This is a genomic window from Acinetobacter sp. YH12097, assembly GCF_013419225.1.
Taxonomy (GTDB): domain Bacteria; phylum Pseudomonadota; class Gammaproteobacteria; order Pseudomonadales; family Moraxellaceae; genus Acinetobacter; species Acinetobacter amyesii.
This window is the reverse complement of sequence record NZ_VPAN01000001.1, coordinates 1-351,054: the sequence shown is the minus strand read 5'-3', so window position 1 is coordinate 351,054 and position 351,054 is coordinate 1. Positions and strand designations below refer to the sequence as shown.

Here is a 351,054-nt window from a genome sequence, read left to right as displayed (position 1 = left end):
TTAATGGAGAAATCTAATCGGTATGTTATACCTGAGAGAAGAGTGAGGAGTTATCCAAGGGTTGTAAAAGGAAAACCTCAAAAATACCCAAGAAAAAGCCAGTCAATCTCTTAACTGACTGGCATTACTTAATTGAGGGCTTTTCTTTGAATCTTAGTTTATTGCTTAATGATCAAAACAGGAATTGGGCACTGCGTTAAAATATTTTGTGCTACGCTGCCCAGCATGGCTTTTTTTAAACCTGTGCGTCCATGCGAACCCATGATGATTAAGTCTGCAGAGATTTCATCAGCCACTTGTAAAATCCCTTCGGTTGGCGATACACCATGAATCAAACGGGTTTTAACTTCGATACCATCACGTACAAAGGTTTGTTTGATATCTTCTAAACGCAGCTGAGCACTTTTTTCAGCTTGCATAAAATATTCAGTGATTGCAGGTGCAACAGCATAGAAATCGACACCAACGAATGGATCAACAGCAACAACACTGACAATGGTCACTTGTGCATTTTGACTTTTAGCCAAGCTGAGGGCATGTTCAACAGCAGAATATGAAATTGGAGATTCATCCACAGGGACTAAAATTTGTTGATATTGACTCATATCTGCTTCCTTAATATTTTAAATGTTATCAATCTAATCTTGCTCTATTCACGATATTGTATGAATTAGACAAAAGGGTAAGCTTATTAGTGAAGGGTGTGCTGAATACAAAAAAGCCCACATGATGTGGGCTTGGTCATCTTAAGCTTTTACAACCAACACGGGTAATTCAGTATTGCTGAGTACATCTTGTGCGAAACTACCGAGTAGCATTTTCTTAAATCCTTTGCGACCATGTGAACCCATCACGATCAAATCGGCTTTCACTTCATTGGCTGCTTCTACTACACCTTCAGCAGAAACTTGACCTTTAATAATCTTACTTTGTGCTTCTACACCCACTTCAGTCGTGATTTGCACAGCTTCTTTTAATGCAGATTCTGCATTTGCGTAAGCTTGTACGAAATATTCTTTCATGATTGATGAAGAATAATAGAAGTCTGCATCGGTAAATGGGTCTTCAGCAACAAGGCTGATTAAAGTGAGTTGGCTGTTAAATGCCTTGGCAATAATTGCAGCTTTTTTTACTGCAGAAAACGAGATTTCTGAACCATCGACAGGTACTAAAATGTTTTGATATGACATGGAACAATCTCCTGTAATTTTGCTTTTAAACCCTATAGATTATTGATAACACATTGTCGTGCATGGTTCAATTTATTAATCTAAAAAATATTGTAAATTCATAAAATTACATAAATTAATGTCGATAAGTCGTCAAATAAATCTGAGTGGAAAACTCGGACTTTGCTCAAAAATTATGAAAATAAAATCGACTAATTTTCTCGGGTTTTTAGCCTAAAAGATCAATTTGAACTTTATAAAAATAAGCCTAAACTATATACAGTTTTAAATCTAAGATTTATAACAGAATTGATGCGATTGGATAGTTAGATATGTCATATAAAGTAGGGTTGGTTGTACTCAGCATGTGTTCAGTGTTGCATTTGTCTGGTTGTCAAAACACGCAAAGCAGTACTAAAGTGATTGCAGGCGCATTTAACTTATCGACACAAGTTCAAAAGACCTTTATCAACTTACATGCACCTGACAATGTTATTGTGCAGTCAAATATTCAATATCTACAAAATCCAAATTTAAACTTGGATATCTATCAACCTGAAACTAGTATGGCGATTGCACCAAGACCAACGATTGTTTGGATCCACGGGGGCGGTTGGGTCTCAGGTTCAAAAGAGCATGCAGGTGGATATTTTAAACGGCTCGCAGCCCAAGGCTATAACGTGGTTTCTGTTCAATATCAGTTTGCACCTGAAGCCATTTATCCTGCACAGCTCAACCAAATCGATGCAGCACTGACGTTTTTGAATCTACATGCGGCACAATATGGCATTGATTCGCAAAATATGTATTTGGCCGGGGATTCTGCAGGTGCAAATATGGCCAGTCATTATGCCGCCTTGGTTACGAATCCTGATTTTGCGCAAGCGTCAAAGATTCAACCTGTATTAAAGCCTTCACAGCTTAAAGGGCTGATTTTACATTGTGGTATTTATGATTTAAACAGCTTTGTAAATACTGCACCCGCAGAGATTGGACTGATCGAGTGGGGCGTCTATAACTTAGTTCAGGCGTATACCGGAGACAAAAAAGATGATGCCGAGTTTTTAACGCGTATTTCAACGGCCTCAAATATTAATGCAAATTATCCGCCTGTATTTATCAGCGGTGGCAATAAAGATTTTTTAACCAAAACGCAATCTGAGCCTTTTGTAGAAAAATTGAAGGCAAATAATGTACCTGTGACGGCGGTATTTTATCCAGATTCGAAAGAATATTTGGTACATGAATATCAATTTATGATGAGTAAAAAGGCTAGCCAGCAGACCTTTGATCGCACTTTAGAATTTTTGCAACAACACGTACAGTCCGTTAAAAATTAAAAACAGACTTAAAATGCTTGCAGAATAATCTCTAACTTAATAACATACCTACCAGTTGGTATGTTTGTTTTGGAATGAATAATGAATTCGGTAACATTGGCGTATGGCTTACTGTCATTGGCGATTATCTCAGAAGTAATTGGTTCGACATTTTTGGTGAAGTCAGAAGGGTTTACCAAACTTGCGCCTTCATTGGCTGTCGCAGTTTTATTCTGTTTGGCATTTTATTTATTGTCTCAGGTGATTAAAGTCATACCACTTGGTATTGCTTATGCCATTTGGGCAGGCGTTGGTATTGTTTTAACTGCACTAATTGGCTACTTTATCTTTCGTCAAAGTTTAGACCTCCCAGCCATGTTAGGGATAGGCCTGATTGTTTCAGGTGTGGTCGTGATCAACCTGTTTTCAACTTCTGCTGGACACTAGTATGGATAATCCACATCAGCGCAAGAAAGAACCTCAACTGATACGCCAGAGTATTTTGCAGCATGCAATCCGTCTTGCTGCAGATAAAGGTGTCAACGGGGTGTCGATTCAAGCCGTTGCGGATTTAGTTGGGGTCACAAAAGGCGGTGTATTTCATCATTTTTCAAACAAACAAAAGCTCTTAGAGTCCATGATCGTCATGCTTTTAGCTCAATTAGACGAGGTTGTTGACCGATTGATTGACGAAGACCCTGAGCCATACGGTCGTTTTACCCGAGCCTATATTGAAATTACCTTAGAAAAACAAATCATGGGTTTGCAACAGTCATGGTCCGCGATTTCGATGACCATGCTGACCGATAAAACTTTTAATGAATATTGGATTGAATGGATGAACTCACGTTTAGAGCGACATCATCAGACCGATTCAGATATAGAACTCAAAATTGTTCGTTATGCAGCCGATGGTATTTGGCTCACCGCTTTTACAGAAGTGGAAGACGAAAGCGAAACCGAATTATTAAAACAAGAACTTATCGCCCGAACGTATCGAGCGAAATAGATTAAATAACTGATGTTACACACGTAAAAGTAATTACGCATTTTTAAAATGATTTTTAAGTCTATTCGACGGAGGCTTACATCTAGGGATTAAATAAAGGGATTAGTCTTCGGCTGGAGGTGCTTTTGTTTAGGTAAAATGAGAAGCGTGCTTCGTAAGGAAGCCATCTTGCGGAGCATTGCTCCTCACCGCAAAACTTGTTCACTAGTGTCTAATTATTCAAAGTATCGCAAAAACATTTTTGATTAGAAATAGTCCTATCTCAAACACTTGCGGATGACGTTACCGCGTATCATTCTTTTATTTGAAGCAAATTATTTAACTGAGGGCTTAATTTCTCTTATATTTGAAAATAGCATGTACGACTAAACCAAAGACCACCCCCCAAAACGCGGAACCAATACCAAAAAATTGTACGCCCGATGCACTAAATAAGAAGGTGAGTAGAGCAGCGTCACGTTCACTCGCTTCTTGGAAAGCAATGACGATGTTGTGTCCAATGGTGCCTAGTAGGGCAATTCCTGCTAAAGCGGTAATAAATACCAATGGAAAAGCAGTTAAGAAACTCACCAAAGTGGCTGCAAACAGGCCCATCAAAATATAAAAGAAGCCACAAGTCATACCTGCGATATAGCGCTTTTTCTCATCGGGGTGGGCTTGGTCATCTAGACTGATGGCGGCACTAATCGCAGCAATATTGACACTAAAACATCCAAATGGCGCGAGTAGCGTTTGGGCTGTCCCAGTCCAACCGATCAGTTGATTGACGTGGGGTTGATAACCATAACTTTTAATCATGGCTAAACCCGGTAAATACTGAGAGGCCATATTGATTACAAAGAGTGGTAGCGCCAAACCCAGTATTGCTGAGATCGAAAATTCAGGTGTGACCCAAACCGGCTGTGCGAGTTCTAAATTAAGCGCCGGTAATTGAAAGCCAAGTAATAATGGACAAAGCATAATGCCAATGATTACTGTAATGACAATGCTATAACGTGGTAACAGCCGTTTACTGAGGACATAGGCAGCCAGTAAACCCAGAACGAATGCCCATTCATTTTGTAAACTGACAAATAGCTCAATACCAAATTTTAGAAGTACGCCCGCCAACATTGCACTGGTGAGACTTTGCGGGATATAGCGCAGTATTTTTTCAAAAATGCCTAAAAATCCGAGTACTGCTGTCAATAGGCCACAGACCAAGAAAGCACCTAGGGCGGCATTCATGCTGTAACCATTCGCAGTCGCTAAAATCAGTGCCAGTCCTGCAGTGGACCATGAAGTCGCAACGGGATATTTAAATTTCCAAGACAGAATCAGCCCGCTTAAGCCGATACCCAAACCTAGAGCCCAAAACCAAGAAGTTATTTCTGCAGTGTTGGCACCGAGCATTTGTGCAGATTGGATCACCAAAACAGCCGAGACACTGATCCCGACTAAGAACGTAATAAAACCTGCAAAAGCAGCTGGAATGGAGAAGTCTTGGAGTAGTTTTTGCATAATGATCGAGCTATGACTATTGTTGGCGCAGATTTAGGATGACATTTTTCAGGATGATACGCTCAAGTCCTGTACAGTAAAAGTGCTTAACAAGATATTAGGGAAATACTTTATTTATTCACGAACGACACTTTAACAAACGGCACTTTAATAGAACGAATCGACAACCTACATTGAGGATGTTTCAACCATTCAAAAGTTTAAAGGCATATAGATTTTTATAATTTAAAAAATTGAACTATGTCTCACATGTCATTTACAACGTAGATGTCGCAAGTTTTAGACCAAATCCACAAAATAGAAGACCAACTGCTGCTACACAGCATGCCGTAAATTTATAGCGATGGCTAAAATAGGTGGCCAGTTTTGCACCCGAAAAGATCAAAATCGTTAAATAGCTCATACTGATAATTTGCAGCACGATCGCGAGTGCGGTGAATGTAATCGCTGGATATGGATATGCAGGATCGACGAATTGTACAAAGAACGATAAGTAAAAAAGAATGGCTTTAGGGTTTAAAATACTGATGGTTAATGCAGTCTTAAACGGTTTCAATTCATTCAAACTCAGTTGTTTAGTGTTGAGTTGTTCTGGCGTTTGAACGGCATTCCATGTTTGGTAGGCAGCCTTGAAAAGTTTTATACCTAAATAACTTAAATACAGCGCACCGACAATTTTTAATAATAAGAATAACCAAGGGAAGGCGTGAAGTAAGGATGCAGCACCGAGAGCAGTGAGTAAGATTAAGATCAAATCGCCAGTATAAACGCCAAAAGCGGCTAAATAGCCGACCTTAATGCCATAGCGAGAAGCAACAGACATGACATAAAGTGAATTTGGCCCGGGTAAAATCACAATTAATATCGTACCAATAATAAAGGTCGTTAAGTCTGTGATTCCAAACACTGAAGACACTCAAATAAAAAACCGAAGCTGTAGTATACAACTTCGGTTCTAGATGAAACTGAAAATTTCTAATTTAAGCTTTAATTTCAGCATCTAAGCCAAAAGTTTGACGCAGTAGGCTACTTAATTGCTCACGGGCTTTAATAAAACCATCAATACCGCCTTGTAATAGTTGGAAAGACATTAAGTCTTTTTCAACTTCAGCTTTGAAAGTTTGCTTGTCGAGCACTTGTACATCGTGTTGACAGTGTGCATGCGCATGATGATTAGACAATTGCACTTCAACGGTACGCTGATCTTTTTCCAGTTCTGCCAATAAATTCGGTGAAACCGTCAATAAATCACAACCTGCTAAGCCAAGCACTTGATCGATACTACGGAAGCTAGCACCCATAATTTCAGTTTTGATGTCATGTTGTTTATAGTAGTGGTAAATCTGCTTAACTGATAAAACGCCTGGATCTTTCTCAATCGGGTAGCTATCCACATTTTCAGCTTTTTTGTACCAATCTAAAATACGGCCGACAAATGGTGAAATCAGTGTGACTTGAGCATCTGCACAGGCTTGAGCTTGATGTAAGCCAAACAATAACGTCAGATTACAGTGAATGCCTTCAGCTTCAAGGGCTTTAGCGGCTTGAATGCCTTCCCATGTTGAGGCAATTTTAATTAAGATACGGTTTTGATCGATACCATACTGTGCATATAAAGCCAATAACTCTTTAGCTTTTGCAATGGTGGCATCAGTATCATAAGACAAGGCTGCATCGACTTCTGTAGATACACGTCCTTCGATCAATTTTAAAATTTCAACACCAAATTTGACCGTAAGAATATCGATGGTGCGCTCAACCAGCTCATCGTTTTGATAACCTTCTTTACGCGCTTGTTCAAAAGCACTTTCAATCAGTTCTTTATTTTCAGGTTGATTTGCCGCTGCTGTAATTAAAGATGGATTTGTAGTCGCATCCAATGGACGGAATGTATTAATCGCAGCTAAATCACTGCTGTCAGCAACAATCGTTGTTAGGCTTTTTAATTGGTTTAACGCATTTTGAGTCATTTGAAATCTAGTTCTTAATGTTCTTGGTGTACATACTTTTATAACACAATCTGTTTAGAACCCAACCAAAAACTGCCCAATTAGGCGGTCTAAATCGTAGTTTTTCGTGAATTTCGGATGTGATTAATCAAAAAATGAGCAGCCGAGCCGAGAGGTTTTTCACGGTTCCAGACCAAGTCGACGAAATATTCAAATTTGGGTGTGAAATCTTGAAAGCTTAAGATTTTGAGTTGATCTTTGAGCGTCGGATTTTCATTAAACATCTCGAGGGGAAGCACACCCCAACCCAGACCTTGAATAATCATAGAACAGGCTGAGTGGTGGTTATCTGTACGCCAACTGTGTTTGGAAAATAACAATTCTGGTTTAATGCTTTTATCACGACTTGCAACCACGATTTGCCGACTTTGCAAAATTTGCTCAAAACTGACTTGCTTAAATTTAGACAGGGCATGTTTTGTCGCTGCAACAGGAACCAATGCTTCACGCTTCAATTCGACAAATTGTTCATAACTCTCAAGCTGTTCACGTTCAAACATTAGAGCAAGCTGCGCTTGACCCTGTAATAACATCTTTTGAGCATCTTCTTGAGGCGCAGAAAAAATATTGATTTGCAAAGATGGAAAATGAGTTTCTAGCAAAGAGATATAGTCGGTCCACTGCGTATGAAGCAGTTCTGATACCACCACGATATTCAGTGAAGACTCTAAACCATGACTCAGCGCAATCGCATGCTGTTTCCACTGATTGATTTCTATCAATAATTGTTCAGTTTTTTCATACAGGTTAAGCGCTTGAGTGGTGGGCACAGGCTCACGACCAACGCGCTCAAACAGTTTAAGGTTGAGATCAATTTCGAAATTCGCAATGGACATGCTGACAGCCGAAGGTACTTTGCCGAGTTGTCTGGCAGCTGCGGAAAATGATCCTGTTTCCATGACTGTTTTAAAAATCATCAGTTGTTCTTGATTAATATTCATGTGCATTCAAAAAATAAAGAAATACAACCTTTCAATAATATTGAAAGAACCTGACTCGATTAATCAATAATATAAAAATAAAATGTGTTTTTTACAAATAATAGAGTGTTTCAAAATGACGATTTCCAAGAGAAGGATTATTCATGCGCTAAGCTATGAGATCATCCTATTGGTGATCATTGCTATTGCATTAAGTTTTATTTTTAAAGTTCCGATGGAGGTGACGGGTACGCTAGGTATTGCGATGGCGGTCACTTCTGTGATTTGGAACATGATTTTTAATCATTATTTTGAAAAATTTGAAGCAAAAAGAAAGTTAAAAAGAACCTTTGGTGTACGTGTTTTGCATGCGATTGGATTTGAGGGCGGCTTAATGCTTGCAACCATCCCAATGGTGGCTTATGCCATGCATATGACCTTATGGCAGGCGATTTTGCTCGATTTTAGTATGACCATGTGTATTTTAGTCTATACATTTATTTTCCAATGGTGCTATGACCAGATTGAGGCGCACTTGGGTTACCAACCACAATATCGTTAAATTTCAATAAGAAAATTACATTGGCCTGTATTGATAAGTACAGGCCTTTTTTGCTTTAAAATAGGGCAGAAGTTAACAAACAACAATATATAAAAACATAATATAACTATAAAAAATTATACTAATTACATAACTTTTAAATATAAAAACAAAGAATGTTTTTATAAGTTGATTAAAAAAATATGCAAGACAAGGAGTTAGCATATGAAATTGATAAAAATTGTCACACCTGTTGTTTTGCTTGGGCTTACACAATTTACATTTGCAGATGGTAACTTTAAGCGCTTTTCTGTATCTGCAGGTTGGTTACACGTGATGCCGCAAGGAAAGGCGAATTCTTTTAACATTAATACTTCTGTGGCAAATGGGACACAGGCCAAAGTTGGAAGCATTAGTGAAGAGGGTTTTTTACAAGCAATTGACCCAAATGCAACGATTCAAGACGGTGATAACACAGTAAATTTAAAGGAGACTTTAGGAACATTATTAGAAGATAGTTTTATTAATGGACTCATGACAGATGGCAAAGGCAATATCAAACCAGATATTGCAGGGACATCGACATTATATGGATTGGAAAATTGGTCAGCAGGAGGCACTGGTCTAGAAGCAGAGGATGTTGATACTTTAGGTTTGATGGTCAATTATTATATCAATGACAACGTATCCTTACAGATGATTGGCGGTATTCCTCCCAAAGTGGATATTCAAGGGAAAGGGATGATTACGGCACCTTTATCTGGCAATGCAATGCCGGGAGGTCTTGCTAGTTTGCTGTTTCCGGACGGTTTACCTTTGGATTATGATGTACCAATTACCAATCTGGATGCTTATGGTAAAGCAGCAACAGCGCGTGCTTGGACGCCAGCATTTCAAGCTCAGTATCAATTTGGAAAATCGGGCGTGAATAAATTCAGACCTTATGTAGGTGCAGGGATTATGTATGCGTATTTTAATGATATTGAACTCAATAAAGGTATTGAATCTGACTTAATTGCTGCAGGGCATATGATTCAAAATATTAAGGATAATCTTGCAGGTGCTGCATTAGACGGTAAAGAATCATCAGGTAAAATGGTGGTCGATGTCGATGCGGATGATGCGATTGCTCCAATTGTCACACTCGGTTTTACCTATGACTTCACCCCAAATTGGTTTACAGCAGCTTCAGTGTCTTATGCAAAGTTAAATAATAAGACCAAGATCGATGTGATTAACCAAACGACCGGTGAACAGTTAATTCATGCAACGACAAAGATCGATATTGATCCCATCATTACTTATTTAGGTGTCGGTTATCGTTTCTAAAAATTATGAAATCTCTGAAATAAAAAACCGCTCATAAGAGCGGTTTTTTGCTTTAAAGCATAAAGGATTATTTTTCAATAATCGCTGTTACGCCTTGACCACCCGCAGCACAAATTGATACGAGTACACGGCCTGAACCTTTTTGGTTCAATAGTTTTGCAGCAGTTGCAATAATACGACCACCAGTTGCAGCAAATGGGTGGCCTGCAGCAAGAGATGAACCTTTCACGTTCAATTTAGAACGATCAATTGAACCCAATGGTGCATCTAAGCCTAAACGTTCTTTACAGAATTTAGGATCTTCCCAAGCTTTCAGTGTAGACAATACTTGAGATGCAAACGCTTCATGAATTTCATAGTAATCGAAATCTTGTAGCGTAATACCTGCACGTTCTAGCATACGAGGTACTGCATACGCTGGCGCCATCAATAAGCCTTCTTTTTTCTCTACAAAGTCAACCGCCGCTGTTTCTTGGAAAGTTAAATAAGCAAGAACTTCGTGACCGTTTGCTTTTGCCCATTCTTCTGATGCAAGAAGGACACATGACGCACCATCAGTCAGTGGAGTCGAGTTACCCGCAGTCATCGTACGTGCATCGCCTTTCCCAAACGCTGGTTTTAACTTCGCAAGTTTTTCTACTGATGAGTCTGCACGTAAGTTGTTGTCACGCTCTAAACCAAGGAATGGCGTAATAAGGTCATCGAAGAAACCTTCTTCATAAGCAGCTGCCATTTTTTGATGCGAAGATGCAGCAAGTTCATCTTGCGCTTCACGAGAGATACCCCATTCAAGCGTTGTAATTGCTTGATGGTCACCCATAGAAAGACCTGTACGTGGTTCACCGTTCTTCGGTGCATCCATCAAATCTTTAACATTAATTTTAGTTAATGCTTTTAGGCGGTCTTTACCTGTTTTAGCAATATTCAATTCAAGTAAAGCTTTACGTAAGCCATCACCAAAAGCGATCGGTGCATCAGAGGTTGTATCTACACCACCAGCAACACCCACTTCGATTTGACCCAAAGCAATTTTGTTAGCAACCAAGAAAGCAGCTTGTAGACCCGTACCACATGCTTGTTGAATATCGTAAGCAGGTGTTTCAGGAGCAAGTTCGGTATTGAGTACACACTCACGGGTCATGTTAAAGTCACGACTATGTTTTAACACGGCACCAGCAACAACTTCACCAAGGCGTTGACCTTGAAGGTTGAAACGTTCAACAAGACCATTTAATGCAGCTGTGAACATATCGCTGTTCGATGCAGTGAAGTAAGCGCCGTTAGAACGAGCGAAAGGAATACGATTACCACCGATAATAGCAACGCGGCGAACTGTGTTTTGACTCATGGTATTATCCTGTTGAACAGACGTTTGAGTTGTTGATTTTGAAGCTGTTTTAGGGTTTGAAGCGGGTGTCTTAGTGCGCGTAGATGCACGACGAGGACGGCTCGTTTTAGCGGCATCACTTGTAGACTTGGTTGCTGTGCCCGTACTTTTAGCGCTACGTGGCGTACTCTTTGATGTATTTGACACAGTTTCCGTAGTCGGACTTTCGACTGCTGGATTTTCTTGAGTTGTTTTGCTCATAAGGCTTTTCCAAGCATGTTGATGATCTTCTTGACGGCTACATTAGCATATTCACCAAAGGGGTAAATTGACTAAAATGACATTCGCTAAAGCATTCAGGTCAAGCCATCTGCGGTTTAACTCAAGTATGATTCCATGGAAACTGATGGAACTATTGAAATATAAGTATCTGACATCATCTTGAAGTTAAAGGGATATCTTCAGATCCATCAAAAATTAATCTGTATGAGAGATAATAAACATGACTGATCAATACCAAACATTTGCAAAATCTCCTATTGGTAAATTTGTCATCAAAAATTTAGGTTTACCATCACCGACTTTTTTAGAGCGTTTTGAGTCTGCAACACCTGTAGTTAAAGGTGCGGTTTTATTCGGTGCAGCGCCTGCTTCAACATTGTCTGGTGCAATTGCACAAGTCTTGGCAAATATTCATGCCAATAGCTATGCAGGTAATAATGCTGAATTACAACAAGCTGCGGCAAAATCAGGTCTGAACTTAAGCGCATTTAACGAAGGCGATAAAGAGTCTAAGTTTAAAGTTGTGGTATTTGATGCTTCAGGTATTCAAAACTCAGAACAACTGCATGTCTTATATGCATTTTTTAACCCAATCGCGCGTCAAATTCAGGCGTCTGGTCGCGTTGTCGTTGTTGGTACAACACCAGAAACTGCGAAAACTGTGAAACAAGCCATTGCACAACGTGCATTAGAAGGTTTTGTAAAATCAGTCGGTAAAGAGTTTAAGAAAGGGATTGCTGCACAGTTAGTCTATGTGGACGAAGGTGCTGAAGCAAACTTAGAATCTGCATTACGTTTTGTAATTTCACCACGTTCAGCTTATGTATCGGGTCAGGTGATTCGTGTATCTAAAGCAGATGTTGTGGATGTTGATTGGAATAAGCCGCTTGCAGGCAAAACAGCTGTTGTAACAGGTGCAAGCCGTGGTATTGGTGAAGCAATCGCACATGTATTGTCACGTGATGGCGCGCATGTGATTTGTTTAGACGTTCCACAGCAGCAAGCAGATCTTGACCGTGTTGCAGGTGAAATTGGCGGTTCTACGCTCGCGATTGATATTACTGCAAACGATGCCGGTGAAAAAATCAAAGCGGCTGCAGCTGCTCAAGGTGGTTTGGATATCATCGTGCACAATGCAGGGATTACCCGTGACAAAACTTTGGCCAATATGAAGCCTGAGCTTTGGGATTTGGTGATTAACATTAACTTGTCTGCGATTGAGCGTGTAAATGATTACCTTCTTGAAAATGATGGCTTCAATGCAAATGGTCGTATTGTTTGCGTATCTTCTATTTCAGGTATTGCAGGTAACTTAGGTCAAACCAACTATGCTGCTTCTAAAGCTGGTGTAATTGGTGTGGTTAAATTTACTGCTCCATTATTGAAAAATGGCGTAACCATTAATGCTGTTGCTCCAGGCTTTATTGAAACGCAAATGACTGCTGCGATTCCATTTGCAATCCGTGAAGCAGGTCGTCGTATGAACTCGATGAGTCAAGGTGGTTTACCTGTGGATGTTGCTGAAACGATTGCGATGTTTGCTTCAACTGCGTCGACAGGCTTGAACGGTAACGTGGTACGTGTGTGTGGTCAAAGCTTGTTAGGGGCTTAATAATCCCTCCCGACCTCCCTTTGAAAAAGAGAGGAGAAGTCCCCCTTGATCAAAGGGGGATGAGGGGGATTTAAAATATCCTTCTTTAAAAGGAAGGGAACTTTATAAAGATAAAACTTCCAAAGGTTTAGTATGAATACTCGCCATTTTAGTCAACTTCCAAAACCTTATTTAGCCTATCCAAAAGTGATTCAAGGCTTGATTTTTAAAAAGCCTAAAGCTGAAAAAGTGCTGCCGCAAGTTGAATATGTGGTGGATTCATTTAAGGTCGATCAAAAACATTTAAAAGCTTATAACGAAGTCTGTGGCTTTAAAAACAATGGTTATACCCCAGCGATTTATTTGGCTGTGCTTTCTCAAAGTTTGCAAATGCATATGATGACTACGGAAGCTTTTCCATTTGCGATCTTAGGTTTGGTACATATTCGTAACCAAGTGAAGCAATATCGCAAAGTTGGTGTGAATGAAACACTGTCATTGTCATGCAAATTTGGTGAATTACAGCCACATGATAAAGGCGTGCAATTTGACTTTATTACCACTGCAAAAGTGGGCGATGAAGTGGTTGTAGAATCATTAACCACGTATTTAGCACGTCAAAAAACAGAGAACAAAGCTGCGGCAAAATCTACCGAAACAAAGTCAGCTGAGTTGCAAGTTCAAGCTGAATGGAATGTTTCTGAAAATACCGGTCGCCGTTATGCGTTGACTTCTGGTGACTTTAACTTGATTCATATTCATGCTGTAACCGCTAAAGCGTTTGGTTTTAAACAAGCCATTGCACATGGTATGTGGAGTAAAGCCAAAGCTTTGTCGAGCTTAACTTTGCCAGATGCCTATGAAGCAGATGTATGGTTTAAATTACCAATGTACTTACCTTCGCAAGTCGAGTTCCTTACTGCACAAACGGGTAAAGATACAGAGTTTGCTATTCGAAATAGTAAGAACCAAAAGCCGCATGTAGCGGGAAGTGTAAAGGCAATTTAAGACTTAAGCCTAAATCGATATCGGTTTAGGCTTTTTTGTTTTAATCTCAAGCGATTCATATTCAAAGGAATGATGATGCAGGCGCTCAAAGAATATCTATTTGCACAGAAGAATAATTTTCAAGGTACGGTTGACGAGGCGTTTCAAGATTTGGCGGCGCAATTTAGCCGGATGCAGGATGCTCGAACCCACTTAGGCGGAGCCGCCTTAGTGGTGTATTTTAAAGGTCAAAAAGTCGTAGATATTTGGACTGGTAAAAAGTCAGCCGAAGAAGCTTGGCAGGCCAATACACCCTCAGTCTGTTATTCCACGGGTAAAGGCGTACTTGCAACGCTTGCACATATCTTAGTGAGCGAAGGCTTTCTTGATTACGATACTCCCGTTGCAGGATATTGGCCGGAGTTTGCTCAAAATGGCAAGTCGGATATCACATTAAGGCACATGCTGAGTCACCAAAGTGGTTTATACGATATCCGTAATATCATTGAAACAGCATCCGAAATGGCTGATTGGCAGCATATGCTCAACGTCATCGAACAAGCTAAGCCACGTTTTGAGCCATCAACTGATGCAGCATATCAACCGTTAACCTTCGGTTGGCAAGTCGGTGGTGTACTTGAAAAGGCCACAGGTCGACCGCTTGCTGAACTAATGCAACACTATTTGGTTGAGCCTTTGGCATTGGATCATGCATTTTTTGGCGTACCAGAGCATCAACTTAGTGAGGTTGCTCGCTTGATTCCGAAAAAGAAACAAGTAGAACGTGCTGTAGATACATCTGCACAAGAAAATACCCAAGCGCAGACAACGAAAAAAAAGACTGATACACGAAAACCATCAATCTTTGATCAGCTCCTACAACTTTCGGGACAAAATTTGCAAGACTTTCAAGATGGTATGATTCCAAAAGGAATGCGCAAGTTTTCATTTTTTAGTGATGAGGGTTTACAAGCCATCATTCCTGCAGCAACAGGCGTATTTAGTGCCAATAGTTTAGCGAAAATCTATGCCATGCTAGCCAATCAAGGGCGGTGGCAGGGACAGACCTTAATCACGCCACAAATTTTTGAATCTTTAAGTAAAATTCAATTTAAAAAACGTGATCGTATTATGCCTTTACCAATGAATTGGCGTTTGGGATATCATCGAATTTTAACCTTAGGCAAATCGAGTCAAGGTTTTGGACATATTGGGTTTAATGGTTCTGGGGCTTGGTGTGATCCGCAGCGTGATTTAAGTTTTGCTTATACACATAACTTTGCGACGGGTTCAATCACCGGCGATTATCGCTTATGGGGCTTAACTCAAGAAACCTTACGCTGTGCAGATAAAGTATTAAAAGGGCGTAAGGGCTGGCTTTAAGATACTTCGGGATAGAACAGAAATTGGGGAAATGTGAAAAATATGCTATTTTCCCTCGCAGTTTTAGACTGCTGTGATATCCCTATGAAAAAAGTTGTTTTGATTCCCTTAGTAGCAACGTCGGCAATGTTGGGTTGTCAGGATTCAACTCAAACGAAAGCAAAAGAGATAGAAGCGATTACTGCCGAAAAACAGCAAGCTGCATGGGTGGGTGATTTTAAAGGTACAACGCCGTGTATGGGCTGTCTTTCTCGTTGTGAAGATTGTCCCGGTATGGCTGTGGCACTTGAGCTACATGAAGACCAAACCTATACACTTACTCGAGAAAGTCTAAGTGGTCATAACGACGTTGAAGTCCTGAAAGGTGTAATTCGTTTTAAAGATGAATCAAAGCAGCAACTGGAACTCATGAATGTACAAACGCGTAATCTTTTGTATGTAGATTTGGATCAGCAATTACTTGAAATTCGGGAAGACCAGACGGCGAAACGCTATCAAATGCAGAGTGATTTTTTGCTTAAGCGGGCAGAGACTTAATTATAATTAAATCGTTCTTTCTTTACGTAGTTTGTCAGTCATGATAAAAAACCACTTTATAGTCTAATTTTTATAAATAATGATAAAAAAAGAATTATCAATTACGGAGTTATTTGGAATTTTATCCATAGCAGCACTCACAATTTCTGTTATTTCGAATGCATTTTTCTATTACTCTTTAGATGCTATTTGGATAATGTCTGTTTTATCTCCATCATTTTATATTTTTGAAATTATTAAGGTATTAGTCTTAGGTTGTTCAGTCATAGCCGTAGTTGGTGTTCTATTAGATTTCTATAAATTTTTATTTAAACAATATTGCAAAAGTAAGCCTAAAAAGAAAATTTTAGTTTCTAATCATATTACGGAAGCAGAGCTGAAAGAAAAAATCGAACAGTTTTTAAAAAAGCATAAGCTGCTACAAGCTATATTTGTCATTATTGTATGTGTTAGTGGGCTAATTACGCTCTATGTAAATAACTTTATTGGTCAAACTTCAATGCTATGGGGTGCTGTTCTAATTGGTATAACTCTCAATATTTTTACCGATGATGAAGTGCGCAGAGATAAACCACTTAAATTTTTGGTGTTAACCATTCTTGCCATATTTGCTACCTGTTTTTCTGCACAGTTAAAATTAAATGATATAAAGAAGTCGCCTGTAGCTACATTGAAAATCAAAGACGTAAATAAATGGTATGTTCTGGACAGTTTTCAAGGTAATGTAATCTTGTTTAATGATTCAGAAAATAAATCAAATATTAAAGTCGTTAAATTCGAAGATATTGATCGAATTAGTTCCACTGACTAAGAACTTCATTCACTCTTAGACAAAAAAACAGTATGCTTACACCTGTAAAAAGGAGCATACATGTATCAAGTACTTGCACGAAAATACCGTCCACGAAATTTCATTGAACTCGTGGGGCAAAACCATGTGTCACGCGCACTTACCAGTGCCTTAGAACGTGGTCGGTTACATCATGCGTATTTATTTACAGGTACTCGTGGCGTGGGTAAAACCACCATTGCCCGTATTTTGGCAAAATGTCTGAACTGTGAAACAGGTGTAACCTCAACGCCTTGTGAAGTCTGCCCAACGTGTAAAGCAGTAAATGAAGGTCGTTTTATTGATTTAATTGAAATCGATGCGGCATCACGGACCAAAGTTGAAGATACCCGAGAACTTCTCGACAACGTTCCTTATGCACCAACCCAAGGTCGCTTCAAGGTTTATCTAATCGATGAAGTACATATGCTCTCTACGCATTCATTTAACGCGTTATTAAAGACTCTAGAAGAACCGCCAGAGCATGTGAAATTCTTATTTGCAACTACAGATCCACAAAAATTACCGATTACTGTAATTTCACGTTGCTTGCAATTTACTTTGCGTCCTTTAGCGGTGGATGAAATCACATCGCATTTGACAGATATCTTACAAAAAGAACAAATTCAAGCGGAGCAAGATGCGATTTGGCAAATTGCTGAATCGGCTCAAGGTTCACTGCGTGATGCGCTGTCACTAACTGATCAAGCGATTGCCTATGGTCAGGGTTCAATTCAGCACCAAGATGTTAAAGACATGTTGGGCCTAATTGACCGTACGATCATTTATGATTTGATTTTAGCCATTCATCAAAATCAGCGTGAACGCGTGAGTGCTTTACTCATGCAATTCCGTCAACAAGCGCTGGATGTTTCGCTGGTATTAGATCAGTTGATTTCAACGTTACATGAACTGGCATTATTACAATACTTGCCAGACTTAGCGTTGAAATATAGCGCTGAGATCAATCAAAAAATTATGCAATTGTCGCAGTTGATTTCAGCTCAAGATTTGCAGTTGTATTATCAAGTCGCATGCAAAGGTCGGGCAGACTTGCAGTTGGCAGTCACGCAAGAGCAAGGTTTTGAGATGTGTGTGCTGCGTCTATTAGCATTCCGACCATTACAGCCAAACGAAATGTTGGTCTCTGCCGTACAGCAAGAGTCAGCCGCACAGCCACAGCTTGCTCAAAATCAGGCCGAAACAGTTCAGCCGACTCAAACACAGTCTTTGCAGCAACCCAATACCGTTGTTGAGTCTGCTGCACAGGTTGCCACTGTTGAGCAGCCTGAAGCTGTACCCGCTGTAGACACATCGCCAGCTTTCGATGATTTTGATGATTCACATTATGATGACGATGATGGCTATGTTTCTGCACCTGCAGTCGATGAACCTTCATCTGATGATTTTTTAGATGATCCTGAAGAGGATGTGATTAGCCAAACTTCTACAGCATCTACAGCAAATGGCACTCTAGATACGCAAGAGGTTGCACCGGTTGAGTCTGTATCGACACAGCAAAATGACACGCTTGTTATGGATGCCGTGGCAGAAGATACATTATTTGATTTAGATCCGACGCCGAGTACTGAAACTGAAGAAGTTGATGTGAGCGCTATAAATTTTGAAGATATTGCACCTTTAGAACCAACAGCTTTAGAGTCAAAAAGTGTAGAGCCTGAAACAGCTCAGCCACATTTGATAAATGCCATTGAACCACAACATGTGGTGAATGAATCAGTTTCGGGTGCTCAAGGCGACAATGGTTTTGATCTAGCATCACCACAAGTTACGCAAAGTTCCGTTTCTTCGGATGCTGTTCAAACGGGTTCATCCTCTACCTTGATGCCACAAGATATTTTGACTTTACAGCCTCAAAACCTAGAAGGTGAGTGGACGGTCGAAAAGTGGGAGTATTGGTTCCGTAATAGTCAACTTTCACCTGCGGTACAAGAGTTGGCGCAGCATGGAATTATGCGCGGTACGATTGACGGTGAATCGACTTTCCATATTCCAAAGCGGTACGAAGCTTTAGTGACTCAATTACAGCATGTATTGGAACAAGCGATTCATACGCAATGGTCAAAATGTCGTTTCCATATCAGCTTTGAAGATGTCGAAGAAACCACACCATATGCTTTACAACATGTCCGCAAGGAAAAGGCCTTTGCACGTGCAAATGAGTTATTACATGCAGAGCCTGTTGTGAAAGACTTACTCAAAAGCTTTGATGGTGAGTTGCAAAATATCCAGCTCAAATAAGTTTTAAGCTGGATATAAAAATTAAAGTAAAAACTGAGTTAAAGCATCTCGCATTTCATCGGGTATCGAGGTGCTTTTTCGTGTTTGGCGGTCGACAAACACATGTACGAAATGTCCTTGGGCTGCAGCCTCATTTTGTCCTTGTTTAAAAATAGCCAAGTCATAGCGCAGTGAAGAATTACCAATTTTTTCAATCGCAACCCCAACTTCAATGATTTCTGGATAGGACAGTTCTTGTAAAAAACTGCAGGTTGAATCGACCACTAAACCGATGATCGGGGTATTTTGCAAATCAAAACCGGCATGTTGAATCAAGAGTGCATTTGCAGCGGTATCAAAATAGCTGTAATAGGTGACATTATTAACGTGGCCATACATATCGTTGTCTGCCCAACGCGTTTGGATTGGAAATAAAAATCGATAGTTTTGGCGGCGTTTAGTTTCAGGTTTCATCGTTGGTATTTTCTTTATTTCAAAAATGAGTGAACTTTAGGCATATATTGATTGGTAAATCTGGCGAGCATCTTCAAACTGCAGTTCTCGCGGATTATTTTGTAATAGTCGTGTTTGTAATAATGCGTCTTCTGCTAAACGATCGAGCATATTTTCAGGCACATTGAGTTGACTGAGTTTAAGCACTAAACCGCTCTGATCTAAATGATTTTGCATATGATCTATAAATAAATCACATAAACCATCGGTACAGCCCGTACTGTATGGGTCTAGCCAACTCATAAGTTCTGCATAATGCTGCTTGGCCTGAGGTGCATTAAACTTTAACACTTCAGCGAGAACCAGTGCATTGGTATGACCATGCGAGAGATGAAAGTGTCCACCGAGTGGATAGGCGAGTGCATGCACCGCTGCAACTGGTGCATTAGCAAAGGCCTGACCTGCAAGCATTGAACCGACTAGCATGTGCTGACGCGCTTCGAGGTTATGTCCATCTTGTAAAACCAGTGCTAAGTTTTTATTTAATAAACGCAAAGCTTGTTTGGCGAGCATATCCGCATACGGATTTTTTTTAATTTTTGACGTATAGGCTTCAATGGCATGCACCATGGCATCGATACCGGTTGCTGCGGTAATATGTGCGGGAAGATTTAAAGTAAAGTTCGCATCGAGGATGCAGACATCGGCATACAGTACAGGGGAGACGATACCAGTTTTGGTGGTTTCACCTGTAGTGACGATAGAGATTGGTGTGACTTCAGAGCCGGTCCCTGCCGTTGTCGGGATCAAAATGAGCGGCAAGCGTGGTCGTTTTGCATTAGCAACACCATATAAATCACGGATCTGCTGTGTTTGCTTAGGATGAGCCAAAATCGCAATAATTTTAGCCACATCCATTGAACTTCCACCGCCAAAACCAATAATCAAATCTACTTTTTCATTTTTGGCAAATTGAACTGCATCTAAAACTATATGTTCTGCAGGGTCAGCTTGAATACTGGAATAAATCACATAATCTTGATGGATACTTTCTAAAATATCCAAAATGGGTAAATGTAATTGTTGTTGCAACATACCGGGGTCGGTCACAAGCATAACACGCTTGGCTTGAAAGTCGCCTAGGACCTCTCTCAGTTGGGAAATAGAGCCTAAGCCTGAAATAATATTGCTGACGGTTTGAAACTGAAATTGACTCATTGGCTTATCCCTAATTTTTTATATCCAAATAAACATTATTCTTGAGTGTTGATATAGGATTCATCCTATAAATAACTTAACATAAGACGCTTGAAATAAAAGTAGTCTTGAGGTTGTTATGTCATCCAGCACGCCATATAAGGTGTTGTGTGTTTGTTTAGGAAATATTTGCCGTTCACCTACGGCTGAAGTGGTTTTTAGACATTTTTGTGATGAAGCGCAACTCAATATTCACGTCGATTCTGCGGGTACGAGCAATTATCATCCGGGCAAAGCGCCAGATCTACGTAGCCAAAAGCATGCAAAATTACGTGGCTATAGCTTATCTGCATTACGTGCACGTCAATTAACAGTTCATGATTTTATTGAATTTGATTTGATCTTGGCCATGGACTACGAAAATTTAGACAATATTCAAAACCTCATGCAAAAAGCGCAGCAACAATTGGGTCAGCTACGTGCCCAAGTGTCTTTGATGAGTCAACATGATCACCAATATCCGCAACAAGAAGTACCAGATCCGTACTATGGTGGTGATGCAGGGTTTGAACATGTATTAGATCAATGCGAATCTAGCAGTCAGGCTTGGGTCAATTATTTAAAAACTCAGTTACAAGCACAGCAAAAAAATTAAGGTTTAAGAATGCAAATTCAAACACAGGTTCAGCTTAAGCCATTTAATACATTAAGTCTCGATGCTGTAGCATCTCATTATGTACGTGTTCAATCGGTAGAAGATATCCAAGCAGCGCTCGACTTTGCCAAAGCTGAGCAATTAAATGTATTGGTGCTTTCAGGGGGTAGTAATATGCTGTTGCCTGAGCAAATTCATGCTTTAGTGATGCACATGGATATTCAAGGGATTGAATATGTACAAGACGATGCCGCAACCCAAACTTTAAAAGTGGGTGCAGGGCAAGTGTGGCATGACTTTGTCCTTTGGACGACGGCACACCAGTTTTATGGCTTACAAAATTTAGCATTGATACCCGGTTTAGTCGGTGCTTCACCTGTACAAAATATAGGAGCTTATGGTGTTGAGGCGGGTGAATTTATTGAATCTGTGCAGGTCTATGACCAAGTAACAGAACAGCAAAGTAGTATTAGCGCTGCCGATTGTCATTTTTCATATCGTCATAGTATTTTTAAAGATGAGCCAGAGCGTTTTATTATTACGCATGTCACGTTTAAACTTTTAAAACATGCCGATTTAAAATTAAATTATGGTGATTTAAAGCAGGCAGTGGGTGAAGACTTAAGTGCAGAAAACCTACAACAACAAGTCATTCATATTCGTCAAACCAAACTCCCAGATCCAAAAGAATTTCCAAATGTCGGAAGTTTCTTTAAAAATCCTGTGATTAGCCAGCAAGCCTTTGACCAAATTGCGCTGCAATTTCCCAATTTACCCCATTACCCACAACCGAATAATGCGGTAAAACTGGCAGCGGGCTGGTTGATTGACCAAGCAGGTTGGAAAGGGAAATCTGTGGGTTCAGTGGGTATGTTCCATAAGCAAGCTTTGGTGTTGGTCAATTATCAGGACGCCACGCTGCAAGATGTACGTACAACTTACAAAGCTGTACAACATGATGTTTTTGAAAAATTTAATATTGAACTACATCCTGAGCCTGTATTATTTGATACAAATGGCTTGATTCGATCTCACGCAGATCAATAAAAACACATAGGTTTTAGATTTATGCATAAAACACATTGGATGGTTCGCTTAGTACAAATTGCCGCAGTGCTATTTGTACTTTTGGGCTGTCTAATGATTTTTATCTATACGCCGTTTTATTCTAAATTGATCGTTAAAAGTTTAAATTATTTCGTTCCTGTAGAAGTCAATCAGCTCGCAGCGCAAAGTCAAAAACTCGGCACCTTGAGTGATGATGATAACTATGAGCCGGGTTCTGACTTATGGATAGCGCGCCAAGCGTATTTAAAACTCATGGAGCAAGCCATACAGTCTGATGAGCCTCAAGATTTAACCCTTATACAAGCACGTTATAAGGCGTTACAGCAGCTCATTGAAGAAGAACATGAAAAAGAAAAGAATGATAGTCAAAAGGACATGCCGAAAGTTCCTTTGCTGAATCCTTCTGCGTCCGAGGCGGCATCTTCTGAGGCATTGGCGGAAAATCCTGCTCAAAAAATGAAAGAGCTGCTTGAGCTAAATAGTGCGGAAAATAAAGGCCTGATGACTCAATATACTGAGTTCTTAAAAACCCATGAAATTGAGCAAGCTGCTTCAGAAGCAGAACCGATCGATGATGAAACGTATCTTGATCTTGCCAAAATGAAAGATAAAACCCTGAAGCAGCCAACCGCAGAGCCGTATGCGATCGTGGTGTTAGGTGGTGGTTTAACCTTAGATAAAAATGATAAAGATATCGTAGTGAATGACTACACACGACTTCGACTGGAAAAAACACTCGATGTTGAACGAGCCAATAAGTTACCGATTGTACTGAGTGGTGTTGAAGCACCGTATATGCAAGCATGGTTGAAGCAATATGATGTCGATGCGAAATTGCTTGAAGACCGCAGTATGAATACTTGCGAAAATTCGCGTTTTAGTTCGTTGCTTTTACAGAAAAAAGGTGGGGCACCGACGGTTATTTTAATCACTGACCAATATCATATGCCTCGAACACGTCGTTTATTTGCATTAAATGGTATCGAAACCATTCCTGTTGTTGCACCTATGCCAACAACATTAACTACATGGCGACCAAGTGAAAAAAATTATGACCATAGTCGTCGTGCTAATTATGAATTATTAGCCACCTTACGTGATGTTTGGTTTGGCTCAAGTGACTGTCGGGAGGTCCCATAATGTCAGATATCCCATTTCTTAATCCTTCAATCCTTAAACAATTAGATCTTCCTATTCCAAGTCGAGAATTAACCCCACAAGTATTAGAACCTCTAAATTTAAATCGACCTTTTGAGCCTAGTGTTGAAATACAGTCTTATAGACGACTTTATGGTTTAGATGCCTTGAACTGTGAACATTGGCAAGGCTATGTAGAAATGCCTTTGTTCAAATTACATGTACAAGTATTTCAACCGAAACTGAAAACTGAAACGGATGTCATTAAAGGCACTGTATTTTTATTGCATGGTTATTTAGAGCATAGTGGAATATATCAGCCGATTATTCGTGAGCTCTTAGATCAAGGTTTTAGTGTTTTGACCTATGATTTACCGGGGCATGGTCTAAGTAATGGATCGCCAGCCAGTATTCAAAACTTTGATCATTACCAACAAGTTTTGGAAGCGGTATATCGTTATGTGAAACATGCAGCTCAATTACCGACACCGTGGTTAGGGATTGGGCAGAGTACGGGTGGGGCGATTTGGCTGCATCATCTGTTAGATTTTGCTGAACATCGCAAAAATCCTTATGTCGAACGAGTTTTATTATTATCTCCGCTGATTCGCCCTGCAAAAACGGCATGGTGGCATAACTCGGTTGGATTAGGCATTATTCGTCGTATTAAACGTGAAGTGCCACGTCATTTTAGACGGAATAATCATAACCCTGAGTTTTTGCGTTTTGTACGTTTAAAAGATCCTCTACAACCTCGAATGATGGGGATGGACTGGATTTTGGCCATGTCAAAATGGATGCAGGAAATGGAAGAACGACCTGCGTGTCGTATTCCAGTGTGGTTAGCTCAAGGCGCACAGGATCAAACGGTGGATTGGCGTTATAACATTGAGTTTATACGTCGTAAATTCCGTTTACAGACGCTTCTCATGCTTGAAGAAGGTTCACATCAGCTGATTAATGAACGTGCCGATATTCGTGCTGCATTAACAGGTTTGATCCCGGCATTCTTGCATGCTCAATCGAATAGTAAGTCTTATTACTAACTGATGTTACGCACTAACATCAGGAGCGTAATTTGATTCAAATAAAAGTACGATACGCGGGAAGGTCATCCGCAAGTGTTTGAGACTGGACTACTCCTAATCAAAAATGTTTTTGCAATACTTTGAATAATTTGACGCTAGTGAACGAGTTTTGTCGGTGAGGTGCATTGCACCGCAAGAAGGTTTCCTTGCGAAGCTTTGCTTCTCATTTTGCCGAATGAGAAACAACGTTTCGTAAGAGTACCTCCTGCCGAAGGCTAATCCCTATGTTTAAGCCCTAGATGTAAGACTCCGTCGAATAGGCTTAAAAATTATTTTAAAAATGCGTATTTACTTTTACGCGCGTAACATCAGTTACTAATTGACGATTGAGCACAGCTTACCTTAATCAGTGTGATGGATCTAGACAAAAAAAAGAGGCGTAGTCGCCTCTTTTTTTGGGTGGAGGAATCAGAACTTTTCTAGATGAGCCATATTCCACATACGGAAATAGAAGTTTTCCTCATCTTTATTTTCACAGCTGAGTAACTCCCCATCTTTTAACCAAAAATGTAGCTGTGCATAGTTTTTAATTTCACGGTTATTAATCCGCTGCGCTAGATGGTGCGCACGGATATCTGATGGATGTTGTAAACCTGCTGAGGCAATAAGTTCAGATAAGCCATGCAAGGTATTTTTGTGGAAATTAAAAACACGTTCTGCTTTGGTCGGAACATGGATGGCTTTTTGACGGTCTTTGTCTTGTGTCGCAACGCCAACTGGACATTGGTTGGTATGACAGCTTTGAGCTTGAATACACCCAACTGCAAACATAAAGCCACGAGCTGAGTTGACCCAATCTGCGCCAATTGCCATGGTACTGGCAATATCAAAAGCACTAATAATTTTACCACTGGCACCGACTTTAATTTTTGAACGTAAGCCTGCACCAATCAGGGTGTTATTAACAAAGAGTAGGCCTTCACGCAGTGGCGTACCCATATTATCAATCAGTTCTATAGGTGCAGCGCCAGTCCCACCTTCAGAACCATCCACCACGATAAAATCAGGTGTAATCCCCGTATGTAACATGGCTTTTACGATACTCATAAATTGCCATGGTTGCCCGATACACAGTTTAAAGCCTACAGGTTTACCTTCGGAAAGCTCGCGCAATTGCTGAATAAATTGCATCATTTCAATAGGGGTGCTAAAGGCAGTATGGCTAGATGGGGAGATACAGTCATGTTCACGGCTGACACCACGGATTTGAGCAATCTCTTCGGAAATTTTGTCTTTAGGTAAAATGCCACCATGGCCTGGTTTTGCACCTTGAGATAATTTGATCTCAATCATTTTGACTTGAGGGTGCTTGGCTTGTTCAGCAAAACGTACAGGGTCGAATTGACCATCAATCGTACGACAGCCAAAGTAACCACTACCGAGTTCCCAAACAATGTCGCCACCATTTTCCAAGTGATACGGACTAATACTGCCTTCACCGGTGTCATGGTAGAAATTGCCCATTTTTGCACCTAAGTTTAAGGCACGAATGGCATTGGCACTTAAACTACCAAAGCTCATCGCAGAAATGTTTAATATCGATGCACTATACGGTTGCTTACATTGTTCATTACCGATGTTAATACGGAATGTTTCAGGAATGGCAGGAATGCAAGGTGACAAGGAGTGATTGATAAAGCGGTAATCATTTTGGTATACATCAACAATTGAACCAAATGGTTTATCTGCATTTTGGTTTTTTGCACGTTGATAGACCAAACTACGCTGCATACGAGAAAAGGGCAGTGCATCTTGATCAGATTCAATAAAATATTGGCGAATTTCAGGTCGAAATTCTTCAAAAAGAAAACGAAAGTGCCCCATGATGGGGTAATTTTTTAAGATCGAATGTTTGTTTTGTATGACGTCATACAAACCCAATAAACTCAAAAGCCCAGTAATGACCCAGATACTATTCAATAAGGTCTGTGGAATAAAATATTGAATATAACGAGGGGAATAACCTAAATGAAAACTCGAAATGAGTAGGAAGATAAAAATACAAACAAACCAAATGGAATGCCGAGAAAAAAAAGTATTCAGTAGCTTGTGGCGAATAGTTTGCGCTGGACTGGCCATATTTTGAAAAATCTTATTCAACTCATTTGCTCATAATTTGCCGAGTTTATGCACAATGCTCAAGCTTTAATTTGTTGATTCAGTGTAGCATTTATAAAAAACAGCACTGAAGTTGGATGAATTTTTCATTTAAAGCCAAATGAGATAAGAAAAGCAGGAATGTTCTTTAAGAAAATTTGTGAAAAGTAGCGCGGTTCTTGTTATTTCACGGTGTGCAAAATGGAGGTTAAAGTGATTTTACTTTCTAAACACGAGGTGCTGAATATGACTATGAAATCTATTCGTTATAATAATGCCGACCTAGCCTGCCTATGTCAGTAATTGATTATAGCCATGAGAAGTTAGCGCTACGGCATAAGGTATTCAGCAGATACTTATGCTGTAGTTCCTTTGACCTAAACGACTAAAATTACAAAAATATTCTAAGAAATTATCCAGTCCCAGCGTTGGGACTTTTTTATGTGTTGATATCTTAAGGTTTAAATCATAGCCTAAATTATGTGCTAAGTATTGATTATGAAATAAAAGTGGCTACCTCAAATTTAACATTTCAGGTAGCAGGAAACCTTAGAATAGTTTAGTCATTACGTTGTTGTACAACGACAGCGACTTCTTCTGGTTCGATTTTCTGAATCTTTTTACCAAAACTACGCAGCCACCAAGTTAACTGAGAGGTAAATGGTACTGTTGCACTGACTTCAACCCAGCCATCTTCGGTTTTTTGAATCACTTGATCTTTACTTAGCTGACTTTCTTCAAAATAAACTGCTTCTGATTCCGACATGGTTAATTTGAGCTGAATCATTTCAGTCGGCTTATTGAAGTCCACACGGAAGCCAAGCGCTCCAGAGTCAATATAGGCATCAATATCAAAATCGACAGGGTGTAATGCACGTGAATTTAAGACTGTAGCTGATTTAAAACGATGTAAAGCAAAGGTTTGGATGTCTGTTTTGTCATGACGTGTGCACACCAAATAAATAATTGCACCTTTTTGGACCAACGCCAGTGGATTTAAAATATAGGTCTTTTCTTCGCTTTGTTGTCCACGACCTTGATATAGACATTCCAGTTGTTTGTCTTGTAGTAAGCCTTCATAAATCGATTGCTGTGCGACTTTTTCAACCACAGGAGGAATCAATGGCTGAGTAGCTGGCACGATCCGCACGCGGTTAATCCACTGACGGACATTATTTTGCGACGACAGACTTCGACGTGCGAGGTCAAACCAAGGATTCATTTCTTCAATTAGGCTCGGCGGAAGCAAATGCTTTAGATGCTCCTCAACCATCATAAAGGTGACCGCTTGTGAGCTGGTCATATGAGGCAGGCTTTGAATCGGTGCATCAGAACGCCAACGCCAGCCTTGCGGCGTTGTTTTACTGCTCTCAATTGGGAAACGTAGAGAAATTTGATTTAAGTCACGCTGAATGGTGCGTAGGCTGATATCAATGCCTTCACGGTTCAGTATTTCTTGTAATTCACGCGTACCCATCCACTTACCTGTGGACAGTCGTGAAAGAATTTGCCACTGACGATAGAGGCTGTTCGACGTTTCTTTTTCTTGTGAAGACATAATCTAGTGCTTGAACTTGGACTTAAATGAATAAAATGATGCTGTGGGACACAATAAGAAATCTTCCTGCGTTAAGCAAGTCTTCATCTAAAAAAACTAAGATGATTTTAATAACGCAATTTGACACAACTTGAGCAGTTACATGCTGTACCACTTTGCAAAAATGATGCATAAACAATCAAAGAGAAGCAGCATATGTATTGATGGCATATATATTGCTTTATCTGATTTACAAAACATGACAAAAACATGGAGTTGCTATGCTGAAAGAAAATCGTAATACAACTTCAAATGGAATTGAGGGTTATGAGGCAAAGTTGGTTAATACTTCTGTCTCTACATTAAAAACTTTACCACTTGCTCGAGGATATGCGCTGTTTAATCAATTCAATTCGGATTTTTTTAATGAAATGCGCGACAGCAAAACGGTAGCTAAAGAATCATGCCAACGGATAGAGCAGTGGTTATCACAGCATACGCTTGATGAATTGAAGCAACTAAATCAGGTTGCAAAACAACATTTTCTCTATGAAGGCATTACTTTTACAGTGTATGGCGAAGATGAGGGCATTGAACGCACCATACCTTATGATCTTATTCCGCGTGTGATTGCACGAAAGGAATGGAATAATTTATCTCTAGGCTGCGCACAGCGCGTGAAAGCACTCAATCTGTTTTTACATGATGTCTATCATCAACAAGATATTTTAAAAGCAGGAATTATTCCTGAACTGCAAGTCTTAACCCATGAAGCCTATTTGCCACAAATGTATATGCATGGGCTAAAAGGTAAAATTTATAGCCAAATCAGTGGTATTGATATCATCCGAGATCAATCAGGCGAATTTTACGTCCTTGAGGATAATCTTAGAACACCGTCTGGTGTGTCGTATATGCTAGAAAGCCGTAAGATCAGTCAAAAACTGATGCCTGAACTTTGCCAGCAAAGCAACATCATGGGGATTGAGCAGTATCCGCAGCTTTTACGTGAAATTCTTGCAGAAAATGCCTACGTCAATAACCCGTTTATCGTGGTTTTAACCCCAGGGCGTTTTAACAGTGCGTATTATGAACATGCCTTTTTGGCAAGGGAGATGGATGTACCCTTAGTGACATCGCGTGACCTTTATGTAGAAAACGATAAGGTTTATGTGAAAACCATTAAAGGCCGACAACAGGTTGATGTAATTTATCGTCGTGTGGATGATGCTTTTCTCGATCCATTATGTTTCAAACCTGACAGTACTTTGGGCGTAGCAGGGCTTATGTCAGCGTATATGCAACATAATGTGGTCATTGCAAATGCACCGGGAACAGGCGTGGCAGATGATAAATCGATTTATCCTTATGTGGATAAAATGATTCATTTCTATTTAGGCGAACAAGCGATCCTGAAAAATGTGCCGACCTATCAATGTCGTGAGCAGAACGACTTGGACTATGTGCTGTCGAATATCGAAAAACTTGTGGTGAAAGAAGCACAGGGTTCAGGTGGATACGGCATGCTGATCGGTCCACAAGCCTCTTTACAAGAATTAAATAGCTTTAAAGATAAGGTGGCCGCAGCACCACATTTATATATTGCACAGCCGACTTTAAATTTATCTGTCAGCCCAACCTTAAGTGAGGCCGGTGTTTCGGAACGCCATATCGATTTGCGTCCATTTGTACTGAGTTCTCCATATCGAACTGAAATTGTACCGGGTGGTTTAACACGTGTCGCGATGCAAGCAGGTTCATTGGTAGTGAATTCTTCGCAAGGCGGCGGTATTAAAGATACGTGGGTAGTGGACGATTTACGCTCATAGCACTCCAGTGAAGGAGCAAAACATGATTTTATTAAACAGTAATGCAGAACATATTTTTTGGTTGGGGCGTTATTTAGCACGTACTCAATATTTATGCAGTATTTTCCCTTTTCAAGATGTTGATACGGCATTGAACTATGCACATGCTTTTTGTTTGCCAGCATTTGATGCCGACTCAATGAATGAGTTAGTTTTAAATGCGGAGCAGCCGGCGTCATTTTCCAGCCAATTTCAATATGCGCAAAGTAATATTCAGGACTTAAGGGGTGTACTTTCAGCAAAAAGTTATGCAGAACTCAGCCGTTTAATTCGTAATGCGAGTGATAACCCAGGTTATATCTGTGACGTGGTAACAGATTGCCAAGATGTTTTAGAGTCCGAATCTGAAGATGTATTTTTATTTTTTAGTTTAGGACAAGCCATAGAGCAGCTTGATCGCCAGTTACGCATGCAGCAGGACATTCAACACACCCTAGCGAAGATTGAACATATCGTATTGGCGTTGGTTCAGTTTGGATGGGAAAGCGTGCAAGAGGCATGGTTGGCACTTAAACAGCAGCCGAATAGCCAAAACTTCTACCATTTCAGTGATCATATCCAAAATATGTTTGAGGTGGCTGTATGAGGCTCATGATCAACCATCAGACCCATTATGTTTACACTGATGTGGTAAACAGAAGCATTCAATATATCAAAATGACCCCGTCCACCAATGCGCATCAACAAGTGCAAAATTGGGATGTGAGTGTGCCGGGGCAGCGTGATATGCAATTGGATACTTTTGGTAATGTGTGGTTGACCACAACGCAGCGCGAACCTTATCTGCAAATGACCATTATGGCGCAGGGCATCGTAGAGATGAATTTGAGTTCAAATGATTCAAATGCGGATGATTTAAACCCGAAATTGTTTTTACAGCCAACGCCGAGTACGCAGTACGATATTCACATGAAAAGTTTTGCCGATTGCTATGTCCCTCGTATCAATCGTGCCAATCTGATTCGTTTGGCTGAAGCGATATTGGCGCATATTCCCTATGTATCGAATCAAACATCGGTACATACTTCAGCGATTGATGCTTTTCATCATAAGCAAGGGGTATGTCAGGATCATAGCCATGTCATGATCGCAATGTGTCGCTATTTGGGTATTCCTGCACGTTATATTTCTGGGTATTTATTTGTGCCGAATAGTAGCCACCTTGCCAGTCACGCTTGGGTAGAAGTCTATATCGAAAATAAATGGTATTGTTTTGATGTCAGTAATCAGCTATTTACACCACAATCACATATTTATGTTGCGATTGGGCGGGACTACTGGGATGTAGCTCCAGTTCGAGGCGTTCGTGATAAAGGTGGTATTGAGTCTATGAGCTCAATTGTACAAGTGCTGAGTTGTTAATCATTTGAGGGATAAAAATGACCTATTGTTGTGCATTACGGTTAAAAGATGGCATGGTATTTATCAGTGATACACGGACAAATGCAGGTGTTGACCATATTTCAGTTTTTCGTAAACTTTATACCTTTGGTATTGCGGGTGAGCGATTTATTACCATCCAAACCTCTGGAAATTTAGCCACAACACAAGCAGTCATCGGGCATTTACAAAATCAACTAGAGGTCAAACAAGAGCCGAATTTATATAGTGTAAATACGATGTTCGAAGTGGCTGAATTGGTTGGGCATACCTTAAAAAAAGTCATCTCAGATGTCACATCCGATACTTTAGAACAAAGTAATTATTACTGTAGTTTATTGGTAGGCGGTCAAATTGGTAGTGCAGATATGCAGTTATATAACATCTATCCGCAAGGCAATTTTATTTGTGCGACACCGGATACCCCATATTTTCAAATTGGCGAAAGCAAATATGGCAAGCCGATACTCGACCGAACTTTGCGTTACGATATGCCACTCGATGAAGCAATGCGTTGTAGCTTAATTTCTTTTGATTCAACGATACGCTCAAATGTGTCTGTAGGTATGCCTTTAGATGCTTTGGTTTATAAAAAGGACAGTTTAGAAATACCAAATGGTAAGCGCATTTATGAAGAAGACCCATACTTCACCATGATCAGTAAAGGCTGGTCAGAGGCATTGCGTCAGGGCTTAATCGAATTGGCAAAACCAACAGCTGACTATTTTCAATAACGATTTGATCTACGAATAGATCAATTTAAAAAGCGAATAAAAAAACGAGATAAAAAAAGCCCAGAATTGATCTGGGCTTTTTGATTCGGCGGTATTAAGCTAATTTGCGGACAGGGCGCGCACTCATACGGCATAATAATTCATAGCCAATGGTTCCGTTCGCTTCAGCAACGTCATCAACCAGACGGTCTTTGCCCCAAAGCTCAACCTCAGTGCCTATTGGTGCTTGAATACCGGTGATATCGATCGCAATCATATCCATGGCAACACGGCCAATCACACGCGTTTTCTGACCGTGGATAGATACATAGTTTTGTTTAGGGAAGGCACGTGGATAACCGTCACCATAACCAATCGACACAATCGCAAGATCCATTTCTTGTTCTGCAACGAAAGTCGATCCATAACCCACAGATTCACCAGCTTGAATGGTATTTAAAGCAATCACTTCAGCGGTAAAGGTCATCACAGGTTTAAGATCTAAGGCTTCTACAGAACGATCTGCAAAAGGGGTCGCGCCATACAGCATGATGCCTGGACGAACAAAATCAAAATTCAGTTCCGGCCATTTGAAAATCGCAGCTGAGTTACAGCATGAACCCATGATTGGCGCACAGGCTTCTTTTACCTGAAGGAATTGTTCACGTTGTTGGTCATTTAAAGGATGATTTTCTGCGTCCGCATTGGCAAAGTGCATAGCCAGTACGCAAGTAAAACCTTCCGCCTTTAATGCATTGATGACATCAATGATTTCAGGCACTTTAAAACCTAAACGGTTCATACCGCTGTTGAGTTTGACCCAAACTTTTAGACCTTGAGCGATATAGGCATCTTTATGCGCACGTAACCAATCTAGTTGTTGCTGATGATGCACCACACATTCAATTTTTTTATCGATGATAATTTGCATTTCATCATCAGAGAAAATGCCTTCAATCAAGGTGATGGGCTGTTCATAACCCAACTCACGAATTTCTAAGGCTTCTTCTAGGCAAGCAACACCGAAGGCATCACTGTCTTTTAAGGCTGCTAAGCAGTCTTTAACTCCATGTCCATAAGCATTGGCTTTCACCATGCTTACAATTTTAGCGGTTGGGGCAAGTTGTTTGACACGGTTTAAATTATATTGAAGTGCTTGTTGATCAATATAAACTGTAGCTTGGCGCACCCTAAATACTCCTACAGGGTCGATGAATTAATGGATGATAAAAAGTCTTTACTCTTCATCATCATACTGAGCATAAAACTCAGGAGAGAGGTTACTAAATTTGGTGTATTGACCTTCGAAGGCAAGACGCACAGTACCAATTGGACCGTTACGTTGTTTACCAATAATAATTTCTGCAGTACCTGCTTCTTTAGACTCTTTGTTATAAACCTCGTCGCGGTAAATAAACATGATCAAATCGGCATCCTGCTCGATCGCACCCGATTCACGTAAGTCGGACATTACTGGGCGTTTATTGGGACGGTTTTCCAGTGATCGGTTCAACTGTGACAGTGCAATCACAGGGCAGTGCATTTCTTTAGCCAGTGCCTTTAAGCTTCGGGAAATTTCAGAGATCTCGCCAACACGGTTATCGCCCATACCGGGTACTTTCATAAGCTGTAAGTAATCGACCATGATACAGCCGAGTTTACCGCCGTGCATTTTGGCAATTCGTCGCGCGCGGGCACGTACTTCCGTTGGAGGTAGTGCAGACGAGTCATCGATATACAAATTCTTTTCTTGGAGATGCACAATGGTACTGGTCACTTTCGACCATTCATCTGCATCCATTTTACCTGCACGTAAATGCCCTTGGTGTACACGACCGAACGAGGATATCAAACGCATCGCAATCGAGTCCGCGGGCATCTCCATGGAATAAACCAGAGCGGGCAGGTTGTTATTAAACAGCACGCTTTCAACCAAGTTCATGGCAAAAGTAGTTTTACCCATCGATGGACGAGCCGCCACAATAATCAAATCACCTGCTTGCATACCTGATGTTTTATTATCAAGTTCAACAAATCCAGTAGTTAAACCCGTGATACTGCCTTCAGTTTGTGAAAGTTCATTCAGCTTATCAAAAACACTAGCAACGACAGAGTTAATGGCTTTAGGGCCTTGTGCTTTGGCGTTATTGTTGTGTTGTTCGGCAATCGAGAAAATATTGGTTTCTGCTAGATCTAAAATTTCACTGACCGTACGACCTTTGGTGTCATAGGCATTTTGTAAAATTTCTGAGCTGACTTTAATCATGCTGCGTAAAGTGGAAAATTCTTTAATTTTTGCAGCATAAGTTTCAAGGTTATAGAAACTTGAAGGTGAATCTGACATGAGTTGCATCAGATATTCTTCACCACCTGCAGCATCGAGCAAGTTTTGTTTAATCAGCCAGTCATTGACCAAGACCGCATCATAAGGTGAGCTATCTTTTGATAACTGGTCGATGGCACGGAAAATATATTTATGACGGGTCGCATAAAAATCAGCTTCATTCAGTACATCACCCACTTGCTCAAAAGATTCTGCAACGGTCATCAGTGCAGCAAGCACGGCTTGTTCAATCGCAAGGTTATGGGGTGGGGTACGAAACTCTTTCAACGAACTTTGTTCTGTGGTTTTTGCTGTTGGCGTAGAGTTTGGCTTGCTGGCATTCGCCTGTGACATAAAAATCCCTGATGCTGAAACCATTTAATGTGATGGAAATGGGTGCTAATTACAGTTTTTTCAACTCTTCATTGAACTGAAATGATAGGCGTTTTCTACAGAAATGCGAACAAGTATTTCCGATTAATTCGTCATACATTGAATTGAATGAAGAGTTAAAAATATAAAAAAGTTGGAGCACTATTTTTTACAGATAAAAAAAGAGCATGCGTAAGCATGCTCTTTTCTTTGCAAGAAATTACTCAGCTACGATAGTAACTAGAACTTCTGCAACAACATCATGATGCAATTGGATTGCGATGTTGAATTCACCAGTGTTGCGAAGCGCACCATTTGGTAAACGAACTTCTGCGCGGTCTACAACAAGACCAGCATTAGTTAACGCGTCAGCGATGTCACGAGTACCGATAGAACCGAATAGTTTACCTTCGTCACCAGCTTTAGCAGTGATCACGATGTTAACTTCGTTCAATTGGTCAGCACGTGCTTGAGCAGCAGCTAATACTTCAGCTTCTTGTTTCTCAAGTTCAGCACGACGAGCTTCAAATGCAGCAGTGTTAGCTTCAGTAGCAGCAACTGCTTTACCTTGAGGGATAAGGAAGTTACGGCCGTAACCAGCTTTAACTGAAACTTTATCGCCTAATTTACCAAGGTTTTTAATGCGTTGTAATAAGATAATATCCACAGCTCAACCTCACTTATGATTGTCAGTGTAAGGGATCAAAGACAAGTAGCGAGCTTGTTTGATAGCAAGCGCTAATTGACGTTGGTAACGAGCTTTAGTACCTGTAATACGGCTAGGAACAATCTTGCCGTTTTCAGTGATGTACTGTTTTAAAGTGTCGATATCTTTGTAGTCGATGTAAGTAACGTTCTCAGCTGTAAAGCGGCAGAACTTGCGACGACGGTAAAAACGTGCCATGTTATGTTCTCCTTATGCTTCAGCAGAGTCTTGAGCTTGTTGTGCTTCTTCACGTTGAGCTTTACGCGCACGTTTTTCTTCAGCACTCTTAGCCAATAGTGACTCTTCAGTGATAGCGTTTTCACGACGGATGATAAGGCTACGAATGATTGCATCGTTGTAACGGAACAATTCTTCTAGCTCATCAAGAGTAGTTTGACCACACTCAACATTCATAAGAATGTAGTGAGCTTTGTGGATCTTGTTGATTGGGTAAGCCAATTGACGACGACCCCAGTCTTCAAGACGGTGGATTTGACCTTCAGCTTCTTTGATGTGAGTTAGGTAACGTTCTACCATACCCACAACTTGATCGCTTTGGTCTGGATGTACCAATAGTACGATTTCGTAGTGACGCATTGTCAGCTCCTTACGGTTTAGGCAGCCCCAATCATTAATTGATTGAAGCAAGGAGTCACAACCAAAGTTGTGTCGCAATAATTGCGAAGCGTGAATTTTAGAGCGTTTAGGTTTGAAATACAAGGCATGGATTTAAAATGCTTGAGTTATTTATGGTTTAAGGCCGATTAGCGGTACGCAATAAAAACACCACATAACCTTTAAAATAAGGATCATTAATTAAATGTTGAGGTGCGTGCCAAAGGCCATTTTGTACAAGGCCTATTTTATAAGGTAGTTTCAATTTTGAGACTTTATTCAAATAGCTCGTGTAATTCTCGATCGTGACACTACCACGATAAGTTTGAATAGCGATCTCATCAATATTGCGTCGCAAAACACTGAGCGTTTGCTGATCTTGAATATTTGTCCAATCCATTAAACCAGTAATGCTTAAACGATATTTTTGAGGTAGTTGCTTTCGTATATTTTCAAGGAATAAGGCATATTGATGAATGTTTTTAGTTTTTGCGTCAAAATCGATTTGTAAGCCTTGGATCTGATTGCCGTTATTTTCCCAATGTTTTAGCCGCTGCAAAATTTGCTGAATATTGCTATTTGACCATTGTAAATGATGGCTACGGATTACAATCCAAATTTTCTGCTGTGGTTTATGGAGGACTTGAATGCCTTGAGGGATAAACTCGGATCGTTTTAAAGGTTTATTCCAATTCAATTCACCTTGTAAAATATAGAGCTCCGTGGCTTGCTGTAAGTAGGGGCTACTAGAAATATTGCCCCAAATCCAAAAACTTGAATAATGTGCTGCATCAACACGTTGCTGTAATTTGGTTTGAGCCTGTTGTGTTTTTCCAGATTGGGCAGGTGTGCAAGCAGAGCACAAACCTATACTCAAGATAAGCAAAAGTCGAAATGTTCTTGACCACTTGATCACCTGCAAAATCATCATCAATTACCAATAATATTTTAGAGATTTAGCCCAGCTGGTTTCTGGATAGTCGCGTTTGATTTGATCAAACCATTGTTTTCGAACCGACTTATTTACATCTTTGTCTTGGCATTCATTATTGCCACTTGGCGCATAACATTGAATGGCACGGTACAGCGCATAAGCCGTTAATTCAGATTTTGTCCCTGTTTTAATAATGTTTTTATATACATCGCCACGGGCAAAATAAGTCCCCTTGAAACTTTGCAGTGAATGATCAGGCAGGTAGTTGAGATTTAGTATGGTATAGGCTTGTGAACTACGCGCATATTCACCTAAGCATAAATTAAGGCTCAAGTCTTTTGGGTTGACTTGCAATTGTTGTGTCAAAGTTGCCAAGTCAGGACATTTAATCGAATTGCTCACGCTTGCACCTTTCCATAAGAAATTTGCAAATGATGGCTGATTGCGAAACTTCTCCGCAGTGTTTTGTTCAGTATTAAATTGAGCCGCGTTGCTTGGTAATTCACGGTACGCTTGGTTAAATAAATCAAAGTTTTGATAAGCCAATGACTTATTTAGTAGGGTATAAAGCGCTACATTTTTTTGATCTTGTGTGGCCACGTTATTTTTGACCACAGACATTAAACTTTGTTCATTCGCTGCATCGACTAAATATTGTTGCTGTAGATAAGCTTGCTTGATTTTGGCTGAAGAACCAATAAATTGTGCAGTATTTTGCTGTTGAGCATAGTAACGATACAGCATAAGTTCAGCCAATCCACGTTGTTCGGCGGTTTTGCTGATGGAAAGTAGGTTTTCCCAATATTTTTGAGTGGCCTGATTTCGCCCACTAGCTTCCAGAATACGGCCTTTAAGTAGTAACTGACTCAACTGTAGATAACTGTTGATGCTGCTCGGTGCTCGTTGTGGCAGATATTTGAGTGCTTCTTGTGCTTTGTTTTGCACATAAAATAAGTGATTTGCCTGCAAATACTGGAACAGTTCTAGTGAATCTTTAAAATAATTTTTCTGTGCGTTTAACTCAGCCCATGAAATGACCACATCATCTGCCGTTTCTTTTTTGCGCATATGCATAAGGTCATAAATGCTAAGAAAAAATGGATCTTTCAAATTTTTGACATTGAGTCTATTACTTTGAAAAACATGTCGATCTAATTCATAAGGTAGATTTGGCAATTCTAAATTATAGACGCTGGATGTTGGATGATTGATTTGCCAGACATATTCATTGATCAGTAAATCGTGTTTACCACTCAGCCAAAAACCACGTCTTAATAAACCGCGTGCGCTTGCTGCATATTGACCCTGCGGATAGAGCTTAAAGTACTGAGTAATGTTATTAAAAAAAGTGGTTAATAAGTTTTGATTGAGTTTGTCATGTACTAAATCACCATATTCACCAACACCACTTTGATAGGCTTCATTTAAGGTGCTACGAATCAGCATATATTGAGAAGTTTCTTTTAACCACGCTTGATCAACATTGGTTAGTACTGAATAAATCTTAGTCGCTGTGGAAAAGTGAGTATTATAAAAAGAGATCGTTGCATTTAGATAGGATACATATTGACGTGCAGCGGCAGACCAATTTGGATTCACGCTCAGTAAAGCTAATGTGTTTTCACAATTATTAATTTTTTCACGCTCATGGATCAACATGTCTTTTTCACTGCTTGAAAGCTTAGTGTCCGTTTTGACTTGTTGAATAAACGCGTGCGCACCATTTTGCAGGCTATTGCAATGCTCGTTATAGCTTAAATCTGGTGCTTTTAGAGGTTTGCGTGCATTTGGCAATTTATTGTGGCTATTCACTAAAAGACTGGAAACTTCAAAAGGAACTTTGCTATAGCTAGTTGTCCATAAAGTGGATTTTTCTTCTTGAATATTAAATTTGGCAATGCCTAAATCGCTAAGCAACAGCAGCATATTGGTTTGATTGTCATTTGCCGGCGTGAGCGCAGGCAATTCATTGCATGCAGTATAGGCAGTGGTCTGAATTTCAGTCGAAGGTTCACAATAGACATCCATACCTGCATGACTGTGTGCACTAAAGAAAATGCCAAAAGGAATACATGATGTGAAAAGAGCAGAGCGAAGAATTTTTTGTTGAGAAGACATAAGGCACAGTTATTTATAATTGTAGGTGCAATGATATCAAGTGGGGAAAGTTGATTGAAGATGCCTAGAAATAAAAAAAGATAGAGTAAAACTCTATCTTCTTTAAAAAAATACAATTGGCTTTAGAGGGGCAGTGGAGGTAAAACTAAAAATTAAACTAATCACTGTGATCAATTTGACCGAAAACATGAAATATTGTTTTGCCCAAACTTGATCATCTTCAGCTTTGAATCCTTGAATGGTTAAATAAATCCAATACAGACTTAAGGCATTCAGGACAATCATATAAATCCAATTGGCATAACCATAAAAGTATAAACCGTTCATGGTAATGCAGAACAAAATCACGTAAACCAAAGATTCAACCTTGGTTCGATGAATTGAACGTGCTACAGGTAAAATTGGAATTCCTGCATTTTTGTAGTCATCAAATCGGTAAACTGCAATTCCCCAAGAATGAGGCATTTGCCAAAATGCATAACCAATAAAAATCAGTAATGCACCTAAATCAAACTGGTTTGCAACTGCCGTATACCCGATTACAGGTGGCGCTGCGCCAGAAAGACTGCCGATAATGGTTTGATGGATTGTTGTTCGTTTTGTCCATAAGCTGTAAAAACCAACGTATACGACAAAACCAATAACAGCAAAAAGAAAAGCGTAAGCATTTACCCAGAACCATAAAATGCTAAAACCAATTACACCTAAAACTAAAGCAAAAACTAAAGCAACAGGAATCGAGATTGATTTTTTAACCATCGCACGATTTTGTGTGCGTTGCATTTTTGAGTCGATGTCTTGGTCAATAACGTTATTGACAACACATCCAGAAGCGACCACAAAGAGGGTGCCTAAGAGGGTAAGAAGCAACAGAAGGAAATCTACAGAACCTTGGGCAGCTACAAAGTAGCCACCCAAAGCGGTAACAAAGTTACCAAAGAGAATTCCTGGTTTAGTCAGGAATAAATACTTTTTCAGCATGACGACCAGTTTAGATCATCATGTTGAAGTGAAGGTAGTTCATAATCCACACAGAACCTACTAAAAGGATAGCAATTGTGAGGATTGTATAAACAAATGCAATCACGTTCCAGCGTTGCTCTGAAGAAGAGTTCATATGCAGGAAGTAAACTAACTGAATAAGAACCTGAGCAACCGCAGTAATCGCGATTACGGCAACCAATAGACCGCGGCTAAAACCACCTACCATTACCATACCGAATGGAATTACGGTAAGTAGAACAGAAAGGATAAAACCGATTGTATATTGTTTAACGTTACCGTGAGCTGCACCAGCAGAGTTATGATCGTGACTCATTAGATAACTCCCATCAAGTAAACAACGCTGAATACGCAGATCCAAACGATGTCAAGGAAGTGCCAGAACAAGCTTAGGCAAGCAAGACGACGAGTGTTTGGAAGTGTCAAACCATATTTCTTGATTTGGAACATCAACACAAGCATCCATACCAAACCAGAAGTTACGTGAATACCATGCGTACCAACTAGAGTAAAGAACGCAGATAAGAACGCACTTGTGCTTGGGCCATGACCAGCATGAACTAAATGGTTGAACTCATAAAGTTCCATGCCAATGAAGGCTGCACCAAATACCCAAGTAACTGCTAACCAAGTTAAAACTTGACCAACATTTTTCTTGTATGCTGCAAGAACAGCAAAACCAAAAGTTACAGAAGAGATAAGAAGGGCGAAAGTTTCAGTTAAAACGAAACCTAAAGATTCACCAAACAGCTCTTGTGCACTTGGCGTACCCACTGGAACGTGGCTACTTAATACAGCGAACGCGATGAAGAGTGTCCCGAAAAGAACCAAGTCACTCATCAAGTAAGTCCAGAAACCAAAGACAGTGATGTCAGTATCATCGTGATGATGATGCTCGTCATGTCCGTGGTTGTCGTGATGAAGTACTTCAGCCATTGTCTTAGTCCTTCTTCAAGTGTTTTTCAAGAAGCGCATAGCGTTCGTTTTCGATACGTTCAACTTCTGCAGCAGGAACATAGTAATCCACTTTCTTAGTGAAAGAAGAAACGATGAAGCTAATGATTGCAGCAATGAAAGTAACAACTACTAACCACCAAATATGCCAGATTAATGCGAAGCCCATAACTGTAATAAACATTGCAATTACGAAACCAGCCGCACGGTTTGTTGGCATGTGGATGTCTTCATAGGTAGTTGGTTTAGCGTATGCAACACCATTTTCTTTGTCAGTCCAGAAAGTATCAATACCATTGATCTTTGGAAGATAAGCAAAGTTATAGAATGGTGAAGGAGATGAAGTAGCCCACTCAAGAGTACGACCATCCCAGATATCGCCAGTAACGTCCATGTTGTCTTTGCGTTGAAGGAAACCAACAACAATTTGCATAACAAAACAGAAGATACCGATAGCAACCAATACAGAACCAAATAAAGCGATCGCTAAGTACGGATCCCATTCAGGGTTGTCATATGTATTCAAACGACGAGTCATACCCATGAAACCAAGGATATAAAGTGGCATGAATGCAAAGTAGAAACCGAAGAACCAGAACCAGAACGCTGCTTTACCCCAAGTTTCATTTAGTTTCCAACCAAACATTTTTGGCCAGTAGAAAATGATACCCGCGAACATCGCGAACACTACACCACCAATAATTACGTTATGGAAGTGAGCGATAAGGAATAAAGAGTTGTGTACTAAGAAGTCCGCTGGTGGAACTGCCATTAATACGCCTGTTAAACCACCAATACCGAAAGTCACAAGGAAGCCAAGTGTCCAAAGCATTGGAGTTGTATAGGTGATGCGGCCCTTGTACATGGTGAATAACCAAGAGAAGATTTTCACACCAGTTGGGATCGCAATGATCATGGTCATGATACCGAAGAACGCGTTAACGTTGGCACCAGCACCCATTGTAAAGAAGTGGTGAACCCATACAACGAGTGATAACACACCAATTGCTACAGTTGCGTACACCATAGATTTGTAGCCGAACAGCGCTTTGCGTGAGAACACAGCAGTAACTTCTGAGTAAATACCAAAAGCTGGTAATACCAAGATGTAAACTTCCGGGTGACCCCAAGTCCAAATCAAGTTTACATACAACATTGGGCTACCACCCATGTCATTTGTAAAGAAATGGAAGCCGAAGTAACGGTCAAGTGAAAGCATTGCAATAGTCGCAGTCAAAACTGGGAATGTTGCAACGATAAGCACTACAGTAACTAATGCAGTCCAAGTGAAAATAGGCATGTCCATAAGTTTCATGCCAGGCGCACGCATTTTGATGATGGTAACGAAGAAGTTAACACCAGTAAGAAGCGTACCTAGACCAGAAACCTGAAGTGCCCAGATATAGTAGTCTACACCTACACCTGGAGAGTATTCGATGCCAGAAAGTGGAGGGTAAGCCATCCAACCTGTTGCAGCGAATTCACCAATTGCAAGAGAAGCCATCATCAAGCCCGCAGCGCCGGCGAATAACCAGAAGCTAAGAGAGTTTAATAATGGGAATGCTACGTCACGTGCACCAATTTGAAGTGGTACAGCAACGTTCATTAAACCAACAACTAGACCCATTGCTACGAAGAAGATCATGATTACGCCATGGGCAGTAAAGATCTGGTCATAGTGTTCTGGGTGTAAGTAACCTTCACCGCCACCTTTTGCAAGGAACAGTTGAAGACGCATCATAATCGCATCGGCAAAACCACGCACAAGCATGACAATTGACACGAGGATATACATGATACCAATTTTTTTATGGTCTACAGATGTGAACCATTCGTTCCACAAGTAGCCCCATTTTTTAAAGTAGGTGATACCAGCAACAATTGCGATACCGCCAAGGATCATCATTGCAACAGTAACCAACACGATTGGGTCGTGTGGAATTGCATCTGGTCCTAACTTACCTAATAAGCTCATGTCTTATTCCCCTGCAACAGTCGCATGTTCAACGCCTGCATGAGCTTCAGAAGCAGCAGCTTCGTGTCCAACAGTAGCTGTATGATCAGCACCGTGGTAGTTGCTCATGTATTTGTTAATCACTGATTCGAACAATTTAGGTTCAACTGAAGAATAGTAAGTCACTGGGTGTGGCTTAGTAGGGTAAGGCTTCATTGCTTCAGCTAGAGCCTTCTCTTCAGGAGTAGTTGCTTTGGCAACTAAAACTTCGATCTGGTGTTTAGAACGGTTGCCGTCACGTAAGGTTGCAAATTCAGCTTGGTCTAAAACAGTTTTTTGAACCGCTTCAGGATTAACTGAAGAACCATTACCAGCTTTAACAGCAGAAACCCATTCAGCAAACTGAGCATCAGTCACAGCATGTGCACGGAAGCGCATTTGTGAGAAGCCATAACCTGAATAGTTAGAAGAGAAACCACGGAAGCCTTCAGCAGGACTAGTTTCATCAGCTAATAAGTTCAAGTGAGTTTGCATACCTGCCATAGCATAAATCTGACCACCTAACGCCGGAATGAAAAATGAGTTCATTGTGAAGTTAGATGTTAAACGAAGGCTTACAGGAGTTTTCTCAGGGAAGCGGATCTCGTTTACAGTCGCGATGCCTTGTTCAGGGTAGATGAAGATCCATTTAAATTGTTCAGCAATAACTTGAACAGTTAAAGGAGCTTTATCTGACTCGAGTGGACGGTAAGGGTCATACTTGTGGGAACCCCACCAAGTTAACCAAGCTAAAATAGCGATAATAATTACGGGAATACCCCAAACTACAACTTCAATTGCAGTCGAGTGTGCCCAAGTAGGTGCATAGTCTGCATCTTTATTTGACGCGCGATATTTCCAACCAAACCAAAGAGCCATAAGTGCTGATGGAATAACGACCAACAACATTAGGTAGATCGCAGTAAGCATGAGGTTTGACTGACCTTCAGCAACTGGACCTTTTGAGTTTAGAAGTACCATATCACCACCACACCCAGTTAAGAGTGCAGCGATCGCAGATAAAGACAATACAGCTAAAATTGTTTGTCTCATTTTACAACCTCGGTGAAGAGTCCCATTCCCTAATTTTTAAAATTGGGATAGCGAATAAAGTGTCGCATGATTGTGATTTTTCAGATATGAAAAAAGTTCACAATGATGTGACACCGCTACGTTGTAGGGCATTATGCCTGATATCGGCAAACTAAGCTATACATAAAGATGCTTTAAATGACTGTATTAAAACCCTATTTTGTTGGTCGGGATTGTGTTTTTTTTATCTGAATTTTATTTTAATTTCAATGTAATGCACAAAAAAGGGATGAGAAATTCATCCCTCAATAAAAGTGAAAGTTATTGGTTTATTACCTTGGTTTTTGCTAACTTGTCATGCAAAGTTTGACGCTTTTTGCCGAAAATAAAAACGGAATCGATGATTACGCTTAATGGCATTGATAAAAAGTTCAGGAAAATAAATAAAACACTGCGTAAAGTGAAGCCACGCATGAGGTTTACAGGTTGACTGGTTTCGGCATCTACAATTTTAATCTTGGTGATTTTTTTACCAATGCTTTGACCTGATTTAGCAATCAAATATGCTTGAATGAAAAGCATAATGAAGAGGTAAGCAAACATTGCAATCCAAGCTTGGTTGGGAAACATTTCAACCATTTGTGTTTGTAGTGCTTGTAAAACATTGGGGTCAGCATTTGGGGTCATCACAGCTTGCATAAACTGTTCATTTAGATTGGCAAATTGTGTCTTTTCACTTGGATTAAAAAATGCCGTTAAGATAAAAGTTGCCGGTATCCAAAGGAGTAAATCGACGATTTTAGCCAGGACACGTTTAGGAATACTTGCTAGGCTAGTTTGCTCTTGTACCGCTTGAGACTGTGCGTAGGTATTTGATGGTGTAGTTGCAGTTTGATTTGATTCGAATGCTGTTGGTGCAGTATATCCTGCAGGCATATAAACCAACTGACCTTGAGTGAGTTCACCCAAAGCTTTCCATTCGGTCATACCTTGGTGCCAAACCAAGTCCGTGAGTAACACTTGTTGGCTCGCGAGCATTTGGTTAAGTTGTTCTAAGGTGTAGGGACCAGCTTGTTGGTTATTTCGTGCCAAGTAAATCTGCATAAAACTAAAATCTCAAAAAACGTCTGTAAAAGTATAAATAAAAAAAAAGACCCACATGTGGGTCTTTTTTTAACACAGTTTATTAAGCTTGTTGAGCTTTTTCTTTAGAAAGGAAGAACCAAGTGTCTAATACTGAGTCTGGGTTAAGCGAAACAGACTCAATGCCTTGTTCCATTAACCATTTAGCTAGGTCAGGGTGATCTGAAGGGCCTTGACCACAAATACCTACGTATTTGCCAGCTTTACGACAAGCATGGATTGCCATTGAAAGAAGTGCTTTAACGGCTGGATCACGTTCATCAAATAGGTGAGAAACGATACCAGAGTCACGGTCTAGACCGAGTGTTAACTGAGTTAAGTCGTTAGAACCGATAGAGAAACCGTCGAAATGTTCAAGGAACTGTTCAGCCAACAATGCGTTAGTTGGAAGTTCACACATCATGATCACTTTAAGACCATTTTCACCACGTTTGAGGCCGTTAAGTGCTAACAATTCAATAACACGTTTCGCTTCAGCAACAGTACGTACGAAAGGAATCATGATTTGAATGTTAGTTAAGCCCATTTCGTCACGTGCTTTTTTCAGTGCGCGGCATTCAAGTTCGAAGCAATCACGGAAGTTATCAGATACATAGCGGCTTGCACCACGGAAGCCAAGCATTGGGTTTTCTTCTTCAGGTTCGTATAACTTACCACCGATTAAGTTTGCATATTCGTTTGACTTAAAGTCAGACATACGAACAATCACTGGTTTGTCAGCAAACGCTGCAGCAAGTGTAGAAATACCTTCAACTAGTTTTTCAACATAGAATTCGATAGGAGATGCATAACCCGCAGTACGTGACATTACAGCAGCACGAGTTTCACGTGGTAGGCTGTCAATATTAAGCAATGCTTTAGGATGTACGCCGATCATACGGTTGATGATGAACTCAAGACGAGCAAGACCAACACCTTCGTTAGGAATTTGAGCAAAGTCAAATGCGCGGTCAGGGTTACCTACGTTCATCATGATTTTGAACGGAAGTTTAGGCATAGATTCGATAGAATTGCGTTGGATTTCAAAGTCCAAAGCACCTTCGTAAATAAAGCCTGTGTCACCTTCAGCACAAGAAACAGTCACTTCTTGACCGTCAGTCAATACTTCAGTCGCATTACCACAACCTACAATTGCAGGAACACCAAGCTCACGTGCAATAATCGCAGCGTGACAAGTACGGCCACCACGGTTAGTGACAATTGCAGCTGCACGTTTCATTACTGGTTCCCAATCTGGGTCAGTCATGTCAGATACAAGTACATCGCCGTCTTGAACTTTGTCCATTTCTTTGATTGAAGTCACAATACGAACGCGACCAGAACCAATACGTTGACCGATTGAACGGCCTTCACAAACTACATTACCTTTTTGCTTAAGTAGGTAACGTTCCATGGTGCCAACGTTTTGGCGGCTCTTCACAGTTTCAGGACGTGCTTGAACGATATAGATTTGACCATCATCGCCATCTTTCGCCCATTCGATGTCCATTGCTGAACCATAGTGGTTTTCAATGATCAATGCTTGTTTAGCAAGTTCTTGAAGTTCGTGGTCATTTAAAGCGAATTGTTGACGATCTGCTTTTTCAACGTCTACAACAACCACTGACTTACCTGCAGCACCTTCTTCACCATAAATCATTTTTTGGTGTTTAGAACCAAGGTTACGACGTAATACAGCGTGTTTGCCTGCATTTAAAAGTGGTTTAGATACATAGAATTCGTCAGGGTTTACAGCACCTTGTACAACCATTTCACCTAAGCCATAAGAAGCTGTGATGAAAACTGCGTCGCGGAAACCAGATTCTGTATCTAGTGTAAACATTACACCAGCTGCACCTGTTTCAGAGCGAACCATGCGTTGAACACCTGCAGATAACGCAACGACGTCATGTGCGAAGTTTTGGTGTACACGGTAAGAAATTGCGCGGTCGTTATAAAGTGAAGCAAATACTTCTTTAATCGCAATAAGGACGTTGTCGATACCACGGATGTTCAAGAAAGTTTCTTGTTGGCCAGCAAATGAAGCATCTGGTAAGTCTTCTGCTGTTGCAGATGAGCGAACGGCAACCGCGATATCAGGGTTGCCGTTTGAAAGAGCTGTGAAAGCCTCACGAATTTCTGTTTCAAGTTCAGCTGTAAGCGGAGTGTCTACAATCCATTGACGGATTTTTGCACCAGTTTCAGCAAGTGCATTTACATCGTCAACATTGAGTGCAGCAAGTTCAGCGTTAATTTTAGCGTTTAGGCCACTTTGCTCGAGGAATTCACGATATGCTTGAGCTGTAGTAGCAAAACCACCAGGAACAGATACACCAGCATTTGCGAGATGGCTGATCATTTCACCTAATGATGAGTTTTTACCGCCCACGAGTTCTACGTCGTGTTTCCCTAATTTTTCTAGACCAATTACGCGCGCTTCCAAAGTTGTTACTCCACTTTTGCAGTATTAATCACTATCTTGGCATGAAATTATAACAAATTACTTAGCATTCTAAATTTACTAAGTGACAGTCATGTAAGATGGTTTACTATAATGATTATATAGCACTAAGACAAATTTTGGAGGAGAATTTTAATGTCAGAAGGTAAACAGATTCAGCGTAGTGTTTTCTTTGTTTCGGATGGGACAGCGATTACCGCAGAAACGCTTGGTCATTCACTGTTAGCCCAGTTCCCTCATGTAGATTTTGACATTCATATTATTCCTTATATTACCTCTGAAGAAGCAGCTACAAATGTGGTTGCAGAGATCAATCTTAGAGCGCAGCAAGACGGTCAAAAGCCTTTGGTGTTTGACACCCTTGTAGACCCGTATGTACGTGACATTATTAATACTGCAAATGCGATAAATCTTGATGTTTTTGAAGGGCTTATTAGTAAACTGTCTGACGAGTTAGGTACTGCGCCTACGACTTTAGTCGGTCAAACCCATGCAGTAACAGATTCTGAGTCTTATAAAGCACGTATTGATGCGGTGCATTTTGCTTTAGATAACGATGATGGGGCACGTACTCGTCATTATGATAAAGCCGACTTAATTTTAATCGGGGTATCACGTTCGGGTAAAACACCAACTTCCATCTATCTCTCTTTGCAATTTGGTATTCGTGTAGCGAACTATCCGTTGACAGAAGAAGACTTGGATGACAACCGTTTACCTGCAGTTTTACGTGAGCATAAACATAAGTTATTTGGCTTGATGATTGATGCAGAGCGCCTTGTAGCAATTCGTTCAGAACGTAAGGCCAATAGCCGTTATGCAAGTTTTAGTCAGTGCCAGATGGAATTACGTGCGATTGAAGGTATTTATATTTCAGAAGGAATTAAATACTTAAACGTGTCGGAAATGTCGATTGAAGAAATTTCAACACGTGTTTTACAAATGACAGGACTGAAACGTCGCATTGGTTAAGTGTAAATTGAGCCACTTCGGTGGCTCTTTTAATGATAATAAATTACTGTATAAATTATATAAAAATAGTATTAATTTTTGACTTGTCATACTTTTAATGAATGATAAATATTTAAAATATTGATGAAAATTTTTCTCAACATTTAGACTTAAAATTTAAGCAAATTCTGTATTCAAATGTGTACCAATTTGATGAATTTTTTTGGCTGAAAATTTATAAAATATGGCCTAATTGACAGCTTCAATCTTTTAAAATAATCCGTGTATTGCTGTGTTTTTATCTATGAATTAAGCCTGAATAATCTACTTGATAAGAGTAGTGTATATACTAGATTTAGCACATACAGTTTAATATTTGATCATAATTTTAAAAAATACTGATTTAAATGCTAAAAAAATAGGCAGAAAATAGAATAAAAAATAATCAAACAGTCGCTTTTAGGTGTTAAATCTCAAGAAATGGCATCATTTATTTAATTGATGTGGGTGGGGAATGCTCGAATTGAGACTATTTAGGCTTTAAAAGCAGATATGAAGTGATATTAAAATTGGATTTTTAGCAGTTATTTTCTTATTGAATATAGATTAGAACATAAGTAAATGTCGGCTGAATATGAGCATCGGTATAAATTTTCCTACTTATAATTAGTCATTAAAAGAGTTGTGTAAGACAAAATTAAGAGACTGAAAATTTATTGGTTTGAAATAAAATTTTCATGAAGAATTGATCATAACTATTCAAAAATCGCACTTCTATAAATGAACTGTAGCTGATGATGCAGGTTGGATGCATGATTTAAGTCTGAGCGTTTAAAAAGCATGTAGCACGATTAAAGCTATTTTCATTTATAGATTTTTAAGAATCCTTAGCCTTACCGAATAGAAGTATTCAATAACGTAGGGGATCTAGCAAAAGCCACCAGAGATGGCTATTGGTGTTGTGAGTTTTGATCAATCGGATAAATTCTAGTAATTGTCATGTGAAAATAATTGCAATGTAATTACTTTTCTTTAGGCTGGTTAGATTCGCTGCGCACAATGACATCACACTCAAACGTATGCTCATCTAAAGCCGTGATTGAATTACTCTGAATTTTTGCAATAGGCCAAGTGTTTAAGATGCAGTTGGGCTGCTGTAATGCTGCATAATAATGATCCGATTTTAGGAAGGTTTTGTTCTGAATTGCGGTATTTGGACTGAGTAAATGTCTTAACCAATGGTTCGGCACTTGATCTTCTAAAAAGCGAATCGCCAAAATACTCTTAATACGATTGCTAAATAAACGTCGATTTTTTGCAATCAGTGGATGTTGAATTAATTTATTCAATAGACGTTCAGTACGCGGTAAAACAAATTGCGGTTTGATTTGATAGACCATGATGTTATCTGCAACCTGACATAGATGATGTAGTTCAGAGACCACATGCTGATCTATCCCAATAATTGCGATTTTTTGATTCTTAAAATCATAATCTTTGATCTGTTCTGAACTGATGATCGTTCCACGAAAGTGTTCAAAATCCTCTAGATGATTATTAAAAATATGGTGGGTTGCATCCTGCTTGTTGGCCATATTTATTCCTTGTCTTTTGTTTTTTTAGTTGAGTCTTAGATAGGAATATATTCTGTGATGGGCCAGTCGGGGTAAAGCGTTTTTTCAGTCTGATGAGTCATACAATTTGTCTAGAATTGATTTGCTTGGCCCTTGTCATTTATACATTTCTAGGAGTGAACTGATTTTTTTATGCGTTGAAGTTCATCTTTCGCTCAAGCAGGTCGAAATAATGAGCGACCTGCATGAACAGCTTTTGAGATCTATAATTTTGTGAGTTTTAAAGTGGTTCATCATCTGATGAGTTATAGTCAAGCTGACTCGTGGTTGAATGTTTAAGTTCGGGTTGGTCGGTATGGGTACGTAAATAGTCCATATCACGAATATTTTTTTGTACAGCAACTGCACCAAACAGACTCATTAGGAAAGCCATCATGTAAAAACCTTTTTCACTTAATGCCAGTTCAGCATTCCATAGACCAATGGCAAGAAGTACGAGGCAAATAATGACGGATGCCCAGCACAGTCCAAAGTAGATTGCAGTGACATGCATTCCTTCTAAACGGTCACGAATGATTTTTTGTAGTGAAACCGATGAAAATAATCCATAAAGCAATAAAATGAGATAAAAGCCTTTTTCATTCAACATCATATTTGCATTGAATAAACCTATGCAAAACACCACAGCGCCTAAGATCAGTGCACACCAACTTGCTGCGATAAATGCGGGTGTGGGTTTATTAATATATTGGCTCATCTGCTTATTTTTCTCTTTGTTTTGCTTATGTTTAATATTTATACAGCAATAAAAATGAGTAAAGCAATTATTTCGTTGAGGCAATGATGGTTTTTAAGTACAGGTTTGGTCGTTGTTAGCCGAAACCATATTATCTGTTGACTGCTATCCGTCTAAAGAGCCACAAAAAATGTAGTCACAATTCTACCTTTAGACGGATTAAACGCTTGGATTAGATCATTAAGCTTAGAGTCTTAAGCTAGATCATTTTTGATTTGCATTAAACGTTCGAAGTTTTCAATGCGCTTATCGGTATCGTAAATGTCGCAGGTGAAAATAAATTCATCAACGTCATATTTGGTGAGTAGGTTTTCTAAACCTGCTCGAACGGTTGCATTTGAACCGACTTGTCCCATAGCGTAGAAATTGTCGACAGACATCTTTTCTGCAGCAGACCATAAGCCTTGCATACTGTCGACTGGAGCTTTGAGTTTTAAACTTTGACCACGCATTAAACCTAAAACCCGTTGATAAGCACTCGTTGCTAGATATTCTGCTTCTTCATCTGTTTCAGCAACAACCGTTGGTACGCCCATAGAAACATAAGGTTGATCTAAATAGTCGGATGCTTGGAAATTTTCACGATAGAGCTGAATTGCTTGTCCAAGCATGCGTGGTGCGAAATGAGAAGCAAAAGAATAGGGTAGACCTAAACGTGCAGCGAGTTGTGCACTGAATAGACTTGAACCTAGAAGCCATACAGGAACATGTGTATTTTGTCCCGGTGTGGCAATGATGCGCTGGTGAGGTTCAGGTGCTTTGAAGTATTGTAAAATCTCAAGAACATCTTGTGGAAATTGATCTTCGGTTTCCTGACGGCCACGGCGTAATGCGCGCATGGTGGTTTGGTCAGTACCTGGTGCGCGACCTAAGCCGAGTTCAATACGTCCAGGATATAACGTTTCAAGTGTGCCAAATTGTTCAGCGACAACCAAAGGTGCATGGTTGGGCAACATAATCCCGCCTGAACCGAGCTTGATGGATTGTGTATTTGCTAAGAGATAACCGAGTAAAACCGCAGTTGCAGAACTTGCGATGCCGTCCATATTGTGGTGTTCGGCTAACCATAGACGGTCATAGCCAAGTTGTTCTGCTTTCTGTGCTAACTGGAGTGCATGTTTGAGCGAAAATTCGATGGTTTTATCATCTCGAACAGGTGCGAGTTCAAGTATTGAAAATTTTGTATCGGCTAGAGTACGCATGTTTTCTCTCAGAGATCTTTATATCGAAATAATACGATATAAAAAGCTGAATGTATATCGAATAAATTCGATATGGTTGTGGGGCGGTGTAAAAAGACAACTTTAGATATATCTAAACTTTTTTTATATACAAAAAAAGCACCCGAAGGTGCTGATTTTTTTCCATTGAAATATATCGATTACCGTTTACCGTTTTTGTACCAACCTAAGTGACGACCATTGTCTCCACGGTAGCCTCGGTCGTTATAGCTATAATTATTGGTACGATAGCCACGGTTGTTATAACGACGGTCATAGCGATCATCATAACGACCATTATAGCGGTCATCATAGCGACGGTCTTCAGACACTTTTTTACCTAGTGCAGAACCACCAGCTGAACCAAGTGCAGCACCGATATAACCACCGTTTGTACCGCCCATGTTTTTACCTACGGTATAACCACCTGCGCCACCAAGTGCACCACCGATGATGGCACCATTACGGTCACGTTTGTTTGCCGATGCTGCTGCACCTGCACCGCCACCAATTGCTGAACCAATCATTGCGCCAGTTTGACCGCCAACTTGGTTACCGATTGCTGCACCAACAACACCACCTAAAGCAGATGTTAATGCAGTATTGGTGCTATTACCTGCATGTGTTGCAGTCATAGTAAGTGCTGAAGCGGCAATTGCTGCACTGAATAGAATTTTATTAATTTTCATTTTTAAACTCCTTACGAAGCATGATGTTTATCTGTTGATATCAATATATGAAAACACATAGCAAATATTTGGAGCGTGATGTGAAATAAAATACGTGTTCCGTTGCTGCAATGTAAATTTTGCACTTTATTTCTACATGATTGATTACATGGATAGAGTGGATCAACTCTACATATTTGAGGTGCAATAAATAAAGTTGTACTTATCATTTGAAAAAAGGCGATACATAAAAAAAGCACCCGAAGGTGCTCTTTTCACGATCCAATAAGGACTCACTAATTTTGAATTAGTGACGACGACGGTAACGTTTTTTGTATTTACGTTCTTGGTGTTTGTCGTAAGCTTTATCTTTAGAGATTTTATTACCTAGAGCAGCACCACCAGCAGCACCTAGTGCAGAGCCGATGTAACCACCGTTTGTACCGCCCATGCTTTTACCAACGGTATAACCTGTACCACCACCTAAAGCACCGCCGATAGCAGATTCTGTACGGTTACGTTTATTACTTGCTACCGCAGCACCACCAGCACCACCAAGAGCAGCACCAATTGTAGCGCCGGTATTACCGCCCATGTTTTTACCAATTGCAGTACCTGCAACACTACCTAATGCACTAGCTGCAGCAACGCGTGTTGTACTATCTGCATTTGCAGACACAGTGAACATAGAAGCAGTTGCTAGAGTGGCTGTCATTAAAAGAGTATTCAGTTTCATAGTTCACTCCATGTCCTTCATAAACGCGAGGACTTTTTCATAATCATTTCGATGGCAGTAAATGTAACAAAACTATTCGCTATAAATATGGAGAGCTTTCACTTTATTTAGTGATTTGAGTGTCTAGTTTGTATAAGTTTTATTAATATTGTGAAAAAAATGGTCGAATGCTGAAAATCTGTACGACTTTGTGGAGAAAGGTAGGAGTGATGAATTTCACACTTTAATATTTCGGGTCATCGATAGGCCAAAAAACAATAAATATGTCATTTCAGACCCATTATCGGTACACTAGCGCCATTATTTTGAATTTTGGCATATCCGTGAAAGTTTAGCGGTAGAGCCTGTGTATTGAGATTTTTTGAAAAATGAAAGAATCGTTATGTTTACGATTAGATCAGCTCTCTGACCGTCACGAAGAATTAAATGCATTACTCGCAGATGTAGAAGTCATTTCAGACAACAAACGTTTCCGTCAGTTGTCACGTGAGCATAGTGATTTATCTGAAATCACTGAAGTTTGGAAAAAATACCGTCAAGCTGAAGAAGATATTGAGACTGCTGAAGTAATGATGACGGATCCAGATTTTAAAGAGATGGCCGTTGAGGAAATCAAAGAAAATAAAGCTTTGATCGGTCAGCTTGAAGCAGACTTAAACATTCTGATGATTCCAAAAGATCCGAATGATGCGAACTCTGCTTATTTAGAAATCCGTGCCGGAACAGGTGGTGACGAAGCTGCAATTTTCTCGGGTGACTTGTATCGCATGTACAGTAAATATGCTGAATCACAAGGTTGGCGTATTGAAGTGTTGTCTGAAAATGACGGCGAACACGGCGGTTATAAAGAAGTGATTTGCCTCATCAATGGTGAAGGCGTATATGGTCGTTTGAAATTTGAAAGTGGTGCACATCGTGTACAGCGTGTTCCTGCAACAGAGTCACAAGGTCGTGTTCATACTTCGGCATGTACTGTTGCGATTTTGCCGGAAATTGATGTAGACACAAGTGTTGAAATTAATCCTTCAGAATTACGTATTGATACCTATCGTGCCTCTGGTGCAGGTGGTCAGCACATTAACAAAACTGACTCCGCGGTGCGTATTACCCATATACCAACGGGTACAGTTGTAGAATGTCAGGATGAACGTTCACAACATAAAAACAAAGCCAAAGCGATGGCGCTGTTGGTTTCTCGTTTAGAAAATGCCAAACGTGCGGCGGCAGATGCCGCGACATCTGAAATGCGTCGTGACTTAGTAGGTTCTGGTGACCGTTCTGAGCGTATTCGTACCTATAATTATCCACAAGGTCGTATGACTGATCATCGGATTAACCTAACGCTGTATAAGTTGGATGCAGTGATGGAAGGTGATTTGACTGAATTGCTAGATAGTTTGCATCGTGAATATCAAGCCGATCAGTTGGCATTATTAGCACAGCAGAATGGTGGCTAATGAATATTGCACAGGCTTTGGCCTATCGTGGTGAACCTGAAAGTTATGAACGTCAGGAAAATGCGTGGTTGTTAGAGCACATCACCAAGATTGATTCTTTTGATTTAATCATGAAAAAGGATCAAGAATTGACGGCAGAACAAGAACAACTCTATGTCGACAGTCTTACTCGTATTGCAGCAGGTGAGCCTTTGGCTTATGTCACAGGTTCTCAGCCATTTTGGACGCTAGATTTAAAAGTGACTAAAGATACTTTGGTTCCACGTCCTGATACGGAAGTACTCGTTGAAACTGTACTCCGTTTAGAACTTCCTGAAGATGCTCGTGTGGTCGATTTAGGAACAGGAACTGGTGCTGTAGCCTTGTCATTAGCCAGTGAACGTCCAGATTGGTCAATTGTGGCTTCAGATATTTACGAACCTACCTTGGAAGTTGCTGAGTTTAATGCCAAAAAGCATGATCTTGAACATGTGCAGTTTGTCTTAGGTTCTTGGTTGAAACCTTTTGGACGTGCTTTCTTTGATGTAATTGTGTCAAATCCGCCGTATATCGATGCTGATGATGTACACATGAAAGATTTGGCGACAGAGCCTGAACGTGCTTTGGTTGCAGACAATCATGGACTTGCAGATCTTGAACAAATCATTCTTCAAGCTAAAAAACATTTGACTGTGCATGGTTGGGTGGTGCTTGAACATGGCTATGACCAAGGTGAAGCAGTCAGACATTTGTTCTTACAGGCTGGATATCGAAATGTTCGGACTGTAAAAGATTATGGTGGCAATGACCGTGTCAGCTTAGGTCAGTGGCAACATTGATTTGGTATTAGAGATAGTCAAAAATAAAGCGCATTGAATGCGCTTTATTTTTTTGTTTTTGATATTCGATCAATACTTACATTGGGTAGTCTTGTAAGCTATCGAAAACTTCAACTTGTTCTAAAGCTGATGTTTCTACTGCAAGACAGTAAGCAATAATTTTTGCAGTTGCATTGACTAAATTTTCATCTTTTAGATTCGCACCTGCTTGAATTGCTTCAATGTCATCCGCTTGGATATCCAGTGCATGAGCAACTTCAACTGCATTTTCAGTGCTAAAAAATTGTGAAATCAAATTTTGCAAATCGATATCTGCAACAGTTTTAAGCTGTTCGTGAAACAGTTCATCAATTGCGTCAATCTGAGTGAAAAGAGAATCTGAAAAGTTTTGAACAAGTTGTTGTTCAAGAACATCAATCATCTTAAGCATAGGAAAGCCTTTCAAGGAGATGCAGGAGAATTGAAAAATAAATAAGCAAAGTGCTTTAAATTGAGTGAAAAATAACCTAATTAGACTAAAGTAGCAATCGTTCAAGGATGAATGGTCAGTCTATTTATTGAATATTTTTAAGTTATTGATTTTCTATTAATTAGATGAATATTCAATTTATAAATAGCGAATATCAAATTCTAGGCCTTGAATTCAGGCGCATTATTTTGTCGATACGCACCGGGACTGACGCCTGTCCATTTTTTAAATGCCCGATGAAAAGCACTCGGATCATGAAAATTTAGTTCTTCACTGATATCTTGCAAACTTTTATCGGTATGGGTTAAAAAATCGATGGCAGTATCACGTCGGATATCATTTTTGAGTTGTTGATAACTCACACCTTCACTTTTAAGACGGCGATGCATGGTGGCTTCCGACATATTCATTTTGACCGCCAACTCATAAAACTCTAACCATTCGGCAGGAGAAACGTCTAACAGTTGTTTACGAATTTGGCTACTGAGCGCATACGGGTTTTTAAAGCGCACCAAAAGGTTTTCAGGCGTTTGTTGTAGGAATTGATACCATGAACGTGTGTCTTGTTTGATTGGCAGGGTTAAATAACTGGCATCTAGTTGTATATAGTTTTGACTGGCTTGGTAATGAATATTTTCACAAAAGCGAACTTTATAGTCGTGATCATCAAGCGGCGCATCACATTTGAATTGGATTTGATTTAACAAAATTCGTTGTCCACTCAGCCAGCACAGTAGCGTATGGATGAGCATTAAATAAGTTGCATAGCTGAACATGCGTTTAGGCGCTTGTTGGTCATAGATCACGATATAAGCAAAGTGATCTTCAATGGTTAAATCACTATGCAATTCATCTAAAACCAGATTTAAAAACTGCAAAATTTGCTTGAGTGCATCTCCCAAAGTGCTGTTATGCATGACCATTTTTGAAAGCAGTTTGAAACTACCACGTCGCATGGCATGCCGATCCATGCCAAAAAATTCATCATCCATCACATCTGCAAGATGAGTCCATAAAGCCGCATATTGTGAAACGGAAACTCTGGTTTTACTCGATAGCAGTAACTCAGAGGGAATACCCGCCTTTTGTAAAATAGCAGAAATATCAAATTGCTTTTTTTGCGCATCGTATAATGCTTCATGCACCAAGTCGATTGAAATCGTCCCTTTGCTGTATTCGAGTCCATGCTTCGGCATATGTGCGGATAGGTCCTTGTTCAGAATTGTCCAAATACATCAGAAAAGATGCAACATTTGGAAATTGTACTGAATAAATTCTCTGTTTACTCTGCATCTTAAGTCGAATTTAAAACAAGACATCGTAAATAGGGAATTGATATGGACATTAAAGGAAAAGTTTTTGTTGTGACTGGTGGTGCATCAGGACTAGGCGCTGCGACAGCAACACATCTGATTGGCCTGGGTGCAAAAGTGATTATTGTGGATATGAATCATGAGCATGGCGAAGCGATGCAACGTCAACTGGGTGATCATGCCAAATTTGTTCAATTGGATGTTACCGATGAACAAGCGGTCGGTACTTTCTTTGTACAAGTTGAAGCGGAATTTGGTCAACTTAATGGCTTAGTGAACTGTGCAGGTATCGCACCCTCTGCAAAAGTTTTAGGTCGTGACGGATTACATGATTTGGCGATGTTCCAAAAAGTATTAAATATTAATGTTTCAGGCACATTCAATATGCTGCGCTATGCGGCACAACTGATTGCTAAATATGAATTAAAAGCAGGTGAAGAAGAGCGTGGCGTAATTGTGAATACGGCATCGGTAGCGGCTTTTGATGGTCAAATTGGTCAGTCGGCTTATGCAGCATCAAAAGGGGCAGTGGTTGCAATGACATTACCTCTTGCACGTGAGCTTGCACGTGAATCAATCCGTGTGATGACCATTGCTCCGGGCATTATGGAAACGCCGATGCTCAAAGGCTTAGCACAAAATGTACAAGATGCTTTGGGGCAAATGGTGCCTTTCCCTCCACGTTTAGCAAAACCACAAGAGTTTGCAAACTTAGTGACGCATATTTTTGAAAATGCTTATCTCAATGGCGAAGTGATACGTCTTGATGGCGCGATCCGTATGCAGCCTAAATAGTTATTTATTAAAACTGCTTATTCAGGCTTCTACGACGGAGTCTGATCGAGAATAACTTTGTTGACAGTAGCTCATCTTGTTACTTTTGTTTTAGGCAAAAGTAACCAAAATCATTGTCATTTGCAAAACTCGTCATCAAGTATTTATTGATTTACGGGTCGCAGAAACACTAGAGATTAATAGCGTCCTGCCTCAGACAGTTGTAAATGACGTCGTCGTGTATCCAACTTTGCTTTATACAGCCAAAGAATTTTTAATTCCGCAGTTATCCAAAATTTAAAGCTATTCCCGCTATAAAAGATTTAGAAAAGGAAGTCTCATGATTTTAAATGATGAACAAAAAATGGTTCAGGACATGATGCGAAGCTATTCGCAAGAAAAACTGAAACCAACGGCTGCAGAGCGTGACAAAACGGCAGCATTTCCTGCACAAGAGCTAAAGGAACTTGGTGAGCTGGGTGCTTTAGGCATGACGGTTTCTGACGAATGGGGTGGTGCAGGTTTAGACTATGTGTCTTTGGTTGTTGCCTTAGAAGAAATTGCTGCAGGTGATGGTGCGATTTCGACGATTGTTAGCGTACAAAACTCACTGCCATGTGGCATTACGCAGCGTTATGGTACAGAAGCACAAAAAGAAAAATACTTAAAAAAATTAGCCACTGGCGAATGGTTAGGTTGTTTTTGCTTAACAGAACCACAAGTGGGTTCAGATGCGAGTGCATTGGAATGTAAAGCGGAGCGTGATGGTGATGAGTGGGTGTTAAATGGCACCAAGCAATTTATTACCACAGGAAAACATGCCCAAGTAGCCTTAGTTTTTGCGGTAACGGACAAGTCTGCAGGTAAAAAAGGGATTTCGTGCTTTTTAGTACCAACGGATGCGCCAGGTTATATCGTAACGCGTTTAGAAGACAAAATGGGTCAGCATTGTTCCGATACAGCAACTATTGTTTTAGATGACTGTCGTATTCCTGCGGATAGTCTTTTAGGCCAAGAGGGGGAAGGCTATAAAATTGCCTTATCAAACCTAGAGTCAGGTCGAATTGGTATTGCTGCGCAGTCTGTGGGTATGGCCCGTGCGGCATTAGATGCGGCTGTTGAATATGCCAATGAACGCAAGGCATTTGGGGTGGAGATTGTACAGCATCAGGCCGTGGCATTTCGCCTAGCAGATATGGCCACCCAAATTGAGGCGGCACGCCAATTAATCTTCCATGCAGCGACTTTAAAAGATGCCGGTTTTCCATGTTTAAAAGAAGCCTCAATGGCGAAACTTTTTGCATCGACGATGGCTGAACGAGTGTGTTCAGATGCGATTCAAATTCATGGGGGCTATGGTTATGTATCTGATTTCCCAGTAGAACGAATTTATCGTGATGTGCGTGTCAGTCAAATCTATGAAGGTGCGTCGGACATTCAACGTCTGGTGATTGCACGTGAAGTCACCAAAGGATAGGTGATTAAAAAATAGACTTTGGTCGATGTTCAAACCCTGCAATGGCGTTGATGGTTATGGAAATTGCAGGGGACATCCAAACATGGTTATCTAGGTATACACAGTCTAAGAATAGATTGTTTAACAAAGTATAAGTTTCAAAACTAAAAAACCGACATTGCAATCGGTGTATGGAATAGCAGTAAAGGCGGATGTGGCAAAGGAATCGTCACTAGTACGCAGCGGTACAACAACAAGATGAATAAACCTCAAAGTCTTGCACTTTGAATCATAGAGAACTGGATAGGAATTGTCGTCATGAAGACACTAGAACAAGCATATCGTGATTTTAATTTTGAAAAGATGGTTACAGAACAATTGGTCGGTACGCCAAGTTCAATCAATGCTTATGATGAATGTTGTGGGCGCTATGTTGGGCAAAATCGAACTGCGCTGATCTGGGAAGGTAAAAATGGTGAATCTGAGCAATGGACTTTTGAGCAATTAGATTTAGCTTCTGCACAATTGGCAAATTATTATCAGCGCATTGGATTGAAAGCAGGTGATTGCATTGCAGGTCTTTTACCTCGCACAGCAGAGTTGTTGATCACCGTATTGGCAACATGGCGTATAGGGGCAATTTATCAACCGTTGTTTACTGCATTTGAGTCCAAAGCGATTGAACATCGAGTGCAAACTGCGGGAACAAAGCTGATTGTAACCAACACTGAGCAACGATCAAAACTCAATCATATTGATTTACCGCATATTTTAACTGTACATGCCGATCAAGCAATTCAGACAGATCCTGACTTTTGGTCAGAGTTGCAATTGCATGACGCCACATTTAACTCAGTTCCCCGTTCATTTGACGATGAATTTTTAATGATGTTTACCTCAGGGACGACCGGTTTAGCCAAGTCTGTACCTGTGCCACACAAAGCGTTATTGGCATTTAAAGGGTATATGACACATGCGGTTGATTTGCGTGATGAAGATTCATTTTGGAATTTGGCAGATCCGGGTTGGGCTTATGGTTTGTACTATGGAATTGCAGGGCCATTAAGTTTAGGACACAGCATTATTATGGATGAACGTGCTTTTAGTGTTGATCATGCACTTCAAGTCATCAAAAAATATAAAGTCAGTAATTTGACCGGTTCTCCAACGGCTTTTCGTATGTTCTTTGGCTTCAAAGAAAAATTTGACGCATCCATAAAATCACATTTACGGGTTGTGAGTAGCGCAGGTGAGCCGCTAACGCCTGAAGTGATTCAATGGTTTAATCACGACTTAAACGTCAATATTTATGACCAATATGGACAAACGGAACTTGGAATGGTGATTGCAAATCATCATGCCTTAGAACACTACAAAAAAGTGGGTTCAGCCGGTTTTGCTATACCGGGTCATCGTTTCGCGGTGCTCAATAAAGACTATCAAGAAATTGAACGTGGTGGGATTGGAACATTGGCATTAGACTGGTCGCAATCTCCACTCATGTGGTTCACAGGCTATGGTGGCAATAACCGTAAAGCCTTTGTAGGTAACTACTATTTAACTGGTGATACTGTTCGTTTAAATGAAGAAGGTGGAATTGATTTTGTGGGTCGTGCTGACGATGTCATTACAACGTCAGGCTATCGTGTAGGACCTTTCGATGTGGAAAGCACATTATTAGAGTGCGAAGAGGTTTTAGAGTCGGCAGTTGTTGGTAAGCCTGATCCTGAGCGGACTGAATTGGTCAAAGCTTTTGTGGTATTGAAACCACAATATCAAGCAAGTTCTGAACTCATGGATAAGCTACAAGCCTATGTAAGATCACGTTTATCCAAGCATGCTTATCCAAAAGAAATTGAATTTGTTGATGGGTTGCCTAAAACATCGAGTGGAAAAATCCAACGTAATCTGTTGAAGCAACAAGAAGTGGCCAAAGCACAATGTATGCAAAAGGTCAGTTAAGTTTAGGCTGAGATAGATTAAAGGAAAGGCTGCGTAAATGCAGCCTTTTTTGATTTGCTTATTTAAGTTGGATAATAATTATTTTTGAGTTTGCAATTTTAATGCTGAGACATCGGTAAATGTTTTGGAAAGCTAATGAGGCAAAGCTGTGCAGAAATAAGTGCACAAGCAAACATGATTGTGACTAAACCTAAGCTGCCAAAATTACTAAATTTACCGGTTAAAGTTGTAATGATCGCACCAAAGCCAAATTGTAAAGCACCTAATAATGCAGATGCTGTACCAGCATTTTTATGCTGAAACATAAGAGCCAAATGGCTTCCGGTAGGCATAATGAAACCTAAAAGTGCAACGGCGATAAATAGTGCGCTACAGAAGAATATTAGATTTGAATAGCCTGAGCATTGTGCAAGGAGCAATACAGCCATAATGAGTAAGAAACTGCTGTTCATGATTTTATAGGCATTCAGTGGTCCAAATTTTTCATGCACTTTGGGGTTAAAGATTGCAGCAGCAATTAAACCAAATGCATTGAATGCAAAGAGCAGGCTAAATTGGGTAGAACTCAACTGATACTCACTGATAAATACACTGGCTGAACCAGCGATATAGGCAAAGAAGCCAGCTTGTGCAATACACAGTGTGAGTGAGTAAATGATGAACTTACGATCCCTGATAATTTGCCCATATAATTTGATGGTTTGTGAGAGCTTGAATTGTTGACGCAATTCCACTTGACGTGTTTCAGGGAGTAGCATTGCAACGGCTGCCAATACAATCGCGGCATATACGGCTAAAAAAATAAAAATATTTCGCCATGAACCTAAAGCCTGTAAGCCATCGCCAATTAGAGGTGCAGCCACCGGTGAAAGGCCTAATATCGCCAAAACCATTGACATCATTTTGCCCATTGCCGGGCCTTGAAACTGATCTTTGATAATCGCAAAGGCAATCACCATCCCAATTGAACCACCTAAACCTTGAATAAAGCGAATCCATTGTAATTGTTCAACGCTTTGTGCAAATGTGTAGCCGATCGAGCCTAAAATATAAATCCCTAAACCTAAGTAAATAAGCGGCTTACGGCCAAATTTATCCGATAGTGGGCCATACATCAGCTGGCCAAGCATTAAACCCACAAAAAATGTCATCAAACTCAGTTGGATCGCACCTTCGCTACTCCCTAAAGATGTTGCCATAACGGGAATGCTTGGTAGGTACATATCAATACCTATCGGGCCGATGGTTGCGAGTAATGCAATGAGTATGGGCATTGCACGTGTATTTGATGCTGTCATAATGTGGTTGGATCTTGTGGAAAGCAGCGCATTCTGAAACTTATCGGTTTCCTAAGTCAAAGAGAGCAGCATTGGCAAAACTAGGCCGTCCTTTGGTCATGTCGGCAGAACAGCGGCGTGCAGAAATTTTTTCTATTGCAGAACAACTCTTTGGTGAGAAGGGCTTTGAAAATGTCACCATGTCTGAAATTGCGACCGCAGCAGGTATGTCTAAAAAAACGCTATATGTGTATTTTTCTGATAAACGTGAACTGCTTATTTCATTGGTTGAGTCGTCCTATATATGGACTGAAGATGCTTTTGATGCCAATAGTTTAGATCGTGTGTTGGCCTTGCAGAATCAGTTGAAGAAAATCGCTGAGCATGTCCTGTCCGAGCGGCATATTAAGTTGTGCCGACTGGCGATCGCAGAGCGTGTTGGTGTTGATGGAATAAGTGATACTTTTTATGAAAAAGGTATCGCCAAAAGCCGAGATCATTTGATTCATACTGTGAGTCATATTCCAAGTGCCCAATTTGTATTGAACTTAAATGCAGATATCATGGCGGATATGTTATTTGGTGCAACCATTTCGAAGCCTTTCGTCGATTTACTATTTTTAAATCAGCAGATCGATATGCAGCAGGTAAATACGGCAATTGAACAAAGTATTCAGGCTTTGTTTAAAATGTGAATGCCTAAATTTTCATAGCAAAATTGAATATTTATTTTCGTCCTTATCTTTGGATTGCTCGTTATAATGGCCTCGGTTTTATGTTTTAAATGAGATAGCAGAACATGGATGCACAGCTCGATCTAGATTCAGACATGGAATTAAGTGATGATGAAATGCATCTATACAGCCGTCAAATATTGCTTGATGGTTGGGACATCGATGCGCAAGAGAAGCTAAAACTTGCCAATGTACTCATCGTAGGGTGTGGTGGAATTGGTTGTACTACAGCCGAATTATTGGCACGTGCAGGCGTTGGCCAAATCACTTTGATCGATGCAGATCGCATTGAAATCAGTAATTTGCAACGACAAATCGCGTATATCGAACACGATGTAGGTTTTTATAAAGCTGAAATTTTGGCTAAACGTTTACAAACGATTAACCCGTATATCCGTGTGCAAAGCTATACCTCAAAATTAGATGAAAGCAATGCAAAGGCATTGATTTCACAGCAAGATTTGGTTCTCGACGGTTGTGATAATTTCAGCACGCGTTATTTGGTCAATGCAAGCTGCGTAGAAAATAATGTGGCGCTGATTAGTGCTTCAGCGATTGGTTTCCAAGGGCAACTGTTTATGGTCGAAGGAAACGCGGCATGTTATGAATGTCTATTTCCAAAAGAACAGCATGCCAATGAAAGTTTGCGCTGTGCAGACTCGGGTGTGCTTGCAACCACACCAAATGTTATGGCAAGTTTGCAAGCTCATCATGCTTTGCTTTATTTGGGTTTAGGAAAGACAGTATTGAAACAAAAACTTTTGTTGTGGGATGGTCTGTCAATGAAACAAAAAATTCTCGCTTTTGAAATAGATCCCGATTGTCCAATCTGTCAGGCAAGATAAAGCAGCAAGCCCTTATTTTTTTGCTACACTCACGTTAATTATTTTTTTCTAAGACATTATGAAAAACAATATCTGGTTAGATGGAATTCGCTCGGTTGCCCGCATGGGTGAGACCGCTGTCGTTGCGGCAAAAGCCGGCTTTAAATATGCAACTGAAAAACCAAGTAACGCAAAATTAATGCGTGAAACTTTTGAATCACTAGGTTCAACCTATATTAAATTGGGTCAATTTATTGCCAGTACACCTTCTTTATTTCCGCGTGAATATGTCGAAGAGTTCCAAGGCTGTTTAGATCAGACACCGTCATTGCCGTTTAGTTATGTGCAGCAGGTATTGGCTTCAGAATTTGCTGGTCGTAATTTAGATGAAATATTTGCTTCAATTGATGAAAAGCCTTTGGCTTCTGCATCGATTGCACAGGTGCATGCCGCTAAATTGGTCACTGGTGAAAATGTTGTTATTAAGGTGCAAAAACCGGGTGTCGAGACGATTCTCTATACAGATTTAAACGTCTTACATTGGGCTACTAAACTGGTCGAAAAAGCTGTACCCAAAGTCAAATTTGCTTCACTTGCAGATATCGTTGAAGAAATTAAAGTTCGCATGGTACGTGAGGTGGACTTTATTGAAGAAGCTCAAAATCTTGACGACTTTGTGAATTATCTGAACGTAACTCAAAACAAAGCCGCAACAGCACCAAAGGTTTATCACCAATATTCAACACGTCGTGTCTTAACCATGGAACGTTTATACGGCGTGCCATTGACCGATTTTGACGTGGTCAAGAAAGTCGCTAAAGATCCATCGCAAGTTTTGGTGACAGCGATGAATACATGGTTTGGCAGCTTGATGTTATGTAATAGTTTCCATGCAGACTTACATGCAGGCAACCTGATGTTGCTTGAAGATGGTCGAGTTGGATTCATCGATTTTGGTATCGTGGGCCAGTTGAAACCTGAAGTGTGGACAGCATGTATTGCGTTTATGGATGCCCTACAAAAAACTGACTACAACTTGATGGCTGAAAATATGCTGAAAATGGGCATGACGGCTGTCAAAATTGACACACAAGTCTTAGCTGCCGACTTAGAGCGCTTATTTAGCGGTGTGCTTTTGGCCGATCCGCAAGAGTTATTAACCTCGAATCCTGCCGATTTGAATGACATCATGATGGATATGGTACAAGTCGGAGAGCGTCATGGTATTCGCTTCCCACGTGACTTCGCTTTATTATTCAAACAAATGTTGTACTTCGATCGCTTTATGCGCATCCTAGCGCCATATACCGATATTTATGCAGACCAGCGTATTCAGATGGTGCAGACTATGGACCCTAATTTATTGTTGAAGCAATAATTTAGCCGCAAGATTTAAATAAAATCCTCTTTCTTTAACAGGAGGATTTTATCGATGTTTAAGATTTTAATTTGAGTGTAAGAATGGACGCAATTATCATTGAAGGCTTGAAAGTTGAGACTGTCATCGGCTGTTTCAATTGGGAGCGTCAGATTATTCAGCCTTTGATGCTCGACCTCAATATTCAAACCAGTTTAGCGCAGGCGGCTCAGTCAGATGAGCTTGAAGATACCTTGAATTATGCCGAAATTTGCGAAATATCAGCCAAAGTCATTCAAACTGCTCAACCTAAATTGATCGAACATGCAGCAAAACTGGTGATTGATGCACTTTTTGCTACCTATGACAGCATTGAATCTATTATGATTACCATCCGGAAGCCTGCCATTATCGCGCAAGCCAATTCTGTAGGAATTCGTCTTGAACGCCACCGAAACGATTTTCGCCCTAGCTCTGGCGAGTAATTTCAATCCAAAACCGCATTTTCAACTGGCTTTACGTCAAATTCAGGCTTTGGGTCATGCTGAATTTTCCAAAATTTATGTGATTCCTTGTCGTGATGGCATTGGGGCGGATTATTGGAATGCAGCCTGTTTGGTGAAAAGCAGTTTATCTGTAGATGAAATCAGCACCTTACTGAAAAAAATGGAAGCAGACTCAGGTCGTGTTCGTCCGTCTCATAATATCGCTTTGGATCTGGATCTGATCGCGTGGGGCGAAAGCTTAGCGCACATGCAATTTAATCCGAAAAAACTGCCTTTAGCACTCGATGTTAAAATTCCAATGTTCGATATATGGAAAAATAAGATGTTTGAACATCCAGCGCATCAATTTCCTATGGTGAGTTGTCAAAAAGTTTTAGTGGATTGAGTGAATGAAACGAAATGCTTTCAATGCACATGAGTGATATTTCAAACTGACCTAAATACCCTAGATAAACAATAACAAAAATATTCAAATCCTGTCATGGTATGCGCTAGCGTATAGTCTGTCGCAGGATTACATTATCTTTTTTAGCTTCAAAATAATGATATGAACTGGACTGATCTGATTCAGCATTATGGCTATATTGCGATTTTTATTGGCACATTGTTTGAAGGAGAAACAGTGCTGATGATTGGCGCCTATGCCGTACATCAACACATACTTCATTTTCCAATGTTGATTGCGGTGGCGATGTTGGGCAGTTTTATTGGTGATCAGTTTTATTATCAAATGGGCGCTCGCTATGGGCAAAAACTTATCCAGTCGAATGCGGAATTTGCACAAAAATTCGATCGTGCGAGCCAGTTTATTGAACGTTATCCTATTTTGACCATTTTATTTATGCGCTTTGCTTGGGGTTTTAGAACTATTTTACCTATTGCAGTCGGTGTGCGTGCTTATCCTGTTTGGAAATATGGGCTGATTAATCTGGTTGCCTGTTTTATTTGGGCGATGTTGGTCGCAACGATTGGCTTCCAAATCAGTCATTATTTACATCTATTTTGGGCGAAAATGCTGCCTTATCATCAAGATATTTACATCGTTATTGCCGTTATTTTATGTATCGTATTCTTCCGTGTGCTCTATACGGTGTTGAAGTGGTGGCGTAAGCATCATCAACATTGATAAAGTGCAAGTGGTTGATCTGATAAAGTCGTCAAAACATAATTAAAAGATTTAAAGGGATATTTAGTGAGAGCGATATGGGCTTAGGTTATGGTGCAGGTGCGGGAGGTTTCCTTATTATTTGCTTTGCGATTTTGGTGCTATTTATCGTCATTGCGATTTGGTTGAGTTGGAATAATTGGTATAAAAAGCAAAAAAATCGACCATATAAAGTAAATGCGGCACTTAAAATTGGCTTATCTGGCGTATTGTTTTTTCCTTTATTTGTTGCAGTAACGCTTGGATTGTTCGTGATTTCGGGTCTTCGTTCTGACTATGCAGAGTGGCAGTATCAAAAGAAAATTTATATACAGTTGCAGGAACCCTTAAACTTTGGAGAGGTTGTACTGCCTGAAGGCACGTGGATTAACCGATCATTTGAAACCGACTATACTCTGGAACAGATGACGGACATTCGTCAAGGTTTGACATCGGCTCGTTTTCCACAGCCGATTCAAATAGCTGGATTTGATGTTATTGCATTTGAGCTGGATCGTCATTTATTGCTGGAATTGGCACATGATCATTCTGTTGTGATTAATAACCAAAAGGAAATTTGTCCGGCAGGATGGCTGCTTGAATTAGGTGGATCAGGTTATCCGTCCACTGAGCAACTTTATAGTTTGAATTTTGATTGGTTTACACCAAGTCGATGGCAGCCTATAAACTGTTTTGATGGCGAAGGAATTATTGTATTAGAGTCAAAACATTACTTATGAAAAAGCCTGCATCATTGCAGGCTTTTTGTTCACTTTTTATAAAACTTAGCGACAATCATTAGAAAAGCATTAAATGTAATAACTGGTTTTGGTCATCAGCTTAGAAATACCAGTCATGGCAATACGAACTGGAACAGGAAGGTCTACACCACCTGCATTGAGTGCTGTATCACGGTGATGCAGCTCATCTTCATTCATTTGCACTAAGATTTTACGTGAACGTTCGTCTTGTTCAGGAAGTTGGCGGATGTGATCTTCTAAATGCAGGCTCACTTGACGCTCAGTTTCAGCGACAAAACCTAGGCTGTATTTATCACCGGCAATACCTGCTAATGCACCCATCCCAAAAGAAAGGCCGTACCAAACAGGGTTGAGCAGACTGGTATGGCTGTCTAATTCTTTTAAGCGGTCTTCACACCAAGCCAGATGATCTTGTTCTTCAATCGCAGCGTGTTCCATTTCACGGCGGACATTTGGCAGTTTAGCGGTGAGTGCTTGGCCATGATAAAGCGCTTGGGCACAAACTTCACCACTATGGTTGACCCGCATTAGACCTGCCACATGGCGTGCTTCGCTGACTGCAAGTTGAGTCTTTTCAGCAACAGACGGATTTTCACGATGTGCAGCCGTTGCTCCGGGAACTAAACTACGTAAGGCCTGATCAAATGAATGAATAAGTTTGTCGACACCTGTAAATTGACGCATGGATTAATCCTCCAGAGAGACTTGCGTAGTGTGAAGCAAAGGTTTGATGCGTAATAGCAGCCAAATACAAAAAATTGCACTGAGTACTGCAGTTATACAAAAAAGTATTTTAATATCAATCTTTAAAACACTCAGAATAATAATTGAAAATATAGCAGAAGATACCATAAATACCGCATTTAAAATGTTGTTTGCGGCAACGACTCGTGCACGATGTGAGCGTGGGGAGTAAGCTTGCATCATTGCATAGAGCGGAACGATGTAAAAACCACCACTAATACCCAACAAAGTCACGGCAATCATGACATGGTAATAGCCCCAACCTTGATGAAAGACTTCTGAAAGGGTAATGAGTGGACCTGTATGAGTCGGGACAAGCGTTAAACTAAATGCTAAATACAGTGCAAATACCGTTAAACCTACAGCACCGATGGGAACCATCTTAATGTTGACTTGAGTGCCGCCCAATTTACGACAAAGCAATGAACCCACGCCCACACCCACAGAGAAAAAGGTCAATAGCAAGCTAACGACATTTTCAGAGGCATGTAGGTTTTGCTGGGTCATTTGTGGAATTTGGGTGAGGTAGGTTGCACCATAAAACCAATACCACGAGTTCCCCAATAAAATGGTAAAAATCAGCGGCAAACTTTTGGCATATTTCATCGTTTGGTAACTGGTACGAAAAAAGTTCCAATCGATTTTTAAATCAGGTGTTGTGACATTTTGCTTAAGAATAAAACGACTGGTGATATAACCTAAAATGGCGATGGTCATTACTGTCAGGCTGATCCACATTAAATTGCCTTGAGATGGAGCAATCACTGCACCGCCCAAAATCATCCCGAATAAAATTGCCATGGATGTTGCCGATTGGAAGAGCGCATTGCCTGACATCAGCTCATTGGGCTTTAAAATTTCAGGCAAAATTGCATATTTGATTGGACCAAAAAATGTCGAATGGGTCCCCATCAAAAATAAAGCCAGCAACAATAACCATAAATGACCGGTCAGAAAGCCAATACTGCCGATGATCATGATGATAATTTCTAAAATTTTGATGCCACGGACAAGTTGTGAACGTTCAAACTTATCTGCGATCTGTCCCGCTGTCGCTGAAAAAATAAAGTAGGGTAAAATAAACAATAATGCAGCCAGATTGTTTAGCGTGCTGATGGGTAATGCCTGTTGTTGGATTAATCCATAGGTAATGACCAACAATAAAGCCTGTTTATAGACATTGTCATTGAGCGCCCCAAAAAATTGGGTCAAAAACATAGGCAGGAAACGGCGTGTACCTAGCAGATGTTCGTTGTTATTCATAAGCGTCTTGCTACATTAAGTTTTATTAAGAAATGTGAGTGATTGGTAAAATCTCTAAAAAAATCATGTAATATGTTTTTGAGTTTGGAGATGGCGAAAAACCAATAGATATAAGATCTTTAGCTCTACATCTGGTTGACTAAGTCCATTACATAATGAAATTTGTTAGAGTTTGCTATGCCTGCAAAAATCAAGTTTAAAAAAACAATGCTTCATCACAGTATGGCTCACTGCATACGACAGCATCATAGCAATAAAAGTCTATATATGAGCATCTTTTTGACCTTGTGTGCTCAGCATAGTTTCGCCCAAACTCCCGCAGAAACGGTTCCAACATCTACCGATACAAAAGCAGAGATTGTTGCTGAAATCAAGGATGAGGCTGTAAAGCAAGGGCTATCGACGCCTGAAGCAATTGAAAAAATTGAAAATATAAATGAACCAGAAGAATCTGTTGATAGCATGAAAATGCTGCAAGAACAGCAGCAAGCAGGAACTCAACTACAAGAATTTAAACCCATTGAGTTTGAAGATTTAGAAAACTTACCCGTGACACCTGTTGATCAAAACATGGCGAATGAAATCTTCCAAGTTGCTGAAGAAGCCAAACGTCAAGCGCAGGAGTACCGTGCAACACAGCAAACAGAAGTTGCTGTTGCAGATATTACCCAAAAAGAGTTAACGGAAATTAACCAAGCGCCAGTCAATATTGATCAGCTCATGGGTGAAATTCGTTCGGATAATGAAATTACCGCGACACGAAATGAAAATGCCAATACTCTGCAAGAGCTGCATAACCCAACAGTTGAGGATGATGCAGAGCCGGGTATTTTCAAGCGCTTATTATATAAAGTACGTCCGCCACGTCAGATGAACACGGCAAAAGTGCCACGAATTAGTGCGGATGTTGAAATTACATCAGCACATAATACCAGTCAAACGTCGAGTAAAGCCTACGGTGCGGCACTGGAAGATCTCAAAGCCAATATTAAAGGCAAGCTTTCAAGTTTTACTCAAGAATCCTTTAGTGATTTTCCATCGGCTTTGCCTCAATTACGTAGCTTGTCCAATCAAGCCGCGCAAGCCGTGGGTTTCTATCAATCTGAATTCAAATTTGAAAAAGTGTCTGACAGCAAAGTTCGTGTATTGGTTACACCAAATACGCCTGTGCAAATTGAAAAACAGAATGTTGAATTTTCTGGGGCTGGGGCGAACCAAGCTCAGTTTCAGGTGATTGGTGTATTACCAGATCAGGAAGAAGGTGACATTCTTAATCATGGTAAATACGAAACGACGAAAGGCCGAATTAATGATGCAGCAACTAATAACGGTTATTTCGACTCGTACTGGCGTTTGCACGATGTAAGAGTGGCTCAACCACAAAATACAGCCGATATCAATTTGCGCTTTGAAACGGGCGAGCGTTATAAGCTAGGCGAAGTCGAATTTAGAATGAGTGATCCGAATGCAGAGTTTCCATTGGATCGCGATATTTTAGAAAGCTTGGTGACGTGGAAAGACGGTGCTGACTATACTTTCTGGCGTGTGAATGGTTTGGCCAATAACCTGACGAACTCGCGCTATTTTAACTACACCTTGGTTGATGCGATTCGACCAGACCCGATTGAAAAGCCGCTTGAACTGCCACCAGATATTCAGACCTTGGTTGATCAAAATCAGTTGTCTGAAAGTTCACAAGTGGTGAAAGATAAAACTGAAGTGATGTCGAATAAAGAAGTCACGCAAAAAGTGGTTGATGAAGACCAATTTGCGGGGGTGAATGATGCAGAGCAATCCTCTAAATTACGCAGTTTGCAAGATACGCAAGATGCCAAACAAGCAGAACAAGATCGCTTAAAAGCGCAAGCACGCGAAGATAAAAAAGTCCCTGTGATCGTGACACTGAATGCAGACAAGCTGAATAGTGCAGAAATTGGTGCAGGTTTTGGTACTGATACAGGCACACGTGTTCGTGGCCAGTATCGCCGTGCCATCGTGAATAAACGTGGTCATTCTTTTGACGCCAACATGGAAGTATCCAAAATCCGTCAATCGATTGATGGACGCTATAACATTCCATATAACCACCCATTAAATGACTATGTCAGCTTAGTCGGTGGTTATGAACGTGAAGAACGTGATGATGTCGGTCAAGGTGTTAATCTTTCCATTGAATCTGCTGTAGCGGGTGTGGACCGGATTATTAAAAACCCCCGTGGTAGTTGGCAGCATACCTTTGGTTTACGTTATCGTTTGGACCGTATTACTGATGACGGACTTAATCCTAGTGATGACATTCCAGATGCATTCTTGGTGAATACCAACAATGAACAACAGTCCTTGATGTTTGGCTATGAAATTTCTCGAACCGACTCTGATAAACGTGTGAACCCGAGTAAAGGGATCAAGCAGACCTATAAAGTTGAAGTCGGAAGTGAAAGCTTACTTTCAGATGTTGATATGGCGATCTTGAATGCGGGCTGGCGCTTTATTTATTCATTGGGTGAAAATGATAATCACCAAGTCGTTGGGCGCAGTGATTTAGGTTATATTCTGACAGAGAACTTTGATAAAGTTCCTTATAACTTACGCTACTTTACCGGTGGTGACCAAACCATTCGCGGCTTTGACTATAAGAGTTTAGCGGCTGAAGAAAATGGCTATAAAATTGGTGGTCAAGTCTTGGCAACGGGTTCATTAGAATATAACTACCAATTTAAAGAAGGTTGGCGCGCTGCGGTCTTTAGTGACTTTGGTAATGCGTACGATAAAGACTTTAATACACCGACTGCATATAGCGCAGGTGTGGGGATACGTTGGGCTTCGCCAATTGGCCCAATTCGTTTAGATGTTGCTACTGGACTTTCTGACGACAGCAAACCAATTCGTTTACATTTCTTTATTGGTTCACAATTGTAATTTTTAGGTGATGTGTTTTTTATGACTGAACAAGAACAGCAAGAACCAGAAAACGAAACGCCGGTAGAGCAACTGCCAAAGAAGCGTCGTATTCTTCGAAGTGTCATTTTGACCTTCGTGTTCGTGCTTATCTTTTTGGTGGCTGCATTAGTAGTCATGTTTTCTACAGACAAAGGCAGTAAGTTTTTACTTGACCGTGTTCTGGAACGTCAGCAAATCATTCACTATGAATATGAAGGTGGTAACCTGTGGCGGGGCATTATTCTACGAAATGTCCTCGTTACGCTAAAGCCTGTCGATGTAAAGATTGACCGTGCCGATATTACACTCGGCTGGCGCGCTATTATTAATAAAGAAATTCATTTAAATAAGGCAGATGTTAAAAATCTGCAAATTATTACCAAGACCCCACCTAGCGATAAACCTTTTGCATTTAGTGAAATCCGTTTGCCTTTCGTCCTTCGTGTCGATCATGCAGATCTAGATCATATGCTGATTAAAACCCATAGTTCAGGTGTAGATTTCTATGATATTGAATTAAATGAAGCGCTTTGGTCAGGGACGGAATTAAAATTTGAAGATACCCGTATGGATATGGGCTATTTATCCGTGCGCCAAGCGTCTGGGAATATGAAATTTGAAGGCAAGTATCCGCTAAATGCTGTGGGGATTGTCAACTTACCTTCACTACGTGAAAGCTTGAATATTCATGATATTCAAGTGGTGGCTAAAGGATCTCTTGATACGATTCAAGCTGGTGTGGCAACTCATACCCCAGATCTTTTAACTGGTTGGGCTGTGGTTCATCCGATGCGTTCACATGTTCCGATGTTTGGTGCGCTCAAATTTAAAAACTATCATTTACCGTTACTGACTGAGCAAAAGCTCTTTGCTAAAAATGGTCTGGCAAAATTCAATGGGGATATTCAGCGTCTTAATTTGGATTTATACACGGACCTGAGCGGGGCCAATATCCCTGAAGGTAAATATACTGCGCTCATGAGTACGGACTTGGTCAACCAACTTGATATTACTAACCTAAATGGACAAGTAATGGGCGGCGCTGTCAACTTGGGTGGCGTGGTGAGTTGGAAAGATCAGGTCACTTGGGATGTAAGCGGTCGTTTAGATAAAATTAATCCAAAACATAAGCTGATCCCGCAGGTGGTTCAAGATTTTCTACCTGTAAATTTAAACAGTAAGATTGCGTCTAAAGGGACCCTTGAAAAAGGCATGCACCTGACGGCGTTGGTGGATTTTGACCAATATGAAACTTGGAATTTAAAACTCGATCAAGCGCCTGCCAAAAATAATAAAGCTCAGCCGATGCTGATGGATGTGTCTTGGAAAAATATAGACCGTGCAGTGCCATATGTTGGATGGTTGAGTAGTGATTCGGGCAATGTGCAATTGGCGCTTACAGAAGGTCAGCAGAATATTAATGTGGCGACCACAGTGTCACGACATGAAAAAGGTGCTCTGCCTGCTGGACAATATCAAGCCAAACTCAATCTGAAAAATAACAATCTCAATGTCCATGCCTTTAGTTATGTGGCCGACAAAGGTCAGCTCAAAGGTAACGCAGTTGTAGAATTGCCTGATCAAAAACGTATGCTGAAATGGCAAGCCAATGTACAAGCACAGCAGTTCAATCCGCAAACCATCGTAGCTGCTGCGCCTGTCGATCAAATTACAGGGTCATTAAAAGCCAATGGTTATGCAAAACCAAATCAACAGATTATTCAGCTGAATAATATTGATTTGTTAGGCCGACTAGCACAGCAAAATGAAACGGTTCATTTAACAGGTCAATCTACTGCTGCGCTGACTTTCCATGATGAGAAACAAGGTGGAGGCTTTAAAGCTTTTGCTGTGAATTATGATGGTGGCCTCAATGCAAGCCAAGTTGCCGCAAGTAAAGGCAGTTTGATTTTCAAAGTATCTGGCACACCTGAATTAATTAAAATAGCCGAGCTGCGTCATGATGGCGTGGCAGGTAAAATTTCTGCCAATGGACAAGTTTTACTACAAAAAGCCATTGGTTGGGATATTAATGCATCACTGGTGCATTTTAAGCCGCATTATTTTGCCTCAAATGTACGGGGTGAATTATCTGGAAATTTAAAAACCAATGGTGTGTGGTCAGATGCGCTAAAACGTATTCAAATTGAACGTCTGAATTTGGCAGGTATGATCAATAACAAACCTGTCCGTGGTCAAGGTAACTTGGCGATGGTGATTAATTCAAATCAATCCGGCTTTATGCCAAAACAGTTTGAAGCGAATAATTTACTGTTGGCTTATGCCAATAACCAAATTCAAGCCACTGGTAATGCACAAAATTTACAATTGAAAATTAATGCACCAGCTTTATATGAAATTTATGCAGGCCTACGTGGACGTGCTTATGGCTACTTAAATGTTCAAGCACAGCCACGACTGCAAGCATCTGCCAATATCGCAATAGATGATTTTGCTTTTAATAATTTATTCAGTGTGAAAAAAATACGGGTGCAAGGCGAGTTGCCAACTTCTGCGACTTCACCAAGTTTATTAACGGCAACGATGGATAATTTACGCAGTAACAACCGTGAGATTGTAAAAGGTCAAATTTCACTGGCCGGTACACGTAATGCGCATTTATTAAAAGTCAGTGCTGAAAATAAATTATCAAAATTTTATGTGCAGTTAGCCGGTGGTTTCAACGCACAAAATAATTGGCTCGGTCAGATTCAAAAAGGCGATTTTGACTCGTTGCGTACACGTCTCGTACAGCGTCAAAATGCGTCGATTATTTACAACACTGCACAGTCTGACTTATTTGTCGGCGCGCATTGTTGGATGAGTCAGCAAAGTGAATTATGTTTTGATCAGCCGATTCGTGTGAATAAAAACCGCGGCAATGTATCCTTTGTGACAAAGAACCTAGACTTAAATGATTTTGCAGCATTTATGCCTGAAGGCCTGGCGATTACGGGTAAAGTGAATGGTTATGCAAAAGCGTCTTGGGCGAAAGGTGCAAAACCTAAAATTGATGCACGATTAGTGACTCGTGACGGTTTACTCGGTTTAGCAGCAGAAGACCCACAGTATTTAGCATCCACTTTAAAATATGATGAAGTAGGTTTGATTGCTAAAAGTGTCGCTGAAGGTTTACAGATTCGACTCGATACCAAAGCTCCTGATATTGGTACAGGTTATGCCAATATTATTATTGACCCGTATAAAGCCAATAAACCGATCCGTGGTGAAGTGGCCTTTAACCAAGTTCAATTGAAAATCTTAAAACCATTTATACAAGATGTCCGTTCAATGGGCGGTACGTTGTCTTATGCGGCAAAAATTAGCGGAACATTGTCTCAGCCTTTAATGGATGGTGAGATTCGAGTGAAAAATGGCTCGATTAGCATGATTTCATTGCCTGTAAACTTGACCAATATTCAGTTGTATTCTGCTGTGCGTCAAAACTACGCGACGATTGATGGTGCATTTAACAGTGGGCGTGGTGTAGGCAAATTAACCGGAAATATTGACTGGAAAAATGATCCACGTATCCAGTTGAATTTAACGGGTAATGAAATGTTGGTCCGTCAAGCGCCATTGATCACCGCTGTTGTAACGCCTGATTTATCTTTAGATGTGCTGCCTTTCAGTAAGAAATTAACCTTAAAAGGTAAAATTGATGTGCCGCGTGCATTGATTTCGATGCCAGAATCGTCTGCAACAGTGGTTGGGGTATCTTCAGATGTGCGTGTGGTACATGAAGGTGATAACCAACTTGAAATCTTAAAATCGGTACGTCCTTGGGATATTCGCGCAGATGTACAGGTGAACATTGGTAATCAAGTGATTTTCCAAGGTTTTGATAGTCGAATTCCGTTGATTGGTCGTTTGAATTTGACACAACGTGGTTTAGAAACAGCAATGCGTGCCAATGGTGCAATCGGTGTTTCTCAGCGTGTGAAAATCGAAGCTTATGGTCAAAGTCTGGACTTGAACCGTGCGATTGCCCGTTTCAATGGACCATTGGCGAACCCAACTTTAGATATTGATGCCAATAAAGCCGTACAAGGCAGTACCGTTGGTGTTCGTGTGACGGGTACAGCATCAAGTCCTGCAATTCAGGTGTATAACGATGCAGGTCTGTCTGAACAAGAAGCCTTAAATGCCTTAATTACAGGTCGTATTAATGAAGGAAGTTCAGGTTTAAGTCAGGCGGAAGGTTTCCGTTCTGATGTGAACAATACGATTGCTGCAGCGGGTATTAGTATGGGCTTGGGTGGTACACGTGCATTGACCAATCAAATTGGTCGTACATTTGGTCTGAGTGGTTTGGCATTGGATGCTCAAGGAACAGGGGATGATACTCAGGTTTCTGTGACGGGTTATATCACACCTGACTTATTCATTCGTTATGGTGTCGGGGTATTTACACCTGTGAATAAACTGACCTTACGTTATCAAATGAATCAACGTTTGTACTTGGAAGCGAGTCAGTCTTTAGAGCGTGCAATCGACTTGTTTTATAATTGGCGTTTCTAAGGTGTTGAATTATAAGTGATAATTTAAGGTTTTAATAAAAATTCTTGTTTATGGCTGATCTAATAATTTTTAGACTAGACAAAAATAGGTCTATAAAGCGGTTTTGTGTAACACAACCCTTTAAGAAAGATCCTACAATCATACATATTTGAAGTGCTTAAAGCGGGTGTAGAGCTATTAAAAAATAAAAGAGGTGTGTTTCCACAAACAGTAGCTCAAACAATTGGCCTCAAAAAAGTATTAAATTTGTTGAGAGACGGATCAGGAAATTTGGACAATTGACATAAGTATATTTGTCTCCCTAAATGATGTTGTAAACATCAATATATCAGTATTTTATGGCACATGGACCAAGAAGAAATCATTCAAATGATTTTAAAGCTAAGTGAGCATTTGCTGCGATTAAAGCGGAAAAACACTTGTTGAATTAAGTGCTGAATTTGATTTTATCAAAACCAAATTATCGACTGGGAAAATCAATTGATCGCAGCCTCATTGCAAGCTTTCGATCAATTAAAAGCTCTTATAGAACTGCAAATTGATCTAAAAAAAACTACATGCAAAAATCGGCGAGCAGGCATGAAAAAGTGATTTTTCAGAAGGTGTGTTGAAGAAAATGGGGCGCTTCAACCACAAAAGTTAATTTGCAGCTCACTTCAAATTTCAGTTTTAGTTGTCCAACAAGTGAAATCACCTCCAAGTACATCATCATAAGATGAAAGCCACTTTGAGACTCGGTTCTGCGGTAACATAACTGTTGTTCCAACATGAGTTTTTACCGAGCCTGTATGCTTTACCCAATGCCCAAAAAAATCCAATTTATACCATCTCAAGCAAAATGGCAGCTGTCATCAACACAGTCAGTATTGGTACTGGTTGGCTTACAAAATTTACGCATGCAGCAGGGTATACAAGATACGCAGTTGATGGAAAATTTGATCCAACTGACCAATAAAGCCAAAGCTTTAGAGATTCCAATTGTCGATTTATATGGTGATGATTTACTTCAAGGCATGCAGCAGCTCGGTGAATATGCAACAACACACCCGCAGCTCATCTTTGCAGGGCAATCACGCCTATGCTGAAACAGATCTTGCCGCATCTATACAGCGTGACAGAGCAAATCTGTATTGTTGATGATGCAATTGCACTGAATAATCAGGAACAGCATATTCAGTGGGTGGACTCCATTTCAGATCAAGGTATCCATCACATGAGTAGTTATAATCTGTTGCGGCTTTGGAATCTGTCAGCGCCAACGGAATTCGTCTTGTCGGCCAAAGGCATATTATTGGCTATTGCAGAGCAGTTAGATATGGACGCATTGGAAATAGATCCCTTAATCGATTTACGCAGTTATGGGCTCGATTCCATTGCCATGGTCAGCTTAATTGGGTTGTGGCGTGCCAATGGTGCAAACATCCGTTATGAAGACTTTTTAAATGATGCAAGTCTAAAAGCATTGCTAGAAAAATTGCTCAGTACAGACTAAACAAAGCTAATTGGAATTATTTTTGTTCTAAATCGGAAAATACGTCGGGAAATATGGCTTTGTGCATTGTAATTGTTGGCTAAGCTTTTTATTATTGCCGCCTTGTTTTTCGAGATCAGAACTGGATTGAACTTTGAGTAATTTTCTAACCGAACACCTGATACATCGTGACACTGACTTTATGGTGATCCATAAACCAGCAGGTTTACTCACAGTTCCGGGAAAAACAGCAGATTTACAAGACTGTGTTATCAATCGATTATTACAAATTGAGCCGAATACTTTGCTCATCCATCGTTTGGATCGTGATACCTCAGGTATTTTGGTTTTTGCATTAACCCGTCAAGGGCAAAATCGAATTTCACGCCAGTTCCAAGAACGTCAAACTTCAAAAACATATCAGGCATTGGTTGCGGGTACGCTCGAAGGTGAAGGTACTGTTGATGTACCCGTCGTGTATGACCCAGAACATCCGCCACTGCATATTGCCGATCCTGCACATAATAAGCCTGCACTTACGCATTGGAAAGCCACTGAACATTTTGAGATTCAGGGTCAAGCCGTAACACGTGTAGTGTTAACTCCTATTACCGGTCGATCCCATCAGCTTCGTGTTCATATGCAATATTTAGGTCATCCTATTGTTGGTGATACTTTGTATGCAACACCTGAGCAACAGCAGCTGATGCCACGCTTATGTTTACATGCTGAGCGCTTGAGTTTTAACCATCCTGAAACAGAGCAAACAGTGGAATTTCACTGTCCTGTACCATTTTAGGAAAATCATTTAAATCCCTAAGAATTCTGCTCACTATTTAGTGGGCTTTATGTCAAAATATATTGCTTTATGGTCTAGATTTTTGCTCAAATAACGTTCACAGTTTGAGCATAATATTTTCAGACCGAACTTGAGAAAAAGGTGGAAAAATTGCAGCAGTTTGCTATTGGTCAACGTTGGTTATCAGATACAGAAACGGAACTGGGTTTAGGTGTTCTTATTGATGTTGATGAGCGATCGGTCAGCATTTTATTCCCGAAAAGTGATGAAACTCGTGTCTATGCCCGTCACAATGCACCTTTATCTCGTATTGTTTTCAATGTAAATGACGAAGTCCAAGACCAAGAAGGTCAAATTTGGATTGTCGAATCGCTTGAAGACCGTGGTGGTGTGGTTCGTTATAACGCGGTACGTAAACTGGCCGACGGTACAGAAGAACGTAAAGCACTGAATGAAACACGTATTGGTGCAAGTATTCAGTTAGCAAAACCATTAGACCGTTTACTTGCAAGCCAAGTAGACTATAAAGAATGGTATGACCTGCGTATCGAAGCATTGCTTCTTCAAGCCAATATGAAGTCTAGCCCTTTACGTGGCCTAGTGGGTTCACGTGTGGGTCTCATTCCACACCAACTGTATATTGCGCATGAAGTGGGTAAGCGTTTTGCCCCACGTGTATTACTTGCTGACGAAGTCGGTTTAGGTAAAACCATCGAAGCCGGTCTGATCATTCATCAGCAACTCAAAACGGGTCGTTCAGAACGTATCTTGGTCTTAGTACCTGATTCATTGCAATATCAATGGATGATTGAAATGCGTCGTCGTTTTAATCTTGAGTTCTCATTATTTGACTTGACGCGTACAGCTTCGATTAAAGAACACGATCCAGACCTCAACCCATTCTTAACTGAACAATGCATTATTGCTAGTGTTGATTTGATGATCGACCATGATGACTTGCGTGAACAAGCGCTTGAAGCTGGTTTTGATTTGCTCGTGGTCGATGAAGCCCATCATTTAATGTGGTCAGAAGAAGAAGGCGGCAATGACCGTTATGACCTTGTTGAAGAACTTGCTGAAAAAACGCCGGGTGTCTTGTTACTAACCGCAACGCCTGAACAATTAGGTGTGGAAAGTCACTTTGCACGTTTACGTTTACTTGATCCACAACGTTTTAGTTCACTTGATCGTTTCTTGGATGAAGAGGAGCAGTATCACCAAACAGCTAAAATTGCTGAAGTGCTGATGTCTGATCTGCCACTCGAAGAAGGGCATTTGGCAGCGATTGAAAGCCTATTAGGTCATCGAATTACTGACGAGCCAGAACAACGATTCCGTGCTATTCATGAGTTATTAGACCGTCATGGTACAGGTCGTATTTTATTCCGTAATACCCGTGAAGCGATTCAAGGCTTCCCAGGTCGTGACTGTCAGCCTGCGCCATTACCTGCACCTGAAAACTGGTCTAAAGATGGCAAGCTACGTGAACAAATGTGGCCTGAAGAAGCGCAGCTTGATGGCTCGTGGATGGAAACTGACCCACGTGTGATGTGGTTGATGGAACGTCTGCGTACAGACCTGAAACACAAAAAAGTGTTATTGATTGCACGCAGTGGTCCAGTGGTTGAGTCTTTAGAAAATGTACTTCGTTTGCATGCGGGTATTCGCACAGCGATGTTCCATGAAGGCATGAGTTTATTAGAACGTGACCAAGCAGCAGCTTACTTTGCTGAAGAGTCATACGGCGCGCAAATTTTACTCTGTTCAGAAATTGGTTCTGAAGGTCGTAACTTCCAGTTTGCATCGGACCTTGTGTTATTTGACTTACCTGCCAACCCAGACGTACTTGAACAACGTATTGGTCGTTTAGACCGTATTGGTCAAGAAAATCGTATTCAAATTCATGTGCCTTATCTGGTTGGTACTGCTCAAGAGCGTATGTTCCGTTGGTATAACGAAGCATTAAATATTTTCTGTAATATCTCGCCGACTGCGCAAACCTTACAAGAAAACTTCATCGTCAATCTGAAAGATTGTTTGTTGGCAGATAAAGGCCAAGAGTTTGAAGATTTGCTCGAAGCGGTTAGTGTACAACGTGAAGCACTTGAAGCTGAACTTCAAGAAGGTCGTGACCGTTTACTTGAGTACAACTCTTGCCGTCCAATCGTGGCACAAGAAATTGTGACTGCACTTGAAGACTACGATGACAATACAACCTTGCCAATGTTTATGAAGCGCTTCATGGCGTCTACAAACATTGATTTTGATGAGCAAAGTAATGGTACCGTGATCATCAAGCCAACGGATCAAATGCAAGTTCAGGGTCTGACTTTGGATGAAGAAGGCATGACGGCGACGTTCTATCGTGACCAAGCACAGATCCGTGAAGATGCTCAGTATTTAACACTTGAGCATCCATTCACTGAAAGTGTGATGGAAATGATTAATACACAAAGCTTTGGTAGTACCAACGTTGCTGTGTTGAAATCGGCAGCTTTACCACAAGGTTCTGTGTTAATGGAAGTGTGGTTTAAAGTCGATGTCGTTGCACCGAAAGCACTGAATTTGCCGTCAAGTTTGCCACAACAGTTGGTTCGTGTATTACTAAGCGAAAAAGGTCAGGATTTATCGCAAAAAATTGCACCTGAAATTTTACGTCCTTATTTACATCATCTTGATGGCAACAGTTGCCGCCAAGTGGTTAAGGCGCGTCGTGATGTCATTGAACAGCGTTATACGCAAGCGCTTGAAATTGCTCGTGGTGCATTACCGGGCTTTAAACAACAAGCCAAAGAAATCTACGGTAGCAAATGGCAATATGAAATTGACCGTTTAACTTATTTGAAGCAGTTCAACCCAAGTATTCGTGAAGACGAAATTGCACGTTTACAAAAACTGCAAAAAGAAGGTTTAACACTGCTTGATGGTCTAGCGGTTACACCAGAAGCGATTCAAATTATGGTAGTGGTTAAGCCATAAGTTAAGAATCTTAAAAAAGCACCTTCGGGTGCTTTTTTTTATGGCTAAAAATATAACTGCAAAATTAATCACGACAGATTTACGCTAAATCTAAGTTTTGTATTGTTTATTTTTAATCTAAATTGTCGACATCGGCATAAAAAAAGTAACTATTCTTCAGAAATTCTACAGCTTGATCAAAGTCTTCATGTTCATCCAACATATAAAATATGGCTTCGAGCTTTGTATAGTTCGGATGATTTTTTGCTAACTGAATTTGGATCGTACATTGGTCTGCTTGGCTGCGTGTTGCATAATGAGCAGTAAGTAAATCAAAGTTGATGTCATTGCATAGCGGCTGTTTTAAGGCAATGGCACCACAATAAGCATGTATTTCAGGTAATAAACGTAAGACTAAATCAGCCTCTTTGCTTTCCGCCACGATGAGCTCTGGGTCTGCGGTCTTACACAAGGCGAGTACTTCAGTTAAAAGGGTTGAGTCATCTAGTGTATGGTCTAACACGATGACTTTTTGCGGTTGGGTTAAATCAAAGTCATTTATTAAAATCATAAAACCTCCTGAAAATAGAATGGTTATGCTTTATTTATCTGCGCTATATATATGAAGTTGTGCTACGTATTGAGTCTAAATATTTATAAAAAAAGTTTTGAATAATGTGTTTAGTCTAAGAATGTTCTAAAGTTAATCATGTCGTAGAAATGCAACGTTTTTTGATTCGAAGCTCAGTTAAATACTGAAATTGTTAATATAGGGCGCTACGCTTCATGCTCATTGCTAGACCCAATATACATGCTTTGATTAGTAAAAGAATCGGCGTCGCGACATAAACTGTCGTTATTGATATCGATTGAATCCTGAAAGTGAAATGATTAAATGTATGCGGACATATAGCGATAGCATCATAATCAAATGATTGTTCACGAACTGCCTTAAGGTCGTGTTTTAATGCTTTAGTTAAGTAAAGTTTTGGCTTGGTTAAATTTATACTTCGATGCTAGCGAGTTGAGGGCAGTTCCGTTAAAATGCTTCAAATTTCAGCAGTTCGTTAGAAGAAAATAAAAATATGAAATCCTTAATTACCTTAGGTAGTAAAACGTCACACGGTGGTGTGGTTTCAGAATGTGAACCTTCATTTGTGATTAATGGTATTGCGGTGCATTTAAATGGCATGAAACATTATTGCCCGAAATGTAATTCGACTGTGGCTGCGATCGCGGCAGATCAAAGTACAACGGTAAAGGGGCGAGGTGTTGTGGTTGCTGGAGATAAAACCACTTGTGGCGCAACATTTTTACCGAATCAATCAATGGTCGGTTCACAAAAATAATCTGCAAACTGACTTTGAGGTCATCTAGATAAACTCATTGAGTCCTATTCTAATCGAGTTGATCTCTTTATGATGTGGCATCATCAGTTGATTGGATGAGTTTTAGATGAAAAGCGCGATCCATTTTACCCATGCCAATGGTATTCCTGCTGCGAGTTATCGAAAGTTTTTATCCTACTTTTCACCGCAATTTGATGTGAAGGCGATTCCGCTTATTGGTATGGATGAGCGCTATCCGATTACCAAAGATTGGCGATATTTGGTTGATCAAGTCATTGCAGATATTGAGCACCAATTTCCAAAGCAAAAAGTGATTGGGCTTGGGCATTCTTTTGGCTCTTTAGTCACCCTAATGGCGGCTTATAAACGCCCAGATTTATTTTCACAACTGATTATTATGGATCCACCTTTTGTAATTGGTCCCAAGTCCGCCATTTTTGAGGGTATGCAAAAATTAAAGCTCAAAGCAGTCGATAAAATTACCCCAGCAGCAATTACATTGAAGCGCAATGACCATTGGTCAAATTTGGATAAAGCATATACGGCACTACGGAATAATCGTTTATTTAAAAGTTTTGATGCGCAGTGCTTTGAGGATTATTTTGCACAAGGTATTCGCGCTGATGAAAAGCGCGGTGGAGTGACCCTCAGTATTCCAAAAGCCGTGGAAGCACAAATTTTCCGTACAGTGCCTGCATGGTGGTGGCGTACTCCACGTAAAGCCCCTCAAATGCCTGTACACCTGATCACGGCTGATGGCAGCCATTTTTATAAACAAGGTTTGCCTGACGGAATGAAGAAAACCTATGGTATAGAATTTAGTGTAGTTGAAGGTGGACACATGTTCCCTCTGGAGCAGCCGAAACAGACAGCGCTACACGTCATGCAGTACTTACAGCATTAGAAAATAATTTTGCTCATAAAAAAGGAGACTTGAATGTCTCCTTTTTTTGATCGTTAATTGTTATCGAATCTGTGCTTCGTCTAAATGGCGAGCACCTTCCAAGATCATACGAATCATAATCATGGTTTGTTCGGCAACTTCTTTGCGTTGTTCTGTCGGTAGATCAATGACTTTTGCACCCATGTTAAACACCAATTGGGTAATACCACGTGCCACGATGTCAGGATGAGCCAACTTGCTCTGATTTAAACGTTCTAGGACGATTAAATCTTCTCTTAATTCTTGTTGGAAATAGTTAAGTTGACGCTCAACTGCATTTTTATAGGAATGCGAACCAGTATAGCCTTCACGAAGCAATAGGCTTAAGTTGCCTTCATCGGCATCTAGCTGCTGAATAAATACTTCAACTGAACTACGAATAATACTGCTTTGGCGTGATGCCTGAAGGCGTGCTTCATGCAAAATTTGACGTAACACACCGCCAGCTCGATCAATCAATTCAATGGCTAATTCATCAATATCTTTGAAATGACGATAAAAACTATTTGGAGCAATGCCAGCTTCACGTGCAACTTCACGCAAACTCAGTGATGAAATACTTTTTTGTGGACCAATTAAATTAAGCGCTGCCTGAAACAGTTCTTCCTTGGTAATCGTTGCTTTACGACCTACAGTGCGAACTGTAAGTGGAGTTTCAGCTTCAGAATGTAAATCTTCCTGGTACATGTTAACCATATTCGTCTGTGCAGACTGAGTCATATTTTTTAATAGATTAAAAACATTAACATATTATAGCGTCTGCTAATAGCTTTTGTGAAAATGTCGATTAAATGCACAAGCGTATATACAAATATATATACATGTGTATAATAATTAAAAACCTCCCATGAGTTGTATTTGATTATGCATGTACTCGAAAAAGCGAAAAAGCCTTTAAACGCACTCAAAGACAGTGTTGTAGACGTCAATGCGGTAAATTTCTGGTTGCAGAAATTTAATCCGTTATGGTCTGGTAATCAGGCACTCGGCAAAATTGTACAAAAAGAAAATGCAGCAAATGAGATGGTCAGCCTAACCATACAGGTGAACCGTTTATTTAAAATTGGCGAAGCTGGTCAGCATCATCCTGTTTTTGCTCGCGTAAATGGTATCCGTTACGAACGTACTTATAGTTTGACTCAGTTGGATGATCAACACGTATTGCTTAGCGTAAAAAAAGTGAATACGGGTATTGTGAGTACTTGGCTCGTAGAACAAGCGCAAGTGGGTGATATCTTAGAATTTGGTCAGCCTTTTGGTGATATGACTTTGGTGTCAAATTCTGCGCCGTTGCTACTATTGGCTGCGGGTAGTGGTATTACGCCAATGTTAAGTTTGTTGAAAGCGATGAGCAAAACTAAGCAAATTGCGGAGCAACCAATTCAGTTAATGTACTGGGTTAAGTATCACGATGATGCCGCATTTAAATTACGCTTCGAAGCTTTGGCAAATCAATATCCAAACTTTAAATTTCAAATTTTCTTTACCCAAGAAGATGTTGCCGATCCACGATTAAATGCCGCTCACGCTGCTCAAATTGACGACATTGAGCACAGTACTGTGTTTGCATGTGGTCCATCGGGTTTCGTCACTCAGGCCGAAGCGTTATTTGATCATGCACAGTGCTTTATGAGTGAAGCATTTAGCATGAGTCCAATCGCAACGGATGATATTGGCTTTGTGAATGTCACGCTTACACAATCCAATAAAACCGTCAGTATTCCAAAAGGCCAATCAATTCTAGCAAGTCTTGAGCAGCAAAATATCAAACCTAATCACGGTTGCCGTATGGGTATTTGTAATAAATGTGCCTGCAACAAAGTAGAAGGTTCGACTAAAAATATGGTCAATGGTAGCCAAAATACAGAGCCGGGTAATTTACTCAAAATTTGTGTGAACTCAGCACAGTCAGATCTTGTTATTGATTTATAAGGTAGAAAAAATATGAACATGCCTGTAAAAATTGAATATTTTAAAAATCCAAAAAACCGTGAGTTAACCCAATCGCAATTAGACGAACTTGCGCGTGAGCTTGATGCCATTAAGCAAGAAGTTTTAGATGACTTAGGTGAAAAAGACGCGAAATACATTCGCCGAGTGTATTCGACAGTTCGTTATTCATCTATGGCGGGTCGTGCTTTATTGTTTGCAGGCTGGTTTCCGCCAGCGTGGATTTTGGGTACAGGTCTTTTAGGTTTTGCCAAAATCATGGAAAACATGGAATTGGGTCATAATGTCATGCACGGTCAATATGACTGGATGAATGACCCTAAATTCAATGGTCAGACCTACGAATGGGATATCGTAGGGACAGCAGATAACTGGCGCCAAACACATAATTTTAAACATCATACCTATACCAACATTAAAGGTATGGATGATGATATTGGTTATGGTCTTGTTCGTTTGTTCCCAGAACAGCGTTGGAAGCCGGGCTATTTATTACAACCGATTTATAGCATTCCATTTTGCTTATTGTTCCAATGGGGTGTTGCCATTCAAAACCTTGAATTGGGTAAATACTTTAAAGGTCGCAAAACAAAACAGCAGACCAAAGAAGAATGGAAGCCAATGCAAGCCAAAATCGGCAAGCAATTATTTAAAGACTATGTGTTCTTCCCGCTTATTGCAGGGCCTGCAGCATTACCGGTGCTTACAGGGAACCTAGTGGCGAATGGTCTTCGTAATATTTGGACATTTAGTATTATTTTCTGTGGTCACTTTACCAAAGATGTTGAAGTTTTCCCGAAAAAAGTACTTGAAAATGAAAGCCGTGGACATTGGTACATGCGTCAAATCCGTGGTTCTTCAAACCTTACTGGTTCAGAAGCATTTCACATTTTGACAGGGCATTTAAGCCATCAGATCGAACACCATTTATACCCAGATGTTCCTGCGCGTCGTTATCGTAAAATGGCGCCAAAAGTACAGGCCGTATGTGAAAAATATGGTTTGAACTATAACAACGCAAGCTTAGTGAAACAGTACGGCAGTGTACTAAAACGTATTGTGAAATATGCGTTTCCATTTAAAAAGTAATAAAAGCTACGCTTGAGTTACTGGATCAAAAAAGCCATGCAATTGCATGGCTTTTTTATATTAACTTTGGGGAAATATCTATTTTACTTTTTGATATGTAATTTGAGGATCTTAATCAAATTCATATAATTTCCTTTTTTAGCCATACGAATGACCAATTCAATTTCTTCTTTCGTCCACATCTGGCGAGTGGCTGAGAAGGCAAATTGAGCAAGGAGTACAAATGGATTTTCGCCAAATTTAATATGGAGGCCTTTGACATATTTCGGTGGATTGAATTGATTCATATTCTTTTCCCGCTTTTAATATTTGACCGCATTATTTATAATTAATGAGAAAAATAGCACACTATAAAGTCAAAATAAAAGCAGAATTTTCAAAATTTAATCATATATTAGAGCGACTTAAATTTAAGTTTGTGATTGTTAACTTTGATTAATAAACCAAACTAAATCACTCGACTTTAGTCGAGTTCAGGTAGGAGTTTATCCTGTCCATTCATGAAATGGTGGGTGGCCAGTTCAAACATAGCGAGGTCTTCATCACTATTTCCATAGGCATATACCTGCTCATAGTCTTGGAGGTTAAATTGCTCCAAAACTCGAATTTTCTTTTGCTCACCACTACAGTCTAAGGTTTGATATAAACCAGTCAGCATTTGGTTATTGGTTGCAGTTTCAGTGCAGATCAGTTTGACCCCGAGCTTTTCAGCCACAGGTTTAAGATATAAATCGACGGATGCAGAAACCAATACGACTTCATGACCGCGTTTTTGGTGTTGCTGTAATTGTTCATACAGTGAAGGATTGAGTTCTGCCATCAAATGTTCAGCATATTGCGCTGCTTGATTTAAAACCTGCTCATGGTTGGCTTGGCTAAACATTGCGGCATATAGGCGAGGACGCATTGCATGTGCAGGATATAGCTTGAGATAATAGCCTTGAATCCAAGGGAGAATTTTAATCCCTTGGCGCACGATATGCCTTTTAGGCAGGGAATAGAAGATGAACCCTGTAAAACTGTCTTTGTTACACAGGGTTCCGTCAAAATCAAATAAGGCTAGAGTTTTAGGTTTTTGATACGGCGCATGCATGTTTGATAACGTCCATCGACTCGTGTGGCAAACCAATTGGTATTGTAATCACGGCTTAATTTCGGCCCAGAAATTACGACTTCAGGCATCATGGCATAAAACGGTTCTTTACCAGTCTTTTCTTGGTACAACTTTTTGACCGCTTTATACGTCAAAGTATCTTCGAAGTCCTGATCTTTTTCTTTTTTAAGATCTGAACGAATTTGACGTGGAGTCGCGATCACATTGTTTTCTGCAAAAACGGCAATCAGCGCGGTTTCAGACTGACTTTTTACTGAACGTGGAGAACCATCTTTATTATAAAGTAAGAGGTCACCATCTAAGCCGAGCTCAGCAGGGGTTAAGTCATTCAACATGCTCTGGAATGCTGCATTACGACTTGAATAACGACCCGAGTTATAATCTGCAAAACGATAAATCGGTTTGTCATATTCAGCCGGGTACATCATTAAACGGTGAATGCCATAATACAAACCGCCATATTGGCTATACATATCTGTACGTAGTGCCGCAATATTTCCACCTTGGCGTTTGTGGTCTTTAGCATAGCCTATATGGACTTGCATCGAACCCAAAGTGGTAATTGGGTTGAGCTTTTCACCAATATCTTGTCCAACCAATTTCGCCGCGCCTGTTAACGCACTCACGTGATAGTGTTTAGACATATAGTCAAAAATTTCACGATATAGCTCGTCTAGCTCACGTTCAGTTTGAACGCGGCGCATTTGGTTCAAATAGTTATCTTCAGGACTCGGCTGATTTTTTAACACATCTTGGAAATAGCCAGCGACTGTACCACCGATGCCATCACCCAATTTATCTTTAAACTTTTCTTCAAGACGATCTTGAACTTCTTTAACGGCTTTTTCACCGAGCCCCGGCACATGCGGATCAGCAACAAAATTGGACTCTTGATCGACCACAGCAACAATCGTACAGACATTTTCTTTCGTGGTCGGAATACCGAGCTGATCACTAATGTCGTAGATATCATTGGCCCATGACAGACGTTCATTCACGCGAGGTGGAATGGCTTTTTTAATCTGTTCCGCTTCCATAGTGGGTTCATCTTTGCTCCACCATGAACCATTACCACAAGCAGCCAAGCCAATGGATAAAGCCAGTACAGAAAGGGATTTAAAGCATAATGTGGTCGAAAAAGTTTTGTTCATATTTTCCAATAAACTCAGCCATATGGGGGCGACAAAGCAGGAGCAGTATACTATGCAAAATACATAAGTAATGAATAAATATGTATATGCCTCATAGGGGACTGTCAATCTATTTATGGAGATCTACGCGTGTAAAAACAAGCAGTTCTGTCAGGATGATTGGAAAAAGAATGCTTTTTGAGCTAAATAGATGAATATTCCAATATCATTTTCAACAGATTATAAAAAATGCAGGTATATACTAGCTGAAATCCATAAATTTTTTAAGGGGATTATTATGCCAGCTAAATTTTTCAGTCGTTTCTTGGGTTTGATTGCGTTAGTTATGGTATTGGGGGCAATCATTATTAACTTTGTTGTGGCTAAACCGATGGTGGAATATTGGATCTTACTCTTACTACCTTGTTTTGCCGTTCCAATTTTAACCTCAGTGATGATCACGAAGGATGAAAATCTTTAACATCATCGTTCAGTAAATCTATTTTTCAATCCGATAGATGATCAATACTCAGTCTGTGCAAAAAGCTCACATCGGGTGGGCTTTTTGTTGATGTGTCTAAAGTATTTTATACTGTGCAAATGAGAAATTTAAAACGCCAGCACAAATTAACGGTATCAACCGTGATTTGGTCAACGGAACAAGATGCCGTGTTGATCGAACATGCAGATTTAGCTATGTCTGAATTAATCCTGCGCTTGGGATTTAGTGAAGAAGACATTTTACAAAGAAAAGAAGTATTAGGTTTAAACCGGCGGGCACGTCAAATTCAACGTTTATATTTTAAATAATTGAAATCAAATTCATTGAAAGCTGCGACAGATCTAAAATGTCTGTGAATTTAAAAACCCACAAACTGTGGGTTTTTAAATGTTTACTGAATTATTTTGCAACGGCTTCAGAAGCAGAGGCTACTTCAGTCGCGTCCTGAGCAACTTCAGTTGTTTGAACTTCAGATGCAGCAGCTTCAACTTTTTGTTCTTCAGCAGCAAATGTAGTTGCAGCCGCCGTAGAGATAAGTACAGCAAAAAGTGCTTTATTTAAAGTTTTCATGATTCAATCTTCAGCCTATTTTTGGAAAAAACAACTTAATGTATTAATCATGAGAAAAGTGTAATTAAAATAGATTGTTCTGTGTCCAAATTGTGAATTTCAACGAAAAAATTATTAAAATAAATCAGTATTTTGAAGTCTATCACAAAATAAAATGTGCCATTCAATTGCCGTTTATTATTTGAAAGCTTTAAAAAGAAAAACCCGAATAAATCGGGAAGTATATTTTACGTTGTTATTACAGCGAAACTTACCCACTTTTCGCTTAATTACAATTTATCGCTGAAATATGACGCCATGATGAAAGGGAGATTATTCAGCAGGGCATTCAATTTTGAGTTTTTCTTTGTAATAGTCCTGTGCGATCTTCAAATCGTTCAACATTTTATCTTGAGTATAGTCTTGGGCTGCGAGTTTGAGCATGGCAGGCATGTAGTTAGTTTTATATTCATGAGGGTAGTCATGACATAAGACTTGGGTTTTTTCCTTAATAGATGTGCTTGGGGAATCTAAAACATCAAGGTATTGACTGATTTGCGCATCTGACTGCTCAAATTGTTGAGTCGCTTGTTCCGTTGTTAAATCAGCGTTTTGGCTTTCAGCTGCAGCCACCTCGTCATTCGGTTGTTGGCAGGCAGTCAGAATAGTAGCGAAAAATATAAAAGAGAGAATTTTCAATTTATTCATAAAGTTCAACTCACTCGTGTGAATTTATAGATCTAAGTTTTCAATGATTTTAGCAGTATCCCTCTATAGTAACACCTGTACAGGCAGATCTGCTGAAAGTCTGATGTTGAATCGATAGTGTGTTAACTACATGGCTGATGCATAAGTTTCAACGACTCTTAAGCAAAAGCGTAGAAATTTTTGTTTGGAATTACTAAACTATCGCATTGCAAATTTGCCGTCCAATTCCGAAGCTTCAAATTCCTCAATTCAATCGTTGAGCAATGTTGATATTCATTGTCATCATTCAATTGCATAATCATTGCCATGAAACGTTTTTACGCTCAACAGATTTTGCGAACATACATTTGAATTTAGCATTGTTAAAAGTGGATTCGAAGATTTCGAATGTGGTTCGGGTATCATTTGCTAAATATAGCTAGAGGTTAAAACATTGAGTCAACATCCTGTCATTCAAGAATTATTCGATCGTCCCATCGAGAGAAAACTGTGGGTGGCACCTATGGCAGGGGTTACAGATCGCCCATTTCGTACCCTTTGCAAATACTTTGGCGCAGGTCATGCTGTCAGTGAAATGATGACGGCAGATAAGACCTTACGCATGAGTAAAAAGAGTCTTTATCGTGCCAATTTTGATGGTGAAATAGCGCCTATTTCTGCTCAAATTGCAGGGTCAGATCCAGCTGAACTGGCTGAAGCTGCACGCTATCAAGTGGCAAATGGTGCGCAAATTGTCGACATTAATATGGGGTGTCCAGCGAAGAAAGTCTGTAATAAATTGGCAGGTTCAGCGCTACTCAAAGATGAAGACTTGGTGGCCCGCATTTTAGATGCTGTGGTTGATGCAGTTGATGTACCCGTGACTTTAAAAACCCGTTTGGGCTATCTCAATGGCCATGAAAACATTTTGCGCGTTGCGAAACGTGCCGAAGAAGCTGGCATTGCTGCATTGGCACTTCATGGTCGTACACGTGAAGATATGTATCTGAATACGGCGCGTTATAGCTTAATTAAAGATGTGAAATCGTTGATCAATATTCCTGTGATTGCCAATGGTGATATTGATACACCTGAAAAAGCTAAATATGTATTGGATTATACCGGTGCCGATGCAGTCATGATTGGTCGTGCAGCTCAAGGTCGCCCATGGATATTCCGTGAAATAGGACATTACCTGACGACAGGTGAGCATATGGCGGCGCCAAGTATTATGGAGGTTCGTGACGTATTGCTTGGACATTTATCTGAGTTATATGGTTTTTATGGTGAATATTCAGGTTGTCGAATTTCACGTAAACATATTGCTTGGTATACCAAAGGTTTACGCTCTAGTAATGAGTTCCGCCAAAATATGTATAAAGTTGAATCTACAGCAGATCAATATAAAGTCGTCGAGAACTATTTTAATCACTTACTCGATCATGGTCAGATCATGAGTGATGTTCAAGTTGATCAGGTCAATTTGCTTGAAACCAAGTAACTTAAAGTCAAACGAAATAGATCTGTGCAATGTGATACAAAGTAAGTCGATTTAAGCTAGTTAGATTTATTTGAAATAGATTTAACTAACTTTATTCAAATGATCTAAAACAAATATTTAAATTGTGCATCGATGACAGCCTAAATTGCACATAAAAAGCCCTCAATGTTGAGGGCTTTTTATTAGGCATTCATGTTTGAATGACCCGTTGAGCGAGGTCTTAGTTAAAGCGCATTTCTAAAACCAATTGATTGATCAAGTCGGGTGCTTCCAATTCACGTATTTGAGAGACATTAGTTCCTGCCCAAAAAGCACCATATTCATGTGCACCATGCTTGCTAGCAGCGGCATGTAATTGTTTGCCTAAATCATAGCTATATGGGTAAGCCGGGACGGTCGGGCGAGTCGGTGTGTCAATATCTGTGTGCCAGTTATTGATAATGCCACGAGCAGGGCGGCCTGAAATACTCGAAGTGATCTGCGTGATGGGTGCATCAAATAATGCTTTGCGATAAGCTTCATTTGCATTTGATGTTTTGCATTGCACAAAAGCAGTGCCCAATTGAACAGCATCTGCACCCAACTCCATAATTTGATAGGCCTGATGTCCATTCATAATGCCGCCAGCAGCAACAACGGGGCATTGAATATGGCGTTTAAAGAGCTGAACCAAATCACGAGTCTTAACGCTACTATCAAAGTTTTCATTGAAAATGCCACGGTGACCACCAGCTTCAATACCTTGAGCAATCACGATATCAATGCCTGCAGCTTCGATCAGTTTGGCTTCTGCTAAGTTGGTTGCAGAAACTAGAGTCAAAATACCCGCTTGTTTCAAGGCTTGGATTTGATGTGGATGTGGAATACCAAAATGGAAGCTTACCGCTTTAGGGCGCGTTTCCAGTAAGAGGTTTAGAAAATGGTCATTATCTTTAAAGCTTGGATAAATACAGTTCAGTGCTTCTGGAGCTTCTGCATTATATTGAGCAAAGCGTGATTTAAATTGCATGATCCATTTGGCAGCAACTTGTTCATCGAGTTCTACTGTATCATGACAAAAGAAATTCACCTGAAAAGGTTGGTCAGTAAGTTCTTGAGTTTGTAAAATTTGCTGACGTGCATTCTCAACACTGCTTGCACCTAAACCCAGTGAACCAAGTCCACCTTGATTTGACACTTCTGCAGCAAGCTCAGGTGTAGAAACACCTGCCATCGGGGCAAGAAATATAGGGTGTTTGATGCCAAGTTTTTCTAATAAAGTCATGTGCATACTCCAATCACTCTAATTACTTTGCCCAAGCGAGTGAAATTAAGCAAATAATATTCGTTATTTCATATCGAAATGGCCTGGAGCCTGCACCAATGCTGTGCTTAAAATTAAGCGACACCTCATGTCGTAGTAATGATGTATGACCCGACTTTTGAGGTGGATCCTATTAAAATTAATGCTCTGATCATTTTAAGTTTTAAAACTCTCCTATGTCTGAACGTATCCGTGAAAAACTGCAAATTTTAGCCGATGCTGCCAAATATGATGTCTCATGTTCTTCGAGTGGTAGTAAGCGCCAAAATAAAGACAAAGGTCTGGGTGATACTGGAAACGGCATTTGCCATAGCTATACCGAAGATGGTCGCTGTGTTTCGTTATTAAAAATTCTATTTTCCAATGTCTGTATTTTTGACTGCGCATATTGTGTGTCCCGTCGAAGTAACGACGTAAAGCGCGCAGCATTTACGGTACAGGAAGTGGTCGATTTGACCATGAATTTTTATCGTCGGAACTATATTGAGGGGCTGTTTTTAAGTTCGGGGATTTTTAAATCGGCGGATTACACCATGGAACGCATGTTGCAAGTGGTGAAAAAGCTGCGTCTAGAAGAAAATTTTAATGGTTATATTCATCTGAAGACCATTCCGGGGGCATCTCAGGAAATCATTACCGAAGCAGGTTTATATGTCGACCGTATGAGCATTAATTTAGAAATGCCTACAGAAGATGGTTTAAAAAAATTTGCACCTGAAAAAAGTCATGTCGAAGTTCAAAAAGATTTAGGTATCGTCCGAGATCGTTTGATTCAATTCAAAGATGAACGAAAAATAATACGTACAGTCCCTAAATTTGTACCCGCAGGACAAACGACGCAAATGGTGGTGGGCGCACATCAAGAGTCTGACCGTGATGTAATACTGATGGCAGACCGTCATTACAAAGAGTTTAAGCTCAAGCGTGTGTATTACTCAGGTTATATTCCCATTAATGAAGAGGAGCGTGCGCTGCCACCTGTGGGGTCTGCGCCACCTTTATTACGAGAAAATCGGCTGTATCAAAGTGACTGGTTAATGCGTTTTTATGGATTTGAAGCGACAGAGTTGGTCGATCAAGAACATCCAAATTTAGAATTGGATATTGACCCTAAATTAGCGTGGGCACTGCGTCATCCCGAGCAATTTCCCGTGGATATCAATCGTGCTGAATATCAAATGATCTTACGTGTGCCGGGCATCGGTGTGCGTTCTGCTCAAAAAATTGTTCAAGCACGACGTTTTGGTAAAATTCATATCGACCAATTAAAACGTATGGGTATTTCCTACAATAGAGCACAACATTTTATACGCTGTGAAGATTCACCTAAATTTATTCGTGAACAACAGCCTCATCAAATAAGACAGCAGATTTTGCAAAGTGGCCAGTCGAAATATACGCAGCAAATTTCTCCACAATTGAACTTCGGTTTTTAGGATACAGTCGTGAGTATTTATGTCTTTGATGGCACGATGACAGGATTGTTAAGCTGTGTTTTTCGGGCCTTTCAATTTAAGCAATTTGACGTTCAGATTTGTACAGATGGGCAAGTGCAGGCAGGTCTTTTCGCCGAAGTCATTGATGTGGCTAGTCACGATGAACAAGCACAGCGGGTATGGCAAGGATTAAAGCTTAAAGCATCTGAAAGTGCTTTGAAGCAGTTTTATTATGCGTTTTTATCCGAGCAGCAGCAGGCTTTTCAGCATTGTTTTAATTTTGCAATTTATGTGTTCCAGCAACAGCGTGATGTGTCTAAAAACTATGGCCATGCTGATATATTAGGGATGAGCCAGTGGGCGAAGCAAGTGGGGCGTGAAAAGCACCGAATGGAAGCTTTTGTGCGCTTTAAAAAATGTCAGGATGGCTTGTTTATCAGTTTAGTCTCACCTGACTTTAATGTATTGCCTTTGATCGAACGGCATTTTAAATCACGCTATCAAGATCAACGTTGGCTGATTTACGATGAAAAACGCAATTATGGCATTTATTATGATTTAAAACAGGTGCATCAAGTGGATATGGATGCCACAACCATAGATAGGCAAATACAATCAGGCCATAGTCAATCCTTTAATATCGAACTGGATGATGATGAGGTTTTGTATGATCAGCTTTGGAAAGATTATTTTAGAAGTGTCAATATTGAAGCCCGACGTAATATGAAATTACATGTGCAGTATGTGCCACGTCGTTATTGGCGTTATATGAATGAGAAAGCGATTTAAGTGTGAATCATCTAGTTGTTTTCGGGCATAATGATCGAGCTTTTGATTGTTTAAGTGAGACTTTGATGAAATTATTTCTTGTTACAACCGTTCTGACGACAATGGCATTAACGGCGTGTTCTGCAAATGAACAAGAAAAGAAAACATTCAATCCGCAAAGTTATCAAGTTGCCGATACAGCGGGATTACAACAACGCTTTGAACAATTAAATCAGACTCTAGCAGCTGATTTTAGCCAACTAAAAAAAGTAAAAAGTATGGCTTTTTCAGATCAATCCGCTTTAGATGTTCAGAACTTAAAAACTTTAAATCAGCATTTTGTTGCCAATACCGCTTTAAAAAGCTCCAAAATTGCCTATTGCGAAGTAATGAATCATTATTTTTCTGAAATGTATCATCTCGGACATGTGAACTTAGCCTTGGTGAAAGACGTTAAACTGCCAAATGCCGCAAACGAAGATTTGAGTCAGGTATTTGCGAATGCAGACCAATTTTATGATTTTATTATCAACCGCTATACCACATACAAACAGGCACAAGAAACCATGCAATATGGTTGTAATCTAAAAGCAGCTCTGACAGATTAAAAAAGCCCCTCATTTGAGGGGCTTTTTATTTACTGAAATTAGCAGCCTGTTAGTTTTTCCGGTTGTGGACGTTCACCAGGGAAGAAGATTGGACGTAGTTTGACGCCAATACCGTTCCCAATGAAGGCAAATACTAACCATAACCAACCGTGTAAACTACCTGAAGCAATACCGCTGAAATACGCACCAATGTTACAGCCGTATGCTAAACGTGCGCCATAACCCAACATCAAACCACCGATCACAGCCGCTAGCAGTGAACGTTTTGGGATATTAAAGTTTGGTGCAAATTTACCAGCTAGGCTTGCTGCGAGTAAGGCACCGAGCATGATGCCGAAATTCATCATCGACGTGATATCAAACCATAATGATTCGGTGAGTGCTTTGGCATTTGCAGGTTGCTGCCAATATGCCCAAGATGCAACATCGATCCCCATAACACTTGCTGATTTTGCGGCCCAAACGGCTAAGGCAGAGGTCACGCCCCAAGGACGGCCTGCAAGTGCGAGTGTGGCAAAGTTTAGTAAAGTCAGGATAATTCCGCCCCAAACCAATGGCCATGGACCACGTAGAAAGCGTTTCCAGCTGTGTTGGTTAGCTTGCGGCTCAACTTCAAGCTGACCATGGCGTTTCTTTTCAAAGTAAACTGTTGCTGCGGCAATGATTGCAAAAAGCACAAAGTTTAATGCCAGTGCAGGAACTACACCAAAGCTTTTGACTAAAGAAATCGGCTCAAAGTGGGGAAGGTCAAACCACCATTGAATATGTGAAGTTGCAATCAATGAACCTGTACAGAAGAAGATCAGCGTTACAATCATGCGTGCACTACCTGCGCCCACAGTGTACAGGGTACCCGATGCACAGCCGCCGCCAAGTTGCATACCAATACCAAAAATAAAGGCACCGATCATCACGGACATTGAAACAGGATTAACGTTACCTTTGACGGGGTTGCCAAATAATTCACCCGCACCTAAAGCAGGGAAGAAGAGCAGTACAGCCAATGCCAACATGATCATTTGTGCACGCAAGCCACGACCACGACGCTCTTTAATAAAGACACGCCAACTCGAGGTGAAACCAAAAGACGCATGATAAAGGGTCATACCCAAAGCACCACCAATTAAAAATAGTAATGCTTGGTTAACGCCTACAATCAGATAAGCACCAATGGTACCTAAAATTAATAAAACAAAAGCCACCCAAATCGATATATTGGATCGATTGGCTGGCGCAGCAATAAAAGACATGGAAAAAAAAGCTTAAAAAATGTATCTCTATTTTACGGTTTTTATATATTGTAAAAATTAATATTATTTGGAATTCACACAATCATTGCTGTGAATAATTGATTTTCAATATTTGTAAAACTGATAAAAGAAACATTAAACTGGATTTACATTAAATAAAGAACCAATCCAACTTGAAAATAGCATGGCTGCAATGCCCCAGAGTGCAACACGTAGACTGCCTTTCAACATAGAAGTACCTGCTGCATAACTGGCTAAGGCACCGAGTAGTGCTAGAGAAATCACGCCTACGGCCATAACGGTTTTTTCAATATGCATGTCAGCACTGATCAAGATCGCAACCATCGGAAATATTGCACCAATTGAAAAGGCTAAAGCCGATGAGAGTGCTGCTTGAACGGGTTTTGCTGCTGTATTGTCATGGATTCCAATTTCATCTCGGGCGTGGGCTTCAAGTGCATCATGTGCAGTTAATTGGACTGCGACTTCATGGGCCAGTGTAGGCTCTAAACCACGTTGAATATAAATTTGGGTAAGTTCTTTAAGTTCTAGCTCAGGGTTCTTTTGTAGTTCTTTATGCTCCATGTGAAGATCTGCTTTTTCGACATCTTCTTGAGATTTCACAGAGATATATTCGCCCGCCGCCATAGAGGTTGCACCAGATATGAGTCCTGCAATGCATGTAATGAGTAAGGTATGGCTAGAAGCACCACTTGCAGCCATGCCCATAATTAAACTAGTGACGGAGATAATGCCATCATTTGCACCGAGTACAGATGCACGTAGCCAACCCGTACGTTCCATAAAATGTTTTTCGGCATGATGTGAGTAAGACATTATTTTCTCTAAGTTTGTTATTTATATGACCTCATAAGATTGACCTGACATCAGTTAAATTTCAAGTTAAAAATAGATTGAAACAGTAAGTTGAATAAAATACAGATATAAAAAAAGCACCCGAAGGTGCTTTTTTTTTAAGAATGCTTATTGTTGAGCTTTTTCTTTCACGTTTGCTGCACCTTGCTCAACAGCACCTGCAGTTGCAGCAGTCGCGTCTTTAGCTGCTTCTTTTGCATTGTGTGCAGCAGCTTCAGCATTTTCTGCAGCATTGTCAGCTGCTGTCGCAGTTGCAGTTGCAGCATTATCTACAGCAGTAGCTGTCGCAGTTGCCGCTTCTGAAGTTGCATCAGCAATGTCATGGCCTGCTTGGTCAGCAGCGTTTTCTAGGTGTTCACCAGTTGTTGCACCTGTTTCTGGCGCTTTGTCTTTATTACAGCCAACAAGTGCAACAGTTGCAGCCAAACCTAAAGCAACAAGTAATTTATTCATTTTGATCTTTCCTTTTTTTGTTATGCCCGTAGCATGGGCTGAATTTATATTAGCTGAAAAAATATTCAAAAATCGATCAAAAATTGTTGATTTAGTGTAATTTTATCCAGCATATTTTGTAGTTTAAAAGGCTTTATATATGCTTATAGCGTTAAGGGTTTTGACTAAATAATTCTTCAATTGAAGTCACAAGTAGATAGATAAATTCACTGTCTTCATGGCGCCATAAATATATTTCTTCCCCCAATTGTGTATCGTCTACCGTACGCATCAATAAATAATCGCCATCGCCGTTATGTGCAATTGCAATACTGTTTTCAGGGAAGTCTTCAATTTTACTTATGGATTGATGTTCTGCGGCTAGATGATTCGTTGTACGTTTTATTCTTTTCACATCGCTGGTGTCTTGGAAGGGGAAGAGCCACCATGCTTCGATATCATCACCATCTTCAAATTCATCCGCACTAGAAAAGCTAATGCCGAATTCGCCACCATTTTCAATTTGCATTTTGGCTTTATATTTTTCTGGAAACTTAAATCCTAATTGTTCTTCAGTTGCAGTAATAAATTTTAAGTCTAATGGAAAGGGCATGATGTTGTTCTTAAATTATTTTGGTGTTTTATGAATAAGCTAGGCGTAAATTTTAGTCAATATTTTTTACACTAGTTATTTTTATCCTAGATGTTTTAGTTATGGACATATGGGGCATAAAAAAGCCTGCAATCAATGCAGGCTTTTTTGAGAAATTAATCTATTAAGATTAAAGACCAGCAGATGCTTTAAGCGCTTCCACTTTGTCAGTTTTTTCCCATGTAAATGCGGTATCAGAACCTTCACGACCAAAGTGACCATACGCAGCAGTTTGTTGGTACATCGGTTGGATTAAGTTCAACATACGAGTAATACCGTATGGACGTAAGTCAAAGTGTTCACGTACAAGTGCAATAATCAAATCTTCAGATACTTTTGCAGTATTGAATGTGTTGATCGAGATAGATGTTGGTTCTGCAACACCAATCGCATAAGACACTTGAATTTCACATTTGTCAGCTAGACCAGCAGCCACAATGTTTTTAGCAACATAACGGCCTGCATAAGCAGCAGAACGGTCAACTTTTGATGGATCTTTACCAGAGAACGCACCACCACCGTGACGAGCCATACCACCGTAAGTATCTACAATGATTTTACGGCCTGTTAAACCACAGTCACCTACAGGGCCGCCAATGACGAACATACCTGTTGGGTTGATGTGGAATTTAGTGTCTGCATGGAACATTTCAGCAGGAATCACTTTTTTCACGATTTCTTCAATTACCGCTTCTTTCAATTGAGCTTGGGTAATTTTTGGATCGTGCTGAGTCGAAAGTACAACTGCGTCTAAGCGAACTGGCATGCCATTTTCATAAGCAAATGTTACTTGGCTTTTTGCATCAGGACGTAACCAAGCAAGTTTGCCTTGTTTACGTAGTTCAGCTTGTTTTTCCATTAAGCGATGCGCATATGAAATAGGTGCTGGCATAAGCACATCAGTTTCACGGCTTGCATAACCAAACATTAAACCTTGGTCGCCCGCACCTTGATCTTCTGGTTTTTGACGGTCAACACCCTGAGCAATTTCAGGTGATTGTTTACCGATCATGTTGATCACGGCACAAGTTGAACCATCAAAGCCAAGATCTGAATGATGGTATCCGATACCATTTACGGTATTACGAACAATCGCTTCAAAGTCAACATTTGCAGTTGTTGTGATTTCACCGGCAAGTACAACCGCACCCGTTTTTACAAGCGTTTCACAAGCAACCCGTGCATATGGGTCTTCTTTTAAGATTGCATCCAAAATAGCATCACTGATTTGGTCAGCCATTTTATCCGGATGGCCTTCGCTTACAGATTCCGAGGTAAATACAGCGTACTCGCGCATAAGTCCTATCACAGTTAAATTTAAAGACGCAATATGTTACATCGAGAAAGCGTTTAGGACTAGCTCAACATGACCAAATTGGATGAAATTAATTCATTTCAATGACTTTTTAATTGATATAGGCATCTAAAAAATTGATATGAGCTATGGATTTATCAATTTAATTTTTTATGATGAGATAAAATTGAGATATTTTTGTTTTGGCACAAGCAACAATGTGATTAGGCGTTAAAATGCCTAAAGTGGCATTTTAAGTGAATTAATTATAAGAAAAAATCAAATCAATATCCTGAGATTTATCAATAATGAATGTCATGAACTGCCAGAATATGACTGTAAACGACAATTATTCGTTTAATTTGAAAAATAAAACACAATAAGTACGCGCTTTTGAGACTTGGTACGCAAATTGCCTATTTGTCATTACGTTGAATGGGGAAACGTAATGAAACAGTCTGGTTTTACACTCATTGAAATCATGATGGTAGTGGCAATTATCGGCATTTTGGCTGCAATTGCTACTGTATCTTACAATGGCTATGTCGCTCGGGCGCAAGTAGCTGAAGTATTAACAATGATTTCACCCTATAAATTGAAACTGATTGAAAATTATTCAGAGGAACAAAGCTGTGTAGATTTGAATACAGCGCTGAATGAAAGTATCAGTACCAAATATATTGCGAGTAGTGACATTACTGATGTGGCAGGAACGTGTTCAGTGGTTTTTACGTTTAAATCAACAGATGTCAATTTTGCTCTTCGCTCAAAGCAGATCTATTTTAATATTCCAGATGATTTAAATGGTGCTTGGAATTGTCAATCGGATGATATTTCGCAGCGAAATTTACCTGCTACATGTCGTGGTATCTAAAGTGCCGTATGTACGGTCTTGAACATACTGGATAAGTACTGATTTCATAAGGATGAGTACGACGTTTGAGTTACCCAAACCGTAGTGGGTGTATTTTATATGAAATCAAATTTCAAATGGTCATTTATCTGGACAAGCTTTGGCTGCTATTTATATTCACATTTTCCATTCGATGTATTGGACTTTTATCAGTTATAAAGCATTTGCTTTCTTTACAAAACTCTAAATATGCATTGCGCTGTCATTGATTCGCCATATAAAAGCGTCACTGTATACAAAATAAACGACATGCATAGGCTTGAAATTGAGCAATAAGCGCCCAAAATACAGGTGGTGCAGGAATAATTAGCGAAAATTTGCCCCTGAGGCTTTACCCATTCCGCTTTTTTTAAGACAATATGCTCATCTTTGAATTCTTATTCATCTTACTCTTTTAAACCATTTGTTTGGACTCTGACCTATGACAACCCCGCTTAACGAACGTCGTATTGCAAACGCAATTCGTGTATTGGCAATGGATGCTGTGCAAAAAGCAAATTCAGGACATCCAGGTGCTCCAATGGGGATGGCAGATATTGCTGATGTGGTATGGCGTGAATTCCTCAACCACAACCCTGCAAACCCACAATGGGCAAACCGTGACCGTTTCGTATTGTCAAACGGCCATGGCTCTATGTTGCAATATGCGCTATTGCACTTAACAGGTTATGACCTGTCTATTGAAGATTTAAAATCTTTCCGTCAATTGCATTCTAAAACTCCAGGTCACCCAGAATTGGGCTATGCACCGGGTATCGAAACAACTACGGGTCCATTGGGTCAAGGTATTGCAAACGCTGTAGGTTTTGCACTTGCTGAAAAAACTTTAGCGGCTCAATTCAACAAAGAAGACATCACAGTTGTAGATCACAACACTTACTGTTTCTTAGGTGATGGCTGTTTAATGGAAGGTGTTTCTCACGAAGCATGTTCATTGGCTGGTACTTTGGGTCTAGGTAAATTAGTTGTTTACTACGATGACAACGGCATCTCAATTGACGGTGAAGTAGAAGGCTGGTTCTCTGATGATACAGAACAGCGTTTCTTGGCATACGGCTGGCAAGTACTGAAAGTTGACGGCCATGATGCAGATGCAATCCGTGCGGCAACTGTTGAAGCAAAAGCTGAAACTGCGAAACCAACCTTAATTATCTGTAAAACCATTATTGGTTTAGGTTCACCAAACAAACAAGGTAAAGAAGATTGCCACGGTGCGCCGCTTGGTAATGATGAAATCGCTTTAACTCGTGAAGCTTTGGGCTGGGCAGAAGGTCCATTTGAAATTCCTGCTGATGTTTATGCAGCTTGGGATGCAAAAGCCAAAGGTACTGCTTCTGAATCTGCTTGGAACGACACATTTGCTGCTTATGCTGCTAAATATCCAGCAGAAGCAGCTGAACTAAAACGTCGTCTTTCTGGTGATCTTCCTGCTGACTTCGCAGCAAAAGCGGATGCTTATATTGCTGAAGTAAATGCTAAAGCTGAAACAATCGCTACTCGTAAAGCTAGCCAAAATGCCATTCAAGCATTTGCGCCGCAGCTTCCAGAAATTCTAGGCGGTTCTGCTGACCTTGCAGGCTCTAACCTGACTTTATGGAAAGGCGCAGAAGGTGTTGAATCTAACCCAGCGGGTAACTACGTTCATTACGGTGTACGTGAATTCGGTATGACTGCGATTGCTAACGGTGTTGCACTTCATGGCGGTTTCGTTCCTTATGTAGCAACATTCTTAATGTTCATGGAATATGCGCGTAATGCAGTACGTATGTCTGCATTGATGAAACAGCGTGTGATTCATGTGTATACCCATGACTCAATTGGTCTAGGTGAAGATGGTCCTACACACCAACCTGTAGAGCAAATTGCATCTTTACGTGGTACACCAAACCTAAACACTTGGCGTCCATGTGACACTGTAGAAGCGTCTATTTCTTGGAAATCTGCGCTACTTCGTTCAGAAGGCCCTACAGCGTTAATCTTCTCTCGTCAAAACTTGCCATTCCAAACTCGTACAGCAGATCAAATTGCTGACGTTGCGAAAGGCGGTTATGTTCTTGCAAAAGAAAAAGGCGAATTGAAAGTAATCATCATTGCGACTGGTTCAGAAGTTTCATTGGCAATGGATGCTTATGCACAGCTTGAAGGTGTACGTGTCGTTTCTATGCCATGTGCTGAAGAATTCGTAAAACAAGACGCTGCTTACCGTGAAGCGGTTCTTCCTGCTGCGATCCGTGCGCGTGTTGCTGTTGAAGCTGCGCATGTGGACTACTGGTGGAAATTTGTAGGTCTTGATGGTCGTGTAATCGGTATGACGACTTACGGTGAATCTGCTCCAGCAAAAGACTTGTACCAACACTTTGGTATCACAGCTGATGCTGTTGTTGCTGCTGTGAAAGAAATTACCGCTTAATCTGTAAAGATTAACCTTAATAAAGACGCCCCAGAGAAGGGGCGTTTTTTATTGCAGAGATTAAATTTATTTTTAATTGTGAAATAACGATTTGTAACGAATGAATTAAAGCATTGGTTTAAAATTAATTCATTCATGCAGTATTCAGCCACGGGTGCAATGTTGCCCCAAGTGAGGAAACGATGAGCCTTTACGATCAGATAAATGATGAAATTGTACTGATGGATGCTGGTGAACAGAAATGGATAGGCACGGACTTAGCGCTTGAAGCCATGGTTGCAGTAGAATTGATGCTGCAAGATTTGCAAGAAGACAAAGTGATTAAGATTCGCCGTAAGAACCATGAAAAGCATACAGGCTTGAAGCAAGTTGACCGCATTTTGGTTGAGAAGCTATAAGCTAAATGGTTAAAAAGTCCGATTGTTCGGGCTTTTTATTTGCCTATCGTATTTATAAAAAAGATAAGTTTATAAAACAAATAAGAAAACGTCCTTTCAAGACTCATTATTCTTAAAAAAGAGCGCATTAAATAAAGTGTTTTCAACACATGAAGCTTTATTTCAGTTATAAAAATCCAGTGATCATTTAAAAAAGACATTGAACGTGCAAATACAAATTAAAAATTTAACAGAAATATCAAAAAACCAATGGCAGCCGCTTTGGGAGCTGTATTTAGAATTTTATAAAAGTCAGGTGGCAGATGAGGTGACTGAGCGTACATGGCACAGGTTACATGCTGCTGACTGCGAACATATGTATGGCTTTGCAGCTGTGATTGATCATCAAGTGGTTGGGATCGTGCATGTCATTGAACATGAGAGCTGCTGGACATTGCAGCCTTATGCCTATTTGCAGGACTTATATACCCTTGAGGATTATCGCGGGCAGGGCATTGGCAAGGCGCTGATCGCCAAAGTGAAAGAATATTGTGATCAGCGGCAGTGTGACCGTGTGTATTGGCTGACGCATCAGGACAATGAAACTGCGCAAAAGCTGTATGATCAAATCGCGAAAAAAACCGGATTTATCCAATACCGCTGTCATTAACTCAATGTAAAAGGCCATTCCAAATCAACAACAGCTTTTGCGCATCTCAGTATTAAGCTGAAACTTTAAAGTTTTTAGCCGGGTCAGCATCTTGCTGAATGATCCATTCTCCACCTACGCGGAACGATGAGGCTGAGGCATAGGTATCTTCCATAAATTGGAAAAAGCTGATTAAACCGTTTTGAACTTTGGCTTTAATTGAAAAAGGCGAGGTGAAAGTATTTTTTGCATAGACTGAGGTGTAGGTGAATTGACCAAATACAGCTACAGTTTCATCTTCAGCGATCATATCCGTGATTTGAAATTCATCGATATTCCAGTAAGTGCCGACATTGGCAAAGGTATATATATAAATGTCTCTACCTGTTCCAGACCCAGCCCACGGCTCAATTTGTTTAAGTTCTGGGTTGCTGAAGTTTAAGGAAACATACGCCGCGTCTTCAGCTACCAGTAGCTGAGTTGCATTTTCAACGAGTTCTTTTGATGTATTCATGAGAAATGCTAAAACGACATCTTTGGGCGTTTTAGTGTTTAAGGCTTTTTCAATAGCCAGCGATTGTTCTGTCATTTTTCGGTACTCAGATTTTTATGATGTCTAAAAATCTTAAGTGGATTTGTTTTGAAAACCTACGACTCAGATGGGTTGATATTTCCTAAATTTAGGATAAATAACTCATGGATCAATTAAATTATTAATTATTTGAAATATATGGGAAATTTAATAATTGAGAGTGGTTGTAGATGCTGCTACAGATTTTACAAAACTATCGTTCTAAACATGCTACAAAACGTTTTATCTTTAAAGCTGTAATACGGCTAAAAATCTATAGACTTAATGGTATTCGAAAGTGAGATAAAAACATGAACTTTAAAGCATTAACAATCGGTTTGGCGGTTGCATCAGTTACAACAATTTCTATGGCAAAACCTGTTGCCTATCAAATTGATCCTACTCATACAGCAACAGTATTTACTTGGAATCATTTTGGTTTCTCAACGCCTTCTGCAAACTTTAGTGACATTCAAGGGACAATTAATGTCGATAATGCAAAACCTGCAAATTCGTCTGTGAACGTGACGATTCCATTATCAAGCTTAAATACCAATGTCAAAGCATTAGATGATCATTTAAAAACAGCTGATTTCTTTGATGCTGAAAAGTATCCAAATATCACGTTTAAAAGTACAAAAGTTCAAGCGATCAGCAAAACTAAATACAAAATCACGGGTGATTTAACAGTTAAAAATGTGACTAAACCAGTGGTATTGGACGCTGTATTGAACAAGCAAGCCGTGCACCCAATGACCAAAGCAGAAACGATTGGTTTCAATGCAACGACTTCTTTTGATCGTTCAGCATTTGGCGTAGGTGCATATGTACCGAATGTAGGCGACAAAATTACGGTAAATATTACGACTGAAGCCGCTGTGTCTACAGCAAAGGCAGCAGCGAAATAAGATTTAGCTCCCTCAGCTAAGTTAGGAAAGCACCCATTTGGGTGCTTTTTTATGTCTTGAAGATATTTAACTGGTGTGATCAATCGCGATTGAGCAGCAATAGGCAGCCAAAACTGATGAAGATTCCACCGGTAATTGCGTCAATTTTTTTACTAAATTTTTGATAGTAATGCGTCATTTTAGGTGCTGAGAATAAGACCGCAACCAATGCAAACCAAATCAGACTTTCAATAAAGACTAAAGCCAATAAAGAGCTCTGTTCGAAAATACTAACATTTGCACTGATCCCAATGGAAAATACACTACTGAAATAAACCAATGCTTTAGGATTGGCCATATTGGTCAAGAAACCTTGAAATAACAGCGTCAAAGGCGATTTTTTCTGTACGGCTTGCTCGGTTGGTTTTGTTATTGTGCCGAGGTCTTTACTCCATGCAGACTTTAATAACTGAGAGCCTAAATATAAAAGATATAGGCCTCCCAAAATCATGAGGCATTGTTGTAACCAAGCCATTTTCTGAAATAGAAAATGTAAGCCACTTATTGCACAAATTGACCAAACTAAAATACTGAGTGAAATACCTAACGCGGCAAATAATGCATGTGATCTGGATTGTCGAATAGCACTTTGAGTGACAAAAAAGAAGTCTGGGCCTGGGCTGATGAGAGCAAAAAAGTGGATGAGCGCAATGCTGAGTAAGGGAGTCATTCTAATGGCTTATACGTTTTGAAGTGCAACTGTTATAAGCCATTTAGCATTAAATTAATAGCTGTTTTAAAGCTGAAGTTGTTGTAAAAATTGCTGCAAAATAAGGGGAGCAACACGTTCTAAATGAGGTGCTTGTTGTTGGCTTTGCATGCGTAAATTTGAGATGTTAATTTGTGCTTTATGTAATTCACATGTATGCCCAATCAGCCATTTTTCCATGGCCTGTGCTTCTGCTTCAATATGAAACTGTAGGGCTAAAATATTGGGCCCATAGCTAAACGCTTGATTCGGGTAAATTGCCGAGCTGGCGAGTAGTTGTGCATTTGCAGGTAAATCAAAAGTATCGCCATGCCAATGCAGTACAGGCACTTGATCTAACGGCGCTAATATATTGTTAGTAATGACTTCAAGTTCTAAGGTACTCCAACCGATTTCTTTGCTATGACCTGCATAGACTTTCGCTCCCAATGCATACGCAATAAGCTGAGCACCTAAGCAAATGCCTAAAGTCGGTAAATTACTCTCTAAACGTACTTTAAGTAAGTCTATTTCTTTTTGTAGGAAAGGGTAGTCATTAGTTTCATAAACTCCGATCGGGCCGCCCAAAATGATGGTAAGCCCTGTATGTTGCATAGCTTTACTCAGGTCATCGACACCAGCTTCGAAGTATCTCACCCGATGACCCAGTTGATAAAATACATCTTCCAATGAACCCAAATCTTCAAATGCAAGGTGTTGAATGACGTAAATGGTTTCGTTTAATGCAGTACTCATAGGGATTTTTCAGGATTAAAATTTCAAAATAGAATGTAGCTTGAATTGTCGGAGAATAAAAAGGAAAACTGTAAATTTTTCACAATTACGAAAAGAGATAAATATAGAAGTTGGCTGAAGCGTATTGTTTCACTCTTTGAGTGATTAGGTTCGATCGTTGAACTTAGCATTTAAAACCTTTGTACTGTGAAGTAAGGGATTCTCTAAAGGGATTATTGGCAAAATTTATGAGAAAAAGTGCATGAAATTTAGATAAAGCTTTGGTTTGATATAAAAAAAAGATGAAAAACCAATGGAAAAGCGTTTAGAGATGCGTATGATGAAATCTTCGACAAACAACAGTTCATTTTTCTTTTAATATCATCACATAATTAGATAACTGATTTTAAAAGTAAAAAATATAAGCCAGGGAACTTGTATGCAGTCAAAACATAATCGAGATGCTAGTCTCTTGCATGCGATACATAAAATTTTATTAAAGGAATGGGACCCCTTAGGGATTCGCCGTATTCCTGCTTTACGTGATGAATATGATGATTATTTGCCCAATATTTTTAAATTAATTCAAGAGGATTCAAGTGAATCAGAAATTTTTGAATATTTATGGTGGGTTGAGCAAAAGGTCTTAGAGAAAAAAGGGCAGAAGGAACATACCCTCAAAATTGCGAAAATGTTGAAGGCAATAGAGCGCTAGTTTGCGGTCGTGTATGCATAAAAAAACCGATACGTTGTCCGTATCGGTTTTTTATTTTGAATCTCTTAGCAGTCTCTTAGAAACGGTTTAAAATTTCTTTTCTAAGGTAAACATAAAGCTTGGAATTGCTTCATTAATACGTGATTGATACAGCGCGCCAGAACTTTGTTCTTTTAACACTTCTTTATAATCTGAGCTGAGAATATTACGTGCATTCACCGATGCAGACCAATTTTGATCAAAGCGTTTAGTAAAACTCACATCCATATTGACGCGTTCATTGCTGGTGCGATTGTACGGTTCGTTACTCAGCGCACGTGTATATTCAGGGGTATAATTGAGATTCACACTAGTTGCTATACGCCACGGTTGATAGTTATAAGATAAACCAGCACTTGCGGTATAAGGTGCAACATCGCTTGCCAAACGGTCAGAGCCGTCAGTTTCTTCAATTTTTGCACGTACAGTTGAAAGCTGAGCATTCAACATAAATGAATGACCATTCTCCGTTTGCTTCAGTGCATAACGTCCAGCAATTTCCACACCATAAGTAGTTGCACTGTCTTGGTTATATGGGCGTTCGACAAAACGGCAATCGGTATTTTCTGTTTCGCAACGACCGCCTGTAGCATTTTCTGACAGGATCGATTTTTCGATATAGTCATTAATTTCTCGATAATATGCAGTGATATTTACGCCGCCAGCAGGGGTGTTATAGCCTATGGTTGTTTCGTAAGCATTGATGGTTTCAGGTCGTAAGTCAGGATTACCCCCACGGTCAGGGTTGTTTAGTGTCCCTGCATCGCTATCTGTAGAAACTGAAACAGTCGGCATCAATTGATTGCTACGTGGGTTTTTAAAAGCCTGACTCAAGTTGGTTTGGAGTGACCATTGCTCATTAAAGTCAAAACGGTGTGCTAATACAGGACTCAAATGCTGATCTTGATAATCCACTAAACCTGAACGATCAATCCACTCTTGGCGTACACCTAAAGTTAAGGTTTGGCGCGGCGTATATTTCCAACTTCCTTCAACATAAGCAGCATACAATTGTTCATCTAAGGTCTCTGCAATATTGCTTTCAAGTTCATTGCTACGTAGATCAGTACCAAATTTAATTTGGCGTTTTGAGTCGAACTTTCGGACACCGTCGTAGCCCAAGCCAAATTCATTAATTTGTTCATCAATATACGATTGAGAATCTCTGAATTCGGTCAATTCCGTTTCATTTTGCTGTTCGATTGATAAGCGAATTTTGTTTGAATTTCCTTGGTCTTTACGCTCATATCGTGTGTTGAGTCGAATGCTGTCATTTTTATCTTTTTGGACTTGGGAGCCACTTGTGCCTTCGCTTTCATTGTTGCGATAAAACATTTCAGCGACCAGTTTTTGTTGATCATCAAGTTGATATTCAACACGTGGGGTTAACATTTGCGACGTACGATTGGTGATGCGTTTTTGAGTTTTCGTTCCTGTTGCATCTTGTGTACGGGTGAGTGTATCTGAATCATTCCACATTTGGCTCCCAGATAAACTATAAATCCAAGGGTCTGATCGACCATCCATTTGAAAGTTTAAATTGGTGCGTTCTTCTTCACGTGTATTTGACTTGGTTAGGCCATAACCAGCACGTACAGATCCACTCAAACGCGTGCCATTCAATGGTTCTTTTAAAATAATATTAATGACAGCAGATGAAGCAACCGAGCCTTGAGCGACGCTCGGTTGTTTGGTGATTTCAAGGCGTTCGATCATTTCGGGCGTAATGCTATCAACAACTGACATGCCACCACGAGGACCACCTTGTACAGGTTCACCATTGATTAAGAACACGGGTGCGCCACCACCACGAAAGCGCATGCCGCCAGCACCTGCACCACCACGTGGACCACCGCCAGCACCGGGCAATTGAAACCCTGCAGCACGGCGCAGCGCATCATTGATGGACTGATCGCCAAATTTCAACATTTCATCACGGCTTATAATAGTTTTTGCGACAGCACTGATATCTGGGTCTTTGGGTTTGGTGCTTGCTGTTGGAACTTCAAATGTTAAAGCTTCCATTTGCTGTACTGCTGAGTATTCTTTTGGATTTTGAACAGTATCTGCGGCCCAAATTGATGTTGAGATTGTAAGTAATGCGTAACTTAAGCTGGTCAGTTTGAGTGTGGTGTGCGCGCCGTACATTATTTGGTTGTCCAAATGTAATTTTGGCAAAGAATAACGGAAAATTATGGAGAAAAATTGAGGAAAATAGCCGAGATGAGCATTTCGTTAGATTAGTTTTTAACAGGCAGGTGAAAGGTTGTGCGGCAATAAAGAAAGCCTTAATCGTTGGAAGTAATCCAGGCCTATTAACGCCGCTACAATATAATAAATCACTGATGTGACGCAGTAACATCAGAAGCGTACTTTGCTTCAAATAATAAAGATACGCGGTAATGTCATCCGCAATTGTTTGAGACAGGACGACTTCTAATCAAAATGTTTTTGCGATACGTTGAATCATTTGACGGTAGTGAACGAGTTTTGTTGGTGAGGTGCATTGCACCGCAAAATGGTCTCCTTGCGAAGCACGCTTCTCATTTTGCCGAATGAGAAACAACGTTTCGTAAAGTACCCCCAGCCGAAGGCTAATCCCTGTATTTAATCCCTAAATGTAAGACTTCGTCGAATAGACGTAAATATTATTTTAAAAATGCGAAATGACTTTTATGTGTATAACATGAGTAAATACATCTAAAAATAAGCCTTTGAAGAAAAATTAAGACATAAAAAAACCCTCATCTTTCGATGAGGGTTTTTCGTATTCTGGAGCGGGAAAGGAGACTCGAACTCCCGACCCCAACCTTGGCAAGGTTATGCTCTACCAACTGAGCTATTCCCGCAATGAGGTGAATTATAGAGAATTTCACACAACTGTCAACTCTCTATGCTTCTGTTTGCTTAATTAATCAGCACGGCGCCAAATAGTGCCTTGACGAGTATCTTCAAGAACAACCCCTTGATCTAACAAAGATTGACGAATTTCATCTGCTTTTGCAAATTCTTTAGCTTTTTTCGCATCTTTACGTTGTTGAATTAAATCTTCAATCTGTTCTTCTGGTAAGCCTAATGCTTCCTGACCGATATCAGATTTCAGGAAATCATCTACATTGTGTTGCACCAAACCTAAAATGTTGGTCAAGTGATGCAATGTCGAATAATACACAGCCGCTTGTTCAGCATTTTCATCTTTTACTGCACGGTTTAACTCTTTGTTTAGCTCGAACAAAACTGCAATGGCTTCAGGGGTGTTGAAATCATCACGCATAGCTGCATTAAAGCGCTCAACCAAAGCATCATCTAAAGTTTCTACGGTTTTTTCACCATAGGCTTGTTGATAAGCTTTAAATGAATGATAGAAACGGGAAAGGGTATTTTTCGCTTCTTTTAAAGCAGTGTCAGAGAAGTTTACTGGGCTACGGTAATGTGATGACACAATAAAGAAGCGAATCACTTCAGGGTGGAATTTATCCATCACATCACGAATAGTGAAGAAGTTACCTAAAGACTTCGACATTTTTTCGCCATCGACATTAATAAAGCCGACGTGCATCCAGTAATTGACATACTGTTCGCCAGTAGAGGCCTCAGATTGCGCAATTTCATTTTCATGATGCGGGAAAGTTAAGTCTGAACCGCCACCATGAATATCAAAATGGTTACCTAAGCAGCAGGTCGACATCGCTGAACATTCAATATGCCAGCCCGGACGGCCATTGCCCCAAGGCGAAGCCCAAGAAGGTTCATTTTCTTTGGCATGTTTCCAAAGCACGAAGTCAAAAGGATGTTTCTTTTCTACTTCTACATCAACGCGTTCAGAAGCACCAGCCTGCATATCGTCAAGTTTACGACCCGAAAGACGACCATATTTGGCAAACTTTTCAACTTCAAAATAAACATCGCCATTTGCAGATGGATATGCTGTACCTTTGTTGACTAAGTTACCAATCATATTCTGCATTTGATCGATATAGTCTGTTGCACGTGGTGCTTCATCAGGTGCTGCACAACCTAAATTGGCAGCATCTTCGTTCATGGCCTTGATAAAGCGATCGGTTAAAGCAGTAATGCTTTCGCCATTTTCATTGGCACGGGCAATGATTTTGTCGTCAATATCGGTAATGTTGCGAACGTATTTAACGTTCCAGCCCTGACTGCGCAGGAAACGGATAATGTAGTCGAATGCAACCATAACTCGAGCATGACCAATATGACAGTAGTCATACACGGTCATTCCACAGACATACATATCGATATGTCCTTCTTTGCGAGGTACGAATTCTACTTTTTTACGTTGCTCTGAGTTATATAGAACAAAAGGTTGCATAGGTCTTCAAATTGTTTCTACCAAAAGATGGCTCATCTTAACCTAAGCATTTTTTTTCATAAAGTTAAAACCCAAAAAAGCAGATATTTTTTAATGCTTGATGTAATTGTACTGCTGGAAAAAGAAGTTGAAGGCTCATTTGATTCGGGCTGAATTTCATTTGAGAGTTTAATTCAATTTATCTGTTCCTAAGATAAAAAAGAAGAAATGCATCTTTTCTGCATAATTCATGAATTCTTATACATTTGGAAACGTGCTATTTGCATAGATATGATAAAATTGTGAAAATTTTTTATTTTGAAAGTGAGAGCGCACCTCTCACGGCTTAAGGTATAACAACTTTGAATCCACCAAATATGCCGAATCAAGTCGATTTTCAGAAAGTCGCATTAGAAACTTTGCGTATTGAAGAGCATGCTTTACAAGTATTAGCGACGCAAATAGATGATCGTTTTAGCCAAGCCTGCGAAATCATTTTACAGTGCAAAGGGCGTTTAGTGATTACTGGTATGGGCAAATCGGGTCATATCGGTCGTAAAATGGCCGCTACATTTGCCTCGACTGGTACGCCATCTTTCTTCATGCATCCGGGTGAAGCTGGACATGGTGATTTGGGCATGTTGGTTAAAGGTGATGTGCTCATTGCAATTTCAAACTCAGGTAAGAGTGATGAAATTATGATGCTGATGCCATTGATCAAACATTTGGGCATTCCTCTCATTACTATGAGTGGCGACAATAAAGGCCCAATGCCACAAAATGCCGATGTCGCATTGACCTTGGGTAATATTCAAGAAGCATGCCCTTTGGGTTTAGCTCCGACCTCAAGTACCACTGCAACATTAGCCTTAGGTGATGCCCTTGCAGTTGCATTATTGGATGCACGTGGCTTTACCTCAGATGATTTCGCACGTTCTCATCCTGCTGGAGCGTTGGGTAAGCGTTTGTTATTGCATGTAAAACATCTTATGCATACAGGTGAAGACTTACCCAAAGTGTCGCCAGAGACACCAATGAATAAAGTCCTGTACGAAATTTCAAATAAACGTTTGGGTCTCACCACGATCGTCGATGAAAACGATACCTTATTGGGCATTTTTACCGATGGTGATTTACGTCGTTTGATTGATAAACAGCAAGGCTTTGATGTGAATATGAAAGTCTCAGAAGTGATGATTAAAAATCCTTTGACGATTTCACAAGAAGAACGTGCGGTACATGCTTTAGAACGTATGAACGAAAAGAAAATTACACAATTTGTAGTTGTTGATGATGCCAATAAAGTGATTGGGATTATCAGCATGCATGATCTGATTCAGGCTGGGGTAAATTAAGAAAATGGCATCGTATGTATTGCTAGAACAAGCGCGTCACATAGAAGCACTGGTACTGGATGTAGATGGAATTTTAAGTGATGGATTTGTAACATTGACCAATAGCGGCGATGAAATCAAATCTTTTGATATTCGTGATGGCTTAGGCATGAAGTTAGTGCAAAAAGCAGGTATCAAAGTCATCATTATTACTGGCCGTAAAAGTAATATCGTTGAAAAACGCATGTCTGACTTAGGTGTGGACTTGGTGTTTCAAGGTCGTGAAGACAAAGGCGTTGCTTTGACAGAAGCCTGCGCACAGTTCGGTATTGATCCTTCAGATTGCCTATATATGGGTGATGACTGGCCCGATCTTTCAGCCTTCGCTATTGCAGGGATGAAAGTGACCGTGCCGAATGGACATTTAGAAGTACGTCGCCGTGCAGATCTTGTCACTCAGGCGATGGGTGGACGTGGTGCTGTTCGTGAAATTTGCGATATGCTTTTAGTGTCTAAAGGTGTATACCAGGAACTACTTGAAAAATATGCAAGTGCACCTTATTAATAAATTGATGCAGTCATTGGATTGAATCTCCGCTTATGGATACTAAAGTTTTATACGTGACAGCTGTGGTCATTGCTGCTGTAAGCGGTGGTTTTTACTATTTCGGTGGAAAGGGTAATAAGCTTCAGGCGGACTCTTCGAAAAGTATGACTTACTCAGCTGAAAACATTAACCTGACGCAGACTGATGAGCAGGGAAAATTGCATATTCGTGCGCAAGTCGATCGACTTGAGCAGGATTTGCAAAAGCAAACTACTCATTTGGTCAATCTGAAAGCATCGACCTATCAAGATGGTGCTGTCGATGCCACGTTCTTTGCCAAACAAGCCAATGGTATGGATGATAACCAAAAAGTCGTACTGAGTGACAATGTGGTTGCAACGAAATTGATGCGTGAAGGGCAAATGGAGTTTCGTACTGAGGAACTAACTGCTTTTCCAAAACAGCGTGAAATAGAAACGGACAAGACTGTAACGGTGATTTCACCACAAGCCGAATTTGTCAGCCAAGGTTTAAAAGCAAATTTAAACGACGGTCAATACGAATTTTTTAATATTCGAGGAAAGTATGAACCATAATTTTAATCGAAAAACTGCAAAAACTTTCCTAAAACGTACAGCGCTACTCGGTTCACTGGCGTTATGTTCAGTTGCAGCTTTTGCTTTGCCTTCAGATCGTAATCAACCGATTTCATTGGTTGCCGATCGTGCAACGTTTAATGAAAAAACCGGGATTACGACGTATACCGGTAATGTCATCATTGAACAGGGTTCAATGAAGCTGCAGGCAAACTCAATCGTTGCGAACTTAAACAGCAAAAAAGAGATCAGTACGATTACAGCAACGGGCGGACCAGCACATTTCCAACAAAAAACTGATCCTGCCAAAGGCTTTGCAAAAGGTCAAGCGCAAAAGATCGTCTACAATGCTGAAACGGGTATTATCACCATGACGGGCGGTGCTTTGTTGCAACAAGATGGTGCGAGTATTCGTGGTAATAGCCTGAAATACAGTATGAATAAAGGCGATATCGTTGCTGAAGGTACACCAAACAAATCTGGATCTTCTTCAGGTCGTGTTCAAATCGTGATTCCACCGTCAAGCACTAAGTCCTTCCCAGGAGCACGTGATTAATGGAGCAAACCTCGCAAATTCAAACTTTATGTATTAAGCATTTAGCCAAAAACTACAGTAAGCGTTGGGTGGTAAAGGACGTGTCCTTTAGCATGCAAAGTGGTCAAATTGTGGGTTTACTTGGTCCAAATGGTGCAGGTAAAACCACAAGTTTCTATATGGTTGTTGGTCTAGTGCGTATGGATAAAGGTGAGATTCATTTAGATGATCTTGATTTGTCTGACTTGGCAATGCATGAGCGCGCACGTAAAGGTATTGGTTATCTACCTCAAGAAGCATCTATTTTTAGAAAATTAACGATTTCTGAAAATATCATGTCTATTCTAGAAACTCGTAAAGATCTGAATAAGCAACAGCGTCAGCAACGTCTAACAGAATTGCTTGCTGACTTTAAAATCACACACATCAAAGATTCTCTTGGTATGAGTGTGTCGGGTGGTGAGCGTCGTCGTGCGGAAATCGCGCGTGCGTTAGCGGCAGACCCTAAATTTATGTTGCTAGATGAACCTTTTGCAGGGGTCGATCCTATTTCAGTGGGTGATATCAAAGACATTATCCGAACATTGAAAGATCGTGGTATTGGTGTATTAATTACCGACCATAATGTGCGAGAAACTCTAGCAATTTGTGAGCACGCCTATATCGTGAGTGAAGGCTCAGTGATTGCAGAAGGCACACCAGAAGAAGTGCTTGCAGATGAAACGGTACGTAAAGTTTATCTTGGTGATGATTTTACCGTTTAATTGAATAAAATAAGAAATTGCCCGTTGAATGGCGCTAGTTTGGTTCAGCGGGTTTATCTTATTGTCGGAAATGACAAAAACTGAGTAATTAATCTAAAAATTAACAAAAATATCAGTATACATTAAACTAAAAATACGATCTGCAAAAATCATGCGATTACGAAAGATGAATGGTCTTCAATCAAGCCTCCAGTATTGGGGGCTTTTTTGTGGATGTAAGTCTTTCAAAAAACGCTATAATATCCGTTGATAGAGGATCTAAAGACGTTATGCCATTTACACTTACCGCACAGTTTGAATATGAAGAAGACATAAAAAAAAGTCGTTTTCAAGCCATCGCAGTTCCTGTGGAAAATGAACAAGCCGTTAAAGACTTTCTCGAAGCCCATAAAGATATCTCAACAACACATCAGTGCTGGGCATGGAAAATTGGACATACCGTACGTTTCAATGACGATGGTGAGCCTTCAGGCACAGCAGGTCGGCCCATTCTAGCAACCATAGAAGGGAATGATCTAACCAACGTATTGGTCTTGGTTAATCGTTGGTATGGCGGAATTAAGCTCGGCACAGGGGGCTTGGTACGTGCCTATGGTGGCTGTGCCGGTCAATGTCTGCTGCAGGCTGAAAAAATTGAACTCATTGAGAAGAAAAAAGTGCAATTTAGTTGTCAGTTTAATGAGTGGGCAATTTTCCAATATGAACTCAATCAGCAGCAAATTGAATTTCAGGAAGACTACACAGTGGAAGGTGTAAATGTACTTGCATCATTGCAAATTCATCAAATCCAACCACTGCAGTTAAAGATACAAGATGTAACTCGCGGACGTGAACAACTGCATATCGTCGAGGCTGATGAAGATGAATGAACAAGATCCATTATTGAAATATCGAGAGCAACATAAGCATCGTCTGAATTATATGCCTTGGTTGTATTGGTCACTTAAACCGAAAAATCGTGGTTGGGCCGAAGCTTGGCAACAGGAATATCAAGACTATCTCAAATCGATGGAAACCGTTGAAATTGGTGAAAACTGTTTTATATCGCCATTGGCTCATATTTTTGCCGAACCGGGACGTAAGATTGTTATTGGAGATAACAGCTTTATTGCGGCGGATTGCACTTTGCATGGCCCAATAGAAATAGGCAATGAAGTGGCGATCAATCATCACTGTATTTTAGATGGTGGGCGAGTGGGCATCAAAATTCACGATCAGGTTCGTATGGCGGCATATTGCCATTTATACGCTTTTGATCATGGAATGGATGTTAATCAACCCATTTATCAGCAGGCTGTACGATCACAAGGGATTGAGATAGAGCGTGATGTTTGGTTAGGGGCGCATGTTGGAATCAAGGATGGCATTCACATTGCTGAGCAGGCTGTGGTCGGTATGAACAGTATGGTGACGAAAAATGTTGAAGCACGTGCCATTATTGTGGGTAATCCTGCAAAATTCATTCGATATCGTGAATAAATAATCACCAAATAGGTCATAAATCATTTTTATGCTTACACAAATGCATGCACAGTGAAACAGAGTTGTGATAAGTTAAAAATAACAAACAACATTTTATAGCCAAGCAATAATAAAACGAGGGCTAATCATGAAACGAGTTATCGCCTGTATCGACTCTTCTCCATGCATTAATGCACTAGCTGATGCTGCTGCTTGGGTTGCTAAACAAACGCACCGTGAGTTGGTTTTACTACAAATACTAGATTACTATCCGGCAAGTTATCACTTAGGTGAAATCAGTGGCGTGATTGGGTTTGAAAGTAATGCCATGCTCTTGAAAGAACTTGCGGAGTTAGAACAAAAACAAAGTGATTTAGCGTTAGATTATAGTAATAACTTGCTCAAACACATTTCTGAAATGATCCAAGACAAGCATGGTATTCAAACCACCCATATTCAGGAAAAGGGCGACTTTTTAGAGCAAAGTTTTAATGTACTGCAAGATGACGATATTGTTTTAATTGGTCGGGTGGGTGAACGTTCAGCAGAGCGCAATAAGCCGCTTGGTAGTAATGTTGAAAACTTTATACGTGGTGCAAGTTGTACCGTTATGACCGTAGGGCCAACGTTTAAACCACCGACACGTTTTATTTTTGCCTATGAATATTCGCCTAAATGCGTTGAGCTAATGAAGCGTGTGGCACAAAGTGACCTACTTAAACTTTTGCAATGTCATTTGGTCTATGTTGGAGATCACCCACAAATCTTGGATGATCCAAAAAATTATTTAACCAATGCCGGTCTCGATGTGGTGACGGAATACCGCTATGGCGATGTCTCGGAAAATATTCTGGACTATCAACAAGAGCATGGCATTCAGTTAATCGTACTGGGGGCGTTTAGTCACAGTAAAATCCATCAGTTCTTCTTGGGCAGTATTACCACCAGTATTTTCAGGAATTCGAGTGTGCCACTGTTGGTTGTAAAATAAGTTGAGACAATGAATAGGTGATTAAATAGACGGACAATTGCGATTAAATAAACAATAAGTAGTTGTGTTAAAAATAATCAGAGTTATCCTCATAAATTGTGGATAACTCTGTGTGTAGTGTTTGTAAGTAGTTGTTTTAAAAATAAAATATTGTATTGATTATTTTTTATACCTTTATTCGAGGTGGCTAAAAAACACCTCGATTTAGATTATTTAACGATTGCAATCGCAAAACCATCATGACCTTTACAACCTACAGTTTGAAGTGCCGTGCAGGATAAAATTTTTGGATGATTTTGCATGGCTTTGAACATATCTCGGATACCTTCAATACTTGGCTTGTGGTTTTCGGCATTCAGAATCTCACCTGCACGAATCACATTGTCTAAAACAATCACTGTACCTGAATGAGATAAATTTAGGCTTAATTCTAAATATTCAGGGTAGCTCTGTTTGTCTGCATCGACAAAAATAAAGTCAAAAGCTTCAGTATCTTCAGGAAGGGCACGTAAAATATCTGCCGCGCGACCACATTTCAGATCAATCGTTTGTGCAAGCTTTGCATTATCAATATTTTCTTGACCCAGGGCAGCATGTGTATCACGACCTTCAATGGTCAGAATGTAACCATCTTCAGGTAATGCGCGTGCTAACCACATGGTGCTGTAGGCTGCAAAAGTTCCAAGTTCTAAAACGCGTTTACACTTGTTCATTTGGATTAACATTTGTAGCAACATACCTTGATTGGCCGCTACAGCAAGATGATCGGGAAAGCCACGTTCATCTGTATGTTGAAGTGTTTGGGTCAGTATTGGATCTTCAGGAATTAAATGTGAATCGATGTAAGCATCAATGTCTGTCCACATTTGTTGCATGTTGTCGCACCTCGTGATTGATGCAAGCATTTTAAACCTTTCCACTAACATCGCAATTTATTGTTCTGTATTTGCATATTTTATGCACAAAAAAGACCTCCGAAGAGGTCTTGATATGACGATGTAATGTTTTAGTAATTACACATTGATGAGCGGCTTGAGTGATCAGGCCCCCAAGTACGGTAGCCTTGAGTATCAATATGAATTTGTCCGCTGGCATATAAACCAAGACCCATATTGAGACTTTGCCCATGTTGTGACCAAAACTGGCATAAACGGAACTTGGTGTTTTCAATATAACTATAGTCTTCGGGCTGCGGGTACGCAGGTCCAATACGGAAATCAATCGCAGAGTTGTATAAGTGACGAGATGAACTTGCACCACCGGCACACTGGTTCAAAGGCAAATCACGATAAACCGATGTCACTTCAAAGTCCGTTAAGATATTGGCAGCTACTAAATATTTAAAGACACGTAAGGTTGCAATTTGGTTTTGCCATAATTCACGGTTAGGTACCATATATTCTGAGCGACCACATTTTTGCCAGTCACGTGCAGTACGCATCAACTCAAATGATGGAATGATATTGCCTACACCATTTTTCTCTAAAAAGACTTCATAGTCTCGAACGCGACGTAAATTATCGACAGACGCGACCCACGAATTGTAGGCATAAGGCACCACTTTAGGCGGGGCTTGTCTGATGGTCGTCACTTTTTCTTGAGGTATGTAAATACGTTTACCGTCGGGAGTTGTAATAGTGTGACCTTGTTTTTGTGGTGTAGTTGTACAACCAATGAAAACAAGAGGGAATATTGCAACGGACAATAATCCCTTGAGTAAATGCTTCATTATAGAAATCAATTATTTATAAACTCGTTCTATTTTAATCCAATTTGATTGAGAAAATTTGAATAATTTGCAATGAAATGTGTGCTTTAAGTATAAAAAAAGATCAGCATGTGCTGATCTTTTCATGAAAGCGTAAAATTACTTTTCAAGATATTGTAATTTATCAGCTTTACCGTTCCATTCTTCACGGTCGGCAGGTTGATCACCAATTTGAGTGATGTTCGGCCATTTTTGAGAAAGTTCAGTATTAAGTTCGATAAATACTTCTTGACCTTCAGGTAACTCATCTTCAGAGAAAATCGCGTTAGCTGGACACTCAGGTTCACATAGCGCACAGTCGATACATTCATCTGGATTAATAACAAGGAAGTTTGGACCTTCATAGAAACAGTCAACAGGGCAAACTTCTACGCAGTCTTGATATTTACATTTAATACAGTTTTCAGTGACAACAAAGGTCATGGCGACAGCTACCTAAAAAATATGGTTCTAATAAACTAATGGTGTATTTTAGGCAAAAAATAGGGTAACTAACAATTCCTTTTATTGATAATTATTATATGCAGTGCTGTTAAAATCACTAAAAACTGAACAATTTATGTAAATTTCACAATGAATGAGAATCATACTCAAAAACTAATTAAATTACATCTGTTTATCGAACAATATTTTTATGTGCATTTTAAGCATGAAACATTTTAGAACATTAATTTTTTATCAATTTATTGCTGAATAGCCGCAGTAATAGATAGCAAACATTCACTAATTTACGCGTTTGAATGGTGTCAATGCAAAGAACACCTTCATTGGTGTTCTTTGCATATCTCATCTATCGCTTCTGCTCAATTTAGATCTTAAGTAAATCCTTTAAAGCGTAAAGCTGTTGTAATGCTTCACGTGGACTTAAGTTATCGATATCAATATCTGCTAAGGCATCAAGTACGGGCGATGTTTTTTCAACTTCAACTACGCGTTCAATGACTTCAGGCTCTGCGAGTGCCGAGAATAGATCGGTTTGTACAGCAGTATTGAGTTGCTGTTTTTGCTGAGTTTCTAAAATACGAAGTCGATTTTGCGCTTCTTTGATCACTGCTGCGGGAATACCCGCAAGCTTTGCCACCTGTAGACCATGACTTTGACTCGCCGGGCCTTGTTGAACTTTATGCAGTAAGATCAGGTTGCCATTTAGCTCACGAGCAGTCACATGATAGTTATCTATATTGGCGTCTTTGCCTAACTCGGTGAGCTCAAAATAATGCGTTGCAAATAGGCATAAACATTTAATGCGACGGGTGAGATCGAGCACACATGCCCACGCCAAAGATAAGCCATCATAGGTACTCGTACCACGTCCGACTTCATCCATCAGTACCAATGATTGATTGGTCGCATGATGTAGAATCTGTGAGGTTTCAGTCATTTCCACCATGAAGGTTGATTTGCCTGTAGACAAGTCGTCGGCAGATCCAATACGGGTAAATATCCGGTCGATCGGCCCTAAAATGGCAGATTGGGCAGGGACAAAGCTACCACAGTAGGCCAATAAACTGATTAAGGCAGTTTGGCGCATAAAGGTCGATTTACCGCCCATATTTGGCCCTGTGATAATCGCCATGCGGTGATTAAAGTCCAAACTAGTATCATTTGGAGTAAATGCTGATTTGCTCAGAGATTCCACAACTGGGTGACGTCCGGCTTTGATTTTGATCCCAACTTCAGGGCTATATTCAGGACGTGACCAATTTCGTAATCGAGCTTGATGGGCAAAATTGGCCAATAAATCAATTTGCGCTATAGCGGCGCTCATCATTTGTAAGTTGCCAATATCTGCACGTAGCTCATCAAGTAATAGCTCAAAGAGCATTTTTTCGCGCGCTAATGCACGTGACTCACTCGAAAGCACCTTATCTTCAAACGATTTCAGCTCAGGGGTAATGTAGCGTTCAGCATTTTTAAGGGTTTGGCGGCGAATATAATGATCAGGTGCTTGCTCGGCTTGTGCGCGAGTGAGTTCAATATAGTAGCCACTGACACGGTTATAGCCAATTTTTAAGGTTGAAATTCCGGTTTGTTCACGCTCTTTGATTTCGAGATCAATGAGAAATTGTCCTGCATGGTCACGAATTTTACGCAGTTCATCGAGTTCAGTGTCGAAGCCCTCGGCAATCACATTACCATCACGTAAAAGCACCGGCGGGTTTTCTACGATGGCAGACATGAGACGCTCATGTAAGCCGTGAAAATCACCCATTTCATCATTTAACTGAGCAATGAGCTTAGATTGATGTGCCTGAATGATCGGTTCAAGTGCATGTCGAAGATAGGGAATTTGTGCACAAGTTTGACGTAACTGAACTAGGTCTCGTGGTCGAGCACTGCCGAGAGCTACACGAGATAGCACACGTTCAATATCGCCAATTTCTTTGAGAACTAAGCGGATCGGAGACTCATGATAGCCTTGCAGCATCGCTTGTGAGGCATCTAAACGTGCATCCAATAGAGCAGTATCACGTAAAGGCTGCATCAAGGTGCGGCTTAATAGGCGACCACCCATCGCAGTTTGGCAATCATTGATTAGTTGGAACAGGGAAGTGCCATGTTCAAATAGGGGATCAATCAGTTCCAAGTTACGACGAGTGACGGGGTCGAGCGCCACGAAATCACTACTTTGTTCAAGTTGAATGCTGCGGATATGTGGTAAAGCAGTTTTTTGAGTGACTTTTGCATAGTGAATCAAAGCCGCAGCGGCAGCTTTCGCCAAAGGTAAATGGTCAATACCAAAACCTGAAAGTGTGGCTACTGCAAATTGGTCACACAGCGTTTTTTGCGCGTTATTTAAATTGAAGTCGACGTTTGGACGCTTGGTAACAGGGCAGTCTAATTGACGTTTAATTTGCTCGACAATATTCGGGTCAATGAGATCTTCATCAATCAAAATTTCGCTCGGCATTAAACGAGAAAGTTCGATTGCCAATTGTTCCAGTTGATAGTCCATTTGCTGAACTTTGAAAATACCTGCACTGAGGTCCAGTAAAGCAATCCCGATTTGATTTTGTTGTAAGCAGATTGCGACTAAATTAGAACTTTGATGAGAGGCAATCAGTGCATCATCCGTTAATGTCCCTGGGGTAATGATACGGACAATACCGCGCTCAACCGGCCCTTTGCCTGTCACCTCACCAATTTGCTCGCAGATCACCACCGTTTCACCTTTTTTTACAAGGCGGGCTAAATAGCCTTCAGCAGCATGGTATGGGACACCTGCCATTGGAATAGGCTCACCATTGGCTTTACCACGATGTGTCAGTGTAATTCCTAAGAGTTTTGCTGCTTTATGCGCATCTTCAAAAAAGAGCTCATAAAAATCACCCATCCGATAAAACATCAGTGAATGCGGATTTTGCATTTTGACTGACATGTACTGTTGCATCATCGGGGTCAGGGTTGAAAGGTCAACTTTGGAATTATCAGCTTGCATGAAACGAAATACCTTAAAATAAAAATTTGTGCGCTGCTAAACGAAAAACACTGTTTTGATGAAAATTGGATTTAGAAAAAGTCCTTATATTTATTTTGTCTCTTCATTCAAAACCACAGGTGTACGTTAACAAATCGTGTTGCTGATTCTAGCAAAAAAAGTGGTAGGAAAATGCCAGAAAAGGTTTGTCTGCATGTAAAAAAAGCAGTCAAAATATTATTTATAAACGCTAAAAAGTCTGTGTGTAAATTCAACAATGGATACATTTACAAAGCGATAAACTGACTCAAACATCAAGCTGCGCTTCAGCCTGAGCTAATCGATATTGGTTGCGACCGCTACCTTTTGCAAGGTAAAGTGCACGATCGGCAGCCTATATAAATTTCTGAATTTGATAAGATTTGGATGGAATGATCGTTTCCGTACCGATGCTAATCTTCACAAATTTAGACATATGGCTGGCTGGATGTGGAAGTTCGAGTGATTAAATTCTGCGTAATAAATCGGCTGCCAAAGGTTCAATTTTCAGCTTCAGTTAACACCTTAAAGAGGAGTAAAAACTCTTCGCTGCCATAGTGTGCAGCTAACTCACCATTTCGATTAGTGATTTGAGACAAAACCTCTGCAATTTGGGTCAGGCAGATGTCACCCGCCTGATGACCTAAATGATCATTTTAATTTTCAAAAATTCGATATCGATCACTATGATGCTTAAAGGCTGTTGATGGCGTAGGGCATAATGCCATAGCTGTTCTAAAGCTCCTTATAACGGACAACGGTTTGCTAGCCCAGTCAGTGGTCATGTTCTACCAACCCGCAACCATGGCAATATAAAAACGCATACCAACAAAGGCATAGATGATGACCAAGGCATACTTCATGGCTGCATGTAATAGCGCATCATTGTGATCATTACCAATCACAGTAAAGATGATAAATATGATTGCAACAGCGCACATCGAGCCTAGACAAGTATAAACATTAAAATAAGGGGTTAATGCGGAAAAAAAGAAAAATCCCATGCAATCAGAATGATAAACACTACCCAAATATACAAAGGAATCTACAAAACTGCGTTATGGAATCACTTGATAAATCCCCGTACATGACAGGGTATACAGGAGAAAAATAATGATTCCGCGAAAACGAAATTCTTTCGCCACTTCATCACGGTAGAGCGGTTGATAAATGGATTATAAACTTGACGTAAAATATACTTTATTCAATATAGTTATGATTTAACCCCCAATTTCATCCAGATGAAGTGACTTTAAGCCTTATAATTTCATAATTCGATATGCTCATAAAATAATTAGGAAAAGCGCACAATATTTTGTCTTTATTTTACAATAATTTATCTCTAATATAAGGTTTATATAAAGTTTAACGAGTGCTTTTGAGTTTTAAAATGATTAAAAAAAAGCTTATATAGTAATTACGTGAATAATGGCATGTTCAAGTAAATGCAGAAATAAAAAAAACCGATCCTGAGATCGGTTTTAAAATATGTAGATCGAATTAAATGTTGTATTGCATTATGGTTTATAGAGGCCAAGTTCAAGCAAATGCAGTCGTAGTATACGGCGTAGTTCGAGTACCGCTTCAGGGGTTTCTTGAATCGAATGACCCCCTTTAATTATTTTTTCTGAAACAGCACCCTCTAGATGAGCACTGGTGTATGGCACGACATCATCCGAGATTACGTTTTTATCTTGGCTGTTGGTATTATTTCCCATAATTGAGTGAAATTTCAAACCTTTACGCGGCTGAATATCTTCAGTGAGCGCGATAAATTTTGATTGATGACTTAAGTCACTTGGTCCATTTTGGATCAAGCCATGGTCAATTTCACGAAATAAATCTTTCAGGTCTTCTTCTTGAGTTAACACATCACCCATGGCCGATAAAAAAGCTCCTGGGAGTTTAATAATTTTTCGAGCGGCTTTGGTAAACCAGCGATCTGCATATTCTGTACCACGATGCGGTGCAGCTAAAAAAATTGCGCGGCTGAAATTTGGAATATCTTCAATCACCATACGTTGCTTCACGACTGGAATATTTCGGTACTGATTTAATTGACGTGAATTCATCATTTTCAAAGCTGCTTGTGTGGTATCCGCTTGGCTGACCAGTAGTCGTGCAATAATGCCGCCCATACTATGACCGACTAGAACAGCATCTTTTTTAGCTGCGGCATTGGCGTCTACTTTGCTAAAGGTCTGAGTCAAAATGGAATAAATTTGGAAGCGGCTTTCAATAATCGGCATATTAGTTGAATAGAAGACTTGCCACACTTGATAATGTTCACGTAGCACTGAATCGCCCATAATATCGTTAGTCAGACGAATCCATGCTTCAGGGCTGCTAGCAAGACCATGTACCAAGACGATAACTTTCTTGTCAGGATTATATGGTTCAAGCATGTAGAGATGCGGCATCGTGAGTTTTTCGTCACGGTCAATCAGAGATAAATACGCGGCCTTACCCAAGTTATTTTGTGCTAACCAAAGACCATATGGAGCAGAAAAATTGGCAGCAAGCGCATAGTTTTTATTGGCAATATTGACCTGTTCATACTTATACGGGTCGTAAGCTTTAATTTGAAACTCATGTTGATTCAAAATTTGATCAACTGTAGTTGTAGCGCTTAGTGGTTCAGCCGTTAAGGTTGCAGCTAAATATCGCGCTTGATGGATATTAGGATTTGAACCAGACGGATATTTAAAATCAATCGGGTTGATAATATATTTGGCTTTGCCTGTTTCAACTGTATGTTCTTCGGGTAAAACCACAAGGAATTCGGAACCAAAACCATCTCGGCGGGTAATTGAACGTAAACCTGAGAAGTTGAGGTTATAGGTTGACATCAATTGTTCAATTTTACGATTTTTGAGTTCTGGGTAATGGCTGAAGTCAATATGATAGGTGGTTTGTCCGACTTTGATCTGTTGGGTGACTTCTTGCGGTTTATAACGTAGTGCATAGCTGCTAACCAGTTTAGCAATCCCTTGATTATAGAAATCTCGGATTTGAACTTGGCGGTTATCAAAAATACGGTCAGCAGGCGCACGTTTGGTTTTAAACATATAGGCGTAGCTATAGCGAATACTTTTATCCAGTAGCGTCAGCTGTTGATCTAAACATTTGTTATAAGTGTCTTGTTCAATTTTTTGTTTTTCTTCTGATTTGTGGCTACTGAGAAGACCTAATTTACAGGCTGAAGAAGACTCATATTCGATGGCTTTGGCTAAATATAATTCACTTGCCGTAGACAATAATTGTTCATCTTGAATTTGAGGGATCTGTTGTAGTTCATTAACACAGGCTTTCGGGTCTTCTATACACGCTTTGGCTTCACGACCTGTCATCGACAAGACATTTAAACTGGCTTCGCTGAGTTTGTTTCGAGAAATAATACTTTCACGTTCATTGGCAATAGAAACGTTGAGTTTTTGGTTTTTGACACTGACGACCTGACATCCACTCAGTACGCTGGTACTCATGATTCCAAGGAGCAGTATTGTTTTAGTATTTAGCTGCATAAAGGGGTCGCACATTGGGTTGAATATTTTCAAATCATACGATAATTGTCAGGATTTTCAATTCGCCTTAAATGAAAAAAGACCGTTAAAACGGTCTTTTTTCAAAAGAATTTTCTAAATCGTTACAATTAAGATGTAGCTTTAGGTGGATTTAGAACTTGCCAAACATTCCAACGGCCTTGCTTTTCAATTTCTTGAATTAAGCGGTCAGCGACTTCGCCTTCTTGTGGGTATTTCACTTTATAGTTCTTTAAGACCTGAATTGCGTTCTTTTTTTGTTCCATCGCAATGTAGTTATTTGCTGCAGAAAGATACGCTTCTTGAACACCCGCTTTCATCGCTTTGTTTAGGTATGGAATCGCTTCACGTTGACCGCCACCTTCAGACAAACCGAAACCGAACCAGAAATTTGCTTCAGCATCATCTTGGTTGATTTTTAAAATACGCTGTGCATAAGTTAATGATTTAGTGGTGTATACAGAACCTAAGTCGAGGTTACGTGCCATCACACTGGCTTTAAATGCACGAACTAAAACATCAAAAGAAGCGTTGTCTTTAGATGCAAGGGTATCTAATTTTTGCGTAACTTCCTTGAGTTTAAGCTCAAACCCTTTGCGTTCTTGGCGTTGAACAAAACGAGGTGGATAGTGACGTGCTTTACCTTCAACGAGCTGTAAGAAATCATCAATTTCAGTAATGTCGATTTCATTATCACCCGCTAAAGCAGCAAATTTCATTGAACGTACTTTGCTGTCTACAATTGGAATAATCAGACGGTTTTCTTCAAGTGTCAGTTGTTTAGATGGGTCGGTCGGGCTAGTTACCACCATCTTAGTCACAGGCTGTGCTGCAGCTTTTTGTAAATTTAATTCAAAAGGAGGTGGTGCATCGTAGTTAAATGGGTTGAGTGCGTAGAAAGGTGGAGTCAGTTCAGGCTCTACAAAAATCATGGCATCTTTAGGAGCATTATTTTTAGTTGGGGCGCTTCCACAAGCGGCAAGGGTTAAAGCAATACAAGCAACTGCCAAGGGCTTAAGCGTCATATGATTCATCCATTAAATTTATTTTATACAAAAAAGCATGTTGGTCAGTCTAAAAAAACTCTGAACAACATGCAAGTTAAAGGCAACTTATTCTGATTGCTTTTGGTTAAGCCTTAGATTGACTACTTTGAGCTTCGCATTCGCGGCGCACATCTTCAATGATTTTAAGTTCTTCCTGACTAAAAGGTTGTTCATTAAGCTGTTGCTTTTTGAACGTTGGGTCAAGGAGAGACAAACGCTGACACAAATTATTCATACGTTTTTCATTGTGCTGAATACGATCTAACAATACACGCATACCTTCTAACATTGGGTCAGTTTGGTCTTGTGTTGCAGCATACGGTTGGAAACCAATACTTTCTGCATAATCGCGACGACGGGTTTCCGCTTCATCTTTTGGTCTATCTTTGGTGATAAAGCGTGCTGGATTGCCCACAGCAGTAGTATTTGCAGGAACTTCTTTAGTCACGACGGCATTTGAACCGACTTTGGCATTTTTACCCACCGTAAATGGGCCCAAGATCTTTGCACCAGCGCCAACCACTACACCATCTTCCAGAGTTGGGTGACGTTTGCCTTTGTTCCATGTTGTCCCCCCTAAGGTCACACCATGGTAAAGGGTGACATCATCACCAATTTCGGCCGTTTCACCAATTACCACACCCATACCGTGGTCAATGAAGAAACGACGACCGATTTTCGCACCCGGATGAATCTCAATGCCTGTGGCAAAGCGGCTAAAAGAAGACAATAAGCGAGCTGAGCCTTTACACTCTTTTTTCCAAAGTTCATGTGCCATACGATGCATGATCAAGGCATGAATTCCTGGATAAGTCGTTAAGACTTCGAGCGTATTTCGTGCAGCAGGATCGCGCGCGAATACAGCCTGTATATCTTCTTTAAGCTGCTTAAGCATTAGATTGATCCTCATTGTCTGTAGATTTTTTCCATGTTCCGTTATTTAAAGCCTGTACTCGGCTAAAGATGCCACGTAATAAGTGGTATTCCATACGATCTAATTGTATACGTCCAAATAGGCGACGCAAGCGTAAAGGTAATAATCTTGGATTTTTTGGATCCATAAATTCAATCTCTGCCAGCATTTTTTCAATATGCGGGTAGAACTGTTCCATCATTTCATGGGTCACCAAAGGTTCATCCCATTCCATATCGATGTCATCGGTAACATGCATATTGGCATCAGGATTTGAAGTTAACTCAGTATGTGCAAGGGCAGCCATGCGCATTTCATAGCAAATCACCTGAATCGCTTGGGCAACGTTTAAAACGCCATATTCAGTATTCACAGGGATGGTGACATGGTAGTTAGCCATTGCCAATTCTTCATTGGTCAAACCACGGTCTTCACGGCCAAATACTACGGCAATTTCTTGTTGTTGTTCGCAGACCGCTTTGAGAGACATTTCTGCAGCAGGGCGAGCGTCAAGTAAAGGCCATGGAATGGTGCGACTACGTGCACTGGTCCCAAAGACAATATGACAATCTTTAATAGCATCTTCTAATGATTCAACAATTTCAATTTGATCTATTAAATCGACAGCTCCGGCAGCCAAGGCATTAATGTCTGGATGCGGGTAAGTCTTAGGTGCAACTAAGACCAGCTTTGAAAGTCCCATGGTTTTCATGGCACGTAATGCACTACCAATATTTGCGGGTAATGTTGTATTCACCATGACAATACGCACATGGGAGAGATGTGCTGAAACCGCAGCATTGTCAGTTTGATTCATGATATTTCCAATATGTTTATTTAAAAAAGCAGTTCAAACAGCGTTTAAACTTTAAGAAAATTGATTGGCTTCAGCTTGGTATAAATCCATGGCATCATCCATGCTCATCCCATCTGGCGGTGGAGGAACTTGCGCAGGAATAGAGGCTTGTTCATAACTCACCGCTTTGGCTGCTTTGGATTTGACATGATATTCAACATGCAAAGATTCTTTACCAAAGTAGTCACGCAGCTTAGACAGTAGCTCATCTAGCGGGGCAACTTTCCAGTTTAAGCCCAAATGAATGTCAGCCGTCGCATATGGGTAGTCAATATATAACTGCACAGGAATATGCGTACACATATCAACATTGCAAAAAGGCAGCAGAATATTTTGGATATCACGTGAGAGCGTTTTACTAAAATGTTCAGGCGTTAATTTGATTTGAATCGCATTGGCACGTTTTTGACGGATTTCATTCAGACTGAAGGCTTTGGTTAGACGACCCATTGGGCGGTCAAAACCTTCACGCTCATAAATTTCACCTTCAATCACCACCACTTTTTCGTTTTGAATCACGTCTTTGAAGCGGTTAAAACGTTCGTGATTCGCAGACACTTCAATACGTGCTGTACCATCATCGAGCGTTACCATCATGCGGTTCGGGAAGTTGGCAACATCGACTACTAGGCCTGCAAATACTGTAGTGACACCACGTCGTGTAGGCGTAAGCTCATTAATGCGCTGTGAAATAAAGGCTTTTAGCTCTGATCGATACACATCGATCGGATGACCTGTTAGATAAAGCCCAAGAGTATCTTTTTCACCTTTAAGACGAACTTCATCTGACCACGGTTTAACAGGTTTAGAAGGTTTACGCTGAACTTCTTCAACTTCACCAAATAAATCCATCATCCCTGTTTCGCGGTTTGTACGGGCTTGGTCAGCCGCTTGTACAGCTTCTGGCAATTGCGCCATCAAGTCAGCGCGTTCTAATCCTAAACAATCCAATGCGCCACCACGAATCAATGCTTCAAGCGTGCGCTTATTGATTTTTTTTAGGTCAATACGATGACAGAAGTCAAACAGATCTTTATATGGGCCATCTTGGATACGTGAGTCAATCACAGACTGCATGGCAGCTTCACCGACACCCTTGATCGCACCTAAACCATAGACGATGGTTTTTGGATCGCTGGCATGGAAATTATATAAAGACATATTGACCGAAGGTGGTAAGACTTCAAGACCATTAATACGACAGTCATCGATTAAGAACACCACGTTGTCCGTGTTCTGCATTTCCGAGGTCATCACCGCTGACATAAATTCAGCAGGGAAATGTGCTTTTAACCAAGCGGTTTGATATGCAACAAGGGCGTAGGCTGCGGCATGGGATTTGTTAAAACCATAGCCTGCGAATTTTTCCATATAATCGAAGATATGGTTGGCCGTATCTGCATCAATACCTTTGGTTGCAGCACCTTCAGTAAAGATCTGACGGTGCTTAATCATTTCTTCGACTTTCTTTTTACCCATGGCACGACGAAGTAAATCCGCGCCACCCAAGCTATAGCCAGCACAGAACTGCGCTGCCTGCATGACCTGTTCCTGATACACCATAATGCCGTACGTCGGTTCAAGAACACTTTCCAGTAGTGGATGTAAGTATTCAAACTCGCCACCATGCATACGGAAAATAAAGTCAGGAATCAGATCCATCGGGCCTGGACGGTATAACGATACGAAGGCAATAATTTCTTCAAACTTGCTTGGACGTGCCTCTTTCAGCATTTTTTTCATGCCGACGGATTCAAACTGGAAAACCGCTGTGGTATTCGCATCTGCGAACACGGCATAGGCAGGTTTATCATCCAAAGGAATCAGGGAAATATCGACAGGTATGGTGATATCTGGACGGGCATTGATGTGCTTAATGGCATCTTCGATTACCGTTAAGTTACGTAAGCCCAAGAAGTCGAATTTGACCAGACCAGCAGCTTCCACATCGTCTTTATCGAATTGGGCTACACGGTTCGTCCCATCTGCATCACACAGTACTGCTGAATAGTCAGTTAACTTGGTTGGTGCAATGACCACACCACCGGCGTGCTTACCTGTATTACGGGTAATGCCTTCAAGTTTGAGTGCCATTTCCCAAATTTCGGCTGCATCGTCGTTATCAGGATTTGATGGGTTGGTGACAATATCTTTGAGCTGTGGTTCGGCCTCAATGGATTCTTCCAAACTTAAACCTAAAGGCTTGGTCGGAATCATTTTAGAAATACGGTCAGCCAAACCATAGGATTTACCCAAGACACGGGCTACGTCACGAATCGCACCTTTTGCTGCCATGGTCCCGAAAGTTGCAATCTGAGAGACCGCATCTCGACCATAAGTGCGTGCAACATAGTCAATAACACGGTCACGACCTGCAATACAGAAATCGACGTCAAAGTCGGGCATTGATACACGTTCAGGGTTTAAGAAACGCTCGAACAGTAGGTCATAACGTAGTGGGTCTAGGTCAGTAATTTTTAAACTATAGGCAACCAAGGAACCTGCACCCGAACCACGGCCTGGACCAACAGGCACGCCATTACCTTTAGACCATTGAATAAAGTCCATGACAATTAGGAAATAACCTGGGAATTGCATGGTCAGGATGATCCCGACTTCATAAGCCAAACGTTCATCATAAGGCTTACGAATTTCTGGCCAGTCGTCACCACGTTGTTCGACAGGGTACAAATGCGCTAAACGTTCTTCTAAACCTTCTTTTGATAAATGTTCAAAATAGGTGTCAATTGTATGGCCTTTAGGAATTGGATAATCGGGAAGGTCATGGAAGCCTAAACGTAATGACACATTACAGCGTCGCGCAATGTGATAGGTATTTTCTATAGCCGTTGGAATGTCTGCAAACAGCTCCGTCATTTCCTCGGCAGTTTTAAAATACTGTTCAGGACTGTAATTTTTAGGGCGACGATTGTCACCGAGGACATAGCCATCGGCAATACAAACGCGTGCTTCATGTGCCTCGAAATCTTCTTTACGTATAAAATGCACATCGTTATGAGCAACCACACCAATGTTAAATTTCTTCGCAAGTTTTACTGCTTCGTGAATAAAGTCTTCTTCACCCGAGCGCTCAGTTCGTGTAATCGCTAGATAAACACGATTGCCAAATTTTTCGACCCATTCAGCTAACAGTGGTTCAGCTTTTTGCGGGTTGGAAGAGCAAAGCATTTTGCCGACATCACTTTGCATACCCAGTAAAACAATCAAGTCTTGGTGTTGATTTAAAATCCAATCTTTTTTTACGCAAGGAATATCAAGCTGTTGACCTGAAATATAACCTTCAGAAACCAACTCTGTTAGACTGCGCCAACCTTTATTGGTCATCGCTAGAAGAGTAGCTTTGTGTTCAGCATCATTCAAACGAATGGTTGAACCAAATATGGGTTTAATGCCTTTATCTAAGCACTTTTTATAGAATTTTACAGCAGCATGTAGATTTGAAAGGTCAGTAATGGCCAGAGCGGGCATTTCATCTGCAGCTGCAGCTTTTACAAGATCAGGTATACGTACAATAGATTCAGTAATGGAAAATTCTGTAAAAATACCAAGATGTACAAAGTGCATAGATGAGTCCCTGCGAAAACAGCTGCTGATTTTAGCATGCTCTGAGATCAAACTTGCGTTTATTGCATGGCTTTATGCAGATTTATAAATTCACTGTTTAAGCAATAAACGCTGTATGACAATCACGGTTTAGCAAGCAATACCTTGATTAACTGAAAAAGCTATTAATTTGCTATTTTTAAAGTTGAAGGCTAGATTGCCAATATAGGGTAAATCATAGTTATGCGGCTCTTTCAGCACGGATTTGGCATGAGCAGGTGAGAGTAAAATCACATAAGCCACTTCATTTGGATTGGCTAATTTTGCACTTTTGGGGAAGTCTTTTACAAATTGTTGAAAGTTATATTGGCTTGTCAGGTTTTTTGATCCAATTTGAATTTTATCGCGTATTTGCGTGGAGTTATCCCATTCCATCCAAACATCCCCTTTGGTTTGTCCAAGTTGGGCGAAGCTGCTTTTATTTTTATAGAATGAATCATTCTTAACTTGAGGATTGTCCTCTGCATAAATTTCAAATTTTAGAAATTTACCTTTTGATGTGACATGAAATTCAGTATTGCCGGTACATTATGAATATTCATATTTAAGCTTTACTGGATTTTTGCTGATTAATGCATTTGCTTTTGATGCAAGCAAGGGTAAGGCTAAGTCAATATCATTTGCCTTAATACTAGTGACATAGTCATAATCAGCAATGGATGCAGATGCTGCTGAAGTGATCAATATCTCAGTTGTGAAAAAAGTTAAGCGGAAAATTTGTGCTGGCAGTGTAGTTTCCATGGGGAATATAAAATCCTGTTCTTTTGATGTTTTGTCGTAATTCAAGTTTTTGGAAACGTAATGTTGAGGGGCGAATTTTAAATTCTATTGTGTTGCTAATTTGCCGTCAAAGTAATTTAGGGTCAAAGAAATCTTGGTTTTAGTTCTGCATTAAAAACTAAATTTTAAACACTAAAAAGCCCTCCGAAGAGAGCTTATATAAATCGTGATGGCTCAACGTAACTTCGATAACCAATCGCCAAGACTTTGTACAATTTGCACCAAAATCAATAAGACAATCACGGTCATGATCACCACGCTACTATCAAAACGTTGATAACCATAAGAAATGGCAAGATCACCGATACCGCCTGCACCTACTGCACCCGCCATGGCTGTTGCACCAATTAAGCTAATGGTTGCAGTCGTTAAGTTTAAAATTAAAGAGCTACGAGACTCTGGTAGGACAAATTTAGTAATGATTTGCAGCGGAGATGCACCCATCGCTTGAGCAGACTCAATGATGCCGTCATGCACTTCAAGCAACGAAGTTTCAATCAGACGACCAATGTAAGGACCAACATAGATTGTGAGAGGAACAATTGCAGCCCAAGTACCAATTGAAGTACCCACAATAACTTTGGTCAAAGGGATGACCGCAATCAAGAGGATAATAAATGGCAATGAACGCAGCGCATTCACTATCGGGTTCAAACCATGGTAGATGACACGGTTAGGCAAAATGCCTTGTGGACGTGAGACATATAAAATCACGGCCTGGATAAAACCCCAAATACAGCCAAAGAGCATGGCAAAGAACACCATGTGAAAAGTTTCTTGTAGGGCAGTGACGAACTGATCCATGGACAAAGAACTTTTCCAAAAGGGTGCTGTAATTTGAGTCAGCCATTGAACAATTAAATCTCTCATTGCTGAACTCCTGCTTGAGTGACTTCAACACCATGTTGTTCTAAGAACGCCACCGCTTGTTGAATCAATGCTGTATCACCTAATAGCTGAACGAACATTTGTCCAATCACCGCACCATTAATTTCAGTCATATTGGCAAACAAAATACTCAGGCTAATATCAAACTGTTTAATTACCGCCTGAATCACAGTTTCTTGTGCCGAACTGCCCAGAAATTTTAAACAATAAATACTGTTATGATTTTGATTTTCTAAATTATTTAAAATATTAACAGGGAGCTGTTGCTGTAATACAGTTTGAATAAAGTTTTTGGTTGTAGTGTGTTTTGGCTGACTAAAAATCTCTAAAGTTGAGCCATGTTCGATGACTTTCCCTTGTTCCATTACCGCAACATAATCACAAACGGATTCAATCACATCCATTTCATGGGTGACCATGACAATGGTAATGCCTTGTTCTTGATTGATTTTCTTTAATAACGCCAATACCGATTTGGTGGTTTGCGGATCGAGAGCAGATGTTGCTTCATCACACAGTAAAATTTTAGGATGATTGGCAAGCGCACGGGCAATCCCGACACGTTGTTTTTGACCACCAGAGAGCTCATCTGGATAGGCATTTTTCTTATGTTTTAGGTCAATAAATTCGAGCAACTCTTCTAAACGTTTTTGGCGTTCAGCTTTAGCTACACCTAAAAGTTTAAGCGGCATTTCAATATTTTCTGCAACTGTTTTGGTTTGCAGTAAATTGAAGTGCTGGAAGATCATGCCAATATTGGTTCTTTCTTGACGAAGCTCTGCCGAATTTAAAGCAGTAAAGTCTTTATCATGAATAATAATTTGCCCTTCACTCGGACGTTCTAGCAAATTAATTAAACGGATTAAGGTACTTTTGCCTGCACCACTGTAGCCAATTAGACCGAAAATACAGCCATCTGGAATGTCCAGATTAATCTGATCCAGTGCTGTAACGGTTTGGCCTTTTAGCTCAAAATGCTTGGAGATATTTTTAAATTGGATCATAGCGTCAAAAAAGGGTTCAAAAATGAAAAAACAGGCAAAGTAAACTTTGCCTGTTTATTTGAAGAAATTATATTACTATTTTGCTTCAGTGAGGTAGCTAGTTGGTTTGTTTACATCAATTTTAGTACCACCAAAATGTTCATCGATGTAAGCTTTAACAGCTGAAGTGTGATAAAGCGCGCCTACTTTTTGTAGTACTGGGTCATTTTGACGGTCAGCAGCAACAGCAAGAATGTTCACGTTCATTTTTGTACTTTGATCGATTGGCTCATAGTAAACCGCATCTTTTAGTACGTTTAAACCACCTTCCATTGCAAGGGTATTACCCAAAACAATCGCATCAACTTCGTCTTTAACACGAACCGCAGTCGCCATTTGGATTGGCTTGATTACGATTTTCTTCGCATTTTCAGTTACGTCAGCAGGTGTGCCTTTTACATCGTCAAAATCTGCTTTAAGTTTGATTAAGCCAGCAGATTGAAGCAGTAATAATGCACGTGATTCGTTTGCGCCATCATTTGGAATCGCAATGGTTGCACCTGTTTTGAACTCTTCAAGTTTTTTGACTTTGCTTGAATAGATACCCATTGGCTCTAAATAAGTAGTCGAAAGCGGTGCGATTTTATCTTTATTGTTGTCGTTAAACGCAACCATATAGGCATATGACTGGAATGCATTAACATCAATTTCTTTGTTCGCTACAGCAGTGTTCATAGACACATAGTCAGTGAAGTTTTTCACTTCAAGTTTAATGCCAGCTTCTTTGGTTTCAGGAAGCGTAGCAATATAGCGCCAAATATCAGCATCTGAACCAGTCGAAGCCATGGTAACAGTTTGCACTTCTGCAGTGTCTTTTTGTTGTGCGGCGTCAGTTGCAGGAGCTTCTTGTTTACCACAGCCTGAAAGGCCCACAGATAAACCGAGAACTAATCCTAGGAGCTTTTTCATATATTCACCCGAGTAAATTTATAAAATTAATAAATTCACAAATCATATTATGGAGAGATTTACTTAAGTCTTTTATCAGACAGGCTGATAGATGCTTAATAATTTAGAATGCTACACAGACTTATACAATTAGATCTGAGTCTATTTTCCAAATGGGAAAAGATAGCCATTGCAAGCTGCTGTAAACAAAAGATTTAATAAAGCAAATCTCTATATTTCGCTAGGCATCATATCAATTTTTTATTATTCAATATAGTGATTTAAAAAGTTATGCTTAGCACCAAAAATGTATATGGAATATGTTTAATTAAATAATTTAATAAGTAAAAACAATATATTATTTATAATTAAACTATTTAAGTACGTCATTTGTATATGTTTAGGTCTATATAACAAATTTTAAAATGTATTGCTGAAAAAATGATAAAAATGAAATAAGTCCTGTCATACACAAAATTTGTAACATTCATATGTGAAAATAACGGAGAGCTTCAATCTAATCTGCATTGAAATCTTTATTGATATATTTGAAGTTCAACTCTGATTCATGGTTTTTCAAAATCTTAGATCTAAATCTGAGGAAGATTGAATCCGCTACAGCGTTTAAGATAAACTGCTTAATAATTGATCATAATAAATTGCTATGTGCGGCACGCTATGTTAAATCAGTTTGATTTCGTCTCATTTGTAAAAAAGCCTACGGTTCATTATGGTGGTAGATCGGTGAGCCATGTTTAAAAAATGGAAGATGGTAGCCAAAAAAACTATCGGTGTATTTTTGATATCAGAACAACCTATGACGTTTGAGGTGCATGTGAAAGAACGTGTTGAAATCACATCGGGGTAGTGTGTTGTGCAAATTGGGGAGCAGGGCGAGTTTTTTCAATATACTTTTGGCGAAAGCTTTATTGTTCCACAAGATTCTATTTTTAAAGTGCAATGTACTGATGTCGTTGATTATGTATGCCATTTTGATTAAGCATGCTTAAACAGGTTGGAGTTGCTTCAGCTTACACCTCAAGATGTTTTAATTGCTAGTGATCGATATTGATATTTTTTCTTAACCCCGCACTTAGCGGGGTATTTTATATGATTCAATGAATGATTTAGCTTTCTTATACGAAATCCTACGGTAACTATATTTAAAGTTTTTAACATTACCTATAGTCACTGTTTGGCAGAGTTAATGTGCTTTGGTTTTGCCGTGAATAATTATTGAATTAGCAAAAGGGGATGTGCAAATAATCACTACGCTGTATTTCATACAGCACATGACGGTTTAATGGGTGTTCTGCTGGTACAAGCGGATGATTAAACTCGCGTACTTTATGCATACCTATGCGTTGCATGACACATTCTGATGGTGTGTTCAAACTTGCAGTGAAGGAAATAACTTTATCTAGTCTTAAGTTTCTAAAAGCATGTTTGAGTACAGCTTTTGCTCCTTCGGTGGCATAACCTTGATGCCAATATTGCGGTAGTAGTCGCCAGCCGATTTCAGGTGCATCGACTATTTCAAACTCAGGTGGGTGTACGTGTAAGCCGATAAAGCCAATAAATTCGCCTGTGGCTTTAAGCTCGACGGCATATAAGCCCCAACCTCGTGTTTCAATCGCATCTTTTAAGCATTGCATAAATACAGTAGCTTCTGAAGCATCGAGTTTTTTTAGAAAATAACGCATGACGTCGTCATCTGCACACATTTGAATAAATGGGGCGGTGTCGGAGTCTTGCCATTGACGGAGAATGAGGCGAGGGGTTTGGATCAAATTTGTCATAAATTAGGATTGAATTTTAATTATAGAAAAATTTAGCAGGTTTTATTTTAGGTGATATTAAAATTTTTGATTCCTTAGAAATATGATTGCAAAGAAATATGAGATTGGATAGTATTGGTTTAAGGTCGCCTACCGTACTTACGCATGAGTAGAAAAGGGATTCAAAAATTTAATGTCTTAGTTTTAAGTCATACCGAAATTTAATTTTCTTAAGTATCAACTCGTTTGGTTCTTAGCATTTAAACATGCGTTGCTAAAAGTCTTATGACACCAAAGATTCTTTGTATAAAGAATTTAGAGTTGGCAGTAGGGAAAATTATGTCTATTCAAGAATTCGCATTTCAATTATCTAAAAAAATTCAAGATCAACATTCTGTAAAAATTAGTCGTTCACATATTTATGAACTAATTGCTTTGGATCTAGGTTATAAAACTTATAATTCCTTAGTTGCTCAGAATCTTTTACTTGATGCTGAATATGATGATTCCGAAGAATATTATCAGCATGAATTGATGAGTGCTTTAACACTAGAAATACTTAAAAATCCGCCTAAAATAGATTATTCAAATTTTAATGAAGATGATCTTCATTGGGATGATTATGAAGGTCGTGAATTTTTAGAAAATATTAAAAAAATTATTGTAAAACTTCAGGCTTTACTGAAATTAGATGCTGAAGAGGCTTTATATTTATCGATTGCTAAAACTATTTATCGAGAACTTTTATGGTTCAATATCGAAGTGATAAACTTTAGGGACATACGAAACTCTTTGAGTTATGTTGATTTTAATAATGGTCTAGTTCAAACATTTGAAGTTCTCAGCGAAATTGATGATAATTACTTTGATTCAGATGAGTTAGATTTTGAATCAATAGGAGATAATTTAGAAAAAATATTATCTTATGCTAAAGACCGTAAAAATCCTGATGCTTACGCTGTTTTAGGTGGTTATTATCGTTATTTAGCAAATCAAATAGCCCCTTATGGTAGGAGTGGTTCAAATTTTGGTAGCTATTGGGATAATGATAAACAAAAATATATTAGTTCTGATCAAACTAAAAAAAATAAAGAAAAGTATGAGGAATATATAAAACAAGCTGAACAGTTTGAATCTTATATCAAAGACAGTCCATTAAGTCTTAATGAAATCAACTTTGATGCAGATTCTGAGACAGTTTATAACCAAGTTCTCTATTTGTGTAATCAAGGTAATTTAGAAGCTATTGAGTATTTTCTTTACCAAAAATTATTTAAAAATAGTGGGGAAGCATGGCTCTATATTTACTTGGCTCAAATGTGTGGAACTGATTTTACCCAAGATGATTTGAGAGCTTATAATGCATATACAGGAGAAGAATACGATGATTATGGGCCATTGGAAATAGCAGGCCGTGAAGCAATTCAGTATGTTATAAACTTAGCTGAAATATCGGATGATAAGGATAATTTAGCGCGAAAAATTGCTACAGAGTTATTTGAAAAAATTTAATTTAGTTTAAGTGTTAAAAACCCCGCACTGAGCGGGGTTTTTAACACTTAATTAAAATTAAGCATTTTCACGAGCAATTGCGCGGTAACCAATATCTTTACGGTATTGAACACCATCAAAAGTCACTTTTTCGCATAGTTCAAGCGCTTTGGCTTGTGCTTCACCAATCGTGTTGCCTAGAGCAGTCACACAAAGTACACGACCACCAGCAGTCACAATATCACCATTTTCAAGTGCTTTTGTACCTGCATGGAATACTTTTGCATCAGCCATTTCTGTGTCTAAACCAGAAATCACATCACCATTGCTAGAAGTTTCTGGGTAGCCTTTAGATGCAAGTACGATACCTACAGTCTTGCGCTCATCCCATTCAGCTTCCGCAGGTAAGTTACCAGCGATACCAGCTTCAACCAAATCAACTAAAGATGATTTTAAACGCATCATAATTGGCTGAGTTTCAGGGTCGCCAAAACGACAGTTGAACTCGATCACTTTAGGCTGACCTTGTTCATCAATCATTAGGCCTGCGTATAAGAAACCTGTATACACGTGACCGTCTTTTTTCATACCTTCAACGGTAGGACGCATCACTTCATTCATGGTTTTTTCAAATACGTCAGCAGTCACAACAGGCGCAGGAGAGTAAGCACCCATACCACCAGTGTTCGGGCCTTGGTCGCCTTCAAAGATACGCTTGTGATCTTGAGACGTTGCCATTGGCAAAATGTTGTCGCCATCAATCATACAAATGAAAGAAGCTTCTTCACCTGCAAGGAATTCTTCGATTACTACGCGTGAGCCAGCATCGCCAAATTTGTTGCCGGCAAGCATGTCATCAATCGCATCAAATGCTTCTTGATTGGTCATGGCAACAATTACGCCTTTACCCGCAGCAAGACCATCTGCCTTGATTACGATTGGTGCACCATTTTTTTCAACAAATGCTTTTGCTGCATCTACTTCTGTAAATACATCATAGAAAGCAGTTGGGATGTTATGGCGTTTTAAGAAGTGCTTCGCAAATGCTTTAGAGCCTTCAAGCTGTGCAGCAAATTGAGTTGGACCCCAAATTTTTACACCTGCTTCACGGCAAGCATCCACAACGCCATTTACAAGCGGTGCTTCAGGGCCAACCACGATTAAATCAACAGCATTGTTTTTTGCAAAGTCGATAATCGCTGCGTTGTCTAAAATGTTAAGTGCAACATTTTCGCATTTATTTTCAGTTGCAGAACCCGCATTGCCCGGTGCTACAAATACTTTTGCAACTTTGTCATCTTGTGCGATTTTCCATGCCAATGCATGTTCACGACCGCCATTACCCAAAACTAAAATATTCATCGGTTCATACTCCATGAATCGAAAATGACATAAAGTCCTCAACCTGAAAGCAGGAGAGGACTTTATGCAAGATTAGAAATCTAGTGTATTAAGCAAAAGACTGTGCTTAATTGTCATGATCAAGTTGCCAACTTAGTGACGGAAATGACGCATGCCAGTGAAGACCATTGCAATACCCGCTTCATCAGCAGCAGCAATTGTTTCTTCATCACGCATAGAACCACCCGGTTGGATAATGCATTTGATACCCGCTTTCGCAGCGTTATCAATGCCATCACGGAATGGGAAGAATGCGTCAGATGCCATTACCGCACCTTCAACCACTAAACCAGCATGTTCAGCTTTAATTGCTGCAATACGAGCAGAGTTAACGCGGCTCATTTGACCTGCGCCAACACCAATGGTTTGACGGCCTTTCGCATAAACAATCGCGTTAGATTTAACGTATTTCGCAACTTTCCAAGCAAAGATCAAGTCATCAATTTCTGCTTCAGTTGGTGCACGTTTAGTCACAACTTTAAGGTCATCTTTCGTGATCATGCCTAAGTCTTGGTCTTGAACCAACAAACCGCCATTCACACGTTTGTAATCTAACTGAGCTTTACGTTCAGTAATTGCAGGAAGCTCGCCGCATACGAGTACACGTACGTTTTTCTTCGCTCCAGTGACTTCAAGTACACCTTCAGCAACGCTTGGAGCAATGATCACTTCAACAAATTGACGGTCAACAATGGCTTGCGCAGTTGCAACATCTAATTCACGGTTAAATGCAATGATGCCGCCGAATGCAGATTCAGGGTCAGTTGCATAAGCAAGGTCATAAGCCGCTTGGATGCCGTCTAGAGATACTGCTACACCACATGGGTTTGCGTGTTTAACGATTACACAAGCAGGCTTAGCAAATGATTTTACACATTCAAGTGCTGCGTCAGTGTCTGCGATGTTGTTATAAGATAATTCTTTACCTTGAAGTTGTTTCGCAGTAGAAACAGAGGCCTCAGTTGCTGTGTCTTCTACATAGAAAGCAGCAGATTGATGCGGGTTTTCACCGTAACGTAAGTCTTGAACTTTGTTCAATTGAGTATTGAAAGTACGCGCAAATTTATCTGCTTGACCTTCTTCCTTACCTACGCGAGCGCCTAAGTAAGATGCAATCATGCCGTCATACTGTGCAGTATGTTCAAATGCTTTAACCGCAAGGTCAAAACGAGTTGCATGTGAAAGTGAACCTTCAGCTTTTAACTCTTCAACAACAGTTCCATAGTCAGATGCATTTACTACGATACCTACAGATGCATGGTTTTTCGCAGCAGCACGAACCATAGTCGGACCACCGATGTCGATGTTTTCAATCGCATCAGCAAGTGAACAGTTTGGTTTAGCAACTGTTGCAGCAAACGGATAAAGGTTAACAACAACAAGATCGATTGCATCGATGTTGTGTTCAGCCATCACAGCTTCGTCTAGACCGCGACGAGCTAAGATACCACCATGAATTTTCGGATGTAGCGTTTTTACACGGCCGTCCATCATCTCTGGGAAACCTGTGTGCTCTGAAACTTCAACTACGGCAACATTATTGTCTTTCAACAATTTGTATGTTCCGCCAGTAGATAAAATTTCTACCCCTAGAGCAGCAAGTTCTTGTGCAAATTCAACAATTCCAGTCTTGTCAGACACAGAGATTAAAGCGCGTTTAATAGTCATGATCTTCGTCACAGTTTTCAAGGAACAGATTAAAACAAAATTAGCAAAATGCAGGTTAAAAAAAATGCCTGCGGAAGCCGCAAGCATTTTATCATTTATTCACTCATTAAACCGTGAGCTTTCAACTTTTTACGTAAAGTACCACGGTTTAAGCCGAGAATCTCAGCAGCGCGGGTCTGATTACCACGCGTATATTCAAGAACTACAGATAGAAGAGGCTTCTCCATTTCCGCCAGCACCATATCGTATACCTGAGATGGTTGCTCGCCTTGCAATTGTGCAAAGTAATGGCGAACTGCGCGATCTACGTGAATACGAAGAGCGACATCAGATTGTGCAGTAAAAATAGGAGATTTGCTATTCATGCGAATTAATCCGAAAAATCAAATATCACTTGGGTAAAGTGATTTGTTAAAAGTGGTCTATAAACTTGAATGAACTCCGTTTTAGTTCCTAATGCGGAGTTCTAAAACTTGTACATTACTTGTAGCTTGACACAACTCGCAAAATTGTTCGAAAAATAAGCGTAACAATAGATTAATAATTGTTACAGCCTAAAAAACAAACAAAAAATCTACTCAATACGCAATAAGTAATAAAGCGCACGGTTGGGATTGTATTTGTTGTGAAAAATTAGCGAGGAGTTTGCAGCACAAAGCTTTCGTGGCGCGTATCATACCATTGTCTAGGAAAAAGTGAGCAAGAAAACTGCATTTTTTTTATGTTTTTTTTACTTTTTTAATAGTTTTTTCCAATATTAGGGGCGAATCAACTCAATTGAATAATTATCGAAGCTTTTGCGTGCAATAGGTAAGCTAAATTGGAATTTAAAAGGACTACTTTTTGGGATCCGTTGGATGCCATGCAGACTTTTATCCAAATACTCTTCAGGTAAAAGCGTATAGTTTGCTATTTCAGCACCATTTTCTTTTAGTGAAATTTTCATATTGGGTAAGGCAAGGCTACGGTCATGAAAATTGATCATTTCACCAGTAAAACGTGTTTCATTATTGCCAATGCTACGAATTTTAACTTTTTTGGTGCTAATTAAACTGTAGTGCTCCTCAAGACGTGAACAATTGAATACATCACACACGGCTGTGAATGCTGCACCCATTACTGGGCTGTTTTTTAAATATTGTGGATTGAACCAGAAAAACTGGAATATAAGTGCACCAAATAAGAAGGCATTAATACAGAACCACATAAAATAGTTCAGTGGTGTACGTTTTTTATCTTTTTCAGCCTGTTCTGCCCAATTTACAGCAGGAAGGTTGCCGATCGGCTCGGTACTGAAATAATTTAAGTTATTTAAATAGGTTTTTAGATCGATATTAGAGTTTTCGACTTTTTGATCAAATAGTTTTAATAAATGGTGGCTTGGTGTTACTTCAACAGTCACTGGCGTAAGCGTATTATTAAATTCGCTGACATTAATAATAGTATTGGTATTTTTTTGCGGCGCATTTTCTGGCTCAGGGGTAGAAAAAGACAACGCTTTATCTACCACCAAATGAGACAGTGCATTAAAAGATGTAGAGCACTTTGGGCAACAAACCATGCCCTGAGCGACAGTAAGCTGCGGAACAGTTACTTTATATGTTGTAAAACAAGTAGGGCAGTTAGTTAATTTGTCGCTCATAAGTACACATTTTAAATTTTAATACTGTTGGCGTTTACCCGAAATTCGGCACCATGTTTCGTCACGTTTTTCTACGTCTAATATATCAAAAAATTCAGAATAAACACTAGAAACATCAGAAACTTGCTCTTCAATTACACCTGCAAGTGCGAACTCGCCCTCAGATTTAATTAAAGTTGAGAATTCTGCAGCCAAGGCCATTAGTGGGCCTGCAAGAATATTGGCAACAAATACATCTGCTTTTTGTCCAGCGAGCTCTTGGTTGAACTCTTCAGGTAGGCCTACATACAGATTTTCGAGTACACCATTTAATTCGGCATTTTGTTGTGTTGCTAAAACCGCTTGTGGGTCAATATCAGTGGCATAAACTTTTTTGGCACCCAAAAGTAAAGCTGCAACACCTAAAATACCAGAACCACAACCGTAGTCGATTACGATTTTATCCTTAAGATCAACTTTACCTAACCATTGTAGGCATAAGAATGTTGATGCATGGTTACCAGTACCAAAAGCAAGACCTGGGTCTAGTTTGATGTTTACGGCGTCTGCTTCTGGCGCTTCCATCCATTCTGGTACGATCCAGTATTTCTCACCAATTTGAATAGGCTCATAAGCATCCATCCATGTGCGTTCCCATTCTTGGTCTTCAATAAATTCGCTACGCATTGGAGCATCAGGAAGTTGAGCTTTAATAAATGTTTCTAATGCAGCAACATCAATTTCTTCATCATCTTCTTGTGCATAGATACCAGTAACGATCACTTTATTCCAAAGTGGTGTTTCACCTGGAAGTGGTTCAAGTAAATCCTGATTCTCTGCATCATCTAGCGTGACACTGACTGCACCTAAAGAACTGAGCAGCGTTTCAGTGTAATCAACTTGAGCTTTTTCAACAGTAATATGAATTTGTAACCACTTCACGGACATAACCTAAATGAGTTTTATAAAAAGCTATTGTAACGGAACTCGGCAACATGCAGCTAGCGATTATCAAAATTGACAAAAAATAAAAGGATGCACGTGGCATCCTTTTAAGTTTTCAGCGACTTAACTTTTAATTGTTTCGGAAGCTGTTGTCGAAATCGGTGCAAAACGTGTAATTAGGAAGCCAAATACAGCGGCAAAGATATACATAAAGATTGAATAAACCGCCGCAGGCATTGCAACGGCCGAGCTTGCCATCACTGTTAAGGCGATGGTCATGGCCAACGTGCTGTTATGAATCCCGATTTCAAATGCACAAGCACGTGCCTGAGCACTATTGATGCCGAAAAGTCTTGGAACAAAATAACCGATACATAAGCTGAAAATACAGAATAGAAACGTAGCTAAGCCAACTTGGGTTAGATAAGCCGCAATATTATGTCGTTCAGAGTAAATAGCACCGATAATAATTAAGATGAGAAAGACCACAGCAAAGATACGGAGTGGTTTATGCAGTTTCTCAGTCAGTTTAGGTGCATAGTGACGAAGCAGCATACCTATACAGACGGGGATGATAATGATGCCGAAAACTTGGAGGATTTTTCCAAATTGTAGGCTGATTTGTTGACCTTCTTGCATGAAGTGCATGATCGAAAAATTAACGATCAATGGAAGGGTTAATGCTGCAATGACAGAGTTGATGGCGGTCAGGGTAATATTTAAAGCCAAGTCACCTTTAAATAGATAGCTAAATAAGTTAGCTGTGCTACCACCGGGTGAGGCTGCGAGTAGCATCAAGCCGACAGCAAGCAGTGGTGGTAATGCTAACAGTTTACATAGTAGAAAGGCGATACCGACAAGCAACACGAGCTGGCAAAATAATGCGATCAACACGGCTTTAGGGTGCTTGGTGACACGTGCGAAATCTTTGGGGGTAAGTTCTAGCCCAAGCCCGATCATAATAAAGGCCAGTGCTAATGGCAAAAGAACCGTAATAATTCCAGAATCCATCGTATTTATTCTCCTTGAGCATATTTAATGGTTTTTCACCAAAGTCCTTATGGTGATTGCGTTAGAAAAAATAGTTTAGGTTTTCACTTGTTGAATCAGGTGGCTGCCACGGCGCGTCAAAATAAAACCAAATAAGGTCGCCAATAAATACATAAAAATAGAATAAACACCGGCAGGTATCGCCACTGTGGTGTTTTCAAGCACACTCAGTGCGATGGTTAGGGCGATACTGGTGTTATGAATGCCGATCTCAAAGGTACACGCACGTGCCTGCTTTTCCGGGACACCTGCGAGGAACGGAATTAGGTAACCCAAAAATAAGCCACTGAAACAGAGCAAACAGGTTGCAATGCCGACGCTGGCAAAATACGTAATAATGTTGGATTGTTCACGCAAAACTGCGAGTGTAAAGATGAGAATTAATAAGAAAATAGATAACATTCTCATCGGCTTGTTGATGTGATATGCGATAGTCGGTAAGGAGTTGCGAATAAACATACCGAAACATACCGGTATTAAAATAATCAGAAATACATGGGTGATCTTATCGATAGGCATACCAATGCTGGTACTTTCACCAACAAAATGCAAAATGGATAGGTTGACAATAAAAGGCAGCGTAAAGCACGATACAACTGAGTTAATGGCCGTTAAGCTAATGTTTAATGCAACATCACCTTTATATAGGTAGCTAAAAAGGTTTGCGGTGGGGCCGCCGGGTGAAGCCGCAAGCAACATGAGCCCGACCGAGAGCAAAGGGGGTAACTCCAGTAATTTACACAGGAAAAACGCAATACTGGTCAGTAGAATAAGTTGAGTAAATAAAGCGATGAAAATAACTTTTGGATAGCGTCCAACGCGTAAAAAGTCTTTGGCAGAAAGTTCGAGCCCCAAACCCATCATCATAATAGCTAAAGCAATTGGTAGAAAAAATGCAAATAATCCCGAATCCATGGAATTTCCTGATATTTTTATCCTTATAGTATTTTTTGAGTTTATCTCAGTTTAATAAATAAGCAATAAATAAAAGCGAGTAAAAACTGATGTTTTACCCGCTTTATTTTTGATCTGTTAATTGGTCGATATTTTCATTGACAACTGTTTATTTAGGACGAGGGGGAGTGAACCCTAAAACACATTTTCCTTTAATTTCTTGTCCATTAATCGTTGCAGTAGTGGCTTTTGCATCTGCGCTACATGTGCTTAATAATTCTGCTTCTTCGCCATGCAGATTTGCATTTTTGGAAGAGCTAAAAAATTGTGGTTCGCAGGTACCATTCCAGATAATACCGCGATAGGCAAATGATACTTGAGCGCCTTGGCTTTTACCTTTACAGACTTGTTGATATCGCTGTGCATCATACACTTTCTCAACTTTATCATTGGCTGAGGCAGCAAGTGGTGATAAACATAAACCGCATAAAACCGTGGATAGCAAAATATTCTTATTCATGCTTATAGTCCTTATGATTCTCATGGGATCTATAACAGAATAAAAAATCATCAGAATAAAACAACAATCTTCGAGTAACATTTGCTTGAGAAATGTATATTTTTATATGGAATATGCAAAGTATGTATGTTCATAAAGAAATATATAGGCATAAAACAGTAGTCAATAACAATAAAATCGAGTTAATCAGTCAACTTATCGGTGAAGTTTTGCTATAATCTTCCGTCATCCTTTTTTAATCTCCTTTACCACTATGCATTATCCTAAAGTTTACGATGTCATTGTTATCGGCGGCGGTCACGCGGGTACTGAGGCAGCTCTTGCTGCGGCACGTATGGGTCGACAGACTTTACTCTTAACTCATAATATTGAGACTTTAGGGCAGATGAGCTGTAACCCAGCCATTGGTGGTATTGGTAAATCACATTTAGTACGTGAAATTGATGCGCTTGGCGGTGCAATGGCATTGGCTGCCGACAAAGGTGGTATTCAATTCCGTATTTTAAACTCACGTAAAGGTGCGGCTGTTCGTGCGACTCGCGCACAGGCTGACCGTATTCGTTATAAAGCTGCGATTCGTGAAACCCTTGAAAATCAAGCGAACTTGGATATTTTCCAACAAGCAGCTGACGATTTAATCGTTGAGGGCGATACTGTAAAAGGTGTGGTTACTCAGATGGGTATTCGCTTTGATGCGAAAACTGTTGTATTAACTACAGGTACATTCTTGGGTGGTGTGATCCACGTAGGTTTAAATAATGCTTCAGGCGGTCGTGCGGGCGATCCTCCTTCAATTTCATTGGCTGCGCGCCTTCGTGAATTGAACTTACCTGTAGGTCGTTTAAAAACTGGTACACCACCACGTATCGATGCACGATCAGTTGATTTCTCTGTGATGACGCCACAGCCGGGTGATTTCCCATCTCCGACTATGTCGTTCATGGGTGATGCGTCGATGCATCCTGAGCAAATCAATTGCTATATCACACATACCAACGAGAAAACTCACGATATCATTCGTGGCGGCTTAGACCGTTCACCAATGTATACCGGTGTGATTGAAGGTGTGGGTCCACGTTACTGCCCATCGATTGAAGATAAAATTCATAAATTTGCCGATAAAGATTCGCATCAAGTGTTCTTGGAACCTGAAGGTCTGTACACACATGAGCTTTATCCAAACGGTATTTCGACTTCTTTACCATTCGACGTTCAGTTTGAATTGGTGCGCTCGATTCGTGGTATGGAAAATGCGCACATATTGCGTCCGGGTTATGCAATTGAGTACGATTATTTCAACCCACAATCATTGAAATTCTCTTTAGAAACCAAATCGATTAATAACTTGTATTTTGCAGGTCAAATTAACGGTACAACGGGTTATGAAGAAGCGGGTGCGCAAGGTTTGCTTGCAGGCTTAAACGCAGCACGTCGTGCATGGGATCAAGAGCAATGGACACCAAAACGTGATGAAGCGTACATGGGTGTATTGGTTGATGACTTGATTACTTTGGGTACTAAAGAACCGTACCGTATGTTCACTTCGCGTGCGGAATACCGTTTGATGTTGCGTGAAGACAATGCTGATCAACGTTTAACTGCAATTGGCCGTGAAATGGGTCTTGTGGATGATGCGCGTTGGGATTCGTTCTGCCAAAAAATGGAAGCAGTTGAAACTGAAAAAGGACGTTTACAACACCTTTGGGCAGCGCCAAACAATCCACTAGGCAAAAAATTCGTTGAAATGACGGGTGATGACCTGTCTAAGGAAACCAATGCGATCGATTTGCTCAAACGTCCAAATATCAACTTCTCACAAATTGCTGAATTGACAGGTTCAGAAGTTTCAGCATTTGTGGGTGAGCAAATTGAAATTGCAGTGAAATATGCGGGTTATATTAACCGTCAGCAAGAAGACGTTGCGCAAATGAAGCGTTTGGAAGATACACGTATTCCAGCTGATTTTGATTACGATGTAGTTTCTGGTCTTTCACGTGAAATCACTATGAAGCTGAAAAATGTATTGCCTGAAACATTGGCTCAAGCAAGCCGTATTCCGGGTGTTACACCTGCGGCTGTTCAATTGGTGATGATTACGATTCGTAAGAATAACCAAGCGAAAAAATCTGCATAAGATTTTGAGTTAAATAAAAAACCCGCTCAGTTGCGGGTTTTTTATTGCCAATAAATTATTGGCTGCTGGTATTTGATCGGATTAAATGAATATTTTGATCATCATTAGTTTTAGCTATGGTTTGATTATTAAAATCTTTCATAAACTTAAGTGATTGATAGTAAAATATAAATACAAAAAATAAGATCTAAAAACTATTGATATACAAAGTTTTAAGTCTTAATAGTGGGCTTTTGGTCGTGTGAATTCCGACCTTTGTAGTGGTATTTATTCTACCCAATAAAGCCGAAACTTCAGGGCATGGCGTACAAGTGGGTTTACGCTACATGAATGGAGTTCGATTATGGCAAATCAACAATCGGGAAAAATGCAAAAATTTCTAACGGTATTTTTGTGTTTCTGGGTGGCATTTTTTGAAGGTTTTGACCTGCAAGCGCCTGGTATCGCAGCAAAAGGAATCGCAGCGACATTTTCCTTAGATCAAGTGCAAATGGGCTATGTATTTAGCTTAGGTGTGTTTGGTATGTTATTTGGCGCGTTCTTTGGGGGGCGTGTCGCTGACTATTTGGGACAGAAGAAAGTCCTGATGCTGTCGATTTTTATCTTCGGTGTATTTATGTCTATCACGGCAGTTGCACCAAGCATTGAAATTTTATATATCGCACGATTCTTTACAGGTTTAGGTTTGGGCGCTGCGATGCCAACGATGATCTCGGTGGTGGGTGATGAAGCGACGGATGCTAACCGTGGGCGCTTAAATAGTTTGATGTACTGCGGCTTACCTGTAGGTGCAATCTTTGTTGCTGGCTTGGGTATTATTTTTAAAGATATCTCTTGGCATACATTGTTTTTAATTGGTGGTTTAACGCCTTTAATCCTGATTCCATTCATGGCGCTTATCTTAAAAGATAAGCGTACTGAAAAAGTTCAGGCAGAAAGCAAAGAAGCGGTTCCAGCGATGGGGCAAATCCTTTTTGCTGAACAGCGTTATAAATATACATTGCCGCTTTGGCTGAGTTTCTTCTTTACCTTAATGGTGAACTATATTCTGATCAGTTGGTTGCCTAACTTGCTTATGGAACAAGGGTTGGAAAAGCAACAAGCTTTTATGATCATGTTGATGTTCCAAGTGGGCGCAGTGATTGGTACGCTGGGTTTAGGCTACTTGCTGGATCGCCTAAAATTATGGCAAATGGCAGTGATTATCTATTCAGGTTTGTTTGTAGCATTATTTGTGTTGTTTACAACAAATTCCATTCCTGTACTTATCGCAGCAGGCATCATGGGCGGAATTTTCTCTACAGGTGGTCAATCGATTTTGTATGGGATCTCTCCAATTTTCTATACACCAGCTGGGAAAGTGACAGGTGTGGGAAGTGCAATTTCATGGGGACGTTTGGGTGCAATGACAGGTCCATTACTCACAGGTAAGATTTTGGCGCTAGGTCTAGGAACGACAGGTATTTTAATTGCAAGTGCGCCGGGTATTGCTTTGTCAGCAATCGCAGTGGCTGCATTATCTGCCTATAAGTCATCCCTTAAGAAATAATCGAAATCAGTCATATTTAAAGGAGCTACGGCTCCTTTTTTATTGAATAAATATCTTTAGCTGAAACTAAGTTTTGTTAGAATAAATCTAATATTCATGAATAAATTTACTTCTATGTCTTATCAATTGATCGAACTTGATATTTCACCTTCAGATAACATTCAGTGTCCACATTGTCAGCAGCAAGTGATTGATTGGTCAGAAGAGCAGTATGTGCAGCCATGTGAGCATGTGCTGTTTATTGCAATGGATATTGGTTTTGAGTTTATTACAGATGAATTTGAGCAAACCATGCAACATACAGTCGATGACTTGCATGCCAATGATGATCAATATCATATGTTTACTGAAATTACCGCCTCGAGCTTCCCTGAGTTTCTGATTTATAAGTCTGATTTAGGGGTGGAAGGTTATTCACGTTATGTCGGCTTTACGGCATAAAATATTGCTAAAAAATCTCAAAATAAAAAAGCCAGTCAAGTGACTGGCTTTTTTAATGTAAATGAGAAAATTAACTTTCTAATTCTTCTTCGACATCATCTTCGGCACTGTCCATACCAAGTTCTTTGAGTTTACGGGTTAAAGTGTTGCGACCCCAACCTAAAAGTTCTGCTGCATGTCGCTTACGCCCACGTGTTTGCTGTAGTGCAGCATTGATGAGGGTGCGTTCAAACATTGGTGTGGCAATGTCGAGAATTTTCATCTCACCATTTTTAAGTTTTTGCACAGCCCATTGACCAAGTAATTCATCCCAATGATGCACCCCGATACGATCAATCCCTTGAGTAGCAGGATTGCCATCTGTGCCTTGAATTGGAATCTGTTTTAATTCAGAAGGTAAATCTTCTGGATACACTTCACGGCCTGTGATCATAACCGTTAACCAACGACAGGTATTTTCAAGCTGACGCACATTACCTTGCCATGGCAGTTTTTGCATGTATTCTTGCGTTTCAGGACGCAGAATCTTCGGACTTACCCCAAGTTCTTTACCTGCACTTGCAAGGAAATGCTGTGCAAGCATCGGAATATCTTCACTACGATGTGCAAGTTTTGGAATATGAATACGAATGACGTTTAGACGGTGGTACAAGTCTTCACGGAAGCGACCTTCATGTACTAACTTTTCTAAGTCTTGGTGCGTTGCTGCAACGATACGGACATCCACCTTGACTGGGATGTGACCGCCAACGCGGTAGAATTCGCCATCCGCTAAAACACGCAATAAGCGGGTTTGGGTTTCAAATGGCATGTCGCCAATTTCATCAAGGAAAAGAGTCCCGCCATTGGCTTGTTCGAAACGACCCTGACGCTGCGTATTGGCACCGGTGAACGCACCTTTTTCATGACCAAATAATTCAGTTTCGATCAAATCTTTTGGAATTGCTGCCATATTGAGCGCAATAAAAGGTTTGTTACCACGTGGTGAGTGTTTGTGCAACGCATGCGCAACCAATTCTTTCCCCGTGCCTGATTCACCATTAATTAATACAGTAATGTGTGATTGAGAAAGACGACCAATGGCACGGAAGACTTCCTGCATAGCAGGTGATTCACCAATAATCTCTGTAGATTGAATCGGTTGAACGGTTTTAGCAGATTCTTGTTGTTGTAATTTGGCGATATGTAAAATTGCACGGTTTACAAGAGCTAAGGCTTCATCAATATCAAAAGGTTTTGGTAGATATTCAAATGCACCCGTTTGATAGCTCGACACAGCAGATTCTAAATCTGAATGTGCGGTCATGATGATCACAGGTAAGTCAGGGTAGTTGCCTTTGACTTTACCTAAAAAGGTCAGTCCATCAATACCTGGCATACGGATGTCCGTCAAAATAACATCTGGCGCATCGACACTTAACTGATCTAAAGCGGATTGTGCTTCTTCAAAACTGGTAACATCAAAACCTTCTTCTTTGAATGTTTTTTCCAGCACCCAACGCATGGCGCGATCATCATCGATGACCCAAATCTTATTACGCGACATGATCTGACTCCCAAGGTAAATATAGGCTAAATACTGTTTTTCCAGGAACTGATTGGCATTCAATCATTCCGTTATGTTGATGCATAATATTTTGTGCAATGCTAAGGCCGAGACCTGTGCCTTTCGCTCGTCCTGTCACTAAAGGATAAAATACGGATTCTAATATTTCTTGTGGGACACCCGGTCCATTGTCCTCGATGTCAATGCGTACCGCAGAACGTTTTAATACACCATTGATGGTGACTAAGCGTTGAATACGTGTGCGCAAGGTCAGTTCTGGTTGATGCTCAACAAAGAACTCTTTATTTTCAGTCATCGCCTGAACAGCATTAACACTGATATTCAGCATGACCTGAATTAATTGATCACGATCTGCCAGTACATCTGGTAAAGAAAGGTCGTAATCACGGGTGATTTTAATTTTCTTTTTAGTTTGGTTGACGATCAGTGAACGAACACGTTCAAGGGGTTCATGGACATTGACTGGTTCGTAACTTGGTAATTGTCTTGAACCAAGCATAGTGTCAGCAAGATTACGTAATCGGTCCACTTCACTAATAATAATGTCGGTGAATTCGCTGTACTTCGGATCATTTAAACTACGCGCTAAAAGTTGTGTCGCCCCACGGATACCACCAAGTGGATTTTTAATTTCATGAGCAACACCACGAATCAGTTGTCGTGCAACTTGATGTTGTTGAATCAGGTTTTCTTCTTTAGAGATTTTCAACATCCGGTCGATTTGATTGAGTTCAATCAATAGCAACGGGTGGTAGGGTTTGCCAGAGTTGAGCTGTGACACGGTGTAATCAACATGAATGTCTTTAAAGTTGACATTAATCGTTGCTTCTCGGCGCGTATAGTGCTGACCGGAAGTTAGTGTATTCATTAATGCATCATGCGTATTGAACTCATCATCGGGCATATGGAGTAAATTTAATACAGGCTGACCTGATGCACGAAGTAAGCTGATGTCAAAAAGCGCTTCACAAGATGAATTTAAATAAAAAATATTCAGGTTGCTATCGACCAATAAAATGGCAGTGGTTAAATTATCCACTAAAAGCCGGTAATCAATCGTCATAGTCTGATCCATTAGCGAGAGGTTCCTGTCTTAAAATGGCGCAATGGCATCTTCATAAAGCAAATCGTTCAATCTAATAAGGTTCGAATTGATGCAAGTTATGCAAGATATAAGCCAACTATTTGAGAAATACGCTAAGTTTTGATGCTTATTTGAATAAATGCGCTTATTTAAGACTTTAAATAAAGTGTATAGCCGATTAAAAACAGGCTGTAAATCAAAAATGCATTAAAATGGTGCAAATGAAATTATATGGATGAATTTATAGCATTATTTTGGTGCGTGATATAAAGAGTGGCCTTTTCACCTGTTTTTATGTTTTGAAAAGACATACAATACGCGGATTATAGTGGAGCGCAGATTCATGAAATCCCCCAAAGTCGGTTTTGTTTCTTTAGGTTGTCCTAAGGCATTGGTAGATTCCGAACGAATTTTAACTCAGTTAAAGACTGAAGGTTATGATGTAGCATCAGATTATGATGGTGCCGATTTAGTAGTTGTAAATACCTGTGGTTTTATTGAATCTGCAGTACAAGAGTCGCTAGATGCCATTGGCGAAGCGATGAGTTCAAACGGTCGCGTAATTGTGACTGGTTGTTTAGGTAAAGACGAAGACAAAATTCGCCAAATGCACCCAAATGTCTTAAAAGTGACAGGTGCTGCGGCATATCAAGAAGTGATGGAAGCTGTGCACGAATACGTGCCTGAGCCACCGAAACACAATCCGTTTATTGATCTAGTACCGGAACAAGGTATTCGATTAACACCAAAACATTATGCTTATTTGAAGATTTCAGAAGGTTGTAACCATCGTTGCACATTCTGTATCATCCCAAGCATGCGTGGTGATTTGGTTTCTCGTCCAGTAGGTTCAGTATTGACTGAAGCTCAAGCGCTGAAAAAAGCAGGCGTAAAAGAAGTCCTTGTGATTTCTCAAGATACATCGGCTTATGGCGTAGACACCAAATACAAATTGGACTTCTGGAACGGTCAGCCCGTTAAAACCAAATTCTATGACATGTGTGAAGCATTGGGTCAATTGGGTATCTGGGTGCGTCTGCACTATGTATATCCATATCCACATGTGGATGCTGTGATTGACTTAATGGCACAAGGCAAAATCCTGCCGTATTTGGATATTCCATTCCAGCATGCAAGTCCTAAGATTTTAAAACTCATGAAACGCCCTGCGCACAGTGAAAATACACTGGAGCGTTTAAAAGTTTGGCGTGAGAAATGTCCTGATCTTGTGATTCGTTCTACATTTGTTGTGGGCTTCCCGGGTGAAACTGAAGAAGACTTCCAAATGTTGCTTGATTGGTTAAAAGAAGCGCAGCTTGATCGTGTGGGTTGTTTTACTTACTCACCAGTTGAAGGCGCGACTGCAAATGATTTGCCAGATCATGTGCCTGAAGAAATCAAGCAAGAGCGTTATGAGCGTTTCATGCAAGTTCAGCAAGAAATCTCTGCTGCAAAATTGCAAAGCCGTATTGGTCAGAAAATGACAGTACTTGTGGATGATCTTGAAGAAGAGTTCCCAGTTGCTGTTGCGCGTTCTTATGCAGATGCACCTGAAATTGATGGTAATGTTTTTGTTGAGGATATCGATAAGTCAGTGATTAAAGCAGGTGATTTACTTGAAGTAGAAATTACAGATGCAGATGAATATGACTTATTTGCAAAACTGATCTCGGTTAAGTCTGCTTAAACGATTCATTAAAAATAATTGAAATTAAATAATTCGGAGTTGATGATGCTTGATTCTAAAAAACCACGTTTTGGTCGCATCCTGCTTAAGCTTTCAGGTGAAGCTTTAGCGGGCAATAAAGAGATGGGTATCGATGCACAAGTGCTCGATCAAATGTCACTCGCAATTGCGCACCTTGTTGGTTTAGGTGTTCAAGTGGGTATCGTTGTCGGCGGTGGTAACCTTTACCGTGGTAGCCAATTACAAAAAGATGGTTTGGTTGGCCGTGTAACAGGTGATCAAATGGGTATGTTGGCCACTGTAATGAACGGTTTGGCACTTCGTGATGCTTTGGTACGTCGTAATATCAAAACTCGTCTAATGTCAGCTTTACCCATTGGTGCAGTAGTTGAATCATACTCTAGCCGTGATGCAATTCGTCATTTAACTCGTGGCGAAGTTTGTGTATTTGTTGCAGGTACGGGTAACCCATTCTTTACGACAGATACAGCAGCATGCTTACGCGGTATTGAGATTGAAGCCAATCTTATCCTTAAAGCGACTAAGGTTGATGGCGTATACAACAAAGATCCAAGCAAATATGAAGATGCAGTGAAATACGATGCATTAACATTTGACCAAGTTTTAGATGAAAAACTGGGTGTGATGGATTTAACAGCGATTTGCTTGTGCCGTGACCACAACGTTCCACTTCAAGTATTTGATATGAACAAATCAGGTTCATTACTTTCAGTGGTAATGGGTGAAAAAGAGGGTACTCACGTTACGAACTAATGTACGTGGGCCCTAAAGCTCTTTATACTACAAGCTATTTTAGAATTTACATCTTTTCGAATTAAGTAAGGAAGATCACATGATTAACGATCTTAAAAAAGACGCAGAAGACCGTATGAACAAATCTCTAGATTCTCTAGAGCATGGTTTTGCCAAAGTTCGTACAGGCCGCGCGCACCCATCAATTTTAAATGGTGTTATGGTTCCTTACTATGGCTCTGATGTGCCATTAAACCAAGTAGCGAACGTGGGTGTAGAAGACTCTCGTACTCTACTTGTTCAGCCTTTTGAACGTTCAATGGTTGCTGCAATTGATAAAGCAATTCGTGAATCTGACTTGGGCTTAAACCCGATTACTGCTGATGCCATCCGTGTTCCTATGGCTGCATTAACAGAAGAAACACGTAAAGACATGCAGAAAGTTGCACGTAACGAAGCTGAAAATGCAAAAGTTGCGATCCGTAACATCCGTCGTGATGTTTTGGGTGATATCAAAGCATTGTTAAAAGAAAAAGAAATTTCTGAAGATGATGAGCGTCGCGCGGGTGATGACATTCAAAAAATCACAGACAAATTCGTTGCTGAAGTTGAAAAACGTCTGGCTGCAAAAGAAGCTGAATTGATGAAGGTCTAAGTTTTAATGACCTCATCTGAAGAAACTTCCCGTCTTCCAAAACATGTTGCCATCATTATGGATGGCAACAATCGTTTTGCAAAAAAGAATCAAATGCAAAAAGGTGAAGGGCATCGTTCTGGAAAGGACATCCTAGATCCCATCGTTGAACATTGTCGTAAAAGAAATATCCAAGCACTGACCGTTTTTGCTTTTTCGAGTGAAAATTGGAATCGTCCTCAGTTTGAGGTTGATTTGTTGATGGCTCTTCTTGAAGAAACCATTCATGAACAGTTGCCACGCATGGAAAAATTTAACATTTCCCTACGTTTTATTGGTGATCGTTCTCGCTTATCTCCTAACTTACGTGACTTAATGTTGCAAGCTGAACAAAGGACTGCTAATTTCGACAGCATGACTTTAACTATTGCAATTAGTTACGGTGGTATGTGGGATATGACACAGGCTGCAAAAAAAATCGCAGCAGATGTTTTAACTAACAAAATAAATCTTGAAGCAGTGGATGCTGAAGTCTTTGGTCAATATGTCAGTTTAAGTGATCTACCTCCGGTAGATTTGTTAATTCGTACAGGTGGTGATTTCCGTCTCTCGAACTTCTTGCTTTGGCAAGCTGCGTATGCAGAACTTTATTTTACCCAGACATTATGGCCTGAATTTACCATTGAAGAATTTGACGACGCACTAGCGGTATTTGGTGGTCGTGAACGTCGTTTTGGTAAGACTTCAGAGCAGATTCAACAAGAGCAGTTTGAGAATAAATAAATGTTAGAGCGGATAATAACCGCATTGGTACTGGTTTCAGTTGTACTGAGTTGCATGTTTGCAACCGAGTCTAAATACCCAATGCTTGTGCTGATGATTATTGCATCAGCTGTCGCGGGTTATGAGTGGTTCAAACTCATGCCGCGGAATACACAAAATGTGATTAAACCTTTCGCTTGGGGCTATGGTCTAGTCACTGCTATTCTTTCAGCACTAGCATTGCATTTTACAGATGTTGCATTACTGCTTTGGGCGGCTTCGATCTTTACTTGGATCTTAAGTGTCTATTGGGTGAAGTCTTATCCTGATTACGATAACTGGTATAACCCGAGTCTGAGTGGTATTGGTTTAGTCTTAGTTCCTGCTGCGGTAACTGCTATTTTTTCTGTGTGGATGAACTCACCGTGGTGGCTCATGTATCTGTTCCTGTTGGTATGGGGTGCAGACAGTGGTGCATACTTCGTGGGACGTAAATTTGGTAAGAAAAAACTTGCACCAGATGTGAGCCCAAATAAATCGATCGAAGGTTTATATGGCGGTCTATTCACTGCAATGCTAATAGTTATTGTTGTTGAAATTATTTATCTTGATTTAAGCATCGCTGAACATATTTTATTTTTAATACTTTCAGTAATAACAGTATTTAGTTCAGTACTTGGTGATTTATTTGAATCGATGATCAAGCGTCGTGCAGGGATCAAAGATTCTGGTCGTATTCTTCCCGGACATGGTGGTGTGCTGGATCGTATCGACTCGTTGCTTGCCGCAGCACCTATCTTTGCAGCAGGTATGTATGTTTTAAAATTAATTGGCGTAGATTTATAGATGTCACAATCTGTTTGTATATTGGGTGTAACAGGATCCATTGGTCAAAGTACTTTAAAGATTCTGCAACAGCACCCCGAAGAGTATTCAGTTTTTGCAGTCACTGCACATAGCCGAATTGTAGAACTTGTCGAAATATGCAAACAATATCGACCGAAAATCGCAGTTGTTCCATTCAATAAAGTGGATGAACTGCGCCAATTACTCGTAGCTGAAAAATTAACTGATATTGAAATCCTGCATGATGAAGCAGGATTAATCGCAGTAGCAGAACATCCACAAGTTGATGTGGTCATGGCAGCTATTGTGGGGGCAGCAGGATTGCTACCTACATTGGCTGCTGCGAAAGCAGGTAAACGCGTGTTGCTTGCAAATAAAGAAGCGCTGGTGATGTCGGGTGACATCATGATTCAGACCGCACGTGAAAATAATGCTTTGTTGCTGCCGGTCGATTCTGAACACAATGCAATTTTCCAATGCTTGCCTGAAACTTATCTACAAGGTGAGCGTCATGGTCAGCCAAAGCTAGGTGTAAAACAAATCTTACTCACCGCTTCGGGTGGTCCATTTTTACATCATAGTTTAGAACAATTGCAAAGTGTGACGCCTGCCCAAGCCTGTAAGCATCCAAACTGGTCGATGGGTCAAAAAATTTCTGTTGATTCTGCAACGCTAATGAATAAAGGCTTGGAATTAATCGAAGCTTGTCATCTCTTTGCAGTTGAAGAACAATTTGTAACAGTTGTTGTCCATCCACAGAGTATCATTCATTCAATGGTTCAATATGTAGATGGTTCGACTTTGGCACAAATGGGAAATCCTGATATGTGTACGCCTATTGCTCATGCATTAGCGTGGCCAAAGCGTATTCAAACACATGTGCCTCCATTAGATTTATTTGCTCATTCTCAGCTAAATTTTGAACAGCCTGATATACAGCGATTCCCAGCACTAAAATTAGCACGTCAAGCCATGAAGGCTGGTGGCTTAGCTCCTACGATTTTAAATGCAGCCAATGAAATCGCCGTGGCAGCATTTTTGCATGAGAAAATTGGCTTTACTCAAATCCCTCAAATTGTTGAACATGTGTTGGGGCAAGTTGAAAACTCAGCTGCAAATAATATTGATGTTATTTTGCATGCAGATAAATCAGCACGTATGGTTGCTGAAAAAGCAGTATTGAATTCAGGAAGTTAAGACATGAATGCCTTGTTTATGATTATTGCAGCAATATTGCTACTTGGACCGCTGATAGCGATTCATGAATTTGGGCATTATTTCGTTGCACGTAAACTGGGCGTAAAGGTTTTGGTTTATTCGATTGGTTTTGGCCCAACACTGCTCAAGTGGACGTCGAAGAAATCGGGTATTCAATATCAACTGTCTGCATTACCACTGGGTGGTTATGTCAAAATGTTGGATGAACGCGAAGGTGATGTCGCAGCAGAAGACTTACCAAAAGCATTTAACCGACAACACCCTTGGAAGCGTATTGCAATTGTTGCGGCAGGGCCACTCATCAACTTGGCTTTTGCAGTGGTGTTGTTTTGGATTTTATTTTTACCAGCTCAGGAACAGCTCAATACGCGTGTAGGTAAAATTTTACCGAATACACCAGCAGCGGCTGCGCAAATGCAGACTGGTGATAAAATTACTGCCGTAGATGGCACTCAAGTATCTACTTGGGAGCGCTTGAATTATGCCTTGGTTGATCGTGTAGGTGAAACTGGCAATATTCAAATTCAAGCTGAACGTGCAGGGCAAATTCAAAATTTCAGTTTACCGATTCAAAGTTTCTTACGCGATCAAACTCAGTCACCACTCGATGTTCTTGGTTTTACACCGTATCGTCCTGAAATTCCTGCAGTGGTTTCAAAACTCAGTGAAGATGGCGCAGCAATTCGCCAAGGGATGCAAGTGGGTGATCGAATTGTTTCGATTGATGGCGTAAAAATGAAAGACTGGTTTGATGTTGTACAAGTTGTACAAGCTTCTCCAGAAAAGTTACTTAAAATTGATGTTTTACGACAAAATAAAATTGTGCATTTAAGCGTGATGCCGCAAGGTAAGCGTGACCAAATGGGTAAAGTCACAGGGCTTTTAGGTGTACAAAGCGATCCGGGTAAAGTCAATATTCCAGCCGAATACAAACAAACCATTCAATACACGCCTGTAGAGGCGATGGGCAAAGCGGTAGAAAAAACAGGTCAGATATCTAGTATGATCCTGAATTCTATTGTAAAAATGGTGCGTGGTTTGGTTGGTTTAGATAATTTATCTGGTCCGATTACCATTGCGAAAGTGGCTGGTCAAAGTGCTGAAATGGGGTGGCAAACCTTCATTTCATTTATGGCACTGATGAGTGTGAGTTTGGGTATTTTAAATTTACTACCAATTCCTATGCTCGATGGCGGTCATTTAATTTACTATTTTATTGAATTAATTCGTGGTAAACCTGTTTCTGAACAAATACAATTGGTTGGATTAAAAATTGGTATGGTATTGCTGGGTAGCATGATGCTACTGGCTCTATTCAATGACATTATGCGTTTATAAGAACGTTATACGAAATAAATTAACAGCGGAAAAGACTGGCATGCAGCACAAACATTTATTTATGCCATTGGCACTGGTTAGTGCTATGGCCGTAGCACAACAAGTATATGCAGCAGATGATTTTGTAGTACAAGATATTCGTGTTGATGGCTTAGTGCGTTTAACTCCTGACAATGTAGCCGGAATGATCCCATTCTCCGCTGGTGATCGTGTCAATGATCAAATCATTTCAAACTCAATTCGTAGCATGTTTGCGTCGGGTTTGTTTGATGATGTGAAGTCTTCACAAGTCGGTAATACCCTTGTATATACAGTGGTTGAACGCCCAGTAATTTCTAAAGTTGAGCTAAAAGGCAATAAACTTATTCCTAAAGAAGCCTTGGAAGAAGGCTTAAAGAAAATGGGTCTGTCCGAAGGTGAAGTTTTAAAGAAATCATCTTTGCAAACGGTTGAAACTGAATTAGAACAACAGTACATGCAGCAAGGTCGCTACGATGCTGATGTAAAAGTTATTACAACAGCTCAACCGAATAACCGTGTAAATGTCTTAATCGAGTTTGAAGAAGGTCAATCTGCCAAAGTATTTGATATTAATATCATTGGTAATACGGTCTTTAAAGAAAGCGAAATTAAACAAATTTTTGCATTAAAAGAAAGTGGTTGGAACTCGATCATTTCTCGTAATGACCGCTATGCACGTGAAAAAATGGCTGCGAGTTTAGAAGCGTTACGTGCGATGTATCTCAACAAAGGTTACATCAACTTCAACATTACCAATTCAAGTCTGAATTTGAGTGAAGATAAAAAACACGTCTTTATCGAAGTTTCGGTGGATGAAGGTGAACAATTTAAGTTTGGTGAAACCCATTTCTTAGGTGATACGCTTTATACGCAAACAGATTTAAACGCTTTAAAACTTTATAAAGATGGCGATTTATATTCACAAGAAAAAGTGAATGGTGTGAAACAACTTTTGCTTCGTAAATACGGTAACGCAGGTTACTACTTTGCAGAAGTAAACATTGTTCCTGAAATCAATAAAGACACCAAATTGGTTGATTTAAATTACTATGTGAATCCGGGTCAACAAGTCACTGTTCGCCGCATTAATTTCACAGGTAACTCGAAAACAGCTGATGAAGTTCTACGTCGTGAAATGCGTCAAATGGAAGGTGCATTAGCAAGTAACGAAAAAATCGATTTGTCTAAAGTGCGTTTAGAGCGTACGGGTTTCTTTAAAACCGTTGATGTTAAGCCTGCACGTATTCCGGGCACGCCAGATCAAATTGATTTAAATGTAAATGTTGAAGAACAGCATTCGGGTACAAGTACTTTGGCTGTTGGTTTCTCACAAAGTGGTGGTGTGACTTTCCAAGCAGGTTTGAGTCAAACCAACTTCTTGGGTACAGGTAATGCAGTTTCTATCGATTTGTCTCGTTCAGAGACTCAAGATTATTACAACCTCAGTGTAACTGACCCGTATTTCACTATTGATGGTGTACGTCGTGGTTATAATATGTACTACCGTAAAACCAAGTTAGATGACGACTATAACGTTAACAACTACGTCACTGACAGTTTTGGTGGTGGTATCAACTTTGGTTATCCGATCGATGAAAACCAAAGTATCAGTATGGGCTTGAATATTGATAATACCGAAGTAACTACAGGCCCATATGTTTCTACTTATGTGCGTGATTATTTACTAGCAAATGGTGGGAAGGCGACGGATACCACATCATTCTGTCCTACTGATGCGTCTGGTAACTCACAATTAACTGTGCCTGTATACAAAACTGATGCGAATGGAGATTTTGTACTAGATAGTGAAGGTAATAAAATTGTTACTCACAACACTTGCGCAGTACCTGAAGAATCATACGATAGTGCGTTTAAAGGTGATTTCTTAACTTATAACCTTAACTTGGGTTGGTCATACAATACCTTGAATCGCCCGGTATTCCCTACATCGGGTATGTCACACCGCGTCAATGCCGAAATTGCATTACCAGGTAGTGATGTTGAATATCAAAAAATCACTTACGATGCTCAAGCTTATTTCCCACTCGGTAAAGACTTTGTATTACGTGGTTACGGTAAGTTAGGCTATGGTAATGATTTGCCGTTCTATAAAAACTTCTATGCTGGTGGTTTTGGTTCGGTACGTGGTTATGATAACAGTACTTTAGGGCCGAAATATCCTGGTGTGTATTATGATGCGCAAAATCAGGTTGACTACGATCCAGAAGAAGTCGGTGGTAATGCTTTAATTCAATTTGGTACTGAATTAGCTTTACCTGTACCATTTAAAGGTGATTGGGCTCGTCAAGTTCGTCCAGTTTTATTTGCTGAAGGCGCACAAGTATTTGATACCCAATGTGATGTTCCTAAATCTAGTGAAGACCGTCAATACTGTAAAGATAATTACGGCTTTGATATGAATAACATGCGTTATAGCGTTGGTGCTGGCTTTACTTGGATCACGATGATTGGTCCAATTTCACTGAGTTATGCATTCCCGCTTAATGATAAAGCTGGCGATGAAACAAAAGAAATTCAATTCGAGATTGGTCGTACGTTCTAAGTACGACCCTTCTGGGAATAACAAAATTACAGGTTGATAAGATGAATAAATTATTTGCTAGTTTGGCGGTATTGGGTATGTCGTGTTCTGCTGTGGTAAATGCAGCAGGTTACGGTGTGGTTGATTTAGAAAAGGTGGTGGATCAAAGTACTTATCTAAAACAACAAAATGCTCAAATTCAACAGCAGTTGAAACCACAAACCACTAAAATTGAATCACTGGCTAAAGAGCTGGAAGCAATGCAGCAAAAAGCTCAGCAGGGTGGTGATAAGTTGACTGCTGCGCAAAAGCAGCAAATGGGTCAACAGTATCAAACTAAACTTAAAGAGCTGACTGATTTACAGCAAAAAGTTCAAGCTTCGGTTCAAGGGAATATTCAGTCTTTAAATCGCACGATGGATACACGAATCAAGCAAGTTGCAGAACAATTGCGCACAGAAAATAAGTTAGATGTTGTTTTGAATAAAAATTCAGCACTTGCGTATGACCCTAAGTTTGATTTAACTGATAAAATGATTCAAAAGGTTAATGCAATTAAATAATCAATGAATTCTCAAAAATTCAGTTTAGAAAAGCTTGCTCAACTTGTTCAAGGTCAATGTATTGGCCAGCTAGATTTGCTATTCAGTGGAATGGCAAGTTTAGAGAGTGCTCAACCGCATCAGCTTGCATTTTTAAACGCAGATAAATATCTGAATGAAGCTCAACAGTCTCAGGCTGGTGCGCTGATTGTGACTGCAGAGATGCAGTCACAAATCCCTTCACAGCAAAACTTCATTGTTGTACCCAATCCGTATCTGGCTTTCGCTATTCTGACGCATGTTTTTGAAAAAAAATCTGTAGAAACAGGAATTGAAAGTACTGCCCAAATTCATCCTTCAGCAATCATTTCTGATACTGCTTATATTGGGCATTATGTGGTGATTGGTGCGAATAGCGTGGTGGGTGAAGGAACTCGAATTGAATCACAAGTGAAGATTGATCATGGTGTTGAAATTGGTAAAGATTGTTTTATCGATTCGCATGTGACGATTACTGGTGAAGCTAAGTTAGGTGATCGTGTACGTATCCATGCAAATACGGTGATCGGTGGTGAAGGGTTTGGTTTTGCGCCTTATCAAGGGAAATGGCATCGTATTGCTCAATTAGGTTCTGTACGCATCGGGAATGATGTGCGTATTGGCTCAAATTGTAGTATCGACCGTGGTGCTTTAGATGACACAATTTTGGAAGATGGTGTCATTATTGATAACCTTGTGCAAATCGCACATAACGTCAAAGTTGGTGCAAATACAGCAATGGCTGCGAAATGTGGCATTGCTGGTAGTACAACTATTGGCAAAAATTGTGTGCTAGCAGGGGCTGTTGGTATCGTAGGTCACATTAATATTGCAGATAATGTGACAATTACCGGTATGTCAATGGTCACAAAAAGTATTTCCGTTGCTGGAAGTTATTCTTCAGGCACGCCAATGCTTGAAAGTGGTTCTTGGAAAAAGGCAGCAATCCGCTTTAAACAATTAGCAGATGTGCCATTGACCCAATTGGTCAAACGACTTGATCATATGCAGTCTCAAATTGAGTCCCTTGAATCAACATTTAAATTGCGTAAATAATTATGATGACAGAGTCGAATACCCCAGCTTTCACAAAACCTGAATTACCAATGACTATTCAGACTATTCGTGAATATTTGCCACATCGTTATCCGTTTTTATTGGTTGATCGTGTTGTTGAAGTGACTGACAACGGGATTGTAGGCTATAAAAATGTAACGATTAACGAAGAATTTTTACAAGGCCATTTCCCTGAATACCCAATTATGCCGGGCGTGCTGATTGTTGAGGCATTGGCGCAAGTATCGGGTATCTTAGGTTTCATTATGAATAATGAGAAACCTTCAGCTGGTTCGTTGTTCTTATTTGCTGGTGCAGAAAAGGTCCGATTTAAAAAACAAGTCGTTGCAGGCGATCAACTTGTATTAAAATCAGAATTAGTGATGCAAAAGCGTGGCATTTACAAATATAATTGTGTTGCCACTGTAGATGGCGTAGTCGCAGCAACCGCGGAAATTATGGTTTCGCATCAGAAAACAGAGACAGCATGAGCAATAACGAATTAATTCATCCTACCGCCATTATTGACTCATCAGCAGTAATTGCTCCGGATGTGCAAATTGGACCATATTGTATTATTGGTCCTCAAGTCACAATTGGAGCGGGTACTAAACTGCATTCACATGTTGTGGTGGGTGGTTATACCCGTATTGGTCAACATAACGAAATTTTTCAATTTGCCAGTGTTGGTGAAGTCTGCCAAGACTTGAAATATGCTGGTGAAGAAACTTGGTTAGAAATCGGGGATCATAACTCGATTCGTGAACACTGTAGTTTACACCGTGGTACTGTTCAAGATCAGGGTCTAACTAAAGTTGGTAGTCATAATTTATTGATGGTGAATACACATATTGCACATGACTGTGTGGTAGGTGATCATAATATCTTTGCTAATAACGTCGGCGTTGCAGGTCATGTCCACATTGGTGATTATGTCATCGTAGGTGGTAACTCTGGTATTCATCAATTCTGTAAAATCGATTCTTACAGTATGATTGGTGGTGCATCTCTTATTTTGAAAGATGTACCTGCTTATGTCATGGTATCTGGTAATCCAGCCCATGCTTTTGCCATGAACATTGAAGGTATGCGTCGTAAAGGTTGGTCTAAAAATGTGATTCAAGGTTTACGTGAATCTTTTAAATTGATCTATAAAGATGGTTTAACGACGAATGAAGCGATTGAGCGTATTCGCATTGAAATTTTGCCTGAAGTGGCAGAAGCGCAATTGTTGATCGACTCACTTGAGCAGTCTAAGCGCGGTATCGTACGCTAAATGCTGCGAATAAAAAAAGACACCTTATAAGGTGTCTTTTTTTTTGCGTTAAAAAAAGTCCTATTTTTTAACAAAGCCTGCTTCTTCAGATTTTGGATACTTTTGGGTAAGCTTGGTTTTGAGCTGCGTTGCTAAACTGCTGTTTCGATCTACGTCTTTTGCAATGCTATACAGTTGATATAACGCTCTAGGTGCACGAGTCGACTCAGGGTATTGATCTACTACAATACCATAGTTCTTTTTCGCTTCTGCGTAGTTAGTCGGTTCAACAGCAAGGTTGAATTCAGCTAGCCAAAAATATGCATTGCTAATATAAACACTGTTAGGATTATTTTTAATAAAATTTTTCATCGGTGCGATGGCTTTTTTCGCACCACCTTGTTTGTATGCATCTAAAGCAACGGTATAAGCTGCTTTCTCGAGCTCAAGTGAGTCACCGCCTGTATTTACAGGTTGTTTTGCAGATGAGCTTAAAGTTGCTTGTGCTGTAGGTTGTTTAACCGGTGTAGGGACTGTATTAGCTGTTGCTGGGTGCAGTACCTTGTTGGTTATCCTCCGCAGCCTCTGTGTCTTTACTCGGATCTACTTTTTGTTGGAGTAGCTCTAAACGTTGATCTAAATCTGCATAGCGGTTTGTAAGTTCACTTTTTAATTGTTCGATAATATTGTCTTGCTCTTCCATTTTACCGCGTAAGCTACGCAATTCATTTTCGAGCTGTTGGTTCTTCTGCATGAGCTGCCAATTCAAATTGGTTGGCGTAGGGGTAGAGCCAGCACCTGTTTGAATGGCTGTATTATTTGCTGTATACACAGTGCCATTATCTGCGCCACTCAAACCGCGAGATTCAATTGGAATATTGGCAAATAGCGTACCTGAGCAAGTCAATGTAAGGGCACACAATACATGCTGTTTAAACATCATAAAAATTCCATGTAGTTGCAAGCATGTCCGTATTGAATAGTTTTATTACAGACTGCTTTAGATAAAACGATAAGCACATTAAAAACGCCAAAGTTCTGAATTGCAATAAGCTTTTACAATCTTGTTGTGTATTAAAGTAAAAATATAGTGATGATGTTTCACGTTTTCTACATCATCGACCATCATATTGATTTATAAATAATCAAACAGTGTTTTCTACTCAGGAATTCTTGGTTTTAGTCTTGCATGTTTATTAAAAATCTCTATACTCTGTTCTTGCAATGGTAGCCCTGCCGGTTACTTCGCAATTGTACTCTACAAACCCCGCCAGGACCGGAAGGTAGCAACGGTAGTAGAAATATGATGTGCCGAAGTCTTGCTGGTAGGGTTGCCACCAGTTTCAATAATAATAAATTAAACTTCCTCTCATTTTTTTTAATCCTAGATTCTTCTTTATTTTAGTTTTATTAATTCTTCATTTAGATCTATATCTTTGTTATTCGTCATCAAATTCTTTACGTGCAATTACTTTAAAAATCGTATCGAGATCAAAGCCTCGATATTGTAAAAAACGTATTTGTTTGGCTTTTTGTTTTGGATCACGTTCAACCGCTTTGCCAAATTTTTTGATTTTGAGTTGGTAGGCTTCAGTGACCCAATCTGTTTCTTTTAATTCATCCTGAATTAATTCACTGTCTACTTTTTTATTTTTTAACGCGAGCTTTATACGGTTGGGGCCTTTACCTTTACGTTTTTGACTCGACAGCAGCATTTCTGCTACACGCTGATCGCTTTGATAGTTCTCACGTGCGAGTTCTTCCACCAAGTGTATGACTTCTTCACGACTATCCGCATATAGTGCTAATTTCTCGATTAAATCCGCTTTTGAGTATTCTTTACGTGTGAGTACTGCAAAGGCGTACGAGCGTAGACGAGAGCCGCGCAGTCCTGGTTTTTTTTCAGCATGAACATCTTTACCATTCGCATCAAAATGCAACGCAGTGTGATCGATCACCGAAGCATTGTCATGCTGAATGTCAGTTTGTGGAGCATAATTTACGCAGGTGGGTTCTTCAGCTTCTGCAAACTGTTGTTTTAGTGCTTCGTAGTCGAGCAAGAGTGGAAAATGGTCTTTAGTCATGGGGTCATTTTAATACAAATTTTGAATGCAAAACAAAACGCCCCGTAGGGCGTTTCGTCTGCTTTTAAAACATGCTGTGATTAAGCATCTAAAAAGTCTGGTTCTTCTTCATCTTTGTCTTCTACAGGTGCTGTACCTGTAGTCAGAAGTTGTTCACGAATCAGTTTTTCAATGGTTTGTGCAAGTTCAGGGTGTTCTTCTAAGTGGCGAATGGTATTGTTTTTACCTTGACCAATCTTGTCACCTTGGTATGAATACCATGCACCTGCTTTTTGAACAATTTCTTGTTGTACAGCGAGGTCAACAAGCTCACCTAAATGGTTTACACCTTTACCGTAAAGAATTTGGAAAATCGCTTCACGGAATGGAGGAGCCATTTTGTTTTTCACAACTTTCACTTTGGTTTCTGAACCAATGATCTCGTCGCCTTCTTTCACTTGACCAATACGGCGAATATCTAAACGTACAGACGCATAGAATTTAAGTGCATTACCACCAGTTGTGGTTTCTGGGCTACCAAACATTACACCAATCTTCATACGGATTTGGTTAATGAAGATCACCATACAGTTAGAACGTTTTGCATTACCAGTAATTTTACGCAGTGCTTGGCTCATCAGACGAGCTTGTAAGCCCATGTGTGAGTCACCCATTTCGCCTTCAATTTCGGCACGTGGGGTAAGTGCAGCGACCGAGTCGACAACGATCAGGTCAATGGCACCTGAACGTACCAGCATGTCTGCAATTTCAAGTGCTTGTTCACCATTGTCTGGCTGTGAAACAAGTAGGTTATCAATATCTACGCCAAGTTTACGTGCGTATTGAGGGTCTAATGCATGTTCAGCATCGATGAATGCACAAGTACCGCCAGTTTTTTGACATTGCGCAATGGCTTGTAATGTCATAGTCGTTTTACCAGAAGATTCAGGACCGTAGATTTCTACGATACGGCCTTTAGGTAAACCACCAATACCTAGTGCGATATCTAGTGTTAAAGAACCCGTAGAGACAGCTTCAACTGCCTGTACGGTGTTATCACCAAGACGCATAACGGTGTTTTTACCAAACTGCTTTTCAATTTGGCTTAAGGCCGCATTTAACGCCTTGCTTTTATTATCATCCATCTTACAACCTCAATACGATGTCACGAAACAATATACTCAAGTGGATGTATTCAGTTTAAATCTGTTCCACGAGGGTATATAGTGACAGAAATCATCCTTTTGTTCTATGAAAATCACAACAGGTGCGACATGTTGTGACGCTTTAACTTAATCATCATTATAAGACCATTGCTGGTCAAACTGTTGATCATTTTCTCTTTTAAATTTACCAATATCTCGACGATCTTTTTTACTTGGTCGATGATCTGGCCGAGCTAGATTATGCAACTTTCTTTGTGATGCGAGCAATTCCCGTTTTGCAATACTGACCTCAGTTTCATCATAAAGCAGCTGAGCGGTTGGGGCAGGCCCACGAACATCCGACAGTGCTTTCACCACCACAGTTTTTTTCTCAAGGCCTTGTGCAATGGTTAATTCCATGCCTACACGAACTTCACGAGAAACTTTAACGCGTTCGCCATTATGATGAACTTTACCGCCTTCAATCGCATTTTTGGCAATAGAGCGTGTTTTAAAAAAACGTGCAGCCCACAACCATTTGTCTATACGCATACCAACCGCATCTTCGGCTAGATTTGATTTACGCATATTTTTTCTGTTCCTCGGCTTGCTCAGTCGTTTGAGCTTCTAAAATAGGGATTAAATCTGTTAATGCGGACAGCATTGGATAATTACAAGTCTCGCGAGGCGCTTTGGCAGATGAAGGCTGCTGAATCGAATAGAGCTGTTCAATCCCAAAAAGTTTTGCACCATTGAGCACTTTTTCTGTGTCATCAATGAAGTAACAGTTTTTTGCATCGAAGGGGTGTTTGCTTGCTAATATTTGCCAAAACTCAATAAACTCTTTGGCATGACCGAGCGTTTCTGAACTGACGATAACATCGAAAAAATCACGAAGACCGGTTTCTTCAAGTTTGAATTGTAAGCCTTCATAGTCGGCATTGGTCGCAAGCCAAATAGGATAGCCATTTTCTTTAAGATAGGTAAGCAGCTCAATGCAGCCTTCGCGTTTGGCTACTTTGGCTTTTTGTTCTATCTGCATTTCCAGAACATCAACGCCAACTTGTGACGTCCAAAAGCGAGAGGAGTACCATTTTAGGGTATGATTATGTTGTTGATAAAAACTAAATAGCGTTTGCTTACTTTGTTCGAGTGAGCACTGATGCTGTTCAGCATAGCGAATTGGCAGTAGCTCATTCCAAATGAAATCATCATAAGCAAGATCGAGTAAAGTACCGTCCATATCGAAAATGATCGTCGGCTTTTCTGAGTAATTTGGCATATAAAGGTATTCTATGTTTAAAACAACAGCAGCACCGCAAGACCCACTGATTTTGCAGTTGGTTCCCATTGTGACACAAGCTTGCGAAATTTTGCGAGAAGAATATCAGCGTTATTGCTCAGGTGCAGATTTTGATGTGGAACGTAAAAGTGATGATTCACCGGTAACGCAGGCGGACTATCGTGCAAATAGCTATATTACCCAAGCATTATCCAAAGTTTCTAACTTGCCTGTATTGTCAGAAGAAGGTGACAAGTCTGAGCGTATGCAATGGCAAAAATTTTGGCTGCTTGATCCTTTGGATGGGACCAAAGAGTTTTTACATAAAAGACCTGAATTTACCATTAATCTGAGTTTGGTTGATGGTGCCAATACCACCTTTGCCATATTGGCGATTCCCGGCGAATATAGCGTGTATATTTGCCCTTTTGCGGGACTGCCACTGAAATATGATAGTCAGTCAAGCACATGGTATGAATATGTTGAAACCTTTGTAGAGAATGTCGTACACGTTGGCTTGAGTCAAAGTGCTAAAAATAAGCCGATTTATACGCACTATCTAGACGCTTTAGCAAAACTCAGTCCTTATCAGGCATACCATGCTGGTAGTGCATATAAGTTTTGTATGATGTTAGAAGATCGAGTGGATATTTACCCGCGTTTTCATCCGACTTGTGAATGGGATACCAGCGCTGGACAATGTTTGATCGAGCGTATTGGTGGTGGTTTGGTTGATTTTAAAGGTCGCGCATTTTTATATAACCAACGCACGACTTTATTAAATGGTGGATTTATTGCATTTAAAAATGCCGAAATGAAAGAATTGGCCTTAAATGCTTTGGCAAACATGCCTGACAAAACTTGAGCTAAATCGGGTTCATGCTATAGTGTCAGCACACTCCGTTAAATCTCCTGCATTTAAGAACTGTCAATTATGGCCCTAGATTTGCTCCCTCCTAGTATGCTGAAAGCAATAGACTTATTGCCGGATGAAAAGACGCCTGTAACATTGTTTACGCGTCATTCCATTCGTGAAGTTGTACAAGGACAAGGCTTGGCCGGTTATGACTTGCAACTGACCCATCAAGGACGTGATTTAGCCGAAGCGTGGGGCAGCTATTTGGTTGAAAATACCGATCGTGTTATTCAGCACTGTATTTCGAGTCCAATTCAACGCTGTGTGGATACAGCGGCATTGATGATTCAAGGTGCGGATAATGTCACGATTGAACCGAATACCCACCATATCGAGATCATTGAACAAGGATTATTGGTCGAGCCGGGAAGTTTTGTGCTCGATATTAAAAAAGCAGGACCATACTTTCAAAAGCAAGGTGCTTTAGGCTTTATCAATAGTTTTGTGAATAATGCTTTGCCGGGGATGAAACAGCCTATTCATGGGGTGGTAGATGTATTGGAGTTGATTTACAACACTCATCCAACCAATGATTATGGCCTGAGTCTAGCGGTGAGTCATGACACGATTTTGGCTGCGATTCTTGCCATTATTTCAGGTAAAAATATCGTGACACGCGAAGACTGGCCGAAAATGATGGAGGGTTTATTTGTTTGGTTTGAAGGAGATGTATTCCTTGAGTCAAAACTGAAATGGATTTGGCGTGGTGAACTAAATGAATTAAATATTCGTGAATTTCAGCAGGCTGAGCAGCAACTTTAAGAAATTTTGCTAATAATAAAAAATTTATAAAAGGCATCCATGTGTGGATGCCTTTTTTATCTGTTTCAGTATTTCATTATGTAAAAGATTAAATATTGGCTTTAATTCGCGCAGGATACTGATTTAAATCAATACTTGAGCCGTCGTCACTATAAGGCCAGCGACTAGTATTGACAGGGAGATGTTGTTGGTGGATTCGACTATATTTGTCAGCGGCAATCAAAGTCGCAATGTCATGATCTTTAATGCTATACGCTTGCACGAGTTCAGCTGGCTATTGTGTGCGTTCAAAAAATTCAGCTTCTGTTTCCCCTTGATGCAGTGCAAAGATACGTTCTACAGCTGGTAAGTACACGCCATATGCTAACCATGAGTCTACACCTTGAGAGGCTTGAATCTCAGCGGTCGATTTCATATTTGAAATGACTTTACCTAAAATGTCTTTTTCACCTTTAGATGTAAAATATTCAATATATTGATTTTCTGCTTCTGCAAATTTTTCTAATGATGGCAAAAATTGGTTAATCGACATTTTTATCCCTCTTTTCATTTGTACAGCAATGGCTGCCTAGGATGAAAATTAAAATACCATAAAAAATATATGGGATTAAGCCATTTCTTAAAATTTTTATTTACAAAGTTTCTAAAAATATCCTGACAATTTCTGTCGGGAATATACGATTGTATTAACAGGTCTACATCTTAATTTTAGTTGAAAAGTGAAATACCTGTCACATTAATAATGATTCTACCAATACAAAATATTTAGATTTTATTTGAATTGTTAATAAGTGACAAAACACGGCAATTGAATAATTAAATAAAAGAAAATAGCATTAACTTTTTTATAAATTATTGATTTATATATTTTATATAAGTCTCTTTATTGGATTTTATTGTGGCTAATTGGGGAATAGTAGTGAAAAGTGTGATAGATTTTTCATATAACAAATTATCAATTTGTATTGTGTCATTCATGTTAGTTGCTTGTGGTGGTGGAGGCGGTGGTGATAGTTCAAGTGGTTCTGCATCAACTGCAAATTATCCAGAACCGACCCAAGATATAGTCGATGAAACAAGCATTGGTTTTTATGACTACGATGCCAATGATGCTGTTCGTGAAATACGAAATGAATTAGTCGGCAGCTTTTCAGCTCAAGTTCAATTTGGTCAAAGTCATGTTGTCGATCCGAATGCAAACGAAGCCAAGAAAATGCCACGGTTAACCAGTGAAAAAGAAGCGCTGCTTATCGTGACGCCAGCACTTGATATGCAAAACATCAAGCAACTCAAAGTAGAAATCTATCAAAACAATCGTTTAGTTCGTACCGCGACATTGGATGATCCAACGCACATGCCTATTTCAGACCAGAGTGGGCAAAGAGGTCGTCCAGATGTTTGGTACAGTAAACGTGCGTGGACTACGAAACTCAATTGGGATGAAGTTAAACCCGGTCTAAGATTAAAATTTATTGACGCAAATAAAGTCAGCGGTGAATTGGCTGAGGATAAAATCGATTTTGCTGCACCAGGTGAATTGGTTTTAAATAATATCCGTGTTGGTATGTTGGCAGATAAGCCAAATTCTACCGGCCACTATATGCTACTAGAGCCTGAAAAAGCGGGCACAGATTATTTCCAAACCATTCCTGCAGCAGAAATGACGGTTGCACAATATGATGATATTCAGTTAACACGTGCAATGGTATCTTCAGGTGTTATTTATGACAGTAAAAGTGCCGGAGATGGTGGTGTTTATGCAGGAGACATGCGTGAGGATGTCGGTAAATCAACCTTTAGTGTTGGTATAAACCTTGCTAACTGGGGTATTACCAGTGCATCTATGGCCAATCAAAGTCAGCCACAATTAACCCAAACAGTAGTTGTCCATCATACGAAGGGGAACTATGCCAATGGTGTACATACTCATGGACTGAGTGGTGGTAATGGCATGCTCACGCTTTATGATTCTGTAGGGAATGAATTTAGCCATGAAATTGGCCATCACTATGGTTTAGGACATTACCCTGGTCAGGTAGGTGACAATCTATTTTGGGCTGCACATCATGCGGACAGTGGATGGGGTTATATTGCCAATCGCAATATGATGCGCGGAAATCTATCATGGACGGCGACATGGAAGTGGGATGGAGCGAATGGTATCCCTAATTTTAAAAATATGTTCCCATACGGTAAAGATGCGATGTCTGGCGGATATACCGATAGTAATGTATCACGATATACGCATTACACGGGCTACAGTACATTCCTGAAAATTCAACCACACTTTGACCGTTATGTCTGGGATGAAACTTCGCCTACCGGCTACAAAAAGTGGAATAAAACCACTCGTGAAATGGAAGTCGCTCAACCGAAGATGCCAAATTCGACGGCTCCGGTTTGGTATAACGCAGATCAAAATTATCCACGACCACGAGTATTTGGTCAGCCTGTCATTACCATTTTAGGTGGTTATGATCCTGTCAATCAAGTCGGTTTGTTATATCCTGCGGCACGTTCAAACTGGGGTAATGTTTATGATTTAACGGCGGCCAATACGGCCTTAGACCAAGCTGCATGTTGGTTGAATGTGCAATACACGAATAAAGTCAACAATATTGCTTTAGCACCTGTACGACTAGGTAGTAATGCCAATAAACTGCATGTCAATTTAGCTTTGGCAGATCAACCACAGAAGGTCAATTTATACTGTAAAAAAGCAGGTGAAGAAGCCAAATTATTAGCAAATATTGATATTCCAGTTTACAGCACAGCGATCAAGCCGGCCGTCAAAATTGGACGTCAGCATGGTTATAGTGCTTTGCGTGCTATCGAACTTCCTCAATTAGAAAGTGCTTTGGAAGCGCAAGCTGCAAATGCTGTTGTTGCTCTTAATCCAACTGAAAAAATGCTGTATGAGTCATATAAAAATGACAAGTCATTGATGAATAGTGTGGCGCGTCAGCAATTAACCCGTTATGAGTCGCAACAAAACACAGCATACCGACTAAATCGTTGGATGAATGTGTATGCACAAGACCTAACCAATCAAGTACCTGAGGCGCAAAGCGCGCTCGAAGCATTTATGAAAAAGCTTTCAGTCACTCAAGAAGGTATGTTTGAGCAGGCGACATTGATCAAAAATGGTAACAACTGTTTGAAATCTGAAACCTTAACTGATGGAACATTAAATTTATACATCAGTGGCCCAAGCGGTTGTACGGCGGATGATACTGAACAGTGGGTATATGATGCCATTGGTCGGATACACAGTAAGTCAAATCCAGATCAATGCATAACAGGCAACGGTGGTTCAGCTAAAGTGACGCTAGAACGTTGCGTGTTAAACCAAACCAACCAAATTTGGACCATGGACCCTGCGACTACAACGATTCGTCAAAGTGGTCAATGCATGGATTTAAATACGGGACGTTTGCAAAATAACCGTGCGGATTTAATTCGATATAGCTGTACCAACGGTGGCAATCAACGTTGGACAAATTTGACAGCAAGCAAAAACTTATTATGGACATATTTATCAGCGACGAATATGAAACTGATTAATAAATAATCTGTAAATAGAAAATAAGGTCCAATAAGGACCTTATTTTTTTGCTTTTAAAAATCAATAGGCACAAAAAAAGCCCTAAAAAGGGCTTTTTTCATCGCAACAAATTAGTTAGCTAAAGCTTTAACTTGTGCATTTAAACGGCTCTTATGACGAGCAGCTTTGTTTTTATGGATGATGCCTTTATCAGCCATACGGTCAATTACAGGAACAGCTTTTTTGTAAGCTTCTGTAGCGACAGCGTAATCACCAGCAGCAATAGCAGCTACTGTGCGTTTAAGATAAGTACGAACCATAGAACGTAAGCTTGCGTTGTGTTGACGTGCTTTAACGTTTTGACGAGCACGTTTTTTTGCTTGAGCAGAGTTTGCCACTCGTGCACTCCTTGAAATAGATTGGTCTGGGCGGGCTGAAATTACATCTGAAAACCAACATCAGAAGAACTATCACCAGCCCGTAAACAAGTGCCATATTGTGATTAAACTAAGCGCTTAAGTCAAGTCTTGACATGCTTTGACAACATTTTAGATGCAGAAAAATTTTAAAGAAAACGTTAGATTAGTCTAAAGTAATTGAGATTGTATGAAAAATGACTAAAAGTATAGAGAATGCGATTGTCATCGGAGCAACAGGATTGGTCGGGCGGGAATTGGTTCGTCAGCTCAGTCAAAATGCAAGATGTAAGAATATTACTGCTGTGGTACGTCAGCGTGACCATGAACTGAATGGACTGGCAAAAGTTCAACAAATGGTGATCAGTGACTTTCTTTCTCTGACTCAGGATGATGTGAGAGATTATAGTCATGCCTTTAGTTGTTTAGGCTCGACCATTAAAAAAGCAGGGTCTAAAGATCATTTTTATCATATCGATTTTAGCATCAATGCACATTTCGCTGAATTATTAGAATATACAGAAACCCATTTGATCATAGTTAGTGCTATGGGCGCTGACGCCAATTCCGCATTTTTTTATAATCGAGTCAAAGGGGAATTGGAATATTATTTAAAAACCTTAAAGTTAAATCAACTTTCGATATTAAAGCCTTCGCTGTTACTTGGCGAGCGTCATGAATCTCGGCGTTTAGAAGATGCGACACAGAAACTTTATATGCGCTTTTCGCATTTTGTACCAGACCGTTTCAAATTTAAGCCAGTGACAGCACAGCAAGTGGCTCATACTATGGTCGATGCAGCACAAACTCAGACTGAAAAGTTCGAGATTTATGATAATTTACGCATACTAACAATTAAATGAGGGAAATACCGTGTCTACAGTTCCATTCGTCACCTGTGATTTACTTGATGATCATCCAGATAAAGAATTACAAGTGGTGATCCCGTCGTTGGATGGTAAATTCTTTCAAAGTTATGGTGCACGAAAAAGTTTTGGCGGTCAGGTGATGACGGTCAAATGTTTTGAAGATAACTCTCGTGTTAAAGAATTATTGGCAACCGATGGTACGGGTAAAGTATTGGTTGTGGATGGTGGCGCTTCGATGCGCTGTGCCTTGATGGGCGATATGATTGCTGAATCTGCAGTCAAGAATCATTGGAATGGTGTCATTATTTACGGCTGCGTGCGTGATGTCGATGCAATAGCCGAACTTGATTTAGGTGTGCATGCTTTGGCTGCGATTCCACAAAAAAGTAACCGCAAAGGCGTGGGTGAAACAGATATTCCATTAAGTTTTGGTGGTGTAAACATTCAGTCGGGTGATTTTATTTATGCTGACAATAACGGCATTGTTGTTTCAAAAGAGCAATTGGTTGTTCTATAAGTGTGTTTGAGTTTTTAGTCATGGAATGAGTTGGCATTGCCTACTTATATACGACGATATAAATCTGGAATAAATACAAACTTCAGCTGAGGACTCTCGGCTGTTGTATAAAAATACGAAATAAAAGAAGAAAGGAAGAATGTATGTTGTTGCATCAATTAAAAGTGGCGCAAGCGTTGCTCTCAGGCGTAGCAGAGGGAGGACGTGGTACAAATGGGACGCCTTATCCCAAACAACCTGAAAAAGCCCTTAAACTGTACGAATTTGAAGGTTCTCCGTATTGCCGTCGTGTGCGTGAAGTTTTGACCACACTTAATTTGGATTATGAGGTTTACCCATGTCCCAAAGGGGCTAAAAAGTACCGTTTAGAGGTACAGAAATTAGGTGGAAAACAGCAATTCCCTTTCTTGGTGGATGACAATACTGGGGATCGTTTGTACGAATCTCAGCAAATAATTCATCATCTATTTAAACATTATGGCAAAACAGGTCAGACTCCTAAGAAATATGCCAATTATCCTAAAATTCCGTATGTTGCCTATGTTGGAACCTTAATTAATGGGGCTCAAGGCGTGTGGGTGCACCGTAAAGTCATTCATCGTGATGCACCAACTCAACTCTTAGAACTATGGGGTTTTGAAGCGAGTCCATATACACGTATCGTACGTAGCGCATTGTCTGAAATGGAATTGGCATATATCTTTCATAATGTGGCTAAGGAACGTTGGCAAGATCAGGGATTAGCGGTAATGCGCTTAAGACCTGGTAAATATGTACCCCTGAAAGGTGGCAAGCGTGAACAAGTGTTAAAAATCATGGGGAACAATATTCAAGTGCCATATTTGAAAGATCCTAATACTGGTGTAGAACTTTTTGAATCTGAAAAAATTGTAAAATATCTGAAGAAGCAATATTTGAGCTAATCACACTCAAGTTTAAGCTAAGTGCAGTGTATAGTCAGACTGATGGCTATACACATATTGTAATGTTAAATGGATTTAAAATTAGAAGAAAAATGCATCATAGCTGCATCAATTGAATTAGAATAAATTGTTAAAAAATAAGAAATTTACTTAATTATAGGGATATCCTAAAAGGATTAAACTCATTAATGTAAAAGACATTTCATTTTTTCGGGGGAAGTAAATCATGTCACCACAAGAAGTCATACTACCCGTACCGGTGCTCGTCGTTGAAGATGAGGAAATTATTCAATTACGTTTACGTCAAATTTTGACAGAGCTGGGTTATAAGCGGGAAGAGCTTATCTTCACCAAAAATGTTAAAGAATCTATTCAAGCCGTAGAGACCCAACCGATATCCTTAGCCTTAGTTGACTTAGGTTTGCCTGATGGTAGTGGTATCGAAATTATTGAAAAAATACGTTCCCTCGAAAGTAATACCATGATCTTGGTTGTCTCTGCATGGAGTACACAAGAAAGCTTATTTGCCGCAATTAAAGCAGGCGCAACAGGCTATGTATTAAAAGAACGTGATGATGCTGAAGTACTTTTATCTATTCGGAGTATTTTACGTGGTGGGGCGCCGATTGACCCATTTATTGCACGAGAAATCCTTAAACAAATATCCGAAGCCGAAGCGCCAAGTCCAGAACAAACAGTCGCCGATGAAGCAGACTTGAACCTCTTGACCAGTCGTGAAAAAGAAATTTTATGTTTGGTTGCTCAAGGTTTGAGTAACCGTGAGATTGCTGAACAGCTTTTTGTTTCTCGCTATACGGTAGAAAGCCATATTAAACATATTTATCGCAAATTAGCCGTAACGAAACGAACCAAAGCCGTGAGTACAGCAAGATCTATGGGTATTCTATAATGCGTAAAGGAGGATATTTTTTCTTATTTATCCTCTGTTTAGTATGGGGGAGCTTGAGTCATGCAGAGCAAGTTTTCCCTGTAAATGATCAATGTAATGTAACTGTGAATAGCATTTCACGGGTGAAGACACCATCCAATCAAGAATTACCCAGAACTGGATGGAAAACCACGCAATTACCTGACCGTTGGAAAGAAGATAAAGACTGGGAGGGTTATCAAGGTGGTGCTTGGTATAAATTAGACTGGTCTTGGTACTGTAAAAATAATGCGCGTTTGGCAGAACCCATCGCACTATATATTGATTATATCATTAATACGGGTTCAGTCTTTCTGAATGGCGACTTGCTGTGGACCAATAAAAATCTTCAAGAGCCGGTCTCTAAAAGTTGGAATGTTGCACGCTATTGGATTTTACCGATAAGTGGAATCAAGCATGATCATAATGAAACCTTGATCTATGTTTATGGCTACTCGAGTCTAAATGCTGGCTTGGGTCCGGTGAAATTTAACAATGTCATGGCAACAATAGAGAAGGCCGAAGAAGCTACGTGGACACGTCGAACCATTTTACAGTTGAATATTTTTCTTTCCGGGGTCTTGGGTCTAATTTGCTTCATTATTTGGTTGATGCGTCGCAGTGATACGAGCTTTGGTTGGTTTGCACTTTCAACTGTTTTGTGGATTCTATTTCTCAGTAATGCTCTGACCACTGAAACCTTTCCATATCCAAATTCGATTTTTTCCACCAAAGCCAATTTGATATTTTCAATGCTGTACTTTCAGTGTTTTAGCATCTATATCTTGCGCTTTGTTGGACGTAAATTTCCGCGAATTGAATTGTCCTGTACTATGCTCACTGCGGCTCTGATTGGTGTAGTGTGTATTTGGCCATTTGAACAAAATGCGGAAATTTCGAGCCTCATTTTCTTATTATATTGCATCCTCTTTTTTATCACTTACATTTATCTTTGCTGGATTAGTTTTAAAGAAAAACGTAGAGACTACACTTTATTAGCAATGTGTATGACTGCGATCATTGTGATTGTTATTGCAGACATCACAGCCTTGGTATTCTTTCCAAAAGAAGGTTTTACACCGTTATCTCCCTTTACTTCACCGATTATTACCCTATTTATCGTGGTGATTTTGGGGGCGAGGCTCAATCGTAATATTCAGAAAATTGAAAAATATAATGATGATTTGGCATTTGAAGTTCAGAAAGTCAGTGATGAATTATGCAGTAGCCTAAACGATAAACATCAGCTTGAACTCAGTAATGTACGCCTACAAGAACGAATTAAATTATCACATGATCTACATGACGGTCTGGGCGCATCTATTGTGCGCTCGATGATCTTGGTTGATCAGTGTGAAAGTAATATTCCAAACAGACAGTTCTTGTCGATGTTGAAATTACTACGGGATGATTTAAGGCAAATTATTGATAGTGGATCATCTTTGGACAGCAAAGTGCCAGATTCACCTTTGCTCTGGATCGCACCAGTTCGACATCGCTTTAGCCAGTTGATGGATGAAGTGGAAATGAATGCCAAATGGTGCATTCCTTCGCAGTGGGCGATCAAACCAACGGCAATTCAGTGCCTGACTTTAATACGAGTAATTGAAGAAAGCCTGACCAATATTGTGAAACATAGCCAAGCTAATCATGTCAATGTAACGCTGTCACAGTTCGAGAATGGCGCATTGTTATTAACCATTGAAGATGATGGCGTAGGTTTTGATGTTGAGAGTGTTTCAAATCATGGCATGAGTATCGGCATGCGAAGTATGAAAATGCGTGTAGAACGGATAGGCGGAAATTTCAAAATTCATTCTCAGCAAGGCTGTACGATTATTCATACAGAAATTAATTTAAAATCAGCTGCATAAATATCTCTAAATGAGCATAATTAAATATCAACAGACTCTACTGGTGAAAGTGAAAAATTTTGGGGCTTAGTCGCTGACAAATTAAAATCTTATGCAAAAGATGAAGAAAGTGCTGCGAAGACGACGGGTAAAATGGCAAGTTTTGCAGCAGGTTTAGGTACGGTTTTGTTCTTTGAAGATTTAGATGTGGTCAGTGCTCTACAAGCACAGTTTCCGTCTTATGCAGAAAACTTTCCGATTTGGGCAGAGCATTCAACTGCCATTGCCCAATTTGCGACTTGGACTGCGTTACACACCGAAGGTTTAGGCGCATCACTACAGCATTACAACCCAATTGTGGATGAACAAGTGCATGCGGAATGGGACATTCCTGCGCATTGGAAACTTCGTGCTCAATTGGTTTTTGGTTCAGTGGAAGGTGAAGCGAAAGAAAAAGGCTATATGGATGATGCCGCTCGTTTTAAAGTCTTCCAATAATTGCGGCGTATAGCACACTATCTTGATAAAAAAGGAACGAAACTATGTTCCTTTTTTATTGCAGTTATATTGAAATAGATAGGGTTGGACAAGATTTTCATCCGTGAAAACCTTGTCCAGATTAGCCCATTGAGGACTGAGCTAAACGGGTGACTAGAACCAACTTTCTTGCATGTTGAGGCAAGTATCATCAAGTTCTAGCAATAACTTGGCTTGGTGCTCTATTTCAGGTAATTCCCAGCGGATAAAATATTGCGCGGCTTGTAATTTACCGGCTAAGAATTGTTGATCTTCAGCTAAATCTGAATGTTCAAATTTCACAAGAGCTTGATTAGCCATTTCAAGCCATAGCCATGAAATGATGACTTTGCCCATCATGTCTAGATACAAGGCAGAATTACCCAGTACCTGATCGACACGACCTTGTGCGAGGACTTGTCCCAAACTTTGTGTGGTTTTCTTCACCGTGTTTAAATGCCCTGAAAAAATCGCTGCAAGCGCTTCCGTTTTTGGATGTTGAGCTTGATCAATCGTATTTTGCATACGTTGTAATAACAGCATCAAACCTCTGCTGTTGTGCTGCCAAAGCTTACGACCCAACAAATCCAAAGATTGAATACCAAATGTACCTTCATGGATCGGATTTAAGCGGTTGTCGCGATAGCATTGTTCAAGTGGATATTCGCGGGTATAGCCAGCGCCACCTAAAACTTGAATGGCTAAATCATTGGCTTTTGGTCCATAGGCGGAAGGGAATGATTTGACGACAGGGATAATCAAATCTAATAATAACGCGCTGTCTTCATTGTTAGCGGCTTGATGTTCATCAATTAATCGTGCAGCAAATAGGCATAATGCGAGTGCGCCTTCCACATAGGATTTTTGTGCCAAAAGCATCCGTTTAACATCTGTATGTTGAATAATATTGACAGGTTTTGAGGCAGGATTTTTATCTGATACTAAGCGACCTTGTGGACGGTTTTTGGCATATTCGAGTGACTCTAAATAGCCACGGTATCCAATCATGGCTGCACCTAAGCCGACACCGACTCGTGCTTCATTCATCATCTTAAACATATATTTAAGACCAGCACCTGCTTCACCAATCAGATAGCCTGTACATTGGTCTTTTTCACCAAAGCTCAGTACTGTCGATGTTGTACCTCTGTAGCCCATTTTATGTAATAAGCCAGCCAGTTGAACGTCATTGGCGCCTGCAAGTGAACCATCGCTCAGGGTTTTAAACTTCGGAACAATAAACAGAGATATACCTTTTACGCCCTGAGGTGCGTCTTGGATGCGAGCAAGGACCAAATGCACGATATTTTCAGTGATGTCTTGGTCACCCCCTGAAATAAACATCTTTTGGCCTTTGATGAGGTAGGTACCATCGGCTTGCGGTATAGCTTTTGTGGTCAAATCACCTAAAGATGAACCCACATCAGGTTCAGTCATGGCCATCGTTCCAGCAAAGCGACCACTAAACATATGCGGTACAAACATATCTTTTTGTTCGGTCGTACCGAAAGCTTGAATCACATTTGCAGCCGCAGCGGTTAGAAATGAATAAGCCACTGATGAAGGATTTGCTGACATGAAATAAGCATTTGCAGCCATGTTGATCAAAGTCGGAAGTTGCATACCGCCTGCATCATAATCATGCTGCGCACAAAGCAAGCCGGCATCTGCAAATTGCTTCCATGCCGTTTTGACTTCAGCAATGGTTTTAACCTGTTGACCATCAAACGTAGGTTCGTTTTGATCGGCTGTTGCGTTATGGGGGGCAAAAAAGTCTTGAGCAATACCTTGTGCAGTTTCTAGGATGCTTTTGAAGGTTTCAGCATCATGCTCAGCAAAACGTGGGTAATGTGTTAAGTCTTGCGCTTTAAACACGTCAAATAGCAAAAAATTTAAATCTTTGTCATTGATTAACTGCGCCATTGATCAATCTCTAATCGGGTCGAATTTTATGCCTTAAGCCTAGCAGTTGATTTTTAGATATAGAATTGTCAATAATGACACTTAATAAGTCAAAAATGACATTTTGATAATTTGAACTTTAAATGAAGAAAATCATAATTTTAGCATTTGATGGCGCTTTAGCTTCCGCGATTACTGGGGTTGTTGATCTATTTGCAATGGCGGGAGTCAGTTGGAACCGGATTCAAAAACAAAATGTGCAGCGGCTATTTCAGGTCAAAATTGCCTCACAACATGGTCAAGCAGTGCAATGTATCAATGGCATCAAGCTTTATGCAGATTTAGCATTTTCTGAAATAACAGATGCAGATATCATCATTGTTCCAACGATAGGCGCGCCGATCTTAGATGTTTTAGCGCAAAATTCAGCACTAATCGAGTTATTAAAAACTCAGCAATTGCAGAGCGGAATGATCGCAGGAAATTGTACGGGTAATTTTTTTCTGGCGGAAGCAGGGCTTTTAGATGGTAAGCAGGCAACGACGCATTGGGGCTTTCAGCAAATGTTTCGTGAACGCTATCCTTTGGTGAAACTGAATGCAGATCAGCTCATTAGCCATGACCAAAATATCTATTGTGCAGGCGGCGGCTTAGCATGGTTTGATTTGGGACTACACCTAATCGAACGTTTTTATGGTTTTGAAACGGCAATCCATACGGCAAAATCATTTGTATTGGATTATCGTCGTGATAGTCAGTTGTCCTATTCATTATTGAAAATATCTAAACCGCATCAGGATGGTTTGGTGCAAAAAGTTCAAGATTGGTTAGAACAGCATTATCATGAAAATATTGTCTTAGATGAACTTGCGGCGCAGTTTAATGTGACAACGAGGACATTGATTCGACATTTTAAAGCGGCTTTGGATATTCCTCCCAATCAATACTTACAATCAATACGGATTGAAGCTGCACGAAAGCGTTTAGAAGAAACGGGACACGCTTTAGATCTGATTATGCGAGAGGTCGGCTATAGTGATCCAAGCTCATTTCGACGGTTATTTCAGAAAAAAACGGGGCTGAGCCCCTTAGAATATCGTCGACGTTTCAGCCGACGATTTGATGTTTAGCTATAGTTTAAGCAGTTCGAACAGTATAACGACCATGTAAAATATAGTAGGCACCAATACATGCAAAGGCAGCAAATGCGCTATACAAATACAATTGTGAGTAGCCAATATGGTCGAGCAATTTACCGATAAAGTATGGTCCAAAGCCTAAGCCGGCATCCAAAAAGATAAAGAAAGTCGAAGTGGCAAAGCCCATACGTTCAAGCGGCGCACTTTTTACCGCAACTGTTTGGCAGACCGACTGAATATTGCCATAACCGAGTCCAAGTAGGCCTGCACAAAGTAAAAGCATCCATGAACTCTGAGTGATGCTGAGTAATACCAATGCCACGCCCATAATCACAAAAGCAGGGTAGATCACTACATTTTCACCTTTACGGTCCATTAACGGGCCTGTAAATGGGCGAGAAATTAAAATCGCAATGGCATACATCAAAAAGAAAAACGAGGCTGTTTCAACCAAATCGATTTCTTTGGCATAGAAGTTAATGAAAGACAAAACGCCTGAATAGCAGATTGAAGCGAAAAGCATGATGAATGATATCGGTAATGCTTTAGGTTCTACAAATTGAGCAATCCAACTCGGTTTTTTGACGGCTTCAACAGTATCAAGAGGTTTATTGATTTTGGGTAAATCGGGCACTTGAATCAGCAAGGCAACCAATAGGCAGCTCAATGCGATAATCGTAGAAACGATAAAAATCGCATGATAACCAATATGTAACATCATCCAAATGGCAAGAAATGGCCCAATAGCCGTACCTAAAGTACTACTCATGCTGTAGTAGCCAATGCCTTCACCGCGACGTGTCGCTGGTAAGATTTGGGCAATTAAGGTACCCAGCACTGTTGATGCCATACCCATCATAAAGCCATGCATAAAGCGTATGAAGAGCAACATGCCGACGCCAAACTGAATGAAGTAAAAACCAGAAAAAATTAAAAAGCCAATTAAACCAACGATCAGTGTCGTTTTACGTCCAAAGCGTTCTAGGAACTTGCCTACCAATAAACGCCCGACCAATGTGCCGACAATGAACAAGCCTGAAACTAAACCTGCTTGGGCTGTAGTCGCACCCAATTCAGCCACCGCATAGCCCACGATCACCACAACCAAGAGATAAAAGGTTAAAACCAATTGGAAGTTAATGGCGCTGACTAAAATAAAATTTCGAGTCCAAAGTGGTGCTTTATCTTGCATGATCATCACCTACAGTGCTTTGTTCAAGTTCTTGCATGAGACGGTGTAAAATTTGAATGGAATGTTGGATATCTTGGCTAGCTAATGGCGCGATCAAGCGCTGCTCAAAGGCATCTATGTCTTTTGCACATTGCTGAAATAACTCACGTCCAGTCTCGCTGAGCATCATTTTCTTTTGACGTTTATCGTCAGTTTGCACATGTGCCAAAATATCCATCTGTGCAAGAATTTTGACACGCTTAGTGATGGATGGCTTGGATACATTTAAATATTCCGCCATTTCAATTGATGTACAAGCGGTTTTTTCACGGATGACAAACATGACTTGCCAAAGCGAATAGTTCAATTGATAGGGCAGTAAAATCGTGTTGATTTCATCACTCATCAGACGCGCACAGCGCAGAAGTGAAGAGCGGAAACCTAATGTGGAATTCATGATAGTTAACTAGGGTAACTAAATTATCGCAACTTTACGCCTAATTTATTTTGAATTCAAGTGAACAACTCAAACCATAAAAAACAGGTATAAGAAAACCTGTGCGCACACAGGTTTTCTTGCATAACATTTCATTTAAAGCTTATCGTTCATTTATGCTCTAAACAATGCGTGTTTATTCTACAGAAGCTTCTGCAGCTGCAATTGCAGCATCTTCCGCTGAGCTGTCTGCATTTTTTGAAATTTCTACACTTTCACCATCTGCATAAGCAAGTTCTTCACCTTCTGATTCAGCTTGCTCTAAATAAGCTGCAAGTTGTTCATCTGTTAATTCTTCAGGTTCACCTTCAGACATCATTGCTTGTTCTTGTAATTGTACTTGTTCTAAATTACTCATCATACTTTGCATATTGAACATCAATGGAATCATGATCAATAAATAAACAATCATCAGGATTAGATACAATGACCCAATAACTTTCTCTGTTTGTTCCGTTGGACGCTTAATACCATATTTATTTTCACCTTCAGTGCCTTTTGCAGCCATTACATAAATGCTAAAGATGGTACCGACCAGTGGGATGAGAAAAATTAAACAGAGCCAACCGCTTTTATTCAGATCATGTAAACGACGAATCGTAATGCAGATCATTGCGACAAACATTGCAACGATGGAAACGACAATCAGTGCGATTGCACTGAGTCCTAAAAATGAATTAAAAAGTGCTTCAATACTACGTTCTGTTGAATTGAAAAATGCAAAAAGACCCAGCGCGACGCTGATGCCCAATAGGCAGGTATAAATCATACTAATGATAAATAACCACGCTAAATAGGACAGGCGGCCAAAACGTCCTTCAGGAGACAGTGGATGATCGGCTTTTTGAATTTGAGGCTGAATATTTTGATCTTGTTGAAACGGATTCAATTCGCTTGAAGTAAGTTCAGTCATTATTATTCCAATTTTAATTATCTAATTTATTTTCTATGCCCAAAAGGGCAGCATTATTGTATAGCGAAGTAAAAAAAGGTCAAATATTAGACATGGCTAAGTCGTCAAATATTCCTTAGCCATGCTGTAATGTGGTCTGTTATTTATGTAATTTACGATACTCTTTAGGGCGCATTGGACGACTGGCTTTCCACAAACCTTTCTTTTGTTTACGTGCTTTGCTTTGTAAATTCATCATATAGTGCAAATGCTTTTGGTCACGGATGTATTCTTCGTAAACCCACGCAGCACCACGTTTTACCATTTCTTCATTCATGCATTTACGATAGCGATAAATAACCCCAACGCAGCGGCCATAACGGTCTACATCAGTTATTTTTACGCGGACAAATTTCTTATAAACCATGGATTTGATCAGGCGGGCTGACTCTTTACCGTAGGCTTGTGTCGATTCTGGCGCATCCACATAAGCAAAGCGAAGTTTGGTTTTAGAACGTCTTAGATTCATCCGATAGCAGGTGAGGGTATCGCCATCACTGATATCGGATACACGGCAGAGGTAAGATTTTCCTTTCTTAAAGGGTTGAAAAAAATCCTTTAAGAAAATGGTGACTTTATAGAGAACATAGACTGTGATCAAGCACAGTACTGCACCTAAAGCCATGAGCCAATTTGCGGAGAGATTTGAAAGCATACATAATGATATGAACGAAGTCATATCGCATAAAAACAGGAGTTTAGATTTTATAAGAACTCATGATTTATGGCTGTCGAATAAACCGGCGGTCAGTTAAAAATACATTAAATAATCAGCATTTGATCTATAAATATACAGCAAGTTTCATCACGCAGAATTCAATCTAAACCCATTTAAATAGCCTAAGCAAATTGATATACCATCATAAAAATAGCCTAAGCAAATATTTTAGAAATTTCGCTTCGCAAAAAGACATGCCGTGAATTTAATTCCAAATCATTATGCCAATACATCCCTAATTTAATTTTCGGCAAGTCTACAGGTACATCAAAAATATTCAGTTCGGGAGCAACCTGTAAATGCGTCAAAATATTTTGCGGAATCGTCAATATCGCCTTGGGCTGCTGTGCCAGAATTTGTAGCGCAGTAGAGTAATGCTGACAGCGTAAAAAAATCTCTCTAGAGTGTTTTTTACGATTTAAATAAATATCTTCAACTAATACACCTGCACGTCGGGAAGAAACCCCAATATGAGGAGCCGAAAGATAAATAGATTCATCCATCTTGGAATGTTGACTACAAACCACGAATTGGTCTTCAACTAAAGTTTGAAAATTTATTTTTTCACCAAAGTTTTGCTCAAGATCAATCGCAAAATCGATTTGCTGTGCAGCAAGGTCAGCCACAATGGTTTTGCGGTCTAATTTAATACTGGAAAATTGGATCTGAAACTGTTGCTGTTGAAAGTGTTCAACTAACTTAGGAAAAATAATCGGTTCAATTTCATCATGTACGGCAATTTTTAAGCTCTGTACCATTGAAGGAGTAAATTGTTGTTTTTGGATAGAAATACTTTGAATCGCAATAAGCGCATTTTTAATTACGGGATAAATCTGTTCAGCAAATGGAGTCGGGAGCATTTTTGCCCCAGCACGTACAAATAAGTCATCTTGTAAATGTTGTCTTAAACGTTGAAGTGCATGACTCGCTGCAGACTGAGTAATACACAAAATTTGTGCTGCTTTTGAAATGCTTTTTTGTTCATAAACTGCGATATACAGTGGATATAAATTGATATCCATACGGTGGAAAACACCCATATCAATGACGGTGTTTTTATGAATACTATTCATGTTCATCTATTGAATTAAATCATTTTGTTCATATTAGATTTCAGGTTATGGTGTTGTAAAGCGTAAAGAACATAATATTTAAAGGATATTGTCATGTTTGAACTTTCAGCACGTGCACAAGATTATATTGAAAGAACAAAAAAATTTATTAAAGATGAAATTGAGCCTGTAGAAACTGAGTTTTGGGCAGAAGTTCATGAGTTGAACCAAGGTGGTGATTGGACCAAATGGCAATGGCCGGCACAGTTAGAGGTTTTAAAGGATAAAGCCAAAGCTGCAGGCTTATGGAATATGTTCTTACCTTGTCCTGAACTTGGGCAAGGCTTATCTGTACAAGAATATGCACACATCGCAGAACTTTCAGGCCGTAGCTTACTTGCACCCACGGTATTCAATTGTAATGCACCAGACAGCGGCAATATGGAAGTGATTTGGCGCTATGGTACGGAACAACAAAAGCAGCAGTGGTTAACACCATTACTAGAAGGCAAAATCCGTTCGGTGTTTTGCATGACAGAACCTGCTGTTGCTTCAAGTGATGCCACCAATATGGAAGCAACAGCTGTCGTTGAAGGCGACGAAATTGTGTTGAATGGCCGTAAATGGTGGTCTTCAGGTTTAGGTGATCCAAATGCCAAAATCATTATTTTTATGGCACATACACCAGATGAAAGCAAAGACCGTCATCATCAGCATTCTATGGTTTTAGTACCAGTTGAAACTGCTGGAGTGAAAATCGAACGTATGCTTCCAGTCTTTGGTGATTATGATGCACCTCATGGACATGGAGAAATTAGCTTCACAAATGTACGTGTTCCTGTTGCAAACTTTATTGGCGGCGCTGGTCAAGGTTTTGAAATTGCACAAGGTCGCTTAGGCCCAGGCCGTATTCATCACTGTATGCGGTGTATTGGTGCAGCTGAAAAATCGCTAGAACTGATGATTGACCGTGGTATGAGCCGTACTGCTTTTGGTAAAGAAATTTTAAAACTCGGTGGCAATTTAGAGCGTGTTGCAGAAGCACGTGTTGCGATCGATCAAGCACGTTTACTGACCCTCTATGCAGCATATAAAATGGATACTCTAGGGAATATGGCTGCATTAACCGAGATTTCGGCAATTAAAGTGGTTGCGCCAAGTGTCTTAGAAAAAGTCGTTGATATGGCGATTCAAATTCACGGTGGTGCTGGGGTTTCTCGAGATACACCGCTCACAGGCTTCTTTGCGCAAGCACGTTCACTGCGTCTAGCTGATGGCCCTGATGAAGTACATAAAGGCATGATTGCTAAATTAGAATTGGCTAAGCGCGGTTACAGCAGCCGTCGTAAAAAATAAACAAGTTGTAGTCACATATTTGGCATGGCAACCCCGAGTTGTCCATGCTATAAAACTATAGAAAATTATATTTTTATCATCATGATAGATTCAAGTTTAGGAAGAAAAGCATGTCAGTGATTGATGTAGGCGGTTCAGTTCGTGAGGGTGAAGAACTGGATGTACGTGCCGTAGGCAATTGGTTGATTGAACATGGCGTTGAAATAGAAGGGCCTGTTGAAGTCACTCAATATTCAGGTGGCGCATCAAATTGGACTTATCGCTTAAAATACGACAATGCTGATTTAATCTTACGTCGTCCACCGAAAGGTACCAAAGCCAAGTCTGCACATGATATGGCACGTGAATTTAACGTACAGAAAGCATTATCTGAATTTTATCCTGTACTCCCTGAAATGGTGGCGCTATGTCAGGATGAATCAGTTATTGGCTGTGATTTCTACGTGATGAAGCGCGTAGAAGGCATCATTCCACGTGCAAACTTACCCAAAGAAATCAATTTTGATGAAAGCCAAGTTCGAGCGTTATGTACCAACGTCATCGACAAGTTAATTGAACTGCATCAAGTGCCATATGAAGGCACAGCTTTAGAAAAAATAGGCAAGGGCGACGGCTACTGTCGTCGTCAAGTGGAAGGTTGGGACGCACGCTATGAAAAAGCCAAAACCTTAAATGTTCCTTCTTTTAAATATGTCCGTAATTGGCTCAAAGACAATATTCCTGCTGACTCTAAAACCTGTGTAATTCATAACGATTGGCGTTTTGACAACGTCATTTTAGATCCAAATGATCCTACCCAAGTGATTGGCGTATTGGATTGGGAAATGGCAACGCTTGGCGATCCACTGATGGACTTAGGTTCAGCTTTAGCGTATTGGGTTGAAAGTGGCGATAACGCAATTTTTAAAGCGACTCGACGCCAGCCGACTAACTTGAAAGGTATGTTTAGTCGTAAAGAAGTCGTTGAATATTACTTAGAAAAAACTGGTCTACAAACAGACAACTGGACATTTTATGAAGTGTTCGGCATTTTCCGTTTAGCCGTGATCGCACAGCAAATTTATTACCGCTTTTACCACAAACAAACCAATAATCCGGCATTCAAAGATTTTTGGATTGTGATCCATGCTTTACATATTCGTGCCTTAAAACTTATCGGTTTGCAAAAACTTGAAGCCAATGATGTGGCACAAAAATATATTGAAAAAATGAAGGATATTTTAGGGAAATGACCACGATATATTTAATTCGGCACGGTCAGGCTTCTTTTGGTGCAGAAAGCTATGACAAGCTTTCTCCCAATGGTGAGCTACAGGCTAAGGTGCTGGGACAGTATTTCGACCGTATTTTAAAAGAAAGTCCTTATGTGGTTGCAGGCTCCATGCAACGTCATCAACAAACAGCCAATCTTGCATTGGCTGAATGCTTTCCAGAAGCACAAGTTGATACAGATAACGCGTGGAATGAATTTAATCATCAGCAAGTTTTTGCTCAATATGAACCTCGATTTAACCAACCGCATTTATTAAAAGAAGATGTATCTAAGCATGAAAACCCACGTGCTTATTTATCGAAAATTTTTGAAGGCGCCATTGAGCGTTGGACAGGTGGAGAATTTCATCATGATTATGATGAATCTTGGCCACATTTTAAAAGTCGAGTCGAAACAGCGCTAGAAAAGTTATGCACTCAACTGGCTGAAACCAAACCACGCTATGCTGTTGTGTTTAGTTCAGGTGGAGTGATCTCCGTTGCCGTAGGTAAAATTTTAGGGCTGAGTCCAGAAAAAACATTTGCACTCAATTGGGCCATTGCCAATACCAGTATGACAACACTGCGTTTGGTTGGAAATGAACCGCAATTACTCAGTTTAAATGAACACCATTTTATAAAAGCAGTTGATCCAAATTTATTGACTTGGATCTAAGATAAACAAAGGAATTATCATGGCTAAAACAATTTTAATTACAGGTGCAAGCTCAGGGATTGGTGCAGGAATGGCACGCGAGTTTGCACAAAAAGGCTACAACTTGGCCATTTGCGCACGTCGTTTAGAGCGTCTAGAAACGCTAAAAAATGAACTGGAAAGCCAATATGGCATCAAAGTGATTGCGAAAACCCTCGATGTCACAAATTACGATCAAGTGTTTGAAGTATTCCGTGCCTTTAAAGCAGATTTTGGCAGTATTGATCGTGTTATTGTCAACGCAGGTGTCGGTGAAGGTCGTCGTATTGGTAAAGGCAATTTTGAAATTAACCGTGCCACAGTTGAAACTAACTTTATCTCTGCATTAGCGCAATGTGAAGCTGCGGTTGAAATTTTCCGTAGCCAAAATGCAGGGCATTTGGTGGTGATTTCTTCGATGAGTGCTATGCGCGGCATGCCTAAACATTTAACGGCTTATGGTGCGAGTAAAGCAGGTGTTGCTGCTCTAGCTGAAGGTATTCGTGCAGAACTGATTGATACCCCAATTAAAGTGACGACTATTTTCCCTGGTTATATTCGTACAGAGATCAATGAAGGTGCGAAAAAACTGCCATTTGAAGTCGATGAAAAAACTGGTTCACATCTTTTAGCAAAAGCCATTGAGAAAGCACCGGTTAAAGCTTATGTACCACAATGGCCCTGGTTGCCTTTAGGTCTTGCAATGAAAGTATTGCCGTTGAAAATTGTGAATAAATTGGGTTAAACCTTTATTCAATAATAAAGCTCCAATTTTGGGGCTTTTTTATTCTCAAATGATCTTCACCTTCCTCTGTAGGTTAAAAAGGAATACATAAAACCTGTGATGAAAAGACATTAAAAGCAGCCGATTTTGCAAAGAAAAATTGGAGTAATTACTCAGATTATTTATAAATAAGATATTGAAAATAAATAAAATGTTGAATATTTGAACAGACGATGATTTGTTCTCAAAATAGCGATTTCCTTTTTTTTAATTTGCTTTAATGTGCAACTGTTCTTTAATTTTTAGGTTTGTACTATGTCTATGTCTTCCGATATGACAGATCAACAGCGAATTAACAAAGTCAGAACTGTCGTAACGAAAGCTGGTGAAGACTTACGTCAGCAGTATCCCATTTTAAAACATCAAAACTTTATAGGCGCTTCCATCCTTATTTTTGCGCTACTGGGAATGTTGGTTTCAGCTTGGGCGTTTGCTGTTAGCATTTTACCGGCATGGGCTTGTGTGATTTTGGTGGCGATGTTTGCGTCACTGACACATGAATTAGAACATGACCTGATTCATTATATGTATTTTAAAAAGACGCCGTGGGCTCACCATCTCATGTTGGCCTTGGTGTGGTTAGCACGTCCCAATACCATTAGTCCTTGGGCACGTCGTCGTTTGCACCTCAATCATCATAAGTATTCAGGTTCAGAATACGATTTGGAAGAACGGGGCATTAGTAATGGCATGCCTTGGGGATTACGTCGTCTATTGGTCATTAGCGATCAATTGATGACGGTGTATTTGCGCCCATTTCAAATGTTCAAAATGATTGGGAAATTCATTGAAAAACAACCTGAAAAAGAACGTAAAACTGCATTGTTCTCTCAACTGACTGGTTTTTTTCCTTTAAGTTTTGTTTATTACGGCATTTGGTATGTATTTGTCATTTATCATGTGGTGAATGGTATTGCTCCAATGTTAGGACAAAGTATTAGTTGGTCAGTCAATTTAGTGAAATTAATTCCAACGATTAATTTTCTAGCCGTCGTTTGGATTATTCCGAACTTTATACGCTCTTTCTGCTTACAATTTATCAGCTCAAATATGCATTATTATGGTGATATTGACCCACGTGATGTCATTAAACAAACTCAGGTGTTAAATCCTTGGTGGTTGTTCCCAATGCAATTGTTTTGCTTTAACTTCGGTTCTACCCATGCCATTCACCATTTTGTGGTAAAAGAGCCGTTTTATATTCGTCACCTTACTGCAAAAACTGCACACCAAGTCATGCGTGAGGTTGGTGTACGTTTCAATGATTTTGGAACCTTTAAACGCATAAACCGCTGGAATTAAATCAGTACCATCTTCAAAAAAAGCCCTCAATTGAGCTTTTTTATGATCTAAACGTTTATAAACTACTTTTGCGCAAAAAAATGTTTGAGTGCATCTTGTAAGGCAATTTGCCATACCGCGTAGGAATGTCCGCCGATATACGATTGGTAATGTACATCATGACCTTTGCTTTTTAAGTCGGCTGCAACAATAGGCGAAGTCTCTAAAATACTCAGTTCATTATTATTGCGTGAACTCTCATAACTATTGGCAGTAATAAACCAATGCTGTTTAGGTTGTGAGTTTTTATCCCGAATGATTTTACTCATGCCATTAGGGAGGTCTGTCGGCGCATTTTGCCACCAAAATGATCCAGATAACGGTACGACATGACTAATTTGATTTGGATTTTCTAAGGCTAAATAAGCTGAACTTAAACCGCCAAGACTTGACCCAAGTAGTACCGTTTTCTTCGAATCGACTTTTGCAGGTGCATTTTTTTGAATCCAAGGCATCAATTCAGCACTAAAAAATGCTGAAAATTTTATATTTGGTGTTAATTCTTTAGGTCGTTCCTGATCATTGGGTGGAGAAACAAAAATGGCTTGAATTGGTGGTAATTTGCCTTGCTCAACTAATATATCTAATGCCTTTGGAACATTCAGCAACTCGTTATATTGCTGACCATCAAAAAATATAGCGGTGATATAGCTTTGGTTTTTCTTGGCTTTAGATTGGTAAATTTGGATTTTACGTGAGTTATTCAAAATTTTGCTATCTAGAACAAACTCTTGTAATTGGGGCTGTTTCACATTTGGATATTGTTTTGGATCAATAAATGGCGGGGCATCTTTAAGCGCCACAAGATTTTCATTACGCAAGCCTGATGTGTCATCACTTGCGAGATAAGTTTTTTCATTGAAAGGATCAATTCGTTGCACTTGTATCACAGCACGACGCTGCGTTCTTGATTCTTTAAGTTTAGGATTCAGATGCGGACAATAATTAGACAGATAACCTTCTAAGTTCGGTAAATCGACAGCAAAGCTATAACTGCCAATATAACGATGATCAATAATCGATTCTTTAAACCAAATATCGGTATTCGGTAGGCGCGTCAACCATTCATGGTCATTACTTGGGCCACCAATAAGACGAACATTATGCTGCGCACCTTTCCATAAGAAAACTATGCGGCTATGTTGTTCATCATAGTTTTCAATGATTGGTGTACCCATAAGCTCTACACGCTTCCAAAAATCTTCAAGAATTTGAGCATGTTGTTTTGGATTTTGATTTAACTGATGTTGTAGGTTTAATAATATTTGGCTTTGCGCTTTAACATCTTCACATGCAGCAGCATAGGGGAAATGTTTTTTTTCTGTTGTATCGGTTAAAGCGGGTGAATTTTGATTTTGGGCAAAAGCAGAAGAAACAGCAATGCTCATAGAGCAAGCTAAAAAAAGTGGGGAAAGTTTTTTCATTGAAATAATAAAATAGGTAGGATGAAAATCAATAAATGATAATCATTATTAATATAAAAAACTAGCAATATGTCGTAAAATGATGCTTTTAACAAAAGAAAATGTAGAAAAATAACAATAGAGTCAATGCTTTGTTTTATAAACTATTTAAAATAATGAAGAATACAAGCTTTAAATCATTGCTAAATATTATGCTACTTAAAGTATCAACACTGCTGCTGTTACCTGCATTACTGATCCAAGGTTACCGTGTGAAAAAAAATACTCCACGTTTAGCAGAACCGGTGGGAGAGCGTTGTGGAATTCGTGGTCAGGGTAATCGACCATTATCGCTATTAATACTAGGTGATTCAGCAGCAGCAGGTGTCGGCGTCGAGCATCAGTCGGATGCGCTATTGGGACAATTGCTTAAAATTTTATCGCCTGATTATCAAGTTCACTATTGCCTTGAAGCCACAACGGGGCATAACAGCCAGCAAATTATCAATGCTTTGGACAATGTCACTATGCAGAACTTTGATGTCGTGATCAGCTCTGTTGGTGTCAATGATGTTACAACATTAAAACAGCCAGACCAGTGGTTGAAGCTCCAGCAACGTTTATATCAAGCTGTCGAGGAAAAGTTTCATCCACAGCTATTGATCATTTCAGGTGTGCCACCGATGGATGAGTTTCCAGCTTTACCGTTTCCATTGTCATGGCTGTTTGGACAATATTCAAAGAAGATGAATGCGCTGTTAAAAAATTATGTTAACACTCAAGCGAATATGCGGTTAATTCAATACGATTTACACGAGTATCGTGAAAAAAATTTAAAAATGGCCAAAGACGGCTTTCACCCGAGTAAAGAAATTTATCAGTTATGGGCTGAAAAAATAGCAAAACACATTAATGGACAATTTTCATAGACATTTTATGATTCAACCACTGGGCGAAGTTAAATCTACATGAGCAAAGATATTTCCGACGCGAATCCGCAAATCGAAACACATCCTTTAGCGCCATTTTTGCCATCAAATGGGAAACTCTTGATGCTAGGGAGTTTTCCACCTCCAAAAACACGCTGGAAAATGGATTTTTACTATCCAAATTTTCAAAATGACATGTGGAAGATCTTTGGCCTATGTTTTTTTCAGGATAAAAATCATTTTCTCAATCTAGATAGCAAGACTTTTAAAGAACAGCTCATTCGAGATTTTTTAAATGAAAAAGGCATAGGCATTTTTGATACAGCCTATCAAGTGATTCGTTTGAAAGGCAATGCATCAGACAAGTTTTTACAGATCCATCAGCCAACCGATATTGCGAAGCTGCTTACGCAGATGCCGAATTGCCTTAGTATTATGACGACGGGAGACAAAGCGACTGATACTTTGATGCTCTCGATGCCAGAAAATACTGAAAAACCACACATTGGGCATGCTGTTCGTACCGAATTTGCAGGCAGAGATTTGACTTTATACCGCATGCCATCATCATCTAGAGCTTATCCACTAGCACTGGAAAAAAAAGCTGAAGCCTACCAAAACTTATTTAAAGATATAAGCTTACTTTAAGGAAATTTTAGGATTTATAAAATGCCTCTTTTAAATAGGCAAACATTCAATACTTAAAACGTAGCATCTCAATAATGGATAATTCCAACTCCTTAGCCATCATATTCAACATAATCCCAAAGGTTTAATCGCGCTTTAATTTCTTTGCGAATATTTGGCAGCATAGACAGTAAAGTGCCATCGATCCATAAACTCAGTGTCTGAGATGAAACTTTTTTGTTTGCATCATCTACAATTTGCGCACCTTTCACGATCACTAACGTTTCTTCGCTTGCCGCAGTTTCAATGCCTTTAAATAAAAGCTGTAATTCATGACCTGTATCTTGAATTAACCATTCCAACTCAATTTGGATATTGTGATTAGATTTAAGCACAGCTTGACCTTCAATCATTTCATTGTCAGATAAGCAGTCATGCTCAACTCGAACTTTCGACAAAAACCATTCTTGATGACCAAGTTCAGGAAGTGTCGTAAAAGGCGTTAAAATATCACTTAAATTAAATTGGCGGCTTAAATCAAAAAATTGCATTAGAAAACTTTAGGGGGAGATAAAACAAAATAAGAGGTGGATGTTAAAGCATCATCAAGTGTGAGTAAAACCTTTGCTTTTATTGAGATATTTTATGTATAAATAGCATTCGATCTATCTAAATTAAGTCTAAGAAAAATGAATTGCGAAAATAATATACACACAAACGATGTACCAAGCCCCATAGACTTAAAAGATCCAATCGAAGCTAAACAATGGGCAGCTGAAGTAAATCTTAAACGCCCGTGGCGTTATGACATCTTTCAAATGTATGTTGACTCTATTTTGGCTTTTAACCCGAATGCCCGAGTACTTGAACTGGGTTCAGGCCCAGGCTATTTGGCTGAATTTTTAATCAATCATTGTCCAAATATTCACTACACTGCATTTGATTTTTCCGAAGCTATGCATGACTTGGCAAAAGAAAAAATAAGTGCAGCACAACGCTTAAAATGCAATTTTATAACAGGGGATTTCAAACAATCGGATTGGGAAAAATCTCTTCACTTCAATGAAAAAAGTACCTTTGATGTGATTATTATTCATCAGGCCTTACATGAATTGAGACATAAGGCGTATGCAGCAGAGTTTCATCGGACTGTAAAAACGTTATTAAATACTCAAGGCGTGTATTTTGTGTGTGATCATCTATATGCACCACATGCTCAGCAAAATCATGAGTTGTATATGTCAGTTGAGGAACATTTAGCCGCACTGAAAGCAGCCAATTTTGGGCAAGTGGAATTCATTGGTGAAGTCAATGGTTTGGTCATTTTCAAAAACCAACACTCATATGAACGAGACTGAACAAGAGCATTATTGAGTTGCTTGAATCTGCTTAAATCGTTTCAATGAAATAGCCTTGATGAGGAAAACAATCCATTTAGCAGTACATTGTCATTACATCATCCATTCAATAGGGAGATATGACACTGCTTTTATGCTAAATCTTTGGAATCGTGTTGTTTCAGGTTCATGAGTATAGGTTTTGATTTTTCCATTTTTTTGATGCTCTAACCAAATGATTTCGCCTTTTTCATCCAGTTTTAATTCATATGCAATTTGCGGTAAATACTGGTTTAATGCCGCCGAAATATCGTTTTGTAATCGATCAGATTTAACGACTAGACCAACTTCCGAATTTAAATTTGCGGAACGTGGATCAAAGTTAAACGATCCAATAAACACCATACCGTCAATATCGAAAAATTTTGCATGCAAACTAGAGGCATTTTTGCCTTTCGCAGGGATGATATTTCCAGTCATGACTTCATACCATGTGCGTTTAGAGCGTTCTATATAGGGTTTAAATTCATATAATTTCACGCCATTTTCGAGTAAGTCTTTGCGATATTTTTGATAAAACGCATGAACGACAGCGACGTCATTGGCTAAAAATGAGTTGGTTAAGACGCGGACTTCTACATTTTTATCTGCAAGGCCTGTCAGAAAGTCAGTCCCTTGTTGTGTGGGAACAAAATAAGCTGAAACCAATTCCATGCGTTCTTTGGGCTGTCCCATCAAGGTCGAAAATTGGTTATACATCAATTCTTGTTCTTTGGCTTCACCACGTATTTTATTCGGACTATCCGCAATAAAATGTGCTTCGGCCCAATTCACAGGTCTAAGCTTAAGCTGCGCCGCCAGTTGTTGCTGTGCATAGTTAATGCGCTGCTGATCTTTAGTTAACGTTGCAGAATTTTCTTGGTATGTTTGTCTTAATTGATTTAATTCTTCTTTTGTACCTGCACCAATCCATTGCTGAACAGAATAACTTAAATCATCATTCCAAAAGTTCAAAAACACCTGATTGGCTTGTTGAATAGCTTCGCCATAGAAAAGGATATCCAAATCTGTAAATTGAAAACTTTCACTGGCATCAAAATATTCATTACTGATGTTACGACCACCAGTTACGCCCATAAAACCATCGGCAATAATTAATTTATTATGCATACGCTGGTTAATGTGCTTTAAGCGAAATGCATAATCAATGACACGTAAATTTCTGAATTTATAGGGATTAAACAGTTTGATTGAAATGTTGGGATGAGCTGAAAGGGATTGTAAGGTCGGATCGAGTTTCGTCCCGTTTTGATCATCAATTAGTAGCCTGACTTTTACCCCACGGTCAGCGGCATGCAGTAATTCTTGAAACATCAGATGCCCAATAGCATCATTTTCCCAAATATAATATTGCAAATCGATGGTGTATTTTGCATTTCGAATCAAATGTAGGCGAGAAGCAATGCTTAAGAAGGCATCATCTAATGCTAAATAAGCCGTTTGTTTTTGTTCTAATTTTTCTAAATCCGTAGCAGACGTAATCCATTTTTCTGCATGTGATTGTATAGGGACATCTTTTTTTGACTGATTGCTAGGTAAGCTGCATCCAGTTAATAGGCTGATGGAAACAGTTAAACCGACAGTACAACTTATTTCACGTAATTGTATCATTCGAATAGCATTAATCATTCCTTGAAAAATTCATCATAACATCATGTTTTAAGGTTGTATCTAGGCTTAAAAAGAGGTTACTGTAACTCATCTGTTAATATAAGCCATACAGGATGTTTTTAGACATGAAATCACGTGCAGCCGTTGCTTTTGGACCGGGTCAGCCTTTAGAAATTGTTGAAATTGATGTGGCACCACCTAAAGCTGGTGAGGTTTTAGTCAAAATTAGCCATACAGGTGTGTGTCATACAGATGCATTTACATTGTCGGGTGATGATCCTGAAGGCGTATTTCCAGCAATTTTAGGGCATGAAGGTGCAGGTGTTGTGGTTGAAGTCGGTGAAGGTGTGACTTCAGTGCAACCGGGTGATCATGTTATTCCGCTTTATACCGCAGAATGTGGTGAATGTTTATTCTGTAAATCGGGTAAAACAAATCTTTGTGTATCTGTACGAGCAACACAAGGGAAAGGTTTAATGCCTGATGGCACAACACGTTTTTCTTATAATGGTCAGCCGATTTATCACTATATGGGCTGTTCAACATTCTCTGAATATACAGTGGTTGCAGAAGTGTCTTTGGCAAAAATTAACCCTGAAGCGAACCACGAACATGTATGTTTGTTGGGTTGCGGTGTAACAACAGGCCTTGGTGCAGTTAAAAATACCGCTAAAGTTCAGGAAGGTGACTCAGTTGCAGTCTTTGGTTTAGGTGGTATTGGTTTGGCTGTGGTACAAGGTGCTAAAAAAGCCAAAGCAGGTCGTATCATTGCGGTAGATACCAATCCTGACAAATTCAAACTGGCTAAAGAATTTGGCGCTACAGATTTTGTTAATCCAAAAGATTATGAACGTCCTGTACAGGAAGTGATTGTAGAAATGACGGGCTGGGGCGTCGACCATTCATTTGAATGTATTGGCAATACCAATGTGATGCGCTCTGCTTTGGAATGTGCTCACCGTGGTTGGGGTCAATCTGTGATTATTGGTGTGGCAGGTGCAGGTCAAGAAATTTCAACCCGTCCATTCCAATTGGTTACAGGTCGTACTTGGAAAGGCACTGCTTTCGGTGGTGTTAAAGGTCGTTCACAATTACCGGGTATGGTAGAAGAAGCCATGTCAGGCGAGATCAAACTTGAACCATTCGTGACCCATACCATGGGGCTGGATAAAATCAATGAAGCCTTTGATTTAATGCATGAAGGTAAATCAATTCGCTCTGTTGTACATTTTGAAGATTAAACATTGATTTAAATATTATTGATTTATCTACTAATCATTAAATATTAATGCGTTAATTTTCACTGTTTTAAAAACTAGGCTTTGGCCTAGTTTTTTTTATTTGTGTTGTTACGACAAATCAGAACTTCAAATTTGGATTTGCAAAAAGTGACAGATTGTTAGACATAAAATGATAAAAAATGCCAAATGATAGATTTTGTCCCGAATTCACATGGTGGGGAATTAGCACTAAACTTAATGTAAGCATAATTTAAAAAACAAATGTATATTAATGCATTATCCGAGGCAAAAAATGACAACTACAAGTTACAAGCCTGAGTGGATTCGGGAAGATTTTATTGATTTTATTGCAGAAAAATTTGATGCAATTTGGGCCTACAAACGTGTAAAAGCACAATTAGTCAAATCACGTTGTGTGGGGATCGGGTTTTATGAACTGAGTTTTTTAGCGAATCAAAATTTTAAAGCAGCAAACTATCGACCAGGCCAATGTGTTCTGGTGACAGTTGTCAAAGATGGTGTACGTCATCAACGTAGCTATAGCATCGTCGAAATCAATACATCAGGTCATGTGGTGATTGCCGTCAAACAACAAGGCAAAGTGTCCAACTGCCTGACGCAATTAAAAACAGGTGATGTTGTTGAATTATCCCAACCGCAAGGTGTGTTTGGTCTAAAGCTAAATTCGGATCGCCCAATTTTACTGCTTGCTTCAGGGAGTGGTATTACCTCAATCATGGCTTTGTTTAAACAAGCCATTCAGCTTGGACGTACAGTTGACCTGATTTACTTCAATCGAGATGATGCTTATTTGGATGAATTGATTCAACTAGCGAAGCAATCTAACCATGTACATTTACATGCGATTAATACGCTGAAAACCAAATTGCATATCTCACCAGAGGTGCTAAATCACATGGTTCCTGATTTTAAGCTGCGAGATTGCTATGCCTGTGGTGCAACGCAAATGATGCAAAGCATTGAGCAATTGTATCGTGAGTTAAGGCTTTCAGAATATTTAAATACTGAATATTTTCAGATGATTGCTGATGATTCAGTACCTGCTCAACCTGTTACTTTTAGTTTAGCCCAGCAAGATTTTTTGGCAGAGGGAAATTTACTGGAAAGTGCTGAAAAAGCCGGTTTAAAACCTGCGCATGGCTGTCGGATGGGTATTTGTAATACCTGTTCGTGTACCAAATTACAGGGTTCAGTGAAAAACTTACTCACTGGCGAAATGGATCATGCGAATAACACACAAATCAAGTTATGTGTCTCTCAGGCAATTTCACCCGTACGCATTCAACTCTAACCCAAGCCGCATAAAAACAAATCAGGGGCGTCATCATGAATCAATCGATATATATTAGTCCGAATAGTAAGTCACGTTATTTATCACCCGAACAAACTGCTGAATTTGGCGAAAAAGTTGAGCAAATTCGCCGTGAAATCATCCAGAGTGTGGGTGAAAAAGATGCAGCGTATATTTATAAAATTCGCAATTTTGTCCGTTATAGCGAGATCGCATCTCGTGGCATGTTGATGTTTGCAGGCTGGATTCCACCAGTGTGGTTACTCGGCACAGGCTTATTGGGTATTTCTAAAATCGTAGAGAACATGGAACTCGGACACAATGTGATGCATGGTCAGTTTGATTGGTTAAATGACCCGAGTTTAAATGGTGCTAACTATGACTGGGATACTATTGCCACGGGTCAAGACTGGAAATATACCCATAACTATGTGCATCATACCTATACCAATATTGTGGGTATGGACCATGATGTCGGTTATGGTTTGATCCGTGTGAGCGAATCGCAAAAGTGGGAGCCACGCTTCCTATTTAATATTCCACTGGCTGCTCAACTCATGGTTTTCTTTGAGTGGTATGTCGGCATTCAACGTTTACATTTAGAAGATGTTATTGCGTATAAAACCAAAACTTGGAAAGATGTATGGCATGAAGCGGCCGATGTACGTCAGAAAATTAAGCGCCAAGTGATTAAAGATTATGTGTTTTTTCCGCTTATTGCAGGTCCCAATGCGATTCCTGTCTTTGCAGGAAATGCTGTAGCCAACGTGATTCGTAGCTTATGGGCTTCCGCTGTCATCTTTAATGGCCATTTTACTGAAGATGCGGAAAACTTCGAAATGGACAATACCGAAAACGAAACTCGAGCAGAGTGGTATCTCCGTCAAATTCGTGGCTCAAGTAATTTTAGTGGAACACAATGGTTGCATATACTCAGTGGTAATTTGAGTCACCAAATTGAACACCATTTATTTCCAGATATGCCTGCGAATCGCTATGCAGAAGCCGCACCTAAAATTAAAGCACTTTGTGACGAATATGGTATTCACTATAACGAAGCCAGTTTTATCAAACAATTTGCAAGCGTTTGGGTTCGCCTCGCGAAATGCTCAGTGCCGAATGACTGGAGAGCCGAAATCAAGGAACGTTCAGCATCACTTCAACAGCATGTTAAACAAAAAATCATGAAGAAAATCGGGCGTTAAAACACAGTATTGTTTAGCAATATTGTCCTAAGAGATCTTAAATTAGAAGCTGAAGCTACGTATTAACATCAGAAACGTAATTTGATTCAAATAAAAGAACGATACACGGTAATGTCATCCGCAACTGTTTGAGACAGGACTACTTCTCATCAAAAATGTTTTTGCGATACTTTGAATAATTTGACGCTAGTGAACGAGTTTAGTCGGTGAGGTGCATTGCACCGCAAGATGGTTTCCTTGCGAAGCTTTGCTTCTCATTTTGCCTAATGAGAAACATCGTTTCGTAAGAGTACCTCCAGCCGAAGGCTAATCTCTTTATCTAAACCCTAGATGTAAGACTCCGTCGAATAGACTGAAAAAGCATTTTAAAAATGCGAAATTACTTTTACGTGCGTAATATCAGTTAAATAAGAACGATTTCTAAAGCAGTAAATTCGCCAAAGTAGCGTTCATCTACTTTGGCTTTTTTAGATCTTTCTAAAGAGTAAGAGCTATTCAACTAATTGGACGCTACTCTGAATGCCACAAGATTCTACAAAATAAGCATCATGTGAAACGAGGATCACAGCACCTGTATAATGCTGAATGGCTTGAGCCAATAACGCTCTAGATTCTATATCTAAGTGATTTTCAGGTTCATCTAACAATAAAAGCTCTATATTTGGCGTTAAATAATTTAAGCCTAACAAGGTCACTTTTAAACGTTCACCACCACTTAAACAGTGAAATGGCAGTTCCGCTTTTTGACCACGGATTCTAAGTTGACCAAGTTGATTACGCCATTCCGTTGAGGAAACATCACGATTAAACTTTGCTAGATTGTCCAAAACACTCAGTTCAGGTGATAAATCACTCAAGTTTTGGTCTAAATACAGGGTATTCACAGACAAAAATATTTCATGGCTAGACTGTGATGTGGTCTGACTCAGATACTTTAGAAATGTAGATTTACCAATACCATTTTTTCCTTTTAAATGAATTTTGTCACCTGCTTGTAAGGCCAAGTCGAAAGGTAGGTGCTGAGATGTTTTGCTATGAAAATCTTTAACTCTTAAGATTTCTCCTGTTTTTTCAGTGCGATGTTGAAAAACAAATTGCTGCTCTTTGATATGCTCAAGTTGTTGCTGTGATTGAAGCAGTTGGGTTCTCTTTTCTTCCAATTGCTTCTGCTGCTGCGTTTGAACTGTCGCGAGGCTTTGACCGGCTTGCTCTTTTTTAAAATCGAGTAAAACTTTAGCTTGGGAGCCTGACTTGCGTAGTGCATGACCTTGTTGTTCTCGTTTTTGTGCTTTCATTTGTGTTTCGTGTTGTTGTAATTTGAGTTGTTTTAACTCACGCTGATGCTGCATAGCATTACGCTGTAAGGCTTTATTTTGCAGATCATTTTTTTGAATGTATTCTTCATAGTTACAAGTAACATGCGTGACTCCAAACTCATTTAAAGCGTAGATATGCTCTACATGTTGCAGCAACTCTCGATCATGACTGACAAAAAATGCACCGGCAGGATGGTTTTTTAAGCGATCGATGAGCCATAAACGTGAAGATGCATCTAAATGGTTACTTGGTTCATCCAAAAGTAAATAATGGTCAGTTTTTAAAAATAATGCACACAATGCCAATTTGGTTTTTTGCCCCTCACTTAGCTGAGCGACAGGGAAATTTAAATCAGTCGGAAGTGACGCCTGCTTAAGTTGTTGCTGCCATAGTGCAGGACGGTGCCATTGGTTTTCAGTCAGCTCAAAGTCTTCAAAACTGGCATTGCCTATTTCGATACGTTGAAATGCGTCATATAAGTCTTCCACACCGAGTGCAGAAGCAATCGTGTCAGCTTCTAGTCGAGAAAATTGTGATAAATAGGCATGTGGTACATTCCATGAAATTTCACCTTCATAGGGGAGATCTTTCAGATTTTGCTCATATAAGATTTTAAGGATGCAGGACTTTCCTAAACCATTGCGACCAATACATGCCGAAAGCTGTTGTTGATTGAGGTTAAATTTCAGGTTTTTAAAAAGTGTTTTTAAAGGAAATTCCAAGCTTAGTTTGGAAATTGTACAAGCTGTTTGAGTCATAGATGCACCTTGCGATAGCAAAGATGCGCAATACAAATAACTAATTTTACTCTATAAAAAAGACAATATTTGAGAAAATGCAGTCGAAGTCATTAGCCATGTGTTTGCACATCAAAAAAATGGATTTGATGATGAAAAAAACAGGGCTTACTTCATTGGCAAATACTCGAATTAAAAATAAATGGAAAAAAGCTTTAAACAGGCTAATGTTGTGCAGTCTAATAAATGTTTATTTATTAATCAATACATCAAATTTTAAAAATAGGTCGCTATAATTGACAGCAGCGTTATTTAATACAACAAAATAGCAAAAAACTATTGTCAAACCGATGAATACAGCGTATTTTAATTTTCAGACAGATACTTTTTGATGAAATCAAGATGTTAAAGCAACCTTTAATCTCAAACGCATACTATTACTTCTGGCAGTTTAGATAATTGCCTGAACGCGTTCGGGCATGAAAAAGGTTGCCCACCAAGTTTATACCTGATCGGCAACCCTGATCAGGTTTTTTTATGTCTTGATTTTTATAACATTTTTGGAGAAATCTCATGTTTACAGTAAATAATTCATATTTTAGCAACGGTTATTGGTTTTACTTTAGTCAGTCTATGTCTAAAGCCTTGAAGTCCCAAAGTCCCATAACGCTCAGATAAAAGATCGGACTGTTTGTGTACACAGTCCAAAGGAATAGAACCAATGAATGCGCTAAATACAGCTTTACAACAAACTCAAAATTCAGAAATTCAGAAATCTACACAGCCAAAAGAAACACTTTTGAGCTTGCCACATCAACTGAAACAACAATTACCTTTATCTGCTCAATCAGCGGAGCAAATTGCTGCACATCGTGCAACGATTCAAAATATTTTGACGGGTCAAGACCCGCGTCTAATGATTATTAGCGGCCCATGTTCAATCCATGATCCAATTGCTGCGTTGGAATATGCTGAAAAATTAAAACAATTACAGGCACAGGTTTCAGATCAAATTTTTCTTGTGATGCGCGCATACATTGAGAAACCACGTACTACAGTGGGCTGGAAAGGCTATATGTATGACCCAAGTTTAGATGGTTCATCTAATATGCAGTTGGGCTTAGAAAAATCACGTGAGCTGTACTTACAAATTATTGAAATGGGTTTGCCGATCGCCTCTGAAATTTTAAGCCCAATGGCGACGGGTTATTTTGATGACCTTTTGGCTTGGGGTGCAATCGGTGCGCGTACCAGCGAATCACAAATTCATCGTGAAATCTCGAGTCATATGCCATACAGTATTGGTTTCAAAAACGGAACAGATGGCTCAATCCAAATTGCTCTAGATGCCATTCAATCTGCGTCCCATCCACACCAGTTCTTAGGTATGAGTCAAGCCGGCTTACCGTGTATTTTAGAATCTGTTGGCAACCCACAAGCACATTTGATTTTACGTGGCTCCAATACAGGTCCAAATTATAGTTTGGCTGAAATAGACAAAATTCGTAGTAAAGTAAAAGGCGATTTACCGGCTTTAGTCATCGATTGTAGTCATGGTAATAGCCATAAAGACCCAATGAAGCAACCTGAAGTATTACGCACTATTGTAGCGGAGCGTGAGCATACCCAAGTGCGTGGCGTGATGTTGGAAAGTCATTTAGTGGATGGTAATCAAAAAATTAGTTGTGACATGACTTATGGTCAGTCTGTAACAGATGGATGCTTAGGTTGGGACAAAACCATTGATTTGATTCAACAGGTTACGAATGAACTTCGTGCATCACAAATTAAACGTAGTGCTTAACAATCCAGAGCATACTCAGTCTGAATTGACTTACCCCAAAGCCTTAGAACATTGATTGTTCTAAGGCTTTTATTTTGAAAAATCCTTTGTTGCTTACTTCAATATAAAAATTGAAATATGGCCTATATTTTAAAATATATACTGATAATTCAGTGTTTTATGTTTGAGTGAATCAAATTTTTTATGCACAATAATGTCTAAGCTCAATACAGCGCCAGAAATAATGACAATCTGTGCTTGGGTGTTTGAAATTTTATATTGGGGAAGTTGATGTACACTGCTGAATTGCTGGAAGAAGCACGCCGTTTTATGTTCCACATGTTAACCAAAGTGGTTGAATATGGTGGTTCTGATTTATTTATTACGGCAGATTTTCCACCAAGTATTAAACATCAAGGCATGATGAAACCCTTTGGGCAGCAAGAACTTGATGCTGAGAAAACAAAGCTTTTCGCCTATAGTTTGATGAATGAGAAGCAGCGCAAAGAGTTTGAAACAGAACTAGAATGTAACTTTGCGATTAGTGTGCCAAACGTTTCGCGTTTTCGTGTCAATGTATTTCAGCAACAGTTACATGTGGGTATGGTCATTCGTACCATTACGGCAGAAATTCCAAATTTTGAAAAGCTTAAATTACCGGCTTCGCTTAAGCACGTGATTATGGAAAAACGTGGTTTAGTTTTAGTGGTTGGAGGTACAGGTTCAGGAAAATCAACCTCTTTAGCGGCGCTGATTGATTATCGAAATGAAAACAGCGCAGGTCATATCATCACTGTTGAAGACCCAGTCGAATATGTGCATAAGCATAAAAAATCCATGATTACGCATCGTGAAGTTGGTGTAGACAGTCATTCGTGGCATAACGCATTAAAAAACACTCTAAGACAAGCGCCAGATGTGATTTTAATCGGTGAAATTCGTGACACCGAGACTATGGAACATGCAATCGCCTTTGCTGAAACAGGGCATTTATGTTTAGGTACGCTACATTCAAATAACGCCAATCAAACCCTAGATCGAATCATTAACTTCTTCCCAGAAGAGCGGAGAAATCAATTGCTTATGGATTTATCGAGCAATATGAAAGCGATTGTTTCGCAGCGTTTAATCCGGACTGAAGATGGTAAAGGACGCCGTGCAGCCGTTGAAATCATGTTAAATACGCCGCTCATTTCAGATTTGATTTTGAAAGGTGAGTTTCATGAACTAAAAGCGATCATGGCAAAATCTCGTGAACTTGGGATGCAAACTTTCGACCAAGCTTTATTTGATTTATATAATGATGGCGCAATTTCTTATGAAGAAGCTTTAAGAAATGCCGATTCAACCAATGAATTACGTTTGCAAATTAAACTGAAAAGTTCACGTGCAAATGGTACTTCAGCGGCTGCGCAATCTTTTAGTATGGTTGAAGAAAAGAAAGAAGAACCTGAAAGTACCGAAGCTTCGGAAGAAATATAAGCTGGATATTTATGCAAATGGTATATAAGCCAATTCAGCTATCATATTGAAATAAAAAAATCAGCCTGAGGGCTGATTTTTTTGATATTAGAAATATTTACAGACCAGCTTCGTATTGCTCGCTTGTCAACAAAGCATCTACATCAGCCATATTGTCTGGTTTAATTTTATAAATCCAACCTTTGCTATAAGGTGCATCATTTACAAAATCAGGATCATCTTCAAGGTCCGGATTGACTTCAACAACCACACCAGAAACTGGAGCATGAATATCAGAAGCAGTTTTTACCGACTCAACCACACCCGCTTGTTCGCCAGCTGTGATATGTTGACCCACATCTGGTGCTTCAACATAAACTAAATCACCCAATGCGTCTTGTGCATGATCAGAAATGCCTGTAACAACAAGGTCACCTTCAATTCGCACCCATTCATGTGTACTTGCGTACTTTAAATCTGAAGGATGATTCATTGATAACTCCTTAAATCCATTAAATTCATTTTTGGCATGAGTTATACATGCTTTTTACGTAAAACAAAAGACTTATAAGTACGGATCTTTACGCCAATTGCTTGGGCTACGACCACTCCAGCGTTTAAATGCACGGCTGAAATTGGCAACATCGCTATAGCCCAATTCATCAGCAATTTGCTCTAAGGTAAAGTCAGTCCGTGATAGAAGCGAAGTAGCATGGCGGTAGCGAACTTCGTCGACCAAAGTTGAAAATGAAGTCCCTTCAGCAGCAAGTTGGCGTTTAAGGGTTCGATCGGACATGTGTAGCCGTTCAGCAACACTTTCGATACTTAAATAGTGCTGCTCGGAGTTGGTTAAAATGTCACGAACGCGCATGGCAATACGGTGACGTTCGCCCAAAGCGGAGAGTTCAGCTTCACATTGATTAATCGCGATTTGACTGGCAATCGGGTCTGCATGGACCAATTTATTGGTTAAATATTGCTTATCAAAACTGAGTAAAAGGTGTGGCTGATCAAATCTAAATTGGTGCCGTGGATATTTGGCAATAAACCGCTCAAAACCTTCAGGTTGAGGGAAATCAAAATCAATTTCACCAGCAGAATAATCCACACCGGTAATTGCTTTGCCCATGCTGATCATGCCAAAAATTAAGGCAATTGAAATCTCAGTACGTAAAGGCTCTATCGTAACGTCGGTTTGTAGTTGAACAGTCGCTTTGGTTCCAAAAGTCGAGAAAAAAAGCTGTAAAAAGGGCATGCGTAGCTGAATAAAACGGTTTGCCAAGACTAAGGCATCGGTTATGTCCTTCGCCGTCATGATGGCATAGCCAATAAAACCATGAATCGAGATGCGCATTTGGTTGCCTAAATGAAAACCTAATGTTGGCTCACCAGTTAAACGTAGTGCGTGCTCTACCAATTGATTGGCGATGGGTGTTGGAATACGGAAATCTGGTTCAGCCAATTGTTCGCTGTTTAATCCGAAGGGACTAAATAATGTCTCTGCAGTGTAGCCCCATCGAGAGACCACATCTAAAAGGAGCAATCCATACACTCCGGGAATACCCTGATCCTGACGGGAATTAATTGTTTTCATAGCGTTCCGTTGCAATGCGGGTTTTTCTTCTGTTCAAGGTTATATTGGCATGATTCCGTGTTATATCCCACAAAAATTGTTGGACAAACTGACTAGGCTCAACTATTTATAGCGGCCTACCTTAGCGTTGTAAAGTAGGCCGTTAAGGATTAATTCGGTTTAAAATCTTTGGAAAAGACCACAATTTTGGTCGTAGACATATAAAGAACGTCATTGTGCTGATTGAGCGCTTGCGTAACATAGGTCACAATGCCGCGGTCTGTCTTACTTTTCGACGGAGTAATTGCAAATATTTCAACTTCTACACGAATTTTATCCCCCGGACGTGTGGCGCGGCCAACGCAGACTTGACTCTGAGCCAATTAAACCATAAGCCACAGGGAAACATTCAGTCCATAAGCGCATTGTTACAGCAGCAGTATGCCAACCACTTGCCGCTAGCCCTTGAAAGATCGGGTGCTGTTGGGCTTTGACTTCATCTGTATGAAATTCCTGAGGATCAAAAGCGTTGGCAAATTGCTTGATTTCTTCAACAGTCATTTCATATTCACGACTGCTAAAGTGATCACCAACTTTAAGGTCTTCCAGATACAGCATTTTCATCTTCCTTTGATTCTACTTTATGTTGTTCTATTAAAAATCCACCGGTTTGACGCTGCCACAAGTGTGCATAAATACCATTCAAAGCAACAAGCTCTTCGTGGGTGCCTTGCTCAGCAATACGTCCTTGATCCAAGACAATCAAGCGATCCATTTGCGCAATGGTTGAAAGTCGATGCGCAATGGCAATCACAGTTTTGCCTTGCATCAAATCATCTAAACTCGATTGAATCGCGGCTTCGACTTCTGAATCGAGCGCACTTGTGGCTTCATCTAAAATTAAAATCGGTGCGTCTTTTAAAAATACCCGAGCAATCGCAATACGTTGACGCTGACCACCTGATAATTTTACGCCACGTTCACCGACAAATGCGTCATAGCCACGTTGGCCACGTAAATCGATCAATTGAGGAATGAATTCGTCAGCTTTCGCTTTACGCACTGCATCATACATTTCTTCATCGGTTGCATTCGGGCGACCATATTTAATATTTTCTTCAACTGTACGATGCAATAACGAGGTGTCTTGGGTCACCAAAGCAATATTTTTTCTTAAGCTATCTTGAGTAATATCTTCTATATTTTGGCCATCAATCGAAATACGACCATGGTTGATATCGTAAAAGTGGAGTAAAAGTTGAATTAATGTTGATTTTCCGGCACCCGAACGCCCGACAATACCGATTTTTTCACCTGGTCGAATGGTTAAATTAAATTGATCGATGACATTTTTATCATTATAAGCAAAACTGACGTCCTCAAATTTAATTTCGCCTTGCGGTACTTTTAAGTCGGTTGCATCAGCTTTGTCTTGAATATGAATTGGGCGGCCCATGGTTTTCATCCCATCTTGAATGGTCCCGACATTTTCAAATAGGGCAGATGTTTGCCACATCATAAACTCGGAAATACTACTGAGTTTTAAAATCATGGCGGTCGCTGCTGCAATGACCCCAAGCTCAGCTTGACCATCCATCCAGAGCCAAACGGCTGTTCCAAGTACGCCACCATATAAAACAATGATCAGCAAATTCGTCGCGATGTTGTATTTCGCTGCAAGACGCATTTGCTTATACACCGTCACCATAAATTCTTTCATTGAGGCTTTGGCATATTGGCTTTCGCGGCCCGCATGGGCAAATAATTTTACCGTTTGAATATTAGTGTAAGCATCGGTGACACGACCAGTCATTACTGCGCGTGCATTGGCTTGTTCATTTGAAATTTTGCTCAATTTTGGGATGAAATAGCATGCAGAACCAATAAATAAAGCCAGCCAAAGTAATAACGGAACAATCAACAGTGGCGATATAGCACCTAAAATGACGGTGATCGAAATCAGGTAAATGAAGACATAGGCCAACATATCCCCAAGAATAATCCAAAACTCACGTACAGCCAGTGAAGTTTGCATGACTTTGGCAGATAAACGACCAGCAAAGTCGTTGTGGAAGAAATCTAAACTTTGTTTCAGTAATAAGTTATGAAATCTCCAACGTAGACGCATTGGAAAGGTGCTATATAAAATCTGATGTTTAATAATGGTTTGAAGGCAAGAAAAGAAGATATTTGCCAATAAAATAAAGCTTAAAATGGTCAGATTGGTCTGGTGCTGCTGTAAAAAGGTTTCAGGTTGAGACTTACTGATCCAATTGACTAATTCACCAATTTTGGCATAAAGCAGTGCTTCAAAACTCGCTACACCAGCTGTACAGAGTACCAATATCAATAGGTATTTTTTTACACCCGTTGCAGCTTGCCATACAAAGGGGAAAAATTTTGTCGGCAATGGTTTATTCAAGTCCTGTTCAGGATAAGCGTCAACTAAATTTTCAAACCATTTAAGCATGCAGATAACCTGAGAATTTTACTGTAATTAATCTTTCTTTCTTCAGCTCTGAGTGTAATGGATTCGCTAATTTTTCTCCATTTTGATTTGTTTATTTATTAAAAAGCTTGGCTGCAAAAATTCATAAAATTAAAATGCACAACCCGATTACGACCTTGGCGTTTTGCTTCATATAAAGCAATATCTGCTTGTTTAATTAACTGATCAAGTTTGGCGTGGTCAGGGTCAATTTTGGAAACTCCAATGGAGATCGAAAATTTCACCAATTGACTATCCATATAAAACTGATGTTGTTCCATTTTATGTCTTAACCGTTCAGCAATTTTTAATGCATCTTCTGGGACAGTAAAAGGTAAAAGTACAATAAATTCTTCACCTCCGAAACGTGCCAACATATCGTAAAACCGCATTTCTTTACGTGCAATTTCAGCAATTTGGCATAGCACTTGATCGCCGACATCATGTCCGTATTGATCATTAATCGCTTTAAAATGATCGACATCAAAAATCAAAAGACTGGTACAGACCGTCATTGGGGTTTCTTGGATTTTTTTATTGGCAGCATGTACAAATTGGCGACGATTGCTTAACTGGGTTAATTCATCCGTATGGGCAATTTTGCGCAGGGTATGAAAGTTCCAGTCATCTAGCAGCGCTCTTAGAAACGTTTTACGAGAGTTGAGCGTAGAGTTCCAGCAGATATACATACTGAACAGCAGCACAGGAACGTACACCAATAAAAATATTGTAAAATCACCAAAATCATTAATGCGCCATGCGCCAAAAAGGATCGCTGCCGTGATCATGGCTGAGGTCATAATCGAAGGGCGAAAATGCACATGAATACTTAAATTACCCAATACGATCAAAATAATGGCGGCATATTGATAGCTATGAACCAGTTCATTTTTCGACTGAAGTAATATCTCAAACCAGAGGATTGCAGAAAGGCAAGTCGCTAGTGGTAATATTAAATCGAGCAATTTAATCTGTTTGATATATTTAAACAGAACATAGTTCAGGCTAAATGCACCAATAATAGCAATGATACGAATCACACCTGAAAGCATTTCTACGTCTGGCAGCACATAGCGATCTGCCCAAAAATAGATTAAAAATGCCAATTGAGCGAAATAGTTGACCTGCTTTAAATAGTCTTTCTGGTTGTAGTACAAAAATTTGTAATAAGCATTTTTAAACTGTGCCGGGATACGTGCAATCGGGTCGGATAAAGCACGCTCAATACGGACACGATTCTCTAAGTCACATGCTTCTGCCTGTATGAGCGTATGTTTGGCAGAAGTGCGATTCATCGATTCTATGAGTAATTGTGATTCGTTTTTAACTGATTTCCGAGAAGGTTGATTGGGGCCTTCCATGATCAAGTTCCTATTTTAGAAGCGTTTTTATGCAACTGTTAACAAATAGTATCTAAAAATGTCTACATTTGTATAGTATTTGTTCTGGTTTTTTTAATTATTTTAGCTGTTTCGGATGAATTATATGTTTAAGGAAATATTGCTCTGGGCATTTATCTGGTTCGCTCTCATTCCTTGCAACGCATGATCAATAATCATTTGTGATAGTTGAGTAGGTTTTAAACGAAAGTCCCATATATATTCAACAGCCATTGTGACTTTTTTAATTTACAGAATTTCTACTTCGAATATACATGGGAAGACGAACGTTTAGGCCTTAGATTTTATCGGCATTTGGTTGGATGAGGGCTTTAAAATCGGCACTAGAAGGGGCTTGATAGATTTTAAGTCCAAACTCAGGTGTGATTGCGATCAGATGGTCAAAGATATCCGATTGAATCGCTTCATAATCTTTCCATGCAATGGTTTTACTAAAAGCATAAATCTCTAAAGGAATGCCTTCACTCGTGGGTTGTAACTGACGCACCAAAATCGTTTGGTGTTGGGCAATGCCTGAATGCTGTTGTAAGTAGAATTCTACATAGGCACGAAAGGTCCCAAGATTGGTTAAACGGCGCTGATTATATTGCGACTGATTTGAAAGTTGCTGATTAAACTGAGCAAGCTCTTCATGCTTATGGTCAAGATATTGATCTAGCAATAAAAATTCTTTGAGTTTGTTTTGCTCATCCTGAGTCATGAAATGAATAGAGCTTTGATCGATATAAAGCGAGCGTTTGATACGGCGCACACCAGACTGTGCCATACCACGCCAGTTTTTAAAGGTGTCAGTCACCAGTTTATTGGTTGGAATCGTGGTAAAGGTCTTATCAAAGTTCTGCACGGTAATGGTATGTAATGACATATCAATGACATCGCCATCCGCATTGAGCGAGGGCATTTCAATCCAGTCACCAATTCGCACCATATCATAAGAAGAAATTTGTACCGAAGCGACCAGTGACAAAATGGTATTTTGGAAGACCAACATCAGTACAGCCGCCATAGCACCGAAGCCTGCGAGTAATGTAAATACATCTTTTTTCAGAAAAGTACCTAAGATCATTAGGCCACAAACCAAAAAGATGATCAATTTGACCAACTGCAAATAGCCTTTAATTGGTTTGTTTCTAGATTTTGGATTACGTTGATAAATCAGATTAAAAATATTTAGTAATTCAGAAATGGCTAAAGCAATGGTCAGGAAGATAAAGGCCTGACAAGCCATTTGAACGATTGAGATAAACTTCACAGATAAATGTGGGACTGTGGTTATGCCATTTAAGATTACAATTGCTGGAACAATGTTGGCAAAGCGTTTAATCACACTATGTTCTGACAAAATTTGACTGTGGCTAAAGGCCATTTTAGACACGAGCTTACGAATACCACGTACCACAATTTGCTTGGCGATAAAATTTGCGATAATGGCAAAAATAATAATAAGACTGAGCGAAGTCAGCATTTCTAGCCACGGATATTGATCTGACCAGTCTTGAATATTTTTAATGAACTGAAATTTTTCCAAAATCATTCTACTCTTATTGATGTAAATGAAAGGGTTAATGATCAAACTATTGTAATTGTGGTGATTATATAAGCAATTTTATACTCGTAAAATTTACGGAGTTACGACATGTATAGTCCATAATGTTACTTATTGGGTGCTAAGGAATGATTTTTTAAAGGTATAACCGATATTTATGGACTGAAAAAGATTAATGTTGATAAAAAAAAGCCCCCGAATCGGGAGCTTCATTGGCGATTTGAAGTGCTTACCACATTAAATCATCAGGAATTACATAAGCTGCATACGGATCTTCTTCATCCGTGGTTTGTTCATTGACTTCAGAGTTATTCACAATAATAAAGCCTTCCATTTTCGCATTAATACGGTCGGCTAATTCTTTTGGTAAAAAAGCATAGTTGCTATTTTCCCGTGCAATAACAAGACTGCCAGCAACTAGGGCATTATAAATTTGCTGATTGATATAAAGCTTTTTAATCTTGGCATCATCGATAAATTGATAGGTCGATTCGCCATCGGTATCACGAATTTTATGCTGATTAATCATTTGCATGATGGCAGCTTTTAATTCTTTTTCTTGCAAAACGGCTTTACGATCTTGCTCTAAAGCATGATCTTTGGCCATTTTCTGCTGCTGATCTTGCTCAATTTTCGCCTTGATTTCAGCATCTTTACTTTCACCAGTACGTTTTTCATGTACGGCTTGTTTAGACAATTTTTTTGCCTTTTTATTATCGACCAGACCTGCTTTAAGCAGTTGCGCCTGTAATGCATTTTTAACCATAGTACGTTCCAACTAATCGTGTATATGTCGATAATGAAAATAGATGATCCAATATACTGCGCTCATAACTACACTGAGTGCGGCAGGAATTAGGAATGCGTTTAATTTTAAATAAGGATAAAGCCAACTGGCAAGTATGCCACCAACGATAAATCCAACCAAAATTAATACATGTAAAACCACACGTTTAGACTCAACAGGCAATCCGCGAGCTTTATAGCCCAAAGCTAAACCTAAGTCCGTCAAAACACCAGAGAGATGTGTGGTACGAATAATGGTACCTTTATAGTGGCTGACCATTGCATTTTGTACACCCATCGCCACGCATGCCCAAAGCAAAGCGTAACGTGGAAAATAGGGCAATATCATCCAACACAGGACAATAAAAAAAGCCACTAAGCTTAATGGGACGCCATAACGTCGCGTTAAGCTAAAGTGACTATTTCCTAGAATTAGCCCACTATAAAATGAGCCAATCACATAACAGAGCAACACTAAAATCAAATAAATAATTGTAGCCGGCTGCCATGCAATTAAAGCCATGGCTAACATACTGACATTACCCGTCATGTGAGATACCGACTGGTGCAAGATCGTCACCAGGCCGAGTACATTAATCATTCCTGCATTCACTGCGAGAAAAAAAGCACCCAGTTGTATCCAAAGCGGTAAAGTCTGAAAAGGCATGGCCTCGCCTTAAAAAGTATCCAATATCAGGATATTATCTTAAACCACGGTCGACTGCAGCTGTAAATAATACGTCAGTCGAAGAGTTTAAAGCTGTTTCAGTTGAATCTTGAAGTACGCTAATAACCATACCAATGGCAACAACTTGCATCGCGATATCACTTGAAATACCAAACAGGCCACAAGCCACTGGAATAAGCAGCAATGAACCACCAGCAACACCTGAAGCACCACATGCAGAAACGGTAGCAACGACTGATAAAATCAACATTGTGCTGAAATCAACAGAAATGCCCAAAGTATGAACTGCTGCTAGTGTGAGGACTGTAATTGTGACCGATGCACCTGCCATATTGACAGTTGCACCTAAAGGAATCGCTACGCTTGCAGTTGACTCTGGTACACCAAGACGCTTTGCAAAGTCTAAGTTAACTGGAATGTTTGCAGCGGAACTACGTGTAAAGAATGCAGTGATACCACTTTCACGTAGACATTGGAAAACCAATGGGAACGGGTTTGAGCGAGTCATAAATGCCACCATTAGTGGGTTAATGACCAAAGCTACAAAGAACATGGTACCGAGTAATACCGCAAGTAAGTGCGCATAACTAACAAGCGTTTTTAGACCTGAGTCGGCAAATGTAACAGCAACCAAACCGAAGATACCAATAGGTGCAAAGTTAATCACTAAACGGATCACTTTATTCACTGCATCAGCAGCGTCAGATAAAAAGACTTTGGTGTTCTCTGATGCATGACGAAATGCAATACCTAAGGCAACAGCCCAAGCCAAAATACCAATGAAATTTGCTTCAGAAATTGCTGTAACAGGGTTTGCGACAAAACTTAATAATAAGTTTTTCAATATTTCAGCAAGACTGCCTGGCGGCACAAGGTTTTCTGCAGCAACATCAAGAATTAATGTACTAGGGAATAAAAGGCTTGCTACTACTGAACTTAAAGCAGCAAGGAACATACCAATAGCGTACATCAACATAATCGGTTTAATGTAAGAATTACTGCTACCCACTTTGAAATTTGCAATGGATGACAGTACAAGTACAAAGACCAGTATCGGTGCTACGGATTTCAATGCCTTAATGAATAAATCACCAAGCAAACTTAAATAGGGTGCAACGCCCGGAGCGACGACAGCAACCAATACACCTAAAATAATGGCGATAATAATTCGGGTTACTAAACTCAAGCGTGTAAATGCTGAAAACATAGGAGAGCCTTGTCAGAATTACAATGACAAAATGATGAAAATTAGTGCTGTATTTTATACGAAAATATAGAATGCTTATAAAATAATTTTATTTAAAAATAAATCTTTGTTTTTTATAATCTATTTTTGTGTATTAAAATGTAAGCCTTTCAAAACTCACTGTTTATCAAATTTGGTTTGATTAAACAGTGAGCGAATACACCTTTAAATTTGGTATTCAGAACTGGCTGTAGCAAGCTCTGTCATGGCTTGATAATGGGTGAGAAAAATTTGACCACTCAAATGAGTGAGTAATTTTGAGTGCTGCAATTTATCCATGACAGGACCTTTGACTTCAGAAAAATGCAGTCGAATATCTAATTTTGATAATTCAGCATTTAACTCTTCCAACATTTCTAAGGCACTTAAGTCAATTGAACTGACGCTTGAGCAATTGATAACAACATGCTCTAGGTCAATATTTTGACTGACTTCATTGATCAGGAAACCTTTAAGCGTATTGGCATTTAAAAACGAGATATTTTCATCTATACGGAGCGAGAGTATATGTGGTGCGGTATAGACATGATGACGCTGTACATTGCGGAAGTGCTGTGTGCCTTCGACTAAACCGATCACCGCAATGTGTGGACGACTGATGCGCCATAACAACAGAATAAAAGTAGAAATGATGCCAATAATGAGACCTGTAGAAATATCGATACACACCACACCGAAAAAGGTCACCCACATCGCAATCCCGTCAGCTTTTGAATAACGCCATGTATCCACAAAAGGTTTAAAGTCGACTAATTTCCAAATGGAAACAATAATTGTGGCCGCCAAGATCACTAAAGGTAAGTCTTGGAAAAAACCAGTGAAGTAGAGACTGACAACGATAATCAGCAATGACGACAACACACCTGCCATCGGTGTTTTTGCACCTGCATCTGCATTAACAACTGTACGCGATAAGCTACCCGTCACAGGAAAGGCAGAGCTAACACCTGCGCTTAGATTGGCTAAACCTAAAGCGATCAACTCTTGGTTACTATTGAGTTGGCTGCGTTGTTGTAAGGCAGTAGCTTGAGCAATAGAAAGTGACTCAACAAAACTGATCATGGCAATCATTGTTGCACCGGGCAGTAAGGTTTGTACCAATTCCCAGTTCCAATGTGGAAAGCTTAAGGGTGGAAAACCTGAAGGAATTTCACCGACAGTTTTAATGCCGACATTTTGCAGGTCAAATAACATCACCGATGCAATCGAGATCACCACTAATATCAGTGGCAGTGCTTTACTTAGAAAGGCAGTAGAGCCGAATCTAGATTGAATTGATTGAGTCGCCAATATTTTCGGTACATAGATTAAAAACAGTATGGCCAGCACACCAAAAATGAGTGAAGCAAAGTGAGTCAAACTCAGGTATTCCCACAAACTTAAAACAAACTCAGGGATGTTGTTGGCTTTTAGCGGGACATCGACAAGAAACTTAAACTGACCGAGCGCAATGAGCAGAGCCGAGGCAATAATGAAGCTTTTAATGACAGGATGACTGATCAGCTGAATTAAAAAACCAAAACGTAGTACACCTAGCAGCAGAGAAATCAGCCCGACCATTAAGGCCAAAAGTGTAGCGGCTTCAATATAAACAGGCGAACCAACTTCAAATAGCGGATTGAGCGTGGCGAAGGTCATCATCGAAATGATTGCCACAGGGCCTATAGATAAGGTTGAACTTCCACCAATGAGGGCGTAGACAATCATAGGTAAAATACTGGCATATAAACCCATGATTGGGGGTAAACCTGCCAGCATGGAATACGCCATACCTTGAGGGACTAACATGGCAATCACGATTAGCGAAGCAAGTACATCAGATTTAAATTTCACAGTGCTGTAGTGCTGTAACCACTGCCAAGCAGGAAATTTCTGTAAGAAATGAGGTTTTAAATCTGACATAAACTTATCTAAATCACAATTTCATATATATTATGCATAAAAAATGCTAAGAAGTCTTGTGCAATAAATTTTGAGCGTACAACATTGCAGGAAATTTAAGGGGATATTTAAGAAGCCATCATTTTAAATGAATTAATGAAAAGTATGAGCTGATTTAAAGCTTTGGATATTCGATATAAATATAGATATTTTGAAGAAGTTTGGAGGGTAAATTGAGATATTGAATTGCTGCCCATTGCGATAATTCATCTATAGTGGTGCAAGAACAGCATGTCTGGCTTGAAATTTTAAAATAACTGAGTGTTATTTATAAGATTGGTTGCAATACAATTGGTAAAGAGTATTGAGAACTTGAACTAAATTTGCATCTTTAATTGAATAATAAATTTGCTTTCCATCACGACGCGTGGTCACAACATCACTTTTGCGTAACATCATCAGTTGTTGTGAGAGGGTTGGCTGTTTAATATCAGTGATTTCTTCAATCTGAGACACATTCAATTCTTGCTGTGCTAGATGACATAAAATTAGTAGACGATCCGTATTTGCCAGCGACTTTAAAACGCCCACGACTAATTCGGCAGAATCACGCATAGTAGTGATTTCCAGATCGGTATTCATTGGATATGTCCATACGATTAACAACAGCTCAAGTATACGGATATCACGGCTTAATACATTGAATAAATAAGACAATTTCTATGGTTTTTTATGAAATCAAATATCATTAATTTTTATAAGTTTAAATTTAGTTAATCAGTTAAATTTATTGCTTGATTTTAGTGCAAGCTTTCACAAAACGCACATAAATATAAGACATTAGCTTAAAAAATCATGCACACTTTGAAAATAATTGTATCATCTAAAGATCGTATTCAATAAATACACAAGGGATAAATAGTCATGACAACAGATTCAGCTTTTCCAGCAACGAGTAATTTAGGTATCGCAGTATATAGTAATAACGCTGAAGCGATTGGTAATACACCTTTAGTTCGTATTAATCGTGTGATTCAGTCAGAAGCAACGGTCTTGGCTAAAGTTGAAAGCCGTAACCCAGCATTTTCAGTGAAATGTCGTGTAGGTGCAGCTCTGATTGCTGATGCAGAAGAAAAAGGCTTATTAAAACCGGGTATGCATATTGTAGAACCTACAAGTGGTAATACAGGGATTGCTTTAGCATTTGTTGCAGCAGCGAAAGGTTATGCAATTACATTAACCATGCCAGCAAGTATGAGTATCGAACGCCGTAAGGTGTTGAAGTCTTTTGGTGCAAATCTCGTATTGACTGAACCTGCTAAAGGCATGAGAGGTGCGGTCGAAGAAGCACAGCGCCTCGTTGCCGAACATCCTGAAACGTATTATTTACCACAACAGTTTGAAAACCCTGCAAACCCTAAAATTCATGAATTGACCACTGGCCCAGAAATTTGGGAAGCGACCGGTGGTAAAGTGGATATTTTAGTTTCAGGTGTAGGTACAGGCGGTACGATTTCAGGCATTTCAAGCTATTTTGAAAAAGTGAAAAATCAGCCGCTTTATTCCGTTGCGGTAGAACCGGCTGAATCTCCGATTATTGCCCAAGCGAAAAAAGGCGAAACACTGACTCCTGGGCCGCATAAAATTCAGGGGATTGGCGCTAACTTTATTCCGGGTAACTTAGATCTAGACCTTGTTGATGAAGTGATCGGTATTGAAAGTGCTGAAGCAATTGAGTGGGCGCGTAAAACGGCTACTCATGACGGTATTTTAGTGGGTATCTCTAGTGGCGCGGCAATGGCAGCTGCGGCAAAACTTGCTGCACGTCCTGAGAATGCAGGCAAAACCATTGTGGTCATTTTACCGGATGGTGGTGAACGTTACCTTTCTTCAGTTTTATTTGAAGATATTAGTGCTGACTAATAATTCTGACATGAAAAAAAGCCCGTTCAATTGAATGGGCTTTTTTATTGATGATTTAGTTATTTATAAGTATCTTAAGCCGCGTCTTGATCATCGTTTTTGGCATTTTGTTGTTTTATTTTTCGTTTAGGCGGTTCATATCCTAACTTTCGAGCGATGTATTTAAACAGGAAGCCTAAGAGTATGCATATCGTGACAGCAGGGATAACCACTTGAGTGAGCCAAACATCAATATGATCTAGACTCCAACTTAAAATTAAAAATAAAAAAGCACACAAATATGCGCAGTTAAAGCAAATGTTCGACAGTTTGTACATGCGAAAGAGAGTAATTCGTTTGGTGGTCACGAATCTCTATCTTACTGAATAATGAGGAAAGGTGTAGTTTTAATATCAGAAAAACAAACTAATTGAATAATCATTATTCAATATTATTGATTATGTTTTTAAATCTTCGCAATTCTTTATACCTTAAAGAAAAGCCTTGCTGTGAGTCAGAAAAACTTGACCTTCCCATTATGGTAAAGTTTAAGCTATAGCCTAAAACAAGCACATATGATTGGGATGTTGCCATGACAGATTCGACAGAACGCAAACTTTTTGATGGCACACTTGCTATTGAAGGGATGACCTGTGCTTCTTGTGTGGCACGGGTGGAAAAAGCCTTAAAAAAAGTCGATGGCATCACTGATGCTCAAGTGAATTTAGCCACTGAAACAGCACATGTTCAGAGTGATAAAAATGTGGATTATTCTGCTGTAATTCAGGCCGTTGAAAAGGCAGGTTTTGGCGTTGCACAAAAGCAGATTGAACTTGAAATTGAAGGAATGACTTGCGCATCGTGTGTTGCACGTGTTGAAAAAGCCTTAAAGATAGTTCCAGAAGTCATCGATGCAAAAGTGAATTTGGCAACTGAAAAAGCCACGATTACGGCATTGGCAACTGTTGAAAATTCTGCATTGGCGAAGTCTGTAGAAAAAGCAGGTTTTCATATTGCACAGCCCAATATTGAATTAAATATTGATGGAATGACCTGTGCTTCATGTGTGGCACGGGTTGAAAAAGCCTTAAACGCTGTAGACGGTGTCAATAAAGCAACGGTAAATTTAGCCAGTGAAAAAGCCTTTGTTCAGGCTCCCGCTTCAAAAACACAAGAATTGATCGCGGCAGTTAAAAAAGCGGGATACAGTGCTAGCATTGCTACGCAGCAACAACCGACAATGGCAGAAAAAAAAGCCGACGAAGCTCGGTTACTCAAACGTGATTTAATCATCGCATTGGTACTCGCTGTTCCTGTTTTTATCTTGGAGATGGGATCACACATGATTCCAGCTTTTCATCATTTTATTGCACATAATTTAGGGACACAAAATAGTTGGTATATTCAGTTTATATTAACCACTTTGGTGTTAATCCTACCCGGAAGACGCTTTTATCAGCACGGCATACCAGCACTTGCGCGACTTGCCCCGGATATGAATTCTTTAGTCGCAGTCGGGACTTTATCTGCTTATAGTTTTTCTTGCGTTGCCACGTTTGCTCCGCAATTATTACCACAAGGTACCGTTCATGTGTACTTTGAAGCAGCTGCAGTGATTGTGGCGTTGATTCTGTTGGGTCGTTTTATGGAGGCGAAAGCCAAAGGTAAAACATCGCAAGCCATTCAATACTTAGTCGGTATGCAACCCAAAACTGCACGTGTAGAGCAATCTGGTAGCTATATAGATTTACCGATTAGCGATGTTGAAACAGGTATGTTGATTGAAATACGGCCTGGTGAACGTTGCCCAGTCGATGGTGCTGTAGTGTCTGGGAACAGTTATATTGATGAATCCATGATCAGTGGCGAGCCAATTCCTGTCGAGAAAAAAGCCGGTGATCAAGTTGTCGGTGGAACGATTAACCAAAATGGGGCCTTGAAAATACAAGCCACTGCGGTAGGTCAAGATTCTGTTTTGGCACAAATTATCCATATGATCGAACAGGCTCAGGGTTCAAAATTACCAATTCAAGCTTTGGTGGATAAAGTCACTTTATGGTTTGTACCAGTGGTGATGGCGTTGGCCTTGATCACCTTTTTAGTTTGGTATGTTGTAGGACCTGAACCGAGTTTAACCTATGCTTTAGTCAATGCTGTAGCAGTACTGATCATCGCATGCCCATGTGCAATGGGTTTGGCAACGCCAACATCTATCATGGTCGGTACAGGGCGTGGTGCAGAACTTGGAGTTTTATTCCGTAAAGGTGAAGCCTTACAACAACTCAAAAATACACAAGTGGTTGCAGTTGATAAAACAGGGACTTTGACGGAAGGTAAACCGAAACTGACTGATTTTGAAGTCACTGAAGCTTTTGATAAAGATCGCGTATTTCAGTTATTGGCCTCTGTAGAGCAGAAATCTGAACATCCGATTGCCTATGCCATTGTACAAGCTGCGAAAGAGATGCAAGTGCAACTTTTAGAAGTTGAACAGTTTGATTCCGTGACTGGTGCAGGGATTCAGGCGGTTGTTGAAGGACAAAGCATTTATATTGGTGCAGATCATTTGATGCATAAACTTGGTTTAGAAACACAAATCTTTTCAGCACTGGCAGAACGCATGGGCAATGAAGGGAAAACCCCGCTATATGTATCGATCGATCAACAGCTTGCTGCCATTGTTGCTGTAGCCGACCCGATCAAAGCCACAACCTTCGCAGCCATTCAAGCTTTGCATGATTTAGGGCTGAAAGTGGCCATGATTACAGGCGATAACCGACACACTGCCACTGCCATAGCACGACAGTTGAAAATTGATCATGTGATCGCTGAAGTGATGCCAGATCAAAAAGTGCAATCTGTACAACAGTTGCAAAAAGAACATGGTGTTGTATGTTTTGTTGGCGATGGTATTAATGATGCGCCTGCACTTGCGCAAGCAGATGTCGGCATGGCGATTGGTACAGGGACAGATGTGGCGATAGAGGCCGCGGACGTTGTGCTTATGTCGGGTAATTTACAAATGGTGCCGACAGCAATCGCACTGAGCACAGCGACGATGAATAATATTCGCCAAAACCTATTTTGGGCATTTATTTACAATGCAGCATTGATTCCTGTCGCTGCAGGTGTGTTATATCCATTCTTTGGCATATTGCTTTCACCTATGTTCGCCGCAGGTGCAATGGCACTTTCATCGGTGTTTGTTGTGTCAAATGCCTTACGTTTAAAAGCATTTAAAGGGCCAGTTTTTCAGGAGTCTTGAGATGAATATTGGACAAGCAGCGAAAGCATCGGGCATTTCTGCAAAAATGATCCGCTATTATGAATCGATTGGGCTGTTAAATAATGCGCAGCGCACCGATGCCGGCTATCGAGTTTACTCGGAAGCCGATATTAAAACCTTGAGTTTCTTAAGACATGCGCGTGATTTAGGTTTTTCTTCTGAACAAATGAAAGATTTACTTGGGCTTTGGAAAAATCAAAGTCGGCAAAGTGTAGAAGTTAAAGCATTGGCGTTAAAACATATCCAGACCTTAAATCAAAAAATCGCAGACTTACAGGCCATGGTTGAGATCTTGCAACAGTCTGTCGATGGCTGTGCCGGTAATGATCAAGCCGATTGTACGATTTTAAATCAAATCGAAACGGGCATGGCTGAGTGTTGTCATACATCGAAGAATTAAACTCGCTTGACCTTACAATCGTGGCAAGGTTTATAGTGTTGTTATTAGAAAAGAAGGATGAACAGCATGAAATTTCGTATTGATAATATGACATGCGGTGGTTGTGCCCGTAGCGTAACAGCAACGATTAAAGACTTAGACGAAAATGCAACGGTCACTATTGATGTAGCAACAAAATTAGTTGACGTTGAATCTAGTGCCAGTGCAGAGCAATTGATTAGCGCTTTAACCGAAGATGGCTTCCCACCTGTGATTGCATAACCTAGATATTGTTTAATGAAAAAAAAGCCGAACAATTGTTCAGCTTTTTTATTTATAAATCAATTCTATACGGCTGAAATTTTATCTGGCGTCATCAGCGCCTGATTAATATATAGCTTGATTAAACGTTCACGTGAACCGATTGATTTTTGATAATGCGTTGAATTGAGGAGTAGGGACGCACCATAAGTGACCGTCCAAATATAGGATAAATAATCACGAATCGACATTGCGCTTTCAAGTGATTTTAAATAATCACTGGTCATATCCTTAATTTCAATAATACGTTCTTCACGAACACGATAGAGCTCTTCAAATAACTCTTTTAATTTACGTTCATTATTAGTTAAGCGTTCTTCAATGACATGTAATAATATAGTTCTATTAGAATTCAACATATTATAAAGCATATATTGTGAAACATAAGTTTTAATATCATGATTATATTTTTTTGAAATTTCTAATAATCGTTTTTCATTTAAGATAATCAGTTCTAAATATAATTGGTTTTTACTTTTAAAATGTTTATAAATCGTGCCTTTGGCAATATCTAGTTCACAAGCTAACTCACTTAAGGTGATGTCTTGATTATTATCTAATAGCAGGGTTTCTGCCATGGCTAAAATTTTTTCCTTGCGAAGGATAAAATTTTGTTGGCGTACTGAACTCATGATACCTGTTCCATAAACAGCTTGAGGGTGAACAAGCCTAGCTTAAGCTAAATCTTGTGAATCTTACATTCCACTATGGTCTCAAATATTACATAAATTGGTTTAAAAATAAACACATTAGTAGAGTGCGTAAAGCATATAGAATTCATAGCATAAAATTAATGTCAATAAAACTGAACCCTTGAGGTCATTTTTTTGAAATAAAATTCCATTTTTATTTTTTTTAATTTATTGTCTTTTCGCTTTTACAACAAAAGCAGCATTTAACAAAACGGTCTTGGTTGTTATGTTATTAATCCAACCTAAATTAAACATGATTATAGGTACTATTATGTTTGGTTTTAATCAATTACCAATTATAAATTTAGTCAATTCAATAAATTTATTTAATTGTAATAAAATAATGCTGCTCAAAATATCAGGTGGTTATTTTCCACTTGTCGGTAAAAACACATTATCTATATCCATTTTAGATATCTATCTGAAAAAACAGATCTTTAAAAAATCCACACAAAATTGATTTGATGATTTTGTGCGGGAGCGTGCAACTTTAAAAAAGTACTTTGTCAAAGACGCTGACAAAGCCTGTAGAAAAGGAAAGTACAATGCCAATATACAATGCGCCGTTAAAGGACATGGACTTCATCTTAAATGATGTATTCAATGCAGATGAGTTCTGGCAGTCAAATGAAAACTTAGCTCATATTGATATGGCGACTGCAAATGCCATTTTAGAAGAAATGGCTAAGTTTTCTAAAAACGTTATTCTAGACTTGAACCGTACTGCAGATGAAGAAGGTGGTGCGCAGTTTAGTAATGGTGTTGTTACTACGCCTACAGGGTTTAAAGACGCTTTTAAACAATTCGCTGAAGGTGGCTGGGTGGGTTTAGGCGCTTCTGAAGAATGGGGCGGCCAAAACATGCCGAAAATGTTGACAGTACTTGCTGACGAAATGATTTGGAGTACCAATCCATCATTTATGTTGTATCCACTACTGACTGTGGGTGCAGGTATGGCGATTAATGACCGTGCTTCGCAAGAGCAAAAAGAAACCTATCTTCCAAAATTTTATACGGGTGAATGGTCAGGCACTATGTGTTTAACTGAACCACATTCAGGGACTGATTTGGGGATCATTAAAACCAAAGCAGAGCCGAATGAAGATGGTTCATTTAATATTACAGGCACGAAAATTTTCATCACCAGTGGTGAACATGATCTGTGTGAAAACATCATCCATCTTGTGTTAGCAAAAACGCCAAATGCACCTGCGGGTTCACGTGGTATTTCATTGTTTATCGTTCCAAAATTCCATGTCAATGCCGATGGCTCAGTCGGTGAACGTAATGCCGTATCAGCGGGTTCAATTGAACACAAGATGGGTATTAAAGGTTCTGCAACGTGTGTTATGAACTTTGATGGTGCCAAAGGTTATATCGTTGGTAAAGAAAACGAAGGTCTTGCGGCGATGTTTGTCATGATGAACTACGAACGTTTATCGATGGGTATCCAAGGGATTGGCGCAGCAGAATTTGCTTACCAAAATGCTGCACAGTATGCGACTGATCGTCTACAAGGTCGTTCTGCGACAGGTGTGAAATCTCCTGAAAAACCAGCAGACTCTATTTTAGTACATGGTGATGTACGTCGTATGTTGTTGAATGTACGCGCCAACAACGAAGCATCTCGTGCATTTGCTGTGTATGTTGGTCAGCAACTGGATATTACAAAATATTCAACTGACGAAGCTGCAGTGAAAAAAGCCAATGACCGCGTGGCTTTATTGACACCTATTGCAAAAGCCTACCTAACAGATACAGCCCTACAAGCTACTTTAGACGCGCAAATGTGTTTTGGTGGTCATGGCTATATCCGTGAATGGGGTATGGAGCAATGCATTCGTGACTTACGTATTTCACAGATTTACGAAGGCACAAATGGCGTACAAGCGATTGATTTAATTGGACGTAAAACCACGAAATGTAATGGTGCATTTATTGCCGAATACATTACTGAAATTCGTGATTTTGCTGCAACCATGGCTGATTCAAAAGTTAAATCTGCAGCATTGCAAGTTTCTGACGAAGTTGAAGCATTAACGCAATTCATTGTTGAACAATCTAAAACTACACCAGACTTTAGCAGTTCGGTGGCAGTCGATTATCTTCACGCGGTTGGTTTACTCAGCTTCGTTTATATGTTTGCGCGTATTAGCAAAGCTGCGGCAGCAAAAACAGAGAGCTTCTACCAAAACAAACTGGTACTCGCAGATTTCTATGTTGATAAAGTTCTACCTGACCTTGCTGCTCGTGCTCAACGCATTAAAGCAGGTTCTGAACTTATCATGCAGCTATCCGAAGAATACTTCACCGCTCAATCTTAAGGTTTCATCGAAACCACTGTGAAAAACATTAAGATGGAAAGTCTGAGGAACCAGTCATGGTTCCTTGGGGTTAAAAGATTTAAAACAGGATGAAATAAGAAATGATTGTTATTGTAGATGGCGTACGTACAGCGATGGGTGGTTTTCAGGGTTCACTTTCATCTTGTACAGCCCCAGACTTAGGTGCTGCGGCGATTCAGGCTGTTGTTGCACGTGCAGGTTTAGAACCTACAGATATTGACGAAGTTATTTTTGGCTGTGTATTACCGGCTGGTCTTAAACAAGGTCCTGCACGCCAAGCGATGCGTCAAGCAGGCTTACCAGATACAACGGGTGCCACCACGATTAATAAAATCTGTGGTTCAGGCATGAAGGCGGTGATGCAAGCAGCTGATGCGATTAAAGCTGGTTCTGCCAATATTGTGGTTGCTGGTGGTATGGAGTCGATGTCAAATGCGCCATATTTACTTGAAAAAGCGCGTTCAGGCTATCGTATGGGTCATGGTAAAACCACTGATCACATGTTCCAAGAAGGCTTAGAAGATGCTGAGACAGGTTTGTCGATGGGCATCCTTGCACAAGATATGGCAGATAAAAAAGGCTATACACGTGAACAACAAGATGCTTTTGCCATCAACTCACTCAATAAAGCCGTTGCAGCGATTCAAGGTGGTTTCTTTAAAAATGAAATCGTGCCGGTTACCGTTAAAAGCCGTAAAGGTGACGTCGTTGTTGACACAGATGAACAGCCTTTAAGTGCTAAGCCTGAAAAAATCCCTACACTGCGTCCTGCATTCAAAAAAGACGGCACGATCACAGCTGCCAATGCCAGCTCAATTTCTGACGGTGCATCTGCTTTGGTGGTTACATCAGAAGAAACGGCCCAAGCACGTGGTTTAACACCACTGGCAAAAGTCGTTGCTTATGCTACAAATTCACAGCATCCGTCAGAGTTCACTATTGCTCCAGTCGGTGCTATTGAGAAAGTACTTGCACAAGCCGGTTGGGATGCACAAGAAGTTGACCTGTGGGAAGTCAATGAAGCATTTGCCATGGTTACAATGCTGGCAATTGATGGATTTAACTTAGATGAAGCAAAAGTGAACATTCATGGTGGTGCTTGCTCACTTGGTCACCCACTAGGTTCATCAGGTTCACGTATTATTGTGACGCTGATTCATGCCTTAAAACGCACTGGCGGTAAAAGAGGTGTAGCAGCACTATGTATTGGTGGCGGTGAAGCAACTGCAATTGCGGTTGAACTGATTTAATTTGCCTCAATTTATATAAGTAAGCTTTTAGATAAGTACGTTTTAGATAAGCAATAACAAACGCTATCTCAGTTCGCTGGGATGGCGAAAAAAGATGTTTATTTTTAGATATTTATTTTTTGAGATTTAATTATGAATGGTTTAGATCGCATTCGCTTACTCTCCCTTCGCGACAAAGTGATGTCTGCTGAAAAAGCGATTGAGTTAATTCAAGATGGTTCAGTGGTTGGTTTAAGTGGTTTTGGTGGTGCAGGTGAGGCAAAGACGGTTCCTTTGGCGCTTGCAGATCATGCAGTTTCACATCCTCTTCGTATCACTTTGGCAACGGGTGCTAGTTTAGGAAATAGTATCGATGGTCGTCTCAATGCGGCACATGCGATAGAACGTCGTTATCCGTATCAGGCAGATCCTGGTTTACGTAAAGCCATTAACGCTGGCGAGGTCATGTATATTGACCAACACTTGTCTGAAATGGCTGACAATATTCGTCATCATAATTTACCGCGCATTAATGTGGCCGTTATTGCAGCGACTGCAATTACAGAAGATGGTCAAGTTATTCCGACAGGTTCATGTGGTAACTCAGCCAATTTCATTGAAATGGCAGATCATGTGATTATTGAAATTGATAATACGATTAACCCAGTGCTAGAAGGTGTACATGATATTTATGTGCCGAAAGTGCGACCAAACCGTGGGCCAATTCCACTGACTCAGGTCGGTGAACGTATCGGTACGATTGGGATCAATGTCAGCCCCGATAAGATTTCAGCTATTGTGTTGAATGATCTGCCAGATACCCAGTTTAAAATGGATGAACCTGATGCTGAAACCCTAGCGATTGCTCAGCATCTGATTGATTTCTTTGAAGGTGAAGTCGCAGCAGGGCGTTTGCCTGAAAATTTAGGCCCGCTACAGTCAGGTGTGGGTTCGATTGCCAACGCTGTATTTGCCGGTTTTGAGCATTCTAATTTCCATGATTTGGAAATGTATTCAGAAGTACTACAAGACTGTACTTTCCAGCTAATTGATTCTGGAAAAATGAAATTTGCCTCAGGCTGTTCAATGACATTGTCTGAGCCTTGCGCACAGCATGTGATGAACAATTTTGATCAGTACAAAGATAAAATTGTGTTACGTCCACAAGAGCTATCTAATAACCCTGAAATCATTCGACGTTTAGGCATTATCGCGATTAATACGGCGCTTGAGTTTGATATTTACGGAAACGTAAATTCGACCCATGTGACGGGTACGAAAATGATGAACGGTATCGGTGGTTCAGGAGACTTTACTCGTCATGCGCACATTGCCATTTTTGTAACCAAGTCGATTGCAAAAGGCGGTGCGATTTCATCTGTAGTCCCAATGGTGAGTCATACCGACCATACTGACCATGACGTTGATATCGTGGTTACAGAGCAGGGCTTGGCAGATTTACGTGGTCTTTCACCACGTGAGCGTGCACGTAAAGTCATTGAAATCTGTGCGCATCCAGATTATCGCGCAGCATTGTTGAGCTACTTTGAACGCGCATGTGAGCGTGGTGGTCAAACGCCGCATATTTTAAAAGAGGCTTTATCTTGGCATGCCACTTTTGAAGAAACTGGTTCAATGCGTCAAATCGTATAAATCTAAAGATTGAAAATATTTAAATAAGCCCACGATCAAGTGGGCTTATTTATTATGAAAGACTACAAATGTTTCAAAACATGACAAAAGAAAAACAGCAGGACTTGGTTTGCAACTTTTGCACAACATGAACGGTCTTAAGTTCTCTTCAAGGCTTTCTATAATGCAAAACTCATTGACAAAGAAGGTCAGTATTTTGAAAAAGATTCAATTATTTTCTGCGATGTTGTTCGCAGTTCTCCTCACTGCATGTAAACAAAGTCCAGCGCCTGATTATGCTGGAACATGGCAAAATACCGCAGTAGATCCGCAACTTGAAAATGCGCTGATTATTAGTAAAAATGGTGAAAACTATTTCATTACCAATACTTTAAAAGATAAACAAAGTGGTAAATCTGAAAAGAAAAATCCTGTACCTGCATCTGTCGCTGAATCTGGTTTACTGGCTGTAAACTCTGGGACAGGTGCTGTTGAATTTGCGATTGACGAAAAAACTGGAAATTTAGTTGGGTCTGGATCCATTTATAAAAAAGTAAAATAGATCAATTATCTATAGATGCAAAAATATCAAAAGCAGCCTCTAAGTTGGGCTGCTTTTTAACTTTTAAGCGAACGCTTATTTACTTTAACTTAGTTCAGAACCGAAGAGAAATCATGGATAAAATAATCCGCTTTATTTTTGATTTGCTCAATTTCGTGCTCTGAATATGCATCATACACGGCAACCACTTCAATGCCTGCTGCATTTGCAGCTTCTACACCAATGAGTGAATCTTCAAAAATTAAACATTCTTCAGGTCGAACTGCAAAATGTTCAATCGCCTGTAAATAGACTTCAGGATGCGGCTTAATATTTTTGACACTTTCACGGGTCAGGATCAGATCAAAGCTATTTTCAAAATGCAGCATTGGATAGATGTTAATATTTTTTTGATATCGATAAATATTTTGCAAGCTGGTCGTGGTGGTAATTGCCACCTGAATGCCTTGCTGAATGAGCTGTTGAACAAATAACGCTGCATGTGGTTTAAGCAAGATGATATGTTCTAAAAAATGCTGTGAAATGGCATATCGTTGCTGTTTGATTTGATCTGCTGTGTGTTGTTCAATCTTATAAGTATCTTTTAGATAGTTACAATACATTAAGTAAGGGTCTGGTGTGTTTTTAAATAATTGCAGCTGAATGTCACGTTCACGTTGAATTAAACCCAGTTGGATGGTTTGTCCAGTTAACTGTTGAATCAAATCTGCGTCGACCTGATTCCACACGCCAACAGAGTCGATAAGTGTGCCATCTAAATCAAAACAAACCAGTTTTTTTCCTTGAAGCATGTTGATATCCAAATTCGTGCTGGGTCTATTATGCGGACTGATTGGAGTGTTGAAAAGCCAAATGCAACTGAGCAGGCTAAACTGGCGTTTCATCTGCAATAAAAGTAATATTTCGTTATTGGCTTTTTGTATAATTCAGCAGATGATGCACAGCATAACTTGCAATATTTAATTAGGGACTAAATTTTTCGTGTTTGAATTGGACTGTAAACTTCTTAGCATTTTTTTTCATGTTTATAAGTACAAAAATGTATCGCAAGCTGCTGAACACTTGCAAATGAGCCAGCCTACAGTCAGTAATATTTTAAATAAAATACGACAGCATTATAACGACCCCTTATTTTTACGTATCGGCAATGAAATGGTGCCTACGGAGTTATCGCGTCAATTATTTCCTTTAGTCAGCGAAGCCTTGAGTAAAGTCGAAGCCATTAATAATTTTACGATTAATTTTGATCAAGCCATTTCAGATCAACAATTTACTCTAGCCATGACCGATGTTTCTCATTTGGTTTTATTGCCTAAAATCAGCCAATATCTAAAAAAACACGCGCCACAAATACGTCTAAATGTACGACCGATTACCACTGAAACCAGTTATCAAATGGCGAATGGTGAAATTGATTTGGCACTGGGTTTTTTACCGCATTTGGAAAGCGGCTTTTATCAGCAAAAACTGTTTGAGCAATATTATGTGGTGATTGCAGCTAAGGATCATCCACGATTAAAGGGTGACACCATTACAACTGAGCAATATTTATCAGAGTCGCACATTGATATTGATGCAGGGATGGGGCACTACCATATTGAAAATGAGCTGCTTAACCTTGATTTAAAACGTGATATTTTGATGCGTTTACCTAGTTATTTAGGTGTAGGCTTAGTCGTGCAAGACACTGATGCGATTGCTACTGTGCCGTATTACTTGAGTGAAGTATTGCTTTCGCGCGGCAACTTAAAAATATTTGACGCACCGATTGCATTTCCAACCTATGGCGTGAAGCAATATTGGCATATGTCTTGCCATCATAAAACCAGCCATCAATGGCTACGTCATATGTTCCATGAGATATTGGTAAAATAATTTTTATGCATTACATAAAGCCCAAAAATGATTTTGGGCTTTTTTTTTTTGCAATTTTTGCAGCAATTTTGTGCATGGGCTGCACCCGATTTGGTCATGCTATAGCTCAATACTATAAAAAAGTCTAATAAATAGCAGTATTACGTTTATATAAATTGGTAATACTAAATTGGCACAGCCTTTGCATTTCTACATACATCATAAAGTGATCTAGGGTTCCGATACATCTTCATGTATGACCGCGACCGAGAGTTCACGGCTTCGTTTTAATTCAAAGCAAAGCTGCACGGAGGGATAAAAGCCCGGGAGGTAAACAGTTAAGAATTAGGCAGAGGCTGCAATGAGCACAATACATTATCATGACGATAAAGCACTATGGACTGAACTTTTACCGGGTGGACACCACTGGTCAGCGCGTATTCAGCGTGGCGCAGTATTACAGCTTAAATCGCTAGGGCAAAATGCCAATGTGTCGCTGTACTGTGTAAATAGTGAAGATAAGCTTGAACGTTACAACATGCCAGATAGTCTTAAGGGGCAGCACACGGCTTATTTAAGTACAGGTCATATTTTGGCGTCGGATTTAGGCCGTGCCATGATCTCGATAGTCAAAGATGATCACGCTTGGAATGATGCTTTTTGTGCACCAAGTACGGCATCGCAAATTGAAAACCAATTCGGCAACAAAACTTTCCAAGATGCCCGTAATGATATGTACCGTAATGGCAAAGATAGCTTATTGCTTGAAATGACCAAGTTTGGCTTATCTGCAACTGACCTCAGCAGTACCTTAAATTTATTCTCTAAAGTTCAACCTGATGACAATGGCAACTTAAGTTATGTTGCATCGGACAATACAAATCAAGTCATTGAACTGCGCTTTGAAATGGATTGTTTGGTCTTTTTATCTAGTGCACCACATGGATTATCTCAAGCAGAAGAATATAACCCTGCTGATGTACAACTAAGTTTATTTAAGGCGTTGCCTTTGGCAGACACCGATGTTTGCCGTGATTCTTGCCCGCAAAATCAACGTGCTTTTCAAAATAATAAACGCTATTACGCTTTAACGGCTTGAGGGGAATGATCATGACTGCATTAGTAAATCCAACACAAAATTTTGAAAAATCAGTGTTAAGCGAAGTATGTCCTGCCGGCGAAGCTTGGATGTGCGAAGTCAAAAAAGGGCAATATTTCCGTATCGTTGACCTCGAAGGCAATCAAGCGGTGGATACGCTATTTATCTCTAGCCAAAACCCTGAAGAGCGTTATAGCGCGACGGATACTTTAGCGATTAACCAACAGATTTATTTAGAAAAAGGCACGGCGCTATACACTAACTTTGGCAAAAAAATTGCTACCATCCATGACGATAATTGTGGCCGTCATGACACCTTAGGCGGTGCATGTTCATGTGAAAGCAACACTGTTCGCTATGCACATGACAAATTTCCAATGCACAGTTGCCGTAATAATTTCATGATTGCGTTGTCACAACATCCGATTGCAAAAAAACATGGCTTAAACGTGCGCCATATCGGCCCAAATATTAACTTCTTTATGAATGTGCCTGTGACCGCTGAGGGACATTTGAAATTTGATGACGGTATTTCTGCACCGGGAAAATATGTAGAGATTAAAGCCGAAATGGATTTGGTCGTATTGATCTCAAACTGCCCACAACTGAATAACCCATGTAATGCCTATAACCCAACAAAAATTCAATTGATCATTCGTGAAGGCGAGGAGTAATACCATGTTCAATAAAGTCCTCATTGCCAACCGTGGTGCAATCGCTTGCCGTGTGATCCGTACACTGAAAAAATTAGGCATTCAGTCCGTTGCAGTGTATTCAGAAGCAGATCGTGATTCTTTGCATGTGACCTTAGCTGATGAAGCGGTATTTATTGGTGATAGTCCTGCCAGCCAAAGCTATTTAAATGTCGATAAAATTTTAGAAGTTGCAAAGCAAACAGGTGCAGAAGCGATTCATCCCGGCTATGGCTTCTTGTCTGAAAATGCAGAATTTTGTGATCTCTGTGAAGCGCAAGGCATTGTATTTTTAGGGCCAAATTCGGCACAAATGAAATCATTTGGCTTAAAACATATTGCACGTGAACTTGCAATTCAAGCCAATGTACCACTTCTTCCGGGCAGTCAGCTTTTGGCAGATGAAGCCGAAGCCTTAACGGAAGCTAAACGTATTGGTTATCCTGTGATGCTGAAAAGTACCGCAGGCGGTGGCGGTATTGGTATGCGTTTGGTGTGGAATGAAGAAGAGTTGAAAGATGCTTATTCTACGGTTTCATATCTTGCCCAAGCCAACTTTAAAGATGCGGGTTTGTACCTTGAGAAATTTGTACAAAATGCACGTCATATCGAAGTGCAAATTTTTGGTGATGGCAAAGGCTTAGTCTTGGCACTTGGCGAGCGCGATTGTTCGGTACAGCGCCGTAATCAAAAAGTTGTGGAAGAAACCCCAGCACCACATATCAATGATGAGCAACGTGCTTATATTCAATCGATTGCGATTGGGCTGATGCAGTCAGTGAATTACCGTTCGGCAGGCACAGTAGAATTTGTGATGGATACCGACACACAGGAATTCTATTTCTTAGAAGTGAATACCCGTCTGCAAGTTGAACACGGCGTGACAGAACAAGTCTTTGGTGTAGACCTTGTGGAATGGATGGTGACTTTAGGTAGTGGCGATTGGATTGCACCAACAGCAGAACTTGTATCTAAAGGTCATTCAATTCAAGTGCGTCTGTATGCCGAAGACCCAATCAAAAACTTCCAACCGAGTGCAGGGCTTTTAACGCATGTTGATTTTGATGCGAATGCACGTAATGAAACTTGGGTTGAAACGGGTTCAAATGTCTCATCATTTTATGACCCGATGATTGCGAAAATCATTGTGACAGCGGATGATCGAGACTTGGCAATTGCTGCAATGACCGAAACACTCGGCAAAACATCGGTTGCAGGTATCGAAACCAATCTTGAATATCTACAAAATATTATCGACTGCGATGTATTTAAAGCTGGTACGCAAACCACACGATTCTTAAATACATTTGAGTGGAAAACCCAAAAAATTGAAGTGTTGCAATCAGGCATTCAAACTTCTGTGCAAGATGTGACAGGTCGTTTGGGTTATTGGGATGTCGGGGTGCCTCCATCAGGTGCGATTGATCCATTGTCTTTAAATGTGGCTAACCAATTATTAGGTAATACATTTAATACCGCAGGCTTGGAATGTACGCTACAAGGGCCAAGTTTAAAATTCCATTGTGACAGTCAAATCGTGCTTGCCGGTGGTGATATGCCATCAACCCTTGATGGTATGTCTGTGCCAATGTGGCAAACCGTGAATGTGCGTAAAGGTCAGGTGCTCAAATGTGGCAAAATTGCGACAGGTTGCCGTACCTATATTGGTATTAAAGGCGGTTTAAATGTACCTGAATATCTCGGCTCACAAGCAACCTTCACCTTGGGTCAGTTTGGTGGTCATGCTGGTCGTAATTTATTGATTGGAGATATGTTGCCAATCACGGCATTTACATCTGAACAAGTGACAGCGCTTGCGCCTGAACAAGTGCCAACGTTTAGTCATGAATGGGAAATTGCGGTGATGTACGGCCCGCATGGTGCACCAGACTTCTTCACTAAAAAAGACATTGATACCTTCTTTGCCAATACTTTTGAGATTCACTTTAACTCAAGCCGTACAGGTATTCGTTTGATTGGTCCAAAACCTGAATGGGCACGTGAGGATGGCGGTGAAGCCGGTTTACATCCATCAAATATTCATGACAATGCATACGCGATTGGTGCGATTGATTTCACCGGTGATATGCCGATTATTTTGGGTCCAGATGGTCCAAGTTTAGGAGGCTTTGTTTGTCCTGCCGTGGTGATTAATTCTGAGCTTTGGAAACTCGGTCAATTGAAAGCAGGAGACAAAGTCAGATTTATACCTGTGAGTTATCATCAAGCGAAACTTTTAAATGAAAAATATCATGCGCAATTAGAAGCAAATGATACGCAGGTTGTGGCATTTGATGAGTCATTTTATCCTGAACTTTCCACCTTAAAAAATGCGGTGCTTGATACTTTAAAAGGTCAGAATGGCTTGCCAGATGTGGTATATCGTCCTGCGGGCAACAACTACATGTTGGTGGAATATGGTGAGTTGGTTTTAGATTTAAACCTACGTTTCCGTATTCATGCACTCATGCAATGGGTTCAAAAGCAAAATATCACAGGGATTATTGACCTGACACCGGGGATTCGTTCGCTACAAATCCATTTTGATTCGATCAAGCTTGATCAAATTGATTTACTGCGTTTATTACAAGTTGCTGAAGCTGAATTGCCTGATGTGACCGAGATGCAAGTCCCATCACGTACCGTTTATCTGCCACTGGCGTGGGAAGATTCACAGACCCAACTCGCGACCGAACGTTATATGCAAACGGTGCGTCCAGATGCACCGTGGTGTCCTGACAATATTGAGTTTATCCGTCGTATTAATGGTTTAAAAGACAAACAAGCGGTCAAAGATGTGGTTTATGACGCGAGTTATTTGGTCATGGGTTTGGGCGATGTGTATTTAGGTGCACCTGTGGCAACACCACTTGATCCGCGTCAGCGTTTAGTCACCACCAAATATAATCCTGCACGAACTTGGACACCTGAAAATGCTGTCGGTATTGGCGGTGCATATATGTGTGTCTATGGCATGGAAGGTCCGGGGGGCTATCAGTTTGTCGGTCGTACCACGCAGATGTGGTCACGCTACCGCAAAAACCCTGACTTTGAGCAAGGTATGCCGTGGTTACTCCGCTTCTTTGACCAAATTAAGTTTTATGAAGTGTCTGAAGAGAAACTCATGCAAATGCGTGAGGACTTTAAAGCAGGTCGCTTAAAACTGCATGTAGAAGAAGGTGTATTGAACCTCAAAGAATACAATGACTTCTTGACTGAAAATGCCGAATCTATCTCAGCATTTAAATCTATCCAACAAGCCAATTTTGATGATGAGCGTAAACGCTGGCATGAAGCAGGCTTGGCAGAATATGTATCTGAAAGCTTAGATGCTGTGTTGGATGACAGCGATATTCAAATTCCAGAAGGTGGTTGTGCGGTGGAATCGCACATGCCGGGAAGTATTTGGAAAATCGAATGTGCATCCGGCGATATTGTGGAAGAAGGTGCAACGCTTGCTGTGATTGAAGCGATGAAAATTGAGATTCCAATTATTGCGCCTGAGCGGATGAAGGTTTTTGAAATTACCATTGAAAAAGGGCAAACAGTGAAAACTGGGCAAGTTTTGTTTACGTTGTCGCCTGTGGCATAAAAAATCCTCACTAACCCTCCTTTAAAAAAGAAGGCAATTTTAAGACCGTCCGTGAGGGCGGTTTTTTATTTGCAGTGTTTACTCGATTAAATTATGATATAGCTTATAGTCTATATTTTGGTTGTGCTATGTGGACAGTATTGACCACAGATGTATTTAACGAATGGCTTGCTCAGCAAGATGATTCGACACAAGAAAAGGTCTTGGCAGCTTTAGTTGTGTTGCAATCACAAGGACCAAGCTTAGGTCGACCTTTGGTGGACACTGTATATGATTCTAAATATACCAATATGAAAGAACTTCGTGTGCAACACCGTGGCAAACCGATTCGAGCTTTCTTTGCTTTTGATCCGTTAAGACAAGCGATTGTGTTATGCATTGGTGATAAAAGCGGTAAAAAGCGTTTTTATACAGAAATGCTGGCAATTGCAGATGAGCAATACACTTTGCATTTAAAGAGTTTAGGAGATTCCTAACATGGCAAAAAGTTTACAAGAGTTATTGGCAGCTCGCTCTGCTGAAAGCCAAGCTCGTATTCAGCAAATGGCAGAAGAACTGATGCTTGAACAGCATCTTCACATGATTCGTGAAGAGTTGGAAATTTCTCAAAAAGAATTAGCAGAAACTTTAGGGATTAAACAGCCTTCGCTTTCTGCAATCGAAAACCGTGGTAATGATTTAAAAATATCAACCATGAAAAAATATGTAGAAGCAATGGGTGGGAAACTTCGTATTGATGTCGAATTACCTACAGGTAAACATATTGGATTTAATGTTTAATTAAAAAAGACCGCTTAGGCGGTCTTTTTCTAATTTGAATTACACTTTTCAATATGTTTGAAAATTCGGATGCATAGATCCTTTGCTTTTGGTGTCATTTCCCAATCAGGATTTTCATCAAAATATTTGATGATTTCACGACAAAAATCTAGTTTATATTTAATGGTTCCTACACCTGTACCATCGGCAAAAGCAGTTTTTTCAGCAGAAGTTCTTGGATTTCGTATTTGATCATCCAATAATTTTCCTATGCCATAATCTTTATGATCAAAATAATCTAATGAATTAATTCCCTCTAGCTTTTCGATATTAAATCCTTGAGAGGTCTTCCTTTTCATATTACTGAACTTTTTCTGAGCTACACGAAGAATAGAATCTTTAGGTAAAGTATTTTCTGTTTCTTTACAGTCCAAAATAATTAAATTTTCTTTATTTAATTCCTTTCTTAAGAACTTTATTTTTTCAGAATTTTTTTGTATGTCGCCATCAGCAATTAATAGCATGTCACTTGCAACAGTAGTTGCACTTTGACCACGGTCTTGCTTTAAAAATTCGATTCTTTCTTCCCGTGTTTTAGGATAATCATCATCAAAAGACCAATGAGATAAATTGCTGCCTGCATATTCCACAAACGTATAGTGATAGTTCGGCATAAATCTACGGTATTTTTTATAAAGCTCCATATCAGCTGACTCTAGTTCAGCTAAATATTTTTCCATATATTTAGTGATATAAAGCCGATCTGTAATGCCCTCTACCCAAATGGTGCAATTTGCTAAATAGACAGAAGATGGACGTACGCCTAATGAAGCAAGTAAGTCTCGATCTCTGTCACAACGGTAAATTTTAAAATCAAATTTCGTAGGATCTTCTTCTTTAGGTTGCTTTACGAACTTTTGAATCATGACTTGGTCAGATTCATCTGCCATATCTAGTAAATGGTTGGAGTGAGTAGTAAAAAAATAATAATGCGGTGTTTCATTAAGATAAAAGTTCATCAATTGACGAACCATACCTGCATGCATGTGCAGTTCTGGTTCTTCTATGAAAAAGGCATGCGTTTCTGGTTTGCCTTCTTTGTCTTTACTTTTTATATAAGCTTCATAAGTTAAGATTATCGCTTGTTGTAAGCCATCACCCAACTGTGAAATAGGGAATTGTTGATCGTTACCAATTTTAATATTTACAACATCTTGATCATGCTTAGGGATAAGTGAAACAGTCTCATTATCAAAAAAATATTGACTTAATTTTTCTTCATAATCTTTAATTAGTTCACGTTGTTCAGGTTCACCTAAAAGATGAATTTTAAGTTCATTGTATAAGCATTCACCAGTAATAATATTATTAGAGTTAAATTTATTCGTATCTGAAAAATAATCTTTTTGGGCTCGTTTAATATAAGGCTGTGTATTCTCTTGTTCTGTGACAGGACGCATACCGCGTAGGATAGGGATATAAGATTTTGATTTTTCATAAACTATATTATTTTCAAAATCATTAACATATTTCTGAATTTCAGAAACTTTATATGTAAATTCTTGTGTATATTCAATTCTCACTTTACTTAATTGATCTATTGTACGCTGATAATTCTCTTTATATCTATTTCTAGGAAAAATAGGACAGTCTATGGCATCATTTATCAATTTAAATAGTGTAGTTCGATTTTCGCCTGAGCTCATCGCCCCAAGCCAAATAGTACCTTGACTTGATTCAATGATGGATTTTAATTCAGTAAAATAATTAGATAAATTAGGAAAAGAAAAGTCTGGTATCGTATGTGTACTATTTATGAACAAGTTTCTTAAGAAACGGCTTTTACCGACATTGTTTTTACCAATAAAAAAATTGAGCCTTTTTATCTCAATTGAATAAGGAAAATCGTTGTCAATATCGGAATTATAGCCTTCTAAATTTTCTGCCCAATAATATAATTTTTCTGTCATATAGCCCCCAAATATAGGAGCTAATTTAGCAATAAAACACTGCTTTTAAAAGATAATTTATAAATACATAAAGCAATTTTATCGTTATTGATTCAACGCTTCATTGTCCATATGCACTCTCAAAATGCGTCGTAACTCTAAAATGGCATCCGCAGACTCATGAATTGAATGTCCACCATAGAAAATCTTTTCAGACACCGCGCCATCTAAATGAGAACTTGTATAGGGAACAATGCCATCCGACATTTTGCTCGGTTCAGTACTTTGCGTCTGATTCCCCATAATAGAATGATAGGGAATATCTTTATTTGGCATGATGTCAGCAGACAACAGCATAAAACGTGATTTTTGACTTAAATCTGCTGGCCCAGACTTAATCAGACCCATAGTTGAATTTTTTGCATTTGGGATTTCAACATTGACATCATTTAAAAAACTTAAAGGCAATACCACGATTTTTTTCGCCAAATTGGTAAACCAGCGGTCTGCATAGTCAGTACCATGATGCGGTGCGGCAATGAAAATTGCACGACTAACTGGCTTCAATGGTTTAAAGACAAAACGATCGCGGATAATTGGATGACGTTGTAACTGTGTATTTTGTTCATAGTTCATGAGTGGAATAGCTTGAGCGGAAATATCTGCATCACTAACCAATAAACGACTGATGATGCCGCCCATACTATGTCCGATAATGACAGCATCTTGAGCCGAAGGCGTATTGGGCTGAACAGTTGCAAATGCCTGTTTGAGTAAAGCATTGATTTGAAAATGACTCTCAAATATTGGCATATTGGTTGAGTAAAACACTTGCCAAACTTGGTAATGATCACGTAGTTTTTGATCACCCATAATATTATTGGTCAGGCCGATCCACGTTTCAGGACTGCTGGCTAATCCGTGAACCATGACAATAGTCTTTTTATTGGGTTGATAAGGCTCTAACATAAACACATGTGGCATGCGCAAATGTTCTTCCTTATTCAGAAGTGTCCAATAGCCAGATTGTCCTAATTTATTTTCGGCTAACCAAAGTCCATAAGGCACAGAATAATTGGCCGTTAGGGTATAGGACTGAGATTCAATTTTTGCCTTTTTAAATTGATAGGGATTAAATAATTCAACCTTAAAGTCTGATTGCGGCGACAAAATTTCACTAATGCTGCTATTGGTCTTGGCAGGCTCGGCGATCGCACTAACAGATAAATAGCGTGCAGTATGGATATTCGGGTTGGGTTTATTTGAATAATATTGTTCAGGATCTAATATAAAAGGCTGCGCAGCAGACAGATCCGTGGCTTTTTTGACTAAGACAAATTCAGAGCCTATGCCTTCCTGACGGTTAATAGTTTTTAAGCCTGAAAAATTAAAATTATAGCTCGACAGTAATTTATCAATGTCCGCATTTTTGATTTCAGGATAATGTTCATAGTTAAAATGATAAAGCGATGATCCCAACATTAAACTTTCAGGCATTTGCTGATAGTCAAAACGGATGAATGATGAGGTTATCAGACGTGATAAAGCCACATTATAAAAGGTACGGACTTGTCCCTGACGCAAATCAAATAAGCGCTCTTCAGGGGCTTGAGCGGATTTAAATAGATAGACATAGCTGTAACGCAGACTGAAATCAAAGTCTGCAAGCTGCTGATCCATACACATTTTAATTTTGCTTGAAGCTAATTTTCCGCTGTGTTGTTTTAAGCTTTTTTTGCATTGTGGATTTTGTTCGGCGCTTAAAGCACGTGCTATGTACAGCTCACTTGCTGCTGCATAGACTTGAGCAATATCTAAAGTTTCATTATTACGCATTTTGTGAATACAGCTTTCAAGCGCATTTAAACAAGATTGGTCGCTTTCATTCACCATTAACAGGATTTGATGGCTAAATGTACTGAGCTTCTGATGGGTTAATATGCTATCTGTTTTATTATTTAGTGACGCACTGAGTTGATTTTCTTGTAATTTGACCAATTGGCATCCACTAAGCAAACTCAGGCTGATGATACACATAAAACGAGCGGGTAAATGCGTGAAAGGCATCATTGGAAAGGTCACAGGCATCTATTTTTTGTTATTTTAACCTTTATAAAATAGTAAAAATAGGGCAGGTGTTACAGCGCTCAATCCTAGAAAATTACTACGTATGTATCCTTTCAAACTAAGCTAATGTTCGAATGCTGTGATACCGAAAAGTTGATTTGAGATTCAAACACTGTCACGTGTTAAATTTAATCTAATTGTGCTGCTGATTTTTTAAGGTCATATTGAGCAATTTATGATGAATGAATCTAAGTTTATCCAATACCGGATTCGACAACGTAAATGGATAAGCATCATCTAAGCCCATGCTGCGGTTCAACGCATTTAAATTAAAGGTCAAGGTCATCCAGTGTTGCAGCAATAGGTCAAAATCCTGAGCGCCAATCGGGTTCTCTTTCAGTTCTAAATTATTCAAATCTGACTTATTGGTTTTGACCACTAATCCTGCATAGTAGGCGGTTTCAAGAGTGTCCATCATGTGCAAATAATGCGCCCATGTTTCCGCCCAATCTTCCCAAGGATGCGTACTGGCATAGGAACTAACATAGTAATCCGCCCAATTTTGCGGAGCACCGTCATTATAATGACGTTTCAAAGCTTCACTATAATCTTGTCGTTCATCACCAAACAGTTCTCGAAATTCCTCAATCAGTTCAGGGTGTAAATGTTTGATCAAATCAAAATAATAATGACCACTTTCATGTCTAAAATGACCTAGAAGTGTACGGTAGTTTTCACCCATTTTTATACGCGTTGTTTCGCGGTAAATCACATCTGCTTCACTGGCATTCAAGGTAATAATTCCATTGGCATGACCGGTCATAACAGGTGTATTTTCTGTTGGCATCAGAAAATCAAAACGAAGTCCAAAACGGTCATCTTGGCTGCGTTTAGGACGCGGCATGGTATTGAGCTGCTGCATTAAATACAAAAAACGCCGTTTAGCATGTTCCAATCGTGCCCAGTACACAATATGGTCTGGGTTATCTAAGTTGGGAATGGTGTGCGTGAGCAGGCAAGACTCACAATAAATTTCCTCACTGTCAGCAGGCACCATCCAGTTACATATCTGATGATGCTGATAATTATGACAAGGTTTAAAGCGTTTTCCCTTTATTTCAGGATTTAACGCAAGCCACAGCGTAGTGCTGTGCTTTTCAAAACAGCCCATTTGCTTTTCAGAGGCAATATAACCCAGCGCAGTCTGACAATTGACACAGTGTGAATTGGCAAAAAAGATTTGGTTAGAACATACCGCGCAGCTGAAATACTTCATAGGCGTTGAGTGATGAATAGAATGATCAATCAGTATAAATGATGTTCAATGTTGATGAAATAAATTGAACTTCGAGTTTGTTGCATGTCGGTCAATGCTCTTGCTTAAGAACAACGACCTTTAGAAATAGTCTTTCATCAAATAATACATCGCAGCAATAGTGCAAAGGGGTCTCGATGAGTGCATTTATTGCACAAATCATGAACAGTAAAATCTAAAAGAAAGTTAAGAGTCCCAAAAAACGATCATTTTTCATGTTCCTCACTTGGCACAGTTTCTGCATTTCTATCGATATTACGAAATAAATGTTTTGTATTACTCAAACAGGAGATGCATATGAACCGCCATCAATCTGCAACATTTCTGCATCAATTAAAGCAGTTTTTTATTGAGCTACTGAGCGCCCGCGCGGGTTTCTATATTCAGCAAAAAAAATAAGGAAAAACAGTGCCTAAACAAAAGCTGGCGCGTATCAGTATTACAGTGCCTGAAAAAACAGTCGATGCTTTGGATCAAAAAATTGTCGATCAGCATTATGAAAGCCGTTCTCAGGCCATTGTAGACATGATCAATAAGCATCTGATTGCCGATCAGGAGCAGCGCAACGAAGTGATGGTTGGCACATTTACCTTACTTTATGACGCAAGTAGTACGGCGCTACGTATTCAGCTTTTAGATTTACAGCAGCAGTTTTTAGAACAAGTAGTGAGCTCGCTGCATATTCAACTCGATGACCACAAAATTTTAGAAGTCATGATTCTGCAAGGCGTCAGTTCAGAGCTCAAAGTTATCAGTCAGCATTTTTCAGCACTTAAGGGTGTGATTAAAGGACATTTGGAGTTGATGGACGCTGTGATGCCGCCAATTCCGCAAAATGCAAAGAATTAAGGAGTTTTAAAATGGGCCAATTATATCGATCACAAGGTCAGTTTAAAGACCAAGTGACAGACCAACAGCAAGCACATACTAATGCAGCCAACCATAGACCAAATCGTACAAAACGCCATGCTCAATCTGTCAGCAATCCGAATACATCATCGTTTTTGAACACCAATACCAAATTTAACTGTAATGCCATCGGGGAAATCTCACTATGATCAAAAAAGCCTGCTTATCTGCATCCGTTGTGACCGCTATCTTACTAGGTGGCTGTGACAATACGGCGAAAACACCTGAACCAAACGCGCAAGCAGAAGGCACAGTCAATACAAAAGCCATCACAATTGGCTATAGCGACTGGCCTGGTTTTGTCGCATGGCAAGTTGCTATTGAAAAAGGCTGGTTGAAAGAAGCCGGTGTCAATGTGGACTTTAAATGGTTTGATTATTCAGCTTCATTATCTGCATTTGCGGCTAATCAGTTGGATGCTGTTTTGGTCACCAATGGCGACAACTTAGTCACGGGTTCTGGCGGCACGAAAGGCGTCATGATTATGGCGACGGACTATTCTGCGGGTAATGATGTCATCATTGCTAAAGATGGCGTCAATAGCCTTGCCGATTTAAAAGGAAAAAGTGTCGCGACTGAAAAAGGCTTGGTTGATCATTTGCTTTTAGCGACGGCTTTGGATGATGCAAAAATTCAAGCTTCTGAAGTGAAGTTGGTCAACACCATGACCAATGAGCTGCCACAAGTATTTGCAAGTCCTGATATTGCAGCGATTGCCGTGTGGCAACCGGTCGCAAATCAAGCTTTGAAAGCGGTAGCAGGTTCTAAAATCATTTATACATCGAAAGATAAACCCGGTCTGATTTACGACACATTAACCGTCAACATGACGCATTTATCTGCCAACAAAGAAGAATGGAAAAAAATCATTCAAGTTTGGGATAAAACGGTTAAATACATCAACGACCCTGCAACGCATGCCGATGCAGTGAAAATCATGTCAACCCGAGTTGGTGTTGACCCTGCACAATATGAACAGTTTATTGGAGGCACACATTTATTGGACTTGGCTGCCAATAAACAAGTCTTTAAAAAAGGTACAGGATTTGATTCACTTTATGGCTCGAGTTATCACGTGAACAAATTTAATGTTGCCAATGGCATTTATAAAACCGAAATGGATGTCGATGGATCAATCTATCCAACGTTGGTTGAAGAACTGAAATAAGTTGAAATATAGCTAAAAAAAGCCCTGAATGATGTAAAAATTTCAGGGCTTAACAACATCAAATTAATATCAATGAAAGATAGCGAAGTGCAGAACTTAAGCTTCCTCATCCATCGCATTGGAATAAAACTTCACCCCTAATTTTATTCGGTCACGGCCTTGGCTCATGCGCCAGCGATTGGTATCGCGCAGTGAATAGACACAGCCGCAGTATTCCTGCTGATAAAATTCTTCTTTTTTACTGATTTCCAGCATACGTACAGCACCGCCATTTTTACGCCAGTTATAGTCCCAATAGGTTATTCCGTCATAATGTGAAGCTGAACGATGCCCGCAGTCATTAATCTGCTGCATATTTTTCCAGCGTGAAATACCCAATGAACTGCTGATTAGGCTAAAGCCATGTTCTGCCGCATATAATGCAGTACGTTCAAAGCGCATATCAAAACACATGGTACAGCGGAGGCCTTTCTCAGGTTCATTTTCCATGCCTTTGGCGCGTTCAAACCAGTTGTCTGTGTCGTAGTCACAGTCTATAAACGGAATGTTGTGTTTTTCTGCAAAGCGGATATTTTCCTCTTTACGGATTTCATATTCTTTGACTGGATGAATATTGGGATTGTAGAAAAAGATCGAAAAATCAATACCTGATTCAATTAAAGTTTCCATGACTTCGCCAGAACAGGGCGCACAGCAAGAGTGTAATAAAAGCTTGTCATGACCTGTTGGGAGCGTCAGTTTCTGACGTTCAAGTTTGTTAGACATCATAATCGTAAGGTTTAAATCTAAACCTTATATTTTAGCGATTCATGGACATTTCAAAGCCCGAATATGCTGATTTTTTCTAAGGTGGAGCTGAGTCAGATTCAGTATAGCGACTTAAAATTGAAATCAATTTGAAGATGCATTTATTTTATTTAGTGTTCATCTGCTGATTCCATTCAATCTGAAAATCATGCGCCAATTGGTCTAATTGAGTTGCTTTAAGGTTTTTAATCAGCACTTCTTGCGCTTCAAAAAAGACATGATCAAGTGCCCGATTGACCACCAGTTCTACCAAGCAATCTGGCTGCATATTTTCATTGCCAATGGCGAAAATAGAAGGTTCACCGACAGCAAGGTAAATGTCATACAGCGAAATGTCATGCAGAGGTTTAATCAAACTCCAGCCGCCACCAGGGCCTTTCTCAGAATCAACAAATCCATGTTTTTTTAAGCCAGACATGGTTCTACGCACCACAACAGGATTTGTTTCCAGCATTTCGGCAATCTGATCTGAAGTGAAAGGCTTATTTTCACGTGCCATGTGCAGCAGGACATGCAGCATTCGTGAAAGTTTACTGTCTTTACGCATGAGGAAATAGATGATTAGGGTAATTAATAGATTGTAACATTAAAAGTTTCTTATAAGCATATTAAGTGATATAGTAACTTTTAAAGTTACATATAGGCATTATGAATATGAATTATGAAGTTGTGATTATTGGTGGTAGTTATGCAGGGCTTTCTGCAGCTTTACCTTTAGCACGTGCGCGCCGCCGTATTTTAATTATTGAGGCAGGGCAACGTCGTAATCGTTTTGCTGAACATTCACATAATTTTTTGACGCAAGATGGCCGATCACCAAGTGCTATTGCAGCAGAAGCTAAAGCACAATTAGAAAAGTATTCCACGATTTCATGGCTTGCTGAAACGGTTACAGATGTAAAAGCGCTTGATGGAAAATATTTAATTGTTGCAGGTAATCAGCACATTCAAGCTGAAAAAATGATTATTGCCACTGGCGTACGTGACGAATTGCCTAAAGTTGATGGTTTGGCCGAACGTTGGGGGAAATCTATTTATCACTGCCCATATTGTGATGGCTATGAACTGAATTTAGGTGAAATTGGTATGTTGGCTTCGGGTATGCATTCATTGCACATGGCGTTGATGTTGCCAGATTGGGGCAATACTACTTTATTTTTAAATGATGCAATTGCAGTAGATCAATTGGATAATGAGTTATTAGCGAAGCTTTCTAAACGTCAAATACAGATCGAAACGCGTAAAATTGACCATATTGAAGGTCATTGTGATGTTGTAATGGCAGATGGTGAACGAATTAAATTGAATGGCTTATTTGTTTCGACTGTTACTCGTCTGCAATCGAACTGGATTCATCATTTAGGTTTAGAAATCGACTGTAATGAATATGGCGAGGCCATTAAAACTTCGCCAGCAAAAGAAACAAATGTCAAAGGAATTTATGCTTGTGGTGATGTCACACGTTCAGGCGGTTCAGTTGCTTTATCCGTAGGTGATGGGGCAATGACAGGGATTGTCGTGCATAAATCTTTTATTTTTTAAAGTGTTGACAGAGCAATTTACAAATATAGGGCAAGTATCTAAATGATAAATTTGGGTACTTGTACCTAAATATAAGAAATGAAAATCCAGTTAATGATTTGATCTTTTCTCAGTTTAAGCTGAGTTTAATTCACTTAGAATAATAAATAGCCACATTCTAAAAGTGGACATTCTTATCAATCAGCTTCATTTAAACATCAAAAAATCAGCAGAATGCTGATATGAATATGCATTTAATAAAATCATAAAGTATTGTTTATACAAAGGTTAATTTAAGTTTATTCTACGGGTTAGTCAGTTTTAAAGTGCGCTCATTGAGCTAAATTGAAATAAATTCATCTTATAAAATTACCAAACATGAATTTAACTCACTTTGTATTGAGGTTAAATCATTTTTATTCATCTTAAGATTCACGTATAAATTACTCCATACAGAAATTTTGATTATTTTAATTTTAGGGTAGTGAATCTCCATGAGTAATAAATTTGCATGTTCAATCAAACGTATCCGCTTTGATGAAAACTATAAACCAGCTGACAATACACGTCTAACAACGAACTTTGCCAATTTGGCACGCGGCGAACACCGTGAAGAAAATTTACGCCGTACTTTGGCAATGATTAATAACCGCTTCAACACTTTGGCCAGCTGTGATAACCCAAATGCGGATCGTTATTCACTTGAAATTGACATTATTTCTGCTGAGCTGGATGTAGAAGGCAACGGTCAAACTTTCCCGTTTATTGAAACTTTAAAAAGTACCATCATCGACCATAAAACCAATGAACGCATTGAAGGCATGATTGGCAACAGTTTTTCTTCGTATGTACGTGACTATGACTTCAGCGTAGTATTACCAGCACTCGGTTGCAAATTCAATGAAAAACCTGAAGATTTTGGCGATTTGCACGGCAAGCTTTATCAACACTTGATCAATTCAGAAGTATTCAAAGCTGAATTTAAAAAACAGCCTGTGATTTGCTTAAGTGTTTCAACGACAAAAACTTATTACCGTACTGCAAATGTACATCCGATCTTAGGTGTGGAATACACCAATGATGACCATTCACGTACCGATGACTATTTTGCAAAAATGGGCTTAAGCGTTCGTTACTTCAAACCTGAAAATGCGACTGCACCATTGGCATTCTATTCAGCAAATAACTTGCTTAGCGACTATACAGATTTCGAACTGATCAGCGCGATCAGCACCATGGAAAGCTTCCAAAAAATCTACCGTCCTGAAATTTACAATACCAATGCGACAGCAGGTTTAGTGTATCAACCAAGCTTAAGCTTTGGCGATTACTCATTAACCCGTATTGTGTACGACCGTGTTGAACGTGGCCAGTTGGCGGTTAAACAGGGCAAATGGACGGAAGAGAACTTTATCCAGCCATATCAAGACATTTTGAATGAGTGGGCTGCTAATTTTAGTATTGAAAATGCAGATGCAGCTTAATTTTAAAACACGTAAATAGATGAAACCGCGGGTGAGTTAAAACACCCGTTTAAAAGAAAATAGAGATAGAAGATCGAATATGGCCATTTTACTCCCAACTTCAACTGCTGGCAGCTTACCTAAACCATCTTGGCTGGCTGAACCTGAAAAATTGTGGTCAGCATGGAAACTTGAAGGCGAAGAATTATTAGATGCAAAACGTGATGCGTTGAAATTATCTTTGCATGAACAAATCCATGCAGGCATTGATATTGTCAGTGATGGTGAACAAACCCGTCAGCATTTTGTGACCACATTTATTGAACATCTTGAAGGGGTAGATTTCGAAAAGCGTGAAACGATGCGTATTCGTAATCGTTACGATGCGAGTGTCCCGTCTGTGGTGGGCGAAGTATCGCGTAAGAAAGCAGTGTTTGTTGATGATGCAAAATTCTTACGCAGCCAAACCAATCAGCCGATCAAATGGGCACTGCCTGGCCCAATGACGATGATTGATACTTTGTATGATGGTCATTACAAGAGCCGTGAAAAATTGGCTTGGGAATTTGCTAAAATCCTGAATCAAGAAGCGTTAGAGCTTGAAGCGGCAGGCGTAGATATCATTCAATTTGATGAGCCTGCGTTTAACGTATTTTTTGATGAAGTCAATGACTGGGGTATTGCGACCTTAGAGCGTGCGCTTGAAGGTTTGAAATGTGAAACTGCTGTTCACATTTGCTATGGTTATGGCATTAAAGCCAATACCGATTGGAAACAGACTTTGGGTAATGAATGGCGCCAATACGAAGAATCATTCCCGAAACTGCAGCAATCGAAGCTCGATATCATCTCACTTGAATGCCAAAACTCTCGTGTACCAATGGATTTAATCGAACTCATCCGCGGTAAAAAAGTGATGGTTGGCGCAATTGATGTAGCAACCAATCAGGTTGAAACAGCAGAAGAAGTAGCCAATACATTACGCAAAGCATTGCAATTTGTAGATGCCGACAAGCTATATCCTTCAACAAACTGCGGTATGGCGCCTTTACCTCGCCGAGTGGCGCAAGGCAAACTAAATGCGTTAAGCGCAGGCGCTGCCATTATTCGCCAAGAATTGACTGCATAAATTCGAGCTGACTCAGTTTCATGTAAGGGCAAAAAGGAAAATTAAATTCCCTCTTGCCCAAACCTGAGAAAGAGATAAGCCATATAGACCATTGAGATTGAAGAGATGATTGAAGCAACTGATTTTAGAAATGCAATGTCTTTATTGACGACTGCAGTCAACGTGATTACGACTGAGGGCGAAGCAGGCATGCATGGATTTACAGCATCAGCAGTATGCAGTGTGACAGATACACCGCCAACTTTGCTGGTTTGTATGAATCAATCATCTCGTTCTCATGCGCATTTTCTTGAAAATAAAGTTCTGTCTGTCAATGTTTTGGGCGCACAGCATGAGCAAATTTCCAATGCTTTTGCTTCAAGCAAATTCAGTTCGGAAGAGCGGTTTAAATTGGGTTCTTGGACTGTATTAGAAACAGGTTCACCAATACTCAAAGATGCTTTGGTCAGTTTTGACTGTCAGATTGAACAGATTCAAGAAGTGGGTACGCACAGTGTGTTTATGTGCCGTGTGGTCGCAATCAAGCAAAGTCAGCAGGAAGAGAGTTTGGTGTATTTCAACCGTGCTTATCATGCTGTAGGTCAAGTGGAGTTGGCTTAATCACTTCGTGATTTATTTTTAATCAATATTAGATTTCTTGCCAAAGTCAAAAAACATTCAGAATGTGATTTTAAATGAGTAACTAAAAGTTGCTTCTCCCTTTGTGATGAGGAGCATGTTCCTCATCCTTTAAAAAAGGAGAGGGAACATTCATTATTCACCGAATGATAGTACATATTTGATTTATACAAGATTTCTCTTCATTTTAAATCGGTATATTGTGGAACTCATTACTTTCTTAATTATTGGTGCATTTGCTGGTTTTGCTGCAGGGCTGTTTGGCGTCGGTGGCGGTACTATCATTGTGCCTTTGCTCTATATTGTTTTTAGCCAAATGGGCTATAGTCCCGATGTGATTATGCATTTGGCGCTCGGCACATCTTTGGCTACGATTGTGGTGACATCGATCAGCTCCTTGATGGCGCACAATAAAAATGGCGCTGTGATTTGGCCTGTATTTAAAAATTTAGCTCCGTCTATGGCGATTGGCTGTTTTGCAGGCGCGGGCATTGCAGGCTGGCTGTCAGGTTTGCATCTGCAAATGATTGTCGGTGTGTTTTTACTTTGGGTGGCTTATACCATGTTTATGGGAGCAAAAAAGCCAGTCGATCCAAATAAAACACTACCATCTACAGCTAAACAAATTGTAGCAGGTTCGGGTATCGGCGTTGCATCGGCCATCTTCGGGATTGGCGGCGGCAGTATTTCGGTGCCGTATTTAACGGCAAATGGCGTGGTGATGCAAAAAGCGGTCGGGACGTCTGCCGCTTGCGGTTTACCTATTGCCATTGCTGGCGCATTAGGTTTTATGTTCTTTGGCATGCAGCAGCATGTTGAAATTCCAAATACCATTGGCTTTATTCATATCTATGCCTTTTTGGGCATTAGTGTGATGAGTTTCTTTACGGCTAAATATGGCGCGAAAACTGCGCATGCGCTTTCACCAGCAGTACTGAAAAAATGTTTTGCTGTGCTGTTATGTATTGTTGGATGCTTTTTTCTAGTGAAAGGCATTTTATAGAAGCCGACAGATTATAGTTTATTCATTCGAAAAGTATGCTCTAGTGTGCAACAGCTAGCTAGAGTATTTTTATCTATAGCAATTTAAGTCTTTAAAATTTCAGAAATATTATTTAAAAACTACATTTCAAAACCGACATTTTAAAGCTCTGTGCTTTTAGAAAAAATATTGATAATCACAATACCCAATAAAATAAAGGCCAAACCAATCATGGCAGGTAGGTCTAAATTTTGTTTAAACACAAACCAGCCCACGCATGAAATAAGCACAATGCCTGCAGCCGACCACATGGCGTATGCCAATCCCATAGGAATCGATTTAAAGGTCAAACCTAAAAAGAAGAGCGCAATGGCATAGCCCAATACGGTAAAAATAATAGGTACTAGTTCGGTAAAGCCATTACTGGCTTTTAAGGCGGATGTAGCAATCACTTCGGCAATGATTGCAATGAGCAAATATATAAACGACATTGATTTCCTATAGGCATTCTACTGCATGGTGCAAGAGGTGCTGTTTTTCATTTCGTAACCAATCTGTGCTTTCTGTCGTGGTATCAGTGTGATGCTGAAATGCATAATGTGGAACATAAATATCCACCTCGAACATCAGCTGTACTGCTTGACCATTAATAATTACGTTTTGCTTTAAATGTGTTTCATCAATAACTTCAAAATGATCAAAGTTAAGCACTTGATTTTGCTGAGATGAAGTCGTTGTATAGTGCTTATGCAGACCATCTACAGCGATGGAAACTTCAAAGCTTTCAATCACCGTTTTATACATAGTAGGTGCAGATGATATGTCGATGCTGGCAACTGTTTGCTGATCTGTAGGTAAACGGCTCAGTGCAAAGGCCACATACTTATCACAAATAATTAAACCACCATCCATCGGCAATGGTTGATGACTTTCTACATCGAGGGCTGACTTCAACCGCAGGCCTAAAAATAGCCCTTCATGAACTTGCTGACGCCAGTCTTCGACATACACATTGCTTGGAGAGAATTCTAAAATACAGTTGCCAATCGCATGCAGTTTGGCAGGTTCTGGCCATTGCACATGATTTTGATAATTTGAGTGTGCTTTAACATCCCAAGACAATAATTGCTGTTCAGCATCCCAAAGAGTGTTGCCAATCCAGCCTTGACGCTCATTTACTGGCGTATTTTCTTGGCTTTTTAAACGTAGATCGATGGTGAAACTACGTGACTGAAACCAATACACAATGGTTTTTTCATCCGTTAAACCATTTGAAAAACTAATGCTTTTACGGCGAAAAGCACCATACAAATAGTCTGGAATAGGACCTGAAACCTCTTGGCTGGCTGGAAGCTGTGCTAAAGCCTGAAATAGATTCATGCGCTTGCTCCTTGTACTTCTGTATTTTCATCCATACCAAATGATGACAAAGGCACAGCATTTCTTAGACTCAGCTCTCCTGAAGCGATACGTTTTTTGAGATAACTAAAGGTTTGCGCGGTTTGATTAAATAAATGTTCACCACCAATTAAGGGCTGATATTTAGGCGCTTCAGTTGAATGTACTGGCTCAATGATCGTGTCGTAATTGCAGGCGCAGAATAAGGGGAAAGAGTAGCGTTCTTCAGAGACTTTTTTAACACGGTGTTTGGTGGCCAAATATTTGCCATTCGACAAAATTTCCATCATGTCGCCAATATTCATCACCAAGGTATTTTCAATCAATGGAATATCCATCCATTCACCTTGTTTATTTAGTACCTGCAAACCTGGTGCAGTCGGTAAGAGCAGTGTAAAGCACTCATAATCTGTATGCGCGCCAATACCTTCGGCATCTTTCACTTCAGGGTTATAGGGATAATGGATTAGACGCAGTTGGCTGGTCGGATGGGTAATTTTGCAATCAAAAAAATGCTCATCTACATTCAATGCTAAAGCAAAGGCCTGAAAAATCTGCTCGCTAATACTGCGTAAATGGCAGTAATAATCACTGACGGTACTTTTAAATGTGGCATCATTTGGCCATAACGTAGGGCCAAGCAATGGAAATGCCGTAGTTTCGCCGTGATAATCATAATTGACGTCATAGGCTTCTTTTAGGTCGTAGCTGTTGCCTGAAAATTGTTCTTCACCAATTGGTACATATCCACTGTGATTTTTCGACAGCCCAATATAGTGTTGCATTTTACTGGCGGTATCTTGTTGGAAATAACGCTTTGCCACCTGAATTAGTGATGTCGCAAAATCAAAATTGAACTGATCACCCTTTAAATATAGAAAACCAACATCTTTACAGGCTTGATCCAATGCAGAGGCTACTTCTAAGCGTTCTGACAGTACCGTACTTTGCATTTTTGAAATATCAACAAGTGGCAAAATATAAGATTCATTCATCTTCAATTCCTATAATGTTGGCCGTCCAACGCTGTAGTACATCATTTAGGCCGTCCTAAAGATGAAGAGGGATTAATCCAGTTATTTTTGTGTACTGACTTGGGTCATACGCGGAATTTTCGGTAAGTTCTCCATTGCAGGGTCGAGCTCGTCTTCCTGTGCATGCACCAAGAAATCTACCCGTTCGCGCAGTTGTTTAAATTCAGGACTCAGCATGAGTTCAGGATTACGAGGACGGGGTAAATCGACCTCAATAATTTCTTTAATTTCACCAGGATTGGCTTTGAGCGCTACAATACGATCCGCCAATAAAATGGCTTCATCCATATCGTGTGTCACAAAAATGATGGTGATATCAATGTTTTGCCAAAGATCCATTAAATGTTTTTGCATTTTTTGACGGGTATGCGGGTCAAGCGCGCCAAAAGGCTCATCCATCAATAATATTTTGGGTTCATTGACCAATGCGCGGGCAATCGCAACGCGCTGTTTCATCCCACCAGAAAGCTGATGCGGGTACTGATCTTGGTATTTTTCTAGACCAATAATATCAATCCATTCGCGGGCGCTGGATTCAGCCGAAGCATTGCTGGCACCTTTCATTAAAGGGCCGAACATCACATTTTCTTTGACTGTTTTCCATGGAAAAAGCGTGTAGCCTTGAAACACCATGCCACGCTCAGGGCTTGGGCCTTCAATCGCTTGGCCATCGACCAGCAATTCACCGCTACTGTAAGGATCAAGACCAGCCACAATTCGGCTAAAGGTCGATTTACCGCAACCCGATGGGCCAATCACGCAGATAAATTCACGTTTATGAATCTTTAAATCCAACTGATTTAAAATAGTGCGTTCAGTTTTGCCGTGCTTAAAACTTTGTGTAAGTTTTTTTGCTTCTAAAAGGACAGGTCGCGCATAAATTGCATCGAAATAAGAGGTGGCATTAAATTCTGTGCTGTTCATTATTTTGCTCCTGCTTTCCATTTAAATAGACGTTGTCCGAGTTTCATTAGCAGCACATCGCATACCAAACCAATCACTCCAATGATGAGGATCGCGGCATAGACATTGTCAAAATTTTGGTAACGCGCTTGTTGGGTAATAAACCACGTAATCCCAGAGGTTGTGCCAATCAGTTCAGATACGATCAGATAAGTCCAAGCCCAGCCCAGCAATACACGTAAGTCGCGGTAAATGTCGGGAAGCGCCGTCGGAATCACCACATGAAATAAGCTTTTCAATTTATTGGTACCCAGCGTAAAACCTGCTTCGATCAGGCCCCGGTCAACCATCCGTGTGGTATTGGCAATAATTAGAATTTGCTGAAATAGCGTACCAATCACAATAATGGCGATTTTAGGTGCATCATTAATGCCTAAAATCGCAACGGCTAAGGCACCAAAAGCAGGAGCAGGCAAGTAGCGAAAAAACTCAACGAAAGGTTCGGTCAGTTGTGATATTTTTTGAGAAAAACCGCAAAGAATACCGAGTGGAATTCCGATGAGAGAGGCAATAAAAAAAGCGCTGAACACAATTTTAATACTGTGCCATAAGCTTTGATGAAACCATGGGGCATCAGGTTGGGCAGGCGGAGTAATAAAGGCCGTAACCAGCGCTTTTGCCACTTCATGCGGTGCAGGTAGATAGATTGGATTGACCAGTTTGCCTTGAGGTGGCGCTAAACCTGCATTGACCGCAGATTGCGCTTCGGCATAAAACACCGCTTTGTCGACACGGCTATCCACCTGAAAATAAGGCACACTGCCAGACTGCGTAATTTGCACCTGCGGATGCCATAAAAATGGCAAATAACTCACTGCACACCAAATAAGCACAGGAATTAAAAATGATCCTAAGCCAAGCAATAGCTTACTTTTTGGACTGAGCTCTCTTGCGACATAACCCATACTGACCAAGCCCCAATATTACTTTTTTAATAAAACGTAATACCGTTAAGCAATTTGAATGCCAAACGCGTGTATGCCGTGATTTATTGGTCTTATGCCAAGTTAGATAGGCTATAAACAGCAAAAAGCCTGCAAAAGTAGAAGGCGATATCATTTTTTTGATCGATACTGATGCCAAAATGTACTTTTATGGCGCAAGCAATTGCAAAAAAAGTTTTTTCATTCCTTCACTCGCACCCGCTTTAATCAGTTGATACTGCTCAGGTACACGCTGATAATCTGCTTTCGGGTCGATATAAAATGCACGGCAGTTGGCTGGGATTTCGTGAATCAATCCAGCCACAGGATAGACAGCCAGACTCGTACCAATCACAATAAAAATATCTGCTGTTTGCACACTCACACTTGCATCTTCGTAGGCAGGAACTGCTTCGCCAAACCAGACCACATGTGGCCGTAAAGGATATCCTTCAGGGCATTTATCAGTATCTAAGTTTAAATCAGCACCTTCAATGGGAAACAATTCCTGCGTATATTGCGCCTGAGGGCCAGAGCTTTTTGCGTAACGAATATTTCCATGCAGATGTAGTACATTTTGACTGCCTGCACGTTCATGTAGGTCATCAATATTTTGAGTAATGACTTGTACATCAAAAAAATCATCGAGTTCAGCAATTAATTTATGCGCTACATTTGGCTCTGCGGCTAAAATATGTTTACGGCGTTCATTATAAAAACGCTGTACTAAAGAAGGGTCACGTGCCCAAGCTTCAGGTGTGGCCACATCTTCAATACGATGCTGCTCCCAAAGACCATCACTATCACGGAAGGTATTGATGCCGCTTTCTGCGCTAATGCCGGCACCTGAAAACACCACAATTTTTTGCATAGATGATATTTAGCCTTATATTTTAATTGATGAGTCCATTGCGTACGGTTGCATGTATTGAACGAATAATTCAGCGAATTTACTGTACTCAAAATATAGCGATTACTTCAACTTAGCTGATGCAATTCTTGTAGCACCCAATCGACAAATTTTTGTATTTGCGGTGAACTGTCTTGGCTCGAATGGACTAAATAATATTTTCGGCTACCGTGCAGTTTTTTATTTGATGCAATCACCAATTCTTTTTTTCTCAGTTCTGCTTCAATCAGCATTTGTGGAATCAGTGCCATACCCATGCCATGACTGGCTGCCACAGAAAGCATAGAAAATAGTTCATGTCGCTGACCATCAAATGGTTTGGAATGCTGAAGCTGATGGGCTTGAAACCATTCTTGCCAAATACTTGGACGGGTGGTTTGCTGTAATAAGGGCAATTGAAGTAACTCTTCATCGCTTAAATTAAAACTGTGATCATCGGTCATTTCCGCAAGTGGAAAGTTGTTTTCAATCAATTTGGGGGAACAAACGGGAACCACTTCTTCATCCATTAAATAATGCGCTTGAATGCCCGGCCAATGCTCAATTTGCTGTTGAGTTCCTGCAAAAATCGCCGCGTCAAAGACATTTTCATTAAACAAAAAAGGTTTGGTACTGGTTTCCAAATGTACGGTAATTTCAGGATGCTGTGCATTTAATTTATGTAATTTTGGCAACAGCCAACGTGTGGCAAACGTTGGCACAACGCCCAGCTTTAAAGTACCGCCCAATCCTTTGTGCGTCATGATATCTGAGGTGCTTTTTTCGATGCCTTGCAAAAAAGGTTTAAGACTTTTTGCATATTGCTTGCCTGCTTCTGTGAGATCTACACCGTGACGTGTTCGGCTAAATAGCATGACACCTAAATATTCTTCAAGCTGTTGAATTTGGCGTGACACGGCACTTTGTGTAATAAATAACTCTTGAGAAGCATGCGTATAACTTGCGTGTTTCGCAGCAGATTCAAAGCAAATTAAGCTTTGCAATGACGGAATATTGCGCCGCATAGATAAAGTCCTTTTTATCGATAGGTATCACAAAATGGCATATAAGAATGATTTTCATATACCACTATAGTCTATAAATAAAGCAATCCGCAGTTCAAATCAGTGGCTAAAGTGCTTAACACGCTGTGAGCCAAGCTTAGGTATGCGAAAGGCGCATATCTACATGCAAATTAATCGTTTGAATGAATCACTTTTCACACATAGCATCAAATAAAACAACGAAAACCTGAAAAAGCAGAGGATGCGATGAATCAAATGGTCAATGTAAAAAAGGCAAAAGTACAATTTAACTGACAAGACCCGTTTCTTTTGGAACAGCAATTAACTGAAGAAGAACGCATGATTCGCGATACTGCGCATGCATACTGTCAAGAGCATTTACAGCCACGTGTACTGGAACAATTCCGCCATGAAAAAACCGATGCATCTATTTTCCGAGAAATGGGCGAACTTGGCTTACTTGGCCCAACGATTCCAGAGCAATACGGCGGCGCAGGTCTAAACTATGTTAGTTATGGTCTCGTTGCGCGTGAAATTGAATATGTGGATTCTGGCTACCGCTCAATGGCCAGCGTTCAAAGTTCTTTGGTGATGGTGCCGATTAATGAATTTGGCTCTGAAGAGCAAAAACAGAAATACCTACCAAAACTGGCAACAGGCGAATACATTGGCTGTTTTGGTTTAACTGAACCAGATCATGGCTCTGACCCAGGTAGCATGATTACTCGTGCAAAAAAAGTCGAAGGTGGCTATCGTCTCACGGGTGCAAAAATGTGGATTACCAACAGCCCAATTGCCGACGTGTTTGTTGTTTGGGCGAAAGAAGTATCGCATGAAGGCAATGTAGGTGACATTCGTGGTTTTATTTTGGAAAAAGGCTGGGAAGGGCTATCAGCACCAGCGATTCACGGTAAAGTTGGCTTACGTGCATCGATTACCGGTGAAATTGTCATGGACAATGTTTTTGTCCCTGAAGAGAACGCTTTTCCAGAAGTACGTGGTTTAAAAGGTCCATTTACCTGTCTAAACAGTGCACGTTATGGTATCGCTTGGGGCGCAATGGGCGCAGCTGAATTCTGCTGGCACACAGCGCACCAATACACCATGGACCGCAAACAGTTCGGTCGACCATTGGCGGCGAATCAGCTGATTCAAAAGAAATTGGCGGATATGCAAACTGAGATTGCCTTGGGGCTACAAGCTGCGCTTCGCTTTGGACGTATGAAAGATGAAGGTTTAGCTGCAGTAGAAGGCACATCACTCATTAAACGTAACAACTGTGGCAAGGCTTTAGATATTGCCCGTGTTGCGCGTGACATGATGGGTGGTAACGGCATTTCTGATGAGTTTGGTGTTGCCCGCCATCTGGTCAATCTCGAAGTCGTCAACACGTATGAAGGAACGCATGATGTACATGCACTGATCTTAGGTCGTGCGCAAACAGGCATCGCGGCTTTTAGTAACTAATTGAATTATATATCGATAAGGTGCTCTACATAGAGTGCCTTAGAGACTTTTTATGCAAAAATAAACTTAATCAATAAAGGATTCATCGTGAAACACTCTTGTAACTCTGTGTAATAGCCTGAGCAGTGATGAAATAAAAAGAATAAAAAAGGCAAATGTGCAGACATAGGAATGCCGATGACTCATTTGGGAAAATGAGGAACAAGGAAATGAATAACGAAATGCAAAACGGAGCAGGAACGCTCAAATTGCCTTCTAACGTGGGCACGATGCATCGTATTACAAGCAACACTTGGAAAATGGCTTTTATTTTTGCCTTTATTTCTTTGGTGATTGATGGTGTAGACATCATGTTGCTGTCATTCAGCCTGACCAGTTTAAAGGCTGAATTTGGTTTAAGTACATTTCAAGCAGGAATGCTTGGTAGCTCATCTTTAGCAGGGATGGCGCTGGGTGGTATTTCTGGTGGATGGGCGTGCGATAAATTCGGTCGTGTGAAAACTATTGCTTGGTCGGTAGTATTTTTCTCAATCATGACCTGTATTTTAGGCTTTACCCAAAGCTATGAACAATTTTTAATTTTACGTTTTATTGGCGCATTTGGTTTGGGCTCACTTTATATGGCGTGTAATACGCTGATGGCAGAATATGTACCAACCAAATACCGCACAACAGTACTCGGGACTTTGCAAACGGGTCAAACCGTGGGGTATATCGTTGCAACGCTGATGGCGGGTGCCATTATTCCAGATCATGGCTGGCGCATGCTATTTTATGTCACCATTATTCCTGCTGCTTTTGCCCTTATCTTTATGCGTTTTGTTCCTGAACCAAAATCTTGGCAGGAAGCAAAAATTGAGCAGCTAAAACGCCGTGAATTAAAACTTGAACCTGTACAGCAGCAAGCTGCAGTCAATCAAAATGCACCTTCTGAAAGTATTAATAAACGTATTTTTGGACATACCAATCATCGCAAAATGTTCTTCTTTTGGATGTCGACCGCTGCATTTCTACAATTCGGTTATTACGGTGTTAACAACTGGATGCCAACGTATCTAGAAACTGAACTCAGCATGAACTTTAAAGCCATGACAGGCTATATGGTAGGTGCATATACCGCCATGATTCTGGGTAAAATTTTAGCCGGCTATGCCGCTGACAAGTTCGGACGTCGTATTACCTTTGTGTTTGGTACGGTAGCTACGGCAGCATTTTTACCGATCATCATTTTCTATAACACACCAAGCAACATTGCCTATTTACTCGTAACTTTTGGTTTCTTATACGGTATTCCATACGGTGTAAATGCAACTTATATGGCAGAAAGTTTCTCTACGGATGTGCGCGGAACAGCCATTGGCGGTGCTTACAATATGGGACGCTTAGGCGCAGCCATTGCACCTGCAACCATTGGTATGATTGCCGCAGGCGGATCATTCACTATGGCCTTTATTGTGATGGGTGCTGCGTACTTTATTGCAGGTATTATTCCAGGCTTGTTCATTCGTGAACGTCAATATGACCCGCAGCAAGCATCACTTTCTTCAGATGCGGAAAAAGAAAAACTGGCCAGTTTAGATATACATGTAGCTGATGCAGAGCAAAAAGCGTCTGCAAAAACTGCAACAGTAAAATAATTAAAAAGATCTGTGCCATAGCTCAATCCTATGGCACATCTGGAGTGAACTATGGGTGCATTAAAAGGAATTCGTGTATTGGACTTAAGCCGTGTTTTGGCCGGTCCTTGGTGCGGTCAAATATTGGCTGATTTAGGTGCAGAGGTAATCAAAATTGAGCGTCCTAAAGTGGGTGATGATACCCGCATGTGGGGACCACCTTGGATGCCTAATCAGCAAGGTCACGCGACGAAAGAATCAGGCTATTACCAATGTGCGAACCGTAATAAATATTCTGTAGCCATTGATATTGCTAGTGAAGAAGGACAAGTGCTAGTCCGTGAAATTGCCCAAACGGCAGATGTCGTGATTGAAAACTACAAAGCAGGTTCACTGGCCAAATATGGTTTGGACTATGCATCGCTCAGTGCGCTTAATCCAAATATCGTATATTGCTCAATTACAGGTTTTGGTCAGGATGGGCCACGCGCGGAAGAACCGGGCTATGACTTTATTATTCAAGGTATGTCAGGTTTGATGAGTATTACTGGTGAATCTGATGATGTAATCGGTGGAGGCGCACAAAAGGTGGGGGTCGCTGTGGTCGATATTCAGACCGGACTGTACTCAACGATTGCCATTCAGGCGGCATTGTTGGCGCGGCAGCATACAGGCCGTGGTCAATATATTGATATGTCCTTACTAGACGTACAGGTGGCGGCTCTGGCCAATCAAGGCATGAACTATTTGACCTCGGGTAAAGCACCCAAGCGTATGGGAAATAATCACCCGAATATTGTGCCGTATCAAACTTTTAAAGCCAAAGATAAGGAATTTATTATTGCCTGTGGTAATGACAAGCAATTTAAAGACTTGTGTATTGCGATTGGCTATACAGAACTACTGGATCAGCCGAACTATTTACGTAATCAAGATCGGGTAAAGCACCGTGAAGAATTAATTCCATTATTGAGTGCCTATTTTCTCACTCAAGATGCTCAAGTTTGGGTCGATGCGATTCATGCGGTAAAAGTGCCAGTCGGTGTAATCAACTCTGTAGAAGACGCATTAAATGAACCACAAATTCAACACCGTCAAATGGTGGTGAATATTCCACATGCTTTAAATCATGATTTTAAAGTGATTGGATCACCGATGAAATTATCTGATACGCCTGTGGAATACCGTCATGCACCTCCACAGTTAGGGCAGCACACGACAGAAATTTTGTCCCAATATAGAACTGAAGCTGAATTAAATGAATTGGCTGCACAAGGTATTATTGATCAACTCAATCATCCTGCAGCTTAAAACTCCCTAATTTAATTTTGGAATAGACCTCGTGCATAAATCATTTTTTGAACTTTTAAAATTCATGTTTTAAATTCCCTTTCCTTTCAGGAGAGGGTTAGGGAGAGGTTAAAGTCCCTTATCCTCTTACGGAGCATGCTCCTCATCCCAAACGGAGATGAGGCTTTCATTGTCAATTTAAGTACCGATTAATGATTATTTTTTGCTTTTTGAAAAAGCACTAATATTTGGGCATTAAAAGTATCGCCAAAATTAAAAGTTTAGACCGAAGGACTCCAATACTTCGGTCTTTTTGATCATGCCGCAAGTAAGGCTTTTGCAGCTACGCGGTGTTTGGCCTGCAGTTCATCGACATCAACATTAACCAAGCTTTGATTTTTGACGACCCAATCGCCTTTGACCATGACATGTTCAGCACGATCTGCACCACAGAGTAGCAAAGCCGCGATCGGATCATGCGAGCCTGAAAAACGTATGTCATCTAATCGGTAAAATGCAAAATCAGCTTGGAAACCTTCAGCAAGTTGTCCTAGGTGTTGCTCACGCCCCAACAGCTGTGCAGAGCCATGTGTTGCCCAGCGCAAGGCAAGTTCAGGTGTGATCTTTTCTGCACCATATTTTAAGCGCTGCAAGTACATAGCTTGACGCGCTTCAAGGAGTAGGTTTGATGCATCACCCGACGCTGAGCCATCTACGCCTAAACCAATTTTGCTTCCTGCTTGGGTTAAATCGAGTGTTGGACAGATACCAGAAGCCAAGCGCATATTAGAATGTGGGCAATGACAAATCCCTACTTTGGCTTGTCCCAAACGTCGAATTTCATCGGCATTAAAATGAATGCCATGTGCCAACCACGTACGTTCATTTAGCCAACCCACACTTTCCAGATAGTCGACGGTGCGCATGCCAAAGTTCTGTAGACAGAAATGTTCTTCATCTATGGTTTCTGCCAAATGCGTGTGTAGACGCACATCCAGTGCTGCTGCAAGTTTGGCACTTTCACGCATAATGTCTTGCGTCACTGAAAAAGGCGAGCAAGGTGCAAGGGCAATATTCACCATGGCGTCTTCCTGCCGTTGATGATACTTCGATACCAAACGTTCAGAGTCTTTTAAGATGATGTCCATGTCCTGAACGGTATGCTGCGGAGGAAGACCGCCGGCATCTTCACCTAAACTCATCGAACCACGAGTAAGCATCACTCGTATACCTAAGTCTTGTGCTGCATTGACTTGTACATCGATGGCACGGTTCAGTTGATTTGGAAATAAATAATGATGATCCGCAGCGAAGGTACATCCCGAAAGTAATAATTCTGCTAAAGCCACTTGAGTCGCCAAGTGTAATTGCTCTGGGTTTAATTTGGCCCAAATTGGGTACAAAGTTTTTAGCCATGGAAATAATGGTGCATTGACCACGGGTGCCCACGCACGTGTCAGTGTTTGGTAAAAATGATGATGGCTATTGATCAGGCCTGGGAGCATGACCAAATCTTTTGCATAAAATATTTCGTCATAAGCTTGACGGGGCAGCGCATTTAGCCCAACCAGCTCAATAATTTTTCCTTGAGAAATCAGTACACCACCACGAGCGTCCTGATCATTGGCAGTAAATACCGCAAGCGGATTTTTTATCCATACTATAGTCATAACAAAATCCTGATCAAAGAAAACAATGGATTTTGAGCAATTTCCATACCACTGAAATTTTAAAAAATGCAACTTAAAGCTGATTTCAGCAATATTTAGGCTATATGCCTATAAATTAATTATAAAAAACATGTGTTTACATAAGAATGATTTTTCTGTTCTAATTTTTAGAAAGAATCTTCAAAAACTTAGCAATAGACCAAACAGTTAAAGCAACTTATTTATTGCATGGCGAACATCAATAAGTGATGAGGATCTTTGCATTATAAATAAGTAATTATTTATTTAAAAAAATAATGCTATTTATAATCAAAAAAAATATTTTAAATTTGATTGGGTTTAATTTTATCCAAGATAATTTTTTTTAAAATATATCCTTCATTTTAAAATGTATCGCATCAAATATATTTTAAACACTGTGGGGAAATAGAATGAGTTTTAAATTAAAAACATTGGTCAAAACGATTTTAGTCTTCTCGACAGTTGGTATGCTGGGTTTGAGTCAATCATATGCAGCGGATAAGGCCGCTTTTGTATATTTGGGTCCAACCAGTGACCATGGGTGGTCATATTCACATGAACAAGGACGCATCAAGGCAGACAAAGCTTTAGCTGGAAAATATAAAACTACGTATATCGAAAATGTACCTGAAACTGCCGATGCAGAGCGTGTTATTCGTAACTTGGCACAACAAGGCAACAAAGTCATTTTCGGTACATCATTTGGTTATATGAACTCGATGGAAAAAGTTGCGAAACAATTTCCTAAAACAGTCTTTATGCACGCAACGGGTTATAAACAAGGAAAAAATTTAGGTGTGTACGAACTTCGAACTTATGAAGGGGCGTATATGCTTGGTGTGGTTGCGGGGCAAAAGACCAAAACCAATACCATTGGTGTAGTCGCGTCATTTCCAATTCCTGAAGTCGTTCGAAACATCAATGCCTATACTTTAGGTGCGCAGAGTGTAAATCCGAAAGTCAAAACCAAAGTAATTTGGGCCAATACATGGTTTAACCCCGGTAAGGAACGTGAAGCAGCATTGGCATTAATCGCTCAAAAAGCAGATGTGTTGATGCAAAATACCGATTCACCTGCTGTAGTACAAGCCGCACAACAAAAAGGGGTGTATGCATTTGGCTGGAACTCAGACATGAGTAAATTTGGACCGAAAGCACATCTTGCAGCAGCAGTGTTACATTGGGAAAAAATCTATGAACCTGTGATGAAACAAGTCGCGGCAAATACATGGAAGCCTTCGGCGATCAAGTATGGCGTAAAACAAAGTGCTGTAAATATTGAAAACTTTGGTCCAGAAACGACGGCTGCGATGAAAACCAAAGCCATTGCAGTACGTGATTCATTACGTACTGGGGCATTACATCCATTTACAGGACCGATTTATAAACAAGATGGCAGTCTACTGGTCGCAAAAGGCAAAACATTGACGGATATCGATTTGTCTAAAATGAACTACTATGTCAAAGGTGTAGATGGGTCACTACCTAAATAAGAATTTGATAAACAATACATTTTAAAATATTGCAAGTTGCAAGAGAGGCAACTTGCTCTACATAGGTCGAGTGATTATGAGTATTCCCGTAATTGATTTAGCGCAGGCATTGACGCCTTCCTCAGCCAATATCTCGGATGTGGTAGAAAAGTTAAGAGCGGCAGCAACCAGTTCAGGTTTTTTCTATGTAAAAAATCATGGAATATCATCAACGCTGATTCAACGTCAGTTTGAGTTGGCAGCTAAAATTTTTGCATTGCCATTGGCAACAAAACTTAAATATGATCAGAGTTTGAATGATAGCCATTTGGGCTTTGAACAGCTTGCAGCGCAAAAGTCAGACTACAGCGCAAAGCCAGATATTAAGGAAGGTTTCTATTGTGCAAAAAATTATCCGACAGATCATCCCTATGTTTTAGCCAAATATCAGGGTTATGGCATTAATCAATGGCCGAGTGCTGAAGTACCTGAAATGGAACAGTTTTGTCAGGAATATATAGCTCAGCTAAATGGCCTAGCACAGCGCATTATGCAACTCTTAGCACTGTCTTTATCTTTAGATGAAGGCTATTTTGATGACTGTTGTATCGACCCCATGATTACCCTAAAAATGCTCTGTTATCCACCGCATCCTGTCGGTGCAGATGAATATAGCTTTGGCGTTGGAGCACATACTGATTGGGGCTCCATCACGATTTTAGCGCAAGATGAATGTGGTGGACTTGAGGTTTGTTTACCAGATTGCACATGGGTTGCAGCGCCACCGATCAAAGATACGTTTATTGTCAATTTAGGCGATCTGATCCCACGTTGGAGTAATGACCTGTACAAATCAAATCCACATCGTGTTAGAAATTTATTTTCAAAAGGTCAGTCTCGCTATTCGATTCCATTTTTTTATGGGCCGAATTACATGACGCCAATCAATGCCTTACCAGGAACGGTGAAAGATGGTGAAATTTACCGTTATGCACCCTGTACGGCTGGTGAACACATGGAACAAATGTATCAGCAAGCTTATGACTTAAGTCAAGAAGAACAATCAGTACTGGAAAAAATCACTTAATCTCTCATTCTAATTTCTTGGTTTCCTTTTATAGCCCTTCGTTCAGCCCGATAGGGCTTTTTTTATGATCAATATAAAATCGATTTGTTATTAAATAATACTATTTTAAATAAAAATCATGGATTTGATTTTATATATAAATTCACCTTTATTTTAATTATTAAATTTTATTTAAAATATATTTTCATTTTAAAATAAATGTTGGAACGATATTTGCTAACTACAAATAGAAAATCGAATTTATGCAGAATAATATTAGTTTTTTATAAATTAGATCAAGTTTTAATATTTTAGGTGGAATGAAATGATGCAAAAGAAAAGCTTTATAACCCGTTTAAAAAAAATGGCACTGGTATTTAGTGCAGCAGGTCTCTGTGGTGCAAGCTTGATGACTCAGCTACATGCAGCAGATAAAGCAGCCTTTGTATACATTGGCCCAACCAGTGATCATGGATGGACCTATTCACATGATCAGGGACGTATTAAAGCCCAAAAGGCCTTAGCTGGAAAATATACAACCACACATATTGAAAATATCCCTGAAACGGCCGATGCCGAACGTGTGATCCGAAACTTAGCGCAACAAGGCAATAAAGTCATTTTTGGGACGTCTTTTGGTTATATGAACCAAATGGAAAAAGTGGCAAAACAATTTCCAAATACCGTCTTTATGCATGCGACAGGTTATAAACAAGGCAAAAATCTTGGGGTTTATGACGTACGTACTTATGAAGGTGCATACATGCTCGGTGTTGTCGCAGGACAGCAAACGAAAAGCAACATCTTAGGTGTCGTTGGTTCATTTCCAATTCCAGAAGTTATACGCAATATCAATGCTTACACACGTGGTGCACAAAGCGTCAATCCTAAAATTAAAACCAAAGTGATTTGGGTCAATTCATGGTTTAACCCAGGCAAAGAACGTGATGCAGCTTTAGCACTGATTTCTCAAAAAGCTGATGTGTTGATGCAAAACACGGATTCTCCAGCCGTGGTGCAAGCAGCACAACAAAAAGGCGTATATGCCTTTGGTTGGGACTCAGATATGAGCAAGTTTGGACCTAAAGCTCAATTGGCGGCTTCAGTGTTGCACTGGGAAAAAATCTATACCCCAGTCATGCAGCAAGTTGCAAATAAAACATGGAAACCAAGTGCAATCTGGTACGGCGTGAAACAAGATGCGGTCAAAATTGAAGCCTTTGCACCATTTTTAGCACCTGCTGTTAAGCAAAAAGCCTTAGGCGTACAAGCAGCAATTCAAACTGGAAAATTACATCCATTTGCAGGCCCTGTATATAAACAAGATGGCAGTTTAGCGCTCGCTCAAGGTAAAAACATGACTGATGCAGATCTTAACAAAATGAATTATTACGTGAAGGGCGTAGAAGGGGTTTTACCCAAATAATCTTGAAACATACAAGCTGTGACCAAAAGTGCATCTCACTTTTGGTCCTATAAATTTACGTTGAAGAGAGCTTAAGTTATGAATGCATTTCAACAAGAACCTGCAAACCCATTCGATCGAGCTGAGCATAAAAATGTCATTCCTCGTCTTGAGCTCATTAATATTTGCAAGAGCTATAACTCACTCAAAGCCAATCATCAAATTCATTTAACGGTTCAGCCCGGTGCCATCCACGCCATTTTGGGAGAAAACGGTGCGGGTAAAAGTACCCTGATGAAGATCATTTATGGGGCAACACGTGCAGATGAAGGCCAAGTCATTTGGAATGGCAAAGAGGTCAATATTGATAGCCCATCAGCCGCAAGAAAGCTGGGTATTGGTATGGTTTATCAACATTTTTCACTATTTGAAACCTTAACCGTTGCTGAAAATATTCTGTTGGGACTCGATGAAAAAGTAGATTTAAAACAATTGCATGAACGTATCGTTGCCGTGTCTGAACAATATGGATTACGAGTAGACCCACGTCGTGAAGTCTTTTCTTTGTCAGTGGGTGAGCGTCAACGCGTCGAAATTATTCGCTGTTTATTACAAAATCCATACTTAATCATTTTAGATGAGCCGACATCGGTACTCACACCTCAGGCGGTCAAGCAATTATTTAAAACCTTGAAATTACTCGCTTCTCAGGGCGTATCCATTTTATATATCAGTCATAAATTACATGAAATTAAAGAACTTTGTGATGAAGCGACGATTTTAAGAAACGGTCTGGTGACAGGACATGTCTATCCAAAAGATCAGTCAACCAGTGACTTAGCGCGTTTAATGATTGGGAGAGATTTGCCGACTTACCAACATGTGGATTTTTCTGGTCAAAAACAACAGCTTTTCTCTGTCGATGATTTGAATTACGAATCGGAAGATCCATTTGGGGTGTCGCTCAAAAATATCCAACTGGATTTGTATGGTGGTGAAATTTTAGGGATCGCAGGTATTTCGGGCAATGGCCAAGCGGAACTGCTGTCCTTACTTTCAGGTGAGCAAGTTTCCGCAAAAGGCAGCATTGTTTTTCAAGGCGTCGATATTTCACTACAAAGTGCAGGACTGCGCCGTGATCAAGGGTTGGGCTTTGTACCTGAAGAGCGTTTGGGACGAGGTGCTGTTCCAAATATGACGCTGTCACAAAACGGTTTATTAACCGCTTTTCGTAAAGAATTAAGCGATTGGGGGCTAATCAATTTTACAAAAATGCGCGCCTTTGCAGAGCAGTGTATTGAAAAGTTTGGCGTCAAAGCCTCAGGTGCTGATGCTGAAGCTCGATCACTTTCGGGCGGGAATTTACAGAAATTCATTGTCGGACGTGAAATTCTACAAAATCCTAAAGTGTTGATTGTATCGCAACCAACATGGGGCGTTGATGTAGGCGCAGCAATGTTTATTCGACAAACCCTGATCGATCTATCACGCCAAGGGGTCGCAATATTGGTGATTTCTGAAGAATTAGAAGAACTGTTTGAGATTAGCGACAGAATTTGTGTACTTGCCGCAGGGCAATTGTCAAAACCGATGAAAACCACGGATACCAATGCCGAGCAAATCGGTCTATTAATGTCGGGTATTTCCAATACTTCAAACTCTACAGAAATGTCTCTGAATCAGGCACATGCCTAGCAATGAAAGGATAAATCCATGCATTTATTAGAACCTAGAGAGCATCCCTCTCAAATGATGAAATGGCTGTCTCCGATTATTGCGCTTTTGGCAATGTTGGTGGTGGGCAGTCTGTTATTTTTAGCCTTAGGTGTTGATCCGCTCAATGCGCTGTATATCTTTTTTATCGAGCCTTTAACCTCGATCTATAGCTTAAGTGAACTTGCGATTAAAGCTTCACCCCTGATTTTAATTGCGTTGGGTTTAGCCATTGGTTTTCGTGCCAAATTATTCAACATCGGGGCCGAAGGTCAGCTGACCATGGGCGCTATTTTTGGTGGCGGAATCGCAATTTTATTTCACGAACAAATGGGGTGGTGGATTTTGCCGCTCATGGTGCTGATGGGGGCAATTGGTGGCGCATTGTGGGGACTCATTCCGGCATTACTCAAAACGCACTTTAATGCTGAAGAAACCCTGACGACGCTCATGATGAATTATGTGGCCTTATTTGTTCTTTTATATCTGGTCAATGGGCCGTGGCGTGATCCTGATGGCATGAATTTTCCTCAATCGGTCATGTTTAGTGAGTCAGCGACATTGCCCTTAATTTGGGAAGGGACTCGAGTCAACGCATCTATTTTCATCACGATCATTGCTGTGGTGATATTTTGGATTTTTATTCGTAAAAGTTTAACTGCTTACAAACTTGAAGTAAGTGGGCAAGCACCATTGGCCGCGAAATATGCAGGATTTTCATCTAAAAAGGCCATTTGGCTCAGCTTAGGTTTATCAGGATTGATGGCGGGGATTGCAGGCATCTGTGAAGTTGCAGGGCCTATTGGACAGTTAAATCCAAACATTTCTCCGGGCTATGGTTATGCAGCCATTATTGCGGCGTATTTAGGTCGTTTAAACCCAATTGGAATCGTTCTTTCAGGTTTATTGATGGCACTGATTTATTTGGGTGGGGAAATGGCACAAATGCAGCTGCAACTTCCGGTTGCGATTACAGGTATCTTCCAAGGCTTATTGTTATTTTTCCTTTTAGCTTCAGATGCCTTGATTGAAAACCGCTATCGTTTTGCACCGAAAAAAAATAAAACGCTGACAGATCGTCAAGCGACTACGGCTTAGATTGAGGAGAAATGTATGAGCATTGAAATTACAGCCATTTTAGCTGGCACGATCGCCGCAGCAACGCCACTCATTTTTGCAGGTCTTGGTGAATTAGTCGCAGAACGGACAGGGGTCATTAACCTCGGTGTAGAAGGCATGATGTTGGTTGGTGCCATTGCTGGCTTTGCCTTCGCTGCACAATATGATGCGAGTGTGGCAAGTGCCTTAATGGTCGGTGGCCTTGCAGGCACAATGATGGCACTGATTTTTGCATTTTTTAGCCTCTCCTTAAGTACCAACCAATCCGCTTGCGGGTTAGCACTCACAATTTTCGGTATCGGAATTTCAGCATTTATAGGACAAAACTACGTGAGTATGGCATTGCCCGGCTTACAGGGTTTAGACATCTCGCTTTTAAGTGAAATACCTGTATTAGGGCCTATTTTATTTCAGCATAACTATGTTGTGTATTTGTCCATGTTGGCGTTTGTGATTATTTGGTGGGTACTCACAAAAACTCGCCTTGGTCTGCTACTAAAAGCAGTGGGCGAGTCACCAGAAAGTGCTCATGCTATGGGCTATAACGTCTTAGCGATTCGCTACTGTGCGGTTCTTTTTGGTGGTGCTATGGCTGGAGTAGGTGGCGCATTTTTATCGACAGTCTATACGCCGATGTGGATTGAGAACATGGTGGCAGGTCGGGGTTGGATTGCGATTGCATTGGTGGTCTTTGCAACATGGAAACCGACCCGTTTAATGCTCGGAGCATATCTATTTGGTGGCGTGACGATCCTTCAGTTCCATGCTCAAGCATTAGGTTTAAATGTGCCAAATGAATTGCTTTCTGCACTTCCATATGTGGCAACAATTGTGGTTTTAGTGCTGATTTCTCGTAATAAAAAACATCTAAAACTGAATTTACCAGCTTCACTTGGGAAAACCTTCTGCCCTTAATTTTGGCCAATAACACAATGTTCATAGGAGCAAAAGAATGAAATTACTGAGTGCAGGTCATGTATTAACCATGAATTCGTCCTTAGACTATATTCAAGATGGGGCAGTATTAGTCAAAGGCCAAGTGATACAAGCAATTGGCAAGAGAGAAGAGCTTTTAAAGCAGTTTCCAGATGCGATACATGAGCATTATCCCGATGGATTGTTGATGCCAGGTTTAATCAATACACATTGTCATTCGGGCTTACTTCGCGGCACCGCGGAGGGCTTACCTGTTTGGGACTGGTTACAACAATTTATTGATCCCATGCACCGAGTGTTATTACCCGAAGATGCAAAATTGGCTTCTTATTTATGCTATGCCGAAGCACTACTGTCAGGGACGACCACGATTGTTGATATGTGGCGCTATATGGATGGCAGTGCCGAAGTAGCCGAAGACTTAGGGATTCGAGCTGTATTGGTTCCGTATGTCGCAGAACATCCAGACCATAATTATTTTGAAACACTAGAGAGCAATGAAGCGCTGATTCAACGATGGCACATGCGAGCAGAAGGTCGCATTCAGGTCTGGGTGGGGCTAGAACACTTATTTTATGCAGAAGATCAGTCCTTAGGTCGTATCCAAAAAATGTGTCAGGACTATCAAACTGGATTTCATACCCATAGTAACGAAAGCAAATTTGATGTCGTGGAAAATCTGAAACGTTACGGCATGCGGCCTGTTCAAACCCTTGAAAAATTAGGCATGCTCGATGTGCCAAAATGCTTGCTGGCACATTGTGTATGGTTAGATGATGACGAAATTCAGCTGCTAAAACATTATCACGTTGGGGTCGCACATAACCCCATTTCAAATATGAAACTTGCCTCAGGCGCTGCACCTGTGACTCAATTGCTCAAACAAGGCGTTGCAGTGGGTTTAGGTACAGATGGTGAAAAGGAAAATAACAATTTAGATTTATTTGAGGAAATGAAAACGGCTTCATTATTGGCTAAGTTTTCAAATTTAGATGCAGCGGCTTTAGATTCATGGTCAGTTTGCCAAATGGCGACTCGAGATGGAGCACGTGCATTAGGACTTGAGCAACAAATTGGCTCAATCGAAGTTGGTAAGCAGGCGGATTTAATCGTAGTAAACACGGCTACACCACGCATGACACCTTTAATAAACCAAGGCAGTTTATTTAATTTACATACAAACTTGGTCCATGCGGTTCAGGGCCAAGATGTCGTGATGACGATGGTTGCAGGAAAAGTTTTGGTCAAAAATGGTCAACTGCTTAATGCAGACTTACAACAATTTATTGACCAAATTAATTTTGCCGCACCTGCATTATTTAAACGTCGTTCTGACTGGCTCAGTTTACGCGGTGCAGCAGTCAATGAGTTGCAAAGAACCTAAAACTTTCAACACATAAAACATAAAGCCCAAATCAATTTGGGCTTTATGTTTTTTAAATTTTATCGAAGAACAACATGCAGGATTTAAGCACTGATAAAAGAGATGAGTGTTTGGTTAAATGCATCAGGCTGTTCAATGTTTGAAATATGCGATGCATTAATTTCAAATAATTGGCTATTTGCGATGCGTTCTTGCATGAATTGACCATCTACAACTGTAGTTACAGGGTCTTGTTGACCTGCAATAATCAATACCGGTATGCGAATAGACGAGATTTCATTGCGCAAATCCGCTTTAGCCAAAGCTTCACAACAACTTGCATAACCTTCTGGGCTGCCAGCTCCGAGGTCGTTACTCAAAGATTGTACAGTTGCTGTGTTACTTTGGATAAAGGGTTCTGTAAACCATCGTGATGCTGCCGTTTCTGCAATTGGTTCCAGACCTTGTTGACGGACTAATTGCGCACGTTCATTCCAAGCTGATTCTTGCCCAATTTTTGCAGCGGTATTGCATACAATGACATGGTTAAAGCGTTCAGGATGATGTTTTGCAAGCCATTGGCCTGTTAAACCACCCATCGATATTCCACAAAATGTGGCTTGTTGAATATTTAAATGATCCAATAAATGGATGACATCTGTACCCAATTGATCAAGGCTATATGGCCCTTGAGGGGCAGAAGATGCACCATGACCACGTGTATCATAACAAATCACAAAATAATCCTGCTGTAGTGCCTCTATCTGAGGCTGCCACATGCTGAACTTTGTGCCTAAAGAATTAGAAAACACAATCGCAGGTCGTGTGTGGTCACCAAAGGTTGCGTAATTAATCGTTGCATCATTGGATATAAATGTAAGCATGTTTTGAATCCTTAATTTTATAAATCCCCCTAAATCCCCCCTTTGATAAGGTGGACTTTTATTGAGGATTAAACACGTTCAATAATCAAAGCGATGCCTTGACCGACACCAATGCACATCGAACAGAGGGCATATTGACCTGAAATTGCCTCAAGTTGATTTAACGCAGTCGTAACTAAACGGGCTCCAGATGCACCTAAAGGATGCCCCAAAGCAATAGCGCCACCATTTGGATTGACATGTTTAGCACCATCTTCTAAACCTAGTTCACGGGTTACCGCTAAGGCTTGAGCTGCAAAAGCTTCATTCAGCTCGATTACATCCATTTGTTCAAGGCTTAGACCTGTTTGAGCTAATAGCTTTTTGATGGCAGGCGCAGGACCAAAGCCCATGATTTTGGGTTCAACACCCACCACCGTTGCCGCAATAATTTTGGCCCGTGGCTTTAACTTAAATTTATTGACAGCATCATCTGAAGCAATCAGTAGTGCAGCCGCACCATCATTGATCCCTGAAGCATTGCCCGCAGTTACCGTCCCATTAGCTTTCACCACAGGTTTGAGTTTTGCTAAGCCTTCTGCTGTCGTCGATGCACGTGGATGCTCATCTGTATCGACTATCAGTGGGTCGCCTTTACGCTGTGGAATGACTACAGGGATGATTTCTTTCTCAAAAAAACCATTGGCCTGTGCAGCGGCTGTACGGCGCTGACTTTCTAAGGCAAAAGCATCTTGATCAGCACGGTTAATGTTGAATTGTTCTGCCACATTTTCAGCGGTTTGAGGCATGGTTTCCACGCCATACATTTGCTTGAGTATTGGATTGATAAAACGCCAACCCATGGTGGTGTCTTCAATCTTTTGACTGCGTCCATAAGCACTTTCCGATTTACCCATAACAAAGGGCGCACGGGACATACTCTCTACACCGCCGGCAATAATTAAGTCTGCTTCATTTGCTTTAATTGCACGGGCTGCCATCGCAATCGCATCAAGTGATGAACCACAAAGTCGGTTTACAGTTGTAGCAGGAACTTGAAAAGGTACACCTGCAAGTAGCGACGACATTCGTGCAACATTACGGTTATCTTCACCGGCTTGGTTCGCGCAGCCGTAAATCACGTCATCCACTGACTCCCAAGCAATACTTGGATTTCGCTGCATCAGTGCCTTAATGGGTAAGGCACCGAGGTCGTCGGTACGCACTGCTGCCAAACCGCCCGCATAGCGACCGAAAGGGGTGCGGATTGCATCAATAATATAGGCATTTTTCATTTTATAAATCCTAAAAACTCAGCTCCTCCCTTTTAACGGGAGGTCGGGAGGGATTTACAGGAAGTTAATTTTTTAATATTAATCCTCCCTAAATCCCTCCTTTAATCAAGGAGGGACTTTTTGCTTTAAGCTGTCGTATCAATCAGCTTAGCACCTGTCATTAACTGTAATTCGTCAAAGCTCAAGCCCTCGACTTTTTCAATCACTTTCAAACCTTCAACCGTCACATCAATGACGCACAAATTTGTGTAAATACGATCGACACATTGCAGTCCTGTGGCAGGGTATGACAACTCAGCGACAATTTTCGGTTCACCTTTTTTGGTCACATGGTCTGTAGTAATAAAGACTTTTTTCGCCCCAACAGCCAAATCCATTGCACCACCTACAGCAGGAATTGCATCTGGCGCGCCAGTATGCCAATTTGCTAAGTCACCATTTTGGGCAACCTGAAAAGCGCCTAGTACTGCAATATCTAAATGACCACCACGCATCATGGCAAAAGAGTCGCCATGGTGAAAAAAGCAGCCACCCGTCTGCATAGTAACAAACTCTTTTCCTGCATTAATTAATTCAGGGTCTTCTTCGCCTTTAGCCGGAGGAGGACCAAAAGCCAAAAGGCCATTTTCTGAATGTAGAAAAACATCTTTGTCCGTTGGTAAATAATTTGAAATTTTGGTGGGTAAGCCAATGCCTAAATTGACATAAGCGCCATCTGGAATATCTTGTGCAACACGTTCTGCAATTTGATCACGGGTTAATTTGGTATAGCTCATGGTTCTTTCCTCACGTGATTTATGCAGATTGCTCAAGCTGTGCAGGTTGAACAGCCACAACATGTTGTACAAAAATGCCAGGGGTAATAATGTGCTCTGGGTCTAATGCACCAAGTTCAACCACTTCTGAGACTTGTGCAATTGTCACATCTGCCGCCATGGCCATAATGGGGCCAAAGTTACGCGCTGATTTGTTGTAGACCAAGTTGCCCCAGCGGTCGCCTTGATGTGCTTTGATTAAAGCAAAATCGGCTTTAATTGGATTTTCTAAAACGAAATCTTTGCCTTCATAATTGAGTGTAGGTTTGCCTTCTGCCAACAATGTACCGAAACCTGTTGGTGTATAAATTGGACCCAGACCCATACCAGCTGCCTGAATACGGCAAGCCAAATTACCTTGTGGTACAAGCTCAAGTTCTATCTTTCCTGCACGATATAATTCATCGAACACCCAAGAGTCAGATTGGCGAGGGAAAGAACAGATCATCTTACGGACAGCACCGGCTTTGAGTAATTTAGCCAGTCCATAGTCACCATTACCTGCATTGTTGTTGACGATGATTAGATCTTTGATCCCAAGTTCTATCAATCCATCAATCAGTTCAGCAGGCTGACCAGCCGTACCGAAGCCGCCGATCATAATGGTTGATCCATCCTTAATTTGAGAAAGTGCTTCTGTTAATGAAGCGGTACTTTTATCAATCATGCTACGATCCTTCATCAAGAACGATAAAACTATTTACCTGACTAACCACTTCAGTCATACAAGGCAGATAATCTTTTATTTCAAATATTTACAAACTTAAAAATGCAGAAAATGGATTCCAACCATGTGCTACACAATTGAAATCCAATCGCATCAACTGTCATCACTACGAACAGAAGAGGGATGACGATTTAAAGCCAAAACTTCAATATTCATATACGGGTAAAGGGGCAACCCTTGTAAAATGTTGTGTAGCTCTTCATTACTTTCAACATCAAAAATACTGATATTTGAATATTGACCAGTAATCCGCCAGATATGACGCCATTTACCTTGACGTTGTAGATCTTGTGAATAAGCCTTTTCTACAGCTTTAATTTCATTGGCTTTTTCGACTGGCATATCTAATGGAATATTGACATCCATGCGTACTTGGAAAAGCATTTCTTACTCCTAGCTAAATGTTATTTGCGACGTAAGTCATCAATTTTGTTTTCATCAATTTCAATCCCTAAACCTGCCGTGGTTGGAATCTTGAGTTCGAAATCTTGATATTGAAGTGGGGTTTTTAAAATTTCTTCAGTTAACAGCAATGGACCAAAAAGCTCAGTGCCATAAGCTAAATTGTCAAATGTAGAAAATGCATGTGCCGATGCAATAGTGCCTACAGGACCTTCAAGCATGGTTCCACCGTATAAATCGATACCCGCAAGTTTGGCGATTTTTGAAACCTCACAGCCTTCGATTAAACCGCCAGACTGTGCAACTTTGACTGCAAAAACAGAGGCAGAATTGTGCCGAGCAAGTTGATATGCCGTTTGAGGCCCCATCAGTGATTCATCTGCCATAATCCCAATATCAAAACGACGAGTTAAACGGCGCATTGCGTCAATATTATCGATCGCGCAAGGCTGCTCAATCAGGTCAACACCACCATCTTGTAACAACTGAATGCCTTTAATGGCATCTAATTCAGACCAAGCACGGTTAACATCCACACGGATAGAAATGTCCGCACCTAACGCTTTTTTAATGGCTAAAACATGTTCAACGTCGGCTTCAACGGGGCGTGAACCGATTTTAAGTTTGAAAATATTGTGTCGTTTTGCCTCAATCATTTTTTGTGCTTCGGCAATGTCTTTTTCCGTATTGCCAGACGCAAGTACCCAAAGAACAGGCAAGCTGTCACGTAAACGACCGCCCAATAATTCACTCAAAGGCAGATTTAAACGCTGCGCCAAAATATCGAGTAGGGCCGTTTGAATGGCACATTTAGCAAAGCGATTGCCGTTAATATTACGTTTAATGGCTTGCATGGTTTGAGCAACATTCAAACCAGTGAGGGTTTTCAGTAAAGGACTAAAATAAGTTTCAATATTGGTACGAATGCTTTCAGGGCTTTCTTCACCATAGCCTAGACCGCCAATCGTCGTCGCTTCACCCCAACCGATATAACCATCTTCGGTGGTGATTTTAATCAAAACAAGGGTTTGCGTTTGCATGGTTGCAACAGCCATCTTGTGCGGACGGATTGTTGGGATTTCCACGAGCAGGGTTTCAATCGACTTATACATCTTGCGTATTTCTTATCTATCCAACTATTTATATACCCTAATTTAATGTAATATCTTTAACTAGAGCGATTTTGGTATTTTTAGATACTTAAAAGGTATATAAATGGAATTAAGGCACTTACGTTACTTTGTCACCGTGGTTGAAGAGCAAAGTATTACCAAGGCAGCAGAAAAATTATGTATTGCTCAGCCGCCTTTGAGCCGCCAAATTCAAAAGCTTGAAGAAGAACTGGGCATTACCTTGTTTGAGCGTGGTTCTAGACCCGTGAAAACCACAGAAGCTGGTATGTTCTTTTATGAGCATGCTGTGCAGATATTGACGCATACCGCTCAGGCCACAACCATGGCACAGCGAATTAATGCCGTCGATAAAACTGTCCGCATTGGTTATGTCAGTTCGCTTTTATACGCATTATTGCCGCAAATTATTTATTTATTTCGACAACGTAACCCAGATATTCATGTTGAACTCATAGAATGTGGCACACGCGACCAGATTGAAGCCTTAAAAACCGGTCGAATTGATATTGGTTTTGGACGACTTCGATTAACTGATCCGTCCATTAAACGTATTTTATTAAGAAAAGAAGCGCTACGTTTAGCTATTCATATAAATCATCATTTGGCTGAATTTAAAGACAAAGGCATTTATCTTTCTCAAATTTTAGATGAACCCATTTTTGCCTATCCAACGACACCGAAACCGAATTTTTCCACGCTCATTCAATCGATATTTACCGAATTAGGACTTGTACCTAAACTTTTAACCGAAGTGCGTGAAATTCATATGGCTTTGGGCTTAGTGGCGTCGGGAGAGGGCATTTCCTTGATTCCTGAAAGTGCCAGTGATATTGGCATGAAAAATTTGATGTACATCCCAATCTTAGATTTGGAAGCCTATAGTCCAATCTCTTTGTCGGTACGCAATATGGATCATAGTAATTACATTCCAAAGATACTGGATTGCATTCGTGAAGTCTTCGTTGAAGAAAATATCGACTTACGCGCTATCGATGCAGATGCATAACTAAATTAAGGTTTCATGATCAATGCTGCATAAGATCCGCTGTTCAATGATAGAGTCTTATGGAACATCAACAAATTTAGCCCAAAGCATCCTGATAAATACAAGATTGTGCTATTTCAAAAACCTTTTCATCTTCAATATTTAATTGATCGTATTGCTGCATTTTTTGAATCATCCATTCAAAGTCTGAAGTTTGTGGCGCTTGGGTCTTGCCAAAATTTTGAATGATGCTTTTGATCCGATGAAAAGCCTCGACGTGAATCTGCTCAGAACAATCAAAACGGATGATGTGATATTGCTTTAACAAAGAAAATATTTCTGAGAAATGTGTTTGTTGAAGTAGATCGTTTTGTGCTTTTTGGATGGCAAGATTGATCGCCTTTAAGGTATTGGGATGTTTTTCTGCCCAATCATGAGTAAAAGCCAAAACCTTATCTGGTATAGGCTCAATAATATCTTGGCTATTGACGATGATACGACTATAGCCTTGTATTTCAGATTGCGTATTCCACGGCTCTCCGACACAGAATCCATCAATTCGTTGCGTTGATATTGCTTCCACCATATAAGGCGGTGGTAGAGTTGAAAAGGTCTGCGTTTGAGCGAGTTCTGTGTCGGCAAGTGCCAACCATTCTCTTAAAATATAATGATGAATCGAATGCTGAAAAACATGCGCCAACTGAATCTTTTGATTCTGCTTTATCGCAGATATGATTTTCTCTGCTGAATTAATTGGTAGATCTAATGCATGGATCTTTAATTCATAGTAGAGCTTTTGACTCAGACTAATGTAAGCGCAATTGGTACTGAGCGTTAGTGAGGTTTGTAAGGGGATGCCGAGATGGTCTTTGCCCGTCACAGACGCAGGCAGCATGGCCGATAAACAGTGTGCTGCATCTAAAAAACCAAAAGCTAGACGGTCACGTAAACTTGCCCAAGACGGTTCTTGAGTTAGTGTGACATTCAAGCCTTGTTCAGCAAAATACCCTTGATGTTCTGCCCAGAGCAAAGCAACACAGTCAAGTAAAGGAATATAGCCCAATTGAATATCAGTTTTTTCAAGCTTTTGCATGGTTTATTCCTTAAATTGAGACTGTAACAGCGCTTGCGCATCAAGCAGTCGGCGCGCCATTTCACCCATCGTCATACGGTGACTCATGGCATTTTTTCTCAGCAAATTAAATGCTTGATCTTCGGTTAAACCATGCATTTGTATTAAAAGCACTTTGGCTTTTTCAATATCTTTTCGATCGGCCAATTTGCACTTGGTTTCAGCCAAATCATTCAGCAGTTTTTTATGCTTTTTATATTGTTCAATCGAAATTTCTAAAATGCTATTCAAACGTGCAGGGTCAATACCATCGACAATATATGCCGTGACACCCGCATCAATCGCGCTTCGGATGATTTCAAGACTCGAATTTTTAGTGAACAGAACAGTCGGTAAGTCAAATTGGCTGACACAGCTTTCAATGACATCGCGATGTGGATGATCCATATCCAATAAAATCACATCTGCCTGAATATTTTGCAGATATGACATATTTAAATGATCAATCATGAAACTGGCGACCACATCAAAGTCATGTTGAATTAATGAGGCTTGAATAAATTCAGCGCGTTCTTGATCATCATCAATTAGGGCTATTTTTAGTTTTGGCATGCAAACGCTCAGACAGAGCCAAACAAATACGTATTGAGTTTTCTAAGCAATTTAAATGCCAAATTTTAAGACAATACAAAATATAAATCTGCTTCTAAATTTTAGCTTGGTTATATGCACATTTTAAAATTGAACCATTTCCGTGCACTGATCTTGTGCAGGGCTGAACCACGTTTGAACATTCAGCCGCATCTCTATAGGCATATTGACTATCTATTTACCTTAATTCGCTTATTTTCGGATAGATCGGCGCTCAATGCTTAAATATAGAGATGAAATTTACGATTGAAATAAAAACTTGGCACGTATCGTGCTTAATACTTATTGAGTCAAAGAAGACTCTAAAAATTTGTTAGACGGCCAACGACGTCCGTTCTGATCGACTCTGTTATGTGTTAGCGACATAACCGAGTAATTCATGCGTTCAGTTCAGTCAGGAGAAGGTTATGTCTTCAAATTTAAATGCCAAAAAAGCCACAAAAATAAGTCTATTTAATTTTTCTTCAGCAGCAATGCGGGCCTTCCACATGAGTTGGCTCGCATTCTTTGTTTGCTTCTTTGCATGGTTTGCCTGTGCACCGTTGATGCCAGTGATTGCTGGCGAATTTCACCTCACGAAAGATCAAATTGCCAATATTAATATTGCCGCTGTTGCGATCACGATTTTAGTCCGTCTGATCGTTGGTCCTTTATGTGATAAATATGGTCCGCGTAAAACCTATACAGCTTTATTAATCATCGGCAGTATTCCAGTCTTTGGTGTCGCTTCTGCGAACAGCTATGAATCCTTTCTTTTCTTCCGCTTGCTGATCGGCGCGATTGGCGCAAGCTTCGTCATCACTCAATACCATACAAGCATTATGTTTGCGCCTAATGTTGTGGGTACAGCCAATGCTGCAACAGCAGGCTGGGGCAATGCAGGCGGCGGTGCAACTCAAGCCCTTATGCCTTTACTGCTTGGCGCACTCGTTATGTTTGGTGTAGAGCAAGCGATGGGCTGGCGTATTGCGCTGATTGTACCCGGTGTGATGATGCTGATTGTTGGTGCGCTTTACTGGAAGTTCACACAAGACTGTCCGCAAGGCAACTTTAAAGAACTTCGCGAACAAGGCATCAGTGTTGGCAGTGACAAAAAAGGCGGCTTGGCAATTCTAATGCATGCAGCACGCAATTACCGTGTATGGATTCTATTTGGCGCTTACGCAGCTTGTTTCGGTATTGAAATCTTTATTCACAACATTGTAGCAATGTACTACGTCGACCATTTCAGCTTTGGATTAAAAGAGGCGGGTATGGCAGCAGGTATCTTTGGTTTGCTTGCATTGTTTGCTCGTGCGCTAGGCGGCATTGTTTCGGACAAAGTAGCGACTAAAAAAGGCTTAGATGGCCGTACCAAAGTGTTATTTGCCATGATTCTGCTAGAAGGCTTATTCCTGATTGTCTTCTCACAAATGAATACTGCAGTGCTTGCAATCCTTGCAATGACAGTCTTTGCGCTCTTCACACATATGGCTTGCGGTGCTACCTATGCGTTGGTGCCATTCATTGACCGTGATGCTTTAGGCGGTGTTGCAGGCATTATCGGTGCAGGCGGTAACGTAGGTGCAGTGGCTGCAGGCTTCTTGCTTAAAGGCATGCTGGATATTCAAACCACGCTTATGGTGTTGGGCGGTCTAGTGGTTATCGCTGCAAGCTGTGTACTGATGATCCGCTTCTCTGTAGAGCATAAAGAAAAAGAACAGCGCCTATTTGAACAAGCTGTAAATGAACGAAATTTAGCTGAAGCTCAAAACTAATACTGAAAAGTTGCCTCTAAACATCGCGATTTAGGGGCAAATAAAAAAATATTGCGGAGAAAGAATATGAAAATCATCATGATTGGACATGGCATGGTTGGCCACAAGTTTATCGAATCTGTACTGGAACACGCAGGTGATAATGTTGAATTAACCATTTTAGCTGAAGAGCCGCGTTTAGCCTATGACCGTGTGCATTTAACTGAATATTTCAGCGGTAAATCGGCTAAAGATTTAACCCTATGCCGCAGCGACTTTGCAGATGCTTACGGTATTGATTTGCGCCTTAGCACCAAAGCGGTTGAAATTGATCAGCGCAATAAAACGGTCACAACCAATCACGGCGATATTCTTTCTTTTGACAAGCTGGTGCTCGCAACAGGTTCATATGCATTTGTGCCGCCTATTCCAGGCAATGAACGTGAAAACTGCTTTGTGTACCGTACCATTGAAGACTTGGATGCCATCCGTGCCGCAAGCCTAAATGCTAAAACGGGCGTGGTGATCGGCGGTGGCTTATTGGGTTTAGAAGCAGCAAAAGCGCTGCGTGATTTAAACTTAGAAACCCATGTTGTTGAATTTGCACCACGCTTAATGGCAGTTCAGATTGATGATCTAGGCGGTAAAGTTTTACGCTCAAAAATTGAAAATCTAGGTGTTAAAGTCCATACGCAAAAAGCAACATCTTGCATTGAAGACGGTGCAAATACGAAGCATGTAATGAAGTTTGGTGATGGTTCTGAACTGGAAACCGACATCATCTTATTCTCTGCAGGTATCCGCCCACGCGATGAATTAGCGCGCCAAAGCGGTTTAGCCATTGGTGAGCGTGGCGGAATTGCGATTAATGACTATTGCCAAACTTCAAACCCTGACATTTATGCCATTGGTGAATGTGCGCTTTGGCAAAATAAAATTTATGGCCTGGTTGCGCCGGGCTATGACATGGCGCGTATTGCAGCAAAGCATGTGATGGAACAAAACTGCACGCTTTTCGCTGGTGCAGATATGAGCACCAAGCTGAAACTGATGGGAGTTGATGTTGCATCTGTAGGCGATGCGCATGCAATGACACCAAATTCTTTAAGCTATTTCTATGCAGATGAAGCAGCTCAGGTTTATAAAAAAATTGTCGTGAATGCAGAGAAAACTAAGCTGCTAGGTGCAGTATTGGTGGGCTGTGCTAAAGAATACAATGACCTGCTGCAAATGATGCTGAATGGCTTAGAAGTTCCAGAAAGCCCAGAAAGCCTAATCATGCCTGGCTATGCACAATCTGCAGGTAAATCGGGCGGAAGCGGTGTCGATCTGTTGCCAGACAGCGCAACGATTTGTTCATGTAACAACGTCTCTAAAGCAGACATTTGTTCAGCCATTGCTGACGGATCGACTTCTTTAGGCGCATTGAAAAAATGCACCAAAGCTGCAACAGCTTGCGGCGGCTGTGCACCATTAGTCACTCAAGTACTTAAATCGGAGCTTCAGCGTCAAGGTGTAACTGTAAATAACCATTTATGTGAACACTTTGCTTATTCACGCCAAGAGCTCTATCACTTGGTACGTGTGAACGAAATCAAAACCTTTGATGACCTGATTCAACAGCATGGCCATGGTTTAGGCTGTGACATCTGTAAACCGACGGCAGCCAATATCCTAGCGTCATGCTGGAATGACTTTGTACTTAAACCAAGCCATGCGGGCCTGCAAGACAGTAATGACTACTACCTCGGCAATATCCAAAAAGATGGTTCATATTCAGTAGTACCGCGTATGGCTGGCGGTGAAGTTACTCCGGACGGATTAATTGCCGTGGGTCAAATTGCTAAAGAATATGGTCTATATACCAAACTTACAGGCGGTCAGCGTGTCGATATGTTTGGTGCACAAGTGCATCAACTGCCTGAAATCTGGGAAAAATTGATTGCTGCTGGTTTTGAGTCTGGCCATGCCTACGGCAAATCACTGCGTACGGTGAAATCTTGTGTCGGCAGTACTTGGTGCCGTTATGGCGTGGACGATTCAGTCGGCTTGGCGATTTATTTAGAGAACCGCTACAAAGGCCTTCGCTCACCGCACAAACTGAAAATGGCTGTGTCGGGCTGTACCCGTGAATGTGCTGAGGCGCAAAGTAAAGATGTTGGCGTGATTGCGACAGAAAAAGGCTGGAACCTTTATGTATGCGGTAACGGCGGTATGAAGCCGCGTCACGCAGAGCTTTTGGCATCAGACTTAGATACGCAAACATTGATCAAATACATTGACCGTTTCTTTATGTTCTACATTCAAACAGCAGACCGTTTGCAGCGTACTTCTGTATGGCGCGACAACATGGAAGGCGGTTTAGATTACCTGAAAGATGTCGTTGTGAATGATTCGCTTGGCGTAGCGGCTGAACTTGAACGCCGTATGAGCCATGTTGTGGGTACATATCAAGATGAATGGCGTACTGCTGTAGAAGATCCTGAAGTACGTAAACGCTTTGTGACTTTCGTGAATGCAAAAGCAGAACAGCAAAATGATCCGCATATTCAGTTTGCATCCGTTCGCGGTCAAATCAGACCCAAAACAGAAGCTGAACGCGATACGACACGCATTCCAGTGGTTGAAGCTTAAGAGAATAACGAATTTAAAACTTCTTTTATTTGATTTACATCCTTATTCGGTTTCTCGCTAAGGCGAAAATGAAAAGATAGTGATCTAAAAGAAGTTTAAAAAGGATCAAGAATATGACAATTTTAAAAGAAATGAATGATTTAGACTGGTTTGATGTTTGTGCATTAGATGATATTACGCCAAATACAGGTGTGGGCGCACTGATTGAAAATCAGCAAATTGCGATATTCCGTGTCGGTGAAGAAAAGCGGGTTTATGCGCTGAGCAATCAGGACCCATTTAGCCAAGCCTATGTTATGTCCCGCGGTATTATTGGTGACTTGCAGGGTGAGCGTGTTGTGGCATCACCCATTTATAAACAGCATTTCAGCCTTGCTACTGGACGCTGCTTAGAAGATAAAGACCAAAAACTCTTGGTTTTTCCAAGCAAAATTGAAAATGGCCGTGTGCTGATTAGTCCAACTGCTCAAAAAACCTATATTACCAATAACGCGCCTTCGTCTGAGTTGATGAAACTTGTTTTGGTCGGCAATGGCTTAGCAGGTATGCGTTGCTTAGAAGATCTGCTGGATATGGCGCCAGAGCGTTATGAAATTACGGTCATTGGTGAAGAACCTTGGGGTAATTACAACCGAATTATGCTTTCACCTGTGCTTTCAGGTGATAAAACCATTGAAGATATCATGCTGCATTCACATGCTTGGTATAAAGACAAAAATATCCGTTTTGTAGCAGGTGATGCGGCGGTACGCATAGACCGTCCGCGCAAGCAGGTATACACAGAAAAAGGCTTGGTCATCGATTATGACCGTCTGATTTTAGCGACAGGTTCTAAGCCGTTTATTCCGCCTATACCGGGAACTGACTTAAAAGGTGTTCTCAGCTTCCGTGATATTTATGATGTAAACCGCATGCTGGATTACTGTAAATCTAAGCAAAATGCGGTGGTGATTGGCGGCGGTTTACTTGGCCTAGAGGCTGCGTATGGCCTGAAACAGCGTGGCATGAATGTCACAGTGCTGCATTTGATGGACCGCATTATGGACCGCCAGCTGGATGAAAAAGCCAGCTTAATGCTCAATCATGCTATTGAACAAAAAGGTATAAAAATCATGACTGCAGCAAATACCCAAGAGTTGATGGGTAAAGATGGTCATGTGAAGCAGCTGCGTTTGCAGGACGGTACTGTTTTAGATGCAGATCTTGTGGTTTTTGCGGTGGGTATTCGTCCGAATATTGAGCTTGCGCAAAGTGCAGGACTGCGCTGCGGCCGCGGTGTCATGGTGAATGACACCATGCAAACTTTTGATCCGAGTATTTATGCGGTGGGTGAATGTATTGAACACCGAAGCCAAACTTTCGGTTTAGTTGAACCGCTTTGGGGACAGGCATTCATTTGTGCATCGCATTTGGCCGAACATGGCAGCTTAACCTTCAAAGCGCCTACGGTTCCGACGCAGTTAAAAGTCAGCGGCTGTGATGTTTTTTCTACAGGCAACTTTGAACCGTTGGATGATTTTGAAGACATTATTTTGAATGATGAAAAGCGTCAAATCTATAAACGTATTATTATTCAAAAAGATAGAGTGATTGGCGCTGTGCTGTTTGGCGATACTGAAGACGGTGCATGGTATGCAGAATTGATTTCAGATCAAACTCCAATTTCAAGCATCCGAAACAAATTGCTGTTTGGTAAGGATTTTGCATTAAAGAAAGCAGGGTGATTCATTATTAATCAAAGAATATAGTCACGACCGCGCAATTTCATTTTTAAGAAATTTGTATTTGCGTAGGTGTTGCCTCACTTTTGAAGGATCAAAAGTGACAAAAATCCTTTGTTGGGCGAAGGGTACATCCTATACCCCGCCCAACGGTGGCATCCATGCCACCACACGATAGTTAGTTTTAACTTAAATTTAAATAATTTAGTCATCTTTTGAAATTGGTCGTAACACTCAATTAATTGAGTTTGGAAAAAGGAGCCGGCAGAAGTGAATAGCATCCCAATAGTGGAACTGCATAGCTCCACAGAAAATAAAATTAAAACAACGCAAACCACCTGTCCATATTGTGGTGTCGGCTGCGGCGTGAGCGCAACAGTTGAACAGACTGCTTTAGGGCAAAAAGTCAGTGTGACTGGCGATACGAACCATCCATCAAACTATGGCAAGCTGTGCATTAAAGGCAGTAACTTAGCCGATACGATTGGATTAGAAACACGTGTTTTACAGCCAATGCTTGGGCGTCAAACATCACCATTTAATACTCGTCAGGCTACAGACTGGAACACAGCAACAGCTCTGATTGCCGAAAAATTTCAGCAATGTATAGATCTTTACGGACGTGAAAGCATCGCTTTTTATGTGTCTGGCCAACTGCTGACGGAGGATTACTATGCCGTTAACAAATTTGTCAAAGGCTATTTAGGTACGGCAAATATTGACACCAATTCACGGCTTTGCATGTCATCGGCTGTGGCGGCACATAAGCGTGCATTTGGTGAAGACCTTGTACCAGCAAGCTATGAAGACTTTGAGCATACAGATATGGTGGTGCTGGTCGGATCCAATACAGCATGGTGCCATCCCGTGCTGTATCAGCGCATTATGAAAGCCAAAGAAGAACGTGATTTGTTCGTGGTGGTCATTGATCCGCGCTTTACCAGTACCTGTGAGGCTGCAGATTTGCATTTGCCGATTTTACCGGGGCAAGATGTCGCACTGTTCAACGGTTTGCTGCAGTATCTAGTACAAAATAATCATAGTGATGTAGATTTTATCGCCAAACATACTCAAGGTTTGATGCAAGCGCTGGAGCAAAGTGAAACAGAAACTTCTATGACAGCAGTTGCTGAACGTACAGGTATTTCTTTAGAAAAATTACAGCTATTTTTTGAAAAATTTGCGCAAACTGACAAAGTTATGTCGCTATTTTCGATGGGGGTTAATCAGTCTTCGCGCGGTGTAGACAAAGCCAACAGTATTATTAATTGCCATTTACTTACAGGCAAAATCGGAAAATTAGGTGCAGCGCCATTTTCTATGACAGGTCAGCCCAATGCGATGGGCGGCCGCGAGGTTGGCGGCTTAGCCAATATGCTGGCTGTGCACTTAGATGTCGATAACACGGCGCATCAGGCATTAGTACAAGAGTTTTGGCAAAGTCCATTTATTGCCAATAAAGCGGGATTAAAAGCAGTTGATCTGTTTCAGGCTGTAGAAAGCGGGAAAATCAAAGTCATTTGGATTATGGCGACAAATCCTGTTGTGAGCTTGCCAGATGCAGATCAAGTCAAACGTGCCTTAGAGCAATGCGAGTTTGTAGTGGTGTCGGATATTTGCAAAGACACAGACACAGCAATATATGCAGATGTGCTTTTACCTGCATTGGGCTGGGGTGAAAAAGACGGAACCGTTACCAATTCTGAACGCCGTATTTCACGTCAAACTGCATTTTTAGATGCGCCGGGTGAAGCCAGAGCAGACTGGTGGTCTATTGCACAAGTTGCGAAAAAGATGGGTTATAGCGGTTTTGACTACAGCAGCAGCTATGACATATTTATTGAACATGCAAAATTATCTGCTTATCAAAATGCGCCTTTAGATCAACGTGATACAACTGAGTCTTTTCGCTACTTTAACTTGCAGGGTTTAAGTAAGTTATCTGCACAAGATTATGCTGAATTAAAGCCCGTGCAATGGCCAGTTTGGCAGTTAGATCAGAGCGCTGATGCAGTCGGCCGTTTGTTTGCAGCAGGCCAATTCAGCCATGCCGATACCAAAGCTAAGTTTGTCGCAACAACCGCTATTGACCCTTTGAACAAGATTTGCGGCGAATATCCGCTGGTTTTAAATACTGGCCGTATCCGTGATCAATGGCACACCATGAGCCGTACGGGTTTATCTGCAAATTTGAGTACACATATCGCCGAACCATTTTGTGAAATACACCCGCAAGATGCACTGAAGTTTGGTGTTAAAGATGGTGAACTGGTTGAGGTGAAATCTAACTGGGGCTTATGTATTTTACGTGCACAGGTCAGCAGTAAAATTCGACGCGGTCAAATCTTTGCGCCAATTCATTGGAATGACCAAGTCGCATCGGATGCGCGTATTGGCAAAGTGGTGAATCCTGTGGTCGATGCACTATCTGGTGAGCCTGAATTTAAACATACACCTGTATTTGTACAGCCGTTTTATACACAGTGGCAAGGTGTACTGTATGTACGTGACGGCTTTGAGCAAATGGTGCAAAACACCATTCAAAACACGGTGTGGTGGACCAAAATTAAAACAGCGAAAGCGACACGTTTTGAGTTGGCAGATCGTAAAAAATTTAGAAACACGGTTCAGCAGCTGAAAACATTACTGCCATTTACCGATGAAAGCTTTGAATGGCTGAATTTGGAAGATCAAACTGCCGATTTGAGTCATACCGTGGTGCTGCAAGATGGGCATTTAATTGCCAGTCTATATATTGCGCAACGCTCTATGCTGCCAGACCGTGATTGGATTGCTGGCATGTTTAAGCGTGAACGACTAAGCGCAATGCACCGCAAAGCGCTGCTTGCAGGTCAGCCGATGAACATGACCAACAGTGCAGGTCCGCTGGTGTGCAGCTGCTTTAAAGTCGGTAAAAATACCATTATCGAAACCATTAAAGAAAAGAATATTAGCCATGAAAAACAAGTTACTGCATGTTTAAAGGCTGGCGGCAATTGCGGTTCGTGCTTATCAGAAATTCGAGGCTTAATTAAAGCCTGTCAGACGGAGTACGCAGAATGATGAAGAAAATCACCAAATCAGTAGGCTATCCAGAAACAGACTTGGTCATTTTGGCGGGCGGTCAAGCCCGCAGAATGAACGGTATAAATAAAGTTTTACAAAAATTTGATGATGAAATTCAGCTTATTAAGATTCATCAGTGTTTAAAATCACGGGCTGCAAATGTCTGGATTAACAGCCATCGTGACCATTCAATCTATGAATGCATGATTCCTTCAATAAAGCTGTATAAAGATGATGAAGCGGGGTTTTTAGGGCCGTTGATGGGCATGAAAAGCGCGTGGTCACATGTACAGTCGGATTATGTTTTGTTTGTCCCGTGCGATGTGACCTATATCCCGAAGAAAGTGCTTTCGAGACTGCATCAGGCCATGCAGCGGGATCCATTGTGTGAAGTGGCAGTTGTGGAAATTAATGGCAAAGCGCTGTATCCATTTTGTTTGCTGAAACGAAGCAGTCTCACAAAGCTGCAAGCCCATCTTGATCAAAAACAGCGCAGTTTGAAGGGGTGTTTCAGTCAAATGCACATGCAGGTTGCACGTTTTCAAAATAATGCACTCTTTTTTCACAGTATTAACTCTTTAGATGAGCTGCAGCAGCACCGTCAGCTGAATTTTCTCTGAAAGCTGTACCTTTTGCGGAGCTTTCATTTTAAATGATGAGCCTAATGTGCTGTTTTTGAACCCAGAGAGAAAATTTACAGCCAATATGAAGCTTTTGAGCATGATATATAGCGATAAAACAGACTGCTTTTATACCTTTGATAATGGGCTTAACGGCAATTTATACTTTTAATTGCTATTGGTTGTTTGTAAGTTGTTGATTTTGTATGTCAAAAAAATAAACCAAATCCTCTGAAATAAATATTTAAAAAAGCGCAAAGTTGGAACACTTATTGCAATTTTTACTGCAAGAAAAGAAGGCGCAAAATTTGTACTGAGCTAAGACAGGGCAAATGACAGCACCATGGAAGATAAACATGAACAGCATGACACAATTACAGCCAGCGACCATTTTTAAGGATCAGTTTGGCCGTGAAAAACGCAAATTGCGCATTTCAGTGACAGACCGCTGTAATTTTAAATGTGTCTATTGTATGCCTGAACATCCTGAATGGATGAAAAAACATAATCTTCTTAGTTTTGAATCACTTTACAATTTTTGTGAGTTTATGGTGCTGCGCGGGATTGATCAAATCCGGATCACCGGCGGTGAACCTCTTATGCGTCAAGGCGTTGTGCATTTTATTGAACAGCTGCAGCAGCTGAGAAAGCTAGGCCTTAAACGTATTTCCATGACCACCAATGGACATTATCTGAAGCAATATGCACAAGCCCTAAAACAAGCTGGCCTAGATGGCATAAATATCAGCTTGGACAGTTTGGATGAAGCGCAATTTTTCCAGCTGACACAAAAACAATTACAGCCTGTATTAAAAGGTATTGAAGCGGCTCAGCAAGCGGGCTTTGAAATAAAAATCAATACCGTGTTAATGAAAGGTCTAAATGAACAGCAAATCATTGCATTAACAAAATGGGCGCTGCAACAAGGTTTCGAACTGCGGTTTATCGAGTTTATGCCGCTGGATGGTGATCAAAACTGGTCTAAAGCTGCGGTCGTTACCGAACAAGACATACTGGATAAACTCAAGACTGTTTTTGACGTGCAAACATTGCACGGTCAAGGTGCGTCACCAGCCAGATCTTACTTAATCAACGGCTTGCCTATAGGTATTATTTCAACCATCAGCAATTCTTTTTGCGGCAGCTGCGACCGTCTAAGACTGAATGCGCAAGGCGAGTTTTTTAACTGCCTGTTTGCCCGAAAAGGTTTAAATCTCAGTCATGAAATTCAGCAGCTGAAAAGCAGTAAAACAACAGAGTTAATGCCGCTCGATGCAATGGCTTTGCAGCAAAAATTAGGCAGTTATATTTGGCAGAAGGAGCAAGGCTTTCATGCCATAACAGCTCAATCCAGTCCATCTAGAAAAATCAGCATGCATATGATTGGAGGCTAATGATGAGTCAGATCACCATCAAAATAGAATCTTTTGGCGCTATTGAACGCCTGCTGCCAGAGAATTTGAGTCTGACTTGCTTCGCACAGCAGTCGATTGCAGAGGTTTTGCAGCAAGTTACAGATCAATTTCCGGAGTCGTTCAGCATGCTTGAACGCTGCGCCTGTGCCATTGGGGAAGATATTGTACCAAGACAAACCGCATTGGTGCAGGACAGCACCGTTGTGCTGCTGTCACCTGTAGCGGGAGGCTAAATATGGAGCTTAAGCATATTTCACGCATACAAGATACGGTATTCAGCCAAGCCGATTTTGACAGCATTATGGCATTTCCTGAATGCGGCGGTATCGGCGTATTTATAGGCGCGGTGCGTAATCACCATGAAGGCAAAGCGGTAAAAGCTTTGAAATATACCGCTTATGCGCCTGTGGCTGAAAAAATGATCCGGCAAATTGAGCAGGAAATTCAAGCCAAATACGGCGTGTCATATGTACGGGTTGTACACCGTATTGGTGCGCTGCAGGTCGGTGATACTGCCATTATCGCCATGGCCTATGCGCCGCACCGACGTGAGGCTTTTGCGGCCTGTGAAGAGGCCGTAGAGCGGGTGAAGCATGAAGTGCCGGTGTGGAAAGAAGAGTTTTATATGGACGGCAGCAGCCAATATGTAGAGGGTTGCTGTATTCGTAAGGATCATGCAGCGCAGCATGCTCATATTCATGGCGAATCATGTGAACATGCACATCAAAACAGCCATCAGACCATGCATTTGAACGCCAATATTTACCAATGGCATCTATAAAACCCCAAATTTAATACTGCAAATGCAAATGAATAAGATAAGGACAAAGCAATGAAAAATGTGGGCATGAAAGCGGAAAGTTACCGTACAGCCATTGCAACTGGAATACTGCATGCGCCGCCACATTGCATTGAACTGCTGCGTAATGGCAATACTGAAAAAGGCGACGCGCTGAAAACCGCACGTATTGCAGGCATATTAGGCGCAAAACGTACAGATGAACTCATTCCGCTCTGTCATCCGCTGCCAATCTACCGTGCAGATGTTGAATATGAATTGTTTGAGGCGCATGTTGAAATTAGCGCAGTGGTTGAAACCATTGGCCCAACGGGTGTGGAAATGGAAGCTTTAACTGCTGTCAGCCTTGCGGGTTTAACGCTGTATGACATGCTTAAACCGCACTGTGAACCAGAGGATTTGTGCCTAGATCAGGTAAAACTGCAAAAGAAAAAAGGTGGTAAATCACATTTTACCCGTGTATTGAAAGAAAGCTTATCGGCGTCGATTATTGTGCTTTCAGATACAGTTGCTGTCGGTAAAAAACCAGATACTGCGGGGCAAAATGTCCTCGAAATTTTAGAAGAAGCAAACTTCAGCAACATCAGCTATCAAGTGATACCAGACAGTCCTGAACAGCTTCTTACCTTGATTGAGCAACAGAAAAATCAATACCCGCTGATATTGACGGTTGGCGGTACGGGTTTAGGGCCAAAAGATTTAACTGTAGAAACGATACAGCCGCTGTTAAAACGTGAAATTCCGGGTTTGATGGAGGCTTCACGCAGTTTTGGTCAAAAACGCACGCCTTATGCTGCGCTTAGCCGTGGTGTTGCGGGCTATATAGATAACAGCCTTGTCATTACATTGCCGGGCAGCAGACAAGGCGCAAAAGAATCACTTATTGCCATTTTACCTGCCTTGGTACATCTATTTGATGTGCAGAAGAATATTCCGCATGTAGGAGGCTATCAATGAACCAAGCTGTATTGCATACAGGCTGCGGTGCTGAGGCTGGACTGATTTCAGTTGACGAGGCTCTTGCGCTGATTCAGACACATACGCAAAGTTTGGCACATGAAACTTTGGAACTTCAACACGCTTTAGGCCGTTATTTGGCGGCAGATGTGCATTCACAAATTCAGCTGCCCTTATTTGCTCAAAGCGCTGTAGACGGCTATGCCATTTGCGCGGCGGGTGAAATTAAAGCAGGTACGCAATTTGAGCTCATTGGAGAAATCCGCGCAGGGCAAACGGCTGAAACTATTTTAAAAGCAGGCCAAGCTGTCCGTATATTTACTGGCGCGCCGATTCCTGAAGGCACGACTACAGTAGCGCGGCAAGAAATTGTGAAAGCGGATGCACAGCAAATTGAATTGACTTCAGTTTTAAATAAGCATGCGGATATTCGTGATGCAGGTGAGGAATTCTCAGTCGGACAATGTTTGGCTGTCCGTGGTCAAAAGCTAACGGTTGGGGCAATTGCAGCACTGAGCATGGCAGGTATTTCTCATTGTGAGGTCTACGCTTACCCTAAAGTTGCGGTGGTCATTACAGGTGATGAAGTTGCACAAAATATAGAAGATTATCGTGCAGGTAAAATATTTGATGCCAATGCGCCGCTGATTTTAGTATGGTTTCAGTCGCAGCACGTCCAAGTTGAAGTGATTCATATTGCAGATGAAAAACAGGCGGTTTTAGATTTATTCAACCGTTTAAAAGACAGCTTTGATTTAATTTTAACGACTGGCGGCGTATCTGTCGGTGATTATGATTTTGTTCGGCCGGCAGCCTTGGACATCGGTTTTCAGCAAATTTTCTGGAAAGTGAAACAAAAACCCGGCAAACCGATGTTGTTTGCACAATATCGACGTCCTGACAGCAGTTCCTGTTATTTACTCGGACTGCCGGGCAACCCCGCTGCAGTCTATGTCGGCATGCAAATTTATACAGATAGATTATTGAAAGCCCTACAAGGTCAAACACCTGCGCTGGACTGGTTCAGCGCAGTCATGACACATGACCTAAAAGCAGATGCACGTGAGCGGTTTTTAAGAATGTCGGCGCACTTTGATAAGCAAGGCAAGCTTCAACTAACCAGCCTGTCTAAACAGCAGTCGCATATGTTGAGCAATTTAATGCAAGCCAATTGCATTGTTCGGATTCCTGCAGGGCAGTCTGTGCAAGCAGGACAAATTCTTCAAGGCGTATTTATTCAGCATTAGGAGTTTGCTATGCATTTCAAATACATCTTAGCAGTAGGACTGAGCTTCATTGCTGGCGCATCTCAGGCGGAAATAGTCAAAATTTATGCTGCAGCCAGTTTAAGCAATGCTATCAGCGATATTGCAAAGCAATATCAGGCACAGAATCCAGACATCAAAATTGTACCGGTATTTGGCGCGTCATCTGCTTTAGCCAAACAGATTGAAGCCGGTGCGCCAAGTGATTTGTATTTTTCAGCAGATGTGGACTGGATGAATTATTTGGTGCAAAAACAGAAAATACCTGCAAAGCAAGTATTCAACATGCTAAGCAATGATTTGGTGCTGATTACGCCTAAAGCGGTGAATATGCAATTTAAAGCCGTGCCGCAGTTTAGTTTTGCCAAGGCATTCAAAGGTCACTTATGTACAGGGCAAATGGAGTCTGTACCTGCTGGAAAATATGCCAAACAAAGCCTAACCAAGTTGGGCTGGCTATCAAGTTTGAATGGAAGGATTGTCGGGACAGATGATGTACGATCGGCTTTGGCTTTTGTCGAACGAGGTGAGTGCCAAGCGGGGATTGTTTATCGTACCGATGCGCTGATCAGTTCTAAAGTTAAAATAGCCGGGATTTTTCCAAATCATACTCATCAATCGATCATTTATCCATTGGCTTTAACACATCAAGGCGCAGCTAAACCTGAGGCCGTGAAGTTTTACCGTTATCTTAAAGACCATGCGCAAAGCAAAATGCTTTTTAAGCATTATGGCTTTGGTGTGAAAGGCTAAAGCATGCTGAGCCTAGAAGAGTGGAGCGCATTGTATCTGTCGGCTAAGGTTGCCGTTTGCGCCACTGTATTTTGCTTGCCATTTGCTATTGGGCTGGCTTGGGTGCTGGCGCGCTATGAGTTTCATTTGAAATTTTTAGTCGAAGCGCTATTACAAATGCCGATGGTGCTGCCGCCGGTGGTTTTGGGTTATCTACTATTGGTGCTCTTTGGTTCAAATGGCTGGATCGGCAAGCTGCTCAATGAATGGGGCATTCAACTGGCTTTTAATTGGAAAGGCGCCGTTTTAGCATCCATGATTGTGTCATTTCCGCTGATTGTGCAGCCGATCCGTTTGTCTTTTCAAATGATTAATCAGCAGCTGGAGCAGGTTGCAGGCTCACTAGGCGCGCATCCGTTACGGGTATTTGCATCAATTAGCCTGCCGCTGGCTTTACCGGGGATTTTAATTGGCAGTATTTTAGGATTTAGCCGAAGTCTAGGTGAGTTTGGCGCAACCATTACCTTTGTTGGCAATATTCCAGATGAAACCCGAACCATTCCTATCGCTATTTATTCGCTGATACAGCAGCCCAATGGCGAAGAATCTGCAATGCGTTTAGTGATCCTTTCATTGCTGGCGGCTTTTGGTGCATTGATTGCCAATTATTATATTTTACAGCGCTATCAGCGAAAACTCGGAGCCGGCCATGCTTCAGTGTGATTTTCAGTTTCAATATGCAGATTTTAAGTTGCAGGCTCGGCTGCAGATGCAGGATCAGCTGCTGGGCATTATGGGGCCATCAGGTAGCGGAAAATCTACACTGCTGAAAAATTTGGTTGGTTTGCTGCAGCCACAGCAAGGTTATATATCGCTGAATACGCGTGAAGTGTTCGATACGGCGCAAAAGATTAACTTGCCAATGCATAAACGCCGTATTGCGCTGATTTTCCAAAAAGCATGGCTTTTCCCGCATATGAATGTGCAGCAAAATTTACAATATGCGGAGAACCTAGGCGCTCAGCAAAATACGAAATTTAAATTTGAGCAAGTGACTAATCTGCTTGAGTTGCAGCCACTACTCAAACGGCGGGCGAATGAACTTTCTGGCGGAGAGGCGCAGCGCGTTTCCATAGGACGCGCATTGCTGTCACAGCCTGATCTGCTGCTGTTAGATGAACCGCTGACAGGACTGGACCGCAGGCTGAAAGATCAAATATTGCCATTTTTAAACACGGTGAAAGAACAGTTGGCGCTGCCGATGATATATGTTACGCATCATGGCGATGAGTTAGATTATTTAAAAGCCCATATTTTGTATCTAGAAAATGGTCAAATAAGTTTTTAAATAAATATAAAATTATATAAGTAATAACAGTGAATTAGATGAAAAAATGGTATTAAGCTGCATCTTAAAGTTTTGATTAGAACTATGAAAAACTCATTTTCTAGATTAAATTGTTACAAAACAAGGGAGAACACAGCGTTTTCCCTTTTTTATTCCTAATGATCTTGGAAATAATGATTTGTACGACTGACCGTGCAGACAGGGAATCTAATCGATGCATGATGATAGCTTAGCCACACATAATTCAACTGCAAAACTGGGTGCAGGGCTATCTAATCGGCATATTACAATGATCAGTATTGGTGGTGTAATTGGTGCTGGACTGTTTGTTGGATCATCTGCTGCGATTGCAAAAGCAGGGCCTGCCGCCGTTCTTGCTTATATTACTACCAGTATTTTGGTTTTTTTAATCATGCGAATGTTGGGAGAAATGGCTGTAGCTCAACCTGACACCGGCTCATTTTCAACCTATGCAAGAAAAGCCATTGGGCCTTGGGCGGGCTTTACCATCGGATGGTTATATTGGTGGTTTTGGGTTTTAGTTATTCCAATTGAAGCAATCGCTGGTGCAGAAATTCTGCATGCATGGTTTCCATCAATATCCAGTGCTGTATTTGCGACATTCTTTATTGTGCTTCTCAGTTTAGCCAACTTTTTTAGTACTCGGAGTTTTGGTGAGTTTGAATTTTGGTTTTCTCTGATAAAAGTCTTGGCTATTGTAATTTTTATCGCCATTGGACTCACCGCCATATTGGGGTTTTGGCCCTTAGCACCTAATGTAAGTGGTGTAGAAAATCTGTTTAAAAATGATGGATTTATGCCAAATGGTCTGGGTGGCGTGCTTTCAGCAATATTGATTTCAGCATTCTCATTCTTTGGTGTAGAAATTTTATCGATCGCTGCAGCAGAATCAAAAGATCCTGAGCAAAAAATTAAACGCGCAACCAATTTAGTGTTGTATCGGGTCATCTTATTTTTTGTGGTTTCAATTTTTATAACGGTTGCATTGGTAGATTGGCGTTCACCGCAATTACAACAATTAGGCACCTTCCAATATGTCTTGGTCAGTTTAAATGTTCCACAATCAAAATTAATTATTGATAGTGTGGTCTTTATTGCGGTTGCAAGTTGTATGAATGCTGCACTTTATAGTTCATCAAGGATGCTATTTTCATTGGGGACACGCAAAGAAGCACCTCAATGGGTCACATCCATTAATGCCTCTGGTGTGCCTGCAATTGCAGTATTGGCATCGTCTGTAGTGGGCTTAATTTGCTGTGCAGTCAATTATTTATTTCCAGGCCAAGTATTTGGATTTTTACTGTCTACAACAGGTTCAATTGCCTTATTGGTTTATTTAGTGATTGCATTTTCACAGCTTAAATTGAGAACACAAATCGAAAAAAATGGAACTGAGGTTGCGTTTAAAATGTGGCTATTTCCATGGCTGACATGGGCTGTCATTATTGTGATTTTAAGTGTGCTGATCTATATGTTTTTATCTCCAGCCTACAGTTATGAAACTTCATTATCTTTAGGTGTTACGACATTGGTGGTGCTCTGCGGCTTAGTTGTGACAAGAAAAGCTAAGTTGAAGAATGATTCAGAACTAAATTAAAAAAGTTTCGCTGATAAAAATCGTAATCATGAACCAATGGATTGTCTTTAGAATGTGCCGTGTCAGGGGATTAAAGCGAATGCGTTACGTTATATCTCTATGGCAATCCATTTTTAAGACAAATTCAAAGATTCACTTGACCTTCGACCGACTCCAAGCTTTATAATCGTTAAAATTTTCTTGATTGATACAATATGCGTTCTGCGACATGGATAACAGTCTTAGTCGGATTGTTCATGTTCCAAAGCCTTTGGAACGTGGCAGCCGCTTTCTGTGTGCATGAAGAGCAAACCCAAGTTGTTCAAAGCTATCATTTTGGTCATCATCAAAATACCTTATGCGTCAGCAGTGAAACCAATCCACAGCATTCGTTGCATCAAGCATCTGATGAATCCAATAGCAAGCCAATCAAAAATACCGCAAGTGATCTGCAACTCGGTGAAGATCATCAAGACCATTTGCCGTCTATGACGCATTTGATTGTACAAAACCAACAATCGATTCTTTTTATTGCGCATCAGGCCTTTGAATATTCGCCAAAATTTGTTTGGACGAATCTTTATCAAGCGCCTGATCTCTTACTGCAAACACCTCCTCCTGTTTATGCCCCGCTAATGGCGGGGTAGCCTAAAACATTCCCGCCACTTTTTTTAATAAATAAGTGGGAAAATTCATGTCTTTATATTTTACGGCGTTTATACGTCTAGGTTTAGCTGTCGGTATTTCGACGGCCTTACAAAGTACTTTTGCAGAAAATGTCAGCAGTTTTGAATCTACATTTGCCAAAGTACAAAACTACCAAGCACAAACAGATATTTGGCAACAACAACAGCAAATCTCTGATTTTAATGTGCGCCAAAGCAAGCTCTGGCAGAACCCAAGCCTATCGATTGAACAAAATGGTTTTGGTAAAAATCAAGATCAAGAGCTCAGTATCGGAATCAGCCAGCCAATGGATGTATTCGGTCAGCGTAAAATCAATCAAGCACTCGCGAGTACCTCTGCACAGCAAATACAGTTGCAACAGCAAATTTGGAATGCGCAAAGTCAGTTGATTGTGAAGTTTGCATGGTCACAGCTAGCCATCGCTCAAAATGAGCAATCGATTTACGCTACACAGCTCAAACTCAGTAAATCTAATTTGGACAGCGCGCAAAAACGCTATCAGGCAGGCAGTATTGCTTTGGTGGATGTAGAGCGCGCTCAAATTGAAGCTTTGGAAATACAGCGTCTATACCAACAGGCGCTTTTAAAACAGCAAACTGTGGCGCGTCAGCTTTCTAATTTATGGGGTGAAACTACGTCGCAAATTGCGTTGAATAACAGCGTTACGCCTTGGCCTGAACAGAGCCAAAGTTTAGTTGAGCGTAATTTATCGGAAGGTTGGCTACAAAAATTGTATGCCTTGAATGTTCAGCAGGCAAATCAGCAAATTGAACATTTAAAAGTACAGGCACGTCCAAACCCAACCCTAAATATGGGCATGTCACGTACCAAGTCTCCAACAGATACCAATGATACGGTCTTGGTACTTGGTGTGGATATTCCGCTCAATATTTTTAACCGCCAGCAATATGCCATTCCAATGGCGCAAAAACAGCAAATTTTATTAAATCATCAGCAACAGCGCGAGTTAAAACAGCAAGTTTTGGACATCGCCAACAGCATTCACCAGCTTAAAGGTCTACGTACGCAGTTTGATGCCACAGGCAGTCAGATTGGCTTGGCTGAAAAGGTTCAAAACCGAACTTTGCAAGGTTTTCAGGCAGGTAAATTTGCCATTACAGATGTACAGCAAACCACAAAACAACTCCAAGACCTTCGACTTAGCCAAATGCAAATTTTGGCGCAGGCTTGGCAGAGCGCACTCAGTGCTGAAGCCTTAAGTATTGGCACTAGTTATGAAGAAATCAGCCGTTCAGATGCTTATAGTCAATTGAATAAAAAAGCCATTGAAGCATCCCACACTCTCATCAAGAGCGCATCAGCACAATAAGGCAGTTAATCACATGAAAATTAAACAAGATGGAAAAATTTCACAGCCTTTGATGATTGCAGTTTTAATTGGCTTAACGCTGATGCTGTGTACTGCTCTTTGGTTCAGTACAAATAAATCCGATGCGGATAAAACTGAGCATGAAGGAGAGCATAACGAGGCTAATAATAGTGATGCTGAAGCAGAACATGCAGAAGAAGGTGAACTGCAACTCACCGCTCAGCAAATGATAGAACAAGGAATTAAAATGGCGACTGCGGAAAGTGGTCTGGTCGAAAATATTATTCAATTGCCAGGTAAATTGGCCGTTAATACTGATCAGCAGGCACATATTTCCCCAAACTTCAGCGGTCATGTCGAGCAAGTCAGTGTAGCACTCGGTCAAACTGTACAAAAAGGGCAAACTCTAGCTGTGCTGTCAGTACCTGAATTGATTGATCAGCAAGCCAATTTACGTATGGCTGAAGCTAATTTAGATTTGTCTCGCAAAGATTATCAGCGTGAGCAAAAGCTATGGTCTCAAGGGATTTCTGCCAAACAGGACTTTCAGCGTGCCGAAAATACCTATCGTCAGGCTCAAATTAGCGTACAGTCAGCACAATCGCGCTTGCAAGCTTTGGGCGCAAATAGCGGTCAAAATGGGCGATTTATTATTCGCGCGCCAATTTCTGGCGTGATTAGTCAAAAAGATATTGTGGTGGGTGAAAATGTGCAATTGGCAGACCAATTATTCACCATCGAACAGCTTAAAGATTTGTGGCTGGAATTTAACTTAGCTCATCAATATTCCGCACAATTACAAAAGGGTCAAAACGTCTCTTTCAAAATTAATGGCTCAGATCAGCTCTATAGCGCAGAGATACAAAGCCTGACATCACAGGCAGATGTGCAAACTGGACGCTTGGTGGTACGCGCCAAATTAAAACAACAATCTGCTGAGCTTCGCCCGAATGTGATGGTCAATGTGCTATTGGCAGATTCAGGTACTAAAAATGTATTACGGGTGCAAAAGTCCGCCGTGCAAAGCATAGAGGGTAAAGACAGTATTTTTATTGTTGAATCTGAACAAAAAGGTCAAGTGCATTTAAAAGCGCAAGCGCTAAAACTTGGACAAGCATCCAGTGATGGGCAATGGCTAGAAGTGATTTCGGGTCTTGATGCAGGGCAAAAGTATATTTCCCAAGGCAGTTTTTTACTGAAATCTGAACTGGAAAAAGACGAGGCTGGCCATGAACACTAATTCAGAGAACCCGAACACAAATTTACCAAAGCCAGAAGGTCTATTCGAACGCATTATTCAGTTTTCAATTCAAAATGCAATTTGGGTGATGCTGTTTGTTTGTACGTGGATTGCCGTCGGGATTTATAGTTATCAAAAACTGCCGATTGATGCAGTCCCTGATATTACCAACACCCAAGTGCAAATTAATACGCAGGCCAATGGCTTTACAGCGTTAGAAGTTGAACAGCGGATTACTTATCCGATTGAAAATGCGATGGCAGGTATTCCAGATTTGGAGTTGACCCGTTCTATTTCCCGTTATGGCCTGTCACAAGTCACGATTGTCTTTAAAGACGGTACGGATATTTACTGGGCACGTCAGCAAATTAATCAGCGGGTACAGGAAGTTCGGTCGTCATTGCCAGCTCAGGTTTCTCCGACGATGTCGCCAGTTTCGACAGGTTTGGGCGAGATTTATCAATGGGTGCTGAAAGCAGAACCCAATGCAAAAAAAGCAGATGGTACGGCATATAGCGCGATGGATTTGCGTGAAATTCAGGACTGGATTGTGCGTCCGCAATTACAGCGTGTACAAGGTGTTGCCGAGGTCAACAGTATTGGTGGTTTTAATAAAACCTACGTGGTTTCACCTGATTTAAACCGCATGCAACAGCTGAACCTGTCATTAGAACAATTACAGCAAGCGCTTACAGAAAATAATGAAAACCGTGGTGCAGGATTTATTGAGGAAAATGGTCAGCAGTTAACAGTTCGAGTGCCGGGAACCTTAAATACCATTACAGATATTGAAAACACCATGATTGACAGCCCAAACGGCAGTCCAATTCGGGTGGGTGATATTGCACAAGTATCGATAGGGCATGATTTGCGCACAGGTGGTGCAACCTATAACGGCGAAGAAACCGTTTTAGGTATTGCCATGATGGCCATGGGGCAAAATAGCCGAACTGTCTCGAAAGCTGTAGATGCCAAAATTAAAGACATTCAAGCCAGCTTACCCAAAGGGGTAAAAATTGAAACAGTGTATGACCGTACCATATTGGTAGAGAAAGCCATTAAAACCGTTCAAAAGAACTTGGTTGAAGGCGCAATTCTGGTCATCATCATTTTATTTATCTTTTTAGGTAATATCCGTGCCGCCTTAATTACTGCCTGCGTTATTCCACTATCCATGCTGTTTACCTTAACCGGTATGGCACAAAAGAATATCAGCGCGAACCTAATGAGCTTAGGCGCGCTTGATTTCGGGATTATTGTTGATGGCGCAGTGGTGATTGTTGAAAACTGTATACGACGTTTAGCCCATGCACAGCAAACGTTGAAACGTCCATTAACGCAAAATGAACGCTTTAAAGAAGTCTTTTTGGCTGCTCGTCAGGCACGCCGTCCGCTGATATTCGGTCAGTTGATTATTTTAGTGGTGTATTTGCCAATTTTTGCTTTAAGTGGTGTAGAAGCAAAAATGTTCCATCCGATGGCATTAACTGTGGTATTGGCACTTGTGGCGGCGATCATTCTGTCTATTACATTTGTACCTGCTGCTGTAGCGCTTTGGGTGAAAGGTGAAATTAAAGAAACAGAAAGCCGTTGGATGAATTGGCTGAAAAAGCAGTATCTTCAAATTTTAAATAAAGCCTTTCATTACAAGGCTGTAGTGATGACTTTTGCACTGTGTTTACTGCTCATTACTGGGCTTTTAAGCACCAAAATTGGCAGTGAGTTTGCACCACAGCTGAGTGAGGGTGATTTTGCAGTTCAGTTGATGCGCTCACCAAGCACAGGCCTAGAAGAATCATTAAAAATGCAGGAGAACGCTGAGAAATTGCTGCTGAAAAAATTTCCAGAGATTCAGGCTGTATTTGCTCGTACAGGTACAGCAGAAGTGGCAACCGATGTAATGCCTCCGAACATTTCCGATGGTTATATTATGCTCAAACCACGTAATGAATGGCCAAACCCTAAAGAAAGTGTGGATGAACTGCGTGGCCGTATGGTGGCTTATGTGGCTACAATTCCAGGTAATAACAGTGAGTTTTCCCAACCTATTGAACTGCGCTTTAATGAGTTGATCTCAGGTGTGCGTAGTGATGTGGGCGTTAAAATATTTGGCGATGATATGCAAGTGCTTAACACAGAAGCCACTAAAATTGCCAAAATTATGCAGCAAGTTGCGGGGAGTAGCGCCGTAAAAGTTGAACAAACCTCAGGTTTGCCTTTATTAAATATTGAAATAGATAAGGCTTTGGCTGCGCAATATGGTTTAAGCGTTAAATCTATACAGGATACTGTGGCAGCCAGTGTCGGTGGACAAAGTGTAGGGGAGATTTTAGAAGGCGATCGCCGTTTTGACTTTGTTATTCGTTTAAATGATCAAGACCGTAATGTAAGCACGATTTCACAACTACCGTTAAAGTTGCCAAATGGTGGCAGTATTGTACTCTCAAATGTTGCCACAGTGTCTAATGTAGATGGGATCAATCAAGTCAGCCGTGAAAATGGTAAACGCCGTATTGTAGTGACTGCCAATGTTGAAGGCCGTGATTTAGGTTCTTTTGTGGCGGATATGCAGACTCAGCTGAAACAATATGCATTACCAAGCGGTTATTGGATTGAATATGGCGGTCAATTTGAAAACCTTGCATCTGCCAAAGCAAGAATGCAAATTGTCATTCCTTTAGCACTACTGACCATCTTTATTTTATTAATGGCAGTATTTCATAATGTGAAAGAAAGTCTGCTGGTCTTTACTGGCGTACCCTTTGCCTTAACGGGCGGTGTATTGTTTCTTTGGTTAAGAGATATTCCGCTTTCGATGTCTGCAGGGATTGGATTTATTGCACTCTCAGGTGTTGCTGTGCTGAATGGCCTGGTCATGCTGACCTTCATTAAAGAACTGGGGGACAAGTATCCATTGCATGAAGCCGTATGGCAGGGCGCTGTACTTCGATTACGCCCAGTACTCATGACTGCCTGTGTTGCCTCTTTAGGTTTTGTACCAATGGCTTTGGCAACAGGTACAGGTGCGGAAGTGCAACGGCCTTTAGCCACGGTTGTGATCGGCGGTATTCTTTCTTCCACCTTGCTGACCTTGGTGCTATTGCCAGTGCTTTACCGCTGGCTTAATACAGCTCGATCTCAATAATCTAGACTAAGCAATTTTGATTAAAACGATATTGCATTAACCCATACGGTTCATTCATTAGACAGAATGGATCGTATGGACTTACGATTTATCAATATTTAAACACAGCTAAAATCAGCAAATCAGTATAAGCCGATATTCACCTACATTTTCTACAGGTGCGCGGTGTACACAAGGCAAAACTTGCTGTGTAGGATGATCCACCGCTAAACGCCAAAGATGACCATTGCCTAGATTTACAGGCACAGCATTTTCTTTGAGCTGATAATGTAAATCAAAAAAATATTCCGCTAAAAAATCATCAAATTCTGAGGTAGGGCCATCGTACAAATCTTTAAGTTGTTCTCGTATTTTAGGAATTAAGATTCTTTGTGTCACTTGATCATTTGGCACAATATCACTGGAAGCACCATAATATGTACATAAAAAGGTATCGGTAGCGATAGGTGATCGATCGACATGAAAGGAATAAACATCGGTTGAGATGAAATCGAATTCATCATCTCGTTCATAACATTTGAGCAAGTTCAACGAAGGTGATGCACCAAATTCTGTTAATTGTTGCAGATCATTTAAAATAACTTCTCTGGCTAAATGGCCTTGCGATGAAAGTGTTAACTTCATCAGATCATCTATAGAAATTTCGGTTATATTTTCAATCAGTTCGAGTTTTTCGACTATTTCTTTAAAGTCGCCTTGTAAGCTGCGTTGCCAACAGAGCGCATTCATTTGACCTTCAAAATGACGATGAATCAATTCAGAAAATGTAGTGACTACACCAATTTGATGATGCTGGGAAAAAGGATTGCTCATAATAGGGATCGAATTAAATCTGAGGCGAAAATACTGCGTGCAAGGAATAGCTAGAAGGATTCAGCAGTTTCATTTTATCTTAAAACACAAACTGCTATACAAGATTATTTGAGCGTAGGTATTAATCGTTACGCTTTCTGTTTGGCTTTTTGGCGTAAGACATACAAATATAAGCTTTCTACTTTTTCATGTGCCCAAGGTGTAGTACGTAAGAATCGTAGTGATGATTTAACGCTTGGATCTATGCAAAAACATCTAATTTCAATTTTGCGGCTTAAGCCTTCAAAACCACCGTAGTAATCCAATAATTCATCCAAGATGTCAGCAAGTTTTTTGCCGTGTAAAGGGTCATTGGAGGTGCTCATATTAGATCAATCATATTTTGGGAGACCATTATTATAACCTGAGCGAGTTGAAAAAATGAGAGGGTTTGAATTTAAACATCAGGAACGTCAGATTCGCCAATTGATAAGATTCTGATTTCGGCATAACGTATATTATGTTCATTAGCGTACTCGGCATCGTGAATGATAATTTTACAGATTCACGATGTCGAGCTGTGGCAACGGATGCGTTGTGTAGGCCACAGTCTTGGATATTCTATTTAACATAATATATATTATACGAAATAGTATAATTAAGACTTTGATATTTAATATTTTTTAATTTATTGGTGCTTAAATCTTTCATCTGTGTAACAAACTTGATTTGTTGCTCTTACACATCAAACATATTTTGTGCCGCCAAGATCCTACGCAATACTGACAATATTATTTGTCCTGCTACAATCCTCAGACAAGAAAAAAGCCATAACAACGATTGCTATGGCTAATTCACATTAATTTCTATATTTAAATCAATCAATTGTTTTACTAATTGTTGATTTAGGAAGATTTGATTTCCTCACTGCTAAATGCATTTTCCTTTCGCTCTATTTGATCCGGCTTTAAGAATGATGATGCAATAATCGCAATCACTGCAAAGCCTGAAATATACGCAATAATTAAATTTGGGCTTCCATCACCAATACTTAGCAATTTTGTCGCGATTAATGGAGCTAAACCACCACCTAGCACGCCTGCAAATTGAACTGAGATTGAAATACCGCTATAACGTATTTCTGCTGGAAATTGGCGCGAAAATAACTGTGACTGCGGCGCATACATCAAAGGAAAAACCACACCAATACCAATCACAATGGCCGTCCAAACCAATACTGGATCTTTAGTATTTAACATCGCAAAAAATGGATAGCTGTATAAAGCCAGTACGCATAAACCAAATCTAAACATGTTTTTTTGCCCAACTTTATCAGACAAATGTCCAAAAATTGGCGTAATGACCATGATGACTGCAGCACCACAAATCGTTGCAAACAAAATGTCTTGTCTAGGAATATTCAGCTGTGTGGTAGTATAGGCTAAAGCAAATGTCGATGCCAAATAGAACCAAGCATTTTCAGCAGCTCGAGATAAAATAATCGTAATCAACTGCTTAGGATGATTTTTAAACACTTGTTTTGCTGGAACTTTAATTGTTTCAGTTTGAGCTTTAACTTTTTCAAAGTCTGGTGACTCCGGTACTTTTACACGAATATACCAACCTACAGCCAGTAAAATAATGCTGGCTAAAAATGGTAGACGCCAACCCCAGCTAAATAGCGCTTCTTCAGGTAACATTGAGACTAGACCTAAAGCTACCGAAGCGAGCAATAAACCACTACCTGTACTGGCTTGCGGTAGACTTCCCCAAAAGCCTTTTTTACCCGCTGGCGCATGTTCTACCGCCATGAGTACTGCTCCGCCCCATTCTCCACCCATGGCCATGCCTTGTATAAATCTTAAAATAATTAAACAGACCGTTGCCCAATAACCAATGGTTTCAAATGTCGGTAACAACCCAATCATCACCGTGGGAATACCCATCAACATTAATGTGACCAATAACATTGATTTACGACCAACTTTATCGCCAAAATGACCAAAAACTATTCCACCGAGTGGTCGACCAATAAAGCCTACAGCATAGGTTGCAAATGCAGCCAACACGCCAGTTAAGGGATCAAGATTTGGGAAAAAAAGTCGATTGAAAATGAGTGCTGCGGCAGCACCATAGATAAAAAAGTCATACCATTCGATGGTTGTACCCACCATACTGGAAATACCCGCTAAACGATGCGAGGACTTAGCTGGTGGAGCTGTGTTTCCCTGTACATTTTGCATTGTTATCTTCCTTATTCTGCAAGATATTTCTACGTTGCATTTTCACGATGCTTGATTTGTATGATGATTTTCTTCATGAAAATCAATATTTTTAGATCTTATATATGTTTAATTTACGCTGAGTCACTGGTTCATATCGAACATAAAATCAAATATGAATATTGACCAAGGGTTTGAACCGTGAATGTTTTTAAATTACTGATTAAATAGATATTTCCTCCATTATTTTATCTAAGGTCGGACTAGACTGTTGCCACTTTGGCTGTTTGTCTTTATCCACAATTAATGCGCGCACACCTTCGACAATATCGCCATGTTGAAACCAAACGTCTTGTAAATGTCGTTCAATTTGCATGCATTGCTTCAGTGAAAGACCACGACCTAAATGCTGGAGTTGTAAACTGATTCTTTTCGCGATTGGAGATCGTTGTTCCAAGGTATTGCGTATTTTTAGCGCCCACACTTGAGCATCATTATGCTGTTCATTTTCAAGACTATTTTCAATGGCATTAATGCTCTCAAAACCAAAATGCTTACGAATTAAATCTGCATTTTGACTAAGTTCACTTTCCGCTGGTCGAGTAATATATTTCGCAATCAATTGTTCAATATTTTCCTTGCTTAGTTGCTTGGAATTTCTTAATTCTTCTTCTAATTGAACAAGTTGCTCACTCGGAACATGGTAGTCAATCAAATCTAGATACAACGCATCGCTGGCACTGATTTGATCGCCTGTAGTTGCCATGTACACACCAATATCATCTAAACGTGATAAAAAGTGTGTCGCAGCCACATCTGGGAAAAATCCAATGGCAGTTTCAGGCATGGCAAATCTAGATTTTTCGCTGCTCACAAGCACATGACATGCTTGGGCCAAGCCAAATCCACCGCCAAGTACATAGCCATCAAGTATGACAATAATGGGTTTTTCATACGCACGAATGCTATTCAGCATTTCATATTCAGCTTGAAAATAAGCTTGATGATCTTCTCTACCATTCATATAACTATCATAGAGATAGCGAATATCTCCACCTGCACAAAATGCTTTGGGACTATTTGAGCGAATAAGTACGGCATGAATATGGGTTTGATCAGCCCATAGTGCTAATTGCTGTTGAATCCCTTGAATCATTTCCAAAGACAAGGCATTTAAACTTGCCACGCGATCTAAACTGATTTGGCCTAAATGTCCATGTTCTTCAATCATTAAGTTATTTGTACTCATATCCGTATTATCCTTTTTTTATTTTTAATTGTTTTTAAAATTGGCTTGGCGCTTTTCAACAAATGCTTGCATGCTTTCTTTATTGGTCTTGAGTTGCAAAAATCGAATGGAATGTTCTACGTTCAAAGCGTAAACCTTCTTGCAAACTCACTTCAAATGCACGGTTAATTGACTCTTTGATCATTATGGTTGCGACTACAGATTTTTCGGCTATTTTTTCAGCAGCTTTTAAGGTCTTTTCGACTAACTCCTCTTTAGGGAAGACTTGAGCAACTAAACCGCTCTGCTCTGCTTCTACTGCGCCCATTTGTCTCGCAGTCAGACACATTTCCATGGCTTTGGCCTTACCAATAGCAAGCGTTAAGCGCTGTGTCCCACCTATCCCTGGGATTACTCCCAAAGTCACTTCTGGTAAACCGAATTTTGCATTGTCGGAACAGTAAATAAAGTCACACATGAGCGCTAACTCACAGCCTCCACCTAACGCATAACCACTAACAGCGGCGATTAAAGGTTTACGGCGCTGTGCAATTCGATCTGCCAGATGAAAAAAATCATCCAAATAAATATTTGGAAAACTCAGTTCAGCCATTTCTTTAATATCTGCACCAGCGGCAAAGGCTTTTTCAGAACCTGTAATAACCATACAACCGATGGCTGGATCTCGATCTAAATCATCTAAGGCCAAATTAAGGTCTTTAATTATTGTGCTATTCAACGCATTTAAGGCCTGAGGACGATTTAAAATAATGAGTCCAACACCATTGTTCTTTTCGAGCAGAATCGTTTCAAATTGCATGTGAGATCCCTATATATGTTCAATATTTATGAGTAGGCTTCATATCTGAAGCCTTGTCGTTTTAAATGTCTTAAAGACGTTATAAGCTACGGGCAATTACTAAACGTTGGATATCACTCGTACCTTCATAGATTTGGCAAATACGTGCATCACGATATATACGCTCTATCGGGAAATCTTTGAGATAGCCATAACCACCAAAGACTTGTAATGCTGCAGAGCAAACACGCTCAGCCATTTCAGATGAAAAAAGCTTGGCCATAGACGCTTCATTTAAGCAAGGTTGTCCTGCTTCTTTTAAACGTGCCGCGTGATAGACCAATTGGCGTGCGGCCTCTATTTCTGTTGCCATACTTGCCAATCGGAACGCAACTGCCTGATGTTCAAAGATCGGCTTTCCAAAGGTAATACGCTCTTTGGCATATCGGGTTGCTTCTTCTAATGCTGCACGTGCAAGACCAACTGCTTGCGCCGCTATACCAATACGACCGCCTTCTAGATTTGATAAGGCGATTTTCAAACCTTCACCTTCTTTTCCTAACATTAGGCTTTCATGCACTCGCACGTCTGTTAGTGCAATTTGGCAGGTATCTGAGGCATGTAATCCAAGCTTTTCTTCAGTACGAATCACTTCATAACCGGGTGTTTCTCTTGGGACAATAAAAGCACTCAAGCCTTTTTTCCCTGCACTTGGATCAGTCACAGCAAAAACAATAATGACCCCTGCATTATGTCCAGAGGTAATAAACTGCTTAGCACCATTAATCACCCATTCATTGCCATCTTTTACTGCACGAGTTTTAATGGCAGCAGCATCTGAACCCGTATGTGGCTCAGTTAATGCAAATGCACCGATCATTTTGCCTTGTGCTAAAGGCACTAAATATTTCTGCTTTTGTTCTTCTGTGCCAAATTTAGCAATAGGAACACAGCCTACCGAGTTATGTACACTCATAATGGTTGAGGTTGCCCCATCTGCCGCGGCAATCTCTTCTAAAGCCATAACATAGGCAAGATTACCTGTATCTGAACCACCCCATTCATCTGATACCAACATACCCAATAAACCCAGTTCCCCCATCTGCGCTAAAGCCGCTTTGGGAAAGGTACCGTTTTTATCCCATTCAGCCGCTTGAGGTTTAATTTTTTCCTGTGCGAAACTGCGTGCCATGTCCTGAATTAATAATTGTTCTTCGGTAAATTGCATCTTATCTTCCTGTACATCAATCAATTGCTTTCATCCACTTTGAAAATGACTAGAACTGAATGAAAGCTTGATTCCTGATCCTGATTGTTCGGCATTAATTTAGAGTTAATCGTTACGTCATTTAACTTGCATGCTGCGTGGATTGTTTTGCAATCTCTTGATTTCTTAATAAGAAGCGCTGAATTTTTCCGCTTGGAGTTTTCGGTAGTTCTTGAACGAACTCCACCAATCGTGGATAAGCATGTGCGGATAAGCGCTTTTTCACAAATTGCCCTAGCTGCTCTGCTAATTCTTCGGACGCTGTGACATGCTCAGCTAAAATTACAAAAGCTTTTACGATTTCTGTCCGATCTGGATCAGGCACACCAATGACCGCAGCTTCAATCACTGCATCATGCTCAAGTAAAGCGCTTTCTACATCGAATGGCCCGATACGATAACCTGATGTGGTAATCACATCATCATTACGACCAACGAAGCTCATACTGCCATCTGCGTGTAATTCTGCGGTATCACCCGTGAGGTAATAATGCTTTACAAAGGGTGACTTACGACTTTCTTTATAGCCACCAAACCACATCATCGGTGATTGACTGATATCAACAGCCAGTACTCCTGGCGTTCCTGCATCTAGCTCTTGCCCTTGTTCATCAACAACCGCCACGCGATATCCTGGACTGGCATAACCTGCGACACCTGCGCGAATATCATGTTGTAAACCATGGTGATTACACACCACCATACCAACTTCAGTCTGACCATAGTGGTCAAAGATCGGTGCATCGAGGACTTGTTTAAACCAGCGGAACACTTCAGGGTTAAGCGGCTCTCCAGCACTACTCACGACTCTAAATTTCCCTTTGAGTTTTGCCATTTGTTCAGGATCAGCCGCCATCATCATTCGATACGCTGTCGGTGCGCCTGCAAGGTTCGTCACCTTGTAGTCATCTACGATCTGACACAAACTATCAATGCTAAAACCACCTTCGTAAAAGAGTGTTGCATGTCCAAGTAAAAGTGGTCCAGTGATTCCATAATACAAACCATAAGCCCAACCCGGATCGGCAATATTCCAAAACGAATCATCTTCACGCAGTCCTACCGCATTTTTCATATATTGACCAAAAGCGATCAAAGCTTTAAGCGGGACTTCTAAGGGCTTTGCAGGACCTGTAGTACCTGAAGTAAACATTAGAAGAAATGGATCATTGATGCTCTGTAGGACAATTTCACAATCTGTAGACTGTGCGTTTACTTCATCCCAAAAGTTTAAATCTCCCTGTTGAATCCCTTGACCCGCTGGATCTGCAACAGTAACGATTTGGGGACAATGTGCAACTTCATCTAATTTACTGCGATTACCAACATCGCTAATCACCAATTTGCTTTGTGCAAGGTGTAAACGATGTTCAATGGCTTTGGGGCCAAAGGCGGTAAATAGCGGTTGATATACAGCACCTATTCGCCAAGCCCCTAAAATCACCACAAGTAATTCAACTGTACGGGGTAATAAACCCGATACACGATCACCTTTTTGCACACCCTGTGACTTTAAAAAATTGGCAAATTGGCTTGACCACTGTTGCAGCTCTGCAAAGGTATATTGTTCTTTCCGCCCATCTTTGCCTTGCCAATACAGTGCAACCTTATCTTGATCAATCGCATGACGGTCGCAGCATTCATAACATGCATTTAATTGCTCTAAAGAGCCTGATAACATTTCTTTGGCAGCATGATTTAAGTCAAATGCCTTTGCAACATCTTGATAATTCGACATCTTCTCTACCTCAGTCTTAATTTATTGTTATTCCGACACGAGTGTTAGTATTTTTAGCCATCCCTAGGCCAGATTAGTATTCAATCTGATTATTCAGCGCCATTAGGTAAGTATTGCTGCACAATGCTTGAAAAATCTAAGTGTGCATTACCTTGTAAACACAGCTGTTGATACATCTGCTGAACCAGTCCACCTAAAATAATCGGCTGTTTGACTTGTCCTGCGGCTTCTACAGCCAATCCTAAATCTTTCAACATCAACTGCGTTGCAAAACCATCGGTATAGCCACGTCCTGCAGGTGCATTTGCTGAGATACCCGGCCATGGATTACATACATCCGAACTCCAGCAACGTCCGCTCGAACTATTCACCACACCTGCTAAGGCTTGAGGATCAATCCCCAGACGCGCACCGAGCGCCATACCTTCAGCAACGGCTGCCATGGAAATACCAAGAATCAAGTTATTGCAAATTTTCGCAATTTGACCTGCACCCACATCACCACAATGCACAATGTTTTTACCCATGTGGCCCAATACCGCTTTGGTTTTTTCAAAGGTTTGATCATCTGAACCGACCATAAAGGTTAATGTACCTGCCTGAGCACCAATAGTTCCGCCTGAAACAGGTGCGTCACAGATTTTTATCTGATGTGCAGCACCCGCCTCGGCTATATCCTTAATGGTTTGCGGATCAATGGTACTGCTATCGATACATAAGCTTCCTGCTTTCATTACCGCTAATACACCATTTTCTCCCAAATACACTTCTTTGACATGCTTGGCAGCAGGCAACATGCTAATCACAACATCTGCTTGTTTCGCTGCATCTTGTGGGTTTTGGCAAACGATGCCACCTGCTTCAGTAAAATGCTGAATCGCAATTTCGCTTAAGTCGAAACCGTAAACCGTAAAACCTGCTTTGAGTAGGTTTTGGGCCATTTTTCCGCCCATGTTTCCTAAACCGATAAAGGCAATATTCATCCTTGAACTCCTAAATTAACGTAGGTTAATGGTGGTATTCACTTCACCTTTTTCTTGTGTATCTTCGAACCAACGACTGGTGATGGTTTTGGTTTGTGTATAGAACTGAATTGCTTGCTTACCATATGGACCTAAGTCACCCAGTTTTGAACCACGCGATCCTGTAAAGCTAAAGAAAGGTACAGGTACAGGAATTGGAATATTGATACCCACTTGACCAATATCAATATCGCTTTGGAATGTACGAGCGACTGCTCCGCTTTGTGTAAATAGTCCTACACCGTTGCCAAATGGATTGGCATTAATTAATTCAATCGCCTGCTCCAGAGTATCAACATGTATAATGGCTAAAACGGGTCCAAAGATCTCTTCGGTATAGATACGCATATCGGTTGAAACTTGATTAAAAATCGTTGCTCCGACAAAGTTTCCTTGCTCATAGCCAATGACCTCAACATCACGACCATCCAGCAACAGTTCTGCGCCTTGTTCTACACCGCTTTGAATTAAATCCAGTACACGTGCTTTTGCGCGAGGTGAAATGACTGGGCCAATATCGGTATTCGGCTCATGCCCTGCATTAACCTTCAGCGTTTTGGCTTTTTCAACCAGTTCATTGACCCATTCTTTACTTTCACCAACCATGACAGCAACCGACAAAGCCATACAACGCTGACCTGCCGCACCAAATGCTGCACCAACGAGAGCATTTAAAGTTTGTTCTTTATTGGCATCTGGCATCACCACCACATGGTTTTTAGCCCCCATCATCGACTGCACACGTTTTCCATGCTGTCCTGCAAGGTTATATACATGTGTACCAACAGCTGTAGAGCCTACAAATGAAATGGCCTTAATAGCTTGATGTGTGCATAAACGATCAACGACGTCTTTACCACCATGCACTACGTTCAATACGCCTGCTGGTATACCGGCTTCAATCGCAAGTTCGACAAGCATCATGGTCGACAATGGATCTTGTTCAGATGGCTTTAGAACAAAGGTATTTCCACTGACAATAGCCATTGGGAACATCCACAGTGGAATCATCGCAGGAAAGTTAAATGGCGTAATTCCTGCGCATACACCCAAAGGTTGTTGCAAAGTATAGGTATCCACACCACGTGCCACACCTTCTATATATTCGCCCATTTGAAGTGTGCCAACCGAACATGCATGCTCAACGACTTCTAAACCACGTTGAATATCACCCTCAGCATCTGCTAGCGTCTTTCCTTGCTCAGCAGTCAGTACACGGGCAATGTCTTTCATATTGCTACGGATCAGATCTTGTAGTTTCAGCATAATACGCATACGTGCTTGAACGGGTGTTAAGCGCCAAGTTTTAAACGCCTCTTGAGCTGAAGCAATCGCTGCATCCACTTCTTCCATAGTCGCCATTGGTACACGACCCAAAACCTCTTGAGTTGCAGGATTTAAAATGTCTCGCCACTCTGTAGTGTTTGACTCTACAAATTTACCGTTAATTAATAATTTAGCCGTCGATGACTGAATATTTGACATTGTGTTCATGACCTCTCCATAGGCACTTATTGTTTTGTACTGACTTAGAAAATATCCAAAAGCCTTATATTTATATTTTCCAATTCACTTCAAACTAGCAAAGAAAATTTTGACTACCAATAGAGATTCACGCACGATTGATGTGCAAATATGCACAGGGATGACAATAACAATGAAAGTAGATTGGGATCATTTACAGTATTTTTTGGTTTTGGCTCGTGCGAAAACCCTAACCAATACCGCACGTATTATCGGTGTTGAGCACAGTACAGTTTCTCGACGCATACATGCGCTAGAACTGGCTTTAGGCACACCATTATTTAAACGTGAAGCCACAGGTTATGAGCTCACTTTAGAAGGTTTGGCACTGGTTCCTCGCGTTGAACAAATGGAACAGGCCTTTTTACAAATCGAAAAACCCAACCAATCTATGCAAGGTCGTGTGCGAATTGGCACACCCGAAGGGTTTGGAACAGCATTTTTGACACAGCTCTTGGCAGAATTGTCCAAAAAATACCCCTTGCTGACTATCGACCTTATTCCTGTCCCGAAAATGATCAAGCTTTCACATCGTGAAGCAGATATTGTTATTTCCATCGATCGACCGAAATCTGGGCCCTATATCATTACTCGACTAGCAGACTATTGTTTAAAGATTTATGGCAGTAAGGAATACTTAAAAAACACGCAACCCATTCATACCTTAGAAGATTTAAAATCACACACTTTTGTGAACTATATAGATGATTTGGTCTATAGCCCTGAACTGTATTGTTTAGAGCGCTTACCTATTCAGCTCAATGCAAACTTTAGAAGTAGTAGTATTTTGGCACAACAAATTGCCGTGAGTGCGGGTGCAGGATTGGCAATATTGCCCAAGTTTTTGGCCGAGGAAAAACCCGAATTAGAACAGGTCTTGGCGCAAGATGTTCGTTTTGTACATACCTTTTGGATGCTAACCTTAGTCGATTTACAACATGAGCCACGCATTAAATTGGTTTGGGACTTTTTGAGAAAAAGAACCGACCAATATCATAGTTTATTAATGGATTAAGTCAGGATGGCTGCTTCTAAACTATAACTGTTATAGAAATTTAGATGAATGTTGTATCTATGCTTTCAAGTGATATACCCCAATAATCACCTATAACCATTAGGGATTTAGAGTACATCTTATGAGCAATCAAGAGCCTAAAAAACCGCAAAAATATGCAGACAGTGAAATTTCAGATAAGGCCTTTAAACGTGCCATTATTTGGTTCTCAATCTATGTGCTTTTATTCTGTATTGGTGTAGCGTTTGTCGTTGGTGCAGATAATTCTTATCTACCTTAAGCGATAATCTATTCGCTTATTGCAACTCGCTATTGCATGTATATCTTACATTTCATGTTCGCTCATGATCAGTTCATAAAGTATTAATATGATCATTAGGCCAAATAATTTGGTTTTAAATTTAAAAAAAAGCTTGTAAGTCTACATTTACAAGCTTTTTGCATTTTTAAAGTGATCATATCACAGATATAAAATTACTTTCCCATCTGAATAGCTTATGCAGGACTTTGCTTTTTAACTTGGTGCTGTAGATGCGTTTGAATATATTCACCGTAGACCGACATTTTTTCAAAGATGTGTTCTGAATAAAACATGTCTTCTACCAAGACTTGCGCACGGTCAAACTCATATAAACCTAATCGTTGTAAAATTTTCGCATTGATAAACGAAAATTTTTGGCATAAATCGATATATTGCTGATCTTTGTCTTTAAATAGCAGCTTTAACATATTGATTTTATTTAGATCAAAGTCAATCGGTTCAGCTTTATCAGCCAAGACATGGATTTCAACATCTAAAAATTCAGCGAGCTTTTTTAATTTTTCTAGGTCTATATGTAGATGTGTAATACAAATGATTTTGGAAACTTTCGGATTACATAAGCTATTGATCAAACTAAAATAGAAGTATTTTGCTGGCGATAGTTGTTCATTATGTAGCTCAATGTAGACATTTAGTCCCGATAAAACATCATCAACTTTAAATGCGCTAAGTTTAGCCTCAGCATGGTAATAACGATTTAATATTGCAACATTTTCAGGGCTTTGTGGTGTAGCGTAGATCACCTTCTGATTCAAATTCGCTAAGATAAAAGGTGCAAATAAAAAAGCCGCATTTTCAGCCTTGGCATTCATATGCTCCTGACAAATACTGACATAGCCCACTTGCTGTACTTGTCGTAAAATTCGACTGCGTAAAAGTACTGCTTCTAAATTAGTATGCTGTTGTTGCAACAGATGCAGCGTTGAAGCTGTTAATGGAACACCCACCAGTAAATGTTGTAACAGTTCTAATTCACTGGCTTTAAACATAGTCAACTCCCTAACTTCTATACCATTTGACACCACAAGTGTTGTGGTCAATGCACCTTATAAAAAATTCAAGCTTAAAACTAGATACAGTGAATTTGAAAAAACATATAACAGTACCGACCCATCTGTTATAAAAATATAATGCTGGGAAACTTTTACTGATATATTTATAACAGAATCTTGACTTGTTGATGACTATGTATAAATCGGAACAGCTCGCACAGCACCTACGTCAACTGATTGAAAATGGCACTTTAAAAGCGCACGAAAAACTCCCTTCTTTACGTGAACAAGTGCAGTTGTCCGGCTTTAGTTTAATCACAGTCATGAATGCTTATCAGGAGTTAGAATCGCGTGGCTTAATCTATGCACGTGAGAAATCTGGCTACTATGTGGCGCAAGGCTTAGTCGAAATAGAGGCTGAACAAACTCAAATCGTGTCCTTAAACACACCGGTTGAAATTAACTCACTAGTATTTAAGTATTTAAAATCAATACAAGATGAAAAAATCATTCCCTTGGGATCAGCTTTTCCAGCTCAAGACATTGTTTTTTCTAAAAAGTTAACCCAAATCATGGGGCAAATTTCCCGAAATTCCAAAAGTTACGATGCCATTGATAATCTTCCACCTGGTAATTTAGCCCTACGTAAGTTAATTGCACAGCGCTATTGCATGCAAGGCATTGCCACAGATCCAGAGGATATTGTGATTACCTCAGGCTGTATGGATGCACTGAATCTTTCCTTACAGGCAATAGCTTCACCGGGTGACTATATTGTGTTACAGCAAAATATTTTCTATGGCGCCTTGCAAGCTGCAGAGCGCTTAGGCCTTAAAGTGGTGACCTTACCTGAACATCCACAAGACGGTTTTGATTTAACCGCGTTTGAACATATTTTAAAAACTTATCCCGTCAAGATCTGTTGGTTGATGCTGAATTCACATAATCCTGTGGGCTTCACAGTGAGTGATGAAATCAAGCAAAAAATTGCCGTGCTCTTACACCAATATCATGTGCATTTAATTGAGGACGATGTGTATGAAGAAATGCATTATGCGTCCAAGAAACCTGTTTCAATGAAATACTTTGATCAAAATAATATGGTCTTACATTGCTCTTCTTTTTCTAAAACGTTGGGCGCTGCATTTCGGGTCGGTTGGGTGCACGCCGGTAAATACTCTCAAGCGATTCAACACTTACAACTCATGAGCACGATTTCCGTCAATACCTTATTGCAAAATGCCTTGGTGGAATTTATTTCAAATTATCATTATGAAAAACATTTACGGGTCTTAAGAAAAAGTCTACAACAACACAAATTACAGTTTTACCGTTATTTAGAAAGCCGCCTACCGACTGGATGCAAATTACAATATCATCCAAGTGGTTATTTTCTTTGGTTAAAACTACCGGAAAATGTTGAAAGTATGGCAGTCTATGAAGCCTTAATTCAACAGCAGATTGGCATTGCACCAGGCCGTTTATTTAATGTTGCGGAAGCCAAAACTCAATATATCCGTTTAAATTGTTCCTTTGCATGGAAGGATGAGATTCAACAGGCTTTAGATGCCCTCCTTAGTACAATCTCTGCACTTTCCTCAGATCAGATGAATATTTGACAATTTTTATTGTCATTATTATGCTCAAACAGATATTGTTCAAATACATATATTTGTTGTTGAGATAACAACGAATTCATTCAACATTTACCAAAATTCAAAAAACAAATAGGTTCGTTCATGGAAGATCAAAAACACAGTCAACGCATACATGCCTTTAGTTCGGATGTACTCACAGATCTAGATGCTGTGGGGATTGCACAGCTCATCAAATCTAAAGAAGCCTCCGTGCAAGAAATAACACAAGCGGCCATTGCACGTGCGGAACAAGTGAACCCGCATCTAAATGCCATTGAACTGGACTGTTTTCAGCGTGCTTTAGAGCAAAATCAATATGTTGAACATGGTCTTTTTGCGGGTGTCCCTTTTTTCTTTAAAGATAATCTAGATTATCAAGGATTGCCCTCACGCCATGGTTCAAAGGCCATCGGTTCAAAACCAGCCGATCGTAATCCTCAAATTAGCCAACAAATCTTAGATCAAGGGTTTGTCGTATTAGGAAAATCCAAGCTCCCTGAATTTGGTCTAAATGCCAGCACCGAATATAAAGATGGATCAGCCACCTATAACCCTTGGCATTTAAGTTATTCCTGCGGTGCATCTTCAGGGGGTTCCGCAGCTCTCGTTGCAGCCGGTGTAGTGCCGATTGCCCATGCCAATGATGGCGGTGGTTCGATTCGTATCCCTGCTGCATGCTGCGGTTTGATTGGATTAAAGCCTAGCCGTGGCCGTACTTATGACAGTGAAGCAGCAGGCTCTCTTCCGATTAATATCATCAGTGAAGGTGTCCTAACCCGTAGCATACGAGATACTGCTCATTTCTATGCAGGAATGGAATCAAGTTATTACAATAAAAAGCTGCCACGCATAGGCATGATTCATGGGCCTTCTAAACGTCGATTACGCATCGGTTTAGTCCCGCAATCGATTACAGGGCAAATAGATAGCGAAACAACTGCAACCTTAATGCATAGTGCAGCACTCTTAGAAAAATTAGGCCATCATGTTGAAGAACTTCAATTACCTTTTTCCTTAAGCTTTGTTGAAGATTTTAGTGAATATTGGGGGATGTTATCCTTTTTACTGAGTACCTTTGGCAAGAAAATCTTTGGCGCTGACTTTAATCCAAAAGAGTTAGATCACTTAACCGTTGGTTTATCGAAGTTGTATAAAAAGAACTTTTATAAAACCCCGCTATTTCTGTATCGATTAAAGAAAATGCAGCAACAATATCGTGAAATCTTTAAGCATTATGACGTTTTGCTATCGCCTGTACTTGCACATACCACACCTAAAATTGGCTATTTGTCACCTCAATTACCGTTTGACCAGTTATTTGAGCGTATACAGAACTATGTGACATTTACACCTATCCAAAATGTGGTGGGTGCGCCGGGTATGTCGATTCCTATGGGAGAAACGCAAAACGACGGACTACCGATCAGTATGCAAATTTCAGCCGATGTCGGTGATGAAAAAACCTTGATCGAACTAGCGTATGAAATTGAAGAAGCTCAGCCATGGCGACGTATTCAAGATATGCCTCGTACTGCTTAACAACTCAATCAAAGATTTAAAAAAAGGGAGCTGATTGGCTCCCTTTTTTATTTTTAAATCCGCAGAATAAGGCTTTTTAAGGGATCACTGCATTTGAATACAAGATGCTTAATTAAAATGATACGTCAGTCCTGCATATACCGCCCGACCTTCACCCGGTGTTAAACGAGCAGGATCTTTGCCGGCATCGTTATAACCCGGTGTGACGGTAGATGCATATTTTTTATTAGCTATATTTCTGAAATCCAACCACGCCATATACTGTTTTTGCGGTTGTATATAACCGAACGATGCTCCCCAAATTTGCCAATCTTTTGTATAGACACTATTGGCATAGTCAGTTGCGACCTTTGCGGCATAAAGTGTATTGACCGCAGCATAAAAGCCTAAAGGATGTTCGTATTTAAGTTCAGCCTGATAGATATGTTTAGGTATTCCTGCAAGCTCATTTTTTCCAAATACCGCATCATTTTTATAGTGAAAATCATTCAAGGTATAGGCTTGTTTTAGTTGAACTTGTCCATATGTATCATTTTGCCAAAGTGAACTGTTTAAACCGACTTCAATCCCTTGATGGATGGTGTCTGAAGCATTTGATTCAGCAATAATCTTTTTAGGCTCTGATTGGATTTCAACGGCCAATAGTTCATTTTTAACCTGTGAATAGTAATATGCAATATTCCACTCACCCAGTGCATGTTGACCACGCCCACCTAGTTCAAGAGTGTTCGCTGTCTGACTATTCAAATGTATCGGAGCACTTTGGCGTCCCGTTGCTGCGCCACTACCATCTGGGAAGTATTGATCCGACCCCCAAATTAAAGCCCATGGATGTGGTGCTTCTAAGCTTCGACTGACATTGGCAAAGAGCTGTGTTTCAGGTTGGATTTGATATCGAAAACCTAGCGATGGCAGGACATTCCATTCACGAATATTTTCTTTATGGCTTTGCACAGGCCATGTCACTTCACTTTCACGATGGGTGTACGCCAATGCGACACGACTATCGAGCCAAAACTGTGGGTGTAGTGCCAAGGCATTGGCATAATGTAAAACATAGTCACCACCTTGGTAGGTATAATGCCGCGTTTCTGTACCCGCAGCATAGGCGCCTTGCGCAACACGCAAGCGTTCAACGACCTGACCATCTGGCAAATGCGTGGTACTCCGAAAACCTAAAGTATTTTGGCTTTCATGCCCCCATAGCGTTCGGTCAAATTGGTAGTTAAATAAGGTACTAATATCATCATAGTCAACATCAGTACTATAAAGTCCTTCTTGCAAATCCATCGGATAATGATGATAGGCCAGCCCCAACTGTAAGCGATCGCCTGAGTCCAAAGTCATATTGGTTTTATTCGCCAACCAAAGACTTCCCGGCTGCGGACGATTATTATTCAGCGAGATATTTAGAGGTACTGCTTGTTTTGGATCTTGTTCAATCTGTTGTTGGGTTAGACGTCCCGGCGTTTGGTGTTCAGTTTCTCGGTAACGCAGATAAAAACGTGTATCTAGGTTAGGGTTTATTTGATATCCCACATTGGCCGATATACCTTTGCTCTGGCTTGAGGCATGATCTTGATAACCATCATCATCACTTTGCGTTAAGGAAAGATAATAGTCTAAGTCACCGATTTGTTGTCCTGAGCTGATTTCACTTTTTTGATAACCATGGCTACCCATTTCATGATGCACTGACAGTTTTGCTGCATTTTTTCCAGTTGGGCTAGCATAGTTAATTAGACCACCCAAGCTTAATGCGCCACGTGTTAAACCATTAGCCCCTCGTAAAACCTCTATATGGTCTACCCACAGCGGCTCAAGCAGTTCATAAGGTGTTCCTCCTGGCCCTGTAAATGGCAAATCATCTAAGGTCACATACAAACCTGAAGCATGCGCCCCCGGTGCACGATTGATCCCCGAGCCACGTATCGACAGTTTCACCCCTTCATTCCCTGAAGATGCCGCGTAAATCCCCGGTTGATTTTTAAATAAATCAGCATTTGTTCGCTTCGGTATATCTTGAATGTCTGCTGCAACGATCGCATTGGTTGCACCATTTACTTTAGTTAGTGCTTTTTTTATTTGTTCATCCATTGAACTTTGTTCAACGTTGATGGTTATTTCAGGTAATACATTGCTATCTGCAACACTATATTGTGCCAATGCAGTAAGCATCATCAGGCTTAAAAGCTTAAGTGACGTGTTGTTATATTTGGAAAATTGAGGGACATCCATGATTGCGTCTTCTAAGTGAAACGAAATTGACGGCAAGGATTATAGTGTGTTTTATCATCATGTATGTATCAAAATATTTCAAAATTCATGATTTTTATCAATATCCTTCTTCGTATTTTTATATTCAAATGATTTGTTAAATGAAATAAAACAGATAATTATATTTTTTAGTCAAAAATAAAAGTTTCTAAATAAGATAAAAGCCCTCAATCAGTGAAGATCAAGGGCGTGTATGGATTGAGAGTACACATTGAAAGATTGTCGGAAAGTTAGATGTCAAATCCTGAACATACTTTCAATCACGCTCTCGTTAAATTGATATCTGATATTACGCACGTAAAAGTAATTTCGCATTATTAAAATAACTTTTAAAACTAACGAAGTCTTATATATAGGGATTGAATAAATGGATTAGCCTTCGGCTGGAGGTACTCTTACGAAACATTGTTTCTCATTCGGCAAAATGAGAAGCAAAGCTTCGCAAGGAAACCATCTTGCGGTGCAATGCACCTCACCGACAAAACTCGTTCACTAATGTCAAATTATTTAAAGTCTCGCTAAAACATTTTTGATGAGAAGTAGTCTTGTCTCAAACACTTGCGGATGACTTTACCGCGGATCTTTCTTTTATTTGAATCAAATTGCGCTTCTGATGTTACTGCGTAACATCAGTTGATATTTTAAATTCAGAGATTACAGTTTGAATTAATCAATCCCATGTAACGACATTAGAAGTTATACATCGCGACCGCATTGATTCGATTATCTTCACCCTTGGTACTGCCATTTGGTGCAGCGCCAAAAGCTTCACGTTCACCATAGACATATTCCAGACCTAAACTAATCGGCTTAACAGGGCTGTAAAATACATTTGCCCATGCTTGCCACAAGTTTTTATTGGCCTTGGTTTTATCGACTAATGAGTTGACATAATCTGCATTGTTATCTGCTTTCATATAACCATAGCCCAATGTTCCGCGCCATTGTGCTGAAATTTGTTGAGTTAAACCTACTGTAATCGAGTCAAATTCATTGGTGGCGATGATGTCTTTATCCGCATTAGTGACAAAACCTTGGTTGGTCCATGACACAAAACTACTGTCGCCTTTGACATGGTAATAATCCGCCTTGAGCACTGTTTTATCCGTCAAATCTAGTTTTGCGCCCAGACCAAGCCCCCATGCGGTTTCTGTATCCGTATCCGTTTTCTTTTCAGCACCCATCGCACGTGCGCTTAACATCAGCGTATCTGTCATTTTATGGTTTAAACGCGCTGTTAATGCAGGCAAACGCATGTTTGAACTGTCATCCTTAGAATCTTCGGCAGCGAGTACAAGATTTGTCTCTGGACTAAATTTGTGACTATAGCGAACTTGCGGTGTACGTTTAACAGCACCACCGACATAGCCCAATGCATCAATGGTTTCAGGCATATAATCAGGTACAGCAAAGTTAGACCATGTTTGCCCCACCAACCAATTGCCATAGGTTAAATAGGCATGACGAATACGTAGTCCATCATTTGCACCCAAAAAGTCGACTTCAATTTTACCGCCTACATCTCCCACTTGAGTCGGCGTTTTAAAGTCTAGTCCTAAACGTGTGGCAGCAAGTGTTGCTTTTAAACGATCTGAACTTTCAGCATTCCCTTCTAGCGGAACACTATTCATTTGGTTATACAGGCGAGATAAGCTGCCGCCTTCTGTCTGATAAGATGCATCTGCTCGCACATTGCCATACAAGCTAAACTCAGCGCCCGATTTGGTATTTAAACTCAGGCTCGGTGTTTGAGTCGGTTTTTGATTCTGCGCAGCAACTACAGATCCTTGTTTTACGTCTTTGATTTCACTCGACAAAGTGTTTTGCTGCTGAACATATTGCTGCATCATGGCTTTTAATGCTTTGACTTCATCACGCAACTGTTCAACTTCAGCTTCGCTGACTGCCGCATGTGTCCACATGGGGAACGCGACTGCACAAGCTAGTATCATCGGTTTAATTTTAAAGGTTTTTTTGACTAAATTTAGCTTTTGAGTTTTCATCCTGACCTCGATTTGGGCAATGCCCTTTCCTTATTTTTTGTCACAATTTCCCACTAGCCCTCATGCTGTGCATCAGGGCCTGGAAACTTAAAATTTTGGGGTAATGTTAAATCTTTAAATATCGGCTTAATTCGCTGGATTTTTGATAGCTTGCGTATTGAGTTTTGGCGATTGACCTTGAGTAGATGCCTCTACAGACGCTTGCAAATTCACCATAAAGATCGCCAATGCAGCAATAACACCGGGAATGGCTATCACCAAGAAGTTCATTTGATGCGGCAAATTCATGGTTAACAGTGCCCCTGTAAGCACAGGTCCAACGATTGCACCAATTCGTCCAATACCCGATGCCCAGCCCATACCTGTAGAACGTACCGTGGTTGGGTAGTATTGTGCGACAAAGGTATAAAGTAGGATTTGCGAACCGATGGTAGCTGCGCCTGCTACAGCAATTAAGGTATACAGAACCATTTGCGGACTGTTAAAGCCCAGTAAGATTAAAGCCAATGCGCCACACATGAACATGATGCTTAGTACTTTCTTGATATGGAATCGGTCTGCCAAAGCACCACCACCAATAGCACCTACCATTCCACCAATATTCAGTGCAAAGAGGAAAATCATACTTGCACCTAGCGAATAGCCAGCTTGAATCATCAATTTTGGTAACCAACTTCCAAGTGCATAAACCATCAATAAGCACATGAAAAATGCAATCCAGAACATAAACGTACTGAAACTACGGCCTTGTTGAAATAATGCTTTTAACGGAGCTTTGTCTTCTTCAGAAACCTCATTGAGTACAAATTGAGTATCTGTTGTGAGGACTTGTTCAGGGGCAATTTTTGAGACAATCGTTCGAGTCGTATCTGTTTGATGCTTTGAAGTTAAATACATCAATGATTCAGGGAGGAATTTCCAGATTAAAGGCAGTGCAAGACATGGAATAATCGCAATATAAAACATGATTTTCCAGCCATATACAGGCACTAACCAAGCACCCAATAACGCTGAAGCCATACCACCAATGGCATAACCACTAAACATTAGTGCAACCAAGGTGCTGCGTATACGTTTTGGCGCGTATTCTGTCATTAATGCCACAACGTTCGGCATAACACCACCGATGCCTAGACCGGCAAGAAAGCGTAAAATACCAAACTCAACTGGAGTACTTGCAAAAGCACCGCAGAAGGTAAAACCACTAAAAATACCGACGCAGATCATAATGGTTTTTTTACGACCAATTTTATCGGACAGTGTGCCAAAACACATGGCACCGAACATCATGCCAAATAAAGCCGTACTTGCCAGTAAGCCGGCTTGTACCGCAGATAATGACCATTCTTGCATCAACAACGGTAAGGCAACACCATAGATCACCAAGTCATAACCGTCAAAAATAATAATCAAAAGACACCAAATCAAAACACCCCAATGAAATGGCGTAAATTTGGCTTCATCAACCAAGGTATTAATATTAATTTTCTGGTTTTGCATAGCCCACCTCCTAATTGTGAAGCTTGTAAAATTCGCTTTTCACAATGAATAAGTCGGTGCTTAATGTCCAAAACCGATTAGGCATGTTTGTATACCTAAAAAGTTGAATACAAATTAATCCCTTGATTCCGCTTTATTTAAATAGATCATTTCATATGTGCAGTTCATCTGAACGTCTAGCGACAGCATACTCAAAACACAGCACGATCATAAGGAATCGCTTCTAAATCATATACTTGATAAACACTATCAAATAAACCACGAATATCTTCGCTTTCATCCATATTACGTACAGCCATAAATACAGGGCTAATCGCGGCTTCATCTAAGATAGGAACAAAGGTTAAATGTGTTAATTGCACACTTTGGGCACTCATTGGAGTGATACAAACCCCTTCATTCGCTGCAACAAAGCCCAAGGCCAGTTGTAATTCACGTACTTCACGTACTTTTTTAGGTTCCAAACCATACTCTGAAAATATGCCACGCACTTGGGTCGAAAAATTCGGTTTATTGTGATTTGGGTAAAAAATCAATTGTTGATCGATCAGATCTGCAAGATAGACTCCTTCCTTTTTTTGTGCCAAAGGATGACTAGCGTGTAAGGCAACTACTAAGCGTTCTTCACGCAGTAAAACCCGTTTAATTGCAGAGTCTGAAATACGCAAACGCCCAAAGCCGACATCTATACGACCTTCCTTTAATGCTTTGATTTGTTCTGTGGTGGCCATTTCCTCCATTTCTATTTTTAAATGTGGATGTTGTTGTTTAAATAAGTACAAAATATTCGAGAGTAAACCAAACAATAAAGAGCTCACAAAACCGATTGTCACTGTTCTTTCTGTCAAACCGATTCGTTTCGTCATTGATTTAATTTCTTCTGCATTAGACAAAAGTTTTAAAGCATGATGATAAAAAAATTGGCCTGCTTCTGTAGTCTTAAGCGGACGGCTACCGCGTTCAAATAACTGAATTCCAAGCTCATGTTCCAAATTTTGAATCTGCCGACTCAAAGGTGGTTGAGCTATATATAGTTTTTCTGCCGCTTTGGTAAAACTTTGCTCTTCAACCACCGCGACAAAGTATCTTAAGTGTCTTAGTTCCATGGCTATCAATACCTATTAAGTATAATAAAATGCAAATTTGATCTTCGACGTGAAGATTTTATTCTTTTAAGGTATATCACATAGACAGGATTAAGCAAATTTAATCCCATCCAACAGATCAAAAACATCGTGCAGCCCATACCTGAAAGAAACTTCAGCTGCTACACGAAACAACTTAAAAAGTATTGTTAGACAACCAAACAAGGAACGTGGCAGCCAAAGACCTCTTTTATCGAGTGATAGCCACCCATACTTAAATGCATACTTAAGGAGATATAGTATGAACCGTCAAGAGATTGATGTTCTGGTTAAACAAATGAACGTAGATACAGCAACAGGGCCTGTTGACCAACGTGTAAAACAAGTTGTGGTACGTTTATTGGGTGATTTATTCCAAGCGATTGAAGATCTAGATATTACTCAAACTGAACTATGGAAAGGTCTAGAGTATTTTACAGATGCGGGTCAAGCGAACGAATTAGGTCTTTTAGCCGCTGGTTTAGGTTTAGAGCACTATCTAGATTTACGTGCCGATGAAGCTGATGCGAAAGCAGGTATTACAGGTGGTACACCACGTACCATTGAAGGCCCTTTATATGTGGCTGGCGCACCTGAATCAGTGGGCTTTGCTCGTATGGATGATGGTATGGAAACCGATAAAATTCCAACTCTGTTTATTGAAGGTACAGTAACAGATACCGAAGGCAACATCATTGAAGGCGCTAAAGTTGAAATTTGGCATGCCAACAGCCTAGGTAACTATTCTTTCTTTGATAAGTCTCAATCTGACTTCAACCTTCGCCGTACCATTCTTTCTGACCAAGATGGTAAATATGTTGCACAAACTACGATGCCAGTTGGTTATGGCTGTCCTCCAGAAGGCACAACCCAATTTGTTTTAGACAAATTAGGCCGTCATGGTAACCGTCCATCACATGTACATTATTTTATCTCTGCACCGGGTTACCGCAAGTTAACCACTCAATTCAACATCGAAGGTGATAAATACCTTTGGGACGACTTTGCCTTTGCAACTCGTGATGGTCTGGTGGCAACTGCTGTTGATATCACAGACGAAGCTGAAATTGCACGTCGTGGTCTAAACCAGCCGTTTAAACACATTAGCTTTAATGTTGAGTTAGTTAAAGAACAAGCTGCAGCACCAAATACTGAAGTTGATCGTCGACGCGCTAGCGCTTAATTACTCACTCAAAGGAAGCCGAGCTGTCTCATCCAAGTTTGACAACTCGGCGACTATCCCCTCATTGGACAGTCGGAGAATGGACATGCCACGTATTCCTGTAATTAACACCAGCCATCTAGATCGTATTGATGAACTTCTTGTCGATAATTTTGATACTGGTGAATTTAAACTGCACCGCTCAGTATTTACCGATCAAGCGTTGTTTGATCTTGAAATGAAATACATTTTTGAAGGTAACTGGGTGTATTTGGCACATGAAAGCCAAATTCCAAATAACAATGATTATTACACGACTCATATCGGTCGCCAGCCCATTATCATTGCACGTAACCGTAATGGTGAACTGAATGCCATGATCAATGCCTGCTCACACCGTGGCGCACAGTTATGTCGTTATAAAAAAGGCAATAAAGCAACCTACACCTGTCCATTCCATGGTTGGACTTTTAATAACTCAGGTAAATTGCTCAAAGTTAAAGACCCTGCCGAAGCGGGTTATTCAGATTGCTTTAACCAAAATGGTTCACATGACTTGAAAAAAGTCGCGCGCTTTGAAAGTTATAAAGGCTTTTTATTTGGTAGCTTAAATCCTGATGTGCCAAGCCTTGAAGAATTCTTAGGTGAAACCACCAAAATTATCGACATGATCGAAGGTCAGTCGGAAAACGGTTTGGAAGTTTTACGTGGTTCATCTACCTATACCTATGAAGGTAACTGGAAACTGACAGCTGAAAATGGCGCAGATGGCTATCACGTATCAGCCGTGCATTGGAACTATGCAGCGACCACTCAGCACCGTAAAGAAGCACAAGCGGCAGATAATATTCGTGCCATGAGTGCGGGTTCTTGGGGCAAGCAAGGCGGTGGTTCTTATGGTTTTGACAGTGGTCACATGTTGTTGTGGACACAATGGGCTAACCCAGAAGACCGGCCAAACTTTAGCAAAGCCGATGAATATACCGAAAAATTCGGCGCACCGATGTCGAAATGGATGATCGAGCGTTCACGTAACCTATGTCTTTATCCAAACGTCTATTTGATGGATCAATTCGGTTCACAAATTCGAGTTTTACGCCCGATTTCTGTCAATAAAACTGAAGTCACCATTTACTGTATCGCCCCTGTCGGTGAAGAGCCAGAAGCACGTACACGTCGTATTCGTCAATATGAAGACTTCTTTAATGCTTCAGGCATGGCAACACCTGACGATTTAGAAGAATTCCGTGCCTGCCAAGCAGGTTATGCAGGGATTGAACTGGAATGGAACGACATGTGCCGTGGTTCAAAACACTGGATTCATGGACCGGATGATGCAGCCAATGAAATTGGATTAAAACCGCTATTAAGTGGCATCAAAACGGAAGATGAAGGTCTTTACCTTGCTCAGCATCAATATTGGTTAAAAACCATGAAACATGCCATCGCTGAAGAAAAAGAACTGGCAGAACAAGTCGCAAATGAACAAGGAGATGTCGCATGAATGCAACTGCACATTTAGACAGCGTAAGCATTGAAGCTGTATCTCAGTTCCTCTACCGCGAAGCGCGTTTTTTAGATGATGAACAGTGGGATGAATGGCTAGCGTGCTATGCCCCATCTGCATCATTTTGGATGCCGGCTTGGGATGACGATGACCGCCTCACGGAAGATCCACAGTCTGAGATTTCTTTGATTTATTATCCAGACCGTCAAGGTTTAGAAGACCGTGTCTTCCGCATTAAAACCGAGCGTTCATCTGCCACGATGCCGGATACACGAACCAGCCATAACATTAATAACGTCGAGATTATTGAACGTGATGGCGACAACGTAACGGTGCGTTTTAACTGGAACACCTTAAGTTTCCGCTACAAAACCAACTATAGCTACTTTGGCATGTCACGTTATGAAATTGATTTTTCAGGTGAGCAGCCAAAAATCCTCAGCAAATATGTTGTTCTGAAAAACGATTATATCAACCAAGTTATTGATATTTATCACCTCTAAAAGCTTATTTCACTAAGCAAGGTTTTACTTTCAGCCAGAAGGATATTTGGCTGAAAGGACACGTTATACCAGATTTTCAAAAGGATATTCAGCCATGTCAAACCATAATGTTGCACTTCAATTTGAAGATGGCGTTACTCGTTTTATTAGTGTTGCTCAAGGTGAAACCCTATCCGACGCAGCCTATCGTCAAAAAATCAATATCCCTCTAGATTGCCGTGATGGCGCATGCGGGACATGCCGTGCATTTTGTGAGTCGGGTACTTACGACATGCCTGAAGAATCTTATATCGAAGATGCTTTAACCCCCGAAGAAGCTGAGCAAGGTTATATTTTAGCTTGCCAATGTCGTCCAAGTTCAGATGCTGTTTTCCAAATCAGTGCATCATCTGACGTGTGTAAAACTGAAATTCATGAGTTTCAAGGCACATTGTCTCGTGTTGAAAATATGTCGGATTCTACGATTACCTTTGATATTCAACTGGATGAAGGTCAACCTGACATTAACTTCTTGGCAGGTCAATACGTCAATGTCGGCATTCCGGGGACTGAAGAAACTCGTTCGTATTCGTTTAGTTCAAAGCCGGGCAATCGTTTAACAGGCTTCGTGGTTCGTAATGTCCCTGAAGGAAAAATGAGTACCTTCCTGAGTGCCGATGCGAAAGCCGGCGACAAAATGACCTTCAAAGGTCCTTTTGGTAGTTTTTATCTGCGTAATGTCGTCCGCCCTGTGGTCATGCTTGCAGGTGGTACAGGTATTGCGCCGTTTATGTCCATGTTACAAGTGCTTGAAGAAAAAGGTTCTGAACAACCTGTTCGTCTTGTATTTGGCGTAACCAATGACTTTGACATCGTGGCAAAAGACAAGCTCCATGAATTACAAAGCAAACTCCCTTGGTTCGAATACCGTACTGTGGTCGCTCACCCTGAGTCACAGCATGAACGTAAAGGCTATGTGACCAGTCATGTTGAAAAAGATTGGTTAAACAACGGCGATGTAGATATTTATCTCTGTGGTCCTGTGCCGATGGTTGAAGCGGTACGTGGCTGGTTAGATACAGAAGGCGTTAAACCTGCAAACTTCTTGTTTGAAAAATTCTCAGCGAATTAAGGGAGAATAGTTTAATGTCAGAACAAGCCAGATTTAGCAATAAAGTTGTTATTGTAACCGGTGCCGCTCAAGGTATTGGTCGTGGAGTCGCACTACAAGTGGCCCGAGAAGGCGCTCAAGTGGTATTGGCAGATCTCTCAGATTTTGTTGAAGAGCCGCTGAACGATATTCAAGCCAATAATGGCGATGCCATTATTGTTAAAGCCAATCTTGAAACATTTGCAGGCGCTCAATCAGTTGCTACCCAAGCCATTGAAAAATATGGCCGAATTGATATCTTAATCAATAACGTTGGCGGTGCGATTTGGATGAAGCCCTTCCAAGAGTTTTCAGAAGAAGAAATCATTAAGGAAGTAAATCGTTCATTATTTCCAACTATGTGGTGCTGCCGAGCCGTGTTACCGCAGATGATTGAACAGCAGCACGGCACCATCGTCAACGTTTCATCTATTGCCACCCGAGGAATTCACCGAGTGCCCTATTCAGCCTCAAAAGGGGGAATAAATGGCTTAACTGCAGCGCTTGCCTTTGAACATGCCAAAGATGGAATTCGGGTCAATGCGGTGGCCACTGGTGGGACTGAAGCACCGCCACGTAAAGTGCCACGTAATGCCATGCCATTGACGGAAAATGAACAACAATGGATGCAAGACGTGGTCGATCAGACTCTTGATCGTACCTTTTTGGGCCGCTATGGCACAATTCAGGAACAAGTGAATGCCATCTTATTTTTGGCATCCGATGATTCATCTTATATGACAGGAACAGTCGTCCCTGTTGGTGGTGGAGATCAAGGTTAAACGCTATACCGTCATTGGTTTAATTCAACAGGCTCATTGACATAGTCGCATGGAGGCAAAAGCGATGGCACCCCTGTTAAAAACATTAAAAGAAGATTGGTCAATTTCAGCAACGGTTGCAGGATTTTTAGCCGTGCTGATTTCATATTCAGGCCCACTAATTATTTTTTTCCAAGCCGCACAAAAAGCCCAAGTCTCCCCAGCCATGATGATTTCATGGATTTGGGGGATTTCTATTGGCGCAGCACTGGCGGGTATTTATCTCTCTATTAAATATAAAACCCCGGTGATTACCGCGTGGTCAGCGCCCGGTACGGCTCTTTTAGTCACCCTATTTCCGAATATTTCACTGAATGAAGCCATAGCGGCTTATATCACATCCGCTATCGTTATATTTTTGATTGGCATCACCGGCTATTTTGACAAACTCTTAAAATGGATTCCTCAAGATGTCGCTGCGGGAATGATGGCAGGTATTTTATTTCAGTTTGGGCTTGGACTGTTCACTGCTACAGATAGTATGCCGATCATTGTCTTTGGCATGTTATTGGTCTTTCTTTTTTCGAAAAGACTATCGCCACGCTACGCGATGATTTGGGTCTTACTGACTGGAGTCGTTTTGAGTTTTTCATTAGGAAAAATTAATCCTGTTGATGTGAATTTTCAACTCGCTATACCGCAGTTTATTGCCCCAATTTGGACTTGGAACTCAACTTTAAATTTGGCGATTCCCTTAATCTTAGTCAGTCTGAGTGGTCAATTTCTTCCGGGGATGGCGATCATGAAACTCAGTGGATATGACACGCCAGCCAAGCCGATTATCACAGCGACCAGTATTGCCTCGCTCGCTGTCGCATGTGTCGGCGGCATTACCATTGTTTTAGCGTCAATTACCGCAGCCATGTGTATGGGCAAAGATGCACATGAACTAAAAGAAAAACGTTATATAGCCGGTATTGCCAATGGTATTTTTTATATTTTAGGCGGCTTATTTGCAGGCAGTATTGTCATGTTATTTAGCCTATTACCTAAAGAGTTAGTCGCCGCACTTGCAGGTTTAGCGTTATTAGGTGCGATTGGAACAAACATGTCCGTTGCGATGAAAAATGAGGCCAACCGTGATGCGGCGCTAATCACTTTTTTAGCGACAGCCTCAGGTATGCATTTTTTAGGGCTAAGCTCAGTATTTTGGGGGATTTGTATCGGTGTCGCTGCACATGTCATTTTGACCAAACGAGTAGCCACACAAGCACCGATGACAACGACTCAAGATTCTAAAAGTTCATAATGTCCAAACGCATTGCCAATACAAAGAAGATGGAACACTACATCTTCTTTGTTTAATCGAAAACTCAATTTTTTGATTTTCTTGTCATTTAAACTTAAAAATTCAATATTCGAAATTAAGAGCTCTATAGGATAAAAAAGGGATCATGTTGCATCATCCCTTTTTTACTTATCTTTGAATTATTTACGTTTTTTCTTACCACTAAGTAGATCTATGGCTTGGGCATAACGTGTAGGTGCAATTCGCTGAATTAAATCAATAATTTTGGCATCATTACCAATTAAAACTCGACGTTTATTCTGCTTTACCGCATCTAAAATGACTTTTGCTGCGACTTCAGGCGGTGTTTTTAGCACTTTATTAAATGCTTTCGTGGCTCTATCTGGGTTCATCCCTAACGCACGAATACTGTCACTCATACGCGCGCTATTTGCAATATTGGTTCGAATCCCACCCGGATGCACGCAAGTTGCGCTGACTCCAGCATTTTCCAAGTCTAATTCTTGGCGTAAAGATTCAGTAAAACCTCGTACCGCAAACTTCGTTGCATTATAGGCACTTTGAGTCGGTTGAGCCGTCAAACCAAATAAGCTGGAAATATTAACTATATGTCCATCGCCACTTTGTTTTAAATACGGTAAAAATGCTTTTGTCCCATATACCACGCCCCAGAAATTAATATTCATAATCCACTCAATTTCATCATAATGCATACCTTCTACAGTACTGGCTAACGCGACACCTGCATTATTAAAGATCAAATTGACCTGGCCAAATTCAGCTTGGGTTGCAGCCGCCCATTGCTCGACAGCGGCACGATCAGATACATCTAATTGGGTCTGAATTATTTTCACACCGGTGTGCTTAATCATTTCAGCCGTTTGTGCAAGACCGTCAAGGTTGCGATCACTTAATGCTAGATGCGCACCTGATTGAGCCAGTTGAATGGCTAACTGCTGCCCAATACCTGAACCTGCTCCAGTAATGGCTGCGACTTTGTTGTTAAAATTTTTCATCGTGATTCCTATACACACTTAATCTCGTTCAGTGAACAAGCTGCATTTTCATATTATTCATAACACAAGCTTAACGAGAACTGATCTATGAATGAAATGATTTTATTTAATTGTAAAATATGAATGCTATACATAGCTCTTTAGCGTTATTGCTTCAAATCAAATTAATGTAATTCAACATGATTAGAGCAAAAATTGAAAACTTAAATGAGCCTTTTAGCTCCGGCTTTTTTTGGGATTGTAGCTCTAAATTTTTCAGCTCAAACAGCGTTTGATATTTATAAAAGTGATACAAATCCCAAATGTTATAAACAAAGCTCAACATTTATTCTATTTTTCTACACGATCCAGATTCTACATATTCAAAATCAGTATATAAAATCCACAATATATACTTATTTTTTTGTGAATATAGCCCTTGAAGACAACAAGGCTGATGCTTTGTAATTTTCCAAGTCTTGTGTATCCACCCTTTGGAAGATCAGGGATGCACATCTCTTACTATGTTCAATAGAGGTTCTAAAATGATAAAAACAACTCTTAGCCTAATCGGTTTGTCACTGGTGTCTAGCTTAGCTTTGGCTGCTGATCCATTGCATGGTACTAAATGGAAAACCATCGATGACCAAACCAAAAAACCTTTATCTGTAGTTCAATTTAATGAAACATCAAAGGGCGTTTTATCTGCAAAAATCGTTGATGTACTCACCCCGGGTGAAGCAGAAAACTGCCAAAAATGTGTAGGTAAATTCCACAATAAACCACTACTCGGTGTGCAAATCGTGAATGGTTTGAAAAATACCGGTAAAAATACCTATGACGGCGGTAAAATTACTGACCCGAAAAATGGTAAAACCTATAGTTTCAATGCCAAAATGTCGAATGACGGCAAGACCTTGAATGGTCGTGGCTATATTGGTGTATCTGCGCTTGGACGCAGCCAAACATGGATACGTGTAAACTAATCCTTTATGTACAAAGTCAAAAGCGGCTCGATTGAGTCGCTTTTTTTGTATGAAAACCAAGAATGAAATTATTCGAAAATAAAAATTAAACGGTATAACGTTTGCTTAGCCCCCATTCGGCTAATATTCGACGATAGGTTGTCGATGAGCGATCTGCTTCGAAATGCGCCTCCATACTGATATCCAGTGGCAATTCCTCAGGTTTTTGACTTTCCACCATGTCCTGATCTTCAGCAAAAATTTGTGCATTAAAATCATAGACCGCTTGTAAATCGCCTGTGGTATCAAAATTACGAGTTAAAGGCACAAATAAACGGGTTTTATTATGCGATACAGGACAACAGGCATTTAATATTTTTAACACTCCATTTTCAGGAAAATCGATGGTTAAAATTGCAGAAAATGGCGGATAGACATCAAACGTTCTTTTCCATAAAAAATCTTCTGGCGCTAAATGTTGTAAGCCATGCGGATAATTACTCACATCACTAAGATATTCTGTATGTAGTCCATAGTCCGTACGTACTGTCGAATATTTTTGTACTTTAGGATTTTCACGGTCTGCAAAGCTCTCATGATGCACCCATGCGAAATGTGCAACATCAATAAAGCCTTCGAGCTGACGCCCACTTGAACCACCAATATCTACATAAGGTGGCAATATAGATTGGTGCGGCTCTGTATCCCACGTGTCTAAATCTGGAAAATTGGCCGTAGATTCATCTCGGTTAAATAAACTGGTCCACACCAATCCATATTTCAATACGACTGGAAATTTAGTTAATGAAAAACGCTCTGAAATTTGTGTCAACTCAGGCTGTGCAGGAATTTTTACACACTTTCCTGCGCCGTTATAATGTAAACCATGGTATGGACAAATGATGTCTTCACCCTTGACCCAGCCTTTGGTTAATGGCACCCCTCGATGTGGACAGATATCACGAACTAAATGAATTTTTCCACTTTCAGTTTGATATAACGCCATTTTTACATCGAGTAATTGCACTTGTTGCGGTTCAGTCGAAACATCTTCTACACGTGCAACGGGATACCAATGCTGCGCCAAAATATTCCAGTCGTTGGCATCAAATGTACTGCACTGAGGTTGGGTAAATAAATTGAGTACTGGAATGGCATTCATAGTTCATCTCGACATTTTCAATATCTCTTTAGCATTTAGCACTATTTAAATTTTGCTAAATCCTTATTTTCTAAGTCGAAATTAAAATCTAAACACATTTCTGTCTATTAGAATGATTTGCATAGATTGTTCTGTTTTTTAGAACAATAAGCATTAATCTCTGCACGATTTGATAAAGCTGGCATGAATATCGCTTAAAATGCATAACATTATAATTCGCTAATCACGCGATAGAGATTGAAGCTTGTATGTCGATTACCTTTTCTAGATTTTCTGAATATTTTATGGCGGTTGCACGGACTGGAAGTCTACGCAAAGCTGCTGAACAACTTTTTATTTCAGTCTCGGCAGTACATCGACAAATCGTTTTGGCAGAGGAAGAACTGGGGGTTGCCCTATTTGAACGACTCCCTCAGGGCTTAAAACTGACGCTTGCGGGTGAATTACTGTATGCCGATTTATTAAAATGGCAAAAAGAATATCAACTGACACGAACTCGATTTGATGAAATCCAAGGCTTAAACCGTGGAAACATTGAAATGGGCTTTATTGCAGCTTTGAATGACAGTTTCGTCGTCGACTGCATTCAAAAGATGGCTGAAACCTATCCGTGGATCAACCTCAATATCAGCATGAATAGCAGTGAAGATATTTCCAGAAAAATCGTCGATGCAGAATTAGATTTTGGCATTATTTTAAATCCCAAAAGCCATAGCCAATTAGAGATTTTATCCTTTATAGAAATTCCGTTGGGCTTTGTGATGTCGCCGCATCATACCTTGGGTGGGATGGATAAAATTTATCTTTCAGATACGTTAAATGAACGGCATATTTTGCCGAGTGATCCACTCATTATTAGTGAATATGTACAGACTTTATATAAACATCATAAGTTTAGTCCGATTCAAAAGATTGAATGTAATGACATTAGAATGATATTGTCATTGGTTCAACAGCAATTAGGTATCAGTTTGATGTCATACATGGATGCTTTACCACTGCTTGAGAATAATAAGATTATTTTTAAACCGATCCGTGAAAAAGGCTTACACAGTTTGACCATCGCTTTATGTGTCGCATCGAAGCGCCAAACCTCTCGAATTTCTCAGATCATGATTAATCTTTTGGTGGAAAAAATGGAAGAAATTAAGATCAATTTAAAATCTTTGAACCCCTAAAACCATTATTTAGGCTTTTTTTGTCACTTAATTTTTTGTAAAAAAAAGCCAGTGCGAATAACCCGTACTGGCTGCTGAAAGCTAAAGTTTTATCTGTTTATTTTTTAATCCAATGGATTACCTACAATATTACTAATAATGCCTTTCATAATATGATTGCCTTGTTCTTTACGCAGTTCTGCATACCATTCACGCGTCACACTTTCATCTTTCATATGGGTCACATCACAACGCTTACGCGCTCGCAGTACCAATTCATTGGCACGTTCATTACGTTTATTTTGATAACGACGCAATGAATCTTGTAAGCCTAAAGTATTGATTTGCAGAGAACGGGCTAAATAAATTGCATCTTCCATTGCTTGGCAGCCACCTTGTCCAATATCCGGCGTTGTACTGTGTGCTGCATCACCCACGATCACCACACGACCTTTGTAGAAATCTGCAAAAGGTTCAATATCATGAATTTCTACCCGATTGGTTTTTTGGGCATCTACAGCATCAATCAGCTTTTGCACCGGTTCACACCAACCTTTAAAGTATTCTTTAAATAAAGCCTTATATTGTGTGCGGTCATTTTCTAAGCCTGCTGCTAAAGGGACATCAAAGAAGAAATAGAATCGGTTGTCGGCAACGGGCATCAGCGAAACACGTTTACCTTCTCCTACAAATGTCGTCCATTGATCTGCCGCAGCAAATTCTTCTGAAATGTCGACTAACCCGTTCCAATTGACATAACCTGCATAGCGGCGCTCAACTTGTTCCCCCAATACATACGCTCGTGTCAATGAATGTGTACCATCGGCGCCAACCAATAAATCAGCCAGAACCTCACTTCCGTCAGCAAAACGGGTGATCACTTGATCATCTTGTTCTGAGAAGCTCACCATTTTTTTGCCTAGATGAATATTCTCACGACCAAATTCATCCATGAGCATATTTTGTAAGTCTGCGCGTGAAACTGGATAAGGTCGCTGACCAACTTCTTCGATTAAAGGAAACAGACTAAACTGTGTCATAACATCGCCCGTTAAACCATCGATATAGGCTAAGTGATCCATCTTGCCACCGAGCTTTTCGACTTGTTCGGTTAGCCCCAAATAGTTCAAACATTTGACACCGTTAGACCATAAAGAAATAGCGGCTCCAACAGGTAAAATTTGTTCTGCCTGTTCATAGATGGTTACTTGGTGTCCAAATTTTTTCAAAGCGATCCCTGTCGTTAGGCCCGCCATACCTGCACCAATAATTGTAATGTCCATCTATAACTCCCCTGTGTTTTTTTAAATATCTTTCTCCTAAAAAGCGAAAAGCATGCCATTTTTTCAAACAAGCAATAAAAAATTCTAAAGTTGGCACACGCTGTGCTTCTAAACACGTGTAAATGCTTGTTTTTATCAAATGTTAAATTTTTAACACTGAAAACTAAATGCATATGTTTTAAATGAAAATAGTGAATGGATTTTATATATGGCAACTTTACTTGCACCTAGTTTTGATATTCCTGCACAATTACAGACACTTACAAATTTAGCAGATGACCGTATTGGTGCAAAAATACTTGAATGTTCAGATGATTTTTTTGCAGAAGCAAAACGCATGCTTCAATTTAATGCACCAATCTTTGTCGAAGATAAATTTGATGATCATGGCAAATGGATGGATGGTTGGGAAACGCGTCGTAAACGCCATGCAGGTTATGATTGGGCAATTATCCAACTCGGTGTTGCTGGTCGAATTCAAGCCTTAGATATTGATACAACATTCTTTACTGGGAATTACCCAGCTTCCGCATCAGTTGAGGCCTGTTTTGCACCAAGTGGAGAGCTAGCACAGGCAGCATGGGTCAATATCTTAGGCAATACCGTATTGGGCCCGAGCCAACACCATATATTGAAGGTCTCAACTGATCAGGTTTTTACCCATGTGCGTTTAAATATATATCCAGACGGCGGTATTGCGCGATTTAAAGTCTATGGTGAAGTTCAGGTTCAGATTCAAGATAGTACGAACACTTTAGACCTCGTTGCGCTAGAAAATGGTGGACGTGTTGTTGCTTATAGTGATGCTCATTTTGGACATCCACGAAACTTAATTAACCCTGGTCGCGGCATCAATATGGGAGATGGTTGGGAAACTAAACGTCGCCGTGCACCAGGTTTTGACTGGTGTATTTTGGCTTTGGGTCAATCTGGTGCAATAGAGAAAATTGATATTGATACTGCCCATTTTAAAGGCAACTTCCCTGCGCAGGTTTCCATACAAGCGATCTATGTAGAAGATGCCACTGACCCTCAACTGATTCCGCAAAGTATGTTCTGGCCGTTTTTACTCGATGCACAAGACATGCAGATGGATCATATTCATTGCTTTGTCAGTGAGATTTTAAAGCATGAAAAAATATCGCATATCCGCATCAATATGATTCCTGACGGGGGGATTAGTCGCATACGGTTATGGGGGAAAATGCATCCTTAATTGCAATATTGATAAAATAGGAAGCCTTCGGGCTTCCTATTTGTATTGTTTCAATTTTTTTAATTAAATGCCTTACTAAGATATCTAAACATGACACATAGCATAAAAATACAAGCTCTAAGTATTGAAGGCTTTGCGCCTTTTGGAGAGGTCATTTGCACGACTGGACATGATTTTTTCCACATCAATGACACACATACAGAGCGATATCATGCCCTCGTGGAAACAGAAATTTCAGGTGATGCGGTTGCTGGAATTAGCATCTTTAGAAATATCAAAACCACTGAATTGCCTTTTACGATTTCGATGTTGGAGCGTCATCCCAACGGCTCACAAGCGTTTATTCCAATGCAAGCGCAGGCTTTTTTAGTGGTAGTTGCACCTGCGTTGGATGATCACAGCCCTGATCTTACACAGCTATGTGCTTTCATCACTGATGGTAGCCAAGGAGTCAACTATCGTGCAGGAACATGGCATCATCCTCTCCTGACACTCGAAGCACCAAGTAGCTTTGCCGTCATCGATCGGATTGGCACTGGACATAATTGTGATGTGTTCCAGTTCCCTACGCCTATTCACATTTCAAATTAATTTTTTTAGCTTAAATACTTAGAGTTAAATAGACTAAAAACCATCTAACCATCTAACCATCTGTTAATACATAATTTATTTCATCTCTTGATATTATTTAATTTAAACATAACGCATTAAAAAAGCCCTCAATTTAGAGTAATGCCAGTCAGTTAAGCAAATTTTAGTAAAATGTAGTAAAAATGAGTGTATGTAAATACGCTCATTTTTTTATGTCTTTATCTGAACATTTAGAATCCACTCTTGAACATTCTCTCCCATCACTC

Annotated in this window: 310 protein-coding genes, 1 tRNA gene, 1 other RNA gene, 7 pseudogenes and 1 riboswitch; of the genes and pseudogenes, 169 read left to right on the top strand and 150 right to left on the bottom strand. The window is 40.3% G+C overall.

What is annotated here, in order from left to right:
• Positions 1-158 precede the first annotated feature (158 nt).
• Together FTU37_RS01570 and FTU37_RS01565 are read right to left on the bottom strand one after the other, a co-directional pair.
• Positions 159-605 carry a universal stress protein gene (locus FTU37_RS01570; protein ID WP_078188616.1) on the bottom strand — a complete coding sequence of 149 codons (447 nt, stop codon included), beginning with the start codon at positions 603-605 and terminating at the stop codon, positions 159-161.
• A 141-nt stretch (positions 606-746) separates the two neighbouring features.
• Positions 747-1,190 (bottom strand): universal stress protein, encoded by a 444-nt coding sequence (locus tag FTU37_RS01565; RefSeq protein ID WP_078191806.1) that lies wholly within the window; start codon positions 1,188-1,190, stop codon positions 747-749.
• A gap of 311 nt (positions 1,191-1,501) precedes the next feature.
• Here FTU37_RS01565 and FTU37_RS01560 point away from each other — a divergent pair, with 311 nt between their 5' ends.
• The 3 genes from FTU37_RS01560 (at position 1,502) to FTU37_RS01550 (ending at position 3,497) form a co-directional block, all read left to right on the top strand.
• Positions 1,502-2,509, top strand: a complete 1,008-nt coding sequence (locus FTU37_RS01560; protein WP_180123659.1) for an alpha/beta hydrolase — start codon at positions 1,502-1,504, stop codon at positions 2,507-2,509.
• 81 nt (positions 2,510-2,590) lie between these two features.
• Entirely contained in the window at positions 2,591-2,935 is a 345-nt protein-coding gene (locus FTU37_RS01555; RefSeq protein ID WP_078188613.1) for an SMR family transporter, read from the top strand.
• 1 nt (position 2,936) lies between these two features.
• Complete coding sequence (locus tag FTU37_RS01550; RefSeq protein WP_180060072.1) at positions 2,937-3,497, top strand: TetR/AcrR family transcriptional regulator; 561 nt, start codon at positions 2,937-2,939, stop codon at positions 3,495-3,497.
• A 330-nt stretch (positions 3,498-3,827) separates the two neighbouring features.
• On the opposite strand, the gene FTU37_RS01545 is transcribed toward FTU37_RS01550, so the two are convergent.
• From FTU37_RS01545 to FTU37_RS01530, 4 genes are all read right to left on the bottom strand, one after another.
• Positions 3,828-4,997, bottom strand: a complete 1,170-nt coding sequence (locus FTU37_RS01545; protein WP_180123658.1) for a benzoate/H(+) symporter BenE family transporter — start codon at positions 4,995-4,997, stop codon at positions 3,828-3,830.
• A gap of 256 nt (positions 4,998-5,253) precedes the next feature.
• The gene (gene leuE, locus FTU37_RS01540) at positions 5,254-5,904 is read right to left on the bottom strand and encodes a leucine efflux protein LeuE (RefSeq protein WP_180123657.1); all 651 of its coding nucleotides are present in this window, start codon (positions 5,902-5,904) and stop codon (positions 5,254-5,256) included.
• Between the two features lie 73 nt (positions 5,905-5,977).
• Positions 5,978-6,967, bottom strand: coding sequence for a transaldolase (gene tal, locus FTU37_RS01535; protein WP_078191801.1), 990 nt, complete (start codon positions 6,965-6,967; stop codon positions 5,978-5,980).
• 89 nt (positions 6,968-7,056) lie between these two features.
• Entirely contained in the window at positions 7,057-7,947 is an 891-nt protein-coding gene (locus FTU37_RS01530; RefSeq protein ID WP_180026433.1) for a LysR family transcriptional regulator, read from the bottom strand.
• 115 nt (positions 7,948-8,062) lie between these two features.
• On the opposite strand from FTU37_RS01530, the gene aceI reads away from it, so the two are divergent.
• Entirely contained in the window at positions 8,063-8,488 is a 426-nt protein-coding gene (gene aceI / locus FTU37_RS01525) for a chlorhexidine efflux PACE transporter AceI (protein WP_168377760.1), read from the top strand.
• A 204-nt stretch (positions 8,489-8,692) separates the two neighbouring features.
• Positions 8,693-9,796 (top strand): OmpW family protein, encoded by a 1,104-nt coding sequence (locus FTU37_RS01520; RefSeq protein ID WP_180123656.1) that lies wholly within the window; start codon positions 8,693-8,695, stop codon positions 9,794-9,796.
• Between the two features lie 67 nt (positions 9,797-9,863).
• Here FTU37_RS01520 and FTU37_RS01515 read toward each other — a convergent pair whose 3' ends face one another.
• Positions 9,864-11,384: an acetyl-CoA C-acetyltransferase gene (locus tag FTU37_RS01515; protein ID WP_180005218.1), complete on the bottom strand. Its 1,521-nt coding sequence runs from the start codon at positions 11,382-11,384 to the stop codon at positions 9,864-9,866.
• Between the two features lie 241 nt (positions 11,385-11,625).
• Between FTU37_RS01515 and FTU37_RS01510 the strand changes: the two genes are divergently transcribed.
• From FTU37_RS01510 to dnaX, 6 genes are all read left to right on the top strand, one after another.
• Complete coding sequence (locus tag FTU37_RS01510) at positions 11,626-13,017, top strand: 3-oxoacyl-ACP reductase (protein ID WP_180123655.1); 1,392 nt, start codon at positions 11,626-11,628, stop codon at positions 13,015-13,017.
• A gap of 132 nt (positions 13,018-13,149) precedes the next feature.
• On the top strand, positions 13,150-14,004 hold the full coding sequence (locus FTU37_RS01505; RefSeq protein ID WP_180123654.1) for a MaoC/PaaZ C-terminal domain-containing protein: 855 nt from the start codon (positions 13,150-13,152) through the stop codon (positions 14,002-14,004).
• A 75-nt stretch (positions 14,005-14,079) separates the two neighbouring features.
• Entirely contained in the window at positions 14,080-15,366 is a 1,287-nt protein-coding gene (locus FTU37_RS01500; protein WP_180123653.1) for a serine hydrolase, read from the top strand.
• 84 nt (positions 15,367-15,450) lie between these two features.
• Positions 15,451-15,903 (top strand): copper resistance protein NlpE N-terminal domain-containing protein, encoded by a 453-nt coding sequence (locus FTU37_RS01495; RefSeq protein WP_180123652.1) that lies wholly within the window; start codon positions 15,451-15,453, stop codon positions 15,901-15,903.
• A 79-nt stretch (positions 15,904-15,982) separates the two neighbouring features.
• A complete protein-coding gene (locus FTU37_RS01490) occupies positions 15,983-16,714 on the top strand; it encodes a hypothetical protein (RefSeq protein ID WP_180123651.1) in 732 nt (243 codons plus the stop codon).
• Between the two features lie 60 nt (positions 16,715-16,774).
• Positions 16,775-18,994, top strand: a complete 2,220-nt coding sequence (gene dnaX / locus FTU37_RS01485; RefSeq protein WP_180084811.1) for a DNA polymerase III subunit gamma/tau — start codon at positions 16,775-16,777, stop codon at positions 18,992-18,994.
• 21 nt (positions 18,995-19,015) lie between these two features.
• On the opposite strand, the gene FTU37_RS01480 is transcribed toward dnaX, so the two are convergent.
• Together FTU37_RS01480 and FTU37_RS01475 are read right to left on the bottom strand one after the other, a co-directional pair.
• Positions 19,016-19,447 (bottom strand): thioesterase family protein, encoded by a 432-nt coding sequence (locus FTU37_RS01480; protein WP_180123650.1) that lies wholly within the window; start codon positions 19,445-19,447, stop codon positions 19,016-19,018.
• Between the two features lie 36 nt (positions 19,448-19,483).
• A complete protein-coding gene (locus FTU37_RS01475; protein ID WP_180122306.1) occupies positions 19,484-20,644 on the bottom strand; it encodes an iron-containing alcohol dehydrogenase in 1,161 nt (386 codons plus the stop codon).
• A gap of 118 nt (positions 20,645-20,762) precedes the next feature.
• Between FTU37_RS01475 and FTU37_RS01470 the strand changes: the two genes are divergently transcribed.
• Genes FTU37_RS01470 through FTU37_RS01455 form a run of 4 tightly spaced genes read left to right on the top strand, consistent with a single transcriptional unit; the run spans position 20,763 to position 24,529 of the window.
• Positions 20,763-21,278, top strand: a complete 516-nt coding sequence (locus tag FTU37_RS01470) for a low molecular weight protein-tyrosine-phosphatase (RefSeq protein ID WP_180123649.1) — start codon at positions 20,763-20,765, stop codon at positions 21,276-21,278.
• A 9-nt stretch (positions 21,279-21,287) separates the two neighbouring features.
• Positions 21,288-22,325: a UDP-N-acetylmuramate dehydrogenase gene (gene murB / locus FTU37_RS01465; RefSeq protein WP_180063536.1), complete on the top strand. Its 1,038-nt coding sequence runs from the start codon at positions 21,288-21,290 to the stop codon at positions 22,323-22,325.
• A gap of 21 nt (positions 22,326-22,346) precedes the next feature.
• Positions 22,347-23,486 carry a YdcF family protein gene (locus FTU37_RS01460; protein ID WP_180123648.1) on the top strand — a complete coding sequence of 380 codons (1,140 nt, stop codon included), beginning with the start codon at positions 22,347-22,349 and terminating at the stop codon, positions 23,484-23,486.
• Complete coding sequence (locus FTU37_RS01455) at positions 23,486-24,529, top strand: alpha/beta hydrolase (RefSeq protein ID WP_180007903.1); 1,044 nt, start codon at positions 23,486-23,488, stop codon at positions 24,527-24,529. Before FTU37_RS01460 ends, FTU37_RS01455 begins: the two co-directional genes overlap by 1 nt.
• Positions 24,530-24,979: 450 nt before the next feature.
• On the opposite strand, the gene FTU37_RS01450 is transcribed toward FTU37_RS01455, so the two are convergent.
• Together FTU37_RS01450 and FTU37_RS01445 are read right to left on the bottom strand one after the other, a co-directional pair.
• Positions 24,980-26,650 carry an FMN-binding glutamate synthase family protein gene (locus tag FTU37_RS01450; protein ID WP_180123665.1) on the bottom strand — a complete coding sequence of 557 codons (1,671 nt, stop codon included), beginning with the start codon at positions 26,648-26,650 and terminating at the stop codon, positions 24,980-24,982.
• 577 nt (positions 26,651-27,227) lie between these two features.
• A complete protein-coding gene (locus FTU37_RS01445) occupies positions 27,228-28,226 on the bottom strand; it encodes a YafY family protein (protein ID WP_180123647.1) in 999 nt (332 codons plus the stop codon).
• A gap of 260 nt (positions 28,227-28,486) precedes the next feature.
• On the opposite strand from FTU37_RS01445, the gene FTU37_RS01440 reads away from it, so the two are divergent.
• Genes FTU37_RS01440 through FTU37_RS01425 form a run of 4 tightly spaced genes read left to right on the top strand, consistent with a single transcriptional unit; the run spans position 28,487 to position 32,187 of the window.
• Entirely contained in the window at positions 28,487-30,034 is a 1,548-nt protein-coding gene (locus tag FTU37_RS01440) for a circularly permuted type 2 ATP-grasp protein (RefSeq protein ID WP_180123646.1), read from the top strand.
• 22 nt (positions 30,035-30,056) lie between these two features.
• Entirely contained in the window at positions 30,057-30,659 is a 603-nt protein-coding gene (locus tag FTU37_RS01435) for an alpha-E domain-containing protein (protein WP_180084818.1), read from the top strand.
• The gene (locus tag FTU37_RS01430; protein WP_168377742.1) at positions 30,656-31,435 is read left to right on the top strand and encodes a transglutaminase family protein; all 780 of its coding nucleotides are present in this window, start codon (positions 30,656-30,658) and stop codon (positions 31,433-31,435) included. The genes FTU37_RS01435 and FTU37_RS01430 overlap by 4 nt, the downstream gene beginning before the upstream one ends.
• A 17-nt stretch (positions 31,436-31,452) precedes the next feature.
• Positions 31,453-32,187 carry a proteasome-type protease gene (locus FTU37_RS01425; protein ID WP_180007906.1) on the top strand — a complete coding sequence of 245 codons (735 nt, stop codon included), beginning with the start codon at positions 31,453-31,455 and terminating at the stop codon, positions 32,185-32,187.
• 94 nt (positions 32,188-32,281) lie between these two features.
• Here the strand turns inward: FTU37_RS01425 and alr are convergent, their stop codons facing one another.
• The 14 genes from alr to ppsA all read right to left on the bottom strand — a co-directional run bounded on the left by alr (position 32,282) and on the right by ppsA (position 47,780).
• Positions 32,282-33,355, bottom strand: coding sequence for an alanine racemase (gene alr / locus FTU37_RS01420; RefSeq protein WP_180123645.1), 1,074 nt, complete (start codon positions 33,353-33,355; stop codon positions 32,282-32,284).
• Positions 33,356-33,403: 48 nt separating this feature from the next.
• A complete protein-coding gene (gene dnaB / locus FTU37_RS01415) occupies positions 33,404-34,843 on the bottom strand; it encodes a replicative DNA helicase (protein ID WP_180123644.1) in 1,440 nt (479 codons plus the stop codon).
• Positions 34,844-35,081: 238 nt separating this feature from the next.
• The gene (gene rplI / locus FTU37_RS01410) at positions 35,082-35,528 is read right to left on the bottom strand and encodes a 50S ribosomal protein L9 (RefSeq protein WP_078188585.1); all 447 of its coding nucleotides are present in this window, start codon (positions 35,526-35,528) and stop codon (positions 35,082-35,084) included.
• Between the two features lie 9 nt (positions 35,529-35,537).
• Complete coding sequence (rpsR, locus tag FTU37_RS01405) at positions 35,538-35,765, bottom strand: 30S ribosomal protein S18 (protein WP_004278792.1); 228 nt, start codon at positions 35,763-35,765, stop codon at positions 35,538-35,540.
• Positions 35,766-35,777: 12 nt separating this feature from the next.
• The gene (gene rpsF / locus FTU37_RS01400; RefSeq protein WP_004696436.1) at positions 35,778-36,164 is read right to left on the bottom strand and encodes a 30S ribosomal protein S6; all 387 of its coding nucleotides are present in this window, start codon (positions 36,162-36,164) and stop codon (positions 35,778-35,780) included.
• Positions 36,165-36,321: 157 nt separating this feature from the next.
• Entirely contained in the window at positions 36,322-37,110 is a 789-nt protein-coding gene (locus tag FTU37_RS01395; protein WP_180040406.1) for a DUF3142 domain-containing protein, read from the bottom strand.
• Between the two features lie 6 nt (positions 37,111-37,116).
• Positions 37,117-39,234, bottom strand: coding sequence for a hypothetical protein (locus FTU37_RS01390; protein WP_180114055.1), 2,118 nt, complete (start codon positions 39,232-39,234; stop codon positions 37,117-37,119).
• Positions 39,235-39,336: 102 nt separating this feature from the next.
• Positions 39,337-40,215 carry a heme o synthase gene (gene cyoE, locus FTU37_RS01385; protein WP_078188583.1) on the bottom strand — a complete coding sequence of 293 codons (879 nt, stop codon included), beginning with the start codon at positions 40,213-40,215 and terminating at the stop codon, positions 39,337-39,339.
• A 10-nt stretch (positions 40,216-40,225) separates the two neighbouring features.
• On the bottom strand, positions 40,226-40,552 hold the full coding sequence (locus FTU37_RS01380) for a cytochrome o ubiquinol oxidase subunit IV (protein ID WP_180123643.1): 327 nt from the start codon (positions 40,550-40,552) through the stop codon (positions 40,226-40,228).
• Positions 40,552-41,172 (bottom strand): cytochrome o ubiquinol oxidase subunit III, encoded by a 621-nt coding sequence (cyoC, locus tag FTU37_RS01375; protein ID WP_078188581.1) that lies wholly within the window; start codon positions 41,170-41,172, stop codon positions 40,552-40,554. The genes FTU37_RS01380 and cyoC overlap by 1 nt, the downstream gene beginning before the upstream one ends.
• Positions 41,173-41,176: 4 nt before the next feature.
• Entirely contained in the window at positions 41,177-43,165 is a 1,989-nt protein-coding gene (cyoB, locus tag FTU37_RS01370; RefSeq protein ID WP_180026420.1) for a cytochrome o ubiquinol oxidase subunit I, read from the bottom strand.
• A 3-nt stretch (positions 43,166-43,168) separates the two neighbouring features.
• On the bottom strand, positions 43,169-44,236 hold the full coding sequence (cyoA, locus tag FTU37_RS01365; protein WP_078193967.1) for a ubiquinol oxidase subunit II: 1,068 nt from the start codon (positions 44,234-44,236) through the stop codon (positions 43,169-43,171).
• A 300-nt stretch (positions 44,237-44,536) separates the two neighbouring features.
• Positions 44,537-45,319, bottom strand: coding sequence for an RDD family protein (locus FTU37_RS01360; protein ID WP_180088162.1), 783 nt, complete (start codon positions 45,317-45,319; stop codon positions 44,537-44,539).
• Between the two features lie 82 nt (positions 45,320-45,401).
• Positions 45,402-47,780: a phosphoenolpyruvate synthase gene (ppsA, locus tag FTU37_RS01355; protein WP_180123642.1), complete on the bottom strand. Its 2,379-nt coding sequence runs from the start codon at positions 47,778-47,780 to the stop codon at positions 45,402-45,404.
• 153 nt (positions 47,781-47,933) lie between these two features.
• Between ppsA and FTU37_RS01350 the strand changes: the two genes are divergently transcribed.
• The gene (locus FTU37_RS01350; RefSeq protein WP_078193964.1) at positions 47,934-48,770 is read left to right on the top strand and encodes a pyruvate, water dikinase regulatory protein; all 837 of its coding nucleotides are present in this window, start codon (positions 47,934-47,936) and stop codon (positions 48,768-48,770) included.
• A 1,001-nt stretch (positions 48,771-49,771) separates the two neighbouring features.
• Here the strand turns inward: FTU37_RS01350 and FTU37_RS01345 are convergent.
• The 5 genes from FTU37_RS01345 to FTU37_RS01325 all read right to left on the bottom strand — a co-directional run bounded on the left by FTU37_RS01345 (position 49,772) and on the right by FTU37_RS01325 (position 53,743).
• Positions 49,772-50,344, bottom strand: coding sequence for a flavoprotein (locus FTU37_RS01345; RefSeq protein ID WP_180004943.1), 573 nt, complete (start codon positions 50,342-50,344; stop codon positions 49,772-49,774).
• A gap of 259 nt (positions 50,345-50,603) precedes the next feature.
• The gene (yiaA, locus tag FTU37_RS01340) at positions 50,604-51,080 is read right to left on the bottom strand and encodes an inner membrane protein YiaA (protein ID WP_180007913.1); all 477 of its coding nucleotides are present in this window, start codon (positions 51,078-51,080) and stop codon (positions 50,604-50,606) included.
• Positions 51,081-51,313: 233 nt separating this feature from the next.
• A complete protein-coding gene (locus FTU37_RS01335; protein WP_180123641.1) occupies positions 51,314-52,321 on the bottom strand; it encodes an LLM class flavin-dependent oxidoreductase in 1,008 nt (335 codons plus the stop codon).
• A 179-nt stretch (positions 52,322-52,500) separates the two neighbouring features.
• Entirely contained in the window at positions 52,501-53,028 is a 528-nt protein-coding gene (locus FTU37_RS01330; protein WP_168377731.1) for a hypothetical protein, read from the bottom strand.
• Between the two features lie 286 nt (positions 53,029-53,314).
• A complete protein-coding gene (locus FTU37_RS01325; protein WP_078193959.1) occupies positions 53,315-53,743 on the bottom strand; it encodes a glycine zipper domain-containing protein in 429 nt (142 codons plus the stop codon).
• Positions 53,744-54,111: 368 nt separating this feature from the next.
• Between FTU37_RS01325 and prfA the strand changes: the two genes are divergently transcribed.
• Together prfA and prmC are read left to right on the top strand one after the other, a co-directional pair.
• Positions 54,112-55,200, top strand: a complete 1,089-nt coding sequence (gene prfA / locus FTU37_RS01320; RefSeq protein ID WP_180123640.1) for a peptide chain release factor 1 — start codon at positions 54,112-54,114, stop codon at positions 55,198-55,200.
• A complete protein-coding gene (gene prmC / locus FTU37_RS01315) occupies positions 55,200-56,018 on the top strand; it encodes a peptide chain release factor N(5)-glutamine methyltransferase (RefSeq protein ID WP_180123639.1) in 819 nt (272 codons plus the stop codon). Before prfA ends, prmC begins: the two co-directional genes overlap by 1 nt.
• Before the next feature lie 76 nt (positions 56,019-56,094).
• Here the strand turns inward: prmC and FTU37_RS01310 are convergent, their stop codons facing one another.
• Together FTU37_RS01310 and FTU37_RS01305 are read right to left on the bottom strand one after the other, a co-directional pair.
• Positions 56,095-56,448 (bottom strand): hypothetical protein, encoded by a 354-nt coding sequence (locus FTU37_RS01310; protein WP_180026411.1) that lies wholly within the window; start codon positions 56,446-56,448, stop codon positions 56,095-56,097.
• 200 nt (positions 56,449-56,648) lie between these two features.
• Positions 56,649-57,683, bottom strand: a complete 1,035-nt coding sequence (locus FTU37_RS01305; RefSeq protein ID WP_180040374.1) for an AraC family transcriptional regulator — start codon at positions 57,681-57,683, stop codon at positions 56,649-56,651.
• A gap of 141 nt (positions 57,684-57,824) precedes the next feature.
• Here FTU37_RS01305 and FTU37_RS01300 point away from each other — a divergent pair, with 141 nt between their 5' ends.
• From FTU37_RS01300 to FTU37_RS01290, 3 genes are all read left to right on the top strand, one after another.
• Positions 57,825-58,595 carry an SDR family NAD(P)-dependent oxidoreductase gene (locus FTU37_RS01300; protein WP_180040376.1) on the top strand — a complete coding sequence of 257 codons (771 nt, stop codon included), beginning with the start codon at positions 57,825-57,827 and terminating at the stop codon, positions 58,593-58,595.
• Between the two features lie 319 nt (positions 58,596-58,914).
• Positions 58,915-60,051, top strand: coding sequence for an acyl-CoA dehydrogenase family protein (locus FTU37_RS01295; protein WP_180051140.1), 1,137 nt, complete (start codon positions 58,915-58,917; stop codon positions 60,049-60,051).
• A gap of 297 nt (positions 60,052-60,348) precedes the next feature.
• Positions 60,349-61,992, top strand: coding sequence for an AMP-binding protein (locus tag FTU37_RS01290; RefSeq protein ID WP_180123638.1), 1,644 nt, complete (start codon positions 60,349-60,351; stop codon positions 61,990-61,992).
• A 98-nt stretch (positions 61,993-62,090) separates the two neighbouring features.
• Here the strand turns inward: FTU37_RS01290 and FTU37_RS01285 are convergent, their stop codons facing one another.
• Complete coding sequence (locus FTU37_RS01285; RefSeq protein ID WP_257225214.1) at positions 62,091-63,290, bottom strand: multidrug effflux MFS transporter; 1,200 nt, start codon at positions 63,288-63,290, stop codon at positions 62,091-62,093.
• Positions 63,291-63,361: 71 nt separating this feature from the next.
• Here FTU37_RS01285 and FTU37_RS01280 point away from each other — a divergent pair, with 71 nt between their 5' ends.
• The 7 genes from FTU37_RS01280 (at position 63,362) to FTU37_RS01250 (ending at position 68,574) form a co-directional block, all read left to right on the top strand.
• Positions 63,362-63,964 carry a TetR/AcrR family transcriptional regulator gene (locus FTU37_RS01280; protein WP_180022024.1) on the top strand — a complete coding sequence of 201 codons (603 nt, stop codon included), beginning with the start codon at positions 63,362-63,364 and terminating at the stop codon, positions 63,962-63,964.
• A gap of 104 nt (positions 63,965-64,068) precedes the next feature.
• Entirely contained in the window at positions 64,069-64,848 is a 780-nt protein-coding gene (locus FTU37_RS01275; protein ID WP_180055901.1) for a HesA/MoeB/ThiF family protein, read from the top strand.
• A gap of 58 nt (positions 64,849-64,906) precedes the next feature.
• Positions 64,907-66,205 carry an AarF/ABC1/UbiB kinase family protein gene (locus tag FTU37_RS01270; protein ID WP_180040380.1) on the top strand — a complete coding sequence of 433 codons (1,299 nt, stop codon included), beginning with the start codon at positions 64,907-64,909 and terminating at the stop codon, positions 66,203-66,205.
• 83 nt (positions 66,206-66,288) lie between these two features.
• Positions 66,289-66,669: a dihydroneopterin aldolase gene (folB, locus tag FTU37_RS01265; protein WP_078188558.1), complete on the top strand. Its 381-nt coding sequence runs from the start codon at positions 66,289-66,291 to the stop codon at positions 66,667-66,669.
• Positions 66,626-67,075 (top strand): 2-amino-4-hydroxy-6-hydroxymethyldihydropteridine diphosphokinase, encoded by a 450-nt coding sequence (locus FTU37_RS01260; RefSeq protein WP_180116730.1) that lies wholly within the window; start codon positions 66,626-66,628, stop codon positions 67,073-67,075. The genes folB and FTU37_RS01260 overlap by 44 nt, the downstream gene beginning before the upstream one ends.
• Positions 67,076-67,237: 162 nt before the next feature.
• Positions 67,238-67,816, top strand: coding sequence for a DedA family protein (locus tag FTU37_RS01255; protein WP_257225213.1), 579 nt, complete (start codon positions 67,238-67,240; stop codon positions 67,814-67,816).
• A gap of 77 nt (positions 67,817-67,893) precedes the next feature.
• Positions 67,894-68,574: a hypothetical protein gene (locus FTU37_RS01250; RefSeq protein ID WP_180123637.1), complete on the top strand. Its 681-nt coding sequence runs from the start codon at positions 67,894-67,896 to the stop codon at positions 68,572-68,574.
• 69 nt (positions 68,575-68,643) lie between these two features.
• Here the strand turns inward: FTU37_RS01250 and coq7 are convergent, their stop codons facing one another.
• Positions 68,644-69,279 (bottom strand): 2-polyprenyl-3-methyl-6-methoxy-1,4-benzoquinone monooxygenase, encoded by a 636-nt coding sequence (gene coq7 / locus FTU37_RS01245; RefSeq protein ID WP_180004953.1) that lies wholly within the window; start codon positions 69,277-69,279, stop codon positions 68,644-68,646.
• Between the two features lie 3 nt (positions 69,280-69,282).
• A complete protein-coding gene (locus FTU37_RS01240) occupies positions 69,283-70,602 on the bottom strand; it encodes an MFS transporter (RefSeq protein WP_180123636.1) in 1,320 nt (439 codons plus the stop codon).
• A gap of 177 nt (positions 70,603-70,779) precedes the next feature.
• Between FTU37_RS01240 and FTU37_RS01235 the strand changes: the two genes are divergently transcribed.
• The 6 genes and pseudogenes from FTU37_RS01235 to rapA all read left to right on the top strand — a co-directional run bounded on the left by FTU37_RS01235 (position 70,780) and on the right by rapA (position 83,312).
• Complete coding sequence (locus FTU37_RS01235; protein ID WP_180123635.1) at positions 70,780-73,521, top strand: autotransporter assembly complex family protein; 2,742 nt, start codon at positions 70,780-70,782, stop codon at positions 73,519-73,521.
• A 21-nt stretch (positions 73,522-73,542) separates the two neighbouring features.
• Positions 73,543-78,063, top strand: coding sequence for a translocation/assembly module TamB domain-containing protein (locus tag FTU37_RS01230; RefSeq protein ID WP_180123634.1), 4,521 nt, complete (start codon positions 73,543-73,545; stop codon positions 78,061-78,063).
• Between the two features lie 338 nt (positions 78,064-78,401).
• A pseudogene (locus tag FTU37_RS16645) lies at positions 78,402-78,732 on the top strand (IS3 family transposase); the annotation flags it as partial.
• A gap of 119 nt (positions 78,733-78,851) precedes the next feature.
• A pseudogene (locus tag FTU37_RS01225) lies at positions 78,852-79,555 on the top strand (phosphopantetheine-binding protein).
• Positions 79,556-79,688: 133 nt separating this feature from the next.
• Complete coding sequence (locus FTU37_RS01220) at positions 79,689-80,333, top strand: RluA family pseudouridine synthase (protein WP_180123633.1); 645 nt, start codon at positions 79,689-79,691, stop codon at positions 80,331-80,333.
• A gap of 141 nt (positions 80,334-80,474) precedes the next feature.
• Positions 80,475-83,312 (top strand): RNA polymerase-associated protein RapA, encoded by a 2,838-nt coding sequence (gene rapA, locus FTU37_RS01215; protein ID WP_078188819.1) that lies wholly within the window; start codon positions 80,475-80,477, stop codon positions 83,310-83,312.
• 112 nt (positions 83,313-83,424) lie between these two features.
• Here rapA and FTU37_RS01210 read toward each other — a convergent pair whose 3' ends face one another.
• A complete protein-coding gene (locus FTU37_RS01210) occupies positions 83,425-83,862 on the bottom strand; it encodes a hypothetical protein (protein ID WP_180123632.1) in 438 nt (145 codons plus the stop codon).
• A 514-nt stretch (positions 83,863-84,376) separates the two neighbouring features.
• On the opposite strand from FTU37_RS01210, the gene FTU37_RS01205 reads away from it, so the two are divergent.
• Complete coding sequence (locus FTU37_RS01205) at positions 84,377-84,640, top strand: PAAR domain-containing protein (RefSeq protein ID WP_078193592.1); 264 nt, start codon at positions 84,377-84,379, stop codon at positions 84,638-84,640.
• A 106-nt stretch (positions 84,641-84,746) separates the two neighbouring features.
• Complete coding sequence (locus FTU37_RS01200) at positions 84,747-85,544, top strand: alpha/beta fold hydrolase (RefSeq protein WP_180123631.1); 798 nt, start codon at positions 84,747-84,749, stop codon at positions 85,542-85,544.
• A 60-nt stretch (positions 85,545-85,604) separates the two neighbouring features.
• Here FTU37_RS01200 and fabR read toward each other — a convergent pair whose 3' ends face one another.
• Complete coding sequence (gene fabR / locus FTU37_RS01195) at positions 85,605-86,303, bottom strand: HTH-type transcriptional repressor FabR (protein ID WP_078188804.1); 699 nt, start codon at positions 86,301-86,303, stop codon at positions 85,605-85,607.
• Positions 86,304-86,447: 144 nt separating this feature from the next.
• Here fabR and FTU37_RS01190 point away from each other — a divergent pair, with 144 nt between their 5' ends.
• Entirely contained in the window at positions 86,448-87,515 is a 1,068-nt protein-coding gene (locus tag FTU37_RS01190) for a ferredoxin reductase (protein WP_180123630.1), read from the top strand.
• A gap of 12 nt (positions 87,516-87,527) precedes the next feature.
• Positions 87,528-88,622, top strand: a complete 1,095-nt coding sequence (locus FTU37_RS01185; protein ID WP_168377711.1) for an acyl-CoA desaturase — start codon at positions 87,528-87,530, stop codon at positions 88,620-88,622.
• An 83-nt stretch (positions 88,623-88,705) separates the two neighbouring features.
• Here FTU37_RS01185 and FTU37_RS01180 read toward each other — a convergent pair whose 3' ends face one another.
• From FTU37_RS01180 to FTU37_RS01170, 3 genes are all read right to left on the bottom strand, one after another.
• Positions 88,706-88,909 (bottom strand): hypothetical protein, encoded by a 204-nt coding sequence (locus tag FTU37_RS01180; RefSeq protein WP_078188800.1) that lies wholly within the window; start codon positions 88,907-88,909, stop codon positions 88,706-88,708.
• A gap of 176 nt (positions 88,910-89,085) precedes the next feature.
• A complete protein-coding gene (locus tag FTU37_RS01175; RefSeq protein ID WP_180123629.1) occupies positions 89,086-89,715 on the bottom strand; it encodes an HAD-IB family hydrolase in 630 nt (209 codons plus the stop codon).
• Entirely contained in the window at positions 89,682-90,887 is a 1,206-nt protein-coding gene (locus tag FTU37_RS01170) for a DUF1615 family protein (RefSeq protein ID WP_180123628.1), read from the bottom strand. Before FTU37_RS01170 ends, FTU37_RS01175 begins: the two co-directional genes overlap by 34 nt.
• 277 nt (positions 90,888-91,164) lie before the next feature.
• On the opposite strand from FTU37_RS01170, the gene FTU37_RS01165 reads away from it, so the two are divergent.
• The gene (locus FTU37_RS01165; RefSeq protein WP_168377709.1) at positions 91,165-91,347 is read left to right on the top strand and encodes a hypothetical protein; all 183 of its coding nucleotides are present in this window, start codon (positions 91,165-91,167) and stop codon (positions 91,345-91,347) included.
• Between the two features lie 119 nt (positions 91,348-91,466).
• Positions 91,467-91,676: an acyl-CoA thioesterase gene (locus tag FTU37_RS01160; protein WP_180123627.1), complete on the top strand. Its 210-nt coding sequence runs from the start codon at positions 91,467-91,469 to the stop codon at positions 91,674-91,676.
• 91 nt (positions 91,677-91,767) lie between these two features.
• Here FTU37_RS01160 and FTU37_RS01155 read toward each other — a convergent pair whose 3' ends face one another.
• Together FTU37_RS01155 and FTU37_RS01150 are read right to left on the bottom strand one after the other, a co-directional pair.
• The gene (locus FTU37_RS01155) at positions 91,768-91,938 is read right to left on the bottom strand and encodes a hypothetical protein (RefSeq protein WP_180023844.1); all 171 of its coding nucleotides are present in this window, start codon (positions 91,936-91,938) and stop codon (positions 91,768-91,770) included.
• A 312-nt stretch (positions 91,939-92,250) separates the two neighbouring features.
• Positions 92,251-92,625, bottom strand: coding sequence for a hypothetical protein (locus FTU37_RS01150; RefSeq protein WP_180123626.1), 375 nt, complete (start codon positions 92,623-92,625; stop codon positions 92,251-92,253).
• Positions 92,626-93,100: 475 nt separating this feature from the next.
• On the opposite strand from FTU37_RS01150, the gene dusB reads away from it, so the two are divergent.
• A complete protein-coding gene (gene dusB, locus FTU37_RS01145) occupies positions 93,101-94,105 on the top strand; it encodes a tRNA dihydrouridine synthase DusB (RefSeq protein WP_373686254.1) in 1,005 nt (334 codons plus the stop codon).
• Positions 94,106-94,325: 220 nt separating this feature from the next.
• On the opposite strand, the gene FTU37_RS01140 is transcribed toward dusB, so the two are convergent.
• Entirely contained in the window at positions 94,326-95,369 is a 1,044-nt protein-coding gene (locus tag FTU37_RS01140) for a nitronate monooxygenase family protein (RefSeq protein ID WP_180123625.1), read from the bottom strand.
• Between the two features lie 215 nt (positions 95,370-95,584).
• On the opposite strand from FTU37_RS01140, the gene FTU37_RS01135 reads away from it, so the two are divergent.
• The 3 genes from FTU37_RS01135 (at position 95,585) to FTU37_RS01125 (ending at position 98,220) form a co-directional block, all read left to right on the top strand.
• Positions 95,585-96,844 (top strand): putative DNA modification/repair radical SAM protein, encoded by a 1,260-nt coding sequence (locus tag FTU37_RS01135; protein ID WP_180123624.1) that lies wholly within the window; start codon positions 95,585-95,587, stop codon positions 96,842-96,844.
• Positions 96,845-96,853: 9 nt separating this feature from the next.
• Positions 96,854-97,633, top strand: a complete 780-nt coding sequence (locus FTU37_RS01130) for a TIGR03915 family putative DNA repair protein (protein WP_180123623.1) — start codon at positions 96,854-96,856, stop codon at positions 97,631-97,633.
• A gap of 65 nt (positions 97,634-97,698) precedes the next feature.
• Entirely contained in the window at positions 97,699-98,220 is a 522-nt protein-coding gene (locus FTU37_RS01125; RefSeq protein ID WP_180123622.1) for a hypothetical protein, read from the top strand.
• A 38-nt stretch (positions 98,221-98,258) separates the two neighbouring features.
• Here the strand turns inward: FTU37_RS01125 and FTU37_RS01120 are convergent, their stop codons facing one another.
• The 5 genes from FTU37_RS01120 to metK all read right to left on the bottom strand — a co-directional run bounded on the left by FTU37_RS01120 (position 98,259) and on the right by metK (position 102,727).
• Positions 98,259-99,470, bottom strand: a complete 1,212-nt coding sequence (locus FTU37_RS01120; protein ID WP_180123621.1) for a YeeE/YedE family protein — start codon at positions 99,468-99,470, stop codon at positions 98,259-98,261.
• Positions 99,471-99,605: 135 nt separating this feature from the next.
• Entirely contained in the window at positions 99,606-100,307 is a 702-nt protein-coding gene (locus tag FTU37_RS01115) for a VIT family protein (protein ID WP_180010154.1), read from the bottom strand.
• A 147-nt stretch (positions 100,308-100,454) separates the two neighbouring features.
• The gene (locus tag FTU37_RS01110) at positions 100,455-100,799 is read right to left on the bottom strand and encodes a hypothetical protein (protein ID WP_078188782.1); all 345 of its coding nucleotides are present in this window, start codon (positions 100,797-100,799) and stop codon (positions 100,455-100,457) included.
• A 151-nt stretch (positions 100,800-100,950) separates the two neighbouring features.
• Positions 100,951-101,391 (bottom strand): SMI1/KNR4 family protein, encoded by a 441-nt coding sequence (locus FTU37_RS01105; RefSeq protein ID WP_180040067.1) that lies wholly within the window; start codon positions 101,389-101,391, stop codon positions 100,951-100,953.
• 169 nt (positions 101,392-101,560) lie between these two features.
• Complete coding sequence (gene metK, locus FTU37_RS01100; protein ID WP_078188779.1) at positions 101,561-102,727, bottom strand: methionine adenosyltransferase; 1,167 nt, start codon at positions 102,725-102,727, stop codon at positions 101,561-101,563.
• A gap of 445 nt (positions 102,728-103,172) precedes the next feature.
• On the opposite strand from metK, the gene FTU37_RS01095 reads away from it, so the two are divergent.
• From FTU37_RS01095 to FTU37_RS01080, 4 genes are all read left to right on the top strand, one after another.
• Positions 103,173-103,598: a pilin gene (locus FTU37_RS01095; RefSeq protein ID WP_180115441.1), complete on the top strand. Its 426-nt coding sequence runs from the start codon at positions 103,173-103,175 to the stop codon at positions 103,596-103,598.
• 460 nt (positions 103,599-104,058) lie between these two features.
• Complete coding sequence (tkt, locus tag FTU37_RS01090) at positions 104,059-106,047, top strand: transketolase (protein WP_180123620.1); 1,989 nt, start codon at positions 104,059-104,061, stop codon at positions 106,045-106,047.
• 182 nt (positions 106,048-106,229) lie between these two features.
• Positions 106,230-106,445 carry a hypothetical protein gene (locus FTU37_RS01085; protein WP_180010149.1) on the top strand — a complete coding sequence of 72 codons (216 nt, stop codon included), beginning with the start codon at positions 106,230-106,232 and terminating at the stop codon, positions 106,443-106,445.
• Positions 106,446-106,644: 199 nt separating this feature from the next.
• Positions 106,645-107,094 (top strand): GNAT family N-acetyltransferase, encoded by a 450-nt coding sequence (locus tag FTU37_RS01080; protein ID WP_180123619.1) that lies wholly within the window; start codon positions 106,645-106,647, stop codon positions 107,092-107,094.
• Positions 107,095-107,146: 52 nt separating this feature from the next.
• Here FTU37_RS01080 and FTU37_RS16640 read toward each other — a convergent pair whose 3' ends face one another.
• Positions 107,147-107,662 carry a nuclear transport factor 2 family protein gene (locus FTU37_RS16640; protein WP_257223563.1) on the bottom strand — a complete coding sequence of 172 codons (516 nt, stop codon included), beginning with the start codon at positions 107,660-107,662 and terminating at the stop codon, positions 107,147-107,149.
• Positions 107,663-107,955: 293 nt separating this feature from the next.
• Between FTU37_RS16640 and FTU37_RS01070 the strand changes: the two genes are divergently transcribed.
• Positions 107,956-108,552 (top strand): YceI family protein, encoded by a 597-nt coding sequence (locus tag FTU37_RS01070; RefSeq protein ID WP_078188771.1) that lies wholly within the window; start codon positions 107,956-107,958, stop codon positions 108,550-108,552.
• A 79-nt stretch (positions 108,553-108,631) separates the two neighbouring features.
• On the opposite strand, the gene FTU37_RS01065 is transcribed toward FTU37_RS01070, so the two are convergent.
• Positions 108,632-109,261 carry a LysE family transporter gene (locus FTU37_RS01065; protein ID WP_180123618.1) on the bottom strand — a complete coding sequence of 210 codons (630 nt, stop codon included), beginning with the start codon at positions 109,259-109,261 and terminating at the stop codon, positions 108,632-108,634.
• A 66-nt stretch (positions 109,262-109,327) separates the two neighbouring features.
• Positions 109,328-110,035 carry a glutamine amidotransferase gene (locus FTU37_RS01060; protein WP_180123617.1) on the bottom strand — a complete coding sequence of 236 codons (708 nt, stop codon included), beginning with the start codon at positions 110,033-110,035 and terminating at the stop codon, positions 109,328-109,330.
• A 418-nt stretch (positions 110,036-110,453) separates the two neighbouring features.
• Between FTU37_RS01060 and FTU37_RS01055 the strand changes: the two genes are divergently transcribed.
• The gene (locus tag FTU37_RS01055) at positions 110,454-110,729 is read left to right on the top strand and encodes a hypothetical protein (RefSeq protein WP_078193570.1); all 276 of its coding nucleotides are present in this window, start codon (positions 110,454-110,456) and stop codon (positions 110,727-110,729) included.
• 87 nt (positions 110,730-110,816) lie between these two features.
• Here FTU37_RS01055 and FTU37_RS01050 read toward each other — a convergent pair whose 3' ends face one another.
• The 3 genes from FTU37_RS01050 to cysS all read right to left on the bottom strand — a co-directional run bounded on the left by FTU37_RS01050 (position 110,817) and on the right by cysS (position 115,101).
• On the bottom strand, positions 110,817-112,916 hold the full coding sequence (locus FTU37_RS01050) for a TonB-dependent siderophore receptor (protein WP_180123616.1): 2,100 nt from the start codon (positions 112,914-112,916) through the stop codon (positions 110,817-110,819).
• A gap of 625 nt (positions 112,917-113,541) precedes the next feature.
• Positions 113,542-113,617, bottom strand: a tRNA-Gly gene (locus FTU37_RS01045).
• A gap of 62 nt (positions 113,618-113,679) precedes the next feature.
• Positions 113,680-115,101, bottom strand: coding sequence for a cysteine--tRNA ligase (cysS, locus tag FTU37_RS01040; protein WP_180111062.1), 1,422 nt, complete (start codon positions 115,099-115,101; stop codon positions 113,680-113,682).
• 356 nt (positions 115,102-115,457) lie between these two features.
• On the opposite strand from cysS, the gene FTU37_RS01035 reads away from it, so the two are divergent.
• The 8 genes from FTU37_RS01035 (at position 115,458) to FTU37_RS01000 (ending at position 121,308) form a co-directional block, all read left to right on the top strand.
• A complete protein-coding gene (locus FTU37_RS01035) occupies positions 115,458-116,435 on the top strand; it encodes an SIS domain-containing protein (protein WP_168377848.1) in 978 nt (325 codons plus the stop codon).
• Positions 116,436-116,439: 4 nt separating this feature from the next.
• Positions 116,440-116,979, top strand: a complete 540-nt coding sequence (locus FTU37_RS01030; RefSeq protein ID WP_078188762.1) for an HAD family hydrolase — start codon at positions 116,440-116,442, stop codon at positions 116,977-116,979.
• Positions 116,980-117,014: 35 nt separating this feature from the next.
• A complete protein-coding gene (gene lptC, locus FTU37_RS01025) occupies positions 117,015-117,557 on the top strand; it encodes an LPS export ABC transporter periplasmic protein LptC (protein ID WP_180123615.1) in 543 nt (180 codons plus the stop codon).
• Positions 117,547-118,113, top strand: coding sequence for a lipopolysaccharide transport periplasmic protein LptA (gene lptA / locus FTU37_RS01020; RefSeq protein ID WP_168377635.1), 567 nt, complete (start codon positions 117,547-117,549; stop codon positions 118,111-118,113). The genes lptC and lptA overlap by 11 nt, the downstream gene beginning before the upstream one ends.
• Positions 118,113-118,856: an LPS export ABC transporter ATP-binding protein gene (gene lptB / locus FTU37_RS01015; RefSeq protein WP_180027056.1), complete on the top strand. Its 744-nt coding sequence runs from the start codon at positions 118,113-118,115 to the stop codon at positions 118,854-118,856. Before lptA ends, lptB begins: the two co-directional genes overlap by 1 nt.
• A gap of 269 nt (positions 118,857-119,125) precedes the next feature.
• A complete protein-coding gene (locus FTU37_RS01010; protein ID WP_180123614.1) occupies positions 119,126-119,725 on the top strand; it encodes a YigZ family protein in 600 nt (199 codons plus the stop codon).
• Positions 119,718-120,335: a DapH/DapD/GlmU-related protein gene (locus FTU37_RS01005; RefSeq protein ID WP_180054460.1), complete on the top strand. Its 618-nt coding sequence runs from the start codon at positions 119,718-119,720 to the stop codon at positions 120,333-120,335. Before FTU37_RS01010 ends, FTU37_RS01005 begins: the two co-directional genes overlap by 8 nt.
• Before the next feature lie 130 nt (positions 120,336-120,465).
• Positions 120,466-121,308 carry a universal stress protein gene (locus FTU37_RS01000; protein WP_078188753.1) on the top strand — a complete coding sequence of 281 codons (843 nt, stop codon included), beginning with the start codon at positions 120,466-120,468 and terminating at the stop codon, positions 121,306-121,308.
• 209 nt (positions 121,309-121,517) lie between these two features.
• Here the strand turns inward: FTU37_RS01000 and FTU37_RS00995 are convergent, their stop codons facing one another.
• The 16 genes from FTU37_RS00995 to FTU37_RS00930 all read right to left on the bottom strand — a co-directional run bounded on the left by FTU37_RS00995 (position 121,518) and on the right by FTU37_RS00930 (position 140,134).
• Positions 121,518-122,183 carry an O-methyltransferase gene (locus FTU37_RS00995; protein WP_180022701.1) on the bottom strand — a complete coding sequence of 222 codons (666 nt, stop codon included), beginning with the start codon at positions 122,181-122,183 and terminating at the stop codon, positions 121,518-121,520.
• A 131-nt stretch (positions 122,184-122,314) separates the two neighbouring features.
• Positions 122,315-123,037 carry a D-Ala-D-Ala carboxypeptidase family metallohydrolase gene (locus FTU37_RS00990; RefSeq protein ID WP_078188751.1) on the bottom strand — a complete coding sequence of 241 codons (723 nt, stop codon included), beginning with the start codon at positions 123,035-123,037 and terminating at the stop codon, positions 122,315-122,317.
• Positions 123,038-123,175: 138 nt separating this feature from the next.
• Positions 123,176-123,499 carry a ferredoxin FdxA gene (fdxA, locus tag FTU37_RS00985; RefSeq protein ID WP_004651686.1) on the bottom strand — a complete coding sequence of 108 codons (324 nt, stop codon included), beginning with the start codon at positions 123,497-123,499 and terminating at the stop codon, positions 123,176-123,178.
• Between the two features lie 385 nt (positions 123,500-123,884).
• Positions 123,885-126,515, bottom strand: a complete 2,631-nt coding sequence (gene mutS, locus FTU37_RS00980; RefSeq protein WP_180123613.1) for a DNA mismatch repair protein MutS — start codon at positions 126,513-126,515, stop codon at positions 123,885-123,887.
• A 518-nt stretch (positions 126,516-127,033) separates the two neighbouring features.
• Positions 127,034-127,132 (bottom strand): hypothetical protein, encoded by a 99-nt coding sequence (locus FTU37_RS16635; protein ID WP_257225212.1) that lies wholly within the window; start codon positions 127,130-127,132, stop codon positions 127,034-127,036.
• Between the two features lie 189 nt (positions 127,133-127,321).
• Positions 127,322-127,474: a hypothetical protein gene (locus FTU37_RS16630; RefSeq protein ID WP_257222567.1), complete on the bottom strand. Its 153-nt coding sequence runs from the start codon at positions 127,472-127,474 to the stop codon at positions 127,322-127,324.
• A 576-nt stretch (positions 127,475-128,050) separates the two neighbouring features.
• Positions 128,051-130,018 (bottom strand): esterase/lipase family protein, encoded by a 1,968-nt coding sequence (locus FTU37_RS00970; protein WP_373686247.1) that lies wholly within the window; start codon positions 130,016-130,018, stop codon positions 128,051-128,053.
• A 167-nt stretch (positions 130,019-130,185) separates the two neighbouring features.
• A complete protein-coding gene (locus FTU37_RS00965; RefSeq protein WP_180123611.1) occupies positions 130,186-131,100 on the bottom strand; it encodes an ABUW_2363 family tetratricopeptide repeat lipoprotein in 915 nt (304 codons plus the stop codon).
• A 106-nt stretch (positions 131,101-131,206) separates the two neighbouring features.
• Positions 131,207-132,016, bottom strand: a complete 810-nt coding sequence (gene cysE / locus FTU37_RS00960; RefSeq protein WP_180123610.1) for a serine O-acetyltransferase — start codon at positions 132,014-132,016, stop codon at positions 131,207-131,209.
• A complete protein-coding gene (locus tag FTU37_RS00955; RefSeq protein WP_180022698.1) occupies positions 132,009-132,851 on the bottom strand; it encodes an RNA methyltransferase in 843 nt (280 codons plus the stop codon). The genes cysE and FTU37_RS00955 overlap by 8 nt, the downstream gene beginning before the upstream one ends.
• Positions 132,852-132,902: 51 nt before the next feature.
• Positions 132,903-136,475 (bottom strand): DNA polymerase III subunit alpha, encoded by a 3,573-nt coding sequence (gene dnaE / locus FTU37_RS00950; RefSeq protein WP_180123609.1) that lies wholly within the window; start codon positions 136,473-136,475, stop codon positions 132,903-132,905.
• Between the two features lie 129 nt (positions 136,476-136,604).
• Entirely contained in the window at positions 136,605-136,889 is a 285-nt protein-coding gene (locus FTU37_RS16625; RefSeq protein ID WP_257225211.1) for a hypothetical protein, read from the bottom strand.
• 153 nt (positions 136,890-137,042) lie between these two features.
• A complete protein-coding gene (locus FTU37_RS16620; RefSeq protein ID WP_257225210.1) occupies positions 137,043-137,255 on the bottom strand; it encodes a hypothetical protein in 213 nt (70 codons plus the stop codon).
• A 213-nt stretch (positions 137,256-137,468) separates the two neighbouring features.
• Complete coding sequence (locus FTU37_RS00940; RefSeq protein WP_180123608.1) at positions 137,469-138,164, bottom strand: methionine ABC transporter permease; 696 nt, start codon at positions 138,162-138,164, stop codon at positions 137,469-137,471.
• Entirely contained in the window at positions 138,161-139,186 is a 1,026-nt protein-coding gene (locus tag FTU37_RS00935; protein ID WP_180123607.1) for a methionine ABC transporter ATP-binding protein, read from the bottom strand. The genes FTU37_RS00940 and FTU37_RS00935 overlap by 4 nt, the downstream gene beginning before the upstream one ends.
• 75 nt (positions 139,187-139,261) lie before the next feature.
• Positions 139,262-140,134 (bottom strand): MetQ/NlpA family ABC transporter substrate-binding protein, encoded by an 873-nt coding sequence (locus tag FTU37_RS00930; RefSeq protein ID WP_180123606.1) that lies wholly within the window; start codon positions 140,132-140,134, stop codon positions 139,262-139,264.
• Positions 140,135-140,987: 853 nt separating this feature from the next.
• Between FTU37_RS00930 and FTU37_RS16820 the strand changes: the two genes are divergently transcribed.
• Positions 140,988-141,113: a pyrimidine/purine nucleoside phosphorylase gene (locus FTU37_RS16820; RefSeq protein ID WP_373686246.1), complete on the top strand. Its 126-nt coding sequence runs from the start codon at positions 140,988-140,990 to the stop codon at positions 141,111-141,113.
• 241 nt (positions 141,114-141,354) lie between these two features.
• Here FTU37_RS16820 and FTU37_RS00920 read toward each other — a convergent pair whose 3' ends face one another.
• Entirely contained in the window at positions 141,355-141,912 is a 558-nt protein-coding gene (locus FTU37_RS00920; RefSeq protein WP_180123605.1) for a GNAT family N-acetyltransferase, read from the bottom strand.
• Positions 141,913-142,176: 264 nt separating this feature from the next.
• Here FTU37_RS00920 and FTU37_RS00915 point away from each other — a divergent pair, with 264 nt between their 5' ends.
• Positions 142,177-143,403 (top strand): hypothetical protein, encoded by a 1,227-nt coding sequence (locus FTU37_RS00915; RefSeq protein WP_180123604.1) that lies wholly within the window; start codon positions 142,177-142,179, stop codon positions 143,401-143,403.
• 57 nt (positions 143,404-143,460) lie between these two features.
• Here the strand turns inward: FTU37_RS00915 and purD are convergent, their stop codons facing one another.
• The 8 genes from purD to FTU37_RS00875 all read right to left on the bottom strand — a co-directional run bounded on the left by purD (position 143,461) and on the right by FTU37_RS00875 (position 151,481).
• Positions 143,461-144,744, bottom strand: a complete 1,284-nt coding sequence (gene purD, locus FTU37_RS00910; protein WP_078193712.1) for a phosphoribosylamine--glycine ligase — start codon at positions 144,742-144,744, stop codon at positions 143,461-143,463.
• 132 nt (positions 144,745-144,876) lie between these two features.
• A complete protein-coding gene (gene purH / locus FTU37_RS00905) occupies positions 144,877-146,451 on the bottom strand; it encodes a bifunctional phosphoribosylaminoimidazolecarboxamide formyltransferase/IMP cyclohydrolase (protein ID WP_180034777.1) in 1,575 nt (524 codons plus the stop codon).
• Between the two features lie 95 nt (positions 146,452-146,546).
• Positions 146,547-146,816, bottom strand: coding sequence for a DNA-binding transcriptional regulator Fis (fis, locus tag FTU37_RS00900; protein ID WP_001086304.1), 270 nt, complete (start codon positions 146,814-146,816; stop codon positions 146,547-146,549).
• Positions 146,817-147,208: 392 nt separating this feature from the next.
• Entirely contained in the window at positions 147,209-148,093 is an 885-nt protein-coding gene (locus tag FTU37_RS00895) for a DUF3426 domain-containing protein (protein ID WP_180123603.1), read from the bottom strand.
• Between the two features lie 18 nt (positions 148,094-148,111).
• Positions 148,112-149,014, bottom strand: coding sequence for a 50S ribosomal protein L11 methyltransferase (gene prmA / locus FTU37_RS00890; protein WP_180021694.1), 903 nt, complete (start codon positions 149,012-149,014; stop codon positions 148,112-148,114).
• Positions 149,015-149,140: 126 nt separating this feature from the next.
• The gene (locus FTU37_RS00885) at positions 149,141-150,028 is read right to left on the bottom strand and encodes a bile acid:sodium symporter family protein (protein ID WP_180123602.1); all 888 of its coding nucleotides are present in this window, start codon (positions 150,026-150,028) and stop codon (positions 149,141-149,143) included.
• 75 nt (positions 150,029-150,103) lie between these two features.
• Positions 150,104-150,982, bottom strand: coding sequence for a bile acid:sodium symporter family protein (locus tag FTU37_RS00880; RefSeq protein ID WP_180021696.1), 879 nt, complete (start codon positions 150,980-150,982; stop codon positions 150,104-150,106).
• A gap of 148 nt (positions 150,983-151,130) precedes the next feature.
• Complete coding sequence (locus FTU37_RS00875; protein ID WP_180117630.1) at positions 151,131-151,481, bottom strand: hypothetical protein; 351 nt, start codon at positions 151,479-151,481, stop codon at positions 151,131-151,133.
• Between the two features lie 253 nt (positions 151,482-151,734).
• On the opposite strand from FTU37_RS00875, the gene mnmG reads away from it, so the two are divergent.
• The 3 genes from mnmG to FTU37_RS00860 all read left to right on the top strand — a co-directional run bounded on the left by mnmG (position 151,735) and on the right by FTU37_RS00860 (position 155,605).
• The gene (gene mnmG / locus FTU37_RS00870; RefSeq protein WP_180123601.1) at positions 151,735-153,615 is read left to right on the top strand and encodes a tRNA uridine-5-carboxymethylaminomethyl(34) synthesis enzyme MnmG; all 1,881 of its coding nucleotides are present in this window, start codon (positions 151,735-151,737) and stop codon (positions 153,613-153,615) included.
• Positions 153,616-153,958: 343 nt separating this feature from the next.
• Entirely contained in the window at positions 153,959-155,164 is a 1,206-nt protein-coding gene (gene mhpT, locus FTU37_RS00865; RefSeq protein WP_180007765.1) for a 3-(3-hydroxy-phenyl)propionate transporter MhpT, read from the top strand.
• Between the two features lie 114 nt (positions 155,165-155,278).
• Positions 155,279-155,605, top strand: coding sequence for a hypothetical protein (locus tag FTU37_RS00860; RefSeq protein WP_078193710.1), 327 nt, complete (start codon positions 155,279-155,281; stop codon positions 155,603-155,605).
• A gap of 70 nt (positions 155,606-155,675) precedes the next feature.
• On the opposite strand, the gene glnG is transcribed toward FTU37_RS00860, so the two are convergent.
• Both glnG and glnL read right to left on the bottom strand, forming a co-directional pair.
• Positions 155,676-157,151: a nitrogen regulation protein NR(I) gene (gene glnG, locus FTU37_RS00855; RefSeq protein ID WP_078188728.1), complete on the bottom strand. Its 1,476-nt coding sequence runs from the start codon at positions 157,149-157,151 to the stop codon at positions 155,676-155,678.
• Positions 157,141-158,247 carry a nitrogen regulation protein NR(II) gene (glnL, locus tag FTU37_RS00850; RefSeq protein WP_078188727.1) on the bottom strand — a complete coding sequence of 369 codons (1,107 nt, stop codon included), beginning with the start codon at positions 158,245-158,247 and terminating at the stop codon, positions 157,141-157,143. Before glnL ends, glnG begins: the two co-directional genes overlap by 11 nt.
• 352 nt (positions 158,248-158,599) lie before the next feature.
• Here glnL and rimO point away from each other — a divergent pair, with 352 nt between their 5' ends.
• From rimO to lpxA, 12 genes are all read left to right on the top strand, one after another.
• Positions 158,600-159,943, top strand: a complete 1,344-nt coding sequence (gene rimO / locus FTU37_RS00845; RefSeq protein WP_111883759.1) for a 30S ribosomal protein S12 methylthiotransferase RimO — start codon at positions 158,600-158,602, stop codon at positions 159,941-159,943.
• A gap of 45 nt (positions 159,944-159,988) precedes the next feature.
• Positions 159,989-160,717 carry a UMP kinase gene (gene pyrH / locus FTU37_RS00840; RefSeq protein WP_078193535.1) on the top strand — a complete coding sequence of 243 codons (729 nt, stop codon included), beginning with the start codon at positions 159,989-159,991 and terminating at the stop codon, positions 160,715-160,717.
• Between the two features lie 79 nt (positions 160,718-160,796).
• Positions 160,797-161,351 carry a ribosome recycling factor gene (gene frr, locus FTU37_RS00835; protein WP_078188724.1) on the top strand — a complete coding sequence of 185 codons (555 nt, stop codon included), beginning with the start codon at positions 160,797-160,799 and terminating at the stop codon, positions 161,349-161,351.
• Positions 161,352-161,357: 6 nt separating this feature from the next.
• Positions 161,358-162,113, top strand: a complete 756-nt coding sequence (gene uppS / locus FTU37_RS00830) for a polyprenyl diphosphate synthase (RefSeq protein WP_180041113.1) — start codon at positions 161,358-161,360, stop codon at positions 162,111-162,113.
• Positions 162,114-162,938: a CDP-archaeol synthase gene (locus FTU37_RS00825; RefSeq protein WP_078193533.1), complete on the top strand. Its 825-nt coding sequence runs from the start codon at positions 162,114-162,116 to the stop codon at positions 162,936-162,938.
• Entirely contained in the window at positions 162,939-164,135 is a 1,197-nt protein-coding gene (gene ispC, locus FTU37_RS00820; RefSeq protein ID WP_180123600.1) for a 1-deoxy-D-xylulose-5-phosphate reductoisomerase, read from the top strand.
• Positions 164,136-164,138: 3 nt separating this feature from the next.
• A complete protein-coding gene (gene rseP / locus FTU37_RS00815) occupies positions 164,139-165,494 on the top strand; it encodes an RIP metalloprotease RseP (protein ID WP_180123599.1) in 1,356 nt (451 codons plus the stop codon).
• A 40-nt stretch (positions 165,495-165,534) separates the two neighbouring features.
• Complete coding sequence (gene bamA, locus FTU37_RS00810; RefSeq protein ID WP_180048910.1) at positions 165,535-168,078, top strand: outer membrane protein assembly factor BamA; 2,544 nt, start codon at positions 165,535-165,537, stop codon at positions 168,076-168,078.
• A gap of 41 nt (positions 168,079-168,119) precedes the next feature.
• On the top strand, positions 168,120-168,620 hold the full coding sequence (locus FTU37_RS00805) for an OmpH family outer membrane protein (RefSeq protein WP_180007771.1): 501 nt from the start codon (positions 168,120-168,122) through the stop codon (positions 168,618-168,620).
• A 3-nt stretch (positions 168,621-168,623) separates the two neighbouring features.
• The gene (lpxD, locus tag FTU37_RS00800) at positions 168,624-169,694 is read left to right on the top strand and encodes a UDP-3-O-(3-hydroxymyristoyl)glucosamine N-acyltransferase (protein WP_180007772.1); all 1,071 of its coding nucleotides are present in this window, start codon (positions 168,624-168,626) and stop codon (positions 169,692-169,694) included.
• Between the two features lie 5 nt (positions 169,695-169,699).
• Positions 169,700-170,185: a 3-hydroxyacyl-ACP dehydratase FabZ gene (gene fabZ / locus FTU37_RS00795; protein ID WP_171263789.1), complete on the top strand. Its 486-nt coding sequence runs from the start codon at positions 169,700-169,702 to the stop codon at positions 170,183-170,185.
• Positions 170,182-170,970: an acyl-ACP--UDP-N-acetylglucosamine O-acyltransferase gene (gene lpxA / locus FTU37_RS00790; protein WP_180123598.1), complete on the top strand. Its 789-nt coding sequence runs from the start codon at positions 170,182-170,184 to the stop codon at positions 170,968-170,970. The genes fabZ and lpxA overlap by 4 nt, the downstream gene beginning before the upstream one ends.
• Positions 170,971-171,030: 60 nt before the next feature.
• Here lpxA and FTU37_RS00785 read toward each other — a convergent pair.
• Positions 171,031-171,892: pseudogene (locus tag FTU37_RS00785) on the bottom strand (YbgF trimerization domain-containing protein).
• A 291-nt stretch (positions 171,893-172,183) separates the two neighbouring features.
• Between FTU37_RS00785 and ffs the strand changes: the two are divergent.
• An RNA gene (gene ffs / locus FTU37_RS00780) (signal recognition particle sRNA small type) lies at positions 172,184-172,280 on the top strand.
• Between the two features lie 108 nt (positions 172,281-172,388).
• Here the strand turns inward: ffs and FTU37_RS00775 are convergent.
• The 4 genes from FTU37_RS00775 to FTU37_RS00760 form a co-directional block, all read right to left on the bottom strand.
• The gene (locus FTU37_RS00775; protein WP_180123597.1) at positions 172,389-173,033 is read right to left on the bottom strand and encodes a regulatory protein RecX; all 645 of its coding nucleotides are present in this window, start codon (positions 173,031-173,033) and stop codon (positions 172,389-172,391) included.
• Between the two features lie 80 nt (positions 173,034-173,113).
• Positions 173,114-174,157: a recombinase RecA gene (gene recA / locus FTU37_RS00770; RefSeq protein ID WP_078188713.1), complete on the bottom strand. Its 1,044-nt coding sequence runs from the start codon at positions 174,155-174,157 to the stop codon at positions 173,114-173,116.
• A 147-nt stretch (positions 174,158-174,304) separates the two neighbouring features.
• Entirely contained in the window at positions 174,305-174,745 is a 441-nt protein-coding gene (locus FTU37_RS00765) for an RNA-binding S4 domain-containing protein (protein ID WP_168377604.1), read from the bottom strand.
• Positions 174,738-175,439 (bottom strand): HAD-IA family hydrolase, encoded by a 702-nt coding sequence (locus FTU37_RS00760; RefSeq protein WP_180094494.1) that lies wholly within the window; start codon positions 175,437-175,439, stop codon positions 174,738-174,740. Before FTU37_RS00760 ends, FTU37_RS00765 begins: the two co-directional genes overlap by 8 nt.
• A gap of 13 nt (positions 175,440-175,452) precedes the next feature.
• Here FTU37_RS00760 and FTU37_RS00755 point away from each other — a divergent pair, with 13 nt between their 5' ends.
• Together FTU37_RS00755 and FTU37_RS00750 are read left to right on the top strand one after the other, a co-directional pair.
• The gene (locus FTU37_RS00755) at positions 175,453-176,304 is read left to right on the top strand and encodes a 3'(2'),5'-bisphosphate nucleotidase CysQ (protein ID WP_180123596.1); all 852 of its coding nucleotides are present in this window, start codon (positions 175,453-175,455) and stop codon (positions 176,302-176,304) included.
• 69 nt (positions 176,305-176,373) lie between these two features.
• Positions 176,374-177,117, top strand: a complete 744-nt coding sequence (locus tag FTU37_RS00750) for a histidine phosphatase family protein (protein ID WP_078188709.1) — start codon at positions 176,374-176,376, stop codon at positions 177,115-177,117.
• 88 nt (positions 177,118-177,205) lie between these two features.
• Here FTU37_RS00750 and FTU37_RS16615 read toward each other — a convergent pair whose 3' ends face one another.
• Both FTU37_RS16615 and FTU37_RS16610 read right to left on the bottom strand, forming a co-directional pair.
• On the bottom strand, positions 177,206-177,379 hold the full coding sequence (locus FTU37_RS16615; RefSeq protein WP_257225208.1) for a hypothetical protein: 174 nt from the start codon (positions 177,377-177,379) through the stop codon (positions 177,206-177,208).
• Between the two features lie 12 nt (positions 177,380-177,391).
• Positions 177,392-177,649, bottom strand: a complete 258-nt coding sequence (locus FTU37_RS16610) for a hypothetical protein (protein WP_257225207.1) — start codon at positions 177,647-177,649, stop codon at positions 177,392-177,394.
• 444 nt (positions 177,650-178,093) lie between these two features.
• Between FTU37_RS16610 and FTU37_RS00740 the strand changes: the two genes are divergently transcribed.
• Positions 178,094-180,688: a M66 family metalloprotease gene (locus tag FTU37_RS00740; protein WP_180123595.1), complete on the top strand. Its 2,595-nt coding sequence runs from the start codon at positions 178,094-178,096 to the stop codon at positions 180,686-180,688.
• A gap of 104 nt (positions 180,689-180,792) precedes the next feature.
• Here the strand turns inward: FTU37_RS00740 and rpsT are convergent, their stop codons facing one another.
• On the bottom strand, positions 180,793-181,059 hold the full coding sequence (gene rpsT / locus FTU37_RS00735; protein WP_078188707.1) for a 30S ribosomal protein S20: 267 nt from the start codon (positions 181,057-181,059) through the stop codon (positions 180,793-180,795).
• A 215-nt stretch (positions 181,060-181,274) separates the two neighbouring features.
• Here rpsT and FTU37_RS00730 point away from each other — a divergent pair, with 215 nt between their 5' ends.
• From FTU37_RS00730 to FTU37_RS00705, 6 genes and pseudogenes are all read left to right on the top strand, one after another.
• Complete coding sequence (locus tag FTU37_RS00730) at positions 181,275-181,940, top strand: NAD(P)H-binding protein (RefSeq protein WP_168377555.1); 666 nt, start codon at positions 181,275-181,277, stop codon at positions 181,938-181,940.
• Positions 181,941-181,950: 10 nt separating this feature from the next.
• The gene (gene rraA / locus FTU37_RS00725) at positions 181,951-182,463 is read left to right on the top strand and encodes a ribonuclease E activity regulator RraA (RefSeq protein ID WP_180066641.1); all 513 of its coding nucleotides are present in this window, start codon (positions 181,951-181,953) and stop codon (positions 182,461-182,463) included.
• A gap of 143 nt (positions 182,464-182,606) precedes the next feature.
• Positions 182,607-183,386, top strand: a complete 780-nt coding sequence (locus FTU37_RS00720; RefSeq protein ID WP_180111091.1) for a glutathione S-transferase N-terminal domain-containing protein — start codon at positions 182,607-182,609, stop codon at positions 183,384-183,386.
• Between the two features lie 226 nt (positions 183,387-183,612).
• Positions 183,613-184,296: a response regulator transcription factor gene (locus tag FTU37_RS00715; protein ID WP_078188703.1), complete on the top strand. Its 684-nt coding sequence runs from the start codon at positions 183,613-183,615 to the stop codon at positions 184,294-184,296.
• Positions 184,297-184,349: 53 nt separating this feature from the next.
• Positions 184,350-186,188: an ATP-binding protein gene (locus FTU37_RS00710; protein WP_306670190.1), complete on the top strand. Its 1,839-nt coding sequence runs from the start codon at positions 184,350-184,352 to the stop codon at positions 186,186-186,188.
• Between the two features lie 42 nt (positions 186,189-186,230).
• Positions 186,231-186,665: pseudogene (locus tag FTU37_RS00705) on the top strand (nitroreductase family protein); the annotation flags it as partial.
• Positions 186,666-186,818: 153 nt separating this feature from the next.
• On the opposite strand, the gene FTU37_RS00700 reads toward FTU37_RS00705, so the two are convergent.
• Positions 186,819-188,606, bottom strand: a complete 1,788-nt coding sequence (locus FTU37_RS00700) for an acyl-CoA dehydrogenase (RefSeq protein WP_180073894.1) — start codon at positions 188,604-188,606, stop codon at positions 186,819-186,821.
• Between the two features lie 122 nt (positions 188,607-188,728).
• Here FTU37_RS00700 and FTU37_RS00695 point away from each other — a divergent pair, with 122 nt between their 5' ends.
• Complete coding sequence (locus FTU37_RS00695) at positions 188,729-189,715, top strand: GlxA family transcriptional regulator (RefSeq protein ID WP_180123593.1); 987 nt, start codon at positions 188,729-188,731, stop codon at positions 189,713-189,715.
• 7 nt (positions 189,716-189,722) lie between these two features.
• Here the strand turns inward: FTU37_RS00695 and FTU37_RS00690 are convergent, their stop codons facing one another.
• The 5 genes from FTU37_RS00690 to FTU37_RS00670 all read right to left on the bottom strand — a co-directional run bounded on the left by FTU37_RS00690 (position 189,723) and on the right by FTU37_RS00670 (position 194,134).
• Positions 189,723-190,922, bottom strand: a complete 1,200-nt coding sequence (locus tag FTU37_RS00690; protein ID WP_180123592.1) for an MFS transporter — start codon at positions 190,920-190,922, stop codon at positions 189,723-189,725.
• Positions 190,906-191,355 carry a MarR family winged helix-turn-helix transcriptional regulator gene (locus tag FTU37_RS00685; RefSeq protein WP_373686253.1) on the bottom strand — a complete coding sequence of 150 codons (450 nt, stop codon included), beginning with the start codon at positions 191,353-191,355 and terminating at the stop codon, positions 190,906-190,908. Before FTU37_RS00685 ends, FTU37_RS00690 begins: the two co-directional genes overlap by 17 nt.
• Before the next feature lie 172 nt (positions 191,356-191,527).
• Positions 191,528-192,304 (bottom strand): DUF805 domain-containing protein, encoded by a 777-nt coding sequence (locus FTU37_RS00680; RefSeq protein ID WP_180123590.1) that lies wholly within the window; start codon positions 192,302-192,304, stop codon positions 191,528-191,530.
• Between the two features lie 139 nt (positions 192,305-192,443).
• Positions 192,444-192,998 carry a thermonuclease family protein gene (locus FTU37_RS00675; RefSeq protein ID WP_078193824.1) on the bottom strand — a complete coding sequence of 185 codons (555 nt, stop codon included), beginning with the start codon at positions 192,996-192,998 and terminating at the stop codon, positions 192,444-192,446.
• Positions 192,999-193,216: 218 nt separating this feature from the next.
• Entirely contained in the window at positions 193,217-194,134 is a 918-nt protein-coding gene (locus FTU37_RS00670; RefSeq protein ID WP_168377547.1) for a LysR family transcriptional regulator, read from the bottom strand.
• 93 nt (positions 194,135-194,227) lie between these two features.
• Between FTU37_RS00670 and FTU37_RS00665 the strand changes: the two genes are divergently transcribed.
• From FTU37_RS00665 to FTU37_RS00645, 5 genes are all read left to right on the top strand, one after another.
• Positions 194,228-195,469, top strand: coding sequence for an acyl-CoA dehydrogenase family protein (locus FTU37_RS00665; RefSeq protein WP_168377546.1), 1,242 nt, complete (start codon positions 194,228-194,230; stop codon positions 195,467-195,469).
• Positions 195,470-195,579: 110 nt separating this feature from the next.
• The gene (locus tag FTU37_RS00660; RefSeq protein WP_180123589.1) at positions 195,580-196,701 is read left to right on the top strand and encodes a phosphotransferase family protein; all 1,122 of its coding nucleotides are present in this window, start codon (positions 195,580-195,582) and stop codon (positions 196,699-196,701) included.
• Complete coding sequence (locus FTU37_RS00655; protein WP_180123588.1) at positions 196,698-197,396, top strand: histidine phosphatase family protein; 699 nt, start codon at positions 196,698-196,700, stop codon at positions 197,394-197,396. The genes FTU37_RS00660 and FTU37_RS00655 overlap by 4 nt, the downstream gene beginning before the upstream one ends.
• 19 nt (positions 197,397-197,415) lie before the next feature.
• Positions 197,416-198,159 carry an SDR family oxidoreductase gene (locus FTU37_RS00650; RefSeq protein ID WP_078193819.1) on the top strand — a complete coding sequence of 248 codons (744 nt, stop codon included), beginning with the start codon at positions 197,416-197,418 and terminating at the stop codon, positions 198,157-198,159.
• A 294-nt stretch (positions 198,160-198,453) separates the two neighbouring features.
• Positions 198,454-199,500 carry a fatty acid desaturase gene (locus FTU37_RS00645; RefSeq protein ID WP_180123587.1) on the top strand — a complete coding sequence of 349 codons (1,047 nt, stop codon included), beginning with the start codon at positions 198,454-198,456 and terminating at the stop codon, positions 199,498-199,500.
• 62 nt (positions 199,501-199,562) lie between these two features.
• On the opposite strand, the gene FTU37_RS00640 is transcribed toward FTU37_RS00645, so the two are convergent.
• The gene (locus tag FTU37_RS00640) at positions 199,563-200,927 is read right to left on the bottom strand and encodes an alpha/beta hydrolase-fold protein (RefSeq protein ID WP_180123586.1); all 1,365 of its coding nucleotides are present in this window, start codon (positions 200,925-200,927) and stop codon (positions 199,563-199,565) included.
• Positions 200,928-201,154: 227 nt separating this feature from the next.
• On the opposite strand from FTU37_RS00640, the gene FTU37_RS00635 reads away from it, so the two are divergent.
• Both FTU37_RS00635 and FTU37_RS00630 read left to right on the top strand, forming a co-directional pair.
• Positions 201,155-201,871: an SGNH/GDSL hydrolase family protein gene (locus FTU37_RS00635; protein ID WP_180123585.1), complete on the top strand. Its 717-nt coding sequence runs from the start codon at positions 201,155-201,157 to the stop codon at positions 201,869-201,871.
• Positions 201,872-201,910: 39 nt separating this feature from the next.
• Positions 201,911-202,519 carry a uracil-DNA glycosylase family protein gene (locus FTU37_RS00630; RefSeq protein WP_180123584.1) on the top strand — a complete coding sequence of 203 codons (609 nt, stop codon included), beginning with the start codon at positions 201,911-201,913 and terminating at the stop codon, positions 202,517-202,519.
• A gap of 92 nt (positions 202,520-202,611) precedes the next feature.
• Here the strand turns inward: FTU37_RS00630 and FTU37_RS00625 are convergent, their stop codons facing one another.
• A complete protein-coding gene (locus FTU37_RS00625) occupies positions 202,612-203,049 on the bottom strand; it encodes a hypothetical protein (protein ID WP_180123583.1) in 438 nt (145 codons plus the stop codon).
• 138 nt (positions 203,050-203,187) lie between these two features.
• Here FTU37_RS00625 and FTU37_RS00620 point away from each other — a divergent pair, with 138 nt between their 5' ends.
• Positions 203,188-203,856 carry a class I SAM-dependent methyltransferase gene (locus tag FTU37_RS00620; protein ID WP_180123582.1) on the top strand — a complete coding sequence of 223 codons (669 nt, stop codon included), beginning with the start codon at positions 203,188-203,190 and terminating at the stop codon, positions 203,854-203,856.
• A 93-nt stretch (positions 203,857-203,949) separates the two neighbouring features.
• Here FTU37_RS00620 and FTU37_RS00615 read toward each other — a convergent pair whose 3' ends face one another.
• On the bottom strand, positions 203,950-205,506 hold the full coding sequence (locus tag FTU37_RS00615) for a phospholipase D family protein (protein ID WP_180123581.1): 1,557 nt from the start codon (positions 205,504-205,506) through the stop codon (positions 203,950-203,952).
• Positions 205,507-205,631: 125 nt separating this feature from the next.
• Here FTU37_RS00615 and FTU37_RS00610 point away from each other — a divergent pair, with 125 nt between their 5' ends.
• From FTU37_RS00610 to FTU37_RS00600, 3 genes are all read left to right on the top strand, one after another.
• Positions 205,632-206,747 (top strand): S-(hydroxymethyl)glutathione dehydrogenase/class III alcohol dehydrogenase, encoded by a 1,116-nt coding sequence (locus tag FTU37_RS00610; protein ID WP_180123580.1) that lies wholly within the window; start codon positions 205,632-205,634, stop codon positions 206,745-206,747.
• A 292-nt stretch (positions 206,748-207,039) separates the two neighbouring features.
• On the top strand, positions 207,040-208,059 hold the full coding sequence (locus FTU37_RS00605) for a flavin reductase family protein (protein ID WP_168377537.1): 1,020 nt from the start codon (positions 207,040-207,042) through the stop codon (positions 208,057-208,059).
• Between the two features lie 35 nt (positions 208,060-208,094).
• On the top strand, positions 208,095-209,264 hold the full coding sequence (locus tag FTU37_RS00600; RefSeq protein WP_180048929.1) for an acyl-CoA desaturase: 1,170 nt from the start codon (positions 208,095-208,097) through the stop codon (positions 209,262-209,264).
• Positions 209,265-209,755: 491 nt separating this feature from the next.
• Here FTU37_RS00600 and FTU37_RS00595 read toward each other — a convergent pair whose 3' ends face one another.
• Entirely contained in the window at positions 209,756-211,339 is a 1,584-nt protein-coding gene (locus tag FTU37_RS00595) for an ATP-binding cassette domain-containing protein (RefSeq protein WP_180123579.1), read from the bottom strand.
• A gap of 700 nt (positions 211,340-212,039) precedes the next feature.
• On the opposite strand from FTU37_RS00595, the gene FTU37_RS00590 reads away from it, so the two are divergent.
• Both FTU37_RS00590 and FTU37_RS00585 read left to right on the top strand, forming a co-directional pair.
• Positions 212,040-213,122, top strand: a complete 1,083-nt coding sequence (locus FTU37_RS00590) for a 3-deoxy-7-phosphoheptulonate synthase (RefSeq protein ID WP_180123578.1) — start codon at positions 212,040-212,042, stop codon at positions 213,120-213,122.
• A gap of 270 nt (positions 213,123-213,392) precedes the next feature.
• Complete coding sequence (locus tag FTU37_RS00585; protein WP_078190956.1) at positions 213,393-214,583, top strand: PilT/PilU family type 4a pilus ATPase; 1,191 nt, start codon at positions 213,393-213,395, stop codon at positions 214,581-214,583.
• 97 nt (positions 214,584-214,680) lie between these two features.
• On the opposite strand, the gene gcvH is transcribed toward FTU37_RS00585, so the two are convergent.
• The 11 genes and pseudogenes from gcvH to FTU37_RS00530 all read right to left on the bottom strand — a co-directional run bounded on the left by gcvH (position 214,681) and on the right by FTU37_RS00530 (position 226,812).
• Positions 214,681-215,055 carry a glycine cleavage system protein GcvH gene (gcvH, locus tag FTU37_RS00580; protein WP_078193810.1) on the bottom strand — a complete coding sequence of 125 codons (375 nt, stop codon included), beginning with the start codon at positions 215,053-215,055 and terminating at the stop codon, positions 214,681-214,683.
• 72 nt (positions 215,056-215,127) lie between these two features.
• Positions 215,128-216,156, bottom strand: coding sequence for an AraC family transcriptional regulator (locus FTU37_RS00575; RefSeq protein ID WP_078190954.1), 1,029 nt, complete (start codon positions 216,154-216,156; stop codon positions 215,128-215,130).
• Between the two features lie 149 nt (positions 216,157-216,305).
• A pseudogene (locus FTU37_RS00570) lies at positions 216,306-216,753 on the bottom strand (MaoC family dehydratase).
• Positions 216,731-218,605, bottom strand: coding sequence for an ABC transporter ATP-binding protein (locus FTU37_RS00565; protein WP_168377532.1), 1,875 nt, complete (start codon positions 218,603-218,605; stop codon positions 216,731-216,733). Before FTU37_RS00565 ends, FTU37_RS00570 begins: the two are co-directional and overlap by 23 nt.
• Before the next feature lie 98 nt (positions 218,606-218,703).
• Positions 218,704-219,984, bottom strand: a complete 1,281-nt coding sequence (locus tag FTU37_RS00560) for a GGDEF domain-containing protein (RefSeq protein WP_257225206.1) — start codon at positions 219,982-219,984, stop codon at positions 218,704-218,706.
• A 316-nt stretch (positions 219,985-220,300) separates the two neighbouring features.
• Positions 220,301-221,557 (bottom strand): mechanosensitive ion channel family protein, encoded by a 1,257-nt coding sequence (locus tag FTU37_RS00555; RefSeq protein ID WP_373686244.1) that lies wholly within the window; start codon positions 221,555-221,557, stop codon positions 220,301-220,303.
• A 241-nt stretch (positions 221,558-221,798) separates the two neighbouring features.
• Positions 221,799-222,335 carry a DUF2058 domain-containing protein gene (locus tag FTU37_RS00550; RefSeq protein ID WP_168377529.1) on the bottom strand — a complete coding sequence of 179 codons (537 nt, stop codon included), beginning with the start codon at positions 222,333-222,335 and terminating at the stop codon, positions 221,799-221,801.
• Positions 222,336-222,347: 12 nt separating this feature from the next.
• A complete protein-coding gene (locus tag FTU37_RS00545) occupies positions 222,348-223,022 on the bottom strand; it encodes a YoaK family protein (RefSeq protein WP_168377528.1) in 675 nt (224 codons plus the stop codon).
• A gap of 34 nt (positions 223,023-223,056) precedes the next feature.
• Entirely contained in the window at positions 223,057-224,250 is a 1,194-nt protein-coding gene (gene sstT / locus FTU37_RS00540; RefSeq protein ID WP_180123577.1) for a serine/threonine transporter SstT, read from the bottom strand.
• A 204-nt stretch (positions 224,251-224,454) separates the two neighbouring features.
• Positions 224,455-226,191, bottom strand: coding sequence for a SulP family inorganic anion transporter (locus tag FTU37_RS00535; protein WP_168377526.1), 1,737 nt, complete (start codon positions 226,189-226,191; stop codon positions 224,455-224,457).
• Between the two features lie 303 nt (positions 226,192-226,494).
• Positions 226,495-226,812, bottom strand: coding sequence for a helix-turn-helix transcriptional regulator (locus FTU37_RS00530; protein WP_078193801.1), 318 nt, complete (start codon positions 226,810-226,812; stop codon positions 226,495-226,497).
• Positions 226,813-227,094: 282 nt separating this feature from the next.
• On the opposite strand from FTU37_RS00530, the gene cysK reads away from it, so the two are divergent.
• The 5 genes and pseudogenes from cysK to FTU37_RS00510 all read left to right on the top strand — a co-directional run bounded on the left by cysK (position 227,095) and on the right by FTU37_RS00510 (position 232,019).
• Positions 227,095-228,093 (top strand): cysteine synthase A, encoded by a 999-nt coding sequence (gene cysK, locus FTU37_RS00525; RefSeq protein WP_180123576.1) that lies wholly within the window; start codon positions 227,095-227,097, stop codon positions 228,091-228,093.
• 571 nt (positions 228,094-228,664) lie between these two features.
• Positions 228,665-228,826, top strand: a pseudogene (locus FTU37_RS16815) (cation transporter); the annotation flags it as partial.
• A 72-nt stretch (positions 228,827-228,898) separates the two neighbouring features.
• Positions 228,899-231,337: a copper-translocating P-type ATPase gene (locus FTU37_RS00520; RefSeq protein ID WP_373686252.1), complete on the top strand. Its 2,439-nt coding sequence runs from the start codon at positions 228,899-228,901 to the stop codon at positions 231,335-231,337.
• 1 nt (position 231,338) lies between these two features.
• Positions 231,339-231,758 carry a Cu(I)-responsive transcriptional regulator gene (gene cueR, locus FTU37_RS00515; protein ID WP_180123574.1) on the top strand — a complete coding sequence of 140 codons (420 nt, stop codon included), beginning with the start codon at positions 231,339-231,341 and terminating at the stop codon, positions 231,756-231,758.
• Positions 231,759-231,824: 66 nt separating this feature from the next.
• Positions 231,825-232,019: a heavy-metal-associated domain-containing protein gene (locus FTU37_RS00510; protein ID WP_078190942.1), complete on the top strand. Its 195-nt coding sequence runs from the start codon at positions 231,825-231,827 to the stop codon at positions 232,017-232,019.
• Positions 232,020-232,084: 65 nt separating this feature from the next.
• On the opposite strand, the gene FTU37_RS00505 is transcribed toward FTU37_RS00510, so the two are convergent.
• Positions 232,085-232,690: a TetR/AcrR family transcriptional regulator gene (locus FTU37_RS00505; protein WP_078190941.1), complete on the bottom strand. Its 606-nt coding sequence runs from the start codon at positions 232,688-232,690 to the stop codon at positions 232,085-232,087.
• A 605-nt stretch (positions 232,691-233,295) separates the two neighbouring features.
• Here FTU37_RS00505 and FTU37_RS00500 point away from each other — a divergent pair.
• From FTU37_RS00500 to FTU37_RS00485, 4 genes are all read left to right on the top strand, one after another.
• Entirely contained in the window at positions 233,296-235,074 is a 1,779-nt protein-coding gene (locus FTU37_RS00500; RefSeq protein ID WP_180123573.1) for an acyl-CoA dehydrogenase C-terminal domain-containing protein, read from the top strand.
• Positions 235,075-235,175: 101 nt separating this feature from the next.
• Positions 235,176-236,345, top strand: coding sequence for a thiolase family protein (locus FTU37_RS00495; RefSeq protein WP_180041493.1), 1,170 nt, complete (start codon positions 235,176-235,178; stop codon positions 236,343-236,345).
• Positions 236,346-236,477: 132 nt separating this feature from the next.
• Positions 236,478-237,977: a succinate CoA transferase gene (locus tag FTU37_RS00490; RefSeq protein ID WP_180041494.1), complete on the top strand. Its 1,500-nt coding sequence runs from the start codon at positions 236,478-236,480 to the stop codon at positions 237,975-237,977.
• Between the two features lie 223 nt (positions 237,978-238,200).
• On the top strand, positions 238,201-238,518 hold the full coding sequence (locus FTU37_RS00485; protein ID WP_111884393.1) for a hypothetical protein: 318 nt from the start codon (positions 238,201-238,203) through the stop codon (positions 238,516-238,518).
• Between the two features lie 89 nt (positions 238,519-238,607).
• Here FTU37_RS00485 and FTU37_RS00480 read toward each other — a convergent pair whose 3' ends face one another.
• Positions 238,608-239,309: an HAD family phosphatase gene (locus FTU37_RS00480; protein ID WP_180041495.1), complete on the bottom strand. Its 702-nt coding sequence runs from the start codon at positions 239,307-239,309 to the stop codon at positions 238,608-238,610.
• A 190-nt stretch (positions 239,310-239,499) separates the two neighbouring features.
• On the opposite strand from FTU37_RS00480, the gene FTU37_RS00475 reads away from it, so the two are divergent.
• From FTU37_RS00475 to FTU37_RS00450, 6 genes are all read left to right on the top strand, one after another.
• Positions 239,500-240,393, top strand: coding sequence for a LysR substrate-binding domain-containing protein (locus FTU37_RS00475; protein ID WP_168377518.1), 894 nt, complete (start codon positions 239,500-239,502; stop codon positions 240,391-240,393).
• Positions 240,394-240,592: 199 nt separating this feature from the next.
• Positions 240,593-240,704, top strand: a riboswitch (guanidine-I (ykkC/yxkD leader).
• A gap of 29 nt (positions 240,705-240,733) precedes the next feature.
• The gene (locus FTU37_RS00470) at positions 240,734-241,471 is read left to right on the top strand and encodes an urea amidolyase associated protein UAAP1 (RefSeq protein WP_180123572.1); all 738 of its coding nucleotides are present in this window, start codon (positions 240,734-240,736) and stop codon (positions 241,469-241,471) included.
• 11 nt (positions 241,472-241,482) lie between these two features.
• A complete protein-coding gene (locus FTU37_RS00465; RefSeq protein WP_180106789.1) occupies positions 241,483-242,145 on the top strand; it encodes an urea amidolyase associated protein UAAP2 in 663 nt (220 codons plus the stop codon).
• A 4-nt stretch (positions 242,146-242,149) separates the two neighbouring features.
• Positions 242,150-245,755: an urea carboxylase gene (gene uca, locus FTU37_RS00460; protein WP_180123571.1), complete on the top strand. Its 3,606-nt coding sequence runs from the start codon at positions 242,150-242,152 to the stop codon at positions 245,753-245,755.
• 128 nt (positions 245,756-245,883) lie between these two features.
• Positions 245,884-246,231: a type II toxin-antitoxin system RelE/ParE family toxin gene (locus FTU37_RS00455; protein WP_168377514.1), complete on the top strand. Its 348-nt coding sequence runs from the start codon at positions 245,884-245,886 to the stop codon at positions 246,229-246,231.
• Between the two features lies 1 nt (position 246,232).
• The gene (locus tag FTU37_RS00450; protein ID WP_078190926.1) at positions 246,233-246,535 is read left to right on the top strand and encodes a helix-turn-helix domain-containing protein; all 303 of its coding nucleotides are present in this window, start codon (positions 246,233-246,235) and stop codon (positions 246,533-246,535) included.
• Positions 246,536-246,564: 29 nt separating this feature from the next.
• Here FTU37_RS00450 and FTU37_RS00445 read toward each other — a convergent pair whose 3' ends face one another.
• From FTU37_RS00445 to FTU37_RS00435, 3 genes are all read right to left on the bottom strand, one after another.
• On the bottom strand, positions 246,565-248,484 hold the full coding sequence (locus FTU37_RS00445; RefSeq protein ID WP_180123570.1) for an AAA family ATPase: 1,920 nt from the start codon (positions 248,482-248,484) through the stop codon (positions 246,565-246,567).
• An 84-nt stretch (positions 248,485-248,568) separates the two neighbouring features.
• Complete coding sequence (locus FTU37_RS00440; protein WP_180123569.1) at positions 248,569-250,533, bottom strand: triacylglycerol lipase; 1,965 nt, start codon at positions 250,531-250,533, stop codon at positions 248,569-248,571.
• 190 nt (positions 250,534-250,723) lie between these two features.
• Positions 250,724-251,806: a putative zinc-binding metallopeptidase gene (locus tag FTU37_RS00435; RefSeq protein ID WP_180123568.1), complete on the bottom strand. Its 1,083-nt coding sequence runs from the start codon at positions 251,804-251,806 to the stop codon at positions 250,724-250,726.
• 447 nt (positions 251,807-252,253) lie between these two features.
• On the opposite strand from FTU37_RS00435, the gene FTU37_RS00430 reads away from it, so the two are divergent.
• The 3 genes from FTU37_RS00430 to FTU37_RS00420 are packed head-to-tail and all read left to right on the top strand — an operon-like array spanning position 252,254 to position 253,922.
• Positions 252,254-252,694 carry a CopG family ribbon-helix-helix protein gene (locus FTU37_RS00430; RefSeq protein WP_078190923.1) on the top strand — a complete coding sequence of 147 codons (441 nt, stop codon included), beginning with the start codon at positions 252,254-252,256 and terminating at the stop codon, positions 252,692-252,694.
• A gap of 11 nt (positions 252,695-252,705) precedes the next feature.
• Positions 252,706-252,903, top strand: coding sequence for a hypothetical protein (locus tag FTU37_RS00425; RefSeq protein ID WP_180123567.1), 198 nt, complete (start codon positions 252,706-252,708; stop codon positions 252,901-252,903).
• Positions 252,900-253,922 (top strand): ABC transporter substrate-binding protein, encoded by a 1,023-nt coding sequence (locus tag FTU37_RS00420; protein WP_180064196.1) that lies wholly within the window; start codon positions 252,900-252,902, stop codon positions 253,920-253,922. Before FTU37_RS00425 ends, FTU37_RS00420 begins: the two co-directional genes overlap by 4 nt.
• Before the next feature lie 96 nt (positions 253,923-254,018).
• Here FTU37_RS00420 and FTU37_RS00415 read toward each other — a convergent pair whose 3' ends face one another.
• The gene (locus FTU37_RS00415) at positions 254,019-254,687 is read right to left on the bottom strand and encodes an epoxyqueuosine reductase QueH (protein ID WP_180123661.1); all 669 of its coding nucleotides are present in this window, start codon (positions 254,685-254,687) and stop codon (positions 254,019-254,021) included.
• Positions 254,688-254,835: 148 nt separating this feature from the next.
• Complete coding sequence (locus FTU37_RS00410; protein ID WP_180116982.1) at positions 254,836-255,276, bottom strand: Rrf2 family transcriptional regulator; 441 nt, start codon at positions 255,274-255,276, stop codon at positions 254,836-254,838.
• Positions 255,277-255,383: 107 nt separating this feature from the next.
• On the opposite strand from FTU37_RS00410, the gene FTU37_RS00405 reads away from it, so the two are divergent.
• The 5 genes from FTU37_RS00405 (at position 255,384) to FTU37_RS00385 (ending at position 260,463) form a co-directional block, all read left to right on the top strand.
• Entirely contained in the window at positions 255,384-256,271 is an 888-nt protein-coding gene (locus FTU37_RS00405; protein ID WP_180116979.1) for an NAD(P)/FAD-dependent oxidoreductase, read from the top strand.
• Positions 256,272-256,744: 473 nt separating this feature from the next.
• Positions 256,745-257,734, top strand: coding sequence for a putative oxygenase MesX (locus FTU37_RS00400; protein ID WP_180123566.1), 990 nt, complete (start codon positions 256,745-256,747; stop codon positions 257,732-257,734).
• Positions 257,735-257,813: 79 nt separating this feature from the next.
• Positions 257,814-258,842, top strand: a complete 1,029-nt coding sequence (locus FTU37_RS00395; protein WP_180123565.1) for a methionine synthase — start codon at positions 257,814-257,816, stop codon at positions 258,840-258,842.
• A gap of 105 nt (positions 258,843-258,947) precedes the next feature.
• The gene (locus FTU37_RS00390) at positions 258,948-259,442 is read left to right on the top strand and encodes a flavin reductase (RefSeq protein WP_180123564.1); all 495 of its coding nucleotides are present in this window, start codon (positions 258,948-258,950) and stop codon (positions 259,440-259,442) included.
• A 220-nt stretch (positions 259,443-259,662) separates the two neighbouring features.
• Complete coding sequence (locus FTU37_RS00385) at positions 259,663-260,463, top strand: sulfite exporter TauE/SafE family protein (protein WP_180123563.1); 801 nt, start codon at positions 259,663-259,665, stop codon at positions 260,461-260,463.
• A gap of 140 nt (positions 260,464-260,603) precedes the next feature.
• On the opposite strand, the gene FTU37_RS00380 is transcribed toward FTU37_RS00385, so the two are convergent.
• The 7 genes from FTU37_RS00380 to FTU37_RS00350 form a co-directional block, all read right to left on the bottom strand.
• Positions 260,604-260,933 carry a multidrug efflux SMR transporter gene (locus tag FTU37_RS00380; RefSeq protein WP_180073918.1) on the bottom strand — a complete coding sequence of 110 codons (330 nt, stop codon included), beginning with the start codon at positions 260,931-260,933 and terminating at the stop codon, positions 260,604-260,606.
• Between the two features lie 7 nt (positions 260,934-260,940).
• On the bottom strand, positions 260,941-261,822 hold the full coding sequence (locus FTU37_RS00375) for a hypothetical protein (protein ID WP_180123562.1): 882 nt from the start codon (positions 261,820-261,822) through the stop codon (positions 260,941-260,943).
• Positions 261,819-262,835 (bottom strand): isopenicillin N synthase family oxygenase, encoded by a 1,017-nt coding sequence (locus FTU37_RS00370; protein ID WP_180123561.1) that lies wholly within the window; start codon positions 262,833-262,835, stop codon positions 261,819-261,821. Before FTU37_RS00370 ends, FTU37_RS00375 begins: the two co-directional genes overlap by 4 nt.
• 81 nt (positions 262,836-262,916) lie before the next feature.
• A complete protein-coding gene (locus tag FTU37_RS00365) occupies positions 262,917-263,798 on the bottom strand; it encodes an ABC transporter ATP-binding protein (protein WP_180123560.1) in 882 nt (293 codons plus the stop codon).
• Positions 263,798-264,742, bottom strand: a complete 945-nt coding sequence (locus FTU37_RS00360) for an ABC transporter permease (RefSeq protein WP_180123559.1) — start codon at positions 264,740-264,742, stop codon at positions 263,798-263,800. Before FTU37_RS00360 ends, FTU37_RS00365 begins: the two co-directional genes overlap by 1 nt.
• A 187-nt stretch (positions 264,743-264,929) precedes the next feature.
• Positions 264,930-265,631 (bottom strand): Sir2 family NAD-dependent protein deacetylase, encoded by a 702-nt coding sequence (locus FTU37_RS00355; protein WP_180123558.1) that lies wholly within the window; start codon positions 265,629-265,631, stop codon positions 264,930-264,932.
• 107 nt (positions 265,632-265,738) lie between these two features.
• Positions 265,739-266,674, bottom strand: a complete 936-nt coding sequence (locus tag FTU37_RS00350; RefSeq protein ID WP_180123557.1) for a LysR substrate-binding domain-containing protein — start codon at positions 266,672-266,674, stop codon at positions 265,739-265,741.
• 309 nt (positions 266,675-266,983) lie between these two features.
• On the opposite strand from FTU37_RS00350, the gene FTU37_RS00345 reads away from it, so the two are divergent.
• The 3 genes from FTU37_RS00345 (at position 266,984) to FTU37_RS00335 (ending at position 271,068) form a co-directional block, all read left to right on the top strand.
• The gene (locus FTU37_RS00345) at positions 266,984-268,141 is read left to right on the top strand and encodes an acyl-CoA dehydrogenase (RefSeq protein WP_257225205.1); all 1,158 of its coding nucleotides are present in this window, start codon (positions 266,984-266,986) and stop codon (positions 268,139-268,141) included.
• Positions 268,142-268,350: 209 nt separating this feature from the next.
• Positions 268,351-269,778, top strand: coding sequence for an MFS transporter (locus tag FTU37_RS00340; RefSeq protein ID WP_180123556.1), 1,428 nt, complete (start codon positions 268,351-268,353; stop codon positions 269,776-269,778).
• Positions 269,779-269,829: 51 nt separating this feature from the next.
• Positions 269,830-271,068: a CaiB/BaiF CoA-transferase family protein gene (locus FTU37_RS00335; RefSeq protein ID WP_180123555.1), complete on the top strand. Its 1,239-nt coding sequence runs from the start codon at positions 269,830-269,832 to the stop codon at positions 271,066-271,068.
• Between the two features lie 296 nt (positions 271,069-271,364).
• On the opposite strand, the gene FTU37_RS00330 is transcribed toward FTU37_RS00335, so the two are convergent.
• Positions 271,365-272,717: an 8-oxoguanine deaminase gene (locus tag FTU37_RS00330; RefSeq protein ID WP_180123554.1), complete on the bottom strand. Its 1,353-nt coding sequence runs from the start codon at positions 272,715-272,717 to the stop codon at positions 271,365-271,367.
• Between the two features lie 488 nt (positions 272,718-273,205).
• Here FTU37_RS00330 and FTU37_RS00325 point away from each other — a divergent pair, with 488 nt between their 5' ends.
• The 7 genes from FTU37_RS00325 to FTU37_RS00295 all read left to right on the top strand — a co-directional run bounded on the left by FTU37_RS00325 (position 273,206) and on the right by FTU37_RS00295 (position 281,833).
• On the top strand, positions 273,206-274,231 hold the full coding sequence (locus tag FTU37_RS00325) for a BMP family ABC transporter substrate-binding protein (RefSeq protein ID WP_373686251.1): 1,026 nt from the start codon (positions 273,206-273,208) through the stop codon (positions 274,229-274,231).
• A 76-nt stretch (positions 274,232-274,307) separates the two neighbouring features.
• Entirely contained in the window at positions 274,308-275,297 is a 990-nt protein-coding gene (locus tag FTU37_RS00320) for an isopenicillin N synthase family oxygenase (RefSeq protein ID WP_180123552.1), read from the top strand.
• A gap of 304 nt (positions 275,298-275,601) precedes the next feature.
• On the top strand, positions 275,602-276,702 hold the full coding sequence (locus FTU37_RS00315) for a BMP family ABC transporter substrate-binding protein (protein ID WP_180123551.1): 1,101 nt from the start codon (positions 275,602-275,604) through the stop codon (positions 276,700-276,702).
• Positions 276,703-276,780: 78 nt separating this feature from the next.
• Positions 276,781-278,376 carry an ABC transporter ATP-binding protein gene (locus FTU37_RS00310; RefSeq protein WP_180123550.1) on the top strand — a complete coding sequence of 532 codons (1,596 nt, stop codon included), beginning with the start codon at positions 276,781-276,783 and terminating at the stop codon, positions 278,374-278,376.
• Between the two features lie 18 nt (positions 278,377-278,394).
• On the top strand, positions 278,395-279,492 hold the full coding sequence (locus FTU37_RS00305) for an ABC transporter permease (RefSeq protein WP_180123549.1): 1,098 nt from the start codon (positions 278,395-278,397) through the stop codon (positions 279,490-279,492).
• A gap of 15 nt (positions 279,493-279,507) precedes the next feature.
• Entirely contained in the window at positions 279,508-280,428 is a 921-nt protein-coding gene (locus tag FTU37_RS00300) for an ABC transporter permease (protein WP_180123548.1), read from the top strand.
• Positions 280,429-280,465: 37 nt separating this feature from the next.
• Positions 280,466-281,833, top strand: coding sequence for an amidohydrolase family protein (locus FTU37_RS00295; protein WP_180123547.1), 1,368 nt, complete (start codon positions 280,466-280,468; stop codon positions 281,831-281,833).
• 83 nt (positions 281,834-281,916) lie between these two features.
• On the opposite strand, the gene pcaD is transcribed toward FTU37_RS00295, so the two are convergent.
• From pcaD to FTU37_RS00265, 6 genes are all read right to left on the bottom strand, one after another.
• Positions 281,917-282,696, bottom strand: coding sequence for a 3-oxoadipate enol-lactonase (gene pcaD / locus FTU37_RS00290; protein ID WP_180123546.1), 780 nt, complete (start codon positions 282,694-282,696; stop codon positions 281,917-281,919).
• 68 nt (positions 282,697-282,764) lie between these two features.
• On the bottom strand, positions 282,765-283,970 hold the full coding sequence (gene pcaF / locus FTU37_RS00285; protein ID WP_180123545.1) for a 3-oxoadipyl-CoA thiolase: 1,206 nt from the start codon (positions 283,968-283,970) through the stop codon (positions 282,765-282,767).
• A gap of 125 nt (positions 283,971-284,095) precedes the next feature.
• Positions 284,096-284,746, bottom strand: a complete 651-nt coding sequence (locus FTU37_RS00280) for a 3-oxoacid CoA-transferase subunit B (RefSeq protein WP_180123544.1) — start codon at positions 284,744-284,746, stop codon at positions 284,096-284,098.
• A 19-nt stretch (positions 284,747-284,765) separates the two neighbouring features.
• Positions 284,766-285,452 (bottom strand): 3-oxoacid CoA-transferase subunit A, encoded by a 687-nt coding sequence (locus FTU37_RS00275; RefSeq protein ID WP_078193765.1) that lies wholly within the window; start codon positions 285,450-285,452, stop codon positions 284,766-284,768.
• 153 nt (positions 285,453-285,605) lie between these two features.
• A complete protein-coding gene (catC, locus tag FTU37_RS00270; protein WP_168377484.1) occupies positions 285,606-285,896 on the bottom strand; it encodes a muconolactone Delta-isomerase in 291 nt (96 codons plus the stop codon).
• Between the two features lie 20 nt (positions 285,897-285,916).
• Positions 285,917-287,026, bottom strand: a complete 1,110-nt coding sequence (locus FTU37_RS00265; protein WP_168377483.1) for a muconate/chloromuconate family cycloisomerase — start codon at positions 287,024-287,026, stop codon at positions 285,917-285,919.
• A 103-nt stretch (positions 287,027-287,129) separates the two neighbouring features.
• On the opposite strand from FTU37_RS00265, the gene catM reads away from it, so the two are divergent.
• Positions 287,130-288,053 (top strand): cis,cis-muconate-binding transcription regulator CatM, encoded by a 924-nt coding sequence (gene catM, locus FTU37_RS00260; protein WP_168377482.1) that lies wholly within the window; start codon positions 287,130-287,132, stop codon positions 288,051-288,053.
• Between the two features lie 76 nt (positions 288,054-288,129).
• On the opposite strand, the gene FTU37_RS00255 is transcribed toward catM, so the two are convergent.
• The gene (locus FTU37_RS00255; protein WP_168377481.1) at positions 288,130-289,125 is read right to left on the bottom strand and encodes an ABC transporter substrate-binding protein; all 996 of its coding nucleotides are present in this window, start codon (positions 289,123-289,125) and stop codon (positions 288,130-288,132) included.
• Positions 289,126-289,128: 3 nt separating this feature from the next.
• Entirely contained in the window at positions 289,129-289,716 is a 588-nt protein-coding gene (locus FTU37_RS00250) for an ANTAR domain-containing response regulator (protein WP_078190882.1), read from the bottom strand.
• A 446-nt stretch (positions 289,717-290,162) separates the two neighbouring features.
• On the opposite strand from FTU37_RS00250, the gene FTU37_RS00245 reads away from it, so the two are divergent.
• The 18 genes from FTU37_RS00245 to FTU37_RS00160 all read left to right on the top strand — a co-directional run bounded on the left by FTU37_RS00245 (position 290,163) and on the right by FTU37_RS00160 (position 314,047).
• On the top strand, positions 290,163-291,512 hold the full coding sequence (locus FTU37_RS00245) for an MFS transporter (protein ID WP_180123543.1): 1,350 nt from the start codon (positions 290,163-290,165) through the stop codon (positions 291,510-291,512).
• A 66-nt stretch (positions 291,513-291,578) separates the two neighbouring features.
• A complete protein-coding gene (gene nirB / locus FTU37_RS00240) occupies positions 291,579-294,125 on the top strand; it encodes a nitrite reductase large subunit NirB (RefSeq protein ID WP_218954623.1) in 2,547 nt (848 codons plus the stop codon).
• 113 nt (positions 294,126-294,238) lie between these two features.
• On the top strand, positions 294,239-295,849 hold the full coding sequence (nirD, locus tag FTU37_RS00235; protein ID WP_180123542.1) for a nitrite reductase small subunit NirD: 1,611 nt from the start codon (positions 294,239-294,241) through the stop codon (positions 295,847-295,849).
• A 267-nt stretch (positions 295,850-296,116) separates the two neighbouring features.
• Complete coding sequence (locus FTU37_RS00230) at positions 296,117-298,909, top strand: nitrate reductase (RefSeq protein ID WP_180123541.1); 2,793 nt, start codon at positions 296,117-296,119, stop codon at positions 298,907-298,909.
• A complete protein-coding gene (locus FTU37_RS00225; RefSeq protein WP_373686250.1) occupies positions 298,909-299,532 on the top strand; it encodes a molybdenum cofactor guanylyltransferase in 624 nt (207 codons plus the stop codon). Before FTU37_RS00230 ends, FTU37_RS00225 begins: the two co-directional genes overlap by 1 nt.
• A gap of 356 nt (positions 299,533-299,888) precedes the next feature.
• Positions 299,889-300,926, top strand: coding sequence for a GTP 3',8-cyclase MoaA (gene moaA, locus FTU37_RS00220; RefSeq protein WP_168377475.1), 1,038 nt, complete (start codon positions 299,889-299,891; stop codon positions 300,924-300,926).
• Between the two features lie 2 nt (positions 300,927-300,928).
• The gene (locus FTU37_RS00215) at positions 300,929-301,180 is read left to right on the top strand and encodes a MoaD/ThiS family protein (RefSeq protein ID WP_168377474.1); all 252 of its coding nucleotides are present in this window, start codon (positions 300,929-300,931) and stop codon (positions 301,178-301,180) included.
• A gap of 2 nt (positions 301,181-301,182) precedes the next feature.
• Positions 301,183-301,728 (top strand): molybdenum cofactor biosynthesis protein MoaE, encoded by a 546-nt coding sequence (locus FTU37_RS00210; RefSeq protein WP_168377473.1) that lies wholly within the window; start codon positions 301,183-301,185, stop codon positions 301,726-301,728.
• A 51-nt stretch (positions 301,729-301,779) separates the two neighbouring features.
• Complete coding sequence (gene moaCB / locus FTU37_RS00205) at positions 301,780-302,703, top strand: bifunctional molybdenum cofactor biosynthesis protein MoaC/MoaB (protein WP_168377472.1); 924 nt, start codon at positions 301,780-301,782, stop codon at positions 302,701-302,703.
• Entirely contained in the window at positions 302,700-303,950 is a 1,251-nt protein-coding gene (locus FTU37_RS00200) for a molybdopterin molybdotransferase MoeA (RefSeq protein WP_168377471.1), read from the top strand. The genes moaCB and FTU37_RS00200 overlap by 4 nt, the downstream gene beginning before the upstream one ends.
• Before the next feature lie 9 nt (positions 303,951-303,959).
• Positions 303,960-304,721 (top strand): molybdate ABC transporter substrate-binding protein, encoded by a 762-nt coding sequence (modA, locus tag FTU37_RS00195; protein WP_168377470.1) that lies wholly within the window; start codon positions 303,960-303,962, stop codon positions 304,719-304,721.
• A 3-nt stretch (positions 304,722-304,724) separates the two neighbouring features.
• Positions 304,725-305,423 carry a molybdate ABC transporter permease subunit gene (gene modB / locus FTU37_RS00190; protein WP_168377469.1) on the top strand — a complete coding sequence of 233 codons (699 nt, stop codon included), beginning with the start codon at positions 304,725-304,727 and terminating at the stop codon, positions 305,421-305,423.
• Positions 305,410-306,048 (top strand): ATP-binding cassette domain-containing protein, encoded by a 639-nt coding sequence (locus tag FTU37_RS00185; RefSeq protein WP_168377468.1) that lies wholly within the window; start codon positions 305,410-305,412, stop codon positions 306,046-306,048. Before modB ends, FTU37_RS00185 begins: the two co-directional genes overlap by 14 nt.
• A gap of 214 nt (positions 306,049-306,262) precedes the next feature.
• Positions 306,263-307,666 (top strand): amino acid permease, encoded by a 1,404-nt coding sequence (locus FTU37_RS00180; protein WP_168377467.1) that lies wholly within the window; start codon positions 306,263-306,265, stop codon positions 307,664-307,666.
• A 194-nt stretch (positions 307,667-307,860) separates the two neighbouring features.
• The gene (locus tag FTU37_RS00175) at positions 307,861-308,292 is read left to right on the top strand and encodes a cation efflux protein, CzcI-like (RefSeq protein WP_216076638.1); all 432 of its coding nucleotides are present in this window, start codon (positions 307,861-307,863) and stop codon (positions 308,290-308,292) included.
• Between the two features lie 47 nt (positions 308,293-308,339).
• Positions 308,340-309,662, top strand: a complete 1,323-nt coding sequence (locus FTU37_RS00170) for a TolC family protein (protein ID WP_180123540.1) — start codon at positions 308,340-308,342, stop codon at positions 309,660-309,662.
• Between the two features lie 13 nt (positions 309,663-309,675).
• The gene (locus tag FTU37_RS00165; protein ID WP_180123539.1) at positions 309,676-310,902 is read left to right on the top strand and encodes an efflux RND transporter periplasmic adaptor subunit; all 1,227 of its coding nucleotides are present in this window, start codon (positions 309,676-309,678) and stop codon (positions 310,900-310,902) included.
• Positions 310,892-314,047, top strand: coding sequence for an efflux RND transporter permease subunit (locus tag FTU37_RS00160; RefSeq protein WP_180123538.1), 3,156 nt, complete (start codon positions 310,892-310,894; stop codon positions 314,045-314,047). Before FTU37_RS00165 ends, FTU37_RS00160 begins: the two co-directional genes overlap by 11 nt.
• 114 nt (positions 314,048-314,161) lie before the next feature.
• Here FTU37_RS00160 and FTU37_RS00155 read toward each other — a convergent pair whose 3' ends face one another.
• The 9 genes and pseudogenes from FTU37_RS00155 to FTU37_RS00115 all read right to left on the bottom strand — a co-directional run bounded on the left by FTU37_RS00155 (position 314,162) and on the right by FTU37_RS00115 (position 324,609).
• Complete coding sequence (locus FTU37_RS00155; RefSeq protein ID WP_168377463.1) at positions 314,162-314,860, bottom strand: DUF1826 domain-containing protein; 699 nt, start codon at positions 314,858-314,860, stop codon at positions 314,162-314,164.
• Between the two features lie 128 nt (positions 314,861-314,988).
• Positions 314,989-315,225 (bottom strand): VF530 family DNA-binding protein, encoded by a 237-nt coding sequence (locus FTU37_RS00150; RefSeq protein WP_168377462.1) that lies wholly within the window; start codon positions 315,223-315,225, stop codon positions 314,989-314,991.
• A 519-nt stretch (positions 315,226-315,744) separates the two neighbouring features.
• On the bottom strand, positions 315,745-317,082 hold the full coding sequence (locus tag FTU37_RS00145) for an MFS transporter (RefSeq protein WP_180123537.1): 1,338 nt from the start codon (positions 317,080-317,082) through the stop codon (positions 315,745-315,747).
• Positions 317,083-317,284: 202 nt separating this feature from the next.
• Entirely contained in the window at positions 317,285-318,310 is a 1,026-nt protein-coding gene (locus FTU37_RS00140; RefSeq protein ID WP_180123536.1) for an enoyl-CoA hydratase/isomerase family protein, read from the bottom strand.
• Positions 318,311-318,334: 24 nt separating this feature from the next.
• Positions 318,335-319,109: pseudogene (locus FTU37_RS00135) on the bottom strand (enoyl-CoA hydratase).
• A gap of 79 nt (positions 319,110-319,188) precedes the next feature.
• On the bottom strand, positions 319,189-320,316 hold the full coding sequence (locus tag FTU37_RS00130; RefSeq protein ID WP_168379600.1) for an acyl-CoA dehydrogenase family protein: 1,128 nt from the start codon (positions 320,314-320,316) through the stop codon (positions 319,189-319,191).
• A 121-nt stretch (positions 320,317-320,437) separates the two neighbouring features.
• A complete protein-coding gene (locus tag FTU37_RS00125; protein WP_180123535.1) occupies positions 320,438-322,093 on the bottom strand; it encodes an AMP-binding protein in 1,656 nt (551 codons plus the stop codon).
• Positions 322,094-322,182: 89 nt separating this feature from the next.
• Positions 322,183-323,076: a 3-hydroxyisobutyrate dehydrogenase gene (gene mmsB, locus FTU37_RS00120; protein WP_168379602.1), complete on the bottom strand. Its 894-nt coding sequence runs from the start codon at positions 323,074-323,076 to the stop codon at positions 322,183-322,185.
• 15 nt (positions 323,077-323,091) lie between these two features.
• The gene (locus FTU37_RS00115; protein ID WP_168379603.1) at positions 323,092-324,609 is read right to left on the bottom strand and encodes a CoA-acylating methylmalonate-semialdehyde dehydrogenase; all 1,518 of its coding nucleotides are present in this window, start codon (positions 324,607-324,609) and stop codon (positions 323,092-323,094) included.
• Between the two features lie 163 nt (positions 324,610-324,772).
• Here FTU37_RS00115 and FTU37_RS00110 point away from each other — a divergent pair, with 163 nt between their 5' ends.
• Together FTU37_RS00110 and FTU37_RS00105 are read left to right on the top strand one after the other, a co-directional pair.
• Positions 324,773-325,654, top strand: coding sequence for a LysR family transcriptional regulator (locus FTU37_RS00110; RefSeq protein ID WP_218954622.1), 882 nt, complete (start codon positions 324,773-324,775; stop codon positions 325,652-325,654).
• A 121-nt stretch (positions 325,655-325,775) separates the two neighbouring features.
• Positions 325,776-325,934, top strand: coding sequence for a hypothetical protein (locus FTU37_RS00105; protein WP_168379604.1), 159 nt, complete (start codon positions 325,776-325,778; stop codon positions 325,932-325,934).
• Between the two features lie 215 nt (positions 325,935-326,149).
• On the opposite strand, the gene FTU37_RS00100 is transcribed toward FTU37_RS00105, so the two are convergent.
• On the bottom strand, positions 326,150-326,965 hold the full coding sequence (locus tag FTU37_RS00100) for a hypothetical protein (RefSeq protein WP_168379605.1): 816 nt from the start codon (positions 326,963-326,965) through the stop codon (positions 326,150-326,152).
• A 197-nt stretch (positions 326,966-327,162) separates the two neighbouring features.
• Here FTU37_RS00100 and FTU37_RS00095 point away from each other — a divergent pair, with 197 nt between their 5' ends.
• The gene (locus FTU37_RS00095) at positions 327,163-328,587 is read left to right on the top strand and encodes a PLP-dependent aminotransferase family protein (protein WP_168379628.1); all 1,425 of its coding nucleotides are present in this window, start codon (positions 327,163-327,165) and stop codon (positions 328,585-328,587) included.
• Between the two features lie 120 nt (positions 328,588-328,707).
• Positions 328,708-330,144 carry an amidase gene (locus FTU37_RS00090; protein ID WP_168379606.1) on the top strand — a complete coding sequence of 479 codons (1,437 nt, stop codon included), beginning with the start codon at positions 328,708-328,710 and terminating at the stop codon, positions 330,142-330,144.
• Positions 330,145-330,252: 108 nt separating this feature from the next.
• Here FTU37_RS00090 and FTU37_RS00085 read toward each other — a convergent pair whose 3' ends face one another.
• From FTU37_RS00085 to FTU37_RS00070, 4 genes are all read right to left on the bottom strand, one after another.
• A complete protein-coding gene (locus tag FTU37_RS00085; protein WP_171525957.1) occupies positions 330,253-332,382 on the bottom strand; it encodes a TonB-dependent receptor domain-containing protein in 2,130 nt (709 codons plus the stop codon).
• A gap of 728 nt (positions 332,383-333,110) precedes the next feature.
• Positions 333,111-334,424, bottom strand: coding sequence for a DcaP family trimeric outer membrane transporter (locus tag FTU37_RS00080; RefSeq protein ID WP_180123533.1), 1,314 nt, complete (start codon positions 334,422-334,424; stop codon positions 333,111-333,113).
• A 126-nt stretch (positions 334,425-334,550) separates the two neighbouring features.
• A complete protein-coding gene (locus FTU37_RS00075; protein WP_180004495.1) occupies positions 334,551-335,924 on the bottom strand; it encodes an MFS transporter in 1,374 nt (457 codons plus the stop codon).
• A 191-nt stretch (positions 335,925-336,115) separates the two neighbouring features.
• Positions 336,116-337,030: a LysR family transcriptional regulator gene (locus tag FTU37_RS00070; protein WP_168379609.1), complete on the bottom strand. Its 915-nt coding sequence runs from the start codon at positions 337,028-337,030 to the stop codon at positions 336,116-336,118.
• Between the two features lie 280 nt (positions 337,031-337,310).
• Here FTU37_RS00070 and catA point away from each other — a divergent pair, with 280 nt between their 5' ends.
• The 6 genes from catA (at position 337,311) to benE (ending at position 343,419) form a co-directional block, all read left to right on the top strand.
• Positions 337,311-338,231 carry a catechol 1,2-dioxygenase gene (gene catA, locus FTU37_RS00065; RefSeq protein WP_180123532.1) on the top strand — a complete coding sequence of 307 codons (921 nt, stop codon included), beginning with the start codon at positions 337,311-337,313 and terminating at the stop codon, positions 338,229-338,231.
• 85 nt (positions 338,232-338,316) lie between these two features.
• Positions 338,317-339,714 (top strand): benzoate 1,2-dioxygenase large subunit, encoded by a 1,398-nt coding sequence (gene benA / locus FTU37_RS00060; RefSeq protein WP_180027181.1) that lies wholly within the window; start codon positions 338,317-338,319, stop codon positions 339,712-339,714.
• On the top strand, positions 339,711-340,220 hold the full coding sequence (gene benB / locus FTU37_RS00055) for a benzoate 1,2-dioxygenase small subunit (protein ID WP_180123531.1): 510 nt from the start codon (positions 339,711-339,713) through the stop codon (positions 340,218-340,220). Before benA ends, benB begins: the two co-directional genes overlap by 4 nt.
• A gap of 94 nt (positions 340,221-340,314) precedes the next feature.
• On the top strand, positions 340,315-341,331 hold the full coding sequence (gene benC / locus FTU37_RS00050; RefSeq protein ID WP_180123530.1) for a benzoate 1,2-dioxygenase electron transfer component BenC: 1,017 nt from the start codon (positions 340,315-340,317) through the stop codon (positions 341,329-341,331).
• A 14-nt stretch (positions 341,332-341,345) separates the two neighbouring features.
• Positions 341,346-342,131: a benzoate diol dehydrogenase BenD gene (gene benD, locus FTU37_RS00045; RefSeq protein WP_180123529.1), complete on the top strand. Its 786-nt coding sequence runs from the start codon at positions 341,346-341,348 to the stop codon at positions 342,129-342,131.
• A gap of 64 nt (positions 342,132-342,195) precedes the next feature.
• Positions 342,196-343,419 carry a benzoate/H(+) symporter BenE gene (gene benE, locus FTU37_RS00040; protein WP_180059845.1) on the top strand — a complete coding sequence of 408 codons (1,224 nt, stop codon included), beginning with the start codon at positions 342,196-342,198 and terminating at the stop codon, positions 343,417-343,419.
• A 179-nt stretch (positions 343,420-343,598) separates the two neighbouring features.
• Here benE and FTU37_RS00035 read toward each other — a convergent pair whose 3' ends face one another.
• Complete coding sequence (locus tag FTU37_RS00035) at positions 343,599-344,435, bottom strand: SDR family oxidoreductase (RefSeq protein WP_180035226.1); 837 nt, start codon at positions 344,433-344,435, stop codon at positions 343,599-343,601.
• A 524-nt stretch (positions 344,436-344,959) separates the two neighbouring features.
• Between FTU37_RS00035 and FTU37_RS00030 the strand changes: the two genes are divergently transcribed.
• Positions 344,960-345,400 carry a DUF2147 domain-containing protein gene (locus FTU37_RS00030; RefSeq protein ID WP_168379617.1) on the top strand — a complete coding sequence of 147 codons (441 nt, stop codon included), beginning with the start codon at positions 344,960-344,962 and terminating at the stop codon, positions 345,398-345,400.
• Positions 345,401-345,485: 85 nt separating this feature from the next.
• On the opposite strand, the gene FTU37_RS00025 is transcribed toward FTU37_RS00030, so the two are convergent.
• A complete protein-coding gene (locus tag FTU37_RS00025) occupies positions 345,486-346,541 on the bottom strand; it encodes an aromatic ring-hydroxylating dioxygenase subunit alpha (RefSeq protein ID WP_168379618.1) in 1,056 nt (351 codons plus the stop codon).
• 248 nt (positions 346,542-346,789) lie between these two features.
• Here FTU37_RS00025 and FTU37_RS00020 point away from each other — a divergent pair, with 248 nt between their 5' ends.
• Complete coding sequence (locus FTU37_RS00020) at positions 346,790-347,719, top strand: LysR family transcriptional regulator (RefSeq protein WP_078190745.1); 930 nt, start codon at positions 346,790-346,792, stop codon at positions 347,717-347,719.
• Between the two features lie 104 nt (positions 347,720-347,823).
• On the opposite strand, the gene hpxO is transcribed toward FTU37_RS00020, so the two are convergent.
• On the bottom strand, positions 347,824-348,981 hold the full coding sequence (hpxO, locus tag FTU37_RS00015) for an FAD-dependent urate hydroxylase HpxO (protein WP_180050824.1): 1,158 nt from the start codon (positions 348,979-348,981) through the stop codon (positions 347,824-347,826).
• Positions 348,982-349,189: 208 nt separating this feature from the next.
• On the opposite strand from hpxO, the gene alc reads away from it, so the two are divergent.
• The gene (gene alc / locus FTU37_RS00010) at positions 349,190-350,197 is read left to right on the top strand and encodes an allantoicase (protein WP_180123528.1); all 1,008 of its coding nucleotides are present in this window, start codon (positions 349,190-349,192) and stop codon (positions 350,195-350,197) included.
• 90 nt (positions 350,198-350,287) lie between these two features.
• Positions 350,288-350,788 carry an ureidoglycolate lyase gene (locus tag FTU37_RS00005; RefSeq protein WP_180109332.1) on the top strand — a complete coding sequence of 167 codons (501 nt, stop codon included), beginning with the start codon at positions 350,288-350,290 and terminating at the stop codon, positions 350,786-350,788.
• Positions 350,789-351,054: the final 266 nt, after the last annotated feature.

What these genes read in the sequence shown, in the direction of transcription:
- FTU37_RS01570 (WP_078188616.1), bottom strand. Translation starts at nt 605, where the DNA reads ATGAGTCAATATCAACAAATTTTAGTCCCTGTGGATGAATCTCCAATT.
- FTU37_RS01565 (WP_078191806.1), bottom strand. Translation starts at nt 1,190, where the DNA reads ATGTCATATCAAAACATTTTAGTACCTGTCGATGGTTCAGAAATCTCG.
- FTU37_RS01560 (WP_180123659.1), top strand. Translation starts at nt 1,502, where the DNA reads ATGTCATATAAAGTAGGGTTGGTTGTACTCAGCATGTGTTCAGTGTTG.
- FTU37_RS01555 (WP_078188613.1), top strand. Translation starts at nt 2,591, where the DNA reads ATGAATTCGGTAACATTGGCGTATGGCTTACTGTCATTGGCGATTATC.
- FTU37_RS01550 (WP_180060072.1), top strand. Translation starts at nt 2,937, where the DNA reads ATGGATAATCCACATCAGCGCAAGAAAGAACCTCAACTGATACGCCAG.
- FTU37_RS01545 (WP_180123658.1), bottom strand. Translation starts at nt 4,997, where the DNA reads ATGCAAAAACTACTCCAAGACTTCTCCATTCCAGCTGCTTTTGCAGGT.
- tal (WP_078191801.1), bottom strand. Translation starts at nt 6,967, where the DNA reads ATGACTCAAAATGCGTTAAACCAATTAAAAAGCCTAACAACGATTGTT.
- FTU37_RS01530 (WP_180026433.1), bottom strand. Translation starts at nt 7,947, where the DNA reads ATGAATATTAATCAAGAACAACTGATGATTTTTAAAACAGTCATGGAA.
- aceI (WP_168377760.1), top strand. Translation starts at nt 8,063, where the DNA reads ATGACGATTTCCAAGAGAAGGATTATTCATGCGCTAAGCTATGAGATC.
- FTU37_RS01520 (WP_180123656.1), top strand. Translation starts at nt 8,693, where the DNA reads ATGAAATTGATAAAAATTGTCACACCTGTTGTTTTGCTTGGGCTTACA.
- FTU37_RS01515 (WP_180005218.1), bottom strand. Translation starts at nt 11,384, where the DNA reads ATGAGCAAAACAACTCAAGAAAATCCAGCAGTCGAAAGTCCGACTACG.
- FTU37_RS01510 (WP_180123655.1), top strand. Translation starts at nt 11,626, where the DNA reads ATGACTGATCAATACCAAACATTTGCAAAATCTCCTATTGGTAAATTT.
- FTU37_RS01505 (WP_180123654.1), top strand. Translation starts at nt 13,150, where the DNA reads ATGAATACTCGCCATTTTAGTCAACTTCCAAAACCTTATTTAGCCTAT.
- FTU37_RS01500 (WP_180123653.1), top strand. Translation starts at nt 14,080, where the DNA reads ATGCAGGCGCTCAAAGAATATCTATTTGCACAGAAGAATAATTTTCAA.
- FTU37_RS01495 (WP_180123652.1), top strand. Translation starts at nt 15,451, where the DNA reads ATGAAAAAAGTTGTTTTGATTCCCTTAGTAGCAACGTCGGCAATGTTG.
- FTU37_RS01490 (WP_180123651.1), top strand. Translation starts at nt 15,983, where the DNA reads ATGATAAAAAAAGAATTATCAATTACGGAGTTATTTGGAATTTTATCC.
- dnaX (WP_180084811.1), top strand. Translation starts at nt 16,775, where the DNA reads ATGTATCAAGTACTTGCACGAAAATACCGTCCACGAAATTTCATTGAA.
- FTU37_RS01480 (WP_180123650.1), bottom strand. Translation starts at nt 19,447, where the DNA reads ATGAAACCTGAAACTAAACGCCGCCAAAACTATCGATTTTTATTTCCA.
- FTU37_RS01475 (WP_180122306.1), bottom strand. Translation starts at nt 20,644, where the DNA reads ATGAGTCAATTTCAGTTTCAAACCGTCAGCAATATTATTTCAGGCTTA.
- FTU37_RS01470 (WP_180123649.1), top strand. Translation starts at nt 20,763, where the DNA reads ATGTCATCCAGCACGCCATATAAGGTGTTGTGTGTTTGTTTAGGAAAT.
- murB (WP_180063536.1), top strand. Translation starts at nt 21,288, where the DNA reads ATGCAAATTCAAACACAGGTTCAGCTTAAGCCATTTAATACATTAAGT.
- FTU37_RS01460 (WP_180123648.1), top strand. Translation starts at nt 22,347, where the DNA reads ATGCATAAAACACATTGGATGGTTCGCTTAGTACAAATTGCCGCAGTG.
- FTU37_RS01455 (WP_180007903.1), top strand. Translation starts at nt 23,486, where the DNA reads ATGTCAGATATCCCATTTCTTAATCCTTCAATCCTTAAACAATTAGAT.
- FTU37_RS01450 (WP_180123665.1), bottom strand. Translation starts at nt 26,650, where the DNA reads ATGGCCAGTCCAGCGCAAACTATTCGCCACAAGCTACTGAATACTTTT.
- FTU37_RS01445 (WP_180123647.1), bottom strand. Translation starts at nt 28,226, where the DNA reads ATGTCTTCACAAGAAAAAGAAACGTCGAACAGCCTCTATCGTCAGTGG.
- FTU37_RS01440 (WP_180123646.1), top strand. Translation starts at nt 28,487, where the DNA reads ATGCTGAAAGAAAATCGTAATACAACTTCAAATGGAATTGAGGGTTAT.
- FTU37_RS01435 (WP_180084818.1), top strand. Translation starts at nt 30,057, where the DNA reads ATGATTTTATTAAACAGTAATGCAGAACATATTTTTTGGTTGGGGCGT.
- FTU37_RS01430 (WP_168377742.1), top strand. Translation starts at nt 30,656, where the DNA reads ATGAGGCTCATGATCAACCATCAGACCCATTATGTTTACACTGATGTG.
- FTU37_RS01425 (WP_180007906.1), top strand. Translation starts at nt 31,453, where the DNA reads ATGACCTATTGTTGTGCATTACGGTTAAAAGATGGCATGGTATTTATC.
- dnaB (WP_180123644.1), bottom strand. Translation starts at nt 34,843, where the DNA reads ATGTCACAGGCGAATGCCAGCAAGCCAAACTCTACGCCAACAGCAAAA.
- rpsR (WP_004278792.1), bottom strand. Translation starts at nt 35,765, where the DNA reads ATGGCACGTTTTTACCGTCGTCGCAAGTTCTGCCGCTTTACAGCTGAG.
- rpsF (WP_004696436.1), bottom strand. Translation starts at nt 36,164, where the DNA reads ATGCGTCACTACGAAATCGTACTATTGGTACATCCAGACCAAAGCGAT.
- FTU37_RS01395 (WP_180040406.1), bottom strand. Translation starts at nt 37,110, where the DNA reads ATGATTTTGCAGGTGATCAAGTGGTCAAGAACATTTCGACTTTTGCTT.
- FTU37_RS01390 (WP_180114055.1), bottom strand. Translation starts at nt 39,234, where the DNA reads ATGTCTTCTCAACAAAAAATTCTTCGCTCTGCTCTTTTCACATCATGT.
- cyoE (WP_078188583.1), bottom strand. Translation starts at nt 40,215, where the DNA reads ATGCTGAAAAAGTATTTATTCCTGACTAAACCAGGAATTCTCTTTGGT.
- FTU37_RS01380 (WP_180123643.1), bottom strand. Translation starts at nt 40,552, where the DNA reads ATGAGTCACGATCATAACTCTGCTGGTGCAGCTCACGGTAACGTTAAA.
- cyoC (WP_078188581.1), bottom strand. Translation starts at nt 41,172, where the DNA reads ATGGCTGAAGTACTTCATCACGACAACCACGGACATGACGAGCATCAT.
- cyoB (WP_180026420.1), bottom strand. Translation starts at nt 43,165, where the DNA reads ATGAGCTTATTAGGTAAGTTAGGACCAGATGCAATTCCACACGACCCA.
- cyoA (WP_078193967.1), bottom strand. Translation starts at nt 44,236, where the DNA reads ATGAGACAAACAATTTTAGCTGTATTGTCTTTATCTGCGATCGCTGCA.
- FTU37_RS01360 (WP_180088162.1), bottom strand. Translation starts at nt 45,319, where the DNA reads ATGCAGATTTACTTGGCACGAAATAACCAACAAGCTGGTCCCTACACC.
- FTU37_RS01350 (WP_078193964.1), top strand. Translation starts at nt 47,934, where the DNA reads ATGTCAGAAGGTAAACAGATTCAGCGTAGTGTTTTCTTTGTTTCGGAT.
- FTU37_RS01345 (WP_180004943.1), bottom strand. Translation starts at nt 50,344, where the DNA reads ATGGCCAACAAGCAGGATGCAACCCACCATATTTTTAATAATCATCTA.
- yiaA (WP_180007913.1), bottom strand. Translation starts at nt 51,080, where the DNA reads ATGAGCCAATATATTAATAAACCCACACCCGCATTTATCGCAGCAAGT.
- FTU37_RS01335 (WP_180123641.1), bottom strand. Translation starts at nt 52,321, where the DNA reads ATGCGTACTCTAGCCGATACAAAATTTTCAATACTTGAACTCGCACCT.
- FTU37_RS01330 (WP_168377731.1), bottom strand. Translation starts at nt 53,028, where the DNA reads ATGAAAATTAATAAAATTCTATTCAGTGCAGCAATTGCCGCTTCAGCA.
- FTU37_RS01325 (WP_078193959.1), bottom strand. Translation starts at nt 53,743, where the DNA reads ATGAAACTGAATACTCTTTTAATGACAGCCACTCTAGCAACTGCTTCT.
- prfA (WP_180123640.1), top strand. Translation starts at nt 54,112, where the DNA reads ATGAAAGAATCGTTATGTTTACGATTAGATCAGCTCTCTGACCGTCAC.
- prmC (WP_180123639.1), top strand. Translation starts at nt 55,200, where the DNA reads ATGAATATTGCACAGGCTTTGGCCTATCGTGGTGAACCTGAAAGTTAT.
- FTU37_RS01310 (WP_180026411.1), bottom strand. Translation starts at nt 56,448, where the DNA reads ATGCTTAAGATGATTGATGTTCTTGAACAACAACTTGTTCAAAACTTT.
- FTU37_RS01305 (WP_180040374.1), bottom strand. Translation starts at nt 57,683, where the DNA reads ATGCCGAAGCATGGACTCGAATACAGCAAAGGGACGATTTCAATCGAC.
- FTU37_RS01300 (WP_180040376.1), top strand. Translation starts at nt 57,825, where the DNA reads ATGGACATTAAAGGAAAAGTTTTTGTTGTGACTGGTGGTGCATCAGGA.
- FTU37_RS01295 (WP_180051140.1), top strand. Translation starts at nt 58,915, where the DNA reads ATGATTTTAAATGATGAACAAAAAATGGTTCAGGACATGATGCGAAGC.
- FTU37_RS01290 (WP_180123638.1), top strand. Translation starts at nt 60,349, where the DNA reads ATGAAGACACTAGAACAAGCATATCGTGATTTTAATTTTGAAAAGATG.
- FTU37_RS01285 (WP_257225214.1), bottom strand. Translation starts at nt 63,290, where the DNA reads ATGACAGCATCAAATACACGTGCAATGCCCATACTCATTGCATTACTC.
- FTU37_RS01275 (WP_180055901.1), top strand. Translation starts at nt 64,069, where the DNA reads ATGGATGCACAGCTCGATCTAGATTCAGACATGGAATTAAGTGATGAT.
- FTU37_RS01270 (WP_180040380.1), top strand. Translation starts at nt 64,907, where the DNA reads ATGAAAAACAATATCTGGTTAGATGGAATTCGCTCGGTTGCCCGCATG.
- folB (WP_078188558.1), top strand. Translation starts at nt 66,289, where the DNA reads ATGGACGCAATTATCATTGAAGGCTTGAAAGTTGAGACTGTCATCGGC.
- FTU37_RS01255 (WP_257225213.1), top strand. Translation starts at nt 67,238, where the DNA reads ATGAACTGGACTGATCTGATTCAGCATTATGGCTATATTGCGATTTTT.
- FTU37_RS01250 (WP_180123637.1), top strand. Translation starts at nt 67,894, where the DNA reads ATGGGCTTAGGTTATGGTGCAGGTGCGGGAGGTTTCCTTATTATTTGC.
- coq7 (WP_180004953.1), bottom strand. Translation starts at nt 69,279, where the DNA reads ATGCGTCAATTTACAGGTGTCGACAAACTTATTCATTCATTTGATCAG.
- FTU37_RS01240 (WP_180123636.1), bottom strand. Translation starts at nt 70,602, where the DNA reads ATGAATAACAACGAACATCTGCTAGGTACACGCCGTTTCCTGCCTATG.
- FTU37_RS01235 (WP_180123635.1), top strand. Translation starts at nt 70,780, where the DNA reads ATGCCTGCAAAAATCAAGTTTAAAAAAACAATGCTTCATCACAGTATG.
- FTU37_RS01230 (WP_180123634.1), top strand. Translation starts at nt 73,543, where the DNA reads ATGACTGAACAAGAACAGCAAGAACCAGAAAACGAAACGCCGGTAGAG.
- FTU37_RS01210 (WP_180123632.1), bottom strand. Translation starts at nt 83,862, where the DNA reads ATGATTTTAATAAATGACTTTGATTTAACCCAACCGCAAAAAGTCATC.
- FTU37_RS01205 (WP_078193592.1), top strand. Translation starts at nt 84,377, where the DNA reads ATGAAATCCTTAATTACCTTAGGTAGTAAAACGTCACACGGTGGTGTG.
- FTU37_RS01200 (WP_180123631.1), top strand. Translation starts at nt 84,747, where the DNA reads ATGAAAAGCGCGATCCATTTTACCCATGCCAATGGTATTCCTGCTGCG.
- fabR (WP_078188804.1), bottom strand. Translation starts at nt 86,303, where the DNA reads ATGACTCAGTCTGCACAGACGAATATGGTTAACATGTACCAGGAAGAT.
- FTU37_RS01190 (WP_180123630.1), top strand. Translation starts at nt 86,448, where the DNA reads ATGCATGTACTCGAAAAAGCGAAAAAGCCTTTAAACGCACTCAAAGAC.
- FTU37_RS01185 (WP_168377711.1), top strand. Translation starts at nt 87,528, where the DNA reads ATGAACATGCCTGTAAAAATTGAATATTTTAAAAATCCAAAAAACCGT.
- FTU37_RS01180 (WP_078188800.1), bottom strand. Translation starts at nt 88,909, where the DNA reads ATGAATCAATTCAATCCACCGAAATATGTCAAAGGCCTCCATATTAAA.
- FTU37_RS01175 (WP_180123629.1), bottom strand. Translation starts at nt 89,715, where the DNA reads ATGCATGCGCCGTATCAAAAACCTAAAACTCTAGCCTTATTTGATTTT.
- FTU37_RS01170 (WP_180123628.1), bottom strand. Translation starts at nt 90,887, where the DNA reads ATGAACAAAACTTTTTCGACCACATTATGCTTTAAATCCCTTTCTGTA.
- FTU37_RS01165 (WP_168377709.1), top strand. Translation starts at nt 91,165, where the DNA reads ATGCCAGCTAAATTTTTCAGTCGTTTCTTGGGTTTGATTGCGTTAGTT.
- FTU37_RS01160 (WP_180123627.1), top strand. Translation starts at nt 91,467, where the DNA reads ATGAGAAATTTAAAACGCCAGCACAAATTAACGGTATCAACCGTGATT.
- FTU37_RS01155 (WP_180023844.1), bottom strand. Translation starts at nt 91,938, where the DNA reads ATGAAAACTTTAAATAAAGCACTTTTTGCTGTACTTATCTCTACGGCG.
- FTU37_RS01150 (WP_180123626.1), bottom strand. Translation starts at nt 92,625, where the DNA reads ATGAATAAATTGAAAATTCTCTCTTTTATATTTTTCGCTACTATTCTG.
- FTU37_RS01140 (WP_180123625.1), bottom strand. Translation starts at nt 95,369, where the DNA reads ATGACTTTATTAGAAAAACTTGGCATCAAACACCCTATATTTCTTGCC.
- FTU37_RS01135 (WP_180123624.1), top strand. Translation starts at nt 95,585, where the DNA reads ATGTCTGAACGTATCCGTGAAAAACTGCAAATTTTAGCCGATGCTGCC.
- FTU37_RS01125 (WP_180123622.1), top strand. Translation starts at nt 97,699, where the DNA reads ATGAAATTATTTCTTGTTACAACCGTTCTGACGACAATGGCATTAACG.
- FTU37_RS01120 (WP_180123621.1), bottom strand. Translation starts at nt 99,470, where the DNA reads ATGTCTTTTATTGCTGCGCCAGCCAATCGATCCAATATATCGATTTGG.
- FTU37_RS01115 (WP_180010154.1), bottom strand. Translation starts at nt 100,307, where the DNA reads ATGTCTTACTCACATCATGCCGAAAAACATTTTATGGAACGTACGGGT.
- FTU37_RS01110 (WP_078188782.1), bottom strand. Translation starts at nt 100,799, where the DNA reads ATGAATAAATTACTTGTTGCTTTAGGTTTGGCTGCAACTGTTGCACTT.
- FTU37_RS01105 (WP_180040067.1), bottom strand. Translation starts at nt 101,391, where the DNA reads ATGCCCTTTCCATTAGACTTAAAATTTATTACTGCAACTGAAGAACAA.
- metK (WP_078188779.1), bottom strand. Translation starts at nt 102,727, where the DNA reads ATGCGCGAGTACGCTGTATTTACCTCGGAATCTGTAAGCGAAGGCCAT.
- FTU37_RS01095 (WP_180115441.1), top strand. Translation starts at nt 103,173, where the DNA reads ATGAAACAGTCTGGTTTTACACTCATTGAAATCATGATGGTAGTGGCA.
- tkt (WP_180123620.1), top strand. Translation starts at nt 104,059, where the DNA reads ATGACAACCCCGCTTAACGAACGTCGTATTGCAAACGCAATTCGTGTA.
- FTU37_RS01085 (WP_180010149.1), top strand. Translation starts at nt 106,230, where the DNA reads ATGAGCCTTTACGATCAGATAAATGATGAAATTGTACTGATGGATGCT.
- FTU37_RS16640 (WP_257223563.1), bottom strand. Translation starts at nt 107,662, where the DNA reads ATGACAGAACAATCGCTGGCTATTGAAAAAGCCTTAAACACTAAAACG.
- FTU37_RS01070 (WP_078188771.1), top strand. Translation starts at nt 107,956, where the DNA reads ATGAACTTTAAAGCATTAACAATCGGTTTGGCGGTTGCATCAGTTACA.
- FTU37_RS01065 (WP_180123618.1), bottom strand. Translation starts at nt 109,261, where the DNA reads ATGACTCCCTTACTCAGCATTGCGCTCATCCACTTTTTTGCTCTCATC.
- FTU37_RS01060 (WP_180123617.1), bottom strand. Translation starts at nt 110,035, where the DNA reads ATGAGTACTGCATTAAACGAAACCATTTACGTCATTCAACACCTTGCA.
- FTU37_RS01055 (WP_078193570.1), top strand. Translation starts at nt 110,454, where the DNA reads ATGCAGTCAAAACATAATCGAGATGCTAGTCTCTTGCATGCGATACAT.
- FTU37_RS01050 (WP_180123616.1), bottom strand. Translation starts at nt 112,916, where the DNA reads ATGTACGGCGCGCACACCACACTCAAACTGACCAGCTTAAGTTACGCA.
- cysS (WP_180111062.1), bottom strand. Translation starts at nt 115,101, where the DNA reads ATGCAACCTTTTGTTCTATATAACTCAGAGCAACGTAAAAAAGTAGAA.
- FTU37_RS01035 (WP_168377848.1), top strand. Translation starts at nt 115,458, where the DNA reads ATGCCGAATCAAGTCGATTTTCAGAAAGTCGCATTAGAAACTTTGCGT.
- FTU37_RS01030 (WP_078188762.1), top strand. Translation starts at nt 116,440, where the DNA reads ATGGCATCGTATGTATTGCTAGAACAAGCGCGTCACATAGAAGCACTG.
- lptC (WP_180123615.1), top strand. Translation starts at nt 117,015, where the DNA reads ATGGATACTAAAGTTTTATACGTGACAGCTGTGGTCATTGCTGCTGTA.
- lptA (WP_168377635.1), top strand. Translation starts at nt 117,547, where the DNA reads ATGAACCATAATTTTAATCGAAAAACTGCAAAAACTTTCCTAAAACGT.
- lptB (WP_180027056.1), top strand. Translation starts at nt 118,113, where the DNA reads ATGGAGCAAACCTCGCAAATTCAAACTTTATGTATTAAGCATTTAGCC.
- FTU37_RS01010 (WP_180123614.1), top strand. Translation starts at nt 119,126, where the DNA reads ATGCCATTTACACTTACCGCACAGTTTGAATATGAAGAAGACATAAAA.
- FTU37_RS01005 (WP_180054460.1), top strand. Translation starts at nt 119,718, where the DNA reads ATGAATGAACAAGATCCATTATTGAAATATCGAGAGCAACATAAGCAT.
- FTU37_RS01000 (WP_078188753.1), top strand. Translation starts at nt 120,466, where the DNA reads ATGAAACGAGTTATCGCCTGTATCGACTCTTCTCCATGCATTAATGCA.
- FTU37_RS00995 (WP_180022701.1), bottom strand. Translation starts at nt 122,183, where the DNA reads ATGCAACAAATGTGGACAGACATTGATGCTTACATCGATTCACATTTA.
- FTU37_RS00990 (WP_078188751.1), bottom strand. Translation starts at nt 123,037, where the DNA reads ATGAAGCATTTACTCAAGGGATTATTGTCCGTTGCAATATTCCCTCTT.
- fdxA (WP_004651686.1), bottom strand. Translation starts at nt 123,499, where the DNA reads ATGACCTTTGTTGTCACTGAAAACTGTATTAAATGTAAATATCAAGAC.
- mutS (WP_180123613.1), bottom strand. Translation starts at nt 126,515, where the DNA reads ATGCAAGCTGATAATTCCAAAGTTGACCTTTCAACCCTGACCCCGATG.
- FTU37_RS16630 (WP_257222567.1), bottom strand. Translation starts at nt 127,474, where the DNA reads ATGTGCGCTGTTGCAATCATATTTATCATCTTTACTGTGATTGGTAAT.
- FTU37_RS00970 (WP_373686247.1), bottom strand. Translation starts at nt 130,018, where the DNA reads ATGAGTACCAGCGTACTGAGTGGATGTCAGGTCGTCAGTGTCAAAAAC.
- FTU37_RS00965 (WP_180123611.1), bottom strand. Translation starts at nt 131,100, where the DNA reads ATGACGCTTAAGCCCTTGGCAGTTGCTTGTATTGCTTTAACCCTTGCC.
- cysE (WP_180123610.1), bottom strand. Translation starts at nt 132,016, where the DNA reads ATGCTTAAGCAGCTTAAAGAAGATATACAGGCTGTATTCGCGCGCGAT.
- FTU37_RS00955 (WP_180022698.1), bottom strand. Translation starts at nt 132,851, where the DNA reads ATGAATCAAACTGACAATGCTGCGGTTTCAGCACATCTCTCCCATGTG.
- dnaE (WP_180123609.1), bottom strand. Translation starts at nt 136,475, where the DNA reads ATGCACTTTGTACATCTTGGTATTTTTACAGAATTTTCCATTACTGAA.
- FTU37_RS16625 (WP_257225211.1), bottom strand. Translation starts at nt 136,889, where the DNA reads ATGGAATGGGATAACTCCACGCAAATACGCGATAAAATTCAAATTGGA.
- FTU37_RS16620 (WP_257225210.1), bottom strand. Translation starts at nt 137,255, where the DNA reads ATGGAAACTACACTGCCAGCACAAATTTTCCGCTTAACTTTTTTCACA.
- FTU37_RS00940 (WP_180123608.1), bottom strand. Translation starts at nt 138,164, where the DNA reads ATGAGAGATTTAATTGTTCAATGGCTGACTCAAATTACAGCACCCTTT.
- FTU37_RS00935 (WP_180123607.1), bottom strand. Translation starts at nt 139,186, where the DNA reads ATGATCCAATTTAAAAATATCTCCAAGCATTTTGAGCTAAAAGGCCAA.
- FTU37_RS00930 (WP_180123606.1), bottom strand. Translation starts at nt 140,134, where the DNA reads ATGAAAAAGCTCCTAGGATTAGTTCTCGGTTTATCTGTGGGCCTTTCA.
- FTU37_RS00920 (WP_180123605.1), bottom strand. Translation starts at nt 141,912, where the DNA reads ATGACAAATTTGATCCAAACCCCTCGCCTCATTCTCCGTCAATGGCAA.
- FTU37_RS00915 (WP_180123604.1), top strand. Translation starts at nt 142,177, where the DNA reads ATGACACCAAAGATTCTTTGTATAAAGAATTTAGAGTTGGCAGTAGGG.
- purD (WP_078193712.1), bottom strand. Translation starts at nt 144,744, where the DNA reads ATGAATATTTTAGTTTTGGGTAATGGCGGTCGTGAACATGCATTGGCA.
- purH (WP_180034777.1), bottom strand. Translation starts at nt 146,451, where the DNA reads ATGACTATTAAACGCGCTTTAATCTCTGTGTCTGACAAGACTGGAATT.
- fis (WP_001086304.1), bottom strand. Translation starts at nt 146,816, where the DNA reads ATGAATAGCAAATCTCCTATTTTTACTGCACAATCTGATGTCGCTCTT.
- FTU37_RS00895 (WP_180123603.1), bottom strand. Translation starts at nt 148,093, where the DNA reads ATGAGCGACAAATTAACTAACTGCCCTACTTGTTTTACAACATATAAA.
- FTU37_RS00885 (WP_180123602.1), bottom strand. Translation starts at nt 150,028, where the DNA reads ATGGATTCTGGAATTATTACGGTTCTTTTGCCATTAGCACTGGCCTTT.
- FTU37_RS00880 (WP_180021696.1), bottom strand. Translation starts at nt 150,982, where the DNA reads ATGGATTCGGGATTATTTGCATTTTTTCTACCAATTGCTTTAGCTATT.
- FTU37_RS00875 (WP_180117630.1), bottom strand. Translation starts at nt 151,481, where the DNA reads ATGAATAAGAATATTTTGCTATCCACGGTTTTATGCGGTTTATGTTTA.
- mnmG (WP_180123601.1), top strand. Translation starts at nt 151,735, where the DNA reads ATGCATTATCCTAAAGTTTACGATGTCATTGTTATCGGCGGCGGTCAC.
- mhpT (WP_180007765.1), top strand. Translation starts at nt 153,959, where the DNA reads ATGGCAAATCAACAATCGGGAAAAATGCAAAAATTTCTAACGGTATTT.
- FTU37_RS00860 (WP_078193710.1), top strand. Translation starts at nt 155,279, where the DNA reads ATGTCTTATCAATTGATCGAACTTGATATTTCACCTTCAGATAACATT.
- glnG (WP_078188728.1), bottom strand. Translation starts at nt 157,151, where the DNA reads ATGTCGCGTAATAAGATTTGGGTCATCGATGATGATCGCGCCATGCGT.
- glnL (WP_078188727.1), bottom strand. Translation starts at nt 158,247, where the DNA reads ATGGATCAGACTATGACGATTGATTACCGGCTTTTAGTGGATAATTTA.
- rimO (WP_111883759.1), top strand. Translation starts at nt 158,600, where the DNA reads ATGAAATCCCCCAAAGTCGGTTTTGTTTCTTTAGGTTGTCCTAAGGCA.
- pyrH (WP_078193535.1), top strand. Translation starts at nt 159,989, where the DNA reads ATGCTTGATTCTAAAAAACCACGTTTTGGTCGCATCCTGCTTAAGCTT.
- frr (WP_078188724.1), top strand. Translation starts at nt 160,797, where the DNA reads ATGATTAACGATCTTAAAAAAGACGCAGAAGACCGTATGAACAAATCT.
- uppS (WP_180041113.1), top strand. Translation starts at nt 161,358, where the DNA reads ATGACCTCATCTGAAGAAACTTCCCGTCTTCCAAAACATGTTGCCATC.
- FTU37_RS00825 (WP_078193533.1), top strand. Translation starts at nt 162,114, where the DNA reads ATGTTAGAGCGGATAATAACCGCATTGGTACTGGTTTCAGTTGTACTG.
- ispC (WP_180123600.1), top strand. Translation starts at nt 162,939, where the DNA reads ATGTCACAATCTGTTTGTATATTGGGTGTAACAGGATCCATTGGTCAA.
- rseP (WP_180123599.1), top strand. Translation starts at nt 164,139, where the DNA reads ATGAATGCCTTGTTTATGATTATTGCAGCAATATTGCTACTTGGACCG.
- bamA (WP_180048910.1), top strand. Translation starts at nt 165,535, where the DNA reads ATGCAGCACAAACATTTATTTATGCCATTGGCACTGGTTAGTGCTATG.
- FTU37_RS00805 (WP_180007771.1), top strand. Translation starts at nt 168,120, where the DNA reads ATGAATAAATTATTTGCTAGTTTGGCGGTATTGGGTATGTCGTGTTCT.
- lpxD (WP_180007772.1), top strand. Translation starts at nt 168,624, where the DNA reads ATGAATTCTCAAAAATTCAGTTTAGAAAAGCTTGCTCAACTTGTTCAA.
- fabZ (WP_171263789.1), top strand. Translation starts at nt 169,700, where the DNA reads ATGACAGAGTCGAATACCCCAGCTTTCACAAAACCTGAATTACCAATG.
- lpxA (WP_180123598.1), top strand. Translation starts at nt 170,182, where the DNA reads ATGAGCAATAACGAATTAATTCATCCTACCGCCATTATTGACTCATCA.
- FTU37_RS00775 (WP_180123597.1), bottom strand. Translation starts at nt 173,033, where the DNA reads ATGACTAAAGACCATTTTCCACTCTTGCTCGACTACGAAGCACTAAAA.
- recA (WP_078188713.1), bottom strand. Translation starts at nt 174,157, where the DNA reads ATGGATGATAATAAAAGCAAGGCGTTAAATGCGGCCTTAAGCCAAATT.
- FTU37_RS00765 (WP_168377604.1), bottom strand. Translation starts at nt 174,745, where the DNA reads ATGCGTAAATCAAATCTAGCCGAAGATGCGGTTGGTATGCGTATAGAC.
- FTU37_RS00760 (WP_180094494.1), bottom strand. Translation starts at nt 175,439, where the DNA reads ATGCCAAATTACTCAGAAAAGCCGACGATCATTTTCGATATGGACGGT.
- FTU37_RS00755 (WP_180123596.1), top strand. Translation starts at nt 175,453, where the DNA reads ATGTTTAAAACAACAGCAGCACCGCAAGACCCACTGATTTTGCAGTTG.
- FTU37_RS00750 (WP_078188709.1), top strand. Translation starts at nt 176,374, where the DNA reads ATGGCCCTAGATTTGCTCCCTCCTAGTATGCTGAAAGCAATAGACTTA.
- FTU37_RS16610 (WP_257225207.1), bottom strand. Translation starts at nt 177,649, where the DNA reads ATGTCGATTAACCAATTTTTGCCATCATTAGAAAAATTTGCAGAAGCA.
- FTU37_RS00740 (WP_180123595.1), top strand. Translation starts at nt 178,094, where the DNA reads ATGTTAGTTGCTTGTGGTGGTGGAGGCGGTGGTGATAGTTCAAGTGGT.
- FTU37_RS00730 (WP_168377555.1), top strand. Translation starts at nt 181,275, where the DNA reads ATGACTAAAAGTATAGAGAATGCGATTGTCATCGGAGCAACAGGATTG.
- FTU37_RS00720 (WP_180111091.1), top strand. Translation starts at nt 182,607, where the DNA reads ATGTTGTTGCATCAATTAAAAGTGGCGCAAGCGTTGCTCTCAGGCGTA.
- FTU37_RS00715 (WP_078188703.1), top strand. Translation starts at nt 183,613, where the DNA reads ATGTCACCACAAGAAGTCATACTACCCGTACCGGTGCTCGTCGTTGAA.
- FTU37_RS00700 (WP_180073894.1), bottom strand. Translation starts at nt 188,606, where the DNA reads ATGGCGCAGTTAATCAATGACAAAGATTTAAATTTTTTGCTATTTGAC.
- FTU37_RS00695 (WP_180123593.1), top strand. Translation starts at nt 188,729, where the DNA reads ATGAAGAAAATCATAATTTTAGCATTTGATGGCGCTTTAGCTTCCGCG.
- FTU37_RS00690 (WP_180123592.1), bottom strand. Translation starts at nt 190,922, where the DNA reads ATGATCATGCAAGATAAAGCACCACTTTGGACTCGAAATTTTATTTTA.
- FTU37_RS00680 (WP_180123590.1), bottom strand. Translation starts at nt 192,304, where the DNA reads ATGACTGAACTTACTTCAAGCGAATTGAATCCGTTTCAACAAGATCAA.
- FTU37_RS00675 (WP_078193824.1), bottom strand. Translation starts at nt 192,998, where the DNA reads ATGCTTTCAAATCTCTCCGCAAATTGGCTCATGGCTTTAGGTGCAGTA.
- FTU37_RS00670 (WP_168377547.1), bottom strand. Translation starts at nt 194,134, where the DNA reads ATGAATAGTATTCATAAAAACACCGTCATTGATATGGGTGTTTTCCAC.
- FTU37_RS00665 (WP_168377546.1), top strand. Translation starts at nt 194,228, where the DNA reads ATGTTTGAACTTTCAGCACGTGCACAAGATTATATTGAAAGAACAAAA.
- FTU37_RS00660 (WP_180123589.1), top strand. Translation starts at nt 195,580, where the DNA reads ATGTCAGTGATTGATGTAGGCGGTTCAGTTCGTGAGGGTGAAGAACTG.
- FTU37_RS00655 (WP_180123588.1), top strand. Translation starts at nt 196,698, where the DNA reads ATGACCACGATATATTTAATTCGGCACGGTCAGGCTTCTTTTGGTGCA.
- FTU37_RS00650 (WP_078193819.1), top strand. Translation starts at nt 197,416, where the DNA reads ATGGCTAAAACAATTTTAATTACAGGTGCAAGCTCAGGGATTGGTGCA.
- FTU37_RS00645 (WP_180123587.1), top strand. Translation starts at nt 198,454, where the DNA reads ATGTCTATGTCTTCCGATATGACAGATCAACAGCGAATTAACAAAGTC.
- FTU37_RS00640 (WP_180123586.1), bottom strand. Translation starts at nt 200,927, where the DNA reads ATGAGCATTGCTGTTTCTTCTGCTTTTGCCCAAAATCAAAATTCACCC.
- FTU37_RS00635 (WP_180123585.1), top strand. Translation starts at nt 201,155, where the DNA reads ATGCTACTTAAAGTATCAACACTGCTGCTGTTACCTGCATTACTGATC.
- FTU37_RS00630 (WP_180123584.1), top strand. Translation starts at nt 201,911, where the DNA reads ATGAGCAAAGATATTTCCGACGCGAATCCGCAAATCGAAACACATCCT.
- FTU37_RS00625 (WP_180123583.1), bottom strand. Translation starts at nt 203,049, where the DNA reads ATGCAATTTTTTGATTTAAGCCGCCAATTTAATTTAAGTGATATTTTA.
- FTU37_RS00620 (WP_180123582.1), top strand. Translation starts at nt 203,188, where the DNA reads ATGAATTGCGAAAATAATATACACACAAACGATGTACCAAGCCCCATA.
- FTU37_RS00615 (WP_180123581.1), bottom strand. Translation starts at nt 205,506, where the DNA reads ATGATACAATTACGTGAAATAAGTTGTACTGTCGGTTTAACTGTTTCC.
- FTU37_RS00610 (WP_180123580.1), top strand. Translation starts at nt 205,632, where the DNA reads ATGAAATCACGTGCAGCCGTTGCTTTTGGACCGGGTCAGCCTTTAGAA.
- FTU37_RS00605 (WP_168377537.1), top strand. Translation starts at nt 207,040, where the DNA reads ATGACAACTACAAGTTACAAGCCTGAGTGGATTCGGGAAGATTTTATT.
- FTU37_RS00600 (WP_180048929.1), top strand. Translation starts at nt 208,095, where the DNA reads ATGAATCAATCGATATATATTAGTCCGAATAGTAAGTCACGTTATTTA.
- FTU37_RS00595 (WP_180123579.1), bottom strand. Translation starts at nt 211,339, where the DNA reads ATGACTCAAACAGCTTGTACAATTTCCAAACTAAGCTTGGAATTTCCT.
- FTU37_RS00590 (WP_180123578.1), top strand. Translation starts at nt 212,040, where the DNA reads ATGAATGCGCTAAATACAGCTTTACAACAAACTCAAAATTCAGAAATT.
- FTU37_RS00585 (WP_078190956.1), top strand. Translation starts at nt 213,393, where the DNA reads ATGTACACTGCTGAATTGCTGGAAGAAGCACGCCGTTTTATGTTCCAC.
- gcvH (WP_078193810.1), bottom strand. Translation starts at nt 215,055, where the DNA reads ATGAATCATCCTTCAGATTTAAAGTACGCAAGTACACATGAATGGGTG.
- FTU37_RS00575 (WP_078190954.1), bottom strand. Translation starts at nt 216,156, where the DNA reads ATGAAAACAATTAATTCCCGTCAGGATCAGGGTATTCCCGGAGTGTAT.
- FTU37_RS00565 (WP_168377532.1), bottom strand. Translation starts at nt 218,605, where the DNA reads ATGCTTAAATGGTTTGAAAATTTAGTTGACGCTTATCCTGAACAGGAC.
- FTU37_RS00560 (WP_257225206.1), bottom strand. Translation starts at nt 219,984, where the DNA reads ATGGAAGGCCCCAATCAACCTTCTCGGAAATCAGTTAAAAACGAATCA.
- FTU37_RS00555 (WP_373686244.1), bottom strand. Translation starts at nt 221,557, where the DNA reads ATGATTTTGGAAAAATTTCAGTTCATTAAAAATATTCAAGACTGGTCA.
- FTU37_RS00550 (WP_168377529.1), bottom strand. Translation starts at nt 222,335, where the DNA reads ATGGTTAAAAATGCATTACAGGCGCAACTGCTTAAAGCAGGTCTGGTC.
- FTU37_RS00545 (WP_168377528.1), bottom strand. Translation starts at nt 223,022, where the DNA reads ATGCCTTTTCAGACTTTACCGCTTTGGATACAACTGGGTGCTTTTTTT.
- sstT (WP_180123577.1), bottom strand. Translation starts at nt 224,250, where the DNA reads ATGTTTTCAGCATTTACACGCTTGAGTTTAGTAACCCGAATTATTATC.
- FTU37_RS00535 (WP_168377526.1), bottom strand. Translation starts at nt 226,191, where the DNA reads ATGTCAGATTTAAAACCTCATTTCTTACAGAAATTTCCTGCTTGGCAG.
- FTU37_RS00530 (WP_078193801.1), bottom strand. Translation starts at nt 226,812, where the DNA reads ATGAATACCGATCTGGAAATCACTACTATGCGTGATTCTGCCGAATTA.
- cysK (WP_180123576.1), top strand. Translation starts at nt 227,095, where the DNA reads ATGACAACAGATTCAGCTTTTCCAGCAACGAGTAATTTAGGTATCGCA.
- cueR (WP_180123574.1), top strand. Translation starts at nt 231,339, where the DNA reads ATGAATATTGGACAAGCAGCGAAAGCATCGGGCATTTCTGCAAAAATG.
- FTU37_RS00510 (WP_078190942.1), top strand. Translation starts at nt 231,825, where the DNA reads ATGAAATTTCGTATTGATAATATGACATGCGGTGGTTGTGCCCGTAGC.
- FTU37_RS00505 (WP_078190941.1), bottom strand. Translation starts at nt 232,690, where the DNA reads ATGAGTTCAGTACGCCAACAAAATTTTATCCTTCGCAAGGAAAAAATT.
- FTU37_RS00500 (WP_180123573.1), top strand. Translation starts at nt 233,296, where the DNA reads ATGCCAATATACAATGCGCCGTTAAAGGACATGGACTTCATCTTAAAT.
- FTU37_RS00495 (WP_180041493.1), top strand. Translation starts at nt 235,176, where the DNA reads ATGATTGTTATTGTAGATGGCGTACGTACAGCGATGGGTGGTTTTCAG.
- FTU37_RS00490 (WP_180041494.1), top strand. Translation starts at nt 236,478, where the DNA reads ATGAATGGTTTAGATCGCATTCGCTTACTCTCCCTTCGCGACAAAGTG.
- FTU37_RS00485 (WP_111884393.1), top strand. Translation starts at nt 238,201, where the DNA reads ATGTTGTTCGCAGTTCTCCTCACTGCATGTAAACAAAGTCCAGCGCCT.
- FTU37_RS00480 (WP_180041495.1), bottom strand. Translation starts at nt 239,309, where the DNA reads ATGCTTCAAGGAAAAAAACTGGTTTGTTTTGATTTAGATGGCACACTT.
- FTU37_RS00470 (WP_180123572.1), top strand. Translation starts at nt 240,734, where the DNA reads ATGAGCACAATACATTATCATGACGATAAAGCACTATGGACTGAACTT.
- FTU37_RS00465 (WP_180106789.1), top strand. Translation starts at nt 241,483, where the DNA reads ATGACTGCATTAGTAAATCCAACACAAAATTTTGAAAAATCAGTGTTA.
- uca (WP_180123571.1), top strand. Translation starts at nt 242,150, where the DNA reads ATGTTCAATAAAGTCCTCATTGCCAACCGTGGTGCAATCGCTTGCCGT.
- FTU37_RS00455 (WP_168377514.1), top strand. Translation starts at nt 245,884, where the DNA reads ATGTGGACAGTATTGACCACAGATGTATTTAACGAATGGCTTGCTCAG.
- FTU37_RS00450 (WP_078190926.1), top strand. Translation starts at nt 246,233, where the DNA reads ATGGCAAAAAGTTTACAAGAGTTATTGGCAGCTCGCTCTGCTGAAAGC.
- FTU37_RS00445 (WP_180123570.1), bottom strand. Translation starts at nt 248,484, where the DNA reads ATGACAGAAAAATTATATTATTGGGCAGAAAATTTAGAAGGCTATAAT.
- FTU37_RS00440 (WP_180123569.1), bottom strand. Translation starts at nt 250,533, where the DNA reads ATGATGCCTTTCACGCATTTACCCGCTCGTTTTATGTGTATCATCAGC.
- FTU37_RS00435 (WP_180123568.1), bottom strand. Translation starts at nt 251,806, where the DNA reads ATGAAGTATTTCAGCTGCGCGGTATGTTCTAACCAAATCTTTTTTGCC.
- FTU37_RS00425 (WP_180123567.1), top strand. Translation starts at nt 252,706, where the DNA reads ATGGGCCAATTATATCGATCACAAGGTCAGTTTAAAGACCAAGTGACA.
- FTU37_RS00420 (WP_180064196.1), top strand. Translation starts at nt 252,900, where the DNA reads ATGATCAAAAAAGCCTGCTTATCTGCATCCGTTGTGACCGCTATCTTA.
- FTU37_RS00415 (WP_180123661.1), bottom strand. Translation starts at nt 254,687, where the DNA reads ATGTCTAACAAACTTGAACGTCAGAAACTGACGCTCCCAACAGGTCAT.
- FTU37_RS00410 (WP_180116982.1), bottom strand. Translation starts at nt 255,276, where the DNA reads ATGCGTAAAGACAGTAAACTTTCACGAATGCTGCATGTCCTGCTGCAC.
- FTU37_RS00405 (WP_180116979.1), top strand. Translation starts at nt 255,384, where the DNA reads ATGAATTATGAAGTTGTGATTATTGGTGGTAGTTATGCAGGGCTTTCT.
- FTU37_RS00400 (WP_180123566.1), top strand. Translation starts at nt 256,745, where the DNA reads ATGAGTAATAAATTTGCATGTTCAATCAAACGTATCCGCTTTGATGAA.
- FTU37_RS00395 (WP_180123565.1), top strand. Translation starts at nt 257,814, where the DNA reads ATGGCCATTTTACTCCCAACTTCAACTGCTGGCAGCTTACCTAAACCA.
- FTU37_RS00390 (WP_180123564.1), top strand. Translation starts at nt 258,948, where the DNA reads ATGATTGAAGCAACTGATTTTAGAAATGCAATGTCTTTATTGACGACT.
- FTU37_RS00380 (WP_180073918.1), bottom strand. Translation starts at nt 260,933, where the DNA reads ATGTCGTTTATATATTTGCTCATTGCAATCATTGCCGAAGTGATTGCT.
- FTU37_RS00375 (WP_180123562.1), bottom strand. Translation starts at nt 261,822, where the DNA reads ATGAATCTATTTCAGGCTTTAGCACAGCTTCCAGCCAGCCAAGAGGTT.
- FTU37_RS00370 (WP_180123561.1), bottom strand. Translation starts at nt 262,835, where the DNA reads ATGAATGAATCTTATATTTTGCCACTTGTTGATATTTCAAAAATGCAA.
- FTU37_RS00365 (WP_180123560.1), bottom strand. Translation starts at nt 263,798, where the DNA reads ATGAACAGCACAGAATTTAATGCCACCTCTTATTTCGATGCAATTTAT.
- FTU37_RS00360 (WP_180123559.1), bottom strand. Translation starts at nt 264,742, where the DNA reads ATGGGTTATGTCGCAAGAGAGCTCAGTCCAAAAAGTAAGCTATTGCTT.
- FTU37_RS00355 (WP_180123558.1), bottom strand. Translation starts at nt 265,631, where the DNA reads ATGCAAAAAATTGTGGTGTTTTCAGGTGCCGGCATTAGCGCAGAAAGC.
- FTU37_RS00350 (WP_180123557.1), bottom strand. Translation starts at nt 266,674, where the DNA reads ATGCGGCGCAATATTCCGTCATTGCAAAGCTTAATTTGCTTTGAATCT.
- FTU37_RS00340 (WP_180123556.1), top strand. Translation starts at nt 268,351, where the DNA reads ATGAATAACGAAATGCAAAACGGAGCAGGAACGCTCAAATTGCCTTCT.
- FTU37_RS00335 (WP_180123555.1), top strand. Translation starts at nt 269,830, where the DNA reads ATGGGTGCATTAAAAGGAATTCGTGTATTGGACTTAAGCCGTGTTTTG.
- FTU37_RS00330 (WP_180123554.1), bottom strand. Translation starts at nt 272,717, where the DNA reads ATGACTATAGTATGGATAAAAAATCCGCTTGCGGTATTTACTGCCAAT.
- FTU37_RS00325 (WP_373686251.1), top strand. Translation starts at nt 273,206, where the DNA reads ATGCTGGGTTTGAGTCAATCATATGCAGCGGATAAGGCCGCTTTTGTA.
- FTU37_RS00320 (WP_180123552.1), top strand. Translation starts at nt 274,308, where the DNA reads ATGAGTATTCCCGTAATTGATTTAGCGCAGGCATTGACGCCTTCCTCA.
- FTU37_RS00315 (WP_180123551.1), top strand. Translation starts at nt 275,602, where the DNA reads ATGATGCAAAAGAAAAGCTTTATAACCCGTTTAAAAAAAATGGCACTG.
- FTU37_RS00310 (WP_180123550.1), top strand. Translation starts at nt 276,781, where the DNA reads ATGAATGCATTTCAACAAGAACCTGCAAACCCATTCGATCGAGCTGAG.
- FTU37_RS00305 (WP_180123549.1), top strand. Translation starts at nt 278,395, where the DNA reads ATGCATTTATTAGAACCTAGAGAGCATCCCTCTCAAATGATGAAATGG.
- FTU37_RS00300 (WP_180123548.1), top strand. Translation starts at nt 279,508, where the DNA reads ATGAGCATTGAAATTACAGCCATTTTAGCTGGCACGATCGCCGCAGCA.
- FTU37_RS00295 (WP_180123547.1), top strand. Translation starts at nt 280,466, where the DNA reads ATGAAATTACTGAGTGCAGGTCATGTATTAACCATGAATTCGTCCTTA.
- pcaD (WP_180123546.1), bottom strand. Translation starts at nt 282,696, where the DNA reads ATGCTTACATTTATATCCAATGATGCAACGATTAATTACGCAACCTTT.
- pcaF (WP_180123545.1), bottom strand. Translation starts at nt 283,970, where the DNA reads ATGAAAAATGCCTATATTATTGATGCAATCCGCACCCCTTTCGGTCGC.
- FTU37_RS00280 (WP_180123544.1), bottom strand. Translation starts at nt 284,746, where the DNA reads ATGAGCTATACCAAATTAACCCGTGATCAAATTGCAGAACGTGTTGCA.
- FTU37_RS00275 (WP_078193765.1), bottom strand. Translation starts at nt 285,452, where the DNA reads ATGATTGATAAAAGTACCGCTTCATTAACAGAAGCACTTTCTCAAATT.
- catC (WP_168377484.1), bottom strand. Translation starts at nt 285,896, where the DNA reads ATGCTTTTCCAAGTACGCATGGATGTCAATATTCCATTAGATATGCCA.
- FTU37_RS00265 (WP_168377483.1), bottom strand. Translation starts at nt 287,026, where the DNA reads ATGTATAAGTCGATTGAAACCCTGCTCGTGGAAATCCCAACAATCCGT.
- catM (WP_168377482.1), top strand. Translation starts at nt 287,130, where the DNA reads ATGGAATTAAGGCACTTACGTTACTTTGTCACCGTGGTTGAAGAGCAA.
- FTU37_RS00255 (WP_168377481.1), bottom strand. Translation starts at nt 289,125, where the DNA reads ATGCAAAAGCTTGAAAAAACTGATATTCAATTGGGCTATATTCCTTTA.
- FTU37_RS00250 (WP_078190882.1), bottom strand. Translation starts at nt 289,716, where the DNA reads ATGCCAAAACTAAAAATAGCCCTAATTGATGATGATCAAGAACGCGCT.
- FTU37_RS00245 (WP_180123543.1), top strand. Translation starts at nt 290,163, where the DNA reads ATGTCTTCAAATTTAAATGCCAAAAAAGCCACAAAAATAAGTCTATTT.
- nirB (WP_218954623.1), top strand. Translation starts at nt 291,579, where the DNA reads ATGAAAATCATCATGATTGGACATGGCATGGTTGGCCACAAGTTTATC.
- nirD (WP_180123542.1), top strand. Translation starts at nt 294,239, where the DNA reads ATGACAATTTTAAAAGAAATGAATGATTTAGACTGGTTTGATGTTTGT.
- FTU37_RS00225 (WP_373686250.1), top strand. Translation starts at nt 298,909, where the DNA reads ATGAAGAAAATCACCAAATCAGTAGGCTATCCAGAAACAGACTTGGTC.
- moaA (WP_168377475.1), top strand. Translation starts at nt 299,889, where the DNA reads ATGAACAGCATGACACAATTACAGCCAGCGACCATTTTTAAGGATCAG.
- FTU37_RS00215 (WP_168377474.1), top strand. Translation starts at nt 300,929, where the DNA reads ATGAGTCAGATCACCATCAAAATAGAATCTTTTGGCGCTATTGAACGC.
- FTU37_RS00210 (WP_168377473.1), top strand. Translation starts at nt 301,183, where the DNA reads ATGGAGCTTAAGCATATTTCACGCATACAAGATACGGTATTCAGCCAA.
- moaCB (WP_168377472.1), top strand. Translation starts at nt 301,780, where the DNA reads ATGAAAAATGTGGGCATGAAAGCGGAAAGTTACCGTACAGCCATTGCA.
- FTU37_RS00200 (WP_168377471.1), top strand. Translation starts at nt 302,700, where the DNA reads ATGAACCAAGCTGTATTGCATACAGGCTGCGGTGCTGAGGCTGGACTG.
- modA (WP_168377470.1), top strand. Translation starts at nt 303,960, where the DNA reads ATGCATTTCAAATACATCTTAGCAGTAGGACTGAGCTTCATTGCTGGC.
- modB (WP_168377469.1), top strand. Translation starts at nt 304,725, where the DNA reads ATGCTGAGCCTAGAAGAGTGGAGCGCATTGTATCTGTCGGCTAAGGTT.
- FTU37_RS00185 (WP_168377468.1), top strand. Translation starts at nt 305,410, where the DNA reads ATGCTTCAGTGTGATTTTCAGTTTCAATATGCAGATTTTAAGTTGCAG.
- FTU37_RS00180 (WP_168377467.1), top strand. Translation starts at nt 306,263, where the DNA reads ATGCATGATGATAGCTTAGCCACACATAATTCAACTGCAAAACTGGGT.
- FTU37_RS00175 (WP_216076638.1), top strand. Translation starts at nt 307,861, where the DNA reads ATGCGTTCTGCGACATGGATAACAGTCTTAGTCGGATTGTTCATGTTC.
- FTU37_RS00170 (WP_180123540.1), top strand. Translation starts at nt 308,340, where the DNA reads ATGTCTTTATATTTTACGGCGTTTATACGTCTAGGTTTAGCTGTCGGT.
- FTU37_RS00165 (WP_180123539.1), top strand. Translation starts at nt 309,676, where the DNA reads ATGAAAATTAAACAAGATGGAAAAATTTCACAGCCTTTGATGATTGCA.
- FTU37_RS00160 (WP_180123538.1), top strand. Translation starts at nt 310,892, where the DNA reads ATGAACACTAATTCAGAGAACCCGAACACAAATTTACCAAAGCCAGAA.
- FTU37_RS00155 (WP_168377463.1), bottom strand. Translation starts at nt 314,860, where the DNA reads ATGAGCAATCCTTTTTCCCAGCATCATCAAATTGGTGTAGTCACTACA.
- FTU37_RS00150 (WP_168377462.1), bottom strand. Translation starts at nt 315,225, where the DNA reads ATGAGCACCTCCAATGACCCTTTACACGGCAAAAAACTTGCTGACATC.
- FTU37_RS00145 (WP_180123537.1), bottom strand. Translation starts at nt 317,082, where the DNA reads ATGCAAAATGTACAGGGAAACACAGCTCCACCAGCTAAGTCCTCGCAT.
- FTU37_RS00140 (WP_180123536.1), bottom strand. Translation starts at nt 318,310, where the DNA reads ATGAGTACAAATAACTTAATGATTGAAGAACATGGACATTTAGGCCAA.
- FTU37_RS00130 (WP_168379600.1), bottom strand. Translation starts at nt 320,316, where the DNA reads ATGCAATTTACCGAAGAACAATTATTAATTCAGGACATGGCACGCAGT.
- FTU37_RS00125 (WP_180123535.1), bottom strand. Translation starts at nt 322,093, where the DNA reads ATGTCGAATTATCAAGATGTTGCAAAGGCATTTGACTTAAATCATGCT.
- mmsB (WP_168379602.1), bottom strand. Translation starts at nt 323,076, where the DNA reads ATGAATATTGCCTTTATCGGTTTAGGAAACATGGGCGGAAAAATGGCC.
- FTU37_RS00115 (WP_168379603.1), bottom strand. Translation starts at nt 324,609, where the DNA reads ATGAACACAATGTCAAATATTCAGTCATCGACGGCTAAATTATTAATT.
- FTU37_RS00110 (WP_218954622.1), top strand. Translation starts at nt 324,773, where the DNA reads ATGAAAGTAGATTGGGATCATTTACAGTATTTTTTGGTTTTGGCTCGT.
- FTU37_RS00105 (WP_168379604.1), top strand. Translation starts at nt 325,776, where the DNA reads ATGAGCAATCAAGAGCCTAAAAAACCGCAAAAATATGCAGACAGTGAA.
- FTU37_RS00100 (WP_168379605.1), bottom strand. Translation starts at nt 326,965, where the DNA reads ATGTTTAAAGCCAGTGAATTAGAACTGTTACAACATTTACTGGTGGGT.
- FTU37_RS00095 (WP_168379628.1), top strand. Translation starts at nt 327,163, where the DNA reads ATGTATAAATCGGAACAGCTCGCACAGCACCTACGTCAACTGATTGAA.
- FTU37_RS00090 (WP_168379606.1), top strand. Translation starts at nt 328,708, where the DNA reads ATGGAAGATCAAAAACACAGTCAACGCATACATGCCTTTAGTTCGGAT.
- FTU37_RS00085 (WP_171525957.1), bottom strand. Translation starts at nt 332,382, where the DNA reads ATGGATGTCCCTCAATTTTCCAAATATAACAACACGTCACTTAAGCTT.
- FTU37_RS00080 (WP_180123533.1), bottom strand. Translation starts at nt 334,424, where the DNA reads ATGAAAACTCAAAAGCTAAATTTAGTCAAAAAAACCTTTAAAATTAAA.
- FTU37_RS00075 (WP_180004495.1), bottom strand. Translation starts at nt 335,924, where the DNA reads ATGCAAAACCAGAAAATTAATATTAATACCTTGGTTGATGAAGCCAAA.
- FTU37_RS00070 (WP_168379609.1), bottom strand. Translation starts at nt 337,030, where the DNA reads ATGGAACTAAGACACTTAAGATACTTTGTCGCGGTGGTTGAAGAGCAA.
- catA (WP_180123532.1), top strand. Translation starts at nt 337,311, where the DNA reads ATGAACCGTCAAGAGATTGATGTTCTGGTTAAACAAATGAACGTAGAT.
- benA (WP_180027181.1), top strand. Translation starts at nt 338,317, where the DNA reads ATGCCACGTATTCCTGTAATTAACACCAGCCATCTAGATCGTATTGAT.
- benB (WP_180123531.1), top strand. Translation starts at nt 339,711, where the DNA reads ATGAATGCAACTGCACATTTAGACAGCGTAAGCATTGAAGCTGTATCT.
- benC (WP_180123530.1), top strand. Translation starts at nt 340,315, where the DNA reads ATGTCAAACCATAATGTTGCACTTCAATTTGAAGATGGCGTTACTCGT.
- benD (WP_180123529.1), top strand. Translation starts at nt 341,346, where the DNA reads ATGTCAGAACAAGCCAGATTTAGCAATAAAGTTGTTATTGTAACCGGT.
- benE (WP_180059845.1), top strand. Translation starts at nt 342,196, where the DNA reads ATGGCACCCCTGTTAAAAACATTAAAAGAAGATTGGTCAATTTCAGCA.
- FTU37_RS00035 (WP_180035226.1), bottom strand. Translation starts at nt 344,435, where the DNA reads ATGAAAAATTTTAACAACAAAGTCGCAGCCATTACTGGAGCAGGTTCA.
- FTU37_RS00030 (WP_168379617.1), top strand. Translation starts at nt 344,960, where the DNA reads ATGATAAAAACAACTCTTAGCCTAATCGGTTTGTCACTGGTGTCTAGC.
- FTU37_RS00025 (WP_168379618.1), bottom strand. Translation starts at nt 346,541, where the DNA reads ATGAATGCCATTCCAGTACTCAATTTATTTACCCAACCTCAGTGCAGT.
- FTU37_RS00020 (WP_078190745.1), top strand. Translation starts at nt 346,790, where the DNA reads ATGTCGATTACCTTTTCTAGATTTTCTGAATATTTTATGGCGGTTGCA.
- hpxO (WP_180050824.1), bottom strand. Translation starts at nt 348,981, where the DNA reads ATGGACATTACAATTATTGGTGCAGGTATGGCGGGCCTAACGACAGGG.
- alc (WP_180123528.1), top strand. Translation starts at nt 349,190, where the DNA reads ATGGCAACTTTACTTGCACCTAGTTTTGATATTCCTGCACAATTACAG.
- FTU37_RS00005 (WP_180109332.1), top strand. Translation starts at nt 350,288, where the DNA reads ATGACACATAGCATAAAAATACAAGCTCTAAGTATTGAAGGCTTTGCG.